The sequence below is a fragment of the Actinoplanes sp. CA-252034 genome (genome assembly GCF_050956125.1).
GTDB lineage: Bacteria > Actinomycetota > Actinomycetes > Mycobacteriales > Micromonosporaceae > Actinoplanes.
On sequence record NZ_CP191846.1, the window covers coordinates 2,812,538 to 3,147,500 of the forward strand.

Below are 334,963 nucleotides of genomic sequence, written 5' to 3' on the forward strand. Positions count from 1 at the left end.
GCTGTGAAGCCGTAGGAGAAGAGGAAACCGTGCGCCTGATCTGGAACGCCGTCAACCGGCTGACCGCCCTCGGAATGCTCGTCCTGCTCGCCCCGGTGATCCTCGCGATCGCCGCCTGGATCCGGATCGCCGACGGTAGGGGCGTCCTCTTCGTCCAGGACCGGGCCGGCAAGGACGGCGTCCCGTTCCGGATGCTGAAGTTCCGCTCGATGGTCCACAACTCCGTCGCGATGAGCGCCCAGCTCGGCATCGACGACCCGTTCGGCCTGGTCGAGAACGACCCGCGGATCACCCGCTGCGGCCGGTTCCTGCGGCGGACCAGCCTCGACGAGCTGCCGCAGCTGATCAACGTGCTGCGCGGCCAGATGAACCTGGTCGGCCCCCGCCCGGACGTGCTGCCGCAGGTCGCCCGCTACTCGCCGCAGGACGCCCGCCGTCTCGAGGTGAGACCCGGCATCACCGGCTGGGCACAGGTCAACGGCCGCGACGACATCGACTGGGACCAGCGGTTCGTCCTGGACCGGTGGTATGTCGACAACTGGTCGCCCGCCCTCGACCTGAAGATCCTGTGGCGCACCGCGGTCACCCTGAACCGCGACGAGCCGCCGGTCCACGTCGACCAGATCAACATCGCCCGCCAGAAGACCGTCACCGACTCCGCTTCCGTCACCGATGGTGAAGTCAGCCGTGCCGCCTGAGATCGGCTCGGAGTTCCACTTCGACCCGGCCGCCCTGCTCGATCCGGAGCAGGGCGGTCTGCCCCGATGGCTCCCCGGCCACGAGCTGTTCGCCACCGCGAGTGGCGCGCTCGGCACTCTGCTGCACCACCTGGCCCCGGCCGGGCGCCTGCACGTGCCCGGCTACTTCTGCATGGGCGTCGCCGAGCTCCTCGCCCGGCAGATCCCGGTCACCTTCTACCGGCACCTGCCGAACGAGGGCCCGCGCTGGGAGACGCTGCGGGCCGCCGAAGGCGACGTCGTGCTCGCCCAGAACCTGTTCGGCCGCGAGGAGGGCACCGCCTGGCACAACTGGGCCCGGGCGCACCCCCGCGTCACCGTGATCGAGGACCACTCGCACGACCCGTTCAGCGACTGGGCGCGCACCAGCACCGCCGCCTACGCGGTCGCCTCGCTGCGCAAGACCCTGCCCCTGCCCGACGGCGGCCTGCTCTGGTCGCCGTCCGGCCGCGACCTGCCGCGACCCTCCGGGACCGGGCCGCAGCGGGCCGCCGGCCTCAAACTCGCGGCGATGCTGCTCAAGACCGCGTGGCTCGACGGGCGGCCGATCCCGAAGGACCGCTTCCGCGCCCTGCAGCAGCAGGGCGAACAGGAGATCCTCGGCAGTGCGGCGGAGACGTCGGCGGTCACCGCGGCGTTGCTGCCCTTCCTGGACATCGAGGGGATACGGTCGTCGAGCTCGCGGAACGCGCAAGAGGTGGCCACGGGGCTGGGGGAGCGGGTGCTGGGCGCCGGAGGTTTCCGGGTGCAACTCGTGCTCGCCTCCGAGAAGGAACGGGACGGTCTGCTGGCGTACCTCGCGGGGGTCGGGATCTTCGCCCCGGTGCACTGGCGGCAGGACCGCGACGGGTTCTGGAGCGGCGACGAGGAGGCCGCCGACCTGGCCGACCGGATGCTGACGCTGCCGGTCGACCACCGCTGCGGGCCGGCCGATCTGCAGCGCCTCGTGGAGTCCGTCGAGGGATTCGCTCGCATGGATCTTTCCGGAGTCATATGATCCGAGAGTGACTTGCCGGTCCACGCTGGGTGATCAAGGCGGAGGTGGTCGATGACCTCCATGAGCTGGTTCGCGCTGGGGATGGCCGTCTTCGGCGCCTTCAGTTACGCGACCGGGTCGATCCTGCAGGCGATCGGCGCCAAACGCAGCCACAGCACGGCCAGCACCCTCGGTCATCCGCTCTACCTGATCGGCATCGTCTTCGACATCGTCGCGTGGATCGGCGCGATCGTCGCCCTGCAGCATCTGGCCGTCTACGTCGTCGAGTCGGTCCTCGCCTCCTCGCTGGCCGTGACCGCCGTCGCCGCCTGGCTGTTCCTCGGCTCCAAGCTGCGCGGCCGTGACGTCGCCGCCATCGTCTGCACCACCGGCGCCCTCGGTGTCCTGGCCCTCTCCGCCGGTCAGCAGCACGAGATGCTGCCGTCCACACAGGTCCGCGTCGGCCTGGTGTCGGCGCTGCTGCTGCTCTGGATCCTCGGCTACGGCGCCACGAGAACCGGCCGCCCCGGCCTGATCGCCATGATCGGCGGTTTCTCCCTCGGCGGCGCCGCCATCTCCGGCCGCGCCCTGCAGTTCCCCGAGGAGGAGATGCGCCAGTTCACCACCGGCGCCGTCGCCGTCGTCACCGAGCCGGTCACCTGGACGATGATCGGTTTCGCCCTGACCGGCATGCTGCTGTATGCGAGCGCCCTCCAGGGCGGCGAGGTCGGCCGGGTCACCGCCGTCCACTGGACCGGTGAGGTGGTCCTCCCGTCGATCATCGCCCTGACCCTGATCGGCGACACCGTCCGCTCCGGCTGGGAGCTGCCGGCCCTGGCCGCCGGCCTGGTCACCGTGGGGTCCGCCATAGTCCTGGCCTCCGCCCCCGCAGCCGTCGCCCCCGCCGGCGACGACCCGGTCCCCGCCCACCTGCAGAGCGGCGGCGTGGTCGTGCCGCCCCCGAGAGCCGGAGCCCTGCTGCCCGCCGAGGCGTGGCGCCTGTCCATCCCCGCCGAAGCCCACTGGCCCGCCCTGCAGCCCCCACTGGTCCGTGGTTACGGAAGTTTCCGCTGGTGGGGCTCGCCCGCCGCCCCTCAGCCGCTGTGGGTCCCACCCGACCGTACCCTGACCCCACCCGACGCCATCCCCGCCTGGGCCGGCCCGCAGCTCCCCGAGTCCCGTACCGCCACCGCCACCGGCGCCCAGCCCACCCTGCACCACTCCCGCCGCCTGTCCACCCCACGCCACGCCGCCCTACCCCAGCCCCGCAGCTCCGGCCGCCCCGCCGCCTGACCCTCCCCCGGCCCGCGCCGGGTGGCCTGCCCGGCTCGCGTTCCCGGCTTGCGCCGGGTGGCCTGCCTGGCTCGCGTTCCCGCCTTGCGCCGGGTGGCCTGCCCGGCTCGCGTTCCCGGCTTGCGCCGGGTGGCCTGCCTGGCCCGCGTTCCCGGCCCGCGTTCCCGGCCCGCGTTCCCGGCCCGCGCCGCGTGGCCTGCCCCGCCCGTGTCGCGTGGCTTTCCCGGCCCGCATCCCCGGTCCGTGTCGCGCCGCCTGGCCTTCCCGATTCGGCGGCCGGTCCGAGTCGTGGCCTTCCCGGTTCGGACCACGCGGCATTGCCCTCTGGTTCGCTCCGCGTGGCCGTCCCGGCTCACGGCGGGCGGCCCTCCCGGTCCGCGCCGCAGTGGCTGGGGAGGGTGCCAATTTAGGCGTGAGTGTGCCGAAAACAGCCGGCCGAACTTGCCCCCGCAGTAGCATCGGTGGCACCCGAATGCCATGGTGGTGGTCGATATGGGTCGGTATTGGTGGTCGATCGAGATTCTTGACGGGCCCTACGCGTCCGCCGCTCGATGGCGTGATGCGCACCAGGAGACCATGGTGTCCGCAGCTGTCTCGTACGGCGCCCGAGAGTGGTCCTGGCATCAGTTCGGGTGGGGTGTCGTCTTCGAGATCGCCTACGACTCCGAGGATGCATGGCCCGGGTTCCTCGCGTTTCCGGCCGTTCGCGCCGCACTCGACGCGGCCCCCGACCCGGTCAACGGATTGCTGATCTACCGCGGCCGAGGCGGTAGCGCCGGCCGCGTTCAACCCCGGCGGCCACGACCGACCGCGGGTGCGGGCGCCGTCCCGGTGCCGCGCGAGGAGGCACCCAGCCGTGTCACCCTCGCCACCGCCGAGCCGGCCCCCACCACGGCCGGTGTCACCGTCTGACCTGAGCCTCCATCCGGGTGCCCAGCGCTGTCCAACGAACCTCGGGACAACGCGGGGCACCGTCGGTGTTCTCTGCCGGGTCGTCACAGACGCCTCACGGTCGATGAGATGTCGGCGGTTGTCACACGTCAGACAGGCGGCGGGCGATCAATCAGGCCTGGGCCCGGCCTGGTCAGGGGAGACGGTGGGCGATCACTCAGGCCTGGGCCCGGCCCGGTCAGGGGAGACGGTGGGCGATCATGTAGGCGTGGGGGCGTCCCGGTCGTGACTGGGGTTCGTATACGGACGTCAGCATGGGGCGGAAACCGGCTTCGGTCAGGAGCTCGGTGACGGTCTCCGGGCGGCGGCGATGGATGGTCAGCTCCACGTCGTGATCCCAGGCCCGCATGAAGTGCTTCGGCTCGTCGCCGGACTGGAATGCCAGCAGCAGCGGGGCGCCCGGCTTCAGGACCCGGTGGAACTCACGGTAGACGGCCGGAAGCTCCGCCGTCGGGAAGTGGATCGTGGAGTAGAAGGCGTTCAGGCCGGACAGGCTCTCCGAAGGCTGATCCATAGCGGTCATCGAGCCGATCTCGAAGCGCAGGTCCGGATAGGTGGCACGGGCCTGGGCGATCATTCCGGGGGAGAGGTCCACGCCGAAGACGTCCAGACCGCGCTGACGCAGGAACGCGGTCACATGGCCCGGCCCGCAACCGACGTCGGCGACCGGGCCGCGCCCCGCGGGAACGATCGTTGATCCGCCTGCCGGATCGGGGGCGAGCGCCGCTCCGGGCTCGGTCACCAGGTCGGCGAAGAGCGTGAGGACGCTGCGCAGGACCGGTTCGTCGGCGAGCTCGTCGTCGAAGAGGGTGGCGTAGTGGGCGGCGACATGGTCGTAGGACGACCGGACCGCATCGAGGAAACCGGATTCGCGCACGCGCCGGAGCCTATCGTCGCCGAACCGGAAGGCATCCCCGCGTCGGCTTCAGACGGCGACATCCGGTGACATCAAGGCTGCTGCCGGCCCCACCCGGAACCGCGGCGGGAGGCGGGAACGGCCGCCGCCGAGAGGGGAGATGGTGGCGGGAGGCGGGAGGCGGGAACGGCCGCCGCCGAGAGAGGAGGAGGCGGCGGCCGTTCGATCCTGCGGAGGACCACCGGCGCCACGGGGGTCAGAGACCACAGGGGGCCAGGGGCCGCGGAAGCCGGAGGGCCTACGGAACCGTGATAGTCAGGTCGGCGACGTAGCCGGCCGAGACGGAGCCGGTCACCGTGGCCATCTGGGTGGCGGCCAGGTCGTCGCCGAACACCATGTCGCCGGCCAGGGTGATCCGGCTCATGTTGGTGACGCTCTGCGCGTATCCGGTGGCGCCGGTGTAGACGGCCCGGGAGACCGACTCGGGCAGCGCGATCTGCGATGTCTTACGGATCAGCCCGGAGGCGCTGGTGGCGGCGGCCAGCGACGAGTACACCTCGAAGTGGATGTGCGGCCACCGGCCCGCATAGCAGCCGGGATAGATGCTGGTAAACGTCACCTTGCCGGACGAGTTGGTCACCTGGATGCCGCGCAGGTAGTTCTGGTTGGTAACGCCCGAGGAGTAGAGCGAGTACCGTCCGGCCCGGTCGCAGTGCCACGCGTAGATCGCCGCGCCCACGGTCGGCGTGCACGCCGAGTTGAGCACGGTGAGCGAGAACTGCAGCGGAACACCGGGCGCGGTGGTCGTCGACGTGCCGAACGACGACCGGATGTCGCTGCGCACGATTCCGGACAGCACCCGCACGTTCGGCCCGTTGGAGCCGTCGGCCGGGTACGGTCCGGCGGTCTCCGAGTCGACCTCGGCAGCACACGCCGCCAGCGCCGGGTCGGCCGAGCCGCCGAGCAGCGCGCCGCCGGCCACGGCCAGTGCCCCGGCGCCGCCGGCGACGGTGAGCATCCGCCGCCGGGTCATCACCGGAAGGTCGTAGGCCAGCCCTTTGTCGTGCACCTCGCGCACGAACGCTTCGTTGTCCTGCATGGGTTCCTCCTTCTGCCGTTGGGGGAGACCGCAGCAAAACATCGAAGTCTATGAATGACCTGTGGTTGATCTCGCCCTCGTCATACCGGCTGGGTCATCCCGGGCCCGCCCAGAACCGCCCGGCATGAGGTGCGATCGCCGTCTCGGCGCGACCCGTCGTGGAGTGCGGAGTCGCGGGCCCGACTCGGCGGTGGGCGTGCCCGGGGCACGAGCGCCTACCGGTAGGGCGGGAACCGGCCGGACATCATCTCCTCGGTCGGCGTGCCGCACAGCTTCTCGACGGCCAGCGGGTCGGTGATCACCCGCCAGGTGTGGAAGTCCTGCCGCCCGGCCGCGAACGCCGCCTTGTAGCGGAACAGCGAGTCGTCGGCGCCGCCCACCCCGCCGCCGATGTGGTGGACCAGGTGGCCACGGGCGCGGCCCCACAGGCGTACCTCGTGGTAGAGCAGTTTGTCGGCCCACCAGATCGGGCCGTCCCGGGTGGACTGCAGGTGGGTCTGCATGATCCCGTGGTGGGCGAAGAACAGGTTGCCGCCGAGCACCTCGCCGTCGCGTACCGCCACCGCCAGATGAACCCGGTCGCCGAGGGCGGCGAGTAGCCGCCGGAAGTGGCCGAGGTCGAAGAAGTAGAAGTCCGTCGCGCCGACCCGCCGCATCGTCGCGTGATAGGTCGACACCCACTCCTCGAGGAGATCCCAGTCGTCGACGACGACCCGTACCCCGGCCCGTCCCGCCTTGTTGATCTGATTGCGGTGGGTGCGATGGGTGTCGTGCCACAGCTGTTCCGGGGTGAGGGTGAGGTCGGCGGACACCGTCTCGCCGTGGTGCACCACGGTCCCGGCGCCGGGCAGGGCCGTGGCCAGGGTGGTGACCGGCGCCGGGAGCAGCGGGTGCAACCGGGCGAAGACGGTGATCACGTCATGGGTGCGCAGCAGTCCCGCCATGTGCCGGGCGGCGCGCGTCCAGAAGCCGGTGTCGGAGGGTGGGACGTCGCTGACCGGGCCGGGGTAGCCGTACGGGGAGACCGCGTCCCGCAGCCCGGTGCCGGGGACCGTCCGCAGCACCAGTGGCAGCAGCAGAACCTGGCCCATCTCGTCGTAGCGGAACGCGACGGGTGTGCCCCCGGACAGCCGGGCGTCGAGAGTCACGTACCCCGGAAGGTGGTAGACGTCGTGGTGGACGCGCCGCAACGCGTCCGCCCACGCCGGATCGCCGGGTTCCAGCAGCGCGCCTTCGGCCATCGGTCGTCCCCTCGTCGGTGCTATGCGGTGTTGGGCAGGATCGTGTGCCCGGTGGTGACCTGGCCGGTGTCGGTCCGGCGGCGGGCGCGGCTCCACCGGCGGGCGCTGAGCGTCCACCGGAGCAGGGTGCGCGGGATCGACGTCTGTGTCGCCATGTGCAGCAGGTAACGCCAGGTCGGGTATTCGCCGCGGCGGTTCGAAAGGGCGTACGAGAATCGGCCGGCCGGCAGGTGGGCGTACTCCGGCATCCTCTCGAACCAGGCGGTGCTGGCCCGCGCCGCACGCTGCAGCGGCGCCATCGCCGCTTTGCGCCGGTGCTCGTACCGTTCCAGGGCCACCGCCAGATCGTCGCCGGAGGAGACCGCGTCCGCCAGGGCCATCGCGTCCTGCAGGGCCAGTTTGGTGCCGGAGCCGATCGCGAAGTGGGTGGTGTGCGCGGCGTCGCCCATCAGCACCACGTTGCCGTGGTCCCAGCGCTGCGCGGTGACCCGGTGGAAGCTCTGCCAGCCGGTCCGCCCGACCTCGGCCCGATGGTCGATGAGCGCCGCACCGTCCAGATGCGACGCGAAGATCTGCCGCAGCCGCTCGGCGCCGTCGCGCGCGTCGAGGGTGTCGAAGCCCAGCTCGGACCAGGTCTGCGGGGTGCACTCGGCGATGAAGGTGCTGGTCTCGTCGTTGAACGGGTAGGCGTGGAACCAGATCCAGCCGGCCGGGGTCTGCTCGAACCCGAAGGTGAACGTGTCGAACACCTTGGGCGTGCCCAGCCAGATGTACTTGTTGCGGGCGACCTCCACCTCGGCGCCGAAGTGCTCGGCGTGTTCCTGCCGGATCCGGCTGCGCGCCCCGTCACAGGCCACCACCAGGTCGGACGGCGGCAGGTCGGTCAGGTCGCTCAGCTCGTCGGCCCAGGTGATGTTCACACCCAGCTCGACCGCCCGCGCGGAGAGGATCTCCAGCAGCTTGTGCCGGCCCAGGCTGAACCCGTACCCGGCCAGGTGGGTGGTGGGTTTGCCGGTGGCGCGGACCTCGTACTCGTCCCACTTCCGGGCGGCCGCCCAGATCCGTTCGGCGCTGACCGGGTCGTACCGGAACAGGTCGTCGAGCAGGTCGTCCCAGAACACCACCCCCAGCCCCAGGTGACACCGGCCGGATTGCGCTCCAGCACGGTGACCTCGTGGCCGGGGTCGGCCAGTTTCGCGAGGGTCGCGAAGTAGAGTCCGGCCGGCCCTCCGCCGACACAGGTGATCCGCATGACGGGGGCTCCTATCGGTAGGCCGGGAAGGTGACGGTGAGGTCGGCCGGGTCGGCGTCCGGCCGCCGGTCGCGGACCAGCCGCTCGTAGGCGACCGGGTCGGCGACCACCCGCCAGGTGTGGAAGTCGTGCCGGCCCGGCGAGAACCCGGCCTTGTACGAGAACAGCGAGTCGTTCGCCCCTCCCTTGCCGCCACCGAGGTGGAACACGCGGTCGCCGCGGGCCTTGCACCACCGGCGCACCGAGTCGTAGAGCAGCTCGTCGGCGTACCGTTTCGGGGCACGACGGGTCGACGACACGTATCCGGTGGCGATCCCGTCGTACGTGAAGAAGGTGTTGCCCCCGACGACCTCGCCGTCCTCCAGCGCCACCACCAGGTGCATCCGGTCGCCGACGGCGTCGTGCAGCGCCGACAGGTGCTCAGCAGTGAAGAAGTAGTACGAGGTGGCGCCGACCCGCCGCATGTTGTCGTGGTAGACCTCGACCCACTCGCCGAGCCGGTTCCAGTCGTCGAACACGATCTCGGTGCCGGCCCGTCTGGCCCGGTTGATGTGGTTGCGGTGGTCGGCGCGGGTCTGCTTCCACATCTCGTCCTCGGAGACCGTCAGGTCCATCGACACGGTCTCGCCGTGGTGGACCAGGGTGCCGTGGGAGGACAGGATCGGCGCGTCGAGGAGCGGATGGAGACGGATGAAGGCCGAGACGACGCCCGCGTCGCGCAGGGTGTCCACCAGCGACGTGCAGGCCGCCTCCCAGAAGACGCGGTCCCTGGTCGAGCCGACGGGACCCGGGTAGCCGTACGGTGAGATCGCGTCCCTGAGGTCGCTGCCCGGGATGTCGCGCAGGATGAGCGGGATCAGCACCCGCCTCCCGTGGCTCTCGTAGTGGAACGCGGCGGGCACTCCGCCGTAGAGCCGGGCGTCGAGGACGACGTAGTCCGGCACGTGGTACATGTCGTGGCTGACGTGCTGGAGCGTCTCCTTCCACTCGCGTGCCGCCGGTTCCAGCAGCGATGCCGTCATCTCAGGTTGTCCCTTCCGGTGCTCAGGCCCGCAGCAGGCGGGCGTTGAGCGCCATGTTCGCGGCGAACTGATCGTTCACCACCTGGTGTCTCTCCAGCCGCAGTTGCACGGCCGGGTCGTAGCGGCCCAGCTTCACGAAGCCGTCGGACCACCAGCCGTTGTCGGTCCCGGTCCCGTCCACATAGGCGTGGTAGGTCGTTCCGCCCGGCCAGATCACCCTGGTGAGCAGGGAGGAGAACGCCGCCACGTCGGCCGCCGACCAGCCCTGGTGGCGGTCGCGGGCCTCGACGACGTACGTGACCACCCCGTTGCCGTGGCCGACGTCCTGGCCGGGCCGTTTCGCCGAGTCCCACTCGTCGCTCCAGAACCAGGCCGTCGGCTCGGCCGGGTTGCGGCGCAACTGGCCGCGCAACTGGGAGCTGATGTGGTCGACGACGGTGTTGCAGTGGGCCTTGCGCGTCTGGTCGGCGGTGAGGTGCGCGATGTTCATCGCGATCAGCGCCCAGTGCGCGGCCATGTGCGTGCGCTCACGGTAGATGTAGTCCCTGGTCCCGCGGCTGAACCACTTGTCGAACACGTCGCTCTCGGCGAACGCCAGCAGCCGCTGGTAGCGGGCCCGGTAGCCGGTGTCGGGGAGGTCCTTCATGGCCACGAGCAGGTTGGTGCCGTACCGCCACAGGTACGACTCGTAGAGCGGCACCTCGTCCCCGCCCCGCCGGCCCGGCTCGACCCCCACCCCCGGTACCGGTCGCGGAACGAGCTCCTCGCCAGCGACGTCGACGGTGCCGAGGCGGCGACCACGTTCTCCATCCACGTCAGGCCACGGTCCAGGTAGCGGTGCTGGCCGGTGGCCCGGAACATCGCGGTGCAGGCGTCGACGTCGTACGCCAGGTCGTAGTGGTCGCGGCTGTCCTTGGACCGGCTCAGCGGGGTCGCGTTCCCGTGGGCGAAGTCCCAGCTCTTCATGAAGATCCCGGTCCAGTACGCCACCGTCTTGATCTTCGACACGTCCTCGACCGCGGGGGGGCTCGCCGGCACCGGCTCGCGCACCTCGGGCACGTCGTCGCCGGAGTCGCCACGGACCAGGTGCAGCCCGGTCGCGCCGGCGACCAGCGCCCCACCGAGCCCGGCGGCCAGGATCGTGCGCCGCTTCACGAGACCACCGCCGGCGTCCGCGACGGCGACGGCGCGACCGACGCCGGAACGAGGGCCGCGGCCGCGGCGAGGCCCGCGAACATCCAGGCCAGCCGGGAGTCGTAGTAGTCGCCGGAGAACAGGCCGGACAGTGCCACGAAGACGGTCGCCGCCACGGCCAGGCCGGTCAGCTGGGGCCGGGCGCCGCCGCCCCGGACGATCCGGGTCCACAGCACGATCGAGGCGGTGAGCAGGCCGAGCCCGGCCGTCCCACCCTCGGCGGCGACCGCCAGCACGTAGTTGTGTGGATACTCGACGGCCTGGTTGACGCCGACGAGCCCGTAGAAGCCGTCCACCCCCGATCCGGCGAGGGGGTGATCGATGAACATGTCGACGGCGGCCATCCAGATGTCGGTCCGCCCGGAGAGATATTGTTCCTGCACGGTCTGTTCAACGAACCGCTCCTGGAACAGCTCGGTGAACTCCGGTGGGGCGAGAGCCCAAATGGCGCCGACCGCGACCACCGCCACCAGCCCGGCCGCCGCGATCGCCCCGCCGCTCAACCGGTGCCGCAGCTTGAGCAGCGCCGCGAACCCGACGACAGCACCGGCCACCAGCGTGCCCCGTGACCCGGACAGCACCGTGGCCAGCAGGAACAACGGGATCACCAGCAGCGGCAGGATCCGGCCGGTCAGCATGAACAGGGCGACCGCGCTGATCACCCCCAGCACCTCGATCCGGGCGAACACGTTCGGCCCGCCCCGAACGCCGAGTAGCGGCCCTGCTCGCCGGGCCCGCTGATGAAGATGGCGGCCAGCGCGTAGACGACCGCGGCGACGAAGAACAACTGGAAGGTGAATCTGACGACGGTCTCCGGGTCGCCCAGCGAGTACCGGTAGAACGCCACCGTCAGCACACCCAGCAGCACCAGGTCCACGGCCTGCGGGCCGACCCGGGCGGCGGGGGGCGCCCACAGCGCCGAGGCGATCTGGAAGAGGAAGAACAGCAGGGCGGCGACCAGCCAGCCCTCCGGTCTCGTCCTCTCGATCGGGTGCCGGCCCGACGCGGAGAGGGCCAGGACCACCAGCGCCACGATCAGGCCGATCACGCGCAGATCCACCCACGCCAACTCCAGCAGCCCGGCACGGTCCAGGGTGTACCGGCCGCCGATCGCGACGAGGATCAGCAGCAGACCGGGCGCGAGGAAGGCCTTCTTCACCGTCGGCCCACGATCCGGCTCGCCGCCATCGCGAACACCAGGCACGCGCCGTAGCCGGCGAGCGAGCCGTAGGCCGCGCCCAGGATCCCGAGGCGGGGGATCAGCAGCAGGTAGGCGGCGAAGCTCACCACGAACCCGGCGATCTCGGCGGCCGACACGAGACCGCCGTGCCCCTTGGCGATGAGCAGGCCCAGGCTGATCCGGGAGACCGCGTACAGGCCGGCCGCCGCCACCAGCGGCAGCACGATCACCTTGGCGTCCGCGTACTCGTGCCCGAACAACGGCTCGACCAGCAGATACAGGCCACCGGCCACCAGCGGGACCACCACCAGCACGTAGACCGCGGCGGCGGCCACGATCGGCGTCGCCTTCAGGTCGCCGTCGTTGTGCGAGGCCCGCCACTTGCCGAGACGCGAGTCGGCGTACGCCCGGATCGGCCACGCCAGCAGCTCGGTCATGGTCGCCACCGACGTGTAGTGGCCGAGTGCCGCGGTCGACGCGAGCGCCGGGATGACCAGGCGGTCGACCCGCAGCATGGCCATGTTGGACAGCGCGGCCGGGAACAGCGCCAGCCCCTCCCGCCGGACCTGCCGGTTCTGCTCCGGGAGGACCGGGCCGGCGCCGGCGACGATCGGCAGCCGCAGCCAGATCACCAGGTAGACGACGGTCGGTGTGGCCCCGGCGATCAGGTAGGCCAGGAACCACCACTCCGGGTGGCTGGCATGTCCCACGTAGAGGCCGACCAGCATGGTGAACAGCAGCAGCGCCTCGACCACCCGGGCCACCAGGAAGTCCCGGACCCGGCCCACCGCGATGGCGATCGACCGGGTGGCCAGGCTGGTCGCCTCGATCAGGGCGAACCAGGCGAGCATCGCGACGATCAGCGGGCCCGGCGTGAGCCGCGCGGGCGCGACGATCTGCCAGATCACCGCACCACCGAGAAACAGCAGGCAGGGTACGGCGAGCAGGCGCGCGTAGGCACGAACGGCGGGAGCGGGCGACACGTTGTGGTAGGCGGCCACGAAGCTGCGCTCGGTGCCGAGCAGCAGCAACTGGGTGGCCAGGTAGACCACCTGCAGCAGCAGCGCCACCTCACCCCGGTTGGCCGGGCTCAGCGACCGGACCATCAGGATGTTCGCGGCCATCGCCACCGCGCCGGTCAGCACCTGCGACGCGAGCAGCTGGACGGAGGGCTCGCGCAGCACCTTCCCGGCGAGGGCGATCGGGCCGGCCTCCCGGATCCCGATCCGTAGATCACTCACTGCGCTGCTGCTCCTCGTCGGCGTCGTCGTCGGCGGCGCTGCGCTGGGCCGGCACCTCAGGGGACTGCTCGTCGTCGGTGTCGGTCACCTTCGCCCGGCCGCGCGCGGTCCCGACCACCGGCAGCGACACGAACGTGTCGTCGAGTCGCGGCGACTGTGTCGGGTCCAGCCCGAAGACCAGGTCGGGGGTGTCCACCCCGGTGCTCACCTCGGCCGGGCCGTGCCACGAGCCGTTCACCGGCAGCTTGCGTGGCAGCGCGTTGAGCACCGCGCCGGCCAGCCGGGCCCCGACGCGCTGGAGCAGGTCGATCGACTTCTCCACGTCCGCGGTCCGGGTCCGCCCGGCTCGCACCACCAGCAGCGCGCTGTCGGTGACCTGCCCGATCACGGTCGCGTCGGCCACACCCTGCAAGGCGGGGGCGTCCACGAGCACGATGTCGTAGCGCTCGGTCAGCGTCCGTACGGTCGCGCCCAGCCGCGGCGAGGCCAGCAGCTCACCCGGGTCGGGTGCGTGCTCACCGGCCGGCAGCACGGTCACCCGGCCGCCGAGCGAGTCCTGCAGCACGTCCGGCACCCGCGCCGTGCCGGCCAGCACCTCGGCCAGGCCGGGCGAGGCGTCCAGCGACAGGTAGCGGCCGATCCCCGGCGTACGCATGTTGGCGTCGACAAGCACGACCCGCGCTCCCGTCTCGGCCATCGCTATGGCCAGGCCGCAGGTGACCGCGGTGGTGCCCTCCTTACGACTGGCGCCGGTCATCAGCAGCGAACGGCCCCGCGCCGGTACCGCTGGAGCCGGCGGCTCGGCCAGCACCGGCAGCAGGCTGCGCAACCGGCGGAACGCCTCGGCGAGCGCCTGATCCGGATGGCCGTCGCGGGAGCGGCCGCCGATCGAGATCGTCCCGACCGCGTCGAGGCCGAGACGGCGCAGGTCGTCCTCCTCGGCGACGGTCCGGCCGGTGGCCTCCTTCGCGGCGACCGCGGCCGCCCCGATCAGCAGGCCCAGCACGGCGGCGAACCCGGCGTCACGGGCCAGGTCGCCGGGCTCCTCGACGGTGACGGCGTCCTGCACGATGGACACCTGGGTGGCCGGGCCGGCGTCCTCGTCGGCCGGGGCGCCGATCTGCCGGGCCAGGCCCACCAGGACCGACGCAGCCGTCGTCACGATCTGCTCGCTGCGTTCGGCGTCCGGGTCGACGGCCGCGATCTCGAGCAGGTCGGTGCCCTCCCGGATCTGCGCGGACAGGCTCTTCTGCACCTGGTCGACGGTGACGTCCGGCCCGATCCGGTCGACCACGGCCTGCGCCACCCGGGGGCCGGTCAGCAGAGCGATGTACGAGTTGAGCCGCCGCGCCCCCGAGTCCGGGTCGGCGTTGCCCGAGCTGACGTACAGCACCATCGACGACCGGTGGCCCGGCGCACCGGCCAGGGTCAGCCCGGCGGCGGTGCCGGCCGCGACCAGCACCGGCACCAGCAGCCAGAGCCATCGGCGCCGGCAGGCCCGGACGTACGCACGCAGTTCCACGGTGGTTCCCCCGCAATCACTTCAGGAATGGGCCGGCTCGGTGTCCCACCGGGCCGAACGGTTGAGCACGGCCTCGAACTTCTCGAAGAGCAGGTCGCGGGAGAACTGCTCCACGGCCAGCCGGTGCGCGGCGTCCCTGGCCTGCTTCAGCCACAGTTCGTCACGCAGGTGCCGGGCCAACTCGGCGCCGGCGGACTCGGTGTCGACCGGATCCAGCACCAGGCCGGCCCCGGTCTGCCGGAGCAGGTCGGCCTGCCAGCCGCCGTAGTTGACGGCGATCGGCCGGGACGCGGCCAGCGCGTCGAAGAACTTGTTGGCCGAGTTGTCCCAGAGGCCGCGGATCGGGCGGACCGTGCTGCTGGACATGGTGGCCGCGCCGAGGATCACCGGCAGCTGCGACTTCGGCACCTTCTCCCACATGTGCACGACCCGGCCGAGCAGCCCCAACTCGGCGGCGAGCGTCTTGGTCGGCTCCCACTCCTTGCCGTGGCCGACGATCAGGAACCGCAGGTCCGGGTCCACCCTGGTGGCCGTGTGCATCGCCCGGACCAGGTACTCCACGCCGTTCACCGCACCCAGGGCACCGGTGTAGACGATCAGCGGGCGGTCGCCGAGCCAGTCGTGGGCGGCGCGGAACCGACGTACCTCCTCGGGGTCGACCCGGAACAGGTCGAGATCCGCGGCGTTCGGGATGACCGTGGTGGGGGTGCCGGGCCGGCGGGCCGTGACGCCCGCGGCCATGCCGGGGGAGAGGGCGATGACCTCGCGGGCGTTGCGGTAGGCGAAGCTCGCCAGTCCGCCGGCCATGGTGCGCAGCACCGGGTTGCGCAGCGCGCCCATCTCGATCGGCACCTCGGGCCACAGGTCGCGGACCTCGAAGACGAACGGCACCCGGCGCAGCTTCGCGGCGATCACCCCGGGCACGGCCACGGTCAGCGGCGTGCTGGTGGCGAAGACCAGGTCGGCGCGCAGTTTCGCGGCCTTCACGGCGGCCAGCACCATGAACTCGGCGAAGGCGCGCAGGCGGCGGGCATACGACATGTCGTTGTGGTACGGCACGCGGAACCAGTGGACCGTCACGCCGTCCTCCACGGTCGTGGTCCAGCCGAGCTTGCGTGCCCCCGGGGTGATGTCGGTGGTGATCACGTCGACGGTGTGCCCGCGCGCCACCAGCCGGCGGGCCTGCTCGTAGGAGCGGATCCCCCGGCCATCTGCGGATTGCAGTAGTACTGGTGGATGTAGACGATGTGCATGGCGTCTCAGCCCTCCCGAACCGCGTCGACGACGCGTCCCCGGTCGTGGTCGGTCAGAGCGGATCCACTGGGCAGGCACACCCCGCGGCGGAACAGGTCGGCGCACACCCCGCCACCGCGCGTCACGCAGTCCTGGAAGACCGGCTGCAGGTGCATCGGCTTCCAGGCCGGCCGGGCCTCGATGTCGCGGCTGTCGAGCGCGGCCAGCAGCCGGTCCCGGTGGGCCTCGTCCTCGGTGAGCACGCAGGTGAGCCAGTAGTTGGGCTCGCCGTAGCCGGCGATCGGCATGAACGTCAGCCCGGGCAGCCGGTCGCGGTAGAACGCGAAGGTCGCCTTGCGGGCCGCGATCATCTGATCCAGCCGTTGCACCTGGCCCCGGCCCACCGCGGCGAGCAGGTTGCTGAGCCGGTAGTTGTAGCCGACGGCCCGGTGCTCGTAGTGCGCGACCGGCTCGCGGGCCTGGGTGGCCAGGTGCCGGGCCTGCTTGGCGACGCGGCCGTCGTCGGTCACGAGCATCCCGCCGCCACCGGTGGTGATGATCTTGTTGCCGTTGAACGAGAGCACCCCGGCCAGCCCGAACGACCCGGCCGCCCTCCCGCGATAGGTCGCGCCGAGGGCTTCGGCGGCATCCTCGATCAGGGGTACGCCGTACCGGTCGCAGGCCTCCAGAAGGGGGTCGTAGTCGGCGCACTGGCCGTACATGTCGACCGCGATCACGGCCCGTGGCAGGTTCCCGCGCTCGGCCCGGGCCCGCAGCTCCTCGGCCACCAGCGCCGGGTCGACGTTCCAGCTGTCCGGTGTGGAGTCCACGAAGACCGGCCGGGCGCCCAGGTAGACCACGGCGTTCGCGGTCGCGGCGAAGGTGAACGACGGCACCAGCACGGTGTCGCCGCGCCGGACCCCGGCCGCGATCAGGGCCAGGTGCAGCGCGGCCGTGCCGCTGCTCAGCGCCACCGCGTGCCGCACGCCGACACGATCGGCCACCTGCTCCTCGAAGGCGTCCAGGTCGGGTCCGACCGGGGCCACCCAGTTCGAGTCGAAGGCGTCCAGCAGCAGCTTGCGCTCCAGGTCGGTGACGTCCGGCGGGGACAGGTAGATGCGGGCGCCGGTCTCGGTGTCAGTCATGGACGCGGGTCCTCACGGCCAGGATCGGCCAGGCCGGGTGCAGGCCCTGACGGCGGATGCACATCGGGGAGTCGCCGGCGTGCATGGCCGGGCGCAGGGTGCTGGAGAAGCTGCGGTACCCGGCCCGCCGGGCGACGGCCACGTCTCGCTCGCGGTAGTCGACGGCGGGATGGCCGTACGGCGCCGCGAAGTCTTTGATCTCGGTCCCGAGCTCGTCCTCGATCTCCCGTTTCGAGTCGACGATCTCCCGGGCCGCGGTCTCGTCGTCCTGGTCGGCCAGCCGGTGATGGGTGACCGTGTGCGAGCCGAAGTCGAACCCGGAGGCCGCCAGGTTCCGGCAGTCGTCCCAGCTCAGGTTCCCCGGCTGCCCGACCATGCCGGAGGTGAGGAAGAACATCGCCGGGACCCTCATCTCCAGCAGCACCGGCGCGGCCACGTCCCGCCAGGTCAGGTGGGCGTCGTCGAAGGACAGGCAGAACACCGGCCCGGTCAGCGGTTGCGTGCCGGTCAGGATGCGCATCGCCTCGTCCCACCCGACCATCGGGCCGATCCGCTGCAGGGCCCGCAGGTGGTTGCGCAGGTCCTTGGCGTACTCGGCGGGAACGTCGTGATAGAAGGGGAAGTAGAGGCCGGGGGTGCTGGGGAGCCGGCGCCGCAGCCCGGCGGGGGCCATGATCCGTCCCTGCAGCCGTGGCCGTGCCCGCAGGCGACTGCGCAGCCCCAGCTCGTTCAGGCGTCGTCTGATCGCCGTCTGCATGCGATCGGCACCCTCCCGCTCGTTCGACAGGTCGCGGCCACGAAGACGTCGTCCCGCGGCTCACACCCACCTTCGCAAATGCGTGCGGGCGAGCATCAGTAGCAATTGTCACCATGAACGCGAGTATTATTCGCGTCAATTAGGAATAGCCCGATCGGCTCCTTGCGGAATGGACATGTGGTTGAGCATCATCAGGCCCGCCGGACAATGATTCGATCGGGGACCCCTCATGTTGCGACTGCACCGGGTGCAGCCTGACGCCGCCCTCTGGGCCGACCGGGCGACCTACCCGGATCGGCTGATCTTCCACACTCCCGAGTGGCTCCGGTTCGTCGCCGAGTGCCAGAACGCCGAGCCGCTGCTCGCCACCGTCACCGATGGGGGTCAGCCGGTCGGGCATTTCACCGGGCTTCTGAGCAGGCGTTTCGGCATGCGCATCCTGGGCAGCCCGATGGCCGGCTGGACCACGTCGTACCTCGGATTCACCCTCCGGCCGGACGTCCCCCGCCGGGCCGCGCTCAGCGCGCTCATGCCGTTCGCCTTCGGTGAGGCCGGCGCCGCGCACCTGGAGATCCGCGACCGGGGTCTCACGCCGGCCGATCTGACCGGCCTCGGCCTGCGCTGGGACTCCGCGCCCACCGCGGTGATCGATTTGAATCCCGACTCCGACGCGTTGTTCGGCGCGATGGCGAGCGCATGCCGCAGAAACATCCGCAAGGCCGCGAAGTCGGGTGTCACCGTCGAGGAGGTGGACGCCGATCCCGCATTCGCCGACGAATTCTACGATCAATTGCGGGACGTATTCGCCAAACAGAATCTGGTACCCACCTATTCGGTGGAAAGGGTTCGGTCGTTGATCCGTCACCTGGGCCCGGCCGGGCGGGTCCTGCTGCTGCGCGCCCGGGATCCGGAGGGCCGCAGCATCGCCACCGCGGTCCTGCCGTGGCATCACCGCGCCATGTACTTCTGGGGCGGCGCCAGTTACCGCTCCGGACAGCACCTGCGGCCCAACGAGACGCTGATCTGGCACGCGTTGCGGTGGGCCAAGGCGCGCGGGGTCACCGAGTTCGACTTCGTGGGCGGCAACACGTACAAGGAGAAGTACGGCACCACCGAGGTCGCCGTCCCGTGGGCCCGACGCTCCCGCTCGCCGCTGGTCGCCCATCTGCGTGACGCGGCCAAGCAGGGTTTCGCCCTCAAGCAGCGCACGATGGCCCGTCTGACCGCCGCCCGCTGAGCAACGGCTGGCGTCCGGGCCCGGGCCCGGATAGGTTCCTGGGTGACTTCGCCGAGAGGGTGACTTCGCCGAGAGGGTGACTTCGCCGAGGGCGACTTCGCCGAGGGCGACTTCACCGACAGGGCGACTTCACCGGGAGTGGGACGAGGGAATGTCCGGCCCATCGGTCACAGCCGTGGTGGACGACGAGACCTGGATCGTCGAGCTCACCGTGCGCGGGGTCTGGGAGCGGGCCCTGTGGCTCACCACCTTCGGCCTGCTCAACAAGTGCCTGTCCCACCATCCGGCCGGGCTGCTGCTGGATCTGCGTGACCTGCACGACCCGGGGGCGATCAGCGCGCCGCTCTGGCTCACCGCCGCCGTCCACGGGGAGCGCATGGAGCCGGTGGTTCAGGTCGCCGCCTGCCTGCCCGACCGTACCGACCTGTCCGCCCGGCTCGGCACCGTCGTCGCCGCCCGGCTGGTGCCCACCTTCCCGACGGTCCGGCTGGCCCGGTCCTACCTCTCCGTCAGCCGCCCGCGGACGGAACGGGTCCGGCTGCACCTGCCCGCCGACGAGGCGGCCGCCGCCCGGGCCCGGCACATGGTGACCGCCGCCTGTGAGGAGTGGGGGATGGCGCCGCTCGTGACCCGGGCCCGTCTGGTCGTGTCCGAGCTGGTCGTCAACGCGGCCGAGCACGCCGGCACCCCGATCGACGTGCTGATCTCCCGTCGCGACGCGGGCCGCCTCCTGCACCTGGCCGTCGTCGACGGCTCGCCGGCCCTGCCGTCGATCCGGCTGGAGATGGAGAACCCCTTGACCGAGCGGGGGTACGGCCTGCGCATCGTCGACGCGGCGGTCAACGGATGGGGCGCGCTGCCCACGCGGACCGGCAAGATCGTGTGGGCGCTCCTCAAGTCCTGACGACAAGCCCTGACGACCGGCCCGTCACGTCCGGCAGCCCGCCGATCAGATCCCGAAGAAGCCGGCCGGGACGTAGAGGCCCTGCCGATCGGCGCGGACCGCCGCCGCGGTGCGTGACTCCGCCCCCAGCTTCAGCATGATGTGCTCCAGGTGCCCGACCGCCGTCCGGGCGGTGATCCGCAGGGCGCCCGCGATCCCCGCGTTGCTGCGGCCCTCCACCAGCAGCCCGAGCACCTGCAGCTCGCGGGGGGTCAGGCCGTACGTCTCCGGCGGCGGCCCGATCAGCACCATGGCCCGGTGGTGTCCGGGCGGCTCCGGCGGGCAGGCCAGCACCGTCACCTGGAGCAGGGTGCCGCGCCCGGACGGGTCCTCGCCCGGCACCAGGAACCGCGCCCACGCGCGGCCCGGCGTCAGCAGCGATCCGACCAGGAGCAGCGTCGCCGAGTCCACACCGAGCTCGGCCACGCCCGGCAGTCCCGGCAGCTCCTCGGTGCGCCCCGCGCGGGTCAGCACCACGCCGGCCCGCGCGTCGGACACCATCCCGGCCAGTGTGGTCAGCGTGCGCAGCGGGTCGACCACGTGCGCGATCAGCGGCGTGAGCGCGACCAGGAGATCCAGCGACTCGTCGCTCAGCGGCTCCGCCGACTCGGTGTGCGAGCCGAGCAGACCCAGATAGCGGCCGTCGGCGGTGACGATCGGGATCGACACGCCCTCGGCCAGCCCCGACGGCTCGAAGTAGTCGACCCACACCGGTAGCTCGGAGACGTGCACCGGAGAGTCGACCACCCGGATCGGGCGCCGGCCCCGGTGCATGCCGACCCGCTCCACCTCGGTCATGAACGCGGGCGACGCCAGATAGCCGCCCACCCGGTGCGGGTAGCCGACCGTGGTGACCGGCTGCTGCAGCCACCGCTCCGGATCGAGCAGGCTGACCCAGGCCGCGTCGTGTCGCAGCACCGGGCGCAGCGCCTCGATCAGCGCCTCGGCCCGCTGCCGTACGCCGGCCCGTGTCGCCGCGATCCCGAGGATCTCGGCCGTGATCCGCCCACCGGCGGGAGGTAGGCCCACCCGTCCATCATGTGTCGCCCGGCCGGCCCCGGACAGGCTCCCCCGGGGTCGGCCGATCAGCCGGTGCGCGTCGCCGCACCGGCCGGGTGCCCGAGGAACGTGGTGATGCCGCAGAGCCGCAGGATGACGTCGACCGACGGGTGGGCGGCCACGATCCGTACCCGATCGGGGCCGGCGGCCACCTCGAGCGCGTGCAGGGCCCGCAGCCCCGCGTGGTCACAGAACTCGATCCCGGACAGGTTGAGCCGCAGCATCTCGAACTCGTCCTCGCCCAGCAGGCCGCCGATCGTGCGCAGCATCGGCGAGGCGGTCCGGATGTCCAGCTCACCGGAGACCCCGACGAGCAGCTCGCCGCGGCCGGTCCGTTCCACGGTCACGGTGAGGTCCACCATGTGGTCTTGCACGCGCCCTCCCCACCCCGTTGTTGCCCTGCCGGCGACGCTACCGAGAGCGACCGGCCCGGTACATCGGAAGAAACTCCCATCCACCACCGGTCGCACGGCGCGCGCGAGCGCCGTCAGGAGGAGGTCGCCCGGCGGCCACCCGATGCCGCCGGGCGCTGTTTCCGGAGCGGCGGCACGTACCCCGCTTGCCGGTGGGTAAGACCATAGGACGAGCGAGTCCGCGAGGTGAGGAGAGACCGGTGTTCCTGTTGTTCGGATTGCGAAGCAAGGACCATCCGATGGGTGCCCGGGTGATGAACTGCGAGATCTGCGGCTGGCAGGCGCCCCAGCACCTGCTGCGCCGGACCACGAGGTTCACCCTGTTCTTCATCCCGCTGTTCCCGGTGAAGCCGGCGAGCTACTACATGGTCTGCGGCCACTGCCAGGGCTTCCGCAAGGCCGACCCGCGCCTGGTCGCCGCCTGACCCGCGGCCGGCGGGCATATTCACGGGCCGGGCGGGTAGCCGGGTGTCAACCGAACGCACCCACCTCCGGGGAGGCAACCGTGACGAGCCCGCAGAACGGCGGGGACGTGATCGACGTCCTCGTCAACGACCACCGTGATGTCACCGCCCTGATCGGCGAGATCTGGGCGGTGGCCGACCCGATGATCCGGCGTGATCTCACCGACACCGCGATCAGCGAGTTGGTGCGCCACGCCGTGGCCGAGGAGATGTACGTCTACCCGGTGATGCGCAAGTACCTCGACGACGGTGACAAGGCCGTCGAGCACGACATCGAGGAGCACAAGGAGCTCGAGGAGACGATGAAGCGGCTGGAGGACCTGGACGTCTCCGGCCTCGAGTTCGACCTCGCGCTGCGCAAGCTCGAGGAGCTGCTGACCGACCACGTGCACGACGAGGAGGACGAGCAGTTCCCCAAGCTGCGCCGTGTGGTGCCGCACGAGGAGCTGGTCGAGCTGGCCGGCAAGGTGCAGACCGCCAAGAAGCTGGCGCCGACCCGTCCGCATCCGGGCGCGCCGAACAGCGAGCTCTTCCACAAGCTGGTCGGCCCCGGGGTGGGCCTGGTGGACCGGCTGCGCGACAAGCTGAGCGGCCGCGCCACCAAGTGACCGGTCAGGCCGGCTGAATCCAGTCGAAGGTGCGCTCCACCGCGCGGCGCCAGTTGGCGTACTCGGTGGAGCGCACCGCCGGGTCCATGGCCGGCATCCACTGGCCGGCGATGTGCCAGTTGCGGCGCAGGCCGTCGAGGTCGGGCCAGTAGCCGACGGCCAGGCCGGCCGCGTAGGCGGCGCCCAGCGACACCGTCTCCACGGCGAGCGGGCGGACCAGCGGCACGTCCAGCACGTCGGCGATCATCTGCATGAGCAGGTTGTCGGCGGTCATCCCGCCGTCCACCTTCAGCGTCGTCAGGGTGAGGCCGGAGTTGGCGTTCATCGCGTCGACCACCTCGCGGGTCTGCCAGGCGGTCGCCTCCAGCACCGCGCGGGCCAGGTGACCCTTGGTGATGTACGAGGTCAGGCCCACGATGACACCACGCGCCTCACTGCGCCAGTAGGGGGCGTAGAGCCCGGAGAACGCCGGGACGATGTAGCAGCCGCCGTTGTCGGCCACGGTCCGCGCCAGGGTCTCGATCTCGGGCGCGCTGGAGATCAGCTCCAGCTGGTCGCGGAACCACTGGACCAGCGAGCCGGTGATCGCGATCGAGCCCTCCAGCGCGTAGACGGCCCGTTCGCCGGCGATCTGGTAGGCGACCGTGCTGAGCAGCCCGTTGTCGGAGCGGACGAGGTCGGTGCCGGTGTTCAGGAGCAGGAAGCTGCCGGTGCCGTACGTGCACTTGGCCTCGCCCGGGGTGAAGCAGGTCTGCCCGAAGAGGGCCGCCTGCTGGTCGCCGAGGGCGGCGCCGATCCGTACCCCCGGGAATCCCTCCGACGCGGTGCCGAAGCCGCCGATGGACGGCCGCACCGCCGGCAGCATCGCGCGGGGGATGCCGAAGAAGTCGAGCGCCCGCGGGGACCAGTCGAGGGACCGCACGTCCAGGAGCATGGTGCGGCTGGCATTGGTGACGTCGGTGACGTGCTGGGTGCGGCCGGTCAGGTTCCAGATCAGCCAGGTCTCCATCGTGCCGCAGAGCACCTCGCCGCGTTCGGCACGGTCCTGGAGCCCGGGGGTGTGGTCGAGCATCCACCGCAACCGTGGACCGGAGAAGTACGTCGCCAACGGCAGGCCCGAGATCGCGGAGATCTCCGAGGACCCGGGGGTGTCGATCAGCGTGTGCACCAGACCGTCGGTCCGAGTGTCCTGCCAGATGATGGCCCGGCCCACCGGAGCCCCGGTGAGGCGATCCCAGATGACCGTCGTCTCGCGCTGATTGGCGATGCCGACCGCGGCCACCTGATCGAGGCTGATCCCGGCCCGTGAGAGGACCCGGGGCGCGAGGCGCTCCACATTGCGCCAGATCTCCATGGCGTCGTGCTCCACCCAGCCCGGCCGGGGAAAATACTGCTTGTGCTCCTGCTGGGCGAGCGAGACGAGCTGCCCGCGACGGTCGAAGACGATGCACCGGGTGGACGTGGTGCCCTGGTCGATGGCGACGACGTATCTGTCGGTCATCGGGACACCTCCAGGGAGGTCATCGGGACACCTTCAGGGAGGTCATGGGGACACCTTCAGGGAGGTCATCTGGTGGCCCCCAGGTCGCGGGAGATCGCGCGGGCGGCGTCGCGGACGAAGCCGACGAGGTGCGGCCGGGGCCGGTAGCGGCTGTCGCAGACCCGGTCGACCGGGCCGGAGATGCCGATCGCGCCGACCACCAGCCCCCGTAGCCACGGATCGGCGCCGCCACGGCCGCCTGCCCGAGCAGGAGCTCCTCGACCTCACCGGCCCAGCCGGCGTCGCGTACCCCCTCGAGGGCGGTGGCGAGCGCACGCGGATCGGTGAGGGTGAGCCGGGTGAAGGTCTCCAGGTCGGGCACCGGGCCACCGGCCCGGTAGGCCAGCAGGACCTTGCCGAGCGCGGTGGCGTGCAGCGGCAGCAGGGCGCCCACATCGAGGGTCTGGAACGTGTCGTCGGGCCGGAACACGTGGTGCACGACGAGGACCCGGCCCTCCAGGACGGTGCCGATCCGGACGGCCTCCCCGCTGCGGGCGGCGAGCGGGTCGGCCCAGTTGATCGAACGGGAACGCAGCTCGTTGATGTCGAGGTAGCTGGTGCCCAGGTGCAGCAGGGCGCCACCGAGCTGGTACCGCCCGGAGACCCGGTCCTGCTCGACGAACCCGACCAGCTGCAGGGTGCGCAGGATGCCGTGGGTGGTGCCCTTGGCCAGGTCCAGCGTGCGGGCGATCTCGGTGAGCCCGAGACGGCCCGGGCCACCGGCGAGCGTCCGCAGGATCGCGGCCGCTCGCTCGATGGACTGCACCGTCCCGGGCATGTTTCGGACTCTATGCCACTGTGTGACGACTCGCAGTGGTCGATGTTCGACAATGCCGACCGGTGTTCATTGCCCCCTCCCGGACCCCTTCATAGCGTCCAGGGCATCTAGCAGAGGAGGGAGCATGGCTACACGATTCAAGACTCCAGGACTCGCCGGGGAGCTCGCGGCGGAGTTCGCCGGCACCATGATTCTCATTCTTTTCGGCGTGGGGGTGGTGGCGCAGGTCGCCGCCGCCGGCATCGGGGACCACGACAGCATCGCCTGGGCCTGGGGCCTGGGCGTGACACTCGGCGTCTACGTCGCGGCGCGGATCAGCGGCGCGCATCTGAACCCGGCGGTGACCATCGCGCTCGCCGTCTTCAAGGGCTTCTCCTGGCGGAAGGTGGCGCCCTACGCGATCGCACAGACTCTCGGCGCGTTCGTGGCCGCGCTGCTGGTGCGCTGGAACTACACCGAGGTGCTGCGCGCCGCCGACCCGGACCTGACGATCAAGACGCAGGGCGTCTTCTCGACGCTTCCCGGCAACGGGACGCTCCCGGTGAGCGAATGGGGCGCTTTCCGGGACCAGATCATCGGTACGGCCATCCTGCTCTTCGTCATCCTGGCGCTGTCCGACATGGCCAACAATCCACCGGCCGCCAACCTGGGCCCGGTCGTGGTCGGCCTGCTCGTGGTCGCGATCGGCATGGCCTGGGGCACCAACGCCGGCTACGCGATCAACCCGGCCCGTGACTTCGGCCCACGACTCGCCAGCTTCCTGACCGGCTACGGGGGCGCGTTCCGCGACCAGACGGGGTATCTCTACTTCTGGATCCCGATCGTCGGGCCGATCGTCGGTGGCATCGTGGGCGCCGGGCTGTACCAGACTCTGATCGGACGCTTCCTGCCGTCGGCCGAGCCGCCGGAGGTGGGACGTGCCCCGACACCGAGAGACGAGGCAGAAGTGGAGGCGACCCGTGGCTGACTTCGTGGGCGCAGTGGACCAGGGGACCACCAGCACCCGATTCATGATCTTCGACCATGGCGGCAACGAGGTGGCCCGGCACCAGTTGGAGCACGAGCAGATCCTGCCGCGGGCCGGCTGGGTCGAGCACAACCCGATCGAGATCTGGGACCGGACCGTCACCGTCGTGCGGACGGCGATGCAGAAGGCCAACCTGTCGGCGAGTGACCTGGCCGCGGTCGGGATCACCAACCAGCGGGAGACCACGGTCGTCTGGGACCGGCGGACCGGCCGGCCCTACTACAACGCGATCGTGTGGCAGGACACCCGTACCGACCGGATCGCCTCCGCTCTTGATCGTGATGAGCGTGGCCAGACCATCCGGCGCAAGGCGGGGCTGCCGCCGGCCACCTACTTCTCCGGCGGCAAGATCCAGTGGATTCTGGAGAACGTCGACGGGGTCCGCGAGGCGGCCGAGCGCGGTGACGCCCTCTTCGGCAACACCGACAGCTGGCTGCTGTGGAACATCACCGGCGGCAAGGAGGGCGGCAACCACGTCACCGACGTGACCAACGCCAGCCGGACGATGCTGATGAACCTGGAGACCCTCGACTGGGACGACGAGTTGCTGTCGTTCTTCGACATCCCGAGGCGGATGCTTCCGGAGATTCGGCCGTCGTCGGACCCGAACGGCTACGGCACCGCGCACATCAGCGGCCCGATCGGCGGCGACGTCCCGCTCACCGGCGACCTCGGCGACCAGCAGGCGGCCACCGTCGGGCAGGTGTGCTTCAGCCCCGGCGAGGCCAAGAACACCTACGGCACCGGCAACTTCATGCTCCTCAACACCGGGACCAACCTGGTGCGCTCGGAGAACGGGCTGCTCACCACGGTCTGCTACAAGTTCGGCGACGCGGCGCCGGTCTACGCCCTGGAGGGCTCGATCGCGGTCACCGGCTCGGCCGTGCAGTGGCTGCGCGACCAGTTGCACATCATCAACTCGGCGGCGGAGAGCGAGTCCCTGGCCGCCCGGGTCGAGGACAACGGGGGCGTCTACTTCGTCCCGGCGTTCTCCGGCCTGTTCGCGCCCTACTGGCGCTCGGACGCCCGCGGCGCGATCGTCGGCCTGTCCCGGTTCAACACCGACGCGCACATCGCCCGGGCCACCCTGGAGTCGATCTGCTACCAGACCCGGGACGTCGTCGACGCGATGGCCCAGGACTCCGGTGTCACCCTGGACGTGCTGAAGGTCGACGGCGGCATCACCGTCAACAACCTGTGCATGCAGATCCAGGCCGATGTGCTCGGTGTGCCGGTCAGCCGGCCGGTCGTCGCCGAGACCACCGCCCTGGGCGCGGCCTACGCCGCCGGTCTCGCGGTCGGCTTCTGGAAGAACACCGACGAGCTGCGGGAGAACTGGAACGAGTCGCAGCGCTGGCAGCCCACCTGGTCGGGGGAACAGCGCGAAGACGGTTACGGGAAGTGGAAGAAGGCGGTGCAGCGGACCCTCGACTGGGTGGACGTGGACTGATCATGACTGCTCTTTCGCCTGCCTACCGGGACGCCGCCCTCGAAGCGCTGTCCGCGACCGAGGTCGACGTGCTGGTGATCGGCGGGGGAGTGGTGGGGGCGGGGTGCGCGCTCGACGCGGTCACACGGGGACTGACCGTGGGGCTCGTCGAGGCGCGCGACCTCGCCTCCGGCACGTCCAGCCGGTCCAGCAAACTCATCCACGGGGGTCTGCGCTATCTGGAGATGCTGGACTTCGGGCTGGTGCGCGAGGCGCTGCGGGAACGGGGGCTCATCCTGCAGCGGCTCGCGCCGCACCTGGCCCGGCCGGTCCGGTTCCTCTACCCGCTCAAGCACCGCGCCTGGGAGCGGGTCTACGCGGGCGCCGGCGTCACCCTCTACGACACGATGGCCCTGTCCGGATCGCTTCCCCGGCACCGGCATCTCACCCGTCGCGGTGCGCTGCGCGCCTGCCCCGCGCTGCGCCGGGACTCGCTGGTCGGGGCCCTGCAGTACTACGACGCGCAGGTGGACGACGCCCGGCACACCATGTTCCTGGCCAGGACCGCGGCCTCCCACGGAGCCCACGTCGCGACGCGGGCCGAGGTGGTCGGTTTCCTCCGGGAGGGCGAGAGGGTCACGGGGGTACGGGTACACGACCTCGAACACGACCGGACGTACGAGATCCGCGCCCACCAGGTGATCAACGCGACCGGGGTGTGGACCGACGACACCCAGTCCCTGGTCGGGTCGCGCGGCCAGTTCCACGTCCGCGCCTCCAAGGGCATCCACCTGGTCGTGCCCCGGGACCGCATCCACTCGTCGACCGGCCTGATCCTGCGGACCGAGCGCAGCGTGCTGTTCGTGATCCCGTGGGGCCGGCACTGGATCGTCGGCACCACCGACACCGACTGGTCCCTGGACAAGGCACATCCGGCCGCGTCCGCGAAGGACATCGACTACCTGCTCACCGAGGTCAACAAGGTGCTGGCCCGGCCGTTGGAGCGGGCCGACGTGGAGGGCGTCTACGCGGGTCTGCGGCCGCTGCTGTCCGGCGAGTCCGAGTCGACGTCGAAACTGTCCCGGGAGCATTCGGTCAGCAGCCCGGTCCCGGGGCTCGTCGTGGTGGCCGGGGGCAAGTACACCACGTACCGGGTGATGGCGAAGGACGCCGTCGACGCGTGTGTGCACAGCCTGGCCCGCAGTGTGCCGCGCTCGGTCACCGACCGGGTGCCGCTGGTCGGCGCCGACGGCTACCCGGCACTGTGGAACCGCCGGGGCCTGCTGGCCGCCGAGTCGGGCCTGCACGTGGCCCGGGTCGAGCACCTGCTCGGCCGGTACGGCTCGCTGATCCACGAGCTGCTCGACCTGATCCGCGACGATCCCGATCTGGGCCGCCCGATCGAGGGCGCCGACGACTACCTGCGGGCCGAGTTCGTCTACGCGGCCGCCGCCGAGGGCGCCCGGCACCTGGTGGACGTGCTGACCAGGCGTACCCGGATCTCGATCGAGACGTTCGACCGGGGCGTGGTGGCCGCCCCGCACGCCGCCGAGCTGATGGGCCGGGTCCTCGGCTGGACGGAGTCCCAGCGGGAGCGCGAGGTGGAGAACTACCGCCTGCGGGTGGAGGCGGAGCGCGCCTCCCAGGAGCAGCAGGACGACGAGACGGCCGACGCCGCCCGTCTCGGAGCCCCCGATGTGGTCCCGGTCCGCGTCGTCTGACGTTTGGAGGTTGTCTCAACCGTGGTCGGTCCGGGCCGATCACTCAGGGCGCAAGCGTGTTTCCTACCACGGATGGGCCCCGAGATGACGACTCAGTTCAACCCCACCACCCCGTACCCGCAGCAGCCGGCCGGCGCCTACCCGCCCCCGCCGCAGGCGTACCCGTCGGTGCCGCAGTTCAAGGTACCGGGAGTCGGGCCGGTCGTCGCGTTCACCGCGATCTTCGGGTTGTTCGGTGCGATCTCGGCGGCCCGCCGTTCCAGCAAGGCCAGGAATGCCGGATTCCCCACCAACAAGTACTGGGTCACGTTCGGCATCACACTCGCGGTGGTGTGGGCGGTCGGCGGCATCATCGGGGCCATGACCTCGATGGGCGCGGCGAAGTCCGCCACCCAGCCGGTCACCGCCGCCCCGGCCGCGGCCGCGAGCGCTCCGGCGGCGAGCGCCCCGGCCGTGCCGGCCAAGGAGGTGGTGGCCGTCGTCGAGCCCACCGAGGAGTCCGCCGTTGAGGTGGACGCGCTCGACGCGGCGTGGCTGCAGGAGAGCATCACCGAGAGCGGCAACTTCCGGAACGCCGACGGCTCGGACGCCGAGGTCGACTCGGCCACCTGCTCGGCCGTCGACGTCGACGAGGCGGGCGCCGGTTCCTACCAGTGCGTCATCGACTTCGTCTCCGGCGAGCGGCAGAGTCAGAACATCATCGTGGACCCGTCGGGGGCCTGGGTCACCAACGCCTGACCCGTCGGCTCGCCCTCGCTCAGGCCAGCAACTGGTGGACCGTACCGGCCGGGTCTCCGCTCCAATCGGCGAGGGTGCCGAGCGGGCCGCGCAGGGCCTGGCCGGCATGGTCGAGCGCACCGGAGGCGGCGAGCACGAGCGTCAGGCGCTCCAGGGTGCCGCCGAGCCGCCGCCGGTCGGGGTCCGCTTCGAGCAGCATGATCTCGGCCTCGCCGAGGTCCCGGTGCGCCTTGGCGGCGGTCTCGTCGGGCAGCGGCAGGACGGCCAGGACGTCGCGGATCCGGTGGAGCTCGGCCACCAGCCAGCCGGTCGTCCGGATGTGCTGGTTCGTAGCGTTCGACATGCTTCTCCTCATTTCGTCCGTCCGGCCGGTCCGCGCCCAGTATATGGACAAAACGGGCGAAAGGCGGCCGTTCGCCGGTTCCCGGAAGTGAAGAGGCTCCGGCCCATGAGAAAGCCCCGGCGGAGAACCGCCGGGGCTTCGTCGGGTGTGGCCGTCAGAGGGTGGCCAGTCTCCTGTGGAACGTCCTGGTCGTGGTCCAGAGCTTGAAGACCAGCAGCGACTCGAACGCCAGCAGCAGCACGCCGGACACGATGGTCACCACCACGATCTGGTTGATCAGCGGGCCCACGATGAAGACGAACATCATGAACTCGATGCCGCTGAAGACGTGCACCCGGATGCGCTGGCGCAGCAGGAAGTTGCGAATCTGCAGAAAAAGGCCGAACTGCTTGCGGAAGTCACCGTGCACGTCGACCCGGGCCTTCTCCGGGTCGTCCTGCTCCACGACCTCGTCGTCGGTCTCCTCCACGTAGTCGGTCGCCACCACGCCGGTGGCCTCCAGCAGCTTCTCCTTCATGGTCAGCTTCACCTTCTGCATCTGCAGCGCGTTCAGGTAGCGGAACATGTCCAGGAAGATCACCGCGGTGGCCAGCCACAGGTAGACGGTGTTGCCCGTCAGGTGCCACTGCCCGCCGAACATGGCCAGCGCGCACGTCATCACCCGCAGCCGGTCGAAGACGTAGTCCAGCCAACTGCCGAAGATCGAGCCGGTCCCGTTCAGCCGGGCGATCTTGCCGTCCATGCAGTCGAGCACGAAAGCCAGATGGAAGAGGACCGCGCCGGCCACCAGCCACGGGTACTCACCCTGCCAGAAGCAGGCCGCGGCACCCAGGCCCACCACGAACGCCGCCAGCGACAGGAAGTTCGGCGTAGCCCATTTCCACGGCGCCACCAGCCGCACCAGCGGACCGGCCAGTGGATCCACCAGCCACACGGTCCACCAGGCATCCCGGCGTTTATAGGTGCGCTCGCGGACTTCCGCGAGCGATGGGCGCTGCGCCATCGTTATAACTCCTCGAGGTGTAACAGCGCGGGGGTGTGCCGGTGAATGACACATGCACGTAAGGGGGCCCCCGCCTTGCCCGGAATTCAACACCGGGACGTCAAGGATCACCAGTCCTCAAGCCTCGCGGCGGCAGAAGATCACTGCCGCGATGGTCACCACCGCTGCCGCCCAGACCGGTGCGGGCGGCAGCGCGACCTCCGGCAGGTGGGCGCGGACCAGGGGCACGACCATCTCGTACGCCGTGAGCACGACAGCCGTGGCTCCCACCGGATGCCGCATGATCGTCCCCACACCCGCCGCCAGCAGCAGATCCACCAACAGCCCGCCGGTCGCGCCGGCCTCGCCCGCCAGCAGCGCCGCGCCGAGGACCGCCAAGCCACCCACCGGCACCAGCGCGACGATCTTCGCCACCACCAGCAGCGGCCGTCGCGGCACGGCCAGCAGCGTCGCCCGAATCTGCCCGCCACCCTGATACTCGTGACCGGCCGCCAGCACCCCCAGGATCAACACACCCACCTGGGCGTACGGGACCACGCCGCGAGCCGGGTCGGCCAGCCGCACCAGCGCGGTGACCGCCCACGTCAGCGCCACGGTGAGGGCCAGGGACGGCAGAGTGGCCAGCTTGACCACCTCGGCCCGCGCCGCCCCGATCACGATCCGCTTTGTGTCGGTCATGATCCGCTTGTCTCGCTTTGTGTCGGTCACGGCTCGCTTTGTGTCGGTCACGGCTCGCGCCGCTCGAAGATCCACGCGCCCAGTCCGAGTAGCGCGGCCACCCAGGCGGTCATCACCACGCCGGCGGTGAGCGGGGCGATGCGCACGTCACCCACCTCGTTGAGGAACATGTGCGCCCCCACGATGTCCGGCAGGTACGCGGCGAGCGGCGTCACCTTCGTCAGCAGGTAGGACACCGACACCACCGAGATGTTCACGATCAGCACGGTGAGCGTGATGATCCCGTTCCGGAAGATCAGCGTCAGGGCGTACGCGAGCAGGCCCATCAGCACCCAGTAGAGAACCGCGGCCGCGGCCCGGCCCGGTGAGGGGGAGGGCACCAGATCGCCGAGCACCACCCGGGTCAGAGCCAGGGTCGCCACCGCGGTGATCGCCCCCTGCACCGCCACGAGCAGGCTCAGAGCCACGGCCTTCGCCGCGACCAGACGCCCCCGGCGGGGCATCGCCGCCAGGGTGGCCTGCAGCTGCCGGGCCCCCGGCGAGTCCTCCCCGGTCGACGTGTACTCGCTGCTCACCACCACCACACCGAGGATCAGCGCGCCGAGCAGGCCGATGCCCAACGGCTGGAACACCGCGTCCGACGGATCCGCATGGAACCCCTCCTGAATCGCCTTCCGGGTTCCGCGGGCGCTCAGGAGCGCGAGCGCCGGCGCCGCCACGAGCCCCAGCACGAGGCCCACCCAGGCGGTCGGCAGACTCAGCAACTTGCCCAGTTCCGCCCGTACCTGCCTCACCACGCCACCCCCTCGTCGGCGGTCCGGGCCGGTCGTGCCCGCCTCACCACGCCACCCCTTCGTCGGCGGTCCGGGCCAGGAAGGCGTCCTCCAGCGTCGCGTGCTCGCCGACCACCTCGGCCAGCGTCCCATCGGCCACCACCACGCCGTGATCGATGATCACCACGTCGTCGGCGGTCTCGGCCAGCTCACCCATCAGGTGGCTGGAGAGCAGCACGGTCCGCCCGTCGGCGGCGCTGTCGCGCAGGAACGCCCGCATCCACCGGATCCCGGCCGGGTCGAGACCGTTCACCGGCTCGTCCAGGATCAGCACCGGCGGATCCCCGAGCAGTGCGGCGGCCAGCCCCAGCCTGCGGCTCATGCCCAGCGAGTACCGCCCGGCCCGCTTCCCGGCCTCCCCGGCCAGCCCGACCAGCTCCAGAACCTCGTCCACCCGGCCCTTGGGCAGCCCGTTGCTCGCCGCCATCCAGCGCAGATGCGCCCGGGCCGTCCGCGACCGGTGCGCCCCGCTGCCGTCCAGCAGCGCCCCCACCACGGTGAGCGGGCGCGCCAACTCGGCGTACCGCCGACCGTCGACCAGGGCCCGCCCACCCTGCGGCCGGTCCAGCCCGAGCAGCACCCGCAGCGTGGACGTCTTGCCGGCCCCGTTCGGCCCGAGAAACCCGGTGACCCGCCCCGGCCGCGCCGTGAAACTCACCTCATGCAGGATCCGGGCCCGCCCTCGAACCCGGCTCACACCCTCGATCGTGATCATCGCCCCAGTCAAGCCGCGCCCGCCCTGGAACACATCGGACCGTGCTCCGGCTTTCCCGCCCGCCCCTACGACCCAGGTCCGAGCCCCCCGCTTCGCCCTCGTCCCCGGTCAACGCGCTCATCGCAAGGCCTCCGGCGCCTTGCGTCCGGCGCCTTGCGTCCGGCGCCTTGCGTTCGGCGTCTTGCGTTCGGCGTCTTGCGTTCGGCCCTTGCGCCAGGCCTCTTGCGCCCGGCGCCTTGCGCCCGGCGCCTTGCGCCCGGCCCTTGTCTCTTACCCCTCCGGCCCTCGCGCGCGGGCCCTCAACGTCCGGCCCTCGCGCGCGGGCCCTCAACGTCCGGCCCTCGCGCGCGGGCCCCCAACGTCCGGCCCTCGCGCGCGGGCCCCCAACGTCCGGCCCTTGCGTACGGCCTTCGTGTTCCGCTCTTGCATTCGCCATTGCGTCGGACCTTTCGCGTTCGGTCTTCGCGTTCGGTCTTCGGCTGTATGTCTGCCACCGCCGCGCCTCGTCCTGCGCGGCTGACGGACGTCCGTCACGGTGGGTGGTCGGGTCTACGACCCTGGTCGGAGAATTACAGTCTTAGCGGTGAACGTGTTCGAGCGGCCGGCCTGGCGTAGCCGGGCGGTTCCGGTCGTCCTGGTGGTCGTCGCCGTCGTGATCATGGCGATGTGCACGGTCGGTGCGGAGGGGCCGGCGGCCCGTGTGATTCCGGTGCTGATCGGTGGTGGGGCGATCACCGCAGCGGTCTGGGCGGTGCGCCGGTGGCGGGCCGACCGCACGGAGTACGAACGCCGCCTCACCGAGTGGGCGGCCACCGAGGCGGTCCTCGCTGAGCGCCTGCGGATCGCCCGTGACCTGCACGATCTGGTGTCGCACGGACTCGGGTTGATCACCGTGCGGGTGGCCGCCACCCGCTTCGAGCCGGAGCCCGATCAGATGCGGGCGGCGCTCGACGACATCGAGGCCGCCAGCCGGGAGACCACTGCCGAGTTGCGCCGGATGCTGACCGTTCTGCGTGATCCGGCCGCGCCCGGGCCGCGCGCGCCGGTCGAGGGACTGGAAGCGCTGCCGGAGATCGTCCGGTCCGCGCGTGCCACGGGGCTGCGGGTCGATCTCACCAGCGGCGGCCTGGGCGAGGTGACTCCGGGTGTGCAGGTGGCGGTGTGCCGCACGGTCCGTGAAGGACTCGCCAACGCGGCCCGTCACGCGGGACCGGCCGACGTGGGGGTTCGAGTGCGCCGGGACGGCCCTTACGTCGTGGTGAGCGTTTCCGACAGCGGCCCCGTCAGCGGCTGGCGGGCGACTCCGGGCGCGGGTCACGGTCTGGCCGGCCTCCGCGAGCGGGTCGGCAGCCTCGGCGGCACGCTCACCACCGAACGTGTCGACGGCGGTTTCCATCTGGTCGCCCGCATCCCCGACGAGCCCACGTGACGACGCCGCACGCTCTGTGGCGGGCCTCGGGACCGTCGGAACGGGCGCCAGGCAGACCGGAGAGCCCGCCGCGGTCTTGCGCTTGGGGCGGCGTGGTGGAGTGGTGAAGGGGCGTTGCGTGGCATGGGTGGGGTGATGGTGGGCGGTAGCGGCGAAGCCGGGGGCGGCGAGGATGCGGTCGAGGGAGCGGTGGCCGTACCCCTGAGGGTTCTTCTTGTCGACGATCAGCCGCTGCTGCGGCGCAGTCTCGCGGTCGTCATCGGACATCAGCCCGATCTTGAAGTTGTCGGGCAGGCCGGGGACGGCGCCGAGGCGGTGGTGCGGGCCCGGGCCACCCGCCCCGATGTGGTGTTGATGGACGTGCGGATGCCCGGCCTGGACGGGCTGACCGCGACCCGCCGGATCTGCGCCGACCCGATGCTGACCGGCACCCGTGTGCTGGTGCTGAGCATGTTCGAGCTGGACGAGTACGTGTATGAGGCGCTGCAGGCCGGCGCGTCCGGGTTCCTGCTGAAGGACGCCCGCCCGGAGGACCTGGTCGACGCGGTGCGGCGGACGTGCCGGGGGAGTCGCTGTTCGCGCCGTCGATCCTGACGCGGCTGGTCGCCCACTATGTGGCCGCGCCCCGGCCGGAACGTCCGGCCGGGGCGCTGCGACGGCTCACTCCGCGCGAGGTGGAGGTTCTCGCGCTGATCGGAAACGGTCTCGCCAATGATGAGATCGCTGCCGCCCTGGTGATCTCGGTGAAGACGGTGAAGACGCACATCACGCATCTGCTCGCGAAACTGTCCGCCCGCGATCGTGCTCAGCTGGTGATCGCCGCCTTCAACGCCGGACTGGTTCGTCCGCGCTGAGAGGTCCTACGGGCATTGCTGCCAGACGACCCGATAGATGGTGTCGAGATTGAGGTCGGACGAGTCCATCGTGATGAAACTGGTGGTGGTCTTGTTCGACCAGCCGCGGTTGACCTTCAGTTCGGTGTTGATGTTCAGATAGCGCGAGGAACCGCACGGCAGCCAGGTGACCGCCTCCACCTCCACCTCGTCGGTGACCTGCCACGAGTCGTCCATGAATCCGTTGAACTGGTACTTGCTGACGCCGGTCTTGGACATGCCCTGGAAGTAGTAGAACGCCGTCTCGGACGCGGTGGCGCCCTCCTCCAGCCGGGCGTATCCGCGGTAGTCGGCGCGCGCGATCCCGTAGGTGTAGCCGTTGGGGATCCTCACGTTCAGCGCGATCTGGCACTGTTTGCGGTAGTCGAGCGGGCCGGACTGCGGGCCGACCTGGGCGACGAACTTGCTGTACGAGACGGTGAACGCCTTGTTGTCGGGGGAGACGTCGACCGTGGCGCTGCCCTTGGGACAGCCGGATCCGTTCGTCGACACCACCGAGATGGTCATGTCCTCGTCCGGCGGGGAGACGGTATGCGTTGCGGCGGCGGGCGCGCCCAGGGTCGAGAGCAGCATGGTTCCGGCGGCGATCGCGTTCAGCATCGGGTGCCTCCTGAAATGGTGCGCGGGAATGGGTACGGAAATGCGCGCCGCGGACAGACTTCCGTCCGCCGGATGCGCTTGAAGAAACGTACGATTCGCCAGTTGGACAGCGCAGGAGTTAGCACGAGGGAAACGCCTGCCGGTGGGGGTCGGAACGCCTAATCTGCCCGTCCGGGCGCACGCGGCCCGGCTTTCTGGGCAGACTTTGGCAAACCCGGCACGGATCGATCGGATCAATGCTAGGAGCCTCGACAGCGGACCGTGCCGATGTCACGGTGAGGGCATGACTGACATCGACCCCGCGGAAGAGAACAAGAGACGGTTCCTCGATGCGTTCGGCCGGTTCGCGGCCGGGGAGATCGAGGTGCTCCGGGAGATCATCCGAGAGGATTTCGTCTCGCACACCGTCGGCGCCCCACCCGGGCGGGACGCCTGGATCGAGTTCATCGTCAACTCGCCGATCGCGAGCGCGCAGATCGAGATCCAGCACGTCATCGCGGACGCCGAGTTCGTGGTGGCGCACTACACCCTGATTCCGGCCGAGGGGCCGAACGAGGACGTCGTCGACATCTGGCGCTTCGTGGACGGCCTGATCGTGGAGCACTGGGACGTGAGCCGGCCGGTCGCCTGACGGGTGGCGGGCCCCACCCGGGGCCCGTCCCCTATATATCCTATGTGTTTGATGGGTTATGATGACCGCATCAACGATGGGAGACATCATGACGACCGTGCATGACCTGCGGCGGGTCGACGGCGAGGCGTTCCGGCAGCTTCTCGACCGCAACGCGATCTGGAAGCGGATGGTGACGGTGGGCGACCGGCTGCCGATCCAGCCGCTCTACGAGGTCGACCTCGGGCCGATCCACCTCGACCGGCTCCTCGACACCGGCCCCCTGGTGCTGGTGTTCATCCGCTACGCCGGTTCGGCCTGGTGCGAGGACCTGCTCCGGTCCTACGCGACCGACCTGGAGCCCGCCCTCACCGACCTCGGCGCTCATCTCATCGCGGTCAGCCCGCAGGCCCCCGGCCGCCTCGCCGCCCTCAAGCACCGCGACGAGCTGCCGTTCCTCGTCGCCGCCGACCCGCGTCACGTGCTCATCGACGCGCTGCGGATCGGCTTCACCAGCCCCGGCGCCGACAAGCCGCTCGGCACCGGCCGGTCGGTGCTGCCGTTCGCCTCGACGATCGTCGTCGACCGGGCCGGCCTGGTCCGCTTCGCCGAGGTCCGCCCCAACTGGCTCGACCCGCTGCCGGCCGCCCGGGTCGCCGAGGCGGTTCGCGCGCTCGGGGTCGCATCGACCGCGCCTTCGCCGACGGGCGGCCGGCGCTAAATCGGTCGCGCTGATCGACGACGGGTCCTAGATTCGACGACATGTTCACGCCCGGTCTGCAGCTGCCCCCCGCGGTGGCTCCCGTGCGTGCCGATTCGCGACTCTGACCCCTTCCCGTAAGCAGCAGAACCCAGGGGAGGGGTCGCTGCTCCATGCGTGGTTCTGGCGCTGCCCGGCTGGCATCGGGCTCGCGCGTCACCTATCTGCCTCGCATCCAGTGAGGAAAACCCACCATGGCCAAGAGCCAGTTCGTCCGTGACAAGCCGCACCTCAACATCGGCACGATGGGTCACGTCGACCACGGCAAGACGACCCTGACCGCCGCGATCACCAAGGTCCTCGCCGACCGCGACCCGGCCTCCAACCGGTACGTCGCGTTCGAGGGGATCGACAAGGCGCCGGAGGAGGCGCTGCGCGGCATCACCATCACCATCTCCCACGTCGAGTACGAGACCGCGTCCCGCCACTACGCCCACGTCGACATGCCCGGCCACGCCGACTACGTGAAGAACATGATCACCGGTGCGGCGCAGGTGGACGGCGCGATCCTCGTCGTGTCGGCCCAGGACGGGTCGATGCCGCAGACCCGGGAGCACGTGCTGCTGGCCCGGCGGGTCGGTGTGCCGTACCTCGTGGTGGCTCTCAACTTCAGCGACGCCGTCGACGACCCGGAGCTGCTCGACCTGGTCGAGCTGGAGGTCCGTGAGCTGCTGTCGGGCTACGGTTTCCCCGGCGACGAGGTGCCCGTGGTGCGCGTGAGCGCGCTCAAGGCCCTCGAGGGCGACCCGCGCTGGGTCGACTCGATCGCCGAGCTGCTCGACGCGGTGGACGGTTACGTGCCGATCCCGCCGCGGGAGCTGGGCGAGCCGTTCCTGATGCCGATCGAGAACGTGTTGTCGATCAGCGGCCGGGGCACGGTCGTCACCGGCAAGGTCGAGCGTGGTGAGCTTCGCGTGGGCGACCCGGTCGAGGTGGTCGGCCTCGGTGCGGGAGTCGCCAGCGTCGCCACCGGCCTGGAGACGTTCGGCAGGATCCTGGAGTCGGCGCAGGCCGGCGACAACGCCGCCGTCCTGCTCCGCGGGGTCAAGCGCGAGCAGGTGCAGCGCGGCCAGGTCCTTGCCGCGCCGTCCAGCGTGCGGCCCCACCGGGTCTTCACGGCACGGGTGTACGCGCTGACGAGCGCCGAGGGTGGCCGGCACACGCCGTTCGCCGCCGACTACCGTCCGCAGTTCTACTTCCACACGACCGATGTGTCCGGAGGGATGGACCTGGGCGGCCTCGACCTCGTCATGCCCGGCGACACGCTCGACGAGGTGACCGTCACCCTGGGCAAGCCGATCGCCCTGGAGGCCGGCATGGGCTTCGCCGTCCGTGAGGGCAACCGCACGGTCGCGGCCGGCACGGTGCTCGCCGTCCTCGACTGAGCCGGCGCTGAAAGGGTGTGCCCGATCCAGGGCGCACCCTTTCGGGCCGCGGCCGGGCGGTCCGGCGCTCGCGTCGGCATCGGGTGCCCCCTCCGCTCAGCGGACCCCGTGCCGGTCGGTCACCTGCTGGTCGAGCACGGCCCGGACGGCGTGCATGGCGAAGAACAGGTCGGACTTGACCTTCGCGATCGGCACGCCCCGGTCGGCCGCGAGGTCTTCCAGGGAGGCGCCGCCGTAGAAGGTCTGCACGATGAGATCCCGGTTGTCCGGCGTCAGCTCCCGCATCGCCGCGACGATCGTGGTGGCGGGCGGCGGGTCCGCCGGGGGCCGGTCGTCGTGCCCGGCGGGGGCGCGCCGTTCCCCGTCGCGCAGCACGTTACGGGCGGTCAGCATCAGCCACGGCCGGACGCCCAGCGCCCGCCGCGGATGACGTGCCCGCTCGTGGGCCGCCCGGAACAGCGTCTCGTCGACGATCAGGTGGGCGGCCGCCTCGTCGCCACCGGTGTGCCGCAGCACGTAGGCGCGCAGCGCGGGCAGGTGCGGCTCGACCAGCCGCTCGAACGCCTCCGCACGGTGTGGCGCGGCCGTACCGGGCGCCGGCGTGAACAGGTCGGCGTGCCGTGGAAGCCGGCGTCCTGCCGGGTCTCCCCGGAAGCCGGGGCCGGAGCCGGGCGCCGTCCGGTCGGCGGCGTGGCGGCCCATGCCGGACTCCTTTGCGATCGAGGACGCGTGCAGCCGCCCATGATGCTCGACCGGGCTCCTCCGCGAACACGGGGAAAGTACCCGGATCACTACGTGGATCTCACCGGCCGACCCAACTACCGTGCCTCTATGGGTACCGCCACGTCCGCGCGCGGCAGGGCCGGGAACCTCCCCGCCGAGTTGACCAGCTTCGTCGGCCGGCGGCAGGAGGTGACCGGGATCCGGCGCATGCTGTCCACCAGCCGGCTGGTCACGCTGACCGGCCCCGGCGGAGTCGGCAAGACGCGGCTCGCCCAGCGGGTCGGCGCCGACCTGCGCCGCGCCTTCCCCGACGGGGTCTGGTTCGTCGGGCTGGCCGAGCTGCGCGACCCGGACCTCGTCGCGGTCACCGTGGGGGAGACGCTGGGCCTGCACGAGGACATGACCGGCCTGGACCCGGCCGGGCTCGCGCGTTTCCTGGCCGACCGGCAGATGCTGCTGATCCTGGACAACTGCGAGCACCTGGTCGCCGCCTGCGCCGCACTGGCCGAGACACTGCTGCGGTCCTGCCCCGAGCTGCGCGTCATGGTCACCAGCCGGGAGGCGCTGCGCGTCGACGGCGAGGCCAACCTGGCCGTGCAACCCCTGTCGGTGCCCGGCCCCACGGACGCCTGCAACCCCGGTGACCTGCAAAAATACGAGTCAGCGGGGCTTTTCGTCGACCGGGCCACCGCGATTCTGCCCGAGTTCCGGGTCACCGAGGACAACTGCGCCACGATCGTACGGCTGTGCCGGGCCCTCGAAGGCGTGCCGCTGGCGATCGAGCTGGCCGTGGCCCGTCTGCGGGTGCTGTCGCTGGAGCAGATCCTCGATCGGCTGACCGACCGGTACCGGCTGCTCACCACCGGCGCCCGGACCGCGCCCCCGCGGCAGCAGACCCTGCGCGCCCTCATCGACTGGAGCTGGGACCTCTGCTCCGAGGCCGAGCGCATCCTCTGGGCCCGGGTGTCGGTGTTCTCCGGCGGCTTCGAGCTCGACGCCGTCGAGGCGGTCTGCGCCGACGGCCGGCTGCCGGTCGACACGGTCCTGGACGTGCTGGGCTCGCTGGTGGAGAAGTCGGTGCTGATCCGGGCCGGGAACGGCACGGCCCGCTACCGGATCCTCGAGGTGACCCGCGAGTACGGTGCCGCCGAGCTGGTCACGGCCGGTGAGCAGGAGGAGATGGCCCGCCGACACTGCCGCTGGTTCGCCGACCTCGCGGCGCACGCGGACCGGATCTGGGTCGGCCCGCAGCAGACCGCCGTGATGGAGCGGCTGCGCCACGAGCGCGCCAACCTGCGGGTGGCGCTGGAGCACGCGACCACGCAGGGCCCGCCGGAGACCGCGCTGAGGTTCGCCGCCGACCTGCAGAACCACTGGTTCGTCCGGGGCTACTTCTCCGAGGGCCGGCACTGGCTCGATCGGGCCCTGGCGATGCCGGCGCCCCGGCACTGGACGCGGGTGAAGGCTCTGCGGGTCGCCGCGTGGATCGCCGGCATCCAGGGCGACGCGGACCGGGCCGGCCCGCTGCTGGCCGAGGCCGTAGCGCTGGCGGACACCCTGCCGGCGTCGCCGGAGCGGGCGTACCTGCCGCTGATCGAGGGCGTCTTCAAGCTGTGGCCCGGCGACTACGAGCAGGCGCTGCCGCTGCTGGAGCGGGCCCTCGTCGCGTTCCGTGAGCTGAACATCCGCAACGGCGAGCTGTGGACGCTGATCGTCCTGGGCCTGTGCCGGGGTCTCGCCGATGAGCCGTCCAGCGGCTATCCGGATCTGATCGCGGCGATGGATCTGGGCGCGGCCACCGGTGAGGTGTGGTGGCAGTCGTTCGGCCTGTGGGCGCTGAGCGTGCTGCGCTGGCGCGACGGTGACCAGGCGGGCGCCACCGCGGCGGCCAAGGAGTGCCTGGCGGTCGGCAAGGCCGTCGACGGCGAGCAGTTCGCCGTCGGCCTGGGCGTGGAGTCGCTGGCCTGGATCGCCGCCCGCCAGCACCGGGACCAGCGGGCCGCCACGCTGCTCGGGGTCTCCCGGCGGATGTGGCAGGAGATGCACACGTCGCTGGCGCCGTTCCGGGTCCTGCAGACCTGGCACGACGAGGTGGTGGAGCAGGTCCGGTCGCGGCTCGGCACGGACGCGTTCTCGGCGGCCGTCCGGCGCGGCTCCGAGCTCTCCACCGCCGAGGCGATCGCGACGGCGGTGGAGAGACAGCCGCGGGACCGGGCGCCGGAGCCGCAGACCGACGTCGCCGCCGGTCTCCGGCTCACCAGGCGGGAGCGCGAGGTCGCCGGGTTGATCGCCGAGGGGCTGAGCAACCGGGACATCGCGACCCGCCTGGTGGTGGCGCAGCGCACCGCCGAGGGGCACGTGGAGAACCTGCTGAGCAAGCTCGGGTTCACCTCACGGACGCAGGTGGCCGGCTGGCTGGCCGGGCAGAGGCAGTCGCCCCCGGACTGACGGCTCAGCGCAGGCCGGGCACGTCGATGACGATCAACTCGGTGTCGTCGGCACGGCCCGGGATGCGGCCGTCGTTGCCGGGGAAGTTGTTGTCGTTGGCGACCAGCACCCGGTTGCCGCCGAGCGGCAGCACCGACTCGACCGACTGCAGCGGGAACGAGAACAGCTCGCCCACGCCGTACTCGCCGGGCCGGGCCGGGGTGGAGACGCCCTTCGGGTCGGCGATGCGCATCAGGTCGACGGCGGTACGCCGGGGCAGCGTCCCGTCCGTGGCGGCGGAGTCCAGGTCCGTGACGACCAGGCGCTTCACCACCGACTGCGGTCCCATTCCGTTGTCGCGCTCGATCAGCAGCAGCCGCCTGCCGTCGAGCACGGCCGCGTCCCCGACCAGCAGCGACGGGTCGTCGACCAGGAACGTCCAGGTGCGGCCGGTGTAGCGGTTGGCGCGCACGTCGAACTCGTAGACGATCCGGCGGCGCTGGTTCGTGTCGTCGGTGCGGGCGCCCTCCAGGATCGGGTAGAGCGTCCGGCCGTCCCGGCTCGCGGCGAGGGCCTCGAAGCCACGGCTGGCCGGCACGGTCGCGGTCTCGCCGGCGGCCAGGTCCGGCGACTGCGGCGACTTCCCGCCGTCGGGCAGCGGGATCGGCGCCTGCAGCACCTTCCCGGTCCGGTCCACCTTGATCAGGTACGGCCCGAACTCGTCCCCGATCCACAGGTCGCCCCGCGCGTCCCGGGCCAGCGACTCGATGTCGAAGTCGGCGCCGGTCAGCAGCCGGTCCGCCGTGTTCTGGTTGACGATCGGGAACGGCACCTTGCGGTCCGGGTCCCGGAAGCTGATGAACCCGTTGACCTTCACCGTGTGACGCCGGTAGCCGGGCGTGATGTCGTAGGCGCGGAGCAGGAAGTCCGCCGAGTTGTTCTTGGCGCCGAACCCGTTGTCCGGCATGGCGAGCAGCCGGTCGCCGGAGAGCGGCAGCACCGCCGAGAAGCCGGGGACGGGCTGCCCCGGGAACGGCGCGGCGATCCCGTTGACCGGCGTGGTCGACAGCTGGGTGCCGGAGACCGGCCCCGGCTGGTAGGCGGTCGCCGACAGGATGGCCCGGCTCTGCAGGGTCGCCTCGGGCCGGATCGTCACGGCGAGCGTGTAAAGGCGGGTGATCTGGGTGGCGCTGCCGTTGTCGTCGGAGAGCAGGCGCAGCACCCGGCGGCCACCGGGCAGCGTGCCGCCGAGCGTGGCGGCCTCGATGTTGTCGAGCAGCGGGTTCGGCTGCGGCTGCTTGGCGGTGGCACCGGCGGACGGGCAGTTCGCGATGTCGGCGATCAGCCGTTTGCCCAGCCAGGTGCGCGGGTCGGTGACCGTCGACAGCGACGTCACGCCGGTGACGTCCGGGGCGCCGGTCGCCGACACCTGGTAGATCCGGACGGTGTTGCCGACGCCCGCGGTGAAGCCCCGCTCCACCGACAGCAGCCGGTCGCCGCCGAGGGCCACCAGCTCGACCAGGCCGAGGCCCGGGTCGGTGCGGTAGGCGAGCTGCTCAGCGACCGTGTAGGCGCGACCGGCCCGGCCGGTGTACCGGATGATCCGGTTGTTGCCGGCGCCGTCGGCGGAGAGCGCGCCCTCCATGCCCGCGAAGATCACCCGGTGGTCGGGTGTCGCGGTCAGCGCCTCGAAGGTCTGGTTGACGGCGGCCTCACCGGCCGGGGTGACCTGGAACCGGGACGGCACGGGCAGCGCGGCGATCTCCCGTCCGTCGCTGAGCCGGAACCGCCGGATCGAGGGCTCCCTCTCTGAGCTCGCCAGGACGGTCCGGCCGCCCGGTTCGGCGATCAGACCCTCACCGTCGAAATCACTTCCGGTGTACGGCGTACCGTCGGCCCGGGTCAGCAGGGTGATGCCGGTGACCGCGGGTTCGGCCAGGTCGAGCGAGTAGACCCGGGCCGGTGTGGTCCCGATGTTGTCGACCAGCGCCAGTGCGCGGTCGCGGCCGGTGGACGCCAGCGCCGACAGCCCGGCCACCGGGGTGCCCGCGAAGGTCGTCTTGTCGAGCGCGTCGGAGAAGCCGAGCAGCGACGCCTCGGTGGAACAGGCCCGGTCAGGGGAAGGGGGAGTCGCGTGTGCCGGAGCCGCCGGAACCAGGAGGATCACGGCGGCCGCGGACGCGAGAATCGCTTTGTCAGCCACGATCCGCACCATGCGATGCCGGTCCGAACAGGACATGAACACCACGCCGGGCCCGGACGTCGGTTCAGCGAACCGGGTGAACGCGGGTGATCTGCGCCATAACCGCTTGTCCGGGCCGAGTGGCGGCCCGAAGAGTGCGGACATGCCGCAGCCCGCCCCACTCGTCCTCGTGTCGTCCGCCATGGGCATCGGCTCCCGCTACTACCGGCCGCTCGTCGAGGCGTTCGTGGCCCGCGGCTGGTCGGCGCGAGCCCTGCCCCGGCGCGGGTTCGAGCCGGAGGGCGCCCGCGCGTCCCGGGAGCACGACTGGTCGTACGCCGACGAGGTCGCCGTGATCGCCGGCGCCGTGGCCGCCGCCCGCGCCGAAGCCCCGGACCGGCCGGTGATCCTTCTCGGGCACAGCCTGGGCGCGCAGCTCGCCGCCGGGCACCAGCTCAACCACCCGCCCGCCGACGGACTGGTGTCGGTCGGCGGCTGCCTGCCCCACCACCGTGACTACCCCATGGCCGGCCTGCCCCTGCTGATCCAGGCCGGCGTGATCATCCCGGTGCTGACCGCGATCTTCGGCCACCTGCCGAAACCGGCCTTCGGCGGCCCCGGCGCCCGCACCCAGATGCGCGAGTGGGCGCGGATGGCGCTGACCGGCCGCACCCCGTTCCCCGCCGACGACCTGATTCGCACCCCGGCCCTGGTGGTGGCCCTGGAGGGGGACCGGCTCGCCCCGGAGAAGCCGGTCCGCAGCTTCGCCGCCCGGCTGTTCGCGCCGGAGTCGGTGACGGTGTGGCGGTACGGTCGCGCCGACGTGCCCGCCGGGGCCAGCAACGACCACACCGGCTGGGCCCGGACACCCGAGCCGGTGGTCGACCGCATCGTCGCGTGGTGGGCCACCGTCGAGAACAGGTTTGAGGAGAAGGCCGCTCCGGACACCATGCGGGGATGACCTTCGCGGACGGGCGCGCCGGGATCGACGCGGCGCTGGTACGACGGCTGATCCGGGCGCAGTTCCCGCAGTGGGCCGATCTGCCGGTGACACCGGTCGAGCTGGACGGGTGGGACAACCGCACGTACCGGCTCGGCGACGACATGACGGTGCGCCTGCCCACCGGACCCGGCTACGTTCCGGCCGTCGCCAAGGAGAACGAGTGGCTGCCCCGGCTGGCCCCGCAACTGCCGGTGGCGGTGCCGGCGGTCCTGGCGGCCGGTGAGCCGGGGGAGGGCTACCCGTTCCCGTGGTCGGTGCGCGGCTGGCTGCCGGGCGAGTCCGCGTTGCGTGCTCCGATCGCGGACCTGAACCGGTTCGCCGGCTCGGTGGCCGGATTCGTCGGCGCGCTGCAGGGGTGCGACACCGAGGGCGGCCCCGCGGCCGGCGACCACAGCTGGCACCGGGGCAGCCCGCCGATCTTCTACGACGACGAGACCCGGCACTGCCTGCGGCTGCTGGAGGGCCGGATCGACACCGTCCGCGCGGCCGAGACGTGGGGCGCCGCGCTCGTGATGGAGCACCGCGGCGACCCGGTGTGGTTCCACGGTGACATCGCGGCCGGAAACCTGCTGGTCCTCGACGGCGAGTTGGCCGCGGTGATCGACTTCGGCACGTCCGGCGTCGGCGATCCGGCCTGCGACCTGGTGATCGCCTGGACCATGTTCACCGGCCCGGCTCGCGCGGCGTTCCGGCAGGCGGTCGACCAGGACGAGGGCACGTGGGCCCGGGCTCGCGGCTGGGCGCTGTGGAAGGCGATGCTGATCCTCGTCGGCGCGATCGACAAGGGCGACCGGCCCGGCGCCGCCGAGCAGGAGCGGGTGATCAGCGAGGTCCTCACCGACCACGACCGGCGCGGACCGTGGTCCGGCGCCGGTACCGCGGGGGCCGGCTGATCAGGCCGGGCCGTGGATGGGGGCGGTCATCCCGGTGAGCGGGGCGCCCGAACCGCCCCAGGACAGGGCGACGACCTCGGCGGCGATGGCGACCGCGGTCTCCTCCGGGGTCCGGGCGCCCAGGTCCAGCCCGATCGGGGCGCGCAGCCGGGCCAGCGCCTCCTCGCCGACTCCCGCCTCACGGAGCCGCCGGATCCGGTCCTCGCAGGTCCGCCGGCTACCCATCGCGCCGACGTAGCGGGCCGGGCTGCGCAGCGCCACTTCGAGCAGCGGGATGTCGAACTTCGGGTCGTGGGTGAGCACGCACAGCACGGTCCGCTCGTCGACGGCCGTCGACGACAGGTAGCGGTGCGGCCAGTCGACCACGACCTCGTCGGCCTCCGGGAAACGGGCCGGGGTGGCGAACACACCGCGCGCGTCGCAGACGGTCACCTGGTAGCCGAGGAACTTCCCGATCCGCGCGACCGCCGCCGCGAAGTCGATCGCCCCGAAGACGATCATGCGGGCGGGCGCGGCCCAGGACTGGACGAAGACCTCACGCTCGCAGGCGGTGACGATGGCGCTGCGGCCGTGCGCGAGCAGACCGCGCGCCTGCTCCCCGGCGATCCGGTCCAGCTCGTCGTCGCCGAGGGTGCCCTCGACCCGGTCCGGCCAGACGACGAGCTGCGCGTCGGGCAGGGACACCGTGGCGACCGGGCGGCCGGCGGCGATCGTGGCCAGCAACGCGTCGAGCGAGGCCAGCGCGACATCCGGCTGGATCATGACTTCGATGGTTCCACCGCAGGTCAGGCCGACCTCGAGCGCATCGCCGTCGCTCACCCCGTACGTGTGCGTCTGGGCCTTCTGGAAAGCGATGACCTCCTGCGCGGCCGCGTAGACGGCGCCCTCGACGCAGCCCCCGGAGACGCTGCCGATGACCTCGCCGTGCTCGCTGACGGCCATCGCCGCGCCCGGCTGCCGGGGCGCCGACCGCCAGGTGTGCACCACCGTCGCCACGGCGAAGGACGTGCCGGCGGCCCGCCAGGCCAGCAGGCCGTCCACGATCTCGCGCATCCCAGCACCTTCCGTGATCCGCATCGGGAACGTCAACGGTGAGTTAAGACATCCCTTAGGTCGCTGTTGACATTGGACCCTGACGGCGGGAGGGTCTGCGCGACTTCACGGGAGGTGCAGGGTGCAGGTGCCGGCTCCATTCGAGTACGAACGTGCCACGAGCGTGGATCAAGCCATCGGACTGCTGGAACGACTGGGCAGCTCGGCGCGGCTGGTGGCCGGGGGCCACAGCCTGCTGCCGATGATGAAGCTCCGGCTCGCCAACTTCGAATATCTCATCGACATCAACGATCTGCACGCGGAGCTCGGCTACATCAGGCTCAGCGACGACGAGGTGCGGATCGGGGCCATGACCCGGCATCGGGAGCTTCTCGAGTCGGACGTGCTGGCCGGGGTCTTCCCGATCTTCGCCGACGCCGAGAAGGTGATCGCCGACCCGATCGTCCGCAACCGCGGCACGCTGGGCGGATCGCTGTGCCAGGCGGACCCGTCGGAGGACCTCTCGGCGGTGTGCACGACCCTCGACGCGAGCTGCGTCATCCGCGGCCCGGGCGGCTCGGAGCGGGTCGTCACCATGGAGGAGTTCCACGTCGGGCCGTACGAGACGGCCGTCGCCGACGACGAGATCCTCACCGAGATCCGGATCCCCCGGAAGAGCTTCAAGGTCGGCAGCGCGTACGCCAAGGTCGAGCGCCGTGCCGGTGACTGGGCCGTGGTGTCCGCCGGCGCCGCGGTGTGGCTGGACGAGGGCCGCATCGTCGACGCCCGGGTGGGCCTGGCCGCGGTCGGTCCCAACACCACGGGCATCCCGGAGATCTCGGCGGCGCTGCGCGGGCACGAGCCCGACGAGAGCCTGTACGAGCTGGCCGGCGCGATTGCGGCGCGCAGCTGTGACCCGGTCACCGACACCCGCGGCAGCGCGGACTACAAGCGCCACCTGGCGGACGAGCTGACCCGGCGCACCCTGCGCAAGGCTGTGGAACGGGCGAGGAGCTGACATGCAGGTGACGATGACGGTCAACGGGACCGAGTACACCCGTGAGATCGAGGGCCGCATGCTGCTCGTGCACTTCCTCCGGGACGTGCTCGGCCTGACCGGCACCCACTGGGGCTGCGACACCAGCAACTGCGGCGTCTGCGTGGTGTGGCTGGACGGCGAGCCCGTCAAGTCGTGCACCGTGCTCGCGGCCATGGCGGGGGGCCACGAGGTCCGTACCGTCGAGGGCCTCGCCAACGGCGCCGAGCTGGATCCGATCCAGGAGGGCTTCCGGCAGTGCCACGGCCTGCAGTGCGGTTTCTGCACCCCGGGCATGCTGATGACCTGCCGGGCGCTGCTCGACAAGAACCCGGACCCGACCGAGGGCGAGATCCGCGAGGCCATCTCCGGCCAGATCTGCCGCTGCACCGGTTACTCCTCGATCATCCGCTCGGTCCGCTGGGCGGCCGTGCACGAGGCTTCGTCGACTCAGGAGGAGGTGGCGGCCCAGTGACGACCACCCAGGACACCAAGCTGACCGAGTTCGAGGACAACGACCAGAAACCCGTCGGTTTCGGCCGGATGCTGCGCAAGGAGGACGCGCGCCTGCTCCGCGGCCGGGGCCGGTTCGTCGACGACGTCCAGCTGCCCGGCATGCTGCACCTGGCGATCCTGCGGTCGCCGTTCGCGCACGCGAACATCGTCAGCATCGACACGTCCGCCGCCGAGGCGTCGCCCGGGGTGAAGGCGGTCGTCACTGGTGAGACCCTCAAGGGCCTCGGACTGGCCTGGATGCCGACCCTCTCCAACGACGTGCAGGCCGTGCTCGCCACCGACCGGGTGCGCTTCCAGGGCCAGGAGGTGGCGTTCGTCGTCGCCGAGGACCGCTACCAGGCCCGCGACGCGCTCGAACTGATCGACGTCGAGTACGACGTCCTCGAACCGGTCGTCGACGTGCGCAAGGCGCTGTCCCCGGACGCCCCGGTCATCCGCACCGACCTCGAAGGCAAGACCGACAACCACGTCTTCGACTGGGAGACCGGTGACGAGGAGGAGACCGCCCGGGTCTTCGCCTCGGCCGACGTGATCGTCAAGGAGGACATCGTCTACCCGCGCGTGCACCCGGCGCCGATGGAGACGTGCGGCTCGGTCGCCGACTTCGACCCGGTCGAGGGCAAGCTGCGTCTCTGGTCCACCACCCAGGCCCCGCACGCGCACCGCACCCTCTACGCGATCGTCGCCGGGATCCCGGAACACAAGATCCAGGTGATCGCGCCGGACATCGGCGGCGGCTTCGGCAACAAGGTGCCGATCTACCCCGGCTACGTCCACTCGATCGTCGGCTCGATCGTCACCGGCAAGCCGGTGAAGTGGATGGAGGACCGATCGGAGAACCTGATCAGCACCGGCTTCGCGCGGGACTACATCATGCGCGCGGAGATCGCCGCGACGAGCGAGGGCAGGATCCTCGCCATCCGTACGAACGTGCTGGCCGACCACGGCGCCTTCAACGGCACTGCCGCCCCCGTGAAGTACCCGGCCGGCTTCTTCGGCGTCTTCACCGGCAGTTACGACATCCAGGCGGCGCACTGCAAGATGACCGCCGTCTACACCAACAAGGCGCCGGGCGGTGTCGCGTACGCCTGCTCGTTCCGCATCACCGAGGCCGTCTACCTGGTCGAGCGGATCGTCGACGCGCTCGCCTACGAGCTGCGGATGGACCCGGCCGAGCTGCGGCTGAAGAACTTCATCCAGCCCGAGCAGTTCCCGTACACCACCAAGACCGGCTGGGTGTACGACTCCGGGAACTACGAGCCCACCATGCGCCTGGCCATGGAGATGGCCGGCTACGAGGAACTGCGCAAGGAGCAGGAGCTCAAGCGGGCCAGGGGCGAGCTGATGGGCATCGGCATCGCGTTCTTCACCGAGGCGGTCGGCGCCGGCCCGCGCAAGAACATGGACATCCTCGGCCTGGGCATGGCCGACGGCTGTGAGCTGCGGGTCCACCCGACGGGCAAGGCCGTCGTCCGGCTCTCGGTGAAGACCCAGGGCCAGGGGCACGAGACCACGTTCGCACAGATCATCGCCGAGGAGCTGGGCATCCCGCCGGCCGACATCGACGTTCTGCACGGCGACACCGACAACACCCCGTTCGGCCTGGGCACCTACGGGAGCCGGTCCACGCCGGTCTCCGGCGCGGCTGCCGCGCTCGTGGCCCGCAAGGTGCGCGACAAGGCCAAGCTGATCGCCTCGGCGATGCTCGAGGTGTCGGTCGCCGACCTCGACTGGGTCAAGGGCGCGTTCCAGGTCAAGGGCGACCCGGGCCGCTCGGTGACGATCCAGGAGATCGCGTTCCGGGCACACGGCGCGGGCGACCTGCCGGACGGCGTCGAGGGCGGTCTCGAAGCGCAGATCTGCTACAACCCGTCGAACCTGACCTACCCGCACGGGGCGTACATCTGCGTCGTCGACATCGACCCGGGCACCGCCGAGGTCAAGGTCCGCCGGTTCATCGCGGTCGACGACTGCGGCACCCGGATCAACCCGATGATCATCGAGGGGCAGGTGCACGGCGGCCTCACCGACGGCGTCGGCATGGCCCTGATGGAGATGATCAGCTTCGACGAGGACGGCAACTGCCTCGGTGCCTCGCTGATGGACTACCTGATCCCCACCGCCCTCGAAGTGCCCGACTGGGAGACCGGCTTCACCGTCACCCCGTCGCCGCACCACCCGATCGGCGCCAAGGGCATCGGCGAGTCCGCCACCGTCGGCTCGCCGCCGGCGATCGTCAACGCGGTCGTCGACGCGCTCAAGCCGTTCGGCATCCGGCACGCCGACATGCCGCTCACCCCCAGCCGGGTGTGGGACGCCATGCGGGGCCAGGCCACCCCGCCGATCTGACCCACCCGCAAGACCCCTGGGGAGTACGTGATGACGACGAGCACCGCCGAGCGGGCCCGCGAGCTGACCGCCGCACGCCGGCCCTTCGTGCACGCCACCGTGGTCCGGGCGCAGGAACCCACCTCCGCCCGGGCCGGCGACGACGCGGTGATCCTGGCCGACGGGTCCATCGAGGGCTTCGTCGGCGGGGTCTGCGCCGAGACGTCGGTGCGTGCCGCGGCCATGGACACGCTGCGCAACGGTGACTCCGTGCTGCTGCGGGTGCTGCCCGAGGACTCCGCCGAGTTCCCCGAGACGCCCGGCGCGCGCGTCGTCGTCAACCCCTGCCACTCGGGCGGGGCGATCGAGATCTTCCTCCGGCCGGTACTGCCGAAACCGCTGATCACGGTCGTGGGGGAGAGCCCGATCGGCCGGGCCGCCACCGAGCTCGCCGGTTTCCTCGACTTCGAGGTGACCGGCTCGTTCGCCGGCGTCTCGGCGGTCGTCGTGGCCGGGCTGGGCCGCGACGAGGAACGCGCCATCCGGGCCGCCCTCGACGCCGGTGTGGGGTTGATCGCGCTCGTGGCCAGCCACACGCGCTCGGCGATCCTGCTCGACGCCATGGACCTGACCGTGGACGAGCGCGCCCGGATTCGTCCGCATGCCGGCATCGACATCGGCGCCCGTACCCCCAAGGAGATCGCTCTGTCGGTCCTGGCCGAGATCGTCCGCGAGATGCGGGCGGGCGGCCTCACCGCTGCCACCTCCCCGGCGGCTCCGGCCGGGTCTCCCTCCTCGGCCGCGTCGGCGGCCGGGCCTTCCTCCTCGGCCGCGTCGGCGGCCGGGTCTCCCTCCTCGGCCGCGTCGGCGGCCGGGTCTCCCTCCTCGGCCGCGTCGGCGGCCGGGCCTTCCTCCTCGGCCGCGTCGGCGGCCGTGTCCTCAGCCTCGGCCGCGTCCCCGGTCGCGGCTTCGGCGCCGGCCGTGCCCTCGGCCGCCTCGCATGCCGAAGCCGCCGCCTTCGCGCAGGCCGAACCCGAGTTCGTGGCCGGCCCGGCCCTGCCCGTCGGGCCGGCCACGTTCACTCCGGAGACGCCCGCCGCCACCGCGATCGACCCGATCTGCGGCATGACCGTCGTCATCGGCCCGGACTCCCACCACGCCGTCGTCGACGGCCAGGACTTCTGGTATTGCTGCCCGGGCTGCCTGAAGAAGCACACCCGCGGCCGGAACTCATGACGGAACCCCGCTGGCACGCCGTTCCAGCCGCCTCGCCCGCCTTCCCTGCCGTCGCCTTCCCTGCCGTCGCCTTCCCGGCCCCCGCCTCGCCGGTGTTCCCGGCCGCCGCCTCGCCCATGTTCCCGGCCCTCGCCTCGCCCGTGTTCCCGGGCCCGGCCTCGCCGCGGCGCGGCCGGTCATGACGGTGACGGGCCTGGTGCTCGCCGCGGGCGGCTCGCGGCGGCTCGGTGAGGCGAAGCAGCTGCTGCCGTTCCGCGGTCGCACCCTGCTCGACGCCACGCTCGACATGGCCCGGTCCTGCCACCTCGACGACCTGGTGGTCACCCTCGGCGGATCGGCCGCGGAGATCCGCGACAAGGTCGACCTCACCGGGGTACGGGTGATCGAGAACCCCGCGTTCGCCGACGGATGCGGGTCGTCGATCCGGTCGGCGATCCCGCACATCGACACCGACCGGCTGATCCTGCTCCTCGGCGACCAGCCGCTGGTCTCACCGTTCGACGTGCGCCGGGTCGCCCTGGTCGACGCCCCCATCGGGGTGTGCCGGTACGCGGACGGGCTCGGGCATCCGCTCGTGTTCCGCCGGCCGGTGTACGACGACCTGTCCACTCTGCACGGCGACAAAGCGGTGTGGAGACTGCTGCATTCGGGGAAGCACCCGGTCAGCGAGATCGCCACCGCCGGCACCGTGCCGGTCGACGTGGACACTCCGGACGACTACGAGCGGCTGCTGGCGAATGAAGAGTCCTGAAGAGGTCGTCCAGCGCCTGGACGCCGTCGACTACCTGGCCGACGAGGGCCTCGCCATGGCCGTCTTCCTGGCCCTGCGCCTGGGAAAGCCGCTGCTGCTCGAGGGCGAGCCCGGAGTCGGCAAGACCGCCGCCGCGAAAGCACTGGCCCAGGCCCTGGACACGCCGTTCATCCGCCTGCAGTGCTACGAGGGCCTGACCGCCGGCGAAGCCCTGTACGAGTGGAACTACCAGCGTCAGCTGCTGCACATCCGGCTCGGTCAGGCCTCCGACGACGCCTCCCTGTTCACCGACGACTTCCTGCTGGAACGGCCGATCCTGCGCGCCGTCCGGTACGACGGACCCACCCCGCCGGTGCTGCTCATCGACGAGATCGACCGTGCCGACGACGAGTTCGAGGCGCTGCTGTTCGAGTTCCTCGGCGAGGCCGCCGTCACCGTCCCCGAGCTGGGCACCTTCGCCGCCACCCGCCCGCCGGTCGTGGTGCTCACCTCCAACCGCAGCCGTGACCTGCACGACGCCCTGCGCCGCCGGTGCCTCTACCACTGGATCGAGTTCCCGCCGCCGGCCCAGGCCGCCGCGATCGTGCGCCGCGCCGTGCCGGGCGCCTCGGCACCCCTCATCCGTGACGCCACCGAGTTCATCGGCCGGGTCCGCGGCCTCGACCTGGACAAGGCCCCCGGCCTGGCCGAAACCATCGACTGGGTCTCCGCCCTGGCCGCGCTCGGCGCCACCGACCTGGTCGCCGGCGACACCCTGCGCACCCTCGGCACCATCGCCAAGACCCCCGACGACCGTCTCACGATCGCCGCGGCCGCAACCCAGGAGAGCCACCCATGAAGATCACCAACGAGTTCACGGTGCAGATCCCGGTCGACGAGGCCTGGAAGGTGCTGACCGACCTCGAGGGCATCGCCCCGTGCATGCCCGGCGCCCGGCTGACCGGCGTCGAGGGCGACGTCTACCAGGGCAAGGTGAAGGTCAAGGTGGGCCCGGTGATCTCCGAGTTCGCCGGGACCGCCCGGTTCACCGCCAAGGACGACAGCGCGTACCGGGCGGTGATCGACGCCAAGGGCCGCGACGCCCGTTCCGCGGGCAACGCCTCGGCCACCGTGAGCGCCTCCCTGACTCCCGAGGGCCCGACCGCGACGAAGGTCTCCGTCGACACCGACCTGAAGATCAGCGGGAAGCTGGCCCAGTTCGGGAGCGGCATGATCAAGGAGGTGTCGTCCAAGCTGCTGGCCCAGTTCGTCGCGAACCTGGAGTCCAAGCTGGCCACCGACACCTCCACCCCGGTTGCTGGCACTCCTGCCCCGGCCGCCGGTACCTCCCCGTCGGCCGCTGGCTCCTCTGCCCCGGCCGTCGGCACCTCCGTGCCGGCCGCTGGTACCTCTGCCCCGGCGGCTGATTCCTCTGACCCGGCCGCCGCTGACGCCGCTCCGGCGGGTACCGCCGACGCCGAGGCCGCGCCTGTCACCTCCCCGTCCACCGCTTCCGAGGCGGCGGTCGCCACCGCCCCGGATTCGGCGGTGGCGCTCGGTGACGTCGCGCCGGCCGGACCCGCGAACGACGACGCCGCAGCGCCCGCTGTCGCCCCGGACCCCTCGGCCGGCGAGATCGAGCCGGCCGCCGGCCGTCTCGAGACGGCCGAGGGCACGCCGGAGCCGGTCGCTCCGCTGCGCGTCCCCGGCGCCGACCTCTCCGCCGCCGCCCCGGCCCCGGCTCCTGCGTCTGGCGCTTCGGCGTCTGCCGTTCCCGTGTCGGCCGTTCCCGCGTCTGGCACTCCCGTGTCGGCCGCTCCTTCGTCGGCCGCTCCTGCGTCTGGCGCTCCCGTGTCTGCCACCGAGCGGACTCTGCAGTCGGAGGAACCGGAGGCGATCGACCTGCTCGCCGTCGCCGGTAGTTCCCTCTACAAGCGAATCGTCCCGGTCGCGGTCGGCGCCGTCGTGGCCGCCGCCGTGATCGTCTGGTTCGTTGCCCGCGGCTGAACCCACCCCGGTGCTGCTGCGCGGCACGGACCGGGCCGCGTTCGCCGTCGCGTTCGTGGCCCGTCTGCGCCGCGCCGGCCTGCGGGTCGGCATCACCGAGACCCACGACCTGGTCCGTGCGCTCGCCGCCAGCCCGCCGACGTCCCGGACCGTCCTCTACTGGACGGCCCGGGTGACGCTGGTCCGCCGCCACGACGACCTCGCCGTCTTCGACCGGGTGTTCACCACGGTGTTCGACGACGGCCCGCCGCTGCCGTTGAGCCGTTCGGCCGTACCCCCGAAACGCCGTGACGACAGCGTGCACGTCACCGTTCCCGGAACGGGCAGCGAGGCCACAGCCGGAGGCGAAGGCCTGCCCTGGGCGACCCTGCCCGCCCCCGTGGCCACCGGTGACGACCTCGGCGGCGAGGGCATCGACCTGCCCGATCTGCGCCCCAGCGCGCTGGCGGCCGTCGCCGAGATGCCTTTCGAGGAACTCGACCGAGCCCAGACCGAGGCCCTCGGCGCAACGCTGAGGACCGCCCTCACCCACTGGCCGCAGCGCCGTGGCCGCCGTCATCGCGCCGACCCGGGCGGTCGCCGGGTGGCCCTGCGCGCCACGATCGCCCGTGCCCGCCGCACCGGCTGGGAGGCGATCACCGTGGTCCGGGAACGCCCGCTCCCGAAGCCCCGCCGGGTCGTGATGCTCTGCGACGTCAGCGAGTCGATGCGTGCCCAGGCCGCGGCCTATCTGCAGCTGATGCGCGCCTTCACAACGGTCGCCGACGCCGAGGTCTTCGCCTTCGCCACCCGGCTGACCAGGTTGACCGTCCCGTTACGGGACACCTCGCCCCGAGAGGCGATCGACCGGGCGGGCGCCGCCGTCGACGACCGTTTCGGCGGCACCCGGATCGCCGCCAACATCGCCGCACTTCTCGACTCCCATCACGGCGACACCGTCCGTGGCGGCGTGGTCGTCATCGCCTCCGACGGCTGGGACAGCGATCCACCTGAGGTGATGGCCGCCGTGATGGCCCGCCTACGACGCCGCGCGTACCGCATCCTCTGGTTGAATCCCCGGGCCGGCGCCCCCGGCTGGGCCCCCGAGGTGGGCGGCATGGCCGCCGCTCTGCCTTTTATTGACCGATTGCTGCCCGCCGCGACCCCGGCCGATCTCATCGCAGCCGTTCACCACCTACGCGATATGGCCTTGACCGGCTCCGCGCACAGGCCGTCTACTGGCTCGTATATCTGACGGCCGGTGGCGACGGAAATCGCGAGGACCGCCATGTCCAGTAATGATGATCGGCTAGCCTCCCGCCTGTCCAGCGCTTATGACCGGCGCCGCCCGGATCTGGTTTTCGATGCGCTATCCGACATTATCGGATCGACGCCGATCGAGGATCTTCGTGCTTTCTGGCATCCATTGGGCTTCTTCCGGGTCGATCTTTTCGCCGATGACGAGGGCCGGCGGTTCGTGGTGCACTGCTGGCCGCGTGAGTTCCGGTCCACCCAGGATCCGGCGTGGACCGTGCACTGCCACGCGTGGCCGGTGGAGAGCATGATCCTGACCGGCCGGCTGAGGGACACCCAGTTCGTGCACGAGGCCGCCGACGAGCGCATCCCGCCGGGTGTGCTCTACCTGGCCGGATCGGCGCCGGACGGCATGTCGGAGCTGAAACGCACCGGCGAGGCCGTGCGCCTGGCCGGCTCGGTGGACGCGTACCGGGAGGAGCGGGAGTTCTACGAGATCGGCCTCGACGCGTTCCACGAGAGTGTCGTGGGGGCGCGGGGACACTGCATGACACTCGCGCGGATCGGGCGGCGGAAGGTGCAGCCGGCCCGGGTGGTGGGGGAGCCGGGCGCCCCGGCCCTGTTGCGGTACCACCACGAGGCGGTCGCGCGGCAGTTGCTGCGCGACGAGTTCCGGGCGGCGGGCCTGACGACGTGACGGCCTACCCGTACCGGGATGGCCTGGCAGTCCTGTCCGCGTCGGACGTCAAGGTGAGAACCGCGCGTGAGCTGGCATTTCTCGGCGATCCGGCCGTCGTCGCGGACCTGGGCTGCGGTGACGGCGTCCTGACCGCTGCCCTGGCTGCCCGGCTGCCCGGCGTGGCCTCGTGGCTGCTGCTCGATCGCGATACCGACCTGGTGGCCCGGGCCCGGCAGGCGGTCGCCGCGGCCACCGGGGCACCGGTGCTGGCCGTGACCGGGGACCTGGCCCACGCACCGTTGAGTCGTCGGCTGCCCGGCCCGGCGTTGGTGGTGCTCGCCCATTCGCTGTACTACGTGCCCGGCTGGGCGGGGGTGCTCGACCGGCTGCTGACGGCGCCGCTGCCCGGTGGTTCGGTGATCGCGGTGGTCCTGCGCACCACGGAGTCGGCGTCCTACCGGTTGCGCGCCGCGGTGCGCGCCGCCCGTGGCCAGCCGACGTCGGCGATGGTGACCGGCGAGATGGTGGAGGAGTGGCTGACCCGGCGAGACGTGCCGTTCCGGACGGCCACGATACGGTCGCGAGTGGGCCGCCCCCTCGCATTCCGGGATCAGGCCGGCCTCATCCGGCTGCTGGCCGACGACGACGATCTGCGAAATGTTCTGACATTGCTGTGCCATGCCGACCCATGGACGCTCGGCTACTCCCTGTTCGCCGCCCTCTCTGGCATGATGCACGATGGCGTGCTCAATCTGAGCCTGGTTGATCGCGTAATCGTCATCCCGTACCGGAACCAGGAGGAGACGTGCCCCATCTGGACGTGAAATACAAACCCGACGTGGTGCGCATCGAAGATCTGGCGGAACTCGCCGACACACTCACAAAAATCGTGGGCACCCATTTCAACGAGAATCCCGACTTCGTTTCCCTGGAAATGATTCCGCAGGGTTCCGTCGTGCGTAACCGCAAGGACGTCGACCTGGAGCTCGACTCGGCCCCCGACCCGGAGGGCCTGCGCGCCCGAGTGGCCGGCGCCCTGTCGCAGGCGCTGTCGGAGACCGTCGGCGAGCACCTCAAGAGCCGTGGCTACGAGAATCTGGAGATCAGCGGCTGGGTGCGGATCTTCGACACCGCGGTCTACCACTATCACCGAGCCTGAGCGCTGGACGCTCGTCGCCGGGCAGGCGTGGGCGTCCTACCTGGCGGGCGGCCGCGGCGTCGGAGCCGTCGCGGCCGACGCCGGCGTCGTCTGCGCGGTGGCGGGCAACGCCGACTCGCCGGACGGGTCCGGGCTCCGGCATGCCGAGATCGAGGCGATCTCCCGGTTGTCCCGGGAGACCGTCCGGCGGGTGACCCTCTACACGTCCCTGGAGCCGTGCGTGCTGTGCCTCGGCGCGCTCACCTTCAGCCGAGTGCCCCGGGTGGTGTTCGCCGCCCGGGACTTCTCGTTCAGCGCCGGCCATCGAGCCCTGGCCGGCGCGCCGGTGCTGGGCGCGCGGGTGCCCGCCTTCACCGGCCCCCTGGGCGGACGGCTCGGTGCCTTCTGCCGTCTCGTGCCGATCGTCGCCGACCTGCACAACTACCACGGCTCCGGCCGGCTGGGTCTGGAGGAACGCCTCACACCCGGCCTGGTTCGCCTGGCCCGAGACTTCACGAGGGCCGCCGACGAGGACTGGCCCGACGTGCTGAACCGCCTCGGCCCCGATCTCGACGAGGTCGCCAACGAGTTGTCACACGCCGAGACGAGACTCAGCCGGCTCGGCTTCTTTTAGCTCGTACCCCCGGGGCCCTTGAACTCACGGTGTCCGGCCTGGTTGCCGCTGGGCTTGGTTGCCATTCGGCTTGCGGTGTCCGGCCTGGTTGCCGCTGGGCTCGCCGTGTTGGGCGTGGTTGCCGCTCAGCTTGCGGTGTTCGGCTCGGTCGCTGCTCGGCTTGCCGTGCTCGGCTCGGTCGCTGCTCGGCTGGTGGTGGCCACCTGCGGTGCTCGGCTCGCGGTACTCGGCTGGCGGTGGCCACCTGCGGTGGTCAGCTCGCGGTGCTCGGCTGGTGGTGGCCATCCGCGGTGCTCGGCTGGCGGTGGCCACCCGCGGTTCTCGGCTCGCGGTGCTCGGCTGGTGGTGGCCATCCGCGGTGCTCGGCTGGCGGTGGCCACCCGCGGTGGTCAGCTCGCCGTGCTCAGCCCGCCGTCGAGAACCAGCGTGGCGCCGGTGACGAACGGGTTGGCGACCAGGCTCACCACGGCGCCCGCCACTTCGCCGACGGTCCCGAGCCGTCCCAGTGGGGTCTGACCCTCGACGTAGGAGATGTAGCCGTCGCCGGCCCGGCGCGTCATCGCGGTGTCCACATTGCCCGGCGCGATCGCGTTCACCGTGATGCCGTCCTTGCCGAGCTCGAAGGCGAGCGCCTTCGTCACCGCGTCGAGCGCCGCCTTCGACATCGAGTAGGACAGGACGGCCGCCGCGGCCCGATCACCGTAGATGGACGAGATGTTGACGATCCGGCCCCACCCGCGCTCGCGCATGCCCTTGACGCTCGCCTTGGAGGTGAACACCGCGGCCGCCGCGTTCGTCAGGAACGCGTCGGTCAGCGTGGCACTGCTCTCCGCCTCCCAGCCGGCGCTGTTCGGGATGACGCCGGCATTGTTCACCACGATCTGCACCGGCGCGCCGGACAGTCGCGCGGCCTCGTCGATCAGGAACTGCGCGGCTTCCGGGTCACGGACGTCGGCGCCCACCGCGAAGGCCCGCCCACCCGCGGCCGTGATCTCTCCGACCGCCGTGGTGGCCCCCGCCTCGTCCTCCAGATAGTCGAGAACGACGGTCACACCGAGAGCGGCCAACTCCACGGCGATGCCCTTACCGATGCCACGGGAAGCGCCCGTGACCACCGCGGTCTTGTTCACGAGAGATTGCGTGTCCAAAGGCATGACAGCTCCTCATTGATTTCGGTGCGGAAGCAGAGCGTCGCATTGCTCGGAGATCGGAGCCCTCAGGTTACCCTCGCCCTCCTCCAGTCTGCGTTTGCGATCCGTGGCGACGGCTGCCGGGTGTGAACGGAAGGTGTCCGTCATGGTGACGGCGACACCATTTCGAGTATCTGGCGAAAGAGCTTGCAAGACGTCATTGCAGGACGTGAAGACCTCATCGGCCAGATAGGGGCTGAACCGCACGGCCGCGATCAGAGCCATTCCCAATTGTGAACCGGCCTCGACCGTCGAATCGGCGTCCGGCTCGACCGTCCCGCCGTCACCGAGCAGGTGCGTGGCCAGCGCCAGACGGGCCGCCGCCTCGACGTCGGCGAACCCGCTCGCCGTCGCCGCGGCCAGCGTCTCGGTGAACCGGGCGAGCGGGTCCGGCACGGTGCCGAGCCGCACTCCCAGAACCGACGCGTTCAGGTGCGCGAGGACCCGCCCGTGCCGGTTCTGCGCCGACACGAGCACCCGCTCCGCCTCCTCCAGCACCGGCACGGCCCGTGCATCGCCGAGCCTCTGACAGGCGTCGGCGAGGTAGAGCAGGGCCATACCCAGCGAGTACGGCTCCCGCACCCGTTCCCGCTCCAGTGCCACGGCCGCCTCCAACTCGTGCAGCCCCTCGGTGGTGCGGCCCATGCCCAGGTAGGTCCGCCCACGCCGGTAGCGGGTGATGGCGAGATAGACGTAGCCCTCGGTGGCCTCGAGACGTCTCCCGGCCTCGTCGAACCAGCGCAGCGCCTCCTCGGGGCGGGCCGATTGGCGGTACAGCTCGCCCAGGTTCATCGACACCATGCCCGCGTTGTATTCGTCGTCGATCTGCTCGAAATAGCGGAACGCGCGCCGCCCGGCCGCCAATCCGGCCGCGGTCTGGCCGGTCAGCCAGCCCAACCAGGCGACCGACGACTCGGCCTGGGCCACGCCGAACTCGTACTCGGCCCTTTTCCACCGCTGAATGGCAGTGCTGAGGTGCACCTGCGCCTCCGCGTAGCGCCCCGCGAACGCGAGCATGTAAACGAGGACCAGTGATATCTGGCCGGCCACAAGATTGTCGGTCACCGGTTCGATCCTGCTCACCGCGGTTCGGTAATACTGATCCGACTCGGCCCCGTAACCCAGCACCCCGTACATTTCCGCGAGCCGGGCGGCGAACATCGCGGCGTGGTCGTCGCGCTCGGCGGTGATCGCCCGGTCGTACCCCTCCATGGCACCTTGCAGGGCCGCCTCGGTGTTGCCGATGCGATGGTGGATCTCGATGAGGTTGGCCACGGCCGACAGCTGCAAGGTGGGTGACGCCGCCGGATCGTCGGCGACCGAGCGATAGCAGTCACGCGCCGAGGCGAGGCCGCCGGATGCGCGGGCGTCCTCGCCGGTGAGGTAGCGCAGCCGCGGGTCCTTCATGGCCACGGGATCGGCGGAGAGCACCGCCAGAGCGCCCGCGCACGGCACCCGCCACACCTGCGCGGGAAGCTTGCCGACCAACTCGGTCAACTGCTGGACAGCCAGAGCCGGGTCGTAGCCGGCGGTGTGCCGCATGCCCTCCAGGAAGTCCGTCTGCCAGGCCGGCGAGAAGAGCACGCTCCGCTCCACCGCGCCGTGGTAGTGCTGTGCGGCCCGCTCGTGCAGCCCGCGCAGTCTGATCGGCGACTGCTGGCGCACGATCTCGATCACCGACTCCCGGACCACCTCCTTCACCGCGAACCGGCCGTCCGGATGCTGGGTGATGAACGAATACCTGGTCAGATCCTCGACCTCGGTGGTGGTGGGCTGGTCGACGAGAGAGGCCAGCGCCTCCAGGTTGAAGGCCTCCAGCACACAGGCGGCCTCGATGAACTCCCGCAGGCGGCCGTGGCTCTCGGTGTGCCCGAGGAACCGGCGCACCACCATGGAGCGAACCTCGTGCAGTGTCGCCGGTGTGTCGCCGAGCCGGGCCGCGGAGTCGATCGCCTCAACGCTCAACTCGAGCGCCCATGGCAGGCCACTGGTGAACTCCTTCAACTTCTGCCGTGTCTCCGGATCGTCGATGCCCGACCGGTCGAGATACTCCTCGGCCTCGCTCTCCACGAACGGTCGCAGCTCGCGCGAGCGAAGGATGGGCTGGAACGCGGTCCACTCCCGGTTGACCCTGTCCAAGCTCTCGCGGCCGGCCAGCACCAGGACGGATTCCGTGGACAACTCCGACTCCAGGCAGTGCCGCATCCACTCGTCCAGCTCCTGTGTCACCGCCTCGTAGTAGTCGAGGAACAGGAACACCCGTCCGGATCCGGCGACCTCGTTGACACCCTCGATGAACGCGGCGGTGATCCGGCCCGGACCGTCGATGTAGTTGACCGTCTCGCGGCCACTGAGCACCTTGGACAGGAATGCTCGCAACCGGTCCTCGCCGATCGCCCCGGCGACGAATGCGCCGACCACGCCGCTCTCGCCGAGTGCTTTCAGCGCGCCCTCCGACACCGAGCCCGCAGCGTTGTGCACTTTCGACGCGACCGTCGTGTATCGGCGGACCTCCTTGTCGAATTTCTTGAACGCGCTGGAGTTGAACGCTCCGCGCCATGCCCGCATCAGCTCCAGCGAGGAGTGGGAGGTCTCCAACGTCGCGAAGGCGACGTTGGGCGACGCCAGCCGGGCGAGCCCGGTCAGCTCGGCGAGCAGTGCCGACTTGCCGATGCCGCCGACGCCGGTGAACATCAGTAGGTTGTATCGGGGAGAGTGCGGGCGCACCGCGGAGTCCATGAAGAGCTCGATCTCGGCGGCCCGGCCGACGAATCGTTGTTGCCGCTGATGACGGAGACGTCCGCCGAGAGTGCCACCGGGACCGGTCAAGGCTCCCTCCTGTGTGTTCGGTCATACGACCGAGATCGATGCTAACCCGGTCGGAACCCGGATGGTGGACGCGACTCCAGAGGGTGACGTGGGTCGGTGATTCCGATCTTCCGCCCTCCTCGTATCGCCTCCTCGACGTCGCCGGGTGACGAGCGGGCCGCGCCGTGGCCTCAAAGCGTGCGGAAGAAGTCGCGCACATCGTCGCTGAAGAGGTCAGGCTGCTCCGCCGAGAGGAAGTTGCCGCCCGCCGGCATCTCCGTCCAGTGGGTGACCGGTGCGTCGCGCTCGGCGTAACGCCGGATCGTGACGTCGGTGACGCCGAGCGCGACGCCCAGGGGAACCGTCGATTTCGGTTTCGGCGCCCACGCCGTCGGGTCGTGCGCCATCTCCCAGTAGAGGTTGGCCGACGAGCCCGCCGTCCCGGTGAACCAGTACAGGCTGACGTTGGTGAGCAGGAGGTCACGGCCGACGGCGTCCTCGGGGAGGGCTGCGGCCGGGTCGGTCCACTCCTGGAACTTCTCGACGATCCAGGCGAGCTGGCCCGCGGGGGAGTCGTGCAGACCGAACGCCAGGGTCTGCGGCCGGGTCGACTGGATGGCGTTGAAGCCCATCTTGTCGTCGCGGAACTCCTGCAGGCGGCCCAGCCGGGCCTGCTCGCCCTCGGTGAGGTCGGCGAAGTCGGCAGGGTCGTCGGACGGGAAGGTGATGTGACCGTTGACGTGCACACCGATCACCTTGCCGGGCTCCTGCCGGCCCATCTCGACGGCGGTCGCGGCGCCCCCGCCGGTGCCCTGAACGCCATACCTCTCGTAGCCCAGCCGCGTCATCACCTCGTGGAACGCCGAGGCTGTCCGCGCCGTCGTCCAGCCCGGCGTGGTGAGGGGCCCGGACCAGGCGATGCCGGGGTTGCTCATGAGCACGAGATGGAAGTGCTCGCGCAGAGCCTCCACCACGGGCAGGTAGACGGCGAACGAGGCGGGCCAGTCGTGGGTGATCAGCAGCGGGACCGCTGCCGGGTCGGTGGAGCGGACGTGCGCGAAGTGCAGGGTCTGCCCGTCGACCTCGGTGAGGAACTGAGGCAGCACGTTGAGCCGGGCCTCCGCTGCCCGCCAGTCGAACTCACCCGCCCAGTAGTCGGCCAGACCCCGTAGGTAGTCGACGGGGACGCCGCGCTGCCAGCCCTGGCCGGGGATCTCCGGTGTCCAGCGGGTCCGGGTCAGACGGTCACGCAGATCCTGGAGGTCGGAGTCGGAGACGTCGATACGGAAGGGGCGGATCGCGGTCATGCCGGGTCCTCTCTATTGTTGGAACGGAATGATTCGTTCCGCATTGAACGTAGCAGACCTTCGGTCGTAGCGGAACAGAGCATTCCGGTCCGCTATACTTCCCGGCATGACGAGCCCGACGTCCGGCCGCGCCCGCCAGGCCGCACGCAACGACGTGACGATCCTGGCGGCGGCGAAAGAGGTCTTCCTGGCGGACAAGCGCGCGCCGGTGGCCGCCGTCGCCGAGCGTGCCGGCGTCGGCATCAGCGCCCTCTACCGGCGCTACGCCGGTAAGGAGGAACTGCTGCGCAAGCTGTGCCACGACGGGCTGCTGACCTTCATCGAGCAGGCCGAGCGCGCCTCGACCGCGACCGACGACTGGGTCGCTTTCGAGACGTTCGTGCACGGCGTCGTCGAGGCCGACGTCCACTCGCTCACCGTGCACCTGGCCGGCACGTTCACCCCCACCGAGGAGATGAGCGCCGACGCGGTCCGGGCCGACGAGCTGGCCACCGCACTCTTCGAGCGGGCCCGCCACCAGATGCGTGCGGAGGCCGTTCCCGCCGATCTGACGATGCTGCTGGAGATGTGTGCGGCCGTTCGGGTGCCCGACCAGGCTCGCACCTCGTCGCTACGCCGGCGCTATCTGGCGATGCTGCTCGACGGGCTGCGGGCCGGGATGAGCCTCCCCGGTCCGGCGCCCACCTGGGCCGAGCTCAGCTGGCGCTGGATGCCGAGGCCGGATGATCCCGACGTCAGCTCCAGAGGGTGACATGGATCGACGGCTTGAAGCGGGCGACGTTGACCCCGCTGCCACGCATCATCGCCTGGATGGCGCGTGGCGTCGACGCGAAACGGGCCAGTTCGGCGGCGGCCGACGGCTTGCCGGTTTCGGCCAGCGTCAGCGAGTGCCACACCTCCTCCAGCGCCGCGTGCGGTCCGCAGAATTGGAGGAGGTGGCCTTTGCGCACCTCCGGAGCGACGGTGAAGGACAGCGCCGCCGCCACGCCACGGCCGCGTTTGGCCTCTTCCAGGGCGGCCGCATGACTCTGGAAGATCTGCTGACGGTCGTCGGGCACCCCGAGCCGCCGCAGCAGCGTCGGGATGGCCCCCCGGTCGGCGGCGGCCGACGGGCCGAGCAGCCACGTCTGGTCGCGCAGCTGCCGCGGCGACGGCTGCGTCCCGGCCAGCGGATGATCAGGCCCGGCCACGACGACGACCTTGTAATACATGACCGGCCGGCACCGCACCGCCGGATCGGGGAGCGCCGGCGCCGGCCCGATCGCGATGTCGATGCTGCGTTCGATCAGCGCCTCGGCGAAGGAGCCGGGGTTGCGCACGCTCAACTCGACGTCCAGGTCGGCGGCCCGGCTGGCGAAGAGCTCGATCAGCCCCGGGGCGGCGTGCTCGGCGAAAAGCGACGACGCGCCCACACGCAGCAGCCGCCGCCCATGCCCGGCCGCGCTCACCTCGAGGACCGTGATGTCCTGCAGCCCGAGCAGCTCGGTGGCCCGACTGGCGAGCCGCAGACCACCCGGAGTGAAGGTCAAGCCGTTCGCCGTTCGCGAGAAGAGCTGGTCACCCAGTTCTCTGCGGAGTTGTCCGATGTGCAGGGACACCGCGGACTCGGACACCTCGAGCTGCGCCGCCGCCTGCTTCACCGAGCCGCATCGGACGACCGCGGAGTAGGCACGCAACTGTGTGGGGGTCACAGCCCGCAATGTATCGCGATCAACATCGTTAGTGCTCCCCGCGTCGCACATGGTGACCACACCGGCGATCTCACCGATACCGCAAGCGCGTTCCGCACATACGCTGTCGTGCGCCCGAGCCCAACTGGAGAGGAATCCGCCGATGCCGACCTTCGAGGCCACTGACGGCGTGGAGATCTACTGGGAGCAATGGGAGGGCGACTCCGACCTGCCACCCGTGCTCCTGCACCACGGTTTCATCGCCAACGGCCAGACCAACTGGGTGCTGCCCGGCATCGTCGGGGCCCTGACCGCGACCGGCCGGCGGGTCATCGCCATCGACGCCCGCGGTCACGGCCGCTCCGGTAAGCCGCACGACCCTGCGGTCTATGGCGAGACCCGGATGGCGCAGGACGTCATCACGCTGCTCGACCTGCTGAAAGTCGAGCTGGTCGATGTGGCCGGCTACTCGATGGGTGCGATCGTCTCCCTCATCCTCGCCACCCGTGATCCCCGCCTGCGTCGCCTCGTCATCGGCGGCATCGGCTCCGCCGTCGTCGAGCTGGGCGGTGTCGACACCCGGGTCGTCCCCGCCGAGGCGTTCCGTGAGGCCTTCCACACCGACGACCCGTCCACCATCACGCATCCGGCCGCGGCCGGGTTCCGCGCTTTCGTGGACGCGGTGGGCGGCGATCGTGCCGCCCTGGCCGCCCAGGCCGCCGCGATCCACGCCAGTCCCCTCCCGCTCGACACGATCGCCGTGCCCACTCTGTTGATCACCGGCCGCGACGACGTCCTGGCCACCCGACCAGAGCTTCTGGCCAAGGCCATCCCCGACGCCCGCCTGACCGTCATCGACGGCGATCACCTCGGGGCCGTCCGCCAGCCGGCTTTCGCCGACGAGCTGGTGACCTTCCTCAACACCCGCTGACCCTGATCGGGCTCCCCGATCCAAATAAGTTGAGCACGATTGTCAACAATCACCTCGGCGGCGAGCGGCGGACGGCGGGCGGACGGCGAGCGGCTAGCGGCGAGCGGACGGCGGGCGGACGGCGGGCGGACGGCGGGCGGACGGCGGGCGGACGGCGGGCGGCGGCGGGCGGACGGCGGGCGGCGGCGGGCGGCGGCGGGCGGACGGCGGGCGGGCGAGCGGCGAGGCCAGGAAAGCCATGGCTAGGAGGACGGCGGGCAGGAAGACGACGGCTAGGAGGACTGCGGCCAGGAAGACGACGATGTACGTGATCGCGAGCGGCGTGTGGACACCGAGCTGGTAGACGCCGACGGCGGTGAGGCGAACCAGATCGCGGCCTCCGGGACGGCGCCGAAACAGTCGGCGAACCGGCTGGCGACGAGCATGCCGACGATGCCGCCCAGGTTGATCACGATGAGGAAGGCGAGCGACGAGCCGAGGTCGTAGCCTTCGGCCCGCGCGGTATCGTTCTCGCACCGAAGGCCTGGACGACAGCACCGGAGGCTGGACGAGAGCATCGGGAGGCTGGACGACAGCATCGGGAGGCTGGACGACAGCATCGGGAGGCTGAACGACCGCACCGGGAGGCTGAACGACAGCACCGGAAGGCTGAACGACAGCACCGGAAGGCCTGGACGACAGCAGTCCGACGGCAATGGACGACGGGATCACATGTCTGCGGAGAAAGACCTCACCAGCGTGCGACGGGCACGGGACACCGGCGAGGGCGGGGACAAGGCGACCGCGCGTGACGAGTTGCGCACGGCCATTCTGTCGGGGGAGTACATGCCCGGCGAGCGCCTGGTCGAGGCGCAGCTGATCGAGCGGTTCGGGGTGAGCCGGTTCAACATCCGGCTGGCCCTGCAGGATCTCTCCGGTGAGGGCCTGGTGGAGATCCAGCGTAACCGGGGCGCCCAGGTCCGGAAGATCTCGCTGGCCGAGACCATCGAGATCACCCAGGTGCGGATGGTCTTGGAGGGCCTGGTCGCCGCGCAGGCCGCCGAGCGGGTGACCGACCCCCAGGCCAGCGAGCTCGACGAGATCGGCCTGCTGATGCGCCGGGCCGTCGAGTCCGGCGAGTTCCGCCGCTACAGCGACCTCAACCAGCGCCTGCACGGCCTGATCCGGACGGTCGCCGGCCACGCCACGGCCGACCGGCTGATCGGCACGCTGCGCGCCCAGCTTGCCCGTCACCAGTTCATGCTGTCCCTGCTGCCGGGCCGGCCGCAGACGTCGCTGCCGCAGCACGAGCGGATCATCACGGCGATCCGTGAGCGTGACCCGGCCGCCGCCGAGACGGCGATGCGTGAGCACATCGCCAGCGTCATCGAGGTCCTGCGCTCACTGGAGGAGAGCGGCGGCCACCCCTGAAAAGCCTCAACCCACCGGCGGCGTCCCGTGGGTGTGGAACGACGCGATCGTCTGGAGACCCCACGCCTGTCCCTTGGCGCGCTCGGCCTCGGTCCAGGTGACCACCTCGTGGTCGGGGGCGAGCAGCAGCCGCGCGCCGGCGTTGCAGAGTTCGATGCGGTTGCCGCCGGGCTCCCACACGTACAGGAAGAAGGTCTGTTGAATGGCGTGTTTGTGGGGTCCGGTCTCGATGTGCACGCCTGCTTCGAGGAACACATCGGCGGCCCGCAGGATGTCCTCGCGGGTGTCGGTCGCGAACGCTACGTGGTGTAGGCGCCCCTCGGAGCCGGTCCAGTCGCGGGTGTAGACGAGGTCGTAGGACTTGTCGGTGAACGTGTACCAGACCGCGGCCTTGGTCCCGTCGTTCAGCACGATCTGCTCGCTGGCCCGCCCGGTCAGCGGCCCGGCCAGGAAATCCTCGTTGCGTGGCACGTCCTGGGCGAGGTAGTTGACGTGGTCGAGCCGCCGCACGTTGGCCCCGCGCCCCGGGAAACGCGCGGCCTGGTTCTTCAATGAGGGCCGGGTCGCGTCCGACGCCACATACCGCTTCGTCTCGTAGTACAGACCGAACGAGTGCCCGTCCGGGTCGGTGAAGTGGAAGACCGGACCGTACCCCGGCTCGTCGGAGCTCCAACCCTGCCCGAGGCCGGCGGCCTCGATGTCGCGGACCCGCCGCTCCAGGGCCTCGGGGCTGCGGGCCCGCAGCCAGGTCCGGCCGATGCCGGACGTGCCCGCTCCCGTGACCTTGACGGTGAAATGCTCGTAGTCGTCCCAGGCGTGCAGGTAGGCGCTGTCGCCGCGGCGCTCGACGACCTCCATGGCCATCTGGTCGGTGAAGAACCGGACCGTGTCGTCGAGGACGGGCGTCCGGAGCTCCACCGCGGAGACGTGCGCGATGTCGCGGATCTTCTCAGCCATTGTTCTGGGCCCTCTCCTCAACCATGGACGATGGCTCCTTCCCTGTCGCGGCGGGGGTGGACCCGCCCCTCCAGGATCAGGCGGGCGGTGCTGACGATCGCCGAGCGGCCGGCGTCGAGGTCGATGACCACGTCGGTGAAACCGGTCGGATGCTCCAGGCGGAACGTTCCGGCGGCCCCGGTGTGCGCGACGCTGCCGGGCATGGCCGCCGCGGTGCCGACGGTCACGGCGGCGAGGACGCCGATCGAGGCATGGACGCGATGGGGGATGAACATGCGCGTCGCGAGGCTGCCACCGCTTTCCGGCGGCGAGATCAGACACATCTTCGGTACGGTCGTCGTGCTCACATCTCCCAGTTGCATCATCGTGCCCGCGAGTATTCGCAACTGCTCCACCCGTCGGCACAGACGCGTGTCCGCCTCCAGTTCGGCCGGGGTCTCGCGCCCCGTGACACCGAGCGACTTCGCGGACATCAGCACGACCGGCATCCCGTTGTCGATGAGCGTGGCCGGCACCCCGTCGAGGTCGTCGAGGACGCGCCCGGTCGGCAGCAGCCCCGGCGCGACCGACCCGGCGGTGTCCCGGAACTCCACCTCGATCCGCGCCGCCGCCCCCGGCACCCCGCTCAGCGCCGTGTCCCCGGCGTAGGTGACCGCACCGTCCGGGGTGGACACCGAGACCACGGCCAGCGCTCCGGTGTTGACCATGCGCACGCGGACCGGGGTGACGTCACCGGCGACCGGGACCAGCCCGCGCTCGATCGCGAACGGCCCGACGCCGGCCAGGATGTTCCCGCACGGCTGCTCGGCGCTGACCAGCGGCCGGTCCACCTGCACCTGCAGGAACAGGTAGTCCACGTCGGCGGCCGGGTCGTCGGACCGGCTGACCACGGCGACCTTGCTGGTCAGCGGATGCCCGCCGCCGATCCCGTCGATCTGCCGAGGATCGGGCGAGCCCATCACCGACAGCAGCAGCGCGTCGCGTTCGTCCGGGTCGACCGGCAGGTCGGAGGCCAGGAAGTAGGCGCCCTTCGACGTCCCGCCCCGCATGATCACGACCGGGACGCTCACGGCTCGTCCACGTAGACGACGCCCAGCTCGGCGAGCAGCGGCCGCAGCCGGTACATGTCCAGGCCCAGCTCACCGTCGGTCAGCCGGGCCCGTTTCGACGCCTCGTTGGCGATCCGGTCCCGGGCCGCCTCCAGCACCTGCCCGGCCCGCTCGTGCGGCACGACCACGACACCGTCGTCGTCGGCCACGATCGCGTCACCCGGCCGGATCACCTGCCCGCCGACCACGATCGGGACGTTGACGGAGCCCGGGCTCGCCTTGACCGTCCCCTGCGTGCCGACCGCCCGTGACCACACCGGGAAGCCCATCTCCCGCAGGTCGGCCACGTCCCGTACGCCCGCGTCCAGGACCACCCCGATCGCGCCGCGCGCCCGTAACGACGTGGCGAGCAGATCGCCCAGCATCGCGTCGGTCGACGGCGACGTGGTCGTCACGACCACGACGTCGCCGGGCCGTACCTGCTCCACCGCCGCGTGGATCATCAGGTTGTCCCCGGGATGGCAGGACACCGTCACCGCGCTCCCGGCGATCCGGGCCCCGGTCTGGATCGGCCTGAGCTGCGGGGCGACCGCGCCGCGCCGCCCGTCGGCCTCGTGCACGGTCGACGCGCCCGCCTCGGCCAGCCCGGCCAGCACGTCCGCCGGCACCCGCTTCGAGGTCCGGACCACCATGTGCCGCGCCGTCACGACAGCTCCCGGGTGACCTGCGGGTAGAGCCGCATGTACGCCTCCGCATAGGTGTCGTCGGGCAGTCCGAGGTTCGGCCCCGAGTTGCGGGACGCCTGCAGACCACGCCGGCTGCCCAGCTCGGTGTAGTAGGTGTGCAGGTGCTTCTGCGCGGCCAGGATCCGCATCGCCTCCCGCTTGGCCTCCCACACCGGTGTGATGTCGAGCAGCACGTTCGGTATGAAGCCGCACTGCTCCGGCTGGTGCGGCTCGAAGCTGAAGACCGGCGGCGCGCCGATCACCTCGCCCGGCCCCTCGACACCGGGCGCCTGCGCCAGGATGCGGGACTTCAGCGCGATGGCGTGCGCGAACGCGTGGTCGCCGTTGTACGGGTCGGCCGCCGCGTGGGTGAGCACCACCCCCGGCTGCACCTCCCGGTACAGGTCGATCAGCCCCCGCAGCAGTGCCGGCGTCTCGACCAGTGGGTAGTCGTCGGCGTCGAAGAACCGGATCTCCGCGCCCAGCACCGCCGCCGCCTGCTCGGCCTCGGCCCGCCGATGGTCCTTGACCTGCTGCAGCGTGTATCCCTTGCGCCAGAGCGAGGCCGATTCGCCGCGCTCGCCGAAGCTCATGCAGCCGATCACCACGCGCCGACCACGGGAGGCCGCCAGGGCGATCGCGCCGCCGGCACGCCAGACGAAGTCACCGGGGTGGGCGGTGAGCACCAGGGTCGCATCGGTCATCGCATATTCCCGTCGATTACCAGCATTATTGTCAACAATCCGCGCGTCAGTTGATCCACGGGGGCGCGGGCACCCGACCGAGCCTAGGCGACAGGGTTCGTCGAAACAATTGTTGACAATCCTGTCGCCCGATGGGAACACTCGCGGCATACTCACGTCCCCGCTGGAACGTCAGGAGACCCGCCATGACCGTCCCCGCCAGCCGGCCCGTCATCGCCGTCCTCGGGCTCGGCGAGGCAGGCAGCCTGATCGCCGCCGACCTGGCCGCGGCGGGCGCGATCGTGCGGGGCTACGACCCGAAGGTGCCGGCGCCGGCCGGCGTAGGGGCCGCGGACAGTGACGCGGCCGCGGTCTCCGGAGCGTCGATCGTGCTGAGCGTCAACAGCGCCGCCGACGCGGTGGACGCGTTGCGTGACTCGTTGCCGGGCCTGCCCACCGGCACGATCTGGGCCGACCTCAACACCGCGACGCCCGGCCTCAAGGAACGTCTCGCGGCGCTCGGCGGCCGAACGGTACGGGTCGTCGACGTCGCCCTGATGTCCCCGGTTCCCGGCCGTGGCCTGCGCACGCCGATGACCGCCAGCGGTCCGGCCGCCCCCGAGCTGGCCGTGGTGCTGGGCGGATACGGCGCGTCGGTGGAGGTGCTGGACGGCCCGGTCGGCGCGGCCGCCACCCGCAAACTGCTGCGCAGCGTCTTCTACAAGGGCCTGGCCGCCGCCGTGACCGAGTCCCTGGAAGCGGCACGGGCCGCCGGGCTGGAGGAGTGGCTGCGCGGCAACATCCGCGAGGAGCTGATCCGTGGCGACGCCTCCACCCTGGACCGCCTGGTCGACGGCTCGCGCAGGCACGCCGTCCGTCGCCGCGAGGAGATGGCCGCCGCCACCGAGCTGCTCACCGATCTGGGTGTCCCGCCCCGCATCGCCCCCGCCGCCCGCGACGTCCTCGACGCTCTGATCGAGCAGCGGCCGACGCCCTGACCCGCCGGGCGGCTGACGGCGCTCCTACCGGCCGTGCCGCTCGCGGTTCTGGAGGCTCTCGGCGGCCAGTTCCAGCAGCGTCTCGAACGCGGATCCGGGGTTCGCCGGAGGCGGAATCGGGAGCGGGTCGGCGCAGCGGGCCAGTAGCAGGTCGACCAGGGCGGCCCGGTTGATGATCTCGTCGGCGTCGATAGCCCCCGGCAGGATGCGGATCTCCACCGTGTCGCGGATCGGCGTGTCGGTGAGCACCTGCGTCAGGTTGACGTCGAAGAACTTCGTGAGCCCGCCGTCGGAGGCCGCCTTGCGCAGTTCGCCGGTGGTCGGGTCGCCGGCGGCCGCGGTGACCAGCGGCGCCGGGAGCGGAGCCAGGCGCCGGCAGGCCGGGTTGGTGGCCAGCAGCTCCCGCAGTGCCTCCCGGTAGTGGGCGAACAACCGCACCACGTTGGCCAGCGCCTCCGGTGCGCGGAACGGCGCACCGTCGACGTGCAGGTGCACGGCCGCCTCGTGCGGGACGGTGAAGCCGAGGGCGCTGGCCGGTTCGAGCAGCTCGGCCAGCGCGGCGTGATGGTCGGCGGCGATCGGCGGGGTGACGATCTCGCAGGGGCGCTCGCGTTCGCCGCCGGCGGGGGAGGCCAGGGCCACCGTCGCGCCGGACGGGTCGTCGAGCCGGAAGATCCGGCCGTGCTGCTGAACCTCGGTGCCCCACAGGTGGGCCGCCGGCGCCAGGACCTCCGGCAGGTGGGCGCCCGGGTCGCACTGCAGCGCGAGCAGGCGTAGCAGCCGGGTGTCGTCGGTGAGGATCCGGTGCCAGCCGGGAATGGCGGGTGCCCGCGGATCCAGGCCGTGCATCAGGGTGACGTCGTCGACGAGCGTGCACAGCGGCTCCCCGCCTGGCCGCCGCACCTCGAAACCTTGCGTGAGATGCAGGAACCGCCCCAGGCCGGGGACCAGGGACGGCTCGCTGTCGTGGTGCCATACCGGCCGGACGCTGCCCCCGCAGCGTCCGGCCAGGTCCATGGCGAGGGTCCGCCGGCTGACCCCCGGAGGGGCCATCAGCTCGATCTCGAAACCGATGCGCCGGCGCAGACCCGGGGTCACGGCTGGATCGGCAGCGTCTCGCCGGCCTTCAGCCGACGTCCGGCCTCGACCTTCGCCGAGTACGTGTCGTCCAGCTTCCAGAGCTTGGCCAGTTTCTGGGCGTCCTCGCTGTCGTAGCCGGCCTCCCAGAAGGCGTTCGCCAGGCGGGCCTGCTTGCCCTCCTCGACCTGCTTCGGGTCCGGCTTGACGCCACCCGGGAGCGACTCCCCGGCGAGCAGCCGCCTGCCGGCCTCGGCCTTGGCGTCGCCCGGGTCGGCGATGCTCCACAGCTTGGCCAGGATGACCGCGTCGTCATAGTCGTAGCCCTGCAGGAAGAACTCCTCCACCTGCTTGGACAGCTCCGGGTCCTCCGGCTCCTCGGTCGCCGGTTCGGTGGGGTTGGGCTTGGCGGTGACCGGGAGGGTCTCCCCGGCCAGCAGCTTCTGCCCGGCGACCGCCTTGACCTGGCCGATCTTGTCAGCCGCGAGGTTCCAGAGCTTGGCCAGCTCGACCGCGTTGTCGTAGCCGAAACCGGCCTTGAAGTACGCGGCGATGCCCGCCTCGGTCTGCTCCTCGGTGAGTGCCGCGGAGGGGTCGAGGGTCTCGATCGGGGCGGCGACCTGGAAGGCCGGCGCGTTGCTCGGGGCCGGGGAGGCGGGCAGGATCGCCGGCAGCTGGGTGATGCCCGCGATCAGGCCGGCGCTCAGCGCCACCCCGCCCGCGGCCTGCGCACCGAACCGGCGCCACTTGTATTTCTTCGCCAGCTCCTCGACGCGGGCGTAGACCGCTGCGGGGTCCGGCGTCTCGGTCTCGTGCTTGGTGAAGGCTTCGCGCAGCCGGTCTCCGTGCTCGTTCACGACCTCTCCTCGGCGTGGACTCGTAGCTCCGACTGCTGATCGAGCCGGAGAATCTGCAGTGCCCTCGACGCGTGGCTGCGCACCGTTGCGGGCGCGCAACCCAGCAGGTCGGCGATCGTGTCGTCGTCCAGCTGTTCGTAGTAGCGCAACACCAGCACCGCCCGCTGCTTGCGCCCGAGGGCGGCAAGCCGGTGCCAGAGCGCGTCGGCCTCGACCACACCGTCCGCGTGGTCGCGGATCCCGCCGCGGGCGTCGTCGAGCTCGATCAACCGTTCCCCGGCCGCGTGGATGTGCCGCACCGCCCAGCTGCGCCGCCACGACAGGTACTCGTTGAGCACCATGCGCCGTACGTACGCCTCCGGTGAGTCGGCGTCACTGATGCGTTTCCAGCGGACCTGGGCGCGTGCCAGCACCTCCTGCACGACGTCCTGCGCCAGATCCCGGTCGCCGGTGAGGACGACCGCGTACCGGAGCAGGCTGGGCAGCCGGGCCAGCGCGAATTGCTCGAAGGTCACACCCCATCGACGCATCCCGGGGCCGAGTTGTGCAGTCGATTCCCAAGATTTTTCTTCGGGAACTCAAGTGATCTCAAACATTTACATGTCTAACTGTGACCGTCCGGTTACCCGCGCGTCTCATGTGGACCTGAGGATCCCTGTCACACATGCTCGACGCACGGGGGATTTTCATGCGCAAACAGCTCAGAAGAGCGCTCCTGGGAGTGCTGTCCGTGGTGATGGCCGCGGCAGGCCTCACGGTCACGGCCGGGCCGGCACAGGCGGCGCCCATCGGCGATCACGTCATCTTCTGGAACAAAGTCCTGCTCAAGACGTACCGGACGGTCGGCGGAGCGCCGGGGCCGCTGGCACGTTCCGGGGCGATGATGCACAACGCCATGTTCAACGCCGTCAACACCATCAACTGCTACAAAACGGGTACGTACGACGACTTCAACTGCCTGGCGATCGACTACACCGGCACCAACCCGATCACGAACTGGGCGAACCCGGATGTGGAGACGGCGATCGACTACGCCGCGCACACCGTGCTGACCAGCCTCTACCCGAACGTCGGCTTCAACGCTGACCTGACGGCCGCCCAGGACGGCATCGCCGTGGACGCCTCCCAGCAGCAGGGCCGTACGGTCGGTGTCAAGGCCGGGCAGAACATGATCTCCCGACGAGACCCCAACTCCGACCTGTCGGGGCTCAACACCACGTACACACTGATCAACGAGCCCGGCTACTGGCGGCCGACCGGATCAGGCAACGCCGCCACCCCCGGCTGGGGCCAGGTGGTGCCGTTCTCCCGGTTCAGCGATCAGTACAAACTGGCGACTCTCCGGCCCCCGCTTCCCGGCGGCTACTCGACCATGTCGTCCCTGCTGGCGAGTTCGGCGTACGCGGCCCAGGTCAACGATGTCAAGAGCCTCGGCCGGGCGACGGGCTCGACGCGTACCGCGGATCAGACGCAGGCCGCCTGGTTCTGGGCCAACGACCTCGACGGCACCTACAAGCCGCCGGGCCAGCACTTCGCGCACACCCAGACCGTGTCGGCGGCCCGTGGTCTCGACCAGATGGCCAACCTGCGGCTCTTCGCCCTGGTCAGCGCTGCCATGGCCGACGCCGCGGTGGTGGCCTGGGACGCCAAGTACCTGACACCGATCGACCTGTGGCGCCCGGAGTCGGCGATCCAGCTGGCCGGGACCGACAACAACGCCGCCACCACCGCTGACGCGGCGTGGAAGCCGCTGTCGGCCGACCGCAACGGGGTCAACTTCAGCCCCGCCTTCCCGGCCTGGATCTCCGGGCACGCCACCTTCGGCGGAGCCTGGGCCAAGACGATGGAACGCTACTTCGGCACCGACAACGTCACCTTCACCGGCGGCACCGACGACCCGCACGCGGTCGGCGTGACACGGACCTTCACCAGTTTCAGCGCGGCCGCGCTGGAGGACGCCCGCAGCCGGATCTATCTGGGCGTGCACTACGGCTGGGACGGGACGCAGGGCAACACGGCCGGCGCGAAGGTCGGCAACTACGTCGCCGACAAGCTGTTCCAGAAGGTGATCGGCGGCGGCACCTACGCCACCGCCCAGGTGTGTGACGAGACCGGTGACGACGCGGTCTACGCCAACCGGATCTACAGCGCCTACTACTGCCGGCAGGAGGGCTCCGGCTGGCGGCTCGTCTACTTCCCCTGGCCCTGACAGGTGGCCCGGGGCGGCTGTCGAACGTGACGGCCGTCCCGGCTCCCCGGGATGTTCACGTACGGACTCGGGCTGCCGATCAGAGAGGCCGACCCGACCAGTGGTGAACCCGGGTGTCCCGGAGAGGTGAATGATGAGCAACAGCGCAGCTGGAGTCATGTCGGTCCCAGGGGCCGGAGGTCTGGCCGACGTCGAGCTGCCGGCGATCGGTGACCCCGTCTTCCTGGTTCTCGGTGACGGCGTGAACCTTCGTTCCAAGCTCGAGTCCATCGACGGCGACACGTTCAGTGTGGCCGCCCCGCTGGAGACGACCGGCCTCGCGATGTTCGAGCCCGGTCAGGAGTTCGAGGTCTTCTGGGCACCGCCGCGCACCCGCGTGGTCCTGCCCTGCCGCCTCGTCGTGGTGTCCGGCAGCGCCCCGCTGCGCTGGATCCTCACCCCGTCGGGCCCCGCCCGGCACGACAACCGCCGCGAGTTCGTCCGCGGTGGCGCCGGCGCCGTGGTCCACCTGAACGCCGAGGTCAGCGGTCAGCCGGCCGAGGGTGTCCTGCTGGACATCAGCGAGGGCGGCCTGCGGTGCTGGATCGACGAGGCCACCTCCCTGACCCAGGGTGACCGGGTCGAGGCCACGGTCTGGCTGGGCACCGCCGAGGCGAAGCTGTGCGGCGTCGTCCACAACGTGCGGGACGCCCCTCACGGCGACCCCGGCCAGCACCTGATCCTCGTCTTCGACACGAAGGAGGAGCTGGCCCGTACCATCCGCCAATACATCATGGCCTGGGAGATCGGCGAGCGCCGCCGTAACAAGCGCACCGCCTGATTGTGCGGGCCCGCCGCCGATCCTGGTCGATCGGCCGCCGGAAACGGTGGTGAATCGACCAGGATCGGGAAGCCGGCGCGGGTCAGCGGCGGCGGCGCAGGGCTGCTCCGATGACGAGGAGCGCGGCCAGCCCGAGCAGTTGCCCACCCGCGACGATCCGGTTGACGTTCAGAGCCGGCCGCCAGTGGGCGTCCCCGTCGCGGATCACGAACACCCCGGCCGGGCGGGCCGAGAAGCCGAAGCCACCGCCGGACCCTTCGCCTTCGAGCTTCTCGCCGTCCTCGGGCGAGCCGCTCCCGGCGCCGGCCCCGCCCCCGCCGCGGATGACGGCGACCGGAACCACCGTGACCCCGTCGCGTTCGATGGGCTCGCCGAAGACACGCCCCGCGGCGGAGGCCCCGCTCCGGGCACGCTCGAGGATCTCGGTGGAACTGGGCTTGGACGGCATGGCAACACCCTTCGTGTGGGAGGTCTCCACCCAGGGTCCGCCTCTCAGCCGCTCGGCGCAGCCCCGCTCACGACAGAACCTGCGCCATGCTCCCACCCCGCGCGGCGCCGCTCACGATGAAGGCGGCCCCGCCCGGCGCGGCGTCGGTCATGAGCGGGCCGGTCCCGTGCTCCCCCGGATCACCAGCCGGGTGGCGACCAGATCGGTGCCGGCCCCCCGCGGCTCGTCGTGGATCTGCCGCAGCAGGGCGTCCACGCAGCGCCGCCCGACCTCGGCGAAGTCCTGGTGCACGGTGGTGAGCGGCGGCAGATACGACCCGGCGTCCGCGATGTCGTCGAACCCGACGACGCTGACGTCGGCCGGCACCCGATGCCCGTGCTCGTGAAGCGCGCGCAGCACCCCGAGGGCCATCTGATCGTTGGCCGCGAAGATCGCCGTGCAGTCCGGCTCCGCGGCGAGGCGCAGACCGGCATGGTAGCCGGAGTCGGCCGACCAGTCTCCGCGCTCCGGCGGCGGCACGGGGCGCCCGGCCTCTTCGAGGACCCGGCGCCAGGCGCCGGCGCGGCGCTCGGCGGCGAAGGACTCGACGGGCCCCGCGACATGCCAGACGCTGCGGTGCCCGAGCTCGAGAAGGTGCCGGACCGCCTGCCGCGCGCCGTCGGTCTGATCGGTGTCGACGACCGGGTAGCGCTCTCCGGCGTCGGAGTCGACGACCACCACGTGCACTCCGGGCGGGATGGCGACGGCGGACGCGTCGAGCAGGTGCACCTCGATGATGAGGATGACCCCGTCGACGGCGAGCTCGCCCATCCTGGTGAAGGCGCCCATGACGTTGTCCTGGGTGGGGGCGCCGACCGGGATGAGGGTTATCGCGTAGCCCTCGGCGGCGGCGTGGGTGGCGATCGCCTCGACGGTGCGGCTGTTGCCGATGGACGAGAGCCCGAACAGGATGACGCCGATGGTGTTGAAGCGCCCGTAGCGCAGGGACCGGGCCGCGCTGTTGGGCCGGTAGCCGAGCTCGCTCATGGCGGCGAGCACCTGCTCACGGGTGGTCCCGACGACACCGGCCGCGCCGTTGGCGACGCGGGAGACGGTCTGTGAGGAGACTCCGGCGAGGCGGGCCACGTCGGCCATGGAGACGCGTTGTTTGCGTCGGCCGCCGGGGACGTCCGAGGCGGCACGGAGCCGGGGCGGTTCGATGGTGATCATCTCCTTGACCGTGATTTGTGGCCCGTGCCACTATACGGCAGTCATGTTTACGTAAACATGACGTTCATGTTTACGTAAACACCCTCGGGAGGGGGCAGGCGTGACCCGTCGTTCATGGATCGGTTGGCAGTTCACCGGTCCATTTCTCGCGGTCTTCGGGCTGGTCTTCCTGGCGCCCATCGGGTACTCGGCATATCTCAGTGTCTTCCGCACCAGACTGGTCGGTGGCACCAGCTTCGTCGGCTTCGACAACTACACCAAGGCGTTCAGCGACCCGCAGTTCTGGGAGGCGCTCACCCGCGTCTCGCTGTTCCTGCTGATCCAGGTGCCGATCATGCTGGGGCTGGCGTTGCTGGTCGCGCTGGCCATCGACAGCGGGCGGCTCTACGGCACCGGCTTCTTCCGGATCTCGATCTTCCTGCCGTACGCGGTGCCGGCCGTCGTCGCGACCATGATGTCGAGCTTCCTGTACGGCGTCCGGTTCGGTCTCGTCGGCTCGCTGAACGAGACGTTCGGCCTGAACCTGCCGGACCTGCTCGCGCCGGACTGGATCCTCGGCACCATCGGCCACATCGTGACGTGGGAGTACGTCGGCTACAACATGCTCATCCTGTACTCCGGGCTGCGGGTCGTGGACACCGCGCTCTACGAGGCCGCGGCCATCGACGGCGCGAGCGAGTGGCGGATCATCCGGGCGATCAAGTTGCCGGCGCTGCGCGGGCCGCTGGTCGTGGCGACGATCTTCTCGATCATCGGCAGCTTCCAGCTCTTCAACGAGCCGCAGGTGCTGGACAGCCTGGCGCCCAACTCGATCACCACCTACTTCACCCCGAACATCTACGCCTACCAGCTCTCGTTCGCCGGGCAGCAGATCAACTACTCGGCCACCATCGCGCTGATCATGGGTGTGACCACGATGGTGGTGGCGTACCTCTTCCAGAGCCGTTCCATGAAGGGGGCGGCCTGATGACCGCCACGTCCACCATCCGGCCCGCGGCGCGTCGCCGGAAGCGCCCTCCGGTGGTACGTCGTGGGCGCGAGAAGACCAAGCGCAGCGTCGTCCTCACCGTCGCCACCGGTGTGATGGTGGTCTACGCGCTGCTCCCGCTGGTGTGGCTGGTGATCAGCGCGACCAAGAGCCAGGAGGACCTGCTCGGCACGTTCGGCCTCTGGTTCGGCCGGGACTTCGCCCTCTTCGACAACATCGCCGACACCTTCACCTATCAGGGCGGCATCTTCGGCCGCTGGGTCCTCAACACGCTGCTGTACGTGGTGGTGGGCGCCGGGGGAGCGACCCTGCTGGCGACTCTGGCCGGGTACGGTCTGGCCAAGTTCGACTTCGCCGGGCGCCGGGCGGTGTTCGCCGTTGTCCTCGGTGGCATCGCGGTGCCGCCCACCGCGCTGGCCGTGCCGACGTTCCTGATGTTCGCGAAGATGGGGCTCACCGACACCCCGTGGGCGGTGATCGTCCCGACGCTGGTGTCGCCGTTCGGCCTCTACCTGATGTGGACCTACTCGACCGACGCGGTGCCGAACGAGATCCTCGAGTCGGCGCGCGTCGACGGGGCGGGCGAGTTCCGTACCTTCTTCAAGCTGGCGTTGCCGCTGCTCGCGCCGGGCCTCGTCACCGTCCTGTTGTTCAACCTCGTGATCACCTGGAACAACTTCTTCCTGCCGCTGATCATGCTGAAGGACACCGAGCTCTACCCGCTCACCCTCGGCATCTACTCCTGGAGCACCCAGGCCAACACGGTCAACGGGGACGTCGTCTTCAACCTCGTCATCACCGGATCCCTGCTCACCATCGTGCCTCTCACCGTCGCCTTCCTCCTGCTGCAGCGCTACTGGCAGTCGGGGCTGGCGGCGGGGAGCGTCAAACAGTGAACCTTTCTCCGAAGGGATGGAACATGTCGATCACTCGGCGGCGTGCGCTTCTGGGCGCGGCCATGTCGATAACGCTACTGGCCGCCGGCTGTGGTGGCTCCGATGAGGGCGACAAGGGCGGCACGGCCGCGGCCGGGGTCTCCGAGGCGGACGTGAAGGCCGCGCTGGAGACCGGCGGTGAGCTGACCGTCTGGGCGTGGGACAGCACGATCGCCCCGGTGGCCGCCGACTTCCAGGCCAAGTACCCCAAGGTCAAGGTGAAGGTGGTCAACGCCGGCACCAACAAGGACGAGTACATCGCGCTGCAGAACGCGGTCCAGGCCGGCTCGGGCGTGCCGGACGTGGTGCAGCTGGAGTACTACGCGTTGCCGCAGTTCGCCCTGGCCAAGTCGGTCGCCGACCTGACCGCGTTCGGGGCGGGCTCGCTGCAGAGCACGTTCACCCCGGGCACCTGGAACTCGGTGCGATCGGGAACGGGCGTCTACGGCCTCCCGATCGACTCCGGCCCGATGGCCCTCTTCTACAACAAGGAGGTCTTCGACAAGCACGGCATCGCGGTGCCGACCACCTGGGAGGAGTTCGCGGCGGCCGGCGACAAGCTGCACAAGGCGGACCCGAAGGCCTACATCACCGCGGACAGCGGCGAGGCCGGGTTCACCACCAGCATGATCTGGCAGGCGGGCGGCAAGCCGTACACCGTGAACGGCACCGACGTGAAGGTCGACTTCGGTGATGCCGGCAGCCAGAAGTTCGCCACGCTCTGGCAGCAGATGCTCGATCAGAAGCTGCTCTCGCCGGTGGTGTCCTGGACCGACGAGTGGTTCAAGGGCCTCGGCGACGGCACCATCGCCAGCCTGGTGATCGGCGCGTGGATGCCGACCAACCTGGAGAACGGCGCGGCGGCGGCCAAGGGCAAGTGGCGGGTCGCGCCCATGCCGCAGTGGGAGGCCGGGGGCAAGGCCAGCTCGGAGAACGGTGGCAGCTCCCTGGCGATCACCGAGGCCAGCACGAAGAAGGCCCTCTCGTACGCGTTCCTCAAGTACATCGCCGTCGAGGACGGCGCGCAGGCCCGTACCGACAAGGGTGCCTTCCCGGCGACCACGGCTCAGCTCAACGCTGACGCCTTCAAGAACAAGGAGTTCCCCTACTTCGGTGGCCAGAAGGTCAACGAGGTGCTCGCCGAGTCCGCGTCCCAGGTCGTGACCGGCTGGACGTACCTGCCCTTCCAGGTGTACGCCAACAACATCTACGGCGACACCGTGGGCAAGGCCTACATCGGCCAGGGCAAGCTGCCCGACGGCCTGAAGGCCTGGCAGGACGCGTCGATCAAGTACGGCCAGGAACAGGGCTTCACGGTTAAATGACGCAGAGCAACGAGACGACCCGGCGCTGGCTTCGCCGCGCCGGGTCGGCGCGTCTGGAGTTCGGCGCGGACTACAACCCCGACCAGTGGCCCCGCGAGGTCTGGGACGATGACGTACGGGCCATGCGGGCCGCCGGCGTCACCGTCGTCAGTCTGGCGATCTTCTCCTGGGCCCGGCTGGAGCCGCGGGACGGCGTGTACGACTTCGCCTGGCTCGACGAGGTGATGGACCTGCTGCACGCCGGTGGCATCGCGGTCGACCTGGCCACCGCCACCGCCTCCCCACCGCCGTGGCTGACCCGCAAGCACCCGGAGATCCTGCCGGTGACGCGGACCGGCGAGACCCTGTGGCCGGGCGGCCGTCAGCACTGGCGGCCCACGTCACCGGTCTTCCGTGAACACGCTCTCCGGCTGGTCCGGGAGCTGGCCACCCGGTACGCGGACCATCCGGCGCTGGTGGCCTGGCACGTCAACAACGAGCTGGGCTGCCACAACGTCTACGACTTCTCCGACGACGCGGCGGCCGCCTTCCGCCGGTGGCTGCGGGCCCGCTACGGCACCGTCGAAGCGCTCAACCGGGCGTGGGCGACCGCGTTCTGGGCACAGCGCTACGACGACTTCGAGGAGGTGCTGCCGCCCCGGCTGGCCGCCTCGTACCCGAACCCGACCCAGCAGCTGGACTTCAAGCGGTTCTCCTCGGACGCGCTCAAGGACCACCTGATCGCCGAGCGGGACCTGCTCCGGCGGTTCACCCCGGACGTGCCGGTCACCACGAACTTCATGGTGATGGGCGAGACGAAGGGGATGAACTTCGCCGACTGGGCGGCCGAGATCGACTTCGTGTCCAACGACCACTACGTGCTGCCCGGCCCGCAGGCCCGCGACGAGCTGTCCTTCTCGGCCAACCTGACCGGCAACATCGCCGGCGGGCGCCCGTGGTTCCTGATGGAGCACTCGACCAGCGCGGTCAACTGGCAGCCGGTCAACGTCGCGAAGAAGCCGGGCGAGCTGGAGCGGGACTCGCTCACGCACGTCGCGCACGGCGCCGACGCGGTCTGCTTCTTCCAGTGGCGGCAGTCGCGGGCCGGCGCCGAGAAGTACCACTCGGCGATGCTGCCGCACGCCGGCACCGACAGTGATCTCTTCCGGAACGTGACCCGGCTGGGGGAGCGGCTGCGTGAGCTGGCGCCCGTCGCCGGCTCACACCGCACCCGGGCGGCCGTCGGCATCGTCTTCGACTGGGAGTCGTGGTGGGTGTCCGAGCACGACTCCCACCCGACCGAGCGGCTGCGCTACCGGCAGGAGGCGCTGGACTGGTACACGGCGCTGCTCGACGCCGGGATCCGCGCCGACGTGCTGCCGGCGGGCGGGCCGCTCGAGGAGTACCGGGTCCTGATCGCCCCGATCCTGCACGTCGTCCCGGCCGCGCTGGCCGACCGGCTGCGGGACTGGGTGACCGGCGGTGGGCACCTGGTCACCACGTACTTCTCCGGGATCGTCGACGAGAACGACCACGTTTGGCTGGGCGGTTATCCGGGGGCGCTGCGTGAGCTGCTGGGCATCCGGATCGAGGAGTTCGGGCCGCTGCTCGACCACGAGAGCGCCGAGCTGGACAACGGCACCACCGGGACGATCTGGACCGACCGGATCGACGTGGCCGGCGACGACGTCGAGGTGCTGGCCCGCTACAAGACCGGTGACCAGGCGGAACGGGCGGCGGTGACGCGGCGTCGGGCAGGCGCAGGGTCGGCGGCGTACGTCTCCACCCGTCTCGGCCCGGAGGGGATCGGCGTGCTGCTGCCCGGTCTGCTCGGCCCCGCCGGGGTGCGCGGCGAGCTGCCCGCGGAGCTGGGCGGCCGGGTCGAGCTGGCGGTCCGCGGGGAGCACTGGTTCCTGATCAACCGCACCGACGAGCCGGTGGACCTCGGCGCCCTGCCGGGCGCCGGGATCCTTCCGCCGCGTGGGGTGACCGTCATCAGTAGGGAGTGAGGGGCCTGACCGGCCCCGGCCGGATGGGCCGGCCGGGGTCGGTCAGAGCGCGTTCCGCGGTGTGAGGGCCGTGGCCCTCTCCGCGGTCGTCTGGACGATCTTCAGCCAGTCGCCGTCGGCGACCACGAAGTGACGCGGATAATTCGTCGACCGGAGCACCAGAGCGGCGCCCCCTCGAATCGTCACGGGACAGAAAGTCGCGTCCTGGCGAAATAGCGCCGAGCCGTCGTTCCTGTCTAGCCGTATTTCAAAATTTCGATGGCGAAGATAATATCCGGGAAAGTTTACAGATTCCAGCGAGACGCAGCTCCGGTCACCGAGTCCGGAGCGCACCCGGAACGCTGAGTCGGCGCGTTCCCCGGCGCTGCTCGACGCGCTGATCGCATCCAGCCGCCCCCGGTGGTCGCGGTGCCGGACCCGGTCACCGGGCCGGTCGGCCGCCTCCAGCCCGACGGTCGATCCGACGCTCAGCCGGACCGGCGCGGGGGTCGTGGGCCGCGTCGTGGGCCTCGTCGTCGCGGGTGGTCTCGTGGTGGTTCGTGTCGCGACCGCCGACGTCCCCGGCGGTGGGTAGTGCGTGGCCGAGGTGCCCGGCGGCACCGTCTCAGTGAGTGACGGCTGCACGCTGACCGGCACATCTTCCGAGCCCAGGGGTGGCGGGAAGGTCGGCAGCGGCTGCCCCGGCGCGGCCGGGAAGGTGAACTCGGCGGCGACCCGCTCGGGGCCCCGGGAGGCGTCCAGCACCACGGCTATCGCCGCGGTCGCCGCGCAGGCGAGACAGAGGGCGGCGGCGAGGACGAGGCGGGGCCGCATCGTCGACTCGCCGCGGAAGCGGGAGAGAGGGTAGCGGGGGGCGTGGGCGTCGGCGTGGGGGCGTGCGGTGGGCCGGATCGGCCCGGCGGGACCGCCGCCGGGGGAATAGGGCGGAATCCAGCCGCCGACCCGTAGACCGTTACGGGCGTCGTCTTCCGGCATCAATTTCGCTTCCGTGGGGGATCGTTCACAGAGAATCACTTAAGGATTCGATAAGGATCTACACGCTCGGGGCATCTGAGGGCAAGAGGTAACGATGTCCTAATTTGTTGGGAGCGCTCCAATCGAACCGAACGGGGCTCGCATCCGTATCACCGGCGTGGAGTCCTGCCGTGCGTCTCGAGGAGAGCTTCGTGGACAGTCCTGCCGTCCCTGACACCGACCGCCCGGCCGACGACGACCCAGCGGTCATCGAACTGGTCATCACCAGTCCCGCCGAGAGCACCCCGGGCCTGCCCGACATCTCGGAGTTCTGGCCCGACGCCCCGCACCGGGTGGGACCGCCCGCGGACCACTACGAGCCGGAAGGGGCCGACGCCGTCCGCACCGAGCCGGCCTGGATGCCCCGCGCCTCGCAGCGCCCCACCATGTCGCAGGTGTCCACCACCTCGCAGCGCGCCACCACCTCGCAGGGGCCCGCGTCGCCGGGGTCGACCACGTCGCAGGGGTCCATCACGGAGCGTCCCACGATCGAGCGTCCCACGATCGAGCTCCACCTCGCCGAGAGCCGGGCGCGCACCGCCTCCCGCAAGCCGATCGCCGCCCTGGCCGCGGCGATCCTGGTGGCCGGCGGGCTGGCCTGGTATGCGATCCGCCCCACCGAACCGACCGCCGGCCCGGTGCTGACCGTCCCCACCGCCACCGAACCGGCCGGCGAGGTCCCCGCGAACCCGCCGGTCTCCATCGGGACCAGCGCGCCCGCCGCACCGGCCCCGGACGCGGCCACCTTCGAGCTGGCCGACGGAACCACCGCCCTCGACGTGCGGATCGGCGACACCGGCGACGACTGGTTCCGGGTGAGCAGCCCGGTCGGCAGCGGCATCACCACCCGCACCGAGGTACAGGGCGAACGGGTCCGCGTCTTCGTCGACGACAGCACCGACCCGGGCACCGCCGAGGTCGACGTGGTGCTCAGCCCGGACGTCACCTGGTCGGTGCTGATGCTCGGAGGCGTGCGTACCGCCGCGATCGATCTCACCGGCGCGAAGGTGGGCCGGGTGGACCTGATCGGCGGCGCGGCCGAGATCGACCTGGCGCTGCCCCGGCAGGACGCGGTGGTGCCGATCGCGATGACCGGTGGCGTACGCGACTGGCGCGTCAGCACCGGCGGCCGCTCGCCGGTCCGGGCCGTCCTGGAGCGCGGTGCCGGCGCCGTCGACCTCTACGGCGACCGGAAGCGGGGCGTCAACCGGGGCAGCCGGTTCACCGCGGGCTCCGGCGACGGTGGCATCGACCTGGTCGCGGAGAACGGCGTCGGCACCCTGACCGTGGCCGAGGGCCGGGCCGGGGGCACAATCGCCGAGTGACACGAGCAGCAGGCGACGCGGCGCCACCCGAGACCTCGGTCTCCCTGGACCACTTCATCGGGCTCTACGAGGCCAAGGACGACCCGTGGGACGTCGCCACCAAGTGGCACGACCGCCGCAAGTTCGCGGTCACCGTGGCCTGCCTGCCGCGCGAGCGCTACCGCCGCTGCTACGAGCCGGGCGCCTCGATCGGCACGCTCAGCCGGATGCTCGCCGAGCGCTGCGACGAGGTGCTCACCACCGACAGCGTTCCCGAGGCCGTCGAGCTGGCCCGGCAGAACACCGCCGACCTGCCGAACGTGCGGGTCGAGCGGGCCGAGTTGCCGGCCGACCTGCCGGACGGCGTGTTCGACCTGGTCGTCATCGGGGACCTGCTCTACTACCTCTCCGGTGACGACCTGACCGCCACGCTGGACGGCCTGACCGCTCGGCTGGAGCCGGGCGGCGACCTGGTCTCGGTGCACTTCCGCAACCGCGACGGCGACAGCTACGACGGCTTCAACGCGCACACCGTCCTGCTCGCCACCGCCGGCCTGGAGCACGTGGTGCACCACGAGGACGAGTGGTTCGTGCTGGACGTGATGCGCCGCGCGGACGGCGAGTGAGAAAGCCACCGCGCCGCGCGGACGGCGGGTGAGGACGACGCGCCGCTCAGACGACGTGGCGTAGGGCGGTCAGGCCGGCCACGGCCACCTCGCCGGAGCGGGCGCCGGTGGCGGCGTCCAGCCACGTGACCCGGCCCGTCCCGCCGGCGTAGACGCGACCACCGTCCCGGCTCATGGCCAGCCCGCGGACCGGGTCCGTCAGCTCCCAATGGCCGGTGCGCCGCCCGGAGGCCCGGTCCAGCACGGTGACCCCGCCCGCGCCGACCAGCACGCGGCCGTCCGCGGTCAGCGCCAGCGCCGCCGCCGAACCGGGCACGGCCGGCACGTCCACCACCCGCTCGATCGTCAGCGACGAGGGGCTCGCGTAGGCCAGCTTCCCGGCGTTCAGGTCGGCCACGAACAGGGTGCGCCCGTCCGCGGCCAGGGCGTGCCCGGCGGCCGGTCCCGCACCGAACGGATGCGGGAGGTCCAGGCAGTACGCCCACCGCTCGACCAGGTGCAGCACGTGCACGAACGCGTGCGCGTCGCCCGGCCGCCCGGAGAGCAGGTCGCGGGTGTGCCGGTGACCGGGCTGGTGGGTGTAGAGCGTGAACAGCATGGCCCGGTCGGCCGACAGCACCGCCTGCCGCCCGTCGCCGCGCATCTCCTCCTCGGCGCCGGCCGGCAGCGGCGTCTTGTCGCGGGCGTTGAGTGGCTGCACCTCGCCGGTCGCCAGGTCGAGCAGCCGCACCCGGTAGTGGTCCGGGGCGGCCGCGGGCAGCCACTCCAGCACGAACAGGCCGGTCCCGTCGCTGGTGAACGCGTCCGGCTCGATCACACCGGCCAGGTCCCGCTCGGCGGTCCCGTCCGGCCCGGCGATCAGGAGGGTGGTCCGGGCGCGCGCGGCGGGCCGGTCGGAGGCCCCCGTCCGGCTCAGCGCGCACACCCGGCCGTCGGCGGAGACGACCCGCGGGATCCAGCCGCCGGCCAGCTCCGTGTTGCGCAGGGCGGTCCCGGTGGCCGGGTCGACCCGGTCCAGCGCGCCGGGCCGGGCCGCGTACAGGTGGCTGCCGTCGTGGGCGGCCGCGGCCGGGCCGAGCACCTGCTCCCCGCCCGGCGCGAGTCGCAGCATCCCGCGGTCGGACTCGGCGAGCAGCACGTCGGGCGCCGCGGCCGGGCGGGTGGTCTCCCGGCAGCCCCCGAGCACGAGGGCGGATCCGGCGAGCAGCAGAAGGTTCCGGCGGGTCGTCATGCCCAGGTGACACCGCCCGGCCGCGCGAGGTTCCCCACGGGAACCCCGCCACGGTGGGCGGTGTCTCTAGGGTGTGTCAGCGGAGGGGATGGCCATCGACATCGACGAGGCGACCGCGGTGGCCCGGGCCCGGGCCGGCGACCTGGACGCGTACGAGGTCCTGGTCACGCGGTTCACCGCGCCCGCGCACCGGGCGGCCGTGCTGCTCGGCGCCGGGGCGGACGCGGACGACGTGGTGCAGGAGGCGTTCGTGAAGGCGTACCGGCAGTTGGGCCGGTTCCGGGGCGAGGCCGGGTTCAAGGCGTGGCTGCTGGCGATCGTGGCGAACGAGACCCGCAACCTGGTGCGGTCCCGGCGCCGCCGGGAGGGGCTGTGGCTGCGGGCCGCGGTGCGCGAGGATCCGCTGCGGTTCGAGCCCGACCCGGCCGAGTCGGCGATGGCCCGCGAGCGGCGGCGCCTGCTCGTCGACCAGTTGCGGGCCCTCGACGACCGGGACCGGGAGGTGCTGCTCTGCCGCTATCTGCTCGACCTGTCCGAGGCGGAGACCGCGGTCACCCTGGGCCTGCCGAAGGGGACGGTGAAGTCACGGACCTCGCGGGCGCTGGCGCGACTGCGGGACCGGCTGCCGCAGGGGGTGACCGGTGTCTGAGCACGAGGACCTGATCGCCGAGTTGCGTGAGCTGGGGACCCGTCTGGCCGTACCCCCGGCGGTCGATCAGAGGACCGCCCTGCGGGAGCGCCTCGCCACGCCGGCGCCCCGGCCGCGTCGCGCCCGTCGGTGGTGGGCCGCCGCGGCTGCCGCGCTGATCGCGACGGTCGCGGCGGTCGCCCCGGCGCGGGCCGCGGTGGTCGAGGTGGTCGGTGACCTGCTGCGTGTCGCCGGTGTGGAGGTACGCCGTGAGCAGCCCCGCACCACCCTGCCCGGCACGCCCGCTCCGCTGCCGTCGGCCACCGCGTCCGCCGCGTTCCCGGTCGGCGTCCCGGCCGCGCTGGGTGAGCCTGAGGAGGTGCTGCGCTCCGACCCGGACGACGCCGGGCGCCCGCGCGTGGTCACGCTGATCTACCGCGGTGGCGCGGTGCGGATGGACGTGTTCGACGGCCGCCTGGACACCACGTTCTTCAAGACCGCCCCGGACGCGCGTTTCGTGGACCTGCCGGGCAGCATCGGCGCGGCCTGGCTGCCGGGCCCGCATCCGGTGACCTATGTGGGCCGTGACGGCGTGGAGCGGACCGGGACGGCGCGCCTGGCCGGGCCGACGCTGGTCTGGGCGACGGACACGGTCACCTACCGGTTGGAGGGAATCGGGACACTCGAAGAGGCGATTGCGGTGGCACGGTCGGTGCGCTGAGCCACGATCGGGTATGCGCGGTCGGTACCGTTCGTCCGGATGAGAAAGCTTGCTGCGCTCGGCTGCCTGGCGACGATCGTCGTTCTCGGCGGCTGCACCCCCGCCCCGCCCGACCCCGCGCCGGACCCGTCGCCCGGTCCGTCCGCGTCCGGCTCGCCCACGTTCTACGTGGAGCCGGACGCCCCGGCCCTGCGGCAGGTGCGGGCCTGGGAGGCTCAGGGCCGCACCGGGGACGCGGCGGCGCTGCGGCGGATCGCCGACGAGCCGAACGCGGTCTGGTTCGCCGACGCCAACCCCGGCTATCAGAACCGGGTGCGGCGGCTGATCACCGCGGCCCGGACGGCCGGGCGGACCGCGGTGCTGGTGCCCTACTGGGTGCCGCAGCGTGACTGCGGCGGCCACTCCGGCGGCGGGGCGCCCGACGCCGGGGCGTACCGGGCGTGGATCGCCGAGCTGGCCACCATCGTGGGCGGGGGCCCGGCGATCGTCGTCCTGGAGCCGGACGCGGTCCCGCACGTGCTGGACGGCTGCGTCACCGGGGAGGCCGCCCGGGAGCGGCTCACCCTGCTGCGCGAGGCGATCACGGCGTTCAAGCGGGGCGACCGGGTCCGCGTCTACCTGGACGCCGGCCATCCGGGATGGATCTCCGACGTCGACCGGGTGGCCGCGGCGCTCGGCGAGGCCGGGGTGCACGACGCCGACGGGTTCAGTCTGAACGTGTCCAACTTCGAGACCACCGAGGCCAACGTCACGTACGGCTACGCGATCTCCGACCGGCTCGGGGGCAAGCCGTTCGTCATCGACACCAGCCGCAACGGCAACGGGCCGGCGCCGGTCGACGAGCGCGACACCGAGGGGCACTGGTGCAATCCGCCGGGTCGCGCGCTCGGGCCGGCGCCGACCGAGGACACCGGCAGGCCGCGCGTCGACGCCTACCTGTGGGTGAAACGGCCCGGCGAGTCCGACGGGGCGTGCCTTCCGGACGCCCCGCCGGCCGGTCAGTGGTGGCCCGAGTACGCTCTCGGGCTCGCCACCAACTGAGGGGGCTACTCGACCCGGACCCAGCGGGCCGTGGACGGCCGGGCCTCGCCGTCGACGAGGAACAGCATGTACCAGCCGGACGGGACGAGACCGGGCTCGTCCGGGACGGACACCGTCACCCCGCCGGGCGTACGCCGTACGCCCAGCTCGATCGAACGCTGGTCCACGTCGGTGCCGTGGGTGACCGCGCTCGGCCGGACCAGCCGGGCGCCGGTGATCCGGTCGGCGTCCCTCGTCGCGTAGGCGGCGCTGCGCCCCCGTTTGACCGTCCGCGGCCCGCCGCCGACCACCGGCCGTTCGCCCTGGAAGAGGTACGGCGGACTGTAGATCTCGATCCGCTGCTCGAACGTGCCCGGGTTCGTGCCGGTGGTGTCGTAGATCGGGTCGCTGCCGAGGGTGACCACCCGGCCGTCCGGCAGCAACAGCGCCTCGGAGTGGTAGTTGCGGCCCACGGTCGGCGCCGCCGCCTCGTGGAACACCTCCCGTCGCGGGTCGTAGATCTGCGCGGTCAGCAGGTCGCTGCGGTTCCTCCCCTGGTACGGCCCACCCCGGTACCCGGACGAGCCGCCGCTGGTGAACACGGTGTCGTCCGGCAGCACCACGGTGCTCAGGTACCGGGTCGGCGCCGGCAGGTCCGGGCCGGGCCGGTAGCGGGGCTCCTTCTCGTCGAGGTCGGTGATCGCGGTCCGGGCCGTGGACACCGGTGAGTCGCCGACCCCGCCCCCGCCCATGATCATGACCCGTTGGTCCTGGGCCGGTGGCAGCAGCACGGACGCGCTGGTCTCGGTCATCTGCGGGTCCTCCAGGCCGGGCACGGTCTGGAACCTGTTCTTCTCCACGTCCCACAGCCCGGGCGCGCGGCCCTCGGTGTCCGAGCCGTAGCCGGCGTTCGAGCCCGAGAAGAACAGCCGCTCGTCCCGCGTCAGGAACAGCGCCGGATAGGTGGGGAACACCCGCTGCAACTCGGGCGCGGCCACCCAGCGGCGCTGGGCCACCTTGTAGCGCTCGTTCACCCCGGGCAGCATCCGGCCGAACTCGTCCAGCCCGGACACCGCCAGGATGTCGCCGTTGGGCATCGTCGACAGGGTCGGGTACCAGCGGTGCTCGGTCATGTCGCCGGTACGGACGTAGCGCTCCGCGATCGGGTCGAACTCGTACGACGTCTTGTCCCCGCCGTACTCCTGCTTCTCCCGGGTGATCTTGTCGGAGATGCCGTACAGGTTGCGGCTGTCGTCACCGGTCAGGCCGGCGATCGCGTATTGGGCGGGCTGCGCCACGGTCCCCACGTCGCCCGCGTCGGCCGCGTCCACCCACACCTCGACCTCGCCGGCGTGCACCATCGTGGTGCCGCCGTGCGACATCTTGGCTGCGGCCGGCACGGTCACCTCGGCCCGGGTCAGGTAGGCGCGGCCGTTGCCGCCGAGCAGCCGGGTGCCCTTCGGGAAGGTGCGCGGGCCGTTGTCCGGCGACTCGTTCTTGATCTTCATGACGCCGGCGGCGCTCCTGATGTCCGCCTCCAGCACCTCGTACGACTTGGTGCCGCCGGCCACCAGCAGATTGCCGTTGGGCAGGAACGTGTGCCCGGCGCAGAACAGGTCGGTCGGGGTCGGGACGTCCTTGAACGCGTCGGTGCGCGGATCCCACAGGATCGTGCGGAACGTGCCCGCCTCGAAGTCGTCGCGGTTGTTGCCGGACCCGGCGACGATCAGGACCTTCCCGGTCCGCAGCAGCGCGGCGTGGATGGCGTTGATCCGGAACTTCGCCGGCACGTCCAGGGAGGACCAGTGGCCGTACTGCTGTTTGTAGGACGGCCGGTTGATGCTGAACTCGTGGAACCGCTCGGCGGCGAACACCACGATCGGCCTGTTCACCACGGCGACACCCGCCATCAGCGGCAGGGTCACCGCCATCGTGAACAGCCGGCGTGCCAGGGTGGGGCGTCGTCGCGTACTCATGCGGCGATCTCGATCATCACGGGGTCCTTGTCGTCTTCGGTGACGGCTGGGGGAGTGCGGCCGAGCGCCTGCAGCGCCCAGATCGCCGGCGGGGTCAGGCAGAGGGCCAGGTTGAGCGACGGCCACAGCCACATGAACCCGTGCGCGTGGCCGGTCACCGCGGCCACGGCCAGCAGGGCGGCGTAGAAGGCCGCCCACCGCAGATGGGTACGGAAGGTGAGCAGCCGGTCCGGGCTGGCCGAGTCACCCTTCGGCGTCACCACGAACCCGGCCCGCCTGCGGAGCACGGCCTGCAGGAACGAGGTGACGTAGATCGGCGCGCACAGCGTGGACAGCAGCATCCCGGTGAGACCGGACGATCCGGCCTCCTCGTGCGGGCTGACGTTGTGCCGCCGGTTCCACAGATAGAGGCCGACCTGGAAGAGGGCGGCGTCCACGTAGAGCATCAGCCACACCTGCTGCGGCACCTGCACGCCCCGCACGCCGAACACCACGTGCAGGGTGGCGGTGGCGGCGCCGAGCAGCCAGGCCAGGGCGGTCAGCGGGTAGTACGCCATGAGCAGCGAGTAGTGCAGGGTGCGCAGCACACCGAGCCGCGGGACCATCCGTGCGAACCCGGCCACGAAGACCTCGTCGGTCCCCCGTGACCAGCGGTGCTGCTGGCTGAAGTAGTCGGTCCACGACGACGGGCCCTCACCGACGGCCAGCACGTCCGGTGTGTAGACGGACCGCCAGCGCCGCCCGGTCGCCGGATTGCGGCGCGCGTGCTGGGCGAGGCTGGTGGCCATGTCCTCGGTGATCGAGTCCTGCAGGCCGCCGATCGACCGGAGCGCGCTGATGCGCACCGCGTTGTTGGTGCCGACCAGCATCGGGATGCCGAGCCGGTTGCCGGCCCGCTGCAGCAGCGAATGGAAGAGGTACTGCTGCGACTCGGCCCAGCGGGTGATCACGTTGTCGTAGTTGCCGTAGATCTGCGGTCCGATCACGAACGCCACGTCCGGGTCGCGGAAATAGCCGAGGAGCCGCTCGCAGAAGTTCTCCAGCGGCACGTGATCCGGGTCGACCGAGACGAACACGTCGTACCGGTCGCCGTGCCGGTCCATCCAGGAGTTGTAGTTGCCGTGCTTGGTCTTCGCCTTGAACGCGCCGGCCAGAGTGTTCCAGTCGGCGACGCCCCTGCGGGAGAAGTGGTACGCGCCCACTCGCCGGCACATCGCCTTGACCTCGGGGTCGTCGCCCTCGTCGAGCAGCCACACGTCGAAGCGGCCGGGATGCCGGATCCGCATGGCCGCCCGCAGGGTCCTCTCGACCATCTCGATCGGCTCCTTACCGGGCACGATCGTGGTCAGGAACGCCACCCGCAGCCGCTCGTCCGGCGGCACCGGCACCGGGTCGCGGGCCTGCAATGTGGCCAGACACAGGGTGACCACGTTGACCAGGCGGAACAGCTCGATCAGGGCGATCGCGCCGATCATGAACCCGGTGGTCAGGAACAACCCGGTCTGCATCCGCCGGTCCGGGAGCTCGACCGAGGCGAGCAGCCATCCGAAGAAGGTGGCCTCGAAGGCGAACGCGAAGACCGCGATCAGGACCGAGCGGACCGGGCGGCGACGCGACAGTGGACGCAACCCGACGCGGTAGCCGTCGCCGTCCGGGACGGGTTCGGCGTCACCGGCGAGCCGACTGAAGCCGAGATAATCCGGCATACGGGATACAGCACTCTTTCCGGGCACCAGGGCAAGATAGCGAGAATTCGTAAATTCCGGGCATACCTCGTACCTCGTTCGTGTCGTGTCATGGCGATTCCGGACCCGGAACTTCGTTGCGGTCAGTGACAGAAATCGTCGAACCGACACGCCCTGTGATCCGTTCTCTCTGTCAGGCGGGGCACGAACGCCCCGCGAAGACCCGACAAGGCGGTGGCGATGCTGATCCTGTCCCTGCTCATCCTGGTCCTGGCCGCCGCCTGCGTGCTCGCGGTGCGCGGGGTGCGTGCGGACGCGTCTGCCGAGGTGGACCCGCTGACCATTCCCGATGCGCTCTTCGCTCCGCAGAGCCTCGAAGGAGTGCTCTGCGCCCAGCTCATGGACGGGGAGATCACCCGGCGGCAGTACGTGCGCTCGATGGCCGGCATCGCCGCCCGTGACGAGGAGCGGCACCCGCTCACCGTCCCCGGTTACGACGACTGACCTTCGGCGCGAATCGCCCGGCCCGTACGGGGCCGGGCTCCGCCGCTCCGGTCGGCGTATCGGGTAGATCACTGCGAAGCGGGTTCAGCCCTGGTTACTCGTGGGTAATATAGCGGCATGATCAAGGGTCTCCCCGCCTCTCTCGCCGAAGTGCTCGACGGCCGGTGGGCGCACATCCGGCAGGCCGTGCGCGACCGGCTCGGCGCCGAGTTCGTCACCGTTCCCGGCCTGGCCGGCGACGAGGCCCGGGAACGGGTCAGCCGGCTGATCCGGGAGCTGCCCACCGAGGTGGGGGTGGCCGCCGCGTTCCCAGCCGGATACGGCGGCTCCGACGATCCCGGCGGCTCCACCGTCGCCGCCGAGATGCTCGCCCAGGTCGACCTGTCGCTGATGGTCAAGGCCGGGGTGCAGTGGGGACTGTTCGGTGGGGCGGTGGTCGCCCTCGGAACCGCCCGGCACCACGACGCCTACCTGCGCGACATCATCTCCGCGGACCTGATGGGCTGCTTCGCGATGACCGAGACCGGCCACGGGTCGGATGTCCAGCAGCTGCGGACGACCTGTGTCTTCGATCAGGATGCCGGGCATTTCGTGCTGAACACCCCGCACGAGGCGGCCCGCAAGGACTACATCGGCAACGCCGCCCGCGACGGCCGGATGGCTGTCGTCTTCGCCCAGCTCATCACCGGCGGCAAGTCGTACGGCGTGCACGCATGGCTGGTGCCGATCCGCGACGGGCACGGCAACCCGATGCCCGGCGTGACCATCGGCGACGCCGGACCGAAAGCCGGGCTGCTCGGCGTCGACAACGGACGGCTGTCGTTCGACCACGTGATCGTGCCACGGGACATGCTGCTCGACCGGTACGGGCAGGTCGCCCCGGACGGCACGTACACCAGCACCATCGAGAACGACACCCGCCGCTTCTTCACCATGCTCGGCACCCTCGTCCGCGGCCGGGTGACCGTCGGCGCCGCCGCCTCCGCGGCCACCCGTAACGCCCTCACCATCGCCGTGCGTTACGGCGAGAGTCGGCGACAGTTCACCGCACCCGGCGCCGAACGCGAGATCGCCCTCAACGACTACCTCGCCCATCAGCGCAAACTACTGCCGGCGGTGGCTCGGGCGTACGCCTACGCCTTCGCCCAGGAAGAGCTCACCGTCACCATGAGCGAGGTCTTCGCCCTCACCGAGCCGGACGAGCACCGTCAGCGCGAGCTCGAGTCCCGGGCGGCCGGCCTCAAGGCGATGCAGACCTGGAACACCACCCGCACCATCCAGATGTGCCGGGAGGCGTGCGGCGGCGCCGGATACCTGGCCGAGAACCGGATCGCCGGCCTCAAGGCCGACACCGACGTCTTCACCACCTTCGAGGGCGACAACACGGTGCTGCTCCAGCTCGTCGCCAAAGGGCTCCTCACCGGATATCGCGACGCGTTCGGCTCTCTCGACGGCTGGGGCCGGGCTACGTTCGTCGCCGAGCAGGTCAGAGAGATGGTTCTGGAGCGTACGGCTGCCCGCTCGCTGATCCAGCGGCTGGTCAGCGCCGTCCCCGGCCGGGACGAGGAGGTCGCCGTCACCGACCGCGGCTGGCACCTGGCCGTCTTCGAGGACCGGGAGAAGCACATCCTGGAAGGCGTGATCCGCCGCTTGCGGGGCGGCGCCGCCACCAAGAAGGACCGCCCGTTCGACATCTTCAACGACGTCCAGGACCACGTGCTGGCCACCGCGACCGCCCACATCGACCGGATCACCCTGGAGGCGTTCGTCGCCGGCATCGAACGGGCCACCGACCCGGAAGCCCGCGAGCTGCTCTCGAAGGTCTGCGACCTCTACGCCCTGACCACGATCGAGGCCGACAAGGCCTGGTTCCTGGAACACGGCCGGTTGACGCCGGCCCGTTCCAAGGCCGTCACCGCGGTCGTCAACGACCTGCTCCGCGAGCTGCGCCCGCACATGCGCACCCTGGTCGACGCCTTCGCCATCCCGGACGAGTGGCTGAACGCGGCGATCCTGCGAGAGGAGCCGCCCCGCCAGGACGCGATGGCCAAGGAGGACGACGCCGTCCGCGCGACGCTCGCCACCTGACCTCAGCGTGATGCCGACGGTGGCCCGGGGGCGGGTGCCCCCGGACCACCGGGTGACTTACTTGCCCAGGCTGGCCTGGTCGATGACCTGGTCGGCGGCCGGAGCCTTGATGTCGGCGTCGAACTTCTCGCCGAACTTGCTGAACGTGACACCCTCGCCGGTGGCGGAGGAGCCGATGCGCACCGGGTACGGCTCGCCGGTCGTGGCCACGAAGACCTGGGAGTCGGCGTCGCTCGCGTCCTTCAGGGTGATCACCGGCTGCTCGCCGACCTTGGTCGCCTCACCCTTGGACAGGGCGCCACCCGGCTTGAGCAGCTCGTTCACGTCGGCGGCGGCGAACAGGCCGCTGATCTGGTCCTTCGCCGGGACCAGAACCCACTTGCCGCCGGTCGCCTTGACCATGGTCTTGGCCTGCTCGGCGCCCGCGATCATCGCCCAGAAGCCCTCGCTCGGCTTCATGTACTGCTTGCCGCCGACGGACAGGATCTCGACCTCGGCGTCCTTGCCCATCGACATCTTGCCGGCGAAGTCCTTGCCGGAGACCTTGAAGTCCAGCGACATGGTCTCGCCGTCGGTCGTCGCCGCGCCGGCCATGTGGAACGAGCCGGCCTTGGTCAGCGCGTCCTTGGCCTTGGTCAGGATCTCCTCGGCGGCCAGCGCCGCCACCCCGTTGTCGGCCGGCGCCTGCGAGGCCGCGGTCGTCGCCGTCCCGCCCTTCGGCTCGGCGCTGTCGGATCCGCCGCAGCCGGAGAGCAGCATGGAGGCGGTGGCCACGGCAGCGAGGCCGGCCCGGAAGGCAATCTTCGTCATCGATCTTCTCTCATCACCGCGGCGTGGACCCCCGCGCCGCGCGGAATCATTACTGAGCTGCGCAAATCTATCGGCTCAGGACAACGAATCGATTACCTTTACGCGGCGAATACGAGCCATGTCACACCGTCAGTGGAGCGCTACACACGGTGGCTGATGCTGCGCGGCCCGCGGAGGCGTCAGTACTCCCTGAGGAGGGCGCCGGCGCCGTACACCTTGTCCTTGATGTCGTTGTCGCGCAGCGCCATCCACCAGGTCGCCGCGTTGACGGCGATCACCGGCTTGCCGAGCCAGCGCTCGGCCTCGTCGGCCAGGCGGATCATGGAGAGGTTGGTGCCGCACTGGACGACGGCGTCCACGTCGGGCGTGTTCACGGTGAGGATCGCGGCGCGCAGCTCGTCCTCGGTGACGTGGGCGGTCGACACCGCGGTCGGGCACCCGAGGCCCTCGATGGCGGCCACCTCGAAGCCGATCTCGCCGAAGAAGCGGACCACGTCGGCGTCCCCAGCCGGCTGGTACGGGGTGATGACGCCGATCCTCCGGGCTCCGTAGACCTTCAGTGCGCGCTCGCAGGCCTCGGCGCCGGTCGCCACATCGAGTCCGGTGAACTGCTTGATCTGGGCCACGAGCTCCCGGTCGCCCTCGACGCCGCCCCGGAGCGTCTCCGTCGACATGCCCATCACCATGTAGTCGGGTTCGCAGCTGAGGACCCGCTCGCAGGCGGAGCCGATCTCGGCGCGGAGCTGGGCGGGCAGGTTGTCGGGCCCGGCGTCGGCGGACGGGTCCTGGTCACGTAGGTGAATGCGGGAGAAGTGCGAGGTCACTCCCGGTACGGCCATCGCGTAGAAGTCGGGTTCGACGATCGTGTTGGTGGACGGGGCGAGGACGCCGAATTTGCGGCGCCAGCCGAGGGCGTCGGTCATCGAGATGCTCCTATCGGATGGGCCGGGCGAGGGAAGGGCGAGTCGTTCCCGCTAGTGAAACGGCGTTTCCCAAAAATACACTCGAGCTCGGGGTTGCAACAGGGGTTTATCTCGATGACAAAGATATTGTCGAAGAGAACAGAGTGCTAGTCCACGTCGTTGTGATGAAGTCATCGGGCGCCGTGCGGGGTCGTCCACGCCCGTCAGGTGCGTTCATGTCTGCAGGTTCCCGGGGACGTAGCGGGCGTCGGGGGCCCCGTCCCGGTCGACGAGGGCGGTGAAGGCCGCCCACGGCATCCGGTCGACGGGTTCGGCGGTGCCGGTGTCGGCGATGGCGCGGTAGGCGAGCGACGCCGCCCGGACGGCGGCCAGCAGCGCCGCCACCGGGTGCAGGACCAGGCGGACGCCGACGGCGGCGAGGTCGGCGTCGGACAGGGCAGGCCGTGCACCGGCGGCCTCACTGCGATCGATCACCAGGGGTACGCCCGGAAGCGCCGCGTGGACCAGCCCGAGGTCGTCGAGGCCGTCCACCCCTCCGGGGAAGACCGCATCCGCCCCGGCCTCGGCGTAGGCGCGGCACCGCACGATCGTCTCGTCGAGACCGCGGACCGCGTACGCGTCGGTCCGCGCGATCATCACGATGTGCGGGACCTGATCGGCCAGCGCGGTGATCCTCGCGGCCGCCTCGCCGATGTCGATGATCTCCTTCCCGGCCGGGTGCCCGCTCTGTCGCGGGCCGGCCCGGTCGTCCAGGTGCAGCCCCGCGATTCCGGCCCGCGCGTAGGCGAGGGCCGTCCACACCGCATGCGCCGCAGTGGCGTAGCCGGTGTCCGCGTCAGCGATCAGCGGGACGTCGCCGAGCGCCGGGACCAGGGTGGACGCCCGGTCGGCGATCTGCGTGCCGTGCACGAACCCGAGGTCGGGCCGGCGCAGCATGACCGCCGAGACGGCCGCCCCGGACAGGTGCACGGCCCGGTGACCGGCCGCCGCCGCGAGCGCCGCGGTGATCGGGTCGTAGACGCCGGGCACGTGGGTGACCCGGTCGGAGGCGAGGATCGCTCGCAATGCGGAAGCAGTCATGACCGGCTGTGTAGCGCGAAACCGCGCTCGGCGCCAGCGCACACGGATCAGTGCGGAACAGGGGAGTCGCGGCGGGCCTCCTCGGAGCATCCGGAGACGCCCTCGCGGAGTGGTACGCCGTTCCGCTGTGCGAAATGGAAAGCTAGAGTGCGGCGGGGTCTGTTCCGTACCTGTGCCATGGGGGTCTCGCTGTGCCAACGCCGTCGGCTCCCGAGGAAGAGAGCCAGTCCCGCTCCATCGCCGCCGTCGAGCGTGCCATGGACGTGCTGCTCTACTTCGGCCGCGCCGACCAGCCCGACCTCGGCGTCACCGAGATCGCCACCGCGCTGGGGCTCACCAAGGCCGCCGTGCACCGCATCCTCACCGCCCTGCGCAGCCGCGAGCTGATCACCGTCGATCCGGTGACCCGCCGCTACGCCCTCGGCCCCGCCGCGGTCGCGCTGGGCCGCGCCTACCTGGCCCGCACCGATGTGCGCGCGCTGGCCGCGCCGGAGCTCAAGCAGCTCTCCGGGCGCGCCCGCGAGACGGCGACGCTCTCGCTGCGGCGCGGCGACACCCGCCTCTACGTCGACCAGGTCGTCCCCGACCAGGAGCTGCGCCTCGAGGTGAGCCTCGGCATCCCGTTCCCGCTCAACGCCGGCGCGTCGTCCAAGGCGTTCCTCGCGTTCCTGCCCGACCTCGAGGTGGACGCCTACCTCTCCCGGCACCCGCTCGAGGCGGTCACCGACAGGACCATCGTCGACCCGGCGGGGCTGCGCAAGGATCTGGCCGCCATTCGCAAGAGGGGGTACGCGACGTCGCTCGGCGAGCGTCAGCCCGGCGCCGCGTCGATCGCCGCCCCGATCCTCGACCACGACGGTCAGGTGGTCGCCGTGATCAGCCTGGCCGGGCCGGCGCTGCGCTTCACGCCGGACACCGAGGAGGTCGTCGCCGACCTGCTCGCCGCAGCCGGCCGGATCTCCGCCCAGCTCGGCCACCGGGACGCCTGAGGTCCGGGGTCCGGCGGTTCGGCGGTTCGGCGGACGGTCGGCCCCGCCGTGGCCCGCGAGGCACGTGCCGTCGCGGCGATGGCCGGTGGCAGACTGCCGGAGTGACGTTCCGCGGCTGGCCGAGCGAGGCCCTGGAGTTCTACGAGGGTCTCGTCGCCGACAACTCGAAGACGTACTGGACCGCCCACCTGCCGGTCTACGAGGAGCGCGTCAAAGCGCCCGCGCTGGCCCTGCTCGCCGACCTGGAGCCGGAGTTCGGCCCCGGCAAGATCTTCCGGCCGTACCGTGACGTGCGGTTCAGTCACGACAAGACGCCCTACAAGGACCACCTCGGCATCTGGCTGGAGTCCGGCGGCTACATCCAGCTCGGCGCCGACGGTCTCGCGGCCGGCTGCGGTATGTACCAGATGGCCCCCGACCAGCTCGAACGCTACCGCCGGACGATCGTCGACGAGCACCTCGGGCCGTCGCTGGTGACACTGATCGCGAGCATCGAGAAGGCCGGCGTCGGCGTCCACGGCCACGGCACCCTGAAAACGGCGCCGCGCGGCTTCCCGAAGGACCATCCCCGCATCGAGCTGCTCCGCCACAAGGGCCTGACCACCTGGCAGGAGTGGGAGCCCGCCCCGTGGATGGGCACGCCCGCGGCCCGTGACCGCATCGTCGACTTCCTCCGGACCAGTCGCCCGCTGCGCGAGTGGCTCGACCACCACGTCGGCCCGTCCGGCCGCTGAGTCCCGGGCGGTGCCGGTGATCGCGGGCCGGCCGGCCGGCCCGCGATGGAGCCAAAGACCGTCGCCATCGAATAGAGTGATCGCCTCAGGACCCTGGGTGACGTCCCTCCGTGGGGGTGCGCGTGGATTCCGATGTCCCTCTATGTCGTGACGCTGTCCTCCTGATCCCCGGGATCATGGGCAGCGAACTGATCGACCGATCGAGCGGCGACGTCCTCTGGGGAATGTCGCCACTCGACTACGCCCGTCTGTGGACGTCGAACCGGGCGATCACCCGCCTTCATCTGACCGACGCCGAACGCGCGGGGGACCACCGCCGCGTCCATGCCACCCGGCTGCTGCGGACGCCGGCGGCGACGCCCGGGCTCGGCGGTTTCGAGCCGTACCGGGCCATGGCGGCGCGCCTGCGGGAACGGGTCGCCGACCCGTCGGCGGTCGAGGAGTTCCCCTACGACTGGCGGCTCGCCGTTCCGGTCAACGCCGCCTATCTCGCCGAGGCCGCCGCCGAGCATCTGCGGCGCTGGCGCCGGCATCCGAGGGGAAGCCGGGACGCCCGGCTGGTGCTGGTCGCCCACTCGATGGGCGGCCTGGTCGCCGGCTACTTCACCGAACGGCTCGGGGGCCGCGATCTGGTCCGCCTCACGGTCACGCTCGGCACACCCTTCTACGGCTCGGTCAAGGCCGCCCATCTGCTCAACGCCGGTCGCGGCAGCCCGGTGCCGCTGCCGCGGGCGCGACTGAGGAAACTCGCGGTGACGCTGCCGGGCGTGCACGATCTCCTCCCGTCCTATCGCTGTCGCGAGGAGAACGGCGTGGTGCACCGGCTGACCCCGGCGGACGTCGCATCCCTGGGTGGTGACCCGGAACTCGCCCGCGACTCGCTCCGTCTGCACGAGGTCTTCGCCGAGCCGGACTCCTCGCGCTTGCGGCCCGTGATCGGCGTGGAGCAACCCACCATGCAGAGCATGCGCCTGGAGGCCGGTGTGGTGGTGCCGCAGTGGCACATCCCGGACGGCGGGCGCGAGATCGACCATGCCGGCGACGGCACGGTCTACCTGGAGGCGGCCCTCGGCGGCGTCCATCCGATAGCCGCACTGCCGCAAAGCCACGGTGGGATCGCCCGGACCAGGGAAGCGCTGGCGGCCGTCACCGTCGCGCTGACCAACGATCGTCTGACCCCCTCCATGGGTGCCGCAGGCCCGGGCATCGATGTGCCCGACACCGTCGTCACGGGTGAGCTCGTCGACATCACCATCACCTCGGACCGTCTCGTCCCACCCGGCTGTCGGGTCTTCGACCTGGAGACGAACGCGTTGGTGGACCGGCCACGGCCACGCCGGCACAACGGCGGCTGGGCCGCCGCCCTGCGGCTGCGCCATACCGGCGCCTACCGGATCGAGGTCAAGGACGGCGGATTCGCCCCCGTCACCGAGGTCGTGCTGGCACTCCCTGCTGAGGAGATGGCGCTCGCCGAGGTGGCGGGGTGACCACGCCGCTGTTCGACATCACCGCCATCGCGGTCGATCGGTATGAGAACTTTCCGCCGCTCGACGGAGTCATCGCCGACGCGGAGGCGATCGCTGAGCTGCTGGGCCAGGTCGGCGGAGTCCGGTCCACCCATGCGAAGAACGAGACGTGGCACGAAGCCGCGGTCAAGGCACGGCTGCGCGCCTGGACCCAACGGGACACGCCCAGTTCCTTGTTGATCTGGCTGGGCCACGGTGACAGCAATGGTGACAAGGCGAGTCTGGCCTGCTACGACACCGTCGATCCGGTGGTCGCCAACGGGTTCAACGCCCTGTCGATGGCCGACCAGCTCGACGTCGACTGGGGCCGCCGTCAGGAGCACGATGCAGCCTGGGCGCTGGTCATCGTCGAGGCTTGCAGCTCCGGCGACTACGTGAAGCGGGTCGCTGCCATGGTGCGTGACGACGTCCGGCAGCTCTACCTGATCGGTGTGTCCGGGGACGCCGGCGCCTACGTCGGCGAACTGCGGCAGGCCTTCGGTCGTGCGCTCGCCCGGCTGACTCCCAACGACGAGCACGTGGTGCTCGACGACCTGATACACGAGTTGCTGTCAGCGCTGCCCGACGCGCGTCCCGAGCCTCGTCAGTGGCGCCGGGTTCTGCTGCCTCGCGCACGACCGGTGGCTGCTGCGGTCAGCGCGCCGCTGGACGTGTACGAGGAGCTCATGGCGCTCCTGGCCACCGTGCCGGACGACCAGCGCAACCACTTCTTCCCGAAGTTCTGGGCCACCGAACGCGTCGACACCGGCCTGCACTTCGTCGGCCGGACGGAGGAGGCCCGCGACATCCGTGCCTGGCTGCGTAGTGCCGACCGCGGGATGCTGGTGATCACCGGCCGCCCCGGAAGTGGCAAGTCAGCGCTGCTCGGCAGTGTGCTGATCCGTAGCAGCCCGCTGTGGCAGCCGATCCTCGCCCGGTTCGGCTGGACCGGGGAACCGTGGGACGACGCCGGCCCCTTCGATACGGCACTCAACCTGTCCGGGCTGTCCATCGCCGAGATCGTCGAGCGGCTCACCGAGTCGTTCGGGCTGAAACCCGCAGCCGAGGGTGCCGGTTGGTCGGGCGCTGACGTCGATCATCTGATCGACGGTCTCACCGGTCGACGGTTCACCATCCTGGTCGACGGCCTCGACGAGGCGACCGATCCGGTCGCGGTGGCCGGGTCGGTCCTTCGCCGCCTGGCCGCCCAGCCGCACGGGAGGGTGCTGGTGGGCACCCGGGCCTCGGTGGACGACCAGGTCGACGGACCGCCTCCGGTCCGCCCGGAGCTGATCACAGCGCTCGGCCCGGCCCATCTTCGGCGGCTGGGACGGGACAGGGCCGCGCTGGCGGCGTACGTGCTGCGCCGTCTCACCCACCTTCCCCACGGCCAACGCCCGGAGCTGACCGACGACGAGATCGGCCGGGTCGCTGACCTGATCACCCGGGGCCGGGACGACATGGGGTTCCTCTTCGCACGGCTCGTCGTCCACGAGGTGCTCGCCGATCCGGGGCTCGTGCGGTCGCAACGGCTGACGGAGCTGGTGTCAGGGGATCACCGTGCCGTCTTCCGGCACGCGCTGAGCCGGCTGGATCGTACGACCCCACATGCGCGGGCGCTGCTACGCGTGCTCGCCTTCACCGTCGGCCCGGGCATGCCCCGTAGTGAGAACCTGTGGGCCGGTCTGGCCGGCGCCTTCACCGACGGCCACCAGGTCACCGAGGCCGACATCGACCTTCTGCTGGAGCGGGCCGCTCCCTATGTCACCGTCGACGCCGAGTACGGCATCTCGGTCTATCGCCTGGCACACCAGACCTATCGAGCCGCGTTGGAGGCGGACGAGCGATGACGGACGCTGAGGATCTTCACCAGTCGTTGGAGGAACTCCGAAGGACCGTCGCCGACAACAGTGACCTCCTGAAGGACCACGAGGCAGTGCTGGGCGCCGTCTCGGCCCAGGTGGCCCAGACCCATCGGGACATCGCCGACCAGCTCAGCCGGATGTCACATCAGCAGGCGGGTCTGGTCGATCAGGTCGACCGGATCCGCGCCGATCTCGGCACGTTCATCGAGGACAACGGCCGGGACATGCGGCGTCTCATCGCCTACGGGCAGCTCGCCGATGTCCAGCGTCAGCTCGACGTGAAGTACGGGCCCTACAAGCAGGTCCGCGACAACGTGCTCGGCATCCTGGAGGGTATGGATCACGGGCTGGTCCAGGAGTCGACGATGCAGCTGATCGCCGAGTTCCGGTCGGTGGACGTCCCGGACTACTGGCTGGCGTCCATGCTGAACGCGACGGTCGCCTGGATCCGCGACGAGCGGCCGGCCACGGAGCGGGCCCTGATGAACGCCATGCGGCTCGACCGCACCCGCTCAGCCTTGTTCGCGGCGCTGCTCTCTGCTCGCTACGGCCGATTCGACACGGCCAACGAGTGGCTGCACACCTACCTGAGCAGTCAGCAACCTGAACGGCTGGCCGACGACTTCGTCGTTCTGCTCGATGCCACGGTGAGCGGGGCGCTGGGCGCGCCCGCACGGCAACAGATCAACGACAGATGTCAGAGCTGGTTCCAGCAGCTGGCCAGGGATCCGCAGTTGGCCGACCGGCAGTTGAACCGGTGGCGGAAGGTGCTGGACACGCACACTCCCGCCGCGCCCGATGCCATTATCTGGCAGGAGTGGCCCGCACTGACCGCGGTCGGTGCGCCGTGGCATCGGTTGACCGATCAGCTCGGTGCCGCCCGCGCCTTCGACAGGCTCCACCGCACCTTCCGGCAGCGCAGCGTCGAAGACGCCGACTCCGGTCCGGACCGCACCGCCCAGGTGAAGCGGGTGGATCGGATGCTGCGGCAGATGGTCGATCTGCCGGAGCCGGAGGAGCGCCGGCTCCGGTTGCAGGAAATGCAGCTCAAGCGTCTTGCCGGGCTGGACGACGGCCATGACGAACCCCACGACCAGCAGGTGAGCCAGAATCCGGAGGAGACCCACGTCGACTTTCTCACCCTGTTGAGCAATCTCGGCGCCCGCCGGCGTCCCTTCCCGCAGGCCGGGCGCGGTACGGTCCGCCTGGCCTCGTGGCTGTGCCGCCGGTGGGCGATCGGCGCGGTGGAGGAGGCCGCCGACCGGATCTCCACCACCGTCGACCAGGGCCTGCCGGTCGCCGTAGGGCCGTGGCAGGGCCGGATCTCCGTCGAATCGGTCACCGACGACCTCGTCGACGAGCTGTCCGTGGCCTTCGATCGCCACACCCGGCAGGAGGTTCGACGGGAGCGACTCGGCGGCTGGTTGGTCGTCACGGGCACCCTGGCCGTCCTGGGAGCGGCCGTCTTCGCCTCCACACTGGTCGCCGGCTGGCGGTTCGGCTCCGCTCCCGCCTTCGGCCTGTTTGTCCTGACCCTCGCCGCTGCCCTGTTCGCCCTGATGATTCACGTCACCGCCCCGGCCGGGAGCAGGCGGCCCAGGAGCGCCTTACCGCGGAGAAGGAGACGGCGATCCTCCGGCTGCGCGCCGCTGTCGACGAGTACCGCGAGCTTCATGCCATGTGCCAGGTCCGGCTGGAACCGGCGCGGGAGCTGACGGAATACCTCCGGGCCCTGCCGCCGCCGGTGATCGAGGAGGAGGAGCAGCTGATGACGACGCCGATCTCCGATGACCAGAGATCAGCGCTCGGACTGCCGCAATGGGATCTGCGGCTCACCGCCGGCTGACGGCGCGACCATCCGGGGGTCGAGGGCGGTGACGAGCACGCCGCGACCGGTACGCACGATCATGTGACCGCTGTCGAGCGACAGGCCCAGAGCCTGTTGGCCGAGCGGCAACAGCACCGTGCGCAAGAGCCTCTCCCCCGAGAGATCATGGATCAGCACCTGCCCGGACCGGTTGCCGGCCACGAGAAGCCAGCGGCCGTCGACGAGCCCGGCAGCCAGAGACGACAGCTGTCCGGCCCCGGCCAGCCGGCGGACGGCGAGCCGCTCGGACAGGTCACTGCCGCTCCGGAGCTCCACTGTGCCGTCCTCGGTGCCGATCGCCAGCACGTCGCCCGCGACGGCCATCGCCACATCGGGCGACGACAGCGACAGGTCGACCGGCTCGTATCGGTCGGGTGCGATCTCGCGCCAGACCCGAAGCACCCGCGACCGGCATCCGGCTATCAGCCGGTCGGCGCCGTCGCTGTCGGGCACCGGCACCAGCTCCCGGACGTGACCGGCGTGCCCGGTCAAGGGTGAGCCGACCGCCCGGCCCGTGTCGGCGTCCCACACCCGCACCACACTGTCCACACCGCCGGAGGCGAATCGCCTTCTCCGGGCGCGGGACCGGAAGAACACGAGAGTGAACACCCGGCCCCGGTGCTTATGCAAGCGGTCCCACCTGGAGCGGGCCTCTCCGGGCACGGACATCCGTACGAACCCGTCAGTTCCGCCGGTGGCCAGGACATGCCCGTCCCACGCCAGGGCCCGTACGCCACTCTGCTGTCGTAGCGTCTGGCCGTCCGGCTGACCCGACGCCAAGTCCCACCAGCGGATCCGTCCCCGGTCAGTTCCGGTGACCAGCGCTGCGCCGTCGGAGGCACAGGCGAGGATCAGTCCGTCGCCGGACGTCGGATCCGGCGTCTCGTCCCGTGCGTGCCACAGCCGTAGCGTGGTGTCGTCACCGCCGGTGAGCAGCATGTGCCGTCCGTCGGGGAGTATCAGCGGACTGATCGCCCGCACCGGATCGTGGTGGCCGACCATCTGGGCGGTCTCCGTCCAGGTCTCGCCGCTTCGGCTCCAGATGCGGACCGCTTCGCGGTCAGCCACCGCCAGAAGCGCGGCACCCGTCTCCGGGCGGCTCAGGACCGCGGCGAGCACGGGACCCGGCGAGGTGAAGGGAACGAGCTGACGAACACCTCGGGGAAAGCCGTCACTGTCGAACGTCACCGTGTCCAGGCCACCGTTCTCGGCGGCGACCAGCAACCGCGGGGTCGTACCCGTGGCCACCAGAGTGGTGATCGATCCCCGTGGATGGCGGACGGAGCCGGCCGGTGCGCCCGTCGCGATGTCCCAGAGTCGGATGTGGGCGTCATACCCCCGGTGACCAACCTGGTCGGGCCGTCCTCGTCGCGCAGCACCGTGAGCGCCCGAACGGCCCCGGGGACCCGGATGACGCCGACCCGCCCGAGCCGTGGCGCCACCTCCCATAGCGTGACCTCGGCACCCTGCCGGGCGGCGGAGCACAGCAACTCGCCACCACCCGGCTGTGGCAGCGCCGCCAGCAGCCCGGACCCCGTGGCCGGGGTTTCCGTCGTCGCGTCGATACGTTCCCCGGTCCGCCATCGCCACAACGTGATCCGCCCGCCCGGCTCCGTCGAGGCCAGCAAGCCGCCGTCCTCCGTGCCGAGGCCGGCCAGCGCGGTTATCCGCGTGTCACCGGTCGGTATCGGATCACCGGCCGGACGCCCGGTGACCAGGTCCCAGACCCGGATCGTCGCGTCCCGTGCCCAGCTGGCGACGAGCGCTCCTTCGGCCGCCCGCAGCGCGGTGATCGCTAGCACCGGTGCCTGGTGGCCGACCAGAGCGACATGCGCCGGCTCGCGGTGATCGATGTGCGCCCAGGCGGGAAGCGGCTGTTCACCTCGATCCCAGCCGCAGGCGGCGGCCAGCCAGCGCGTCATCAGGCGATCCGGCGGCTCGAGCACGTTGAGCAGGTGGCGAGCCGACAGCGCGGCCGCGATCGGTGGCGGGAGCGTTCGGCGGCCGTAGGCGCTGCGAAGCACCGCAGCGGCCACCGAATCCGGATCGAGGTGGTCCAGAAGGTAAGGGCGTTCGGCCAGATCACTCCAGATGCCGGCGTACCCGACGTGGTCGGCGAGCCGGGCCACCACGTACGGGCTGGGTTCGCGGTCGGCGGGCTCCCGCATCATCGCGTCGGCAATGAGGGCGTGACCTCGGCGGACACTGTCGGCAGAGGGGGGCGGTGGGCCGGTGCTCATCTCACCTCGCCGTCACGCGGGAGATCCTTTACCTCTACGAATCGTAACGGCGGAGTCCGGGGCGGACATCCGGATGAACACCCGATACCGCCCCGGACTCCCTGTCAGGTGGCGGTCCAGAGCAGGGCGCGAGCGTACTGGGCGTACAGGCCCTTCGGGTGGGCGCGGAAGAGGGGCTCGGTGCCGAAGAGCACCGCGTGGCCACCGCCGGCCGTGGTGCCGGAGACGACAGCGGGCTGACCGGCGGCCTGGGCCGGGCCGTTGGTTCCGGCGTCCGTCGGCAGCCAGTGCCCGGCGACCAGCGGCGACGTGCCGTAACGCTGCTCGACGGTCACGCCCGTGCCGGTGAACCAGATCGGGGAGTAGGCGAAGGAGTGCGCGGGCGAGCCGGCGCCGACGATGCCACCGGTGTTCGTCACCCTGACCACGCCGTTGGCGTCACCCCGGCCGGCCGTCGCGGTGACCGGGAGGACCTTGGCGGCGGCGTTGAAGGCGACGCCGGTGGCGCCACGGGTGAGGACACCGCCACCGCGTGCCAGGTAGGCGTCGACGGAAGCGCGGGCGGCGGCGGTCAGGGCCGTGTACGACAGACCGGAGGAGACGATGAGAGTGTCGACGGACGACAGGTCGAAACCGGCGTTGAGGATCGCCGTCGAGACGGGCCGCACCGCGAAGCCCATCTCCCTCAGAGCGAGCAGCTCGTCGGCGGAGACGGCCGCTGCGATGACCGGCTGTTCGATCACGACGCCTTTGGCGCGACCGGGGGCGGCGGTGAAACGTACCCCCAGGGAGGTGGCGAGAGAGACGGCCTCGGGTCGCGCCTCCGCCGGGACGATGACGGTGGCCGCGTCCGTGCGCCGCAGCTTGACACCCCGGGTGAGCAGCTCGTTGACGGCACGCACATCGTTGCCGTCGCGCAGCGACAGGCTGAGGTCGTACCCACGCGGGGCGTCGACGGACCCGGTCGGCGCCGCCCTGGTGACCCTGCGGAGCGGGACGCGTGGCAGCGACCGGAGGCTGCTGTCGACCGTGGCGCCCCACAGCAGCCCGTGACTCCAGCCGGAGATGTCGTACATCTGCGGGACCAGCCCGGAGATGTCCCGCCCCGCCTCCAGCAGGACGTTGGCCAGGCCGCGTTTCGGCTGGTGCATGTCGACGACGTAGGTGCCCGCGGCATAGTGGCGCCCGCCGGAGCGGAAACCGGTCCGGGCCGCCGTGACCCGCACGTCATGGGAGATCAGGTGATTGACGAGACGCGCCGCGGCGGGCGTGCCGGCCGGGATGACGTAGGCCCGCGGGAACGTGGTCGAGTAGCGGTCCTCCGGGCCGAACCCGTCGACGAAACCGTCCGGAACGACCGGCGACGGCTCACCGGCCCACCCGCGGCGGAACTGCTCGATCTGATCGGCGAGCAGGGCGCCCCGGTTCGTGTCGGCGTAGGTGAGCGCGGCCTGGATCGTCGCCGCGGCCACGTCGGTGTTGATCCTGGCCCGGCGCTGCAGCTCCTCGACCGGCAGGGTGTTGTAGGCGGCATTGTTGACCTGCAGCGGGATCTCCACGGTGTGCCCGACCGCGCCCTGGTAGATCGCGTACATCGGGGTGAAGATCGGCGGCCAGTCGTCCCAGTCGCCGGGGGCATAGTCGCGGAACGGGATGTCGGCGCGGGTCGTCTCCGGGTGTCCGAGCTGCTGGATGGCCTTCTCCATGCCCAGCGCGTTCGGCAGCGCGTGCTTGATGTACAGGTCGTACTCGTAGTTCTGCCCATGCGGCGGCGTGGCCGGCTCGATCAGCGTCGTCCCGGTGTAGCCGTGCTCGTCGAGCATCAGGAACGGCTGCGTGGCGATCACCACGTCCCGGACGGCCCGCGACTCCGGCTGCGAGCTGGTGGCATGGTCCCGGTTGATGTCGAAACCGGCGCCGTTCGCCCGGGTTCCCGCGACCCGCCCGTCCGGGTTGTTGGTGACCGTCACGTACACCCGGCTCCGCTTCAGGAAGTCCCGGGTCGCCGCGTCGGTGGCGGTGGCCAGGCGCTCGATGACACGCAGCGCGCCGTCGGTGCCCTCCCACTCGTTGCCGTGGATGTTCGCGTTGATCCAGACCGGCGTCTTGTAGCCGGCCTTCAGGCCCCGGTCGCGCTTGGCGGCGCGCGGATCCTCCTCGATCAGCTCACGCCACCGATCCTGCTGCGCCGCCTCCGCTGCCGACTCCGGAGCGGTCACCGTGACGAGGTAGAGATCCCGCCCGCCGGCCGACTTCCCGACGATCTCCGCGGAGACGCGGTCCGAGGCCTGCTGCAGGGCGTTGAGCTTCGGAGCGATCGAGTGGTAGGGGACGAGCCCGAGCTTGATCGACCGATCCTCCGGGTTGACCGGCCAGACCGGCAGCTCGTTCTGCCGCGGGAAACCTCTGCGCCGCGTGATCGTCCACGCGGCCGCCGGCTCCCCGGCGGCCAGGGTGAGTGCCGACGGCGTGGCTTCACCGAGGGCGGCGATCTCGTTGCGTTCGGGCCCGTTGCCGAAGTCACGGGTGGATGGGGTGTCGCCGGGTGTCGCCGCCGTCGCCGGGTCGACGAGCAGGGCGGTGGCGAGCAACGCGGCGCCGATGCCGGCCAGCGTTCGTGACAGGTCCACAAAGCACCTCCGTTGGGATGCCCCGACCCTCCCCGTTTCATCGATGAATGCGCAATGATCGATTGCGCGTATCGCCATACCGTTAAGGTCATCCCCGCCGCCGACGGTTCGATATCCTGTCCCGCCGTCCACCGAAAGGCGCGACTCCTTGAGTGCCGACCTGCCGCACTTCTCCCGGCTCACCTGGAGTGACATCGACCCTGCCGGACGTCCCGGTCTCGACCCGGCGGGCGTGGCCGGCCTGGTGCGGTCGTTGCCCCCGGCGGCCGAGGTTCCGCCGGCCGGTACCGACTGGCGGCTCACCGGCGTCTGGCTGGACCGGATGACGATGGCGCTCGTCGAACGGCTCGGCGCGTGGGCGGTGGGCTGGAGGCACACGGTGGTGCTGGAGGATCACCAGGGTCGCGGCGTCATTCCGATCTGGCTGATCGCCGACCCGCCGATCACCACACCGGCCGAGACCCTGGACCGGATCGCCCGGGGCCTGGTGGCCTGGCACGAGTTGACCGTGGAGCTCGCCACCGACGCCCGCGGCCGGTTCGCCGCGATGGCGCCGCCCATCACCGACAGCACCGGCGAGCCGGTGGCCTGGCGGGCGGTGAAGGCGCCCGGGATCAGCCGCCTCGATTTCGGGACATTCGAGCGGAAAATCCCGCTTCCCTGGGACCTGAGCTGGGCCGACGTGGACCCGCGGAGGCGTGACTTCGATCCGGCAACGGTTCCCGCAATGACCGCCGCGCTCGTCGCGGCCTCCGCTCCGCCGGCCGAGGAGGCGGACTGGCGTCTGCAGGACCTGTGGCTGGAGAGCATGTCGATCGGGCTCACCGAACGGTACGGGGCGTGGGTGGCCGGCTGGCGATGGTCCACCGGTGAGGGTGATCTCGACGGCGGGCCGATCGGCAACTGGTGCTGTTTCCGGGATTCGGCCGGGACGCCGGAGGCGGCCGCCGCCGCCATCGCCGCCGCGCTGGTCGAGTGGCACGACTGGCTGGCCGACATCGCCGACCGGTTCGACCGGCTTCTTCCGCTGGCCGCAGGCGACCTCGATGGCTGGGAACGTGCGGTCGCCCACCTGGTGACCGCGGTGGGCGACAGCACCGGCTACGACTCCGGCTGGTACGGCTGCTGCCGGACCGTTCTCGGCTGGTTCCTGGAAGCGGCCGGTGTCGCGAGCGCCGACCACGGGAGCCTGCTCGACCACGCGATAGGCGGCCGGTTCGAGAGCTGGATCGAGCCGGAGAGGCAGGTCGTCGAGTCGGTGGCCGAGCGCCTGGCCGGCGAGGTGGCGGCCGCCGGCTCCGACACCTGACCGTCGGGCGCCGGCCCCGCCACCTGGACCGGCAGGCGGCGGGTCGGGCGTCAGCGGGGTCGGGTGGCGGCGTGGGACTCCCAGGTGGCGTACATGGTGGCGTAGCGGCCACCGGCGGCCAGTAGCTGCTCGTGGGTTCCCTGTTCGATGATGTCGCCGTCGTCGACGACGATCACCCGGTCGGCTCGGCGGGCCGTGGACAGGCGGTGCGCCACCAGGATCGCGGTCCGGCCCTCCAGCAGGCGCTGGATCGCGGCCTCCACACGCAGTTCCGAGCGCAGGTCCAGACTCGACGTCGCCTCGTCCAGGACGACCACTCTCGGTTCGGCGACGAAGACGCGGGCCAGGGCGATCAGCTGGCGTTCGCCGGAGGACACCGACTGGCCGCGCTCGTGCAGGATCGTCCGGAGGCCGTCGGGGGAGCGGTCGACCAGGTCGCGCAGGCCGACCGCGTCGACGGCGGCGTCGACGACCTCGTCGGGGACGTCCGGGCGGGCGAAGGCGATGTTGTCGCGCAGTGTCCCGGCGAACAGGAACGGCTCCTGCGGGACCACGCCGACCTGCCGGTGCAGCGAGTCCAGGGTGACGTCGCGCAGGTCGTGACCGTCGATGAGGATTGTTCCGGCGTCCGGGTCGTAGAGGCGGGACACCAGTTTGGCCAAGGTGGACTTGCCGGCGCCGGTGGGGCCGACGCAGGCGATCGTCTCGCCGGGCGCGATCCGCAGATTCACTCCGCGTAGCACGGGGCGCTCGGGGTCGTACCCGAAGGTGATCTCACGCAGCTCGATCTCGCCGGACGCCGGCGGCAGCGGCTGGGCGCCGGGTCTCTCCCGGACCGCGGGGACCGTGCCGAGCAGGCCGCGGAGTTTGCCGAGGGCGGCGCGGGCCTGCTGATAGTTGGTGTAGAGCTGCACGAGTTGCTGCACGGGCTGGAAGAACGCGTTCAGGTAGAGGACGAACGCGGTCAGCTCACCGATCGTCAGGGTGCCGGCCAGGACCTTGCGGCCGCCGATGAGCAGCAGCGCGGCCAGGCCGAGCAGGCCGATCACCGACGTCCCGGGACCGTAGACCGCGTTGATCCGGCCGGTGTGGTCGTTGGCGTCGCGGTAGGCGCCGACCACCTCCCGGTGGGCGATCACGTTGCGGTCCTGCTGGTTGTGGGCGGTGATGACGCGTACGCCGTTCAGGCTCTCGGCCAGGTGGGAGAAGAGCCCGGCGATCGTGTCGCGCTGCCGGTTGTAGCCGACGTCGGCCGCTCTCCGGAACCAGAGCGTGAGCAGCAGCAGGGGCGGCACCACCAGGAGCAGCGTGATCGCGGCGAGCCCGGCGTCGTAGTGGATCAGGACGGCGGTGACCACGACCATGGTGATCCCGTGGATGAGGAACTGCGCGAACCCCTCCTGCAGCAGCTGCTGGAGCGCCTCCACGTCGGAGGTCATCCGGGTCATGGTGACGCCGGCCTTCTCCGTCGTGTAGTGGTCGAGGCTGAGCCGCTGCAACTGGGTGAACACGCGAACCCGCAGGTCACGGGTGCTGTAGGCGGCGAGTCGCCCGCTGGTGCGGATGCGCACGGCGGTGGCGAGGGCGGTCAGCGCGACCGAGGCGAGGAACGCGACGGCGGCGATCACCAGGACCGGCACGTCGCGGGCGACGATGCCGTGGTCGATGCCGACCTGCACGAGGTACGGCCCGGACTGCAGCAGCAGCGCCTCGACCGCCACGGCGACGGCCGCGGTCACGAGCAGCGCACGCCGCCCGGACAGCAGCGCCCACAGGGTGATCCGGCCGCTGTCGGGGGCGTGGCTGAACGGCTCGGCCGGGTCGGGATGCGCCGGCTCGCTCGCCTCCAGGAGGGTGACGCCGGCCGCGAGCTCGGGCGGCACCCCGGCGAACGGCGTGTTCCCCTGGCGGCGGGTGCCGGTGCCGCCCATCCCGGCGATCGCCCCGGACCCGGGACCGCCGCCGGGACCGCCGAACCCGCCTCCGAACATGCTCACGCGTGGACCTCCGTGGCCAGGACCCGCCCGTAGCGGGGCTCGGTCGCCAACAGCTCGGCATGGGTGCCGGTCGCCACGGCCTGCCCGTTCTCGATCAGCACGACGCGGTCGGCGAGGCCGATGGTGGCCAGCCGGTGCGCGACCATGATCGTGGTGCGGTCGCGCATCAGGTCGCGCAGCGCCTCGTGGATCTCGTGCTCGACCCGCACGTCGACGGCGCTGGTGGCGTCGTCGAGGATCAGCACCGGCGGGTTGACCAGCAGCGCACGGGCGATCGCGACGCGTTGCCGCTGGCCGCCGGAGAGGGTGTAGCCGCGTTCGCCGACGACCGCGTCGTACCCCTCGGGAAGCTCCCGGATGAAACCGTCGGCGCCGGCCGCGACGGCGGCGGCGACCACCTGCTCGCGGGTCGCCCCGGGCCGTCCGAAAGCGATGTTGTCGTGCAGGGACAGGGAGAACAGGAACGGCTCGTCGGGCACGATCCCGACCCGGTCGCGCAGCGTCTCCAGGGGATAATCGCGCACCTCGACGCCGTCGATCAGCACCCGCCCCGCGTCGGCGTCGTAGAAACGCGCGGCCAGCCGGGCCACGGTGCTCTTACCGCTGCCGGTCGCGCCGACCAGCGCCACCGTCTCACCCGGCCGGACGTGCAGGTCGAGACCGTCGAGGCCGAGGGTCCCATCGGGGTACGCGAACCGCACGCCCTCGAATCGCACGTCGCCCCGGGGCTGCGGGACCACCGGCTCGGCCGGGTCGGTCAGCTCGGTCGGCGTGTCCAGGATGTCGTAGATGCGCTGGGCGGACGCGGCGGCCCGCTGCCCCATCATGATGATCATGCCGAGCATCCGGAACGGCGGCTGCAGCATCAGCACGTAGGAGTTGAACGCCACGATCGTGCCGACGGTCGCGTGGCCGTCGAGCACCATCAGACCACCGACGAGCAGCACCATCGCCAGGCCGAGCCGCGGCAGGTTGTCCATCACCGGCATCCAGCGGCTGCGGATCCGGGCGTCGGTCGTGTACGCCCACCGCACCCCGTCGGCCGCCCGTGCCAGCGTGTCGATCTGCCGTCTCTCGGCCGCGAACGCCTTGACGATCCGGACGCCCTGGATGTTCTCGTCGACCACGGTCGCGACCCCGGCCAGCCGCGACTGGATCAGCCACGACACCGGGAAGATCGCCTTGCGCATCCGGACGCCGAGCACCGCGATCACCGGCATGGTGAGCATCGCGACCACGGCCAGGGGCGCGTTGATCGACACCATCAGGGCGAACGCGATGACCGCGATCGTGCACTGGACCAGGATCGACGGGCCGAATGCCAGGTACATCTGGACGGCCCGGATGTCGCTCGTGGCGCGGGAGATCAGCTCGCCGGACTGGACCCGGTCGTAGAAGCCGTACGACATCCGCATCAGGTGGCCGAAGACGAGGTTGCGCAGGTCGTACTCCATCTCGTACGCCGTGCGCAGCAGGTAGAGCCGGGCCAGGAAGTTGACGACACCCTGGACGATCGCGAGCCCGGCGATCAGCCAGACGTACTTCGTCAGGCCCTCGGCCCGGTCGACGAGTGCCCTGTCGATGCCGATCCGCACCAGGTCGGGAATCTGCACCTGGACGATCAGGCCGATGAACGACAGCGTCAGCGAGGTGATCAGCAACGCGCGGTGGGCACGGACGATGGGCCAGGCGCGGCGTAACCAGCTCTTCGTGGGATCCGGGTGGATGCCGGCCCTGGGGCCCGGCGTGGGGCGGCGGTCAAGCGGTACTCCTCACGAGCGATAGTGCTTAGCCTAGCTAACTATCAGGTCTTCTCAACCCCGCGTCCCTGCTGTCGATGGAAACGGCATGTCTCGTCGCCTGGCCGCTCTCGCCGCCGTCACCACGCTGACCGCCACCGGTCTCGCGACCCCCGCGCAGGCGGCGACCACCGCCTGCCGCGCGGAATCGGGCAGCCCCAGCTGCCAGGTGTGGACCGGCAAGGTCGACTGGGCGCCCGACGGTGACACGATCCGCGTCGACCTCGCCGGGGACGGCACGAAGAACCTGGTCTCGGTACGCATCCTGGGCATCCAGGCGATGGAGATGAAGACCTACTCGCACTACCCGGAGCGGCGTAGGGGCGACTGCCACGCGATCGCCGCCAACACCCGCCTCGAGGAGCTGCTCGCGGCCGGCGGCAACACGGTGCGGCTCACCTCGCTCAAGGCGTCCAGCAAGAGCGAGGGCCGCCCGCTGCGCTCGGTCGCCGTCAAGATCGACGGGCAGTGGCGCGACGTCGGGGAGCAGATGGTCCGCGAGGGCTACACGCTCTGGCAGGCCTGGCCCGGCGAATGGGCGATGGACGAGGCCTACCACCGGGCCGCTCTGGAGGCGGCGGCCGCCGGCCGGGAGCTCTACGACACCGACAGCTGCAAGCCCGGCCCGGCCCAGAACAGCGGCCTGACCCTGACCGTCAACGCGGACGCCGACGGCCTCGACGACCAGAACCTCAACGGCGAATGGTTCAAGGTCCACAACCCGTCGGCGGCGGCCGTGCCGATCGCGGGCTGGTGGGTGCGCGACTCCGGGCTGCGCCGGTACACGTTCCCGGCCGGCACCGTGGTCCCGGCCGGCGGCGACGTCTACGTCCACATCGGCAAGGGGAAGAACACCGCGACCCACAAGTACTGGGGTCTCACCAAGCCGATCTTCACCAACGTCGACCCGGCCAACCACGCCGTCGGCGACGGCGGCTACCTCTTCGACGGCCACGGCGACCTGCGCGCCTGGATGATCTACCCCCAGGTGGAGGCCTAGGCGGGCCCGGCGTCGCCGTCGCGCCAGTGGCGGCGGCACAGCACCCGGTACGTGACCTCGGCCGCGTCCGACGTGTCGCCGACCGCCACCTGCGCGCCGGAGCGGGCCACCCGGCCGTCCTCGATCCGCGCGTTCTGCCGGCCCGGCCGCCCGCACCAGCAGGTCACCTCGACCTGCAGCGACACGATGTTGTCGGCCAGCTCCAGCAGCCGCTGCGCGCCCGGGAACAGATGCGACATGAAGTCGGTCGAGATCGCGTAGCAGTCCACGTCGACGCAGAGCTCGTCGACCGCCCAGGCCAGCTGCTCCACCTGATCCGGCCGGAGGAACTGCGCCTCGTCGACGATCACGAAACCGCCGGTCGGCACCTCGTCGGCGATCAGCGCGGTCAGCTCGGTGCCGTCGGTGACCTCGATCGCGTCCGCCTCCACCCCGAGGCGCGACGACATCACCCCGGCGCCGGCCCGGTCCATGCTGGTCAGCAGCACCCCGGGCCGGCCCGCCTGCCGCCGGTTGTACGCGTTCTGCAGTGCGAGCGTCGACTTGCCCGCGCCCATGCTGCCGTGGAAGAGAGTCAGCTCGTGAAAGACCGGGGCGAGGGTCCTGGCGCGGGACACGACGGGGGTGCTGACGGTGACCGGGACCAAGGTGAGCCTTCCTCAGGACTTTCGTGGGCCGCTACACGCTACCCGACCTGGTCCGCCTCCTCGGAAGCCCGCCGCCACGGGTCGCCATAGGCCCGGATCGCCTGGCGGGCGAACGCCTGCTGCTGGGTGGCGACCCGCTCCGAACGGCCCCGGCCGAGGAAGCTGACGAACCAGTGCAGCACCGCGGTCAACCGGTTCTTGAAGCCGACCAGGTAGAACAGGTGCACCGCCACCCACACGACCCAGGCCGGGAAGCCGGCCAGATGCACCTTCCCGATGCTCGCCACCGCCGAGAAGCGGGAGATCGTCGCCAGGCTGCCCTTGTCGAAATACCGGAACGGCTGACCCGTCTCCTTACCGGCCAGGCGGCGTTTGATCTGGTCGGCGGCGTGCCGGCCGCTCTGGATGGCCACCTGCGCCACCCCGGGCAGCGGCTTGCCGTCCGCACCGGCCAGGTTCATCATGTCGCCGAGCGCGAAGATCTCCGGGTGGCCCGGCAGGCTGGTGTCCGGCTCGACCAGGATCCGGCCCGCCCGGTCGGTCTTCGCGCCGGTCGCCGCGGCCAGTTTCGCGGCCAGCGGCGGCGCCGCCACACCGGCCGCCCACACCTTCGTCATCGTCGGGATGCGCTCGCGCTCACCGTTCGACTCGACCTCGATGCTGTTCGCGTCGACGCCGACCACCATCGTGTTGGTACGCACCTCGACGCCGAGCTTGTCGAGCTGCTTCTCCGCCTTGGCCGAGAGCTGGTCGCCGAACGTGTTCAGCACCGCGCCGACCGCGTCGACCAGCAGGATCCGCGCCTTACGGGAGTCGATGTGCCGGAACTGCCCGACCAGGTTGCGGTGCGCCAGCTCGGCGATCTGCCCGGCCATCTCGGTGCCGGTCGGGCCCGCGCCGACGACCACGAACGTCAGCCACCGCTCGATCGTCTCCGGGTCGGTGTGCAGGTCGGCGACCTCGAACGCGCCGAAGATCCGGGCCCGCAGCTCCAGCGCGTCGTCGATGCTCTTCATGCCGGGCGCGTGGTCGGCGAACTGGTCGTTGCCGAAATAGGACTGTGAGGCGCCGGCCGCGACGATCAGCGTGTCGTACGGCACCGTGTAGTCGATGCCCGGCCCGGACACCGACACGACCTTGGCCTCCACGTCGACGTCCTGCACCCAGCCGAGGCGAACGTCCACGTTCTTCTGCCGGCGCAGCACCTCACGGATCGGCGGCGCCACCTCGCCCTCCGACAGGATGCCGGTCGCGACCTGGTAGAGCAGCGGCTGGAAGAGGTGGTACGCCGTACCGTTGATCAGGGTGATCTCGACGTCTGCACGGCGCAGCGCCTTGATCGCGAAGAGGCCGCCGAAGCCCGCCCCCACGACTACCACTCGATGGCTCATCAGTACTCCTCGCTCCAGGGCACCTGGCACCCACCTTGGTATGCCCCGGCTCCGAACGGAAGTACCGTCAGCTCAGACGCTGTGTGATATGTCCCAGCCAACGGGCCACCACGGCCAGCTCCGCGTCGGTGAAACCGTCGGAGATCTCGGCGTTCAGCTCCTTCACGACACCCTTGGCCGCCGCCACCGCCTCCCGGCCGGCCGGGGTGAGACGCAGCCGCACCGCCCGGGCGTCCGCCGCGTCCGGCGCCTTGACCAGGAAGCCGGCCTTCTCCAGGCGGCTGACCAGGCCGCTGATCCCGGACGGCGACGCGCACAGGGCCGCGCTGACGTCGCCGACCAGAGCATTGTCGTTACCGGCCAGATGGAACAGCACACCCGCCCCGGCCGCGCCGAGACCGCTGTCGCCGGAGCGCGCGTCGATCCATCGCCGGACCGCGCGCTCGGCGATCATCATCTCGAAGACGAGGCGGTGGCCGCTCATCGGGACGCGCCGGCGATCTGCTTCTGCAACCAGGTCAGCAGCTCGGGCCAGAGGGTGTCACGGGCGGTGCGTCGCATGAGCCCATGGTGGCCGATGCGGGGGAGCCCCGCATCGGCCGGGGTGTGGGTGCGCCGCTCCACCACCGCGTTCGGAAGCCGCGCGGCCAGCGCGTCGACCTGCGCCGGCGTCGCCCACGGGTCGTCGCTCGACCCGATCGCCAGCACCGGCTGGGTGACGGCGGCGGCCCGCTCGGCGGCCCGCATCGCCGGATCGTCGAACAGGTAGCCGCGCAGCGCGCCCCAGGCGGCCCACTGCCGCACGGCGGCCACCGAGATGTCCTCACCGAGACCCAGGCGGCGGGCCGGGACATAACCGAGCACGGCGGCGAGCGCCGGTCCGAGCAGGGACAACACGAGGCGTACGCGAAAGCGCTCGGCCCGGTCGGGAATGGCGGCGATGGACGCCACGTGGGAGGCGACCAGGACGAATGCCGTCAGGCCGGGGCCACCCCGCCCCAGGGCGAGCGCGTGCCCGCCGACGCTGTGCCCCACCGCGAGCTGTGGCAGCCCCGGGAACCGCTGCGCCGCCCACGCGGTCACCGCCGGCACGTCCTGCTCGATCCAGTCGCGCATGCCCACGTCCCGGTGATCGCGCGGCGACCCGGACCGCCCGGTGCCCCGGTAGTCGTAGGTGATCGCGGCGATCCCGTGCTCGGCCAGGAACGACGCGAACCCGGTGTAGAACCCGGCCGGTGTCGCCGTGGCCGAATGCACCACCAGCACCGCGACCGGCTCGGTGTCCGGCTCGAACAGCGTGCCGGCGAGCCCGCCCACCTGGATCGAAGTATTTCGCATGCGACATAAATTAGCACGGGGCGGTCCCGTTCCCGCGACGTGCCGATGGATTGAAACGTTACGGCCGGGGCGGCAGGATGGCCGTCATGACCCACGTGTGCTTCACCCTGCAGGTCGACCCGTCGAAGCTCGACGCCTACCGGAAGGCGCACGCCGCCGTCTGGCCGGAGATGCTCCAGGCGCTCGCCGCGACCGGCTGGCGCGACTACCGGCTCTTCCTGCGCCCCGACGGCCTGCTGGTCGGCACGCTGCAGACCGACGACTTCGCCGCCGCGCAGGAGGCGATGGCCCGGACCGAGGTGAACGCCCGCTGGCAGGCCGCCATGGCCGAGTTCTTCCCGGCCCTGGGCGAGGCCCGCCCGGACGAGGGCATGCTCGTCCTCGACCAGGTCTTCCACCTGGAGGAGCAGCTCGGCCGCCTCTGACGGATCACCCCCGCCAGGCCACCACCTGCTCGCCCGCGGCCGCCGCGTCGTGCAGCCCCGCCCACGCCCTGTCGGTGTGGACGCCGGGCAGCCCGTCCGCGTACTCCAGCGCCTTCAGTGGCTGCTCGGCGGCCAGCCGCCGCAGCTCGGCGACGGCCTCCGGCCCGGTCTGCCGGAAGTAGGTGATCACACTCATCGACGCATTGTGCCGACCGCCCCGCGAATCAGGAAACGGACAGCGAACACACAGGTCAGGGGTGGAACGGGCGGCCTACCCTGGAATCCGGACGGCTCGCGGGGTCGCGGGCCGGGCAGTGGAGGAGACGCTCGGTGGGGTTCGTCAAAAGGTTCGTGCTCTCGATGGTCGCGTCGAGGCTTCAGCGGATGTCCTACAAGCGGCACAACCCGATCGCCGACGGCATGCTCCGCGAGGTCAACCGCAAGCTGTACGGCCACGGGCATCCTGGCGCGCACGGGCACCCCGGCGCCTACGGGCACCCGGGGCGTATGGGCACCCCGGCGCGTACGGGCACCACGGCCACTATCGGCACCACGGGCACTACCGCCACCACGGCCACTACCGGCGCCGCTGGTTCTGACCCGCGTGGGGCGGCCGCCGTGGCAACGGGCGGTGCGGAACAGGTCAATTGTCGCGTCCGGGTGCCGATAGGTGGTAGGTGGGGAGCGAACGCGAGCGTGAGCGTGTCGCGGTCCTGCGTGAGTATCACCTGCTCGACACCCCGCCCGCCGCCGAGCTCGAGGCCGTGGTCCGGGTCGCCGCGACGGTCGCCGAGGTGCCGACCGCGACGCTGAACCTGCTCGACGACGTGAAGCAGTACCAGTTCACCACGGTCGGCTTCACCGGGCGGCAGTGCGCCCGGAAGGACTCGATGTGTGCGGTGCGCCTGGACCGCGGCGCTTTCGTGCACCTGCCGGACGCCCGGGAGGAGCCGGATTACCGGGACAACCCGTGGGTGACCGGGCGGCTGGGCCGGATCGTGTTCTACGCGTCGGCGCCGCTGATCAGCGCGGACGGCTACGTGATGGGCACGCTGTGCGTCTTCGACCGGCGGGCACGGCGGCTCAGCCCGGAACAGATCGGCCGGTTACGGGACCTGGCCGGCATCGTGGTGGCGTTCTTCGAGCGGCGCCGGCTCGCCCGCCTGGCGGCCGGCCTGAAGGAGACCATCCAGGCCCGGGATCGGTGGGCCCGCACGATGCTGGACAGCATCGACGAGGCGGTGATCGCGGTCGAGCCGGGCGGCCGGGTCACCGTGATCAACCGGGCCGCCCACGCCCTGCATCCGGACGCCGACCCGGCGGCGGGCGCGGCCGGGTCGGCGGCCCGCTACCGGTTGTACGAGCCGGACGGTCGCACCCCGGTCCCCGACGACGAGGTGCCGCTCGTGGTGGTGATGCGCGAGGGCTTCCCGGTCAAGGGGCGCGAGCTCGTCATCCGGACACCGGGCCGGGAACCGCGGTCGGTGGTGGCGAACGCGGCGCCGCTGCGGTCGGCCGACGGCACGGTGAACGGCGCGGTCGTCGCGTTGCACGACGTGACCGCGGAGCACGCCCGGCGACGGATCATCGAGGAGGCCCGCGAGCGGCTCGCCGCGGCCAACGCCGAGTTGCGCCGCTCCAACGCCGACCTGACCAACTTCGCCGGGGCGGTCAGTCACGACCTGGTCGCGCCGCTGGCCGCGGTGGGGGATACCTGGAGCTGCTCGGCGACCCGGACGAGACGGCCGGGCATCCGCGGGTGGCCGGCTGGGTCACGTCGGCGGCGCAGGCGGTGGCCCGGATGCGGGACCTGATCGACGCGCTGCTCGGCTACGCGAGGGCCGGCAGTGCCCCGGTGCGGGCTCTGACCGTACCCCTCGATGCCGTGGTCGAGGAGGTGCTGAACGACCTGGACCCGCAGATCGTGGCGGCCGGCGCACGCGTTCGCGTGGCCGGGCCGCTGCCCGTGGTGATCGGCGACCCGGTGCTGCTGCGGCAGTTGCTGCAGAACCTGATCGGCAACGCCGTGAAGTACCGGGACCCGGACCGGCAGGCCCGCGTCGAGATCGTCGCCGACGGCCCGGCGGTGCGGATCGTCGACCACGGCCTCGGCATCCCGCCGGAGCGCCGCGAGGAGGGTTTCGGGATGTTCGCCCGGGTCGACGGGGCCGTGGCGGCGGGGCACGGCATCGGCCTGTCGAGCTGCCTGCGGATCGTGGAGCGGCACGGTGGGACGATCGCGATCGAGGACACGCCGGGCGGCGGCGCGACGGTGACGGTCACGCTGCCGGGGAAAGAGTCAGGTCCCGGGTAGGGGTGCCGATCGGACAGAGGTGGATCTGGCTGAACGGTTGTCGGAGCGCGAGCGCCTGCGGCTCGCCGCCCTGCACGAGTACCGTCTGCTGGACGCGCCGGCCGGGGACGAGCTGGAGGCCGTGGTACGGGTCGCCGCCACCGTGGCCCGGGTGCCGCACGCCACGCTGAACCTGATCGACGAGAACCGGCAGTGCCAGCTCACCACGGTCGGCTTCGACGGGGCCGACTCGGACCGCGCCGACTCGATGTGTGCCGTCCGGTTCGAGTCCGGCCACTTCACCTACCTGCCGGACGCCCGGCTCGACCCGGACTACCGGAACAACCCGTGGGTCACCGGGGTCCTGTCCGACGTGCGGTTCTACGCGTCGTTTCCGCTGGTCACCCCGGAGGGGCACGCGCTCGGGTCGTTGTGTGTCTTCGACACCGAGCCCGGCGAGCTGGACGACGTTCAGATCGAGCGGCTCAAGGACCTGGCGCAGATCATCCTGGCACTGTTCGAGCGGCGGCGGCAGGCGCGGATCAACGCCGAGCTGGCGGCGCTGGCCGAGGAGCGGCAGCGGTGGACCGACACGCTGCTGGAGACCATCGACGTGGCGGTGGTGGCGGCCGACCAGAACGGGCAGGTGACCCTGTTCAACCGGGCGGCGCGCGAGTGGCACGGGCTGGACGACGCGGTCGGGCGGTACGAGCTGTTCGAGACCGACGGGCGTACCCCGCTGCCCCCGGAGCGGACGCCGCTGCGGCGCGCCCTGCGGGAGGGCACGGTCAAGGACGTCGAGATGATCATCAAGCGGCCGGGCCGGGAGCCGTTGCAGGTCAGCGTCAGCGGCCGGTCGCTGATCGGGCCGGGCGGCGTCGCGCAGGGCGCCGTCGTCGCGATGAACGACGTGACCAGTGCCCGTGCCCAGCAGCGGGTGATCGAGGAGGCCCGCCGGGAGCTGGCCGCCGCCAACGCCGACCTGCGCCGCTCCAACGCCGACCTGAGCAATTTCGCGGGGGCGGTCAGTCACGACCTGGTCGCGCCGCTGACCTCGGTCGGCGGCTACCTGGAGCTGATCGGCGACGAGGTGGACGGGCGGCCGGCGCAGTGGGCCGAGTCGGCGTCGCGGGCGGTCACCCGGATGCGTGACCTGATCCGGTCGCTGCTCGGGTACGCCCAGGCCGGCAGCGCGCCGGTACGCCGGGTCACCGCCGACCTGGCCGAGCTGTTCGAGCAGGTCCGCGTCGACCTGCGCCCGGCCGCCGAGGCCGCCGGCGCGACCGTCGAGGCGGGTGGCCCGCTGCCGTGCGTGGACGGCGACCCGGTGCTGATCCGGCAGCTGCTGCAGAACCTGATCGGCAACGCCGTCAAGTACCGCGACCCGTCCCGCGCCTGCCGGGTGACGGTCACGGCCGAGCACGGCCCGGCCGGCTGGACCGTTGCGGTCGCCGACAACGGGCTGGGCATCCCGCCCGAGCAGCGGCACCGGGTGTTCGAGATGTTCACCCGGCTGGGCATCGGGGCCGCGGGCGGGCACGGCATCGGGCTCTCCACCTGCTGGCGGATCGTGGAACGGCACGGCGGCGACATCCGGGTCGACGAGTCGCCCGGCGGCGGCACCACCGTGCTGTTCACACTGCCCGAGCGGGACCGGTCAGAACAGGGGTGACCGGGCCTTGTATCCGGTGCTGATCCGCAGCCCGCCGCGGAAGCCCTTGCCGGTGCCGGGGTAGAGCATCAGGTAGCCGGTGGACGCCTGGACGGCGGCCAGGTCGGTGAACCCGTCGCGGTCGAAGTCGCCGACGCCCAGCAGGTCACGCAGCCCGCTCGCGGTGCCGACCTTCACGGCCGCCTTGAAACCGCCGCTCTTGCCGGGGTAGAGGTACAACCCTCCGGTGCTGTTCAGCTTGACCAGCAGGTCCTGGAAGCCGTCCCGGTTGAAGTCACCGACCCCGGCGAACTCGCTGCGGTTGTTCCAGTCGCCGTACGCCAGCGCCACCCGCTTGCCGAACTTGGCGCCCTTCTGCCCGGGGTAGAGGTAGACGTTGCCGTTGCTGGTCTGCGACGCGAGCAGGTCGGGGTAGCCGTCCCGGTTGAAGTCGCCGATCGCGGTCAGCTCCCGCAGATGGCTCATGTTCTTGTACAGCTGCTTGCGGGTGCCGAACTTCCCGCTGCTCAGGCCGGGGTAGAAGTAGACCGCGCCGGCCTTGGTGCGGACGATCAGGTCGGTGAGCCCGTCCCGGTTGAGGTCCATCCGCAGCAGCGCGTTCGCCGACTTGTAGGTGCCGACGTGCCTGCGGTCGCCCTCGGAGACGAAGCTGCCGTTGCCCGGATATCCGAACAGGTTGCCGGTCGACGTGGTCCGCGCCATCACGTCCGACCAGCCGTTGCGGTTCCAGTCGGACAGCTTCGCGGCGGGCAGCCGGGCGAAGTCCAGGTAGTCGTTGTCGATGTTGATGGTGACGCCGCCCCAGGTCTCCTGGTGGCCGCCGCGGTACTGCTTCATCCGCCGCTTCGGTGTCCAGTAGCTCGCCGGGATCACCTTGTCGGTGACGGTGACGACCTGGTCCCAGCGGGCGAAGTCGACGTAGTCGGGCCGCACGTACCCCGGCTTGTCGTAGACCGCGACCTGGTCGGCGATCCCGGAGGCGGCGCTGCTGTAGTAGCCGGAGAAGTAGCCGAAGTCGTGCAGGCGGGCGGTCCACGCGTTCATGAACGCGAGCACACCGTCGCGGCACACGGTGTTCTTGCTGTCGTACGACTCCATGTCGTAGATCAGCACGCTCTCCGGGGACAGTCCGAGCGCGGTGGCCTGGCGGACGGCGTCCTCGGCGGCGGCCCGGCCCTGCGCGCCGGCCCGGGTGTCGTCGATCAGGTTCTTCCTGGTGACCGTGGTGCAGCTGGCCTGCGGGCCGACGTAGAGCGGGATCAGCCGCCAGCCGCGGGTGACCTGCTCGCGTACCCACTCCGGGGTCAGGTTGGCCTGGGTGCAGCCGCGGTTGTTGCCGCCGAAGTAGATGCCGGCCGCCCGGTACGGCGAGGACGCGAGCCACGCGGCCATCGCGTCGCTGGACGGAGCGGTGCAGGCGTCGAATCCGTACCCGGTGAAGTTGCCCGGCTGCGGCGCGAGCGCGGCGGCAGCCGTGGCGTTGCCGTTGATCAGCGCCAACGGGGCGACGGAGAGTGTCACGACCACTGCGGCGAGTAGCCGCCTCCGGTATCTGACGATGCCGGCGGTGACTTTTCGCAACATGGGAGCTCGCTTCATCGATACGGAGGGCCCATAGAGGGAAACAGACGCATCGGGATTCGCAAATTGCCTGTTCGGCTGATTCTGGTCAGCGGCCCCGTGAACCCCACAGTTCACCCGATGTCCATGCCGCGTTGTGCCGGGTGAACACGAGGCCGCGCCTATCGTGGGCACACGCCTGAACGCAGGGTTAACGAAGGGCGAGTGCGATGCACGGCTCGGTTCTCGAGGTCAGCACGAGCGCCGACGGCAGTGTGGTGATCCAGCCGCACGGCTCGGTCGGCCCGGACGAGGCGGTGGAGCTGCGGCAGCTCCTGGTGCACACGGTGCGCCGCGTGCGGCCGTTGCGCCTGATCGTCGATCTGACGCACGTCCGCGAGCTCGACCCGATCAATCTCGGATCGGTGGCCGCCGCGTGCGGTCTCGGCGACGACCACCAGGTGGCCGTCTTCGTCGACAATCCCAGCGCCGCGCTCGCTGCGCAGTTGGCCGCGGCGGGGGTGCCGGCCCCGAGGTTGCGCGCGGGTTGACGGTTTCCGACAGCGGTCATCGTTCGTCCATCCGCCGTTAACCTGCGCGGACGTAGCATCCTGCGATGACCGCTGTTCTCGCTCCCACCCGCGCCTTTCTGGCCCGGTCCGTCGCCGAGTCCCTGATCGGTGACAGCGGCAACCGGTGGCGGCACACGGCCGGGGTGGCCGAGCGCGCGGCGGAGCTCGCCGACCGTCTCGGCCTCGACCCGGACGTTCTGGTGGCCGCCGCGTGGCTGCACGACATCGGCTATGCGGCGTCCATCGCGCTGACCGGATTCCATCCCCTCGACGGCGCCGTGCACCTGAGCGCCGAGGGCTGGCCGGCCCGGATCGCCGGTCTGGTCGCCTTCCACTCCGGCGCCCGTTTCGTGGGCGCGGCCCGCGGCTTCGGCGAGCAGATGGCGGCCTTCCCCGACGAGCGCAGCCTGATGGCCGACGCCCTCACCTACGCCGATCAGACGGTCGGCCCGGCCGGCGCGCGGGTCGACACCGAGACGCGCTACGCCGAGATGCTGCACCGGCAGGGCCCCTGCTCGTGGAACGCGAAGGTCGGCGCCGACCGCCGCCCCCACCTGCGGGCCGTCGCCGCCCGTGTCGAGCACCTTCTGGCCGTCCCGGCCTTCTAGGAGAGACCTTTCAAGAACGATTCGAGCGCTCGGCGGTACGGCGTGAGCGTGCGCAGGTCGACATACTCCTCCGGCCCGTGCTGCCCGTCGCCACCCGGCCCGAAGATGACCGCGGGCACGCCCTCCGCCGAGTAGAAGCGCCCGTCCGCCGCCCCGTGCTTTCGCAGCAGCGACCCGTCGAACCCGACGTCACGCGCCGCCGCCTGCAGACGGAGCACGTCGGCGCCGCCCGGATCGGCGAAGTGCGGAGCGCCCAGCGCCTCGACCGTCGCCGTCAGCCCGGTGACCGACCCGAGGAACGCGGCCACCTCGTCCGGTGTGCGCCCGGCCAGGTCGGTGTCGGAGGGCGGGAACCGGATGTCCAGCAGCGCCTCCGCCCGGGCCGGGACCACGTTGGCGGCCTGGTTGGGCGTGTCGACGCGGGCCACGTTGACGGTCGTCACCCACGCCTCGGCGGCCGGGACCGGATAGCGGTCCAGCAGCCGGCGCACGCCCTCGGTGACGGCGGTCAGCGCGTTCGACCCGAGCCACGGGTAGGCGGCGTGCGCGGTCCGGCCGGACGCGGAGAGCCGGGCCCGGATGATCCCCTTCGACTCGGTGACCACCCGTAGCCCGCTCTGCTCGCCGATGATCACGAAATCGGCCCGGACGCCCTGGGCGACCTGGTGCCCGGTGCCGTCGAAGCCGCCCACCTCCTCATCGGTGACCAGCTGCAACGCCAGGCCGTAGGACAGCGTGGCGGCCAGATCGCGGAACACCCGGGTCATCACCAGGGCGGCCGCCTTCATGTCGTGGGCGCCCCGGCCGTACAGACGGTCGCCGTCGAGCCGTGGGACGAACTGGTGCGGCTCGCCGGGCACCACGTCCAGGTGCGCGTTGAGGATCACCCGCGGTGGCCCGGCCCGCCCGGGGACGGTCAGCAGCGCGCTCGGCCTGCCACGGGACTCGAACCGGCGGACCCCGAAGCCGGGACCGGCGACCGTGAGCAGCAGGTCGAGCGCACGCCGCAGCTCGTCCGGGCGATCCGCGGTCGAGCGGATCGCGATCAGGTCCGCGAGCTCCTCCATGGAGGGACCCTACGCCGGGATCCTCTCGCCCGCCTCGATCGCGACCGGCAGCCTGTTGCCGGCCGGGGGCAGCGGGCAGGTCGCGAAGTCGACGTACGCGCACGGCAGGTTCGTCGCCCGGTTGAAGTCGAGCGTGACCGTGCCGTCCTCGGCGGGCGCGGCGACGGCCAGGCTCCGGTTGGCCGCGTAGGTGGTCAGCCCCGAGGTCGCGTCGGTGAACAGCACGGACAGCGACCCGGGAGCGGTCCCGTTGAACGCGATGAGCGACAGCTGCTCGCCGCCCACCTCGAACTCGACCCGGCCCGGCGACTCGTAGACGTGCTCGATGCCCTCGGCCACCGAGCCCACCGTGGTCGGCTGTGGCTCGTCGAACCGCACGAACCGCCCGGTCACGACCCACTTCTCGTCGGCCGGGTAGGCGGGCGTGCCGGTGTAGGCGGTGAGCAGCGGGCTCCTCGGGCTCCGCGGCCGCACCACGTCGTGACCACCGCGCCGGGCGATCTCGATGTGCACGTCGCCGTGCTCCACGATCACGTCGCCGCGTTCCTCGATCGGCTCGAACGTGTGCGTGCCGGTGATCGTGCCGGTGGCGGTGGTCAGGGACTCACCCTCGGCCAGGGCGACGGTGACCCCGGACGGCCCGGTGCTCCACGCGCCGGGGGCGTCGTCGAAGCTCTGCGGCGTCTCGGTGAGCCAGTGCAGGCCGGTGATCGCGAGGAAGCCGTGCGGATCGGCGCGCCGCTTCTCGTGCCCGGTGTGCCATTGGTCCCACTGCTGCTGGAACGAGGTCGTCATGCACACGACTCTATTCCCTACTCGTCGCGTGGGAAATGGACGGTGGACGTGACATCTGCTAATTTCGGCTGCAGGTCATGAGTGCCAGCGCGTAGCCCCGGCTTGCTGGCCGGCAACCCTTCCGTTCGCGACGGGGTGCCCCGGGTGAGGACCGGGCCGTCTGTCGACCGACAGCGGCAAACGGCGAACCCGTGGAGGCGCGGTCATGCCATCTTCCCCACTCGACGTCATCGGTGCCGACGATGAGCTCGATTTCGTGCACCTCGACTACGCGGCGTCGGCCCCCTGCGTGCGGGCGGCCGCCGACGCGGTGCAGGACCTGCTTCCGCGGTACGGCAGCGTGCACCGTGGCACCGGAGTGCGCTCGCAGGCGTCCACCCTCGCCTACGAGCTGGCCCGCGACGTGGTGGCCGAGTTCACCGGCGCCCGCCCCGGCGACACGGTGATCTTCACCCGCAACACCACCGACGCCCTCAACCTGCTGGCCCGGGCCCTGCCCGCGGGCGCCACCACCGTGCAGTTCGACGGCGAGCACCACGCCAACCTGCTGCCCTGGCCGAACCCGCTTCGCCTGCCCGCCCCCGCCTCGCCGGACGAGGCGGTCACGGCGCTCAAATCGGCGCTCGACGGGCTGACCGGGCCGGTGGTGTTCACCGTCACCGGGGCGAGCAACGTGACCGGCGAGGTGTGGCCGGTGCGTGAGCTCGCCGACGTGGCGCACTCGTACGGCGCCCGGGTCGTCGTCGACGCCGCCCAGCTCGCCCCGCACGTGCCCGTCGACCTCGACGACCTGGGCGCCGACTACCTCGCCTTCTCCGGCCACAAGCTGTACGCGCCGTTCGGTGCCGGGGTGCTGGTGGGCCGCTCCGACTGGCTGGACGCGGCTGAGCCGTACCTCGCCGGTGGGGGCGCGAGCGCCGCGGTCGGTGACCGTCCCGGTGACCTGGCCTGGGCGACCGGGCCCGCCCGGCACGAGGGCGGCACCCCGAACCTGCTCGGCGCGGTGTCGCTGGCCGCGGTCTGCGAGGCGCTCACCGCGGCCGGCCGGGCGACGCTGCACGAGCACGAGCAGCGGCTCCTGGCCCGGCTGCGGGCCGGGCTGGCCGGCGTGCCCGGGGCGATCGAGGTGAGCCTGTTCGGCCCGGACCACCCGCGGGTCGGCATCGTGTCGCTGGCGCTGCCCGGCCACGATCCGGCCGCGGTGGCCCGGAGGCTGAGCCGCGAGCACGGCATCGGCGTACGGGCCGGCCAGTTCTGCGCCCACCCACTGGTCCGCCGCCTGACCGGGTCGTACCGGACCGGTGCGTGCGGCGACGGCGTGCCCGGCCTGCTGCGGATCAGCTTCGGCCTGGGCAGCACCGGCGAGGACGTCGACCGGGCGGTCGCGGCGCTGGCCGCGGTGGTCGGGACGGTTCGCACCTGAGCTACAACCGGCGGGTCCTGTGACCGGACCCCCATCCGGCCGATGCTCCGTTCGTGGCGACGTGGATGGCGAGGCTCCGCGACCGGCTTCCGGCCGGCGGGAGGCTCAACGACGAGGACTGGGCGGGCCGGCACCGGCTGCTGACGGTGCTGCTTGCCCTGTGCATGGTGTTCTTCACCGTGTTCGGTGTGCTCAGGGGCGCCGGCGCGGAGGAGCTGCTGGTCACCGACGGGCTGGTGCTGACCGGCCTGATGATCGCGACCCTGCTGAAGAACCGGCGGGTGCGGTCGCTCGCCGTGGCGCTCGGTTACGTGGCCGCCTGCGGTGGCTTCGTGATCGTCTGCGACGGGCTCACCGAGGCGCACTTCACGTTCTTCATCCTGATCCCGGCGCTCGCCCTCTACCGGGACTGGGCGCCGTTCGGTGGCTTCCTGGTCGGCACCACCCTGCATCACGCCGGTTTCGGCGTGATCGAGGCGGACCACACCTTCGGCCACCACTCGGCGCAGCAGCACCCGCTGGTCTGGGCGCTGCTGCACGGCGCCGCGGTGCTCTGTGCCGCCTCGTTCCAGCTGGTCGCATGGCGGTTCAACGAGATCGAGGAGCAGCGCGCCGAGGAGCACCTGAGCGAGAGTCAGGCCCAGCTCAGCGTGGCCTTCGACGAGACGCCGGTGCCGATGGCCATGTTCGCCACCGACGGCCGTCTGCTGCGCACCAACGCCGCCTACCGGAGCTGGCTGGCCCTGCCCGCCGAACTGCCCGACGACTTCACGGTCCGTAACCTGCCGCTGCGCCCGATGATGCCGGACGAGCCGCGATACGCCCAGCTGCTCACCGAGACCCGAGAGCCGATCACGATGACCCGGCAGTACCAGCGCACCGACACCGGTGCGCTGATCTGGGTGCAGACCCACGCCACCGGCCTCTACGACCGCGACGGCGGCCTCCGGCTGATCTTCGTGCACTGCAACGACGTCACCGCCGTCCGCGACCACGAGGCCGAGCTGCGCTACCAGGTGCGGCACGACTCGCTGACCGGCCTGCTGTCCCGCAAGGCGTTCGAGCAGGACCTGACCGAGATGCTCGAGGTCTCCACCGAGCCGGTCAGCGTCATCTACCTGGACGTGGACCGCTTCAAGTCGATCAACGACGGCGCCGGGCACACCACCGGCGACGACGTGCTGCGCGCCCTCGCGGTCCGGCTGAACCACGTGATCCCGGCCGGCGCCCTGCTCGCCCGGCTCGGTGGCGACGAGTTCATCGTGGCGCTGACCGGGCCGGCCGGCTCCGGCGTGGCGGTCGCCGACCGCATCCTCGCGGCGCTGACCGAGCCGCTCGTGGTCGGCGGCCACGAGCTGCCCGTCGCCTGCAGCATCGGCGTCACCACGGCGTCCGGGGGAGTCTCCACCGACGACGTGGTGCTGGCCGCCGACACCGCGATGTACGCGGCCAAGCGTGCCGGCGGCAACCGTCTGCAAGTCTTCACCGACGAGCTGCGTGTGCCCGTACAGGAGAAGATAGCGGCCGAGGCCCGGGTCCGCCGGGCGCTGGCCGCCGACCCGCGGCTCACCCTGCCGCTCTGGTTCCAGCCGGTGGTCTCCACCGTCACCGGCCGGATCTCCGGCGCCGAGGCGCTGGTCCGGATGCGGACCCCGGACGGCGAGATCCTCAGCCCGTTCCACTTCATCGGCGCGGCCGAGGAGACCGGCCTGATCGTGCCGCTGGGCGAGCACGTGCTGCGTTCGGCCGTCCAGCACCTGCTGCACTGGCGGGATCGGCTCGGCTACGTCTCGGTCAACGTCAGCCCCCGTCAGCTGGCCGAGCCCGACTTCGTGCCGATGGTCGCCGGTGTGCTGGCCGGGATGCCCGGCTTCGACCCGTCCCGGATCGTCCTGGAGATCACCGAGACCGCTCTGCTCTCCTCCACGGTCGACGTCAGCGAGCGCCTCGCCTCGCTCAAGCAGCTGGGTGTACGCATCGCGCTGGACGACTTCGGCACCGGCTACAGCTCGCTGACCTGGCTCAAGTCGCTGCCCGCGGACATCGTCAAGCTGGACCGCTCGTTCGTGGCCGGCCTCGCCGAGGACCAGCGCAAGGCGTCGATCATCCAGGCCGTGCTGTGGCTGGCCCAGTCGCTGGGCATGTCCAGCATCGCCGAGGGAGTCGAGGAGCTCGCCGACTGGGAGGCGCTGCGCGCCGCCGGATGCCCGGCCGTGCAGGGCTACTTCTTCAGCAAGCCGCTGCCCGCCGCCGAGTTCGACGTCATGCTGCACCAGGCCCACGAAAGGGCCACCTTCGAGGGAGTTCACCTGCGCGAAACCATGGGGACAGCGCTGGCCGGTTAGAGTCCGGCCATCCTTGACAACGTTGATCCCTTCATCGGCACAGCGGCCACCGACCTGCCCCGGGCACACGGTCTGGCCGCCACCTGGTGGTGGCCGAAACCGCAGGTGGGCAACACCCACCCCGGGGCCACCTCCCCCCTCGGCATGGTCTCGGCCTGCGCGTACTCGGGGGCGTACCCGACCGGTTACGGCCGGTACGCCAAGAACACCGAGGGCGTGCCGGAGGAGATGTTCGACCGGCACGAGGCCTCCGGGTTCACGCACTTCCAGCAGTCCGGTACCGGGGCCATCCGCAAGTACTACAACTACGTGCGGGTCACCCCGATGGTCCAGCCGCTCGACGACCTCGGCCAGTCGTGGCCGCTGGAGGACGAGCGGGCCGAGGCCGGGTACTACGCGGCCAACCTGGACACCGGGGTGCGCTGCGAGATCACGGTGGGGGAGAAGGTCGCGGTCCACCGCTACACGTTCCCCGACCATCACAGCTCCCGGGTCGTCATCGACCTGTCCTGCGGCGGGCTGGCCATAGACCTCGGGCGGACCGTGCCGTTGCGCGCGCAGGCCGAGAGCATGGGCCACGGCCGCGCCCAGGGCACCGTGGTCATGGAGGGCATCCCGCTCTCCGTCCACATCGAGGTGGACAGCCCCGGCTGGCGGCAGATGCTCTGGTACGACCGGCGGCTCATCCCGGGTGGCACCCGGCTCGACTTCGACAGCATCCGGCACACCACGCTGCGCCCGTTCGGGATGCTCTTCATGGGACCGTCCCGGGCCGGGCAGACCATCGAGGTCCGGATGGGCTTCTCGCTGCGCGGCTGCGACCAGGCCCGGCAGAACCTGGAACGCGAGTGCGGCACCGGTGCGCCCGCGTTCGAGACGGTGCGCGAGACCACCCGGGCCCGCTGGCGCGACCACCTCGGCCGGGTTCGCGTCGACGGCGGCACCCAGGCCCGGCGCACCGTGATGGGCACCGCGCTCTACCACTCGCTGATCAAGCCGTGCATCGCCGACGACGAGAGCCCCAACTGGCCCGACCCCGGCCCGTACGCGTTCGACATCTGCACCATGTGGGACATCTACAAGACCCAGATGCCGCTGCTGTCGGCGATCGCGCCGGACCGCTACACCGACATGCTGGAGTCGCTGATCCGGGTCTGCGAGGAGGAGGGCAACTTCCCGATCGGCTACCGGATGGCACGCGGCGCCGACCGTTTCTTCCGGCAGGCCAGCGCGCTCGCCCACACGGCGCTGGCCGACATGCAGGCGCTGAAACGGCCCGGTATCGACTGGACGTGGGCGCTCGTGCACATGGTCGACGATCTGCGGCGGCTCTACGGCGAGGACTTCTGGGAGCACGGCGTGGTGCACCCGATCACGCACACCCTCGACCTGTCGTACGCCCACCACTGCACCGCCAAGGTGGCCCGCGCCCTCAACGACCACCGTCTCGCCGCCGACCTGGAACGGCGCAGCCGCGACTGGGTGAACGCGTTCGACCCGAAGACCGGCCTGCTGCGTGACTCGGAGTTCTACGAGGGTGGCAAGTGGAACTACTCGTTCCGCCTGATGCACGACATGGCCGGGCGGATCGCGCTGGCCGGTGGCGACGCCGCGTTCAGCTTTATGCTGGACCGGTTCTTCGGCTACGGCGCGGCCCCGGTCAAGCAGCCCGGCCGCTGCCCCGACCCGGCCGAGATGGCCAGTGGCTACGCCTTGAACCGGTTCGAGGGCCTCAACAACGAGCCCGACATGGAGGTGCCCTGGGCGTACCACTACTCGGGGCGCCCGGACCGTACCGCCGAGATCGTCAACTCGGCCCTGACCTGGCAGTTCGGCACCGGCCCCGGCGGCCTGCCGGGCAACGACGACTCGGGTGGCCTGAGCGCCTGGTACGTGTGGGCGTCGCTGGGCCTGTTCCCGGTCGCCGGCCAGAACCTGTTCCTGGTCAACGCCCCGGCCTTCGAGCGCGCCGCCCTCGAGGTCGAGGGCGGGGAGTTCGTCATCGAGACCTCGGGACATCGAGATTCACCGATCGGCGTCGACGGCATCGACCGCGACCCGGCGCCCCAGTACGTTCAGTCCGCGACCCTCAACGGGAGGCCCCTGCACGCCACCCACCTGAACGCCGCCGACGTCCATCAGGGCGGACGGCTGCACCTGCGGCTCGGCCCCGAGCCCTCGACCTGGGGGCACGGGATCCGGCCGCCATCCCTCTCAGATTCCCACCCTAAGGAACAGCGATGAGCCGACCGACCCGCCGCCTCGTCATCGCGGTACGCGCCGATCCGGTCATCTGCGGGCACTCCGGCGAGGCCCGCAACCTCGCCGAGGTGGCCCTCACCCGGGGCTTCGACGACGTGCGGTTGCTCACCTGGCCGATCCCCGCGCTGCAGGCGGCCGGACTTCCCCTCAAGCCCCTCGACCGGCTCCTGCCGTACAGCCCCGGCATCACCGTCGAGCGCCCCGAGGCGGTCGGCGACTATCGGGTGCCGGACGGCCGCCACCTGGCCGGGCTCACCGGCCGCCTGGTCGAGCTGCTCTCCGAGCCGGTGCCCACCGTGTGCCTGTCGATGTACCTGGTGCCCCACACCCAGGTGATCAACGACGCGGTCATCGCGGCGCGGGCCGCCGGGTTCGCCCCCGACGTGCGCACCATCGCCAAGGCGGTCGGCTCCGACGTCACCAACGTCATCCGCTCGTGTCTGCGCGAGGGCCGCTTCGGCGCGGCCACCGTCCTGCTCACCACGTTCCTCGCCAGCGACGAGGTGGTGGCGGTGTCGGAGTACACCCGCGACGAGATCATCTCCTCCGCCGAGGAGGTCGACGCGCACTGCGGCACCACGTTCGCCCAGCAGTGCCGGGACCGCGTCACCGTCAGCTATCCGCCGATCGACTCGTCGGCCTTCGTCGACCTCGACCCGGCGGCCGTCGACGCGGCGCTCGAACGGCGCGGCCTCAAACGCGATCGCTACGTCCTCTTCCTGTCCCGGGTGGCCCGCGCCAAAGGCATTTACGACCTGGTCATCGCGTACGGCCAGATGCGCTGCCGGGACGACGTGAAGCTGGTCGTCGCCGGGACCGGGCCGGCGCTCGAGCACGTGCGGGCGATGGCCAAGGAGGACGAGCGGATCATCTTCCTCAGCGACGTGGACGACGACGAGAAACCGCTGCTGATGGCCGGCTGTGCGGCGTACGCCCTGCCCACCAAACCGGAGCCGGACTTCGTCGAGACCTTCGGCATCGCCCTGGCCGAGAAGGGCCTCGCCGGAGGCGGGCCGATCATCACCACCACGACCGGTGGTGTCCTCGAAGCGGTCGGCGACGCGGCCGTCATCGTCGACGCCGGTGACATCGCGGGCCTGGCCGACGCGGTGGACCGGGTCGTTCTGGACATGTCCGCCGAAGAACGGCGAGACCTGGAGATCCGGGCGCGCGAGCATGCCATGACCTTCGATCGGGCCGCCGTCTTCGACCAGCTCTTCGCGGCAAAACCCCTTTAATCGGTACGGGGCGCATCCGTCGATCGAATGCGCCCCGTCCCCGCTGTTCACTGTGACGACGATCTCCGATATGGTCTCCTCCGCTGTGGAGGTGTCGTATCGGGGGATGAGCATGTTCAAGTGGATCAGTGCCTGGTTCAACGAGCGTGTCGACCCTGCCCCCAACCCGCTGCGGATGACCGTCGCCGACGTCGACGCCGAGCTCGCCACTCTGCGCGGTGTGCCCGGCTGGGACCGGGACCGCTTCGCCCGTGAGAGGGCCGATCAGCTCCTCGACGTCCGGGCCGTGCTCGCCCGGCACGAGGCGGAGGACGCCGCTCAGACGCGGCCCTCGGCGGCCAGCCGCTCCAGCTTGGCATACCCCTCGTTGACGCCGACCTCCATGCCGCTCCTGAGCCAGGCGTCCCGGCCCTCGAAGCTGTCCACCAGCGACTGAGCGTGCAGCCGGGTCCGGCCGTCGCCGAGATCCTCGAACCACAGGGTCTCCAGGGAGACCCCGTCGGGCTGGCCCTCCCAGGTGAAGGTCTGCACGATCCGGTCCGGCCCGACGTGGTGGAACGAGCCGTGGAACGCGAACTCCTCGCCGTTACGGCTCGCGACGTAGCGCCACCGGCCACCGGTGCGGGCGTCCCAGTAGTCGACCTTGTTGGTGAGTGACTCCGGCCCGCACCAGAGCGCGAAGATCTCCGGATCGGTGTGCGCCCGGAACAGCTGCTCCGGAGTCGCCGCGAAGTCGCGGGTGATCCGGATGATCGGCAGTCTCGGGTCGGCCTCGATGGTGGCCTCGGTGATCGTGGTCATGGCTGGTCCTCTCCCTCGGTCTTCACGGTGCTCTCGGTTTCCTCGTTCATCACTGCGCTTCCGGTGTTCTCGGTCATCGCCGCCAGCACGGCGTCGAGCCTCGAGTAACGCTCCTCGGCCCGTCGGCGATATCGCTCGATCCACGCTTCCATCCGGTCGAACGCCTCCGTCTCCAGACGCACCACGCGGGGCTGCGGGCCGGCCGGACGGCTCACCAGGCCGGCGTCCTCCAGCACCCGCAGATGCTTGTAGACCGCCTGCAGTGACATCCGGTACGGCTCGGCCAGCTGGTTGACCGTGGCGTCGCCGCCGGCCAGCCGGGCCACCATGTCGAGCCGCGTCGGGTCGGCGAGAGCGCCGAAGACCCGTTCCATCGTGTCCGCCGACATCAGCCCCTCATTTCAACTCTCCGGTTGAAAGCTAACCTAGACGGTGATGACGGATGCTGTCAACCAAGCGGTTGAAAGTGCTGTTCAAGGCCGGTTTGGGAGTCCTGTCCCAAAACCTAAGAGGGATGGTCCGGAAAACGATCCGTAAACGTACTCTCGACAGATGGTTACCGAAGTGTGCCTCTCGGTGTCACCTCGGAACCTACGATCGATCTCACTCGCCGCGTCGCGGGGCACGCAGTCCGGACAGGCGTCGCCCGGCGGCCCACCCGCAACGGGAGGGATGTCCACGTGCACGACGAGATGCTGACGCTGCTCGACGACTGCATCGCCCGGATGCTCCAGCTCCGCGCCAACCTGGGCGCGGCCCGTCGCGTCCATCCGGGCGAGCGCCACGCCACCGTGGTCAGCGCCATCGAGGTCGCCAGCCACTTCGCCTCCGAGGCGGCGCGTGCCGTCACCCCGGTCGCTCCATCGGCGCCCTCACCGGTTCCCGCACTCGTCCCACCGCCGCCGGTCGGGGTGTCTGCTGGGTTGGCGGGGGGTTCGCCGGTTGGGGTGTCTGCTGGGTTGGCGGCGGGTTCGCCCGTCGGGGTGTCTGGTGGGTTGGCGGGGGCTTCGCCGGTTGGGGTGTCTGCCGCGTTGGCGGGTCGTGAGCCCGCGGCACTGCCCTCCGTGTCGCCGGTGGAGGCTGCCGGCTCGTCTGTTGCCGCCCCTGTCCCATTGTCGGGTGCTTCGGCGGCCGGGATGCCGCCCCACCCCGGCGAAACGGCTGCCACGGCGCATCCATTCGCGGCCCGGCGGGAAGCCGTCGCGGCCCGCTGACGACTCCTCCGGCCGACGAGACGATGACCGCCGACCGGCGCCATCAGGATGCGCGATGACGAGGAGCGGCAACGTGGGCCGTCACTTCTCGTCTTCAGGATGCGCGATGACGACGAGTGGCGGCGGGGGCCGTCACTTCTCGTCATCAGGATGCGCGATGACGACGAGTGGCACCGCGGGCCGTCACTCCTCGTCATTGGGATGCGCGACGACGGGTGGCACCGCGGGCCGTCACTCCTCGTCATCAGGGCGCGGGACGACGAGGAGTGGCAGCCGGTGCGGTCACGCCTGGGCGGCTACCCCGTCCAGGATGTCGTCGGCGGGGCAGCGGCTGCGGTAAACGTACCTCTCGGTGAAGTCCGCGACCGCGTCACGCAACTCGCGGGAGACGCCCTGGCGGGAAAGGGCAGCGTAAGCGGCCAGGAAGCAGTCGCGTGCGGCCGCGGCCAGCACCGGGTCGGTGAGCGCGTCGCGTGCCGCCCGCTTCCACAGCGCGGGCTCGCCGGCCAGGTGGGCGGTCGCCGCAGCGGCCTCCTCGGCGGCGCGCGGATCGTCCAGCAGCACCGCGGTCACCGCGGCCGGGACACGCCACCCGCTGCCCGGCTGCCGGTCGGCGGCGTCGATCTCGAGATGGCCGCGAGCGGCCACCGGCGGGCGCAATGCGGCCACGTGCCGGTCCAGGTCGGCGGTGGTCAGCCGGCCCCCGGACCGCAGCGCCTGCCGCGGCGTGGTCCCCGCGCCACCGGGAGTGTCCATGACGTACGCCGCCCAAGCCTCCCGCGGCTCCCCGCGCGCCGGAAGAACCGGCAGGTCACGGCGGAGTGCCTGACGTACGCTGCGCCATCCGGCCGGTCGTCCGTGCCGCAACGGCGAGTTCGCGAACGCGGCCGCCAGAACCGGGGCCAGCGTGTGCGCCAGATCCCACCGGCGGGGCAGCCCGAGCGGTCCGCCTCCGTCGAGCCCGGCCTCCAGACCGACCCGGATGCCCGCGGTCGCCGTGCCGAGCGCATGCGCCGGCCCCTCCGGGTGTGCCGTGCCGGTGGCCTGCGACAGAACGGTCAGCCGATGCTGATCGACGATCCGGCTCGACGCGGCCAGATCGTCGCCCATCCGGCGCAGCGCCACCTCGATCCCCGGCGACGGCGGCCCGCTGACCACGAGGACCCGCGGCGACCGGGCGTCCAGGAACCCGTGCCGCAGGGCCCGCCGCCCGGCCGGCGCCCACGCCGGATCGACCAGCAGATCGACCGCGATCCCGACGAATCCGGGCAGGCCAGGCGAGAACGCCCGCGTCGCGATGAACTCCTCGGCTGCCTGCTCGTCAAGGGTGCCCACGGCCCGCCTCACTCCTTCTCACCGGGAAGCGCCGAGCATAGCATTCCTATCTGGCTAATAGGAGAACCCGAAACGCGGAACGAGGCTGCCCTGAAAGGTCTCCCGGTGTCAGTGTCCGCAGCAGGGTGGCGGTCGCTCGAATCGCGCCCGCACAACTGTCGTAAGCGACGGCTCGCGATCCCGGATCGGCGCGGTCGCCCGCCCGTTCCTTCAGGCTTCCTGGCCCGACCCGACCCGACCCGACCCGACCTGCTTGGCCGACCCGACCTGCCCGACCCGACCCGACCTGCTTGCCCGACCCGACCTGCCAGACCCGACTCGACCCGACCTGCCCGACCCACCCGGCCTGCTTGCCCGGCCCGGCCTGCTTGCCCGGCCCGGCCTGCTTGCCCGGCTTCTGGTCTGGCTGGGCTTTCGGTCTGGCCGGGCTTTCGGTCTGGCCTCCTGCCTCGGCCTCCAGGCCTCATCTCAATCCGCGACTTGTCGCACCACCCGCCCATGCCGATTCAGGATGGGTTCCTAGGATGCCTTAGGGGTTGTGCGGAGTGGTTCTGGGGGTGGAATCCGGGGAAGCGCCGGAATCACGGATTTGCCGTGCGGCCGTACGGTCAGGCCATGCCATCGAGTCAGGTCAGAGCATCGGACAGCGCGGCACTGCTCGAACCCATCACGCCTCGAGGCGGCGTCACCGCGGCGCATCGGCCCGGCGGCGTCGCGGCGGCGCATCGGCCCGGCGGGGCGACCGCGGCGCATGGGACCGACGGGGGAACCGCGGCGCATCCGAACGACGGGGAAACCGCGGCGTATCGGACCGAGGGGGGAACCGCGGCGCATCCGACCGGCGAGGCGACCGCGGCGCGCCGGATCGATGGTGTCGCGATGTCGTACCCGGCCGGGGGCGCCGTGGTCTCCGGGGGCGCGCTGGCGGTCACGGTGCGGCACGCCGCCGTGGACGCGCCGATCCTCCTGCTGGCGTACGGCCTCTTGCGTCTGATCGACGGGCTCGGTGGCCCGTACCCCCGAGGTCTTGCCTGGGATCTCGCGCACCTGGCCCTGTTCGCGGCGATGGTGTTGTTCGGGGTGCTCGCCGTGGCGGTGCGGCCGCTGGTTCCGTCCGGCGCCCACTGGCTGGCGGCGCTGGCCGCCGCGATGACCGTCGCCGGTACCGCCTGCGTCCTCTGGGGCGCCGCCGGGCTTCTCGCGCCCGAGTTCGGTGCCGCGTCGCCGCTGCCCGAGCCGCTGCGCATCGCCGGTCCGCTGCTGTTCGCGCTGGGCATGCTCACCCTGCTCGGCCTGCTGGTCGCGGCGAGGAGCGCCCCCGCCTGGAGCCCGCTGTTGTTCGGTGCGGGCATCGCCGCGATGATCATCGATGCTGACCTCCTGCTTCCGGCGGCGATCATCCTGCTCGCCGCTCTGGCTCCGCTGGCCCGTCCCCGGAGCGGCGGGCGCTGACGGTGATCTCGGCGGTCACCAGGCCGGCGGTGCCCGTCCCGACCTGGGCGACGACTGCACCGGACGGGGCGATCACGCCGGTCGGCCCGTACCCGCCGCGCTCACCGGTGACGTCGGCCGACACCACCCACCTGCCGGTCTCGCGGGCGCGGCGCGGATCCTGTTGTGCAGTGGCCGCCGGTGTTCGGCGGCGGGCCGGCGCATCGTGTTCTGGGACGGCACGAGAAGCACCCGCCCGCCCCGCGCGGCGACCGCGGCCGTGTTGAACCGGTCCAGCTCGTGCCGTTCGACGAGGCCGATGACCAGGACCGGCCGGATCGGCGCGAGGCGGGCCAGGAGCGTAGTGGGCCCGGTCGGGCATGATGCCTGTGTGATGTTGCTGGTGCCCTCCGACGTGATGCGCCCCCGCCGCCCCGACGAGCATTTCGCCGACGAGGCGCGGGCCGCCCGGGATGCGGGGATCGAGGTGGCGCTCGTCGACCACGACGCCCTGGCGGGCGGTGACGCCGACGGCGGGGTGGCCCGGGTTCCGGCCGGTGCCGGGGCCGTCTACCGGGGCTGGATGCTCGGCGCCGACCGTTACGCGGCGATGGCGCGGGCCCTGGCCGCCCGCGGGGTGACGCTGCGCACCGGGGCCGAGGAGTACCGGCGGGCGCACGAGCTGCCCGGCTGGTATGCGGCGGTCGCCGCGTCCACCCCGGAGTCGGTGTGGACGACCGGCGACGGGCGGGAGGGGTTCCGGCGGGCGTGCGCGGAGCTGGGCGGCGGGCCGGCGGTGCTGCGTGACTTCACGAAGTCGATGAAGCACTACTGGCACGAGGCGGCCTACATTCCGGACGTGGCCGACAGCGCTGCCGCGTGGGCGGTGGCGAGCCGGTTCCGGGAGTTGCGTGGTGACGGCTTCACCGGCGGTTTCGTGGTGCGGCGGTTCGAGTCGTTCACCGGGGCCGAGGTGCGCACGTGGTGGGTCGGCGGCGTGTGCAGGCTGGTGACGGCCCATCCGGACTCGTCCGGCGAGCTGCCGCCGGACGACGTCGAGCTGCCCGGGCTCGGCGGTGTGGACCTTCCCTTCGTGACCGTCGATCTGGCTCGCCGTGCCGACGGCCGCTGGCGGATCATCGAGATCGGCGACGGCCAGGTCAGCGACCGGCCCCGCAGCACGCCTCCGGAGGAGCTGATCGGCGCCTTGTACGCGGCCGGCGGTCCCTCTGATCTCTAGGCGTCTGCGGTCGGCGGGCCGAGGAGGGCGGCGCGTTTGGTGGCGTACTCCTCGTCGGTGAGCACGCCGGCGGTGTGGAGTGCGGCCAGGTTGTTCAGGAGAGCCGTGTTGTCGGGTGTGGCTGTCATCCGGGCGCGGATCAGGGCGGCGAGGTAGGCGGCGGCGCGCTTGTCGGTGCTGAACGACAGCGTGTTGCCGCCGGTGGTGATCTCCAGCGAGGCGCGGATCAGACGATCACGGGCGGTCACGCTGTCGATGGCGGTGAGGGCGACCTGTTCGCGGCCGGCGCCGGTGCGCATCAGGCCGCCGGTGCCGGCGAGCTCGAGCCGGTCGGGGTAGATGATGAGGTAGAGGTCGGTGCCGCTGGCCCGGGTGTGGGCGACGGCCAGGGCTCCGGTGGTGTCGACGCTGTGGCGCCGGGCGCGTTCGAGGGCCTGAACACAGTGATCGGGAACCGTCATGCCGTCGTCGAGGCTCACGACGAGTCACCGTATCGCATCGAATGGTGCCCATCGGTGGTGTGGGTTCTCCGCCCCGGAGCGACGGGGAGGTGGTACTCGATGAGCTCGGGGTGCGGCGGGAAGTCGTCCGGCGCCGAGCGTCCGGTCGCCTGCCAGCCCATCTTCTCGTAGAAGCGGCGCGCCCGATGGTTGTCGGCGAGCACCCACAGACGGCCTGTCCCACCGAGCAGCTCGATGATCTCGGCGTGCGCGGCCACGGCCAGTCCGGTGCCCCAGGTGCTGGTGGCCGTACCGAAATGCAGCAGTTGATCGTCTTTGAGAGCGACGTATCCGGTGACCTGCTCGTCGAGAAGGATCACCAGGACCCGCACCGACGGATCCGCGATCTCCTCGGCCCAGCGCGCCGTCAGCTCCGCCCGCGGAAACGGGTACGCGTCCTGCGGGAAGATCCCGGACAGCGCGCGGATCGAGCCCTCCTGCTGAACGTCCATGATCGCTTCGATGTCGGCGGGGGTCGCCGGCCGCAGAATGCTCACCGAACCCCGCGAGACGAGCACATGATCCGCATGATCCCAGTGTGCAGCAGCACCCGCCGACCGTCGGACAGATCGACGTCCATCGCTCCAGTCCGGCATTTCAGGGGTACGTGCCACACCTCCCCACCCGCACGAGCCTCCTCCCCGGCTGCGCCGCTACCGCCCCGGCCTCCCGCCCCGTCCGCACCGATGGCCCCGCCTCGGTCCGATGGGAGGGACGGGTGATGTCCGGCGCTTGTGGACGGATCGTGTCGGCGGGACGGTCGGCAGGCGTACCCGGAAGGTGCATTTCGTAGTGGACGAATGCCGCCTACCGTCGGTGATGTGCACATCACTGATCTACGGGCGGCGATCACTGACAGGCCGTTTCTGTCCGCTGTCGTGCCCACGGGCTGCGAGAACAGGCGGCGTCTCGGCTGTGGAGGGCTGACGTGACCGATCACGATCGGTATCAGGACGACTGGGATCAGGACGCGCTGTTCTACGGCGTACCGTCGCATGCCGACCGTCCGCCGAGACAGTCCGTGGAGCCGGCCCCCGTCAGGCCGGCCGGCCCTGCCGCGCCTCCGGTGCAGCCGGCCGTGACCGCATCGTCTGATGAGCAGCCCACGCGAGCGGTGGGGACGTCGGAGGACCACTTCGATCCGACGACGATGCCGATGACCGGGCGCGCTGAGCCGACCGTCCCGTTCGATCCGACGACCATGGCCATGACCGGCCCGGCCGCGGCACAACCGCCTGAACACCACGGGAACGTGGAGACCAGCGCGTTCGCGCCGGAGGACGGCCTGCGCAGGCCGCCGCCGGTGGAATCGAAGGCCGGACGATACGGGCCGCCGGTCGGGCCGGGCGATGCGCCTGATCGGCTGGAACCGGTTCCCGAGCCCAAGGGGTACGGACGGCTGCCGCTCATCGTCGCCGCGCTGGCTGTTCTGCTGATCGCCGGGGCCGTCGGCGGAGTCGCGCTGACGCGGTCGTCCGGGCGGGACGATGCCGGTGGCCCGGTCACCGAATCGGCGCCGCAGGCCACGCCCACCGAGACCCTGCCCACGGAGACCGAGGGCACGCCGACCGAGACCGCCACGACCGGGTTCGCGTCCGGCGTGTCACCCGGTGGATATGCGTCGACCGGGGCCACGGCCACCGCCGACCCGCAGGAGGAGGCGCTGGCTCAGCTGGAGGCCATCCGGCAGGAGGACCTGGGGACCGTGTCGTTCGACGGTCAGTTCGTCGCCCAGATCGCGTCGAAGTATCCGGGAGTCAACGATCCGTATCAGAGCGCGGCGGACGGGACCCACACGTTCCAGGTCAGCGACATCCTCGCCGAGCATCAGCGCCTCCGGGCCGAGCACGGCGACGCCGAGCACCCGGTGATCCTGCTCAGGAGCACCGACTACGGGAAGCGGCAGCTGGTCGGTGGGCAGCCGCTGTGGGTGACGTTCGTGGTCGGTGGCTTCCCGGACAAGGAGTCCGTGTTGACCTGGTGTTCCAGCCACTTCGGGAACCTGTCGGCCACCGAGCTGAAGAACCACTGCGACTCCCGCAATCTGCGCCCGGCCGCATGACCGGCCCGCTACCGTCGGCGGGGCGGCCGGTGTCCGGGGTCGTCGCCGGTCAGGTACGCGTCACCGCCGCGACCGTGCCCAGTGGTTCCGCCCCGGGCCTGGTCGCCGTCTCGGCAGCCGCCCTGATCTGTGTCGCCGCCTGGACCGGCCGGGCCCTGACCGGTGACGTCGGCGCCGGTCTCCTCACGGCCGGGATCGTCATCCCGCTGCTGCTGGTGGCCGCGGTGGCGGTCGCCCACCGGCGTCGCCCGGCCGGGGTCGCCGACGCCGTCTGGGAGTTCACGGTTCGGATCGCCGACGGCTCGAAGGCGCCGGTCCTGCTGCGGACCGACGCGCCACGAGGGTCGCTGGGCCCGCGTGACCCGGTACGGCTGATCCCGGCACGTTCCGGACGTCGCGGCGCGGTGCAGGCGGTCGAGGTGCTGGCCGCCCCGGACGGTCCGGTGCTGCGCCGGATCACCGCGAGCCCCACCCTGTCCCCGGTGCAGCTGGCCGGCCTCGTGCTGGCCGCGATCCTGCTGGCCGCGACCGCCGCCATCCTCCTCACCGCCTGACGCGGGACGGTGCCCCAGTGAGCGGCCTTTCCGTGCGGCGCCGGGTGCCGATTCGGTGAATCGTGGAGTTCAGCGGCCGGCCTTGTGGCGCCGGGTACCGGGCCGGCGAATCGTGAAGTTCAGCGGCCGGCCTTGTGGCGCTGGGGGCCGAGCCGGTGAATCGCGGGCTTCAGCGACCGGCCTCATGGCTGGACGGTGGTGAGGATCAGGCCGATGGGGTGCAGGTTCGGGGGCAACCCGTCGAGGACGATGGCGGCGTTCTCCTCCGGGTGCGCCACCTCGGCATCCTGACGCCCGCAGACCCGCAGGAATCGCCGCACCTCGACGGTGATGCCGGGGCCGTCCGTCCCGGTCGACCACAGCGTGTCGCCGCGCCTGATCGGGCCACCCCTCACCCGGCCGGTGACCGCTGTCCCGCCCGCCGGGTCCGGGAACACGTCCTCGATCCGCAACTCCGCCACCGCCCGAACCTACGCCCCACCCACAGGCGAGGGCGGTCGGACCGAAACCCATTCTGCGAGGGCGAGGCGGGGTCAGGTGCCGGGGCCCGGTCACCCTGAGGATCTCGGCGCGGTGTGATCGTGGGCCATCCAGCCCTTACGCTGGACCTCGAGATCTTCGGCGGCCGCCGGAACGCCGGTGTCGCGGCCGGTCGACGGGTCGGTCTGTCCGAGGCTGTCGGCGGATGCGTCCGGCGGCGGGAGGCTCTCGCGCAGCCGTGCGTGGAGCATCTCGGCGGGGCAGCGCGGGGAGTGCCACGGCGGGGCGGTCGGAGCGGGTTCGCGGAGGCGGTGTGGCCCTGAGCGGCCATGGTATACACGTTGGTGCACCGCAAGCCTCCGGGCGGGATTGAAATGTTTCAAGCGTCGTGCTTACCATCAGGACGCCCGCCCCGCCACGGTCAGAAAGGCCCAGGTGTTGACTCAGCAGCCCCGCAACGGTCGAGCCCCCTCGGTCAAGGACGTCGCCGCCGCCGCGGGCGTCTCCCTGGGCACCGTCTCCAACGTGCTCAACCGGCCCGCGGTGGTCAGCGCCACCACCCGGGAGCGTGTCGAGCGGGCGATGGCCGAGCTCGGGTTCGTGCGTAACGAGTCGGCCCGTCAGTTGCGTGCCGGCACCAGTCGCGCGCTGGCCTACGTGATGCTCGACGGCGGCAACCCGTTCTTCCATGACGTCGCCGAGGGCATCGAGACCGCCGCCGAGGACGCTGATCTGTCACTGTTCGTCTGCAACAGCAGCGGGCGTTCCGAGCGCGAGGCCAAACACCTCGACCGGCTTCTCCAGCAGCGCGTCCAGGGCATCCTGATCACCCCGGTCGACCCGGACGCCCCGCATCTGGCCGACCTCGCCCAGCGTGGGCTGCCGTTCGTCATGGTCGACCGGTTCAGCCGGGCCGGCGGGCACTGCTCGGTCGCCGTCGATGACGTCCTCGGCGGCCGGATCGCCGTCGAGCATCTGATCGATCGCGGACATCGGCGCGTCGCGTTCGTTGGGGGGCCGTCCAGTATCGGGCAGGTCCGTGAGCGGCTGCAGGGTGCGCGGGCGGTGTGGGCCGAGTTCGGGATGCCCGAGGACGACCTGATCCACCTGCCGACCGAGGCGCTGACCGTCAACGAGGGCCGTTCGGCCGGCGAACGGCTGGCCGGCCTGCCCACCCGGCGGCGGCCGACCGCGGCGTTCTGCGCCAACGACCTGCTCGCCCTCGGGCTGCTGCAGCACGCCGTGACGGCCGGGCTGCGGGTGCCCGACGACCTGGCGATCGTCGGGTTCGACGACATCGACTTCGCGGCCGCTGCGGCGGTGCCGCTCACCTCCGTCCGGCAGCCCCGGCAGGAGCTGGGGCGTACCGCGGCGCGCCTGGTCCTGGACGAGGCGACCAACCCGGATCACGTCCACGAACAGGCCACCTTCGTGCCGGCGCTGGTGGCACGCGCCTCCACGGGAACCGTGCGGCGCTGAGACCCCGCCCCGGAAGCCGGCGTCCGCCGGCGCCGGGCATACGCGCCGGCGGTGCGCGGCGGCGGCCCACCGGCCGGGCGAGACGCGGCGGCGGCCGGGCGAGACGCGGTGGCGGCAGCGCAACCGAGCGGGCCGCGGTGGTGACGGGGCAGCCGGGCGGGGCGCGGAGCGACAGGGCAACCGGCAGGGCGTGAGGTGACCGGCTGATCGCGGGCGGTGGCGCGGCTGGTACCGTCCGGCCGGTGATTCACGGGCTCTACGACGTCATTCACCGCCGCCGGGACGTTCGGGCGGAGTTCACCGGGCAGCCCGTCGACGCCGAGGTCCTCGACCGGATCCTCACCGCCGCGCACGCCGCGCCCAGCGTCGGCCTCTCCCAGCCGTGGGACTTCGTGCTGATCCGCTCGGACGCGGTGCGCAAGGCCTTCCACGAGCACGTCCGCACCGAGCGCGACGTCTTCGCCGCGACGCTGAGCGGGGCGGCCGCCGAGCGGTTCGCCCGCATCAAGATCGACGGGGTGCTGGAGGCCGGCCTGTCGATCGTGGTCACCTACGATCCGGCGCGCGGTGGGCCCGCGGTCCTCGGCCGGCACGCCATCGCCGACGCCGGCCTGTACTCGGTCTGCCTGGCCATCCAGAACCTGTGGCTGGCCGCGACAGCGGAGGGCCTCGGCGTGGGCTGGGTGTCGTTCTACCGTGAGGACTTCCTGCGTGACCTGCTCGGCATCCCGGCCGGGATCCGGCCGGTCGCCTGGCTCTGCGTCGGTCCGGTCAGCCATCTCGAACAGGTTCCGGACCTGGAACGGCACGGTTGGCGGCAGCGGCGCCCTCTCGATCTCGCCGTGCACGCGGACCGGTGGGAGGCGCGGTGAGGTTGCATGTCGGCTGCGCCATGTGGAGCCTGAAGTCGTGGCAGGGCCGGTTCCTCCCGGCGTCCGGTGCTGATCGTCTTCGGTCGTATGCCGGGTGGTGCAACGCGGTCGAGGGCAACACGACGTTCTACGCGACGCCGACGCTCGCCACCGTTTCCGGGTGGGCGGCGCAGGCGCCCGCCGACTTCCGGTTCGTGTTGAAGTTGCCGCGCGAGGTCACGCACGGCGGATCGCTCGCCGACATCTCCGCGCTGTCGGAGTTCCTGCGGGTGATCGAGCCGCTCGGCGACCGCGTCCACGCCCTGTGGGCGCAACTGCCGGGCTCCTTCGGACCCGGCGATCTTCCGGCTCTCGCACGGTTCCTGCGGGGGCTGCCGGATTCCTTCCGGTACGCCGTGGAGGTCCGCGATCCGGCCTTCTTCCACGAGCCGCGCCGTCTGGAGGAGCTGCTCGCCTCCGCCGGGGCCGAGTGGGTGCCGTTCGACACGACCGAGTTCTTCCGCACGCCCCCGACCAGTGACGCCGAACGCGACGCGTGGCTCAAGAAGCCCCGGATGCCGCTGCGCACCGAGGCTCTCACCGAGCGGCCGATCGTCCGCTACCTGGGCCGTGACGCCACCGACCGTACCGTCGAAGGATGGCGGCGGTGGGTGCCGATCGTCGCGGGATGGCTGCGCGAGGGCCGGTCGCCGACGTTCTTCGTCCATACTCCGGACAACTCCGACGCGCCCGCCCTGTGCCGTCGCTTCCACGGCGAGGTCCGGGCGCTGGTCCCGGAGCTGGAGCCGCTGCCGGCCCCGCCACCGCTGCCGTCGCCGGAGCCGGAGGGCCCGCCCACCCTGTTCTGACGTCTCGTGTCGTCGAGGGGCCGTTCGTGCTGTTCTCTGTGGAGGGTTGTTGTAGGTTCCCCTCCATGACCAAGACGCGGCTGCTGGGCGGGACGCAGTTCCTGCTGCTCGCTCTGTACCTGCTCGGCGGGTTCGGCGTGCTGGTGCTGGCGGTGGTGCGCAGCGGTGACTGGAGTGCCCTGCCGGCCCCGGGGCTGGATCGGCTCGGTGACCCGAAGGACGTGATCCCGTTCGGAGGGGACTCGATCGCCAACCCGTTCGTCTGGATCTTCGGGATCGCCCGGCTCACCGCGATGCTGGTCGTGCCGGTGGCGACGCTCGGCGTGCTTCTCGGCGGCTTCACGGTGGCGGCCGCCCGCCGTGACGGTGACGGCCGGCGGCTGCGGTGGGCGCTCCTGGCGATCGGTGTGTGGCTCGTGCTGGCGGCGGTGGCGTTCACCCCGTACGGCGGGGATCTGCACACCTGGCTCGCCGACTGACAGGCCGGCCGGTGACGGCGCGTGGCCGATGAGCGTCTCTACTGCTGGACGTGCCTCCGAGGAGGACCAGGCTGACGGGCCGGGTCCTCCTCGTCGGGGTCGTCAGGAGTGCGGGCAGGTGGCCCGGTACTCCTCGATGGCGGTGCCGGACGGCGCCGGGCACAGGAACTGGTCGTAGCGGGTGTCGTTGTCGATGAAGCGCTTCAGCCAGGAGAGGCTGTACTTGGCGACGGTGACGCTGCCGCCCGAGGTGGGCGCGGAGTGCCCGGCGTTGTTGAGCTCCAGGTACGCCTTGTCGGGAGCGGCCGACAGGCTGGTGTAGAACGGTTCGGCGTGCGACGACACCGGGGCGGTGGTGTCGTTCTCGGCGCCGATGATCATCGTGGGGACGCGTACGGTGGTCCAGCTCTTCGTGCCGTGCCACGGGGTCATCGGGACCGCGGCCTGCAGTGCGGGCCGGGTGCGGGCCGCGGCCAGGCTGCCGCCGCCGCCCATCGAGTGGCCCATCACGCCCAGGCGGGTGGCATCGATGCGGGTGCGCACCGAACTGGTGTTGGTCAGGTAGTCGAGGGCGCCCAGCAGCTGGGTGCCGCGGCTGTCCGGCTGGTCGAGGGTGCTGCGGGTGTCGATGGTGATCACCACGAAGCCCTGCGAGGCGAGACGCGGGCCGAGCCAGGCGATGCTCGACTGCGACGCGGTGAAGCCGGGGGAGATGGCCACCGCGCCGAATGTGCCGGCGCTGGTGTCGGTCGGGTAGTAGATGGTTCCGCCGCCGAACGTGGACACGCTCGACCGAGCCACGGTGACCTGGGCGATCGCGAACGTGCCGCGGGTCGCTTCGATGCTGGCGTTGGTGGGGGCCGGGCCGCGCTCGTACGGGTTGGCCGCGGTGGCCGGCAGTGCGGGCGACGCCAGGACGAAGGCGGCGCACAGGGCGGTCAGCAGGGAAGCCTTCCGAGGGGCCGAAAGGCGGGCGGGAACGGGCATGGGAACTCCCTGGGATATTGGGGCTCCGGAGGATCGATGGATGTCAATAAGTTAACCCGTCGGTAACAAAGGCGGTAATCCCAGCCCGTACCTGCCGCCGCGGTATGTCAGGAGTGGATACGGCCGGCCGGATCGAAAATCGGTTGCCGTCACCACGCGGGTCCGATTGGGTGGACCGCATGACGTACTGAGGCCTTCCCCGGCGCACCCCTGTCGCGGCGCTCGTCGCCGCCTCCTCCGGCACCGCCCTCGTCGGCGTGCCGTGAACAGTGCCCTCAGCCCGGCGCCCCCGCCTCCGCGGGCCGCGCCCCACCGTCATGGGAAGAAGCATCTTGTCTCCACAGCAGTCCACGCGTGCCACCGTCGAGATCTTCGCCGCGCCCGCCAGCTGGATCGAGTCCGGCGCCGTCGACCAGTGCCACCAGGTCGCCGCCCTGGACGGGATGATCCACGTCGCCGGGATGCCCGACCTGCACCCCGGGAAGGGCGCCCCGATCGGCGCCGCCATGCTCTCGTCGGTGCTCTACCCGTTCCTGGTCGGCTCCGACATCGGCTGCGGCATCGCCGTCTACCCGTTCAAGCTCAGGAAGGTCGTCCCGGAACGGCTGGCCGGCCGCTTCCCCGACCTGGACGTCCCCGCCGACCCGTCCGGCCTCGACATCCCGGCCGGATACACCGACCAGCTCGGCACGGTCGGCCGCGGCAACCATTTCGTCGAGCTGGCCCGGGTCGACGCCGTTCTCGACGGCGCTCACGCCGAACGGCTCGGCCTGGCCGCCGGCGACACCGTCCTGATCGTGCACAGCGGCTCCCGCGGTCTCGGCGAGCGGATCCTGCGCGCCCACACCGAGGTGCACGGCGCGGGCCCGGCCCCCGACCCCGCGGCCTATCTGGCGGCGCACGACGACGCCGTCCGGTGGGGGCACGTCAACCGGCGGATCATGGCCGAACGGGTCGCCGACGCGCTCGGCGCCGACCTCGGCGCACCCGTCACCGACGTCTGTCACAACTCCGTCGAGATCCGCGACGGGCTCTACCTGCACCGCAAGGGCGCCGCGCCCGGCGACGGCGCCGACGTGCTGATCGCCGGCACCCGCGGCACCCACTCCTTCCTGGTGGCCGGGCACGCCGGCCCGCAGGCCGGGCACTCGGTGGCGCACGGCGCCGGGCGCAAGATGTCCCGGACCGACGCGCTGCGGCGCGGCAGGGTCAAACACACGATCGAGGAACTTCGGCGTACGGCCGTCGGCTCGATCGTGGTCTGCGGCGACCGGCAACTGCTCTTCGAGGAGGCCCCGACCGCCTACAAGCGGATCGAGCAGGTGATCGGTGACCTGGTCACGCACCGGCTCGCCACCCCGGTCGTCAGCACGATCCCGCTGGTCACCTACAAGACGGCCGATCTCGTGCCGCGGAAGGGAGGCCGTCGGTGAGCACGTCCGCATCGTCCGGCGCGGCGTCCGCCGGAGCCACGTCCCCCGGAACGGCGGCGCTGCGCGCGGTGACCGGCTGCGTGCCGGTGCTGCGGTGGCGGCGGTTCGCCGACCGTCCACCACGGCCGCTCTTCTTCACCCGGCCGCCCCGGCGTGGTGGATCGCGGCACACCACCGGAGGTGAGGTCCGGTGATCGGCTGGTGGAAGCGAGCCCCTCACCCGGCCCCCGCCACGGGACGGCTGTGCCGCCCGATCTTCACCGGGCCGGAGCCACGGCACGGGGCGGGATCGGACGACGGCTGCCGCGGGGTGCCGTCACGTCCGCCGGGCACCGGCCGGATCGCGCCGTTCCGCAGGTGGGCGTGATGTCCGGCTCTTCGGCGGCGCACGTGCTGTTCGGCGGGGTGAGGGCGGTCGTGATCGCTGATCCATCGGGGGCGGCCGGTCGCACACCTTCGGGAATGGGGGCGCGATGGCCGTACATCTGATGGTCTCTGCCGGCCGCGGACCGCAAGAGTGCTCGTGGGCGCTGGCGCGGCTGGTTCGCCGGCTGGAGGCCGATGCCGCGAAGCGGGAGATCGTGACCCGGCGGGTGGAGACCGTGGCGGGGGAGCGGGCCGGGACGTTCCGGTCGGTGCTGCTGGAGATCCGCGGGGACGGGGAGGCGGCGTTCGCGGCCTCGTGGACCGGGACGCTGTGCTGGCAGGCGCCGAGTCCCTATCGGGCCGGGCCGGGGCGCAAGAACTGGTATGTGACCTCGCAACCGTGCTCGATGGACGAGCAACGGACCGTCTTCGACGAGGCGGATGTGGAGATCGTGCCCACCCGCACCGGTGGGCCCGGTGGGCAGCACCGCAACAAGGCCAGCACCGCGGTCCGGGCCACCCATCGGCCGAGCGGGATCGTGGTGGTCGCCGACACCGAGCGCCAGTTCAGCCTCAACCGGAGCACGGCGCTGCGGCTGATCCGGGAGCGCCTCGAAGCCGGTGACGCCGCCGCCGCGCAGGCCGCCGGGACCGTTCGGTGGCGCATCCACGACGAACTGGTCCGCGGCGACCCGACCCGCGTCGAACGGCCCTGATCGGTGTCCCCGCGATCTCGTGGCGGCTCCACGACGAGATCGCGGGGCACGGGGTGCTCACATGCGGGTGGTCACCGCGCCGAGCTGTTTCACGTGCCGCAGCAGCGGTGACGACTCGACGCGGTCGACGCCGGCCAGGCCGCTGATCCGCTCGGTCAGGTAGCGGTAGAAGGCCGCCATGTCGGTGCAGATGACCGTCGCCACCAGGTTCGTCGCGCCGGTCGTGGCGGCGGCGAACACCACCTCCTCGTGCTCGGCGAGCGCGGCCCCGACAGCGGCCAGACGGGCCGGCGCCACCGTCACCCAGAGCAGCACCGGGGCATGGAAGCCGAACACCCGCGGCTGCACCTCGACGTCGTAGTAGAGCGCCCCGGAGCGCCGGAGCTCCCGCATCCGGCGGCGGACCGTCGACTCCGGCCAGCCGGTCGCCGCCGCCAGCTCGGCATAGCCGGCCCGGCCGTCACGCGACAGCACCTCCAGAAGCGTGTCGTCGCCGTCGGCCAGCCGCACCGGCGAGACGTCGGCCGGCGGCCCCGCCGTGGCCGGACCGGCCAGAGTGAACGGTGGCGGTGGCGGTGACGGCACCCCGTCGGGGGTGAGAGCGGCCATCTGCTCGGGGGTCAGGGCGGCGTCACGCAGGTCCGGGCCCACCGCCCCGCCGACGAAGTGGTGGATCAGGCAGTGCGCGGTCACCGACACCAGCCGGGGCGTACGAGGCAGCTTGTGCAGCAGCGACTCGCGGTCGGCGTGTGCGGCCAGCCGTGCCAGGCAGGAGATCTCGGTGCCGCCGGAGAACACGCTCACCCAGGCGGTGTCGGGGCGGCGGGCCAGCGCGTCGGCCAGCGGCGCCGCCATGTCGGGTGTGGTGTGCAGGCGCAGCATCCACGACTCGTAGCCCAGCCGGATCGGGTTGGGCATGCCGACCACCCGCACCCCGGCGCTCTCGCGCAGCCGCCGGTAGCGCCGGGCCACCGTCTGGTCGGAGACACCGAGGACCGCACCGATCTCCCGGTAGCCGGCCCGGCCGTCGACGCGCAGCGCGTGCACGATCTGCCGATCCAGCATGTCGATTTCCATCCCGTCAATCTAGGCGGATGTCGAGATCCGCCGCCTCTACTGGATTACGTGGCATGTTCGGGCGTCCGAGCGGCAAAGTACGGCGCATGCGAAAGTGGCTACCCCTGATCGCCGTCTGTCTCGGCACGTTCCTGCTGCTCGTCGACGTCACCATCGTGATCGTCGCGCTGCCCAGCATCGCCGCCCACCTCGACGCCGGCCCGAACGACCTGGCCTGGGTCCTCGACGGCTACGCCCTGGCGCTCGCCGCACTCCTGCTGGGCGCCGGAGCGCTCGCCGACCGGTACGGCCGTCGTCGCACGTACCTCATCGGGTTGTCGATCTTCGGGGTGTCCTCGCTGCTCTGCGCCGTCGCGCCGACCGTGAACACGCTGGTCGCCGCCCGGGCCCTGCAGGGTGTCGGCGGCGCCGCGATGTTCGCCACCACGGTGGCCATCCTCAACGTCACCTACCGTGGCCGCGATCGCGGGGTCGCGTTCGGCGTGTGGGGCGCGGTCAACGGCGCCGCCACCGCGGCCGGCCCCCTGGCCGGCGGACTCCTCACCGAGCACCTGGACTGGCGCTGGATCTTCCTGGTCAACCTGCCGATCGTCGTGGTCGCGGTCTGGTTCACCCTGCGTACGGTCACCGAGTCCCGCTCCGACCGGGCCGGCCGTTTCGACATCCCCGGCACGATCACCTTCACCCTGGCCGCCACCGCCGTCGTCTACGGGCTGATCCGCGCCACCGACGACGGCTGGACCTCGCCGGCCGTCCTCGGCCCGCTCGCCCTCGGGCTGGCCGGAACCGCGGTGTTCATCGCCGTGGAACGCCGGTCCGCCGCGCCGATGCTCGACCTCGACCTGTTCCGGCGGCCCGCGTTCACCGGCCTGATCGTCGCCGCGTTCCTGTGCCAGGCCGCCGCGTTCGCCTACCTGCCGTACACGACGATCTGGCTGCAGCGGGCGCTCGGGCACGGACCGGTCGACGCCGGGCTGCTCGGGGCGCTGCCGCTGAGCGGGGCCGCGCTGCTGGTCGGCGCGCTGGCCGGACGCTTCCTGCAGCAGGCGCGGCCATGGCTCCCGATCGGGCTGGGCCTGCTGCTGATCGCGGCCGGTGACCTCGCGCAGTCGGTCGTCGGCGCCGACAGCGGGGCGGCCGTGCTGATCCCGGGCCTGATCCTGGTCGGGCTGGGTGCCGGGGTGGTGCTGCCGGTGCTGTCGTCGGCGGTGCTGGCCGAGGTCCCGCACGAGCGCAGCGGCATGGCCGGCGGGGCGCTCAACACGTTCCGGCAGCTCGGGTTCGCGTTCGGTGTTGCGATCTTCGGCACAGTCTTCGCCGACGTCTCCCCACAGCAGAGCGCGTACGCCGACCGGCTGAGTGACACGGTTCTCCTGGCCGCCGGATTCGCCCTGGTCGCGGCCCTTGTGGTGGTCCTCCTGACGCGGCCACGGGTGGAACGGACGGTGAAAATCGGGTGACAGGCCCCGGCGGCGGTGCGGCAGCATGGCCCTCGTGGTGGATACGCGCGGACCCGTCCGATATCTGTGGTGGCTGGCACGACAGGTGAAAGGGTGGGTGGCGCGCGGGGCGATGTACGGCACGCTCTGGTTCGTCAGTCTGGCCATCACGCCGTACCTCATCTCCCAGGCCATCGACCGCGGCCTCGCGCCGCGCCGCGCCGACGTCCTGTTCGCCTGGGCCGCGGTGGTCCTGCTCGTCGGCGCCGCCAGCGCCGGCCTCGGCATGATGCGGCACCGCAGTATGACGAAACTGCGGATGGCCGCCGCGCTGAAGACCGCCGACCTGGTGATGACACACGCCACCCGGCTGGGTGCCGCCCTGCCCCGCCGGGTCACCGCCGGCGAGGTGGTCACCATCGGCGTCTCCGACGTGTGGACCGTCGGCCGTGCCATGAACGCCGGTGGTGTCGGGGTGGCCTCGATCATCGCGTTCTGCGTGGTCGCGGTCCTGCTGGAGCAGATCTCCGGCCTGCTCGCCGCCGTCGTCCTGATCGGCGTGCCGGTGCTGGCGCTGATCATCGCCCCGCTGCTGCGCCGCACCCAGCGCGCCGCCGGCCGGTACCGCCACCACCAGGGCGAGCTCAACGGCCGGCTGGTCGACGTGATCGGCGGGCTGCGCATCCTCAACGGGCTCGGCGGCAAACAGGCCCACCTCGAGCGGTACCGCCGCGAATCGGCGAGACTGCGCGACCAGGGTTACCGGGTCGGCGGGCCGTCCAGCTGGATCGGCGCGCTCGGCGACGGCCTGCCGGTGGTGTTCCTCGCCGTGGTGATCTGGCTGGCCGCCCGGCTCGCCGTCGACGGCGACCTCACCCCCGGCCAGCTCGTCGCGGTGTACGGCTACACCGCCATGCTGGTCATCCCGGTCAACGTGATGATCTTCGTCGGGTTCGACGTCACCCGAGGCGTGGTCTCGGCCCGCCGCATCACCGACTTCCTGCGACTGCCCGAGGACGACCCGTCCGGCGAGCCCGCACCGCCCGCCCCGGCACCCCTGCGCGACCCCGCCTCCGGAGTGTGCGCCGAGCCCGGCCGGTTCACGGCGCTGGCCGGCGACCGGCCCGCCGACGCCGCCGAGATCCTCGACCGGCTCGGCCGCTACCTGCCCAGCGACGCCACCTGGGGCGACCGGCCACTCGCCGGGATCGCCCAGCCCGACATCCGCTCCCGCATCCTCGTCGCCACCCACGACGCCGACCTGTTCGCCGGGCCGCTGCGCGCGGTCGTCGCCGGCACCGCCGACCCCGACGACGACCGGGTCCGGCAGGCCCTGGACACCGCCGTCGCCCACGACGTCGGCGACGACCTGGACCGGCCCGTCGACTGGGGCGGGCGCAACCTGTCCGGCGGCCAGCGGCAGCGGGTCCGCCTGGCCCGGGCCGTCTACGCCGACCCGGAGATGCTGCTCGCGGCCGAACCCACCTCGGCCGTCGACGCGCACACCGAAGCCGCCATCGCCGACCGGCTCAGCGCCGCACGGGCCGGCCGGGGCACCGTCCTGGCCACCACCTCGCCGGTGCTGCTCGACCGTGCCGACACCGTTCACTACCTGGTCGGCGGCCGGGTCGCCGCCACCGGCACCCACCGGGAGCTGCTCGCCGCCGTCCCCGGTTACCGCGCCCTCGTGGCCCGCGCGTTCGGAGACGACGCATGAACACCCTCCTCCCCGTCGCCAGCCCCCGCGACGTCGTCCTCGCCGCCCGCCGGCTGATCGCCGCCGACGGGCGCGCCGTCACCGGCATGCTGACCCTCAGCTCGCTGGCCGCCCTCGCCGGGCTCGGCGGTCCCTGGCTGCTCGGCCGGATCATCGACACCGTCGCGGCCGGCGCCACGATCACCGACGTCGACCGGCTCGCCGCGGCCGTCCTGGTCTGCGCGGTCGCCCAGACCCTGCTGTCGCGGTACGCGCTGGCCGCCGCCTACCGGTTCGGCGAACGCACCGCCGCCCGCATCCGCGAGACCTTCCTCGACCGGGTGCTGCACCTGCCCGCCTCCGTCGTCGAACGCACCCCCGCCGGTGACCTCGCCGCCCGCGGCAGCACCGACGTCGACGGCGTCGCCACCGCCCTGCGCGACTTCCTGCCGCCGATCTTCGTCGGGCTCGTGCAGATGGTGTTCCTCATCGTCGCCGTGATCGTCCTCGACCCGCTGCTCGGCATCGTCGGCGTCATCGGCTTCTCCGGCATCTGGTTCGTCACCCGCTGGTACGTCCGCCGCGCCCGCAACGCCTACCTCACCGAGGGCGCGGCCACGTCCCGGCTCGCCGACGAGATCGCCGCCACCACCGACGGCGCCCGCACCATCGAGGCGTTCGGCCTGCACGAACGGCGCCTCACCGCCGGCGACGCCGCCCTGGCCGAGACCCGGCGCACCCGGCTGCTGACCCTCAGGCTGCGCAACGTGTTCTTCCCGATCGCCGAGACGTCGTACGCCGTCCCCGCCGTCCTCGCCCTCGTCATCGGCGGGCTGCTGCACATCGACGGCCGGGTCACCGTCGGCACCGTCGCCGCGGCCGTCCTCTACCTCCGGCAACTCGTCAGCCCCCTGGACACCATCCTGATCTTCCTCGACCAGCTGCAGGCCGGCGGCGCCTCCTTCGCCCGCGTCGAAGGTCTCGGCAGCGTCCCGGCCCCGGTCCTGGTCACCGACCGTGAACCCACCGACGAGCACATCGAGGTACGGGGAGTGCGGTACGCCTACGAGGAGGGCCGCGACGTGCTCCACGACATCGACCTGACCGTCCGCCCCGGCGAGCGCCTCGCCATCGTCGGGCTCTCCGGCGCCGGCAAGTCCACCCTCGGCCGGCTCGTCGCCGGCGTCGAACGACCCACCGCCGGCAGCGTCACCGTCGGGGGCGTGCCCATCGCCGAACTGCCGCCCGACCAGCTGCGCCGGCACGTCGTCCTGGTCACCCAGGAACACCACGTGTTCCGCGAGACACTCCGCGAGAACCTGATGGTCGCCGCCCCCGACGCCGAGCTCCGGTCGGCGCTGCACACCGTGGGCGCCGACTGGGCCGACGACCTCGACCTCGACCTGGGCGAACACCCCCTCGACGGCGCGCAGGCCCAGCAGCTCGCCCTGGCCCGGGTGGTCCTCGCCGACCCGCACACGGTCATCCTCGACGAGGCGACCGCGCTCCTCGACCCCACCGCGGCCCGCACTGCCGAACGGTCACTGGCGGCGGTGCTCCACTCGCGTACCGTCATCGCCATCGCCCACCGGCTGCAGACCGCCCACGACGCCGACCGCGTCGCCGTCATGGACGGCGGCCGCATCATCGAACTCGGCACCCACGACGAGCTGGTCGCCGCCGCCGGCCCGTATGCGGCGTTGTGGCGCTCCTGGCACGGCGGCGAGAGCCTGCCCGCCACCGCCTGACCCACGTCCCGTCCGGCCTCCGCCTGCGCTTCGCTCGGCGCCGGGCCTCCGCCTGGTGTTCGCTTGGCGTCCGGCCTCTGCCCGGTCTTCGCTTGGCGTCCGGCCTCTGCCTGGCTTTCGCTTGGCGTCGGGCCTCCGCCTGGCCTTCGCTTGGCGCCGGCCGCCACCGTGAGGGTGGGATCTGGCGGCGGGCAGCCCAGGGCGACGTGGCCGACGATCTTGCCGTCGCGTTCGGCCGCCCACGCCGTCTTCTCATGGCCGGACCGGAGGAGACCGAGCGGATAGCTCGGTGCCAGATGCAGTGGGTAGCCGTCCCTGGCATGCACCCGGGTCAGCAGGCCGAGGCAGGCGGCCGTGTCGTCGTCGGTCTACGCCCGGATCACCGGAGTTGCGGTCGCCATCGCCGGTTCGTAGGTCGACCGGCCAGTTGAGGAGCGGACGAGGTGGTCGGTGAGGAAGCGGAACGCGGCGGGGGAGGAGGGCGGCGGGTGGAGGTGTGTGGCGGCCGGGGGTGCCGGCTCGGAGGTGGGGAAGCGGGGCGGTTTGGCCTTGACCCGGGTGAGCGGCCGCACGTAATCTACCCGTAACTCTGAAACGTTTCACGCTGTGAACGCCGAACACGACGAATGAAGAGCGGATCCCCCATGACCAACCCCGTAGTCTCCGAGCTCATCACCCGCTCGAACCGCCTCGGTGCGGATCCGCGGACGACCAACTACGCCGGCGGCAACACCTCGGCCAAGGGTGCCGACACCGACCCGGTGACCGGTGAGCCGGTCGACCTGGTGTGGGTCAAGGGCTCCGGCGGCGACCTCGGCACCCTCACCGAGAAGGGGCTGGCCGTGCTCCGCCTGGACCGGCTGCGCGCGCTGGCCGGCGTCTACCCGGGTGTGGAGCGCGAGGACGAGATGGTCGCCGCCTTCGACTACTGCCTGCACGGGCGCGGCGGGGCGGCCCCGAGCATCGACACGGCGATGCACGGGCTGGTGGACGCGCCGCACGTCGACCACCTGCACCCGGACGCCGGCATCGCGATCGCGACGGCCGCCGACGGGCCGGCGCTGACCAAGGAGATCTTCGGCGACAGGGTGCTCTGGGTGGACTGGCGACGGCCGGGCTTCCAGCTGGGCCTGGACATCGCCGCCGCGTACCGGGCCAACCCGCAGGCGATCGGCGTCATCCTGGGCGGGCACGGGATCACCGCGTGGGGCGCGACCAGCGACGAGTGCGAGGCCAACTCCAACGAGATCATCGACACCGCCGCGGCGTACATCGCCGAGCACGGGCGTAGCGAGCCGTTCGGGGCGGCCGTCACCGCGGCGCTCGGCGAAGAGGAGAGACGAGCACGCGCCGCCGCCCTCTTCCCGGTGATCCGCGGTCTCGCCTCCACCGACCGCCCGCAGGTGGGCCACTACAACGACAGCGACGTGGTCCTGGAGTTCGTCGGCAGCGAGCGTCTCGCCGAGCTGGGGGCCCTCGGGACCTCCTGCCCGGACCACTTCCTGCGCACCAAGGTGAAGCCGCTGGTCCTGGACACCGCCCCGGACGCCCCGCTGGACGAGGTGACCGCCCGCCTCAGGGAGCTGCACGAGGCGTACCGGGCGGACTACCGCGGCTACTACGAGCGGCACGCGACGGCGGACAGCCCGGCGATCCGTGGCGCCGACCCGGCGATCGTGCTGGTCCCGGGCGTGGGCATGTTCTCCTTCGGGGCCAACAAGCAGACCGCCCGGGTGGCCGGCGAGTTCTACGTCAACGCCATCAACGTGATGCGCGGCGCCGAGGCGATCTCCCGGTATGCGCCGATCGACGAGTCGGAGAAGTTCCGCATCGAGTACTGGGCGCTCGAGGAGGCGAAACTCCGGCGCATGCCGAAGCCGAAGGCCCTCGCGACCCGGATCGCCCTGGTCACCGGCGCGGGTTCGGGCATCGGCCGGGCGATCGCGCTGCGGCTGGCCGCCGAGGGCGCGTGCGTCGTGGTCAGCGATCGGGACACCGAGGCGGCCGCGACCGTGGCCGCGGAGATCGGCGGCGCCGACGTGGCCGTGGCGGTGAGCCTCGACGTCACCGACGAGGATGCGGTGGCTGCTGCCGTACAACAGGCTGTCCTGGCCTTCGGTGGGGTTGATCTCGTCGTCAACAACGCCGGCCTGTCGCTGTCGAAGTCGCTGCTGGACACCACGGCCCGCGACTGGGACCTGCAGCACGACGTGATGGCGAAGGGCTCGTTCCTGGTGTCGCGGGAGACCGCGCGGGTGCTGATCGCGCAGGGCCTGGGCGGCGACATCATCTACATCTCCAGCAAGAACTCGATCTTCGCGGGGCCCAACAACGTCGCCTACGGCGCCGCCAAAGCCGACCAGGCCCACCAGGTCCGCCTGCTCGCCGCCGAGCTCGGCCCGCACGGCATCAGGGTCAACGGCATCAACCCCGACGGAGTGGTACGCGGCTCCGGCATCTTCGCCGGGGGATGGGGCGCCGACCGTGCGGCCGTCTACGGGGTGCCGGAGGAGAAGCTGGGCGAGTTCTACGCGCAGCGCACCCTGCTCAAGCGGGAGGTGCTGCCGGAGCACATCGCCAACGCGGTCTTCGCGATCACCGGCGGCGACCTGACCCACACCACCGGCCTGCACGTCCCCGTCGACGCGGGTGTCGCCGCGGCGTTCCTGCGATGAGCGAGGCGTTCGCCGCCGTTGATCTGGGCGCGTCCAGTGGGCGCGTCGTGGTCGGCCGTTTCCACGACGGCACCCTGGACCTGGAGGTGGTGCACCGGTTCCCGAACGAGCCGGTGCGCGTCGGCGGCACCCTGCACTGGGACATCCTGTCGCTGTACCGGGGAGTGCTCGACGGGCTGGCCAAGGCCGGTCCGGTCCGCAGCATCGGCATCGACTCGTGGGCCGTCGACTACGGGCTGATCGACGCAGACGGGGCGCTGCTGGGCAATCCGGTCCACTACCGGGACTCGCGCACCGACGGGATCGCCGACCGGATCGGGGACCTCTACGGCATCTGCGGGCTGCAGCGACTGCCGTTCAACACGGTCTACCAGCTGGTCGCGGCCGAGCCGACGGCACAGTACGCGGCGGCGCACCGGCTGCTGATGATCCCGGACCTGCTGGCCTACTGGCTGACCGGGGAGATCGGCGCGGAGTACACCAACGCGTCGACGACCGGGCTGCTCGATGTCCGTACCCGCGAATGGTCCTTGCCGTTGATCTCCCAATTGGGGTTGCGGGCCGGGTTGTTGCCGCCGGTGCGGCACCCGGGCGACCGGATCGGCGACTTCGAGGGGACGCCGGTGATCGCGGTCGGGTCGCACGACACGGCCAGCGCCGTGGTGGCCGTCCCGGCCGAGGGCGACGACTTCGCCTACATCTCGTGCGGCACCTGGTCGCTCGTCGGCCTGGAACTGGACGAGCCGGTGCTCAGCGAGGCCTCGCGGGCGGCGAACTTCACCAACGAGGGCGGCGTCGACTCGACGATCCGCTACCTGCGCAACGTGATGGGCCTGTGGCCGCTGCAGGAGTGCCTGCGCGAGTGGGGCTCACCCGACCTGCCCGCGCTGCTGGCCGCGGCCGCCGCCGAACCGGGCCTGGCCCACGTCGTCGACCTCGACGACCCGGTCTTCCTGCCGCCCGGCGACATGGCGGGCCGGCTGCGGAAACTGGCCGGGCTACCCGCCGACGCCGGCCGCGCCACCATCGTGCGCTGCATCCTGGACAGTCTGGCGCTCGCGCAACGGCGCGCGCTGCGCCAGGCCCGGGAGCTCGCCGGCCGGGAGATCTCCGTGGTGCACCTGGTCGGTGGGGGAGCGCTGAACGGGCTGCTCTGCCAGCTGACCGCCGACGCCTGCGGGCTGCCGGTGCTGGCCGGTCCGGTCGAGGCCACCGCCATCGGCAACCTGCTCGTCCAGGCCCGTGCCGCCGGAGTCGTCGAAGGTGGACTGGATGCGCTGCGGGCGCTGGTGCGCGAGACTCAACGCATCGTGCGCTACACACCGGCAGGCCCGGACTCGGACTGGGACGCCGCGGCCGCACGAGTGGGGAGGTGACCGTGCGGATCGCGCTCTTCGCCACCTGCCTGGCCGACACGCTCTTCCCGGAGGCGGCCAAGGCCACCGTGCGGCTGCTCGAACGGCTCGGTCACGAGGTGGTGTTCCCCTCCGAGCAGACCTGCTGCGGCCAGATGCACATCAACACCGGGTACCAGAGACAGGCGTTACCGCTGGTCAAACGGTACGCCTCGGTGTTCGACCCGTATGACGTGATCGTGGTGCCGTCGGGCTCGTGCGTCGGGTCGATCCGGCACCAGCACGGCATGGTCGCCACCGCCCACGGCGACGCGGGGCTCGCCTCGCGCAGCGCATCGGTGGCGGCCCGCACCTACGAGCTGTCCGAGCTGCTCATCGATGTGCTCGGGGTCGAGGACGTGGGGGCGTACTACCCGCACCGGGTCACCTACCACCCGACCTGCCACAGCCTGCGGATGACCCGGGTCGGCGACAAGCCGCTGCGACTGTTGCGGCAGGTCCGCGGGCTCGACCTGGTCGAGCTGCCCGCCGCCGAGCAGTGCTGCGGGTTCGGCGGCACGTTCTCCATCAAGAACCCGGAGACGTCGACGGCGATGCTGGCCGACAAGATGACCCACATCGTCTCCACCGGCGCCGACGTCTGCACCGCCGGCGACTCCTCCTGCCTGATGCACATCGGCGGCGGGCTGTCCCGGCTCCAGACCGGCGTGCGGACCGTCCATCTCGCCGAGATCCTGGCCTCGACGGAGTACGCATGAGCACCTTCCTGGGCATGCCGGCGACCGCGCCACGGGGTGTCGGCCATCTACGCGGCGACCAGCCGTTCCCGGTCGCCGCCCGTGAGGCGCTGGGCAACTCGCAGCTGCGGCGCAACCTGCGGCACGCGACGACGACGATCCGCGGCAAGTCCGGCCGGGTCATCGCCGAGCTGCCGGACTGGCAGCTGCTGCGGGACGCCGGCTCGGCGATCAAGGCCGACGTGATGTCCCGGCTCCCCGAGCTGCTCGAGGAGTTGGAGGCCCGGGTGACGGCGGCGGGTGGCGTCGTGCACTGGGCCGCCGACGCCAACGAGGCCAACACCATCGTCACGGAGCTGGTGAAGGCGACCGGCTCGGAACGGGTCATCAAGGTCAAGTCGATGGCCACCCAGGAGATCGGGCTCAACGAGGCACTGGAAGCGGCCGGGATCACGCCGGTCGAGACCGACCTGGCCGAGCTGATCGTGCAGCTCGGCGACGACAAGCCCAGTCACATCCTGGTGCCTGCCATCCACCGGAACCGGTCGGAGATCCGGGAGATCTTCCTGCGGGCCATGCCCGGCGTGGATCCTCTGTTGACGGATGACCCGCCCGTCCTCGCCGCAGCCGCCCGGCGGTACCTGCGGGAGACGTTCCTGTCCACCAAGGTGGCGGTCTCCGGGGCCAACTTCGCGATCGCGGCGACCGGCACGCTCGGCGTCGTCGAGTCCGAGGGCAACGGGCGGATGTGCCTCACCCTGCCCGACACCCTGATCACCGTGATGGGCATCGAGAAGGTGCTGCCGACCTGGCGTGACCTGGAAGTCTTCCTGCAACTGCTGCCGCGGGCGTCGACCGGGGAGCGGATGAACCCGTACACCACCATGTGGACCGGGGTCACCCCGGGGACGGGCCGCAGAGCTTCCACCTCGTGCTGCTCGACAACGGGCGCAGCGCCGTCCTCGCCGACACCGTCGGACGGTCCGCGCTGCACTGCATCCGCTGCTCGGCCTGCCTCAACGTGTGCCCCGTCTACGAGCGGACGGGCGGGCACTCGTACGGCTCGGTCTACCCCGGCCCCATCGGCGCGGTCCTGTCGCCGCAGCTCACCGGGATCGCCGACAACGCCTCGCTGCCGTTCGCGTCGTCCCTCTGCGGCGCCTGCTTCGACGCCTGCCCCGTGAAGATCGACATCCCGTCGCTGCTGGTCCATCTACGTGACAAGGCACCCCATGCGGCGGCCGAGAAAGCGGCCATGGCGGCCGCCGCACGGATCATGGACCGGCCCCGGTTGTACGCCTCCGCGCAGCGCGCCGCCAAGATGGCCCGCATCGTGGGCCGGCGAGGTCGTGGCCTGCCGCCGCCGCTGTCCGGGTGGACGGCCGGGCGGGACCTGCCCGAGTTCCCGAAACAGACCTTCCGCGACTGGTGGGCCCAGCGTCCGGCCGGCACTTCCGGCGGGCCCTCCCCGATACCCACCGGTTCCGTCGCGCCGGGTGGTTCCGCTGGGTCCGGGGGGTCCGGTGGGTCAGGCGGGTCCGCTGGGCCCGATGGCTCGGCTACGCCGGGTGGTTCGGATGCGCCGGGTGCGCCGGGTGCGCCTGGTGGTTCGGATGCGCCGGGTGGTTCGGGTGCGCCGGGTGATTCGGCCGGGCCCGGTGGTTCGGCGGCGGCTGGTGGCTCTGCTGAGAATCAGGAGGGGTGATGAGCTCTCGGGAACTCGTTCTCGCGCGGGTTCGGGCCGCGCTTCGGGACGCGCCCGTGGTGCCCGAGGTGCCGCGGGACTACCGGCCCGCCGGGACGAACACGCCTGACATCGAGGTGCTCGTCGACCGGCTCGTCGACTACAAGGCCGAGGTGTACCGGGTGACGTCGGCCGAGGTGGCCGCGACCGTGTCCGGGCTGGTCGGGGAGGGCGGGACGGTGCTCGTACCCCCTGGTCTGCCTGATGAGTGGCGCCCGGAGGGTGCCTTCGCCGACGACGACCTGACGCCGGACCGCATCGCCGCCGCCGACGCCGTGCTCACCGCCGCGGCCGTGGCGGTCGCCGAGACCGGGACCATCGTGCTGGACGCCTCACCCGACCAGGGGCGGCGCATCATCACGCTGCTCCCGGACGTGCACGTCATCGTGCTGCGGCCGGCGCAGGTGGTCGCGTCGGTGCCGGACGCGGTCGCCCGCCTCGACGCGACGCGCCCGCTGACCTGGATCAGTGGGCCGTCCGCCACCAGCGACATCGAGCTCAACCGGGTCGAGGGCGTCCACGGCCCCCGCAACCTGCGCGTTCTCCTGCTCACCGACTGACCGCCCCGGTCGGCCGTCCTGCGGTGGCCTGATTCATGGGCGTTCAGTGGCGTCGGCCGGCGATCAGGGCCGGGAGGGCGGCGTGGGCGTTCAGTGGCGCCGGCCGGCGATCAGGGCCGGTAGGGCGGCGTGGGCGTTCAGCGGCGCCGGGCGGCGATCAGGGCCAGGAGGGTGGCGTGGGTGTCCGGGTCCGCCGCGGCGACCAGACCGCCCCGGCCGGTGTGCAGCGGTTGGCCGTCGAGGCCGGTCACCACACAGCCGGCCGCCTGGCACAGGGCGATCCCGGCGGCGAAGTGCACGCTGTCACGCAGGTGGCCGTCGGTGACGTAGGCCGCCCGCCGCCCGGCCGCGACCCACGCCACGGCGAGTGTCGTGGAGACGACCCGGGGCCGGAACCGCTCGATGAAGACGTCGTCGGACAGCAGCGCCGCCGCGAGGAAGTCCGGCCGGTTCGGGAACGGCGGATCCAGGTTGAGATCCACCAGGCGCGAGGCGGCCGACGGGACGAGCGGCCGGTCCTCGCCACGGTGTCGGGCGAAGGCGCCGGCACCGCCGGTCCAGAAGACCTCGTCGTTGAACGGGTCGGCGGACGCCGCCACCGTCACCCGGTCACCGACCCGCAGAGCGACGTTGACCGAGGCCGGCATGGTGTCGACCGCGTAGTTGAGAGTGCCGCAGAGCGGGTCGACCAGCCACATCCGGTCGCCGTCGCCGTCACCTGTGCGGCCGCTCTCCTCGCCGAGCACCTGGTCACCGGGCCGGGCGTCACGCAGGATCGCCAGGATCGCCCGCTCGGCCTCGATGTCGGCGACGGTCGCGAAGTCGTCGCCGTCCTTCGCGAAGCGCGCAAGCGACGACCCGTAGTGGGACCGCACGACGACGGCCCCGGCCTCGGCCGCGGCGATGACCAGATCCAGGTCGCTGATCGACATACGTGCACTCTATGGACCTGCCGGTCTTGACGTCCGTCCGGTCACCGCGGGGCCGGCAGGCGCACCCGGTGCCGGATCCGGGCGCGCTTGCGGCCCTTCGGTGAGCACCGGCCGCCTCGCCCTCGGCCGAGGGCGGCGAGTCGACCCGAATCGCCGATCGGGTGCCGCCACGAGCGGACATCGAAGCTTGCCGTCCCCGGCCGAACGGTTCCCGGGGTTGAAGTTGGTTGCTCGTGTGCGTAATACTCGTGGACGAGTAATCGGCGGCGACAGTTCGGAGCGGGGTCATGGGCAAGCGGCGCAAGGTGGGCAACCTGCTCGGGTTGCACATCCTGGCGACGCTGTCCATCCAGCCCATGCATCCCTACGAGATCGCCGCTCAGCTGCGGGCCTTCGGCAAGGATCAAGACATCAAGATCCAGTGGGGCTCGCTCTACACGGTCGTGCAGAACCTGGAGAAGCACGGGTTCATCGTGGCGGCGGAGACGGTCCGGGAAGGCCGTCGGCCCGAGCGCACGGTGTATCGGCTCACCGATGCCGGCCGGCACGAGATGACCGACTGGCTCCGGGAGTTGATCGGCCGGCCGGAACAGGACTATCCGAAGCTGCGGTCGGCTCTGTCGGTCGCCGGGGTGCTTTCACCGGACGAGATGATCGAGCTGCTGGGGCAGCGGCTCGAGATCCTCACGGCGGAGAACCGGGCGGCTCGGGCCGCTCTGGCCGCCGCCCGGCGGGAGGTGCCGCGACTCTTCCTCATCGAGGCGGAGTATGCGCTGGCCGTGCGGGTCGCCGAGGAGGCCTGGGTGTCCGGCCTCCACCGGGAGCTGCTCGACGGATCGGTCCCCGGGATCGCCGCCTGGCGGCGCGCCCACGAGACCGGGGCCATCCCCGACATCAGCGCACTGATGGGAGATGGCCCACCGCCCGAGTGAGAAGGGCTCCGACCGGTGCGGGACGCGCCGGGAGGGCCTGGCAAACCGAATGTAGAAGGGCCCCGGCCGGTGCGGGAACACCGGGCGGGGCCGCCACCTCACCACCGACCGCGGGAACGGTCCGGGCATCCGAGGCGTGTAGCAGCAACAAGGATATCCGGACACGGCCGTGGAGATCTGGAGTGATCACCATGAGTCATGCCGTGACGGCTGACGAACTACGCAAGTCCTATCCCGGCGGCGTGAAAGCGCTCGACGGGCTCAGCCTCGACGTCCGGGCGGCGAGGTGTTCGGCCTGCTCGGGCCGAACGGCGCCGGGAAGTCCACCACCGTCAAGATCCTGACCACCCTGGCCCGGCCCGACTCCGGCCGTGCCATGGTCGCCGGTCATGACGTCCTGCGGCATCCGGAGCGGGTGCGACGGGACATCGGCGTGGTCGCCCAGCGGTCCGCGCTCGACCCGATGGCGAGCGGCCGTGAGAACCTCACACTTCAAGGGCGCCTTTTCGGGGTACGGGGCACCGCCCTCCGCCGTCGAGTCGGCGAGTTGCTCGACCGCTTCGACCTGACCGGCGCTGCCGACCGGGTGGTCCGCGGCTGGTCCGGTGGCATGCAGCGGCGCCTCGACGTGGCGCTGGCTCTGGTGCACCGGCCTGTCGTGCTGTTCCTCGACGAGCCGACCACGGGGCTGGACCCGGAAGGGCGCGCGGCCATGTGGGCGGAGATCGGGCGGCTCGCCGCCGACGAGTCGATGGCGATCCTGCTCACCACGCACTACCTGGACGAGGCGGACCGGCTGGCGGCGCGTCTCGCCATCGTCGACGGTGGGCGGGTCGTCGCCCACGGGACTCCGGAGCACCTCAAGGGGGAATTGCGCGGGGACGCCGTACATCTGGAATTGCGGCAACCGCCGGATGAGCCGACGGCGCGGCAGGTGATCGCGCTGGTGGGCGGCTTGCGGGAGGTCGCCCTCGACGGGCGGCGGCTCAGTGCCCGGGCCGACGACGGCGCCGCGGCGGTTCCGGCGGCCCTGGCCGCGCTGGAGTCGGCGGGCATCGGTGTCGCGGCCGTCACCGTCGCACGGCCGTCGCTGGACGACGTGTACCTGCGGCACGCCGGACGGAGGTTCGCGGCATGAGCGCCCGCACCGGTGCGCCGGTCCTCGGAACGCTCGCGGCGCACACCTGGTGGATGACCGGGCGGCGGCTGAAGGTGCTGGTCAAGCAGCCGGCGTTCGTGGTGATCCTGCTGGTGCAGCCGGCGATCTGGCTGCTTCTGTTCGGTAATCTGTTCCGCCGGGTGGTGGAGCTGCCGGGGTTCGGGGCGGGTGACTATCTCGACTACATCGTGCCCGGGGTGGTGGTGATGACCGCGGTCTCGTCGAATATGTGGGCCGGGATGGGCATCCTCGAGGAGATCGAGCGCGGCACCATGAACCGGCTGCTCACCACACCCGTGTCCCGGTCGGCGATCATGAACGCGCTCGTCGTCGAGCAGGGGATCAGCACCACCGTGCAGGTTCTGGCGATCATCCTGCTGGGGCTGGCGGCCGGGGCCGGCTATCCGGGCGGTGTGGCGGGGCTCGCCGTGCTGCTGGTAGCGGCGCTGCTGCTCGGCACGGTGTTCAGCGCACTGTCCAACACGATCGGGATGCTGGTCCGGCAGCGGGAGACCATCATCGGCGTCAACACGCTGCTGTTGTTGCCGCTGACGTTCCTGTCGTCGGCGTTCATGGCGGAGTCGCTGATGCCGTCGTGGATGCGGACGGTCGCCGACGGCAACCCGGTCAACTGGGCGCTCGACGCGGCCCGGGCGGCGATGAGCGCGCAATCGGACTGGGGCCTGGTCGCCGTCCGATGCGGGTGGCTGGCGGTGGCGGCGGCCGCGATGGTGTTGCTGTCGACCCGGACGTTCCGGGCGTACCAGAAGTCGGTGTAGGACGCCTGATCCGGACCCCGCCGCGGTGGGGTCCGGATCACCGGGTCAGGGCCTCGACGCGGCGGACCAGGTCCTGGGCGGTGAACGGCTTGGACAGGTAGTCGTCGGCGCCGGCGTCGAAGGCGGCGGCCACCTCCAGCCATCGGCCGCGCTCGGTGAGCAGGAGGATCGGGACGTCGGCGGTGTCCTCGGCGGCGCGCAGGGCCTGGCAGAGGGCGGTGGCCGTCATGTCGTGGCCGGCGTCGAGCACCGCGCAGTCCGGCCGGTGGGCGTGGGCGGCGCGCAGGGCGGCCTGCCCGGTGTTGCGGGACGACACCTGCAGGCCCGCCGACGTCAGGACCGTCTCGATGATGCGCAGCAGTGTCGGATCGTCGTCGACCACGAGAACCGAAGTCACCCTCACCCCCTGCTGATGCAAAGCGTCCCCGGCGCCGTTGATCACTCCATACAGTAAGGGCCGTGCCGGATTTCGGGGACCGGATCTGGAGCGTCAGCCGGCTGCTGCGCGCCGGGGTGCTGCTCACGCTCACGGCGGTCGTCGCGGTCGCGGCGACCGGGTTCCTGCGTAACGACGAGAGCCTTCAGGCCCACGCCGAGCTGCGGCGATCCGGCGAGATCATGAACAGCATCGTGGCGCTGCGGGCCGCTGTGGAGGCGCTGGCGGCGCCTGCACCGGCCCCGACGCCGCCGGTGGCTCCCCCGGGTGATCCGGGTGAGGCCGGCGCGCTGGAGCCGATGGATCCCGCGGACGTGGCCGATCCGGCCGGCGCGGCGGCGGTCCAGCCGGCCGCCCCGGACGCCGACCCGTTCAGCCCGCCGGCCGTCGTCGCCACCGCGCCGGCGGACCTCGTGCGGCTGCGCGCGGACGAGGTGGGCCGTCTGGCCGGCGACGACCCGGTGACCCGCGGGCTTCTCGCGCGGATCGACCCGGCAGCCGACATCGCCACGCTGCGTGCCGCCACCGACGGCATGCTGAGCCATGAGCAGGTCCGGCTGGACCGGCGGATCGGCGACGTCGGCGCGGTCGCCCGCAACAGCCGCTGGCTGATCGTCTGGGTGGCGGTGCTGGCCGGGATCGTGGTGCTGATCGGCGGCCGCGTGGTGAGGCGCCGCCTGACCAGTACCGCGGACCAGCTGGCGGCGGCCGTGCGGCGGGCCCGCGAGGGCGATCTCACCCCGGTGGAGGTGCGGGGCCCGCGTGAGCTGGCCGGTCTGGCGGTCACGTTCAACGAGGCGATGGCGGAGCTGGGCCGGGCCCGCGACCGGGCGACCGCGGCGAACGCGGCCGGCTCGGCGTTCCTGGACGCGATGAGCCACGAGGTACGCGCGCCGATGACCGCGGTGACCGGGATGACCGGGATGCTGCTGGAGACGGAGCTCGACGAGCGGCAGCGGGAGCTCGCCACCACCGTCCACGACAGCGGCACCACCCTGCTCTGCGTCATCGACGACCTGCTGGACCTGGCCCGGGTCGAGAGCGGCGATCTGCCGCTGGACCGGCGGCCGTTCTCGCTGCGTGGCTGTGTGCGCCGGGCGATGGATCCGGTGACGGCCGCCGCCGAGGCGAAGGGCCTGCACCTGGCCGCACATCTGGCCGCGGGCTGCCCGGAACGTGTCCGCGGCGACGACGTGCGGGTGCGCCGGATCCTGACCGCGCTGCTGCGCCAGGCGGTCGCCACCACCGAGCACGGGGCGGTCACGGTCAGCGTCTCGGCACACACCCGGGCCGAGGGTCTGGAGGTGCGCTTCTCGATCCGCGACACGGGGCTCGGCGTCCCGGCGGAGCACCGGTCCGACCCGGGGATCCGGCTGGCCCGTCGGCTCGCCGCCTCGATGGACGGCGGCGTCACCACCGAGACGAGACCCGGCCGGGGTACGACGGTGACCGTCACGGTGCTGCTGGACGAGGCGCGACAGCCGGACCGGTTCGGCCGTACCCCCGTCGAGGGCCGCAAACAGCAGTTGCTCGTGCTGGTGGCCGAGGACGATCCGGTGGACCAGCGGCTGACCCGGCGCCAGTTGGAGCGCCGCGGGCATCGGGTGCTCACGGTCGCCGACGGGGAGGCGGCGGTCGAGGCGATCCAGCGGGACCGGTACGACCTGGTCCTGCTCGGCTCCGGCCTGCTGGTCCTGGACGGCCCGTCGGCGGCCCGGCTGATGCACGCCGACCCGCCGCTGCACGGGGTGCCGCGGATCGTCGCGATCTGCTCGGACGCCGAGGAGCGGGAGGACTTCGTGACGGCCGGTGTGGACGGGGTGCTGCCGCGCCCGGTGGACTCCGGTGATCTCGACGTCATTCTGGCGACGGCTGCCGCGTACGCGGATGTCCGTCTGGCCGGCGCGGGACCGCTGCCCGGCCCGGACGACGGTGAGCCGGAGACGATCCGGGCCTGTGTCGACGTGATCGCCGGACCGGACGCCGAGCCCGAGGACCGTCGCCGGCTCGCCGAGATCCTGCACAACTTCGCCGACCGGCTGCCCGGCCTGCTGGAACGCATGGACGAGGCGGCAGCCGGCGGCGACACCCGTAATCTGGCCCGTCTCGCGCACAGCCTGAAGGCGTCCTCGGCGACGCTCGGCGCGAACCGGTTCGCCGCCCTCTGCGCGGATCTCGAAGACCGCGCGCTGCATGATCCGGCGACCGGCGACGTGCTGCACGACCTGCACGAGCGGGCCCGGGAGATCAGCGACACGATGGAGACGATCTCCCGCCAGCTGACCCGGGCATCGTGACCGGTGTTGGAGAATCCCGGCCGCCGTCTCGGTCGAAACAGCAACAATCACGTTCGTGAGCGATACAACGGGGCAGAACGCGAGTAAAGGGCGCATTCGGTTGATCGGGGCCGTGATCGTCGTCGGCGGGGCGGTGGCCGGGGGCGTGATCGGGGCCCTCAGCCGGGACGGCGGCGACAAGCCGGCCGCGATCGTCGTCGCCGTCGTCGACCGGGGCGCCGTCACTCTGGATGTGGCGACCACCGGCGCGGTCGAACCGGCCACCACCCGCAGTCTGGGTTTCTCGGTGGCCGGATCCGTCGAGTCGGTTCTGGTCCGTCCGGGCAATCGGGTCAGCAAGGGCCAGAAACTCGCCGTGCTGGACGACACCGGGGCCGCCGACGACCTCAGCGACGCCCGGAGCAGCCTCACCGAGGCCCGGGCCAGGCTCGGCGAGGCGACGACCGTCGCGGCGAGGGCCACCGCGAGCGCCACCGCCTGCGCCCGGCCGGGGCAGACCGTGGTGCCGGCGGGCGCGGCCGGGATCCGGGGCGCCATCGCGGCGAGAGCCGCCGGCCCGTGTGCGACCCGGGGCTACCCGGACGCCGGCGGCGACCAGGTGCTCACCGCGCAACAGCAGGTCAACCGGGCGGCCCGTGCGGTCGAGGCGGCGCAGCGCGCGCTCGACGGCACGGTCGTCACCGCGCCGATCGCCGGCACCGTGGTGGCTGTCGAGGGCAAGGTCGGCGACCGGGTCCGGAGTGGGGCGACGTTCATCAGCCTGGCCGACACGTACGCCATGCAGGTGCGCGCCGACTTCCCGGAGGCGGACGCGGGCGCCCTGGTCCCCGGGCAGACCGCCACGGTGAGCCTGGCCGACTCCGAGGACCTCTACACGGCCGAGGTGGCGCAGGTCGATCCGGCCGGCACCTCGGACGGCACGCTCGTGCGTTTCGGGGTGGTGCTGGCCTTCGCCGACGCGCCGGACGGGCTGCTCGTCGGGCAGAGCGCCCAGATCAAGGTGCGCACCGGTGAGGCCACCGACGTGCTGCGGGTGCCGTCGACGGCGGTGCACGACGTGTCCGGCGGATCGGGCACCGTGCTGCTCCACGTCGCCAACCGGTCGGAGGAGCGCGTTGTGACCGTCGGGCTCCGAGGGGACCGATACACCGAGATAACCGGCGGACTGGAGCAGGGCGACCAGGTGGTGCGTTCCTGGTAGCGACGGGAATGCCGGAACACAGCACGCCACGAACCGGCCGGAAGGCATGATGACGGTGTGAATGCGCTGCGTCGTCCCAGCACGGCCGTCAACGCCCTGCTGGCTCTCCTGATCGTCGGTGCCGGATTCTGGGGCCGGGCCCTGCTGCGGGACACCTCGGAGACGACCCGCGCCAGCGCGTCCGGCGTACGGACGGTCACCGCCACCCAGGGCACCGTGACCCGGACCGTCTCCGCCGGCGGGTCGGTGGCCAGCGCGTCCACGGCGACCGCCACGTTCACCACGTCGGGCACGGTCACCGCGATCCCGGTGAAGGTCGGTCAGACGGTCAAGTCCGGCGCCCTGCTGGCCCGGGTCGACGACACCGACGCCAAACGGGATCTGGAGCTGGCGCGGGCCGACCTGGAGGCGGCGCAGGACGCGCTGGACCGGGCGCAGGACGCCGGCACCGACACCGGCAGCGCGTCGAACGCGGTCACCGAGGCGAGGCTGGCGGTCGACGAGGCGGAGGCGAAGGTCGCCGGCACCCGCCTGACCGCCCCGATGGCCGGCACCGTGACCGCTGTCAACGGGACCCTCGGCAGCTCGTCGGCGAGCAGCGGCTCGTCGTCGGACGGCGGGTCGGCGAGCGGGTTCGTGGACCTCGCGGACCTCACGAAACTGCAGGTCACGGCTGCGTTCTCGGAGGCCGACGCGACCGAGCTCAAGGCCGGCCAGAGCGCGACCATCGTCTGGAACGCGCTGCAGAACGCCGAGACGACCGGTGAGGTGGTGGCCATCGACCCGACCGCCACCAGCAAGGACAGCGTCGTCACGTACGGGGTGACGGTCAGCCTGCCGAACCCGCCGGACGGCGCGAAACCCGGCCAGACCGTCACGGTCGCGGTGGTCACCGGCAGCGTCGAGAACGCCGTCATGGTCAACTCGGCCGCGGTCACCACGGTCGGCAACCGGCACACCATGACCGTCCTGGACAGCGCCGGCCGGCAGGAGGTCCGTCAGGTGCAGGTCGGCCTGGAGGGCGACGACGCCACCCAGGTCACCTCGGGACTGGCCTCCGGCGAACGGGTCGTGGTCCCGGTCGGCACGACGGCCGGCACGACCACCACCAACCTGCGCGGCGGTGGCGGCGGCTTCCCCGGTGGCGGTGCGCCCCCGGGCGGCGGCGGGAACGGCGGTCGCTGATGGGGCGGCCGGTTCTCGACGTACGGGAGATCACCAAGGTCTACGGCGAGGGTGACACCGAGATCCGGGCCCTCGACGGGGTGACCCTGGCGGTGGAGCGCGGCGAGTACGTGGCGGTCATGGGCTCCTCCGGCTCCGGCAAGTCGACGCTGATGAACATCCTGGGCTGCCTCGACGTCCCGACCACGGGCACCTACCTGCTGGACGGGGTGGACGTCGGCTCGCTCAGCGACGCCCAGCTCGCGCTGGCCCGGAACCGGCTGATCGGGTTCGTCTTCCAGGCGTTCAACCTGATCCCGCGGACCAGCGCCGTCGCCAATGTCGAGCTGCCCCTCGCGTACTCCGGCATGAGGGCCGCCGAACGGCGCCGCCGGGCGATGTTCTCGCTGGACCTGGTGGGTCTCGCCGACCGGGCCGAACACGAGCCGAGCCGGCTCTCCGGCGGCCAGCAGCAGCGGGTCGCGGTGGCTCGCGCGCTGGTCACCGAGCCGGCGCTGCTGCTGGCCGACGAGCCGACCGGCAACCTGGACAGCCACGCCACCGAGGATCTGCTCGCCGTGTTCGACGAGCTCAACGCGGCGGGCCGCACGATCGTGCTGATCACGCACGAGGACGAGGTGGGAGCGCGCGCCGACCGGCTGATCAAGCTCCTCGACGGCCGGATCACCAGCGACGACCGGCAGGAGCCGTCCGGACGACACGCAGCTGCGGGGGTCTAGGGTGAATTATACGGAGATTTTACGATTCGCTTTGCGGGGCATCGGAGCCAACAAGCTCCGCTCGATGCTCACCATGCTCGGCATCCTGATCGGCGTCGCCGCCGTCATCCTGCTCGTCGCCGTCGGCAACGGCTCGGCACAGGCGATCGCCTCCCGCATCGAGGCGCTCGGCACCAACACGCTGACCGTGATGAGCACCAGCCGGGCCGGCGGCGGCCTCACCATGCGGATCGCCGAATCCCTCGACGACGGGGAGGTCGCCCCCGACGTGCGGTCGGTGTCGCCCGTGGTCAGCACCTCCGCCACCCTCACCTTCGAGGGCGCCGAGCACGAGATCGCCTCATTCGTCGGCACCACGCCCAGCTGGTTCGCCGCCTCCAACTTCCCGGTCGCGACCGGCGCGATCTTCACCGCCGACGACGAGGCGCAGGCCCGCCGGGTCGTGGTGATCGGGCAGACCGTGGCCGAGGAGCTGTTCCCCGGTGTCGACCCGGTCGGGCAGCAGGTCACCGTCGGCGGCGCGCTCTTCACCGTCACCGGCGTGCTCCAGCAGAAGAGCTCGGCCGGCTTCCAGGACTTCAACGACACCGCGGTCGCCCCGATCAGTGCCGTCCGTCAGGTGCTCGCCGGCTACGGCTCGCTCAGCTCGGTGCTGGTGGAGGCGGAGAGCCCGGCGAAGGTCGACACCGTCCAGTCCGAGATCAGCACGATCCTCGACCGTCGGCTGGACGCCGGCTCGTACCGGGTGCAGAACGCCTCCCAGCTGCTGGCGACCCAGACCGAGACCGCCGGCACCTTCACCGCACTGCTCGGGGCGGTCGCCGCGATCAGCCTGCTCGTCGGCGGCATCGGCATCACCAACATCATGCTGGTGACGGTCACCGAGCGGACCCGGGAGATCGGCATCCGCAAGGCGCTGGGCGCGCCCCGCCGGGTGATCCTCTCCCAGTTCCTCATCGAGGCCACCCTGCTCAGTGTCATCGGTGGAGGTCTGGGCGTCGCCGTCGCCGTGATCGGCAGCCGCTTCCCGATCGTCGGGGTGCAGCCCGTCATCCTGCCCAGCTCGGTCGCCCTCGCCCTGGGCGTCTCGGTCCTGATCGGGCTGTTCTTCGGCGGCCTGCCCGCCGCCCGCGCCGCCCGCCTGCGCCCGATCGACGCCCTCCGCTATGAGTGAGCCTACTGATGAGGAACGCCCCGTGACGCCTGCGAACCACGACACCGAGGTCCTGTCCCGCCCTTCCGGCACCCACCCGGAGCTGAACGAGGCGCTCGCCGCGGCCGCCCCGCGCCGCTGGTGGAACCGCACCACGCTGGCGCTGCTCGGGGCGGTGCTGCTGGCCGGCGGCTTCCTCGGCGGCGTCCAGGCCCACGAGCGCTGGGGCGCCGAGGACGCCCCGGCCGGCTTGCCGAACGGCGCCGGCATGCCCAGCGGAGTCGGCGGCTCCCGCGGCCCCGACAGCCGGCCCAGCGGCGGGCCCGGTGGTGTGTCCGGCGGCGGCGCCCAGCCGGCCGTCGCGGGCGGCACCGTCGGCACGGTCAAACTGGTCGACGGCACCACCCTCTACGTGCAGACCCCCGACGGGGAGACGATCACGGTACGCACCGGCGAGAGCACCCTCGTGAAGGTCAGCCAGACCGCCACCCTGGAGAGCATCACCTCCGGCGTGCCGGTGACCGTCGAGGGCGTCCCCGACGCCGAGGGCATCGTCACGGCGACCACCGTGACCGCGGGCTGAGCCCTCCGGCGGTTTCCGTGCGGTAGCGAATCCGGTGGCCGGAAGTCACAGGATCGCCGGCTCGCCGCCGATGTCTGCGGCCATGATCAGTGGTGTCACCGCTTCCACCGGCGCGTACTCGTACCGATGGATCCCGTCCACCGAGCGCCGGGAGAACCCGATGGCCAGGCTCGCCGCGGCGCTCGGCCTCCCCGCCGACGAGCTTCGGGCGCGACTCGACACGGGCCGCAGTCTCAACGACGTCGCGGCCGAGCGGGGCGTCGCGCACGAGGACCTGATCACCGCGATCAAGTCCGGGCTGACGCCGGAGACGGCCGCGACCGCCCATGTCGACGACATCGCCGAGCGGATCGCCGGGAAGACCCATCCCGACCGGGACACGTCACTGCCGCCCCTGCCCGGCGGTCCGCTCGGAGAGAACGCGGGACTGCGCGACGAGACCAAGCTCGCCGGGTTGAGCCGGCTGCTCGGCATGAGCGCCGCGGACGTCACGGCGGCCGCCACCGGACCGTACCGTCTGATCGGTCTGCTGGAGTCGAAAGGCGTCCGCCTCGACGCCCTGCGCGGCGTCCTGACCAGCGGCGACCTCGTCGACGTCGTCGCGTGACCCGGCCCGGCCGGGAGGCCGACGAGAGCGGTCAGCGGCGCCGGTGGCGGCGCACCAGTTCGACGACGAGACCGGCCAGGAACAGGTCGACCACGACGACCAGCCCCGCCCAGCCGAACAGCAGCATCGCCGGTGGGACGAGGATGAAGAGGGCGGCACACAGCACCGCGACCGCGGGAAACGGAACCTCTGCCGGCGTGCCGGCCATCCGCGCGGCGAACTCGGGATCGCTCATGTGGAAACGGCGATCGAGCTCCGCGATCGTTCGCCGGTCGTCATCGTTCAGCATCGATGTCCCTCCCGGAGAGTGGAGGCAGGACTGATACCCGGAGATCCGCGAGTCTAAACGAGTCGTTGGAGGGAAATCTGTACCCATGACGAAAGAGCCGACGAAAGACCCGACCGATCAGCCGTCCGAGACGCCCGCGGAGGAGGTGGCGCACCTGCCCCGCCATCCCGCGGCCCGGCCCCGCGGCATCGCCGAAGCCGACCGCGAGCTGGTGCCACCCGACGCCGACCTCGGCGAGCCCACCGGCAAGGATCCCACGATCAGGCGGTGAGCAGGGCGGCGAGCAGGGCGGTGCGCTCGGCGATGCCGCCGGCCGACACCCATTCGGTACGGGCATGGGCGCCCCCACCGTACGGCGCCAGCCCGTCGATCGTCGGCAGCCCCAGCGCGCCCGTCGTGTTGGTGTCGGCGGCGCCGTCCGCGGGCCGCCCGTCGATGCTCTGCCCGATCCCGGCGGCGACCGCCCGGATCCTGTCCAGCAGCTCGGTGCCGGCCGGACCGGGCCGCCAGGTGGGCCGGTGCGACAGCAGTCGCGCCGCCACCACGGCCCTGTCCCGGACCGGGCGCAGGCCCCGGAGCTCGCCGAGCACCGCCTCCTCGTCGTCCGGGTCGGAGAAGCGCAGGCCCAGATCGGCGTGGGCCCGCCCGGCGACCACGTTGGTGCGCCCGCCGCCCGCGATCGTCCCGGTGTTGAGCAGCACCGGGCGGGACGCGACCACCGAGCGCACCCGCAGGAGCTGGTCGACCAGCTCGTCGATGGCGCTGACGCCGGCGTCCGGGTCGAGGGCCGCATGCGCCTCCACCCCGGTCACCTCGACACGGGCCCGGGTGCTGCCGCGACGCCCGGTCTTCAGGTCGCCGCCCGGGTGTGGCGGCTCCAGGCCGAGCACCGCCCGTGACCGGGCCGCCTCGGCGCGGACCAGGTCACCGGCGGTCGGCGAGCCGATCTCCTCGTCGGCGACGACGATCACCCGTACCTCCGGATGGTCCTGATCCTTGATCTCACCCGCCGCCGAGAGGAGGGCGGCGAGGCCCGCCTTGGTGTCGTAGACGCCCGGCCCGCGGATCACGTCGCCGTCGGCCGACCACGGCATCTCGGCCAGTGTGCCGACCGGCCACACCGTGTCGTAGTGGCTGAGCAGCAGGATCGGATCGCCACCGGCGCCGCGGGCGGGCAGGCTCCAGATCAGGTGGTCGCCGGTCGGGTGCGTCTCGCGGGCGGTGTGGAAGCCCGCCGCGGCCGCGTCGGCGTCGAGGACCTCGGCCAGGGCGGCCAGCGCCCGGGCGTCTCCGGTGGGCGACTCGCACCGGGTGTAACGATGCAGCGCTTCGAGCGTGGCTGAGGGCATATGCGAAAGCTAAATTGCCCGCGGGTCGTTGTCAAAGAGCGGTGATGTTGCCAGGATGGTGAACATACGAGACGTATCTTTGAAGCGGAGGCTGTCATGGACGTTGTCGTGCGAGAGCTGGACGGGCCGGCCGAGCTCACCGCGGCGTCCCGCCTCTACCGGTCCGTCTTCGGCTACGACCAGCCGGAGTATGCGGTGAGTCCACGCCTGCTCGCCGCCCTCCGGGAGAACTCCGGCTCGGTCATCGGCGCTCTCGACGGCACCGGCACGATGATCGGCTTCTGCTACGGCTTCGCCGCCGTCGACGGCGGCGAGCTCTACCACTACTCGCAGGCCACGGTGGTCGCGGCAGAGGCGCAGGGCCTCGGCGTCGGACGGCGCCTCAAACAGGCCCAGGCCGAGACCGCCCGCGGCACCGGGGCACGGACCATGCGGTGGACCTTCGATCCGTACGCGGTACGCAACGCCCACTTCAACCTCAACGTGCTGGGCGCGACCGGGGTCCGGTTCCTGCCCGACTACTACGGGGGCGGCACCGACCGTGTCCTGGTCAGCTGGGATCTGTGGCACGCGCGCAAACCCGGCGTCCCGGCCGGCGCGGTGCGATCCCCGGCCGGCGACCGGGTGGTGCTGCGCGCCGGCCTGGAGCGGCACTTCGCCGCCGGAGCCCGCTGGACCGGCGTGACCCGCGAGGGCGACCGGGTGACCTGCACGTTCGAGAATGTCCGATCATGACGACGCCCTCCTCTCCTCCGGCCCCGGCTTCTCGCTCGACGCCCTCTGAACGGTTCGACCGCAACGTCCAGCGCCGTTCCGCGCAGGTCCTCAAGCAGCGGGTCCTCGATCAGCAGCGCGAGGAGTTCGAGAAGGCCCTGGCCTGGGCGGCCGAACAGGACGCCATCGAGCGCGCCGCCGCCGTCATCGTCTCGGCCCGGCGACGCTACCTTCTGGGGTACGGCAAATCGCTCGCCTACGCGTCGATGCTGGCCACCGACCTGAGCGCCGGGCTGTCCGGGGTGCACCTGGTCGGTGACGGCTCCCTGCGCGCACTCGACGTGCTCAGTGACATCCGCCAGGGTGACCTGCTCGTCGCCGTGTCGATGTCCCGGTACCGTCGCGAGACCGTCGACGTCGCCGCCACCTACGTGCGCCGCGGCGGTGACCTGGTCCTCATCACCGACGCCGACGACGCCCCGCTCGCGGCCGTCGCCACCACGAGCATCGTGATCGGCGCGGGCAGCGCCTCCTACGCCAACTCGCCGACCTCGGTCGCGCTCGCCCTGCACCTGCTCGCCACCCTGACCATCGCCAGCTCGAAGGGCGCCGGCCGCCGCCTGCACCTGCGCGACGAGCTGGCGGCCGAGCTCGGACTGTATGCGGAGCATGATGATCAAGGTTGACCGCGTGGAGCTGCGCCGCGTCCGGCTCCCGCTCGTCCACGAGTTCCGGACCAGCTCGCACGCCAAACGCGACCTCGAGCACATCATCGTCACCCTGACCAGCACCGACGGGGCCGTCGGCTGGGGCGAGATCGCGTCACCCTCCGGTCCGTACTTCTCCGCCGAGACCGTCGACAGCTGCTGGGCGGTGGCCGGCTCGTTCCTCGCGCCGATCGTCCTCGGCGCCGGCTGGGAGCATCCGTCCGAGCTCGCGACCGCCATGAGCAGGGTGCGCGGCAACCATTTCGCCCGCGCCGGCTTCGACATGGCCGCCTGGGCGCTGTGGTCGCAGATGTCGGGGGTGCCGCTCGCGAAAGCACTCGGCGGCGACCGGGCCCGCGTCCCGGCCGGCGTGTCCCTCGGCATCGAGCCGACCGTCGACGACCTGCTCGAACAGGTCGCGCTGCGGGTCGGTGACGGCTACCGCCGGGTCAAACTGAAGATCGCCCCCGGCTGGGACGTCACCCCCGTCCGCGCCGTCCGTGCCGCGTTCCCCGACCTGCCCGTGCACGTCGACGCCAACGGCGCCTACCCCGTCGACGAGGTCGCCGTCTTCCGGCAGCTCGACCACCTGGGACTGCTGATGATCGAGCAGCCGTACGCGCCACGCGCCCTCGTCGGCCACGCCGCCCTCCAGGCCGCCCTCGCCACCCCGATCTGCCTCGACGAATCGGTGGAGGAGGTGGACGACCTGGAGACCGCCCTGCGCCTGCGGGCCGGCCGGATCCTCAACATCAAGGTCTCCCGGATGGGCGGGCTCACCCCGGCGGTCCGCGCGCACGACCTGGCTCGCGACCACGGCATACCGGTGTGGTGCGGTGGCATGCACGAGTTCGGCATCGGCCGGGCCGCCAACGTGGCGCTCAGCTCGCTGCCCGGCTTCACGCTGCCCTCGGACGTGTCGGGCTCCGCCAAGTACTACGCCCGCGACATCACCACCGCCCCCGTCGTCTGCACCGACGGCTGGGTCGACGTCCCCACGACGCCGGGCCTCGGGTTCGCCCCCGACCTGCCCTTCGTCGCCGCCACCACGGTCGCCCACGATCACTTCGGAGACGACCGGCCGGTTTGAGGTGCGGGAGCGGCGCCTTATGGATCGGCTACGCGAGCGGCGCCCGCCGGGCTCTGGTCACGGAGCGGCGCCGGCTCGGCTACGCGAGCGGCGCCCGCCGGCTCTGCTCAGGGCCCGCCGGTTTCCGGTGCGTTCGGCCGTGATCAGGGGCCGAAGGTGGACTCCACCTCGGCGGAGGTCAGGCCCCGGGCCCGGTAACCGGTGGTGCCGGTCTCCAGGAGCTCGCGGGCGGCGTCGCGGAGAGCGCCGTAGGCCGCCCACGCGAGCGATCCACCGGTCGACACCCGGCGCACACCGAGGGCCGCCAGCTCGGGGACGCTCGGCGTGCCGCGCAGTGCCAGGACGTTGACCGGGGCCCGCACCGCCTCGACGACCCGGGCGATCTCCTCCGGCGTGGTCAGACCCGGTGCGAACAGCACCTCGGCGCCGGCGTCGCGGTAGGCGATCAGTCGGGCGATCGTGTCGTCGAGGTCGGTGTGGCCGTACAGCAGGTTCTCGGCCCTCGCGGTCAGCACCAGACCGTGACGCCGCGCCGCCTCGGCTGCCGCACCCACCCGCTCGGCGCTGACGGCCCGCGGCTGCACACTTTCGCTGACCGGGTGGTAGTCCTCGATGGAGAGGCCGGCCGCGCCCGCCGCCGCCAGCAGGCCGACGGTCTCGGCGATCCCCTCGGCGGTCTCGGCGAACAGCCACTCCGAGTCCACACTCACCGGCACGTCGACAGCCGCCGCCACCGCTGCCACGTGGGCGACCAACTCGTCCCGGGTCACCTGCTGGTCCAGCTTGCCCAGACTCGCCGCCAGCCCCGACGACGTGGTGGCCAGCGCGGCGAAACCGGCCTGCCGCACCACCCGGGCCGAGCCCACGTCCCACGCGTTCGGCATCACGAACGTCCCGGCCTCGTGCAACTCCCGAAAGCGTTTCCGCACCGCGTCCATGGCCCCACCCTGCCACACCGGCCGCGCCGGGCATCGCCGCCTGGAAGCGGGTCTCTAGGGTTTCGGGAGTGGCTGTCTCTGAATACATCAAGCGCCTACGTGGCGTGATCGGGCACGACCTGCTGATGCTGCCCGGAGCGAGCGCCGTGGTCCTCGACGACCGGGGCCGGGTGCTGCTGGCCCGGCGGTCCGACAACGGGCGCTGGTCGGTGCCGGCCGGGGTGGTCGACCCCGGCGAGCAGCCCGCGGACACCGCGGTGCGGGAGGTCTTCGAGGAGACGGGGGTGCGCGCGGAGATCGTGCGGCTCGCCGGGGTGGCGTCGCATCCGGTGGTCTATCCGAACGGCGACCGCTGCGAGTACCTGAACGTGTGGTTCCGCTGCCGGGCCGTCGGCGGCGAGGCCGGAGCGGCCGACGACGAGTCCCTGGAGGTGGGCTGGTTCGCGCCGGACGCCCTGCCGGAGCTCGACGAATGGTCGCGGCTACGGATCGGCAGCGCCCTCGACCCGCAGGGCCCGGCCTGGTTCGCGACGGCGGACGAGAGACACCCCGCCCTGAACCGGCCGGACGCCCTCTGAGGCGCTCGGTGGGCTTCAGTCGAAGACGGAGATGCGGGTGCGGTGGTGCCGCGGGGTCTCGATCTCGTCGATCACCGCCACCGCCAGGTCGGCGTAGGAGAGGGTGAAACCGCCACCGGTCTCGCCGCCGGTGCGGTAGGCGCCCAGCCGCGGCGCCTCCAGGAGCTGCGCCGGCGGGGTCAGCACCAGCCAGTCGACGGGCGTCTCGGCGGCCCGTAGCCGCTCCAGGCCGGCCGTGTGGGCGACCGCGAAGTCCCGGAATTTGGCCGGCAGCACCGCCGGGTCGTCGTAGAGCGGACTGCCGGCGGCGTCGACCAGGTTGGCGAAGAGCCCGATCACGATCAGGCGGGGTACGCCCGACGCGGCGAGCCCGTCGAGGAGGTTGTCGGTGGCGCTGACGTAGATCTCGCCGTCGAGGGCACCGAGCCTCTCCAGCGCTTCCGGGCCGGAGGCGGGCGACACCGCGTTCACGGCGGCGTCGTGGCCGGCGACGAGAGTGGCCACCGAGCCGGCGTCGAGGACGTCGCCCCGCACGACCCGGCCCGTCAGCCGGTGCCCGGCGGGGTCGCGGACGACGGACGTCACCTGGATGCCGCGGCGTTCGGCCTCGGCGGACACGGCCCGGCCGGCGCGGCCACCGGCTCCGAAGATCACGATGCTGGTCATGCGGCGGACGCTAGCCGACAGGGGTCTGGTTACCGCAACGAAACCGGCGCTAGCTTGGGCGTATGGAGACCCTGGATCCGCAGATGTTCGCGCCGGAGTGCCCGACTCGGCAGGTGCCGGTGCAGGTCGGTGACAAGTGGACGGCCATGGTCGTGATCTGTCTGGAGGGCGGGCCACGCCGGTTCGGTGAGCTGCTGGTCCCGCTGCGGTCGATCACGAAGAAGGTGCTGGCCGAGACGTTGCGGGCGATGGAACGCGATGGCATGGTCACGCGTACGGAGTTTCCGGCGAACCCACCCCACGTGGAGTATGAGCTGACCCCGCTCGGCCGCAGCCTGCTCACCCTGATCGACGCCGCCCGCGACTGGTGCCACGAGAACCTGCCGGACCTCATCGAGGCCCGGCGGGCTCACTCCCGGCCGTGAGACACGACCGTCAGGCCAGCTCCTTCAACGCGGCGTCGAAGATCTCGTGATGGCGCGCCACGTCGGCGAGTGACGTCTCCGGGCACATCAGCGCCATGTTGTGGAAGGGGGTCAGCAGCACACCACGGTTCGCGAGGTAGAGGTGCAGGAAGTCCTCCAGCTCGGCGTTCGCGCCGGCGGCCGACTCGGTGCCGTTGCGCGGGGCGGGACTCGCGAACCGGTACTCGACCCGGGCGCCCAGGCGGGAGACGGACCACGGCAGCCCGTACCCCTCGATGATCTTCTCGATGCCGTCGGCGAACGCCGTGGCCGTCTCGATCATGGTGGCGAACGCGGCGTCGGTCAGCACCTCCTGCAGGGTGGCGCGGGTCGCGGCCATCGACACCGGGTTGCCGGCGAGCGTCCCGCCGACGCCGCCCATGTCGACCAGATCCAGGTCGCCGCGGCCGGTCAGCGCGTCCGCCAGCTCGGCACTCAGGCCGTACGCGCCCACCGGTACCCCGCCGCCGATGGCCTTGCCGATCGTCAGCACGTCCGGTTCGAGCCCCCAGAACGCGGTCGCCCCGCCCGGCCCGGCCGAGAACGTGTGCGTCTCGTCGTTGATCAGATACGTCCCGTGGCGCCGGGTCAGCTCCCGCACCCCGGCCAGGTAGCCGTCCTCCGGCAGCACGATCCCGATGTTCGTCAGCGCCGGCTCCATCAGCACCGCCGCCACGTCACCGTGCGCCAGCTCCCGCTCCAGGCCCTCCAGGTCGTTGAACTCGGCGACCCGGCTCGTCATCGTCACGTCCACCGGCGCGCCGACGTTGCCCTCCCGGCTCGCGCCCCGCCCGTCCGGGCCGACCACGATCAGCGACTCATCCACCGAACCGTGGTAGCAGTAGCTGTTGACCAGGATCTTCGGCCGGCCGGTGACCGCGCGCAGCAGACGGATCGCCCACCGGTTCGCGTCCGTGGCGGTCAGCGCGAAACTCCACGACGGCAGGCCGAACCGGCGGGCCAGCTCGGCGCCGGCGATCGCCGCGTCCTCGGTCGGCATCATGGTGGCCAGACCACGCTGAACACGGTCGGTGACCGCGGCGACGACCGCGGCGGGGGAGTGCCCGGCCATCGCGCCGGTGTCCCGAGCGCGAAGTCGACGAACTCGTTGCCGTCGACGTCGACGATCCGGTTACCTCGGGCACTGTCCAGGTAGACGGGGAAGTCTCCGGCGGCCTTGTTCATCCACGTCATCGGCACGCGGCCGAAGAGATGATCCGACCTCCGGTACGCGGCCCGCGAACCCGGATGACGGTCGGCGAAGGTGGCACGCTCCCGCGCGAGGAGCGACGTTAAACGGGAATCCGTCGACATGGCGCGACGCTACCAGGGAATCATCACTCCTCGGTCGTTCTCAGCACGGTAACCGTCTTTCCTTGGCCGTCCGTCACGTACAGCCGGCGGCCGTCCGGGGAGATCGCGTTCACCCGCGGACTGTCACCGACCCCGACCGTCGACACCACCCTGCCGTCACCGAGCGCGATCACCGACAGGTTGTCGGAGCCCTCGTTGACGATGTACGCGTGCCTGCCGTCCGCGGAGATCATCACCGCCTGCGGCTCCCTGCCCACATCGACCTTGTGGATCAGCCGCTGGTCGCCGGTGTCGTACACCTCGACCGTGTCCTGGTCGTAGTTCGTCACCACCAGCCGCTCCCCGTCCGGGGTGACCGCCAGCGCGTGCGGCGACCGGCCGACCTTGAAGTTCTTCCGCACCAGCCGGTCCGACGCGTTCACCACCGAGATCTGGCTCGACTCGTGGTTCGCCGTGAACGCCGTCGTCCCGTCCGGGGTGAACACGATCCAGTGCGGATTCGGCGGAACCGAGATCCGCGCCGTCTCGGTCAACGACTGCGGATCGTAGATCTCCACCCGCGCCCCGTTGTGAATCGGCACCCACACCGTCCCGTCCGGCGCCACCGCCGGCTCGAACGGCCGCGGCCCCGTCCGGATCGTCTTCACCAACTCGCGTTTCGCCGTGTCGATCACCGCGAGGCCGTTCCCGGTGAAGTTGTTCTCGAACAGCGTCACGTACAGCCGTCCACCGTCCGCCGACAACGCCAGGAACCGCGGCGTGTTCGGCACCTTCACCACGTCGACCTTCTTCGACGCCACATCGACGACGTGCACGTCCTTCGAGTTCTGATCCGCCACGTAGATCGTCTTGTTGTCCGGCGAGACCGTCACACCCTCCGGCTCCTGCCCCAGGTTGATCCGGTCCACCACCACCGGCTTCGCCAGACTCGGCGGCGCCGGAGCCCCGGTCCCCGCCGGATCCGTCGCCGGCACACTCGCCTCACCGCCCGGCTGCGCGCCGGTCTGCCCCGGCGTCACCGTCCGCTCCGGCGCCGCCTCCGTCTGCTCACCCCTGGCCAGCGCCAGCCGAACACCCACATACGACCCACCGGCGAGCAGCATGACCACCACGACAGCCGCGGCGATCAGCGCGCCTCTCCGCCGCGGTTTCTTCTCCCGGGGGTACGGGTCACCGCCCGTCCCCGGCGGATATCCCGTCCCACCCCCGCCGGAGTCGTGGCCGCCCCCGACGGGCCCACCCGACCCACCCGGCGCGCCGGGATATTCACCCTGGTAACCGACCGGATACCCGGCCCGCGGCGATTGCCCGCCCCCGGCATAGCCGCCTCGCCCGCCGCTCTGCCCGCCACCGGGGTAGCCGCCGCTTTGCGCGCCGCCTTGCCCGCCCCTCGTTCCGCCACTCGGGTAGCTGCCGCCTTGCCCGCCGCTCTGCGCGCCGCCTTGCTCGCCGCCGGGGTAATTGCCGCCCGGCTGACCGCTGATCGGCTGACCCGGATGTGTCGTGCCCGGACCATAGGCGGCTCCGGCCGGAGCCGCGGCCGTCCAGGCGTCCGTCCCCGGCCAAGGCGATGCGGGCGACGTCGGCCAGCCACTGGTCGGCGCGACCGTCTCCGCCGGGGCCGGAGGCGACACCGGCCACGGCACACCCGAGGTCGGAGCCACGTTCTGTTCATCAGGCCAGGCCGCGCCGGCCGAACCCGGACCGGGCTGCCCGCCCCGGCCTTCCGAGCTCACCGGCGACGTGCCCCAAGGATTCGTCGAGACGCCCTGCGGCTGCTCAGCGCCAGGCCATCCCCGGCCCGTGACTGAGCCGGGCCCCGCCTCAGTGCCCCCTGTAGGTTCCGACTGCCCGGACGTCGCCTGTGCCGATGTGGGCTGAGCCGCCCCCGCTTGCGCCGGTTCTCTCAGCCACGGCGCATTCTCGTCCGCGGGCTGCCGCGGTCCCGGAATCGACGACCCGTTACCCGGAGGCCCGGCCGCCGTCTCGGTCCGCGGCAGGCCAGAAGTCCCACTCCCGAACCCGGCCGCCGCTCCAGCGCTCAGCCCTTCACCAGCGGCCGGTCCAGGACCACCCGCCCCAACGCCGGCCGTCCCCGGACGAGAGTCCTCCCGCTCAGCGGGCACCGGGCCGGTCGTCCCATGGCTGGCCGCTCCATGGCTGGCCGCCTCATGGTCGGTCGTCCCGTGTCGGGTCGTGCCGTGGCCGGTTGTTCCCTGGCCGGTCGTTTCGCCGTCCGGATTCTCTTTGATCGGCGTCATGCTCTCCGGCGTCTTGCCGTCCGGCGTTTCGGTGCGGCCGGCGGTGTCGGCGGTCGACGTCCCGCCGGCCGCCACCTCACCGTCGGGCTGTCCGCTGCCGGGTTGTCCGCTGCCCGGCTGCCCGCCAGCGGCAGAACGCGTGTGATCCTGGCGGTCGTCCCCCGATCGCTCCGCCTGTGTGCCCGGCGCGGATGCCTTCGCCCCAGCGACCTCTTCGGGTGCCGCGGCCAGCCCGGGCCTCCGCCCCGCCGCAGGCCAGATCCCGTCCGGGTCGGACCGTCCCCACGTGCCAGAGTTCCCACCCGGCCACGCCACAGTCCCGGAACCCGAACCCCCTGCGCCTCCCGCAGTCGCCCCCCAGCGACCGCCCGACCCGGCCGATTCGCTCACCGGCCGCACCGGATCTTTCGCCGTCCCCGTCGTGTCGTCGGGGCTTCGTTCCGAGGCCTCGTTCGCGCCAGGGGATTCGCGCATCGGTTGCACCGGCTCTGTTGCTGTCCCCGTCGTGTCGTCGGGGGTTCGTTCCGAGGCGTCGTTTGCGTCCGGGGATTCGCGCGTCGGTTGCGCCGGCTCTGTTGCTGTCCCCGTCGTGTCGTAGGCCGCTCGCCCTGAAGCGTCCCTTCCGCCCGGCGCTTCGCCGTCGTGACCGGAATCAGCGAAACTCGCCGACGAACCCGAGCCGTCGCCGAGGCGCGCGGCCGAGCCGTCCGGACCGGGCGGGATACCGGTGCTCCTGTCTACGCCGTCGGCTCCGTCGGTGCGGCCGACAGCCCACATGGGAAGTGCATCGTTGGCGGCATCCTGGCTGACGCTTGAGCGCCTCAACTCATTGGCCGCGGTGTCGTCCCCGTCCTCGGAGCGACTGTCGGTGGTGGCGTTCCGGCTTCCCGGGTAGCGGTCAGTGGTGTCGTCTGGGCTTGCCGGGTAGCGGTCGGTGTCGTCTGGGCTTGCCGTGTCGCGGTCGGTGGCGGCATCCAGGCTTACCGGGTAGCGGTCAGTGGTGGCGTTTCGGCTTCCCGGGTCGCGGTCGGTGGTGACGTCCGGGTCGCGGCTGGCGGTGATGTCCGGGCCCGCCGGATCGGTGTTCGTGTGAGCGGCTCGGCCCGTCGGACCGTCATCGGTGGACGGGGCCGAGCCGGCTTCCGGCACTTCGGCGGTGCGGGCCGGCAGACCCGGTTCGCCGGGGGTGCTCACTCCGGCGCCGAAGTCGAGGTTTGTAGTGCTCGGCGAGGGCTCCTGGTGGGGAGCGTCCGCCGGCAGGCTCGTGTCGGTGCCCGAGGGGACGCCAATGCCTGCGTCCACGGAGGCAGAGGCCGGTTCGGGCCACGCGTCGGTCGGTGTCGGCGCCTCCGGCCGAACGACTGGTGTCCGCCCGCCCTCGGCGCCTGGGCGGTCGGCGCCGGCGGGCTGGGCAGCGGCGCTCTCGACGCGGTAGGCGGCCGAGCCGGATACGACGTCACCGGCGGACTCCGGAGCCGCCGAGCGATCCACCGGCGGAGGATCCTCACGGGGCACGGCGGGAGTCTCCGACGAGGCCGCCACGGGGAACGAACCTCGAACCGTCGCCCTCGGAGCGATGAGCGGCGCATCCTCGGGCGTGGCCTCCACGGAGTCGCCCGCACGCGACCCGATGGAGTCGCCAAGACCGGCGTCGCCGATGGTTCTCGCCGGGTCCGGCCGGTGAGCGCGCGCAGCGAGCCCGTCGGCGGCGTCGCCAGACCCCGGCCCGAGGTCGGAGGAGGAGGCCGGTCGGCCGGGATGAACCGGTGTGCTGTCCGCGCCTGTCGTGTCCGAGGCGGAGATAGGTGTCGGCGTAGCGAGCGTCGTGTCCGCGGCGGAGGCGGGCGTCGGCGTAGCGAGCGTCGTATCCAAGGCGAAGGTAGGCGTCGGCGCAGCGACTGCAGTGTCCGGGGCGGAGGCAGATGTCGGCGCAGCGAGCATCGTGTCCGGCTCGAAGGTAGGCGTCGGAGCAACGAGCGCCGTACCCGAATCGAAGGAGGGCGTGGGTACGACGGGTGCCGTACCCGAACCGGAGGACGGTGTGGCGGGTGCCGTACCCCCACCGGAAGTGGGTGTGACGGGTGTCGTTTCCGCGCGGGGTGGGGGTGTAGCGGCCGAGGAGGCGGTGGACGGTGAGGGCGCCGGCGTCTCACGGGCCGGGGATGCGCTCGGCGTGCCCCACTCGGGCGGGACGTCGGGACGACTGCCCGCCGGCCGCCGTGCCCAGGTGCCCGACGACGGGGGTCCACTGATCGGGGCCCACGGCGAGACCCGCGCACAGCCCCGGACGCGGGTGGCCCGCTCGCCGGAGTGGGACCCGCGCCGGCGTCGGCTGGATCGGGTGCTGGTCCGGCCGTACCGAATGAAGGGTTTGAAGGGGAGACGGAATCGCCTGCCGGGACCGGCGGACCTGAGACCGGGCCCTGCCGTGAGGCGTCCTGCCACCCGCCGCCCAGCGCCTCACCAGGCCAGGCCGCCGCGGGCGTCTCGCCGGGCCAGGCGCCGCCCGAGTCCTCGCCGCCCCAGGCAGACTCCCGGGCCAGGCCGTTTCGGGGTCGGGCATCGTCCAGTTGGCGGCCCATCCGACCGTCCCGCCGGCGGGCGGCCCGGACGGAACTCCCGCCGGCGACCCGGGCGGCCCGGCCCCCACGGAAGACCCCGGCGCCCCCACGGCCGAACCCGGCAAAACCGACGGGGAGCCCGGAGGAAGCGCGGGGGAGCCCGGCGGAAGCGCGGGGGAGCCCGGCGGAAGCGCGGGGGAGCCTGGCGGAAGCGCGCCCGCCGTGCCGTTGCCGCCGGTCGGCACCCACGCGCCGGTGGCGACGTCGGAGTCCTCGGAGACCTCCCCGGTGACGGCGAGCCGCGCCGAGCCCGCCGGTCCTTCGAGGGTGACCGCCCCGTCGAGCCGGCCGACCGTCGGGAACCACGACACCCGCAGCAGGTTGCCTTCGAGGCGGGCATGGAGGCCCTCGACCGTGCTGGACACGACGGAGGCGGCGGCCAGCGGCGGTCCCTGAACGGCGACCTCGGCGCCGAGCTGGCGTGTGCCGGGGGCGACGCGGCCGAAGTCGAGGGACGGTTCGGCGATGCGGATCGAGGTGCGGCGCAGGGCGGCGGTCGCGGCGGCGGCGACCCGGCCCTCACCGGTGGCGAGGCGGCGCAGGGCTTCGCGGGCTTCGACGGCGCGGGACAGGTCGTTGCCGGCGGCGGCGACGGCGAGTTGCGCGATCAGGGCCATCTGGTCGCTGCCGGGCCGGCGGACCCGGGCCAGCCACGGCTGCCGCCCGGAGCCGAACACCCACTGCCGGACGCTGGGATCACGTTCGCGCAGGTGGTCGTAGAGCTCGCCGATGCCGATCCAGCCGTCGCGGTCACGGTCGGCGGCGCCACCGCTGACACCTTCGGCGATCAGGCCGGCGAAGGTGGGCGGCTCGGGGCGGGGGGTGGCGGCGATGACGACGCGGCTCTGCCATTCGGCGTTGCGGGCGGCCCGGAAGTGGTGCCCGGCGTCGACCGGCCCGCCGGTACGGCCGTCGAGCAGCACCACGACCTGCCCCGCACGGCTGCGCTGCAGGAGCGCGGCGATCTGGGCGACGTCGACGGCGGTGTCCGCGGGCCGCCCCATCACGGTGTCGGCGGCGGCCAGATAGAGCCCGCCGCCGGGCCCGGTCAGCATCACGCCGCGGAAGTAGAGGAGGACACAATCCTCCTGATCACGCCCCTCGAACAGCGCTTTGACCCGCCCGTAGGCCTCACGAGCCCCCGGATCCCGCAGATACGCCGTCTCGAACCCGCCGAGCGCCGGATCCGCGAGCACCTCCACGAATGCCGGAACATCAGCCGACGGCACGGAGAATCGGCGCAACACGGGATCTTCGTGCTGCTCGACGCTGATGACTACCGCAAGTCGCCCGTTCATCGAATGCATCACCCGCCATCCATGGTGCGATGCCGAGGCCGGACACGAAACCCCGAGAAGATTACGAACCGCGATTTCTCCACCGCGGAGCGCTTTTGATCTCGCTTTCCGGTGACGCATTCATGATCTTTTACTGGCGCCGGCAGGTATCGATCCACCTGCGATGATGTTGCTCTCTCGCTGCGGGAGTGGGCCGTCTTTCCATGGTGATCCGGGCCCGCCGCGCAGTCACGAAAATTTTCCGGAATTCACCGGATCCGGTGCCCCTGCGTGGGCGAACGTCAATGTGACGGAAAGGCGTCACGGCGAAAACCTTGCGTCACTAGCGGCCCGCATTTATGTCCGAGTCAGATCAAACCCATGCGGCGGTACGGTCCACACCCGCCACCACCGCAACCATCACGTCCCCGGGCTACCCCGCAAGCCAGGCCCACCCTCACGACCCCAGTGCGCCCGCCGGGCTGAAGCCGTCCCCCACCGGCTGTCCCGCTCCGCTGACCGCATCAGATCACCGATCCCCTGGCGTGTGTCGGGACCTGAGGACGAGACCCTGCTTGCCGCGGGCTCAACTGGAGGCGCGGCTCGTCGCGGATCCAGGCGGCCCACCGCGCGTCGCGGGTTCAGGTGGGGACGTCGGGCTGTTTGCCGCGGGGTTCGGTGGGGCACCGCGTGTCGCGGGTTCAGGTGGGGATGTCGGGCGTCAGGGACGCTGTTTGCCGCGGGGTTCGGTGGGGCGCGCTGTCACCGGGTCAGGTTGGGGGCACCGCGTTTCGCGGGTTCAGGTGGGAAGCCGCGAAACGCGGGTGGAGACGGGACGCCGTGTTTCGCGGGTTCAGGCGAAGACGTCGAGGAAGCGGCCGCTGCGCCGGAAGTCGGCCACCTCGCCCGCGTGGGCAGCCTCGATCCGGGCCACCTCGGCCTCGGCACGGACGACCGCGGCCCGGTCGGCCGTGACGACGGAGGGCATCGCGGCGCACGGCATCTGGTCCGTGGTGAGCTTGGCCCGGGCACTCTGCAACCGTCCGTAGGCGGCCGAACTGTCGTAGTTGAAGGACGTGGCGGCGTTGACCTTCATCCTGGCTCCTCCGTTGCACTCCGGTTGCGATCTCTCGCGACAGCCGGATACATCGTCCGGTCCGCTCCCGTCCTGCAACTTTCCGGAGTGACCTGAGCAACAACCGCCCTGCAACCCGCCGCGCGGTCCGGTCATCGTCTCCGCGCGCCGACCCAGTCGCGCGGGCCGGTGGTCGTCTCCGCACGCCGATCAGCCGTACGGGCTGGTGATTGTCTTCGTTCTCTGGGTGGTCGCCCGGGCGGGTCGTTGTCCTCGTTCTGAGGGTGGCCAGGCGGGCTGGTGGTTGTCCTCGTTGGGGGTGGCCGCGTGGGCTGGTGGTCGTCTCCGCTCTCCGGCCTCAGTCGTGTCGGCCGGTGGTTGTCTCCGCGCGCCGATCGGCCGCGCGGGCTGGTGGTTGTCCTCGTTCTCAGGGGCCGCGTGGGCTAGTTCTGGGGGTGGCGCGTGGGCGGGTGGTTGTCCTCGTTCTCTTTGTGGCCGCCGCGTGGGCCGGTGGTCGTTTCCGCCTCCGGTCAGCCGCGTGGGCTGGTGGTGGTCGTCTCCGCGACGCGGCCGGCCACAAGGGCAGGTTGGATGCGGAGACGACGAAGGGCGCGACCCGGTGCCTCTCGGTGCACCGGGTCACGCCCTGTCCGTGCGGTGGGCACTCAGTGCGGGCCCACCGGGGTGTCAGCTCTTGACGCCGACCAGTTCGCGGGCGCGTCCCGGCCAGGTGGCGAGGCTCGCGGAGCCACGCATCCCGGCCGCGTTGATCGCCTGCTTGAGGCTGATGACGTCGGAGTCGGCCAGCTTCGCGAAGGTGGTGATGCCGGCCGCGGCCAGGGCGATCGCCACCTTGGGCCCGATGCCAGGGATCTTCGTGAGATCGTCGGGCTCGGCGACCGGCGCGGGCGTGCCCACGAGGTCCGGCTCAGCGGTGATGACGGCCTGCGCCGGAATGACCGGCTCCGGCGCGGCGACGGGCTCGGGCGCGGCAACCGGCTCGGGCGCGGCGACGGGCTCGGCAGCAGCGACCGGCTCGGGCGCGGCGACAGGCTCGGCGGCGGCGACAGGCTCGGCGGCGGCGACCGGCTCGGGCGCGGCGACCGGCTCAGCGAAGGCGACGGCGACGGGCTCCGATACGGCGACCGGCTTCGGCTCGGCAGCGGGCTCCACGGCGACGGGCTCACCGGCGGCAACCGGCTCGTCGACGGGGGCCGGTTCGCCGGCCGCGAAGGGCTCGGAGGCGATGACCGCGGTGCTCTCGTCGACCGGAGCGGACCCGTACTGGGCGGCCCTTCCGTTCGACAGCTTCACGGTCGGCTCGTCGGCGTCGGAAGGGCTCTCCGCGACCGTCTCGGCGTTCGGCTCCGTGGCCGGCTCGTCAACGGCAACCGCGGTGGCCGGCTCGGCATCGACTGACGTGCCGGCAGCCGAAGCGCCGGCAGCCGAAGCGCCGGGAACCGACGTGTCGGCAACCGGCTCGTCAACGGCTACGGCGGCAACCGGCTCCTCAACGGCAGCGGCAGCCGGCTCGGTCTCGACCGACGTGCCGGCAACCGGCTCGGCGGTGTCGGAGACGCTGGTGGCAGTGGAGGAAGAGGCGGAGCTGTCCGGCGCGGCGAGGCCGACCGTCTCCGACTCCAGGCTCTCGGCCTTCTCCGTGGAGGCCCCCGGAGCCCGCGTCTCCGCCGCCCCGATGGCATCGGCGTCAACCGCGGCATCCGCGGAGGAAGCGGTGTCCGTGGAGGAAGCGGTGTCCGTGGAGGAAGCGCTGTCCGCGGAGGAGGTGCCGACGGCGGCGTCCGTGGGGGCGGCGTCCTTGGAGGAGCTGCCGACCGCGGTGCTCGCGGAGGAGATGGGGGCCGCCGCGGCGTCGTTGTCGTCGGCGGTGGAGGTGGTGGGGCTCTCGGCGACGGCCGGGGCGGCGACGACCGCCGGAGCGGCCGTGGTGGTCGCGGTGGCGCCGGTGCGGCGTCCCCAGACCAGCCAGCCGCCTATCGCGCCGATCACGAGCCCGGCAACAAGGTAGAGGAATGATGCCATATCGGGCCTCCGGACAGGAGAGGAGGGTGCTTGTGGTAGCGGGCAGCTTTGCACATCCCGATGAGCTGTCATGACGTGGGTGTCGACCAACGTCGAACAGTTACCACCTGCGACGTCCGGGGGTTTTACACCAAACGCAACACCGAGGGCACGGGACAACCGTCAAACGACCGGTCATCCGATCAGGTACGGGAGATCGCCCCAGGAATGAACCGGTTGGACAGGTAGGTGATGAGCCACAGTGCGACCCCGATGAGCAGCAGCACCCCGGCCACCCGGTAGTCGGCCGCGGCCCGGCCGGACAGTGGGCTGGCCAGGAACGCGCAGGCGACGGCCCCGATGACCGGGATGACTGTCGGCGCCCGGAAGTGCTTGTGCGACACCGGGTCCCGCCGGAGCACGAGAACGGCCACGTTGACCACGGTGAAGACGCAGAGCAGCAGCAGGGCCGTGGTCCCGCCGAGGGCGGTGAGGTCGGCGAACCAGATCAGCCCGAACGCGATGACCGTGGTGAACACGATGCCGACCCACGGGGTGCGGCGGGTGCGGTGGACCTTGCCGAGGATGGTGGGGAGAACCCGTTCGTTGGCCATCCCGTAGAGGAGCCGGCTCGCCATCATCATGTTGATCAGGGCCGAGTTGGCGACCGCGAACATCGTGATGAACGCGAAGATCGACAGCGGGAAGCCGGGCGCCCCGGCCGAGACGACCTTGAGCAGCGGGGTGTCGCCGGATCCGAGGTCGGCGGGCGAGACGAGGGCGACCGCGGAGACGGCGACGAGCACGTAGATCAACCCGGTGAAGCAGAGGCCGATGAGCATGACCTTGGGGAAGATCCGTACCGGATCGCGGGTCTCCTCGGCCATGTTGACCGAGTCCTCGAAGCCGACCATGGCGAAGAAGGCGAGGGCCGTCCCGGCGGTGACCGACAGCAGCACGCTCTCGCCGGGCGGCGTGTTGAACTCGGTGAGCCGGGACAGGTCGCCGTTCCCACCGCCGAGCGCCCACGCCCCGATGCCGATCACGATGAGCAGACCGGTCAGCTCGACGCAGGTGAGCACCACGTTGGCTTTGACGCTCTCGCCGACACCCCGGAAGTTGATCAGCGCGACCAGGACGATGAACCCGAGGGCCACCGCGGTGAGGGCGATCCCGTCCCCCAGTGAGAGGTCGAAGGCGGACGCGAAGTTGCCGGCGAACGCCTTGGACGCGCTGGACGCCGAGGTGAGCCCGGAGCACATCACCGCGAACGTCACCATGAACGTGAGGAAGTGCAGCCCGAACGCCTTGTGGGTGTAGAGCGCCGCTCCAGCCGCCCGCGGATACTTGGTGACCAGCTCCAGATAGCTGAACGCGGTGAGCAGCGCGACCACGAACGCGAGCAGGAACGGCAGCCACACCGCGCCGCCGACCTCGTTGGCGACTTTGCCGGTGAGCGCGTACACCCCGGTGCCGAGAATGTCGCCGACCACGAAGAGCAGGAGCAACGCCGGGCCGATGACCCGGTTGAGCTCCGGCTCCTTGGAGGCCGGCGAAGACGAAGAGGGCGACGCCACATCCGCCATGAGTGCTCCCTCGAAAAAGGTCCACTGCGGATAAGTGACGTTACGCGTACCTTCAGTGACATGCATATCGTGCTCGCCGCAAATCCTGAGACGGACCAGCCGTGGGTGACCGATGCGGTCGCCGATCTCGTCCGGCAGACCGGCGCGTCGGTCGCGGTGGTCGCGGTGGACGAGCTGGAGACCGAGCACCTGGCGCCGCTGCCACGCAGCGTCTACACCGAGCGGGCGGAGAAGGCGGCGGCGGCCGCGGCGGCGCGTCTGGCGGCGGCCGGCATCGAGGCGACGCGGACGGTCCTGCCGGGCCGCCCAGCCGAGCAGATCATCCGGTTCGCGCAGGAGCAGCGGGCCGACCTGATCGTGGTCGGTTCGAGCGTGCGCCCGGCGGTGGCGCAGCGGCTGCTGGGAAGTGTGCCGTTGACCCTGATCGAGAAGGCGGGCCGTCCGGTGCTGGTGGTCACCCGCCCCGTAGACGGGTGACCACCAGCGCGTATTACGGGACTGCGGGGTAGTTCGTCACGAAGACCGGCTGCCCGACCTTCGTGGTGTCCGCTGCCTCACCGACGCCGTTGACCACGTGGTCGATGATGCCGGCGCTGAGGTTGACGGTCATGATGTGCTTCAGCTTCACACCGGGCGTGTTCGGCACCTCGAACCCGTTGGCCGTGTGGATCGCCGGGTTGTTCTGGTTGAAGACGTAGACGCCTCCGCCGTACAGCTGGTGCTTCTTGACCTTGTTTCCGACCTTGTAACCGGCGTAGCCCTGGACCTTGCCGTTCATCCAGTCGGCCTGCGTCGGCGGGTCGTAGGGCAGTTCGTTCTGGTAGAGCACGGTGGTGCCGCGCTCGCCGTTCCAGACGGTGTTGTACTTCTGGAAGTGCTCGACGAACAGGCCGGTCGCGGTGACGTCGTCACCGTTGATGACCGCGCCGTACCGTCCGGTGTTGGTCTTCCACCGGTCGGTGTCGCCGTTCACGCCGTTGGTGAAGCCCTCGACGCCGTGGTCGCCGCGCCACACCCAGGTGTGGTCGATCAGCACGTCGTCGCTGTTGACCTCGAGCGCGATGTTCGCCTTGCCGATGTGCGGGCCGCCGACGCGGAAGTACACGTCGTTCAGCGTGGTCGGGTTGCTCGCCGAGCTGTAGCCGAAGCCGTGCTGACGGCCGACGCGCAGCAGGACGGGCGACTCCTTGGTGCCGGCGTCGATGGTGACGCCGGCGACGATCACGCCGGGGACGTCGGCGACGTCCAGCGGGATCGAGCCGTTGACCGCGGTGAGCGTGGCGTGGCCGAGGCCGAGCACCACGGTGTTCGGGCGGAACACGTGGATGCTCTGGGCGATGTCGTAGACGCCCGGGGTGAGCAGCAGGTTCTTGCCGAGGGCCAGCTGCAGGTTGATCTTCGCGACCGAGTCACCGGGCTTCGCGACGTAGAAGTCGGAGAGCGGGACGGTGCGGCCGGACTTGTCGTCCCACGAGGAGCCGACGCTGTTGCGCTTGGCCGCGGGCACACGGACCTGGTACTTGCCCTTGGCGTCGACGAACAGGAACGGCTTCTCCCGGCTGACCGGGGTGGCCGCGAGGGTGGTGTACGGCGGGTTCGGGAACGCCGAGTCGTCGGGCGCCCCGGTCACGCCGGCGAAGACCTGGTTCCACACGGCGTTGGACCAGCTCGCCACCTCGCTGTTGCGGGTGAGCCACTGCTGCTGCGAGCCGTTGACCGTGGTCGGCAGCTTCGAGTCGGCGATGAAGCCGCCCGAGGCGTACTGCGGGCCGGCGGTGCAGTAGTCCATCAGCGACAGCGTGCCGCCGTTGAACTGGGTGCGGCGCAGCGAGACGGCCTGCGACACGGCCCAGAAGTTGGCCGTCTGGCGGCAGCCGTCCTGGCCCGTGCCGTTGATGTTGACGGTCAGGTTGGACAGGGTGCGCCAGAAGTTGACGAGCGCGATGCAGTTCGGGTTGGCCGGGTCGGAGCCGAGGCAGCGGTTGTACGCCTCGACCTTGCCGTTGATCACCACGTCCCCGGGGTTGGCCCCGAGACCGCTGATCTCCGTGTAGTAGCCGACCTTGATCTGCAGCGGCTGCTCGGCGGTGCCGTAGGTGCCCGGCTTGAACAGGTACGCGTACCGTGCCGTACCCATCTCGTTGTCGACCTGCTTGGCGTAGGTCGCGTCGAGAGTGGCCTGGATCTCGCTGACCGGCGTGCTCGGGTCGAAGACCGTGACGCTGGGGCCGAGGTTCGGTACGCCGGCGGCCCCGCCGGTGTGCGCGGACGCCGGCAGAGCCGGCGCGATGGTGAGGGCGAGCCCGAGGGTGAGCGCCATCGCGGCGCTGCGGGTCGGGCGAGGTCTCGTCATGCGGAGGGGTTCCTTCCGAAACAAGATCGCAATGATGCCCGTCACAGAATCAATCGCTGAAGCTCCATGTCAAGCAGGCTGAACCGGCATACCGCAGAGATCGGTACGAACCTGGCGGGTTCCGGAACTCAACTGACCGAAAAGGGGGCTGGAACCGGTCCCGGAAGCGGTTTCGAGGCGGTGTGGACCCCTCACCGGAACGCGTCGGCGAACACCACCACGTTGCTCCGGTAGCTGCCCTCGCTCCGGTCGAACGCGCCCCCGCACGTGATCAACCGCAGTCCCGGCCGGTCGATCGGCGCATACACCTCCGCCGTGGGGAAGTCCCGTTTCGCGTAGAGGGCCACCCGGGACACCCGGAACATCGCCACGGAGCCGTCGTCACGCCGTACCACGATCTCGTCTCCGGTCTTGAGCTCGCGCAACCGGAAGAAGACCGCCGGGCCGTCCCGCGCGGTGTCCACATGCCCCGCGAGCACCGACGCGCCGGTCTCGCCCGGCGTCGGTGAGTCGCGGTACCAGCCGGCCGGCGCATCGCCGCGCAGCGGCGGCACCTCGAGGGATCCGTCGCGCTGCAGCCCCAGCTCCATGATCGCGGTGTCCACGCCGATCGCCGGAATCCGCAGCCGCACCGGCGCCGCCCGTTTCAGGACCCGCGCCGGCGCGACGCCGGGCGGGGACGACGGTGCCTTCACGGCCGCCGGAACCGGTGACGCCTGCGCCGCCGCGGGAAGCGGCGGCAGGCCGTCCTCGGTGCGCAGCCCGAGAGCGAGGGTCGCGCCGCCGAGCAGCGCGAGGACGACGGCGAACGCCGCCGCCCGCCGATCACGGATCCGCGGCGAGGTCACGGTCAACGGTGGTGCAGAGGGCGACGGAGGGAGTACGCGCCGGCCGCCACCGCCGAGACCATGAGGAATCCACCGGTCACCAGCAGAGCGAGACGGCGGCCGTCGGTCTGGCCGCCCCCGCCGGCGTCCACACCTCCCTCGGGAGTGGACGGCTGTTCCGGATCGTCGTCGGACGGCTCGGTGGCGGGGTCCTCGGTGGCGACGTCGTCGGTGGGCGTGGTCCCGTCGCTTCCGCCGGGCAGAGGCGCCGCCTCAGGCCCCGCACCGGAGGAGCCCGGACCGGGGGAGCCCGAGCCCGGACCGGGGGAGCCCGAGCCGGGACCGGGGGAGATCGTCCAGGACGCGCCCGCGCTGGGCACGGGATCCGCGGTCGTCGACGATGGATCGTCCGGGCGTGTGCAGTACGCCAGCAGCGCGAACAGCAGGATCAGCAGCAGTAGCACTCCCGCCCCGGCCGCGATCAGCCGGTTGCGCTGCACGGAGCTCCGCGCGCGGTGTGCTGGGGAACCGTTTCCGGACATGCGGTCCTTCCGCCGAGGGGCTGGGACTGATCGGCACGCTAGTCCTCCCGCTCCGTGATCGCATCCGCCGGACCCGGTAGGGCTCTCCGCGGTGCCCCGCGAGGGCGAGAGCCATAGGGAGTGATCAAACGGTTACCCTCCGAGCCTTGACAGAGACCGGGAGAATACCCGCCATGATCGAGATCCGGGATCTGACGAAGACCTACGGAAAGGTGGACGCGGTCCGTGACGTGACGTTCACCGCCGCGCCCGGCCGGGTCACCGGCCTGCTCGGGCTCAACGGCTCCGGCAAGAGCACCACGTTGCGGGTCCTGCTCGGCCTGGCCCGCCCGACCAAGGGCGCCGCGCTCATCAACGGCCGCCGGTACCGGGAGCTCGACCACCCGGTCCGGCACGTCGGCGCGGTCATCGAGCAGGGCCTCAGCCATCCGGGACAGTCCGGATACGCGCACCTGAACACCCAGGCCATTCTCGGTGGATTCCCGCGCGAGCGGGTCGGCCGGCTGCTGGAGTACGTGGGCCTGGAGGACGCGGCCACCAAGCGGACCGGCGACTACTCGCTCGGCATGAAGCAGCGGCTGGCGGTGGCGACGGCCCTGCTCGGCGAGCCGTCGGTGCTGGTGCTCGACGAGCCGGCGAACGGCCTGGACCCGCCCGGCATGGCCTGGCTGCGGGAGTTGCTGCTGGCGCACACGGCGGGCGGGGGCACCGTGCTGATCTCCAGTCATCTGCTCGCCGAGCTGGAGCACTTCGTCGACGACGTGGTGATCATCGGCCAGGGCCGGATCCTGGCGTCCGGGACGCTGGCCGAGCTGACGGGCACGGCCCGCCTGCGGGTGCGCGGCGGTGACCCGGAACGGCTCGCCAAGGCGTTCGAGCACAACGGCGCGACGGTGACGGCGGACGGTCCGGTGCTGTTCGTCTCCGGGCTGAGCCAGGAAGAGGCCGGCGACATCGCGCTCACCGCCCAGGTCGCGATCTACGAGCTGGTGGCCGAGGCCCAGAATCTGGAGGACATCTTCATGAGCGTGTCGGAGGCCCGATGATCGCCGTCGTCCGCAGCGAGCTGTACCGCAGCGTCAGCATCATCTCGTCATGGCTGGCGCTGATCGGGTTCGCGTTCGTGGCCGCGCTGGTCGGCTGGTTCAGCAAGGAGGCCTGGTCGCTCTTCGCGGGTATCGGGGCCTTCGGCATCGCGGTGACCGTGACCGCCCAGCACTATCAGCACCGGACCATGGTGCTGGTGCTGCTCAACCACCCGCACCGGTGGCGGGTCCTGGTCGCCCAGTGCGTGTCGGCGGCGGTGCTCGGCACGGTGCTGGCGGCCGTCAGCGGGGTGGCCGTGCTGCTCGACGATAACGCCGCCCACTACCGGTCGACGGTGCTGGTGGCACCGGTGATGGCGGTGTTCGGCACGCTGTGCACGGCGGTGGTCAAGCATCCCATGTGGTTGCTCGGTGGGGTCTTCGCCTGGCTGCTCTTCGCCGAGGGGCTGATCAACCGGATGGAGATCGGGCTGCCGTTCGCCTCGTTCGCGATGGCCTCCGCCGGCAACGTCAAGGCCCTGCTGTTCCTGCTGGCCTGGACGGGCGCGGCGATCCCGGTCGCGGTGTGGTCGGTCTATCGGGACGTCACCAGCGACTGAACGAGCCGGGGGCCCGCAGGCGTGCCGGGTGACGGCCGGTGGTTGGAGGGCCGGACGGAGCTGCAGCTTGGGGCGTGAACCCCGTCCGGCGTGGACACAGGATGGCCGACGTCGCTCTCGAAACGCTCTCGGACCACTCCCGCGCCGGGCCCGGGGCGGTCAGCCGAGCAGGATGATGGCGACCAGGGCGAGGACGATCGCGGCGATCACCGCGAGGGCGACCGGCCCGGCGTAGCGCCACCACCCGCCCGGAACGGGCTGCGGAGCGGCGGGCGCGGGCGGGGCGAGGCCGGGCCGCTCACCGACCGCGTCGACCGGCGGCATGGTGTACGGCGCGGTCGGCACCTCGGGGTGCGGCGGGGGAGCGGCGGGCCGCGACTCGGAGACGGTCGGCAGGCCACGGTGCTGGAATCCGGCCGGCTGGGTCGCGTACAGCGGGGTCTGCTCGGGGTTCTCCGGCGCGACGGTGTGCTCGCCGGGCGCCGCCGGGCCGCTCGGCGGGACCGGCGGGAAGTATCCGTTGGGCGGCGGCATCGGCGTGCCACCGGGCTGGACGTGGTCGGTCCACTGCCGGCCGTCCCACCAGCGTCGCGCCGGCAGGCCGCTCGGATCGGCATACCATCCGGCGGGCTGCGTCATGGTCGGTGCTCCTTCTCGGGCCGGGGCGGACACTGAGGTTCCTGATCGGCCGGGAGCTTCGGAAGCTGAGGGGTTCCGCCCGCCGGTCGATCCGGCGGGCGGAACCGGGCTCACGAGCGGGTGATCACGAGGTTGTCCACGGCCGCCTCGACCAGTGACGCGGTGCCGGCGTCGGCCGCCTCGACCTGGATACGGATCGTCTGCCCGGCGTACGCCGAGAGGTTGGCCGTCGCCGTCGTCCAGGCCGCCGCCTTGTTCGCCGCCGCCGCGGTCTGGGTGAGCACCGTCGTCGTGGTCGTCCCCGACACCACCCGGATGCGCAGGTAGTCGGCGCTGGTGGCGTTGTTCAGGTACGCCAGGTACCAGGACAGGCCGAGCGTCAGGGTGCCGGTCGGCAGGGTGATCGCCGGGGAGGTGATCGTGGTGATCCCGCCGTCCAGGTCGTTGGCGCCCGCGCTGGCCCCGGCGGTGGCCCCGGTGACCAGGGCGAAGCTGCCCTCGGCCGCGGCGTTCAGCTGGGTGGCGACGCCGGAGCTGGTGGTCGCCTCCGGGTTGCCGCGCTCCAGCCGGCCCGCCGTGGCGGTGTCGGTCGTGCCCTGGGTCCAGCCGGTCGCGGTCTCCAGGCCGTCGGACCAGACCGTGGTGCCGGGCGGTGTGGTGGTGCCGCCGTCGGCGAGCGTCCACACCGAGTACGCGATGGCGTCGCTGTTGCGGTCGAGCGCGGTGTCGTTGATGTTCGCCGTGGTGTCACATGACGCGTGGTAGCAGGGGTCGAAACGGCCGGTGGTGCCACCCCAGAGGCTGACCTGCGCGGACGTCTTGGTGCCCTCGGCGCCGGTGAAGATGCCGCCGGCCGGGATGCCGTTGGCGATGAACGGGCCGTAGTCGCTGCGCCCGTCGAAGTCGGTGCCCCGGGTCGGCACGCCGATCGAGGTGAAGTACGCGGCGAGGGTGGCCTCGATCTGCGCCGAGCCGGCCGGGCCGGGGCCGCTGCCGGTGCCGTCGGAGTTGTCGCCGTCGTAGAGGAAGTACCCCGGGTTCGGTGAGCCGATCATGTCGAAGTTCAGGTACCCGGTGATCGCCGCCTTCTGGGCCGAGCTCAGCGAGTTGACGTACGCCGTCGAGCCTCGCAGCCCCAGCTCCTCCGCGCCCCACCAGGCGAAACGCAGGTGCCGATCGGGCTGGAAGCCGGACCGCGACACCTGCAGCGCCACCTCGAGGATGCCCGCCGAGCCGGACCCGTTGTCGTTGATGCCGGGGCCCGCGGTGACGCTGTCCAGGTGGCCGCCGATCATCAGCGTGTCGGACGTGTCGCCGCCCGGCCAGTCGGCGATGAGGTTGTAGCCGGTCGCCCCGTTGTAGGTGAAGGACTGCTGCGTGGTCGTGAATCCGGCCGAGTCGAGCAGGTTCTTCACGTAGGTGACCGACGCCAGGTAGCCGGGCCGGCCGTGGGCGCGGTTGCCGCCGTTGGCGGTCGCGATGCTCTGGAGCTGGGTGAGGTGAGCCTTGACGTTGGCGACCGGGATGTCCGGCGCAGCCGCGGCGGCCTGTGCCGGGGTGGCGACGGCGAGGCCTGCGGCGATCAGCCCGGCCACGCCCACGATGGAGAATGCTCGCACGGGGTGGTCCTCCGTGTACTGAGGGGAACGGTCAGAGCCCGAAGCATCGCATCGGAGAGCGCTCGCGCTTTCATATCATTCGATACCTACCGTGACATGAACTCATGCCCATGTCTGTATGTGGGCGCATCTCCATGGCTGGATGGTTAGGCTGCGGGAACCGCCCCGGCGTGATCAGCCGCGACGGCGGTACGACAACGGAAGGCAAGGGATGCGGAAAATCCTGGCGGCCACCATCGCCGCCTCCGTCGGTCTCCTGATCGGCGCCGGCGCGATCCCTGTCGCGGCGTCGGCTACGGCCAAGACCGGCGGCTACACCCCGCCGGCCATCGACTGGGGCACCTGCACGCGCCCCAGTCTCCAGGCGCGTGGGGCGCAGTGCGGGTTCCTGGTGGTGCCTCTCGACTACGCCAAGCCGAACGGCACCAAGATCAAGATTGCGGTGTCGCGGATCAAGCACAAGTCCGCCGACGCCGCCTACCAGGGCGTCATGCTCACCAACCCCGGCGGTCCCGGCGGCTCCGGGCTCGGCCTGCCGGTGCTCGGTGAGTACGTGCCGAACGGCGCGGGCGAGCTCTACGACTGGATCGGCTTCGACCCGCGCGGCGTCGGCTCGAGCGTTCCGGCCCTGACCTGCGACCCGAACTACGCCGGCTACAACCGGCCGTTCTACGTCCCGGTCACCCGGCAGCTGGAGAAGACCTGGCAGGCCAAGGCCAAGGGGTACGCGAAGGCGTGCGACGTGGCCGGCGGAGCCCTGCTCGACCACCTCAAGACCACCGACACGGTCGCCGACATGGAGAGCCTGCGCAAGGCCCTCGGCGCCTCGAAGATCAACTACTACGGCTTCTCGTACGGCACCTACCTGGGCCAGGTCTACGCGACGCTGCACCCGGAGCGGGTCCGCCGGTTCGTCTTCGACGGCGTGGTCAACCCCGAGCGCGTCTGGTACGACGCGAACCTCGACCAGGACATCCAGTTCGACAAGAACATGGACGTCTTCTTCGGCTGGGTCGCGAAGAACGACGCCACCTACCACCTCGGCACGACCGCCAAGGTGGTGAAGCAGAAGTACTACTCGACGCTCTACTCGCTGATCAAGAACCCGGCCGCCGGCAAGATCGGCCCGGACGAGTGGAACGACATCTTCGTCTCGGCCGGCTACTACGTCTTCGGCTGGCAGGACGTCGCCTCGGCGTTCGCCGCGTGGGTGAACGACAAGGACCCGGCGCCGCTGCTCGACCAGTACGCCGAGCCCGGCGCGGCCGGTTCCGACAACGGCTACGCCGTCTACCTGGGCGTCCAGTGCACCGATGTGAAGTGGCCGACGAACTGGTCGAAGTGGCAGCGGGACAACTGGAAGATCTACGCCAAGCACCCGTTCATCACCTGGAACAACGCCTGGTACAACGCGCCCTGCATCAACTGGGGCGCCAAGGCCGGCAAGCCCGTCGACATCAACGGCAAGAAGGTCCCGCCGATCCTGCTGATCGCCGAGACCAACGACGCCGCCACCCCGTACTCGGGGGCCATCGAGGTGCGTAAGCGCTTCCCGCGCTCGGTCCTGATCGAGGGCGTCGGCGGCACCACCCACTCGGGTTCGCTGAACGGGATCGCCTGCACCGACGACACCATCGCCACCTACCTGGCCACCGGCGAACTGCCGGACCGGGTCCGCGGAAACCGTTCCGACAAGAAGTGCGACCCGATCCCGCAGCCGGATCCGGCCGCCGTCTCCACCTTCGGTTTCAGTGCCGCGGACGATGTGCGGGCTGAGGTCCGCGACGCGATCGGCGTTCGCTGACGACACCTCTTATGACAATGAAGAGCCCGGTCATCCGTACGAGATGACCGGGCTCTTTGTTTTGCGGTCCTATCGTCCGGCGTTCTTCTTGGCCGCCTGGATCTGCTCGTAGACGCGGGTGCGCAGCTCGATGAACCGGGGGTCGGCCCGTGTCGTCAGCTGGTCACGCGTCTCCGGCAGGTCGATGATCAGCTCGTCCTGCACCACGGTCGGCGACGACGACAGCATCACCACCCGCTGACCCAGGTACACCGACTCGTCGATGTCGTGGGTGACGAACAGGATGGTCACGCCGAGCCGCTTCCACAACTGGCGGACCAGGTCCTCCAGATCGGCGCGGGTCTGCGCGTCGACCGCCGCGAACGGCTCGTCCATGAGCAGCGTCTGCGGCTCGTAGGCGACCGCCCGGGCGATGGCGACCCGCTGCTGCATGCCGCCGGAGAGCTGCCACGGGTACGCCGACTCGGAGCCGGACAGGCCGACCGCGTCCAGTGACTGCTCCACCAGCTCGAGGCGGCGCTTCTTCTCCACCTTCTTCTGCTTGAGCGGCAGCTCCACGTTGTCGCGCACGCTCATCCAGGGGAACAGGCTGCGCCCGTACTCCTGGAAGACCACCGCCATGCCCTTCGGCGGCCCGTCGACCGCCTGGCCGTCGACGCGGACGTCCCCGGCGGTCGGGTCGAGCAGGCCGGAGATGCAGCGCAGCAGCGTCGTCTTGCCGCACCCGGACGGGCCGACCAGACAGACAAGGTCGCCGCTCTCCACCGTGAACGTGAGGTCGCGTAGCGCCTCCACCTCACGGCTGCCGGATCTGTAGACCTTCCGCAGGCCCTTCACTTCGAGCATCGTCGCCCCCTAGCCGGCGCGCTGCGCCGCGCGCAGGCCCTCGTACCACCGCAACAGCCGCCGCTCGGCGAGCCGGAACAGCACCGACAACACGAAGCCGAGCAGGCCGAGCAGGATGATCCCGCTCCACATCTCGGGGATCGCGAAGCTGCGCTGGAACTGCACGATGGTGAAACCGAGACCGTTGCTGGCCGCGAACATCTCGCTGATCACCATCAGGATGATCGCGATGGACAGCGCCTGGCGCAGTCCGGCCGCGATCTGTGGGCTCGCCGAGGGCAGCACCACCCGGGTGAGCCGGGCGGGCCCGTTCACCCCGTACGAGCGTGCGGTGTCGAGGACCACGCTGTCCACCGCGCGGACGCCCTCCACCGTGTTGAGCAGGATCGGCCAGATGCAGCCGAACACGATGACGGTGATCTTCATGCCGTTCCCGATCCCGGCGAACAGCATGATCACCGGCACCAGCACCGGCGGCGGGATGGCCCGGAAGAACTCCAGGACCGGCTCCACCGTGGCCCGCAGCCGCCGGTTGAGGCCGACCGCCACGCCCAGGCCGATGCCGATCAGCGCGGCCAGCAGGTAGCCGGCGAACAGGCGCACCAGGCTCGGCGCCACGTCCGCCTTCAGCCGCTCGGTCTGCCAGGTGTCGCCGAACGCGGTCAGGATCTTGGACAGCGGCGGGGCGTAGAAGTTCGTGCTGCCGGCGCTGAACACGTACCAGCCCACGAACAGGACCAGCGGCAACGCGACCGCCAGCCCGATCCTCTTGGCGATGTCACCCGGGTTCATATGGCCACTTCTCCCCGTACCGACTGGTGCCAGGCGAGCAGGCGGCGCTCGCCGGTACGAGCCAGCAGGTTGATCAGGACACCGAGGAGGCCGGTGACGACGACCAGGGCGTACATGGTGGGGACGGCGTCCGACGACTGGGCGACGGCGATCTCCTTGCCCAGGCCGGGCGAGCCGATCACCAGCTCGGCGGTGATCGCCAGGACCAGGGCCACCGAGGCGGCCAGCCGGATGCCGGTGAACACGTACGGCAGCGCGGTCGGCCACAGCACGTGCCGGACCCGGGCCCACGCGGAGAACCGGAAGCTCCTGGCTGTCTCGAAGGCGACCGGGTCCACGTCGGCCACCCCGTACAGCACCTGCATCAGGACCTGCCAGAACGACGCGTAGCAGACCAGCAGCAGGGTCGAGCCGAGGTCGGTGCCGTACATCAGCACCGCGAGGGGGATGAGCGCGACCGACGGGATCGGCCGCAGGAACTCGACCGTCGACGCGGTCAGCGCCCGCAGCACCGGCACCGACCCGATCACCAGGCCCGCCAGCACCCCGGCCCCGACCGCGATGGCCAGGCCGATCGCCCACGCGACCATGGTGTCGGACAGCGCCGTCCAGAACGTGGCGTTCGACGCTTCGTCGACAAGGGCGCCCGCGATCGTGCTGGCCGGCGGCAGGAACCGCTCGTCGACCAGCCCGGTCCGCGGCGCCAGTTCGATGACGAGGAGCAACCCGGCCAGGCCGGCAACCCCGAGCAGAGCGGGGTTGCCGGACCGGACCGGGTTGGCCGGGCGGGCCGTCGTCACGGCAGCAGCTTCGCCAGGTCCGGAGTGCCGGTGAAGATGCCGTCCTTCTCGCCGAGGCCGGCGAGGGTCTGCACCGACGCCTCGTTGATCTGGGTCGGCCACTTCGGCAGCACCAGCGACGCGCGGAGCTTCTCGTCGATCTTGGTGTAGGTGCCCAGGACCGCGCGGACCTCGTCCGGGTGCGCGTCGGCGTAGGTCAGCGACTCGTTGATCGCCTCGGTGAAGCGCTTGACCAGGTCGGCGTTCTCCGAGATCAGCTTCTGCGAGGTGAAGTACGCGGCGACGGTCAGGTTCGGGGCGGCGTCGACGAAGGTCGAGGCGATCTCCCGGCCACCGGCGGCCTTGATCGTGGACAGCTGCGGCTCGACCACCCAGGCGGCGTCGACCTCGCCTTTCTCCAGGGCGGCGGGCATGGTCGGGAACGCCATCTCGACGAAGTTCAGGGTCTTGTCGTCGCCACCGGCCTTGCGCACCGACTCGCGGGTGACGGTGTCGCCGATGTTCTTGAGGGTGTTCACCGAGATCTTCTTGCCGGCGAGGTCCTTGGCCGTCTTGATCGGGCTGTCCGCCTTCACGACCACGGCGCCGAAGTCCTTGCCGGCCTCACCGGTCGACGAGACACCGGCGGCGACCGCCTTGATCGGCAGGCCCTTGGTCTGGGCGATCATCAGGGAGGTCAGGTTGGAGAAGCCGAACTGGGTCTGGTTGTTGACCACACCCGGCACGATCGCGGCGCCGCCCTGACCGGCCTCGAGGGTGAGCTCGATGTTCCGGTTCTTGAAGAAGCCCTTCTGCTGGCCCAGGTAGATCGGGGCCACGTCGACGATCGGGATGACGCCGACCTTGACCTGGTCGACACCGCCCTCGGTCTTCGTGCCACCGCCGGAATCGGAACCGCAGGCCACCAGGGAGCCGGCGAGCGCAGCCGCCGCGAGCCCCGCGAGAAGACGCCGCATATTTACTCCTTAGAAAAGTGTGCGCATGACGAACGTGAGTTCTCATGGAGAACGCTATGATGTGCCCCGTGTCACGTCAACGACGGGGTTCGATCATCTGATGCCGCGCGAACCGTACTACGTTCAGTCGCTGGAACGGGGTCTCGCAGTGATCCGCGCGTTCGACGCACAGCACTCCGAACTCACGCTCAGTGACGTCGCCCGGGTCTGCGGCCTCACCCGTGCCGCCGCCCGCCGGTTCCTGCTGACCCTGACCGACCTCGGGTACGTCCGCACCGACGGCCGACTGTTCTCCCTGGCACCGCGGGTCCTCGAGCTCGGGTACTCGTACCTCTCCAGCATCTCGCTGCCCGAGGTCGCCGAACCCCACCTCGAACGCCTCGTCGCCGAGGTCCGCGAATCGTCCTCGATGTCCGTGCTCGACGGTGACGATATCGTCTATGTGGCCCGTGTCCCGACAAGTAGGATCATGCGGGTCGCGATCAACGTCGGCACCCGATTCCCGGCGTACGCCACGTCGATGGGCCGCGTGATCCTCGCCGGCCTCCCGTCGACCGAGCTCGAGGCCTACCTCGGGCGGGCCCGGCTCGAGCCGCTCACCGACCGCACCATCTGCACCCCGGACGCGCTGCGCGCCGAGCTGGCCCAGGTCCGCAGGCAGGGCCACGCCATCGTCGACCAGGAGCTGGAAGAGGGGCTGAGGGCGATCGCCGCCCCCATCCGGGACCGTTCCGGCGCCGTCACGGGCGCCGTCAACGTCTCCATCCACGCCGCCCGGGCCACCGTCGACGACATCCGTGAGCGCATCCTGCCCCCGCTGCTGGCCGCCACCGCCGCCATCGAGGCCGACCTCAAGATCGCCTCCCGTCGTTCCCGGGGCTGACGGGCCGGGCACTCAACTTCGGGTGGACCCGACCGAATGTGACCAGCGTGCCGAGACTCATGCGTGTCCCCGGGTGGCTGGCCTGGCTGATGTGCGGGCTGGGCGCGACGGTGGCGTACACCGCGATGCCCTATGGATGGGCCTCCCTCGCCGTCTCCACCGTCATCTCGGCCGGGTCGTGCGCGATCATGGTGGCCGGCATCCGCCGGAACCGCCCGGCCGCGCCGGGAAACTGGTACCTGTTCGCCGCCGCGGTCGCCACCTGGATCCTGGGTGACATCGTCTACGCCGTCCAGATCCTGGTCGATGGCGAGCCCGCCTTCCCCTCCTGGGCGGACGCCCTCTACCTCGGCGCCTACCCGATGCTCACGGTCGCCCTCTTCCGCCTCACCCGGGAACGTCTCGCCGGCGGCGGCTACCTGCGTGGCAACCTCATCGACTCCGCGATCATCGGCGTCGGCGTGGGCATCGTCTACTGGACCTTCATGATCGAGCCGATCGTCACCGACTCCTCGGTTCCGGTCCTCACGCGCGTCGCCACCGCCGGATACCCGACCGTCGGCGTTCTGCTCTGCGCCGTCGTCACCCCGATCCTGCTGCGCCGCGGCCCCCGCAGCCCCAGTCTGTGGCTGCTCACCGCCGGCAGTGCCATCACGCTCGCCGGCAACATCTCCTACACCCTGCTGCCTCACGCGGTCGAACCCGTCTACCTCTACGCCGGATACCTCACCGCCTACGCCTGCTGGGCCGCCGCCGCCGCCCACCCGTCGATGGCCCGGCCGGTCACCGGCGACCGTGACGGCCTGGGCCGCAGCCGTCTGCTCGTGCTCACCGCCTCCACCCTCCTCGTCCCGGCCGTCCTGCTCGTGCAGGGCGAACACGGCGGCGGCCGGGTCAGCTGGGCCGCCGTGGCCGTCGGCTCGATGGCCCTCTTCGTCCTCGTCGCCACACGGATGAGCGGCTACATCTCCCGCGTCGACTCCCAGGCCCGCCAGCTGCGCGACCTGGCCATGCGCGACGACCTCACCGGCCTGCCCAACCGCCGCGACTTCGAGCAGCGGGCCGCCCACGCCGTCGCCGCCGCCCCCTGCCACATGATCATGATCGATCTGGCCGGCTTCAAACACGTCAACGACCGTCTCGGCCGGGCCGCCGGTGACCAGGCCCTCATCGCCGTCGCCGACCTGCTCCGCCTCAGCATCCGCGACGGGGACGTGGTCGCTCGCATGGGCGCCGACGAATTCGCCGTCCTCGTCCACGACACGCTGCCCGACGACGGCCAGGCCGTGGCCGGCCGTCTCACCGAGGTGCTGCGCCACCCGATCCACGCCGGCGAGCACGAACTGCTCCTCAACGCCCGCCTCGGCGTCGCTTCCTCCACCCTCCCGGGCTCGTCCCTGACCTCCACCCCTTCCGGCGTGGCCTCGTCCGGCGTGGCCTCGTCCGGCGTGGCCTCGTCCGGCGTGGCCTCGTCCGGCGTGGCCTCGTCCGGCGTCGCCGCTTCCGGCGTCGCCGCTTCCGGCAAGGCCGCTTCGTCTGGCGTGGCCTCTTCCCTCGCGGCCTCGTCCGGCGTCGCCTCTCCTGCTGTGTCGGGTGTCGCTCTAGACGGTGCGGCCGAGCTGATCCGCCGGGCCGACACGGCCCGCTACGCGGCCAAGGCCAGCGGCGGCCAACTCGTCGAATACACCCCCGAGCTGGACGAACGCGCCGAAGCCGCCGAGCGGCTCGGCGCGGACCTGCGGCACAGCCTCGACGACGGCGACTTCCAGGTGGTCTACCAGCCGATCATCGACCTCCGCGACGATCGCCCGGTCGCCGTCGAGGCACTGGTGCGATGGACCCATCCGGTACGGGGCCCGGTCAGCCCCGTAGCGTTCATCCCCGTCGCCGAGGACAACGGGCTCATCGTCGAGCTCGGCGAGTGGATCATGCGAACCGCGTGCCGGCAGCTCGCCGCCTGGCGTAGCGCCCTGGGTGCGGAAGCCCCGCTCTACATCAGCGTCAACGTCTCCCCGAGACAGCTCAGCGAACCCGGATTCCCGGCCGTGGTCCTCGGGATCCTGGCCGACACCGGGCTCGAACCGGCCGCCCTCCTGGTCGAGGTCACCGAGACCGCCATCTTCGGCGGCGGCACCGCCATCGAAGCCGTCGAGACCCTGCACCGGGCCGGCATCCGCATAGCCCTCGACGACTTCGGCACCGGCCACTCGTCGCTGGGCCTGCTCCGCACCGTCCCGGTAGACGTTCTGAAGATCGACAAGTCGTTCGTCGACGAGATCCTCGAACCGGGCCGCCGGGCGGTCATCGTCGACGCCCTCATCCACGTCTGCACCGGTCTCGACCTACGAGCGGTCGCCGAGGGCGTGGAAACCGCCGAACAGGCCGACTACCTGCGCGAACTCGGATACCACTACGCCCAGGGCTACCACTTCGGCCGCCCGGCCCCGGACCCGATCACCCCGGTCGCGGACACCCTCACGGTCTGACCCCACCGGGCATGTCGTGGCGAAGGAAGAGATGGCCCACGCTGAGGACCCTCGCCCAGTCGGTTTCCTATTACTCCGCCTGGGTGGACGAGGTGGTCAGCCCTTCCGAATAGTGGGGCGACAGGGAAAACGCGGGACGGCCCTTGATGTGGGCGATCAGATTCTCGTCGTCGACCGCCACGATGTCGCCGGTCGCCGGAGCAGCAATGATCATGCTTCCGGTGATGAATGCAGACCCGAAGGTCGCCGGGAACGATTCGGCGAACGCGCGTAGTCGGCTCGCGTCCACGAAGTGCGGACCATATTGAAGTTCGTAGCTGGCGTCATTGACGACGATGACGGGGCCGGCCAGATGAGAACACTCTGCCAATAGGTCGTTGAGAACCTCGTCGTCTTCTCGCTCCTCGATGTCGAAGGGTCGCCAGATTTCGTGAGGCGTCGGGGCGAGCCCGTTGATCGTAAAGGTCTCCGATCCCGGAAAAATGACCCTGAGAAGATGCTCAGCGAAATCCCAATTTGCATTTCTAGTCATTTTGAACTATCTCCTCGGGAGTCGCTCACGATACTTCACGAAGACCTTCTCCGCGGTTCTCCATCGGCTTTCCAGGCCACGCTCCGGTTCTCGCAGGAGCATGAGCTTGACATGCGGACCTTCCCCCGTGTTCGGATGGCCTTTCATGTTGACTTCGATTTTCTGCCACTCGCCGTCGGGGTTCTGTCCCACGTAGTAATCCTTGCCTATGTACTTGTATCCCAGCACCAACCCGTCGGTCAGGAAATCGGCGACATCCCACAGGCCGTCGACATCGTCGATGTAATTGCGTATGACGCGCTTACCGTGTTCGTCGGTCGTCACCTTGGAGGTGATCTCGATGGGACAGCCGTCGTACCGAGGGTTCGTCACCTCGCTGCCGATAGGAAGTTGCAGGAGAGGGTTGTCGTCAGCCGGGTCCAGGTCCGGGTCCGAAACGTCCGGTGCCTGCCGTCTTCCCTTCCCCTTGCCGGCCGGATCCTCGGAGATGAACGGGCCGTCGTTGGCGGTCATCGGGGAGATTTCGGCCTGGCCGTCCACTACCAGGGCGTCCATGCGGACGACGTCGCCGGGGACGTCCAAGCCGGAATGGCTCTGGATGGGGAACGTGCTCACCTGGCGGGTCTGCGGGTCCAGGTAGAGGATGGTGCCGTTCTGGTTCACGGCGGCGAAAGCGTGTGTTCGGCCCGCCTGGTCCTGGGTCTCGATGAAGGCGAACGCGCCGTGGCCCAGCGACGTCAAATGGGCTCGCAGGTTGATCTCGGCCATTTTGACCTGGACGCGGGCGTCGTCCGGGTTCAGGGTGCTCGCGTCGGTCAGGCCCTCGAACCGGCCGCCGACCGTGTCCTCGATGCGGGCGGTCACACCGTCCTCGGCGCCGATCGGGCGGGACGGGTCGCCGTTGTGGTAACCGTCGAACGTACGTGGGGCCGACACCCTCGGGCGGGCGTGCATGTACGTCTCGAACAGGGACAGCACGTTGTCGCCGCAGTTGTTCGAGCGGGTCGGGTCGAGTTCGGGGCCGCCGTCGTTCTGCAGACCGAACCAATCGCCGTCGCGAGGGTCGGCGTGACGGATGACGTCGCCGTTCCGGTCGCGGGGCATGGCGCGTTCCAGGTCGGTCTGGTGGGTCTTCAACGGGGGCCGCAGACCACCGCGCCGGTTGTAGGGGCGGGTCCGGTCGGCCGACGGAGGGCGATCGTTTCCGGTCAGGGCGGATGTGTCGTCGGTTTCGATCGGGCCGGGAGCCAGATCGCTGGCGCTGTCGTTGACGATCTCCCAGTCGTTGCCGGTGAGCAGGACGTCGTCCATCGGGGCGTCGCCCTCGACGGCACGCGCCTGGTCGAAGAGGTCGTCGGCCTCCGCCTGCAGCCGGGCGGCCTCGATCTCGGCGGTGGCCACATCCACGAGGTCGCCGCCTGTGATCGCCCGCCGACGATCCTCTGCGTCCAGGGCCCTATCGCGGGCCTGTTTCCGCAGCTCCTGAGCTGTTTCCTGCCGATGGGCGTCGGCGAAACGCCGGCGTCGCTGGTGGCCCTCGTAGAGATAGTTCTCCCGGGCCTGCGCGTCTGCCGACTCCCGATCGTGCGTCACGGGCGGTGCAGGCGTCGGATCCGGTGCGGGTGACGTCTGCGCCAGCTCGGCATCCTGATGCGGATCAAGAACGGACAGCGGGTCCTTGTTGACCGGTCCATTCATGGACTCCGGATCCAACACCGCGAGAGGATCAAAGACCGGGCGATTCGGCGCGGCGTCCGTCGAGGGAGACGATTCCGATTCGGTACGTCCGAAGTCGTCCACAACCGGAGCGGGCACAGGCGGCGCCGCATCCGTGCGAACGGTCGACTCCTCCGGCCGATCGCCGTTGAAGTCCGGTGCCGTGTCCGTGCGGGTGGTGAGCTCGTCGGGCCGAACGTCGTTGAAGTCCGGTGCCGTGTCCGTGCGGGTGGTGAGCTCGTCGGGCCGAACGTCGTTGAAGTCCGGTGCCGTGTCCGTGCGGGTGGTGAGCTCGTCGGGCCGAACGTCATTGAAGTCCGGCTGTACCGGAGCGGGCGCCGGCGTGGGAGCGGGGTCGGGGGCAGGTGCAGGCGTAGGCGCCGGGGTGGGAGCCGGGCCGGGGGTCGGCGCCGGGGGCGGCGGTGGCGGCGGGGGCAGTGGCGACGGCTGCGTGCTGACCGGCGGCGCGGGTGACGGCTGCTGCTGGAGCGCCTGCTGCTGCAACTGGTAGGCCAGCGGCGGCGGGGGCGGTGTGGACCGGTTGCTGTAGAACGGCGCCGGCGGGGTGTTCGGGACCGCCATCGGGTTGCCGCTGCCGTCGACCATCAGGGAGTTCAGGGCGACGACGTTGCCGGGGTTCAGGGTGCCGTCGTGACCGTAGAGGGTGCGGTTCTGGGCCGGCGAGAAGTTCGACGAATCGGCGTGGCGGCCGCTCTGCGGGTCGACGAACAGGATCGTGCCGTTGTGGTTGACGGCGTTCCAGGCGTGGGCGCTGCCGTCTCCCCACACGTTGATGATCACAGCGGTGGAGCCGTGGCCACCCATCGCGAGCGTGTCGATGATCTGCTGAAAACCGTGGTCGACCGCGGCCTTCACCACGGCGGGCGGCCGCGGATCGTTCGCGACGTCACCGTAGAACGGCGCGAGTTGGGTGAAGCCGCTACCGGTCGCCTGCTCGGCCCGCAGGTGTCCGTTGAACTCGCCGACGTGCTTGTCGATCTCGCCGATGCCGTAGGTGTCGATCGTCCGCGGGGCGGAGACGGTCGGACGGCCGTGCAGATACGTCTCCAGGAACGACAGGGAACAGTCGAGGCAGTTGACGCCACGGGTCGGGTCCGCGGACGGCCCGCCGTCGTTGACCAGCTGCAACCAGGGGCGGCGCGGATCCGGATTGCGTTCCGGACGGAGGCCGGCGTCGCGGGGGATCGCACGCTCCAGGTCCGCCTGATGAATCTTCAGGGGTACGCGGAGCCCGCCCCCTTTTCGGTACGGCCGGGACTGCCGCGAGTTCGGCCGCTGGCCCGCGCCCGGGATCGCCGACTGGTCGTTGCTCCAGATCGGGTCGCCGGAGAGGTCGCCCCGGTCGGTGTTCGCGGGACGGAAGGCCGACGAGCTCTTCAGGTTCCACTGTCCGGCCAGGGCCTTTTCCGGATCCTTGACCAGGATGTCGAGTCGGGCGGCGGCGTCCCGGGCGGCCTTGCGATGGCCGGCCTCCTCCGTGAGCGAGTCCCGAACTCCGCGGAAGTCGAGGTTTCGCGCCGCCCTCAGAGCGTTGCGCCGTGCGTCCTCCGCGTCGGCGCGTTCCTGGGCGATCTCCGCGGTCAGCGCCTGGCGCCGTAGGTGGGTCATGTCCCGGATGAAGCTCTGCTTGTTCCGGCCGAGCTCCGCGAAATAGTCCCGCTCCCGCTGGTGGTCCTGAGCGGTCCGCGGCGGAATCTGGAACGGCACCGGAAAAGGTGAGGTCCCGGCCGGCGACGGATCGGTACGCGCCGGGCCCGGCTGGACGGCAGCCGAGGCCGACGGCCCGCTCTTGTCACCTGGACTCACCGGCCCGGGCTGCGCCGGAACAGCGGTATCCGTCCGCCCGGGCGACACCGTCCCCGGCGCGGCCCCGTTCGTCGTGGCCGTGCCGACGGGAGACGCGACGCTGGTCGATGCCGTCGCGCCGGTGGCAGGCGTGTTGCCGACCGGCGGCGTGGTGCCGGTGATGGGCGCGCTGGTGGTAGGCGTGTTGCCGACCGGCGGCGTGTTGCCGATGGACGGCGCCGGAGCGGGAGAGGTCGTCGGAGACGGCGAGACCGGCGGATGGTGCGGAGATGCGCCGTTCGTGGACGGACTCGTGAGGTTGGGACCGCCGGTAGGAGTACCGACGGCAGGGTTCGTAGTAGTGGGGCCACCACCGGCGAGCGACACGTTCGAGTGGGACGACCCCGTCGACGGTGCGAAGGCGACCGGCGCGTTGCTCTGGGGGGAGGCCGCCGGCGTGGCCGCGACCGAGGCGGGCGCGGCTGACGACGGCACACCGGCGCTGGTGGCGGCGGCCGCGGGAGCTTCGACCGGCGGCGCGACCGACGACAGGGTGACGTTGCCTGCCGACGACGTGACGTGGTCGGCCGCAACGGTGGTCGCCTGCACGGTCTCGGTCGCCGCCGGCGAGCCCACGGTCTCGGTCGCCGTCGGCGAGCCGGTGTGGGCGGACGCGGAAGCTGCGACATGACCGGACGACGAAGCCGCCGCCGAGGCGTCGGAGAAGCCGGACGAGGAGGAAGGAGAGGGGGAGGAGGGAGAGGGGGAGTAGGAGGAGGAAGGCGACGACGAATGGCCGGCGACCGAGCCGCCACCGTCGGAGAAGGAGGGCAGCGAGGAGGAAGAAGGCGAGGACGATAAGGAGGAAGGCGAAGACGAGAAGGAGGAAGAAGGCGGCGAGGACGAAGAGGAGAAGGCGGACGGCGGGGAAGAGGAGGACGAGAAGGAGGACGGTGAGGAAGACGACGAGGAGGAGTCGGTGGACAGGCCGGATGTCGGCGAGCTTCCACCCGTACCGAATGAGGAGGAGACCGGGACCGGCGACGAGCCCGCCGCCGAACCGTCCATCTTGAGCCCGCCCGCGCCGTCGAGGCTCGAACCGAAATCGCTGAACGCCTGCCGGGTGTTGCCGACCGCCGACCCGGCGGCGCCGGAGGTGCCCGCCTTGGCGAGATCCTCGAACGACGGCAGCTGACCACCGGCCGCGGAGCCGCCGAGCTCGCCGAAGACCTCACCCGCCGCGCCGCGGAACATCCCGCTCCTGTTGCCGGCGCCGATCATGGCCCCGTGTGCGGAAGCCCCACCCGCGGCGCCGGCGAGTGTGGAACGGCCCAGGTCACCGAGGTCGATGCCGTCGGAATGCCCGACCCCCGCCTGGTACGCCTGGACGCCGAGGTTGGTGAGGAACTCCTCCCGGGCCTCCTGGCGACCCTCCTTGAGCGCCTTCTTGCCGAGGTTCTGCAGGCCCTTCTTGGTGAGCAGATCCTTACCGGCGCGTTTCGCGGTCTCCTTGACAGCCGCCTTGATCGCCTTCTTGGAGAGCTGCGCGATCAGCCGTTTGAAGATCTGCTGGATCGCCATCCGGGTCGCCGCGATCAGTCCGCCGGCCACGGGTGAGGCGGCGCCGAGGGTGAGCGCCACGGTGACCGCCAGGCCGATCAGCTCGATGACGAACAGGCCCAGCTCGATCCACGCCTCGAGTTTGGCGGCCTCGATGTCCTGGGCGCACTCGTCGACGACCTTGCCCATCTCGGCGGCGAACGCGACGAGGGCGTTGAGCGGGGCCTCCTCGCCCTCGGCGACCTCTTTCCAGGCGGTGACGAACGCGTCGATCGTGGTGCCGCCGCCGCCGTACGCCGCGATGAACTGCCCGGCCGCGTCGGCGGCGTCCTGGCGGGGCGCGGCCATGGCGTCGACCAGGTCGTACCACTGGTCGGCGAGGTCCCAGGTGGTCTTCTCGTTGCCCTCGGGCCAGTCGAAGCCGACGACCCATTCGAGCGCTTCGTAGGCCCATCCGGGCAGGTCCCAGGGGGAGTAGTCGAGCGGGTGCGGGATCGGGCTGGGCAGGATCGTCATGCGGTCAGGCCGGGTACGACTTGGCGACGACGGACGCGGCCCGTGAGTCGGCGGCCTCGTTGTCGGCGACGGTCTGCACCGCGGCCTCGCCGATGCCCTCGACGTAGCCGGCGACCTTGCCGAACGCCTCGACGAACTTCTGCACCATCGGCCCGTAGTCCTTCTGGAAGGCGGCGCCGATCTCGTCGCGGCCCCAGGGCTGGCCGGCGCTCCCGGCGGCGATCTCGGCGACGTGGCCGTTGCTCATGCCGACCAGCTGGGAGCCCGCCGCGGAGAGGTCGCGGCCGCTCGCGGTGGCGCGGGGCGCGTCCAGGTGGAGCTGCTCACCGGCCATCGTCGTCACCGGCCTCGCGCATGATCCGGTCCTGGCGGGCGAGCAGGTTGCCGAAGTTGCCGTCGCGCAGGAACCCGGCGGCGGCCGAGCCGGGCGGAAGGTAATCCCCGACCATCTCCTGCACCCGGTCGCCGGTCCGGGCGACGGCCTTCTCGACGGTACGCAGGATCGTGCGCGCCAGCTCGTCCGGATCGCCCTGGCGGTAGATCTCCCGGCTGAGCCGCAGGTCGATCAGCTGGCCGCGGGCGCCGACGGTGGCCCGCACCGTGCCGTCGGCCGACTCCTCGGTGACGGACAGCGTGGCGAGGCGCTCCTGGATGTCGTCCAGGCCCAGGCGCAGGCGCTGGTACTGCGACACGACGTCGTCGAACCTGGCCCGCAGAGCGTGGTTGACGTCCCGATCGGCCTGTCTGCTCACGGCTGTCTCCCCGAGGACTCGCGAATTGACTGCAAGAACCTACCAGCCGCGATCGATCCCGGGGCTCCGCCGAGTGACCGTTCGGCGATGGCTCTAAGCTCGCAGTCCGGGGACCGAAGGGGGCGGGCCAGGATGATCACACGGACCGAGGCGGAGCACATCGCCGTCGGCTGGGCTCGCCGGCAGTCGCTCCGGCGTGGCTATCCGTGTGCGCCGTTCGTCGAGGAGCTGTCCCTCGGCTGGGCGGTGTCGATGGTGCTCCCACCCGAGGTGCGCAGCGAGCCGGGCGCCGACGTGACCACCGTCATCGACCGGGAGACGGGCCGTCTGTCGCACTGGCCGCCGTCGGCCGGCTCCGATCTCGACCGGATCTACACCGAGTGCCGGGACGCCGCGGTCGGCGCGCACCAGACCGCCGATCCGCTCGCCGAGTTGCGGCGTGAGGCGTACCGCCGGGTCAGCCCGTCGGTGGCGGCGCATCTCACGCTCGGTGGCCGGCTCTTCCGGGCGAGGGGCGCCAAGGGCGATCAGGAGCTGCGTCATCACCCGATCGTCGCCGCGCTGCTCGCCGCGATCCCGCCGGAAGGCACGGTCCGTGGCGCGGCCCGGCACGCCGAGCTGCTGGTCGTGTCGGACGTGCTCCACGAGGCCGACAAGGTCCGCGCCGCGTCCGGCATCACCCCGCTCACCCTCGACGAGGCCCGCACCCTGCTCGCGCCGGGCCGGTTCGAGACGTTCCACATCCGGGAGAGCGGCGACCGGGCCGGCGGCAGGCCCACCGTGTTCTGCCAGACCTGCGCCGCCGTGCTCGTCGATCTGCGAGTCGTCACCGACGCCGAGCGGGCGCATCCCCGGCTGGGAGCGCTGACCTCCGGGACCGATCCGGAGCCCGGCCGTTTCCCCGAGGACATCGCCTGGGAGCTGGCCGCCGGCGACTGGCGCAGCGAGCCGGAGTGGACCGACCGGCGCGGCGCCGGGCTCGCCGAGCGGATCGAGAAGTCCCACGGCCAGGAGCACGCGCTGTCCCGTCTGCCGGTGGCGGAGGCGGCGTTGCGCGAGTTCACCGACGTCGCGTGTTTCCGCAACGGCCCGGGCGCCGCCCAGTGGATCCGTTGGTTCCATCTCGGCAGCGGCAACCTGTTGTTCCTGGCCGATCCGCTGCACGAGTTCGGCACGGTCGTCGGCGCCCGGATGTTCCCGATCGGGCGGGAGGCCTCCGAGGAGGCGATTCTGGCCATCGACGAGCACGGACGGGTGTTCTCCCTGGATCAGGGCGGTGAGTGGTTCATCGCCGACACCCTCGACCGGGCGATCGTCGCGCTGGCCACGGGCCTGCCGGCCGCCCGCGTCCGCGACGACGGCACCTGGCGGGAGCAGTCATGATCACTCGTGCGGACGCCGATGCGGTCGCGGCGGCCTGGGCCCGGTCCGAGTCGCTGGCCACCGGGCGGGAGCACCGGGCGAGCGTGGAGGAGTTCGACCTCGGGTTCGCGGTGAAGACGCCGCCGGTCGTGCCGGAGCTGTCGCCGTCCGGGGTCGGCACCGGTGTCCGGGTCGTCGACCGGGCGACGGGCCGGGTCTCCACCTGGCCGAACTGGCCGGTCGCCACGTTGCGGGAGGTCTACCGGGAGCAGCGCGGCGAGATCGTGGATCCGCCGAGGACGGCCGACCCGGAGGTCCAGCTCCGTCGGGAGATCCACCGGCGGCCCGCGCCCGGCGTCGCGGCGCACGCCACCGTGCAGGGCCGTGTCTACATCGCCCGCGGCGCCAAGGGCGATCAGAAGCTCGACCATCACCGGCTGGTGCTGGACCGGCTGGCCGAGCAGTCGCCGCGGGAGACGGTGCGCGGCTGCGAGCGGCACGCCGAGCTGCTCGTCTGCTCGGACGCGCTGCACGACGTGGACCGGCGGCGCGGGCTCGACGGCCTCCCGCCGCTCACCCTGGACGAGGCACGGGGGGTGCTCGGCGAGTCGCTCCTGGAGACCTTCCTGATCCTGGAGCCGGGCGCCGACGGCGCGGGTGAGCCGAACACGCCGTGCGCGACCTGCTCGTACGTGCTGACCCAGCTGGCCCTGCTGCCGTGGAGCGCGACCGCCGCCCTCGAAGAGGTCATCGCCCCGCAGCGGCCCAACCCCGATCCGGCCCGCTTCTCCGACGTGACCGCGTCGGAGCTGCTCGACGGGCGGTGGAGACCGGAGACCCCCTCCCGGATCCGGTACGGCATGGCCGAGGTGATGGCCGAGGACGTCGTGGCGACCCCGGGCGGCGGGTTCCACCACGAGCCGTTCCCCGCGGTGTACGAGGCGTTCGCCCTGACCGGCAAGCTTCTCGTCAAGCGGCGGGCGCCGGGTGTGGAGCAGCGGGTCCAGCTGTTCGAGATCTGGTCGATGCCGGTCCGGCACACCGCCGGCGTGCTGCACGAGCTCGGGCGGGTGATCGGGGCGCGGCTGTTCCCGCTGGGCCGGGTCGGCTTCGAGTCGGTGCTGGCCATCGACGAGCACGGCCGGGTCTTCCACCTCGACCAGGCCGGTGAGTGGTTCGTCGCGGACACCTACACCGAGGCTCTGGAGACGCTGGTCCAGGGCCGGCGGACCCATCGGGTACGCGACGACGGCACCTGGGGGTAGGGCCGGGCGGACGATGGCCGGCACGTCGGCGTCCGTCGATACTTCACGGGTGGATCAGCCGAACCGCCGGATCGCCGTGACCCTGTTCTTCGCGGTCAACGCGCTCCTGGTGCTGCCCTGCCTCGTGCTGGTGCGCCCGTGGCAGCGGTACGGCGTACCGGTGACCGTGACGGTCCTGGTGATCGGGGTCGGACTGGTCGGCGTGTTCTGTGCCCTGCTCTACCGCAGCGCCGAGAACCGTCCGGACTGGAACCACGCCCGGGTGGCGACGGAGCTGACCGCACGGGGGACCGTCGTCGTGACGATCACCTGCACCGACCTGATTCCGCGGGGGACGTTCCGGGCGTTCGCGCGGGACCTCCGCACCGCCCTCGACCAGCCCGGACACGACGGGATCGTGCTGCGTGTCGAGCCGCTCGCGGGGCGGGAGCACGTGCTGCACCTCGAGTCGGCCCCGGAGGACCTGGAGGAGGCGACGCGGATCCTGCGGGACGCGTGCGGCCGCAACGGCATCGCCCGGGTGGGCCCGTCAGCGAGCCCGTGACGGGATCAGGGCGGCCCGGTTGCTGCCGAGACCGTCAGCCCTTCACGAGCGGCAGCAGCTGATCGCCCTGCCGGCGGATCTCCGGGAGGTACGGGGTGTCCGACAGCACGAAGTGCGTCACGCCGAGGCTCTGGTAGCGGCGCAGCGACTTCGCCACGTCCTCGGCCGACCCGACCAGCCAGGTCGTGGCCGCGCCGCCACCACCGTACTTCCCGGGTGTGGTGTAAAGGTTGTCGTCCAGCACCTCGCCGCGGGAGGTCAGGTCGAGAAGCCGCTGCTGACCGACCGCCTCACGCCGTTGCAGGTCGCGCGCCGAGCCCTGGTTGCGGGCCATCTCGGCGACCTTGGCCTCGGCGTCGGCCCACGCCTGCTCGGTGGTGTCGCGGACCAGCGTGGTGATACGCAATCCGAACTCCAGCGGCGCGTGCTCCCGGCCGAGTTCCGCGCCGAGCCGATTGAGCCGGTCGATGCGCTCGCCGACGCCGTCGAGCGGCTCACCCCAGAAGAGCTGCACGTCGGCCTCGGAGGCGGCGACTCGCTCGGCGGCCTCGGAGGCGCCACCGAAGTAGAGCCGTGGCGGCTTCGCCACGGGTGGCGTGACGGTCGAGCCGGTGACCCGGAAGTGCTCGCCGGTGAACGTGACGTTCTCCTCGGTCCACAGGCGGCGGACCAGCCGGAGGAACTCGCGCGTGCGCCCGTACCGGTCGGCCTGGTCCTTCTCGCCGTCTCCGTACGCACCGGGGTCGTCCTTGCCGGAGACGATGTTGACCAGCACGCGGCCGCCGGAGAGATGCTGCAGTGTGGCGGCCGCGGAGGCGAAGTTCGCCGGCCGCCAGTAACCCGGCCGGATCGCGATGAGCGGCTGGAACGTGGTGGTCCGGGCGGCGAGTGCGGTGGCCACGGTGAACGTGTCGGGCCGCCCCCAGCCGGTGCCGAGCAGGGCGCCGCCCCAGCCGTGGTCCTCCAGAGCGCGGGCCTGCTCGGTCAGGGTGTCGAGGCTGTTGTGACCCTCGACGATGTCGTCGCCACGGTGGCCGGGCGTGACCTGGTTGGGGATGTACCAGAGATATTCGCTGCTCACGTGGGGCCTCCCGGGTCATCGTCAATCAACGGCCGCTGCTTCGATCACTGCCCATATCCTATAGGCTATAGGGGTAATTTGGGTGAGTGTCGTGCGTCCCCCGTTCGACGGCACGGCCAACGCGCAGCCGGGGCTCCTGTCCCCAGGAAGGCTGAAGCCCAGCGCCGAGGAAACGTTCCGGCTCGAGGAAGAACATCGGCGCCGGTGTCCGTGGGGGCCGTGCAACCGGGCGGGACCGGTCGGGCAACCGTCCCGCAACCGGTGGATGGCATCGTCGCAGCGTGACCGGAGCCCGTACCCCCGCATCCCGCCTCGTGAAAGCCGGCCTGGCGGTGGCCGCCGTGGTGCTCGGCACCGGCGTCGCGCCGTTGCCGGCGAGCGCCGACGGGCCCGGTTACGGTGGCAACGCCGACGCTCTCACCGTCATCTGGGAGATCAACGCCCAGCGTCGTGGCCTGGCGGTGTACGCCGTCGGGTTCCGGGGCGGCTCGTCGGTCCGGGTCCGCGTCGGGTCGGATCCGGAGCGGACGGTCATCGCGGACCCCTATGGGGCGGTCGATCTGCTGTTCATCGCGGCGATCGCCACCAGCACCTCCAAGGTCAAGGGCACCTGGAAACTCGCCGCCGCCACGACACCACTCGCCGCCACGACACAGACCGGCGGCGCCACGACCCTCGCCGACGGCTCGACGGACGGCGGAACCTCGGCGGTCACCGCGGCCACCGGAGCCAGCGTGCTGGTCAGCGGGCACACGCCGGCGGGCGAGCTGCGGACGCTGATCGGCGCGGTCCCCCCGGAGATGACCGACCGGGGCGCCGCCGAGCTCATCCCGTGGGTGGTCGCCCTGGCCGGATCGCTGCTGGCCGGCCTGTGGCTGCGCCGCCGCTACGGCTACGCCTTCTCCGGCAACGTGCGCCGCTACCGCCACCCGGCCCGTCACCGGGCCTGATCGCGTCCCTGCGCTCCCGCCACCCCGCCCGTCCGGGCTTGATCGCATCCGCGCCGCCGCCGTCACCGACCTTTGGTCGCCCCGGTCTCAACCTGTCGACCGCCCGGCTGCTCGACTCGGCGTGGCGGCCGGTTCGGGCGTGCACCCATCGCCTCTGGCGGGAGACGTCAGGTTTCACCAGAGGGAACCGGCGCGGGCGCCCGCTCCTTCCGGGAGTTCGCTAGTGTCCTGAGTCGTTGATTCGTCGGCGAATTGCAGGCATCGGTGATGCCGGGTCGGGTTGCTGCTGTTGTCGTGTTGTCCGAGCTGAACGGGCGCAGTTGCTGGCGTGGGCGAGGCGCAGGAAGACGGCCAGTGGGCTGGCGATGCGGTGTCGGATCGTGCTGGCGGCGGCGGAGGGTCTGACCAACACGGCGATCGCTGGTGAGCTGGGTATCACCGACGACACCGTCGGTAAGTGGCGTAACCGGTTCGTGGCCGGCCGGCTGGCCGCGTTGGCCGATGAGCCGCGGCCGGGCCGACCACGCACGATCGCCGATGCCGGCGTGGAACGGGTGATCACCGCGACCCTGGAGACGACGCCGAAGGACGCCACGCACTGGCCGACGCGTTCGCTCGCCGCCGAGGTGGGCTGAGCCAGGCGGCGGTGTCACGGATCTGGCGGGCGTTCGGGCTGCAGCCACACCGCCAGGACACCTGGAAACTGTCGAAGGATCCATTGTTCATCGACAAGGTCCGACATCGTTGGGCTGTATCTGGACCCGCCGGAACGCGCCGTGGTGTTGTGCGTGGACGAGAAGTCCCAGATCCAGGCCCTCGACCGCATCGCCCCGATACTGCCGATGCTGCCCGGTACCCCGGCCCGCGCCACCCACGACTACGTACGGGCCGGCACGTCGAGCCTGTACGCCGCACTGGACCTGGCCACCGGCAAGGTGATCGGCTCCCCACACGCCCGGCACCGGGCCATCGAGTTCAAGAAGTTCCTCGTCAAACTCGACCGCGAAGTCCCCGCCGACCTCGACGTGCATGTCGTTCTGGACAACGCCTCGACCCACAAGACCCCGACGATCCGCCGGTGGCTACTGGCCCACCCCCGCTTCGTACTGCACTTCACCCCGACCAGCAGCTCATGGCTCAACCTCGTCGAACGCTGGTTCGGTGAACTGACCACGAAGAAGCTCCAGCGCGGCATCCACGCCCTCAACACCGACATCCGCGCATGGATCGAATCCTGGAACGACAACCCGCGACCCCTACGTCTGGACCAAGACCGCCGACCAGATCCTCGAATCCATCGCCCGAGACTGCAGACGAATTGACGACTCAAGACACTAGAGAGCTTTCGGAATCAGGGTCTGCGCCGGCGTCGGCCGGCCATAGCTCAGCCAGGTCATGACGTGGCCGGAAGCCTGTTCACGCCGCGGTTCACGGACTGGTCGCCGAGACGTCCGCTGCCGTCGGCCCGGGGGACTGGCCACCGAGACGTCTCCGGCCCATTGCGCCGAAGGGCTGGTCGCCGAGGCGTCCGCTGCCCTTGCCCCGGGGGACTCGTCACCAGGACGTTCCCTGCCTTCGCCGAGGCCTTCGCCGAGGACGAGCACGAGGACAGGCGCACACGTACGCCGATCGTGCGACCCCAGCCACGCCCCCACGACCACCAGCGCACACGAAACCCCGATCGTGGGCTCTCACCAACGCCAGGGCGACGACCAGCGCACACGCAACCGTTACGTGTGCGCCCATCACCGCCGGCGACCACAGAGAAGATCGACTACACGGACTACTGACACGCGTGGGACGGCATCCCGGACACCGGTCACCCCCACAGCAGGCCTTCTACGCGCAGCAGAAGCCCTGACTCCAGAAAGTTCCTGGAGAGCGGCCGCAATCGGAGGCCTGGCGGGACCCGCCGTGGATCGGAGGGGCCGGGTCGTCGACGCTGGTGTCGCGCCGCGGTCGCATCCGAGCAGCGGTTCGGGTGGGCACAAGGCCCATCGCCGGAGCCGTCCGGTGCACCTGGTAGGGGAACCCGGGCTCGGTCACCGACCGTAGACGGCGGCGAGAACACCCGAGCCCGGCAGGTAGGCCGGCCCGGGGCGGCGGCGACCTGGCACAGACCCTGACCTCGGAAGCTCCCTAGCTCTCGTTGAGGTAGGCGGCCATCGCGATCGCCGCGGCGGCCGCGGCCTGATCCACCTCGGACACGGCGGCGGCCAGGACGCCGGCGTCGACGGGGGTGGCGGCGAGCCGTTCCACGCGGGCGCAGGCGTCGGCCAGGGGCTGGGCGCCGAGCAGCGCGCTGGAGGACTTCAGGGTGTGCGCCACCGCGGCCAGCCGGTCGTTGCCGCCGGTGGCGAGGGCGGTGGCCATGGCCTCCCGTCGCCCGCCCAGCTCGGCCAGGAACATGTTGACGGTCATCGCCACCAGTTCGCGGCCTTCCAGTTGAGCTTCGAGGTCCAGCAACTGCGCCCGGGACAGCACCTCCGACTCGGCGGGGGCCGGCGGCTCCTCCGGTGCGGCCACCGCGACCGGGGCGGCCGGCGCGGTCAGGTACGGCTCCAGCGCCCGGCGCAGCTCCGGCAGGGTGATCGGTTTCGCCAGGTGGCCGTCCATCCCGGCGTCCAGGCAGCGGTCCTGGTCCTCGGCGAGAGTGGTCGCGGTCAGGGCGAGGATCGGCACACGGCAACCCGCCGCCCGCGCCGCCCTGGTCGCCTCGGGGCCGCCCATCGCCGGCATCTTCATGTCGAGAAGCGCCAGGTGGTAGCGGGTCTCACCGAGCAGCGCCGTCACGGCGGCCGCGCCGTCGGGCACGGTGTCGCACTCCACGCCGAGCACGTTGATCATTCGCTGCAGGACGGTGCGGTTGACCTCGTCGTCCTCGGCGAGCAGCACCCGTCCCGGGGGGAGCGGCTCCAGCGTCGACGGAGTGGCCCGCGGCCCGGCCTGGTGGCGTCGCAGTTCGGTGGCGAGCCGGTCGACCGTCACCGGGGTGGTCAGTGTTCCGGCCCGGGTGGGCGCCTGACCGGCCGTACCGCCGGAGGTGATCGTGATCGTTCCACCGGCTGCCGGATTTCGCGTGTCCTCACACCGGACCACGAGACCGGCCCCGTGCTCGTCACCGGTGACCCCCTCGGGGCCTACTCGGACCGGTTCCGCGCCGGTCGCCGCGACCAGCCAGGACAGTGCCAGCCGGGAGCGCCCGGTCGGCGCGGCGACGGCGACCCGCCCTCGAACCGCCGGAACCGGCGGAATCGACGCGGCCTGGTCCGGCAGGGGACGCAGCGGCAGGCGGACACTCCACCGGAACCCTCCACCGGCCTCCGTCACCACGGCCGTGTCGCCGCCCGCCGGCGTTGCCTCCATCGCAGTGTCGCCTCCCGGACGAGCGACGCCGTGGGCGGCGCTGGTGCCGTGGGCAGCCGGTCTGCCGCCGGCCGCGGTGGGGCCGCCCGGCGAGATGGTCCCGGCGGACCGGGTGATGTGGCCGGCCGCCGTGGTGCCGTGAGCTGCGGCCACGCCGGCGACTGTGGTGACCCCCGGAGCCGCGGTGCTGTCGGTGATCGTGGCGCCGCCCAGGGCGGTGGCCAGCCGGGCCGCCAGAGCGAGCCCGGCACGGTCGTCCGGAGCGGGGGCCGGCTGCGGCTCGCCGGCGGAGGTGACGTCGATGCGATAGGCGTCCGCGCCGTCGGGCTCGGCGGTGACGACGACCTCGCCGGCTCCGGGCTGCCGGACGGCGTGGCCCACGGCCGCGGTGAGGATGCGGCGCAGCACCCCGGCGTCGCCCCCGGTCACCGCGGGCAGACCCGGCGCCGGGGCGGCGAGCAGCAGGACCCCGCGCTCCCGGCACTCCGGGCTCATCGACTCGGCGACATCCTCCAGCACCCGCCGGAGCACCACCGGACCGTCTTGCGGAACCGGTGTCCCCGTCTCGAGGAGGGTGAGCGCCGACAGGTCGTCCGCCAGCGACTCCAGGCCCTGGGCGGTCCGCTGGATGTCGTCGATCGTCTCCTGGGCGGCGGCGGGCAGAGCCTGCGCACGCAGCAGCTCGATGGCCGCGGCCACCGCGGCGGCCGGGGTCCGGATCTCCGGCCCGAGCAGGCCGAGGAGCCGGTCACGGGAACCCCCGCCGGCGCTCTCGACGGTGATCAGGCGGCGTTGCGCCCCGCACGTGCTCTCCAGCCCGGTGACCCGCATCGTGGCGTCGGCCCCCGGATCGCAGTGGCACGGCCGCACGACCTCCGAGCCGGTACGCGTGTCGCGTACCAGATCCGGAAGGCTGCTGTGCGACGGGCAGTCATCCCGGGGTGTGCAGCGCCGCCACGGCTCGTTGGCGACGAGGACCCGGCCGTCGTCGTCGGCGATCGCGGCCGGGTACGGCAGTGCGTCGGCCAGGCTCCGTGCTGCGAAACTCATGCTCTGACCCCTTGCAGAACCGGCGTACGGCGTGTCCAGGCCCGGCCCTCGACGACCGCGATCAGCAGCAGCGTGGGCAGCAGCGCGGCGGCCGAGCAGGCGGCGATCTGGGCGGCCGAGCCGTGCCACAGCTGGATCAGGGCGATCTCGAGGACTGCTCCGGCCCAGGGGACCAGTGTCATCCAGGAACGGCGGGCGAGTGCGGCGTTCGTCAGGACGGTCACCAGAGAGGTGAAACCGGCGACACCGCTGAGCACCTGGACGAGCGTGGCCGCGCCGGCGTACCCGTCGCCGTAGAGGATGCTCAGCACCAGCGCCGGCACGATCGCCACGACCGCCGCGCCGAGCAGTGCCGGGCCGGCGACGGCGGCCGAGGCGCTGAGCAGCGTGCGGACCCGGCCGGGCCGCCCGTGGGCGGCGACCAGGCGGGGGAAGACGACAGCCATCACCGCCGCGGGCAGCGCCAGGACGGTCTTGGCCACGGTCGCCGCGGCCACGTAGGCGCCGGACTCGGCGCCGGCCAGGTGGTGCCGGGCGAGGAACAGGTCGACCGTGGAGAAGAGGAACAGGCCGGTCACCGCGACCGCCGCGCCGCCCACCGCCCCGAGCCGCATCGTGGTCCCGGATCCCGGTTCGCGCTCGCGGACCAGGACCCGGACGGCGGCCGCCAGGGCGGCCACCTCACTGAGCAGGGTGGCGACGAGAGCGCCGGCTATGCCGAAGGGCACGGCCAGACCGACCCCGAGGATCAGGCGTACGGCCGTCGCCACCAGATAGGTGCCGGCCACCGCGGTGGTCCGCCGGGCGCCGAGGAGCAGCCCGCGCGCGGTGGCGAGAAGAGCGGCGACGATGAGGTACGGGGCGAGCTGTGCCGCCCCGGCGATCCCGTCGAGGTGGAACCAGCCGCTGAGCAGGGGCGCGCAGAGGAGGGTGACGGCGCCGGCCGGCAGGCTCCAGAGCGTCACCGCACGCAGTGTGCCGGTGGTGGTGGCCCGTCCGGCCCCGTGGGTGGCCGCGTGCGCCGAGGCAGCGGTCTGCAGGGCGCCGAGTGGGATGGCGAGCATCACCATCGCCGCGAGCAGGGCGCCGAGCGCTCCGTAGGCGGCCGGGTCGAGGAGCCGCCCGACGAGGGCGTGGAAGGCGAGGTTGCCGGCGCTCTGCACGGCCACCGCCACCGCGATCGGCCCGGCGGCCCGGAGGAGCGCGCCGCCGGCACGCCTGTGGTCGAACTGCACGTGATCCGTATCGGCCGGGCGGCCCGGAAGCTGCTGATTTAGTGGAGGCGGCCACGATTCTCCCGAAGGTTCCTCGCATCGGCGCGCTACGGGCGTACTTATAAGAATATGTCCGGGAAAATGGTTTCTGAGTCGATGAGCCGTCGTGTCGCCGGTCGCGCCGAGGTGATGGACACGGTCACGGCCGTCCTCGATGACGCCGGAGCGGACTGGGCCTGGCAGGGGAGCACCGGAGCGCCGGAGCGGTGGGCGGCCGACAACGGGCCCGCCGACCTGGACGTCTGGTGCGCGGCCGGCCGGCAGTCGCCCGGCCCGGTGGCCGCGCTCACCCGGGCGTACCCCTGCGCCGTGATCGCCGACGCCGCGGACCCGCGACGGCTGCGGCACACCGGTGTCGCGGTGGTCACCGCCACCGGCCTTGCCGTCGTCGACTTCACCCACGGTGACCTGCGGGTCGGCCCGGTCCTGCTGGTCCCGGCGGCGGAGGTCACCGTCGACCGGGCCGCTCACCGGCTCACCGGCGCGGCCGCCGTCGCCGACCTGCTGGTCCGGCCGGTGCTGCGCGGGCGGATCCCCGATCCGGATCGGCTCGCCGAGGCCCGCGAGGCCTGGGCGGCGGCCGACCCGGGCCCGCGAGCCGCGCTGGCCCGGCGTCTCACCGGACAACTCGGCGCGGCGGTCGCCGCCGACCTGATCGCGACAGCCGGAGGGGCCCGGCCCGATCCGGGACTTCCCCACCGCGCCCGTCTGCGGCTGGCGGCCCGCAGCCTGGCGCCGGGCGCTCTCGGCGCGACGTGGGCGCAGCGGCGCAGCATCATGCCGGCCGGTCCGTCCGCCGGGCCTCTCGGCCTACGAGCCCGCGGCGTGGTCGTCGCGCTGGTCGGCACGGACGGCGCCGGCAAGTCCACGGTCGCCGCGATGCTCGGCGACCGGCTGCGGGGCCGGGGGTTCGCGACGTCGCAGGCCTACTTCGGCATGGCCCGCGGCAACCTTCCGGGTGTGGCGCTGGCCCGCCGCCTCCTGAACGTCGGCTCCACCGCCCCGACCCCTCCGGTGTCCTCGCCGGAGGCCGGCCCGAGATCGGCGGTGTCCTCGCCGGAGGCCGGCCCGAGATCGGCGGCGTCGTCGGCAGAGGCTGCTGGACGGGCGCCAGAAGGGATTCGGGCTTTAACGCCCGAAACACCCCCGACGTGGCCGAAAGGGACGGTGTCCGGAATCGGGGGAGGACCTGGAACCGAGTCCGGGCAGGGAGGGCCGGTGTCGGGTCGCGGGGAAGGACCTGAAACCGACTCCGGGCGGGGAGGGACGGTGTCCGGTCGCGGGGAGCGGCCGGACCCGAGTCCGGGCCGGAGGACGGCGTGGACCGGTGCAGTGGCCTTGATCATGGCCGGTTGCGCCGGGTGGCCGCCTGGTACTACGCGGGCGAGTACGGCTGGCGTTACCTGCGTGACGTTCTTCCCGCGCTGGTCCGCGGCCGGGTGGTGATCGCCGACCGGTGGGTCTACGACCTGCGGGAGTCGCCGTGGCCGGGTTCGGCGGCGGCCCGGGTGGCCGAGCTGCTGGTGCCCGCCCCGGACCTGCTGGTGCTGCCCGACGCGCCGGTCGACGTCATCCACGGCCGCAAACCGGAGCGGAGCCTCGCCGACCAGCGCGAACAGCAGGAACGCTTCCACCGGCTGCTCGCCGAGCGCCCGGCCCGCTGCGCCGAGATGGTGATCGACACGTCCCGCTCAGCGCCCGGCGATGACATCGCCGAGCTGGTCGCGGCCGTGGTCGAGGCGGCACACACCCCCCGGAGCCTGCGCAGGGGGACACCTTCCGGGGACCGGCAGGGCCGGGGTCAGGGCTCGAAGCGGTAGCCGACCCCGCGGAGGGTACGGATGTGGCGCGGCGCGGACGCGGACTCGCCGAGTTTGCGTCGTAGGTTACCGACGTGCACGTCGATGATGTGGTCATCGCCGAAGAAGTTGTCGCCCCACACATGTTCCAGCAGTTGGGGGCGGGTGAAGGTGCGGCGGGGCGCGGACGACAGCAGGTCCAGCAGGTCGAACTCGATCTTCGTCAGCTCGATGATCGCGCCGGTGCGGGCGACCTCCCGTACTTCCAGGTCGATGCGCAGCTCGCCGTATTCGCGGACGGCCTCGCGCCGGGCCTGGACGCTGGCCCGCGGGCGCCGTCGCATCGCCTGGATGCGGGCGGCCAGCTCACGCGGGGAGAACGGCTTGGTGACGTAGTCGTCGGCGCCGACCGAGAGGCCGACCACCTTGTCCAGCTCGTCGGTGCGGCCGGTCACCATGATGATGTACGCGTCGGTGAACTGCCGGATCTGCCGGCACACTTCGATGCCGTCGAAATCGGGCAGGCCGAGGTCGAGGATGGCGAGCTCGGGCCGCTGCTTCTGGGCCTGCGCCACGGCCTCCTGGCCGTCACCGGCGGGCACGACCTCGAAGCCCTCCTTCTCCAGCAGATGACGGCAGATCATCATGAACTCGGGCGAGTCCTCGACGACGAGCGCTCGTGGCGTGGTCACGGCACCTCCTGGGGACGATGGAACGGTGGGCAGATCTCTCATCGGCTGTGGGGCGGACGATCCAAGGGTGTGCGGGACTCGATCCGGTGGGATCTCAGGCACTCACCGGAAAACGCTCGCGAGCCTGGTGCAGAAGCTCGACGAAGCCGTACGCGTCGATCTCGGCGGCGGCCTCCACGTCGAGGACGGCGATCCAGCGGCCGGTGGCCACCAGGTTGTCGGAGAAGAGCGTCGCGTCGATGTCGGCCTCGTCGGCGCGCACGAACCGGGTCAGGGGCAGGCCGTTGACCTCGTCGGCGGCGAGCGCGGCGGCATCGGCGACTCCCAGCACCTCGAAGCTGATGCACTGGGCGTACAGGGCCTCGGACAACCGCTCGACGACGGTACGGACGGCGGCGGCGGGACCGTGGACCGGGAGGATGAGGGTCAGGTCGACCCCGGACCGGCCGAGGCCCGGAACGACGGCGGTGGTGGCGGCGGGGGCGGTGAGCTGCGAGTTCGTCATGCATCAAAGGATGGCGGCCGAACCTCAACCCCGGCTCATCCCGATGTCAAGCGGTGGGCAAGTCCGCCGGTGAGCGCCCGGTAGGCGGCGGCGGCCCGGTCGGTCGCCTGTTCCCAGCCCATGTGGTCGCGGGCCGACTCCCGGCCGGCGACCGCGTACCGGCGCCAGGCCACCTCGTCGGTGAGCAGCTCGATCAGGGCGCGCGCCAGCGCCGGTGGGTCGGCGGGCGGCACGGACAGGCCGTTCACGCCGGGCTCCAGGACCGCGCGGACGCAGGCGACGTCGGTGCCGACCACCGGCAGGCCCACCGCCATCGCCTCGACCAGCGCCATCGCGGGCGGCGAGGTGGTGTAGTCGAACTTGAACGGCCAGGTGCCGACCTGGGCCGCGGCGAACTCACCGAGCAGGTCGGGGACCGGTTCGGTGACCACGTCGATCGCCTCGCCGGCCGACCCGGCGCGGGCCAGGATGGCGGGCAGCTCGGGGCGCGGGATCAGGAGCAGGCGCAGCCGTACGCCGGGGACCCGCTCCCGGACCGTGCCGAACGCGTCGAGCAGGGTGTCGAGGCCGCGTACCGTCTCGGCCCGGCCGGCGAAGACGATCACCGGGGACTCGCGGTCGAACCGGGCGCGGCGCTCGTCGTCGGGGGCGCCGCACGCGTACCGCACGATCTCGGGTCCGCCCGGGCGGCCGAGCCGCTCCTCGACCCGCGGATCGGGGGTGAGGATCGTGGTGACGCCGGCCCGGCGCAGCGCCGCGGCGGCAAGCGGCGGCGGCAGCACGGTGGTGGCCGCGACCCGGGGCCGCAGCACGTTGGACGACCACATCTCACGCAGCGTGCCGCGGCGCAGGGCGCGGGGGCCGGGCAGGGTGGGCCAGGCGTAGACGGTCAGCAGTTTCGGGTACGGTCGCAGCGCCGGATGCAGGACCAGCAGGGGCCCGAGCGCGCCGGCGTGGACGTGCACCAGGTCGGGGCGCATCCCGGCGAGCACCCCGGCCAGCTCCGCCGCCCGGCCCATGGGGAACGTCTCGAGCGAGCCGCCGAGCTCGTGCGTCCCGGCGAAGACGTGACCACCGTCGACGACGTGCGTGGTGACCAGGTGATGCTCTCCGGGGACCCGCTGGACGGTCTCGGTGACGGTACGCCCCATCGCCTCCCGCCCGGAGAACTCGGAGATGACGTGGGCGACCCTCATGCCGGCACCGCCCGGCCGGCAGGGCGGAGACGGCGCAGCACGTGGCCGAGCGCCCCGAAGCCGAACTCGCTGATCTTCATGAGCCACATGCCGAGGTAGAGCAGTGGGTGGGTGCGCAGGTATCGGATGTTGCGCAGGTAGAGGACGAACCGGTGCAGGATGTTGATCTGCCAGCGGAACGCCTCGGGGTGCTCCTGGGCGAACACGTCAGCCGTTCCGACGTACCCCAGCTTCTTCTTGAGGGTCCTGGAGAGCCGCAGCGGGCCCTCGTTGTGGAAGAGGAAGCCCCTGGTCCGGCCGACGCGGCAGCCGGCGGCCCGGACCCGCAGGTCGAGGTCCTTGTCCTCGGAGAAGATCATCCGCTCGTCGTGGCCGCCGAGCTTCTCGTAGACGTCACGGCGCAGGCAGCGCAGCGACTCGATCTGCTCGACGCCGTCGTAGCACTTCTTCTCCAGCCATTTGCACCGCGCCCAGAAGGTGGTGCCGAACGACTCCTCCGGGATGACCAGGGCGTCGTACCGCTCGGTCAGGAGCTCGGCGCACTCGCCGAGAAGGCCCGGCGTGACCGTCATGTCGGTGTCGAGGTGCAGCAGGATGTCGCCGGACGCCTCGGCGGCGCCGCGACGGCGGCCCTGCGCCATCGACCGGTTCTCCCGCAGGTAGCGGACGCTCAGACCGCGGTCGCGGTACTCGGTCACCACCTGGAGGGTGTCGTCGGAGGACCGGACGTCGTCGTTCACGACGATCTCGAAGTCACGGAAGTCGGAGGCCAGGAACGAGGTCAGGAACTCGCGGAGCAGAGCGGCACTGTTGTAGGCCGGCACGATGACCGAGAGCGTCGGCGGACGGGTCATGACCCAGTATGGCCATATTTCACCCGTCTTAGTGGCCGGTATGACCACGGTGGGCCGGGGCTCCACGAGCCCCGGCCCACCACGGTGCTGTCCGGCCTAGCGGGTGACGGCCAGCGCCAGCGCCCAGTAGGACAGCGTGGCCGCCTGGATCGGCGTGAGCGTCGGCTTGGCGCCGTTCGTCATCGCGGTCACCCTGGCGATGTACGCCACGTAGCGCCCGGCGTTCAGGTCGTTCTCCAGCTGCTGGAGAGTGCCCGACGACGCCTTGCCCCCGTACTTGCGGGTCAGGTCGACCAGCCACGGGACGGTCAGCTTCACGCTGTAGGTGATCTGCGCCGGCGTGGTGGCGTTGCCCGCCTTGTCGACGGCGCCGGAGCACTTCACCGTGTACGTGCCCCGGCTCTCCGTACGGCTGAGCACCGCCGCGGTTGCCACGCCGGACACCTGGTCGGTGGTGGCGCAGGACAGGACCGGGTTGAAGTCCGGGCCGTACACGGCGCCGTCGGTGGCGCCGACGACGGTGACGGTGGGCGCGGTGCGGTCGACCTTGGCCGTCACCGTGGCGCCGGCGGTGTTGCCGGCGTTGTCGGTGGCGGTGCCGGTGACGACCTTGGCGGCGCCGTCGCCGGCCACGGTGGTGTCGGCCGGGCACGACGCGGTGCCGGACGTGTCGTCGGCGCACGTGTACCGCACGGTGGGCGCGGTGCGGTACCAGCCGGCGGCGTTGGGCGTGCCGACCAGGTCGGCGGTGACGCGCGGCGCGGTGCCGTCGACGTTCAGGACGTAGGAGGCTTCGGCGGTGTTGCCGGCCCGGTCGACGGCGGTGCCGGTGACGACCTGCCGGGCGCCGTCGGTGCCGACGACGACGTCAGCCGGGCAGCTGTCGATGCCGGAGGTGGCATCGGTGCAGGTGAAGTGCACGGTGGGCGGGGTGCGGTACCAGCCGGCGGCGTTGGGTGCGCCGATCAGGTCCGCGGTGATGCGCGGCGCGGTGCGGTCGACGGCGACGGTGACCGAGGTGGCGGCGGTGTTGCCGGCCCGGTCGATGACCGTGCCGGTGACGACCTGGTCCGCGCCGTCGGTGGAGACCGTGGGGTCCGACGGGCAGACCCGGACGCCCGAGCCGGTGTCGGCGCAGGTGTAGCGCACGGTGGGGGCGGTACGGTACCAGCCCGCGCTGTTCGGGGCCTGGTCGATCGTGGCGCCGACCTCCGGGACGGTGGTGTCGATGTCGACGGTCAGCCGGGCGGTCGCGGTGTTGCCGGCCCGGTCGACGGCGGTGCCGGTGACCACCTGCTCGGGGCCCTCGGTGGTGACCGGGGTGTCCGCCGGGCAGCTGGCGATCAGGGAACCGGTGTCGCTGCAGACGTAGTGGATCGTCGGGACCGAGGTGTGCCAGCCGGAGGCGCCGGGCGTGTCCACCACGGTCGCGGTGATGTGCGGCGCCTTCTGGTCGATGTTGAGGGTGACGGTGGTCGTGGTGGTGTTCCCGGCCGCGTCCTTCGCCGTGCCCGAGAACTGCTGGTCCGCGCCGTCGGTGTCGGCGAGCACCGGCTCGGGACAGTCGACCGCCCCGCTGTCGTCGGAGCAGGTGAACCCGATGGTGACCGGGCCACGGAACCAGTCGTCCACCGGCTGCTGGGACAGCGTCGCGGTGATCTTCGGGGGAGTCCGGTCCGAGGGCTGCGGGGCGACGGTGGGCTCCGGCGCGGGATCGGACGGCGCCGCGCTGGTGGGGGCTTCGCTGGACGGCGCCGCGCTGGTGGGAGCCTCGCTCGACGGCGCCGCGCTGGTGGGAGCCTCGCTGGAGGGCGCCGTGCTGGACGGCGTCTCGCTGGAGGGTGCCGTGCCGGTGGGGGTCTCGCTGGACGGCGCCGCGCTGGACGGCGTCTCGCTGGACGGCTGTGCGGAGGACGGGACGGAGGGCGGCGCCGGGTTCGACGGGGTGGTGGGCACCTCCACCGGAGTGGGGGGCACCTCGACGGGCGCGGACGTGGCCGGGATGGCCCCGGAGACCGCGTTGCTGCCGCCGTTCTCGTTGTACGCCTTCAACTCCACGATCCACGGCTTGTCGGCCGGCAGCGCGAGCGTGCTGGACCGGGCCGAAGCGTCGACCCGCACCAGGCGGCTGATCGTCTCCGTGCCGTAGCCGATCTGGTAGTACGTCGGCGCGGGATTGCCGACGGGCGCCTTCCACGCCAGCTCCACCGAGTCGGGCTGGTCGGCGCGCCGCTTCACGACCAGGTCGGTCGGCTCGGCCGGCCGGAAGCGGTCCACCAGCGACTTCGTGGTCACGCAGGCGCCGTACGCGTTCATGGTGGTCAGCGACAGGGTGTAGGCGCGCTCCGGGCTGGCGCCGGAGAAGCGGAACGCCGTCTCCGTGCCGGTCCGGTCGGCCAGCACCACGTTGTCGACCATCCGGGTGAAGACCGTGCGGTACCCGGTCAGCGGCGAGTAGCCGGTCCAGGCCGGCGCCTTCCAGCCGGCCGTGGCGGTGCCGCCCTCGTCGGCGCGGCCGGTCGACATGCCGGTCACCGCGCTCGGGGTCAGCGCCTTCAGCGTGTAGTAGCCGGTGTTGGCGACGGCACCGGAGGTGTCGACCGCGCCGATCCGCACCTTGTACGTCGTGCACGGGTTCGGCGCGTCGATCGTGTACTCGGTCGTGGCGCCCGGCAGATCGATCACGGTCTGCACGTCACCCGCCACGATGTCGGCCGTGTAGTGGTCGGCGCCGGGGACCGCCTTCCACACCACCCGCAGTTTGTACACGTCGTCGGCGGTTCGGGTCACCGCCAGCGTTCCGGGCGCCGCGAGGGCGGCCTGGGCGCTCGACGGGACGGCGACCGTGGAGGTCACCAACCCGAGCGCCCCAGCGCCCACCGCGACGAGTAGTCGCCTCAAGTCCATCAGGACCTCGTTCTGTCGTTGGGGGATTGCGGGGGGATCGGCCGGCGCGGCATCTCAGACCGTGGTGTGGTCGAGATCGAGTTCGGGGAGCACCGCGTGCGGCTCACCGGCCGTGGGGGCCGGCGGCAGGGTGAACCAGATCCGTGCGCCACCGCGGTGACGGGGGTCGGCGCCGATGGCACCGCCCATCCGCTGCACGATGCGACGGCAGATGGGCAGGCCGAGACCATTGCCGGGGTACGCCTCCGGGTGGGCCCGGTGCAGTTCCTCGAAGATGGCCTCGTGCTGGCCGTCCTGGATTCCGATCCCGTGGTCGGTGATCTCGATTCGGACCATGTCGCCCTCAATCGCCTGCGCGGAGACGTGCACCCGGGCGGCTTCGCCGAGGGGCACGTACTTGATCGCGTTGCCGAGCAGGTTCTCGAGCAGCCGCCGCACCATGCTGTGGTCGCCGTGTACGGCCGGCAGGGTGTCGCGGGTGATCAGAGGCGTCGGGCGGATCAGACCGCTCGCGTCCGCGGCCAGGTCGTCGACCAGGGCGGACAGGTCGATAGGGGCCAGGCGCAGGGTGCTGTCGCTGGTCGCCGAGTAGGCGAGCACGTCGTCGATGAGCCGTCGCATCCGGTCGGCGCTGCGGTTGATCTCCGAGACGAACTCGTCGTACCCGGCCGGGCGGGCGAACCCGAAGTCGAGGTGCTCCAGCAGCTGGGCGTACCCGAGGATGCCGGCCAGCGGGGCCTTCAGGTCGTGGCTGACGTCGCGCGCGAAGTTCCGCAGCTCCGTCACCGAGCGGCGCAGGCCGTCCATCGTGGCCTGCAGCTCCGCGTTGTGGTGGCGCTCCCGCTCCAGTTCGGTGCGGAGACCGGCGAGTTCGATGTTGACCAGTGCGGCGCTGTCGGACACCGTGGGCCTTTCCTGGTGGCGGGTCATCGGGCCATCACCCGGGCGGGAGCGTCGTCGATCTGGATACGGGAGACCGGCCGGCCGGCGTTCTCGTCGGCGTCGCCGTCACCGGGCGGAGCGGCCGTCCCGGGATGGAGATAGGGCGCCAGCGCGGCCCGCAGCTCGGGAAGGGTGATCGGCTTGCTCAGCCGTCCGTCCATGCCGGCCGCCAGGCAGCGGTCCCGGTCGGCCGGAGCGGTCGCGGTCAGGGCCAGGATCGGGGTACGGCACCCGGCCGCCCGGATCAGCCGAGTCGCCTCCAGCCCGTCGGTGCGCGGCATCTGCACGTCCATCAGCACCACGTCGTAACCCGGTCCGCCGAGCGCCGCCCGGGCCGCCTCCTCGCCGTCGACGACGGTGTCGCAGGTGACGCCCATCAGTTCGATCATGCGGCGGAAGACGGTGCGGTTGACCTCGTTGTCCTCGGCCAGCAGGACCCGCCCGCCGGACAGCGGGGGCACCGTGACCGGGGCGCCGCGCACGCCGGTCCGCTCCTGATTGAGGGCGGCCACCACGCGGCTGAGCACGAGCGGGGCGGTCAGCACGCCGGGGCGGCGGACGACGCCGGTACGCGGATCGGTGCTGCTGATCATCAGGCCCTGGCCGTCCGGCCCGACCGCGCGCCCCACCGTGTCGGCGCGGTGCCCGGCCTCGGCATCGTGCGCGTCGTCGCACCACACCACCGTGTCGATGTCCGCCATCGGCCGGATGACCTGGTCGAACTCCGCCGCCACCGGCTCGGCCCCGGCACCGGCCAGCAGCCACGCCAGTGCCCGGGTGGACCGCGGGGTCGGGGCCACCACGGCGATCCGGCGGCGGGCGAGGAGCTTGGGCTCGCTCTCCTCGGGCGACGGCGCGACCAGCAGCGGCAGGCGGATCCGGAACAGCGCGCCCGCGCCGGGCGCGGACTCCACCTCGATGTCGCCGCCCATCCGGGCGACCAGCCGGGAGGCGAGCGCCAGGCCGAGCCCGGCGCCCTCGTGCCGGCGGGCGCTGGAGGAGTCGGCCTGGGTGAACGGCTGGAAGATCCGGGCCCGCTGCGGCTCGGTGATACCGGGGCCGGTGTCCGACACCGTCATCATCCAGGTCCCGTCGCCGGGCGCCTCGGCCAGCACCACGACCTCGCCGTCGGCGGTGAACTTGACGGCGTTGCCGACCACCGCGTCGAGCACCTGACGCAAGCGCTGGGGGTCACCCAGCACCACCGGCGGAAGATCCGGCGACGGGGCGGTGAGCAGCAGGATGCCCTTGCTGCGCGACTCCCGCTGCAGCGGCTCGACCACGCCCTCCAGCAGCGCCCGCACGGTCACCGGCTCCTGTGCCAGGCGCAGCCGCCCGGTCTCCAGCTTGCCCAGGTCGAGCAGGTTGTCGGTGAGCGTCTCCAGGGCCCGGGCGGAGTAGTAGACGTTGTCCACGATCTCCCGTACGCCCTGCTCCAGCGTCTGCGCCCGGAGCAGCTCGACCGCCGCCACGACGGTGGTCACCGGGGTGCGCGCCTCGTGGCTCAGCAGCGCCAGGAACTCGGCCCTGGTGTCCGGGCCCGGCTCCTCGGACAGGATCGTGACCAGGCACTGCCGTTCGCCGTCGCCGGCGTCCAGGGCGCTCACCTGCCACGTGCGCTCGGCGGTGTCGTCGCACCGGCAGTCCAGCCGGGCCGGCGGGCCGGCGGGCGTCATGTGCCACACCGCCTCGAGCACACCGCGGTGCCCGCCGCACGGGCCGGGCGAGGTGCTGAGGAACCCGCCCTCGGCCGGCTGGAGCTCCGTGTCGCGGCCCGGCGCCGACCAACGCTCGTTGGCGACGAGCACACGACCGTCGAGGTCCAGGATCGCCGCCGGAGCGGGGATCGCCTCGACGAGGGTGCGCGCTGCATATCCCATGCCAGACCTTTCGCGTGGGAGCGAGCCGGGCGGGGGGAGCCCGGGCTTTCATGCTGTGCTCCCTCGGGAGCGGGGCGAGGTGACGTCGCGGTGCTGATCGGTTTCAGACGGCGCCCCTTGAGGCCGGGGCACGGTGAAGTTGGGGTGCCGATCGGTTTCAGGTGACGCCGGTTGAGGCCGGAGCGTGCTGAAGTCGCGGTGCTGATCGGTTCGGGACCGCACCGCTTTAGGCCGGGGCGCGGTGAAGCCGTGGGTCTGATCGGGTTCAGGTCGTGCCCCTCGGGAGCGAATCGGGTGGGGGTGGTGCCGAGCGGTTCAGGCGGCGTGGCCGCGGCGGTATCGACTCGGCGCGACGGTTCAGGCGGCGCGACGGTTCAGGCGGCGTGCCGGCGGCGGTACCCGCTCGGCGCGGCGCCGGCCTCGGCCCGGCCCCGGCGGCTCAGCCAGAAGCCCAGCGGCAGCAGGGCCAGAGCGGCCGCGCCGAGGGCCCAGGGGAGCAGGTCGACCGGGCCGCGCGCGGCCGCCCGCGGCGGGATCGCCGAGATCAGGATGCGGGAGGTGCCGGAGACCGAGCGGCCGGCCAGGACGATGCTGGCGCCGGACATCCCGGCGGCCAGCAGCGTCTCCGGCACGCTGATCTCGATGCGGCCGTTGTCGTCGCCGCGGGTCTGCTGGATGGGGTTGCTGCCGAGCCGCACCTCGACCAGGTCGCGGGCGCGGTAGCCGACCCCGGTGACCTGCAGGCGGTTGCCGTCCTCGGCCCAGGTGAGCACCAGGCGGTCGCTGCTCGCCGCGGCGCCGGCCGGCTTCGCGTCGAGCGCCAGGGCCGTGCCGCAGACCGCCAGGACGATCATCAGAACGGTGACGGCGCGGCGGGCGGCGGAGGCGGTGAGGAACGGCATGTGACGAGCTTGCGGTACGGGCCACCGCCGGCGGAACGGTGTCGAGCCAACCATGACCGCCTCCTGAGCAGCCCTTGAGCCAACCGCACGCCGTGCCCGTGAACCGCGCCCACCGGGGCCACGCCGGGACACACCGGCTCAGTCATCGCGCCCAGGCGCCGATCGGTAACGCGAGGGCAGATGTCCGGAGGTTCGCCGTGGCGCTCGATCTTGCCCGGCCGGGGGTTCAGGACCGGGCGGAGCCGTCGCCGGAGCCGGTTCGGCCCGTGCGCCGGGAGGCCGCCCGGCACCGTCGCCGTCGCCGTGACCTGAGAGCCCGAGCCGAACGGCTGTGGCGTCCGGCGATCGCGGGGGCGGTCGTGCTGTTCGCCGCGAGTGGACCGGCGCACGCGTTCGGCCGTACCACCGTGGTCTTTTGGATGATCTTGATCGGCCTCGTGCTCGCCGCGGCGGCCGTGCCCCTCGGGCTCCTCTCGCTCCGTGGCCGGACCCGGCCGATGTCGGATCTGCCGCGCCGCGCGGCGCTGGTGGCCGCCCGGCCGTATCTGATCGTGCTGGCGCTGGACGTGCTGATCGTCAGCCGCTGGTTCCGGACCGGGACGTTCATCGCCGGCGGGGACATGGGCGCGTTCATCCGCCGCGGCTGGGAACCGGAGATGACCTGGTCGTGGAACCACCAGATCACCGGAGCCGGGTCGGCCGCCTACACGATGGCGCGCGCCTTCGAGTTCGTCCTGATCCGGCTCTGCCGGCTGGCCGGGCTGACCGAGTACTCGGCCCAGTGGCTCTATTACACGTGCATCTACGGCCTGGTCGGGTTCGGGGTGGCGTATCTGGCCGGCGCGTTCGTGCGCAGCCAGACCGGCATCGTGGTGGCGGGCGCCTTCGGCATGCTCAACGGCTTCTTCCTGACCCGGCTGCCGAACCCGCTCAATGTCATCTCGGTGGGCTCGGTCGCGCTGATCACCGGCGTGGCGATGCGGGTCGCGCTGGGCCGCCGGGTGCCCGCCCCGATCGCCGGGTTCGCGCTGATGCCGACGTCGTTCCTCAGCTTCAATCCGCCGATGCTCGTGGTCGCGTACGCCTGGGCGATCGGCGGCACCCCGCTGCTGGCCGCGCTCCTGCTCGGCCGCCGGGCGGCGTGGCGGCTGTTGCGCTGGTTCGTCGCGGCGACACCGTGGGCGCTCGGCCTGAACGCGTGGTGGCTGCTGCCGCTGGCGCAGAGCTTCACCGGCGGTGGCGGGGCGACCGCGAACGCCACCTTCACCGACCCGACGAACTGGTCCTGGTCGCAGGTGAACAACGTGCCGCCGAACATCCTGACCATGGTGGCGAACTGGGCCTGGTTCCTGCCGCAGTACCTGCCGTTCGCCACCGACCTGGACCGCCCGTGGTGGATCTGGATCCGCTACCTGCTGCCGGCCCTGGTCTTCGTGGCGCCGCTGGTCGCGTCCCGGCGGCTGCGCCGGGTCACGCTGGGCCTGCTCGTGATGATCCTGGTGTTCGTGTTCCTGGCCAAGGGCCTGCGCCCGCCCCTCGCCAAGATCAACATGTTCCTGTATCTGCACGCCCCCGGCTTCTGGCTGTTCCGCGAGCCGATGAGCAAGCTCGGTCAGCTGCTCATCTCGTTCTTCGGGGTGATGCTCGCCGCCACGGTCGAGGGACTACTGCTCCGGCTGCGCCTGCTTCCCCGGCGGCGACGACCCTACGGCCGGGCCGTCGCCGCCGTCCCGGTCGTGCTGGCGCTGGCCTACCCGTACCCGCTCTATACCGGCGGGGTGATGCCCGACGAGCGCCCGACCCAGCCCTCGATGCACGTCCGGGTGGCCCAGGAGTGGTGGGACGTCGCCGAGCACATCGACGCCGACCCGCGACCCGGCAAGGTCTTCGTGCTGCCCCTCGACGACTACTACCAGATGCCGACGACCTGGGGCTTCTTCGGCGCGGACAGCATCGCGAACCTGCTGATCAGACATCCCGTGGTGCAGCCCAAGCCGGACGGCTACTTCGGCGACGTGCCCGGCTTCGCGGCCGCGCTGCGCCTGGTCGAGGCCGCGCTGCTCGCCGGTGACCTGGAGCCGGTGCCGCGCCTGCTGCACTCGATCGGGGCGAGCCGGGTGATCGTCCGGCACGACCTGGTCCGCGGCCTGCCCAACCGCTACTTCGCCGACGACCGGGTGCTGGCGGCCGCGATGGCCCGGGTGCCCGGGGCCACCCTGGAGGTGGACGGCCTGCTGCAGGTGTGGCGGCTCGGCGACGGCTCCAGTCCGACCGTCCGGACGTACGACCGCGTGCTCGACGCCCCGCCCCGCCCGGACGCGGGCGCCGCGGTGCTCGGCACGGTCGGCGCGTCCACGGCGATCGCGGCCCGCCCGGACACCACGGCCGTCGCCACCAGCCCGCAGGTCGACGACACCGCCGCCGTCACGCCGGACATCGTGCACTGGCCGGTCCCGGCGGTGGACGAGGGATCCCCGCGGACGACGGTGGACGTGCCCGCCGGCCGCTACACGGTGGCCCAGCGGGCCCGCGCGGCGCCGACACTGATCCCGCGCGTCGAGGACGGCGAGCTGCTGCTGGAGGACCGGACGGTGGTGAAGGTCGACGGACGGACGGTGTCGCGCCGGCCCGCCGTACGGGTGCCGCTGCCCGACGACCGGGAGATCCTCGCCGTCAAACCCGCCGGCACCCGCCGGGTGGTGTCCCTCGACGTCGACGAGCCGGCGGCGGTGCCGGTCGGCGCGGCCACCCGGCTGACCCTGCTGGCCGCCGACCCGACACCGGCGAAGGTGAGCGGGTTCAGCCCGGTCTTCGACTGCAACAACTATGAGCCGCGGCCGTGGCGCGAGCTGGGCCTGTCCGCCGAGATGACCGACACCAGGCACGGTGAAGCGGTCCGGCTGCAGGCCTCCGACCACGCCGCCTGCACCCGGGTCGTGGTCAGCGGCGCCCCGCCCGGCCAGATCTACCGGGTACGGCTGCAGTACCGGCACGTCTCCGGGCCCCGGCCGCAGATCTGCCTGTGGCAGTCCGGCGCCGCCGGGTGCGAGCTGTCCTCCCGGCCCGCCCTCAGCGACGAGTGGACCGCCTTCGAGGGCGTGGTGACGATGGACGCCGGCGGCCTGCTACAGATCATCCTGCACGCCGACGTGGGCCGGCGCCTCGCCTCGCCGACCGTGGTCGAGTACCGCGGCGTGCAGGTGCAGGCGCTGGAGGAGGTGGGCAGCCACGAGGTGTGGCCGCCGGTCGTGCCGGAGACCACCGTCGAGCTCACCGCGGGCGAGCACGAGCTGCGCGTCGACGGCGGGCTGTCCGGCTCGATCCTGACCCCGTTCGAGCCACTGGAGGACTGCTACCGGTACGACGACCAGACCGCCGACCAGGCGGGGCTGGCCGCCGAGTCGGCGGTCGGCGGGGACGGCGAGACGACGTACACGCTCAAGGCGGTCAGCCATCTGGCCTGCATCGGCGCGAGCGCGGACGACTTCGGCGGCGCCTCCCTGTACGAGCTGTCGATGGAGGCCCGCAGCGTCGCCCTGCGCAATCCCAAGTTCTGCCTCTACCTACGCGGGCCCGACCTGTGCCGCAAGCTGCCGACGGTCGCGGTGTACAACGGCTGGACGTCGTACGAGGCGCTCATCCCACCCGACCCGAACACCGTCGAGGCCCGCCTCTACCTGTACGGGCTCCGCGACCTGGAGGGCCGTCAGCAGTCCCAGGTGGAGTACCGGGGCGTACGGATCCGCCCGGTCGCGTCGACGTCGGCGGTGGTCCTGATCCGGCAGGACGATCCCGGCCCGGAGTCGGCGGTGGACTTCCAGCGGGAGAACCCGGCCCAGTTCTCCGGCACGGTCACCGGCTCCGGCCCGGCCGTGGTGGCCCTGGCCGAGAGCGCGGCCCCGGGCTGGCAGCTGAGCGGCATCGCCGGTGCCGAGAAGGTGACGCTGCAGGGCTGGATGGCCGGCTGGACGCTGCCGGCCGGCGGTGACTTCACGGTCCGCTACGGCCCGGCCGCCCTCGCCCGGTACGCCTTCTACCTGCTGCCGGTGACCGTGGCGCTGTCGATCGGCTTCATGTACGCGGTACGCCTGCCCGCCGGCCGTCCGGGCGACTGGCCGGCGCGGCACCGGCGGAGACGCAAGTGGCCGCGGATGCCCCGGTGGCGCCGATGACCGGTCTCGTCCGGCGGCTGCTCGGCCAACGGTCCGGGCGGCGGATGCGCTGGGCCCGCCGCCACCTGATCCTCTGGACCTCGGCGGCGATGGTCGTCGCGCTGGTGGCGATCCTGCTGTGGCCGGCCGGCCGACGGTTCATCATCGCCCCTCGGTGGTGACCGTGGCGGCCGCCGGCGACATGGCCTGCGACCCGGCCGACCCGGACCTCAAACCGCCCGGCGAGCCGCCCGGTGACCGCTGCCGCCAGCAGTCGGTCTCCGACATCGCGGTCGCCCTCGAACCCGACTACCTGGTGGCTCTCGGCGACGTCCAGTACGAGGTGCCGACCGGCGAGGCGTTCCGCACCGTCTACGGCCCCTCGTTCGGCCGCCTGCGGGACCGCACCGTGCCGGTCTTCGGCAACCAGGAGTACAAGGTGCAGGACGCGTCGTCGTTCACCGCCTACTTCGGCGAACGGGTCCGCGATCCGCGCGGCTTCTGGTCCGAGGAGATCGGCCAGTGGCACCTGGTGGTGCTGAACTCCAACTGCTCCGGGGTGTCCGGCGGCTGCGGGCCCGGCTCGCCGCAGCAGGCCTGGCTGGCCGCGGACCTGGCCGCCGCCGGCGACCGCTGCGTGATCGCCGCCTGGCACCATCCGCGCTGGTCGAGCGGGATAGCCGGGTCCGACGTGCGGACCGCCGACCTGTTCCGGACGCTCTACGAGCACCAGGTCGAGCTGGTGCTCTCCGGCCACGACGCGCACTACGAGCGGTTCCGCCCGGCGAACCCCGACGGCCGGCCCGACGACAAGGGGGTACGGCAGTTCGTCGTCGGCACCGGTGGCCAGGCGCACTACCGCCCCGAGGTCGCGCCGGCCGCCGGGGCGGTGATCGGTGAGTACGCCGACTACGACCATCACGGCGTGCTCGAGCTGACGCTGCGCCCGGACTCCTACCGGTGGGCGTTCCACCCGCTGGAGGCCGAGGACAGCGTCGAGGACATCGGCGAGGCCCGCTGCCACTAGCGGTCAGGCGGCCACCCGCATCGGGCCGCGCGGCACACGGGCGTGTTGCCGGACGGACGCCAGCAGGGTGTCGGCGACCGTGTCCCAGGAGTGCGCGCCGCCGTACGGCAGGGGCTCGGGCGCCCGCCGCTGCCAGCCGGGCAGCAACTCGGCCAGCCGGGCGGCCATCTCCTCGGGCCGGGGCGGCACGACGACCCCGCCGGCCGCCGTCGTCGAGTCCCGCAGGCCCGGCACGTCGTAGGCGACGGTCGGGGTGCCCAGCGCGGCCGCCTCGGTGACGACCAGGCCCCAGCCCTCCCGGACGCTGGCCGCCAGATGGACGTGCGCCCGCGCCATCAGGTCGTGCTTCCCCTCCTCGGAGACCCGCCCGTGGAAGGTGACGTGCGCGGGCGCCGTCGCGGCCAGCCGGTCCAGCAGCGGGCCGCCGCCGATCATCCACAGCCGCAGGCCGGGGATCCGCTCGCGGGCCAGGTCCACGGCCCGGATCACGTCGCCGGGCCGCTTGTAGCTCACCATCCGGCCGCAGAACACGGCGGTCGGCTGCTCCTCCTTGACCGGGCGTGGCAGCGGGTGGGGCGGCTCGTAGCCCTCCGGGACCACCGTCACGTCGTACGCCCCGAAGCGGGACAGCGCCTCGCGCGTCGACGCGGACACCGCCAGGATCGGGCTGTGGCCGAGTCGCCGCAGCCAGTTCGGCTCCAGCCGGTGCCGCCCGAGGTGCGCCAGGACCGGCGGCGCGTTGATGTGCCAGATCTCCTCGCAGGTCTGGTGCACCAGGGCGATGGTCCGGGCACCGTCGTCGACCCACTCGTGCGCGTGGAACGGCACCGTGTTCGTCTCGTCGATCACCACGTCGAAGCGGCCCCGGCCACGGCTCTGCCACCAGCGGCGGGCCTCGCGGTAGACGGTGAACCGGCTGCCGGCCCGGATGATCCGGTAGCCGTCGCGGATCTCGTGCCCGGGCCGTCCGGGCACCGCGGCGGCGAACAGGGTGACCTGGTGGCCGGCCGCCGCCCAGCGGCGCAGCACCTGCTCGGTGTAGACCTCGGCCCCGCCCGCTGCCGGGTGGCTCAGGTCTCGCCAGTTCAGGATCAGGATGCGCATGGCCGGGAAGATCGGTCGTCGCGGGCCCAGGTTGAGAAACGTTGCCGGATATCGCCTCCGACGTCTCCACGCAGCCGCAATACTGGGTCGAATGACCGAGGACCGCCGAAACCGGGCCGGGCGGCATCGGCGGCGGCACGCCTACCCGGCCATAGCCGGGTCCCGTGCCCTGACGGCGGAGTCCGTGCTCCTCGGCCTGGTCACCGGTGTGCTGGTGGTCGCGCCATGGACACGCCCCGGCTATCTGCTGCTGCTCGACTGGGTGTCCGGACCGCATCAGGCGCTGACCCCCGGTCTGTACGGGCTGGACCCGGCGGCGCTCGACGCCCTGCCGTACCGGCTGGCCACCCACGGCATCCGGCAGGTGCTCGGCGCCGGCGCGACCAGCTGGCTGATGATCCTGGCGTACTTCCCGATCGTCGCCGGCGGGGTCTCCGCGCTGGCCGGTGGCAGCCGGTGGCGGCGGCACGCGGCGGCGCTGTTCGCCTGCCTGAACCCGTTCGTGGTGGAGCGGATCCAGGCCGGGCACGTGCCGTTCCTGCTGGCGGTGGCGCTGCTGGCCCCGATGGCGGCGTCCGCGCTGCACGCCCGGCGCCGTGGACGGTGGATCGCCGTGCGCCCGGCCGGCTGGTACGCCCTGGCCATCTCGGTCGGCGCGCACGCCGCGTGGCTCGGCGCGGCGTTGCTGGTGGCGGTCGCCGTGCTGCCCCGGCCACGATGGCGCGACGCGGTCCGCACGGTGGTCGTCATCGTGTCGGCGGGCTGCGTCTACGCGTACGCCGCGGTCGTCGTCGCCAACGCGATCCTCACCGTCCGCGTCGGTGACCAGGACCTCGACGTCTACGCGACGTATCCGGGCTCGAACGGGCTCGCGACCGCGGTGATCACCCTGCGCGGGTTCTGGCGCGGCGCCTCCGACAGCAGCCCGGAGGCGGCCCTGGGACTGGTCCCGGGCACGGTGCTGGTGGTGGCCGCGGTCGTGGGCCTGGCGCGGATGTGCCGCAGCGAGCCGGTCGCGGGAGTGCCGCTGGCCGCCGTCACGGTCACCGGGCTGCTGCTCGGCGCCGGTGTCGACGGCCCGCTCGGCACCGGGTACCGGATCGCGTTCGAGGTCCTCCCACTCTTCGAGGCCATGCGCGAGCAGCAGAAATGGGTGGCGCTGGCGATGCTCGGGTACGCGGTGGGCATCGGCGCCACGGTGGAGGCGGTGATGACGAGCCTCCGGTCGAGCCGGGCCCTGGTTCCGCAGGCGGTCGCGATCACCGGTGCGCCCGCGCTGATCGGCATGTACCTCTCGCTCGGTGCCTCCCTGGTCTGGGGACTCGGCGGCAGTGTCCGGGTGAGCCACTATCCGGCCGCGTGGTACGCCGCCGACCGGATCATGGGAGCCGGTGACGAGTCGGTGCTGTTCCTGCCCTGGCATCAGTACCAGCCGTTCACGTTCACCGAGGTCCGCAGTGTGGCGACACCGGCCGCGGCGTTCTTCCGCCGGCCGGTGCTCAGCAGTGACGCCGCGGAGCTGGGCCAGGTGCGGTCCAACTCGGCCTCACGGCGGATGGCCTATCTGGACCAGTTGGTGGCGAAGGGAGGCGGTGGCCAGTTCGGGCAGTTGATCGCGCCGCTCGGTGTCCGATATGTAGCGCTGGCCAGGGACCGTGAGAGTGACGTCTACGCCTGGGTGGGCCGGCAGCGGGATCTGGCGCCGGTGTTGCGTACCGCGGAGCTCGACCTCTACCGGGTCACGGTGGACGGTACGGGCCGGGTGGTGAGCGCTCGTGACGGGGATGTCGCCGCCGCCCTGCGCTGGTCGGCCGAGGGGCGACTGGGGACGGAGACGTTGCTCTCCGGGGCCGGTGACGGTGCGGTTCCCTCCACCGCGTCGGGTGGCCTCCGCCGCGACGGGACGACGCAGTGGGAGGTCTCGGAGGGAAGGGCCGGCTGGGTGGTGCTGCCCGAGGAGTGGTCGGCGAAGTGGACGGCCGGTGATCAGGTCACGCGGCCCACCGTGGCGGGGACGGTGGCGGTCCGGGCCGGCTCCGGGGCCTTCACGGTGCGATACACGCCGTGGAAGTGGCTGCGGCTGGGTCTGGGGGTGTCGCTGTTCTCGCTGGCGGCGCTGCTGGTCACCGGGGTGATCGAGCACCGGCGCGAGTGGCTCAGGCGGCGGCCTGACGGTAGTGGCCGGACAGGTGACGGCGGTGGATCGTGACGGTGTCGCGCAGCGTGCGGACGATCGTGTCGGTGGTGACGGTGCTGCCGTTGGCGCCGGTGTTGAGAGCGACCGGTGCGGCGTGCATGTTGCCGATGCCGGCGGCCTTGGCGGCGACGAAGAACTCCAGGTCGAAGGCGAATCGCTGCTCCCGCAGGTGGGGCAGGAGCTGGGCGAGCGCGTCGCGGCGGATGATCTTGCAGCCGGTCTGGGTGTCCTTGACCTTGAGCAGGAAGAGCAGCGCGACCAGGGTGGAGTAGACGATCGAGATGATCTTGCGCAGCTTCGACGCGCCGCTGATCGAGCCGGAGTGACGCTTGTCGGCGTAGACGGCGGCGTGGTCGCCACCCCGGGCCAGCATCAGGTAGGTGGCCAGGTGGTGCGGGGCGATGTCGCCGTCGGCGTCGATGAACCCGACCCAGGCGCCCCGCGCCGCGGCGAAACCCTGGTGCAGCGCGTTGCCCTTACCCGAGTTGGTGCGGTTGTCGATCAGCCGGACGCCGGGGATGCCGAAGACGTGGTGCTGCGAGCCGTCGGTGCTGCCGTCGTTGACCGCGATGATCTCGTACCCGACGCCGGCGGCGGTGAGCGTGGCGGCGATGTCGCGGATCGTCCGGGCCACCACCGGCCCGCAGTTGTAGAAGGGGACCACGACGGTCAGCTCGATGCCCGCGGTGGCCGGGGCCCACAGGTTCGGCGTGGCGGCCGGCGCCAGGGTGGTGACAGCGGCGACGGTGGCGCGGGTGGCGGCTCGCTGGGCGGTGGCGGTTGCGTTCATGGCCCAAACGTTGGAGCCGCAACCTCAAGCGTTCCTCTAGCCCGATTCAGGCTTGCGACAAGCCGACGACCAGGGGTAATCCAGAGCCCGGCCTGAACCGTCCTTGAGAATGCGCCTCCACGATTCGAGCATGACTTCGCAGACGGCTACGAGCCCGGCCACGATCGAGATCCTGCAGGCGGTCCTGCGCTCCGAGGCGATCGAGCCGATGTTCCAGCCGGTGATGCGCCTGTCCGACGGCGCTGTCATCGCGTACGAGGCGCTCGCCCGCTTCCACAAGGACACCGCCCTGAACCCCGACATCGCGTTCGCCGCCGCGAACGAGGCGGGTCTCGGGGTGGAGCTGGAGCTGCTGGCCATGCGGCGGGCCTTCGCCTCGCTGGACGAGGTGCCGGCCGGCGCGTACCTGAGCACGAACCTGTCGGTGGAGGCGATCCTCGACCCGCGCGTGCAGGAGACGCTGCTGGCCAACGCGCACCGCCGGATCGCGGTCGAGCTCACCGAGCACACCCAGGTCTTCGACTACCCGGGTCTGGTGGCCGTCACCGAGCAGCTCCGCGCGTACGGGATCCGGATCGCGGTCGACGACGCCGGCGCCGGGTTCGCCAGCCTCAGCCACATCCTGCAGCTGCGCCCGGACATCATCAAGCTCGACATCACGCTGACCAGCGGCATCGACATGGACCCGGTCCGGATGGCTCTGGCCCGCTGCCTGGCCGGCTTCGCCTCGGACATCGGCGCCATGCTGGTCGCCGAGGGCATCGAGACCGAGGCCGAGCGGGAGAAGCTGCTGGAGCTGGGCATCCGCCTCGGTCAGGGCTACCTGCTGGGCCGCCCGGCCCCGCTTCCGCTGCAGGACCGGGCGATCTGAGTCAGGCGATCCGCGTCAGGGAAGCCACTTCTCCCAGACGGTACGGTGCGTGTCCGCCCACTTCTTGGCGGCGTCCTCGGCCGACAGTCCGTTCTGGACCATGTCCTTGGCCACCTGGTTCTGGTCGGCGTTGGTCCACTGCCAGTTCTTGATGAAGGTCGCCGCCGGGTTCCCGGAGTCGACGAACGCCTTGCGCCCGATCTTGTCCAGGTCGTACGGCTGGTAGTCGCAGGCCACCTTCTCCGGCTCGGAGTCGCAGCCGGGTGTGTAGTTGGGCAGCGGGATGTGCACCAGTTTCACGTCCGACAGGAACCACTGCGGCTCGTAGAAGTAGCCGAGCAGCGGCGTCTTGTCCGCCTGCGCCTTGCGGAACGCCGCGATGAGCTTGTCCTCGCTGCCCGCGTACACCAGGGTGAAGTCCAGCTTGAGGTTCTCGATGAGCGCGGCGTCGTTGGAGACGAACGACGGGTCACCCGCCAGGAACTGGCCTTTGGCGCCGGACTTCGCCGTCTTGAACAGTGGGGCGTACTCGTTGAGGTTCTTCCAGTCGGTGATGTCCGGGTAGGTCTTGGCCATCCACGGCGGCACATACCAGCCGAGGACGCCCTTGTTACCGGTCAGGCCGAGCTCGACCGCGACCTTCTGCCGGTCGATGTACTTCTTCTTGAGGTCGTCGTGGCCCCAGTTCTCCAGGATCACGTCGATGCTGCCGTCGTTGAGACCGGCCCAGGAAGCCGTCTCGCTCAGCTCCGCGGTCTCCACCCGGCAGCCCAGCTCCGACTTCAGCAGATAGCTGACCACGGCGACGTTCGCGGCGTACCCGGACCAGGGGTTGACCGCGATGTTGACGGTCCCGCACCGGGTCGTCTCCGGCACGCCGGGCGGTGGGCTGATCGCCGCCTCGGTGCTCGCGCAGCCGGCCAGCGCCACCACCCCGATCGCCGCGAGCATCCGGGGCAGGAACCGGCTCACCACGTCGACGCCCGTTCCCGCGTCGCCCGCTTCGCCAGGACCTCCTCGGTGAGCGCCACCAGCACGCTCTTCACCGACTCGCGGTCGCGGGCGTCGCACTCGACCAGTGGCAGGCCGGGGCCGACGCCGAGGGCGTCGCGGACCTCCTCCGGGTGGAAGCGCTGCCCGCCGCTGAAACGGTTGATGCCGATGATGAACGGGATCTCGTGCTCCTCGAAGTAGTCGATCGCCGGGAACGAGTCCTCGATCCGCCGGGTGTCGACCAGCACGATGGCGCCGAGCGCGCCGTCGACCAGGTCGTCCCAGAGGAAGGCGAAGCGGTCCTGCCCGGGCGTGCCGAACAGATAGAGCAGCAGCGCGTCGTCGAGGGTGATCCGGCCGAAGTCGAGGGCTACGGTCGTGGTGGTCTTGCCGGACACCGCGGAGGTGTCGTCGATGCCGATCGACTTCTCGGTCATCTCGGCCTCGGTGACAAGCGGCTCGATCTCGGAGATGGCTCCCACGAACGTGGTCTTGCCGACGCCGAAGCCTCCGCTGATGACGATCTTGACAGCGACGGGGTGCGCTGCCGAAGGCTCCCTAGAGCGCCCGGACACGGTCCCTGATCCTTTCGATCAAACTGGTGGAGAGCTCGCCGACCGACTCCTGCACGGTCAGATAGCCCTGCGTGATCAGGTCGGCCACGATCACCCGGACCACGCCGAGCGGCGCGCGCAGCGCCACCGACAGGTCGGCGATCGACATCGGCGACTGCGCCAGCTCGACGATGCGCCGGGACTCGAAGCGCAACGGCGCCGACAGAGCGGCCGGAGCCGCGTACAACAGCGTCTCGATCCGCAGCCCGTCCTGCAGGGGCTGGGTCCGTCCGTTCGTGAGCATGAACGGACGGATCACCGGATCCTCGTCCGGGTCGGTGGAGTACAGCCCGGAGGACGGCCGGTGGGAGCCGGCGTACGGGATCATCTCGGGCTCGGAGCCCCACGACGGGCCGGTCATCGCGGTAGGTGTTGCCGGGACTCAGCGATCAGGGCTGGGGTGAGCAGGTCGCCGAACCGGTCGGCGAGCAGCGAGATCTCGTAGCCGACCAGGCCCAGATCGCACTCGCTGCCGGACACCACGCCGAGGACGCTGCCCCGCGGATGACCGAGACCAGCAGGAAACCCCGGTGCATCTCGATCATGATGAGCTTGAGGCCGTCGAAGTCGTACCGCCGGGAGGCACTGCGCGCGAGACTGGCCAGGCTGGAGACGATGGCGGCCAGCTGGTCCGCCTCGGCTCGGTTCAGCCCGTCCGAGCTGGCGATCAGCAGGCCGTCGGAGGACACCGCCACGGCGTCACGCACGCCGTCCGTCTGGTGCACGAAGTTGCCGAGCAGCCAATTGAATTGGTGCCGATCCGCCGACGTGTCTACGCTCATCATTCTTCTTTCCAGGTTGCTGCCAAGGGGCCATTTCGGAATAGCAGTCACGACAACCCCGCTGTTTCGGCATTACCACGCTGGATGCCGCCACGCAGCGCGTTGAGCCGATCACGCACCGACTCGGGCGAGTCGTTGATCAGGCTCGACTTCTCGATGGTCGCGGCGGCGGCCTCGGCCTTGCGTGGCTGGCCGCGCTGCGCGCGGGGGGTGCGCTTACGCAGGCCGTTCGCGGTCCGGGGCGCGCTGTCGTCGGTCAGCGCGAAGCTCTCCATGGACACCGGCGCCGGCGGCGGCGCCGGTGTGGCGGTCCTCTGGTCGTCCACCACCACGTACTCGATCGCCGTCGACTGCAGCGGCCGGATCGGGGCCGTCTCCATGGTCGGCAGCGGTGCGGGCATGACCACCGTGGGCGCCTCGATGGTCGCGGTGATCTGGCGGGCGGCCTGCGGGGCGGGCCGTGCGGCGGGCCGGGGCCCCGCGCTGACCGGCGGCGCGCTGGCCAGGATGTCGGCGGGCAGCGTGATCCGGGCCGTCACACCGGTCACCGGCGACGGCGTGAGCTGCACCTCGATGCCCATCTGCATGGCCAGGCGGCCGACCACGTAGTGGCCGAGGAACCGGGCCGGGGCGGTGATGAAGTCGCCCTCGCCGCGCAGGCGCTCGTTGGCCCGCGCCATGTCGGCGGCGGTCATGCCGATGCCCTGGTCGCTGACGGCGATCAGGTAGTTGTCCCCGATCCGGCGGCCGTGGATCTCCACGTCCACGTCCGGCGGGGAGAAGGCGAGACCGTTCTCGATCAGCTCGGCGAGCATGTGCGCGATGCCGCTGACCGTGGAGCCGGTGACCATCGTGTCGTCCACCCGGCGCAGCGTGACCCGGCGGTACTCCTCGACCTCGGAGACCGCGGCCCGGATCACGTCGGTGACGTTGAGCGGCTCGGACAGCTGCCGCGGGCTGGACGCGCCGACGAGGATCAGCAGGCTCTCCGCGTTCCGCCGCATGCGGGTGGCGAGGTGGTCGAGCTCGAACAGGTTGGCCAGGCCGGTCGGGTTGGACTCCTCCCGCTCCAGCTTGGTGATGAAGCCGAGCTGGCGGCGCAGCAGGTTCTGGTTGCGGCGGCCCAGGTTGGCCAGCGACTCGGCGGTGGTACGCCGCAGCACCGCCTGCTCGGTGGCCAGCTCGTACGCGGTGGCCTGGATCCGGTCGAACGCGTCGGCCACCAGCCGGACCTCGATGCTGGCGCCGCGGGGCACGAGCACCGGCAGCGGTGGTGCGGTGCTGTCACCGGTCGACGCCCGCTGGACGGCCTCCGGCAGCTGCTGGACGGCCAGCCGGTTCGCCTCGCCGGCCAGCACGGTCAGCGGCCGGGCCACCGACTGCGAGGCGACGGTGGCGAGCCAGATCGAGCCGGCCAGGCAGAGCAGCACGGCGCCGAGCAACACGCCCATCCGGACCGAGGCCTCGTCCTCCAGGACGTTGGCGCGGGCCGAGATGACCGATCCGACGTGACGTTCCAGCTGCAGCATGTCGTCGAGCAGAGTGGTGTGCGCCGACCACCACGCCTGCGGGTTGACCTGCAGGTAGCGGCCGTCACCGGAGAGCAGGGCGACCTGCTCGAAGTAGGCCGCCTCGCGGGCCGGGCCGGTGTCGAAGAGGTACTGCCGGGACGCCCGCTCGGTGTCGTTGGCGTAGCGGTCGAAGGCGGTGAGCGCCGCGTCCTTGGTGGACCGCTGCGTGACGAACTGCAGGAACTCGCCCTGCTTGAAGCCGCCGGCGGAGAAGACGCCGTTGAGGAAGGCGCGCTCCTGGGCGATGGCCTCCTTGGCGTCGCTGAGCGACTCCAGCGCGGCCGCGCCGCGGCGCAGCTCCTCGTCGCCGGTGCTGTCCAGGTCGAAGTCGAGGTTGCCGAGGTCGGCGATGCGTGCGGTGTAGAACGCGAAGGTGGCGTCGCGCTTGCCGGAGCCGGTGTCGGTGCCGGCGCGGACCCCGGTGAGCCCGTCCAACTGCCGAGCCGCGGCGGCCGTCCGGTCCTCGACGTCGCCGCCGTCGGCGATCAGGAACTCGAGCTGGCTCCGGCTGAGGTCGACCGCGTCGCGGGCCGGCAGCATCTCGTCGCGGAAGCCCTCGTTGCCGCCGAGGTAGCCGGCGGTCAGGCCACGCTCGGTCTGCAGATCCTGGACCAGCTCCTGAACGGCGACGTTGATGGTCACGGCCCGGGCGGTGGCGGATGCCTCGCGGTAGTTGGCGACCTCGCCGACGGCCACGATGGTGAGCAGCACCAGGGTGGTCGCGACCGGCAGGGCCAGTGTGCGGATCACCCGCCGCCGGATCGTGCCACCGGTCCGATGGCTCAGGACCTGCTTGCCACCTGCGTGGGCGCCGGGGGCCGGTGTGGTGTCACCGGCCGGCTCGGACAGCTCGGCGCCCTCGACATGGACGGACAAGCGATCAGCTCCTCTGTCGACGGCCGGCGTGGCCCCGTCCTGGCCGGCACGCGAGTCGATTCACGACAATGAATCGTTAAAGTTTGTTAAGCAAAGTGGATCCGAAGCAGCGCGAGGCGGCGGTCACGAAGTCGGATATCCGATCTTCCGTGATCGCCGGACAAGAATCTTCTTTTCCTTCTTGATGGTCAACACCGCGGACCGAAATTTACGATGGTGCAACCTCTTTGCGCATTGCGACCATTACGGGCGGTGAGATGGGAGCGCTCTCAGTGACCGGCGGTGAGTTCCGGGCTCGCGTCGAGAATCCAGGCCGCCAGATGCGCGGCGAACGACGACCGCACCAGAACCCGGAAACCCGATTCACGGCGCTGTAACACCACGGGCGTATGAGCGAGAACGGTCTGCGCGCAGTCGCCGACCGCGAAGACGCGCGGGTGCAGATCGATCGAGCAACCGAATGCCAGAAGCTCCCGGACGCCGGGACCGCTCAGATCGAGCGCGGTCCGTTGCGCCGAGACGTCCACGACGGACACCCCCGGTCCGTCGAACGCCGCGATCAACCGGTCCTCCGACCCGGGCGGCCCGACGACGAGGAACTCGTCCGGTCCCAGGGGGAGCACGTCCACGTCGCCGGGGCGCGCCAGCGCGAGGGCGTCGGTCCGCACGTTGATCTGCGCCAGGAAGGGCGTCTCGGCGACGGTGACAGCGCCGCCCGTCGCGGCGAGACGGTCACGGAGGCCGTGCAGGGGAGACCTCCGGAAGTTCCGATCAGCCGTCACGGCGGGTTCCTTCCGGGTCGAAGAGCACGGCACCGGTGACGGTCACCGGCGCGAGACCGTCGTCGAGAGTGGCCCAGACCGTCTGTCCGATCAGGTCACGGCCACCGCGGATCAGGGCGAGCGCGAAGGTACGGCCCAGGGCCGCGCTGTGGTACGAGGAGGTGACGTGCCCGAGCACCCGCTGCGGCGCGCCGGTGACCAGGTGCGCGCCCTCCGGCAGCAGCTCGCCGCCGTCGGGGAGCAGGCCGACGAAGTGCTTGCGGTCGGGGCGCGCGGTGTCCGTACGCGTGAAGGACCGCTTGCCGATGAAGTCGGCCTTCTTCTTCGACACCGCCCAGCCCAGCCCCAGGTCGTGCGGGGTGACGGTGCCGTCGGTGTCCTGGCCGATGATCGGGTAGCCCTTCTCGGCCCGCAGCACGTGCATGGTCTCGGTGCCGTAGGGCGTGATGCCGTGCGCTGCTCCCGCCTCGGCGAGCGCCTCCCACAGCGCGAGCGCGTCCCACCAGCTCACGTTGATCTCGTAGGCCAGCTCGCCGGAGAAGCTGATCCGGCACACCCGGGCGCTCAGGCCCGCGACCTCGGTGTCGCGCCAGGTCATGAAGCCGAACCCGTCCCGGCTGACGTCCAGGCCGGGCGCGAGCGAGGCGAGCACCGCGCGCGACTGCGGGCCGACGAGCGCGACGGTCGCCCACTGCTCGGTGACCGAGGTGCAGCGCACCCGCAGCTCGGGCCACTCGGTCTGCAGCCACTCCTCCATCCAGTCGAGGACGGCGGCGGCGTTGCCGGTGGTCGTGGTGACCAGGAACCGCTCCTCGGCCAGCCGGATGACGGTCCCGTCGTCGAAGACCATCCCGTCCGGTCTGCACATCACGCCGTACCGGATCGCGCCGGGCTTCAGCGTGCTGATCATGTTGGTGTAGAGCCGGTCCAGGAACGCGGCGGCGTCCGGCCCCTGCACGTCGATCTTGCCGAGGGTGGAGGCGTCCATCATCGCCACGCCCTCGCGGGCCGCCCGGCACTCGCGCAGCACGGCGGCGGTCATGTCCTCGCCGTCGCGGGGGTAGTACCAGGGCCGCTTCCACTGGCCGACGTTCTCGAACAGCGCGCCGTGCGACTCGTGCCACCCGTGCAGCGCGGTCACCCGGACCGGGTCGAAGAGCATGCCCCGGTCCCGGCCGGCCAGCGCCGCGAAACTCACCGGCGCGTACGGCGGCCGGAACGTCGTGGTGCCCAGCGCGCCCACCTCCACACCGAGCAACTCGGCGACGACTCCGCTGGTCAGCGTGCCACCGGTCTTGCCCTGGTCGTGGGCGGTGCCGGCGGTGGTGTACCGCTTCACGTGCTCGGCCGAGCGCATCCCGGTGCCTGTCGCGCGGGCCAGATCGGCGACCGTCACGTCCCGCTGCAGATCCACGAGCTGCGTCGCCGGGTCACCGCCGGGCAGCGTCCAGACCGCCACCGGCGGCGTCCCGGCCGGGCTCGAAGCCTCCGGCAGGGCGATCCCGCGGGCGGCGAATCCGGCGGCGTCCGCGGCGCGCTCACCCATGGCGGCGCCTTCGGCGAGACAGACCCCCATATCGTACGAGCCACCCGCGGCCCCGGCCACGAAGAGGTTCTGACGGCAGCCCCCGGTGGGTCGGAACGCGCCCAGCTCCGGGTCGTAGGCGAGGCGCCCCCCGGCCTGGCTGTAGAGCGCGCCGACGGGGTTCCAGCCGCCGGACACCAGCAGCAGGTCGGCGTCGAACCGCCGCTCCGGGCCGCCGTCCTTCCCGAGAACGACCGAGGACACCCGTTCCGCACCGCTCACACCGGTGACCGCCCAGCCCGGCAGCACCTCGATCCCGTCCGCGCCGGGCCCTCCACCGGGCCGCAGGTCGGCGATCGCCGCGATCTCCACCCCGGCCGCGGCCAGGTCCCGGGCCGCCGCGTAGGCGCTGTCGTTGGTGGTCAGCACGACGGCCCGGCGGCCGGGCAGTACGCCGTACCGGTTGACGTAGGTGCGCGCCGCCCCGGCCAGCATCACACCCGGCCGGTCGTTGTCGGCGAACGCCAGCGACCGCTCGTGCGCACCGGTCGCCAGCACCACCTGCTTCGCCCGGATCCGCCAGATCCGCTCCCGCGACAGGTGCGCCGGGGCCGGTGCGCCCAGGTGGTTGGTGCGCCGCTCGACCGCGATCACGTGGTTGTCGTCGTAGTAGCCGAACGCCGTGGTCCGCGTCAGCACCCGGGTCTCGTCCGCGGCCGCCAGTTCGGCGGCGACCGTGTCCACCCAGTCCAGCAGCTCACCCGTGCCGAGCAGGCTGCCACCGAGACGGGGCTGGTCGTCGAGCAGGATCACCCGGGCGCCCGACGACGAGGCGGTCGCGGCGGCGGCGAGACCGGCCGGGCCGGCGCCGATGACCAGCACGTCGCAGTGCGCGTGCGTCGAGTCGTACCGGGCCGGGTCCGGGTCGCCGGCGAGCCGCCCATGGCCCCGCAGCGACCGGGCGACCAGACCGCCGTACAGCTCGATCGTGGTGGCCGTCAGCATCGGCTCCGGGAACGGCTCCTCGATCTGCACGATCGCGTTGGGCTCCTCGATCCCCGCCGAGAAGATGCCGCGCGGCCGCCCGAGCCGCAGGCTGTCGGCCACCCGCAGCACCCCGTTGGCCAGCAGCGCCGACGCGAGCGTGTCACCCCGGAACCCCTGATACTCGCGGCCGTCGAACCGGAAGCTCAGCGGCGCCTCCCGGTCGACCAGCCCGCCCTGCGCGAGACGGAACGCCTGGGTCATGAGAGCACCTCGTTGGTCACCGTGTCGCGGACCAGGCTGAACCAGCGACGGCAGCCCGCGCTGTGGCTCCACCGCTCCCGGAACGGGCCCTTCGGGTTGTCCCGGAAGAACAGGTACCTCGCCCACTCCTCATCGGACAGGGCGGCCGGGTCGGCGGGGTAGGCGACACCGGCCTGCCCGCCGTAGTGGAACTCGGACTCGTCGCGGGGCCCGCACCACGGGCAGGGGATGAGCATCATGCGGATTCCTCGTGTTTCAGTGTGCGACCGCGGCGGCGCCGTGCTCGTCGACGAGAGCGCCGGTGACGAAGCGCTCGAGGCGGAACGGCGCGTTCAGCGGGTGGGGCTCACCGTGCGCGACCGTGTGCGCGTAACACCAGCCCACGCCGGGGGTCGCCTTGAACCCGCCGGTGCCCCACCCGCAGTTCAGGTAGAGGTTCTCCACCGGCGACAGGCCGACGATCGGGGAGGCGTCCGGGGTGACGTCGACGATGCCGCCCCAGGTACGCAGCACGTGCGCCCGCGCGAAGACCGGGAACAGCTCCAGCGCCGCCGACATCTGCCGCTCGATGATGTGGAAGGCGCCGCGCTGGCCGTACCCGTTCCACGTGTCGATGCCGGCGCCCATCACCAGCTCGCCCTTGTGCGCCTGGCTGACGTAGACGTGCACGGCGTTCGACATGACGACCGTCGGGTGGACCGGCTCCAGCAGCTCGGAGACGAGAGCCTGCAACGGGTGGCTCTGCAACGGCAGGTCGATCCCGGCGGTGGCGGCCACCACCGAGGTGTGCCCGGCCGCGCTCAGCGCCACCTTCCCGGCGCCGATCGTGCCCAGGCCGGTGTGCACGCCGGTGACCCGCCCGTTGCTGATCTGCAGTCCCTGCACCTCGCAGTGCTGGATCAGATCGACCCCGAGCGCGTCCGCGGCGCGGGCGTAACCCCACGCCACGTAGTCGTGCTTGGCGATGCCCGCGCGCGGCTGGTAGGTCGCGCCGTGCACCGGGTAGCGCACGTCCGGCGAGATGTTGACGATCGGGCAGACCTCGCGCACCTGCGAAGGGGTGAGCCACTCGGCGTCGACCCCGTTGAGCCGGTTGGCGTGCACCCGCCGCACGCTGTCGCGGACGTCCTGGAGGCTGTGCGCCAGGTTGAGCACACCGCGCTGGCTGAACAGGATCGGGTAGTCCAGCTCCTGCTCCAGGCTCTCCCACAGCTTCAGGGAGTGCTCGTAGATGCCGGCGCTCTCGTCCCACAGGTAGTTGGACCGGATGATCGTGGTGTTGCGGGCCATGTTGCCGCCCGCGAGCCAGCCGCGCTCCAGCACCGCCACGTTCGTGATGCCGTGGTTCTTGGCCAGGTAGTAGGCGGTGGCCAGGCCGTGCCCGCCGCCTCCTACGACGATGACGTCGTAGGAGGCTTTGGGCTCCGGGTTGCGCCACAGCCGGTCGGGGTGCTCCGGCAGGTCGCCGCCCGGGGCGGGGCGGGTCCCTACTGGGCCAGCCACGCCTTCACCTTGTCCGGGTTGGCCTCGACCCACTTCTTGGCGGCGTCGTCGGCGGTCAGCTTGTCCTCGGAGATGTACTTGGCGACCAGGTTCTGGTCGTCGTTGGTCCAGTTGAACGCCTTGACCAGCTTGTAGGCCGGTCCGTTGGCGTCGGCGAACTTCTTGCTGACGATCTTGTCGAGGATGTACTCGGGGTAGTCGCAGGCGACCTTCGCCGTGTCGGCGTCACAGCCGGCCTCGTACTTCGGCAGGTTGATCTTGACGAGCTTGAGCTCGGACAGGAACCACTGCGGGTCGTAGAAGTAGCCGATGAGCGGCGTCTTCTTGGCCTCGGCCTGGCGGAACGCGGTGATCAGGGCGGCCTCGCTGCCGGCGTACACCACCTTGTAGTTCAGCTTCAGGTTCTTGACCAGGGCCTCGTCGTTGGTGACGAACGACGGGTCGCCGTCGAGAAGCTGGCCCTTGTCACCGGACTCCGAGGTCTTGAACTGGTCGGCGTACTTGTTGAGGTTGTTCCAGTCGGTGATGTCCGGGTACTGGGCGGCCATCCACGGCGGTACGTACCACCCGATGACACCCTTGTTACCGGTCTCGCCCGCCAGCGCCGCGGTCTTCTGCTCGTCGATGTACTTCTTCTTCAGGTCGTCGTGGCCCCAGTTCTCCACGATCGCGTCGACCTCACCGGTGCCGAAGCCCTGCCAGGCGATCTCCTCCTTGAGATCCTTCTTGGTGACCTTGCAGCCCAGGTTCTTCTCCGCGACGTACGCGATGACCGCCGCGTTGGCCTCATAGCCGACCCACGGGTTGACCGCCAGGTTGAAGGTGCCGCAGGCGGCCGCTCCGGACGACGACCCGCCGGCCGGGGTCTCGCCGATCTTCTCGCCGCCGCATGCGGTCAGCGCCAGTGCCGTGACAGCGGCGGTCGCCGTGAGGCGCAATAGCTTCATGGTCAGTTACTACCTTTCGAGGGGGGAGTGGCCCGGGCGATACGGTCGAGCATGATCCCGAGCAACACGATGGCGGCGCCGGCCGCGAGGCCCTTGCCGTAGAGCTGTCCCTGGGAGAAGCCGGCGACCACGTCGTAGCCGAGCGCACCGGCTCCGACCAGGCCACCGACCACGACCATGGACAGGACATAGATGAGGCCCTGGTTGGCCGCGAGGGTGAGCGACGACCGGGCCATGGGGAGCTGAACCTTCGTGATCATCTGCCAGGTGCTGGACCCGGCGGCGGTCGCGGCCTCGGCGGTGGCGGCCGGGATGGCGCGCACTCCGTCGGCCACGATCTTGATGGCGACCGGGGCGGCGAACACCACGGCGGCCACGATCGCGGTGAACCGGGTGGCCGAGAAGAGCGCCAGGAACGGCACCAGGTAGACGAAGGCGGGCATCGTCTGGCCGGCGTCCAGGACCGGGCGGATGATCCGGTCGGCGAGCCGGTTGCGGCCCATCCACACGCCGAACAGCACGCCGAACAGCATCACCATGACCGTCGCGACGATCGTCATGGCCAGCGTCGTCATGCTGTCCTGCCACAGACCGGTGCCGATCAGCAGCGCCACGCAGACCGCCGTGGTGACCGCCGCCCGCACTCCGCCGAGCAGCACGGCCAGCAGCACCACGACCGCGCCGACCAGCCACCACGGCGACTGGACGAGCAGTGACTCGAGCGGGTTCAGCAGGGCGTAGGTGACCGCGTTCTTGAGGGCCTCGGTGGCCGTCGACAGGTCCTCCTGCGCCCACCGCGCCACCGCGTCGGCGCCCTTGGACAGGTTGCTGCCGATGCTGACGTCGTCGGGGAACTCGGCGGCCCAGAAGTAGGTGTACGACAGGTAGCAGCAGACGCCCGCGACCACTCCGGAGACGGCCAGCAGCGGCTTGCGGAGGCGCGGTGCCCGGCCGGTCCGCCGTGCCCGGTCGCCGGCCGCCGTGGTGACCCGGTCCAGCACGACGGCCATCACCACGATCGCCAGGCCGGCGTTGAACGCGGTGCCCACGTCGAGCGTCTGCAGCGCCTTGATCACGGTCTTGCCGAGGCCGGGCGCGTCGATCAGGGCCGCGATGGTGACCATCGACAGCGCCGCCATGATGGTCTGGTTGACGCCCAGGACGATGGTGCGCTTGGAGAGCGGCAGCAGCACCCCGGTGAGCTTCTGCCATCCGGTGGCGCCGAGCGACTCGGTCGCCTCGACCGCCGAGCGCGGCACCGAGCGGATGCCGTGCGCGGTGAGCCGGATGGCCGGTGGCATCGCGTAGATCAGGGTGGCGATCGTCGCGGACGCCGGGCCGATCAGGAACAGCAGCGTGAGCGGGGCCAGGTAGACGAAGGTCGGCATCGTCTGCATGAAGTCGAGGACCGGTGTCACCACCTTGTGGAAACGGTCCGACAGCCCGGCCCAGATGCCCAGCGGGATGCCGATGAGCAGCGCGATGAACACGGCGCCCAGGGTGAGGGCGAGCGTGTCCATGCTCTCCTCCCACAGCCCCTGCAACCCGAAGAAGACGAAACCGGCGGCGGCGAGCAGGGCCGGCTTCCATCCGGCGAAGGCCCAGGAGACGTACGCGACGACGGCCACCACACCGAGCCAGCCGAGCACCGGAACCGGCCGCCCGTACGACGGCTGGGCGATCAGGTCCTGCAGGAACGTCACCAGGCTGTCGATGGCGGCCCGGATCTCGTTGAAGAAGTACAGGAAGAACGGGCTGCTGTTGCGGTTCGCCCCGACCGTGTCGTTGACGTCGTTGAGCCAGTGGTGCAGCGGCGTCAGGTCGGCGGGGGAGAGGCCGAGGGTGTGCAGACCCGCGTCGGGATCCAGATCAGCACCCAGGCGGCCAGGACCGCGGCGACCAGCACGGGCCGGTTCAGCCGGCGCCGGTCTTTCACGAGGGAGGACATCAGGCGGCGGCTTCCACATCGGTCACGACGGTGAGGATCTCCTCGGCGGTGACGACGCCCAGCAGCGTCCCGTCGTGGACCACCCGGACCGGCCGGTCGGCGGCGAGCACGGTCCGCACGGCGTCGCGCACGACCACGTCCGGGCCCAGCTCCGGGCCGTCGAGCGTGTCGTCCGGCCGGGGCGCGCGCATCACCCAGCGCAGCGTCAGCACCGAGGCCCGCGGCACGTCCCGGACGAAGTCGCGCACGTAGTCGTCGGCCGGCGCGCCGACCAGCTCGTCACCGGTGCCGCACTGGACCTGCTTCCCGTCCCGCATGATCAGGATCCGGTCGCCGAGCCGCAGAGCCTCGGACAGGTCGTGGGTGATGAAGACCATCGTCTTGCCGACCTCGCGGTGCAGGCGGATGACCTCGTTCTGCATGTCGCGGCGGATCAGCGGGTCGAGGGCGGAGAACGGCTCGTCGAAGTAGAGGACGTCCGGGTCCACGGCCAGCGCCCGGGCCAGGCCGACACGCTGCTGCATGCCTCCGGACAGCTGGTCGGGGTAGCTGTGCTCGTACCCCTCCAGGCCGACCAGCTCGATCACCTCGCGGGCCCGTCGCAGCCGCTGCGTCTTCGTGGCGCCGCGGATCTCCAGCCCGTACGCCACGTTGTCGATGACCTGGCGGTACGGCAGCAGCCCGAAATTCTGGAACACCATGGAGAACTTGTGGCGGCGCAGCTCCCGCAGCCGTCGCTTCCCGGCGCCCAGGATGTCCTCGCCCTCGAAGACCACCTGCCCGGCGGTCGGCTCGATCAGCCGGGTGAGGCAGCGGACCAGGGTGGACTTGCCGGATCCGGACAGGCCCATCACGACGAAGACCTCGCCCGGCGCGACGTCGAACGACACGTCCCGGACCGCGGCCGTGCAGCCGGTCCGCTCGATCAGCTCGCGCCGGGACAGTGCCTTCAGCTCGTCCGAGCGCGGCACCAGGTCCGCCTTGTGCCCGAACACCTTCCACAGGTCCCGGACCGAGATGACGCTCTCGGTGGTCATCGTGACTCCAAAGTCTCTTAGGGACGGAACCAGTGCTGCGGGCGGGGGTCGATGTTCTGCCAGACGTGCTTGGTCTCGCGGTACTCGTCGAGTCCACGGGGGCCCAGCTCGCGGCCGATGCCGGACTGCTTGAATCCGCCCCACTCGGCCTGTGGCACGTACGGGTGGTAGTCGTTGATCCAGACGGTGCCGTGCCGCAGCCGCTGCGCGACCCGCTGGGCCTTCCCGGCGTCGGTGGTCCACACCGCCCCGGCCAGCCCGTAGTCGGTGTCGTTGGCGATCCGTACCGCCTCGTCCTCGCCGGTGAACGTCTCCACGGTCAGCACCGGCCCGAACGACTCGTCGCGGACCACGGTCATCCCGGACCGGCAGCCGTCCAGCACCGTCGGCAGGTAGTAGAAGCCGCCGGCCAGCGCCGGGTCGTCCGGCCGCCGCCCGCCGCAGCGCAGCACGGCGCCCTCGGCGAGACCCGCGGCCACGTACTCCTCGACCTTGGCCAGATGCTGAGCGGAGATCAGCGGCCCGGTCTCGGCTCCCGCGTCGAACGGGCCGCCCAGCCGGATCCGCCGCGCACGCTCCACGACCGCGTCCACGAAGACGTCGTGGATGGACTCCTCGACGACCAGCCGCGCACCGGCCGAGCAGACCTGGCCGGAGTGCAGGAACACCGCGGTCAGCGCGAAGTCGACCGCCGTGTCGAGGTCGGCGTCGGCGAAGACCACGTTCGGGTTCTTGCCACCCAGCTCCAGCGCCACCCGTTTCACCGTGGCGGCGGCCGCGGCCATCAGCGTGCGCCCGGTTCGCAGGCTGCCGGTGAACGACACCAGGTCGACGTCCGGGTGCTCGGCCAGCGGCGCGCCGGCCTCGGGCCCGGTGCCGAGCACCAGGTTCGCCACCCCGTCCGGCAGCCCCGCCTCGGCCAGCAGCCGGATCAGGATGATCGCGGTCGACGGGGTCAGCTCGCTCGGCTTGAGGATGAACGTGTTGCCCGCGGCCAGCGCCGGAGCGACCTTCCACGACGTCTGGAGCAGCGGATAGTTCCACGGGGTGATCAGCCCGCACACGCCGATCGGCTCGTGGGTGATCCGGCTGATGGCGTCGGTGCGGCCGGTCTCGATGACCCGCCCCGCGTCGGTGGCGGCGATTCCCGCGTAGTAGCGGAACGCCTTCGCCACGTCCTGCATGTCGTACTCGGCCTCGACGAGGCGCTTGCCGGTGTCCAGCGATTCGGCCCGGGCCAGCTCGGCGGCGTCCCGGTCGATCAGGTCGGCGACCCGGAACAGCAGCGTGCCGCGCTCGATCGCCGGGGTACGCGGCCACGGGCCCTCGTCGAACGCCCGCCGGGCCGTGGCGATCGCCGCGACGGTGTCGTCCCGGGACCCGTCGGTGACCGTGGTGACGAGGCTGCCGTCGGCCGGGCAGCGGATCTCCCGTTTCCCGGTCACCTGGTGCCGCCCTGCCGGTGGAACGGCACCTCGAGAGGGGCGAGCGGGGTGTTGCCGAGGATCAGGTCGGCGGCCTTCTCGGCGATCATCATCACCGGGGCGTAGATGTTGCCGTTCGTCACGTACGGCATCACCGAGGCGTCCACGACGCGGAGTCCCTCGACACCGTGCACCCGCATGCTCCCCGGATGGACCACCGACATCTCGTCGACCCCCATCCGGGCCGTGCACGACGGGTGCAGCGCGGTCTCGCCCTCACGTCGCACCCAGTCGAGGATCTCCTCGTCGGTCTCGACGGCGGCGCCCGGTGACGTCTCGCCGCCGTTGAACGGATCGAGCGCCGGCTGGTTGAGGATGGTGCGGGCCACGCGCACCGCCTCCACCCACTCCCGGCGGTCCTGATCGGTGGAGAGGTAGTTGAAGCGCAGCGCCGGATGCTCCCGCGGGTCCCGGCTCCGGATCTTCACGCTGCCGCGGGCGTCGGAGTACATCGGGCCGACGTGCACCTGGTAGCCGTGCCCGCCGGCCGGGGACGAGCCGTCGTAGCGGACCGCGATCGGCAGGAAGTGGAACATCAGGTTCGGGTACGCGACGTCGTCGTTGCTGCGGACGAACCCGCCCGCCTCGAAGTGGTTGGTGGCCGCCGGGCCGCTGCGCAGGAACAGCCACTGCGCGCCGATCCACGGCCGGTGCCGCCATTTCAGGTACGGCTGCATCGACACCGGCTGGGTCGACGCGTACTGGATGTACACCTCCAGGTGGTCCTGCAGGTTCTCGCCGACACCGGGCAGGTGGTGGACCGGGGTGACACCGAGGGCGGACAGCTCCGCGGCGTTGCCGATGCCGGACAGCTGGAGCAGCTGCGGAGTGTTGATGGCGCCGCCGCAGAGGATTACCTCACTCGCGTACACGCGGTGCGGCGCGCCGCCCCGGCTCGTCGTGTACTCGACGCCTGTCGCCCGGTTCCCGTCGAAGAGCACTCTCGACACGAGCGCTCTGGTCCGTACCGTCAGATTGGGTCTCTTCATCGCCGGGTGCAGATAGGCGCCCGCCGCGGAGAGACGCCGGCCCCGCTGGATGTTGCGGTCGAAGAGGGCGAAGCCCTCCTGGCGCTCGCCGTTGACGTCGCTCGTCGGCGGGTGACCGGCCTGCTCGCTCGCGGCCAGCATGGCCTGGAACAGCGGGTTCGTGCCCGGCCCGCGCTCCAGCACCAGCGGCCCGTCGTGCCCGCGGTACGGGTCGTCCGGGTCGGCCGCCAGGCAGTTCTCCATCCGCTTGAAATAGGGCAGGCAGTGCGCGTAGTCCCACTGCTCCATGCCCGGATCGGCGGCCCAGCGCTCGTAGTCGAGCGGGTTGCCGCGCTGGAAGATCATCCCGTTGATGCTGCTGGAGCCGCCGAGGACCTTGCCGCGGGCGTGATAGATGCGCCGCCCGTTCATGTGCGGCTCGGGCTCGGACTCGTACTTCCAGTCGTAGAAGCGGCTGCCGATCGGGAAGGTCAGCGCCGCCGGCATGTGGATGAACACGTCCCACGGGTAGTCGGGACGGCCCGCCTCCAGCACCAGCACCTTGTTGAGCGGGTCGGCGGAGAGCCGGGCGGCCAGCGCCGAGCCGGCCGAGCCGCCGCCGACGATCACGAAGTCGTACTTGGTCATGGCTTGGCTCCGGGTGGCAGGTTCGGTGGTTCCTTGGAGAGCTCGACGTGCACGACGCCGTCGGTCACCTCGACCCGGTGCGCGCGGACCGGCAGCTTCGCCGGGGGCGCGTCGACCCGGCCGGTGCGCAGGTCGAACTTCGAGGCGTGCAGCGGGCACTCCACCTCGCAGCCCTCCAGCCAGCCGTCGGCCAGCGACGCGTCCTGGTGGGTGCAGGTGTCGTCGATCGCGAACACCTCACCGTCCTCGGTGTGGAAGATCGCCACCGGCGGGTCGGTCGCCCACCGGTACGCCTCCCCGGGCGGTATCTCGCTGAGCGGGCAGACGGGTTGCAACATCAGGCCTCCTGGGAAACAGAGCGCAGCTGACGGCGCCACCGGGTGAACAATCGGGGTTGACTGAGGCCGAGCACCGCGGACGGCTGCCCGTCCCTCTCGTAGACGGCGAGGAAACTGCGCTGCTCCGGGTCGCCTTCGACGATCCGGACCGTGTCGCCCGGCTGCCGGTGGCCGGCGAACTGGATCATCACGCCGTACTGGTCGGACCAGAAGTACGGCGGCTTCGCGGCGGGCGGCTCGGCGCCGAGCAGGGCCGCCACGGCGATCGCCGGGTGCTCCAGGGCGTACGTCCAGTGTTGGGAGCCGGTCACGTCGCCGGTGGCCACCACGCCGGGGACGCTCGTCGCGCCGGCCAGGCCGCCCGCTTCGGCGAGCCATTCCACATTGGGGATCGCGCCGATCCCGGCCACCACCAGGTCGGCCGGGATACGGGTGCCGTCGGCCAGCTCGACCGCCTCGATCCGATCGGTTCCGGTCAGGCCGTTCACCGGGACGCCCGTCAGTAGCCGTACGCCGTGGTCGCCGTGCAGCCGGGAGACGATCTCGCCCATCTCCGTGCCGAGCTGCCCGGACAGGGGCGTGGGCAGCGACTCGACGACGGTGACGTCCCAGCCCAGCCTCCGCGCGCTGGACGCCACCTCGGCCCCGATGAAACCGGCCCCGATGACGACCAGCCGGCCGGTCTGCCTCAGCGCCTCCCGCAGGGTCAGCGCGTCGTCCAGGGTGCGCAGCGTGTGGACGCCGATGTGCTCGATCGGCCGGGCCCGCGCGCCGGTGGCGATCACCACCGCGTCGGCGCGGAGCACCTCACCGGTGTCCAGCCGCACGCCTCGGGTATGTGGATCGAAACCGGTCGCCGTGACGCCCAGCTGCCAGTCCGCGCCGAGGTCCTCGTCGTCGCGGGTCAGCGCCAGGTCGGCGACGGTCGCCGCGCCGGTCAGGAAGTCCTTGGAGAGCGGCGGGCGGTCGTACGGCAGATGGAGCTCGGTGCCGACGACGACGATCTCGCCCGCGAAGGACTGTCGGCGCAGCGCACGGACGGCGGCAAGACCGGCCAGGGACGCCCCGACAATCGCGACTTTCTCCACGCAAACGACCGCCATTCGTTGTGCAAAACGAAACAGCTCGTGAGATCCGCAACAGACTGCCCGGGACCTTGATCGATAGTCAAGAGTGCGACACCGAGCCGTCACGTCTTGCAACTTCCCGGTAATCGCAGCCCTGTCGCTGTCTTATCGTTGCGCCATGAGCAACGAACGCGAGACCGGTCCGGCGCTCGTCCAGTCCGTCGATCGGGCATTGAGCATCCTCGAAATCTTGGCACGGCGGCGTGCGGCCGGTGTCACCGAGATCGGCAAGGAGCTCGGCGTGCACAAGTCCACCGCGTTCCGCCTGCTCGCGGCCCTGGAGGCGCGGGGCTTCGTGGAGCAGGCCCAGGAGCGCGGCACCTACCGGCTCGGCCTCGGCGTGGTGCGTCTCGCGGGAGCGGTCACCGCGCAGCTCGATCTCAGCCGCCAGGGTCACGAGGCGTGCGACCGGCTCGCGGCCGACCTCGGCGAGACCGTCAACATCGCCATCCTCGACAGCAATCGCGCCGTCAACATCACCCAGAGCCGCGGCGCCGCCTCGGTGACCAGCCACAACTGGGTCGGCCGCCAGACGCCGCTGCACGCCACCTCCAGCGGCAAGGTCCTGCTCGCCCACGCGCCGGGCGCGGTGCGGGCGGCGGTCCTGGCCGAGCCGCCGGAGCGGTTCACCGACGCGACCGTCACCGGCGAGGCCGAGTTGGCCGCCGAGCTCGATCAGGCGCGCGCATCCGGCTGGGCCTTCACCGCCGAGGAGTACGAGGTGGGCCTCAACGCCGTGGCCGCGCCGATCCGGGGCGCCGACGGCACGGTGATCGCCGCCATCAGCGTCTCCGGTCCGGCCTACCGTCTGGACCGGGACGCCTTTCCGGTGATCGCCAAGCGGGTGATCGCCGCGGCAGACGAGGTGAGCGCCAGGATGGGCTGGATTCCCTAGCTTTAACAATCGATGCCTTGACGCCGGTCCCGCCGTTCGTCGAAGCTGTTGCGTATTCCAAGCGGTGTTGCGCTCTGTGAAACGCAAGGACTGCCATGAACCCTCGTGTAGTGATCATCGGCGCCGGCGTCGTCGGCAGCGCCCTCGCGGACGAACTGACCGAACGCGGCTGGACCGACGTCACCGTGGTGGACCAGGGCCCGCTCTTCACCCCCGGCGGGTCCAGCTCACACGCCCCCGGCCTGGTCTTCCAGACGAACCCGTCGAAGACCATGACCGAGCTGGCCGCCTACACCGTCGCCAAGCTGAGCGCCCTCACGCTCGACGGGCAGTGGTGCTTCCGCCAGGTCGGCGGCCTCGAGGTCGCCACCACCGAGGCCCGCTGGCACGACCTCCACCGCAAGCACGGACTGGCCACGTCCTGGGGCGTCGAGGGCTCACTGCTCAGCTCCGCCGAGTGCGCCGCCCTGCACCCCCTCCTCGATCCGGCGAAGATCCTCGGCGGCTTCCACGTGCCCACCGACGGGCTGGCCAAGGCGGTCCGCGCCGTCGAGGCGCAGGCCCGGCGGGCGATCGGGCGCGGCGCCCGCTTCCTCGGCGAGCACACCGTCACCGGCGTCGGGCGGCACGACGGGCGGGTCACCGGCGTCGAGACCGATCAGGGCTTCATCCCGGCCGACGTGGTGGTCTGCGCGGCGGGTTTCTGGGGCCCGGGAATCGGGGAGATGGTCGGCCTGACCATCCCGCTGCTACCGCTGGCCCATCAGTACGCCAAGACCGGCCCCGTCCCCGCCATGGCCGGCGTGAACGACCTGGTCCTGGAGGCGAGCAGGCCCATCCTCCGCCACCAGGACCAGGATCTCTACTACCGGGAACACGGCGACCGCCTCGGCATCGGCTACTACGGGCACCGGCCCATGCCCGCCTCGTCCTTCGGGACGGCGCCGATGCCGAGCGTCCTGCCGTTCACCCCCGACGACTTCGCGCCCGCCTGGCGCGAGAGCGTCGCGCTCCTGCCCGGCCTGGCGAGCACCGAGGTCGAGGAGGGGATGAACGGCATCTTCTCGTTCACGGCCGACGGGTTCCCGCTCATCGGCGAGCACCGTGAGCTGGCCGGGTTCTGGGTCGCCGAGGCCGTCTGGGTCACCCACTCGGCAGGCGTCGCCCGGGCCCTCGCCCAGTGGCTCGTCGACGGGCAGCCCGCGATCGACCTGCACGAGGCCGACCTGCACCGGTTCGAGCAGGTGCAGCTGGCGCCCGCCTACGTCGAGGAGAGGGCGAGTCAGAACTTCATCGAGGTGTACGACATAGTGCACCCGTTGCAGCCGATGGAACGCCCGCGTCCCCTGCGGACGAGCCCGTTCCACCCCCGGCAGGTGTCGCTCGGCGCGGTGTTCCTCGAAGGCGGCGGCTGGGAACGGCCCCACTGGTACACGTCCAACCCGCCCGCGCCGGTGCCGGAGCGGGACGACTGGTCGGCGCGGTACTGGTCGCCGATCGCCGCCACCGAGGCCCGGATCACCCGGGAGCGGGTGGCCATGTTCGACATGACGCCCCTCAAGCGACTCGAGGTGTCCGGGCCCGGGGCGCTGGCGTTCCTGCAGCGGCTGACGACCAACAACCTGGATAAATCGGTCGGCTCCGTCACGTACACCCTGATGCTCGGTTTCGACGGCGGGATCCGCAGTGACCTGACCGTGGCGCGTCTCGGGCCGCAGGTCTTCCAGGTGGGCGCCAACGGGCCGCTCGACGAGGACTGGATGCGGCAGCACGCCCCCGACTCCGTTCACATTCGTGACATCACCGGCGGGACCTGCTGCATCGGGCTGTGGGGGCCGCTCGCCCGGCACGTGCTGCAGCCGCTCACCCGCACCGACTTCTCCAACGACGCCCTCAAGTACTTCCGGGCACAGCGGGCGTTCATCGGCGAGGTGCCGGTCACCGCGATGCGCCTGTCCTACGTCGGCGAGCTCGGCTGGGAGATCTACACCAGTGCTGAGCTGGGCCTACGGCTGTGGGACACGCTGTGGGTGGCCGGGCTGGAGCACGGGATCGCCGCGGCCGGGCGCAGCGCCTTCAACAGTCTGCGGCTGGAGAAGGGCTACCGGGCCTGGGGGACCGACATGACGACCGAGCACGATCCGGTGTCGGCCGGCCTGGAGTTCGCGGTGCGGATGGACAAGGGCGATTTCATCGGCCGTTCATCGTTGGCCGCCCGCACGAGCGATCGGCGGCTCACCTGCCTGACCCTCGACGATCCGGCCGCGATCGTGCTGGGCAAGGAGCCGGTGTACGCCGCCGGCGCCCCGGTCGGCTACGTCACCAGCGCCTCCTACGGCTACACCATCGGCCGCACCGTCGCGTACGCATGGCTCCCCGTCGGGTTGTCAGTGCCGGGCACCCCGGTCGCCGTCGAGTACTTCGGCGCGCGGCTCCCGGCGACCGTGGCGGCCGAGCCGCTGTTCGACCCCAAGATGGAACGCATCCGCCGATAGAGGTGTCCCGTGACCGCCAGTCTCATCCCCACCCTCCCCGGCCACTACTACACCGACCCCACGATCTTCGCCCTCGAACAGTCGCGGATCTTCGAGCAGATGTGGTTCTGCGCGGCCCGCGCCGCCGACCTGCCCCGACCCGGCAGCTTCAAGTCGGTGGAGATCGGCCGGGAGAGCGTCCTCATCGTCCGCGGACGCGACGGCTCGCTGCGCGCGTTCCTCAACATCTGCCGGCACCGGGGCGCGAGACTGTGCACCGAGGAGAGCGGCGAGGTGAAACGGGCCTTCCAGTGCCCCTACCACGCGTGGACGTACGGCCTCGACGGCAAACTCGTCGCCGCCCCCAACCTGACGAAGATGCCGGACATCGACCGTGTCGAGTACGGGCTGGTCAACGTGCACCTGCGGGAGTGGATCGGGTATGTGTGGGTGTGCCTCGCCGACGAGCCGCCGTCGTTCGAGGACGACGTGACGGGCGCCGTCACCGAACGGCTCGGGGCGCTGTCGGCGATCGACGCGTACGAGATCGACACCCTCCAGGTGGGCCGGCGCATCACCTACGACGTGAAGGCCAACTGGAAGCTGATCGTCGAGAACTTCATGGAGTGCTACCACTGCGCCACCATCCACCCCGAGCTGGTGGAGGTGCTGCCCGAGTTCGCCGACGGCTACGCCGCCCAGTACTACGTGGGTCACGGCGCCGAGTTCGGCAGCGGCATCGAGGGTTTCACCGTCGACGGCTCGGAGGGTTTCGGCAAGCTCCCCGGAGTGACCGACGACCAGGACCGGCGCTACTACGCCATCACCATCAAGCCGCAGGTCTTCGTCAACCTGGTCCCCGACCACATCATCCTGCACCGTATGTACCCGGTCGCCGCCGACCGCACCATCGTCGAATGCGACTGGCTCTACTCCAACGAGGTGGTCTCCTCAGGCCGTGACGTGTCCCGCTCGGTCGAGCTGTTCCACCGCGTCAACGTCCAGGACTTCGACGCCTGCGAACGCTGCCAGCCGGCGATGAGCTCCCGCGCCTACGCCCGCGGCGGTGTCCTCGTCCCCTCCGAACACCACATCGGCGCCTTCCACGACTGGGTCACCACCCGGCTCGGCGTGTGACCGCGGACCTCCCCTCCGCGGTCCCTCAGCCCGCCCCCGCGCCGTTCCGCCCCTCCGCGTCGCGTCGCCCCGCCGCTCCAGCGACGATCAGCTGAAAGCGGCGGCGGCGCGACGGCCCTCGATCAACACGGCCACGCCGTCCAGCCACCGGGCGAGCCGCAGATCGGCATCCGGGAGAGAAGGCGGCGCGGAAGGCGAAGGTGGGCCGGCCACCGAGGGGAGAGTGGGGCCGGGCGCGGAAGGCGAAGGCGGGTCATCGGCGACGGGCGCTTCGGCTGCGGCGAGGAGCCATGGCCGTACCCGCAGAGTCTGATTTTGATCGGGGAGCGGCTCCGGCAGGCCCGCCGCGAAGGCGGTGCCGCCCCGCCGCACGATCCCGGCCAGGAAGGTCAGCGAGCGCGGCCGCACGCCGAGCCGTTCGGCCTGCAGCGCGGCCGGCACCAGTGCGTCGGCGAACCGGCCCGCGGCCAGCAGCACGGCCACGTCGTCATGTGCGGCCTCCTCGTCGGTGCGGATCCGCATCAGCCCGTCCGCTCCGGGAGGCGCACCGATATCGGCATGCCCGGCAGGCCGGGGTCGCCGTGGCTGATGTCGCCGTCGGCGAAGGCGTCCGAGGAGATCCAGTAGGTGTAACCCCACGGGTTGTAGATCTGCAGCACATCCCCCTGGTGACCGATAATCATCATCTGATGGGCGCGACCGTCCTCCCGCGTGGTGACCGGCACCGGGTAGCCGTCGTCGACCGCCGCCTCGATCCGCGGCAGCAGGCCGGATCGCCCGTCCACGCTCTGCACCTCGACGTTGTGGTAGCTCGTCCCGGTACGCGCGCCGATCTGCTCGTTCGCGATCGTCGTGGACTGCCCGGACGTCATCCCGTCACTGCCGCGGATCTTCTGGAACAGGTCGCGCCCGTCGTCGTACACCTGCGATTGCTCGGCCCGCCACCGCTCCCGGAAGGCGGCCGGGTTGTCGTGTGCCGGATCGTCCGGCCGGCCACCGGTGGTGAGCCGCAGCGCGTAGACCGGGTCGACGGCGGCGCGTGCGGCCACCGTCGACGCGGCCACACACGTCGGGAGCTGCTCCTGCGACCACTCCGGGCCGGTGGCCGGGACCGGGCCGGAGTCCAGCGCGAACGGCCCGAGCCTCGCGGCCAGCCACGGACCGTCGTCGCCGTGCGCCGCGATCAGGCTGCCGAAGCCGGCCACCTCGTCGACCGGATAGCCCGCGGCCAGCGCCTTCATCAGGTAGGCGCGCTGCTCGGGCGAGACCGCCGAGCGCAGCAGCCCGATCATGGCGCGCCGGTCGGCGTCGCCGAGCCCGTGCAGGGCCGCGGCCGCCCGCTCGGCCTGCGCCGGGGACAGGATGCCGAGGTCCGGCGACTGCCAGTCGCTGCCGGCCTCGGCGAGCACGACGGCGTCGAGCGCGCTCAGTGACGGGCCGTCCATCCGCCGCCCACGCGCCTGCGCGGCCTGATCGCGCAGGTGCGAGGCGAGGTCGCGGCCGGCCTCGGCGACCTCGCGGTGCCCGGCCACCCGATCGTCGATCGCCCGGACGGCCCGCTGGTGCAGCGCCGACATCCGCTCGGCGTCGTAGGTGGACGGGTTCGGAAGGTGACCCAACGTGGTCATTCGCGCGGCGTGCGCCGCGACGTCGTGCAGGTGGTCGACAGCGGCCAGGTCGGCGGCCCGCCGGCGTTCGACGATCACGGCGTACGCGTCGACGCGCGCCGGAATCGAGCCGAGCGTGTCCAGCAGCCCGTGGACACCGGAGTGCAGCGCCTCGACCGCCTCGGCCGCCTCCACCTGGGTGTCACCGGCCCATCCCACGGCGACCCCGCGTTCTCGCAGGTCAGCGATGGTCTCCGCGGCCCGCGCGGCGATTCGGCGCACCTCGTCGAGGTTGCGGGCGATGTCCTCGAGGGTGCCCGGGTCGCCGCCGAAGCCGTCCACCCGCGCCCCCGCCCGGCAGCCGGCGGAGAGATCATCGGCGCCCCACGGGCCGTACGCCGCCCGGATGTTGCCCTGCTCGTGCCGCAGTCTCCGCAGGTCGTCGTCGGTCACCCCCGGTCACCGCTCAGCCGGTGTGCCGCCCGGTCGTCGGCCCGCTGGTAGTCGCCCGCGGTCTGCTCCAGCGCGTCGGCCAGCTCGCGGGCGGCCCGTTCGAGCACCCGGAGCTCATGCTCCAGCGCGGCGGCGAGGGCGCGATAGGGGGCTGCGGTGGTGTAGCGGTCGAAAGCGGCCTCGACACCGAACTGGCGTTCCGGCACCCGCACCCGGTCGGCGGCTCTCCGGAGGCCCTCCGCGGTGTCGTCCCGCAACGCCCGCGCCGCGACCCGCAACTCGTCCACATCGACCTGCACGGCACGGATCGTAGCGCCCGAACGCATCGACAGGGTTGATAGCGGTTCGGTGGCGCTCACCGAGGGGGCCGTCCGCGGTCGCGGCGAAACGGGATCGTCCCAACGTAGACGTATTGGCGTGCGCGCCCTACAGTGTGCGCACCGATCGAACGAGGGGGTCCCGTGTCCGAGCCACCGGAGCAACGAAAACCGTCGGAAGCCGTGCCGGCCGCGGAGCCGCCGCAGCTTCTGGTCATGCCGTCGACCGACGCGATCCCGTCGATCGTCTGGCCGGGGGCGGACGGCGTGCCCGCATGGGCGATCCCGGTGCAGATCCCTTCCGGCACGCGGGGGTACGCGCTGTTCGTACCCATGGTGCCGGTGGCGTCGCCGCCGGACGGTGACGCGGCCACGGCAGCGCCGGCCGTCGCGATGAAGGCGCCCCCGGCCACCTCGCCGGCCGCGCCGTCACCCACCGTCAAGCCCGCCCCGGCGGCCCCGGCGAAGGCCGCCGACGTCGGACCGAAGGACGAACCGCGGGCTTCGGGCGAGGTGACCTCTGGCCCGGCCGACACGGGAGCGGCCGACCCGGGCGCCCCCGCCCGCTCCGGTCCGTCGGCCACGACCGAGCCGGCTCCGACCGACCCGACCACGACCGACCCGACCACGACCGAGCCGGCCACCACACCGAAGAGTGCCTCCGGGAACGCCGCCCCGCCCGCGTCGGGCGAGGCCACGCCCCCACCCGCGGACCGCCCCATCCCGGTCACCCGGATGGCGCCGCACCCGTTCGGGTCATACGAGCCGCTCCCGCCCTCCCGCTGGAAGCAGTTCCGGGAGAAGCACTGGCCCGGCCCGAAACCGGCCCGCGGTCGCGCCGTCCCCGCGGGCGTCCTGGCCGGCGCGGCCGGGTTCGTCGCGTTCCTGCCGCTGGGCCGGGTCGGCATCGGCTGGTTCCTGGCGGCGCTGACGCTGACCGCCGGTGTGGTCGTCGCGGTCCGGCGGGCGGGCGACATGTCCCGCACGGACCGGTGGACCCGGATCGTCTGGGCGGCCGCGGCGCTGGCGCTGCTGCTGGTCCCGGCGTTCCGGAACGCCTGGTGGCTGGTGACGTTCAGCGTGATCGGCGCCCTGGGTTGCGCCGCTCTGGCGATCGTCGGCGGCAGACAGGTCCGGTCGATCCTGTTCAGCCTGTTCGCGGCACCCTATGCGGCGCTGCGCGGTCTGCCCTGGGTGCGCGATCACCTGCAGGGGAGCAACCGCAACCCCGGAATGGCCCGGCGGGTGATCTTCTCGACGGCTCTGACGATCGTGATCCTGCTGGTCTTCGGTGGTCTCCTCTCCTCGGCGGACGTCGCGTTCTCCACGTTGCTCGACGGTCTGGTGCCGGACTTCGAGGGCGGCTCGATCTTCGAGTGGGTCTTCCTGGCCGCTCTCGGTGGGCTGCTGGCGGTCTCCGGCATCTACACCCTGTCGGCGCCTCCGGTGACGTCCGGCCTGGACACTCCGGGCCGGGGCCGGTTCGGGCTGGTCGAGTGGGCGCCCGCGTGTCTCGCGCTGGTGCTGCTGTTCGCCGGTTTCGTGGGTGTCCAGTTCACGGTTCTGTTCGGCGGGGCCGTGCACGTGCTGAAGACGTCCGGCCTGAGCTACGCCGAGTACGCCCGGAGCGGTTTCTGGCAGCTGGTGGCGGTCACGCTGCTGTCGCTGGCGGTGCTGGCCGCCCTGGCGCGCTGGGCCAGGCGTGAGGTCAAGGTGGAGCGGGTCGTGCTGCGGGTGCTGCTCGGCCTGCTGTGTGCCCTGAGCGTGGTGATCGTGGCGTCGGCGCTGTCGCGGATGTGGGCGTACCAGCGGGTCTACAGCTTCACCGGCGAGCGGATCTTCGTGATGTCGCTGGAGCTGCTGCTGGGTACGGTCTTCGTGATGATCGCCCTGGCCGGCATCCGCTGGCGTGGCCGGTGGATCCCGCAGACCACCGTGGGCCTGGCCGTCCTGATGCTGCTGGGCCTGGCGGTCCTCGACCCGGAGGGCTACGTGGCGAGCCGTAACGCGAAGCGCTACGAGGCGACCGGCAAGATCGACGCCTGGTATCTGCGGGCGCTGTCCGCCGACGCGACCCCGGCGCTGACCCGTCTGCCCGACCCGGTGCGCCGCTGCACCCTGAGCTGGATCGCCGACGAGCTGGAGCAGCCGGACCCCTGGTACGCGTGGAACCTGGGCCGGTCCCGGGCGCGTGCGGCCCTGAAGAGCCTGGGTCCGGGCGCGATCGGCAATCAGAAGGACTGCCGTCGCGCCGACCAGTTCGATCTGCCGAAGACACGCAACTGAACCCGGCGCGGGTCCGGCCCCGTCACGACGACGGGGCCGGACTCCGCCGGACGAGGCCGGCGGCCCACCGGTAGAAGCGGTCGGGCAGGAACACCGCGTCGTTGAGGACCATCACCGCGGAGAAGACCGGCAGGGCCATCAGGACCGCGATGCCGATGTGCATGCCGATCAGGACGGGCAGCAGGACGTACTTGAGCTTGCTGAACACGCTGAACGGGAAGGCGACCTGCACCAGCACGGTCAGATAGCAGGCGATCATGAGGAACGCCTGGTGGCCGTCGAGGAAGTCGGAGACGGCGGGCCACGGCCGGAACAGATCCTGTTTCAGTACGTAGTGCAGGGCCGTCCCGTCGCCCCATGTCTCGCCCTGCACCTTGTAGAGGCCGGCCGCCCCGTACAGGATGCACATCTGCGCCATGATCACGAACATCGCGCAGTTGTGCAGGACCGTGACCGTGAACTCGCGGAAGCCGCGGGCCGGGGCGTGCGTCCGGGCCCGGCGCGCGTCGAGGGACCACCGCCGCCCGCACGCCGTGAACACCAGGTACACGGCGATCAGGGCCATCAGGTTGTCGCCGCCGTTGCTCATCAGCACGTTGCGGGAGTAGAACGAGATCACCGCGACGGCGAACAGGACGGACAGCACCCGGGTCCGCCAGCCGAGCATGAAGAGCACGCCGACCAGGAAGAGCACGGCGTAGCAGAGCTCGAAGTAGGCGGGGTCGTCGGAGAGCGTGAAGACGCTGAACCAGCCGATCTCGTCGAACATCCGGCGCGCCAGGTCGGGTGTCCACGGCGCCTGGGGACCCCAGATCAGGTGCCGGTTCGGGAACTCGCGTACCAGGGTGACGAGGAAGAAGAACGCGTTGCCGATACGCAGGAACGCGGCGGCGTACAACGACAGGGGTTGCTCGGTCAGTCGCCGGTAGACCTCGTCGAAGAGCCGCCCGGCCGTCGCCCGCACCGGCTCGGTCTCCGGCGCCTGCGGCGGGCGGAGGGTCTGGTCAACTGCCATCGGAGGTCACATTCCACCAGGGCAGGAGCCTGGTATAGGGCTCGTCTTCGTCGGTCCGGGGCGTCCCGCCCGGCGCCGGGATCGGTTCCAGCACCACCCTCAGCCGGATCACCTGGAAGGGCTGCGGGCTGAGCTCGGCGAGCCGCCGCGCGGCGATGTTGCGCAGGTTCTCGGCGCGCAGCAGGGAGAACTCGTCGACCGAGACCTCGTCGTCGCCGTGCGCCGCCGCGTAGGCGTTCCAGGCGCGGTGCAGCATGCTCTGGTTCGTCCGGCTGGGGAAGGCGTTGTGGGTGACCGCGGCGTTGTCGACGGCGGTGATGTCGATCCAGTCGCTCGTCTCCCGCTCGCCGGCCGCGTTGGTCCACCCGCTGCGCGCGAAGATCTGCGTCCGGTGCGCCTCCGGGTTGGGGGCGAAGAGCAGCCAGTTCTGCTCGAAGTACGGGGTGATCCACGCGCCGATCTGGGCCTGGTAGCGCTGGGAGACCGGGTTCGGCGGGGCCACGTGCAGGAACAGCATCAGCACGTGGGTGAGGGCCGCGGCGGCGCACAGGCCGACGACGGCGCCCCTGATCACACGCTGCGGCTTCTCGCCGAGTTCTCCGTACCGTTGCCGCACGCCGGACTCCGCCTTCCAGACGAATTGGTGATTCGTCCTTATAACGGCGTGTCGGTCATTCGGTCGCGCTGCTCGCGGGAGGGAAGGCGCCGTGCTCGCCGGAGGGCGCCCGCCGCGCCTGCGGCAGCGAACACGCCGCGGTGCCGCCGGGCATCATGTGGCGGTGCTCGGACACCCAGCGGTAGACCGGCCAGGCCGCCAGCCGCACCGGCGCCCAGCCCAGCGCGGCCCCGGCCACCCGCCACAGGCGCCCGGCGTCCTTCAGGAGCAGCGCGAACGCGTCCGGCCCGGCCGCGCGGCGGTCGCCGACCCACTGCACCGCCTGCTCGCACTGCTCCGACGTGAGCTCGAGGGCGCCCAGATCGGCGAACTGCCACGGGACCAGCCGGGCGCGAGTGGGGATCCGGCGCTCGATGAACCGGGCGCAACTGCTGCAGAAGGCGCAGTCTCCGTCGTACACGAAGGTCGGCATGGTCATGATGGGAAGTTTATCCCTTTAGGAGGTGAATAAGGTACGTCCGGAGGGCGCGTGACGTCCGGCCGTACGGCGTACCCCTGGAGGAGCAGGCGCGCCCCCGGACGATCACCACGCCTTACAGTCACCGCATGGGCGAGCGGAGCGCGGCGATCATCGGCGGCGGCATCGGCGGGCTGGCGGCCGCGGTGGCACTGCGGCGTACCGGCTGGCACGTGACCGTGTACGAGCAGGCGCCCGCGTTCACCGAGGTCGGCGCCGGCATCTCGCTGTGGCCGAACGCGCTGCACGCCCTCGACCGCCTGGGCCTGCTCGGCGAGGTGCTGAGCCGGGCCGAGAAGGAGACCGCCGGTGGCGCGAAGGACCGGCACGGCCGCTGGCTGACCCGGGTTACCTCGGACGAGCTGGAACGGCGGTTCGGCCTCCCGGTCGTGGTCCTGCACCGGAGCCGGCTGCTGGAGGCGCTGCTCAGCGCCCTCCCGGCGGACGTGTTGCGCCCCGGCGAGCAGGTGACCGACGTGCCGGAAGCCGATCTGGTGGTCGCCGCCGACGGCCTGCGCAGCACCGTCCGTGCCCGGTTCTGGCCCGGCGTACGCCCGCGCTATGCCGGTCACACCGCCTGGCGGATGGTGACCCGGCCGCTGCCGACGCTGCCCGAGGGCGCGGTGGTGTGGGGTCGCGGCGAGCGTTTCGGGTACGCGCCGATGCCGGGCGGCACGGTCTACTGCTTCGGCACCGCGACCGTGCCCGAGGGCGGATCGTCCGGTGACGAGCACGCCGAGGTGCTGCGCCGCTTCCGGAGCTGGCCGGAGCCGGTGCCGGCGCTGCTGGACGCCGTCGCGCCGGAGGCGGTGCTGCGCCACGACCTCTACGACCTGCCACCGCTGCCGTCGTTCGTCCACGGCCGGACGGTTCTGCTCGGCGACGCCGCGCACGCCATGACCCCCAGCCTCGGCCAGGGCGGATGCCAGGCGCTGGAGGACGCGGTGGTGCTGGCCGACTGCCTGACCGAAGCCGGGCTTGCCACCCGCGGCGAGCCCGCAACGCGCGGCGAGCCCGCAACCCGCGCCGGGGCGGCGGCCGGGGACCGTGGTGTGGCGGCCGGGCTCGCCCGTTACGACGCTCTGCGCCGCCCCCGCACACAGGCGATCGTCACCCGCTCGGCCAGGCTCAACACGATCGGGCAGATCGCCTGGCCGCCCGCCGCCGCGGCGCGTGATCTGCTGGTCCGCCTGGTGCCGGCCGCGGTGGTGCTGAGGGGCATGACATCGGTGATCGGCTTCCGCGTGTGATCATGTCCGCGTGCCGGACTGGACGTATCACCCCCTGCGCCCGATCACCGCGCGTCTGCTGGGCCCCCGCCGATCCGAGCGTGCGGCGTTGCGCCTGCTGGCCACCCTGACGTCCGGCCCGGCCGGGGCACGGGCGGTGGCGGCCACGTTCGCCCATCCGGTGGCGCCGCCCGAGCTGGCGGGCCGACTGGGCGCCACGGTCCCGGTCCGGCACGCCCGCGACGCGGTTCGGGCACTGCCCGTACAGGGCGCCGGGTTGATCGAGGTCGGCCCGGTGACCATGGCGGACGTCCCGGCCGTGCGGGACGCCGCGACGGGACGCCGGTGCCCGGTGTGGGCCCGGACCGCCGATCCCGAGGTGGCCACCGCGCTCGCGCCGTACGTCGACCGGGTCGTCACCGCGGACGACGGCATCATTCGGCTCACCGACCCGGACATCGAGGTGGCGCGGCGTGCCCTGGCCGGCCGGGACGTCGTGGTCCTGGCCGCCCCGGCGGTCCTGGTCGCGGCCGGGCCGGGCTGGTTCCAGCGGGTCATCGAGGCGGAGACGCCGACCGGGCCGGTGCCCGGTCCGCGTGACGCCGGCTCCGACCCGCGCCGCTGGCCGGCATGGGTGTGGGGCCTGCTCGTCGGGCTGGGGATGATCGGTGGCGGCACCGGCGCCGCCCTGATCACGCTGGGGCCGGTGCTGCTCTGGTACGACAACGCCTACCTGGGCATGCGACGCGAGCAACTGGCGGCGCTGAACGAGCGCCTGGTCCCGTTCCTGCAGCACGACCGGATCACCATGGCCGGCACGATGATCGCGATCGGGATCCTGTACACGGGGCTGGCCTGGGGCGGTCTCCGGCAGAACTGGCCGTGGGCCCGCCGATCGCTGCTGGTGTCCGGCGCGGTCGGCTTCCCCAGCATCCTGTATTTCCTGGGCACGGGTGGTTTCGTCGAGCCGCTGCACGCCGCGGTCACGATCGTGCTGGCCCCGATGTTCGTGCTGGCGGTGGCCCGGCCGCCGGGCACCCCTCGATGGAGACTGCTCCCGGACGGGCCCGAGCCGGAGCGCCGCCGGGCCCTCACCGGCCAGCTCCTGATGATCGTGACCGGGGTGGGCCTGCTGACCGGTGGCGTGGTCGTGTCGACGGTCGGCTTCACCGACGTCTTCGTCGCCACGGATCTGGGCTTTCTCCGTACGCACGCCGGGCACCTGATCGAGGCGAACCCGCGCCTGCTGCCGTTCGTGGCTCACGACCGCGCCGGTTTCGGCGGCGCGCTGATCTCGGCGGCGCTGGCCATCACCACCCTGAGCATGTGGGGCTGGCGGCGGGGCAGCCGCTGGGTGTGGTGGACGCTGGCCGGTTCCGCCGCGGCCGGTTTCCTGCCCGCCGTGGCGGTGCACATGGTGATCGGCTACACCGACGCCGTGCACCTGGCCCCGGTCTACATCGGGATCGCCCTGACCGTCGCGGCGCTCACCCTGTCGCGCCGTTACCTGTGCGCGAGGCCGGGAGTGGGATCGTCGTAGCCGCTACGCAGCATCGGCGGTGTGACCGTGGTGGGCTCGGTCGCGCCGAGGGCCGCCGACACCCGGCGGGCCGCGGCGATCACCTCGCCGGCACTCGCCTCCAGGCCGGCCATGTCCATGTCGAGCGCCAGGGTGGAGACGGAGATGCCGCCGAGGACCTGCCCGGTGTGGTCGAAGACGGCGGCGCCCACACAGCGGATGCCCGGCTCGTTCTCCTCGTCGTCGATCGCGTAGCCGAGCGCCCGCACCCGGGCCAGGTGGGTGAGCAGGTCCTCCTCACTGGTCAGCGTGTTGGGCGTGCGCTGCGGCAGCCCGGTGCGGCGGCTGATCGCCTGCACCTCGGAGTCGCCGAGCTCGGCCAGGATCGCCTTGCCGATGGCGGTCGTGTGCAGGGTGAGGCTCATTCCGACGCGGGACGGCATCTGGTACGGACGGCGCCCCTCCTGCTTGTCGACATAGACCGCCTCGTCGACGCTGCGGATCGCGAAGTGGGTGGTGAAGCCGGTGGCCTCGCACAGGGCACGCAGCGCGCCGGACGCCTGCCGGGCCGGGTCGAACCGGTGCATGACCCGTCCGGCCAGGGTGAGGATCCGCGGCCCGGGCTCGTAGCTGCCCAGCCCGTCGGGGCGGGCGAAGCCCCAGGTGACCAGGGACTGCAGGATGCGGTGCACGGTCGACTTGGAGACACCGGTCGCCGCGGCGATGTCGGTGACGCGGTGATGCTCGGCCAGCGCCTCGAGCACCGCCAGTGTCTTGTCGATGGAACTGCCTTCCCTGACCACCGGCTCAGCCTACTGGGCGCTATCGGGCCAGCCAGCCGCCGTCGACGGCCAGGACGTGCCCGTTGACGTAGTCGGCGGCGGGGGAGGCGAGGAAGACGACCGCGCCGGCCACGTCGTCGGGCCGGCCCCAGCGCCCGGCCGGGATCCGCGACCTGATCTCCGGTTCGCGGACCGGGTCGGCGCGCAGCGGCGCGGTGTTCTCGGTGGCGATGTATCCCGGGGCGACCGCGTTGACCTGCACCCCACCGGCGGCCCACTCACAGGCCAGCGCCCTGGTCAGCCCGGCGACGCCGTGTTTCGCCGCGGTGTAGCCGGGCACCTGCACGCCGCCCTGGAAGGAGAGCATCGACGCCACCGAGATGATCTTCCCGTGACCGCGGGCCAGCATCCGCACGCCGAGCACGCGGCTGAGCTGGAACACCGCGTCCAGGTCGACGCCGAGGACCGCGCGCCAGTCGTCGAACGGGTGCTCGGCGGCCGGGGCGCGTCTGATGATCCCGGCGTTGTTGACCAGGATGTCCACCTCCGGCAGCCCGGCTGCGGCGGCCGGGATCGCGGCGGTGTCGGCCAGATCGCACACCCAGCGCGTCACACCGGCGCCGGCCCTGCGGACCTCCTTCTCGACGTCGTCGAGGTCGTCGGTGCGGCCGTGCAGCACCAGGTCGGCGCCGGCCCGCGCCAGCGCCACCGCGACGGCCCGCCCGATGCCGCCGCGCGATCCGGTCACCAGGGCGGTCCGCCCGGCAAGCGAGGTCACCGCAGCTCGCCGATCGCCACGGGCTCCATGTCGTCGTACGCCTGGTTCTCGCCACCCATCGCCCACACGAAGGCGTAACTGCGCGTGCCGAAACCGCAGTGCACCGACCAGTAGGGGGAGATGACCGCCTGCTCCGGCGCGACGATCAGGTTGCGGGTCGCGTCCGGGCGTCCCATCAGGTGCACCACCCGGTCGGTCGCCGGCAGGCCGAAGTAGAAGTACACCTCGGTGCGCCGCTCGTGGGTGTGGCACGGCATGGTGTTCCACATGCTGCCCGGTTCGAGCACGGTGACGCCGAGCACCAGCTGGCAGCTCTGGATGCCCTTGAGGTGGATGAACTTGTAGATCGTCCGCTCGTTGGAGCCCTCGGGCGAGCCGAGCCGCACCGGCTCCGCGTCGTCCAGCGTCGCCTTGACCGTGGGGTGTTCGGTGTGCGCCGGGGTCGAGACCAGGTAGAACCGGCCGTCGAAGCTCACCTGCCGGGCACCGCGCCCGACGTAGAGCACCTCCTTGGCGGCCAGCTCGTGCCGTGTCCCGTCCACGGTGACGGTGCCGGGGCCGCCGATGTTGACCACGCCCAGCTCCCGGCGCTCCAGGAAGAACTCCGATCGCAGCGGGTCGGGACAGGGCAGATCGGCCGTCCCTGCCACGCCACCGATCACGAGCCGGTCCTCGTGGGAGTAGGTCAGCCGTACCTCTCCCGGGTTGAAGAGGTCCTCCACCAGGAACCGTCCGCGCAGCCGGTCGGTGTCCATGCTCGCCACCTGGTCGGGGGCGGTGGCGGGTCGTGAGTCCATCAGCGTTCCTCTCTGTCGGGCGGCCGGGTCCGGCCGGGGTGAGCGGCGAGGCGCCAGGCCTCGCCGCTCAATCGCCGGTCACGCCGCCGAGACCCGTTTCGGCTCCTCGGCGGGGTCGGTCTCGAGTGAGTCGATGAGGGTGTCGCGATCGGCCGTGCGCTCCGGCTTGAGCAGGCCGATCGCCACGTACAGCACGAGCGACGTGACCAGCGGGACGCCGACGACCATGGTCTGGCTGGTCTCCTCCAGGATCCACTTGACCACCACCCAGACGCCGAGACCGGCCGCCCAGGAGACGATCGCGGCGGTCGGGCCGCTGCGCCGGAACCACGGGAGCAGGCCCAGCATCAGCGGGATCGAGATCGGGCCCATGGTCGCGGCGACCAGGTCGACCACGATCTTCAGGACCACTCCCTGCCCTTCGGTGCTGATCGCGATGACCATGCTGATCACCACGAAGGTGAACGTGGTGACCCGGGCGAATGTCAGCTCGGCCCGTTCGCTGAGGTTGCGCACCGCCCGGACCAGCACCGGCGCGATGTCCCGGGTGACCACCGACGAGATCACGTTGGCGTCCGAGGAGACCATCGCCATGGTGTGCGAGAAGAATCCGGCCAGCACCAGGCCGATCACGCCGGGCGGCAGCAGGGTCTTGGCCAGCTCGACGTACGCCTGCTCGGCGTTGGCCAGGCCGGGCACGATCAGCGGCGCCGCGAACATCGGCATGAACAGGATCAGCGGCCAGATCAGCCACAGCCCGCTGGACAGCAGGGCGGACCGTTTCGCCGCCGAGCCGGAGGGCGCGGCCATGTAGCGCTGCGCCAGGTTCCACATGCCGCCGTTGTACTCGAACGTCTTGATGAAGAGCAGGGCCAGGAAGAATGTCGTGGTGTACGGCCCGCTGAACGGATCGCCGCGTCCCGCCGGCAGGTCGTCCCACATGGTCCACAGTGCCGGGATCCCGCCGAGGTGGCTCAGGAACGCGATGAACATGGCGATCCCGGCGAAGGCCTGGATGACGAACTGCCCGAAGTCGGTGAGCACGTCGGCCCAGAGCCCGCCGAGCGTGATGTAGGCCAGCGTGACGACGCCGGTGATCAGGATGCCCCAGATGATCGGCACGCCGGCGAACCCGCGCAGCAGGATCGAGATGGCCACCCACTTGGCGGCGATGTCGACCACCTTGAGCAGGGCGCCGCTGTAGGCGAGCGCCTGCTGGGTGGGGACGTTGTAGCGGCGGGCCAGGTACTCCAGCGGGGACGCCACCCCGTGCTTGGAGCGCAGCCGGTTCCATCGGGCCGCGAAGACGAAGGCGCCGATGCCCACGCCGATGCCGATCGTGAGGGCCCACCAGACGTACATGGCGAGGCCGTAGTTGTAGGCGACGGCTGCGAAGGCCACGAACATGACAGCGCTGTAGCCGGACATGTGATGCGAGATGCCGGCCAGCCACCAGGGGATCCGGCCCCGTGCGGTGAAGAAGTCGGCGACGTTGTGGACGCGGCTCTTGGCCCACAGGCCGATACCGACCATCACCAGGAAGTATCCGCTGAGTATTGCCCAGTCGAGCGCGGTCACGTGAGCTCCCCTCCGGTGCATGACACGCGTTACAGGGATGTTTCGAGGGATGTTCTGCTACACGGAACGGCTTGTCAATACATGGAACACAATGAGGGCAGTCTATGCGAGAAGCCTTGACGGCGTTCCGTGTAACGGGACAATGTTCCTGTCTACGGAATCGAGGAGGGTTCATGCCCAACATCACCGTCGAACTGCTGTCCGGTCGCACCCTCGACCAGCGGCGCGAGTTCGCCGAGGCCGTCACCGCCGCGGCGGTCGACATCCTCAAGGCCAAGCGGGCCTCGGTGCGCATCCGCTTCGACGAGATCGAGCGGGCGGACGTGGCCAACGGCGGCGTGCTGGAGTCGGACCGGGGTGCTTGAGGAGATTTAAGGTTCCGGAACCGAGGGATTCTTGTCCGTCGATAGTAAGACTGGTTATCTGTTAACCGTCTTGCCGATTCCCCCGACGGTAACGAGGTCATCCCCATGCGACGACGCACCGTACTAGCCATCTCCCTGTCCACCGCCGCGGCGGGCGCTCTCGGCGCCCTCGGCATCGGCAGCGCCTCCGCCGCGGCGCTGGACCCGGCCCTGCCTCCGGGCGGCAACTTCGACCTGTCGGTCTGGTCGCTGCAGCTGCCCACCGGCTCGCCGGGCAGCCCCGACACGATCCCCCGGCGCAGCTCAAGGGCGCGAACGGCTACTCGAACCCGTCGTTCTTCTGGACCGACAAGAACGACGGGTCGATGACGTTCTGGGCGCCGGAGAAGGGCGTCACCACACCCAACTCGAAGTACGCGCGGTCCGAGCTGCGCGAGATGAACCCCAACGGCAGCGCCGCGAACTGGACGCTGGCCGGCAACCACACACTCAGCGCCCAGCTGCGGATCGTCTCGGTGACGAAGAACGTCGCCGTCGGGCAGGTCAAGCTCGGCACCGGCGGCACGTCCACCAAGCCCCTCGCCGAGCTCTACTACCGCCCGAACGGTGACATCTACCTCGGCACCCAGAACTCACCCGACGCCAGCGGCCAGACCCTGCACAAGGTCGGCACCGTGGCGCTCGGCGTGAAATGGACCTACGTCATCAACGTCAACGGCAACCGGATCAACCTCACCATCAACGGTACGACCACCTCGTACACGATCCCGTCGGCGTTCAACCCGTACCGCCAGTACTTCAAGGCCGGCTCGTACAACCAGTCGTCCTCGGAGAGCACCAGCAACGGGGCGAAGGTGAAGTTCTACAGCCTCACCGTGAAGCACAACTGACCCGGCGGCCGGCGCCGGGGCGCCCCGCTCAGGGGAGGACCTCGGTGCCGGCCATCAGATCGGCGAACGCGGCGGCCGCCAGCGGCGAGCGGAACAGGCGATCGAGGCGGGCCAGGGCCAGCTTGCGGCGGAACGGGCCGGACCGCGAGTCGTCGCCCGCGTCGTGGACCATCTCGGCATACCACCGGGAGAACTCCTGGTAGTCCCACGTGCGCCGCAGGCAGACGTCGGAGTACTCGTCGAGCCCGTCACCGTCGATGATCGCCCGGGCCAGCACGTACGCGTCGGCGATCGCCAGGTTCATCCCCTTGGCGCCCATCGGGGTGATGATGTGCGCGGCGTCGCCGACCAGGAACATCCGGCCGTACGACATCGGCTCGGCCACGAAGCTGCGCATCTCCACCACCTCGCGGCCGGTGATCGCGCCCGCCGGCAGGTCCTCGTCGCCGAGGCGCTGTCGCAATTGGCTCCACGTGTGCTCGTCCGGCCACTGCCGGGGGTCCTCGCCCGGCTGGTACTGCAGGTAGAACCGGCTGGCCCGCGGCCCTCGGGCGAACTGGGCGGCGAACCCGTGCCGGCTGACGGCCATCAACGGGTACTGCGGCGGCGGTGAGTCGGCGAGCACCGTGTACCACCCGATGCCGTGGTCGAGGGAGTAGGTGGTCAGCGCCCCGTCCGGGATGCTGCGCCGGCTCACCCCGTGGAAGCCGTCGCAACCGGCCACATACTCACCGGTCAGCTCGTGCTCGCCGCCGTCGGCGTCCCGGTAGGTGACCCGCGGCCGGTCGCCGTCGAGGTCGTGCGGGGTCACGTCGAGCGCCCCGAACCGCAGGTCGCCGCCGCCGCCGAGGAACGTGCCGATCAGGCGCTGGACCAGCATCTGCTGCGGGACCAGGCGGCTCGGGCGGCCGCCCGCCAACGCCGGGACGTCGAGCAGCCGGGGCACACCGTCGATGCGGATCTCCAGAAGCGTCTCGACCGGCCCGCCGCCGGAGACCGGGCCGTCGAGGCCGAACTCGGCGAAGATCTCGCCGGCGCGATGATCGATGACGCCGGCCCGTTGACGCCCCTCGACGTACGCCCGGTCGCGCGCCTCCAGGACCACGCAGCCCACGCCGCGCCGCTGCAGGAAGTTGGCCAGCGACATCCCTGCGGGCCCCGCCCCGATGATCACGACCGTGGTGTCCGCCGGCATCGCGCCTCCTCGTCTGCGGTCGGAATCCTCGGTGGACGATCCTAGAGGCGGATGCCAGCGGACAGATCGTCCTACTGGACCGGGTTCCAGCCGTCCGCACCCGCTAGGTACTTCTGCGCGGTGTGGTTGGCGGCCGTGGACGCGCTCATCTGCGGGCGATCCGAGGTGCCGGTGCTCGCGCCCGCACCCGTGTTGGCGTACTCGTTGAACCGGCACGTCTTCCACGACCAGCCGCTCATGTCCTGCCAGGCGCCGGCCTGGCGGACGTGCGCGCCGATCGTCGACTCGCGCACGAGCACCTGCCCGATCGCGTCGGACGCGTTCCCGGCGTGCCAGCAGCGGCCCAGCGCCACGGTCCGGGCGGCGGCCGAGCTCTTCAGGGTCGAGCGGGTGATCAGGATCCCGTACGGGTTGCCGTCGTCGGTGGCGGCTGCCGTGATGTAGCCGTTGTTCGAGGTGCTGCCGATGTTGAGCGACTCGATGGTCGTGCTGTCGATGACCACCGCGCCGTTGCCGTAGATGAAGTCGACCGCGCCGGAGATGTAGGACTTGTAGACGTACTGCCGGATCTGGGACGAGCCGGTGCCGCCCCACGACAGGAACGTGTCCTGGTAGCCCTTCATCTGCACGTTGCGGTAGACCTGCCGGTCGCCGGCGGCGTAGAGAGCCAGGGCCTGACTGCCCGCGCCGTACGTGTTCTGCATGGTCAGGCCCTTGATCGTGCTGTTCGGGGCGAGATTGTGGACGGTGGCGCTGCCCGCGGTCCCGGCGGTCGACTGCGGCTTGTTCCCGGTGATGATCACGTCGCCGGAGTTGCCGGTCGCCCCCTGCAGGGTGATGCCGGACTTGCTCGCCGGGATCTGCACCTGCCCCTGGTAGGTGCCGGCCTTGATGGTGATCACCCCACCGGCCGACGACGCGGCGACCGCGGCCTGGATCGTGGTGTAGTTCCCGGACCCGTCGGCGGCGACGGTGAACGAGGTGGCGGCGCCGGCCGGCTCGGGGACCGCGATCAGCGCCGCCGCGAGAGCCACGGCGGCAGTGACGGAGCGTTGCATGGGGGACGTCCTTTCCTCACCAGGTCGTTACATGGGGGATACGACCTGTAGGTAAGCGCTTTCCTGCCTGACCCGTCCGAAGCTAGGCCCGACATAGTCGAGTGTCAATGAAGAGGAAGCAGGGGCAGGACGTCGCCGCGGCGGCTCTCGGTCAGAAGGCGACCCAGCCGGCCATCGTCGTCGCGGAGCGGGCTGCCCTCCTGCCGGGTGAAATAGCGCTCCAGGAAGTCCGCGACGATCGCGCTCCGGATCCGGTCCGCGGACGGGCTGACCGCCTCGTCCACCTCGACCACCAGGAGCAGCAGGCCACCGAGACGGCCCGCGCCCGGAGCCAGCTCGGGCATCAGATAGGGAAGCGGCAGGCGGCGCGCACCGAACCCGGCATAGAGTCGCAGCCGCGCGTCGTCATCACCGAAGTCGCCGCCCTCCGGCCCACCGCTGCCGCCGTCGGAAGCCGTGCCCCCGGTGCCGGCCGCGCGGTCATGAGGGTCCGTGTCTCCGGCGACCGGTTCGCCGTCGTGGGGGTTCGTGCCTTCGGTGCCCGCCTCGCGACCGTGGGAGTTCGTGCCTTCGGCCCCTGGTTCGTGACCGTGGGAATCCGGGTCGCCCGCCTCGCGACCGTGGGGGTTCGTGCCTTCGGCCCCTGGTTCGTGACCGTGGGAATCCGGGTCGCCGGCCTCGGCGAAGACCACGTGCGGCCGCAACTCGGCGCGCCATCGCGGTGCGGCCTCGGCGATGAGCCGTCGTCCGATCCCGCTGCCGCGCAGATCGGGCCGGACGGCGAAATAGCAGAGCAGCGCGGCCCGAATGTCGGCGAACCACTCCAGGAACAGCGCGCCCACCGGTTCCCCGTCCGGCGTGACCGCGATCGCCCCGCGCAGTTCGTCGGCGGCCAGCACCCGCCGCAGCCGAGCCGGCGGCTCCCGTTCGGCGGCCACGAAACCAGGAGCGATAACCGTGTCGTACAACCTGGTCAGCGTCTTGTCGTCCGATTCACCGTCGAGAAATCGGATCGAGACCTCTGCCACGATGAGTCGCCTCCCCGGCCGTCGCTGAAGATCGACTCTACAGTGGATCGTCAAGCGGCCTGAGCTGGTTCCAGCTCAGAGAGCCGGCGCCTCCCCGGTGGGTGAGGTGGGTCAGGTCGACTCCGCCCGGGCGGCCCTGTTCAGTGCCTGTTCCAGGACCAGGAGGAGCGCGTCCCGTACCGAGGCGCGTTTGCGGGCGTCGAAGGTGGCGATCGGCACCCGGTCGTTGACGGCCAGGGCCCAGCGCACCTCGGTCAGGTCGTGGGCGACGTGTCCGTGGAACTCGTTGACCGCTACGGCGAACGGCAATCCGGCCCGCTCGAAGTAGTCGACCGCCTGGAAGCAGTCGTCGAGCCGGGAGCTGTCCACCACCACGAGCGCGCCCAGGGCGCCGCGGACCATGCTGTCCCACATGAAGCCGAAGCGGTCCTGGCCGGGTGTGCCGAAAAGGTAGAGCTTGAGGCTCCGGTCGATGGTGACGCAGCCGAAGTCCATGGCGACCGTGGTGGTCGTCTTGGTGCTCTGGTCGCGGGGCCGGTCGACGCCGATGGCCACCGCGGTCATCTCGGCCTCGGTGGTCAGCGGGGCGATCTCCGAGATCGAGCCGACCGTGGTCGTCTTGCCGACGCCGAAGCCGCCGGCCACGATGATCTTGACGGGGATCGGCGGGCCCTCCCGGGCCGGGCCGTTCGTCGCCGGTACGTCAGGAAAGTGCGCGTAGTCCATGCATCACTCGCAGGATGGTGTCGGAGGACAGCGGGCTCAGGGTGTCCGTGATGTGCACGTCGAGGTATCCGGCGGCGCGCAGATCGGCGACCAGGATCTTGGTGACGCCCAGGTGCAGGCCCAGCCGTGCCGAGATCTCGGCGACCGAGATCGGCTCGACGCACAGCTCGACCATCGCCTGCATCTCCGGCCCGAGCGAGGCCAACGGCGGCCGGCCCGCGCGTGGGTCGTACGGCCGGAGGGTCACCTGGGTCTCGACGTCGATCTCGTGGTCGACCGCGTTGACCCGGCCGGACGTCAGGACGAACGGCCGCAGGGAGGCGGAGTGGCCGGCCGCGGGCCGGCTCGGGGACCCGGTCGGCGCGGCGCCGGGCGGGTTGGCCCGCAGGTAGGGCGGGATCCTCCCGAACGGCTCGGGACCCGGTGTGCCGCGCGGGTCGTCGTTCAACTCTGGGCTGCGCTTTTCAGTTCGGCGATCAACCCCGGCGTGAGCGACGCGCCGGCCCGGGCCCCGAAGAGGGTCATCTCGTAGGCCACCGTGCCGAGGTTCGCCGACCGGCTCGCGACGACGCCCAGCTGCGATCCCCGGCTGATGGTGGTGATCACCAGGTAGCCCTCGGCGATGTCGACCACGACCCGGTTCAGCGCGCCGAGCCGGTACCACTCGGAGGCGCCCGCCGCGAGACTGGCCATCCCGGAGACCACCGCCGCGAGACGGTCGGAGTCGGCCCGTTCCCGTTTCGACGACCGGGCCATGAGCAGCCCGTCCGAGGAGACCACGACGGCCTCCTGCACCCCGGACGTACGGGTGGCGAACGAGCCGAGGAGCCAGTTGAAGGTCTTCACCTCGGCGCTGAGATCCGTGGTGCCGTGGTGCGTACGGATGGTGTCCATGGTGGTGCCTTCTTCACTGTCGGTGGGGGGTTGTGGTGTCGTGGAGCGCCCGGGCCACGCCCGACTCGAGCTGTTCGACGAGGAGGCGGGCAGCGTCCGCGTCGGTGTCGGTCAGTCGCGCGGCGATGGCGGGCCGGTCGACGGGCTCCACGGACAGGTGCGACCCCGGTATCCGCCGCCGCAGGCCGTTCGGCGAAGCCGGCGCCGGTGGGGCCACCTCGGGCGGCGGGCCGGCCGGCAGCTGGCGGGCCACGTCGAACCCGTTCCAGGTGTGCGGATCGGTCATCACGTCGCTGACCCGCGAGATCGCCTCGCGGACATGGGACCGCCGGGAACCGTCGCCGTGCGGCACGGGCTCGGGCCGGTATGCGGCCGGAACGGTCACCGGGGCGGCGGTCTGTGGCGGCGCCCATTCGACCGCGACCGGCGTCCGCGGCGGAACCGGCTCGCCGACCAGTAGGTCACCGGCGAGCAGCATGCTGCCGAGGCTCACCCGGACGGTGACACCGCCGCCGGGGGTGTGCGACAGCTCGACGGTCAGGCCGTGCCGCCGGGCCAGCCGTCCCACCACGAACAGTCCCAGGACCTGGGTCGGGACCAGGTCGAGACGTTCGCGGTGGGCGATCCGGGCGTTCTCCTCGGCGAGCCGCTCGTCGGGCATGCCGATGCCGTGGTCGGCGATGGTCAGCCGGGCGCCGCTGGGCCCGCCCCGGGCGCTGACCGTCACCCGTGTGTGCGGCGGGGAGAAGCTCGTGGCGTTCTCCAGCAGCTCGCCGCAGATCAGCACCATGTCGCTGACCAGGGACGGCGCCACCAGCAGATCGAGCGGCACGTCCACGTCGACGCGGGTGTACTCCTCGATCTCGGCGAGGGCCAGGCGCACCGTGTCGACCAGCCGGACCGGTGTGGAGTGGCTCTCCTCCCGGTCGGCGCCGGAGATCACCACGAGACTGTCGGCGCTGCGGCGCAGCCGGTTGGAGATGTGGTCCAGCCGGTACAGCTTGGCCAGCCGGTCCGGGTCGGTCTCCTCGTTCTCCAACTCGTCGATCAGGTCGACCTGGCCGCCGACCAGGTTCTGGGTACGCCGTCCGATGTGGCCGAACATCTCCGCGACGTTGCGCCGGCTGAGCACCTGCCGCTCGACCAGCTGCGACGCGGTGCGCTGCACCCGGGCGAAGACCCGTGCCAGGTCACCGATCTCGTCCTGCGAGTCCAGGTCGAGCACTTCGAGCCGGACCGGTTCGGCGGTCTCGGCCTCGTCGTCGGCGATCCGCTGCAGCTCGGTCTCGCCGGCCTCGGCCACCCGCTCGGCCGCACGGCTGAGCCGGGTCAGCGGCACGGCCACCGCCCGGGCGACCGTGGCGACCAGCGCCAGCACCGCGAGCAGCACCAGGAGCACGAGGACGCCCATGCCGTACGCGATGGTCAGCTGTTCCCGCCGCTGCTCGGCGACCGCCGCGGTGACGTCGTCGACCACCCGTTTCTTGGCGAAGCCGCCGAGGACGCTGAACGACCGGAGCATCGGGAACAGCGTGGCGAGCGGCAGCCGGGCCATCGCGGCGGCCGGATCCTGCTGGAACCGGGCGTCGAAGTCGGCGCCGACCCGGTCCTGGAACGCGACCGCCACCAGGTCGTACAGTTCGCGCTGGCGCGGGGTGGCGAAGGCGGTGAAGCGGTCGACGTAGGTTCGCAGCCGCGCGCCCTCCTCGCGGTACTCGACGGCGTTGCGTGCGACGTCGCCGGCGGCCATCAGCGCGAGCAGCATGTTGCCGTCGTTGGTCGACTCGTCGATGCGCAGCAGGGCGTCCAGCGCGATCAGCTGTCGGCCGGTGTCGGTGCCGGCGTCGGCGCCCTCCGCCAGCGCGAGGGAGTCGATCATGCCGTCCAGCACGACGTCGAAGCCCTCGATCACATCGTCCGGCCGTGCCGTCCGGTCACGTACCCCCTGTCGGAGGTCCTCCAGCCCGGCGACCCGGCCCAGCTCGGCGCGCACCTCGTCCGGCAGGCTGTCGCCCAGGTCGCGCTGCACCTCACGGACCCGGTCGGTCACCGCGGCGGTCTGCAGGGCGAGGTCGTCGGCGTCCACCACCTCGAGCAGGAAGCCGACCGAGAGCAGCCGTTCGCGCTGCACGTCCTCCAGCAGGGGGCCGACCCGCCCGGCCACGGTGGCGACGGTGTCGATCTCGGTGGCCTTCGCGGCGTCGCTGACCAGGCCACGGATCGTCGGGACGACCAGTGCGACCATCGCCAGCAGCGGGATGATCACCAGTAGCGTCAGCTTGCCGCGGATACGGAGCCTGCTAAGGAACACTGATCCGCCTCCGTAGTGCGTGCTCCGGGTCGGCTGCCGCATGCGGCTCCGGCCACGGTGGCGCCGCTCGTCCGGGCCCCCGCGGCGGCCGGCCCGCGCGCAGCCGGGCCGTCAGGGCCAGCCCCGCGGGCGCGAGCGCCAGGAGCACCGAGATCACGAAGATCCCGACCGCGAGCAGGCGGCGCTGGTCGAGCGACGAGATCCGGTCGCTGAGCCCGAGGTCGATCTGGGTGAGCAGCGCCGCGGAGAGATCGGCCGCGGCGGCCTGCAACTCGTCGCGCCCCTGACCGACCTGCCCGGGGTCGACGCTGCCGCGCCCGGACAGCAGTGGTGTCACCAGCGGCAGCAGGTTGTCGACGGAGCGGTTGAAGCGGTCGAGCCGGCTCAGCAGTGCGCTGCCGAGGCTCTGACTGCCGGTGCCCTCGACCGCGAGCCGCACGTCGTCGGAGAGGTCCCGCGCGTTGCCGGCCAGGGCGGAGGCCGCCGTGTTGATGTCGATGAGCGTCGAGGCCCGGTCGGTCGCGGACAGCCCGGGCAGGACCACCAGCAGGTTGGTGTACTCGGCGGCCGCCACGATGCTCTCCGGCAGCTCCTGGGCGGCGCCGTCGCCGAGGTAGTAGAGATCGGCGGTCGGGTCACGGACCAGTTTGGAGCTGTTACGGACCTTGTCCATCAGGGCCAGCAGCAGGTCGCTGACCGTGCCGTACGCCGCGATGGTCTCCGGACCGCCGCCGCCGTCGGCCGGCAGGGACTCGATCTTGGCTCGCAGGCCGGCCCAGCGGTCCTGAGTGCTCAGCCGCTCGCCGAGCTCCCGGTCGACGGCGGCGACGGCGGCGACCGCCCTGCTCAGCTCCTCCGGTGGTGCGTCCTTGCCACCGACCGCGGCCGATCCCGCGTTGGTGAGTGCGATCTCCAGCGGGCCGAGCGCCTGGATGTACCGGACGCCGTCGCGTTCCAGGGCGGCGAACTCGGACTGCTCGTCGACCGACTGCCACACCATGACGAACAGCGCCGTCACCGACATGGCCAGGAGGATCGGAAGGAACAGCCGGATCGCGGCGCCGAACGGCCGGCCGCGCTGATGCTGGTGTGCCCTGACGGTCATCGTCACTCGCTTCCGGCCCGAGGAGGCCACCACAGGTTCGTCGAGAGAACGTACGACTGTGGGAGCGCGCGGAGTGACGGCGACTCGACCGATTGTCACGGCGCATCGGCCGATAGATGAAAACGTTCGGTTGCCAGTGAGGTTTGTCACTTTTCAAAAGATCATGGGAGGCGTACGGTGGCGCACCCGTCCCGCGGTCACGCGTGCCCGCGGTCAGACCCGGACGCCACGCCTGCCGGCCGCTGCCCCGGCGATGTCGGAGAACTCGTGCCGGAGGCGTCGCGGCGAGGCGGGAAGCGACCGGCTTGCCCGACCCCTGAGTGCGGCTTGAGGTTGCGCAGAGACGGCGGGGCCATCCTTCTCACATGACTTCTTCTCAGCTCAGCAACCCCGCCGCCGGTACCGCCGAGACGATGCCCGAGCCGGACATCCGGGCCCTGTGGGAGCCGCTTCTCCAGCTGCTCAACAGCTCCCCGGCCCAGGTCCCGGCGAAGGCCCCCGTCCGGCCCGTCCACCGGCCGACCCGCTGAACGCCTGCGGATGACCGCTTCCGGGTGCTCAGTGAGCGACGCTGGAGGCACGGGCGTCGGCCAGCGCCTCGGCCGGGACGTGCGTCTCCAGGAAGCGCCGCGCCAGCCGGGTCGACGGGTGGATCGCGACGGTGGCCGCCACGATGATCCCGGCGATCAGCAGCCAGCCGGTGGCTCCCCAGTTCATCGCCAGGAAGGTGTAGACCGCCGGCGCCCACACCTTGCCGAGCGTGCCGCTGAAGTTGGCCGTCCCCTGGTAGGCGCCCCGCTGCCGCGGGTCCATGAGCTCGGCCTCGAACGTCCAGTCGGCGGCGTTGAGGTAGAGCTCGGCCCCGGTCACCGTGACGTGCCCCAGCCACACCAGCGCGATCGTGATCCAGCCGACCGTGTCATGGGTGGCCAGCGTGATCAGGCAGGAGATCACGAAGAAGGCCGAGGAGATCCGGACCGCCCGTAGCGCGGAGGGCAGGCCGACGACGCCGCGCGCCGCCGCCATCGGCAGGAAGATGCACATCACCGTGTTCGTGCCGAACAGGAAGGCCAGCAGCACCCGCGGGGCGTCGGTCCGCTCCACCAGCCACAGCGGGATCACCGTGTTGAGCAGCACCTGGTTGGTCCAGAACACCCCGGCGAAGAAACTCGTGAGCAGCCAGCCCGGATTACGCAGCGGCCCGGGCCCGGGGATCCTGGTCCGGCGTTGCGCCGGTGTGCGGTTGTCGTGCGCGGCTCGCGGCAGCCGGATGATGGCGGCCGCGTTGATCCCGAAGACCACCGTGGTGAACCAGGGCAGGGCGTGCAGGACGTCATTGGACTGGAAGGCCAGCGCGATGCCGCCGCTGAGGGAGCCGAGGGTGAAACCGAGGTTGAGCGCCGAGTACATGTAGGCCCGCGACTTCACCCGCTCGTCGGGCGGCAGGACGTCGATCGTGTACGCGCCGTACGCCGCCTGGCCCAGCGCGCCGATCACCTCCATCCCGGCGGCCATCACGACGAACCCGCGGAAGTCGGTGATGAACGGCCACAGGGAGAACATCGCCGCCTGACCCGCCGCGCTGACCGCCCACATCCGCTTCGGCCCGAACCGGTCGACCAGCTTGCCCATCGGCAGCGCGGCCAGGAACGAGGCGATCCCGGCGAGGGTCAGACCGAGGCCGACCTGCGCCGCGGACAGCCCCACGACCTGCGTGAAGAACACCGCCGACCCGGTCATGAACGCGCCCTCCCCGAGCGCGAACAGCAGTGACTGCGCGGAGAGCCGCCCGGCCAGTGGTGACGGGGGACGCAGGTGGCGACGGACAGCGGCGAGACTCACCCGGCAAGTCTCCGGACCCCGCGGGCCGATGTCGCGCCATTTTCGCGAGGTCCGGAGCGGCGGATGGATCAGTCGTTGTCGTTGGCGAGGAGCTCGTAGCCGTCGGGGGACACCTCACCGTCGACCTGCGCCGGGGGAGCCTGCACACCGGTCCGGCCGTAGTCCGAGATCCGGATGGTCAGCGGCGCCTCCGGCTCGACGGGGCCGGCCGGCTGCGAGGCCATCCGCTGTTCCGGCATCGTGACGACGAATTCGGTGAGCCGGCCCTGGTCGTCGAGGGTCGCCCGGAACGGGAGTGTCCGGGCGCCGACCCCGTACAGATAGGTCGGGTCGGAGATCAGCTGCTCGAGGGCCGGATCCTTCCGGGTGCCGTCGAGTGTCCCGGTGATGACGTCGCCGGAGCGCTGGGCGCTCGTCACCGCGCCGACCAGGGCGACGGCCCCGGTGGCGTCGGGCTGGGTGGTCGTGGGCAGCGTCGCCATCATCTCCAGGTGGCTCAACGACTCGTCCGCGGCGGCGGCGGTCACCTTCCTCTCGTCGGCGCGCACCCACTTCCTGCCGTCCAGTTGAGCGAAGACCTTGGTGAACGCCTGGCCCTCGGCCCCGCTGACATGCTGCTGGAAGTAGGTGCGGAACTGCTCGTTCAGCTCGGGGCTCCCGTAGATCAGGTAACGCATGTAGAAGTCGGGCCCGGTACGCAGCACCATGTAGGTGTCGGTGTGCTCGATCAGCACACTGTCCGGCAGGTGGACCGCGGCACGGCGGATGTCGGCGACCATGTCGGCGCCGGTACGGCTGAAGGTGTAGTCGCCGTCGGCCAGTCCGGCCAGCGAGTTCTGCAGCATCTGTTGCGCGTCGCCGGTGGCGGCTGGCGGGTGCTCGTTCCGGTTCCGGTCGGGAGTCAGCAGAGCGACCCCGGTCGTCACCAGCACGACCGCCGCCGCCGTCACCGCGGCGCCCAGCATCCGGCGGTGCCTGCGAACGCGGTGGGCGGCCTGCAGCACGACCGCGGGGGGCAACGGCTCGGTGGATCGGGCCATCTCGTTCATAGCTGTCCTCAGGTGATCGGGAGTGGGCATCAGTGGCTCCATCGGGCGGTGATCGGTCCGGCGCTGCCGTCCTCCGGGGACGGCGTCTCGTCGGTGAGGACGACTCTCAGCTTGCGGAGAGCGCGCGAGCAGGTGGACTTGACGGTGCCGAGGCTGACCCCGAGGGCCTCGGCGGTGTCCCGTTCCGAGCAGTCGTCCAGGTAGCGCAGCACGACCATGGTCCGCTCCCGGCTGGTGAGCCGATCGAGAGCGGCGAGCAGCGCCCGGCGGTCCTCGACGGTGTTCTCTCGCGTGGCGGGCTGGTCGGGCACGTCGGCGACCGGCTGCTCGTGGCGTTGATGGGCGGTGCGCCACCAGTCGGTCACCGCGTTGGTCACCGCGCGGTGCACGTATCCGTACGGGTCGTCGTGCTCGATGTGCCGCCATCGCTGGTACGCGCGGACGAGCACCGTCTGGACGATGTCCCGGGCCTGCTCGTGATGACCGCAGAGCAGTTCCGCGTGTGCGATCAGCCGCCCGGAGCGCTGCGCCACGAACTCGATGAACGTCTCGTCGCTGTGACGGCGGCGTCTGATCTTCATGCTCGGTAGACGTAGCCGGCGGCACAAAGGTTGAGGACGCCGGTCGACGCCTTCCGCCGAGGGCTCCGGTGCCGGGCGCCTACCGGACGGACCGGCCGAGCTCGGCGGCCCGCTGCAGGTGGGCGGCCCGGTCCGGCCCGCCGAGCACCACGAACTCCGACGACTCGGCCCGCGCCCCGATCCGGTCGTCGATCATCACGGCCCGCATGGCCTCGTAGTGGCCACTGGCCCGCAGTTCGGCCACGGTGTATCCGGCGGTGCACAGCACGATCGCGCGCTTCGCCGGACGTACCACCATGGGTTTGTAGGCCCATCCGACGGTCCATACCCGGTCGAACCACCCCTTGAGTATCGCCGGGCAGTCCGCCCACCACACCGGGTACACGAACGCCCACACGTCCGCCGCGGCCAGGCGCTGCTGCTCGGCCGCCACATCGGCCGGGACCGGATCACCGGGCGCCCGCGCATACTCCCGCGCGCTCATGACGGCCGGGAAACCCATCAGGCAGAGATCCGAGAGGGTGTACGACGGGAGCGCGCCCACGAACGAGTCGAGTACCGCACGGGTCAGACCTGCCGGCGACGGATGGGCGTACACGACATGGACGCTGCTCACCCGCCGATCCTCGCATCCCGTGCCGCGGCCGGTGATGATGCACTCACGTATCGAGGAGGTGTGATGAGACTGGTCCGATCGGTCGATGCCTGATGATCTCCGAAGCGAGGAATGTCGATCCCATGGCTGAGGTCGTTCCGAAGTGGCGTGCCGTCCTCCTCGACTTCATCGAGCGCGCCGGCTGGTCGGCCGGTCAGGTGTTCTTCGCGACACTGCTGGCCGGCGGCGTCGGGTCGGTGATCGACCTGCCGTGGGGATACTCGCTGACCCTGGCCGTCAGCGCGTTCGTGTCGTCGCTGATCCTCACCGCCGTGCAGTACCTGTCGAAGCTGACGAACCTGGCGTTCTGGCCCGACCTGCTGACCCGGCTGGCCAAGACGTTCCTGGCCTCGCTGTCCGGCTCGATGGTGGCCGGTGCCTTCGACATCACCACGTTCGACTGGGAGAGCGCCCTCAACGTGGCGTTCCTGGCGACGGTGGCGTCACTGGCCAAGGGCCTGCTGGCGCGCGAGCCCGCCGCGCCGAACGGGCAGGTCCCGCCCGGCGCGAGCCCGTCCACGCTGCCGATGGGCACCTATCGGGAGGCGGTCGACCATGCGCCGCCGCCACCGACCGTCGCCGCGACGAACCCGCCGGACGGCACCGCCGGCTCAGTAGCCGATGGGCAGTCCGGCGTAGTTCTCGGCGAGACCGGTGGCGCCCGCCCGGCTGCCGGCGACCCACCGTAGCTGCGACAGCTGGAGCTCGGCGTCGAACCCGTCGCCCGAGGTGTGCAGCATCGTCGTCATCCACCAGGAGAAGTGCGTGCACCGCCAGACCCGGCGCTGCGCGTCGTCGGAGTACGCGTCGGCGTACCGCTGATCGTTGTCCCTGATCTTCGAGATCAGTGCCCTGCTGAGCAGGGCCACGTCGGCGATCGCCAGGTTGAGGCCCTTGGCGCCGGTCGGCGGGACGATGTGCGCGGCGTCGCCGGCCAGGTACAGGTCGCCGTGCCGCATCGGTGTCTGCACGTAACTGCGCATCGGCAGCACGCTCTTGTCGGTGATCGGGCCGGGGTTGAGCTTCCAGCCGTCCTGTCCGTGCCCGAGCCGCTTCGACAGCTCCGCCCAGATCCGGTCGTCGGACCACGACTGCGGGTCGGTGCCGTTGGGAACCTGCAGGTAGAGGCGGCTGACGCTCGCCGAGCGCATCGAGTGCAGGGCGAAGCCGTCCGGATGCCAGGCGTAGATCAGCTCGTCGGTGGAGGGCGCCACGTCGGCGAGGATCCCGAACCAGGAGTACGGGTAGACCCTCTCGTGGATCTCGGCGGCGGGAACGGCGGCGCGGCTGGGGCCGAAGGAGCCGTCGCACCCGGCGATGACCGCGGCGTCGATCCGTCTCGCGGCGCCCGAGGCGTCGGTGAAGGTTACGTAGGGCCGGTCCTCCAGGGAGTGCAGGGCCACGTCGGAGACCTCGTAGTGGATCTCCTGGCCGTCCGCCCTCCGCGCCGCGATCAGGTCCTTCTGCACCTCGGTCTGGCCGTAGACCCACACGCTGCGCCCGGTCAGATCGACGAAGTCCAGGTGGTGCCGCTCGCCCGGCCACTGCAGGTAGATGCCCCGGTGCTCGTCGCCCTCGGCCCGGATCCGCGCGCCGAGCCCGGCCGCCTCCAGCAACTCGACGCTGGAGTGCTCGAGGATGCCGGCCCGGATGCGGGCCGCGACGTACTCCTCCGAGCGGGTCTCCAGCACGACGGACTCGACGCCGCCCTGAGCGAGGAGATGGGAGAGAAGCAGGCCGGCGGGGCCGGCGCCGATGATGGCGACCTGGGTACGCATGCCCTCAGCGTTCAGTCCCGGGCCCTCGGGACACAAGACCCTGTTTCCACTGGACGGAAGGACCGGCCAGGGTCCGGCTGATCCCGTGCGCCGCCACCTGCAGCGCCGACACCAGGCGGGGGAGCTGCCGGCGCAGGTCGGGCACCACCATGCCGAGCGCCGCCACCACGGCGTCGCCGTTGCGCACCGGCACCGCCACCGAGCAGGCGCCCAGGCTCATCTCCTCACCGGTGGTGGCGTAGCCCTCGGCCCGGACCCGGCGCAGCTGCTCCAGCAGGCGCGCCGGCTGCGTCACGGTGTACGCCGTGATCCTGGTCAGGTTCTGCAGGACCTCCGCGCGCACGTCCTCCGGCGCGTACGCGAGCAGCACCTTCCCCACCCCGGTGGCGTGCATCGGCAGGCGGGAGCCGACCCGGCTGACCACGGGCACCGACACGTGACCGGCCAGCCGTTCCACATACAGCACCTCGAGCCCGTCGCGGACGGCCAGGTGGACCGTGGCCAGCGTCGTCCCGTACAAATCGTGCAAAAATGGCGAAGCGGCCTGGCGCAGGCCGCTCTGCACCGGGGCGAGCAGGCCCAGCTGCCAGATCCGGCGGCCGATCACATACTCCCCGCTCGGCTCCCGGGCCAGCGCGCCCCACCGGTGCAGCTCGCCGACCAGCCGATGCGCGGTGGCCAGCGGCAGCCCGGCGCGACGGGCCAGGTCGGTCAGCGAGAGACTGCGGTTGTCGCCGTCGAAGGCGCCGAGGATGTCCAGCGCACGAGAGGTGACCGTGACGCCCACCGCCAAGCTCCTTCCGCTCAGTGGAAGAACTTTATCGCCGAACCGGGGACGACCGCCTAGCGTCCGGAGCGTGAACATGGAGTCGTCACAAGCTGACATCAACCGGGAGATCGCGGCCGCGGCCCAGCAGCCGGGCGGGTCACAGCCGAAGACCGACTACGCCCCGTACCGCAGCAGCGTCCTGCGGCACCCGAAGCAGCCGGCCCACCTGGTCGACCCGGAGTCGGTCGAGCTGTGGGCGCCGGTCTTCGGCCACCGTGACGTCGCCGACGACGAGGCCGACCTGACCATCCAGCACGCCGGCACCCCGCTCGGCGAGCGGATCGTGGTCACCGGCCGCGTCCTCGACGGCGACGGCCGCCCGGTCGCCGGCCAGCTCGTCGAGGTGTGGCAGGCCAACGCCGCCGGCCGCTACCGGCACCAGCGCGACCAGCATCCGGCGCCGCACGACCCCAACTTCACCGGCGTCGGCCGGATGCTCACCGGCCCGGACGGCACCTACCGCTTCCAGACGATCAAGCCGGGGCCGTACCCGTGGCGCAACCACGTCAACGCGTGGCGGCCCGCCCACATCCACTTCTCGATCTTCGGCACCGACTTCACCCAGCGCCTGATCACCCAGATGTACTTCCCCGGCGACCCGCTCTTCCCGCTCGACCCGATCTACCAGTCGATCACCGACCCGAAAGCCCGGGACCTGCTGATCGCCCAGTACGACCACGACGTGACCACCCCCGAGTGGAGCACCGGCTACCGCTGGGACGTCGTGCTCACCGGCACCCACCGCACCCCGCTCGAATCCGATGTCACCGGCATCTCCGACGAGGAAGAGAACGCATGAGCGCCGTCCCCGGCCAGACCGTCGGCCCGTTCTTCCACCTGGGCCTGGAATACGACGGCATGAACGAGCTGGTCCCGCCCGGCCACCCGAAGGCGGTCCGCCTGCACGGCCACGTCTACGACGGCCACGGCGACCCGGTGCCCGACGCGATGATCGAGATCTGGCAGGCCGATCCGCAGGGGCACATCCCGCGGCAGCCCGGCTCGCTGCGCCGCGACGGCTGGACCTTCACCGGCTGGGGCCGCGCCGCCACCGACCCGGACGGCCACTACCAGTTCACCACCCTCGAACCGGGCGCCACCGAAGCCGGCCGAGCCCCGTTCTTCGCCGTCACCGTCTTCGCCCGCGGCCTGCTCGACCGGCTCTTCACCCGCGCCTACGTGCCCGGAGACGCGGCGACGCCGGCCACGGACCCGCTGCTCAGCGCGGTCGACCCGGCACGGCGCCCGACCCTGATGGCCACCCGCGAGCCGAACGGCCTGATATTCGACGTCCACCTCCAGGGCGAAGGCGAGACCGTCTTCCTGACGTACCCCCGCCTCCAGGAGGCATGGTCCTGACCCCGCTCCGCCACCGGAGTGCTGCGGTCGCTGCTCCGCCGCCAGTGCCTCACCACCCCACCGCGATCTCGCGGTGGGCGAGGCGGACGACGACCTCGGAGGTACGCCGTGAGTGATCTGTTGTGGCCCGGTGACGATCGTGCCGGTGACCTGTTCACCGACACGGCCGTTCTCGCCGCGATGGTGCGTGCCGAAGCCGCCTGGCTGGACGCGCTGGTCAGGCACGGCGTGGCTCCGGCCGGGGCCCGCGACGACCTGGCCGGCCTGATCGGCGCCGACGACGTGCCCCTGGTGGCGGCCGGCGCCGAGTCCGGCGGCAATCCGCTCATCCCGCTGCTCAAGCTGCTCCGCACCCGGCTGGAGCCCCGCAACGCCGCCGCCGCCCGGTGGCTGCACAGGGGACTGACCAGCCAGGACGTGATCGACACCGGCCTGGTCCTGTGCCTCCGCGACGTCACCGCCCGGATCCGTGACGACCTCGCCGCCCAGGTCGCGGCGCTGGTCCGGCTCGCCGACGGGCACCGGGACACGCCGATGCCCGGCCGGACGCTGACGCAGTACGCCGTACCGATCACCTTCGGACTGAAAGCAGCGACCTGGCTCACCGGAGTCCTGGACGCCCGGGACCGCCTCGCCGGGGCCGCCACCCTGCCGGCGCAGGTCGGCGGCGCCGCCGGCAGTCTCGCCGCGCCGGTCGCCCTGGCCGGCTCGCCGAGCGTCGTCCGCGACCTGATCGAGTCCACCGCCGAGGCGCTCGGCCTGCCGGTCCGCCACCCATGGCACACCGCCCGCGCGCCGCTCACCGGCCTCGCCGACGCCCTGGTCACCTGCACCGACGCGTGGGGCCGGATCGCCAACGACGTCCTCGTCGGGGCCCGTCCGGAGGTACACGAGCTCGCCGAGGGCGCGGTCGCCGGCCGGGGTGGCTCGTCGGCGATGCCGAACAAGCAGAACCCGGTCCTGTCGATCCTGATCCGCCGGGCCGCCCTGGCCGCCCCGTTCCTGGCCGCGACCGTCCACGCGGGCGCCGCGGCCGCCGTCGACGAGCGTCCCGACGGCGGCTGGCACGTCGAATGGTCCACGCTGCGGACCCTGGCACGGCGCACCGTGACGGCCGGCGCCCAGACCGCCGAACTGCTGGTCGGCCTGCAGGTGCAGACGTCGTCGATGACCGCGAACCTGACCGCCGCCCGGCCCGGCATCGACGCCGAACAGCGCTCGATCACCCCCGGCGCGCTTGCCGGCGACCCGTACCAGGGCGCCACCGACCAGATCATCGAGGCCGCCCTGGCCCGGGCCAGGGACACCCCGCCGTGACCGGAGCGCCAGGAGGCGATGTGCTGACCGCGACCACCTTCACCGAAGCGCCCGGCAGGCCGTTGCTCCTGCTCGGCCCGTCTGTCGGGACCAGCGCCGCGACCCTGTGGGGGAGTGCGCCGACCGGCTGTACGGCCGCTATCACGTGATCGGCTGGGACCTGCCCGGTCACGGTGTCAGCGCCCCCGCGACCGGCCCGTTCACCATCGCCGACCTGGCCCGTGAGGTGCTGGCGCTGGCCGGCCGGATCCGGCCGGGGGAGACGTTCCTCTACGCCGGTGACTCGATCGGCGGCGCGGTCGGCCTGCAGTTGCTGCTGGACGCCCCGGCCCGGGTCACCGCGGCCGCGCTGCTCTGCACCGGCGCGCGGATCGGCGAGCCGGCGATGTGGCACGACCGTGCCGCCCTGGTCCGGGCCGAGGGCGTCGAGTCGGTGGTGGCCGGTGCCCGGGAGCGCTGGTTCGCGCCCGGTTCCCCGCCCCCGGCGGCGGAGTCGCTGGTCGCCGCGTTGCGGGCGACAGACGCGGAGAGCTACGCCCGGGCGTGTGAGGCGCTCGCCGAGTTCGACGTCCGGGACCGGCTGCCCGAGATCGCCGCCCCGGTCCTGGCGGTGGCCGGGGAGCACGACAGGCCGACCCCGCCGGACAGCCTCCGGGCGATCGCCGACGGCGTGCTGCACGGCCGGCTGGTCGTCCTCGGCGGCGTCGCCCACCTGGCCCCGGCCGAGAACCCGGAGGTCGTGGCGTTCCTGCTGGACCAGCACTTCGACGAGCAGCGCGCGGCCGGCACCGCGGTCCGCCGGGAGGTGCTCGGGCCGGGACACGTGGACCGGGCCGCCGCCGCGACCACCGCGTTCACCCGCGACTTCCAGGACATGATCACCCGGTACGCCTGGGCCGACATCTGGACCCGCCCCGGCCTGGCCCGCCGTGACCGTTCCCTGATCACGCTCACCGCCCTGATCGCTCTCGGACACCACGAGGAGCTGGCGATGCACGTACGGGCGGCGCGCACCAACGGCCTCTCCGACGACGAGATCAAGGAGCTGATCCTGCAGACCGCCGTCTACTGCGGTGTCCCGGCCGCCAACACGGCGTTCCGCATCGCCCAGAAGGTGCTGACGGAGCTGGACGCCGAACCCTGAGCACCCGCGCCCTCGACGGTGGACGCCCTCGGGCCCGAACCGTAGTCCTCAGTCGCGGGTCCTCGTGCGGCGGGCGTAGGAGCGGGTGGCCACGGCGAGCGCCGCGACCCAGACCGCGAACTGGGCGATGCCGTAGACGCCGGTCCACGGGCTGAAGATCGCCTCCGGGGAGCTCCACTGGGCGACGGACAGCACCACCGCGAGCGCCGCATACGCTCCGAGGGCGGCGGCCAGCGCGTATCCCGGGACGATGAGCAGCATCCGGGGGACCCGGCGCCCGGCCCAGGGTGTCCAGGCGGGGAACACGAGCCCCCAGGGGCGGATCAGCGCGAAGGAGTGAACGGCCGGCAGGACGGCGAGCGCCGTGAGGAACCACAGGTAGGGGCCGCCGCCGTCCGCGTGCCAGACGTGGAAACGCTCCTCGTCCGCGAACAGTGGGATCCCCGCGGCCCACACCGCGTGCAGTGGCATGAACCCGGCCGTGGCGGCCAGCGCCGCGATCCGCCCGGCCAGCACCGCACGCCGTTCCGGCGGCGGCGCCTCGGGTCCTCCGGTGACGGCGGCGGCGTTCCTGATCTCCCCGTGATCGGTCATGAATCCATTCTCGTGGATCCGCTGGCCCGAGACCGTGCCTGCACTCAGCCGCGTCTCAGCGGGACCGTCTCGGAGGTCGCTGACTGCGACACGGGATGGGGACACGGCGGGGCAGCGGCACCGGGGTCGGTGCCGCTGCCTTCGCGCTCGGCCTCGGCGGGGACCGGGGCCGGGAGGGCGGGGATCGAGGTGGGGCTGCCTCGCTCCCCGGTGGAGAGGCACTGCGTGGACGGAGCCGTACCACGCGGGGGTTATCTGCCTCCGTTCTGCGGTGGGGGACGGAGTGGGATCGATGGGAGCGCTCCCACTTCATCGCACTGTAACAAAGATGAATCGATGACGGGAGATGTCAGGTCGTGGCAGCGCAGGTGATCGACGGCGTTGCCGCGGTTCCCGAGCCGAGGAACCCGAAGGTCGTGCTGCCTCCGGCCGCGACACCACCGTTGTACGACACGTTCGTCGCCTGGACCGTGTTGCCGTTCGTGGTCAGGGTCGCGTTCCAGGCCTGGGCGATCGGTGCCGTGCCGGGATAGGTGAGGGTCACCGTCCAGCTCTTGATCGCGGCACTGCCCGCGGTCACCTTGATCTCGCCCTGGTAGCCGCCGGACCACTGCGACGTCACCGCGTGGGTGGCCGCGCAGGAGCCGGTGACCGGCGGGTTCGAGGTGCTGGGCGAGACCGAGGTGGACGGCGACGGGGAGGACGGGTTGGAGGGTGACGGGGAGGAGGGGGAGGGGGACGACGGGTTCGACGGCGACGGGTTGGTGGTGCCGCCGAAGTTCACGTCGCTGCAGAAGTAGTACGACTGGTCCGCGTGGCTGGCCTGCCAGATCGTGTAGACCATGGCCCGCCCGGAACGCCCGGACACGCTCGCCGGGATGTCTATCTGCACGCCGTTGGACAGCTGCTGCGTCCACTGTGCGGCCGGCGTGTTCGGCACGGACTTGATCAGCTCCAGGTCGGACCACTTGAGCGGGGTCGTCACCGGGTTGTATCCGGCCCGGGTCACGTAGACCCGGATGTAGTCGGCGCCGTGCCGTGCCCCGTCGAACAGCGACAGGGTGAACGAGTTGCCGATCGAGGCGGCCTTCCAGTCGCCGGGCACGTCCATGGCGTTGTAGCGACCGCTCTCGGTGTGCCCGCCGCTGCACAGCTGACCGTCGGGGATGACGGTCTCGTGCCGGCCGGCCACGCCCTCACGGAACAGGCCGTTCCAGTTCCACATGGCGTTCGGATTGGCCTGCCACGCCTGCCAGCACATCGGGTCCTCGGTGGCCATCGCCGGGTCCTGGAACCGCGATCCCCAGCGCTCGAAGCAGCCGTAGTTGCGGGAGGCGGGACCGACCACGTTGCCGTGGGCGGCGGCCGGGCCGCTGTGCACGGCGAGGACGGCGAACGTCGCGGCCAGCGCGGCGACCACAGCGGAGATCAACAATTTGATGCGTACGGGTTTGAGCATCTGAACTCGGCACTCCTGAGCTCGGGGCCGTCGCGTCGACGGCCCGCCTGCGGGGATGTGCGCGGAAGCTGCCCAGGCTTGCGCGCGCCGCGTGGCTCCGGCGGCAGTGCTGGGCACAGCGTGGACCATCGATCGAGTTAAGTCAATGTGAAAATCGGGTGCCCCGGACCGGGGGCGTGCCTACGGTGTGGGGATGTCCGTTGAAGCCGCGCACGCCGCCGGCCTGCTGATGCTGCTGTCCCACCCGATCCGCTGCCGGGCCTTCGCCGAGCTGGCGCGACACGGTAAGGACGGCGTCACCATCTTCGAGATGTCGATCCACCTGGACGTGCCCCAGTCCGAGGCCGCCGAGCTGCTCGGCCGTCTGGTGGGCGCCGGGGTGGCGACCGGCACCGGCAACGGCTATTACCGGGTGCGTGACGGTGTGCTGCGCGAAGCCGCCCAGGCTCTCGACCGGACCCAGCCGATCGCGTCGCTCCTCTCCGAGTATCCGCAGCTCAGGTCCTATTTTGCGCACGGCCGTCTATCGAGTCTGCCGCCCACGCTGAGCGACCGGGCGCAGCAGATGGCCGAGCTGTTCGCCCGCTTCGTCGCGGTGGACGGCGTGCTCACCGAGGCCGAGGTCAACGGCCGCATCGCCGGGGCCGCCGACGATGTGGCCGCGGTCCGGCGGATGCTCGTCGAGTCCGGCTGGCTGGAGCGTGACCGCGCCGGCACCTCCTACGGCTCGGGCCGGCGCCTCCCCGACGACGCCATGACCCTGACCTGATGACGGCGCCCCATCGAGTACGCCACGGTGGCTCCGCACAGCACCGGGTTCGGCCGGGAGGCCTCATACCGGGGGCGGGACGCGTGGCCGTACCCGGAGAAGCACGCGGTCCGGAACCGGGCAGACCGGAACCGGACCGCCTGCGCCATCAGTCGTGGGTGACGTCGAGCGGGCCCGCGGTGCGCGGGACGATGGCGAGCGACGCGACGGCGAGGAGCGCCGTGAGGATGCCGAGGACCCCGAGTGCCGGGCGGAGGCCGCCGAAGGCGCCGGCGAGGCCGGTGATCAGGATCGGCGAGAGGAACTGGCCGACGAAGAGGGTGCCGGTCCAGAGGCCGGTGCCGCGGCCGCGTTCGGCGAAGGTCAGGCCGTTGGTGGCCCAGGTGACCAGGACCGGGAGCAGCAGGCCGGTGCCGGCGCCGGTGAGGACCGCGCCCGCCGTGATCACCGGGACCGAGCCGCTCGACCAGATGACCAGCAGGCCGGCGGCGGCGAGCCCGAACGCGACCGGCAGGAGCTGGCGCGGGGTGCGGCCGGAGAGCTTGGCGAACGAGCCGGCGGCGATCGCGGTGGCGAGCGACATCAGGGCGCTGAGCGCGCCGATCGTGGCGGTGGCGGTGACGCCGGCCTCGTCGAGGACGAACGACAGCTCGACGATGAGAGCGTAGAAGACGACACCGCCGGCGAGCGTGACCAGGCACGGGACCCGCAGTCGCCGCCACGGGATCGGCGGCAGCCCGCCTTCTCTCTCCGGGGCGGCCGGCTGCCAGATCAACATCGCCATGGGTACGGCCAGTAGCGCCGCCGCGCAGTAGAGCCAGAACGGCGTACGCCACCCGGACGAGCCGAGCGCTCCGCCCACGCCGAGGAAGACCGTCGCCGAGACGGACGCGAGCAGGGTCTGCAGGCCGAGGTAGCGGCTGCGTTGCGGTCCGGACCAGTAGTCGGCGATCAGCGTCGTGCAGCACGTCATGATCGCGGCCTCGCAGAGCCCGACGAGGACCCGGCTGCCGATGATCGCCCCGAGCGTGTCGAGGTAGAGCGGCGCGGTCCCGAAGATCGTGTAACCGACCATCGCGATGATCAGCACCCGCTTGCGGTCGACGCGGTCGGCGATGAACCCGGCGAACGGCGCGGTCAGGCCGATGAGCAGGGCCGGGACGGTGAGCACGATCGGCACCAGCACGTCGGCGCCGGGCACGTGCGCGAAGTGGTCGGTCATCTGCGGCAGCACGGGCGCGATGAGGACGGCGCCGAGAACGGACAGGCAGCTGCCGGCGAGTAGCAGGACGAGCTGCGGGAGTCCGGCTCGTCGCTCCAGAACAGCGGGCATGGAGGGCCCTTCATGAGAATGAGTCGGGGTTGCCGGTGGTCCAGGTCACACGCGGTGGCCCTGACTATCGGTGGGCGCCCGCCATCAGCGGAAGACGGATCCGCTGATGGTGCTCATAAGTCAGGCTGATGGGCGTAGTTCGGAGGCCGCCGAGAGAAGCACGTCGCGCAGCCACATGTGCGCCGGATCGTTGCGGTGGATCGGGTTCCACCAGAACGCCTCGGCCACCGGGACCACCTCGAACGGGCAGTCCAGGAGCCGGACCCCGGCGACCGGGGCGACCAGTCGTGCCAGGCGCTCCTGCAACAGCGCGACCCGGCGGGTGCCGGCGACCAGGAACGGCATCTGTGCGAACCCGTCGACGACCACCTCGATGCGGGCCTCGATGCCGAGCATCCGCAGCTGGCGGGCGGCCGGGGCGAACGCGGTGGGCCGGTCGAAGATCACCACCCAGGGCAGCTCGGCCAACAGCTCGAGGGTCAGCGTGTCGCCGACGCCGGGATGCTCGTCGGACACCACGCACACCCAGCGGTCGGTGTAGAGGTCCAGATAGGGCAGTCCGGTTACGAACCCGTGCGGGATGATCAGCCCGTCGGCGGTACGCAGGGTGTCGGCGGCGTGGTCCACCGCGTACGGCGTGGTCTGCTGCAGCCGTAGCCGCGCCTTCGGGGCCTGGTCCGCGATCCGCCGCGCGATCAGCGGCCCGAGGACGGTGGCCGCGTAGTCGGAGCTGACGATCGTGAACTCCCGGTCCAGCCCGGACGGGTCGAACTCGGCGGTGGCGTCGAAGACCCGGCGGACCCCGGCCAGCGCGGGCCCGGTGAGCGTGGCGACCCGGGTGGCGAGCGGGGTCAGGTCGTACCGGTTGCCGACCCGGACCAGCAGCTGATCGCCGAAGTGCCGCCGCAGCCGGCTCAGCGCGCCGCTCACGGCCGGCTGGCTGACCCCGAGCCGCTCGGCGGTGCGCGTCACGTTCCGCTCGCGGAGCAGGGTGTCGAGGGTGACGAGCAGATTGAGGTCGAGGTTCGCCAGCACCCGGTCGACGGCCATCCCAGCACTATAAGCCCGGCCTATGGCTGCGATCACCAACTTGAGCTTCCCTGATGAACCGCCGCCACGGGACAGTGGTCCCAGTCACAGGGGTAACAGAAGGGAAACCGCCGTGCCGGCAGTTCGTAATGTTCTGGTCGTCGGTGGTGGCGCCGCGGGCGCCGCCGTGGCGATCCTGCTCGCCGAGGGCGGCGTCTCGGTCGACCTGGTCGACGTCAAACCCGATGTGGCCGCGCTCGGCTCCGGCATCACCCTGCAGGGCAACGCGCTGCGCGTGCTGCGACAGCTCGGCGTCTGGGAGAGGATCAAGGCCGAGGGGTACGCGTTCGACACGCTCGGCCTGCGCGCCCCGGACCCGGCCGGCACCCTGATCGCCGAGCTCACCGACATCCGCACCGGTGGCGAGGACCTGCCCGCCACGCTCGGCATGTACCGGCCCACCCTGGCGGCGATTCTGATCGAGCGGGCCTCGTCGGCAGGCGCCAGGATCCGTTTCGGCGTCACGCCGACCGCTCTGGACGGCACCACGGTCACCTTCGACGACGGGTCGACGGCCACCTACGACCTGGTCGTCGGCGCGGACGGGCTCCGCTCCTGGACCCGCCGGCAGCTGGGCATCGACGTCGAGCCACAGCCGGTCGGCATGGGCATCTGGCGCACGTTCACCACACGGCCGGCGAGCGTGACCCGGACCGACCTGTTCTACGGCGGGCCCGCCTACATCGCCGGGTACTGCCCGACCGGCGCGGACACGCTCTACGCGTACCTGGTGGAGGACGTGCAGGACCGGTCCGGCCTGTCGCCGGAGCAGGCGCTCGCCACCATGCGGGAGCTGGCCGGCGCCTACCACGGGCCCTGGGACGAGATCCGGGACACCCTGACCGATCCGGCCCGCGTCAACTACACGGCCTTCGAGAGCCACGTCATCGACGGCCCGTGGAACCGCGGCGAGGTCGTCCTGATCGGCGACGCCGCCCACAGCTGCCCGCCCACCCTCGCCCAGGGTGCCGCCCAGGCCCTCGAAGACGCGTCCGTGCTGGCTGAGCTGCTGCTCCGCGAGGACGCCATCACCGACGGGCTCTGGCAGGAGCTCACCGCCCGTCGCCTCGACCGCGCGAAGACGGTCGTCGAGGCCTCCCTGCAACTGACCCGCTGGCAGCTCGCCCACGAGCGCGGCGACGTCCCCGGTCTGATGGCCCGCGTCGCCCACCTCGTCGCCACGCCCGCGTGAAAGGAAAGTCGATGAACGACGAACGACTCATCACCCACCTGCGCCACGTCGATCTGGCCGTGCCCGACTACGACCGGCAGCTCGAGTTCTACACGTCCATGTGGGGCCTGGACGCCGAGACCACCGACGAGGGCATCGCCTTCCTGGCCGCCGCCGGATCACCGGAGCAGTACTCGGTGCGGCTGCGCAAGGCCACGGAGAAGCGGCTCGACCTGGTCGCCTTCGGCGCGGCGGACCGGGCCGACGTCGACGCGCTCGCCGAACGTCTCGGCCGCTCCGGCGTGACCCTGATCAACGAGCCGGATCTACTGCAGACCCCGGGCGGGGGGTACGGCTTCCGCTTCTTCGACATCGACGGCCGTACCGTCGAGGTGTCCTCCGACGTGGCCGTCCGGCAGCACCGCAAGGTGGAGGAGGGCGAGTCCGTCCCGGTCAAGCTCTCGCACGTGGTGATCAACTCGCCGAATCCGGAGGCGACCGTCGCCTTCTACGACGAGCACCTGAGCTTCGCGCTCTCCGACACCCTGATGCACCCGCGGATGGGCTCGATGATGTGGTTCCTGCGCACCAACCGCTGGCACCACAGCCTCGCGATCGCCCGGGGCCCGCACGTCGCCCTGCACCACGCGTCGTTCGAGATGCGGGGCATCGACGAGTACATGCGCGGCACCGGCCGGCTGCTGCGCGGCGGTGTCGAGAAGGTGTGGGGGCCGGGCCGGCACATGGCCGGGAACAACACGTTCAGCTACTTCCTCGACCCGCACGGGAACACCATCGAGTACACCACCGAGCTGGAGGAGCTCGACGAGGACACCTGGCACCCGCACCTCTACGACTTCTCCGACCCCGCCGTGAGCGACCAGTGGGGGACCGCGAACCCGATGAACGAGTTCGTCGCCAAGCAGTCGTTCAACGACGTCGACCGCGGCATCTTCGTCGCTCCGCCGGTATGAGGCTGGCATCCTTCCGGCACGACGGCCGGGACCGGACGGGACGGATCGACGGCGACCGGGTGCTGCCGTTCCGCGGCGATCCCACGATGCTGGAGATCATCGCCGGCCGTCCGGTGGAGACCGGCGATCCGGTCGCCGTGGCCGCCGTGCGCCTGCTGGCGCCACTGCAGCCCACGACACTTCGCGACTTCGTCACGTTCGAGGAGCACGTCGAGGGCGTCCGGCGCAGCATCGACGGCTCCGGGGGAGTCCCCGAGGCGTGGTACGACGCGCCGACGTTCTACTTCACCAACCCGCACCGGATCTACGGGCCGGACGACGAGGTCCCGTTTCCGGTCCGGTCGGTGAACCGTGACTTCGAGCTGGAGGTCGCCGCGGTCGCCGGGCCGGACGGGTCGATCTTCGGCTACACGATCCTCAACGACTGGTCTGCCCGTGACCTGCAAAAACGTGAGATGCAGGTGAACCTGGGGCCGGCCAAGGGCAAAGACTTCGCGAGCAGCCTCGGCCCCTGGATCGTCACCGCCGACGAGCTGGAGCCGTACCGGCGGGACGGGTTCCTCGACCTGTGGTGCTCGGTCGAGGTGAACGGCGCCGAAGTCGGCCGTGACCTGCTCGGCAACATGGGCTGGACCTTCGAGACCATGATCGCCTACGCCGCCCGGGACAGCCGGATCGTGGCCGGCGACGTGTTCGGCTCCGGGACTGTCGGCAACGGCGGCTGCCTGGCCGAGCTCTGGGGCCGCAACGGCCGGCAGGAGCCACCCCCGCTACGCGACGGCGACGTGGTGACCCTGACGGTCGAGGGCATCGGCAGCCTCACCAACCGGGTGACCTCCGGCGCCCCCACTGAAGATCTTCCGCGCGCCCGCCGCCGTGACCAGGCACGGGCGCGAGCAGAGAGGCGGCACTGAATGTTCGAGTACTTCCCCGGCAACTACGTCTGGAACCTGGGCGTCGTCGCCACCCTGAACAGCGGCGGCCTGATCGACGAGGTGGACCGCGCGTGCCGCCCGATCAAGGAACTGGCCGCGCGGGGCGCCGACGTCGGCACCAGGCAGTTCATGGCGTCGTGGGCCGCGGTGGCCGAGGACCTGGCGTCGCAGGCGGCGGCGGACGAGGCGGCCGGGCACACCCGCACCGCCGGCCAGAAGTATCAGCGGGCCACCAACTACCTGGCCCAGGCCGAGCGGATGCAGAGCGCCAAGTCGCCCGATCGAAGGGCGTTCTACCAGCGGCTTCTCGACCTGCAGCAGAAGGCGTTCGACCTGATCGACCCGGACACCACACGGGTGGAGATCCCGTTCGAGGGGGCGCTGCTGCCGGCGTACTTCAAGAAGGCCTCCGACTCGCCGGCTCCCACGATCATCCTGTGGAACGGGCTCGACTCGACCAAGGAGCACATGTACGCGTCCGGCTTCGCGCACGAACTGGCCGCACGGGGCGTCAACACGCTGATGGTCGACTGCCCGGGCAGTGGGGAGGCGCTGCGGTTCCTCGGGCTGACCGCCCGCGTCGAGACCGAGGACTGGGCCGCGGCCTGCGTCGACTACCTGCTCACCCGCGACGACGTCGTTCCCGCGAAGATCGGGCTGGTGGGCTGGTCCCTGGGCGGCTACTACGCGCCCCGGGCCGCCGCGTTCGAGAAGCGGCTCGCGCTCTGCGTCGCGTGGGGCGCCAACCACGACTGGGGAGCCGTGCAGAAACGGCGTCTCGAACGCGAGGGGGAGAACCCGGTTCCGCACTACTGGGACCACGTGCTGTGGGTGTGGGGCGAGAGCGACCTCGACACGTTCGTCAAGAAGGCGGAGGCGGTCAACCTCGACGGGGTGGTGGAGAGGATCACCGTGCCGTTCCTGATCTGCCACGGCGAGAACGACCGGCAGATCCCCCTGGAGTACGCGCACCGCTCCTACCGGCAGGCCGTCAACTCGCCACGGCGTGACCTGCGGATCTTCACCCCGGCCGAGGGCGGGGCGGAGCACATCGGGCTCGACCACTTCGCGCACGTCCAGACGTACATCGGCGATTGGATCCTCGATGTTCTCCAGGACTGACCCGGAGGGCTCGATCGCGGCGGCGGCGAAACGGTGCTCCAACTGGGGGCGGTGGGGCGCTGACGACGTACGCGGCACGATGAACTTCCTGACCCCGGAGAAGCGTGTGCAGGCGGCGTCGCTGGTGCGCCGTGGGGTGTCGTTCTCGCTGTCGCAGTCGTTCGACGCGAACGGCCCGCAGAAGGGCTGGCGGCGCCGGACCAACCCGGTGCACACCATGCTCGACACCGGCACCGACGCGGCCGCCGGGGTGCAGGGCTTCCCGCACGGCATCGGGGGCGCCGACGACGTCATCGCCATGCCGCTGCAGTGCTCGACCCAGTGGGACGGCCTCGGCCACATCTTCGACCACGGCTACGCCTGGAACGGCCGTCGCGCCGCCGACGTGGTGACCAGCCTCGGCGACGCGTACACCGGCATCGAGACCGTCGCCGACGTGATCACCGGGCGCGGGGTGCTGCTCGACTTCGGCGACCTGCCGGACGGCTTCGCCATCACCGCCGACCACCTGGCGGCGACCGCGCAGAGTCAGGGCGTCGAGATCGGGAGGGGCGACATCGTGCTGGTACGCACCGGCCAGCTCGCCCGGGCCCGCCGGGACGGCTGGGGCGACTACGCCGGAGGGCCCGCCCCCGGTCTGTCGTTCACCACCGCCGACTGGCTGCACCACACGGAGATCGCCGCGATCGCCACCGACACCTGGGGTTTCGAGGTGCGGCCCAACGAGTTCGACGACGCCTTCCAGCCGCTGCACCAGGTGGCGATCCCGCACATCGGCCTCTTCATCGGGGAGATGTGGGACCTGGACGCTCTCGCCGCGGACTGCGCCGCCGACGGTGTCCACGAGTTCTGGCTCACGGCCGCCCCACTGCCGATCACCGGCGCGGTCGGCTCACCGGTCAACCCGATAGCGGTCAAGTGAGGTGACGTGTGGGGGCGCGTCGATCGACACGCCCCCACCGCCGGCGGAGCTCAGGCGGTGGCGGCCACCGGCTCCGCCGCCGGGCGGCGCTTGGCCACCCAGCGCTCGAAGATCAGGGTGGTGAGCGGCGGGATCGAGGCGGCCAGGCCGAACAGCACCCGCCACAGCGACCAGCGCTCGGCCCGGGCCACCCAGAGCGTCGCGAACAGGTAGGCGACGAACAGGGCGCCGTGCACGGGACCGAACAGCCGCACCCCGGCCTCGGTGGTCTCCGTGACGTGTTTCAGGAACATGCCGACGAGCAGGCCGGTCCACGAGAACGCCTCGGCGATCGCGGTGATCCGGAAGATCCGGAACGGTTGCACCCTTGGTCTCCCCTCACATGGTTCCACCGCAGCGTACGGCGGGGAAGATGTACGTTTCCTGAAGGATGATCCGTCCGTTTTCGGGTATTGCGCCCCTTGTTCACTGAGAGATCGAGGGGGAGTCGTGCCCGACATTGTGGAGATCATCAAGGAGCAGCACCGCCAGGTCGAGGAGCTGCTGACCCGCGCCGAGAAGGGCGACGGCGACAGCGCCGCCCTCATGCAGGAGGTGGCGCGACTGCTGCTGCCGCACTCCGAGGCCGAGGAGGCGTTCGTCTACCCCACCATCCGCGACCTGGCCACCGAGGCCGGCGACGAGGTCAAGGACGGCGCCGTCGAGCACCACCAGGTCGAGGAGATGCTGCAGAACCTGCTGCGCGGCGACAGCGACGACCCGGGCTACGACGGCACCGTCGCGGCGATCGCCGGCGAGCTGCGCCACCACGTCCGGGAAGAGGAGGAGGAGCTGCTCCCGATCCTCACCGAGCGCCTCGACGACACTGCGCGCGAGGAGATGGGCCGCCGCTTCATCGAGGCCACCACCGGCGAGGACCTGCCTTCCGGAGGCGACCACGAGGCCACCCGCCGCGAGCTGTACGACAAGGCCCGCGACCAGGAGATCCCCGGCCGCTCCCGGATGAACAAGCAGGAGCTGGCCGACGCGGTCGGCGAATCCTGACCGGTACGCCGATACTGGTCATGTGGGTGAGTCGATGCCGGAGCGGATGCGCCCGTGCCGTCGCTGTGGGCATCCCACGCGGGTGGACCGCATGGTGCAGGGGTACGGGCGCAACTGCGCGGCTCTGCTCGGGCTGATCGGCGGCACGGTGGACACCGGGCATTCCGGGCCGGACCTGTTCGATCTGCTCGAGGTGGAGCCGGAGGACAGTTGTGACGGCTACGACCGGCCGGCCGATGCCGGGATCGCTATCTCTCGGCGACGCCGGCCAGGGTCAGGAATCCTTCCGCGCCGGTGACCGGGTCGTCGGGGCGCCACCGCGGGCCGTGCACCAGGCCGGGCTCGACCATGGTCCAGCCGTCGAAGAAGCGGGACACCCGGGCGGCGTCGCGCAGCACCAGAGGGGTGCCGGTGCGGCTGTAGAGCTCGGCCAGCCGGTCGGTCAGCTGGGGGTCGCTGCTGGACGTGGCATGGGAGATCGCCAGCAGGCTGCCCGGCGCCGTGGCCTCCCGGTAACCGAGCAGCGCCGCGTCGAGGTCCGGCCCGTCCGGTAGGAAGTGCAGCACCGCGACCATCAGTACGCCGACCGGCCGGCTGAGGTCGAGCAGGTCGCGGGCCTCCGGCGTGTCCAGGATCGCGGCCGGGTCCCGCAGGTCGCTCTGCAAGATCGCGGTCTGGTCGTCGCCGTCGAGCATGTGCCGGGAGTAGAGGACCGCGGTCGGGTCCCGGTCGACGTAGACGACGGTCGCGTCCGGGGCCTCCTCGCGGGCCACCTCGTGCACGTTGCGCTCGGTGGGGATGCCGGAGCCGAGATCCAGGAACTGACGGATGCCGCGGCGGGTCGCGTACCGGACCGCCCGTTGCAGGAACGCCCGGTTGGCGCGGGCGATCGACGGGATCTCGGGCAGGAGCTCGGCGGCCCGGGCGGCCACGGCACGGTCGGCGGCGAAGTTGTGCGTGCCGCCGAGGAAGGCGTCGTAGATGCGGGCGGCGCTGGGACGATTCGGGTCGATCGGCGGCGGTACGGTACTCACGACGCCAGCTTTTCCCTAAAATAGCAAGCTCATACCGAAATATCATGATCGAAGTATCTTTGGGGTGGGAGGCATCGGTGGAGTCAACCGGCATCCCGGGGCTCCTGCTCGATGCCGCCCCGGACGCGATCATCGTGAGCCGCGCGGACGGCACGATCACCATGGCCAACCGCCGCGCCCACGACATGTTCGGCTGGCCGGGGGAGCACCTGGTCGGGCGCTCCGTCGACGACCTGGTGCCGGAGGAGGCCCGCGACCGGCACCCACGCCACCGGCTCGCGTACCTCTCCGGCGCCCACCAGCCGCTGCGGCGGCTGCCCCTGCGCGGCCTGCGCCGTGACGGCAGCGTCTTCCCGGTGGAGATCTCGCTGGCAGCGGTGGCCGGGCCGGACGGGGAGACGTACGTGACCGCGGTGCTCCGCGACGACACGAGGCAGCGTGAGGCGGCCCGGACCCGTGCGCTGCTCGCCTCGATCGTGCAGTCGTCGCACGACGCGATCGTCACCACCGACCTGGACGGCCGGGTCCTGTCGTGGAACCCGGGCGCCGAGGCGCTCTACGGCCACCCGGTCTCCGACGTGATCGGCCACTCGATCGACCTGATCATCCCGGCGGAGCGCCGCAGCGACGAGGAGCAGGTCCGGCTGATGGTGCGCCTGGGCGGCCGGGTGGACCGCTACCGCAGCGCCCGCCGCACCGCCAAGGACGAGGTCATCGCCGTCTCCACGCTGGTGTCCCCGCTGCTCGACGAGGACGGCACGATCATCGGCACGACCAGCATCACCCGTGACATCAGCGACCGGGAGCGGGCCGAGGCACGGGTGCAGGCGATCCTCGACGCCGCCCCGGACGCGGTCCTCGGTGTCGCCGAGTCGGGTGATGTGGTGCTGGTGAACGCCGAGGCCGAGCGGCTGTTCGGCCATCCCCGCCACGACCTGCTGCACATGCCGGTGAGGCTGCTGCTGCCGGACGGGTTGCCGGCGGTGTCGGCGGTGCTGCGGACCGGCGGTGACAGCACCCCGCTGGACACCGAACGGCCCGTGGAGGATCCCGGCCAGCGCTGGGCCACCCGGCGTGCGGTTCGGCGCGGCGGGATCGAGGTCCCGGTCGACATCGCGTGCAGCGCCCTGCGCACCGACAGCGGCGCGGTGATCGTCGCGGTGGTGCGGGACATCTCCGGCCGGCTGGCCGACGAGGAGGAGCGCCGCCGGCTGCGCGAGGAGGCCGACCGGCAGCGCCTCGAGTCCCGCATGCAGCAGGCACAGCGGCTGGAGAGCCTCGGCCAGCTGGCCGGCGGGATCGCCCACGACTTCAACAACCTGCTCGCGGTGATCCTCAACTACGCGTCGTTCATCGTCGAGGACGCGGCCGGCACGCCACCGGCCGTCGACGCGGAGCAGATCGCCCGGGCCGCCCGCCGCGGCAGCGACCTCACCCATCAGCTGCTCGCCTTCGCCCGCCGCGAGGTGATCCGCCCGCGCCCGCTCAACCTGAACACCGTGGTGACCGAGGTGCATCAGATGCTGGAGCGGTCGCTGGGCGAGCACATCGCCCTGACCGTGCGCACCACGGCCGGCCTGCCGTCGGTGATGGCCGATCCCGGTCAGCTGGAGCAGGTGCTGGTCAACCTGGCCGTGAACGCCCGCGACGCGATGCCCACCGGCGGTCGCCTGACCATCGACACCGCCCTGGTCGACGTCGACTTCGAGCACGCCGCCGCCCGCGCCGGTCTGTCCACCGGCCGGTATGTCCGGCTGCGGGTCTCCGACACCGGCACCGGCATGCCACGGGAGGTGATCGACAAGGCGTTCGAGCCGTTCTTCACCACCAAGCCCAGCGGGCAGGGCACCGGGCTCGGCCTGGCCACCGTCTACGGCATCATCACGCAGGCCGGCGGGACCGTGCAGATCTACTCCGAGCCGGACATCGGGACCACGTTCACCATCCTGCTGCCGGCCACCGACGTCGAAGCCCGTGAGGAGGCCGCGGAGGACTCGGTGGCGGGGCTGGCCGGGCACGGCGCGACGGTCCTGGTGGTCGAGGACGAGAGCGCGCTGCGCGAGGTGACCTGCCGGATCCTGCGGCGCGGCGGCTACACGGTGCTGGCCGCCGACGGCGGCGAGGAGGCGCTGCGCCTGGCCGCCGAGAACAGCGTCGACGTCCTGCTGACCGACGTGATCATGCCCAACATGCTGGGCAAGGACCTGGCCGATGCGGTCCGGTCCCGATGGCCGGACACCAGGGTCCTCTTCATGTCGGGGTACGCCCAGCCGGTCCTCACCACGCACGGCACCCTGGCCGCCGACGTCCATCTGCTGGAGAAGCCGTTCACCAGCGCCGAGCTGATGCGCGCCCTGCACGACGAGCTCCGCGCCAAACCGTGATCCACCCCCTCCGGCGTACGGCGTCAACCGTTGACGAACAGCCCGATGCAGGCGCAGATCGCCAGGGTGGCGGCGGCCAGCAGCAACGTGAGAGCGGCGACCGCCCCCGGATAGCGCTGCGGCGGCACGCCCAGGGCCCCGCGCAGGAACGACAGCATCGGCGCCCGGTACTCCAGCTCCAGGGTCCGCCCCGGCACCACCAGCACGGTGGTGTCCGCGGCGCCGAGCCGGGAGCGGGGCAGGGAGGGCACGTGGACGTGCACGTGGTGCTCGCCGAGCGCCACCGACTGCACCACCCGCCCCCAGTACGCCGGAACGCCCTGCCCGTCGATCTCCAGCACCGGCGCGTAGAGCCGGAGCAGGAAGGCGAGCGGCGCGTGGCGCAGGGTGACCGCGATCGCCGAGTCGTCGTCGCGGCGTGACGAGTCGACCGGCGGGAACCCCGGTGAGGAGGGCCGATAGGGCGGCGCGATGGTGGCCATGGCCCGCGCAGAATATGCCGGGCGACGGCTTCCGGAAAACCCCGTGACGATCCGGTGTGGAGCGGCGGCCGGTCACTCGGTTCGGCGGAATGCCGCGGCAGGCCCGCCGACCTGCCCCGTGACCTTGCACGATGGTCGTACCGTCGGGTGTGGAAGTGCATCCGACCAGCACTTTCCCAGCGTTCGTACAGCGGGCGTTGCTAGGTTTCACCAGGCACGTAATCGAAGCGGGAGAACATCGTGGTCTTCAAGAAGTTGCTCGGTGCCCTGGGAGTCGGTGGGCCGAGCGTCGACACTGTGCTGTCGAACCCGAGCACCTACCCGGGTGCTCCGCTGACCGGCAACGTCAACCTCGTCGGTGGCACACAGGACGCGGACATCGAGCACATCACCCTCGGTCTGGTCACCCGGATGGAGGTGGAGGGCGGCGGCGGCGACTACTCGGCGGTCAGCGACTTCCTGCGGATCCCGGTGACCGGCCCGATGCGCCTGGCGGCCGGCCAGCAGCTGTCCATCCCGTTCCGCATCGACATGCCGTGGGAGACGCCGATCACCACGGTCTACGGGCAGACGCTGCGCGGCATGGTGATGGGCGTGCGCACCGAGCTGGCCATCGCCCGGGCGATCGACAAGGGCGACCTGGACGCGGTGCACGTGCACCCGCTGCCGATCCACCAGCGCATCCTCGACGCGTTCGCGCAGCTCGGCTTCCGGTTCAAGTCGGCCGACCTGGAGTATGGGCAGATCTACGGTGTCCACCAGACGCTGCCGTTCTACCAGGAGATCGAGTATTTCCCGCCCCAGCAGTACGCGCACGCCATCAACGAGGTCGAGCTGACCTTCGTCACCAGCCCGCACCAGGTCGAGGTGGTGCTGGAGTTCGACAAGCGCGGCGGGCTGTTCACGCAGGGCCACGACACGTACGGGCGTTACACGGTGTCGCACGCCGACGCCGACACGACCGACTGGCGTCAGGTCGTCGACGGCTGGGTCCGCCAGTCGGTCGACCGTCGTAAGTCGATGCCGGGCTTCGGCGCCCCGCAGCCGGGTTACGGCGCCCCTCAGCCCGGTTACGGGCACCCGCAGGCCGGTTACGGTCATCCGCAGCCGGGATACGGGCACGGCCACCACGGTCACTACCGTCAGCAGGGCCACCACGGTCACTACCGCGGGCACGGCCGCCACGGCTCGGGCATGGGCGGTATGGCGATGGGTGTCGCCGGTGGTCTCGCCGCGGGTTACGTGGCGGGCGAGGCGTTCGACGAGATCGGCGACGCCTTCGAGGGCGGCGACGAGTAGGGATTCGGCGAAAGGGGCGGGAGCTACGGCTCTCGCCCCTTTTTCCTGCCCCAATCTCTACTCACTCTATGGGAAAAGTATGTGGGCTGGGTCACAAAGTGGCTGACGTGGAGTGTTCGGAGCCTTACGTTTCTGAAATCGCCCTTGGAACGCCGACAGCCGCTCGCGGCCCGCCGGTCGATGACACGCGCACCCTCCCTGAAGGAGCCCCTGATGACAACCCGCAGATCCGCCCTCGCCGCCGCCCTGACCGGTGTCCTCGCCGTCTCCGGCCTCGCCGCCTGCGGCGGATCCGACGCGGCCGCCGCGGCGGGCGAACAGGTCAAGGAGCTGCGCTACCAGGGCAGCGTGGGCGCCGTGACCCTGCCCGAGCTGGCCGCCGACCTCGGCTACCTCGGCGATCTGAAGCTCAACTGGATCGGCAACACGATCAGCGGCCCCCAGGACATCCAGGCCGCCACCACCGGCGACACCGACTTCGGCGGCGCCTTCAACGGCGCGATCGTCAAGCTCGCCTCGTCCGGCGCCCCGATCACCGCGGTCATCGGCTACTACGGCGTCGACGACGTCACCTTCAACGGCTTCTACGTCCTCGACGACAGCCCCATCAAGTCGGCCCGCGACCTGATCGGCAAGAAGATCGGCGTCAACACGCTCGGCGCCCACTCCGAGGCGATCACCAAGACCTACCTGACCAAGGCCGGTCTCACCGACGACGAGATCAAACAGGTCGAGCTGATCGTGGTGCCGCCGGTCAACACCGAGCAGTCGCTGCGCGCCAAGCAGATCGACGTGGCCGCCCTCGGTGGCACCCTGCGCGACAAGGCCCTCGACCGGGGCGGCATCCACGCCCTCTACACCGACTACGACCTGCTCGGGAAGTTCACGGCGGGCAGCTACATCTTCCGCGACGACTTCCTCAAGAAGAACCCGGACACCGTCAAGACGTTCGTCTCCGGCGTCGGCAAGGCCGTCGAATGGTCCCGCACCACCCCGCGCGACCAGGTCATCGTCAAGCTCAAGGAGATCATCGCCAAGCGCGGCCGCCAGGAGGACGACAGCCAGATCCAGTTCTGGAAGAGCTACGGGGTCAACGGCAAGGGCGGCGTCATCGAGGAGCGCGAGTTCACCACCTGGATCGAGTGGCTGGACCGGGCCGGCGAGCTGAAGAAGGACATCAAGGCCGGCGACATCTACAGCAACGACTACAACGCGTACGCCACCGGCGGTGCCGCATGACCGCGAAAATCGTCTTCGAGAACGTCGGCAAGACCTTCACCGCCCGCGGCAAGACGATCACCGCCCTTCAGGACATCAACCTGGCGGTACGCGACGGCGAGTTCCTGGTCATCGTCGGCCCCAGCGGCTGCGGCAAGTCCACGCTGCTCGACCTGCTCGGCGGCCTCACCGAGATCTCCAGCGGCCGGATCCTCGTCGACGGCAGGCCGGTGACCGGCCCCGGCCTGGACCGCGGCATCGTCTTCCAGCAGTACGCGCTGCTCCCGTGGCGCACCGCCCAGGGCAACATCGAGTTCGGCCTCGAAGCCAAGGGCGTCGGCCGTAGGGAACGTGCCGAGAAGGCCCGCGAATACCTCGACCTGGTCGGCCTGACCGGCTTCCACGACCGCTACCCGCACGAGCTGTCCGGCGGCATGAAACAGCGCGTCGCGATCGCCCGCAGCCTCGCCTTCGACCCCGATGTGCTCCTGATGGACGAGCCGTTCGCCGCACTCGACGCGCAGACCCGTGACGGCCTGCAGGACGAGTTGCTGCGCATCTGGGAGAAGACCGGCAAGACCATCGTCTTCATCACCCACGGCATCGAGGAGGCCGTCTACCTCGGGCAGCGGGTCGCCGTCCTCACCTCCCGGCCCGGTCGGATCAAAGCGGTCGTGGACGTGCCGATCGACGCCCGGTCGGCCAGCGAGGACCTGCGCTCCGACCCGGAGTTCGCGCACCACCGCCACGAGATCTGGACCCTGCTGCGCGACGAGGTCGACCGAGCCCGCAACGAGGAGTTGAAGGTCAATGTCTAGCATCGAGCTGCAGAACGCGACGGTCGCCCAGCTGCTGGTCAACCAGGCCGAGCCGCGGACCGACCCGGTCGCGGCCGTCCGTGGGCCCGGCCTCGCCCGGCGAGCGGGCAGCCTTCTCGGGGCGGTCCTCACCCGTACCATCGCGATCGGTCTTCTCGCCGCGGTGTGGGAGATCTTCCCGCGCCTCGGCCTGGTCGACGCGACCTTCCTGCCGCCGCTGTCCGAGGTGCTCGCCGCCTGGTGGGACCTACTCGTCTCCGGCCAGTTGTGGAGCCACACCGAGGCCAGCCTGATCCGCTCGGCCGCCGGATTCGGCCTGGCGATCCTCATCGCCGTCCCGCTCGGCCTGCTGATCGGCTGGTACAGCCCGGTCGCCAACCTGCTGAACCCGCTGCTCGAAGTGTTCCGCAACACCGCGGCCCTGGCCATCCTGCCGGTCTTCGTGCTGATCCTGGGCCTCGGCGAGACCTCCAAGATCTCGATCATCCTGTACGGCTGCACCTGGCCGATCCTGCTGAACACGGTCAGCGGCGTCCGTACCGTCGACCCGCTCCTGATCAAATCGGCCCGGTCACTGGGCCTGGGACCTCTCCGGCTCTTCCAGAAGGTCGTCCTTCCCGCGGCCGTGCCGACGATCTTCACCGGCATCCGGCTGGCCGGCGCCGCCTCGATCCTCATCCTGATCGCCGCCGAGATGGTCGGCGCCAAGGCCGGCCTGGGCTACCTCATCAACTACGCCCAGTACAACTTCGCGGTCCCCGACATGTACGCCGGGATCATCACGATCTCCGCCATCGGCCTGCTGGTCAACCAGCTCCTCATCGTCACCGAGCGCCGGTTCTCCACCTGGCGCACCAACTAGTCCGTTTCCGGAAAGGACCGAGAATGAGCATCGACATCACGCGCATCGGTGGCCGGATCGGCGCCGAGATCTCCGGCGTCGACCTGAAACTCCCGATCGAGCCCGGTGACGCCGGCGCGATCCACGACGCCCTGGTCGAGCACAAGGTGCTGGTCTTCCGCGGGCAGCACCTCGACGACGAGCAACACCAGCGGTTCGCCTCGATCTTCGGTGAGCTGACCCTCGCCCACCCGACCGTCCCGTCCGTCGACGGCCAGGCCAACGTCCTCGAAGTAGCCGGTGGCGAGGGCGCCCGTGCCAACGCCTGGCACACCGACGTGACGTTCGTCGTCGCCCCGCCCAAGGCCACCACCCTGCGCAGCCTCGTCATCCCGCCCTACGGCGGCGACACGCTGTTCTCCAACACCGCCGCCGCCTACGCCGACCTGCCCGAGCACCTGCGCCTGCTGGCCGACCGGCTCTGGGCCGAGCACTCCAACGAGTACGACTACGCCGAGCACCCGCAGTTCCGCTCGACCGAGGTCGAGGAGTACCAGAAGGTCTTCGTCTCCACCCGCTACCGCACCGCCCACCCGGTCGTGCGCGTCAACCCCGACTCGGGTGTGCCCAACCTGTTCATCGGCAACTTCGTCACCGGGATCATCGGCCTGTCCAAGACCGAGGGCCGTGACATCCTGCGCCTGCTCCAGCACTACGTGACCCGCCCGGAGAACACCCTGCGCCACAAGTGGCAGGTCGGCGACATCGTCGTCTGGGACAACCGCAGCACCCAGCACTACGCCGCCGACGACTACGGCGACCTGGCCCGCAAGCTGCACCGCGTCACCGTGGCCGGCGACGTCCCGGTCGGCGTCAACGGTGAGAAGTCGCGGATCCTCGAAGGCGACGAGGCCACCCACTACACCCCGCAGGTGCAGTGATGACCCGTCCCGGCCAGTTGCACCTCAACGCCTTCCTGATGAGCGTCGGCCACCACGAGGCCTCCTGGCGGCTGCCGGAGAGCGACCCGTACGCCGACCTCGACGTCGAGCACTTCAAGAACCTCGCCCGGATCGCCGAGCGCGGCCGCCTCGACTCGCTGTTCCTGGCCGACGGCCCGGTCCTCTGGGACCAGGTCGGCCGCCGCCCGTCCGGCGTCCTCGAACCGACCGTGCTGCTCACCGCCCTTGCCGGGGCCACCCAGCACATCGGCCTGATCGCCACCGCGTCCACCACCTACAACGAGCCCTACAACCTGGCCCGCCGGTTCGCCTCCCTCGACATCGTGTCCGGCGGCCGGGCCGGCTGGAACATCGTCACCACCGCCGGGCTCGACGCCGCCCGCAACTTCAACCTCGACGAGCTGCCCGCCCACAGGGAGCGCTACGAGCGGGCCGCCGAGTTCGTCGACGTCTCCCTCAAACTCTGGGACTCCTGGGACGACGACGTCATCGTCGCCGACAAGGAGACCGGCGTCTGGGGCGACGACACCAAGATCTACCCGCCGTCGCATCGCGGGCGCTACTACTCGGTCGCCGGAGCGCTCAACGTCCCACGATCGGCACAGGGACACCCGGTGCTCGTCCAGGCCGGATCGTCGGAGAACGGCCGCAACTTCGCCGCTCGTTATGCCGAAGCGGTCTTCACCGCACACCAGACGCTCGCCGACGCGCAGGAGTTCTACGACGACCTGAAACGCCGCACTTTCGAGTTCGGCCGCGATCCCGACCACATCAAGATCCTGCCCGGCATCGTCCCGATCATCGGCCGCACCCAGGCCGAAGCCGACGCCCTCGAAGCCGAGCTCGAACGCCTGATCCGCCCCGAGTACGCGCTCGCCCAGCTGGCCGGGCTCCTCGGCATCGACGCGTCCGAACTGTCCCTCGACGCGCCGCTGCCGGCGAACCTGCCGGAGGAGGAGCAGATCGAGGGCGCCAAGAGCCGGCGCACCCTGGTCGTCAACCTCGGCCGCCGGGAGAACCTCACCGTCCGCGAGCTGATCGGCCGGCTCGGCGGCGGCCGGGGCCACCTCACCTTCACCGGCACGGCCGTCCAGGTCGCCGACAAGATCGAGCACTGGTACTCCCACGGCGCCGCCGACGGCTTCAACATCATGGCCCCGGTCCTGCCGTCGGGACTCGAGGCCTTCGTCGACCAGGTCGTGCCGATCCTGCAGGAACGCGGTCGCTTCCGCACCGAGTACACCGGCCGCACGCTGCGCGACCACTACGGTCTGCCACGCCCGGCCAACCGCAACACGACGGCCGCCCGGACCGTCACCTCCGACACGGGCGCGCTCACCCGATAACAGCAGCGCGCCCGCCCAACGGCCTGGCGGCGGACGGCCCCTCCTGCCGTCCGTCGCCCGCCCAACGGCCCGGCGGCGGGCGGCCCCTCCTGTCCGTCCGGCGCCGTCCGCCCGTGGGTGGAGCAGCCGCGACAGGTCCGCGGGACACGACGAACGTGGGGCAGGGCGGGACCGGGTGGCTGCGTCTCGGGCGTGGTGAACCGTACGACATGAGGGGTTCCGATCTTTTGAAACGCGCCGCCACGGCCGCGCTGGGCGGCCTCTGCCTCGCCACCGCCGCGTATTCGGTCCTGCAGTCGCTGGTCGTGCCCGCGCTCGGCGTGTTCCAGCGCGAGCTCGGCACCACACCGTCCGGTGCCGCCTGGCTGCTCACGGCCTTCCTGCTCAGCGCCTCGATCTCCACACCGGTCCTCGGCCGGCTCGCCGACGCCTATGGCAAACGCCGCATCCTCCTCGTCGCCCTGACCGCGATGAGCCTGGGCGCTCTGACCTCAGCCCTCGCCACCGATCTGCCCGTCATGGTCGCCGGCCGCGTGGTCCAAGGCCTCGGCGGCGCGGTCTTCCCGCTCTGTTTCGCCCTGGTCAGAGACCATCTACCAGCGGCCGACCGCCCGCGCGCCTTCGTCAAGATATCGACGGTCATGAGCGTCGGAGGCGCCGCCGGAACCATCACCGCCGGCCCGATCCTCGCGCTGCTCTCCTCGCGCTGGCTGTTTCTGATCCCCGCCCTGGTCTCCGCGCTCGCGATGATCCCGGTGGCCCTGCTACTGCCGCGCTCCCGACCGCCGACTTCCCGAACCCGCCTCGATTGGTACGGCGCAGCGCTCCTCTCCACCTGGCTCGGCCTACTGCTGTTCGCGATCAGCCGCTTCCCGGATCCGGGCTGGCCCTGGTCCCTCGCCGCGGCGGCGGTGGTCGCCCCGCTCTGGTGGCGCAGCCAGCGCCGCCCCGATTCGCCCGCCCGGGTCTCCCGTCCGCCGCGCCGCGCCGTGCCGCGGTTCGGGGGCGCGGGTTCGCCTCGCCGGCTGTCGCTGCGTTCCGGCTCCCGGCGGCGGGTCGAGCCGCTCATCGATCTGGCCACCCTCGCGCTGCCCACGGTGCGTGCCACGAACGCCGCAACCCTCCTGCTCGGGTTCGGCATGTTCGGCTCATGGATGGTGATCCCGCTGCTGATCGTCGACCGGTTCGCGGTCGGCCCCACCGTCGTCGGCCTGGCCATGCTCCCCACCGCGGTCGGCAACCTCCTGATCATGCCGGTCCACCGCCGGCTCACCGCCGGTCAGGGGCCGCGCGCCGCCCTCGCCGCCGGGATCGCCGCGGCCGGACTGTCCTACCTGGCGCTCGCCGTCCGGCATGACACCCTCCCCCAGGTCCTCCTCGGCATCCTGGTCATGGGCGCAGGCATCGGATTGGCGTTCAGCGCGGTCGGGGCTCTCGTGGTCGAAGCCGTCCCCGCCGAACAGACCGGCGTCTCCGCGGCCGTCAACACGGTCATGCGCACCGTCGGCGGAAGCCTCGGCACCGCCGTCGGCGGCTCGGTCCTCACCTGGTCGGCGGGGGAGTCGTCCTACGTGACCGTCCTCCTGCTCTACGCCGCCGCCCTGGCCGGCGCGCTGATCTGCGCGATCCAGGTGCCCCGTCCGGCCCTGGGCGCGACCGCCGCCTCCATCGAATCGCCGGCCTGATCCCGCACGCTACGAAGCGGCTGCCGGGCCGGTCCGGCTCGGCCAGTCCGGTGCCCGCAACAGGGGAAACCGCTGCTCGATCGTGAACGCCTCCGCGGTCGTCGTGGTGTGGACGATCTCCGAGATGGTGAACTCGCCGCTCAGCGAACTGCCGCGCAACGCCTCCCAGCACTCCGGGCCACGGCTCGACGTGCGCGGATGCACGATTGTCGCGTGGGGCGGGAAGCCGGAGGTCAGGCCGGGCGCCTGTCCCAGGATCCGGTGGCGGAGATGCGCCCACGCGCCGTCGACGTCCTGGACGGCCACGAACACACCGCCTTGCCCCTCGTCGAGGGTGATGATCGCCCCCAACCTCAGCCGGAACGGCGCCGTCCCGGCGATCGGCTCTTCGACCTGCCGAGGCTCCAGGACCCGTTCCTGCGCCGGCCTCCCGTCGCGGATCTCCGGGCGCGGCGTCGGGCCGGCCGGTTGCCGGATCAGAGCCTCCTCGGGGTAGAGCAGCGTCACGTGCGCGGGAACGACCGCCGCCATGACCGGATCCCACGTTTGTCGCCGGCTCTCCAGGAGCGTGGCCGGCGGCCCGGCCAACAGGATCGTCAGGTGGCGTCTCATCCGCGGTCCCCGTGCATGAGCCGGCCGATCAGAGCTCGGCCGGAGCGGACTGGCGGCGTGCCTCGGTCACGTCGGCCATCAACTCGTCCCAGCGTGGGTCGGGACGGAACCGGGCCAGCGGAACCGTCGCCGCGGCTCGTGCCGAGGTGTACTCCCACCACGCGGCCACCCGGACCGGCCACAGGCCGACCCGCATCGCGCCGGCTATGAAGCAGCGGTGCGCCAGGATCGTCGCGCCGAGCATCTCCGGGTCGAGCTCCACGGCCGGGTCGTCGATCGCCTTGCCGAGCGCGCGGACGTCACGGTGCATCTCCGAGTAGGCGATCATGCCGGGCATCGCC

At 71.5% G+C, this 334,963-nt stretch carries 300 protein-coding genes, 7 pseudogenes and 1 riboswitch (2 of these 308 cut by a window edge); of the genes and pseudogenes, 150 read left to right on the forward strand and 157 right to left on the reverse strand.

Translation table 11 applies throughout. The annotated features are described in order from the left end of the window. The 5 genes from ACQPZW_RS12600 to ACQPZW_RS12620 all read left to right on the forward strand — a co-directional run. Positions 1–7, forward strand: the 3' portion of a protein-coding gene (locus ACQPZW_RS12600; RefSeq protein WP_433795029.1) for a nucleotide sugar dehydrogenase. It extends 1,250 nt beyond the left edge of the window; 7 of the gene's 1,257 nt are visible here — the last part of the coding sequence; the start codon falls outside the window, past its left edge; its stop codon occupies positions 5–7. 22 nt (positions 8–29) lie between these two features. Beyond that, positions 30–698, forward strand: coding sequence for a sugar transferase (locus ACQPZW_RS12605; RefSeq protein ID WP_433795030.1), 669 nt, complete (start codon positions 30–32; stop codon positions 696–698). Next, on the forward strand, positions 688–1,734 hold the full coding sequence (locus ACQPZW_RS12610; protein ID WP_433795031.1) for a hypothetical protein: 1,047 nt from the start codon (positions 688–690) through the stop codon (positions 1,732–1,734). Before ACQPZW_RS12605 ends, ACQPZW_RS12610 begins: the two co-directional genes overlap by 11 nt. Positions 1,735–1,785: 51 nt before the next feature. Then, the gene (locus tag ACQPZW_RS12615) at positions 1,786–3,006 is read left to right on the forward strand and encodes a hypothetical protein (protein ID WP_433795032.1); all 1,221 of its coding nucleotides are present in this window, start codon (positions 1,786–1,788) and stop codon (positions 3,004–3,006) included. A gap of 576 nt (positions 3,007–3,582) precedes the next feature. Further along, positions 3,583–3,918: a hypothetical protein gene (locus ACQPZW_RS12620; RefSeq protein WP_433795033.1), complete on the forward strand. Its 336-nt coding sequence runs from the start codon at positions 3,583–3,585 to the stop codon at positions 3,916–3,918. A 217-nt stretch (positions 3,919–4,135) separates the two neighbouring features. On the opposite strand, the gene ACQPZW_RS12625 is transcribed toward ACQPZW_RS12620, so the two are convergent. From ACQPZW_RS12625 to ACQPZW_RS12695, 15 genes and pseudogenes are all read right to left on the reverse strand, one after another. Then, positions 4,136–4,834: a class I SAM-dependent methyltransferase gene (locus tag ACQPZW_RS12625; RefSeq protein ID WP_433795034.1), complete on the reverse strand. Its 699-nt coding sequence runs from the start codon at positions 4,832–4,834 to the stop codon at positions 4,136–4,138. A gap of 277 nt (positions 4,835–5,111) precedes the next feature. After that, positions 5,112–5,912 carry an intradiol ring-cleavage dioxygenase gene (locus ACQPZW_RS12630; RefSeq protein ID WP_433795035.1) on the reverse strand — a complete coding sequence of 267 codons (801 nt, stop codon included), beginning with the start codon at positions 5,910–5,912 and terminating at the stop codon, positions 5,112–5,114. 215 nt (positions 5,913–6,127) lie between these two features. Beyond that, a complete protein-coding gene (locus ACQPZW_RS12635) occupies positions 6,128–7,153 on the reverse strand; it encodes a GNAT family N-acetyltransferase (protein ID WP_433795036.1) in 1,026 nt (341 codons plus the stop codon). Positions 7,154–7,173: 20 nt separating this feature from the next. Further along, positions 7,174–8,274: an FAD-dependent monooxygenase gene (locus ACQPZW_RS12640; protein WP_433795037.1), complete on the reverse strand. Its 1,101-nt coding sequence runs from the start codon at positions 8,272–8,274 to the stop codon at positions 7,174–7,176. Positions 8,275–8,339: 65 nt separating this feature from the next. Further along, positions 8,340–8,405 (reverse strand): annotated as a pseudogene (locus tag ACQPZW_RS12645) (hypothetical protein); the annotation flags it as partial. Between the two features lie 11 nt (positions 8,406–8,416). Then, positions 8,417–9,427: a GNAT family N-acetyltransferase gene (locus ACQPZW_RS12650; protein WP_433795038.1), complete on the reverse strand. Its 1,011-nt coding sequence runs from the start codon at positions 9,425–9,427 to the stop codon at positions 8,417–8,419. Positions 9,428–9,449: 22 nt separating this feature from the next. Next, on the reverse strand, positions 9,450–10,127 hold the full coding sequence (locus tag ACQPZW_RS12655; RefSeq protein ID WP_433795039.1) for a hypothetical protein: 678 nt from the start codon (positions 10,125–10,127) through the stop codon (positions 9,450–9,452). Beyond that, positions 10,070–10,582, reverse strand: coding sequence for a hypothetical protein (locus ACQPZW_RS12660; protein WP_433795040.1), 513 nt, complete (start codon positions 10,580–10,582; stop codon positions 10,070–10,072). The genes ACQPZW_RS12655 and ACQPZW_RS12660 overlap by 58 nt, the downstream gene beginning before the upstream one ends. Continuing rightward, positions 10,579–11,310, reverse strand: coding sequence for an O-antigen ligase family protein (locus ACQPZW_RS12665; RefSeq protein WP_433795041.1), 732 nt, complete (start codon positions 11,308–11,310; stop codon positions 10,579–10,581). Before ACQPZW_RS12665 ends, ACQPZW_RS12660 begins: the two co-directional genes overlap by 4 nt. After that, the gene (locus ACQPZW_RS12670) at positions 11,280–11,780 is read right to left on the reverse strand and encodes a hypothetical protein (protein ID WP_433795042.1); all 501 of its coding nucleotides are present in this window, start codon (positions 11,778–11,780) and stop codon (positions 11,280–11,282) included. Before ACQPZW_RS12670 ends, ACQPZW_RS12665 begins: the two co-directional genes overlap by 31 nt. Continuing rightward, complete coding sequence (locus ACQPZW_RS12675) at positions 11,777–13,042, reverse strand: lipopolysaccharide biosynthesis protein (RefSeq protein WP_433795043.1); 1,266 nt, start codon at positions 13,040–13,042, stop codon at positions 11,777–11,779. The genes ACQPZW_RS12670 and ACQPZW_RS12675 overlap by 4 nt, the downstream gene beginning before the upstream one ends. After that, positions 13,035–14,564, reverse strand: coding sequence for a polysaccharide biosynthesis tyrosine autokinase (locus ACQPZW_RS12680; RefSeq protein ID WP_433795044.1), 1,530 nt, complete (start codon positions 14,562–14,564; stop codon positions 13,035–13,037). Before ACQPZW_RS12680 ends, ACQPZW_RS12675 begins: the two co-directional genes overlap by 8 nt. Before the next feature lie 21 nt (positions 14,565–14,585). Next, complete coding sequence (locus tag ACQPZW_RS12685; RefSeq protein ID WP_433795045.1) at positions 14,586–15,734, reverse strand: glycosyltransferase family 4 protein; 1,149 nt, start codon at positions 15,732–15,734, stop codon at positions 14,586–14,588. Positions 15,735–15,823: 89 nt separating this feature from the next. Next, the gene (locus ACQPZW_RS12690) at positions 15,824–16,942 is read right to left on the reverse strand and encodes a DegT/DnrJ/EryC1/StrS family aminotransferase (protein ID WP_433795046.1); all 1,119 of its coding nucleotides are present in this window, start codon (positions 16,940–16,942) and stop codon (positions 15,824–15,826) included. Next, entirely contained in the window at positions 16,935–17,699 is a 765-nt protein-coding gene (locus ACQPZW_RS12695; protein ID WP_433795047.1) for a polysaccharide deacetylase family protein, read from the reverse strand. The genes ACQPZW_RS12690 and ACQPZW_RS12695 overlap by 8 nt, the downstream gene beginning before the upstream one ends. Positions 17,700–17,928: 229 nt before the next feature. Here ACQPZW_RS12695 and ACQPZW_RS12700 point away from each other — a divergent pair, with 229 nt between their 5' ends. Beyond that, complete coding sequence (locus ACQPZW_RS12700; RefSeq protein WP_433795048.1) at positions 17,929–18,936, forward strand: lipid II:glycine glycyltransferase FemX; 1,008 nt, start codon at positions 17,929–17,931, stop codon at positions 18,934–18,936. 151 nt (positions 18,937–19,087) lie between these two features. Beyond that, complete coding sequence (locus ACQPZW_RS12705) at positions 19,088–19,840, forward strand: ATP-binding protein (RefSeq protein ID WP_433795049.1); 753 nt, start codon at positions 19,088–19,090, stop codon at positions 19,838–19,840. 45 nt (positions 19,841–19,885) lie between these two features. Here the strand turns inward: ACQPZW_RS12705 and ACQPZW_RS12710 are convergent, their stop codons facing one another. Together ACQPZW_RS12710 and ACQPZW_RS12715 are read right to left on the reverse strand one after the other, a co-directional pair. Further along, positions 19,886–20,908, reverse strand: coding sequence for a response regulator transcription factor (locus ACQPZW_RS12710; RefSeq protein ID WP_433795050.1), 1,023 nt, complete (start codon positions 20,906–20,908; stop codon positions 19,886–19,888). A 56-nt stretch (positions 20,909–20,964) separates the two neighbouring features. Further along, on the reverse strand, positions 20,965–21,312 hold the full coding sequence (locus ACQPZW_RS12715) for an STAS domain-containing protein (protein WP_433795051.1): 348 nt from the start codon (positions 21,310–21,312) through the stop codon (positions 20,965–20,967). A gap of 239 nt (positions 21,313–21,551) precedes the next feature. Between ACQPZW_RS12715 and ACQPZW_RS12720 the strand changes: the two genes are divergently transcribed. Further along, positions 21,552–21,776 carry a zinc ribbon domain-containing protein gene (locus tag ACQPZW_RS12720; protein ID WP_433795052.1) on the forward strand — a complete coding sequence of 75 codons (225 nt, stop codon included), beginning with the start codon at positions 21,552–21,554 and terminating at the stop codon, positions 21,774–21,776. 80 nt (positions 21,777–21,856) lie between these two features. Continuing rightward, positions 21,857–22,423, forward strand: coding sequence for a hemerythrin domain-containing protein (locus ACQPZW_RS12725; RefSeq protein WP_433795053.1), 567 nt, complete (start codon positions 21,857–21,859; stop codon positions 22,421–22,423). Positions 22,424–22,427: 4 nt separating this feature from the next. On the opposite strand, the gene glpK (ACQPZW_RS12730) is transcribed toward ACQPZW_RS12725, so the two are convergent. Next, positions 22,428–23,924: a glycerol kinase GlpK gene (gene glpK, locus ACQPZW_RS12730; protein ID WP_433795054.1), complete on the reverse strand. Its 1,497-nt coding sequence runs from the start codon at positions 23,922–23,924 to the stop codon at positions 22,428–22,430. A gap of 65 nt (positions 23,925–23,989) precedes the next feature. Continuing rightward, a pseudogene (locus ACQPZW_RS12735) lies at positions 23,990–24,741 on the reverse strand (IclR family transcriptional regulator). Positions 24,742–24,865: 124 nt separating this feature from the next. On the opposite strand from ACQPZW_RS12735, the gene ACQPZW_RS12740 reads away from it, so the two are divergent. The 4 genes from ACQPZW_RS12740 (at position 24,866) to ACQPZW_RS12755 (ending at position 29,656) form a co-directional block, all read left to right on the forward strand. Beyond that, the gene (locus tag ACQPZW_RS12740; protein ID WP_433795055.1) at positions 24,866–25,708 is read left to right on the forward strand and encodes an MIP/aquaporin family protein; all 843 of its coding nucleotides are present in this window, start codon (positions 24,866–24,868) and stop codon (positions 25,706–25,708) included. Next, positions 25,701–27,218: a glycerol kinase GlpK gene (glpK, locus tag ACQPZW_RS12745; RefSeq protein WP_433795056.1), complete on the forward strand. Its 1,518-nt coding sequence runs from the start codon at positions 25,701–25,703 to the stop codon at positions 27,216–27,218. The genes ACQPZW_RS12740 and glpK (ACQPZW_RS12745) overlap by 8 nt, the downstream gene beginning before the upstream one ends. Beyond that, positions 27,215–28,918, forward strand: coding sequence for a glycerol-3-phosphate dehydrogenase/oxidase (locus ACQPZW_RS12750; protein ID WP_433797522.1), 1,704 nt, complete (start codon positions 27,215–27,217; stop codon positions 28,916–28,918). The genes glpK (ACQPZW_RS12745) and ACQPZW_RS12750 overlap by 4 nt, the downstream gene beginning before the upstream one ends. A gap of 84 nt (positions 28,919–29,002) precedes the next feature. Then, complete coding sequence (locus ACQPZW_RS12755; protein ID WP_433795057.1) at positions 29,003–29,656, forward strand: hypothetical protein; 654 nt, start codon at positions 29,003–29,005, stop codon at positions 29,654–29,656. 19 nt (positions 29,657–29,675) lie between these two features. Here ACQPZW_RS12755 and ACQPZW_RS12760 read toward each other — a convergent pair whose 3' ends face one another. From ACQPZW_RS12760 to ACQPZW_RS12780, 5 genes are all read right to left on the reverse strand, one after another. After that, the gene (locus ACQPZW_RS12760) at positions 29,676–29,999 is read right to left on the reverse strand and encodes a hypothetical protein (RefSeq protein WP_433795058.1); all 324 of its coding nucleotides are present in this window, start codon (positions 29,997–29,999) and stop codon (positions 29,676–29,678) included. A gap of 154 nt (positions 30,000–30,153) precedes the next feature. Beyond that, on the reverse strand, positions 30,154–30,924 hold the full coding sequence (locus ACQPZW_RS12765; protein ID WP_433795059.1) for a CDP-alcohol phosphatidyltransferase family protein: 771 nt from the start codon (positions 30,922–30,924) through the stop codon (positions 30,154–30,156). A gap of 195 nt (positions 30,925–31,119) precedes the next feature. Beyond that, positions 31,120–31,680: a hypothetical protein gene (locus ACQPZW_RS12770; RefSeq protein ID WP_433795060.1), complete on the reverse strand. Its 561-nt coding sequence runs from the start codon at positions 31,678–31,680 to the stop codon at positions 31,120–31,122. A 47-nt stretch (positions 31,681–31,727) separates the two neighbouring features. Continuing rightward, the gene (locus ACQPZW_RS12775; protein ID WP_433795061.1) at positions 31,728–32,474 is read right to left on the reverse strand and encodes a hypothetical protein; all 747 of its coding nucleotides are present in this window, start codon (positions 32,472–32,474) and stop codon (positions 31,728–31,730) included. 43 nt (positions 32,475–32,517) lie between these two features. Further along, on the reverse strand, positions 32,518–33,228 hold the full coding sequence (locus ACQPZW_RS12780; protein ID WP_433795062.1) for an ABC transporter ATP-binding protein: 711 nt from the start codon (positions 33,226–33,228) through the stop codon (positions 32,518–32,520). A 583-nt stretch (positions 33,229–33,811) separates the two neighbouring features. On the opposite strand from ACQPZW_RS12780, the gene ACQPZW_RS12785 reads away from it, so the two are divergent. Both ACQPZW_RS12785 and ACQPZW_RS12790 read left to right on the forward strand, forming a co-directional pair. After that, entirely contained in the window at positions 33,812–34,657 is an 846-nt protein-coding gene (locus ACQPZW_RS12785; RefSeq protein ID WP_433795063.1) for a sensor histidine kinase, read from the forward strand. Positions 34,658–34,846: 189 nt separating this feature from the next. After that, a pseudogene (locus ACQPZW_RS12790) lies at positions 34,847–35,511 on the forward strand (response regulator). A 6-nt stretch (positions 35,512–35,517) separates the two neighbouring features. Here ACQPZW_RS12790 and ACQPZW_RS12795 read toward each other — a convergent pair. Further along, complete coding sequence (locus tag ACQPZW_RS12795; RefSeq protein WP_433795064.1) at positions 35,518–36,150, reverse strand: DUF4360 domain-containing protein; 633 nt, start codon at positions 36,148–36,150, stop codon at positions 35,518–35,520. A 283-nt stretch (positions 36,151–36,433) separates the two neighbouring features. Here ACQPZW_RS12795 and ACQPZW_RS12800 point away from each other — a divergent pair, with 283 nt between their 5' ends. The 3 genes from ACQPZW_RS12800 (at position 36,434) to tuf (ending at position 38,905) form a co-directional block, all read left to right on the forward strand. After that, a complete protein-coding gene (locus ACQPZW_RS12800; protein ID WP_433795065.1) occupies positions 36,434–36,781 on the forward strand; it encodes a nuclear transport factor 2 family protein in 348 nt (115 codons plus the stop codon). Positions 36,782–36,869: 88 nt separating this feature from the next. Beyond that, the gene (locus tag ACQPZW_RS12805) at positions 36,870–37,481 is read left to right on the forward strand and encodes a redoxin domain-containing protein (protein WP_433795067.1); all 612 of its coding nucleotides are present in this window, start codon (positions 36,870–36,872) and stop codon (positions 37,479–37,481) included. 233 nt (positions 37,482–37,714) lie between these two features. Beyond that, positions 37,715–38,905 (forward strand): elongation factor Tu, encoded by a 1,191-nt coding sequence (gene tuf / locus ACQPZW_RS12810; protein ID WP_433795068.1) that lies wholly within the window; start codon positions 37,715–37,717, stop codon positions 38,903–38,905. Between the two features lie 96 nt (positions 38,906–39,001). On the opposite strand, the gene ACQPZW_RS12815 is transcribed toward tuf, so the two are convergent. Further along, on the reverse strand, positions 39,002–39,607 hold the full coding sequence (locus tag ACQPZW_RS12815; protein WP_433795069.1) for a hypothetical protein: 606 nt from the start codon (positions 39,605–39,607) through the stop codon (positions 39,002–39,004). Positions 39,608–39,736: 129 nt separating this feature from the next. Here ACQPZW_RS12815 and ACQPZW_RS12820 point away from each other — a divergent pair, with 129 nt between their 5' ends. Then, positions 39,737–42,076 carry an ATP-binding protein gene (locus ACQPZW_RS12820; protein WP_433795070.1) on the forward strand — a complete coding sequence of 780 codons (2,340 nt, stop codon included), beginning with the start codon at positions 39,737–39,739 and terminating at the stop codon, positions 42,074–42,076. A 4-nt stretch (positions 42,077–42,080) separates the two neighbouring features. Here ACQPZW_RS12820 and ACQPZW_RS12825 read toward each other — a convergent pair whose 3' ends face one another. Further along, entirely contained in the window at positions 42,081–44,258 is a 2,178-nt protein-coding gene (locus ACQPZW_RS12825) for an esterase-like activity of phytase family protein (protein WP_433795071.1), read from the reverse strand. Positions 44,259–44,400: 142 nt separating this feature from the next. Here ACQPZW_RS12825 and ACQPZW_RS12830 point away from each other — a divergent pair, with 142 nt between their 5' ends. Together ACQPZW_RS12830 and ACQPZW_RS12835 are read left to right on the forward strand one after the other, a co-directional pair. Beyond that, complete coding sequence (locus tag ACQPZW_RS12830) at positions 44,401–45,198, forward strand: serine aminopeptidase domain-containing protein (protein ID WP_433795072.1); 798 nt, start codon at positions 44,401–44,403, stop codon at positions 45,196–45,198. Beyond that, the gene (locus tag ACQPZW_RS12835) at positions 45,195–46,133 is read left to right on the forward strand and encodes an aminoglycoside phosphotransferase family protein (protein WP_433795073.1); all 939 of its coding nucleotides are present in this window, start codon (positions 45,195–45,197) and stop codon (positions 46,131–46,133) included. The genes ACQPZW_RS12830 and ACQPZW_RS12835 overlap by 4 nt, the downstream gene beginning before the upstream one ends. Here the strand turns inward: ACQPZW_RS12835 and ACQPZW_RS12840 are convergent, their stop codons facing one another. Then, complete coding sequence (locus tag ACQPZW_RS12840; protein WP_433795074.1) at positions 46,134–47,186, reverse strand: XdhC family protein; 1,053 nt, start codon at positions 47,184–47,186, stop codon at positions 46,134–46,136. Positions 47,187–47,349: 163 nt separating this feature from the next. On the opposite strand from ACQPZW_RS12840, the gene ACQPZW_RS12845 reads away from it, so the two are divergent. From ACQPZW_RS12845 to ACQPZW_RS12900, 12 genes are all read left to right on the forward strand, one after another. Beyond that, positions 47,350–48,183, forward strand: coding sequence for an FAD binding domain-containing protein (locus ACQPZW_RS12845; RefSeq protein WP_433795075.1), 834 nt, complete (start codon positions 47,350–47,352; stop codon positions 48,181–48,183). Position 48,184: 1 nt separating this feature from the next. Continuing rightward, positions 48,185–48,676 carry a (2Fe-2S)-binding protein gene (locus tag ACQPZW_RS12850; protein WP_433795076.1) on the forward strand — a complete coding sequence of 164 codons (492 nt, stop codon included), beginning with the start codon at positions 48,185–48,187 and terminating at the stop codon, positions 48,674–48,676. Continuing rightward, positions 48,673–51,066 carry an aerobic carbon-monoxide dehydrogenase large subunit gene (locus ACQPZW_RS12855; RefSeq protein ID WP_433795077.1) on the forward strand — a complete coding sequence of 798 codons (2,394 nt, stop codon included), beginning with the start codon at positions 48,673–48,675 and terminating at the stop codon, positions 51,064–51,066. The genes ACQPZW_RS12850 and ACQPZW_RS12855 overlap by 4 nt, the downstream gene beginning before the upstream one ends. Positions 51,067–51,096: 30 nt before the next feature. Next, positions 51,097–52,281, forward strand: coding sequence for an XdhC family protein (locus ACQPZW_RS12860; protein WP_433795078.1), 1,185 nt, complete (start codon positions 51,097–51,099; stop codon positions 52,279–52,281). A 178-nt stretch (positions 52,282–52,459) separates the two neighbouring features. Continuing rightward, positions 52,460–53,032 carry a nucleotidyltransferase family protein gene (locus tag ACQPZW_RS12865; protein WP_433795079.1) on the forward strand — a complete coding sequence of 191 codons (573 nt, stop codon included), beginning with the start codon at positions 52,460–52,462 and terminating at the stop codon, positions 53,030–53,032. Further along, positions 53,019–53,870 (forward strand): AAA family ATPase, encoded by an 852-nt coding sequence (locus tag ACQPZW_RS12870; RefSeq protein WP_433795080.1) that lies wholly within the window; start codon positions 53,019–53,021, stop codon positions 53,868–53,870. The genes ACQPZW_RS12865 and ACQPZW_RS12870 overlap by 14 nt, the downstream gene beginning before the upstream one ends. Beyond that, entirely contained in the window at positions 53,867–55,018 is a 1,152-nt protein-coding gene (locus ACQPZW_RS12875; RefSeq protein WP_433795081.1) for an SRPBCC family protein, read from the forward strand. The genes ACQPZW_RS12870 and ACQPZW_RS12875 overlap by 4 nt, the downstream gene beginning before the upstream one ends. A 10-nt stretch (positions 55,019–55,028) precedes the next feature. Beyond that, a complete protein-coding gene (locus tag ACQPZW_RS12880; RefSeq protein ID WP_433795082.1) occupies positions 55,029–56,252 on the forward strand; it encodes a vWA domain-containing protein in 1,224 nt (407 codons plus the stop codon). Positions 56,253–56,423: 171 nt separating this feature from the next. Beyond that, positions 56,424–56,948, forward strand: coding sequence for a hypothetical protein (locus tag ACQPZW_RS12885; RefSeq protein ID WP_433795083.1), 525 nt, complete (start codon positions 56,424–56,426; stop codon positions 56,946–56,948). A gap of 53 nt (positions 56,949–57,001) precedes the next feature. Further along, positions 57,002–57,754: a class I SAM-dependent methyltransferase gene (locus ACQPZW_RS12890; protein WP_433795084.1), complete on the forward strand. Its 753-nt coding sequence runs from the start codon at positions 57,002–57,004 to the stop codon at positions 57,752–57,754. Then, on the forward strand, positions 57,736–58,089 hold the full coding sequence (locus ACQPZW_RS12895; RefSeq protein ID WP_433795085.1) for a hypothetical protein: 354 nt from the start codon (positions 57,736–57,738) through the stop codon (positions 58,087–58,089). The genes ACQPZW_RS12890 and ACQPZW_RS12895 overlap by 19 nt, the downstream gene beginning before the upstream one ends. After that, a complete protein-coding gene (locus tag ACQPZW_RS12900) occupies positions 58,013–58,702 on the forward strand; it encodes a nucleoside deaminase (protein ID WP_433795086.1) in 690 nt (229 codons plus the stop codon). The genes ACQPZW_RS12895 and ACQPZW_RS12900 overlap by 77 nt, the downstream gene beginning before the upstream one ends. 389 nt (positions 58,703–59,091) lie before the next feature. Here the strand turns inward: ACQPZW_RS12900 and ACQPZW_RS12905 are convergent, their stop codons facing one another. From ACQPZW_RS12905 to ACQPZW_RS12915, 3 genes are all read right to left on the reverse strand, one after another. Continuing rightward, a complete protein-coding gene (locus ACQPZW_RS12905) occupies positions 59,092–59,856 on the reverse strand; it encodes an SDR family NAD(P)-dependent oxidoreductase (protein WP_433795087.1) in 765 nt (254 codons plus the stop codon). Positions 59,857–59,865: 9 nt separating this feature from the next. Next, entirely contained in the window at positions 59,866–62,721 is a 2,856-nt protein-coding gene (locus ACQPZW_RS12910) for a hypothetical protein (RefSeq protein ID WP_433795088.1), read from the reverse strand. 170 nt (positions 62,722–62,891) lie between these two features. After that, positions 62,892–64,007 (reverse strand): epoxide hydrolase family protein, encoded by a 1,116-nt coding sequence (locus ACQPZW_RS12915; protein ID WP_433795089.1) that lies wholly within the window; start codon positions 64,005–64,007, stop codon positions 62,892–62,894. Between the two features lie 106 nt (positions 64,008–64,113). Between ACQPZW_RS12915 and ACQPZW_RS12920 the strand changes: the two genes are divergently transcribed. Continuing rightward, the gene (locus ACQPZW_RS12920) at positions 64,114–64,758 is read left to right on the forward strand and encodes a TetR/AcrR family transcriptional regulator (RefSeq protein WP_433795090.1); all 645 of its coding nucleotides are present in this window, start codon (positions 64,114–64,116) and stop codon (positions 64,756–64,758) included. Here the strand turns inward: ACQPZW_RS12920 and ACQPZW_RS12925 are convergent. Beyond that, positions 64,742–65,698: a LysR family transcriptional regulator gene (locus tag ACQPZW_RS12925; protein ID WP_433795091.1), complete on the reverse strand. Its 957-nt coding sequence runs from the start codon at positions 65,696–65,698 to the stop codon at positions 64,742–64,744. The genes ACQPZW_RS12920 and ACQPZW_RS12925 overlap by 17 nt on opposite strands. A gap of 142 nt (positions 65,699–65,840) precedes the next feature. On the opposite strand from ACQPZW_RS12925, the gene ACQPZW_RS12930 reads away from it, so the two are divergent. Then, a complete protein-coding gene (locus ACQPZW_RS12930) occupies positions 65,841–66,608 on the forward strand; it encodes an alpha/beta fold hydrolase (protein ID WP_433795092.1) in 768 nt (255 codons plus the stop codon). A gap of 272 nt (positions 66,609–66,880) precedes the next feature. On the opposite strand, the gene ACQPZW_RS12935 is transcribed toward ACQPZW_RS12930, so the two are convergent. After that, positions 66,881–67,270 (reverse strand): hypothetical protein, encoded by a 390-nt coding sequence (locus ACQPZW_RS12935; protein ID WP_433795093.1) that lies wholly within the window; start codon positions 67,268–67,270, stop codon positions 66,881–66,883. 49 nt (positions 67,271–67,319) lie between these two features. Between ACQPZW_RS12935 and ACQPZW_RS12940 the strand changes: the two genes are divergently transcribed. Next, a complete protein-coding gene (locus ACQPZW_RS12940; RefSeq protein ID WP_433795094.1) occupies positions 67,320–68,018 on the forward strand; it encodes a GntR family transcriptional regulator in 699 nt (232 codons plus the stop codon). Between the two features lie 6 nt (positions 68,019–68,024). On the opposite strand, the gene ACQPZW_RS12945 is transcribed toward ACQPZW_RS12940, so the two are convergent. The 4 genes from ACQPZW_RS12945 to ACQPZW_RS12960 are packed head-to-tail and all read right to left on the reverse strand — an operon-like array spanning position 68,025 to position 71,453. After that, the gene (locus ACQPZW_RS12945) at positions 68,025–68,975 is read right to left on the reverse strand and encodes a VOC family protein (RefSeq protein WP_433795095.1); all 951 of its coding nucleotides are present in this window, start codon (positions 68,973–68,975) and stop codon (positions 68,025–68,027) included. A 17-nt stretch (positions 68,976–68,992) separates the two neighbouring features. Beyond that, positions 68,993–70,045 carry a 4-oxalomesaconate tautomerase gene (locus tag ACQPZW_RS12950; protein ID WP_433795096.1) on the reverse strand — a complete coding sequence of 351 codons (1,053 nt, stop codon included), beginning with the start codon at positions 70,043–70,045 and terminating at the stop codon, positions 68,993–68,995. After that, positions 70,042–70,731: a 4-carboxy-4-hydroxy-2-oxoadipate aldolase/oxaloacetate decarboxylase gene (locus ACQPZW_RS12955; RefSeq protein ID WP_433795097.1), complete on the reverse strand. Its 690-nt coding sequence runs from the start codon at positions 70,729–70,731 to the stop codon at positions 70,042–70,044. Before ACQPZW_RS12955 ends, ACQPZW_RS12950 begins: the two co-directional genes overlap by 4 nt. Further along, positions 70,728–71,453 carry a PIG-L deacetylase family protein gene (locus tag ACQPZW_RS12960; RefSeq protein ID WP_433795098.1) on the reverse strand — a complete coding sequence of 242 codons (726 nt, stop codon included), beginning with the start codon at positions 71,451–71,453 and terminating at the stop codon, positions 70,728–70,730. Before ACQPZW_RS12960 ends, ACQPZW_RS12955 begins: the two co-directional genes overlap by 4 nt. 185 nt (positions 71,454–71,638) lie before the next feature. On the opposite strand from ACQPZW_RS12960, the gene ACQPZW_RS12965 reads away from it, so the two are divergent. Continuing rightward, positions 71,639–72,430 (forward strand): DUF1932 domain-containing protein, encoded by a 792-nt coding sequence (locus tag ACQPZW_RS12965; protein ID WP_433795099.1) that lies wholly within the window; start codon positions 71,639–71,641, stop codon positions 72,428–72,430. A 24-nt stretch (positions 72,431–72,454) separates the two neighbouring features. Here ACQPZW_RS12965 and ACQPZW_RS12970 read toward each other — a convergent pair whose 3' ends face one another. Genes ACQPZW_RS12970 through ACQPZW_RS12980 form a run of 3 tightly spaced genes read right to left on the reverse strand, consistent with a single transcriptional unit; the run spans position 72,455 to position 74,879 of the window. Further along, the gene (locus ACQPZW_RS12970) at positions 72,455–73,528 is read right to left on the reverse strand and encodes an amidoligase family protein (RefSeq protein ID WP_433795100.1); all 1,074 of its coding nucleotides are present in this window, start codon (positions 73,526–73,528) and stop codon (positions 72,455–72,457) included. Then, entirely contained in the window at positions 73,525–74,364 is an 840-nt protein-coding gene (locus ACQPZW_RS12975) for a hypothetical protein (RefSeq protein ID WP_433795101.1), read from the reverse strand. The genes ACQPZW_RS12970 and ACQPZW_RS12975 overlap by 4 nt, the downstream gene beginning before the upstream one ends. After that, entirely contained in the window at positions 74,361–74,879 is a 519-nt protein-coding gene (locus tag ACQPZW_RS12980) for a SigE family RNA polymerase sigma factor (protein WP_433795102.1), read from the reverse strand. Before ACQPZW_RS12980 ends, ACQPZW_RS12975 begins: the two co-directional genes overlap by 4 nt. Positions 74,880–75,052: 173 nt before the next feature. Between ACQPZW_RS12980 and ACQPZW_RS12985 the strand changes: the two genes are divergently transcribed. Continuing rightward, on the forward strand, positions 75,053–76,573 hold the full coding sequence (locus ACQPZW_RS12985) for a vanadium-dependent haloperoxidase (protein WP_433795103.1): 1,521 nt from the start codon (positions 75,053–75,055) through the stop codon (positions 76,571–76,573). Positions 76,574–76,730: 157 nt separating this feature from the next. Further along, complete coding sequence (locus tag ACQPZW_RS12990; RefSeq protein WP_433795104.1) at positions 76,731–77,393, forward strand: PilZ domain-containing protein; 663 nt, start codon at positions 76,731–76,733, stop codon at positions 77,391–77,393. Between the two features lie 82 nt (positions 77,394–77,475). Here the strand turns inward: ACQPZW_RS12990 and ACQPZW_RS12995 are convergent, their stop codons facing one another. Further along, the gene (locus tag ACQPZW_RS12995; RefSeq protein WP_433795105.1) at positions 77,476–77,841 is read right to left on the reverse strand and encodes a spore germination protein GerW family protein; all 366 of its coding nucleotides are present in this window, start codon (positions 77,839–77,841) and stop codon (positions 77,476–77,478) included. Positions 77,842–77,988: 147 nt separating this feature from the next. After that, positions 77,989–79,050, reverse strand: a complete 1,062-nt coding sequence (locus ACQPZW_RS13000) for a LacI family DNA-binding transcriptional regulator (protein WP_433795106.1) — start codon at positions 79,048–79,050, stop codon at positions 77,989–77,991. Positions 79,051–79,150: 100 nt separating this feature from the next. Here ACQPZW_RS13000 and ACQPZW_RS13005 point away from each other — a divergent pair, with 100 nt between their 5' ends. The 4 genes from ACQPZW_RS13005 to ACQPZW_RS13020 are packed head-to-tail and all read left to right on the forward strand — an operon-like array spanning position 79,151 to position 84,286. Beyond that, entirely contained in the window at positions 79,151–80,017 is an 867-nt protein-coding gene (locus tag ACQPZW_RS13005) for a carbohydrate ABC transporter permease (RefSeq protein WP_433795107.1), read from the forward strand. Next, positions 80,017–80,934, forward strand: a complete 918-nt coding sequence (locus ACQPZW_RS13010) for a carbohydrate ABC transporter permease (protein ID WP_433795108.1) — start codon at positions 80,017–80,019, stop codon at positions 80,932–80,934. Before ACQPZW_RS13005 ends, ACQPZW_RS13010 begins: the two co-directional genes overlap by 1 nt. Before the next feature lie 23 nt (positions 80,935–80,957). Next, complete coding sequence (locus ACQPZW_RS13015; protein ID WP_433795109.1) at positions 80,958–82,298, forward strand: ABC transporter substrate-binding protein; 1,341 nt, start codon at positions 80,958–80,960, stop codon at positions 82,296–82,298. Continuing rightward, complete coding sequence (locus tag ACQPZW_RS13020; RefSeq protein WP_433795110.1) at positions 82,295–84,286, forward strand: beta-galactosidase; 1,992 nt, start codon at positions 82,295–82,297, stop codon at positions 84,284–84,286. Before ACQPZW_RS13015 ends, ACQPZW_RS13020 begins: the two co-directional genes overlap by 4 nt. A gap of 42 nt (positions 84,287–84,328) precedes the next feature. Here ACQPZW_RS13020 and ACQPZW_RS13025 read toward each other — a convergent pair whose 3' ends face one another. After that, positions 84,329–85,261, reverse strand: a complete 933-nt coding sequence (locus tag ACQPZW_RS13025; protein WP_433795111.1) for an AbfB domain-containing protein — start codon at positions 85,259–85,261, stop codon at positions 84,329–84,331. A 191-nt stretch (positions 85,262–85,452) separates the two neighbouring features. Here ACQPZW_RS13025 and ACQPZW_RS13030 point away from each other — a divergent pair, with 191 nt between their 5' ends. Both ACQPZW_RS13030 and ACQPZW_RS13035 read left to right on the forward strand, forming a co-directional pair. Next, the gene (locus tag ACQPZW_RS13030) at positions 85,453–86,625 is read left to right on the forward strand and encodes a hypothetical protein (protein WP_433795112.1); all 1,173 of its coding nucleotides are present in this window, start codon (positions 85,453–85,455) and stop codon (positions 86,623–86,625) included. Then, positions 86,622–87,230: a class I SAM-dependent methyltransferase gene (locus ACQPZW_RS13035; RefSeq protein ID WP_433795113.1), complete on the forward strand. Its 609-nt coding sequence runs from the start codon at positions 86,622–86,624 to the stop codon at positions 87,228–87,230. Before ACQPZW_RS13030 ends, ACQPZW_RS13035 begins: the two co-directional genes overlap by 4 nt. A 46-nt stretch (positions 87,231–87,276) precedes the next feature. Here ACQPZW_RS13035 and ACQPZW_RS13040 read toward each other — a convergent pair whose 3' ends face one another. Continuing rightward, the gene (locus ACQPZW_RS13040) at positions 87,277–88,461 is read right to left on the reverse strand and encodes a YncE family protein (protein WP_433795114.1); all 1,185 of its coding nucleotides are present in this window, start codon (positions 88,459–88,461) and stop codon (positions 87,277–87,279) included. A gap of 88 nt (positions 88,462–88,549) precedes the next feature. On the opposite strand from ACQPZW_RS13040, the gene ACQPZW_RS13045 reads away from it, so the two are divergent. Genes ACQPZW_RS13045 through ACQPZW_RS13055 form a run of 3 tightly spaced genes read left to right on the forward strand, consistent with a single transcriptional unit; the run spans position 88,550 to position 90,851 of the window. Beyond that, positions 88,550–89,110, forward strand: a complete 561-nt coding sequence (locus tag ACQPZW_RS13045) for an RNA polymerase sigma factor (protein ID WP_433795115.1) — start codon at positions 88,550–88,552, stop codon at positions 89,108–89,110. After that, positions 89,103–89,810, forward strand: a complete 708-nt coding sequence (locus tag ACQPZW_RS13050; RefSeq protein WP_433795116.1) for a hypothetical protein — start codon at positions 89,103–89,105, stop codon at positions 89,808–89,810. Before ACQPZW_RS13045 ends, ACQPZW_RS13050 begins: the two co-directional genes overlap by 8 nt. 39 nt (positions 89,811–89,849) lie before the next feature. After that, positions 89,850–90,851: a glycoside hydrolase family 6 protein gene (locus ACQPZW_RS13055; RefSeq protein ID WP_433795117.1), complete on the forward strand. Its 1,002-nt coding sequence runs from the start codon at positions 89,850–89,852 to the stop codon at positions 90,849–90,851. Positions 90,852–90,856: 5 nt separating this feature from the next. Here ACQPZW_RS13055 and ACQPZW_RS13060 read toward each other — a convergent pair whose 3' ends face one another. Next, a complete protein-coding gene (locus ACQPZW_RS13060) occupies positions 90,857–92,806 on the reverse strand; it encodes a galactose oxidase-like domain-containing protein (protein ID WP_433795118.1) in 1,950 nt (649 codons plus the stop codon). Next, the gene (locus ACQPZW_RS13065; RefSeq protein ID WP_433795119.1) at positions 92,803–94,512 is read right to left on the reverse strand and encodes a glycosyltransferase family 2 protein; all 1,710 of its coding nucleotides are present in this window, start codon (positions 94,510–94,512) and stop codon (positions 92,803–92,805) included. Before ACQPZW_RS13065 ends, ACQPZW_RS13060 begins: the two co-directional genes overlap by 4 nt. A 219-nt stretch (positions 94,513–94,731) precedes the next feature. Here ACQPZW_RS13065 and ACQPZW_RS13070 point away from each other — a divergent pair, with 219 nt between their 5' ends. Together ACQPZW_RS13070 and ACQPZW_RS13075 are read left to right on the forward strand one after the other, a co-directional pair. Next, positions 94,732–94,995: a hypothetical protein gene (locus ACQPZW_RS13070; RefSeq protein ID WP_433795120.1), complete on the forward strand. Its 264-nt coding sequence runs from the start codon at positions 94,732–94,734 to the stop codon at positions 94,993–94,995. A gap of 117 nt (positions 94,996–95,112) precedes the next feature. After that, complete coding sequence (locus ACQPZW_RS13075; protein WP_433795121.1) at positions 95,113–97,083, forward strand: acyl-CoA dehydrogenase family protein; 1,971 nt, start codon at positions 95,113–95,115, stop codon at positions 97,081–97,083. A gap of 57 nt (positions 97,084–97,140) precedes the next feature. Here the strand turns inward: ACQPZW_RS13075 and ACQPZW_RS13080 are convergent, their stop codons facing one another. The 3 genes from ACQPZW_RS13080 to ACQPZW_RS13090 all read right to left on the reverse strand — a co-directional run bounded on the left by ACQPZW_RS13080 (position 97,141) and on the right by ACQPZW_RS13090 (position 99,896). Then, the gene (locus ACQPZW_RS13080; protein ID WP_433795122.1) at positions 97,141–97,893 is read right to left on the reverse strand and encodes a hypothetical protein; all 753 of its coding nucleotides are present in this window, start codon (positions 97,891–97,893) and stop codon (positions 97,141–97,143) included. Positions 97,894–98,072: 179 nt separating this feature from the next. Beyond that, positions 98,073–98,816: a maleate cis-trans isomerase family protein gene (locus ACQPZW_RS13085; protein WP_433795123.1), complete on the reverse strand. Its 744-nt coding sequence runs from the start codon at positions 98,814–98,816 to the stop codon at positions 98,073–98,075. Between the two features lie 213 nt (positions 98,817–99,029). Continuing rightward, positions 99,030–99,896, reverse strand: coding sequence for an isocitrate lyase/PEP mutase family protein (locus tag ACQPZW_RS13090; protein ID WP_433795124.1), 867 nt, complete (start codon positions 99,894–99,896; stop codon positions 99,030–99,032). Between the two features lie 191 nt (positions 99,897–100,087). Here ACQPZW_RS13090 and ACQPZW_RS13095 point away from each other — a divergent pair, with 191 nt between their 5' ends. The 5 genes from ACQPZW_RS13095 to ACQPZW_RS13115 all read left to right on the forward strand — a co-directional run bounded on the left by ACQPZW_RS13095 (position 100,088) and on the right by ACQPZW_RS13115 (position 106,704). Further along, positions 100,088–100,885, forward strand: a complete 798-nt coding sequence (locus ACQPZW_RS13095; protein ID WP_433795125.1) for an IclR family transcriptional regulator — start codon at positions 100,088–100,090, stop codon at positions 100,883–100,885. 101 nt (positions 100,886–100,986) lie between these two features. After that, a complete protein-coding gene (locus tag ACQPZW_RS13100; RefSeq protein WP_433795126.1) occupies positions 100,987–101,619 on the forward strand; it encodes a DUF2461 domain-containing protein in 633 nt (210 codons plus the stop codon). Between the two features lie 176 nt (positions 101,620–101,795). After that, the gene (locus ACQPZW_RS13105; protein ID WP_433795127.1) at positions 101,796–103,106 is read left to right on the forward strand and encodes an esterase/lipase family protein; all 1,311 of its coding nucleotides are present in this window, start codon (positions 101,796–101,798) and stop codon (positions 103,104–103,106) included. Further along, on the forward strand, positions 103,103–104,974 hold the full coding sequence (locus ACQPZW_RS13110; RefSeq protein ID WP_433795128.1) for a hypothetical protein: 1,872 nt from the start codon (positions 103,103–103,105) through the stop codon (positions 104,972–104,974). The genes ACQPZW_RS13105 and ACQPZW_RS13110 overlap by 4 nt, the downstream gene beginning before the upstream one ends. Then, positions 104,971–106,704, forward strand: coding sequence for a hypothetical protein (locus tag ACQPZW_RS13115; RefSeq protein WP_433795129.1), 1,734 nt, complete (start codon positions 104,971–104,973; stop codon positions 106,702–106,704). Before ACQPZW_RS13110 ends, ACQPZW_RS13115 begins: the two co-directional genes overlap by 4 nt. A gap of 83 nt (positions 106,705–106,787) precedes the next feature. On the opposite strand, the gene ACQPZW_RS13120 is transcribed toward ACQPZW_RS13115, so the two are convergent. The 3 genes from ACQPZW_RS13120 to ACQPZW_RS13130 all read right to left on the reverse strand — a co-directional run bounded on the left by ACQPZW_RS13120 (position 106,788) and on the right by ACQPZW_RS13130 (position 111,726). Beyond that, positions 106,788–108,104, reverse strand: coding sequence for a WD40 repeat domain-containing protein (locus tag ACQPZW_RS13120; RefSeq protein ID WP_433795130.1), 1,317 nt, complete (start codon positions 108,102–108,104; stop codon positions 106,788–106,790). Then, positions 108,041–109,027, reverse strand: a complete 987-nt coding sequence (locus ACQPZW_RS13125) for a hypothetical protein (protein WP_433795131.1) — start codon at positions 109,025–109,027, stop codon at positions 108,041–108,043. Before ACQPZW_RS13125 ends, ACQPZW_RS13120 begins: the two co-directional genes overlap by 64 nt. Positions 109,028–109,200: 173 nt before the next feature. Then, the gene (locus tag ACQPZW_RS13130; RefSeq protein ID WP_433795132.1) at positions 109,201–111,726 is read right to left on the reverse strand and encodes a M14 family zinc carboxypeptidase; all 2,526 of its coding nucleotides are present in this window, start codon (positions 111,724–111,726) and stop codon (positions 109,201–109,203) included. A 148-nt stretch (positions 111,727–111,874) separates the two neighbouring features. On the opposite strand from ACQPZW_RS13130, the gene ACQPZW_RS13135 reads away from it, so the two are divergent. Next, complete coding sequence (locus ACQPZW_RS13135; protein ID WP_433795133.1) at positions 111,875–113,035, forward strand: hypothetical protein; 1,161 nt, start codon at positions 111,875–111,877, stop codon at positions 113,033–113,035. 50 nt (positions 113,036–113,085) lie between these two features. Here ACQPZW_RS13135 and ACQPZW_RS13140 read toward each other — a convergent pair whose 3' ends face one another. Together ACQPZW_RS13140 and ACQPZW_RS13145 are read right to left on the reverse strand one after the other, a co-directional pair. Then, the gene (locus ACQPZW_RS13140) at positions 113,086–115,026 is read right to left on the reverse strand and encodes an ABC transporter ATP-binding protein (protein ID WP_433797523.1); all 1,941 of its coding nucleotides are present in this window, start codon (positions 115,024–115,026) and stop codon (positions 113,086–113,088) included. Positions 115,027–115,028: 2 nt separating this feature from the next. After that, complete coding sequence (locus tag ACQPZW_RS13145; RefSeq protein ID WP_433795134.1) at positions 115,029–116,693, reverse strand: ABC transporter ATP-binding protein; 1,665 nt, start codon at positions 116,691–116,693, stop codon at positions 115,029–115,031. A 187-nt stretch (positions 116,694–116,880) separates the two neighbouring features. Here ACQPZW_RS13145 and ACQPZW_RS13150 point away from each other — a divergent pair, with 187 nt between their 5' ends. Further along, positions 116,881–117,831, forward strand: coding sequence for a lamin tail domain-containing protein (locus ACQPZW_RS13150; RefSeq protein WP_433795135.1), 951 nt, complete (start codon positions 116,881–116,883; stop codon positions 117,829–117,831). Here ACQPZW_RS13150 and ACQPZW_RS13155 read toward each other — a convergent pair. The 4 genes from ACQPZW_RS13155 to ACQPZW_RS13170 all read right to left on the reverse strand — a co-directional run bounded on the left by ACQPZW_RS13155 (position 117,828) and on the right by ACQPZW_RS13170 (position 121,207). After that, positions 117,828–118,478 carry a thymidine kinase gene (locus ACQPZW_RS13155; protein ID WP_433795136.1) on the reverse strand — a complete coding sequence of 217 codons (651 nt, stop codon included), beginning with the start codon at positions 118,476–118,478 and terminating at the stop codon, positions 117,828–117,830. The two genes, ACQPZW_RS13150 and ACQPZW_RS13155, sit on opposite strands and share 4 nt — an antisense overlap. Before the next feature lie 38 nt (positions 118,479–118,516). After that, a complete protein-coding gene (locus ACQPZW_RS13160; protein ID WP_433795137.1) occupies positions 118,517–119,869 on the reverse strand; it encodes an NAD(P)/FAD-dependent oxidoreductase in 1,353 nt (450 codons plus the stop codon). Between the two features lie 67 nt (positions 119,870–119,936). Further along, a complete protein-coding gene (locus ACQPZW_RS13165; protein ID WP_433795138.1) occupies positions 119,937–120,353 on the reverse strand; it encodes a MarR family winged helix-turn-helix transcriptional regulator in 417 nt (138 codons plus the stop codon). After that, a complete protein-coding gene (locus ACQPZW_RS13170; protein WP_433795139.1) occupies positions 120,350–121,207 on the reverse strand; it encodes an alpha/beta hydrolase family protein in 858 nt (285 codons plus the stop codon). Before ACQPZW_RS13170 ends, ACQPZW_RS13165 begins: the two co-directional genes overlap by 4 nt. Before the next feature lie 86 nt (positions 121,208–121,293). Here ACQPZW_RS13170 and ACQPZW_RS13175 point away from each other — a divergent pair, with 86 nt between their 5' ends. After that, the gene (locus tag ACQPZW_RS13175) at positions 121,294–121,632 is read left to right on the forward strand and encodes an L-rhamnose mutarotase (protein WP_433795140.1); all 339 of its coding nucleotides are present in this window, start codon (positions 121,294–121,296) and stop codon (positions 121,630–121,632) included. 4 nt (positions 121,633–121,636) lie between these two features. On the opposite strand, the gene ACQPZW_RS13180 is transcribed toward ACQPZW_RS13175, so the two are convergent. Beyond that, entirely contained in the window at positions 121,637–121,828 is a 192-nt protein-coding gene (locus ACQPZW_RS13180; protein WP_433795141.1) for a hypothetical protein, read from the reverse strand. A gap of 481 nt (positions 121,829–122,309) precedes the next feature. Between ACQPZW_RS13180 and ACQPZW_RS13185 the strand changes: the two genes are divergently transcribed. From ACQPZW_RS13185 to ACQPZW_RS13195, 3 genes are read left to right on the forward strand one after another with little or no spacing between them, the layout of a single operon-like run. Further along, positions 122,310–123,446, forward strand: coding sequence for a GAF domain-containing protein (locus tag ACQPZW_RS13185; protein ID WP_433795142.1), 1,137 nt, complete (start codon positions 122,310–122,312; stop codon positions 123,444–123,446). Further along, positions 123,434–123,946, forward strand: a complete 513-nt coding sequence (locus ACQPZW_RS13190) for a sensor histidine kinase (RefSeq protein ID WP_433795143.1) — start codon at positions 123,434–123,436, stop codon at positions 123,944–123,946. Before ACQPZW_RS13185 ends, ACQPZW_RS13190 begins: the two co-directional genes overlap by 13 nt. A 19-nt stretch (positions 123,947–123,965) precedes the next feature. Continuing rightward, positions 123,966–125,597 (forward strand): sensor histidine kinase, encoded by a 1,632-nt coding sequence (locus tag ACQPZW_RS13195; RefSeq protein WP_433795144.1) that lies wholly within the window; start codon positions 123,966–123,968, stop codon positions 125,595–125,597. Here the strand turns inward: ACQPZW_RS13195 and ACQPZW_RS13200 are convergent. Further along, positions 125,583–127,181, reverse strand: a complete 1,599-nt coding sequence (locus ACQPZW_RS13200; RefSeq protein ID WP_433795145.1) for a glycoside hydrolase domain-containing protein — start codon at positions 127,179–127,181, stop codon at positions 125,583–125,585. The two genes, ACQPZW_RS13195 and ACQPZW_RS13200, sit on opposite strands and share 15 nt — an antisense overlap. Positions 127,182–127,387: 206 nt before the next feature. Here ACQPZW_RS13200 and ACQPZW_RS13205 point away from each other — a divergent pair, with 206 nt between their 5' ends. Both ACQPZW_RS13205 and ACQPZW_RS13210 read left to right on the forward strand, forming a co-directional pair. After that, the gene (locus tag ACQPZW_RS13205) at positions 127,388–127,708 is read left to right on the forward strand and encodes a hypothetical protein (protein ID WP_433795146.1); all 321 of its coding nucleotides are present in this window, start codon (positions 127,388–127,390) and stop codon (positions 127,706–127,708) included. Positions 127,709–127,773: 65 nt separating this feature from the next. Continuing rightward, positions 127,774–128,337, forward strand: coding sequence for an HD domain-containing protein (locus ACQPZW_RS13210; protein WP_433795147.1), 564 nt, complete (start codon positions 127,774–127,776; stop codon positions 128,335–128,337). On the opposite strand, the gene ACQPZW_RS13215 is transcribed toward ACQPZW_RS13210, so the two are convergent. Both ACQPZW_RS13215 and ACQPZW_RS13220 read right to left on the reverse strand, forming a co-directional pair. Beyond that, the gene (locus ACQPZW_RS13215) at positions 128,334–129,404 is read right to left on the reverse strand and encodes a M20 family metallopeptidase (RefSeq protein ID WP_433795148.1); all 1,071 of its coding nucleotides are present in this window, start codon (positions 129,402–129,404) and stop codon (positions 128,334–128,336) included. The two genes, ACQPZW_RS13210 and ACQPZW_RS13215, sit on opposite strands and share 4 nt — an antisense overlap. Positions 129,405–129,413: 9 nt before the next feature. Then, the gene (locus ACQPZW_RS13220; protein WP_433795149.1) at positions 129,414–130,199 is read right to left on the reverse strand and encodes a DUF1684 domain-containing protein; all 786 of its coding nucleotides are present in this window, start codon (positions 130,197–130,199) and stop codon (positions 129,414–129,416) included. Positions 130,200–130,272: 73 nt separating this feature from the next. Next, positions 130,273–130,388, forward strand: a riboswitch (SAM riboswitch). Positions 130,389–130,404: 16 nt separating this feature from the next. On the opposite strand from ACQPZW_RS13220, the gene ACQPZW_RS13225 reads away from it, so the two are divergent. From ACQPZW_RS13225 to ACQPZW_RS13240, 4 genes are all read left to right on the forward strand, one after another. After that, positions 130,405–131,622, forward strand: coding sequence for an aminotransferase class V-fold PLP-dependent enzyme (locus ACQPZW_RS13225; protein ID WP_433795150.1), 1,218 nt, complete (start codon positions 130,405–130,407; stop codon positions 131,620–131,622). Between the two features lie 53 nt (positions 131,623–131,675). Continuing rightward, positions 131,676–133,967, forward strand: a complete 2,292-nt coding sequence (locus ACQPZW_RS13230) for a putative bifunctional diguanylate cyclase/phosphodiesterase (protein ID WP_433795151.1) — start codon at positions 131,676–131,678, stop codon at positions 133,965–133,967. Positions 133,968–134,039: 72 nt separating this feature from the next. After that, the gene (locus ACQPZW_RS13235; protein ID WP_433797524.1) at positions 134,040–136,211 is read left to right on the forward strand and encodes a glycoside hydrolase domain-containing protein; all 2,172 of its coding nucleotides are present in this window, start codon (positions 134,040–134,042) and stop codon (positions 136,209–136,211) included. Next, positions 136,208–137,467: a glycosyltransferase gene (locus tag ACQPZW_RS13240; protein ID WP_433795152.1), complete on the forward strand. Its 1,260-nt coding sequence runs from the start codon at positions 136,208–136,210 to the stop codon at positions 137,465–137,467. The genes ACQPZW_RS13235 and ACQPZW_RS13240 overlap by 4 nt, the downstream gene beginning before the upstream one ends. Positions 137,468–137,785: 318 nt before the next feature. Here the strand turns inward: ACQPZW_RS13240 and ACQPZW_RS13245 are convergent, their stop codons facing one another. The 3 genes from ACQPZW_RS13245 to ACQPZW_RS13255 all read right to left on the reverse strand — a co-directional run bounded on the left by ACQPZW_RS13245 (position 137,786) and on the right by ACQPZW_RS13255 (position 140,817). After that, positions 137,786–138,268, reverse strand: coding sequence for an SRPBCC family protein (locus ACQPZW_RS13245; RefSeq protein ID WP_433795153.1), 483 nt, complete (start codon positions 138,266–138,268; stop codon positions 137,786–137,788). Then, entirely contained in the window at positions 138,265–138,657 is a 393-nt protein-coding gene (locus ACQPZW_RS13250; RefSeq protein WP_433795154.1) for an ArsR/SmtB family transcription factor, read from the reverse strand. Before ACQPZW_RS13250 ends, ACQPZW_RS13245 begins: the two co-directional genes overlap by 4 nt. A 1,107-nt stretch (positions 138,658–139,764) precedes the next feature. Then, a complete protein-coding gene (locus ACQPZW_RS13255) occupies positions 139,765–140,817 on the reverse strand; it encodes a glutamate-cysteine ligase family protein (RefSeq protein WP_433795155.1) in 1,053 nt (350 codons plus the stop codon). Between the two features lie 615 nt (positions 140,818–141,432). Here ACQPZW_RS13255 and ACQPZW_RS13260 point away from each other — a divergent pair. Together ACQPZW_RS13260 and ACQPZW_RS13265 are read left to right on the forward strand one after the other, a co-directional pair. Continuing rightward, the gene (locus ACQPZW_RS13260; RefSeq protein ID WP_433795156.1) at positions 141,433–142,269 is read left to right on the forward strand and encodes a hypothetical protein; all 837 of its coding nucleotides are present in this window, start codon (positions 141,433–141,435) and stop codon (positions 142,267–142,269) included. A 373-nt stretch (positions 142,270–142,642) separates the two neighbouring features. Next, positions 142,643–143,488: an ATP-grasp domain-containing protein gene (locus ACQPZW_RS13265; RefSeq protein ID WP_433797526.1), complete on the forward strand. Its 846-nt coding sequence runs from the start codon at positions 142,643–142,645 to the stop codon at positions 143,486–143,488. Here ACQPZW_RS13265 and ACQPZW_RS13270 read toward each other — a convergent pair. After that, on the reverse strand, positions 143,485–143,967 hold the full coding sequence (locus ACQPZW_RS13270; protein WP_433795157.1) for an SHOCT domain-containing protein: 483 nt from the start codon (positions 143,965–143,967) through the stop codon (positions 143,485–143,487). The genes ACQPZW_RS13265 and ACQPZW_RS13270 overlap by 4 nt on opposite strands. Further along, positions 143,964–144,485: an N-acetyltransferase family protein gene (locus tag ACQPZW_RS13275; protein ID WP_433795158.1), complete on the reverse strand. Its 522-nt coding sequence runs from the start codon at positions 144,483–144,485 to the stop codon at positions 143,964–143,966. The genes ACQPZW_RS13270 and ACQPZW_RS13275 overlap by 4 nt, the downstream gene beginning before the upstream one ends. A 431-nt stretch (positions 144,486–144,916) precedes the next feature. On the opposite strand from ACQPZW_RS13275, the gene ACQPZW_RS13280 reads away from it, so the two are divergent. Next, positions 144,917–146,050: a hypothetical protein gene (locus ACQPZW_RS13280; protein ID WP_433795159.1), complete on the forward strand. Its 1,134-nt coding sequence runs from the start codon at positions 144,917–144,919 to the stop codon at positions 146,048–146,050. A 29-nt stretch (positions 146,051–146,079) separates the two neighbouring features. Then, on the forward strand, positions 146,080–146,604 hold the full coding sequence (locus ACQPZW_RS13285; protein ID WP_433795160.1) for a hypothetical protein: 525 nt from the start codon (positions 146,080–146,082) through the stop codon (positions 146,602–146,604). A 182-nt stretch (positions 146,605–146,786) separates the two neighbouring features. Here the strand turns inward: ACQPZW_RS13285 and ACQPZW_RS13290 are convergent, their stop codons facing one another. Then, complete coding sequence (locus tag ACQPZW_RS13290; RefSeq protein ID WP_433795161.1) at positions 146,787–147,065, reverse strand: hypothetical protein; 279 nt, start codon at positions 147,063–147,065, stop codon at positions 146,787–146,789. Positions 147,066–147,519: 454 nt separating this feature from the next. Here ACQPZW_RS13290 and ACQPZW_RS13295 point away from each other — a divergent pair, with 454 nt between their 5' ends. The 4 genes from ACQPZW_RS13295 (at position 147,520) to ACQPZW_RS13310 (ending at position 150,762) form a co-directional block, all read left to right on the forward strand. Continuing rightward, positions 147,520–148,563: a LacI family DNA-binding transcriptional regulator gene (locus ACQPZW_RS13295; RefSeq protein ID WP_433795162.1), complete on the forward strand. Its 1,044-nt coding sequence runs from the start codon at positions 147,520–147,522 to the stop codon at positions 148,561–148,563. 245 nt (positions 148,564–148,808) lie between these two features. Continuing rightward, positions 148,809–149,435 (forward strand): 5,6-dimethylbenzimidazole synthase, encoded by a 627-nt coding sequence (gene bluB / locus ACQPZW_RS13300; protein ID WP_433797527.1) that lies wholly within the window; start codon positions 148,809–148,811, stop codon positions 149,433–149,435. Beyond that, complete coding sequence (locus ACQPZW_RS13305) at positions 149,432–150,283, forward strand: DUF72 domain-containing protein (protein ID WP_433795163.1); 852 nt, start codon at positions 149,432–149,434, stop codon at positions 150,281–150,283. The genes bluB and ACQPZW_RS13305 overlap by 4 nt, the downstream gene beginning before the upstream one ends. Before the next feature lie 65 nt (positions 150,284–150,348). Then, the gene (locus tag ACQPZW_RS13310; protein WP_433795164.1) at positions 150,349–150,762 is read left to right on the forward strand and encodes a hypothetical protein; all 414 of its coding nucleotides are present in this window, start codon (positions 150,349–150,351) and stop codon (positions 150,760–150,762) included. A 102-nt stretch (positions 150,763–150,864) separates the two neighbouring features. Here the strand turns inward: ACQPZW_RS13310 and ACQPZW_RS13315 are convergent, their stop codons facing one another. Continuing rightward, a complete protein-coding gene (locus ACQPZW_RS13315) occupies positions 150,865–151,749 on the reverse strand; it encodes a dienelactone hydrolase family protein (RefSeq protein ID WP_433795165.1) in 885 nt (294 codons plus the stop codon). A 317-nt stretch (positions 151,750–152,066) separates the two neighbouring features. Here ACQPZW_RS13315 and ACQPZW_RS13320 point away from each other — a divergent pair, with 317 nt between their 5' ends. The 3 genes from ACQPZW_RS13320 to prfH all read left to right on the forward strand — a co-directional run bounded on the left by ACQPZW_RS13320 (position 152,067) and on the right by prfH (position 154,264). Beyond that, positions 152,067–153,182 (forward strand): RNA ligase RtcB family protein, encoded by a 1,116-nt coding sequence (locus ACQPZW_RS13320; RefSeq protein WP_433795166.1) that lies wholly within the window; start codon positions 152,067–152,069, stop codon positions 153,180–153,182. Beyond that, complete coding sequence (locus ACQPZW_RS13325) at positions 153,179–153,376, forward strand: hypothetical protein (protein ID WP_433795167.1); 198 nt, start codon at positions 153,179–153,181, stop codon at positions 153,374–153,376. Before ACQPZW_RS13320 ends, ACQPZW_RS13325 begins: the two co-directional genes overlap by 4 nt. Positions 153,377–153,655: 279 nt before the next feature. Further along, complete coding sequence (gene prfH / locus ACQPZW_RS13330; protein WP_433795168.1) at positions 153,656–154,264, forward strand: peptide chain release factor H; 609 nt, start codon at positions 153,656–153,658, stop codon at positions 154,262–154,264. A gap of 57 nt (positions 154,265–154,321) precedes the next feature. Here prfH and ACQPZW_RS13335 read toward each other — a convergent pair whose 3' ends face one another. Beyond that, on the reverse strand, positions 154,322–155,341 hold the full coding sequence (locus ACQPZW_RS13335; protein WP_433795169.1) for an Lrp/AsnC family transcriptional regulator: 1,020 nt from the start codon (positions 155,339–155,341) through the stop codon (positions 154,322–154,324). Positions 155,342–155,427: 86 nt separating this feature from the next. Between ACQPZW_RS13335 and ACQPZW_RS13340 the strand changes: the two genes are divergently transcribed. The 8 genes and pseudogenes from ACQPZW_RS13340 (at position 155,428) to ACQPZW_RS13375 (ending at position 167,295) form a co-directional block, all read left to right on the forward strand. Further along, entirely contained in the window at positions 155,428–156,801 is a 1,374-nt protein-coding gene (locus ACQPZW_RS13340; protein ID WP_433795170.1) for an MFS transporter, read from the forward strand. 112 nt (positions 156,802–156,913) lie between these two features. Further along, positions 156,914–158,497: an ABC transporter transmembrane domain-containing protein gene (locus ACQPZW_RS13345; protein WP_433797528.1), complete on the forward strand. Its 1,584-nt coding sequence runs from the start codon at positions 156,914–156,916 to the stop codon at positions 158,495–158,497. After that, complete coding sequence (locus tag ACQPZW_RS13350; protein ID WP_433795171.1) at positions 158,494–160,224, forward strand: ABC transporter ATP-binding protein; 1,731 nt, start codon at positions 158,494–158,496, stop codon at positions 160,222–160,224. The genes ACQPZW_RS13345 and ACQPZW_RS13350 overlap by 4 nt, the downstream gene beginning before the upstream one ends. Before the next feature lie 644 nt (positions 160,225–160,868). After that, a complete protein-coding gene (locus ACQPZW_RS13355) occupies positions 160,869–162,899 on the forward strand; it encodes a bifunctional aldolase/short-chain dehydrogenase (RefSeq protein WP_433795172.1) in 2,031 nt (676 codons plus the stop codon). Beyond that, entirely contained in the window at positions 162,896–164,275 is a 1,380-nt protein-coding gene (locus ACQPZW_RS13360) for a rhamnulokinase (RefSeq protein ID WP_433795173.1), read from the forward strand. The genes ACQPZW_RS13355 and ACQPZW_RS13360 overlap by 4 nt, the downstream gene beginning before the upstream one ends. A 2-nt stretch (positions 164,276–164,277) precedes the next feature. After that, the gene (locus ACQPZW_RS13365) at positions 164,278–165,012 is read left to right on the forward strand and encodes a (Fe-S)-binding protein (RefSeq protein WP_433795174.1); all 735 of its coding nucleotides are present in this window, start codon (positions 164,278–164,280) and stop codon (positions 165,010–165,012) included. Beyond that, positions 165,009–166,432: pseudogene (locus ACQPZW_RS13370) on the forward strand (lactate utilization protein B); the annotation flags it as partial. The gene ACQPZW_RS13365 and the pseudogene ACQPZW_RS13370, both read left to right, overlap by 4 nt. Before the next feature lie 263 nt (positions 166,433–166,695). Further along, entirely contained in the window at positions 166,696–167,295 is a 600-nt protein-coding gene (locus ACQPZW_RS13375; protein WP_433795175.1) for a LutC/YkgG family protein, read from the forward strand. A 137-nt stretch (positions 167,296–167,432) separates the two neighbouring features. On the opposite strand, the gene ACQPZW_RS13380 is transcribed toward ACQPZW_RS13375, so the two are convergent. Further along, positions 167,433–168,227, reverse strand: coding sequence for an inositol monophosphatase family protein (locus tag ACQPZW_RS13380; protein WP_433795176.1), 795 nt, complete (start codon positions 168,225–168,227; stop codon positions 167,433–167,435). A 287-nt stretch (positions 168,228–168,514) separates the two neighbouring features. Here ACQPZW_RS13380 and ACQPZW_RS13385 point away from each other — a divergent pair, with 287 nt between their 5' ends. The 3 genes from ACQPZW_RS13385 to ACQPZW_RS13395 all read left to right on the forward strand — a co-directional run bounded on the left by ACQPZW_RS13385 (position 168,515) and on the right by ACQPZW_RS13395 (position 171,097). Next, complete coding sequence (locus tag ACQPZW_RS13385) at positions 168,515–169,159, forward strand: PadR family transcriptional regulator (protein ID WP_433795177.1); 645 nt, start codon at positions 168,515–168,517, stop codon at positions 169,157–169,159. A gap of 286 nt (positions 169,160–169,445) precedes the next feature. Beyond that, positions 169,446–170,297 (forward strand): ATP-binding cassette domain-containing protein, encoded by an 852-nt coding sequence (locus ACQPZW_RS13390; RefSeq protein WP_433795178.1) that lies wholly within the window; start codon positions 169,446–169,448, stop codon positions 170,295–170,297. Continuing rightward, positions 170,294–171,097: an ABC transporter permease gene (locus ACQPZW_RS13395; RefSeq protein ID WP_433795179.1), complete on the forward strand. Its 804-nt coding sequence runs from the start codon at positions 170,294–170,296 to the stop codon at positions 171,095–171,097. Before ACQPZW_RS13390 ends, ACQPZW_RS13395 begins: the two co-directional genes overlap by 4 nt. A 37-nt stretch (positions 171,098–171,134) precedes the next feature. Here ACQPZW_RS13395 and ACQPZW_RS13400 read toward each other — a convergent pair whose 3' ends face one another. After that, positions 171,135–171,494, reverse strand: coding sequence for a response regulator transcription factor (locus ACQPZW_RS13400; RefSeq protein WP_433795180.1), 360 nt, complete (start codon positions 171,492–171,494; stop codon positions 171,135–171,137). Positions 171,495–171,556: 62 nt separating this feature from the next. Here ACQPZW_RS13400 and ACQPZW_RS13405 point away from each other — a divergent pair, with 62 nt between their 5' ends. From ACQPZW_RS13405 to ACQPZW_RS13435, 7 genes are all read left to right on the forward strand, one after another. Then, the gene (locus tag ACQPZW_RS13405; protein WP_433795181.1) at positions 171,557–173,830 is read left to right on the forward strand and encodes a histidine kinase dimerization/phospho-acceptor domain-containing protein; all 2,274 of its coding nucleotides are present in this window, start codon (positions 171,557–171,559) and stop codon (positions 173,828–173,830) included. 55 nt (positions 173,831–173,885) lie between these two features. After that, positions 173,886–175,031 (forward strand): efflux RND transporter periplasmic adaptor subunit, encoded by a 1,146-nt coding sequence (locus ACQPZW_RS13410; RefSeq protein WP_433795182.1) that lies wholly within the window; start codon positions 173,886–173,888, stop codon positions 175,029–175,031. Between the two features lie 57 nt (positions 175,032–175,088). Beyond that, the gene (locus tag ACQPZW_RS13415) at positions 175,089–176,216 is read left to right on the forward strand and encodes an efflux RND transporter periplasmic adaptor subunit (protein WP_433795183.1); all 1,128 of its coding nucleotides are present in this window, start codon (positions 175,089–175,091) and stop codon (positions 176,214–176,216) included. Then, entirely contained in the window at positions 176,216–176,935 is a 720-nt protein-coding gene (locus ACQPZW_RS13420; protein ID WP_433795184.1) for an ABC transporter ATP-binding protein, read from the forward strand. Before ACQPZW_RS13415 ends, ACQPZW_RS13420 begins: the two co-directional genes overlap by 1 nt. Before the next feature lies 1 nt (position 176,936). Then, the gene (locus tag ACQPZW_RS13425) at positions 176,937–178,109 is read left to right on the forward strand and encodes an ABC transporter permease (protein ID WP_433795185.1); all 1,173 of its coding nucleotides are present in this window, start codon (positions 176,937–176,939) and stop codon (positions 178,107–178,109) included. Positions 178,110–178,131: 22 nt separating this feature from the next. Further along, entirely contained in the window at positions 178,132–178,671 is a 540-nt protein-coding gene (locus tag ACQPZW_RS13430) for a hypothetical protein (protein WP_433795186.1), read from the forward strand. A gap of 82 nt (positions 178,672–178,753) precedes the next feature. Next, entirely contained in the window at positions 178,754–179,278 is a 525-nt protein-coding gene (locus tag ACQPZW_RS13435; RefSeq protein WP_433795187.1) for a hypothetical protein, read from the forward strand. Between the two features lie 31 nt (positions 179,279–179,309). Here the strand turns inward: ACQPZW_RS13435 and ACQPZW_RS13440 are convergent, their stop codons facing one another. After that, on the reverse strand, positions 179,310–179,567 hold the full coding sequence (locus ACQPZW_RS13440; RefSeq protein ID WP_433795188.1) for a DUF3040 domain-containing protein: 258 nt from the start codon (positions 179,565–179,567) through the stop codon (positions 179,310–179,312). Positions 179,568–179,652: 85 nt separating this feature from the next. Here ACQPZW_RS13440 and ACQPZW_RS13445 point away from each other — a divergent pair, with 85 nt between their 5' ends. Then, positions 179,653–179,838, forward strand: a complete 186-nt coding sequence (locus tag ACQPZW_RS13445; protein WP_433795189.1) for a hypothetical protein — start codon at positions 179,653–179,655, stop codon at positions 179,836–179,838. Here ACQPZW_RS13445 and ACQPZW_RS13450 read toward each other — a convergent pair. Continuing rightward, positions 179,828–180,916, reverse strand: coding sequence for a M20/M25/M40 family metallo-hydrolase (locus ACQPZW_RS13450; protein ID WP_433795190.1), 1,089 nt, complete (start codon positions 180,914–180,916; stop codon positions 179,828–179,830). The two genes, ACQPZW_RS13445 and ACQPZW_RS13450, sit on opposite strands and share 11 nt — an antisense overlap. A 96-nt stretch (positions 180,917–181,012) precedes the next feature. Between ACQPZW_RS13450 and ACQPZW_RS13455 the strand changes: the two genes are divergently transcribed. Genes ACQPZW_RS13455 through menC form a run of 3 tightly spaced genes read left to right on the forward strand, consistent with a single transcriptional unit; the run spans position 181,013 to position 183,427 of the window. Beyond that, positions 181,013–181,651 (forward strand): GNAT family N-acetyltransferase, encoded by a 639-nt coding sequence (locus ACQPZW_RS13455; protein WP_433795191.1) that lies wholly within the window; start codon positions 181,013–181,015, stop codon positions 181,649–181,651. Beyond that, positions 181,648–182,316, forward strand: coding sequence for a MurR/RpiR family transcriptional regulator (locus ACQPZW_RS13460; RefSeq protein WP_433795192.1), 669 nt, complete (start codon positions 181,648–181,650; stop codon positions 182,314–182,316). The genes ACQPZW_RS13455 and ACQPZW_RS13460 overlap by 4 nt, the downstream gene beginning before the upstream one ends. 4 nt (positions 182,317–182,320) lie before the next feature. Then, positions 182,321–183,427: an o-succinylbenzoate synthase gene (menC, locus tag ACQPZW_RS13465; protein WP_433795194.1), complete on the forward strand. Its 1,107-nt coding sequence runs from the start codon at positions 182,321–182,323 to the stop codon at positions 183,425–183,427. A gap of 143 nt (positions 183,428–183,570) precedes the next feature. On the opposite strand, the gene ACQPZW_RS13470 is transcribed toward menC, so the two are convergent. Next, a complete protein-coding gene (locus tag ACQPZW_RS13470; protein ID WP_433795195.1) occupies positions 183,571–184,365 on the reverse strand; it encodes an isocitrate lyase/PEP mutase family protein in 795 nt (264 codons plus the stop codon). A gap of 68 nt (positions 184,366–184,433) precedes the next feature. Between ACQPZW_RS13470 and ACQPZW_RS13475 the strand changes: the two genes are divergently transcribed. Beyond that, complete coding sequence (locus ACQPZW_RS13475; protein ID WP_433795196.1) at positions 184,434–184,943, forward strand: NUDIX hydrolase; 510 nt, start codon at positions 184,434–184,436, stop codon at positions 184,941–184,943. 15 nt (positions 184,944–184,958) lie between these two features. Here ACQPZW_RS13475 and ACQPZW_RS13480 read toward each other — a convergent pair whose 3' ends face one another. Further along, on the reverse strand, positions 184,959–185,609 hold the full coding sequence (locus ACQPZW_RS13480) for an NAD(P)-dependent oxidoreductase (protein ID WP_433795197.1): 651 nt from the start codon (positions 185,607–185,609) through the stop codon (positions 184,959–184,961). A 62-nt stretch (positions 185,610–185,671) separates the two neighbouring features. On the opposite strand from ACQPZW_RS13480, the gene ACQPZW_RS13485 reads away from it, so the two are divergent. Further along, on the forward strand, positions 185,672–186,034 hold the full coding sequence (locus tag ACQPZW_RS13485; protein WP_433795198.1) for a winged helix-turn-helix transcriptional regulator: 363 nt from the start codon (positions 185,672–185,674) through the stop codon (positions 186,032–186,034). A 10-nt stretch (positions 186,035–186,044) separates the two neighbouring features. Here ACQPZW_RS13485 and ACQPZW_RS13490 read toward each other — a convergent pair whose 3' ends face one another. The 7 genes from ACQPZW_RS13490 to ACQPZW_RS13520 form a co-directional block, all read right to left on the reverse strand. Next, entirely contained in the window at positions 186,045–187,145 is a 1,101-nt protein-coding gene (locus tag ACQPZW_RS13490; RefSeq protein WP_433795199.1) for a transaminase, read from the reverse strand. Then, positions 187,073–187,273 (reverse strand): hypothetical protein, encoded by a 201-nt coding sequence (locus ACQPZW_RS13495; RefSeq protein ID WP_433795200.1) that lies wholly within the window; start codon positions 187,271–187,273, stop codon positions 187,073–187,075. The genes ACQPZW_RS13490 and ACQPZW_RS13495 overlap by 73 nt, the downstream gene beginning before the upstream one ends. Positions 187,274–187,410: 137 nt before the next feature. Further along, complete coding sequence (locus ACQPZW_RS13500; RefSeq protein ID WP_433795201.1) at positions 187,411–188,490, reverse strand: YncE family protein; 1,080 nt, start codon at positions 188,488–188,490, stop codon at positions 187,411–187,413. A 3,307-nt stretch (positions 188,491–191,797) separates the two neighbouring features. Further along, on the reverse strand, positions 191,798–193,513 hold the full coding sequence (locus tag ACQPZW_RS13505) for a hypothetical protein (RefSeq protein WP_433795202.1): 1,716 nt from the start codon (positions 193,511–193,513) through the stop codon (positions 191,798–191,800). 886 nt (positions 193,514–194,399) lie between these two features. Beyond that, positions 194,400–194,642 (reverse strand): hypothetical protein, encoded by a 243-nt coding sequence (locus ACQPZW_RS13510; protein ID WP_433795203.1) that lies wholly within the window; start codon positions 194,640–194,642, stop codon positions 194,400–194,402. 666 nt (positions 194,643–195,308) lie between these two features. After that, positions 195,309–196,664 (reverse strand): helix-hairpin-helix domain-containing protein, encoded by a 1,356-nt coding sequence (locus tag ACQPZW_RS13515; RefSeq protein WP_433795204.1) that lies wholly within the window; start codon positions 196,662–196,664, stop codon positions 195,309–195,311. 182 nt (positions 196,665–196,846) lie between these two features. Further along, the gene (locus ACQPZW_RS13520) at positions 196,847–198,229 is read right to left on the reverse strand and encodes an APC family permease (RefSeq protein WP_433795205.1); all 1,383 of its coding nucleotides are present in this window, start codon (positions 198,227–198,229) and stop codon (positions 196,847–196,849) included. 60 nt (positions 198,230–198,289) lie between these two features. Between ACQPZW_RS13520 and ACQPZW_RS13525 the strand changes: the two genes are divergently transcribed. Further along, complete coding sequence (locus ACQPZW_RS13525; RefSeq protein ID WP_433795206.1) at positions 198,290–198,706, forward strand: universal stress protein; 417 nt, start codon at positions 198,290–198,292, stop codon at positions 198,704–198,706. A gap of 13 nt (positions 198,707–198,719) precedes the next feature. Here the strand turns inward: ACQPZW_RS13525 and ACQPZW_RS13530 are convergent, their stop codons facing one another. The 3 genes from ACQPZW_RS13530 to ACQPZW_RS13540 all read right to left on the reverse strand — a co-directional run bounded on the left by ACQPZW_RS13530 (position 198,720) and on the right by ACQPZW_RS13540 (position 201,909). After that, a complete protein-coding gene (locus ACQPZW_RS13530) occupies positions 198,720–200,582 on the reverse strand; it encodes an adenylyl cyclase (protein WP_433795207.1) in 1,863 nt (620 codons plus the stop codon). Positions 200,583–200,773: 191 nt separating this feature from the next. Next, positions 200,774–201,430 (reverse strand): class F sortase, encoded by a 657-nt coding sequence (locus tag ACQPZW_RS13535; protein ID WP_433795208.1) that lies wholly within the window; start codon positions 201,428–201,430, stop codon positions 200,774–200,776. A 2-nt stretch (positions 201,431–201,432) separates the two neighbouring features. Beyond that, positions 201,433–201,909, reverse strand: coding sequence for a hypothetical protein (locus tag ACQPZW_RS13540; protein ID WP_433795209.1), 477 nt, complete (start codon positions 201,907–201,909; stop codon positions 201,433–201,435). 215 nt (positions 201,910–202,124) lie between these two features. Here ACQPZW_RS13540 and ACQPZW_RS13545 point away from each other — a divergent pair, with 215 nt between their 5' ends. Both ACQPZW_RS13545 and ACQPZW_RS13550 read left to right on the forward strand, forming a co-directional pair. Beyond that, positions 202,125–202,997, forward strand: a complete 873-nt coding sequence (locus ACQPZW_RS13545; protein WP_433795210.1) for an ABC transporter ATP-binding protein — start codon at positions 202,125–202,127, stop codon at positions 202,995–202,997. Further along, the gene (locus tag ACQPZW_RS13550; protein WP_433795211.1) at positions 202,994–203,596 is read left to right on the forward strand and encodes a hypothetical protein; all 603 of its coding nucleotides are present in this window, start codon (positions 202,994–202,996) and stop codon (positions 203,594–203,596) included. Before ACQPZW_RS13545 ends, ACQPZW_RS13550 begins: the two co-directional genes overlap by 4 nt. 159 nt (positions 203,597–203,755) lie before the next feature. Here the strand turns inward: ACQPZW_RS13550 and ACQPZW_RS13555 are convergent, their stop codons facing one another. Together ACQPZW_RS13555 and ACQPZW_RS13560 are read right to left on the reverse strand one after the other, a co-directional pair. Beyond that, positions 203,756–204,235, reverse strand: coding sequence for a DUF2510 domain-containing protein (locus ACQPZW_RS13555; protein WP_433795212.1), 480 nt, complete (start codon positions 204,233–204,235; stop codon positions 203,756–203,758). A 110-nt stretch (positions 204,236–204,345) separates the two neighbouring features. Next, positions 204,346–205,854, reverse strand: a complete 1,509-nt coding sequence (locus ACQPZW_RS13560) for a M28 family metallopeptidase (RefSeq protein WP_433795213.1) — start codon at positions 205,852–205,854, stop codon at positions 204,346–204,348. A 211-nt stretch (positions 205,855–206,065) separates the two neighbouring features. Here ACQPZW_RS13560 and ACQPZW_RS13565 point away from each other — a divergent pair, with 211 nt between their 5' ends. Beyond that, a complete protein-coding gene (locus ACQPZW_RS13565; protein WP_433795214.1) occupies positions 206,066–207,658 on the forward strand; it encodes an alpha/beta hydrolase in 1,593 nt (530 codons plus the stop codon). 69 nt (positions 207,659–207,727) lie between these two features. Here ACQPZW_RS13565 and ACQPZW_RS13570 read toward each other — a convergent pair whose 3' ends face one another. The 4 genes from ACQPZW_RS13570 to ACQPZW_RS13585 are packed head-to-tail and all read right to left on the reverse strand — an operon-like array spanning position 207,728 to position 211,052. Next, on the reverse strand, positions 207,728–208,504 hold the full coding sequence (locus ACQPZW_RS13570; RefSeq protein WP_433795215.1) for an ABC transporter ATP-binding protein: 777 nt from the start codon (positions 208,502–208,504) through the stop codon (positions 207,728–207,730). A gap of 9 nt (positions 208,505–208,513) precedes the next feature. Beyond that, positions 208,514–209,296, reverse strand: coding sequence for an ABC transporter permease (locus ACQPZW_RS13575; protein ID WP_433795216.1), 783 nt, complete (start codon positions 209,294–209,296; stop codon positions 208,514–208,516). Beyond that, on the reverse strand, positions 209,293–210,096 hold the full coding sequence (locus ACQPZW_RS13580) for an ABC transporter permease (protein WP_433795217.1): 804 nt from the start codon (positions 210,094–210,096) through the stop codon (positions 209,293–209,295). Before ACQPZW_RS13580 ends, ACQPZW_RS13575 begins: the two co-directional genes overlap by 4 nt. Beyond that, positions 210,093–211,052 (reverse strand): ABC transporter substrate-binding protein, encoded by a 960-nt coding sequence (locus ACQPZW_RS13585; protein WP_433795218.1) that lies wholly within the window; start codon positions 211,050–211,052, stop codon positions 210,093–210,095. Before ACQPZW_RS13585 ends, ACQPZW_RS13580 begins: the two co-directional genes overlap by 4 nt. 100 nt (positions 211,053–211,152) lie before the next feature. Between ACQPZW_RS13585 and ACQPZW_RS13590 the strand changes: the two genes are divergently transcribed. Together ACQPZW_RS13590 and ACQPZW_RS13595 are read left to right on the forward strand one after the other, a co-directional pair. Beyond that, positions 211,153–211,935 carry an IclR family transcriptional regulator domain-containing protein gene (locus ACQPZW_RS13590; RefSeq protein WP_433795219.1) on the forward strand — a complete coding sequence of 261 codons (783 nt, stop codon included), beginning with the start codon at positions 211,153–211,155 and terminating at the stop codon, positions 211,933–211,935. Between the two features lie 59 nt (positions 211,936–211,994). Then, positions 211,995–214,421: an EAL domain-containing protein gene (locus tag ACQPZW_RS13595; RefSeq protein WP_433797529.1), complete on the forward strand. Its 2,427-nt coding sequence runs from the start codon at positions 211,995–211,997 to the stop codon at positions 214,419–214,421. Positions 214,422–214,491: 70 nt separating this feature from the next. Here ACQPZW_RS13595 and ACQPZW_RS13600 read toward each other — a convergent pair whose 3' ends face one another. From ACQPZW_RS13600 to ACQPZW_RS13615, 4 genes are read right to left on the reverse strand one after another with little or no spacing between them, the layout of a single operon-like run. Further along, entirely contained in the window at positions 214,492–214,953 is a 462-nt protein-coding gene (locus tag ACQPZW_RS13600; protein ID WP_433795220.1) for a hypothetical protein, read from the reverse strand. Positions 214,954–214,959: 6 nt separating this feature from the next. Beyond that, the gene (locus tag ACQPZW_RS13605) at positions 214,960–220,551 is read right to left on the reverse strand and encodes a toxin glutamine deamidase domain-containing protein (protein WP_433795221.1); all 5,592 of its coding nucleotides are present in this window, start codon (positions 220,549–220,551) and stop codon (positions 214,960–214,962) included. A 4-nt stretch (positions 220,552–220,555) separates the two neighbouring features. Next, complete coding sequence (locus ACQPZW_RS13610; protein WP_433795222.1) at positions 220,556–220,885, reverse strand: hypothetical protein; 330 nt, start codon at positions 220,883–220,885, stop codon at positions 220,556–220,558. Further along, positions 220,875–221,303 (reverse strand): YbaB/EbfC family nucleoid-associated protein, encoded by a 429-nt coding sequence (locus tag ACQPZW_RS13615; protein WP_433795223.1) that lies wholly within the window; start codon positions 221,301–221,303, stop codon positions 220,875–220,877. Before ACQPZW_RS13615 ends, ACQPZW_RS13610 begins: the two co-directional genes overlap by 11 nt. A 132-nt stretch (positions 221,304–221,435) precedes the next feature. Between ACQPZW_RS13615 and ACQPZW_RS13620 the strand changes: the two genes are divergently transcribed. From ACQPZW_RS13620 to ACQPZW_RS13630, 3 genes are read left to right on the forward strand one after another with little or no spacing between them, the layout of a single operon-like run. Then, positions 221,436–222,686, forward strand: a complete 1,251-nt coding sequence (locus ACQPZW_RS13620; protein ID WP_433795224.1) for an SUKH-3 domain-containing protein — start codon at positions 221,436–221,438, stop codon at positions 222,684–222,686. Then, positions 222,683–223,930, forward strand: a complete 1,248-nt coding sequence (locus ACQPZW_RS13625; protein WP_433795225.1) for an SUKH-3 domain-containing protein — start codon at positions 222,683–222,685, stop codon at positions 223,928–223,930. The genes ACQPZW_RS13620 and ACQPZW_RS13625 overlap by 4 nt, the downstream gene beginning before the upstream one ends. A 49-nt stretch (positions 223,931–223,979) precedes the next feature. Then, a complete protein-coding gene (locus ACQPZW_RS13630; protein ID WP_433795226.1) occupies positions 223,980–224,474 on the forward strand; it encodes a hypothetical protein in 495 nt (164 codons plus the stop codon). A 34-nt stretch (positions 224,475–224,508) separates the two neighbouring features. Here the strand turns inward: ACQPZW_RS13630 and ACQPZW_RS13635 are convergent, their stop codons facing one another. Beyond that, on the reverse strand, positions 224,509–225,555 hold the full coding sequence (locus ACQPZW_RS13635) for an LLM class flavin-dependent oxidoreductase (protein ID WP_433795227.1): 1,047 nt from the start codon (positions 225,553–225,555) through the stop codon (positions 224,509–224,511). A 281-nt stretch (positions 225,556–225,836) separates the two neighbouring features. Between ACQPZW_RS13635 and ACQPZW_RS13640 the strand changes: the two genes are divergently transcribed. Further along, on the forward strand, positions 225,837–226,505 hold the full coding sequence (locus ACQPZW_RS13640) for a hypothetical protein (RefSeq protein WP_433795228.1): 669 nt from the start codon (positions 225,837–225,839) through the stop codon (positions 226,503–226,505). Between the two features lie 267 nt (positions 226,506–226,772). Next, positions 226,773–227,843 (forward strand): annotated as a pseudogene (locus tag ACQPZW_RS13645) (IS630 family transposase). An 801-nt stretch (positions 227,844–228,644) separates the two neighbouring features. Here the strand turns inward: ACQPZW_RS13645 and ACQPZW_RS13650 are convergent. Both ACQPZW_RS13650 and ACQPZW_RS13655 read right to left on the reverse strand, forming a co-directional pair. Beyond that, positions 228,645–230,921: a response regulator gene (locus ACQPZW_RS13650; protein ID WP_433795229.1), complete on the reverse strand. Its 2,277-nt coding sequence runs from the start codon at positions 230,919–230,921 to the stop codon at positions 228,645–228,647. Continuing rightward, positions 230,918–232,156: a lipopolysaccharide biosynthesis protein gene (locus ACQPZW_RS13655; protein ID WP_433795230.1), complete on the reverse strand. Its 1,239-nt coding sequence runs from the start codon at positions 232,154–232,156 to the stop codon at positions 230,918–230,920. Before ACQPZW_RS13655 ends, ACQPZW_RS13650 begins: the two co-directional genes overlap by 4 nt. A 135-nt stretch (positions 232,157–232,291) precedes the next feature. Between ACQPZW_RS13655 and ACQPZW_RS13660 the strand changes: the two genes are divergently transcribed. Beyond that, positions 232,292–233,641, forward strand: a complete 1,350-nt coding sequence (locus ACQPZW_RS13660; RefSeq protein WP_433795231.1) for a hypothetical protein — start codon at positions 232,292–232,294, stop codon at positions 233,639–233,641. After that, positions 233,548–234,015: a hypothetical protein gene (locus ACQPZW_RS13665; RefSeq protein WP_433795232.1), complete on the forward strand. Its 468-nt coding sequence runs from the start codon at positions 233,548–233,550 to the stop codon at positions 234,013–234,015. The genes ACQPZW_RS13660 and ACQPZW_RS13665 overlap by 94 nt, the downstream gene beginning before the upstream one ends. Here ACQPZW_RS13665 and ACQPZW_RS13670 read toward each other — a convergent pair. The 4 genes from ACQPZW_RS13670 to ACQPZW_RS13685 form a co-directional block, all read right to left on the reverse strand. After that, entirely contained in the window at positions 233,997–234,686 is a 690-nt protein-coding gene (locus ACQPZW_RS13670; protein WP_433795233.1) for a response regulator transcription factor, read from the reverse strand. The genes ACQPZW_RS13665 and ACQPZW_RS13670 overlap by 19 nt on opposite strands. A gap of 94 nt (positions 234,687–234,780) precedes the next feature. Beyond that, positions 234,781–235,191, reverse strand: a complete 411-nt coding sequence (locus tag ACQPZW_RS13675) for a hypothetical protein (protein WP_433795234.1) — start codon at positions 235,189–235,191, stop codon at positions 234,781–234,783. 35 nt (positions 235,192–235,226) lie between these two features. After that, on the reverse strand, positions 235,227–236,387 hold the full coding sequence (locus ACQPZW_RS13680) for a glycosyltransferase family 4 protein (protein WP_433795235.1): 1,161 nt from the start codon (positions 236,385–236,387) through the stop codon (positions 235,227–235,229). Then, positions 236,384–237,241, reverse strand: coding sequence for a glycosyltransferase family 2 protein (locus tag ACQPZW_RS13685; RefSeq protein ID WP_433795236.1), 858 nt, complete (start codon positions 237,239–237,241; stop codon positions 236,384–236,386). The genes ACQPZW_RS13680 and ACQPZW_RS13685 overlap by 4 nt, the downstream gene beginning before the upstream one ends. A gap of 1,600 nt (positions 237,242–238,841) precedes the next feature. Between ACQPZW_RS13685 and ACQPZW_RS13690 the strand changes: the two genes are divergently transcribed. Next, entirely contained in the window at positions 238,842–239,390 is a 549-nt protein-coding gene (locus tag ACQPZW_RS13690) for a pentapeptide repeat-containing protein (protein WP_433797530.1), read from the forward strand. 812 nt (positions 239,391–240,202) lie between these two features. Here the strand turns inward: ACQPZW_RS13690 and ACQPZW_RS13695 are convergent. From ACQPZW_RS13695 to ACQPZW_RS13705, 3 genes are all read right to left on the reverse strand, one after another. Then, positions 240,203–241,078: a sensor histidine kinase gene (locus ACQPZW_RS13695; protein WP_433795237.1), complete on the reverse strand. Its 876-nt coding sequence runs from the start codon at positions 241,076–241,078 to the stop codon at positions 240,203–240,205. After that, positions 241,075–242,970, reverse strand: a complete 1,896-nt coding sequence (locus tag ACQPZW_RS13700) for an ATP-binding protein (RefSeq protein WP_433795238.1) — start codon at positions 242,968–242,970, stop codon at positions 241,075–241,077. The genes ACQPZW_RS13695 and ACQPZW_RS13700 overlap by 4 nt, the downstream gene beginning before the upstream one ends. A gap of 374 nt (positions 242,971–243,344) precedes the next feature. Continuing rightward, on the reverse strand, positions 243,345–243,872 hold the full coding sequence (locus tag ACQPZW_RS13705) for a hypothetical protein (protein ID WP_433795239.1): 528 nt from the start codon (positions 243,870–243,872) through the stop codon (positions 243,345–243,347). Between the two features lie 197 nt (positions 243,873–244,069). Between ACQPZW_RS13705 and ACQPZW_RS13710 the strand changes: the two genes are divergently transcribed. Genes ACQPZW_RS13710 through ACQPZW_RS13720 form a run of 3 tightly spaced genes read left to right on the forward strand, consistent with a single transcriptional unit; the run spans position 244,070 to position 249,050 of the window. Then, positions 244,070–248,044, forward strand: a complete 3,975-nt coding sequence (locus ACQPZW_RS13710) for a hypothetical protein (RefSeq protein WP_433795240.1) — start codon at positions 244,070–244,072, stop codon at positions 248,042–248,044. Beyond that, positions 248,041–248,205 carry a hypothetical protein gene (locus ACQPZW_RS13715; RefSeq protein WP_433795241.1) on the forward strand — a complete coding sequence of 55 codons (165 nt, stop codon included), beginning with the start codon at positions 248,041–248,043 and terminating at the stop codon, positions 248,203–248,205. Before ACQPZW_RS13710 ends, ACQPZW_RS13715 begins: the two co-directional genes overlap by 4 nt. Further along, positions 248,199–249,050: a metallophosphoesterase family protein gene (locus ACQPZW_RS13720; RefSeq protein WP_433795242.1), complete on the forward strand. Its 852-nt coding sequence runs from the start codon at positions 248,199–248,201 to the stop codon at positions 249,048–249,050. The genes ACQPZW_RS13715 and ACQPZW_RS13720 overlap by 7 nt, the downstream gene beginning before the upstream one ends. Before the next feature lie 3 nt (positions 249,051–249,053). Here the strand turns inward: ACQPZW_RS13720 and ACQPZW_RS13725 are convergent, their stop codons facing one another. Continuing rightward, a complete protein-coding gene (locus tag ACQPZW_RS13725; RefSeq protein WP_433795243.1) occupies positions 249,054–250,154 on the reverse strand; it encodes a glycosyltransferase family 4 protein in 1,101 nt (366 codons plus the stop codon). Positions 250,155–250,245: 91 nt separating this feature from the next. Between ACQPZW_RS13725 and ACQPZW_RS13730 the strand changes: the two genes are divergently transcribed. Continuing rightward, positions 250,246–252,363, forward strand: a complete 2,118-nt coding sequence (locus ACQPZW_RS13730) for a hypothetical protein (protein ID WP_433795244.1) — start codon at positions 250,246–250,248, stop codon at positions 252,361–252,363. Here ACQPZW_RS13730 and ACQPZW_RS13735 read toward each other — a convergent pair. Beyond that, the gene (locus ACQPZW_RS13735) at positions 252,311–253,141 is read right to left on the reverse strand and encodes a glycosyltransferase family 2 protein (protein WP_433795245.1); all 831 of its coding nucleotides are present in this window, start codon (positions 253,139–253,141) and stop codon (positions 252,311–252,313) included. The genes ACQPZW_RS13730 and ACQPZW_RS13735 overlap by 53 nt on opposite strands. A 130-nt stretch (positions 253,142–253,271) precedes the next feature. Here ACQPZW_RS13735 and ACQPZW_RS13740 point away from each other — a divergent pair, with 130 nt between their 5' ends. Further along, a complete protein-coding gene (locus ACQPZW_RS13740; protein ID WP_433795246.1) occupies positions 253,272–254,012 on the forward strand; it encodes an EAL domain-containing protein in 741 nt (246 codons plus the stop codon). Positions 254,013–254,027: 15 nt separating this feature from the next. Here ACQPZW_RS13740 and ACQPZW_RS13745 read toward each other — a convergent pair whose 3' ends face one another. The 16 genes and pseudogenes from ACQPZW_RS13745 to ACQPZW_RS13820 all read right to left on the reverse strand — a co-directional run bounded on the left by ACQPZW_RS13745 (position 254,028) and on the right by ACQPZW_RS13820 (position 272,364). Further along, a complete protein-coding gene (locus tag ACQPZW_RS13745; RefSeq protein WP_433797531.1) occupies positions 254,028–254,963 on the reverse strand; it encodes an ABC transporter substrate-binding protein in 936 nt (311 codons plus the stop codon). A gap of 17 nt (positions 254,964–254,980) precedes the next feature. Beyond that, the gene (locus ACQPZW_RS13750) at positions 254,981–255,580 is read right to left on the reverse strand and encodes a GTP-binding protein (protein ID WP_433795247.1); all 600 of its coding nucleotides are present in this window, start codon (positions 255,578–255,580) and stop codon (positions 254,981–254,983) included. Then, a complete protein-coding gene (locus tag ACQPZW_RS13755; protein ID WP_433795248.1) occupies positions 255,564–255,980 on the reverse strand; it encodes a DUF742 domain-containing protein in 417 nt (138 codons plus the stop codon). The genes ACQPZW_RS13750 and ACQPZW_RS13755 overlap by 17 nt, the downstream gene beginning before the upstream one ends. Continuing rightward, positions 255,977–256,401: pseudogene (locus ACQPZW_RS13760) on the reverse strand (roadblock/LC7 domain-containing protein). Before ACQPZW_RS13760 ends, ACQPZW_RS13755 begins: the two are co-directional and overlap by 4 nt. Positions 256,402–256,448: 47 nt before the next feature. After that, positions 256,449–258,848, reverse strand: a complete 2,400-nt coding sequence (locus ACQPZW_RS13765; RefSeq protein ID WP_433795249.1) for a sensor histidine kinase — start codon at positions 258,846–258,848, stop codon at positions 256,449–256,451. A gap of 269 nt (positions 258,849–259,117) precedes the next feature. Continuing rightward, entirely contained in the window at positions 259,118–259,630 is a 513-nt protein-coding gene (locus ACQPZW_RS13770; protein WP_433795250.1) for a sarcosine oxidase subunit gamma, read from the reverse strand. Beyond that, positions 259,620–262,403: a 2Fe-2S iron-sulfur cluster-binding protein gene (locus ACQPZW_RS13775; protein ID WP_433795251.1), complete on the reverse strand. Its 2,784-nt coding sequence runs from the start codon at positions 262,401–262,403 to the stop codon at positions 259,620–259,622. The genes ACQPZW_RS13770 and ACQPZW_RS13775 overlap by 11 nt, the downstream gene beginning before the upstream one ends. After that, entirely contained in the window at positions 262,400–262,642 is a 243-nt protein-coding gene (locus tag ACQPZW_RS13780; protein WP_433795252.1) for a sarcosine oxidase subunit delta, read from the reverse strand. Before ACQPZW_RS13780 ends, ACQPZW_RS13775 begins: the two co-directional genes overlap by 4 nt. Before the next feature lie 16 nt (positions 262,643–262,658). After that, on the reverse strand, positions 262,659–263,906 hold the full coding sequence (locus ACQPZW_RS13785; RefSeq protein ID WP_433795253.1) for a sarcosine oxidase subunit beta family protein: 1,248 nt from the start codon (positions 263,904–263,906) through the stop codon (positions 262,659–262,661). After that, complete coding sequence (locus ACQPZW_RS13790) at positions 263,891–264,853, reverse strand: ABC transporter substrate-binding protein (RefSeq protein WP_433795254.1); 963 nt, start codon at positions 264,851–264,853, stop codon at positions 263,891–263,893. The genes ACQPZW_RS13785 and ACQPZW_RS13790 overlap by 16 nt, the downstream gene beginning before the upstream one ends. A 2-nt stretch (positions 264,854–264,855) precedes the next feature. Further along, positions 264,856–266,801: pseudogene (locus ACQPZW_RS13795) on the reverse strand (ABC transporter permease subunit). Beyond that, complete coding sequence (locus tag ACQPZW_RS13800; protein WP_433795255.1) at positions 266,801–267,838, reverse strand: quaternary amine ABC transporter ATP-binding protein; 1,038 nt, start codon at positions 267,836–267,838, stop codon at positions 266,801–266,803. Before ACQPZW_RS13800 ends, ACQPZW_RS13795 begins: the two are co-directional and overlap by 1 nt. A gap of 17 nt (positions 267,839–267,855) precedes the next feature. Beyond that, positions 267,856–269,283, reverse strand: coding sequence for an aldehyde dehydrogenase family protein (locus ACQPZW_RS13805; protein ID WP_433795256.1), 1,428 nt, complete (start codon positions 269,281–269,283; stop codon positions 267,856–267,858). Further along, complete coding sequence (betA, locus tag ACQPZW_RS13810; RefSeq protein ID WP_433795257.1) at positions 269,280–270,938, reverse strand: choline dehydrogenase; 1,659 nt, start codon at positions 270,936–270,938, stop codon at positions 269,280–269,282. Before betA ends, ACQPZW_RS13805 begins: the two co-directional genes overlap by 4 nt. After that, on the reverse strand, positions 270,935–271,276 hold the full coding sequence (locus ACQPZW_RS13815) for a bifunctional 3-phenylpropionate/cinnamic acid dioxygenase ferredoxin subunit (RefSeq protein WP_433795258.1): 342 nt from the start codon (positions 271,274–271,276) through the stop codon (positions 270,935–270,937). Before ACQPZW_RS13815 ends, betA begins: the two co-directional genes overlap by 4 nt. Then, positions 271,276–272,364 carry an NAD(P)/FAD-dependent oxidoreductase gene (locus tag ACQPZW_RS13820; protein WP_433795259.1) on the reverse strand — a complete coding sequence of 363 codons (1,089 nt, stop codon included), beginning with the start codon at positions 272,362–272,364 and terminating at the stop codon, positions 271,276–271,278. The genes ACQPZW_RS13815 and ACQPZW_RS13820 overlap by 1 nt, the downstream gene beginning before the upstream one ends. A 157-nt stretch (positions 272,365–272,521) precedes the next feature. Between ACQPZW_RS13820 and ACQPZW_RS13825 the strand changes: the two genes are divergently transcribed. From ACQPZW_RS13825 to ACQPZW_RS13835, 3 genes are all read left to right on the forward strand, one after another. Further along, the gene (locus tag ACQPZW_RS13825) at positions 272,522–273,298 is read left to right on the forward strand and encodes an IclR family transcriptional regulator (RefSeq protein ID WP_433795260.1); all 777 of its coding nucleotides are present in this window, start codon (positions 272,522–272,524) and stop codon (positions 273,296–273,298) included. A 95-nt stretch (positions 273,299–273,393) separates the two neighbouring features. Beyond that, complete coding sequence (locus ACQPZW_RS13830) at positions 273,394–275,793, forward strand: GcvT family protein (protein ID WP_433795261.1); 2,400 nt, start codon at positions 273,394–273,396, stop codon at positions 275,791–275,793. A 9-nt stretch (positions 275,794–275,802) separates the two neighbouring features. Next, entirely contained in the window at positions 275,803–276,909 is a 1,107-nt protein-coding gene (locus ACQPZW_RS13835; RefSeq protein WP_433795262.1) for an aromatic ring-hydroxylating oxygenase subunit alpha, read from the forward strand. A gap of 87 nt (positions 276,910–276,996) precedes the next feature. Here the strand turns inward: ACQPZW_RS13835 and ACQPZW_RS13840 are convergent, their stop codons facing one another. Genes ACQPZW_RS13840 through ACQPZW_RS13850 form a run of 3 tightly spaced genes read right to left on the reverse strand, consistent with a single transcriptional unit; the run spans position 276,997 to position 279,268 of the window. Further along, positions 276,997–277,431, reverse strand: coding sequence for a hypothetical protein (locus ACQPZW_RS13840; RefSeq protein WP_433795263.1), 435 nt, complete (start codon positions 277,429–277,431; stop codon positions 276,997–276,999). Next, on the reverse strand, positions 277,431–278,969 hold the full coding sequence (locus ACQPZW_RS13845) for a hypothetical protein (protein WP_433795264.1): 1,539 nt from the start codon (positions 278,967–278,969) through the stop codon (positions 277,431–277,433). Before ACQPZW_RS13845 ends, ACQPZW_RS13840 begins: the two co-directional genes overlap by 1 nt. Further along, entirely contained in the window at positions 278,966–279,268 is a 303-nt protein-coding gene (locus ACQPZW_RS13850; RefSeq protein WP_433795265.1) for a type VII secretion target, read from the reverse strand. The genes ACQPZW_RS13845 and ACQPZW_RS13850 overlap by 4 nt, the downstream gene beginning before the upstream one ends. A 234-nt stretch (positions 279,269–279,502) precedes the next feature. Between ACQPZW_RS13850 and ACQPZW_RS13855 the strand changes: the two genes are divergently transcribed. Then, positions 279,503–281,572, forward strand: coding sequence for a DUF4153 domain-containing protein (locus tag ACQPZW_RS13855; RefSeq protein WP_433795266.1), 2,070 nt, complete (start codon positions 279,503–279,505; stop codon positions 281,570–281,572). A 22-nt stretch (positions 281,573–281,594) separates the two neighbouring features. On the opposite strand, the gene ACQPZW_RS13860 is transcribed toward ACQPZW_RS13855, so the two are convergent. The 3 genes from ACQPZW_RS13860 to ACQPZW_RS13870 are packed head-to-tail and all read right to left on the reverse strand — an operon-like array spanning position 281,595 to position 283,681. Continuing rightward, a complete protein-coding gene (locus tag ACQPZW_RS13860; RefSeq protein ID WP_433795267.1) occupies positions 281,595–282,587 on the reverse strand; it encodes an HTTM domain-containing protein in 993 nt (330 codons plus the stop codon). Beyond that, positions 282,577–283,203, reverse strand: coding sequence for a DUF5819 family protein (locus ACQPZW_RS13865; RefSeq protein ID WP_433795268.1), 627 nt, complete (start codon positions 283,201–283,203; stop codon positions 282,577–282,579). Before ACQPZW_RS13865 ends, ACQPZW_RS13860 begins: the two co-directional genes overlap by 11 nt. Before the next feature lie 55 nt (positions 283,204–283,258). Beyond that, positions 283,259–283,681, reverse strand: coding sequence for a thiol-disulfide oxidoreductase DCC family protein (locus ACQPZW_RS13870; RefSeq protein ID WP_433795269.1), 423 nt, complete (start codon positions 283,679–283,681; stop codon positions 283,259–283,261). Between the two features lie 128 nt (positions 283,682–283,809). Between ACQPZW_RS13870 and ACQPZW_RS13875 the strand changes: the two genes are divergently transcribed. Beyond that, positions 283,810–284,970, forward strand: coding sequence for an FAD-dependent monooxygenase (locus ACQPZW_RS13875; RefSeq protein WP_433795270.1), 1,161 nt, complete (start codon positions 283,810–283,812; stop codon positions 284,968–284,970). 10 nt (positions 284,971–284,980) lie between these two features. Next, positions 284,981–286,489, forward strand: a complete 1,509-nt coding sequence (locus ACQPZW_RS13880; RefSeq protein WP_433795271.1) for a hypothetical protein — start codon at positions 284,981–284,983, stop codon at positions 286,487–286,489. Here the strand turns inward: ACQPZW_RS13880 and ACQPZW_RS13885 are convergent. From ACQPZW_RS13885 to ACQPZW_RS13900, 4 genes are all read right to left on the reverse strand, one after another. Beyond that, the gene (locus tag ACQPZW_RS13885) at positions 286,453–287,271 is read right to left on the reverse strand and encodes an IclR family transcriptional regulator (protein WP_433795272.1); all 819 of its coding nucleotides are present in this window, start codon (positions 287,269–287,271) and stop codon (positions 286,453–286,455) included. The two genes, ACQPZW_RS13880 and ACQPZW_RS13885, sit on opposite strands and share 37 nt — an antisense overlap. 19 nt (positions 287,272–287,290) lie before the next feature. After that, complete coding sequence (locus tag ACQPZW_RS13890) at positions 287,291–288,028, reverse strand: SDR family oxidoreductase (protein WP_433795273.1); 738 nt, start codon at positions 288,026–288,028, stop codon at positions 287,291–287,293. Beyond that, on the reverse strand, positions 288,025–288,825 hold the full coding sequence (gene kduI, locus ACQPZW_RS13895) for a 5-dehydro-4-deoxy-D-glucuronate isomerase (RefSeq protein ID WP_433795274.1): 801 nt from the start codon (positions 288,823–288,825) through the stop codon (positions 288,025–288,027). The genes ACQPZW_RS13890 and kduI overlap by 4 nt, the downstream gene beginning before the upstream one ends. A gap of 78 nt (positions 288,826–288,903) precedes the next feature. Beyond that, positions 288,904–290,358 carry a sodium:solute symporter family protein gene (locus ACQPZW_RS13900; protein ID WP_433795275.1) on the reverse strand — a complete coding sequence of 485 codons (1,455 nt, stop codon included), beginning with the start codon at positions 290,356–290,358 and terminating at the stop codon, positions 288,904–288,906. Positions 290,359–290,576: 218 nt separating this feature from the next. On the opposite strand from ACQPZW_RS13900, the gene ACQPZW_RS13905 reads away from it, so the two are divergent. Then, complete coding sequence (locus ACQPZW_RS13905) at positions 290,577–290,768, forward strand: tautomerase family protein (RefSeq protein WP_433795276.1); 192 nt, start codon at positions 290,577–290,579, stop codon at positions 290,766–290,768. A gap of 242 nt (positions 290,769–291,010) precedes the next feature. Beyond that, on the forward strand, positions 291,011–291,658 hold the full coding sequence (locus ACQPZW_RS13910; protein ID WP_433797532.1) for a polysaccharide lyase family 7 protein: 648 nt from the start codon (positions 291,011–291,013) through the stop codon (positions 291,656–291,658). A gap of 28 nt (positions 291,659–291,686) precedes the next feature. Here ACQPZW_RS13910 and ACQPZW_RS13915 read toward each other — a convergent pair whose 3' ends face one another. The 8 genes from ACQPZW_RS13915 to ACQPZW_RS13950 all read right to left on the reverse strand — a co-directional run bounded on the left by ACQPZW_RS13915 (position 291,687) and on the right by ACQPZW_RS13950 (position 299,975). Next, positions 291,687–292,853: a 4-hydroxybenzoate 3-monooxygenase gene (locus tag ACQPZW_RS13915; RefSeq protein WP_433795277.1), complete on the reverse strand. Its 1,167-nt coding sequence runs from the start codon at positions 292,851–292,853 to the stop codon at positions 291,687–291,689. Positions 292,854–292,924: 71 nt separating this feature from the next. After that, positions 292,925–293,911, reverse strand: a complete 987-nt coding sequence (locus ACQPZW_RS13920; RefSeq protein ID WP_433795278.1) for a pectinesterase family protein — start codon at positions 293,909–293,911, stop codon at positions 292,925–292,927. 104 nt (positions 293,912–294,015) lie between these two features. Beyond that, complete coding sequence (locus tag ACQPZW_RS13925; RefSeq protein WP_433795279.1) at positions 294,016–294,939, reverse strand: GNAT family N-acetyltransferase; 924 nt, start codon at positions 294,937–294,939, stop codon at positions 294,016–294,018. Positions 294,940–295,050: 111 nt separating this feature from the next. Beyond that, positions 295,051–295,665 (reverse strand): GTP-binding protein, encoded by a 615-nt coding sequence (locus tag ACQPZW_RS13930; protein ID WP_433795280.1) that lies wholly within the window; start codon positions 295,663–295,665, stop codon positions 295,051–295,053. Further along, the gene (locus ACQPZW_RS13935; RefSeq protein WP_433795281.1) at positions 295,643–296,113 is read right to left on the reverse strand and encodes a DUF742 domain-containing protein; all 471 of its coding nucleotides are present in this window, start codon (positions 296,111–296,113) and stop codon (positions 295,643–295,645) included. Before ACQPZW_RS13935 ends, ACQPZW_RS13930 begins: the two co-directional genes overlap by 23 nt. Next, a complete protein-coding gene (locus tag ACQPZW_RS13940) occupies positions 296,110–296,559 on the reverse strand; it encodes a roadblock/LC7 domain-containing protein (protein WP_433795282.1) in 450 nt (149 codons plus the stop codon). The genes ACQPZW_RS13935 and ACQPZW_RS13940 overlap by 4 nt, the downstream gene beginning before the upstream one ends. 13 nt (positions 296,560–296,572) lie before the next feature. Next, positions 296,573–298,870, reverse strand: a complete 2,298-nt coding sequence (locus tag ACQPZW_RS13945) for a sensor histidine kinase (protein WP_433795283.1) — start codon at positions 298,868–298,870, stop codon at positions 296,573–296,575. Further along, a complete protein-coding gene (locus tag ACQPZW_RS13950) occupies positions 298,860–299,975 on the reverse strand; it encodes a hypothetical protein (RefSeq protein WP_433795284.1) in 1,116 nt (371 codons plus the stop codon). The genes ACQPZW_RS13945 and ACQPZW_RS13950 overlap by 11 nt, the downstream gene beginning before the upstream one ends. 365 nt (positions 299,976–300,340) lie before the next feature. On the opposite strand from ACQPZW_RS13950, the gene ACQPZW_RS13955 reads away from it, so the two are divergent. Then, complete coding sequence (locus ACQPZW_RS13955; protein ID WP_433795285.1) at positions 300,341–300,505, forward strand: hypothetical protein; 165 nt, start codon at positions 300,341–300,343, stop codon at positions 300,503–300,505. Between the two features lie 28 nt (positions 300,506–300,533). Here ACQPZW_RS13955 and ACQPZW_RS13960 read toward each other — a convergent pair whose 3' ends face one another. From ACQPZW_RS13960 to ACQPZW_RS13975, 4 genes are all read right to left on the reverse strand, one after another. Further along, entirely contained in the window at positions 300,534–301,817 is a 1,284-nt protein-coding gene (locus ACQPZW_RS13960; protein ID WP_433795286.1) for an MFS transporter, read from the reverse strand. Between the two features lie 68 nt (positions 301,818–301,885). Beyond that, entirely contained in the window at positions 301,886–302,896 is a 1,011-nt protein-coding gene (locus tag ACQPZW_RS13965; protein WP_433795287.1) for a hypothetical protein, read from the reverse strand. After that, entirely contained in the window at positions 302,896–303,447 is a 552-nt protein-coding gene (locus ACQPZW_RS13970) for a SigE family RNA polymerase sigma factor (protein ID WP_433795288.1), read from the reverse strand. Before ACQPZW_RS13970 ends, ACQPZW_RS13965 begins: the two co-directional genes overlap by 1 nt. A 79-nt stretch (positions 303,448–303,526) precedes the next feature. Further along, the gene (locus tag ACQPZW_RS13975) at positions 303,527–304,063 is read right to left on the reverse strand and encodes an NAD(P)H-dependent oxidoreductase (RefSeq protein ID WP_433795289.1); all 537 of its coding nucleotides are present in this window, start codon (positions 304,061–304,063) and stop codon (positions 303,527–303,529) included. A 122-nt stretch (positions 304,064–304,185) separates the two neighbouring features. Between ACQPZW_RS13975 and ACQPZW_RS13980 the strand changes: the two genes are divergently transcribed. After that, the gene (locus ACQPZW_RS13980; protein ID WP_433795290.1) at positions 304,186–304,791 is read left to right on the forward strand and encodes a holin; all 606 of its coding nucleotides are present in this window, start codon (positions 304,186–304,188) and stop codon (positions 304,789–304,791) included. Here ACQPZW_RS13980 and ACQPZW_RS13985 read toward each other — a convergent pair. Continuing rightward, complete coding sequence (locus ACQPZW_RS13985) at positions 304,714–305,880, reverse strand: 4-hydroxybenzoate 3-monooxygenase (protein WP_433795291.1); 1,167 nt, start codon at positions 305,878–305,880, stop codon at positions 304,714–304,716. The two genes, ACQPZW_RS13980 and ACQPZW_RS13985, sit on opposite strands and share 78 nt — an antisense overlap. Before the next feature lie 4 nt (positions 305,881–305,884). Then, on the reverse strand, positions 305,885–306,667 hold the full coding sequence (locus ACQPZW_RS13990; RefSeq protein WP_433795292.1) for an IclR family transcriptional regulator: 783 nt from the start codon (positions 306,665–306,667) through the stop codon (positions 305,885–305,887). Positions 306,668–306,743: 76 nt separating this feature from the next. Between ACQPZW_RS13990 and pcaH the strand changes: the two genes are divergently transcribed. From pcaH to pcaC, 4 genes are all read left to right on the forward strand, one after another. Then, positions 306,744–307,508 carry a protocatechuate 3,4-dioxygenase subunit beta gene (gene pcaH / locus ACQPZW_RS13995; protein ID WP_433797533.1) on the forward strand — a complete coding sequence of 255 codons (765 nt, stop codon included), beginning with the start codon at positions 306,744–306,746 and terminating at the stop codon, positions 307,506–307,508. Beyond that, positions 307,505–308,068, forward strand: a complete 564-nt coding sequence (gene pcaG / locus ACQPZW_RS14000) for a protocatechuate 3,4-dioxygenase subunit alpha (protein ID WP_433795293.1) — start codon at positions 307,505–307,507, stop codon at positions 308,066–308,068. Before pcaH ends, pcaG begins: the two co-directional genes overlap by 4 nt. Before the next feature lie 108 nt (positions 308,069–308,176). Continuing rightward, positions 308,177–309,385 carry a lyase family protein gene (locus tag ACQPZW_RS14005; protein WP_433795294.1) on the forward strand — a complete coding sequence of 403 codons (1,209 nt, stop codon included), beginning with the start codon at positions 308,177–308,179 and terminating at the stop codon, positions 309,383–309,385. 106 nt (positions 309,386–309,491) lie between these two features. Then, on the forward strand, positions 309,492–310,529 hold the full coding sequence (gene pcaC, locus ACQPZW_RS14010) for a 4-carboxymuconolactone decarboxylase (protein ID WP_433795295.1): 1,038 nt from the start codon (positions 309,492–309,494) through the stop codon (positions 310,527–310,529). A gap of 48 nt (positions 310,530–310,577) precedes the next feature. Here pcaC and ACQPZW_RS14015 read toward each other — a convergent pair whose 3' ends face one another. Further along, positions 310,578–311,123 (reverse strand): hypothetical protein, encoded by a 546-nt coding sequence (locus tag ACQPZW_RS14015; protein WP_433795296.1) that lies wholly within the window; start codon positions 311,121–311,123, stop codon positions 310,578–310,580. Between the two features lie 349 nt (positions 311,124–311,472). Next, entirely contained in the window at positions 311,473–312,582 is a 1,110-nt protein-coding gene (locus tag ACQPZW_RS14020; RefSeq protein ID WP_433795297.1) for a lytic polysaccharide monooxygenase auxiliary activity family 9 protein, read from the reverse strand. 193 nt (positions 312,583–312,775) lie between these two features. Between ACQPZW_RS14020 and ACQPZW_RS14025 the strand changes: the two genes are divergently transcribed. Beyond that, a complete protein-coding gene (locus tag ACQPZW_RS14025) occupies positions 312,776–313,351 on the forward strand; it encodes a DUF2087 domain-containing protein (protein WP_433795298.1) in 576 nt (191 codons plus the stop codon). Between the two features lie 148 nt (positions 313,352–313,499). Here ACQPZW_RS14025 and ACQPZW_RS14030 read toward each other — a convergent pair whose 3' ends face one another. Continuing rightward, positions 313,500–314,684, reverse strand: a complete 1,185-nt coding sequence (locus tag ACQPZW_RS14030) for an MFS transporter (RefSeq protein ID WP_433795299.1) — start codon at positions 314,682–314,684, stop codon at positions 313,500–313,502. 120 nt (positions 314,685–314,804) lie between these two features. Next, entirely contained in the window at positions 314,805–315,734 is a 930-nt protein-coding gene (locus ACQPZW_RS14035; RefSeq protein ID WP_433795300.1) for a LysR family transcriptional regulator, read from the reverse strand. Positions 315,735–315,846: 112 nt separating this feature from the next. Between ACQPZW_RS14035 and ACQPZW_RS14040 the strand changes: the two genes are divergently transcribed. The 5 genes from ACQPZW_RS14040 to ACQPZW_RS14060 are packed head-to-tail and all read left to right on the forward strand — an operon-like array spanning position 315,847 to position 320,897. Continuing rightward, positions 315,847–316,965: an FAD-dependent monooxygenase gene (locus ACQPZW_RS14040; protein WP_433795301.1), complete on the forward strand. Its 1,119-nt coding sequence runs from the start codon at positions 315,847–315,849 to the stop codon at positions 316,963–316,965. Between the two features lie 11 nt (positions 316,966–316,976). After that, positions 316,977–317,918, forward strand: coding sequence for a VOC family protein (locus tag ACQPZW_RS14045; protein ID WP_433795302.1), 942 nt, complete (start codon positions 316,977–316,979; stop codon positions 317,916–317,918). Next, positions 317,915–318,832, forward strand: a complete 918-nt coding sequence (locus ACQPZW_RS14050) for a fumarylacetoacetate hydrolase family protein (RefSeq protein ID WP_433795303.1) — start codon at positions 317,915–317,917, stop codon at positions 318,830–318,832. The genes ACQPZW_RS14045 and ACQPZW_RS14050 overlap by 4 nt, the downstream gene beginning before the upstream one ends. After that, on the forward strand, positions 318,833–319,975 hold the full coding sequence (locus ACQPZW_RS14055) for an alpha/beta hydrolase family protein (protein ID WP_433795304.1): 1,143 nt from the start codon (positions 318,833–318,835) through the stop codon (positions 319,973–319,975). Further along, the gene (locus tag ACQPZW_RS14060; protein ID WP_433795305.1) at positions 319,959–320,897 is read left to right on the forward strand and encodes a cyclase family protein; all 939 of its coding nucleotides are present in this window, start codon (positions 319,959–319,961) and stop codon (positions 320,895–320,897) included. Before ACQPZW_RS14055 ends, ACQPZW_RS14060 begins: the two co-directional genes overlap by 17 nt. 50 nt (positions 320,898–320,947) lie before the next feature. On the opposite strand, the gene ACQPZW_RS14065 is transcribed toward ACQPZW_RS14060, so the two are convergent. Continuing rightward, positions 320,948–321,262 (reverse strand): DUF3817 domain-containing protein, encoded by a 315-nt coding sequence (locus ACQPZW_RS14065; protein ID WP_433795306.1) that lies wholly within the window; start codon positions 321,260–321,262, stop codon positions 320,948–320,950. A 124-nt stretch (positions 321,263–321,386) separates the two neighbouring features. Between ACQPZW_RS14065 and ACQPZW_RS14070 the strand changes: the two genes are divergently transcribed. After that, the gene (locus ACQPZW_RS14070) at positions 321,387–321,941 is read left to right on the forward strand and encodes a hemerythrin domain-containing protein (protein WP_433795307.1); all 555 of its coding nucleotides are present in this window, start codon (positions 321,387–321,389) and stop codon (positions 321,939–321,941) included. 248 nt (positions 321,942–322,189) lie between these two features. Here ACQPZW_RS14070 and ACQPZW_RS14075 read toward each other — a convergent pair whose 3' ends face one another. Further along, positions 322,190–322,975 carry an SAM-dependent methyltransferase gene (locus ACQPZW_RS14075; RefSeq protein WP_433795308.1) on the reverse strand — a complete coding sequence of 262 codons (786 nt, stop codon included), beginning with the start codon at positions 322,973–322,975 and terminating at the stop codon, positions 322,190–322,192. Positions 322,976–323,052: 77 nt separating this feature from the next. On the opposite strand from ACQPZW_RS14075, the gene ACQPZW_RS14080 reads away from it, so the two are divergent. Further along, a complete protein-coding gene (locus ACQPZW_RS14080; RefSeq protein WP_433795309.1) occupies positions 323,053–325,359 on the forward strand; it encodes a PAS domain S-box protein in 2,307 nt (768 codons plus the stop codon). A 23-nt stretch (positions 325,360–325,382) separates the two neighbouring features. On the opposite strand, the gene ACQPZW_RS14085 is transcribed toward ACQPZW_RS14080, so the two are convergent. Continuing rightward, positions 325,383–325,841 carry a hypothetical protein gene (locus tag ACQPZW_RS14085; protein ID WP_433795310.1) on the reverse strand — a complete coding sequence of 153 codons (459 nt, stop codon included), beginning with the start codon at positions 325,839–325,841 and terminating at the stop codon, positions 325,383–325,385. Between the two features lie 240 nt (positions 325,842–326,081). Between ACQPZW_RS14085 and ACQPZW_RS14090 the strand changes: the two genes are divergently transcribed. The 7 genes from ACQPZW_RS14090 to ACQPZW_RS14120 all read left to right on the forward strand — a co-directional run bounded on the left by ACQPZW_RS14090 (position 326,082) and on the right by ACQPZW_RS14120 (position 334,010). Continuing rightward, positions 326,082–327,140, forward strand: a complete 1,059-nt coding sequence (locus tag ACQPZW_RS14090) for a sporulation protein (protein WP_433795311.1) — start codon at positions 326,082–326,084, stop codon at positions 327,138–327,140. A 213-nt stretch (positions 327,141–327,353) separates the two neighbouring features. Continuing rightward, positions 327,354–328,379: an ABC transporter substrate-binding protein gene (locus ACQPZW_RS14095; protein ID WP_433795312.1), complete on the forward strand. Its 1,026-nt coding sequence runs from the start codon at positions 327,354–327,356 to the stop codon at positions 328,377–328,379. Next, on the forward strand, positions 328,376–329,176 hold the full coding sequence (locus ACQPZW_RS14100) for an ABC transporter ATP-binding protein (protein ID WP_433795313.1): 801 nt from the start codon (positions 328,376–328,378) through the stop codon (positions 329,174–329,176). Before ACQPZW_RS14095 ends, ACQPZW_RS14100 begins: the two co-directional genes overlap by 4 nt. After that, the gene (locus ACQPZW_RS14105) at positions 329,169–330,038 is read left to right on the forward strand and encodes an ABC transporter permease (RefSeq protein ID WP_433795314.1); all 870 of its coding nucleotides are present in this window, start codon (positions 329,169–329,171) and stop codon (positions 330,036–330,038) included. The genes ACQPZW_RS14100 and ACQPZW_RS14105 overlap by 8 nt, the downstream gene beginning before the upstream one ends. Before the next feature lie 23 nt (positions 330,039–330,061). Next, entirely contained in the window at positions 330,062–330,958 is an 897-nt protein-coding gene (locus ACQPZW_RS14110; protein WP_433795315.1) for a TauD/TfdA dioxygenase family protein, read from the forward strand. Further along, a complete protein-coding gene (locus tag ACQPZW_RS14115; RefSeq protein WP_433795316.1) occupies positions 330,958–332,325 on the forward strand; it encodes an LLM class flavin-dependent oxidoreductase in 1,368 nt (455 codons plus the stop codon). Before ACQPZW_RS14110 ends, ACQPZW_RS14115 begins: the two co-directional genes overlap by 1 nt. 209 nt (positions 332,326–332,534) lie before the next feature. Next, positions 332,535–334,010 carry an MFS transporter gene (locus tag ACQPZW_RS14120; protein WP_433795317.1) on the forward strand — a complete coding sequence of 492 codons (1,476 nt, stop codon included), beginning with the start codon at positions 332,535–332,537 and terminating at the stop codon, positions 334,008–334,010. 9 nt (positions 334,011–334,019) lie between these two features. Here ACQPZW_RS14120 and ACQPZW_RS14125 read toward each other — a convergent pair whose 3' ends face one another. Together ACQPZW_RS14125 and ACQPZW_RS14130 are read right to left on the reverse strand one after the other, a co-directional pair. Then, complete coding sequence (locus ACQPZW_RS14125) at positions 334,020–334,622, reverse strand: 2'-5' RNA ligase family protein (protein ID WP_433795318.1); 603 nt, start codon at positions 334,620–334,622, stop codon at positions 334,020–334,022. 28 nt (positions 334,623–334,650) lie between these two features. After that, a protein-coding gene (locus tag ACQPZW_RS14130; RefSeq protein WP_433795319.1) for a hypothetical protein crosses the window boundary here: on the reverse strand, positions 334,651–334,963 show its 3' portion. 293 nt of this gene lie beyond the right edge of the window; 313 of the gene's 606 nt are visible here — the last part of the coding sequence; its start codon lies off the right edge, out of view; its stop codon occupies positions 334,651–334,653.

Bases quoted from the DNA above. Each gene is read 5' to 3' on its own strand.
- ACQPZW_RS12865 (WP_433795079.1), top strand. From the start codon at position 52,460: ATGACGGTGACGGGCCTGGTGCTCGCCGCGGGCGGCTCGCGGCGGCTC.
- ACQPZW_RS13870 (WP_433795269.1), bottom strand. From the start codon at position 283,681: ATGACCATGCCGACCTTCGTGTACGACGGAGACTGCGCCTTCTGCAGC.
- ACQPZW_RS12995 (WP_433795105.1), bottom strand. From the start codon at position 77,841: ATGCCGTCCAAGCCCAGTTCCACCGAGATCCTCGAGCGTGCCCGGAGC.
- ACQPZW_RS13735 (WP_433795245.1), bottom strand. From the start codon at position 253,141: ATGAACGCAACCGCCACCGCCCAGCGAGCCGCCACCCGCGCCACCGTC.
- ACQPZW_RS13825 (WP_433795260.1), top strand. From the start codon at position 272,522: ATGAGCAACGAACGCGAGACCGGTCCGGCGCTCGTCCAGTCCGTCGAT.
- ACQPZW_RS13930 (WP_433795280.1), bottom strand. From the start codon at position 295,665: ATGGACTACGCGCACTTTCCTGACGTACCGGCGACGAACGGCCCGGCC.
- ACQPZW_RS13830 (WP_433795261.1), top strand. From the start codon at position 273,394: ATGAACCCTCGTGTAGTGATCATCGGCGCCGGCGTCGTCGGCAGCGCC.
- ACQPZW_RS12930 (WP_433795092.1), top strand. From the start codon at position 65,841: ATGCCGACCTTCGAGGCCACTGACGGCGTGGAGATCTACTGGGAGCAA.
- ACQPZW_RS14055 (WP_433795304.1), top strand. From the start codon at position 318,833: ATGTTCGAGTACTTCCCCGGCAACTACGTCTGGAACCTGGGCGTCGTC.
- ACQPZW_RS14085 (WP_433795310.1), bottom strand. From the start codon at position 325,841: ATGGCCACCATCGCGCCGCCCTATCGGCCCTCCTCACCGGGGTTCCCG.
- ACQPZW_RS12940 (WP_433795094.1), top strand. From the start codon at position 67,320: ATGTCTGCGGAGAAAGACCTCACCAGCGTGCGACGGGCACGGGACACC.
- ACQPZW_RS13550 (WP_433795211.1), top strand. From the start codon at position 202,994: ATGATCGCCGTCGTCCGCAGCGAGCTGTACCGCAGCGTCAGCATCATC.
- ACQPZW_RS12705 (WP_433795049.1), top strand. From the start codon at position 19,088: ATGTCCGGCCCATCGGTCACAGCCGTGGTGGACGACGAGACCTGGATC.
- ACQPZW_RS12860 (WP_433795078.1), top strand. From the start codon at position 51,097: ATGACGACGAGCACCGCCGAGCGGGCCCGCGAGCTGACCGCCGCACGC.
- ACQPZW_RS13695 (WP_433795237.1), bottom strand. From the start codon at position 241,078: ATGACCCGCCACCAGGAAAGGCCCACGGTGTCCGACAGCGCCGCACTG.
- ACQPZW_RS13950 (WP_433795284.1), bottom strand. From the start codon at position 299,975: ATGACCGTCAGGGCACACCAGCATCAGCGCGGCCGGCCGTTCGGCGCC.
- ACQPZW_RS13170 (WP_433795139.1), bottom strand. From the start codon at position 121,207: ATGCGAAATACTTCGATCCAGGTGGGCGGGCTCGCCGGCACGCTGTTC.
- ACQPZW_RS12905 (WP_433795087.1), bottom strand. From the start codon at position 59,856: ATGCCTTTGGACACGCAATCTCTCGTGAACAAGACCGCGGTGGTCACG.
- ACQPZW_RS13815 (WP_433795258.1), bottom strand. From the start codon at position 271,276: ATGTTGCAACCCGTCTGCCCGCTCAGCGAGATACCGCCCGGGGAGGCG.
- ACQPZW_RS12620 (WP_433795033.1), top strand. From the start codon at position 3,583: ATGGTGTCCGCAGCTGTCTCGTACGGCGCCCGAGAGTGGTCCTGGCAT.
- ACQPZW_RS13855 (WP_433795266.1), top strand. From the start codon at position 279,503: ATGCCGTCGACCGACGCGATCCCGTCGATCGTCTGGCCGGGGGCGGAC.
- ACQPZW_RS13180 (WP_433795141.1), bottom strand. From the start codon at position 121,828: ATGAGTGTGATCACCTACTTCCGGCAGACCGGGCCGGAGGCCGTCGCC.
- ACQPZW_RS12840 (WP_433795074.1), bottom strand. From the start codon at position 47,186: ATGCGCGAGATCGTGGACGGCCTGCTGGCCTGGCGGGCCGCCGGCACG.
- ACQPZW_RS14115 (WP_433795316.1), top strand. From the start codon at position 330,958: ATGACCCGTCCCGGCCAGTTGCACCTCAACGCCTTCCTGATGAGCGTC.
- pcaH (WP_433797533.1), top strand. From the start codon at position 306,744: ATGGAGTCGTCACAAGCTGACATCAACCGGGAGATCGCGGCCGCGGCC.
- ACQPZW_RS13395 (WP_433795179.1), top strand. From the start codon at position 170,294: ATGAGCGCCCGCACCGGTGCGCCGGTCCTCGGAACGCTCGCGGCGCAC.
- ACQPZW_RS13150 (WP_433795135.1), top strand. From the start codon at position 116,881: ATGTCTCGTCGCCTGGCCGCTCTCGCCGCCGTCACCACGCTGACCGCC.
- prfH (WP_433795168.1), top strand. From the start codon at position 153,656: ATGGCCGTACATCTGATGGTCTCTGCCGGCCGCGGACCGCAAGAGTGC.
- ACQPZW_RS12920 (WP_433795090.1), top strand. From the start codon at position 64,114: ATGACGAGCCCGACGTCCGGCCGCGCCCGCCAGGCCGCACGCAACGAC.
- ACQPZW_RS13140 (WP_433797523.1), bottom strand. From the start codon at position 115,026: ATGTTCGGAGGCGGGTTCGGCGGTCCCGGCGGCGGTCCCGGGTCCGGG.
- ACQPZW_RS13600 (WP_433795220.1), bottom strand. From the start codon at position 214,953: ATGACTAGAAATGCAAATTGGGATTTCGCTGAGCATCTTCTCAGGGTC.
- ACQPZW_RS13625 (WP_433795225.1), top strand. From the start codon at position 222,683: ATGATCACTCGTGCGGACGCCGATGCGGTCGCGGCGGCCTGGGCCCGG.
- ACQPZW_RS13590 (WP_433795219.1), top strand. From the start codon at position 211,153: ATGCCGCGCGAACCGTACTACGTTCAGTCGCTGGAACGGGGTCTCGCA.
- glpK (WP_433795054.1), bottom strand. From the start codon at position 23,924: ATGACCGACAGATACGTCGTCGCCATCGACCAGGGCACCACGTCCACC.
- ACQPZW_RS13420 (WP_433795184.1), top strand. From the start codon at position 176,216: ATGGGGCGGCCGGTTCTCGACGTACGGGAGATCACCAAGGTCTACGGC.
- ACQPZW_RS13985 (WP_433795291.1), bottom strand. From the start codon at position 305,880: ATGCGTACCCAGGTCGCCATCATCGGCGCCGGCCCCGCCGGCCTGCTT.
- ACQPZW_RS13000 (WP_433795106.1), bottom strand. From the start codon at position 79,050: ATGATCACCATCGAACCGCCCCGGCTCCGTGCCGCCTCGGACGTCCCC.
- ACQPZW_RS14120 (WP_433795317.1), top strand. From the start codon at position 332,535: ATGAGGGGTTCCGATCTTTTGAAACGCGCCGCCACGGCCGCGCTGGGC.
- ACQPZW_RS12830 (WP_433795072.1), top strand. From the start codon at position 44,401: ATGCCGCAGCCCGCCCCACTCGTCCTCGTGTCGTCCGCCATGGGCATC.
- ACQPZW_RS12795 (WP_433795064.1), bottom strand. From the start codon at position 36,150: ATGCTGAACGCGATCGCCGCCGGAACCATGCTGCTCTCGACCCTGGGC.
- ACQPZW_RS12945 (WP_433795095.1), bottom strand. From the start codon at position 68,975: ATGGCTGAGAAGATCCGCGACATCGCGCACGTCTCCGCGGTGGAGCTC.
- ACQPZW_RS13915 (WP_433795277.1), bottom strand. From the start codon at position 292,853: ATGCCGGCGGACACCACGGTCGTGATCATCGGGGCGGGGCCCGCAGGG.
- ACQPZW_RS13480 (WP_433795197.1), bottom strand. From the start codon at position 185,609: ATGACCAGCATCGTGATCTTCGGAGCCGGTGGCCGCGCCGGCCGGGCC.
- ACQPZW_RS13730 (WP_433795244.1), top strand. From the start codon at position 250,246: ATGACCGAGGACCGCCGAAACCGGGCCGGGCGGCATCGGCGGCGGCAC.
- ACQPZW_RS13575 (WP_433795216.1), bottom strand. From the start codon at position 209,296: ATGAACCCGGGTGACATCGCCAAGAGGATCGGGCTGGCGGTCGCGTTG.
- ACQPZW_RS14025 (WP_433795298.1), top strand. From the start codon at position 312,776: ATGTCCGTTGAAGCCGCGCACGCCGCCGGCCTGCTGATGCTGCTGTCC.
- ACQPZW_RS12870 (WP_433795080.1), top strand. From the start codon at position 53,019: ATGAAGAGTCCTGAAGAGGTCGTCCAGCGCCTGGACGCCGTCGACTAC.
- ACQPZW_RS13790 (WP_433795254.1), bottom strand. From the start codon at position 264,853: ATGAAGCTATTGCGCCTCACGGCGACCGCCGCTGTCACGGCACTGGCG.
- ACQPZW_RS13965 (WP_433795287.1), bottom strand. From the start codon at position 302,896: ATGCCCACTCCCGATCACCTGAGGACAGCTATGAACGAGATGGCCCGA.
- ACQPZW_RS13040 (WP_433795114.1), bottom strand. From the start codon at position 88,461: ATGACGACCCGCCGGAACCTTCTGCTGCTCGCCGGATCCGCCCTCGTG.
- ACQPZW_RS13375 (WP_433795175.1), top strand. From the start codon at position 166,696: ATGAGCTCTCGGGAACTCGTTCTCGCGCGGGTTCGGGCCGCGCTTCGG.
- ACQPZW_RS12990 (WP_433795104.1), top strand. From the start codon at position 76,731: ATGTCGGTCCCAGGGGCCGGAGGTCTGGCCGACGTCGAGCTGCCGGCG.
- ACQPZW_RS13200 (WP_433795145.1), bottom strand. From the start codon at position 127,181: ATGTTGCGAAAAGTCACCGCCGGCATCGTCAGATACCGGAGGCGGCTA.
- ACQPZW_RS13520 (WP_433795205.1), bottom strand. From the start codon at position 198,229: ATGGCGGATGTGGCGTCGCCCTCTTCGTCTTCGCCGGCCTCCAAGGAG.
- ACQPZW_RS13075 (WP_433795121.1), top strand. From the start codon at position 95,113: ATGATCAAGGGTCTCCCCGCCTCTCTCGCCGAAGTGCTCGACGGCCGG.
- ACQPZW_RS13265 (WP_433797526.1), top strand. From the start codon at position 142,643: ATGTTGCTGGTGCCCTCCGACGTGATGCGCCCCCGCCGCCCCGACGAG.
- ACQPZW_RS13685 (WP_433795236.1), bottom strand. From the start codon at position 237,241: ATGACCCGTCCGCCGACGCTCTCGGTCATCGTGCCGGCCTACAACAGT.
- ACQPZW_RS13740 (WP_433795246.1), top strand. From the start codon at position 253,272: ATGACTTCGCAGACGGCTACGAGCCCGGCCACGATCGAGATCCTGCAG.
- ACQPZW_RS13160 (WP_433795137.1), bottom strand. From the start codon at position 119,869: ATGAGCCATCGAGTGGTAGTCGTGGGGGCGGGCTTCGGCGGCCTCTTC.
- ACQPZW_RS14015 (WP_433795296.1), bottom strand. From the start codon at position 311,123: ATGACCGATCACGGGGAGATCAGGAACGCCGCCGCCGTCACCGGAGGA.
- ACQPZW_RS12770 (WP_433795060.1), bottom strand. From the start codon at position 31,680: ATGACCGACACAAAGCGGATCGTGATCGGGGCGGCGCGGGCCGAGGTG.
- ACQPZW_RS13460 (WP_433795192.1), top strand. From the start codon at position 181,648: ATGACGACGCCCTCCTCTCCTCCGGCCCCGGCTTCTCGCTCGACGCCC.
- ACQPZW_RS13920 (WP_433795278.1), bottom strand. From the start codon at position 293,911: ATGCAACGCTCCGTCACTGCCGCCGTGGCTCTCGCGGCGGCGCTGATC.
- ACQPZW_RS13800 (WP_433795255.1), bottom strand. From the start codon at position 267,838: ATGACCACCGAGAGCGTCATCTCGGTCCGGGACCTGTGGAAGGTGTTC.
- ACQPZW_RS13745 (WP_433797531.1), bottom strand. From the start codon at position 254,963: ATGCTCGCGGCGATCGGGGTGGTGGCGCTGGCCGGCTGCGCGAGCACC.
- ACQPZW_RS13905 (WP_433795276.1), top strand. From the start codon at position 290,577: ATGCCCAACATCACCGTCGAACTGCTGTCCGGTCGCACCCTCGACCAG.
- ACQPZW_RS12695 (WP_433795047.1), bottom strand. From the start codon at position 17,699: ATGCAGACGGCGATCAGACGACGCCTGAACGAGCTGGGGCTGCGCAGT.
- tuf (WP_433795068.1), top strand. From the start codon at position 37,715: ATGGCCAAGAGCCAGTTCGTCCGTGACAAGCCGCACCTCAACATCGGC.
- ACQPZW_RS13725 (WP_433795243.1), bottom strand. From the start codon at position 250,154: ATGCGCATCCTGATCCTGAACTGGCGAGACCTGAGCCACCCGGCAGCG.
- ACQPZW_RS13445 (WP_433795189.1), top strand. From the start codon at position 179,653: ATGACGAAAGAGCCGACGAAAGACCCGACCGATCAGCCGTCCGAGACG.
- ACQPZW_RS13545 (WP_433795210.1), top strand. From the start codon at position 202,125: ATGATCGAGATCCGGGATCTGACGAAGACCTACGGAAAGGTGGACGCG.
- ACQPZW_RS14020 (WP_433795297.1), bottom strand. From the start codon at position 312,582: ATGCTCAAACCCGTACGCATCAAATTGTTGATCTCCGCTGTGGTCGCC.
- ACQPZW_RS12800 (WP_433795065.1), top strand. From the start codon at position 36,434: ATGACTGACATCGACCCCGCGGAAGAGAACAAGAGACGGTTCCTCGAT.
- ACQPZW_RS13350 (WP_433795171.1), top strand. From the start codon at position 158,494: ATGAACACCCTCCTCCCCGTCGCCAGCCCCCGCGACGTCGTCCTCGCC.
- ACQPZW_RS13010 (WP_433795108.1), top strand. From the start codon at position 80,017: ATGACCGCCACGTCCACCATCCGGCCCGCGGCGCGTCGCCGGAAGCGC.
- ACQPZW_RS12615 (WP_433795032.1), top strand. From the start codon at position 1,786: ATGACCTCCATGAGCTGGTTCGCGCTGGGGATGGCCGTCTTCGGCGCC.
- ACQPZW_RS13675 (WP_433795234.1), bottom strand. From the start codon at position 235,191: ATGACGAACTCGCAGCTCACCGCCCCCGCCGCCACCACCGCCGTCGTT.
- ACQPZW_RS14035 (WP_433795300.1), bottom strand. From the start codon at position 315,734: ATGGCCGTCGACCGGGTGCTGGCGAACCTCGACCTCAATCTGCTCGTC.
- ACQPZW_RS12875 (WP_433795081.1), top strand. From the start codon at position 53,867: ATGAAGATCACCAACGAGTTCACGGTGCAGATCCCGGTCGACGAGGCC.
- ACQPZW_RS13260 (WP_433795156.1), top strand. From the start codon at position 141,433: ATGCCATCGAGTCAGGTCAGAGCATCGGACAGCGCGGCACTGCTCGAA.
- ACQPZW_RS13060 (WP_433795118.1), bottom strand. From the start codon at position 92,806: ATGAGTACGCGACGACGCCCCACCCTGGCACGCCGGCTGTTCACGATG.
- ACQPZW_RS13205 (WP_433795146.1), top strand. From the start codon at position 127,388: ATGCACGGCTCGGTTCTCGAGGTCAGCACGAGCGCCGACGGCAGTGTG.
- ACQPZW_RS14110 (WP_433795315.1), top strand. From the start codon at position 330,062: ATGAGCATCGACATCACGCGCATCGGTGGCCGGATCGGCGCCGAGATC.
- ACQPZW_RS13780 (WP_433795252.1), bottom strand. From the start codon at position 262,642: ATGATGCTCATCCCCTGCCCGTGGTGCGGGCCCCGCGACGAGTCCGAG.
- ACQPZW_RS13775 (WP_433795251.1), bottom strand. From the start codon at position 262,403: ATGACCCAGGCGTTCCGTCTCGCGCAGGGCGGGCTGGTCGACCGGGAG.
- ACQPZW_RS13595 (WP_433797529.1), top strand. From the start codon at position 211,995: ATGCGTGTCCCCGGGTGGCTGGCCTGGCTGATGTGCGGGCTGGGCGCG.
- ACQPZW_RS13250 (WP_433795154.1), bottom strand. From the start codon at position 138,657: ATGTCGGCGGACACGATGGAACGGGTCTTCGGCGCTCTCGCCGACCCG.
- ACQPZW_RS13755 (WP_433795248.1), bottom strand. From the start codon at position 255,980: ATGACCGGCCCGTCGTGGGGCTCCGAGCCCGAGATGATCCCGTACGCC.
- ACQPZW_RS14095 (WP_433795312.1), top strand. From the start codon at position 327,354: ATGACAACCCGCAGATCCGCCCTCGCCGCCGCCCTGACCGGTGTCCTC.
- ACQPZW_RS13360 (WP_433795173.1), top strand. From the start codon at position 162,896: ATGAGCGAGGCGTTCGCCGCCGTTGATCTGGGCGCGTCCAGTGGGCGC.
- ACQPZW_RS14050 (WP_433795303.1), top strand. From the start codon at position 317,915: ATGAGGCTGGCATCCTTCCGGCACGACGGCCGGGACCGGACGGGACGG.
- ACQPZW_RS12805 (WP_433795067.1), top strand. From the start codon at position 36,870: ATGACGACCGTGCATGACCTGCGGCGGGTCGACGGCGAGGCGTTCCGG.
- ACQPZW_RS13340 (WP_433795170.1), top strand. From the start codon at position 155,428: ATGCGAAAGTGGCTACCCCTGATCGCCGTCTGTCTCGGCACGTTCCTG.
- ACQPZW_RS13070 (WP_433795120.1), top strand. From the start codon at position 94,732: ATGCTGATCCTGTCCCTGCTCATCCTGGTCCTGGCCGCCGCCTGCGTG.
- ACQPZW_RS12850 (WP_433795076.1), top strand. From the start codon at position 48,185: ATGCAGGTGACGATGACGGTCAACGGGACCGAGTACACCCGTGAGATC.
- ACQPZW_RS12835 (WP_433795073.1), top strand. From the start codon at position 45,195: ATGACCTTCGCGGACGGGCGCGCCGGGATCGACGCGGCGCTGGTACGA.
- ACQPZW_RS13660 (WP_433795231.1), top strand. From the start codon at position 232,292: ATGAGCCGTCGTGTCGCCGGTCGCGCCGAGGTGATGGACACGGTCACG.
- ACQPZW_RS13245 (WP_433795153.1), bottom strand. From the start codon at position 138,268: ATGACCACGATCACCGAGGCCACCATCGAGGCCGACCCGAGACTGCCG.
- ACQPZW_RS13610 (WP_433795222.1), bottom strand. From the start codon at position 220,885: ATGGCCGGTGAGCAGCTCCACCTGGACGCGCCCCGCGCCACCGCGAGC.
- ACQPZW_RS13705 (WP_433795239.1), bottom strand. From the start codon at position 243,872: ATGCCGTTCCTCACCGCCTCCGCCGCCCGCCGCGCCGTCACCGTTCTG.
- ACQPZW_RS13450 (WP_433795190.1), bottom strand. From the start codon at position 180,916: ATGCCCTCAGCCACGCTCGAAGCGCTGCATCGTTACACCCGGTGCGAG.
- ACQPZW_RS13025 (WP_433795111.1), bottom strand. From the start codon at position 85,261: ATGCCGGAAGACGACGCCCGTAACGGTCTACGGGTCGGCGGCTGGATT.
- ACQPZW_RS13355 (WP_433795172.1), top strand. From the start codon at position 160,869: ATGACCAACCCCGTAGTCTCCGAGCTCATCACCCGCTCGAACCGCCTC.
- ACQPZW_RS13470 (WP_433795195.1), bottom strand. From the start codon at position 184,365: ATGGACGCGGTGCGGAAACGCTTTCGGGAGTTGCACGAGGCCGGGACG.
- ACQPZW_RS12700 (WP_433795048.1), top strand. From the start codon at position 17,929: ATGTTGCGACTGCACCGGGTGCAGCCTGACGCCGCCCTCTGGGCCGAC.
- ACQPZW_RS13700 (WP_433795238.1), bottom strand. From the start codon at position 242,970: ATGGGATATGCAGCGCGCACCCTCGTCGAGGCGATCCCCGCTCCGGCG.
- ACQPZW_RS13320 (WP_433795166.1), top strand. From the start codon at position 152,067: ATGGGAAGAAGCATCTTGTCTCCACAGCAGTCCACGCGTGCCACCGTC.
- ACQPZW_RS12815 (WP_433795069.1), bottom strand. From the start codon at position 39,607: ATGGGCCGCCACGCCGCCGACCGGACGGCGCCCGGCTCCGGCCCCGGC.
- ACQPZW_RS13105 (WP_433795127.1), top strand. From the start codon at position 101,796: ATGGGCAGCGAACTGATCGACCGATCGAGCGGCGACGTCCTCTGGGGA.
- pcaG (WP_433795293.1), top strand. From the start codon at position 307,505: ATGAGCGCCGTCCCCGGCCAGACCGTCGGCCCGTTCTTCCACCTGGGC.
- ACQPZW_RS13840 (WP_433795263.1), bottom strand. From the start codon at position 277,431: ATGCGGATCCGCACCGACGAGGAGGCCGCACATGACGACGTGGCCGTG.
- ACQPZW_RS13220 (WP_433795149.1), bottom strand. From the start codon at position 130,199: ATGACGACCTCGTTCCAGCAGCAGTGGGACCAATGGCACACCGGGCAC.
- ACQPZW_RS12740 (WP_433795055.1), top strand. From the start codon at position 24,866: ATGGCTACACGATTCAAGACTCCAGGACTCGCCGGGGAGCTCGCGGCG.
- ACQPZW_RS13085 (WP_433795123.1), bottom strand. From the start codon at position 98,816: ATGACCGACGCCCTCGGCTGGCGCCGCAAATTCGGCGTCCTCGCCCCG.
- kduI (WP_433795274.1), bottom strand. From the start codon at position 288,825: ATGGACTCACGACCCGCCACCGCCCCCGACCAGGTGGCGAGCATGGAC.
- ACQPZW_RS13500 (WP_433795201.1), bottom strand. From the start codon at position 188,490: ATGCTGCTCGCCGGTGGGTCGTATGTGGGTGTTCGGCTGGCGCTGGCC.
- ACQPZW_RS13080 (WP_433795122.1), bottom strand. From the start codon at position 97,893: ATGACGAAGATTGCCTTCCGGGCCGGCCTCGCTGCCGTGGCCACCGCC.
- ACQPZW_RS13385 (WP_433795177.1), top strand. From the start codon at position 168,515: ATGGGCAAGCGGCGCAAGGTGGGCAACCTGCTCGGGTTGCACATCCTG.
- ACQPZW_RS14105 (WP_433795314.1), top strand. From the start codon at position 329,169: ATGTCTAGCATCGAGCTGCAGAACGCGACGGTCGCCCAGCTGCTGGTC.
- ACQPZW_RS13335 (WP_433795169.1), bottom strand. From the start codon at position 155,341: ATGGAAATCGACATGCTGGATCGGCAGATCGTGCACGCGCTGCGCGTC.
- ACQPZW_RS12635 (WP_433795036.1), bottom strand. From the start codon at position 7,153: ATGGCCGAAGGCGCGCTGCTGGAACCCGGCGATCCGGCGTGGGCGGAC.
- ACQPZW_RS13515 (WP_433795204.1), bottom strand. From the start codon at position 196,664: ATGGCATCATTCCTCTACCTTGTTGCCGGGCTCGTGATCGGCGCGATA.
- ACQPZW_RS13650 (WP_433795229.1), bottom strand. From the start codon at position 230,921: ATGAGTTTCGCAGCACGGAGCCTGGCCGACGCACTGCCGTACCCGGCC.
- ACQPZW_RS13860 (WP_433795267.1), bottom strand. From the start codon at position 282,587: ATGGCAGTTGACCAGACCCTCCGCCCGCCGCAGGCGCCGGAGACCGAG.
- ACQPZW_RS13875 (WP_433795270.1), top strand. From the start codon at position 283,810: ATGGGCGAGCGGAGCGCGGCGATCATCGGCGGCGGCATCGGCGGGCTG.
- ACQPZW_RS13065 (WP_433795119.1), bottom strand. From the start codon at position 94,512: ATGCCGGATTATCTCGGCTTCAGTCGGCTCGCCGGTGACGCCGAACCC.
- ACQPZW_RS13510 (WP_433795203.1), bottom strand. From the start codon at position 194,642: ATGAAGGTCAACGCCGCCACGTCCTTCAACTACGACAGTTCGGCCGCC.
- ACQPZW_RS13345 (WP_433797528.1), top strand. From the start codon at position 156,914: ATGTACGGCACGCTCTGGTTCGTCAGTCTGGCCATCACGCCGTACCTC.
- ACQPZW_RS12820 (WP_433795070.1), top strand. From the start codon at position 39,737: ATGGGTACCGCCACGTCCGCGCGCGGCAGGGCCGGGAACCTCCCCGCC.
- ACQPZW_RS13115 (WP_433795129.1), top strand. From the start codon at position 104,971: ATGACGGACGCTGAGGATCTTCACCAGTCGTTGGAGGAACTCCGAAGG.
- ACQPZW_RS13240 (WP_433795152.1), top strand. From the start codon at position 136,208: ATGAGCCGACCGACCCGCCGCCTCGTCATCGCGGTACGCGCCGATCCG.
- ACQPZW_RS13380 (WP_433795176.1), bottom strand. From the start codon at position 168,227: ATGTCGATCAGCGACCTGGATCTGGTCATCGCCGCGGCCGAGGCCGGG.
- ACQPZW_RS12965 (WP_433795099.1), top strand. From the start codon at position 71,639: ATGACCGTCCCCGCCAGCCGGCCCGTCATCGCCGTCCTCGGGCTCGGC.
- ACQPZW_RS13490 (WP_433795199.1), bottom strand. From the start codon at position 187,145: ATGGCCGGGCACTCCCCCGCCGCGGTCGTCGCCGCGGTCACCGACCGT.
- ACQPZW_RS14125 (WP_433795318.1), bottom strand. From the start codon at position 334,622: ATGAGACGCCACCTGACGATCCTGTTGGCCGGGCCGCCGGCCACGCTC.
- ACQPZW_RS13485 (WP_433795198.1), top strand. From the start codon at position 185,672: ATGGAGACCCTGGATCCGCAGATGTTCGCGCCGGAGTGCCCGACTCGG.
- ACQPZW_RS12960 (WP_433795098.1), bottom strand. From the start codon at position 71,453: ATGACCGATGCGACCCTGGTGCTCACCGCCCACCCCGGTGACTTCGTC.
- ACQPZW_RS13565 (WP_433795214.1), top strand. From the start codon at position 206,066: ATGCGGAAAATCCTGGCGGCCACCATCGCCGCCTCCGTCGGTCTCCTG.
- ACQPZW_RS13680 (WP_433795235.1), bottom strand. From the start codon at position 236,387: ATGAGGGTCGCCCACGTCATCTCCGAGTTCTCCGGGCGGGAGGCGATG.
- ACQPZW_RS13435 (WP_433795187.1), top strand. From the start codon at position 178,754: ATGATCAGTGGTGTCACCGCTTCCACCGGCGCGTACTCGTACCGATGG.
- ACQPZW_RS13570 (WP_433795215.1), bottom strand. From the start codon at position 208,504: ATGCTCGAAGTGAAGGGCCTGCGGAAGGTCTACAGATCCGGCAGCCGT.
- ACQPZW_RS14030 (WP_433795299.1), bottom strand. From the start codon at position 314,684: ATGCCCGCTGTTCTGGAGCGACGAGCCGGACTCCCGCAGCTCGTCCTG.
- ACQPZW_RS12755 (WP_433795057.1), top strand. From the start codon at position 29,003: ATGACGACTCAGTTCAACCCCACCACCCCGTACCCGCAGCAGCCGGCC.
- ACQPZW_RS12985 (WP_433795103.1), top strand. From the start codon at position 75,053: ATGCGCAAACAGCTCAGAAGAGCGCTCCTGGGAGTGCTGTCCGTGGTG.
- ACQPZW_RS13190 (WP_433795143.1), top strand. From the start codon at position 123,434: ATGCGGGACCTGATCGACGCGCTGCTCGGCTACGCGAGGGCCGGCAGT.
- ACQPZW_RS13455 (WP_433795191.1), top strand. From the start codon at position 181,013: ATGGACGTTGTCGTGCGAGAGCTGGACGGGCCGGCCGAGCTCACCGCG.
- ACQPZW_RS13055 (WP_433795117.1), top strand. From the start codon at position 89,850: ATGAGAAAGCTTGCTGCGCTCGGCTGCCTGGCGACGATCGTCGTTCTC.
- ACQPZW_RS13530 (WP_433795207.1), bottom strand. From the start codon at position 200,582: ATGACGAGACCTCGCCCGACCCGCAGCGCCGCGATGGCGCTCACCCTC.
- ACQPZW_RS14100 (WP_433795313.1), top strand. From the start codon at position 328,376: ATGACCGCGAAAATCGTCTTCGAGAACGTCGGCAAGACCTTCACCGCC.
- ACQPZW_RS12780 (WP_433795062.1), bottom strand. From the start codon at position 33,228: ATGATCACGATCGAGGGTGTGAGCCGGGTTCGAGGGCGGGCCCGGATC.
- ACQPZW_RS12630 (WP_433795035.1), bottom strand. From the start codon at position 5,912: ATGCAGGACAACGAAGCGTTCGTGCGCGAGGTGCACGACAAAGGGCTG.
- ACQPZW_RS13525 (WP_433795206.1), top strand. From the start codon at position 198,290: ATGCATATCGTGCTCGCCGCAAATCCTGAGACGGACCAGCCGTGGGTG.
- ACQPZW_RS13215 (WP_433795148.1), bottom strand. From the start codon at position 129,404: ATGGAGGAGCTCGCGGACCTGATCGCGATCCGCTCGACCGCGGATCGC.
- ACQPZW_RS13620 (WP_433795224.1), top strand. From the start codon at position 221,436: ATGATCACACGGACCGAGGCGGAGCACATCGCCGTCGGCTGGGCTCGC.
- ACQPZW_RS13210 (WP_433795147.1), top strand. From the start codon at position 127,774: ATGACCGCTGTTCTCGCTCCCACCCGCGCCTTTCTGGCCCGGTCCGTC.
- ACQPZW_RS13440 (WP_433795188.1), bottom strand. From the start codon at position 179,567: ATGCTGAACGATGACGACCGGCGAACGATCGCGGAGCTCGATCGCCGT.
- ACQPZW_RS13955 (WP_433795285.1), top strand. From the start codon at position 300,341: ATGACTTCTTCTCAGCTCAGCAACCCCGCCGCCGGTACCGCCGAGACG.
- ACQPZW_RS13090 (WP_433795124.1), bottom strand. From the start codon at position 99,896: ATGACTGCTTCCGCATTGCGAGCGATCCTCGCCTCCGACCGGGTCACC.
- ACQPZW_RS13125 (WP_433795131.1), bottom strand. From the start codon at position 109,027: ATGATGCGGGAGCCCGCCGACCGCGAACCCAGCCCGTACGTGGTGGCC.
- ACQPZW_RS13045 (WP_433795115.1), top strand. From the start codon at position 88,550: ATGGCCATCGACATCGACGAGGCGACCGCGGTGGCCCGGGCCCGGGCC.
- ACQPZW_RS13900 (WP_433795275.1), bottom strand. From the start codon at position 290,358: ATGGTCGGTATCGGCCTGTGGGCCAAGAGCCGCGTCCACAACGTCGCC.
- ACQPZW_RS13585 (WP_433795218.1), bottom strand. From the start codon at position 211,052: ATGCGGCGTCTTCTCGCGGGGCTCGCGGCGGCTGCGCTCGCCGGCTCC.
- ACQPZW_RS13980 (WP_433795290.1), top strand. From the start codon at position 304,186: ATGGCTGAGGTCGTTCCGAAGTGGCGTGCCGTCCTCCTCGACTTCATC.
- ACQPZW_RS13690 (WP_433797530.1), top strand. From the start codon at position 238,842: ATGGTGACCGGGCCACGGAACCAGTCGTCCACCGGCTGCTGGGACAGC.
- ACQPZW_RS13225 (WP_433795150.1), top strand. From the start codon at position 130,405: ATGCCATCTTCCCCACTCGACGTCATCGGTGCCGACGATGAGCTCGAT.
- ACQPZW_RS13970 (WP_433795288.1), bottom strand. From the start codon at position 303,447: ATGAAGATCAGACGCCGCCGTCACAGCGACGAGACGTTCATCGAGTTC.
- ACQPZW_RS13175 (WP_433795140.1), top strand. From the start codon at position 121,294: ATGACCCACGTGTGCTTCACCCTGCAGGTCGACCCGTCGAAGCTCGAC.
- ACQPZW_RS13310 (WP_433795164.1), top strand. From the start codon at position 150,349: ATGACCAAGACGCGGCTGCTGGGCGGGACGCAGTTCCTGCTGCTCGCT.
- ACQPZW_RS12690 (WP_433795046.1), bottom strand. From the start codon at position 16,942: ATGACTGACACCGAGACCGGCGCCCGCATCTACCTGTCCCCGCCGGAC.
- ACQPZW_RS13020 (WP_433795110.1), top strand. From the start codon at position 82,295: ATGACGCAGAGCAACGAGACGACCCGGCGCTGGCTTCGCCGCGCCGGG.
- ACQPZW_RS13940 (WP_433795282.1), bottom strand. From the start codon at position 296,559: ATGGACACCATCCGTACGCACCACGGCACCACGGATCTCAGCGCCGAG.
- ACQPZW_RS13165 (WP_433795138.1), bottom strand. From the start codon at position 120,353: ATGAGCGGCCACCGCCTCGTCTTCGAGATGATGATCGCCGAGCGCGCG.
- ACQPZW_RS13015 (WP_433795109.1), top strand. From the start codon at position 80,958: ATGTCGATCACTCGGCGGCGTGCGCTTCTGGGCGCGGCCATGTCGATA.
- ACQPZW_RS12915 (WP_433795089.1), bottom strand. From the start codon at position 64,007: ATGACCGCGATCCGCCCCTTCCGTATCGACGTCTCCGACTCCGACCTC.
- ACQPZW_RS14045 (WP_433795302.1), top strand. From the start codon at position 316,977: ATGAACGACGAACGACTCATCACCCACCTGCGCCACGTCGATCTGGCC.
- ACQPZW_RS13315 (WP_433795165.1), bottom strand. From the start codon at position 151,749: ATGCCCGTTCCCGCCCGCCTTTCGGCCCCTCGGAAGGCTTCCCTGCTG.
- ACQPZW_RS12760 (WP_433795058.1), bottom strand. From the start codon at position 29,999: ATGTCGAACGCTACGAACCAGCACATCCGGACGACCGGCTGGCTGGTG.
- ACQPZW_RS13715 (WP_433795241.1), top strand. From the start codon at position 248,041: ATGACCGGTCTCGTCCGGCGGCTGCTCGGCCAACGGTCCGGGCGGCGG.
- ACQPZW_RS12650 (WP_433795038.1), bottom strand. From the start codon at position 9,427: ATGACGGCATCGCTGCTGGAACCGGCGGCACGCGAGTGGAAGGAGACG.
- betA (WP_433795257.1), bottom strand. From the start codon at position 270,938: ATGACCAAGTACGACTTCGTGATCGTCGGCGGCGGCTCGGCCGGCTCG.
- ACQPZW_RS13605 (WP_433795221.1), bottom strand. From the start codon at position 220,551: ATGACGATCCTGCCCAGCCCGATCCCGCACCCGCTCGACTACTCCCCC.
- ACQPZW_RS14060 (WP_433795305.1), top strand. From the start codon at position 319,959: ATGTTCTCCAGGACTGACCCGGAGGGCTCGATCGCGGCGGCGGCGAAA.
- ACQPZW_RS13555 (WP_433795212.1), bottom strand. From the start codon at position 204,235: ATGACGCAGCCCGCCGGATGGTATGCCGATCCGAGCGGCCTGCCGGCG.